The sequence below is a fragment of the Williamsia muralis NBRC 105860 genome (assembly GCF_001598915.1).
Taxonomy (GTDB): domain Bacteria; phylum Actinomycetota; class Actinomycetes; order Mycobacteriales; family Mycobacteriaceae; genus Williamsia; species Williamsia muralis.
Genome location: NZ_BDAP01000003.1, coordinates 115,343 through 576,715 on the forward strand (window position 1 = coordinate 115,343; position 461,373 = coordinate 576,715).

Here is a 461,373-nt window from a genome sequence, read left to right on the forward strand (position 1 = left end):
GTGTGATGGCGGCGCGGGCCGCTGCTCGCGAACGCTGGCTGGCCCACGGGTGGCAGACGAATGCCGAGGTGCCGGGTTCGGTACTGCGGCGGGGCGATTTTCGCTTGCCGGGTTCGGTGGTCAGGCCGATCGAACTGTTTCTGCGAGACGGGCGGGTGACGGCACGCGGAGCCGACCGGGCACTTCGCCTGGCGTGGACGCTCGCCGATCTCTCCGGAGCTGACCAGCCGACCGAAAACCATGTGGCGCAGGCATTGATGTTCCGCGACCGCGGATACAACTGAGGGGACAACATGCTCGACGACAACACACGACTCGACTGGGCATACCTCGCCGGGGTGGCCGAGCCACCGAACGCCGCTCTGCACAAGCTGATTGCGGAGGTGGGCGTGACCGAGGCGGCGCGCGCGGTGTCACGGCAGTCGGTGCCGCCCGGCCACGAAGAAGTGCTGCGGGCGACGGCGGCTCGCCACCAGGTCAACACCGCCGAGGAAGACCTGTCCGCGATCGCCCGACTCGGTGGCAGGCTCGTGACCCCAGCCGACGACGAGTGGCCCGGCTGGCAGCTTCTCGCGCTGGGCCGGGCGGACACCGCGGCCAAAGGCGGTGAGCCCTTGGCGCTGTGGGCCCGTGGCCCGGCAAGGCTCGACGCCGCCGTCGACCGCTCGGTGGCGTTGGTCGGTTCGCGGGCGGCGTCAGGCTATGGCGAGCACGTCACGTCGTCACTCACCGGCGGTCTCGTCGGCGAACGGTGGTCGGTGATCTCCGGAGGTGCCTACGGCATCGATGGCGTGGCGCACCGGTGTGCGTTGGCCGCGGACGGGACCACGGTGGCCGTGCTCGCATGCGGACTCGACCGTGACTACCCGGCCGGTCACGCCAGGTTGATCGCCGAGATCGCTCGCACCGGAGTGGTGGTCAGCGAATACCGCCCGGGCACATCGGCGGCCAAGCATCGCTTCTTGACCCGGAACCGTCTGGTGGCGGCACTGTCGCGGGCCGTCGTCGTGGTGGAGGCAGGCGGGCGCAGCGGCGCGGCCAACACAGCCGCGTGGACTCGGAAGCTGGGGCTGCCTCTCGGTGCGGTGCCAGGACCGGTCACATCGGCGACTTCCATCGGATGCCACCGGATGATTGCCGACGGTGTGGCGCAACTGGTGACCAGTTCAGGCGACATCATCAGGCTGGCCGAGCCCGACGGTGTGACGGGTTCGGAAGCCCGCGCGTCGTCAGTGCGACCGACCGACGGCCTCGACGAAACCCAGCAACGAACCTACGACGCGGTGCCGGCGCGTGGATCACTGACCATCGGCGAAATTGCTTTTACCAGTGGACTCGACGTCCGCCAAGTGCGCTCTGCGCTGGCCGTCCTGGAAACGCGAGGCCTGCTGAGCACCAACGGATCCGGGTGGAGACTGGCCGGATCGCGGTGAGTACCTCAGGGCCGCCGGGGAACGCCGATGACGGTTCGTAGGAGCAGATCGGCGACCGCGGTCGGTAGAGCCCCCACCATTGTCGCCTGAACCTTGTTCGCAGCGCCGACCACATAACGGGCCCGCGGCCGCCGCGCCGTCAAGGCGGATTCGATGGTGGCGGCAACAGCGTCTGCAGGAACCGCCACCTTCTGCGAGAGGGGAATCGACTTGCGGTATCCGGCAATGTGTTTGGCGTAGAGAGCACGGTGTTCGCGCGACATGTCACTCACCAGGTCTTCGAGAGTGGATTCGGCGTCGCGCCAGATGTCGGTGTCGGTCTGGCCTGGTTCGATCAGCACGACGGGGATCTTCCACGGCCGCACTTCCATTCGCAGCGCGTCGGCCATACCCTCGAGAGCGAACTTCGACGCGTTGTAGGCACCCGTCATCGGGGTGGCGATCCGGCCGCTGACCGACGACACGAACAGCACTCGTCCACGGGAGGCCCGGAGCCGGGGCAGCAACGCGCGGGTGACGGCATGCTGGCCGATGACGTTGACATCGAGTTGGTGTCGGAGCTGTTCGGGTGAGACGGCTTCCACCGGACCGCCGACGACGATGCCGGCATTGTTGACAACCGCGTCCAGCTCGGCAGGCAACACGCGGTCCAGGTCTGCCACGTGGTCGGCGTCGGTGATGTCGAGGACGACGGGTGTGATCAGTCCGGGTGCCAATGCGCGTAATTCGGCGCCGGCGGCGTCGTCACGCACTCCCGCGAATACGTTCCAGCCCGCATTCGCGAGGCGCTGCGTGGTCGCGCGTCCGATACCGCGGGAGGCGCCGGTGATCAATATGGTGGGCATGGCAGCGACGGTATATCGGATCGGCCAACTTAGGGTCACCTACCTTTCCGGTACCGTTGGTTCGAATGCGATGAGAGGACCAACGCGTGGCCAAGAAGCTCAACACCATGACGGTGCAACGGACCGAACAGCTCACCCCCCACATGGTGAGGGTGTATCTCGGCGGTCCCGGGTTCGACGAGTTCACACCTGTGGACGACACCGACATGTACGTCAAGATCCTGTTCCCGCCCGAGGGCGTCCGGTATCCCGAACCGTTCGACCTCGAGCGGATCCGGGAGGAGTTCGAGCCAGGTCAACAACCGGTCCTGCGGACGTACACGGTGCGAAGGGTCGACACGGTGGCCCGCGAAGTGGCGATCGATTTCGTGGTGCACGGCACCGAAGGGCTCGCGGGGGCATGGGCGGCATCCACACAGCCAGGCGATGTGGTGCGGTTCTTGGGCCCTGGCAGTGGATACCGCCCCAGAACCGACGTCGACTGGCATCTGCTCGCTTCTGATGAAGCAGGATTGCCGGCGCTTGCCGCAGCCCTGGAATCGATGCCCGATGGCGCGGTCGTGAAGGCCTTCATCGAGGTCGCCGGGCCGGACGATCACGTCGACATCGCAGCCCCCGACACCGCGGAGATCACCTGGTTGCACCGGGGTGGTTCGTCGGATGAGGTGGGGGACGACAAAGCCGGCGCCAACGCTCCCATCGTCGCGGCCGTCAAACAGGCAGAGTGGCTGCCGGGCACGGTTCAGGTCTTCATCCACGGCGAAGCAGAGGCGGTCATGCACAATCTGCGCGCCTATGTCAGGAAAGAGCGCGGCGTCCCGGCATCGCACGCTTCCATCTCGGGGTACTGGCGTCGTGGACGGACAGAAGAGGGTTTCCGGCAATGGAAAGCCGAACTCAAAAAGAAGGAAGAGGCCGCCGGCAGCGCAGTCTGACCCGTTGATGCCCGCGCACGGGTGCGATCGGGACACAAAAGCTGCACGGTCGGGTGTGGCGTCTTGCAGTAGAGGTCCGAGATCGCTTGGCTGAGTCGGTGAGTGCCGCGATCATCGACGAGTACGAGAGCTATCTGCGCCTCGAATGCGGGCACAGCGACCACACCGTGCGCGCCTACCTCGGTGACATCCGGTCGCTGATCAGTTTCGCGGGTGCCCGCGGCATCGCTCCGACGGCAATCGATCTGGGCCTGCTGCGTGCCTGGCTCGCGGCACACAGCAAGGCGGGGGCAGCCCGCACCACCATCGCGCGCCAGGCTTCGTCGGCAAAACGCTTCACGGCCTGGGCAACCCGCGAAGGCATCCTTGCCGCAGATCCGGGCACCCGACTCCAGGCCCCCCGGGCTCATCGCACCCTTCCGGGGGTGTTGAGCGCGGAGCAGGCGGAAGCGGCCATGCAACCGGCGCGCGCCGAAGATCCGCAGAACCCGTCCGACCCGGCTGACCCCATCGGCCAGCGGAACCGACTGATCGTCGAATTGTTGTACGCCACAGGCATTCGGGTGGGGGAGCTGTGCGGCCTGGATATCGGGGACGTCGACACGGGACGCAACGTCGTCAGGGTCATCGGTAAGGGCAACAAGGAACGGACGGTGCCGTTCGGCGCCCCCGCAGCCGCCGCGTTGGACACGTGGCTGAGATCAGGGCGGCCGGCGCTGGCGAAACCCAAGGCGGGCAACGCATTGCTCGTCGGGGCCAAGGGCGGACGACTTGATCAGCGGATGGCCCGCACGGTGGTCCACCAGATACTGCGGAGTCTGCCCGACACCCCTGACCTCGGCCCTCACGGATTGCGCCACAGTGCGGCAACCCATCTCCTCGAAGGAGGCGCCGACCTTCGCGTGGTGCAGGAACTGCTGGGCCACGCGAGTCTTGCGACAACGCAGCTGTACACGCACGTCAGTGTCGAACGTCTTCGTAAGGTCCACGATCAGGCGCACCCCAGGGCTTGAGGGCCGCCCGCCTCACGCGTCGCCTGTCTCGAGGGGCTTCAGGCGCACCCGCACAACGCCGAGCAAGGCCAGCGGATCGAGGTATGTTGCCGACGCTCCGGCTCTGCGACGGGCGCCCCAATGCAGGCACGGGCGAGCGCAGCCCTCATGGCCGGGCTCGAGCACACCGATCGGCGAGCCGCGGGCCACCGGCATACCGGCGCGCACCGAGGACTTCACCGGTTCGTACGTGGTCAACAAACCGTCCGGGTGCCGGATCGACACCACCGGCTTTCCCGCGACGGGACCCGCGAAATGCACCACCCCGTCGCCTGCCGAATAGACGGTGGCGCCTGCCGCCGCGGCAAGGTCGACACCGCGGTGACCGGGCAGCCAGCGCTGCGTGGGCGGCTCGAAGGTGCGTAGCACTTGTGGGGTCGGAATCAGCGGCCAGGTGAACCCGCGCGACGGAGCCGAGGCGGGTGCGGCGCGTGCTGTCGGCTGCGACTGCAGCGCGAGCAGTGGTACGGCGGCCATGATCACGCCCAACAGCGCTGCCGCGCGGCACAGTGCCCACCAGAAAGCCATGGATCCGAGCCTGCTGGATGTGTCAGCCGATCGCGCGATGACCTGCGAAGATGTGCATGAAGGATCTTTCTGTCCACAACGCTCGCCGAGGCCTTGACATCGGGCCCGCTTGGGTACGGGAAGCGATTTCGTGTCGGGCCCTCACGCGCGTAGACTCATGTGGCGCTCTCGCTGCGGCGGGAGTGACTTCGCGCGTCTGCAGTCGGCCAGCGTCATGCCGGCCGAGACAGCGTGTGGGCAGTCCTCGTCGGTGATCGTTCTTCACCGGGGGTTCCACACGTGCCAGGCGCCAGGGCCGACGACCAACCGGGCGCCGGCATGAACTGCAATGAAAGTGAATTATGGCTGTCGTAACCATGAAGCAGCTGCTGGACAGCGGCGCTCATTTCGGGCATCAGACCCGTCGTTGGAATCCGAAGATGAAGCGATTCATCTTCACCGATCGCAACGGCATCTACATCATCGACCTGCAGCAGACGCTGACGTACATCGACAAGGCGTACGAGTTCGTCAAGGAGACGGTTGCCCACGGTGGCACCATCCTCTTCGTCGGAACCAAGAAGCAGGCTCAGGAATCCATCGCCTCCGAATCGCTGCGCGTGGGCATGCCCTACGTGAACCAGCGCTGGCTCGGCGGCATGCTCACCAACTTCTCCACCGTGCACAAGCGCCTCCAGCGCCTCAAGGAACTCGAGGCCATGGAGCAGACCGGCGGTTTCGAAGGTCGCACCAAGAAGGAAATCCTCATGCTCACGCGTGAGATGACCAAGCTGGATCGCACCCTCGGTGGTATCCGGGACATGTCGAAGGTCCCTTCGGCCATCTGGGTTGTCGACACCAACAAGGAGCACCTCGCGGTCTCCGAGGCTCGCAAGCTGAACATCCCGGTGATCGCCATCCTCGACACGAACTGCGATCCGGACCTCGTCGACTACCCGATCCCGGGTAACGACGACGCCATCCGCAGCGCCGCACTCCTCACCCGCGTCGTCGCTTCGGCGGTCGCCGAGGGCTTGCAGGCTCGCGCCGGTCAGAGTGCCGATGCCGACGCCAAGCCCGAAGGTGGCGCCACCGAGCCGCTGGCCGAATGGGAGCAGGAACTGCTCACCCAGGCGACCACACCGGCCGCAGGCACCGAGGAAGCTGCCCCGGCGCAGGCCGAAACCCCCGCGCAGGCCTGATCCCTCCGGCTTTCGCATCACCCCCGACACAATCGACAGGAGGCTCGCCCACCCATGGCGAATTACACCGCCGCTGACGTCAAGCGGCTCCGTGACCTCACCGGCGCGGGCATGCTCGACTGCAAGAACGCGCTGGCCAACAACGACGGCGATTTCGACAAGGCCGTCGAAGAACTGCGGATCAAGGGCGCCAAGGACGTCGGCAAGCGTGCCGAGCGGTCCACCGCCGAAGGTCTGATCGCCGCCAAAGACGGTGCGATGATCGAGATCAACTCCGAGACGGACTTCGTGGCCAAGAACGACGAGTTCCAGGCGCTGGCCGCTCAGGTTCTCGACGCTGCTGTCGCCGCCAAGACGTCCGACGTGGAGGCCCTCAAGGCCACCAGCGTCGGCGACAAGACGGTCGACGAGCTGATCCAGGAGCTCTCCGCCAAGATCGGCGAGAAGCTGGTCTTGAACCGGGTCTCGTACCACGAGGGCAATGTGGCGTCCTACCTGCACAAGCGGGCTTCGGATCTCCCGCCTGCCGTCGGCGTCCTGGTGGAGTACACCGGCGACACCCCCGAGGCTGCGGAAGCTGCTCGTGGAGCAGCCATGCAGGTTGCTGCGTTGCGCGCCAAGTACGCCTCGCGCGACGAGGTGCCCGAGGACGTGGTCGCTTCCGAGCGTCGCATCGCCGAGCAGACCGCTCGCGAGGAGGGCAAGCCCGAACAGGCACTGCCCAAGATCGTCGAAGGCCGGCTCAACGGATTCTTCAAGGACGTCGTGCTGGTCGACCAGCCGTCGGTCCAGGAATCCAAGAAGACGGTCAAGGCCGTCCTCGACGAGGCAGGGGCGCAGGTTGTGTCCTTCACTCGTTTCGAGGTCGGACAGGCCTGAGTTTTCATGAGAGAACCCCGTGCGAATCAATCGATTCGCCGGGGTTCTTTTGTGCTCGTTTAGGATTGGGCCGGACCCGGGACGCATCCCGGACCCGCCGGCACCAGTAGCCCGCCGCGCCCACAATCGCTCCATGGAGGAACGCCACATGACCGACGACGCCACAGCTCAACGCGCCGGGTTCAAACGGGTTGTCCTGAAGCTGGGCGGCGAGATGTTCGGCGGCGGCAAGGTCGGTCTCGACCCCGACGTCGTCTCCACCGTCGCCGACCAGATCGCCGAGGTGGTTAACACCGGTGTACAGGTGGCCGTGGTGATCGGCGGCGGAAACTTCTTCCGTGGCGCCGAACTTCAGCAGCGGGGTCTCGAGCGCGCCCGGTCCGACTACATGGGCATGCTCGGCACCGTCATGAATTGCCTTGCGCTACAGGACTTCCTGGAGAAGCGCGGCGTCGTCACCCGAGTGCAGACAGCCATCACGATGGGGCAGGTCGCCGAACCGTACATTCCGCTGCGTGCCCAGCGGCACCTGGAGAAGGGCCGTGTCGTCATCTTCGGGGCAGGCATGGGAATGCCGTACTTCTCCACGGACACCACCGCTGCCCAACGCGCCCTCGAGATCAAGGCCGAGGTGGTTCTCATGGCCAAGGGCGTCGACGGCGTGTACTCTGCCGATCCCAGGATCGACCCGGACGCCACCCTGTACCGCGAGATCACCCACCGTGAGGTGCTCGAACAGGGCCTCAAGGTCGCCGACGCCACCGCATTCAGTCTCTGTATGGACAACCAGATGCCCATCCTGGTCTTCAACCTGCTCGAGCAGGGCAACATCGCCCGTGCGGTCGCAGGTGAGAAGATCGGAACACTGGTCAGCACCTGACCCGCGACTCGGCCCGCCCGTCGTTGCGGAGACGGGCCGGCCGCGGCACCACCACCACACGACAACGGAGGACACCATGATCGACGACGCGCTGCTCGACGCCGAGGAAAAAATGGAGAAGGCCGTCATTGTGGCCCGCGACGACATGGGTTCGGTCCGAACCGGCCGGGCGAACCCGGCGATGTTCAACCGCGTCACCATCGACTACTACGGTGCGCCCACCCCGATCACGCAGGTGTCGTCCATCAACACCCCGGAGCCGCGCATGGTGGTGATCAAGCCATACGAGCAGTCGTCTCTGGGTCTGATCGAAACAGCGATCCGCAACTCCGACCTCGGTGTCAACCCGACCAACGACGGCAACATCATTCGGGTCGCGATTCCCCAGCTGACCGAAGAACGACGTCGTGAACTCGTCAAACAGGTCAAATCCAAGGGTGAGGACGCCAAGGTGTCCATCCGTAACGTGCGTCGCAAAGCGGTCGATGAACTCAAACGCATCCAAAAAGACGGCGAAGCCGGTGAGGATGAGGTGACCCGGGCCGAAAAGGATCTGGACAAGACCACCTCGACGTACGTCGCGCAGGTCGACGAATTGGTCAAACACAAGGAAAGCGAACTGCTCGAGGTCTAGTCATCCGATGACGACTTCACGCAGTTCCAGGGGAGCAGGGCAGACGGTGACCGACACAGATCGGCCGCAGGACACACCAGGACCGCAGCCCAAGGGCTCCAGCTCGCGGGCCGGCCGGAACCTCCCGGCGGCCATCGGGGTCGGGGGCGCTCTCGGTGTGTCGCTGATCCTGATCCTCACCTTCGTCCCCGAGGTCTGGTTCCCGGTCGTGGCGGTGGCCATCGCGGTCGCCAGCTGGGAGGTCACCAAACGATTCCGAGATGCCGGTATCAAGGTCGCGCTGATCCCGATCCTCGTGGGCGGACAGGCGATCATCTGGGTGAGCTGGCCCTGGGGGATCACCGGATCAGTGGTGGCCTTCGCCGCGACGGTCCTGGTCTCGATGATCTGGAAACTGCTCTCGCAGGGATTGCAGGCGGCGCCTCAGAACTACCTCCAGGACCTCGCCGGCACCACGTTGGTGCTCGCCTGGCTGCCGTTGATGGGCGCCTTCGGCGCCTCGATGGTGCTCGAAGAGCACGGTGCGGCGAGAGTCTTCACGCTGATGATCGTCGTCGCCTGTTCCGATATCGGCGGGTACATCGCGGGAGTCACCTTCGGGCGGCACGCCATGGTTCCCGCGATCAGCCCGAAGAAGTCGTGGGAGGGCATGGCCGGATCCATGCTTTTCGGCATCGTCGGCGCCGTACTCACCGTCACCTACCTCGTCGACTCCCACTGGTGGATCGGACTGATCCTCGGGCCGGTGCTGGTCGTGTGCGCCACACTCGGCGATCTCGTGGAGTCACAGGTCAAGCGTGATCTCGGTATCAAGGACATGGGCACGCTGCTGCCAGGACACGGCGGGATCATGGACCGACTCGACTCGGTGCTGCCGTCGGCCTTCGTGGTGTGGGCCGTGCTGGGCGCGCTGCTCTGATCGCTCACCCGCCGCGGACTCAACCGTGGTCGGTGAAAACCGGGTTCAGGGCCGGGCCTTCTTCACCGCCCGGCGAACCTGCAACATCCGAAGACTCCCGATGATCGCGGTGATGACTGCGCCGAGGATCGCCGCGACGAGCAGGCTCACGCCGAGCGGCAGGTTCACACTCCAGAAGAAGAGATCGACCTGCTGCTTGTCGAGGTTCTGCAATATGAAGATCAGCAGCACGAGGGTCACCAGGACACCGATGATGAGCCCGACCCAGGCTGCGCGGGTACGGGTGTGCTTCACGTCGTCGAGCGCTTTGCGCCGCTCTTCCTCGCGGTGGTCGGCGGCGGGGACATCGCTGCCGGTGTAGTCCGGGGGAGGCGCGCTGCCGGTGGTGGCCGGGTCGTACGCGGGTTCCTGCGGGTAACCCTCGGGCTGTTGGTAAGTCATGTGTTCCATGGTGCGTCAGCGCGCACCGAACGACAATGACGGTGATCGAATTGGCATCATCACCGGGCCGAATTGGCTTCTGTGGCCCCAGTCCGTCACCCTTGTGTTATGACAAGTCCGCTGCCGCTGGTGTTCGACGCGCCCAAACGGGGCAAGCCGCCGCAGCATCTGGCCGACCTCGACGCGGCCGGCCGGGTCGCCGCAGTGACAAAACTGGGCTTACCCAAGTTCCGGGCCGACCAGTTGGCCCGCCAGTACTACGCCCGTCTCAACGCCGACCCGGCCGAGATGACGGACCTGCCTGCAGCGATGCGTGAATCCGTCGGTCAGGCTCTGTTCCCGCAGCTGATGACGGTGGTTCGCCACATTGCCTGTGACGACAACACCACGCGCAAGACCCTGTGGCGACTTCATGACGGCACGCTTCTCGAGTCGGTGTTGATGCGGTATTCCGATCGCACCACTCTGTGCATCTCGAGTCAGGCCGGCTGTGGCATGGCCTGCCCGTTCTGCGCGACGGGTCAGGGCGGCCTCGACCGCAATCTCTCCACCGCAGAGATCGTCGACCAGGTGCGCGCCGCCGCCCGGTCCATGCGTGACGGGGAGCTCGGCGACCCCGGGCGTCTCTCCAACGTCGTCTTCATGGGAATGGGCGAACCGCTCGCGAACTACAAGCGGGTCATCGACGCCGTCCGGCGCATCACGTCACCGGCTCCCGAAGGCCTCGGGATCTCGCAGCGATCGGTCACGGTGTCGACCGTGGGTCTGGCGCCCGCCATCCGGCGGATGGCCGACGAAGGACTGACCGTGACCCTCGCGGTGTCACTGCACACCCCCGACGACGAACTGCGCGACACCCTGGTTCCGGTGAACAACCGGTGGTCGGTGCGCGAGGTACTCGACGCGGCCCGCTACTACGCGGACTCCACCGGTCGTCGGGTCTCGATCGAATACGCCCTCATCCGCGACATCAACGACCAGCCGTGGCGTGCCGACCTGCTCGGGGAGAAGTTGCGCAAGGCACTCGGACCCCTGGTGCACGTGAATCTGATCCCCCTCAACCCGACGCCGGGCTCGAAGTGGGACGCGAGCCCCAAGCCCGTTGAGCGCGAGTTCGTGAGACGCGTGATCGCGCAGGGTGTTTCGTGTACGGTTCGCGACACCCGAGGCCAGGAGATCGCCGCGGCCTGCGGGCAACTCGCTGCCGAAGAGCGCTGAGGCACCTTCACCTGGCACGGCCCTCGACCGGCGCCACGCACCATGTGTGCGGCGTTCGCAGGACAAGTGGCCCGCCGTGGATCGATCAGATGCTGTACTCGTCACACACGCCCGAACAGATGAGACGAGACCATGACTTCCCAGGCGCCCATGACCACGGATCAATTCGCCGACCACGTGTTCGGTGCTCTACTCGGCGCCCAGCAGGTCCAGGCGCTGTATCTGGGTGACCGGCTCGGCTGGTACGAACTGCTCGCGAAGGAAGGCCCGCTGACTCCGGCCGAATTGGCACAGCGATCCGGGTCAGCGGAACGGTACGCCCGGGAGTGGCTCGAGCATCAGGCGGTCTCGGGCTACGTTGTCGCCGACATCGGGCCCGAGGTCACCCGATTCGCGCTGCCCGCAGAGTATTCCGAGGTTCTGGTGAACGGCGACAGCCTGTCGTACCTCGCCCCGCTGGCACGGTTGTCGGTCGCCACGGGGAGTCAGATGTCGGAACTGCTGCAGGCCTATCGCAGCGGCGGCGGTGTGTCGTGGCAGCAACTCGGCGCCGATGCCCGCGAGGCGCAGTCGTACGCCAACCGGCCGATGTACATGGGGCAGTTGACTTCTGAGTTCCTGCCGCAAATCCCTGATCTGCATGCGTTGTTGACCGCGGGCGCGCGTATCGCCGACCTGGGATGCGGTGAGGGATGGTCGTCGATCGCCCTCGCTGTGGGATATCCGAACGTCTCAGTCGACGGCTACGACATCGACACGGACTCCGTGGCCGCCGCGCAGCGGAACGCTGTCGAGTACGGCGTGTCGGACCGCGTCACGGTGACCGTGGCCGATGCACAGTCAGAACTGGATTTCGACAGCCACGATGCGGTCTTCGCCTTCGAGTGCGTGCACGACCTCTCGGATCCGGTGTCGTTCCTCGCGACGATGCGACGAATAGCGAAACCTGGCGCACCGATCATCGTGATGGATGAACGAACGGCCGATTCCTTCACCCCTGATGCCGGGCCGGTGGAACAACTGCTGTACGGATTCTCGATCGGTTGCTGCCTGCCCGACAGCATGTCCGGCGGGGACAGCGCGGCCACCGGAACTGTCATGCGGACGTCCACGCTTGACGCCTACGCCCGGTCGGCAGGACTGGACGGGGCCTCCGTGCTCGACATCGAGCATGACATCTTCCGGTTCTACCGGCTCCAATGACGACAATCGGGTGATGCCGCGGGGCCACGCCGGTCGCGCTCAACCACCCAGGAGCCGCACGATGTCGGTCTGACCGAGGTTGCGTGCATTGTTGAGGGCAGTTCGTCCCTGCGCGTCCCGGATATCGGGGTTCGCACCCGCCGCGAGCAGGCGCGCCACGATGTCCTGGTACGGCGCCGAATCATCCCCGTAGACAACGGCTTCGAGAAGTGCAGTCCAGCCGGAGTAATTGATGTGGTCCAGCGGAACCCCGGCATCGATCAGCAACTGCACGGTGGTCGGGTGCCCCTTCTCCGCTGCCGGAATCAGGGCGGTGCCCCCGAATCGGTTGAGCGACCGCACATCTGCGCCGTGGTCGAGGGTGAGGACGAGTATCTCGTCGAGGCCTTCGGCGCCCGCGTAGAGATACGCGGAGTCGTCGAGATCATCCTTGGCATTGACATCGGCGCCGGCGAGGATCAGCCGTCGTGCGGTCTCGACATCATTAGCCTTGGTGGCTGCGACCAAGGGCGTGCGTCCGTCGGCGTCCCTGACCTCGAGTGCGGGATCAGGGCTGGGTGTCGACGCCGGCGGTGCCGGCGGGGGCGTTGTGGAGATGGCCGATGGACGGGTGGTCGACGGCTCGGTGCTGTCGGCGCGAGGCGACTCGGACGTGGCGGTGCACGCAGCGCACAAAAGGATCAGGCATCCCGCTGTGGCGGACAGTGCCCGTCGCAGGCGGGAGGGCGAGGACGCGACTGCGCCTACTTCTTGATCGCCCATTTTCTGCGGCTGAGGATCTCGCCGCGGATCAGGATGAAGGCGAGGAGCAAGGCGAAGCCGAGCAGGAAGAGGTCTTCGACGTGACCTTCGTGATTTCCGATCATCATGACCAGCAGTGCCACGATCGACACCCATCCGGCGATCTTGAAAGTCTTGAGACCTTCGCCGTGCCAGCCGAATCGGGCCGACGGCGCATCCGCGGGCTCGCGCTTGTACTCGACCTCAGTGCTGGCCACGGCTACTCCTGATGGTTGGGACCGACGATTCTTCCGCGTCAGCATATCGTGGGCGGTCGGGCCTCGGCCGACGTGGGGTTGGTCGGGTCGTGCCCTTTCCGGCGCCGTCTCCGCTGCGCCTTCGGTGACCCGGTGCCAGAATGAACGCCGTGCCGCCGGAAAATCTTGTAAGCGCCGACTATCCGCGTGATCTGGTCGGATACGGCCGCACCCCACCGCATCCGCAATGGCCAGGTGAGGCCAACATCGCCGTGCAATTCGTCCTCAATTATGAGGAGGGTTCGGAGAACAACGTCCTCGAGGGCGACCGTGGGAGTGAGACGTTCCTGTCGGAAATGGCTGGCGCGGAATCATTTCCCAACCGGCACATGAGCATGGAGTCGTTGTACGAGTACGGTTCGCGGGCCGGCCTGTGGCGACTACTCCGCGTCTTCGACCGCCACGAACTGCCCCTGACCATCTTCGCCGTCGCACAAGCCATGGCGCGCAATCCCGAGGCCGTCGCTGCTTTTCTCGAACGGGGCGACGAGATCGCTTCGCACGGCTTGCGCTGGCTCAGCTATCAATTGGTCGACCCCGACATCGAGCGTGCCCACATGGCCGAAGCCGTCGAGATCCTCACGGAACTGACCGGGACCGCGCCGCTCGGCTGGTACACCGGCCGGGATTCGCCCAACACCCGTCGGCTGGTCGTCGAGCACGGCGGCTTCCTGTACGACTCCGACAGTTATGCCGATGACCTGCCGTACTGGGACAAGGTGACCGTCCCGGGTCGGGGCCCCGGTACCCCAGACCGCACCGTTGATCACCTTGTTGTCCCGTACACCCTCGACACCAATGACATGAAGTTCTCTTCACCCGCCGGCTTCCCCTCGGGCGACCAGTTCTTCGCCCACCTGCGCGATGCTTTCGACGTTCTCTACGCCGAAGGTGAGGCGGGGGCCCCGAAGATGTTGTCGATCGGGTTGCACTGCCGGTTGGCGGGCCGCCCCGCTCGTACGGCAGCCCTGGAGCGTTTTCTCGACCACGTGCAGTCGCACGACAAGGTGTGGATCGCTCGGCGGGTCGACATCGCTCGCCACTGGGCCGAGCGACATCCGGCGCCGGTGACCGGCGGGTGACAGGTCGCCGTGAGTCGACGTGGTCGCGCCGGTAGTACGGGATCGATCACACTGGGTGGGTGACCACACGCGTTCTCATCCTCGGTAGCACCGGATCGATCGGTACCCAGGCGCTGGAGGTGATCTCAGCCAACCGTGACCGATTCGCGGTGGCCGGCCTCGGCGCCGGTGGCGGCAACGTCGACCTGCTCGCGAAGCAGATCAGCCAGTGGCAGCTCCCCGGCTCGGCGGTCGCCGTCGCCGATCCCGATGCTGCCGCACGCGTCGAGTCCGTCACCGGGACGACCGGCGTCCAGTCAGGGCCGGATGCCATGAGCGACCTGGTCGAGGCGACCGGCGCAGACGTGGTGCTCAACGCCGTGGTCGGATCACTCGGACTCAGACCGACGCTGACGGCGCTGCGATCCGGTGCCCGGTTGGCGCTGGCCAACAAGGAGTCGCTCGTCGCCGGGGGAGCGTTGGTGCTGGCCGCGGCCGGGCCGGATCAGATCGTGCCCGTCGACAGCGAACACTCCGCCATCGCGCAATGCCTACGGGCCGGGACAGCGGCCGAGGTCGACCGGCTGGTGCTCACCGCGTCCGGCGGGCCGTTCTTCGGCTGGGACGCCGCAGCACTGGAGGACGTCACCCCAGAGCAGGCCGGTAAACATCCGACCTGGTCGATGGGGCCGATGATCACCCTCAACTCGGCGACCCTGGTGAACAAGGCGCTGGAGGTGATCGAGGCCCATCTGCTGTTCGGGGTTCCATACGAACGCATAGACGTGACAGTTCACCGCCAGTCGATCGTGCATTCCATGGTCACGTTCATCGACGGCGCCACGGTCGCCAAGGCGTCTCCTCCGTCGATGAAGCTGCCGATCGCCCTCGCCCTGGGCTGGCCGGACCGCATCGCGGGGGCGTCGACGCCGTGCGACTTCTCGTCCGCGGCGACGTGGACCTTCGAACCGGTCGACAACGCGGTGTTCCCGGCAATCGATCTCGCCCGTCACGCCGGAACGCGTGGGGGATCGCTGACGGCGGTGTTCAACGCCGCCAATGAAGCAGCTGCCGACGGGTTCTTCGCAGGTGCCATCACCTTCCCCCGGATAGTCGGGATCATCGAGGAAGTGCTTGCAGCTGCGGATCAGTGGACCGAGGACCCAGGTACGGTGGATGACGTCCTGGCGGCCGACGCCTGGGCGCGTGAACGCGCTCGTCTGCTCGTCGCCGGTGTGCACCGTTAGCAGGTTCTCAGAAGGGTAAGAAGCGGCCGATGATGTTTGCTCTGGGCGTGGTGCTCTTTGCACTCGGGTTGCTGGCGTCGATCGCCTGGCACGAGTGCGGTCACATGTGGGCTGCACAGCGCACCGGAATGTATGTGCGGCGCTATTTCGTCGGTTTCGGCCCGACCCTCTGGTCGACGCGACGGGGCGAGACCGAATACGGGATCAAGGCGATTCCCCTCGGCGGCTTCTGCGACATCGCGGGCATGACCACCCACGACGAACTCGCACCCAAGGACGAACCCCGTGCGATGTACCGCCAGAAGTCGTGGAAACGGGTTGTGGTGCTGCTCGCGGGTCCGGTGCAGAACCTGATCCTGGGGTTCGTGCTGATCGTGATCATGGGGCTCGCCTGGGGGTTGCCCAATCTCTCCGGATCGATTCCCGCGAAGGTGGGAGCAATCTCATGCGTCGGGCCCACCATCACTAACGGCGACATGGCGCCGTGTACCGGTGATGGTCCCGCCGCGGAGGCGGGCCTGCAGCCGGGTGACACAGTCATCTCAGCCAACGGCCAGCGAATCAGCGATACAGCGGAGCTGAGCAAGGTTTTGCGCGCGGGCACCGCTCCGGTAGCCCTGACCGTCGAGCGCGAGGGAGAGCAGCTCGACCTGACTGTGATACCGCAGCAGGTCACCTCCACCGCGGTTGACGATAATGGCGTCACGACTACCGAGACGGTCGGCATGGTCGGCATCGCCTACGATCTCGACGCCGGAACCGAACATCCCTCGGCGTTGGGCGCAATCCCGGCGGCAGCGGGGTTCACCGGCGACCTGATGGTGGAGACCTGGCATTCTTTGTTGTCTTTGCCCTCGAAAATTGGGGCGTTGTGGACGTCGGTGACCGGGGGTGAGCGCGCCGCCGATACACCGGTCAGCGTTTATGGCGCATCGGTGATCGGTGGCGGGGCCGCGGAAGCGGGCGTTTGGTCCTTCTTCATATTCCTGTTGGCCAGCATCAATTTCTTCCTGGCACTCTTCAATTTGGTTCCGCTACTACCCTTGGATGGTGGACACATCGCCATCGTCGTTTACGAGAAGGTGCGCGATTGGATGCGACGGCTACGTGGTCTCGGCGCCGGCGCGCCTGTCGACTACCTGAAATTGATGCCGGCGACGTACGTGGTCCTCGCGATCATGGGCGGATACATGGCACTGACGCTGACCGCTGACATCATCAATCCGATCAAGGTGTTCTAGACCATCCGAAAACAGTTACAGATCAGGAAGTGACCCCGATGAGTGCAGATGCAACCGCGATCGGTCTGGGAATGCCCGCCGCACCGCCGCCGGTTCTCGCACCGCGCCGCAAGACGCGGCAGCTACAGGTGGGCACGGTGCCCGTCGGCAGCGACCATCCCGTGTCGGTGCAGTCGATGACCACCACCAAGACCCACGACATCAACGCGACTCTGCAGCAGATCGCCGAACTGACCGCATCGGGGTGTGACATCGTCCGGGTGGCGTGCCCGCGTCCCGAAGATGCCGAGGCGCTGCCGGCCATTGCAAGGAAGTCGCAGATCCCGGTGATCGCCGACATCCACTTCCAGCCCAAGTACATCTTCGCCGCGATCGACGCCGGGTGTGCTGCCGTCCGGGTCAACCCAGGCAACATCAAGGAGTTCGACGGCCGGGTCAAGGAGGTCGCGAAGGCTGCCGGTGATGCCGGGATCCCGATCCGTATCGGCGTCAACGCCGGATCACTCGACCCGCGCCTGCTCCAGAAGTACGGCAAGGCGACGCCGGAGGCGCTGGTGGAATCAGCGCTGTGGGAGGCGAGTCTCTTCGAAGAGCACGGCTTCGGCGACATCAAGATATCGGTCAAGCACAACGACCCGGTGATCATGGTGGAGGCCTACCGCCAGCTGGCCGCTGCCTGCGACTACCCCCTCCATCTCGGTGTCACCGAGGCCGGACCGGCTTTCCAGGGCACGATCAAGTCGGCCGTGGCGTTCGGCGCCCTGCTCGCCGAAGGGATCGGCGACACGATCCGGGTGTCGCTGTCGGCGCCGCCGGTCGAGGAGATCAAGGTCGGCAACCAGATCCTGCAATCGCTCAACCTGCGTCCTCGTAAGCTCGAGATCGTCTCCTGCCCGTCCTGTGGACGTGCGCAGGTCGACGTGTACAAGCTCGCCGACGAGGTGAGTGCCGGACTCGAAGGTATGGAGATCCCACTGCGGGTGGCCGTCATGGGCTGCGTGGTGAACGGCCCGGGCGAAGCACGCGAGGCCGATCTCGGTGTCGCTTCCGGAAACGGTCGCGGCCAGATCTTCGTCAAGGGTGAGGTCATCAAGACCGTTCCCGAAGCCCAGATCGTGGAAACGCTCATCGAAGAAGCAATGCGAATCGCCGAAGCGGCAGGCGAATCCGGTGACGCGGCAGGGGCAGGCGCACCGATTGTCACGGTGAGCTGACTTCGCACCGAGCGGGCTGGCAGAATGGCGACGTACGCTCTCGTACGCCCGTTACTAACCTGGGAGCCGCGGTGCTGAAGCTGTTGGGTGACCGTCCGCTCGGCGAGCGGGACTTCGACGCGGTCAGCCAGGCTCTCGCGCTCGATCCGGTGTCGTCGTGCATGGTCGCGGCTCGGGTGGAAGATCACGGCATCAATCCGCGAGCGCTGGGCGGGGAGCTGTGGAGCAACGGGCAGCCGGTCGACTCGCTGTGTTTCTCCGGGGCCAATCTTGTTCCGCTGCTCGGTACGGCTGACGATGTGCGCACCTTCGCCGAGCGGGCCATCCGCAATCCGCGGGCCTGTTCGTCAATTGTCGGGCCGGCCGAGCTCGTGATGCCCTTCTGGGAACACACCCGTGAACACTGGGGTCCCGCCCGCGAAATCCGTTGCAGCCAGCCCTTGTTGGCTCTGGGTACCGAACCTGCCATCCGTGCGGACCCCTTCGTGCGACGGGTGCGACTGGACGAGATCGACGCATACCTACCTGCCGCGGTCGAGATGTTCGTGGGGGAGGTGGGCATCGACCCCTGCGCTGGAGACGGTGGACGGTCCTACCGCCGCCGTATCGCAGGCCTGATCAACGCAGGTCGTGCATACGCGAAGTTCGAACGCGGCGAAGTCGTCTTCAAGGCCGAGGTCGGTGCGATGTCGCGTCGGGTCGGACAGATCCAAGGTGTGTGGGTTGCCCCGCATCGTCGCGGCACTGGCCTGGGTTCTGCGGGTACCGCGGCCGTTGTCGAAGCCATCGTGGCCGCCGGCCGTACCGCCAGCTTGTACGTCAACTCATTCAACACGCCTGCGCGCGAGGCATATCGGAGAGTCGGCATGCACGAGGTGGGTACGTTCGCGACCGTGTTGGTGGACTGACCGACCGCAATCGGGTGGGATCGCTCCTGTCTCGCCTGCGTGGCAACCGGCTTGCAGTGCCGCGCGCAAATACGATGACCGGTGATGATCCGATCAATTCACCTGTGGCCCGTTCGACTCCTCGGGATCTCCCTCGTGGTGGTCATCGGGGTCGCGTCGGCAGGTTGTGCCGGTGATGACAACGGGCCGGGCGCTGCAGCGCAACGATTTCTGAATGCTTTCGCCGATCAAGACGGCAGCCGCGCCGGAGCCCTGACCGACGATCCCGTGTCGGCGACGTCTGCGATCGACGCGACCTGGAAGGGCTTGGCCGCCACCGAGATGTCGGCCGACACAGGGCAGGTGAAGGTCACCGGGGACACGGCCACGGTCGCAACCGACTACACGTGGGAACTGCCGGGCGGGCGCACCTGGGAGTACCGGGCGACCGTGCAGATGTCCCGCAGTGACGCTGGCTGGCAGGTTCGCTGGGTGCCGTCGAACGTTCATCCGAAACTCGGTGGGAACCAGACGATGCAGCTGCGGACGCTCGAGGCCCAGCGTGCAGCGGTCCGCGAGAGCGACGGCACCAATGTGCTGGTACCGGGCACTGTGTACGACGTCAGGTTCGATGCCGCGGTGGCCGCCGATTCCGGCGCGGTCGTGTCCACCGCGACGGCACTGGCGACTGTTTTAGGTCGGTTTGCTCCGATGTCCGCGCAGGCCATCGCCGAGCAGGCAACCGGGCTGGGCGGCGAGTACTCGGTGATCACGCTCGGTCAGCGTGACTTCGATCAGGTCCGTGACCAGCTCGCGGGTCTGCCCGGGGTGTCGACGGTCGACCAGGCAGATCTCGTCCCCTCTGATCCGAAGTTCGCCCCGGCGCTGCTCACCCAGGTGAAGAAAGAAGTGTCCAAGGATCTCGAGGGCAAGGCCGGCTGGCGCGTCGTGTCGGTCAACCCGAACGGACTCGATGCCGATGTGCTGGCCGAGACCGACCCTGCCCCGGCTCCGTCGGTCCAGATCAGTTTGTCCCGCGAAGTGCAGGAAGCGGCGCAGCGCGCGGTGGACCAACGCACAGATTTCCAGGTGGCCATGGTCGCCATCCAGCCGTCCACCGGTCGCATTCTTGCGATCGCGCAGAACGAGCTGGCCGACCGGGACGGCCAGATCGCGACCATCGGCCTCTATCCGCCCGGTTCGACCTTCAAGGTGGTCACCTCCGCAGCTGCGATCAGCACCGGGCTGGCCCAGCCATCGACCATGGTCGGGTGCCCCAGTGAGGTCACCATCGGCGAACGCAGCGTCCCGAACTACAACGGTTTCGGACTCGGCACTGTCCCGATGCAAACCGCTTTTGCCCGGTCGTGCAACACCACCTTCGCCAAACTGGCGAGCGAGATGGGTCCCTCTGATCTGACGCGGACCGCCGCATCTCTCGGTATCGGTCCCGAGTATCACGTGGTCGGCCTGCCGACGGAGAGCGGGTCGGTCCCGATCGCACCCGAACTGGTGCAGCGCACGGAAGACGGGTTCGGCCAGGGCAAGGTGCTGACCAGCCCGTTCGGCCTGGCGATGGTGGCGGCCACGGTGGCACGCGGTTCGACACCGATCCCGTCGCTGATCGTCGGCCGAGACACCACCATCTCAGGGCCTCACCCTGACATGGACCCGGCCGTGGTCACGAAGTTGCGCCCCATGATGCGCGAGGTGATCTCGTCCGGCACCGCGTTGCGCATGCAGGATCTCGGTGAGGTGTTCGGCAAGACCGGTGAAGCCGAGGTCGCTGCGGGTTCGCACGCCTGGTTCGCCGGCTACCGCGGTGACCTGGCCTGGGCGACGTTGGTGGTGCTCGGTGGGAGCTCGGACAACGCGGTGGCCGTCACGCACGAGTTCTTGGCGGCACTGCAGCCACGGTGACCGGCTCAAGCTGTTCGGGGCGGTAGTGAGCTTTGTAAAAGACATCCTGCCAATATTTTTTGTCGATTCCGGCACGGGGTGGAACCAAAACTGAGAAGCTCTCGTCAGATTCTTAATCGGATCGGCGGGGCACTGGAGGGGGGTACCCCGCCGATCCGTTTGTTCGACCCAAGGTGGCCCGATCCGGGGCAGTTCGATCCGGGACCACGAGGAATTGGCCGGTGTCCGGGTGGATCCATGTCAACACCGGATGTTCGTACACCTCACTGAGCAGCGCGGCCGTCATCACCTCGCGTGTCGGCCCGGCGGCCACCATCGTGCCGCCCTTCATCACCAGCACCCGGTCCGCATACGCCGCCGCAAGCGACAGGTCGTGCACCACGATCAGGACCGCGCCGCCGTCATGGCGCCGTTCGCTCAGTATCGTCAGCAAACGTTCCTGGTGATGGATGTCCAAGGCCGCGGTCGGTTCGTCGAGCATCAAGATGGGTGTCTGCTGAGCCAGTGCGCGAGCCAGCGCAACCCGGGCCTGCTGCCCACCGGACAGTTGGCTGAATGGCCGATCGCGCACCTGCAGCAGATCGCATTGCGTCAGTGCCGCTTCCACCACTGCTGCGGACTGCGCCGCCCGTTCGGTTCTGGACCAGGGAAAACGGCCCATCTCCACCACTTCGTGCACCAGGAATGGGTTGTCTTCACGGTGCGACTGCGTCACCAGGGCTCGCCGTCGCGCCAGCTCGACAGGGGACAGTGACCCGAGGTCAGCCCCCGCCACGGTGACCGACCCCGCGGCAAGGGGACGCAGACCCGCCAGGCCCGACAACAGTGTCGACTTTCCACAGCCGTTCGGGCCCACCAGCGCAACGATCTCGCCCGTACCGAGTTCGAGGTCCACGTCGGTCACGATGGGGCGGCCACCGATGGCGACGTGCACGTCGCGTGCGACGAGAGCCTGCCCGGGCGTCGACTCCGTCACCAGCCGACTCCGGTGTGACGGCTGCGACGCAGCAGCAGGAAGAACACCGGCCCACCGATCAGGGACGTGAGCATCCCCAGCGGAAGGTCGGCGCCGGTCATCAGCGTCCGAGCGCCCAGATCGGCGGCGCACACGACGATCGCCCCGCCGATGACGCTGGCGGGAAGCAGGATCACGTGCCGCGGCCCGACGATCAACCGCATGAGGTGGGGGACAACCAATCCGACGAACATCACGATCCCGGTGAAAGCGACGGCAGCAGCGGTGAGCACCGCGACCAGCAGAATGGCGATGCGCCGAACCGTTTCCACCCTGACGCCCAGGGCGGCGGCCTGAATTTCGCCCAGCGACAACAGATCCAGCCTGCGGACCAGCAGCAGGCTCACGGCGATGGCCGCAGTCGCCACCGGCAGCACCACCCACACCGGACGCCAGCCGACACCTTGGAGCGACCCCAGCTGCCAGAAGACGATCTGTTCGCGGTCGTTGGTGTCGGCGAGGAAGGTCAGGAAGGCAATGATGCCCGAGGCGAACGCGTTGACCGCAATGCCGATGAGTATCAACATGATCGGCGACGACGATCCATCTCGCATCGACAGGGTGTAGACCACGGCCACTGTGATCAGTGCGCTGATGAAGGCGGCGCCGGCCAGCCCCCACACACTCGCCCAGATCCCGCCCGACACGATGGCCAGGCAGGCGCCGACCGCGGCGCCGGCCGACACCCCGATGACACCGGGCTCGGCGAGTGGGTTGGCCAGGACGCCCTGGAGCAGACAGCCTGCGCAGGCGAGTGTCGCCCCGACGAGCAGACCCATCACGATGCGGGGAAACCGTACGGTCCACAAGGTTTCTTCCCCATTGGGGGAGCTCGGCATCGGCCCGATGTCGAGGCCCATGTGATGCATCACCGATCCGAACACCTCGGCAGGCGGGATGTACACCTGGCCACTGGCAGCCGACCACCCGACCAAGACGACAAGCAGCGCCAGCATGAGGGCGATCACGAGGGAATTGCGGGAGAAGGCAACCCGTTTGGCGCTGCCGACAGTCGGGATCTGCTCGCGAAGTGCCTTCACACGTAGATCGCTTCGGCCAGTGCCGCGAGCACCCGCCCGGTGTCGGGGCCGAAGGTGAGGATCTCGGCCTGGTCCATCTGCACCACACGCCGATTGCGCCCGGCGTCGGTCTGGGCCAGGCCCGGCAACTGCAGCACCTTGTCGATTCCGCCGACCGATTCCGCTCCTTGCGTCATCACCAGAATGACCGCGGGATCGGCGTTGATCATCGCCTCCGCGTCGACGGTGGCGAAAGAGGAGGTCAACCCGGCCGCGGTCCCGGCATCGACGCCACCGATGGCCTCGATCAGATCGTCGGCGCCCGAGCCAGGTCCGGCCAGGAGCTTGAACCTCTCACCGCGCAGGTACAGAAATGCCATCTTCGACCCATGCGCCCGTTCGGGCACCGACGCCCGTGCCGATTCGATCTCCGCGTCGGTGCGGGCGGCAAGGGCCCGGCCCTGATCGGGCACGCCCAGAGCTCCGGCGACCGCAGTGATGAGCGGGCCGGTCGAGGCAATGGTGCGGTCCTTGGCGAACACCACGACCGTGATCCCGGCGGCGCGCAGTTGATCGATGGTCCCCGGCGGATTCACCGACTCGTCGATGAGCACCACACTGGGATCGGCGGCCAAGACCGCTTCGATGTTGACCGAGTGTCCGCTGTCGGTGATCAGAGGAAGCTGCCCCGCCTCGGGGATGACGGTGGACCGGTCACGTGCGACTACTCGTTCACCCAGCCCGAGGGAGAACACGATGTTCGCCAGGGTGCCCGAGCGATCGATCGCGATGATGCGGCTCGCGTCGGCGACCGTGACCCGTCCGCCGCCCACCGAATCCACGGTCACCGGCAACATCGGGACGGGATTGTCGGCAATCGGCTCGACGTCCGGGCCTTCGAGCGCGGCGGTCTGCGGACCGGACCGCAAGTTGTTGTCCTGCGCCGTCGAACTGTTCGCCGAGTCGGTGATCGGCGCGGTGGAACAAGCTCCCATCAGCACGCCGATGATCATGATCAGCGCTGCGACGACCGGCGCAGTTCTTCCACCGGAAGACCGGTTCTTGACCATCGTCGCACTCCATCCCAGCACAGTGTGAGCCTTACCTTACTTAGGGCTATACGGCTGTGATCGTGCGGGGGACAGCCGCGGGTTAGGCTGGATACATGCCAGTTCGTGCCGCCCTGACCCCCGGCGAGATCTCGCCCACCCTGTCCGTGCCGTCGTTCATCCCGCGCCCCGAGTACGTGTGGAAGTCGACGGTGAACGAAGGTCACGAGCCGTGGGTTCAGACACCCGAGACCATCGAGAAGATGCGGGTCGCGAGCAAGATCGCGGCCAACGCCCTGGCCGAGGCGGGTAAAGCGGTGGCACCCGGGGTCACCACGGATGAGCTGGACCGGATCGCCCACGCGTACATGATCGACCACGGCGCGTACCCTTCGACGCTGGGCTACAAGGGCTTTCCCAAGTCCTGCTGCACCTCGCTCAACGAGGTGATCTGTCACGGGATCCCGGACTCGACCGTCATCGAGGACGGCGACATCGTCAACATCGATGTCACGGCATACATCGACGGGGTGCACGGCGACACCAATGCCACCTTCCTCGCCGGCGATGTCGCCCAGGAGGTGGTCGATCTCGTCGACCGCACCCGCGAGGCGACGAACAGGGCGATCAAGGCGGTGCGTCCGGGCCGGGAACTGAACGTGATCGGGCGGGTCATCGAATCGTACGCAAACCGCTTCGGCTACAACGTGGTCCGCGACTTCACCGGCCACGGGATCGGTGAGACGTTCCACAACGGTCTGGTGATCCTGCATTACGACCAGCCCAACGTCGAGACGCTGATCGAACCAGGGATGGTGTTCACCATCGAGCCGATGATCAATCTCGGCGCCCTCGAATACGAGATCTGGGACGACGGCTGGACCGTCGCCACGGCAGACCGCAAATGGACCGCGCAGTTCGAGCACACCCTGGTGGTCACCGACGCCGGGGCGGAGATCTTGACCCTGCCGGACGCCTGACCTGTGGCTCACCTAAACCTCCGTCGATGAAAGGCGCCTTGCTGGTCGCGGGCACCAGTTCCGACGCCGGTAAGAGTCTGATCGTCGCCGGGCTGTGTCGTGCGCTTCATCGTTCGGGTGTGTCGGTGGCGCCGTTCAAGGCGCAGAACATGTCGAACAACTCGGTCGTCACGCTCGACGGGGGTGAGATCGGGCGAGCACAGGCAATGCAGGCCGCGGCCTGCGGGCTGGCGCCGTCCGTGCGTTTCAACCCGGTCCTGCTCAAGCCCGGTAGCGACCGGCGCTCGCAGGTTGTGGTCCGTGGGCAGGCAGACGGGTTCGTCGGTGCGGTGGACTACCACAGTCGCAGAGCGGCTCTGGCCGGTGTCGTGGGGGACGAATTGCGTTCACTGCGCGACGATTTCGATGTCGTCATCTGTGAGGGTGCGGGGTCGCCCGCCGAAATCAACCTCCGTGCGTCCGACATCGCCAACATGGGTCTCGCCGAGATGGGCGATTTGCCGGTGATCGTGGTCGGCGACATCGATCGCGGTGGTGTGCTGGCTCATCTGCTCGGAACGCTGGCGTCGCTCGGGGCGGCCGACCAGGCGCGCATCGCAGGTTTTGTGGTCAACAAGTTCCGCGGCGACCGATCGATATTGGAGCCGGGTCTCGAGCAACTCCACGCCCTCACCGGCCGGCCGACCATCGGGGTGATCCCGTTCGCGGAGGGCCTGTGGCTCGACGCCGAGGACTCGCTTGCCAGCGTGGTCGGGCACCCCGTGGGGCGATCTGCTCCGGCTGTGGGCACGGACCGGTTGTCGGTGGCGGCGATACGCCTGCCCCGGATATCCAACTCCACCGACGTCGAGGCGCTGGCGTGCGAGCCGGGAGTCGACGTGCGCTGGGTGGACGACCCTGCGAGCGTTGCCGTGGCCGATCTGGTGGTGATCCCCGGCAGCAAGGCAACGGTGTCTGATCTGAAGTGGTTGCGTGCCAGGGGAATCGACTCGGCGTTGATCACCCGCTCCAGAACCGGACGGCCTGTCCTGGGGATCTGCGGCGGCTATCAGATGCTGGGCAGATCCATCACCGACGACGTGGAAGGTCACGTGGGAGAAGTCGCGGGCCTGGGGATCCTCGCCCTCGACGTCGTCTTCGGCGAGTACAAGGTGCTCCGGCAGGTGAACGGCACGGCATGGGGACATCCGGTGACCGGGTATGAGATTCACCACGGGCGGGTGGTCGCTTCCGGAGATGACGCACTGTTGATCGATGCGGAGGCGGGCGGCGAGGGCAGTGTGCGTGGAGCTGTTGTGGGCACCCACTGGCACGGGTTGCTGGCATCGGACGGATTCCGTCGTGACTATCTCCGCCGGGTGGCCGGCCACGTCGGACGTTCCGGGTTCGTACCCGGGGAGGTGTCGTTCGAACAGGCGAGGATGTCGCAGCTCGATCTGATCGCCGACCTGGTGGAGACCGAACTGGACATGGAGTTCATCGCCGACGTGGTCACCGCTGGGCCGAAGCCGGGGTTGCCGACGCTCACGGCCACGCTGACTTGACCCGATCGTCGTACCCGGACACGTAGGCTGACCGGGTGAGTATCGAACACCGCACCCTCACCGTGGGCGACCTGCAGTTCGACGTCAGGATAGGTGGGCCGGAGAAGGCGCCGTCAGTGCTGTTGCTGCACGGATTTCCCACCACCGGAGCCTGTTTCGACGGCGTCGTCGGACGGCTGCACGATTCGGGCCTGCGCACCATCGTTCCGGACCAGCGCGGCTACAGCCCCGGAGCCCGGCCCGACGATGTCGCAGCATACGAGCTGCGGCACCTGGCCTCCGACGCCATCGGCATCCTGGACGCCCTGGGCATCGGGTACACGATGGTGGTGGGACACGACTTCGGGTCGCTCGTGGCGTGGCATCTGGCCGGCCACCATCCGGATCGGGTGACCGGACTCGTCGCGGTCAGCGTGGGCCACCCGTCGGCGATCTCGACGTCCCTGGCCGCGAGCGATCAGCGTGAACGGTCGTCGTACATCCTCGACTTCGTCAAGCCCGACGCAGAAGACACCATGCTCGCCGACGACGCGAAGATGCTGCGAGAGCTGGTTCCCGACGACAGCGTGCTGCCCCTCACCGAGCGTCCCGCGCTGACCGCGGCGCTGAATTGGTACCGCGCGAACTTCACCGGCGACATCAAAGCGCACCTGTCGTGCCCGCCGATCGAAGCCCCCACGACGATGCTCTGGGGCGACCAGGATTTCGCGCTGGGGCGCGAGCAGGCAGAGGGGAGTGGACGATACGTCTACTCCGACTACCGGTTCGCTGCTCTCGAAGGCGTCGATCACTGGGTGCCGCAGAATGCGGCGGCCGCGCTCGCGAGCGAGGTCGCGTTGCGTTCAGCCGTGTGGTGATCCTCCCTGTCCGGTGACCCGGCCCAGGCCCGGTCCCCTCAGACCTCGAGGCCGAGGAGCGCGTTCTCGAGGACTTCCGGCATGGCGGGGTGGATCCAGTACTGACCGCGGGCCATGTTCTTGACGTCCAGTCCGAACGACATGGCCTGGATGACGGGCTGGATGACCGACGGCGCCTGCGGGCCGATGATGTGCGCGCCCAGGATGCGTCCGGTGCCCTTCTCGGCGATCACCTTGCACAGACCGGTGAGGTCCTCCATCGCCCAGCCGTACGCCACATCGCCGTAGTTCTGCACCTTGACGGTGATGTCGAGGCCGGACTGCACCGCCTCGTCCTCGGTCAATCCGACCGACGCGATCTGCGGGTGGGTGAACACCGCAGCCGGTACAAAGCGGTGGTCGAAGGATTCGAGTTCGGTGCCGTCCCAATCGCGCAGGAGGTTGGCCTGCACCACCCGACCTTCGTGATTGGCGACGTGCTTGAGCTGGTACTTCGAGGTGACGTCGCCGACAGCCCACACGTTCCGGGCCGCGGTGCGCCCGTAGGCGTCCCGGCAGACGCGGCCCTCGGAGTCGATGTCGACGCCGATCGTGTCCAGTGCCAGCCTGTCGCCGTTGGGGATCCGGCCGACAGCGACCAAGAGGGCATCTCCGGTGATGACGGTGTCGTCGGCGAGCTGCACCCGGACGTCGCCGGAATCCTCCTGCTCGACACTGTGGATCGCGGACTCGAAGTGCACATCCCATGCGGCCGAGGCGATTTCGGTGAACCTGCGGGAGATGTCGGCGTCCTGCGCGCGCAGGAGAGCGTTGCTGCGGGCGATGATCGACACCTTCGAACCCAATGCGCCGAACACGTGGGCGAACTCGGCCGCGATGTAGCCGCTGCCGATGATGATCAGGTGCCTGGGGAGCTCGGGTAGACGCATCACGTCTTCGTTGGTGTGGAAGTCGACCCCGCTCTCGGCGACCACGTCCTGGATGGCCGGCCTCGATCCGGCGGCCAGCACCACCTTGGTGGCCACGACCTCGTCTCCGGCAGCGGTGCGCAGCCGATACCGTCCGTCGTCGGTGACCCCGTCGAACTCCACATGACTGGTGTAGACGGTGATGTTGGTGCAGTCCTCCACTCGGTAGCGTTTACCGCCCGCCGAGATCGGATCGATCCGTCCGAAGACGCGATTCACGATGCCCGGCCAGTCGACCTTCTCCACCGAGCCCGTGACGCCGAGACGTTCGCCCTCCCGGATGGTCTGGGCGATCTCCGCGGCGTACACGAACATCTTGGTGGGGATGCAGCCGACGTTCAGGCAGGTTCCGCCGTAGATGCTCTCCTCGAAGATCGCGATCTCCTGATCGGCGAACCTCTCGTCGGGGATCGAGTTGCCGGTTCCCGAACCGATGATCGCCAGGTCCACCTCGTGCACGTGTGGATGGCCGTTGTTCGTTGTCGATTCAGCCATGGATGACACCTCGTATCCGGTCGTTGTTGCTCGAAAGCCAGTGGTCGAGTTCGGAGTAGGCGGTGTCGCGTACCCCCGTGCGCGACAGGAAGACGTCGTGGCGGGCGCCCTCGACGGGCACGACGCTCACCCGGCCACCGAGGCAACCCGACCACTTGGCGATCTGACGGACGTCGAGAACTCCGTCTGCCGAGTCGATGTCTGCGACACTGCCGTCGGCCTCGGGCCCGCTGAGGGTCGTCTCGGTCGAATGCAGCACCAGCGAGGGAACGCCGATGTCGAGTCCTCGGTGCAACCTGGCCTGTCCCTGACGTACCGCGCTGAGGAAACCGAACGTGACCGGATAACCCTGTAAGGGTTTGTAATTGAGGTCGTACTCCCACTCGCCGTGCACGCTGTGGTGCAGACTCTCGCCGTAGGCACCGGAGATGTTGCGGGGTATGGCAGCCAGTGGGCGTACCCGGGCGACGCCGTTGATCAGCGCGGTCCCGGCCGTGCGCAGGATCGGTGCGCCTTGCAGGTCGAACCACGGCGAGTTCAGCACCAGCCCGCGTGGGCGTGCCGAAACCAGGGGATCAAGCTCCCGCGGCCTGTCGAGTGCTCGCAGCCGATCGAGCCACAGAGCGGTGATCAGGCCGCCCGTGGAGTGCGCGGCCACCAGGAGCGGAACCCCGTCGGTGCCGGCGTTGATCTCCGCGACGGCGAGGTCGAGCTCGAAGTCGTAGGCGGCCAGGTCGGTGATGTGATGAGGTGTCTGCCCCGGTCGTTGCGAACGTCCGCACTTGCGCAGATCCAACGCGTAGAAGGCATACCCGCGCTGAGCGAAGAACTCGGCGAGCGGTCGTTGGAAGAAGTAGTCGGTGAAGCCGTGGACGTACAGCACCGCGCCGGTCACCGGACCGGTCGGTTCGTGGCGGACGAGGGTGGCGGTTATCTCACCTTCACCGTCGGGGTCGATGCCGAGGTCGAAGGTCGATGTCGAGAAGTCGGGGCCGAGTACATCGGGCTGCCAGCGGGAAGGGGCCACAATCGTTCACTGTAGATGTGCGCGCCGCCACGGGGAGTGTGCCCGAGGCAACTGCCGACCGCGTTGCAATGACCGCACCCGCATGAGAGACAATGGAACACATCCGAAAGTTCGCCGAATCAGGAAGTTGAGCCGGAGTGTCTGAGTCAGCAAACCCGCGCGACGGCGGAGTCATCACAACCGACATCGTGCTGGTGGGCGCAGGAATCATGAGCGCCACGCTGGGCGCGTTGATCCACCGGCTGCAGCCGGACTGGTCGATCAGTGTGTTCGAGCGCCTCGACGCGGCGGCCGCCGAGAGCAGCGATCCGTGGAACAACGCCGGTACCGGTCACTCCGCGCTCTGTGAATTGAATTACACGCCGCAGACAGCTGACGGCGACGTCGACATCACCAAGGCTCTGCACATCAACGAGCAGTTCCAGGTCTCGCGCCAGTTCTGGGCGAACTCGGTGGAATCAGGTGTGCTGCGGCGCCCCGAGGAGTTCATCAACCCGATCCCGCACGTGAGCTTCGTGCACGGTGAATCGAACATCGACTACTTGCGTAAGCGGTACGACAAGCTGGCGGGCGAGACCCTGTTCAAGGGGATGGAGTACATCACCGACCCCGTGGAGTTCACCAAACGTCTGCCGCTGATGTCGGCAGGCCGCGACTTCGCGGATCCGGTAGCACTCAACTGGTTCGACGGCGGAACCGACGTGGACTTCGGCGCTCTCACCCAGCAGTTGCTCGGCTACATCGGCCACGCCGGCACGGTGAACTTCGGGCACGCGGTCACGAACCTGAAAAAGCAATCCGACGGCACCTGGATCCTGAAGGTCAAGAACCTCCGGACCAAGGAAACCAGCACGGTCAAAGCAGGTTTCGTCTTCATCGGTGCGGGCGGCGGCGCCCTGCATCTGCTGCAGAAGTCGGGAATCAAGGAAGCCAAGGGATTCGGCGGCTTCCCCGTGAGCGGCGCGTTCTTCCGCTGCACCAACCCCGATCTGATCGACGACCACGGCGCGAAGGTGTATGGCAAGGCAGCTGTCGGTGCGCCACCGATGTCGGTGCCCCACCTCGACACCCGCGTGATCAACGGCAAGGCAGGACTGCTCTTCGGACCGTATGCCGGGTGGTCGCCCAAGTTCCTCAAGGAGGGCAAGATCACCGATCTGCCCGCCTCGATCAAACCGGGCAACCTCCTACCGATGATGTCGATCGCGCCGAAGGAGTTCGGCCTGCTGAAGTACCTGATCAGCGAGCTCGCCGCCGGACCGGCGGATCGGGTCGAGACGTTGGCGGAGTTCGTGCCGAGGGCGCAGGGCGAAGACTGGGAGCTCATCGTCGCCGGCCAGCGCGTGCAGGTCATCCGCAAGCAGGGGCGCGGCGGTGTGCTCGAGTTCGGGACCGCGGTCATCGCGGCCGAGGACGGCAGCATCGCAGGCTTGCTGGGCGCGTCGCCCGGTGCGTCCACCGCCGTCCCGGCGATGCTCGATGTCTTGCAGCGTTGCTTCCCGAAGCACTACGAGGCGTGGCAGCCGCAGCTGTCCGACATGATCCCTTCGCTGGGCCACAAACTGAATGACAATCCCCGTCTCTTCGAGCAGATCTGGGACCACACGTCCAAGGTTCTCGGACTGCAGAACACGGTCGAGACGACGCCGAATGAGCGTGGCGCTCATCTGGCGACACCGAGCACCGTGTGATAGGCACTTGCATATGACCGCCACCGCGAGCCTGCACCGCAGCTGGGCCCAAGACATCGAGATGTCGACCCTCTACAAGATCCTGCAGCTGCGAGTGGAGGTGTTCGTCGTCGAGCAGTCGTGCCCGTATCTCGACCTCGACGGGCGCGACCTCGATCCGGACACGAGGCATCTGTGGCTCGAAGAAGACGGCGAGATCATCAGCACCCTGCGACTGCTCGAAGAGCACGAAGGCGGCAAGTCCTACCGGATCGGCCGCCTGTGCACCGACCGCGCGCACCGAGGTCAGGGCCACACAACCCGGCTGCTGCAGACGGCTCTGGCAGACGTCGGTTCGGACCTCTGCCGCATTCATGCGCAGACCTACCTCATCGACATGTACGCCAAGCACGGTTTCGTCGTCGACGGCGAGGAGCATCTGCTCGACGGCGTCCCACATGTGCCGATGGTTCGTGGCGGCGGACATCGCTGACGGTGTGAAGGATCCGCTCTCCCGAGAAACAGCCTCAGGCGGGGGCCCTGGGCACGACAGCAATGCCGGGCTGGACCTCCCCTTTCCGTTCAGTGCTGTTGTCGGACAAGAACAGCTCAAGCTGGCGCTCATCCTCGCCGCCATCGCGCCGTCGATCGGTGGCGTGCTGATCCGGGGCGAAAAGGGCACGGCCAAGACCACCGTGGTCAGAGCGCTCGGTCCGCTGCTGCCTGCTCGCGACGACACCGGGGCATCGGTGGTGGAATTGCCGATCGGTGCCACCGAGGATCGGGTGGTCGGTTCACTCGACCTGCAGAAGATCCTGTCCGAGGGTGAAAAAGCCTTCACGCCAGGGCTGTTGGCAAACGCCGACGGGGGAGTGCTCTACATCGACGAGGTCAACCTGCTCGCCGACCACCTCGTCGACGTGCTGCTGGACGCAGCGGCGACGGGCCGGGTGGTCATCGAGCGTGACGGCGTCTCGCACACGCAAGCGGCCCGTTTTGTCCTCGTGGGGACGATGAACCCCGAAGAGGGTGAGCTCCGCCCGCAGCTGCTGGATCGATTCGGTCTGGCGGTGGATGTGGCCGCACCGCAGGAGATCGCGACGCGCGTCCAGGTGATGGAACGCCGACTTGCGTATGAAGACGACCCGGCAGGTTTCGCGGCACAGTTCACCGACCAGGACGCCGAGGTCGCCGCAGCCATCGCGCGGGCACGCTCGGTGCTCGGATCGGTACGGCTGCCGCCGGCCCAACTCCGACGCATCGCGGCGATCTGCATGGAGCTCCAGGTGGACGGTCTGCGCGGTGATCTCGTGGTCGCCCGTGCGGCCCGGGCCCACGCCGCATGGCGTGGATCCGACCTTGTCGAGGACATCGACGTCCGACGTGCGGTGGAACTCGCCTTGCCACACCGACGTCGACGCGACCCGTTTGATGAGCCCGGTCTCACCGAGGACCAACTCGACGACGCCCTGCAGAAGGCGGACGAACAGTCGCACGAGCCGGACAGTCAGAACTCGGAAGAACAAGCGCCCGGGCCAGAGCCCGAGCCGCCGCCCGGCGATCCGGCGGACACCGACCCCGATCCCGACCCTGACGACCCCGGTCCGGACGGCCCGAAGGGGGGAGCGACGCCGCCGAGCGGCGGATTCTCGCCGACCCGTGCGTCGGGCAAGGTCAAACCGATCAGTGCCGTGGGTGTCGGCGCCGGGGAGCCGGGTCGACGTTCGCAATCGCTGAGCGTACGGGGGCAGGCAGTTCGAGCGGTCACCGAAGGCGGAAGTGGCGTGCACCTGATCGGCACGGTTCTGGCCGCTGCGGAAGGCCACCTCGAGCGGGGCAACACGCGACTTCAGGTACTACCGCAAGACGTCCGGGGTGCGTTGCGCCGCGGCAAAGAAGGCAACTTGGTGGTCTTTGTCCTCGACCTGTCGGGATCGATGGCGGCCCGTAAGCGGCTGGACGCAGTGTCTGGTGCCGTGGTGTCCATGCTGCGCGATTCGTACCAGCGACGTGATCGTGTCGCCGTGGTGACGGTGCGCGGTGACGGCGCAGAGGTCGCGGTTCCGCCGACCCGGTCCGTGGACGCCGCGGTACGGAGGCTGACCGGTCTGCGCACCGGCGGACGCACGCCGCTGGCCGAAGGCCTGCTCACGGCCCGCGAGGTGATCCGCCGGAACGCATTCAAAGAGCCTCATCGACGCCCGCTGGTGGTGGTGCTCACCGATGGCCGGGCGACAGCCGGAGCGGGCGCCTTGCCCAGGGCCGCGGCGGCGGCCGACCGGCTCCGTCGCGACGGGACCACATCCATCGTGATCGACTGTGAGCACGGCATGATCCGTCTCGGGCTTGCGGCGACGCTCGCCCACGGCCTCGGTGGTCAGTGCGTGCAACTCGCCGACCTCACCGCCGGTGGTGTCGCGGGCGTCATCCGCGCGGCTGCTTGAGCACGGATGTGTAGTCGCCGAGACACTCACAGACCACCACACCGAGAGAGGTAGAGCTGTGCCACAGGGAGTTCCATCGGTCATCCCCGACGACGGTCTGACCACCCGAGCGCGCCGTAACCTGCCGGTGCTGGCTGTTCACACTGGTGACGGCAAGGGCAAGTCCACAGCAGCATTCGGGATGGCCATGCGTGCCTGGAATGCCGGCCTCGACATCGGCGTGTTCCAGTTCGTCAAGAGTGCGAAGTGGAAGGTCGGCGAAGAGTCCGCACTGACTGCGCTCGGTGAGCTGCACGCCCAGACAGGCCAGGGTGGTCCGGTGCAGTGGCACAAGATGGGCGAGGGCTGGTCGTGGATCCGCCACTCGGGCAAGGAGTCCGACCACGCCGAGCAGGCTGCCCAGGGGTGGCTCGAGATCCGGCGCCGCATCCTCGAGAGGACCCACGAGTTCTATGTCCTCGACGAGTTCACCTATCCACTCAACTGGGGGTGGGTGGACGTCGACGACGTCATCGAGGTGCTGAGGTCCCGGGAAGGCAAGCAGCACGTGGTGATCACCGGTCGTCGCGCTCCGGCCGCGCTGGTCGACGCCGCCGACCTCGTCACGGAGATGGTCAAGACCAGACACCCGATGGATGCCGGCCGTAAGGGTCAGAAGGGGATCGAATGGTGACGGCTCCACCGGCACTCGTCATCGCCGCTCCGGCATCCGGTAGCGGTAAGACCACTGTCACAACGGGTTTGATCGGCGCTCTGGCCCGGGCCGGACACCGTGTGGCGCCCTTCAAGGTCGGCCCCGACTACATCGACCCCGGTTACCACGGACTGGCGGCGGGCCGGCCGGGCCGCAATCTCGACCCCGTGCTCGTCGGCGAGGACCGCATCGGTCCGCTGTATCGGGCCGGATCCGCTGGCTGCGACATCGCCGTCGTCGAAGGCGTCATGGGGTTGTTCGATGGCCGCATCACCGAAGACCACATGCCGGCGATCGCGCCCGGATCCACCGCTCAGGTCGCATCTCTACTCGGTGCGCCGGTGGTATTGGTGATCGACGCATCCGGACACAGTCAGAGTCTCGCCGCGATCCTCCACGGGTTCGTCAGCTTCGATCCAGGCATCGACATCCGGGGTGTGATCCTCAACCGGGTGGGTTCCCCCCGTCACGAATTCGTGCTTCGCCAGGCCTGTGCCCGCGCCGGGCTCGAGGTGTTCGGCGCCGTTCCCCGCAATGCGAAAATGGCCGTGCCCTCGCGCCACCTGGGCTTGATACCCGCTGCCGAACGCGGGCCCGAAGCGGTCGCGGCGATCGATGCCATGACCGAATTGATCGGCGGCGCAGTCGATCTGGCCGCCCTCGTCGCCGCTGCCGACATCGGCGCGGGTGCCGTCGGCCCGATGTGGTCACCGGAATCGGAGGTCGGGGTCGACGAATCTGTGTCAGGCGACAGCAGGCCGGTCATCGCGCTCGCGTCCGGTGCGGCCTTCACATTCGGGTACGCCGAACACTCCGAGCTCCTGGCCGCCGCCGGCGCGTCGGTGGTGCCGTTCGACCCCCTCACCGACCTGTTACCCGATGGGTGCTCGGGTGTTGTCATCGGTGGTGGATTCCCCGAGGAACATGCCGCCGCGCTTGCCGCCAACCGGCGGCTGCTGACCCAGCTGCGCACAGTCGCACGTTCCGGGATCCCCATCCACGCCGAATGCGCGGGACTGCTGTACCTGGCCCAGAGCCTTGATGATCATGTGATGGCCGGGGTGCTCCCGTTGCGCGGAACCTTCGGCAAGACACTGACACTCGGCTACCGGGACGCCGTCGCCCTGACGGACTCGGTGCTGTTCGATGCCGGTTCCCGGATGCGGGGGCACGAGTTCCACCGCACCACCATCACGGCTCTCGACGGCTCGAAGCCGAGCGCCTGGGGGTGGCGGCGCGATGGGGTGGCCCACATCGAGGGTTGGGTACAGGGCAACGTGCACGCGTCGTATCTACACACTCATCCGGCAGGTAGGCCGGAGGTCGTCGCGCGCCTGGTGCGGGCGGCGAGAACCGCGTTCGACAGCGTTTCGCAGTACTGACGAGCGCGACGCCCTAGGTGCCGACCGTGCACACGAAGTGCGCTGGGTACGGTTTATCGCATGTCGGACAAGGAACTCGAAGGCCAGCAGGCCGATCACTACCTGGTGGGGCTCAGTTTGTCCGGACGTCGGGTGGTGATCATCGGTGCGGGTTCGGTGGTGCAGAGACGATTGGGCACCCTCGCCCACAGCGGCGCGGACATCCACGTCATCGCCCCAGAGGCGACCCCGACCGTCGAATCGTTCCCGGGCATCACGTTGTCGCTGAGGGAATACCGCGACGGCGATCTCGCAGATGCCTGGTATGCGCTCGCGTGCACCGACGATCCCGAGGTCAACGCCGCGGTGGTGGCTGAAGCCGAATCACGGCGCATCTTCTGTGTTCGCGCCGACGATGCGCGGCACGGTACCGCCGTGACCCCTGCGTCGTTGCGGCACGACCACCTGAGCATCGGAGTGCTGGCCGGTGGGGACCATCGACGGTCTGCCGCGGTCAGGACAGCGATCGGTCAGGCGCTGGGCGGCGGCGAGTTGGGCGCTGCCGGTCTGGAGGCGGCTGCGCACGGTTCACAGCCACCCGGTGTCGCGCTCGTCGGAGGTGGTCCTGGTGACCCGGATCTGATCACGGTGCGTGGTCGGCGGTTGCTCGCCGCTGCCGATGTGGTCGTCGCCGATCGCCTCGCGCCGCCGGCGCTGCTCGCCGAGCTGGGACCGCACGTGGAGATCATCGATGCCGCGAAGGTCCCCTACGGACGGGCTATGAAGCAGGAGTCGATCAACGAGGTACTCATCGACCGCGCCAAGGCAGGCAAGTTCGTGGTCCGCTTCAAGGGCGGGGATCCGTACGTGTACGGCCGGGGATTCGAAGAACTCGCGGCATGTGTGGCCGCGGGAGTGCCGGTGACGGTGGTCCCCGGGATCACCAGCGCCATCGCCGGTCCGTCGGCCGCCGGCATCCCGGTGACGCACCGGGGGATGACCCACGAGGTGGTGGTGGTCTCCGGGCACATCCCGCCCGATCATCCCGACTCCCTCGTCGAATGGCCTGCGCTGGCGAAGATGCGCGGCACCATCGTGCTGATGATGGCCGTCGAGCGACTCGACGTGTTCACCGCGGCGCTGCTGAAAGGCGGGCGGGACGAGGCGACCCCCGTCGCGATCATCGAGAACGCCACACTCAGCAGCCAGCGGGTCGTGCGCTCGACGCTTGCCGCGGCGGCCGCGGACGCACGCTCCCAGAACGTTCGCCCACCCGCGATCGTGGTGATCGGTCCGGTCGCCGGGTTCGACGCGGAAACCGGCAGCACCGGGACTCCCGCGACCGGACCGTGACAAGCTTGATTGTGAAATGGCGACCAGGCGGCGGTACCGTCGATGCCCATGACCTCATCGACACGCATGTCTGCTGACGTCGGACAGACCCGCGTGTGGGGCCCGCAGATCGTCGTGCTGGGCGGTATGCAGCTGCTCGTGGTGCTCGACGGCACGGTAGCCGCACTGGCTCTGCCCCGCATACAGACAGCGTTGGAGCTCTCCGACAGCGCCGGAGCATGGATCATCACCGCGTACGTGCTCGCGTTCGGTGGTCTGATGCTGCTCGGCGGAAGGCTCGGCGACACCTTCGGACGCAAGAGGATGTTCGTCGGGGGCGTGGCGGCCTTCACCGTCACCTCCCTGCTCTGCGGACTCGCCTGGGATCCGTTCAGCCTGATCATCGGGCGCGGGCTGCAAGGCGCTTCGGCAGCGGTGGCCGCGCCCACCGCAATGGCCCTGGTGGCAACCACATTCGCGCCGGGCAAACCCCGCAACCAGGCATTTGCGGTCTACGCCGCGATGACCGGGATCGGCTCGGTGGCAGGTCTGATCGCAGGAGGCGTGCTCACCGAACTGTCCTGGCGGCTGGTGTTCCTGATCAACGTCCCGATCGGTCTGCTGGTCGCGATAGGCGCCATTTTTGTCCTCCAGGAGTCACAGGGTGAGCGACTGCCGCTCGACGTCCGGGGTGCCGTACTCGGTACCGCCGGGTGTTCCCTGGTGGTGCTGGCGGTGAACGAAGGACCCGGAGGCTGGTTACGTCCGATCGTCGTGGTCCCGCTCATCTTGGGGATCTGTGCGCTGATCGCTTTTGTGATGGTCGAGCGTCATGCCGACAATCCCATCCTGCCGTTCAGTCTGTTCGCCAACCACAGCCGCGTCGCAGCGCTGGTCGCGATCCTGCTGGCGGGCGCCATCATCATGTGCATGGCGGTCTTCATCTCGCTGTACCTGCAGGGCATTCTCAAGTACTCACCGATCCAGAGCGGCATGGCCGTGGTGCCGTTCGCCTTCGGTCTCGGGATCGCGGCGGCCGTCGCATCCAAACTGGCGTTGCGTTTCCAGCCGCGATGGTTGGTGATCGCCGGCGGTTCGGTGGTGGTCGCGGGCTGCGCCTACGCTGCCGCGATCGCCCGCGATGCGCCCGCCTACATGCCGCACATCTTCATTCCGGTGATCGTGATCGGCGCCGGCGTGGGTATGGCGGTGATCCCGCTGACGCTGTCTGTGGTCGCCGGAGTGGGGCCCACCGAGATCGGACCGCTGACCGCGCTAGCGCAGGTGGCCCAGAACCTCGGTGGGGCGATTGCACTGGTTGCGGTCGGGGCGATGGTGACCTCGCGGACACTGTCCGAGGGCGGGGTGACCGGCCCGGTGGAAGAGATGGACGTCGGCGAGCTCGATGCGCTCGCAAGCGGTTATGGGCTAGCGTTCGTCTGTTGCGCCGCGATCGCCGTCCTTGCCGGTGTGGTGGTGATGTTCATGCGTTTCACCCCCGAGGACGTCGCAGAGGGGCAAGCGGCTCAGGAGGCCGCTCACACCGACATCGACCCCAACGAACTGACTGCCTGACCCTGCGCGCCTCGCTCAGTCGGTGAGGACGATCAGCTCCCGCTCAGAGGCCACCTCGGCTCGCTGACCCCCGTCGGCGACGATTGCCGCCAGCGAGTTGATGTCGCGTACCTGTTTGCGAGACCGGATCAGGGAGCGGGCCACCACACCCTTGTGGTGCTTGTTGAAGTGGCTGACAACGGTGCGTGTGCCGTCGGGTCCCTCGGTCAGCACGGTCACCGTGATGGCGTCGGGGACCGGACCCAGTTGCTGGTAACCACCCGACCGCAGGTCGATCACCACATCCTCGCCCAGAGCTGCCAGTGCCTCGGGGAGCGCGGGTTTCCATTCGGCTGCCAAAGTCCTGAACCCCGGAATTTTCGACCCTGCGGACAGTCGGTACGCCGGGATCAGGTCGCCCGCTCGCACGACGCCGAACAGTGCCGAGCCGACAGCGAGACGGTCGATTGCCTTGTTCTTGCCTGCCCGGCTCAGCGACGGGTAGTCGAGTGCGTCGAACAACACACCGGTGTATCGCTCGATCGCCGGTCGTGTCGGACTCGTCCACAGCTGGGCGTTCCGCTCGATCTCGGGCGTCGCCGACGCCCCCAGGCCCAGAGCCTTACGGCTTGCGTCGTGGTCGTCGGCGAGGGACACGATGGCCTCGGCCAGCTTGCGGCGGATGGGCGTCAGGGTGGGCAACGACAACGCGTCCAGGTCCAGTGGAGCGCCGCGGCCGCCTCCGGCCTTGGTCTCCGAGGGGGGTAACACGATCAGCACAGTGCAACACCGTATCGCCGACGGCTCAGCCGTGACCGGGCACCGCCGGGAAGGCGTCCAGACCCCGTTAAGGTGACACCGTGATCACACGCATGTCGACCCTGTTCCTGCGCACGCTGCGCGACGACCCAGCCGACGCCGAGGTACCCAGCCACCGGCTGCTGGTCCGCGGCGGTTACGTCCGTCGGGTCGCCCCAGGCGTGTACAGCTGGCTGCCCCTGGGCCTGAAGGTGTTGCGCAAGGTGGAGACCGTGGTGCGCGAAGAGATGGACAACATCGGAGGCCAGGAGATCTCTCTGCCTGCACTGCTCCCGCGCGACCCGTACGAGGTCACCGGCCGCTGGACCGAATACGGCGCCGCCCTCTTCCGGCTCAAGGACCGCAAGGGCGCCGACATGCTGCTCGGACCGACACACGAGGAGCTGTTCGCGCAGCTGGTGAAGGGGGAGTACTCGTCCTACAAAGACCTCCCGGTCACGCTGTACCAGATCCAGACCAAGTATCGCGACGAAGAACGCCCGCGTGCGGGCATCCTGCGCGGTCGCGAGTTCATCATGAAGGACTCGTATTCCTTCGACCTGGACACCGACGGATCGAAGGCGTCCTACGACGCCCACCGAGAGGCGTACCAGGCGATCTTCCGCAGGCTCCAGGTCAAGTACGTCATCGTCGCCGCCACGTCCGGCGCGATGGGGGGCAGCGCGTCCGAGGAGTTCCTCGCCGAGAGCGAGGTCGGCGAGGACACCTATGTCCGCAGCCCCGAATCCGGGTATGCGGCCAACGTCGAGGCGGTCATCACCCCGGCACCGCCGGCGCGCCCCATCGAGGGCCTGCCCGAGGCGACCGTGCACGACACCGGCAACACCCCCACCATCGACACGCTCGTGGCGTGGGCCCAGGCGACCTTCCCTGATCGCGGCTTCACCGCGGCGGACACGCTCAAGAACGTGGTCGTGAAGCTGCGCCATCCCGACGGCACGACCGAACTGCTCGCGGTGGGTGTGCCCGGGGATCGCGAAGTCGACATGAAGCGGCTCGAAGCAGCTGTGGAACCTGCTGCGCCCGAACTCATCACAGACGCCGATTTTGCTGCCAACGCCTTCCTGGTCCGCGGCTACATCGGCCCGAAGGCCCTGCAGGACAACGGTGTGCGCTACCTGGTCGACCCCAGGATCGTCGACGGCGCCGCGTGGATCACCGGCGCGAACGAGCCGGGCAAGCATGTGGTGGACCTGGTGGTCGGGCGGGACTTCGTGCCCGACGGCACGATCGAGGCCGCCGAGGTGCGCGACGGGGATCCATCGCCCGATGGCCTTGGCACCCTGGTGACCGCCAGGGGGATCGAGATCGGCCACATCTTCCAGCTGGGTACCAAGTACACCGACGCATTCGATGTGGACGTCCTCGGCGAGAACGGCAAGCCCGTACGGCTCATCCAGGGTTCCTACGGTGTCGGCGTGTCCCGGATGGTCGCCGTGATCGCCGAGCAACACCACGACGAGAAGGGTCTGCGGTGGCCGAAGTCGGTGGCGCCCTTCGACATCCACCTCGTGATCGCGAACAAGGACGAACAGGCGTGGGCCGGGGCGCAGAGTCTGGCCGCCGACCTCGATGCAGCCGGCATGTCCGTGTTGATCGACGACCGCAAGGCGTCACCCGGAGTGAAGTTCAAGGACGCCGAACTGCTGGGCATGCCCGTGGTGGTGGTCGTCGGTCGTGGCTGGGCGAACGGGACGGTGGAGATCCGGGATCGCTTCACCGGCGAGGCCACCGAGGTCGCTTCCGACGTGGCGGTCGAGACGTTGCTTGCGGGCCGCTGACTCAGATCGTGCTGCCGGGCAGCGCGACGGTCGACGGTGAGATCCGTAGCGCCAGACGCCATGTCGCAGCCCGACGGGCGCTGTCGGTCAATCCGCCCAGCGCCAGGCCGCGTACGGCGGCGTCCTCGGCGCGTTCCAGCAGGGCGCGGTAGGCGATCGTGCAGTCCTCTTCGGTGGACAGCGCGACGGTGAGGGCAGAAACCGGGTCGGTGATCGGCTGCGGCAGATCGTAGCCGGGTGCGGCCTCCGGCACCTCGGTCGCGGCGGTGGTGAGAGCCGCGGTCAATTCTTCTCGGCGTGATCGATGTTCGGCGGTGAACTCGGCGATGGTCTGCGCCCGGGCCGCGGCCGCGTACGCGGCCACCACCCCGTAGGTGAAGATCGTCGCGTTCTCTGCATCCAGTGTCGCCGCGAGGGCGTCGGTGGTCACGGTCACGAGAGTTGCACCGCCACAGCTGTTGTGGTGCCGGCGCTGATCGACCCGAGGAGGCCGGCGACATACCCCTGGGTCTGCACCGCCAGGTCACCGGTCGACCGGGCGGAGGCGATCAGCTGTGCGCGCAACTGATCGATCGTCAGTGGGGCCGGCGGGCTCGGACTCGGCGCCGCGGAACTCGATGCGCTTTCCGCGCGTCCGCTGTCGAGACGGGTGATCTCGTCGGTCAGCGCCCGTGCATGCGTGCTGCGCTCCTGTGCGATCACGGTCAGTGCGGCCGCCCGGTCGGGATTGGTCGCCACCGCGGCCGTCGCGGCAGTTGCATCGGCGTTCGCCGAGGCGACCTGGGGGAGCAGCTGGTCGGCGAGCTTTTGTTTCGCGGTGACCTCCGCGCTGTCACCGCATGCAGCCACCGTCGCCACCGCGGCCGCACCCGCCGACAACACAACCGTCGATCGCAGGAAAACCCGTCGCGTAGGACTCCAGCTGGTGGAGCCCGAGGGTTCCACGGACCTCACCAGGTCCATCGAGTTTCGTATGTCACTGACCGTCACAGGTTCACATAGTGCCAGTCGCGCTCGGCAAGGGAAGACTCTGCCGGTTCGCGGTGGGTCGCGTGCCCTGCCGACCGAGCAGGTGGGCGAAACGGTGTCCGCGGGGCGTTAAGCTGATGGCCACACGCCGCATCGCCGATGCGAAGGCATGCGGCCGACTATGGACCGCTCGACATGCTGGGAACCGACAACTGCACATGGAGGAGACGCCGATGCCCGGGGCAATCGACCAGGACCGGATCAGCGCACTGCTCGAGCCGATCGCCGCTCAGAACGGCTACGACGTCGAGGAACTGACGGTGTCCGCCTCCGGTGCGGAGAACGTGGTCAAGGTGGTCGTCGACCGCGACGGTGGCGCCACACTCGACGAACTGGCCGCCCTGAGCAGATCCATCTCCGAAGTGCTCGACGCTCCGGCCGAATCCGACGACTCCGTCGGCGACACGACGTCCGCCGACCCGGTCGCCGCATTCGACACCTATGTGTTGGAAGTGACATCGCCGGGCGTGGACCGCCCGCTCACGGCAGCGCGTCATTGGCGACGCGCCGCCGGCCGCAAGGTTGTCGTCGACCTCGTCGGCGAGCCGCCCGAGCGGGTCGCCGGGCGGGTGGGGCGACTGACCGACGACGAGAACAGCGTGTCGGTGGTCATCAAGTCCGGCCGGGGACTGACCACCCGGCAGATCGAGCTGGCGGCGGTACGCAAGGCGTTCGTACAGGTGGACTTCGGTGAACCGTCCCCTGCGGAACTAGAGAAGTGCGGCCTCGATCCCGAACAGATCGAGGCAAGACGGAAAGGGAACAAATGAATATCGATATCGCAGCATTGAGAATGATCGAGGCCGAGAAGGGCATCTCGATCGACACCGTCATCGAGACCATCCAGTCGGCTCTGCTGACCGCGTACCGCCACACCGACGGATTCGCCCCCCACGCGTACATCGACGTGGACCGCAAGTCGGGTCAGGTGCGGGTGATGGCGCAGGAACGTGATGAGGACGGCAACGTCATCTCCGAATGGGACGACACACCAGAGGGATTCGGGCGGATCGCGGCGACCACCGCACGCCAGGTCATCCTGCAGCGTCTCCGAGATGCCGAGCACGACAAGAACTTCGGCGAGTTCTCCACCCACGAGGGCGAGATCGTCGGCGGCGTGGTCCAGCAGGATGCCCGAGCGAATGCACGCGGCATGGTGGTCGTGCGGATCGGCAGCGAGGCAACGGGTCAAGAAGGTGTGCTGCCGCCGGCGGAACAGGTGCCGGGAGAGAAGTACGTGCACGGCGAGCGGATCAAGTGCTACGTGGTGGGCGTCACCCGCGGGGCGCGTGGACTCCAGATCACGCTGTCGCGAACCCATCCGAACCTGGTCCGCAAACTCTTCTCGCTTGAGGTCCCGGAAATCGAAGACGGGTCGGTGGAGATCGTCGCCGTGGCCCGCGAGGCCGGGCATCGATCGAAGATCGCGGTGCACACCGGGGTCGCCGGGCTCAACGCCAAGGGCGCCTGCATCGGGCCGATGGGGCAGCGGGTCCGCAACGTGATGAGTGAACTGGCCGGAGAGAAGATCGACATCATCGACTACGACAACGATCCCGCGGTGTTCGTCGGTAACGCCCTCTCGCCGTCGAAGGTCATCTCGGTCACGGTGGTCGATCTGGCTGCCAAGGCGGCGCGGGTCGTGGTTCCCGATTACCAGTTGTCGCTGGCCATCGGCAAGGAAGGGCAGAATGCGCGGCTCGCGGCGAGGCTCACCGGATGGCGTATCGACATCCGTAGCGACGCCCAGCCCGATCCCGACCACGTCGAGTCGGCGGCGGGTGCGAGCTGACCGAAAACTCGCCGGAAAGGGTGGCATTGGCATCTGCAGCGCCCAGGACGGTAGACTTTGCGGTGGTCCACAGTGATCCTTCGCCCCACCGCGAGAAAATTCCGATGCGTACCTGCGTCGGATGTCGACAGTGTCGCCCGGCCACCGAACTCGTTCGGCTGGTCGTCTGCACCGACGACGGTCTCCCGGCTGTTGTGATCGACCACCGAAAGACCATGCCAGGGCGAGGAGCCTGGCTGCATCCCGAACCGGCATGTCTGGTGACGGCGGTGCAGCGCAGAGCCTTCGCAAGGGCATTTCGGCTCGGCGGGTTGACCGTCGACGCCGATCTACTGACCCGAGAGATCGAGTCGGTAGCCACACAGAGAGGCCGGCAGCAGTCGGCCACTAAGGACAGGTAGCAGAAGACATGAGCACACCGTGAAGTTCTTGCGATGAGCACGTTTCGGACGTAGACCGAGGTCGTAGCGGGCAATGCCGCTCGACCTCCAAGTGAGGAGAGCAGTGGCAGGCAAGGCCCGCGTGCACGAATTGGCCAAAGAACTGGGCGTGACGAGTAAAGAAGTACTCGCCCGACTCAGCGAACAAGGCGAGTTCGTCAAATCAGCGTCGTCGACCGTAGAGGCCCCCGTGGCCCGGCGACTTCGCCAGTCCTTCCCCGGGAAGGACGCTCCCGCCGCCAACGGTGGAGCACCGTCATCAAACGCCGGAGGCAGCGCCCCGGCAGCAAAACCATCAGCAGCCAAGCCGGGTGCCGCGCGCACCCCGGCTCCTTCAGCGCCGGCACCGAGCGGTTCGGCTCCGGCCGCGCCGTCGACCGGCGCAAAGCCTGGCGCCCCGCGCCCGGCGGCTCCCGCAGCCAAGGCGACACCGGCAGCACCCCCGGCGCCCCCGGCAGCAACTCCGGCCCCGCAGAACCGGCCCGCTCCCCAGCGTCCGGCACCGGCGGCTCCTCAGGCTCCCGCAGCATCGGCAGCCTCCGCGACCCCGCCTGCGGCTCCTTCCCGTCCGGCTCCGGCCGCACGGCCGGCCGCTCCGGGCCCCAAGCCCGGTCCGCGTGCGCCGCGGGTCGGTAACAACCCTTATTCGACGGCCGCTCCGGTCGAGCGTCCGGCGCCACGTCCGGCACCCGGCGCGGGCGGTCCCCGTCCCGGCGGCGGCCAGCGCCCCGCACCCGGCGGCGCGACCGGCGGACGCCCGGCACCGGGTCAGGGCGGTCCCCGTCCCAGCCCCGGCAGCATGCCTCCTCGTCCCAATCCCGGTGCCATGCCGGCTCGTTCGGCCCGCCCAGGCGGTCCGGGCGGACCCGGCGGAGCACGCGGCGGTCCCGGTGGCGCACGTGGCGGACCCGGCGGTGCCGGTGGTGCCCGCGGCGGTCCCGGTGGCGGCGGCGGTGGATACCGCGGCGGTCCCGGCGGCGGTGGCGGCGGAGCCCCGACAGGTGCTCCCGGTGGTCCTCCCGGTGGGTTCCGCGGACGCCCGGGTGGTGGCGGTCGTGGACGCGGCGGCGGCGCAGCCGGTGCCTTCGGTCGCCCGGGCGGTGCAGTCCGTCGTGGTCGCAAGTCGAAGCGGGCGAAACGCGCCGAGTACGAGAGCATGCAGGCTCCCGCAGTCGGCGGCGTGCGGTTGCCACGTGGCAACGGCGAGACCATTCGCCTTGCTCGCGGTGCATCGCTGTCCGACTTCGCCGACAAGATCGACGCGAACCCGGCAGCACTGGTGCAGGCGCTCTTCAATCTCGGTGAGATGGTCACGGCCACCGAATCGGTGAACGACGAGACGCTCGAGCTGCTCGGCGGCGAGATGAACTACGTCGTGCAGGTCGTCAGTCCTGAAGACGAAGATCGCGAACTGCTCGACTCCTTCGACCTCACCTACGGCGAAGACGCCGGTGGCGAGGACGATCTCGAGCAACGTCCGCCGGTGGTGACCGTCATGGGTCACGTCGACCACGGTAAGACGCGACTGCTCGACACGATCCGTAACGAGAAGGTCCGCGAAGGCGAGGCCGGTGGCATCACCCAGCACATCGGTGCCTACCAGGTCCTCACCGAACTGGACGGCAACGAGCGGCTGGTCACCTTCATCGACACCCCGGGTCACGAGGCGTTCACCGCCATGCGTGCCCGTGGTGCCAAGGCCACCGACATCGCGATCCTCGTGGTCGCGGCCGACGACGGTGTCATGCCGCAGACGGTCGAGGCCATCAACCACGCACAGGCGGCCGACGTGCCGATCGTCGTGGCGGTCAACAAGATCGACAAGGAAGGTGCTGATCCGCAGAAGATCCGCGCTCAGCTCACCGAATACGGTCTGGTTGCCGAGGACTTCGGCGGCGACACCATGTTCGTCGACATCTCCGCCAAGCAGGGCACCAACATCGACGCGCTGCTCGAAGCAGTTCTGTTGACCGCGGATGCCTCACTCGACCTTCGGGCGAACCCGGACATGGACGCGCAGGGTGTGGCCATCGAGGCCCACCTCGACCGCGGCCGCGGCCCGGTGGCAACCGTGCTCGTGCAGCGCGGAACGCTCAAGGTCGGCGACTCGATCGTCGCCGGAGACGCCTACGGTCGTGTCCGACGGATGGTCGACGAGCACGGCGCCGATGTCACGGCGGCTCTGCCGTCGCGCCCGGTCCAGGTCATCGGTTTCACCTCGGTGCCCGGTGCAGGCGACAACCTGCTGGTCGTCGACGAAGACCGCATCGCCCGCCAGATCGCCGATCGCCGCAATGCGCGCAAGCGCAATGCGCTGGCCGCACGCAGCCGCAAGCGGATCAGCCTCGAAGATCTCGATTCGGCTCTGAAGGAGACTTCGCAGCTGAACCTGATCCTCAAGGGCGACAACTCGGGAACCGTGGAAGCGCTCGAAGAAGCGCTGCTCGGTATCGAGATCGACGACGAGGTGCAGTTGCGGGTCATCGACCGCGGTGTCGGTGGCGTCACTGAGACCAACGTGAACCTGGCCTCGGCATCGAACGCGATCATCATTGGGTTCAACGTCCGTGCCGAGGGCAAGGCAACCGAACTCGCGAACCGCGAGGGTGTCGACATCCGGTACTACTCGGTGATCTACCAGGCCATCGACGAGATCCAGAGCGCGCTCAAGGGCATGCTCAAGCCGATCTACGAAGAGGTCGAACTGGGTCGGGCCGACATCCGTGCGATCTTCCGTTCGTCGAAGGTCGGCAACATCGCGGGTTGTCTGGTCACATCGGGCATCATGCGCCGGAACGCCAAGGCACGTCTGCTGCGCGACAACGTCGTGGTCGCCGAGAACCTCACCATCTCCTCACTCAAGCGCGAGAAGGACGATGTCACCGAGGTCCGCGACGGCTACGAATGCGGTCTCACGATCACGTACAACGACATCAAGGTCGACGACGTCATCGAAACGTACGAGTTGCGGGAGAAGGCACGCGAATGACGTCGGCGACGGACATCAAGGTCGACGACGTCATCGAGACGTACGAGTTGAGGGAGAAGGCCCGGGAGTAATCCCGGACCAGGACGTCATGTTTGTCGGCTCCCTGGAGATCGACCTACTGCTCGGAGACGTCCGGTCCCTGAAGCAGAAGCGCTCAGTGGTGCGGCCAATCGTCGCATCACTGGCGCGTCTGCGGGTTTCGGTCGCCGAGGTCGACGACCGCGATCTGCACCGCAGGGCGCGGATCGGGGTCGCGGCAGTCGCCACCGATTCCCGGCACATCGGTGAAATACTCGATGCCAGTGAAGATCTGGTCATGCAGCGGCCTGAGGTCGAAGTGTTGTCCGTCCGGCGCAGAATCCGCAGCAGCGACGACGACTGAGCTCACTGCAGCACAATTACTCGAGAAGAATTCGGCTCACGGGCCGGTCTGAGAACAGAAGGAGTGAGGTCCCATGGCAGACCCCGCACGGGCACAGCGGTTGGCGAAGCGGATCTCATCGATTGTCGCCACGGCCATCGCCAAGGAGATCAAGGATCCCCGGCTGGCCTACATCACGGTCACGGACGCGAAGGTGACCGGCGATCTACACGATGCAACAATTTTCTACACGGTGATGGGTCCGTCGCTCGACGAAGAACCCGATTACGCGGCGGCGGCAGCCGGTCTGGCCAAGGCGACCGGCATCCTGCGGTCGAAGGTCGGAGCCGGAACAGGCGTCCGCTTCACCCCGACACTGAGCTTTGTGTTGGACAAGGTGCCCGACACCGCACGTGATCTCGAAGAGCTACTCGAGCGTGCCCGCCAGCAGGACGAGGAAGTCGCCCGGCTGGCCCGCGATGCCGCCCCGGCCGGCGACCCGGACCCCTACAAGGAACCGGCCCGGGCCGATGGTGATCCCGGCGACGAAGGTGCGGGTACTGCGGGTGCCGGCGAAAGGTGAACACCACCGAAACGGCGGCCACCTCCGCACTGCGGTCGATCGTCGACGTGCTGGCAGCTGCCGAGCACGTCACCGTCCTCTGTCATACGCGACCTGACGCCGACACCATCGGTAGCGGCCTTGCCATAGCCGGAGCACTGCGACGCCGAGGCACCGTGGTGGAGGTGAGCTTCCCCGATTCGACGACGCTACCTGCGGCGCTGGCCGAATTGCCCGGCGCGGACACGCTTGTCGAGCCGGGCGAGGTGGTCGGCCACCCCGTCGTGGTGACCGTGGACTGCGCAAGCATCCATCGTCTGGAATCGCTGGCCGCCGTTGTGGAGGCGGCGCAGTCATCGGTGGTGATCGACCACCACGCGTCCAACGACGGTTTCGGGACCATCAACTTCGTTGATCCCACTGCCGACTGCACGGCCGAACTCGTTCTCGAGATCATTGATGCCCTCGAGGTGCCGCTCGACGTCGAGGTCGCCACCTGCCTCTATGCCGGCGTGGTCACCGACACTGGGTCATTCAAGTGGGCGAGCCCCCGATCACACAGGATCGCCGCTCGGTTGCTCGAACTGGGCGTCGACGGCCGGAGATGGACTCGGCGACTTCTCGACACCCACCGGTTCGCGTGGCTGACGATGGTTGCCGCCGCCCTCGACTCGGCGGAGCTGGTTCCCCACGCGTTTGCCGGACGCGGTCTGGTCTACGCCGTGGTCGACCACGAGTCCACCGCAGCGCTCGGCTGGGAAGAGAGCGAGAGTGTGGTGGACATCGTGCGCACCACCTCCGAAGCCGAGGTCGCGGTTGTCTTCAAGGAGGCCTCGCCGGGTCAGTGGACGGTGTCGATGCGGGCCAAGTCGGAGGTCGACCTCGTCCCGCTGGCTCGGCTACACGGCGGCGGCGGTCATCGGCTCGCGGCGGGATACGGCGCCACCGGGACGGCCACGGAGGTCGTCGGGCAGTTGTTGCGCTCGGTGTGACCGAAGCACCCGTCGGGGAGTTCACTCCCACCAACAGCCGAATCCTGCGGTTGTCGGCCTCGGCCCTGGTTGTTCTCGTGGCCGAGCCGTTGTACCTGATGCTCGATCTGGCCGTTGTCGGCAGGCTCGGTGGTCTCGACCTCGCAGCGCTCGGTGTCGGGGTGCTGGTCTTGTCGGTCGTCAGTACCCAGCTCACATTCCTGTCGTACGGCACGACGGCCCGGGCTGCCCAGAAGTTCGGCGCCGGCGACCGGGCAGGCGCGGTGGGCGAGGGGTTGCAGGCCACGTGGATCGCGCTGGCAGTGGGTGCGATCATCGTGGCGGTCATGCAGGTGGCCGCGCCCTGGATCCTCGAGGTGCTCACCGGCGGTGGTGAGGTGGCCACCGAGGCGGTCGACTGGCTGCGCATCGCGGTCTGTGGGGTGCCGTTGATCCTGCTGTCGATGGCCGGTAACGGCTGGATGCGCGGCGTGCAGGACACCCGGCGTCCCATTCTGTACGTGGTTGCCGGACTGGGTCTTTCGGCAATTCTGTGCCCGATTCTGGTGCACGGACTGCTCGGTGCGCCGCACCTGGGGCTCGTGGGCAGCGCAATCGCCAACGTCATCGGCCAGAGTCTGGCCGGGCTCCTGTTCGCGATCCGCGTACTCCGCGAGTTCAGTGCGGTCACTCGCCTGACGCCGGTGGGCGCCGGACCCGGTGATCGATCGACGGTGTCCAGGCGTCCTCAGTGGACGGTCATCGCAGCGCAGCTGACCCTAGGCCGCGACCTCATCATGCGCAGTCTCGCCTTTCAGGTGTGTTTCCTGTCCGCAGCCGCCGTGGCGAGCCGGTTCGGCGTCGCAGCGGTCGCGTCCCACCAGCTCGTCCTGCAGCTCTGGAACTTCGTCGCCCTCGTCCTCGACTCGTTTGCCATCGCGGCCCAGGCCCTGGTCGGTGCCGCCCTGGGAGCCGGTGCGGTCCCGGCAGCCTGGAGAGTCGCCCGCCGCGTGATCGCTTGGTCGCTGGGTGTGTCGGTCCTCCTGGCAGCGATGTTCGCCGCGGGCAACGCCGTCTTCCCGCGAGTGTTCACCTCCGACGCCGCGGTACTCGACGAACTGTCCACGCCGTGGTGGTTCTTCGTCGCGATGCTCCCGATCGCGGGAATCGTTTTCGCCCTCGACGGCATCCTCCTCGGGAGCGCAGACGCGGCCTTCCTGCGCACCTCGACACTGCTGTCGGCAATCATCGGATTCTTGCCGCTCATCTGGTTGTCCCTGGCGTTCGACTGGGGTCTGGCCGGTATCTGGACCGGCCTTGTCGTGTTCATGGTGCTGCGGCTGGTCACCGGTGCGTGGCGAGTGCACGGTGGCCGTTGGACCGAGGTGGCATCCGGGCGACCCCAGCGCCCTGAACCGGGTCCACCCGAACCTTCGACTACCCTCGCGTGACGGGGCGGAAGACGAGACGGGCAGATCTGTGAACATCGGCGAGAGGACGCGACATGGCGACACTGTGGGCGATCAGTGACCTGCATGTCGCGCACCGCGGGAACGAATCGATCATCGACCGGATCCGGCCCGAGGGCGACGGCGACTGGCTGATCGTCGCCGGTGACGTCAGCGAACGTACCGACGACATCTCCGACACCCTGCGCCGCCTCAAAGCGCGGTTCGAGACCGTGATCTGGACCCCGGGCAACCACGAGCTCTACACCACCGCCAAGGATCCCATGCAGATCTTCGGCGTCGCACGCTACGACTACCTGGTGCAGATGTGTCGCGATCTGGGCGTCGTCACACCCGAGGACATCTACCCCCTGTTCGACCCCGGTGACGGGACCGCACCGGTTCGTGTGGTGCCGATGTTCCTGTTGTACGACTACACCTTTCGACCGAAAGGCACCGTCAACAAGTTGCAGGCCCTGGCTGTCGCCAGGGAGAACAACGTGGTGGCCACGGACGAGTTCCTGTTGTCGCCCGAGCCATTTCAGACGCGCGACGCCTGGAGTCGGGCCCGCATCGACCAGACTCGCCGCCGGCTCGACCGACTCGACCCCACCGAGCGCACAGTGCTGATCAACCACTGGCCGCTGCGACGAGAGCCCACTGACGCATTGATGTACCCCGAGTTCGCCCTGTGGTGCGGCAGTGAACTCACCGACGACTGGCATCTGCGGTACAACGCGATGTGCAGCGTGTACGGACACCTGCACATTCCCCGCACCACCTGGTACGACGGCGTGCGGTTCGAAGAGGTGTCGGTCGGCTACCCGCGCGAGTGGGGCCGCCGTGGCCTGCCGGATCCCTTGCTGCGCAAGATCGTTCCCGATGACGGTTTACTGCCCGAGTACCTGCCCGAACACGGCGCCCGGTTCGAGCTGCCCCCGGACTACAAGGAACGCGCCGAGGAGTTCGCCCAGAAGCTGGCCAAGAAACGTGAGGACGTGAAGGTGCGCCGCGCCGAGCGTGAACAGAAGCGAGACGAGACACCATGATCGAGAAGCTGTTTCCCTCAGGGGTCGCAGTGGCCGAGTCGTTCGGCGAGATGGCCGACGCCGAGCCGATGGCCGCCGAGGCCTCGTTGATCGCCCGTGCCGTGGACAAGCGTCGTCGCGAGTTCATCACCACCCGCAACTGCGCACGAGAGGCGCTGAGCCGACTGGGTGTCGAGCCGGTGCCCATCCTGCGTGGCGACAACGGTGAACCGCTGTGGCCCCGTCAGATCGTGGGCAGCCTGACCCACTGCGACGGGTATCGGGCGGCGGTCGCGGGCTACGCGATGCAGGTCCGTTCGCTGGGCATCGATGCCGAACCGCACGAGCCTCTGCCCGAGGGAGTTCTCGAGCACGTCAGCATCGAGCCCGAGCGAAAGGTGTTGGCGGCCCGGGACTCGGACGTGCACTGGGACCGACTGCTGTTCTGCGCAAAGGAAGCCACCTACAAGGCGTGGTTCCCGTTGGCCAAACGTTGGCTCGGTTTCGAGGATGCGCACATCACGTTCGAGCAGACCGCAGAACGCACGGGCACTTTCCGTACCGAACTCCTCGTGGACGGTGCCACCGTGGACGGGGGCCAGCCTTTGCTCGGGTTCGATGGGCGCTGGTTGGTCCAGGACGGTCTCATCGTCACCGCGATCGTGCATTGAGGAGTAGACCGTGAGTTCTCGACCACCACATTCAGGCCTTGACGGCGCGGGCCTGATGATCATCGACAAGGCCGCCGGCGTCACGAGCCACGACGTCGTCGCCTCGTGTCGCAAGCTGCTCAAGACACGGCGCGTGGGGCATGCCGGAACACTCGATCCCATGGCCACAGGCGTGTTGGTCATCGGGGTGGAGCGGGCGACCAAGATGCTCGGCCTCCTCTCGCTGACCACCAAGGCGTACGACGCGACGATCCGGCTCGGGGCCACCACCGACACCGACGACGCCGAAGGCAGCGTTCTCACCCGCACCGACACGAGCGACCTCGATCACGCGCGCATCCACACCGAGGTCAAACCGCTGACGGGGGAGATCAGCCAGATCCCGGCCCGCGTCAGCGCCATCAAGGTCGACGGTCAGCGCGCGCATGCGCTGGCCCGCGAAGGCGCCGACTTCGAACTCAAGGCCAGACAGGTGACGGTGTCTCGATTCGACGTCGTCGACATCGAGACCGTCCAGGACGGCGACGCGGTCTACACCGACGTGCGTGTCCAGGTCGAGTGCTCGGCGGGGACCTATATCCGGTCGCTGGCACGGGACCTCGGGGCCGAACTCGGCGTGGGTGGCCACCTCACGGCACTGCGGCGCACGAGGGTCGGTCCGTTCGGGCTCGACGTGGCGCGCACGATCGCCGAATTGGCCGACGACCCGACGGTGTCGCTCGACATCGATGCAGCAGCGCAGTTCGCCTTTGCCCATCGCAACATCACCGCGGAGGAAGCCGAGTCGATCAGTCAGGGGCGCTGGCTCGAGCCGATCGGGATGGCGGGGGTCTACGCAGCCATCGACCCTGAGGGCCACACCATCGCGCTGCTGCAGGAAAAGGGCCGCAGAGCCAGCTCGGTGATGGTGGTCCGGCCGGCGACGTTGCGCTGAGAACCGTCTCGGCCGAGTTCAGCTCGGCTCACTTCAGTCGGCGAGCCAAATAGCCCGTGCGGCAATGTCTCCGAGATCGATCGGGGTTCCGCCGTCGATACAGATCTCGATGGTGCCGGCAAACGGGCGACGTTCTCGGACGGCGATGGTGCGGTCGAGCGCGATGCCCACCGAGTCGAAGTAGCGCAGCATCTCAGGGTCGGTGTCGGCGATGCGAGCGATCCGTCCGGCGGTGCCCACGTCCACATCGGCGAGCACCCGGGCCGATGGCGACGGCACCGACCCGTCCACCTGCGGTATCGGGTCGCCGTGGGGATCTCGGGTGGGGAAGTCGAGTTTCGCGTCCAGCCTCGACAGGAAGCGGTCGGACACGGCGTGCTCGAGTACCTCGGCCTCGTCGTGCACCTCGTCCCATCCGTAGCCGAGTTCGCGGACGAGGAATGTCTCCAGCAGACGGTGCCGCCGGACCATCAGCACCGCGGCCGTTCTGCCGGCCTCGGTGAGCGTGATCGATCCGTAGCGCTCATGCACCACGAGGTCCTGATCGGCGAGCTTGCGGATCGCCTCGGACGCGGTGGACGGTGACACGCCGAGACGTTCGGCCAACATCTTGGTGGTGATCTTCTCCGGCCGCCATTCCTGGCCGGTCCAGATCACTTTCAGGTAGTCCTGCGTCACCGAGGACAGTTCGGACACGCCCCGCTGGTCGGCGGAGTCGGTGAGATCCTTCCCTGTTTCTTCGGGAGCATCAGATGGAGGCACCTGTCGAGCTTAGGACGCGACACCACCAGACGTCAGATCGCCATGGGGAGTTCGGTGTCGCGGTCCCGCGGGCGGGGTCGTAGGCTTGTGCCGTGTTGCGCTGGCGAGGGCTTGAGGATATCCCCGCGGACTGGGGCAGATGTGTGGTCACGATCGGCGTCTTCGACGGCGTGCACCGAGGTCACGCGCAGTTGATCACGACCGCGACCAAGGCCGCCGAGGAACGTGGTGTGCCCGCGGTACTGATGACATTCGATCCCCATCCCGCCGAGGTGGTGCGCCCGGGAAGTCACCCTCCCCAGTTGTCCACCCTCACCAGGAGGGCCGAGCTCGCCGAAGAGTTGGGCATAGACGTGTTCTGCGTCATGCCGTTCACTCCCGTGCTCGCCGCCCAGTCCCCGAAGGACTTCGCGCACGAGGTGCTGGTCGAACGCCTGCACGCGCAAGAGGTCGTGGTCGGCGACAACTTCACGTTCGGGAAGAAGGCCGCGGGCAACGTCGAGGTACTCAGGACATACGGCGAGAAGTTCGGATTCGGCGTGCAAGCGGTGTCACTGCTGGGTGAGCATGCGGTGACGTTCTCCTCGACATACATCCGTTCGTGTGTCGACGCCGGAGACGTCGCGGCGGCGGCCGAGGCCCTCGGCCGACCCCACCGGGTGGAAGGCGTCGTCGTCCGTGGTGACGGACGTGGCCGCGAGCTGGGTTTCCCCACCGCCAACGTGGCACCGCCGATGTACTCGGCCATACCTGCCGACGGCGTGTACGCGGCCTGGTTCACCGTTCTGGGAGCAGGTCCGGTTGTCGGGCAGGTGGAACCAGGGGAGAGTTACCAGGCGGCCGTGTCGGTCGGGACCAACCCGACGTTCTCCGGACGCACGCGCACCGTCGAGGCGTTTGTTCTCGACACCAAGGCCGACCTCTACGGCCAGCACGTCGCAGTCGACTTTGTCGGACGCATCCGAGGGCAGGTCAAGTACGAGTCGGTGCAGTCGCTGATCGACCAGATCGCAGCCGATGTCGAAGAGACCCGTGTGGTGCTGGCATCCGGGCCCGATCCAGAGGACTGACTCGCACGTCGGCCCGCTCGAGGGGTCCAGGCCTCGATTTGGCCTGGTGACCGCCGCGCCGGTACAGTGGCCAGTCGGTGTGTGCTGCGGTTCGCGGTGGCTGCACCAAGATCTTCAAGGGTGGTGGGTCAAAACCACCCGGAGTTCTCCCATCAACGCGCGGACGGCATTTTCAGGAGTTTCTTGTGGCATTGACCGTTGAACAGAAGAAGACCATTCTCGCCGAGTACGGCCTGCACGAGACCGACACCGGTTCTCCCGAGGCTCAGGTTGCGATGCTGACCAAGCGCATCACCGACCTCACCGAGCACCTCAAAGAGCACAAGCACGACCACCACAGCCGTCGCGGACTCCTGCTGCTCGTCGGCCGTCGCCGTCGTCTGCTCAAGTACGTCGCCAAGGTCGATGTGCAGCGCTACCGCTCGCTCATCGAGCGTCTGGGCCTGCGCCGCTAGTAAGGCCCCAACTGGCCTGCGCCGGAGGTGCCGAATGGCGCCCGGCAGGCCACTGCACCACCGAGAGTGCGAACGCCGAGGATATCGAGTGATATCCTCGGCGTTGGCTTTTGTACCAAGAAGATCACGGCCGTTTGCGCGGCAGTACCCGGTCGGCATCTGCGGCCCGGACACACTGCAGTAGGTGAGCGGTCCTCGGTAGTGGCTCCCGGAGACACGATTCTCCGGCGGCTTCGATCGATGGCCGTCACGCGACGTGCAATTGCCTCCTCTTGGTTCAGGGCCTACTCGCGTGTGTTCGCCCGCGAGTCGACCGACCGTAAGCAGGTCGTCATCTCTGACGCCTGACGAGAGGAACCATCAACACATGACTGACGTCACCACCACAGACACCGTCGATTACGACGACGAGATCACCGAAGCCACCGCTGTCATCGACAACGGCACCTTCGGCACCCGCACCATCCGTTTCGAGACCGGCCGGCTCGCGCAGCAGGCCGCAGGCGCGGTTGTCGCCTACCTCGACGACGAGACGATGCTGCTGTCGGCCACCAGCGCCGGCAAGCACCCCAAAGACCATTTCGACTTCTTCCCGCTGACGGTCGATGTCGAAGAGCGCATGTATGCGGCCGGCCGCATCCCCGGGTCGTTCTTCCGCCGCGAAGGCCGCCCGTCCACCGACGCGATCCTGACCTGCCGCCTGATCGACCGGCCGCTGCGCCCGTCGTTCGTCGACGGTCTCCGTAACGAGATCCAGGTCGTCGTCACCATCCTGAGCCTTGATCCCAAGGACCTGTACGACGTGGTGGCCATCAACGCCGCCTCGGCGTCCACCCAGATTGCGGGCCTCCCGTTCTCCGGGCCGGTCGGTGGCGTGCGGGTTGCGCTCATCCCGACCGACGAGAACAAGGCCGGCCAGTGGGTCGCCTTCCCGACCGTCGAGCAGCTCGAAGGCGCCGTCTTCGACATGGTCGTCGCCGGCCGGATCGTCTCCGGCGAGGGTGACTCCGCCGATGTCGCGATCATGATGGTCGAGGCCGAGGCCACCGACAACGTGATCGAACTGATCGAGGGTGGCGCGCAGGCGCCCACCGAAGCCATCGTGGCCGAGGGACTCGAGGCCGCCAAGCCGTTCATCGCCCGTCTGTGTGAGGCACAGCAGAAGCTCGCCGCCGAGGCAGCCAAGCCCACCGGCGACTTCCCGCTGTTCCCGCCGTACGGGGACGATGTCTTCGCTGCTGTCGAGGCTGCAGGTTCGGCGAAGCTCTCGGAGATCCTGACCATCGCGGCCAAGGCCGAGCGCGACGACAAGACCGATGAACTCAAGAGTGAGATCCTCGAGCAGCTCGCCGGACAGTTCGAAGGCCGCGAGAAGGAAATCGGCGGCGCATACCGGTCGCTGACAAAGAAGCTGGTACGCGGGCGCATCCTCACCGACCACTTCCGGATCGACGGTCGCGGTGTCACCGACATCCGCTCGCTGTCTGCCGAGGTCGCCATCATTCCTCGCGCACACGGTAGTGCCCTGTTCGAGCGTGGCGAAACCCAGATCATGGGCGTCACCACTCTCGACATGGTGAAGATGGCGCAGCAGGTCGACTCCCTCGGGCCCGAGACCAGCAAGCGGTACATGCACCACTACAACTTCCCGCCGTACTCGACCGGTGAGACCGGCCGGGTGGGTTCACCCAAGCGTCGCGAGATCGGCCACGGCGCACTCGCCGAGCGCGCCCTGATGCCGGTACTGCCGAGCGTCGCCGAGTTCCCGTACGCGATCCGTCAGGTGTCCGAGGCCTTGAGCTCCAACGGCTCTACGTCGATGGGCTCGGTGTGCGCCTCCACGATGTCGCTGCTCAACGCCGGCGTGCCCCTGCGTGCTCCGGTTGCCGGCATCGCGATGGGCCTGGTGTCCGACGAGATCGACGGCCAGACCCGCTACGTCGCCCTGACCGACATCCTCGGAGCCGAGGACGCCTTCGGCGACATGGATTTCAAGGTTGCAGGCACCAAGGACTTCGTGACCGCACTGCAGCTCGACACCAAGCTCGACGGCATCCCGTCGAAGGTTCTGGCATCGGCGCTCGCCCAGGCCAAGGACGCCCGCATCACCATCCTCGACGTGATGGCCGAGGCCATCGACGAGCCGGATGAGATGAGCCCGTACGCGCCCCGCGTGACCACGGTCAAGGTGCCCGTCGACAAGATCGGTGAGGTCATCGGGCCCAAGGGCAAGATGATCAACTCGATCACCGAGCAGACCGGTGCGAACATCTCCATCGAGGACGACGGCACCGTGTTCGTCGGCGCCACCGATGGTCCGTCTGCGCAGGCCGCGATCGACATGATCAACGCCATCGCCAACCCGCAGCTGCCCAAGGTGGGCGAGCGGTTCCTCGGAACCGTGGTCAAGACCACCACCTTCGGTGCCTTCGTGTCGCTGCTCCCGGGCCGCGACGGTCTGGTGCACATCTCGAAGCTGGGTAAGGGCAAGCGCATCGGCAAGGTCGAGGACGTGGTCAACGTGGGCGAGAAGCTCCGCGTGGAGATCGCCGACATCGACGACCGCGGCAAGATCAGCCTCGTCCCCGTCGACGACGACGCGGCTTCGGCCCCGGCCGAGGCGGAGCCCGTCTCGGAGGCGAACGCCTGAGCAACGCAACAGGTTTGACCTCGTCGCGGCCGAAGTCCGCGTCGACCGCGAGCCACCGGGCAGTACGGAGATCCGTGCTGCCCGGCGGGCTGCGGGTGGTCACCGAACACATCCCGGGGGTCAGGTCCGCATCGGTCGGCCTCTGGGTGGCGGTCGGTTCGCGTGACGAGAAGCCGTCGGTTGCCGGCGCTGCACACTTTCTCGAGCATCTGCTGTTCAAGTCGACGCCTACACGAACGGCAGCGAGTACGGCGCAGCAGATCGATGCCATCGGCGGTGAACTCAACGCCTTCACCGGCAAAGAGCACACCTGCTACTACGCGCACGTACTCGACGAGCACCTGGCCACGGCCATCGACATCGTCGGTGACGTCGTGCTGCGCGGTCGTTGCCGCGCCGAGGACGTCGAGGTGGAGAGGACCGTTGTGCTCGAGGAGATCTCGATGCGCGACGACGATCCCGAAGACCTGCTCGCCGATCTGTTCATGACGGCGATGTACGGGGACCATCCGATCGGACGGCCGGTGATCGGGTCGGCAGAATCGATCACCGACATGACCAGAACGCAGATCAAGTCGTTTCACGGTCGTCGGTACACACCCGACAAGATGGTGCTGTCGGTCGCCGGAAACGTCTCACACGCCGACGTTCTCGCCGCAGTTCGGTCCACCTTCGCCGGTCATCTCGGCGGCGACGCCGCACCCGCCCCGATTCGTGTGGGAAGCAAGACGATCGGTGGCCTGCCATCGCTCGAGTTGTCCTATCGCGACACCGAACAGGTACACATCCTCCTCGGTGTTCGCGCGCCGGGCAGGGGCAATCCGGATCGATGGGCACTGTCCGTGCTCAACACCGCGCTCGGGGGCGGGCTGAGTTCTCGGCTGTTCCAGGAGATCCGGGAGTCGCGAGGTCTGGCGTACTCGGTCTACTCGTCGGTTGATTCATTTGCCGACATCGGAGCATTCTCCGTCTATGCCGGTTGTTCGCCCGACCATCTGGCCGAGGTCGTCACCGTCACCGGAGAGATCCTGTCCCAGGTTGCCCGCGAGGGCATCACCGAGGAAGAACTGGTGCGCGCCAAGGGTTCGTTGATCGGCGGCATGGTGCTGGGGCTCGAGGACTCTCAGTCCCGGATGCATCGAAACGGACGCGGCGAGATCAACTACGGCAAACAGCTCTCCGTCGAACAAACGCTTCGCAAGATCGAACGGGTCACCGTGGCCGATACGAGCCGGGTGGCAAGCGAGTTGCTGAGCCGGCCCATGGGGGCCGCGGTGGTCGGCCCATACCGCTCCCGTCGGCAGTTGCCGAAATCACTGACCGGCCTGATCTGCTGATCGGGTCCCGGCCTGGCACGATGAGTCAATGGTCCAGATCGCGGAGTTCCTTGCCGCCTACCCGCCGTTCGACTCACTCGACGAGTCGGAGATCGCACGGATCGCTGCGTCGTCGCGGCTCGAGCACCACGAGTCCGGTAGCCAGATCATGGACGGATTCAGCCGGCCGGTCGAGGAACTCGCCGTTGTCGTAGCCGGCCAAGTGGAACTGTGGAACTCGCCCGATCACAAACCCGATGGCCCGGACGAGATCCTCGGGCCGGGCGGAGTGTTCGGCTACTCGGCGATGCTGACCGGATCGTCGATCGGGCCGCTGGCCGTCGCGGCCGGCCCGGTCCAGGTCTGTCGCGTCCCCAATCATGCTGTGCGTGCGGTCTTCTCGTCCCTGGCGGGCGCCGAGTTCCTTGCCCGCAAGCTCACCGTCGCGCAACGCACCGACTCGTTGTCGATCAACGACTACGGCACCGTGGACGAGCTGATCCGCACGGCCCCGGTGGTCGGCTCCGGATCGATGACGGTGCGAGAGGCCGCATCCGTCATCACCGAGCATCGCAGCGGGTACATTGTGATCCCCTGTGACGACGGGCGTTTCGGTGTGCTGACCGACCGGGACATCCGTGCCCGTGTGGTCGCCACCGGAGCAGATCTGCGGACCCCGGTGCACGAGGTCATGACCTTCCCCGCGATCACCGCGGTGACCAATGCGCCCGCTTCCGACGTACTCGTCAACATTCTGGAGCACGATCTGACCTGTGTCCCGGTGGTCGATCCGGGCGGTAAGCTCCGGGGAGTTGTTCTGCCCGGTGACTTCGTCAATGCCCCTGCGGGTATCAGTGTTGCTCTGCGAGAACAGATCACGCGTGCCGACTCGATCGACACCCTGCAGGACCGTGGCAAGCGGATGCGATACCTGGTGGCTGATCTGCTGCGACGTGGTCGGCCGTCCTTCGAGGTCACCGCCGTTCTGTCGGTGGTCACCGATGCCGTGGTGCGCCGTGCCCTCGAGATCGTCTTGGGTGGGCACCCAGAATTGGACCCCGCCGCCCTCACCTGGCTGTCGCTCGGCAGCAATGCGCGCCGGGAACCAGTTCTCAGTTCTGACGTGGACAGTGCGGTCTCGTTCGCCGAATCGGTGAACGACCCGGAGTCGATAGCGGCGTATCGCGCAGCGTTCGCCGAGGTCGGCGAGGTCTTGCGCGGCTGCGGGCTCAGCATCGACAGCAACGGCGCATCGGCAGAGATGCCACTGTTCTCCCGCACCCACAGTCAGTGGCAGGAAGCGGCCCAGCAGTGGCTGGTATCGCCCCTGGACAACAAAGGCATGATCCTGGCCTCCCTACTGCTCGACGGCCGGCCCATCTGGGGTGATCCGGGTGTCACCGCCGTGTCCGAGGTGTTCGGCAACGTGCGGTCGCATCCTGGCACCATGCGACTGCTGCTTGCCGAATCGCTGTCGTACCGAGCGAAACTCCGCTCGATGCGAGACGTGTTGTCGCGGCGCGGTGGGACATTCGACATCAAGTCCCACGCGTTGATCCCCGTGATCAACATCGCCCGGTGGGCTGCGTTGAGCGTGCAGAGTCCGGAGTTGGGTACGCGCGCACGGCTGGGCGCCGCAGCAGGTAGCCCGATGCTCACCGAGGACAACGCCAACACACTCATCGAGGTGTTCGAGGTCTTGCAGAAGATCCGGCTGACCTACCAGGTAGCCCAACTCGACAGAGGGGAGAGGGCCACGGACGTGCTCACCATGTCCAGACTGTCACCGCTGGACCGCAGTCTTGTCGGACAGGCCGTGCGAGAGGTGTCGGCGGTCCAGCGGCGGATGGAGAACATGTCGCACTACTTGTCTGTCCGGGAGTTCGTCGACCCGCCCGCGTGAGCGGAGTCGTCGAGGGGCGATGTGCCCAGCGGGATCTCGAGATCGGCCGCCACGTGCGGGCACAGCATCTCACCGCGGTGGGTGCTCAAGCCCTTGGCGAGTGCGGCGTCGCGACGCAGCGCCTCGGTCCATCCGAGGTCGGCCAGCTTCAGTACGTACGGCAAGGTGGCGCCTGTGAGCGCCATCGTCGAGGTCCGGGCCACTGAGCCCGGCATGTTGGCCACGCAGTAGAACACCGAGCCGTGCACCATGAACGTCGGGTCGTCGTGCGTGGTCGGTCGTGAGTCCTCGAAGCATCCACCCTGGTCGATGGCAATGTCGACAAGGACCGATCCTTCTCTCATCTCTGACACCAGCGTATTGGAGACCAGCACAGGGGCTTTCGCGCCGGGGACCAGAACCGCGCCGATCACGAGATCGGCGTTCTTGATCGCCTCGCCGAGCGCGAGCGCGGTGCTGTACCGGGTGTGTACCCGACCGGAGAAGCGGGCGTCGATCGCACGCAGCTTGGCGATGTCGAGGTCGAAAACGGTCACCGTTGCCCCCATACCCATCGCGATGGTTGCGGCGTTCACGCCACTGACCCCGCCCCCGATCACCACGACGTCGGCGGGGGCGGTACCCGGGACCCCGCCCATCAACACACCACGTCCGCCGGCCGACCGCATCAGGTGGTAGGCGCCGACCTGCGGGGCCAGCCGACCGGCGACCTCGCTCATCGGTGCCAGCAGCGGGAGCGAACCGTCTGCGGCCTGGACGGTCTCGTAGGCGATGGCAGTGGTACCGGATTGGAGCAGGGCGTCGGCGCACGCCCTGCTCGCCGCGAGGTGCAGGTAGGTGAAGAGCACCTGACCTTCTCGCATCAGCTCGTATTCAGGTGCGATGGGTTCTTTCACCTTGAGCAGGAGTTCGGCTTGGTCCCATACGGCTTTGGCGGTGCCCAATATCTGTGCGCCGGCCTCTTTGAAATCGGTGTCGGAGATGGCCGAGCCGGCGCCGGCGTTCTGCTCGATGATGACCTCGTGGCCTCGCCGAGTCAGTTCGGCCACTCCTGCCGGGGTCACCGCGACCCGGTATTCGTTGTTCTTGATCTCGCGTGGGATTCCGACACGCATGACTTCTCCTTGTGATTGAGGTAGGTCCAAGCGTGAAACTTGTTCGATCCCGGCGCAATATATGTGACGATAATTCTCTGGAGTCGGGCTTGTACCGACAATTCTTCGATCTTGGAGGTTCGCGTGACACCTGAGCCGAATATTGTTCGACCGCGGACGGCCGGGTTGGATGACGTCGATCGCAAGATCTTGGCGTTGCTGCAAACCGATGCGCGTATGTCCAACAGTGCGCTGGCTGCCGAGGTGGGCATCGCCGCTTCGACCTGCCACGGCCGGATTCGCCGGTTGGTCGACATAGGAGTGGTGCGCGGGTTCTTCGCCGACATCGATCCGGCTGCCGTGGGCCGACCGCTGCGAGCGATGGTAGCGGTGAGTCTGCAATCGGACGCGCGGGGCCAGATCCGTCGCTTCGTGGCGGAGATCGGTGGGCACGACGAGGTGATCGACGTCTTCTTCCTCGCAGGTACGGACGACTACTTGCTCCATGTGGCCACCGCCGACACCGAGACGCTTCGTCAGTTCGTGGAGATGCTCAACTCGCGTCCCGAGGTGGCCGGGACGACAACGTCATTGGTGTTCGAGCACCTGCGCGGTTCGGCGCCGATCTTCTGACCGGTCGATGTGTTTGCGTAGACGGGTAAAAGTGCGACCACCGCCCGCCGCGACCACTGCGACGGGCTCGTCGACGTCGCCGTACACCGCCACGAAGCGATCCGACTCCAGATTGCCTTCGACGATGCTGGGCGATTGCCCTGCAGGTATGGTCCCGCACACCTGAAGCCTCAGATCATACTGATCCGACCAGAAGTACGGCGCCGTGTACTTCGGCGGAGGCAAGCGCAGCAGCGATCGCGCCGCTCGTCGTGCGTGGTCGAGCGCCGCCGCCCAATGTTCCTGTCGCACATGGGTAGCCGTGATGGCGTTGTACACGCGGGCACAATCTCCGACCGCGTATACGCCGGCCACCGCGGTGGCGCACTGTTCGTCGGTGAGGAAGCCGCGGTCGATCGCCATCCCGGATGCGGCAGCCCACTCGGTGTTGGGGAGGGCTCCGATTCCGATCACCACGGTGTCTGCCGGTAGTTCGGTGCCGTCGGCGAGCGTCACCGACTCCACCCGGGCGGTTCCGTTGATCGTCTCGATCGCTGTCCCGGTACGCAAGGTCACCCCGTGCCTGGCGTGCACGCTGTGTAGCCAGTGCGCCAGTCGCGCACCGAGCAGGGCCGCACCGGGGGCCTCGGACGCCTCGACGATGGTCACCGACATGCCTGCTGCTGTTGCACTCGACGCCACTTCACATCCGACGAAACCGGCACCGATCACAACCATGTGACCGCCGCGCCGCATGGATTCGCGGAGCTCGAGAGCATCGTCAAGGGTTCTGAGGGTGTGTACGCCGGCCATGTCTGCGCCGATCAGGGTGCGCGGCCGAGCGCCGGTCGCCACCACCACGGTCGCTGCGGTGATCGAAGTGCCGTCGTCGAGCAGTACATCGTGCCCGGCTGCGTGATGGTCGATGCCGATCGCCGAGGATCCCAGGCGCCACCGGAACTCGGTCAGGTCTTCGTCGTCGGTCAGGCCGACGGGTGCGCTGGTTTCGCCCTGGCACAGAACAGCTTTCGACAGAGGCGGCCTGTCATAGGGCAGATGGTCCTCCGCCCCGATGAGGGTGATCTCGCCGGTGTGCCCGAGTGCGCGTAGTTCGCGGGCGGTCGACAGACCGGCAAGCGAGGCCCCGACGATCGCCACGGAGGCGGTGGACGGGTCTGCGAGCGATGGTTCGGCCGTGGTGTCCGATGGCGTCCCGCTCACGCGGCGTCGTGCCCGGAGAGCTGCAGGTAGATCCGGCCGTCCTCGACCAGGGTCTGATGAGTCCGGACCGCGATCTTCGCCGGGGGTCCCGACGGCAGTCCGGTCCGGAGGTCGAAGCAGGCTTCGTGCAGCGGGCACTCCACCGCGCAGCCTTCCACCCAGCCGTCGGCCAGCGACGTCTCCTGGTGGGTGCAGGTGTCGTCGATCGCGAACACCCCGTCTTCGGTGTGGAACACGGCGATGGGTGGTTGACCCGGGGGAGTGACACGTGCGACCTCCCCGGCCGGCAGGGCGTCGAGAGTGGACACCAAGTAGTGCTGAATGGCCTGGTCAGGAGTGATTGTCATGGCAGCCTCGATGAAGTCGGTGTACAACTCACGACGGTTGAGTTGCGTCAGTTGCAACTAAGTTCGGTATGCGCAACAGCGTCGCATCCGGCGGAGCGTCAGTCAAGCCGACCGGCCGGTTCCGGCGGTGTCCCGGGAGCGCCGCATTAGGCTGAGCGACGATGACTGAAGCCGAGAGTGAAACCCGTCCCGCATCGATCCAGTCGGTGGACCGTGCCCTCCAGGTGCTGGAGATCCTTGCCCGCCAGGGTCAGGGCGGGGTGTCGGATATCGCCGACACCCTCGGAGTCCACAAGTCGACGGTGTCCCGGATCGTCTCGGTCCTCGAGGCGCGGGGGTTCGTCGAGCAGTTGTCTGATCGTGGCAAGTACCGGCTCGGCTTCACGATCGTGCGGTTGGCCGGGGCGACGATGGCGACCCGCGATCTGGGCAAAGAGAGTCGCGAGATCTGTGAGGGACTTGCCGACGAGGCCGGGGAGACGGTGAATCTGGCGATCCTGGAAGGTGATCGGGCCATCAACATCACCGAGGCGAGCGGCCCGCTCGGGATCGCGCTGCGAACATGGGTCGGGCAGAGTTCGCCCGCGCACGCGACATCCAGCGGCAAAGTCCTCCTCGCCGCCGTGCCGGAAGGGCGGTTGAGGCAGACCCTCGGCGACGAACTCGAGCGGTTCACCCCCCGCACCATCACCGACCTGACCGAGTTGCGCGAGCAGCTGCAACTGATCTCCGCGCGCGGGTGGTCCTGCGCAGTCGAAGAGCTCGAGGACGGCCTCAATGCGATCGCTGCGCCGGTTCGTGACCACACCGGCGATGTGATTGCGGCGCTGAGTATCTCCGGACCCAGCTTTCGGCTCACACCCGAGGCGATGGATGCGTTCTCGCCGCGGTTGTGTGGAGCGGCGCTGGACGTGAGCCGGAGACTCGGCTTCCCGGGCTGAGCTGCCCGATTTGGCTGTCCGCTTGACACACGCGTGGCGCGGCTTCACCATTTGTTGCGTAGGGCACGAACGAGTTGCGTAATGCGCAACGCTCGGGCCGTCTCGCCGCAAACGTTTGGAGTCCCCGGGTGGTGCAACCGCGATTTCTGATCATCGGTGCGGGTGTGGTCGGATCGGCCTTGGCCGATGAGCTGACAGCGCTGGGATACACAGAGGTGACCGTCCTCGACCGCGGTCCACTCGCGCCTGGTCAGACGCCGATGACAGGTGGGTCCAGTTCGCACGCACCCGGATTGGTGTTCCAGACCAATCCGTCGCGGACCATGGCGGAGTTCGCGCGCTACACGGCCACCAAGCTCAGGTCGCTGAACACGGCGGACAGCCTCTGTTTCAACACTGTCGGCGGGCTCGAGGTTGCCACCACGCCCGAGCGACTGGCCGACCTGCACCGGAAGGCGGGCTGGGCGCAGGTCGAGGGAATAGAAGCCGCGGTCGTCGATGTCGACGAGTGCGTGCGGCTCCATCCGCTGATCGATCGAGACATCGTTCTGGGCGGCCTGTACACGCCCGCCGATGGCCTGGCCGGTGCGCCGGCCGCGATCGGGATGCAGATGCGGCGGGCAATCGACCGGGGCGCAACGTTCTTCGGTGGCCAGCAGGTGATCGAGATCAGCCAACGGGCTGGTGTGGTGACCGGCGTCCGCACCACCGAGCGCACGTTCGAGGCCGACGTCGTGGTCTCGTGTGCCGGGTTCTGGGGCGCCGAACTCGGGAACCTGGTCGGACTGCGGGTACCCCTGGTCCCGATGGGGCACCAGTACGCCAAAACCACTGCGCTGCCCGTTCTTCGGGACCATCGTGATCAAGCGCGAGGCCACGCCGATGCGAGACTGCCCATTCTTCGGCATCAGGACGCCGACCTCTACTATCGCCAGCACGGCGAGGCGATGGGCATCGGGTACTACGGGCATCGCCCGATGCCGGTGGACATGGCCTCTCTCGAGGAATTGACCGCGGCCCAGCCGATGCCCTCGATGCTGCCCTTCACCGATACCGACTTCGCTCCTGCCTGGACCGAGTCGATGCGTCTTCTGCCTGCGCTTGCCGAAGTCGGCGTGGTCGAGGGGTTCAACGGCATCTTCTCGTTCACCCCGGACGGGGCCCCAATGATGGGCGAACATCCCGCGCTGTCCGGATTCTGGGTGGCGGAGGCGGTGTGGGTCACGCATTCGGCCGGTGTGGCCAGGACCATGGCGCGGTGGATCACAGACGGAACCCCCGACCTCGATCTCCATGGTTGTGACCTCGCCCGGTTCACCTCCTCGCAGCTGACGGCCGATTACGTGGCCGACACGAGTGCACAGGCTTTTGTCGAGGTGTACGACATCATCCATCCCCGCGACCAACGCTCGGTGCAGCGCGGCCTCGCCAAGAGCCCGTTCCATGCGAGGCACGTGGACGCGGGCGCGGTTTTCCACACCGGCCGCGAGTGGGAACGGCCGGCCTGGTTCGAGAGCAACGCGGGAATGGTCGACAGTGACGTCCCATACCCCCACGACGGGTGGGCCCGCCGGAACTGGTCGCCGATCGTGCCGGCCGAAGCTCTCGCAACCCGCCGCCGGGTGGGCTTGTACGACATGACGTCGCTCATGCGGATCGAGGTCACGGGTGCCGACGCCACGAACTTCCTCGACAGGATGCTGACCCGCACGGTGCGGCGACCGATCGGGACGGTGATCTACGCGCTGCTCCTGGACGAGTCCGGCGGTGTCCGCAGTGATGTGACGGTTGCCAGGCTGGGCGAGAACACCTTTCAACTCGGTATCAACGGACCGATGGACATCGACTGGCTGCAACGGCATCGAGCCGATGCCGACGTCACCGTCACCGACATCACCGCCGCCACCTGTTGCGTGGGTGTATGGGGGCCGTTGGCCCGTGAACTGGTGGCGCCTCTGTGCTCGATCGATCTGTACGACACCACACTCGGCTACTACCAGGCTGCCCGCGCGATCATCGGCGGCATTCCGGTGACCATGATGCGTATCTCCTACGTCGGCGAGCTGGGGTGGGAGATATACGCCGACGCTGCCCACGGCGAATTGTTGTGGGACACATTGGCAGACGCGGGAGAACCACTAGGTGCGGTGTGGGCGGGGCGCGGGGCGCTGGACGTGTTGCGCCTTGAAAAGGGTTACCGCGCCTGGGGCACCGACGTGGATGCCGAGATGTCTCCCGAGGAAGCAGGGTTGTCCTTCGCGGTGGGAAAGAAGCACGACTTTCTCGGCAGGCACGCGCTCGAGGCGAGGGCGGTGCGCTCGAAGCTCCACACCCTCGTCGCTCGAGACCCACAGGCGATCGTCATGGGCGGCGAGCCGGTGACCGCGACCGGTCGCGTGGTCGGCTTTGTCACCTCGGCTGCATTCTCTGCCTTGGTGGGCCGGACGATCTGCTATGCCCGACTGGCGCCGCACCTGTCTGTCGGAGACACCGTCGCCGTGGAGTACTTCGGGGAGCTCCTCGACTTCGACATCACCGAACCGGTGCTGGTCGACCCAGAGGGAGCACGTGTCAAAGGTCTGATCGGAGTGAAAAATTGAGTGACCGCAGCGCGGGGAACTACGACGTCATCGTCCTGGGTCTGGGTGGGATGGGCTCATCGGCCGCCTATCACCTGGCGCGCCGAGGTATGCGGGTCCTCGGGCTCGAGCGGTTCGCGCCTGCGCACGACAAGGGGTCCAGCCATGGCGGATCGAGGATCATCCGGCAGTCGTATTTCGAAGACCCCGCTTATGTGCCGCTGTTGCTGCGCTCCTACGAACTGTGGGAGGAGCTCAAGCAGAACAGCGGTGTCGACGTCTACTCGATCACCGGTGGTCTGTTCATCGGCCCACCCGACTCGACGACCTTCTCCGGTTCACTGCGGGCATCGGAGCAGTGGGGTCTGGACCACGAGGTGCTGACCGATCGTGAGGTGCACCAGCGCTTTCCGGCCTTTGAGCCGCCCGCGGGACAGTTCGCACTCTATGAGCGTATGGCGGGTTTCGCACGACCGGAGTTCACCGTCCGGGCCCACATCGGGCTGGCAGAGCAGGCGGGTGCCGACCTCCACTTCGGAGAACCGGCGCTGTCGTGGACCGACGACGTCAACGGGGTGAGCGTGCACACCGAGGCCGGTACCTATCAGGCCTCGCAGCTCGTTGTGTGCCCGGGCGCGTGGGCGCCGAAAATACTGTCCGACATCGGGATTCGGATCAAGATCGAGCGACAGGTGATGTACTGGATCGATCACTCGCCGGGGTCGCCGTCGATGGAAGGCGGCCCGATCTACATCCAGGAGAACAACAACGTCGAGCAGATCTACGGGTTCCCGCCGATCGACGGTCCTGCAGGTGGAGCAAAGGTGGCGTTCTTCCGCAAGGGAACCGAATGCACACCGGACACGATCGACCGGGAAGTCCACCCGGATGAGCGCAGGGACATGCTGGACCGGGTCTCTCAGCTGCTTCCAGGGTTGAGCGGTCCGGTTCTGGACACGGCCACGTGCATGTACTCGACGACTCCGGACGAGAATTTTGTCATCGCCCGACACCCGCTGCACACCAACGTCTCGGTCGCCTGCGGATTCTCGGGCCACGGGTTCAAGTTCGTGCCAGTGGTCGGGGAGATACTCGCCGATCTGGTCGAGCATGGCACCACCGACCATCCCATCGCCCTGTTCGATCCGGCCAGACTGGCGAGCGCATGACCGTCACCGAACCGGCGGATTCGCCGGCATCGGGGCGACATGCCTCCAGACCCTCTTCTGCGCCTTCGGAACCGGCGTTGATTCCCACGCTGGCAGGCGAGGCGTACACCGATCCGAGTTTCTTCGCGGCCGAACAGGAACGGATCTTCGAGCGGATGTGGTTCTGTGCCGTGCTCGTCGCCGATGTGCCCACTGCCGGTTCGTTCCGCACAGTCGTCATCGGCCGAGAGAGCGTGCTGGTCGTCCGGGGTCGCGACGGGACATTACGTGCGTTCCTCAACAGTTGCCGCCACCGCGGTGCACTCATCTGTGACCAGCCCGAGGGGCAGGTGCGGCGCAACCTGCAATGCCCGTATCACGCCTGGACCTACGGGCTGGACGGAAAACTCGTCGCCGCACCCAACCTGGCCGATCTCGGTGACATCGACCGGGCCGCTTACGGTCTGATCCCCGTCGCCGCCACCGAGTGGCTCGGCTACCTGTGGGTCTGTCTGGCCGACACCCCGCCGTCGTTTGCCGACGAGGTTGTCGGCGCCGTGACGGACAGGCTCGGGAGCACGGAGTCGATCGAGCGATACGAGGTCGATCAGTTGGTACTGGGCCGACGTGAGCGGTACGAGGTCGCCGCGAACTGGAAGCTCATCATCGAGAACTTCATGGAGTGCTATCACTGCGCCACCATCCACCCGGAGTTGACCGAGGTGCTGCCGGAGTTCGCCGACGGTCTGGCGGCCCAGTACTACGTGGGCCACGGCGCACTGTTCGGCGAGGATGTCGAAGGATTCACCGTCGACGGTTCACCCGGCCACGGGACATTGCCGGCGTTGTCGGATGCGCAAGATCGCCGGTACTACGCGATCACGGTACGGCCGCAGGTGTTCATCAACCTGGTCCCCGACCATGTGATCGTGCACCGGATGTACCCGGTGGCGGTCGACGCCACGGTTGTCGAATGCGACTGGCTCTATCGGCGAGAAGTGGTGGATTCAGGTGCGGACCTGGACAAGTCGGTCGAGTTGTTCCATCGGGTCAACCTCCAGGACTTCGCCGCGTGTGAGCGCACTCAGCCGGGCATGTCCTCTCGTGCCTACCGCCGCGGCGGCGTACTGGTTCCCGCCGAGCACCACATCGGCGAGTTTCATGATTGGGTACGTACGGAGGTCGATCCGGCGTCATAGTTGTTCCACGACACACCCGGCCGCGCGAGATCGGCCCAGGGCGAGAGGAGTCCGACCGCGTGGCAGATCTGTTGATCGGAGGCAAGTGGGTCGCCTCGTCCTCGGGCGAGCGACGCGATTGCATCAATCCCGCAGACGGTTCGGTGGTGGCGACGGTCGACGAGGCGAGTGCCGATGATGCTCGTGCTGCCGTCGACGCGGCCCGCGCCGCCTTCCCGGTATGGTCCGCCACCGCTGTCGCCGAGCGTGCCGCTGCTCTCGACAGCATCGCGGACCTCCTCGGCCGCGACCGCGAGCAGCTGGCCCGTATCGAGACCCTCGACACGGGGAAGACCCTGGCAGAGAGCCACATCGACATCGACGATGTGATCTCGGTGTTCCGGTACTACGCGAATCTGGCACGCACCCAGGCCGACCGGGTCGTCGATGTCGGCAACCCGGAGGTGATCTCGCGGGTGGTGGCCGAACCCGCAGGGGTCTGCGTCATGATCGCCCCGTGGAACTACCCGCTGCTGCAGATCTCGTGGAAGGTGGCTCCGGCGCTGGCTGCAGGTTGCACCATGGTGCTCAAACCCAGTGAGGTGACCCCCCTTTCGACCATCGAGTTCGCAAAGCTGATGTCGGAGGCAGGTGTCCCGGACGGGGTGGTGAACCTGGTCCAGGGGAGCGGCGCTGCGGTCGGCGGGGCGCTCACCGACAACCCCGACGTCGATCTCATCTCGTTCACCGGTGGACTCGCCACCGGTCAGAAGATCTGCGAGGTGGCGGCCAAGCATGTCACCAGGGTTCTCGTCGAACTGGGCGGGAAGAACCCGCACATCGTTTTCGCCGATGCGCTTGCGGACGACCAGGCGTTCGCCAATTCGGTGGACCAGGTGCTCACAGGTGTATTCCTTCATTCCGGCCAGGTGTGCTCGGCCGGAACCCGATTGATCATCGAAGAGTCGGTGGCCGATGACTTCGTCGACGCGCTGGTCACCGCGGCCGAGCAGATCGTGATGGGTCCGGGCCTCGACCCGGCGAGCAGGACCGGCCCCCTGGTGTCCGAAGCGCAGCTGCGCAAGATGCAGGAGTTCGTCCGGGTGGGTGTCGAGGAGGGAGCCGCCCTCGTCGCCGGCGGACGACAGCCCGATGACGAGGAACTCGCGTCCGGGTTCTTCTTCCTGCCGACCATCTTCGACCACTGCGATCGGAGCATGCGGCTGATCCGCGAGGAGACGTTCGGTCCGATCCTCACCGTCGAGCGATTCAGCTCCGAGGCCGAGGCGCTCGAACTCGGCAACGACACGGAGTACGGCCTCGCTGCAGGTGTCCGCACCTTCGATGCCGCCAAGGCCGAGCGCATGGCCCGCGGGCTGCGTCACGGCACCGTGTGGGTCAACGATTTCGGCTACTACACCCCGGCCGCGGAATGGGGTGGTTTCGGGCGATCCGGCAACGGACGCGAACTCGGACCGACAGGGCTGTCGGAATACCAAGAGCTCAAACATATTTGGAACAACACCGCGGCGCCCGCCGCGGGATGGTTTTCCGGCTAGGCGAGGCGTCCTTCGAAAGGTTATGGCCCAATGACCACAACGCAACCCGGGGGCGCGCCCCCGCTCGGATCGACATCTTCGTCCGCCGACACCGGGATGGAGCATTTCGGTTACAAGCCCAGCCTCGATCGCAGTATCGGCAAGTTCGCCAGTTTCGCGGCCGGCGTGTCCTACATCTCGATCCTGACCGGCACCTTCCAGTTGTTCTACTTCGGTTTCGGTACCGCCGGTCCGGCGTACCTGTGGTCCTGGCCGCTGGTGTTCATCGGACAGATGGCTGTTGCTCTGTGTTTCATGGAACTGGCCGCGAAGTACCCTGTCGCGGGCTCGGTCTACAACTGGTCAAAACTGTTGGGCAGCAGGATCGTCGGATGGTCATCGGGCTGGCTGATGCTCACGGCGTCGATCGTCACGCTCGCGGCCGTGGTACTGGCACTGCAACTCAACCTGCCCCGTTTGTGGAGTGGCTTCCAGATCATCGGAGATGGCACCGGAGAGTACGACTACGCGGGCAACGCAGTCATCCTCGGCACGATACTGATCATCATCACCACGGTCATCAACGCGCTCGGCGTGAAGCTGATGGCCATGATCAACAGCGCGGGTGTGTTCATCGAACTCATCGCGGCTGTCCTGATCGCGATCATCCTGGCGGCCAACATCGAACGTGGCCCTGATGTGTTCTTCTCCACGAACGGCTACGGCACCGGAGAGAGCGGTGGCTACCTCGGTGCGTTCTTGATCGCCTCGCTTGCCTCGGGATATGTGATGTACGGATTCGACACGGCCAGCTCACTCGGCGAGGAGACGATGGAGCCGCGGCGCACGGCTCCCAAGGCCATCTTCCGAGCGATCCTGGCGTCCTTTGTCATCGGCGGCGCCATCCTCGTGTTCGCGGTCATGGCTGCGCCCGACCTCGACGATCCGGCGCTCGGCGAGCAATCAGGCAGTCTGCAGGGCATCGTCGAGGCCGTGATGTGGGGACCGCTCGGCGACATCTTCCTGGTGTGCATCGTGATCGCGGTCATCGTGTGTTCGCTTGCCGTGCACACTGCTGCGATCCGGCTCACGTTCGCGATGGCGCGCGACAATGCTCTGCCGTTCGGCAATGCCCTCGCCCGCGTCCACCCCAAGACCCAGACCCCGGTGGTGCCGGCCATCGTGATCGGCGTGTTGGCCGTGCTGATCCTGGTCATCAACATCAACCAGCCGAAGATCTTCACGGTCCTGACCTCGATCGCGATCATCATGATCTATCTCGCGTACCTCATGGTGACCGGTCCGTTGCTCAAGAAGCGTCTGCAGGGACAGTGGCCGCCGAAGGACCTCAAGGAGGACGGCTACTTCACCATGGGACGGTGGGGGATGTTCGTCAACATCGTCGCCGTCGTCTGGGGAGCCGCGATGGCGCTGAACCTCGCCTGGCCGCGGGAAGCGGTGTACGGCACCCCTTGGTACAACACCTGGGGTGCGTTTGTGTACATCGGCATCATCCTGGCCGCCGGGTTGCTGTGGTACGGCCTCAAAGGACGTCACCACATCGGGGTGCTCCGGTCTCACGCGTCGTCCACCAAGGAGTGAATCCCTGTGCCGCAGCAGCATTTCGACTATGTGATCGCCGGGGGAGGCACAGCGGGATGTGTGCTCGCTGCCCGGCTGAGTGAAGATCCTTCGGTGACGGTGTGCCTGGTGGAGGCGGGGCCCACCGATGTCGACAACAAGGACATCCTGGAACTCTCGGCGTGGATGCACCTGCTCGACTCGGGCTATGACTGGGACTACCCGGTCGAACCGCAAGAGATCGGCAACTCGTTCCTGCGGCATGCCCGCGCAAAGGTGTTGGGCGGATGCTCCTCTCACAATTCCTGTATCGCGTTCTGGCCGCCGGCCGAGGGGTTGGCGGAGTGGGAGGCGTCGGGACTGACGGGGTGGGGTCCGGATTCGATCTGGCCGCTGGTTCGCAAGCTCGAACGCAACGACGCCGAGGGCTCGCACGGACACGACGGCCCGGTCCGGTTGCGGGACGTGCCACCGGGTGACCCTTGCGGCGCAGCCGTTCTCGAGGCGGCCGCCCAGGTCGGGCTGCCCACCGTGGGCTTCAACCGCGGTGAGACCGTGCTGAACGGCGCCGGGTGGTTCCAGATCAACGCCGACGAAGACGGCACCAGGATGAGCACCTCACACGCTTATCTGCATCCCATTCTGGGGTCGCGGCCGAACCTCGAGGTACGCACCGGGTGCTTTGTCAGTGAGGTGGTCTTCGAAGGCACCGCCGCAGTCGGGGTGCGCTACCAGCGGCCGGACCTGACCGGATACGACGTCGTGTCCGCGACACGCGAGGTGATCGTGACCGCCGGGGCCATCGACACCCCGAAACTGCTCATGCTGTCGGGGATCGGTCCGGCAGAGCACCTACGGGAGATGGGCATCGAGGTCCGCGTCGACGCGCCCGGTGTGGGTGCAAATCTCGACGACCACGTCGAGGGACTGGTGTTCTGGGAATCCTCACGTCCGATGGTCACCACGTCGAGCCAGTGGTGGGAGATCGGATTGTTCGCCACCACCGAGCCGGATCTTGTGCTGCCGGACCTGATGATGCACTACGGAAGTGTGCCGTTCGACATGAACACCCTCCGGTGGGGTTACCCGACCACCGACAACGGTTTCTGTCTGACTCCCAATGTCACACAGGGTCTTTCGCGCGGAACCGTGCGGCTGCGCAGTCGCGACTTCCGTGACCGCGCGAAGGTGGATCCGCGGTACTTCACCGATCCGGACGGCCACGACGACCGCGTGATGCTGGCCGGGGTGAAGCTCGCACGCACCATCGCCGAGCAATCACCGCTCAAGCAGTGGATCGCGCGTGAGTTGGCCCCGGGGCCCGACGCCGTCACCGATGACGAACTCCTCGACTACATCCACAAGACGCACAACACGGTCTATCACCCGGCGGCCACCGCGCGGATGGGTCCCGACGGCGACCCGATGGCCGTGCTCGATCCGCAGTTGCGCGTACGCGGCACCCAGCGGCTGCGGGTCGTGGACGCGTCGGCAATGCCCAAGCTCCCCGCGGTGAACCCGAACATCACCGTGATGGCCATGGGAGAGAAGTGCGCCGAGCTGATCAAGGCAACGTGAACGGCCTGCGCCACCGTCGGGCCCACTGACCAGACGCCCACTGACTAGACTCGGCCGGGTGAATGACCAGATCAATGTCGGCGTACTCGGATCCGGCGGCAAAGTCGGGCAGGCCATCGTCGATGCGGTCGAGGCCGCCTCGGACCTGAGGTTGAGCGCCGGCGTCGACAAGGACGACCCGTTGACGCGTTTCGTCGAGACCGGTACGTCGGTGGTGGTCGACTTCACCCACCCCGACGTGGTGATGGACAACCTCGAGTTCCTGATCCACAGCGGCATCCATGCCGTGGTCGGGACAACGGGTTTCGACGACAATCGGCTCGACACCGTCCGCGGCTGGCTGGAGAAGAAGCCGGACGTCGGCGTGCTCATCGCACCCAACTTCGCGATCGGCGCCGTGCTGAGCATGCGGTTCGCCCAGCAGGCTGCCCGCTTCTTCGACTCCGTCGAAGTCGTCGAGCTACATCACCCACACAAGGCAGATGCCCCGTCCGGGACCGCGTACCGGACCGCACGACTGATCGCCGAAGCCCGCGCGGCGGCGGGCGTGCCGGTCAGCCCGGATGCCACCAGCACCGAACTCGAAGGCGCACGTGGGGCCGACGTCGAAGGTGTTCGTGTCCACTCGGTTCGACTGGCGGGCTTGGTCGCCCACCAGGAGGTGCTGCTCGGGACGCAGGGGGAGACGTTGACCATCAGGCATGACTCGATCGACCGGACATCGTTTGCGCCCGGAGTGCTGCTCGGCGTCCGCCAGATAGCGTCTCGGCCCGGCCTCACCGTGGGTCTCGACGAGTTGATGGACCTGTGAGCAACGCCGGTGAGTGACAAGCGTGCAGATGCCCGGCCGATCGTCCTCGCGATCGCGGCACTGGTTCTGGTGCTCTGCTTCTACTTCGTTCTGCTGGGCACTCGGGGTGTCGATCTGCTGACCAGTGGCGAGGCCGTCGGAGTCGGTCTCGGAATCGGAGTGCTCATCCTGCCGTTGCTGGGTGTCTGGATGGTGGTCGCAACACTGCGGGCCGGGCTCGCCCATCAGCGGCTCGCCAGACGAATGGCAGAAGAGGGCACCGAGCTGGACGTCTCCGCGTTGCCCAGGCGCCCGTCCGGCCGAATCGAACGCGAGGCCGCGGACGAGTTGTTCGCGCAGGTCAAGGCCGAATGGGAAGCAGACCCCAGCGATTGGCGCGCCACCTACCGCATCGCCCGGGCCTATGACTACGCCGGTGACCGTTCCCGTGCCCGCGAGATGATGAAACGCGCTGTCGCGCAAGAGAAGGAATCGAGTACTGCCGACGGCCGTGCTGATGGCTGACGCGCGGACATTGCTCGTGGTGCACCACACGCCTTCGCCGCCGACCCGTGAGCTGTTGGAGAAGGTGCTCGAAGGCACGGCCGACCCGGAGATCTCCGGTGTGCGGGTGCGACCCGTCGCGGCGCTTGCGGCCACCGTGCCCGACGTGCTGGCCGCCGACGGCTTCCTGTTCGGCACCCCGGCCAACTTCGGTTACATGTCGGGCGCGCTGAAGCATTTCTTCGACACCGTCTACTACCCGGTGCTCGGATCGGTGACCGGTAAGCCGTACGGGTTGTGGGTACACGGCAACAACGACACCGCGGGGGCGGTGGCTTCCGTTCAGCGCCTTGCTACGGGGTTGGAACTCGAGCCTGCGGCCGCGCCGCTCGAGATCACGGCAATCGACCCGTCCACGCGGGAGGCGTGTTACGAGCTGGGCGCAGTGCTGGCGGCCACAATCGCTTGAGCCACCGTCCTGCTCGAGGGTGTGCGAAGACTGGATGATTCGCCGCGGCGACACGCGGAAACGGTGCCGAGTCCGACGCACCCTAGACTTGACCCCGTGACGGACGCGGCCAAGATCCCAACCCCGTACGAGGACCTGCTTCGGCTTGTGCTCCACACGGGAACGCCCAAAGCCGACCGCACCGGTACCGGCACCCGGAGCCTGTTCGGTCATCAGCTCCGATACGACCTCGCCGAGGGTTTCCCGCTGATCACCACCAAGCGGGTGCACCTGAAGTCGATCGTCTACGAGCTCTTGTGGTTCCTCCGTGGCGATTCGAACGTGCGGTGGTTGCAGGACCGCGGCGTGACCATCTGGGACGAGTGGGCCGATGCCGATGGCGAGCTCGGACCGGTTTACGGCGTGCAATGGCGCAGCTGGCCGACCCCGTCCGGCGAACACATCGACCAGATCTCCGCCGCGCTCGAGCTGCTGCGCAGCGACCCCGACTCCCGGCGCAACATCGTCTCCGCGTGGAACGTGGGCGAGATACCGCAGATGGCTCTGCCTCCCTGCCACGCGTTCTTTCAGTTCTATGTCGCCGACGGCAAACTCTCGTGCCAGCTCTATCAGCGCAGCGCTGATCTGTTTCTCGGGGTGCCGTTCAACATCGCGTCGTATGCGCTGCTGACCCACATGATGGCCGAGCAGGCGGGCCTCGGTGTCGGCGAGTTCGTCTGGACCGGCGGCGACTGCCACATCTACGACAATCATGTCGAGCAGGTCACCACCCAGCTCCAGCGCGACCCGTATCCCTACCCACGCTTGTCGCTGGCGCGGCGGGACTCCATCTTCGACTACGAATACTCCGATATCGAGGTCCTGGACTACCGCTACCACCCGGGCATCAAGGCGCCGGTGGCGGTCTAGTTCTCCGATGACAATCGCACTCATCTGGGCTCAGGCTGCCGACGGGGCAATCGGTCGTGGTGGCGACATACCGTGGCATCTGCCCGAGGACCAACGGTACTTTCGGCAGATCACCGGTGGGCACCCGGTGGTGATGGGGCGGCGTACCTGGGATTCGCTCCCGGCTCGATTCCGCCCTCTGCCGGGTAGGGCCAATCTGGTTGTCACCCGCAATGCTCAATGGTCTGCAGACGGGGCGCAGACCCACGCGAACGTGCGCGACGCCCTCGACGCCGGACTCCACCTCGACGACACGGTCTTTGTCATGGGCGGTGGTGAGATCTACAGCGCGGCAATGGAATCTGCCCACGAGGCGTATGTCACCGAGATCGACCTCGAGGTGTCTGATGCCGACACCTGGGCGCCTGCACTCGATCCCCGCCGATGGTCGCTCGAATCGGACGGAGGCTGGCTCGAGTCGCCCACTGGGCTCCGCTATCGATTCCTTCGGTACTCGGCGACGCCGTGACAACCGTTCGACGAGCCCGGGCCGAATCGCTGTCGGCGACGCAGGCCCGCAGAATCGCCCTCGCCGCACAGGGTTTCACAGACCGCCGGCCCGCGGGTCCGGTGACCCGGCGTCACCTGCAGCGCGTCCTGGACCGAGTTCGCCTGTTCCAGATGGACTCGGTCAGCGTGGCCGTACGGGCCCATTACATGCCGTTGTACAGCCGGCTCGGTTTCTACGATCGCGGACTCCTCGAACAGGCCGCGTGGGAACCCACCGCCCGTCGTCCCGCGCTCTTGGCCGAGTACTGGGCACACGAAGCCGCACTGATTCCCATCGAGCATTGGCCGCTCTTCCGTTGGCGGATGGACGATTTCCAGCACGGGCGCTACAAGGAAGCAGTCGGTGACCCACAAGCCGCCGCGATGCGCACACAGATCCGCGAAGCGGTCGCCGAGTTGGGGCCCTGTACGAGCGGGATGCTCGAAGAGCATCTCGGCCACGAGAAGCGGACGCGCAAAGGCACGTGGTGGGACCGCAGCCACGTGAAGTACCTGTGCGAGGTGATGTTCGCTGCGGGTGAGCTGGCTGCGGTGCGACGCAGCGGTTTCGCCAGGTATTACGACCTCACCGAGAACATCGTCGGGGAGAACGCCGAGGTCACTGTGCCCCGGGACGAGGCGATCCGCGAATTGGTCGCCGGTTCGGTGACCGCGCTCGGTGTCGGCACCGAGGTCGACATCCGCGACTACTACCGTCTCAAGCCGCAGGCGGCCCGCGAGGCACTGGATGATCTCGTCGCCGCCGGGCGTGTTCAGCAGGTGGAGGTCGAGGGCTGGGCGAAGCCGGCATTCCTCGATCCCGCCGCGCGACTACCGCGAAGAGTTGAACGCACGGCCCTGCTCAGCCCGTTCGATTCGTTGGTGTTCTTCAGGCCCCGTACCGAGCGGCTGTTCGATTTCCATTACCGGATCGAGATCTACGTTCCCGAGGCCAAGCGCGTGCACGGCTATTACGTCTTCCCGTATCTGATGGGCGAGCGGCTCGTGGCCCGGGTGGACCTCAAGACCGACCGGGCAGGTGACCAGTTGCTGGTCCTCGGCGCGTTCTGTGAGAGCCGGTCCAATCCGTTGGAGGTGGCCACCGCGTTGGCCGCGGACCTGCTGGACATGGCACAGTGGCTCGGCGTCAGCAGGGTCGAGGTCGGTTCGCGGGGCGATCTGGCAGCCCCTCTCACCGCCGCCGTGCACGCTCAACTCTGAACCCGTCCTCGGCCCGACCATCGGGTCCGGGGCGGTGAAGGGGACAATCGGTGCTCCAACACGAAGAAAGAGGAATGCGGTGTCCGAACTGGTGCCATTGAAGGTGCAACTGGTGGCGAAGTCATCGTTCGACCCGCCGACCGATGTGCCGTGGACCACAGATGCGGACGGGGGTGAAGCCCTCGTCGAGTTCGCCGGGCGCGCCTGTTACCAGAGTTGGGACAAGCCCAATCCGCGGACCGCGACCAACGCCGGATATCTGCGTCACATCCTCGAAGTCGGGCATCTGTCACTGCTCGAACACGCCACGGTCACGTTCTACATCTCGGGGATCTCCCGGTCGTGCACCCACGAGCTGATCCGCCACCGACATTTCTCCTATTCGCAGCTGTCGCAACGCTTTGTGCCCGAACATGATTCGAATGTCGTCTGCCCTCCGGCGATCCGGGGCGACGCCGAACTCGAAGCCCTGTTCGTCTCGGCCACCGATGCCAGCCGCGCAGCCTACGCCGAACTGCTGACGGCACTCGAAGAGAAGTTCTCCGATGTGCCCAACAACATCCTGCGGCGTAAGCAGGCCCGTCAGGCCGCACGTGCGGTCCTGCCGAACGCCACGGAGACCAAGATCGTCGTCACCGGCAACTACCGCGCCTGGCGGCACTTCATCGGTATGCGGGCCACCGAGCACGCCGACGTGGAGATCCGCCAGCTGGCCATCGAGTGCCTGCGTCAGCTGCTCGACATCGCCCCAACTGTGTTCGGGGACTTCGAGATCGGGCGGCTCTCCGATGGGTCGGAAGTGGCCACGTCTCCGTTTGTCCTGGAGGGGTGAGAGTCGGGCCGGGACCGGCCGACCTCTGACGGCGCCGCGGATGCGGGATCGGCGCAGGGCCTCCGGTAACCTTAGCCACCATGACCACCGGTGAGACGCAACCGCAGAGCTTCCCTTTCGGGACTGTCAGTGTTGCCATGGTTACCCCGTTCACCGTCGATGGAAAGCTCGACCTGGACCGGGCCGGCGAACTCGCCGTGAAGCTCGTGGACGGCGGGTGTGATGGGCTGGTGGTCTCCGGGACCACCGGCGAATCGCCGACGACGACGCCCGCCGAGAAACTCGATCTGCTCAAGACTGTGCTCGCCGCGGTCGGTGACCGGGCCCGCATCGTACAGGGCGCCGGTAGTTACGACACGCGCGAGAGCGTCTGGTTCGCGAAAGAGGCGGCAGCACTCGGCGCGCACGGCCTCCTGGTGGTGACCCCGTACTACTCGAGGCCGCCGCAGACCGGTCTGCTCGCACACTTCACAGCGGTCGCCGACGCCACCGACCTGCCGGTGATGCTCTACGACATCCCGCCGCGCTCGGTGGTGCCGATCGAACACCGCACACTGCTCGAACTGTCACGGCACCCGAACATCGTCGCTGTCAAGGATGCCAAGGGCGATCTGAACTCGGCGGCGTCGCTGATGACCGACACCGGGCTGCAGTACCTGTCCGGTGAAGACGCGCTGAACCTGCCCTGGCTCTCGATCGGCGCGGCGGGGTACGTCAGCGTCATCGGGCACCTCGTACCCGATCGGCTGCGCGACATGCTCGACGCGGTGAACAAAGGCGACCTGGTTCGCGCCCGCGAACTGAATGCGTCGATGATCCCGCTCGTCAACGCGATGGGCCGACTCGGCGGCGTCACGATGGTCAAGGCCGCACTGCGCATCCTCGGTCTCGACGTCGGAGACCCGAGGCTGCCGCAGGTGCCGGCCACCGGCCCCCAGATCGAAGCCCTGATCGCCGATCTGCGCGTAGCGAAGGTGCTGTCATGACCTCACAGTCAGGCGCTGAATCCGCCGAGCCGGCCCGCCGCCGGGGACGAGTCATTCGAAAGGCCGGACCGCCGGCAGAGCCCCGTGTAGAGAAAATCGAGTCGAAACCCCCTGTGGCCAAAGCCCAAGAACCCGTGAACACCCCGCAATCCGCTCCTTCTGCCCCGAGGGAACAGTCGGCCCCCGCGACCAAGGCCCCGAAAGCCGCCGGTTCGAACACCTCCGGTAACAAGCGGCCCTCGCGAGACCGCAAAGGCGGCGGACGCAAGGCCGTCGCAGACAAGCGGTCCGAGCCGAAGATCGTCGATCCCACCGAGAAGCTCGGGGCTCCGCGGCGACTGCCGGCCGGCGGCCTGCGGGTCGTAGCCCTCGGCGGCATCGGTGAGATCGGCAGGAACATGACCGTTTTCGAGTACGACGGTCGTCTGCTCATCGTCGACTGCGGTGTGCTCTTCCCCGAGGACGCCCAGCCCGGTGTCGACCTGATCCTCCCGGACTTCCGGTACATCGAAGACCGCATCGACGACGTCGAGGCGATCATCCTCACGCACGGCCACGAGGACCACATCGGTGCGGTCCCGTTCCTGTTGCGACTGCGTCCGCAGATCCCGGTCATCGGGTCGAAGTTCACCCTCGCCCTGCTCGCCGCCAAGTGCCGCGAACATCGCCAGCGTCCGAAACTGGTCGAGGTCGTCGAGGGCGAGAAGACCACGCACGGACCTTTCGAATGCGAATATTTCGCGGTCAACCACTCGATCCCCGATGCTCTCGCGGTGGCGATCCGGACCGGTGCAGGCGTTGTCCTGCACACCGGCGACATCAAGCTCGACCAGCTGCCGCTGGACGGCAGGCTCACCGACCTCGCCGGGTTCAGCCGCCTCGGCGACGAGGGCGTCGACCTCTTCCTCGTCGACTCGACCAACGCCGAGGTACCCGGGTTCGTCACACCGGAACGCCAGATCGGTGGGGTGCTCGACCAGGTGATCGGCAAGGCCCGTCAGCGCGTGATCGTCGCCTCGTTCGCCAGCCATGTGCACCGCATCCAGCAGGTCGTCGACGTGGCCCACACACACGGGCGCCGGGTGACCTTCGTCGGACGCTCGATGGTTCGCAACATGCAGATCGCCCAGGAACTCGGCTACCTGCGGGTGCCCGACGGCGTCGTGGTCGATCTCGATACGGCCGCAACACTTCCCGACCACAAGCTGGTCCTGATCTCCACCGGATCGCAGGGCGAACCGCTGTCGGCACTGTCACGGATGGCTCGCGGTGAGCATCGGCAGATCAACATCCGCGCGGATGACCTGGTCGTCTTGGCGTCCTCGCTCATCCCGGGCAACGAGAACTCGGTGTTCGCGGTGGTCAACGGCCTGGCGCGACGCGGGGCGACCGTGGTCACCCAACAGAGCGCCAAGGTGCACGTGTCGGGTCACGCATCGGCCGGTGAGCTGCTCTACCTCTACAACGCCGTCCGGCCCTCCAATGTGATGCCCGTGCACGGTGAGTGGCGGCATCTTCGCGCCAATGCAGCGCTGGCGGTTGCCACCGGCGTCAAGCCGGAGGCCGTTGTCCTCGCCGAGGACGGTGTGGTGGTGGATCTGATCGACGGTCGCGCCCAGATTTCCGGCCGTGTCCCTGTGGGCTACGTCTACGTCGACGGACTCTCGGTGGGAGACGTGGGGGAGTCGACGCTCTCGGAGCGTTTGGTGCTCGGCGAGGGCGGCTTCATCGCGATCGCCGTGGTGATCGACGCAGACACCGGCCGGGCGATCAATCCGGCCGAGGTTTCCGGAAGAGGATTCTCGGATGATCCGACCGCGCTGAAAGAGGCGGGCGACCTGGTCGATCAGGCGCTGGCACAGATGGCGGTCGAACGCGTCACGGACACTCATCGGATCGCTCAGACTATCCGTCGTGTGGTGGGTCGCTGGGTTGCCGACAAGTACCGGCGGCGCCCCATGATCGTGCCGACCGTGATGACCGTCAGCGAGTCTTCGGCGGACTGACGACGCCGCACCTCATAGGGTGTGTGCATGACCATTGCCCGAGATGAACGCGCCGCGCTGGTGTCCACCCTGCGCAGCGTCGGCCCCGACGCCCCGACGCTGTGCGAAGGGTGGACCACCCGAGACCTGACCGCTCACATGATCGTCCGGGAGTACCGGCTCGATGCGATGCCGGGCATCCTTGTCCCGGCGTTCGCGGGCCGGACCCAAACGGCCCAGGACCAGGCTGCGCACGACGACTGGGACGCGATGCTCGCCAAGTTCGCCGCGGGTCCTCCGCTGTATTCGCCGCTCAAGCTGGTGGACCGCTTCGCCAACGTGACCGAGATGTTCGTTCACCACGAGGACGTCCGGCGTGCGGGCGGACCCTGGCAACCGAGAGACCTCGACCCGGCCACCGAGAAAGCGATTCGGGTACCGCTGAAGGCAATGGGGAAGCGCGCGATCGCGAAGTCGCCCGCCACCGTCGAGATGATCACCACCGACGGACAGAAAGTGGCCACCGGCGGCCGGGGACCGCAGGTCACGGTGACCGGTGATCCCCTCGAACTGCTCATGTTCGCGTTCGGGCGTCACGAGACATTGGTCGAATACGCCGGCGACGCCGATGCTGTTGCTGCGGTCAAATCAGCCAAGCGCGGACTCTAGCGTTTCGATTTCAACACATAGCCCGATACGCGTGTTGCAGATGAGGTAGCTGTGACAGTTGCCGACTAGGCTGTCAGCCATGGCAACCAAGTCCACCGCCCGTCGTTCCGGTGCGTCGGGTCGTAGTCCCGCGCGCTCCGGCGCCGCCCCGGCCAAGAAGGCCGGTGCCACCAAGGCTGCACCCCGAAAAGCCTCTCCCAAGAAGGGGTCGTCGGCGAGCGCCGGAAGCCGCAAGACGCCGGCGAAGAAGGCTGCGAGCCGGCCGTCCACCCGCACGTCGGCCGGTTCGAAGCGCGCCTCCACGACGCGTTCCGGCGCAACATCTCGCGCCTCGGCCCGCCCGCGCAAGTCCGTGGTGAAGTCCGTTGGCAGCGGTGTCGGCGCCGGGTGGGGTCTGCTCGCCAAGGGTGTCGGCGCGATGGCGCGCGCCGGTTCACGCAGTGGCGATCCCGACTACGACGAGCGCGTGTACGGAGCCGACGACGGATGGGACGAGGGCGGAGACGCGGACGGATCGTTCTCTCCGCGACCTGAGCACCCGCACACACAGGGACGCGACGGTGTTGCGCTCGTGATGATCGCGCTGTCGATCGTCGTGGTGGCGTCGGTGTGGTTCAGCGCGGGCGGCCCGGTGGGTGCTTTCGTGGACTCGGCGACTCGCGCGCTGATCGGGTCGGCTGCGGTACTTCTCCCGATCGTCCTCTTGGTGGGTGGTTTCATTCTGATGCGTCACGGACCCGATCCCTCGGGTCGCGCTCGGCGCATCGGGGCAGGCCTGCTCATCGCGTTGCCCGTCGTCGGGCTGTGGCACATCTTTGCCGGTGCACCCACAGATTTCTCCGAGCGACAGCACGCCGGCGGATTCTTCGGAATGGCCGCAGGTGGTCCGCTTACCGATGGCCTGACGGCCTGGTTGTCGGTGCCGATCCTCCTGCTGAGCCTGGCTTTCGGGCTCTTACTCCTGTCCGGTCTCACGGTGCGTGAACTGGTCGACGTCACCCGTGCCTACCTCGGGCTCGGTGTCGACGACCACTGGGACGACGACGAGGACGTGGACGACGACGAAGACGGTGGTTACGCAGACACAGCCTTCGGCGATCCGTACGACAACTACCCGCCCGACGACAACGCGACCCGGGCGACCGAAACTCTGCGACGGCCGGCGCGTCGACGCCAGTCCACTGCGGTGACGGCGGGGGAGGCATTGACCGAACCCATCATCGAAGACGAGCCGGTGCCTGCTGCCGTGACCGAGGCACTGAGCACACCGCCGGTCGGCGCCCAGCCGGTCCGCAAGCGCGCGGTGCCCAAACCTGCGCTGAAACCGGTGCGGCCCGAGCCCGAGCCCGAACCTGATCTCGACTCCGGCAGCGGCCACGATGCACTGGTCGTGGACAAGGCCGTGGAAGGCGACTACCGGCTTCCGCCGGCCAGCCTGCTGATCGAGGGTGACCCGCCCAAGCTCGGCAGCGCGGCCAACGACGAGATGATCGACCGCATCTCGGCGGTCCTGGAGCAGTTCAAGATCGACGCGGCCGTCACGGGATTCACCCGGGGCCCGACGGTCACGCGGTACGAGGTGGAACTCGGACCAGGTGTGAAGGTGGAGAAGATCACCGCCTTGCAGCGCAACATCTCGTACGCTGCGGCAACCGACAACGTGCGGCTGCTGGCACCCATCCCGGGTAAGTCCGCGGTGGGGATCGAGGTCCCCAACAGTGACCGCGAGATGGTGCGGCTCGCCGACGTCCTGACCGCCGGGTCGACGCGCAAGGACAAGCACCCGCTGGTCATCGGTCTGGGTAAGGACATCGAAGGTGATTTCGTCACCGCCAATCTCGCGAAGATGCCCCACTTGCTCGTCGCCGGTTCCACCGGTTCCGGTAAGTCGAGCTTCGTCAACTCGATGCTGGTCTCGCTGTTGACCCGGGCCACTCCCGACGAGGTACGGATGATCCTCATCGACCCCAAGATGGTCGAGCTCACCCCTTACGAGGGCATCCCGCACCTGATCACCCCGATCATCACGCAGCCGAAGAAAGCTGCCGCGGCACTCGCGTGGCTCGTGGAGGAGATGGAGCAGCGCTACCAGGACATGAAGTCCTCGCGCGTTCGTCACATCGACGACTTCAACAGCAAGGTGCGCTCGGGGGAGATCTCCACACCGCTGGGATCGGAGCGGGTCTACAAGCCGTATCCGTACATCCTCGCCATCGTGGACGAGCTCGCCGATTTGATGATGACCGCTCCACGTGATGTGGAGGACGCCATCGTCCGGATCACCCAGAAGGCGCGTGCCGCGGGTATCCACCTCGTGCTGGCCACGCAGCGGCCGTCCGTCGACGTGGTGACCGGTCTGATCAAGACCAACGTCCCGTCGCGGCTGGCGTTCGCCACGTCGTCGCTCACCGATTCCCGGGTCATCCTGGATCAGCCGGGCGCCGAGAAGCTGATCGGTATGGGTGACGGACTCTTCCTCCCGATGGGCGCGAGCAAACCCGTCCGTATGCAGGGTGCTTTCATCACCGACGAAGAGATCCAGGCCGTCGTCGACTTCGCCAAGGACCAGAGCGAACCGGATTACACCGAGGGTGTGACAGCGCAGAAGGTCTCGGACAAGAAGGACATCGACTCCGATATCGGCGGCGATCTCGACGACCTGCTGCAGGCGATCGAACTGGTCGTGTCCAGTCAGTTCGGCTCGACGTCCATGCTGCAACGCAAACTGCGCGTCGGATTCGCCAAGGCCGGACGGCTGATGGATCTGATGGAGACCAGGGGAGTGGTCGGACCCTCCGAGGGTTCGAAGGCACGAGATGTGCTCGTCAAGCCCGAGGACCTGGCCGGGGTGATCGCCTCGATCACCGGCGGCGGTGACACGTCGGACGACTCGGACGACTAGCCCTACCCGTTTCGTTGCGGTGGCCGTTTTGTGTGTTGTCAAAGTCTCACCAGCGAAAAAGTCTGACCGGGTGATGTCATGGGGGTCGCAGCGCATCTGCGCTGTGACCGTCGGAACATCCTCTGCTGCAGGAGAATCCCAGACGTAGCCGTTCACGCCTCGGGTCTGGTCCACACCTGCACCGCGATGGGCGGAGCGCGCGACGATATTCGCGTGTCCGTGGGCGGTTCGATCCTTCGGTAAAGTGGTCTTTACTTTTCCGAAACTGCTGCTGGAGGCTGCGTGGACGTATCACCACTCGTGTGGATTATCACCTGTCTGGTGATCCTGGGACTCTTCATATTCGACTTCTTCGCCCATGTGAGAACCCCACACGCTCCCTCGTTGAAAGAATCCGGCTTCTGGTCGGCCGTCTACATCACCATCGCCCTGATCTTCGGTGGCTTCGTGTGGTGGAAATGGGGTGGTACCTCGGGCACCGAGTACTACGCCGGTTTCATCACGGAGAAGGCGTTGTCGGTCGACAACCTCTTCGTCTTTGTCATCATCATGGCGAAGTTCGCCGTGCCGCGTGAGTACCAGCAGAAGGTTCTGCTCCTGGGCATCGTGATGGCCCTGGTGATGCGCGGTGCATTCATCGCCGTCGGTGCGGCCGCGATCAATGCTTACTCGTGGGTCTTCTACCTCTTCGGTGCATTCCTCATCTACACCGCGGTGAAGCTGCTGCGTGAATCCGGGCACGAGGAAGAGGTCGAAGAGGAGCGGGAAAGCCGTATCCAGCGCTTCGTGAAGAAGGCGCTGCGGACCACCGACAACTACGACCGCGACAAGCTGTTCACCAAGGAGAACGGCAAGCGCCTCGCGACCCCGATGCTCATGGTCCTGATCGTCATCGGGTTCACCGACGTCCTGTTCGCCCTGGATTCGATCCCGGCCATCTACGGCCTCACGGAGGAGCCGTACATCGTCTTCACCGCCAACGCCTTTGCGCTGATGGGTCTACGCCAGCTGTACTTCCTGCTCGGCGGATTACTCGACAAGCTGGTTTTCCTGTCGTTCGGCCTGTCGTTCATCCTCGGCTTCATCGGCATCAAGCTGGTGTTGCACGCTCTGCACGAGAACACGCTGTCGTTCATCAACGGTGGCGAACACATCAAGGTGCCGGAGATCTCGACCCCGCTGTCGCTCGGCGTGATCGTCGGAACCCTGGTGATCACCACCATCGCCAGCCTGGCGAAGACACGATTCGACGAGGGACGCGCCGACAAACAGGCGGTTAGTCAGAAAACGGACCAAAAACACTGACCCACTTGTTGATCCGGACCTCACCGACGTAGCCGGCAACCGCGAACGGGTCGGCGGCCAAGATGTCCTTGGCCGCCTGCTCGTCGGCGCAGTCGAGCAGGATCAGCGCGCCGCTTCCATCGGCGTACGGCCCGGCCATCCGCACAACACCTTCGCTGTTCAGCTTGGACAGCCAGGCGCGGTGGTCGGGCCGAGTGGTGTCGCGCCCGTCGGCGAACTCGACGGGGTAGGTGTATTCGACGCTGAACAGCGGCATTTGTTCGACCTTTCAGAGGTTGGCGAGCATTCGGGTGTTGCCGAGTGTGTTGGGTTTTACGTAACTGAGGTCCAGGAACTCCGCGACGCCGGCGTCGTAGGAACGGCACATCTCCTCGTACACCTCGGCGGTCACCGGTGTGCCCGCGATCTCGGAGAAGCCGTGTTTGGCGAAGAAGCTGGTCTCGAAGGTGAGGACGAACACCCGGGAAAGCTGCAACTCGCGGGCCATGCCCATCAGTCGGCTGACGATCTGATGGCCGATCCCGCGCCCCGCGTAGGACTTGTCGACCGCGACCGTGCGGACCTCACCGAGGTCTGCCCACAAGACGTGGAGTGCGCCGCAGCCGACAACCGTGCCATCGATCTCGGCGACCCAGAACTCCTGGACGGCCTCATAAAGGGTCACGAGATTCTTCTCGAGCAGAATCCGCCCGGCGTACTGATCGATGAGTTCCTTGATGCGGGGTACGTCAGACGTGCGGGCACGGCGCACGCTCACGTCGCCTCGCGAAACGGGGGAATCGTGGTGACCGGCAAGGTCGGCCGGTCCAGATGTCGCGGCATGCTCGTGTGCCGAGCTGTCGTGAGGTGCCATGGATGAACAGTAATACGCGGGCACACCGGGGCCGGTGGGCCGCCGTCCGGACCGGGCCGATACCCACGGCCCTGGGTGGCGGGGCCTCCGCCTATCCTGTGGTCGTGGGCATTGGGCAATTCTTATCACCGGAACCAGGTGCAGCCCGTGGCTGATCGTTTACGACGGCAGGTGAACGAGCCGGAGCCCGACCCGATCTCCGATCCGGTCAGCACTGATGTGCCCGTGTTGAACCTGGCCAATGTGCTGACGATGTTCCGCATCGTTCTCGTCCCCGTATTCGTCGTGGTCCTGTTCATCGACGACGGCGACAACCCGTGGTGGCGGACGATGGCGTGGGGCGTGTTCGCCCTCGCCGCAGTGACGGATCACTACGACGGTCGTATCGCCCGTCAACGGGGCCTGATCACGGACTTCGGCAAGCTGGCCGACCCGATCGCGGACAAGGCGCTGATCGGTTCGGCACTGATCGGGTTGTCTGTGCTGGGTGAGCTCCCGTGGTGGGTCACCATCGTCATCCTCGCCAGGGAACTGGGCATCACCGTGCTCCGTTTCTGGGTGCTGCAACATGGCGTGATCCCGGCGAGCCGGGGCGGAAAGCTCAAGACGCTGCTCCAGGCCATCGCGATCGGACTGTTCATCCTGCCGCTGCCCGGGCCGCTGCAGTGGCTGGCGATCGCCGTCATGGCTGCCGCGCTGGTGGCGACCGTCGTCACCGGGGTCGACTATGTCTGGCAGGCGCTGGCGAAGCGGGCACAGCGTCGCCGTGACGCAGCTGCCGCGCGCCGGACCGACCGAACCGGTAGGTGAACCGCGGGTTCGTCGTCGAGCCGGCGGATGGGTGCATCTCGCTGATCGCCCCGGGGCTTGGCCGATCGTCGATGTGGCCGGGTGGGAATGGCTTGTTCGGCATCGGGGTTCTACCGGTGTCGCTACGCGGCGATCGCCGGGATCTTCGTCTAGTCTCGACCACACGGTCGACGGACGAAGCGCTCGGGAGGATCTGCTGCACAGCGCTCCGCGGTTCGGGAACGGATTCGGCCCGTGCGGCGTTGGACTGACTGACGTGTTGAGGAGGACTCATATGGCACTGCTCCTGCGGGAAGCACTCGGTGGCAGCCTACGGCGGGTCCGGATGGATCAAGGCCGTACGTTGCGTGAGGTATCAACCAGTGCCCGGGTCAGCCTGGGTTATCTGTCGGAAGTCGAACGCGGCCAGAAGGAAGCGTCGAGCGAACTGCTCGCCGCCATCTGCGATGCGCTGGAAGTGGAGATCGCCGACGTGTTGCTCGATGTCCGCGATACCCTCCGCACCGGCCACGACCAGCCCACGACCCCGCCCACGCACACGACGATCGCCACCGAGACCAAGGTGGTCATCCCGCAGCCGGCATCGGCTCTGGCGGCTGCGTGATCGATGTCTTGTGCCACCGGGCCGGGCCAGACGATAGATTAGATCGAGACTGCTCGGATTCGGACTTCAAGACAAGGCGGGGCAATGGCTAACCCATTCGTGAAGGCGTGGAAGTACCTGATGGCGTTCGGCAACGCCAAGATCGACGAGAACGCCGACCCGAAGATTCAGATCCAGCAGGCGATCGAGGACGCGCAGCGTCAGCACCAGGCGTTGTCGCAGCAGGCTGCGGCGGTCATCGGCAACCAGCGCCAGTTGGAGATGAAGCTGAACCGCCAGCTCGAGGACATCGAACGCCTGCAGGCCAACACCCGTCAGGCGTTGACGCTGGCCGACAAGGCCGCCGCCTCCGGCGACGCCGCCAAGGCGACCGAATACACCAACGCCGCAGAGGCTTTCGCTGCCCAACTGGTCACCGCGGAACAGAGCGTCGAGGACCTCAAGGCGCTGCACGACCAGTCGCTGCAGGCGGCCGAACAGGCCAAGCGCGCGGTGGAACAGAACTCGATGACGCTGCAGCAGAAACTCTCCGAGCGCACCAAGCTGCTCAGTCAGCTCGAGCAGGCCAAGATGCAAGAGCAGGTCTCGGCATCGCTCAACCAGATGAGTGAACTCTCCGCCCCCGGCAACACGCCGAGCCTCGACCAGGTGCGGGACAAGATCGAGCGACGCTACGCGAATGCACTGGGGTCGGCCGAGTTGTCGCGCAATTCGGTCCAGGGCCGGATGCTCGAAGTGCAGCAGGCCAGCGTGCAGATGGCAGGACACTCACGACTCGAGCAGATTCGCGCGTCCATGGCGGGCGAATCACTGGCTGCCGGAGACTCGGCCGCGACGCCGGCCGTCGACCAGGCGAAGACGAACATCGAGAAGCCGCAAGCCAACTGACGTCTCCGGGGTCAGGGTAGTCCCTGAACTTCCCCCCATCTTGGTCGTTTTCGACTGACATCGGAACCGAGCACTGGCACCGTTGAGGTCACTCGGACGACAGGAGATGTCATGTGGTGGAAAGTTCTTCTAGCGATACTCGTGGTGTGGCTGGCCTTCGGGCTGATCATGGCCGTGGTGAAGGGTCTGCTCACGGTGCTCGTGATCGGGCTCGTCGTGATCGGGATCGTCGCGGTGATCAAGTGGGCAGCTTCTGACAAGAGTTCGACCAAGATCGGTTCGTGATCGGCGGTACGGGGGACACGCGTGCGGGCAGCTCTGGTGGCAGGCTCTGACGCCGGTCATGCCTTTCCGATGTTCGCGCTGGCGGAGTTGTTGCAGGACAACAACATCGAAGCGGTGGTGTACACGGGTTCGCAGTGGATCGAGAAGGCAACCGCTCGCGGCCTCGACGTCCGAGAGCTCCCGGGTCTGACGGCGTCGGCTGCTGACGACGACACCGATGCGGGTGACAAACTCAGTGCACGCGCGGCGCGGATGAGCCTGCAACTGGCGCCGGTGCTCGCCGAACTCGAACCCGATCTGGTGGTCGGCGATGTCATCACCGTGTGTGGCGGCTGGGCCGCCGAGACGATCGGTGCCCCATGGGTGGAACTGTCTCCCCATCCGCTGTACCAACCCTCGGTGGGGCTTCCCCCTGTCGGCAGTGGCCTGGAACCTGGCACTGGCCTGTTCGGCAGGGTGCGTGATGCGCTGATGCGCGCGGCCACCGGCCGATCCATTCGAGTGGGACAACAACAGCGTGCGGCCGCCCGGGTGGGCATCGGGCTCGATCCCGCGCAGCCGCATCCGGGAGCGCGGCTGATCGCCACCCTTCCGGCGCTGGAGGTGCCCCGCCCGGACTGGCCCGACGGAGCCGAGGTGGTCGGCCCCCTGCTGTGGGAACCCACCGACGCCGTCTTCGCACGTCCCCCCGGTGACGCCCCGTTGGTTGTCATCGCACCGTCCACCGCGGTGACCGGTTCGGCAGGTCTGGTGGAGGCGGCGCTGGCTGCGCTCGACCCGCGCGTACTGGGACGCCCGGTGCGGGTGGTGGTCTCGGGGCTCGATCCCGAGGTAGGTGATCTACCGTCGTGGGCTGTGGCCGGACACGGCAGGCAAGACGAGCTCCTCCACGACGCATCGCTCGTCATCTGCGGTGGAGGACACGGAATGCTGGCGAAGTCCATGCTGGCCGGCGTACCTCAGGTGCTCGTTCCCGGCGGCGGAGATCAGTGGGAACTGGCCCAGCGTGCCCGCCGATGGGGCAGTGCCGCGGTGGTCAGGCCCACCACCGTCGAGTCGTTGGCCGCGGCGTGCCGAAAGGTGCTGGACAACAAGTCATTCACCGACGCCGCCCGACGCGGCGCCCGGACCGGTGTCGACGTTGTCGACCCGGTCGCGGTATGTGTCGGTGCAGCGCGGTCCTGAAGGTTTCGCTACGCTCGGTCACGTGCGATTGACCGAATTCTCCGAACTCATCAGCACCGAGTTCGGGTCCACCACTGCGAATTCGATGCTTGTCGACCACGTCCTCACCGACCTCGGTGGCCGGACGGCTGCCGAAGCGCTTGATGCCGGCATCGATCCCAGAGATGTGTGGACAGCGCTGTGCCGGGACTTCGACGTCCCGCGGGAACGCTGGTAGCAGTACTTCATCTGCCCCGGCGTGTCGGATGTCCGGGTGGTTGACTCGAACAAGCGTTCGCCTAGAGTGGGTGGTGTTCGACGCGAGGACGGGAACGTCGAGATCCGGGATTGTCAGAGGGCTGATCTAGCGTGACGTCAGTGCGCAAAGAGATGCCGAATACGCGAAAGAAAGCCCGATCCCGCCAGACCGGCGGCACCACCACCGCCGACAACTCGGCGCAAACACTAGGGGAAACCATGGCAGCCCAACCAGACCGCGAAAAGGCCCTCGACCTGGCATTGGCCCAGATCGACAAGAACTACGGCAAGGGCTCGGTGATGCGTCTCGGCGAGAACGCCCGCCAGCCGATCGCCACCATCCCGACCGGCTCGATCGCGCTTGATGTCGCACTCGGCATCGGAGGTCTCCCGCGAGGCCGCGTCGTCGAGATCTACGGGCCGGAATCGTCGGGTAAGACCACCGTTGCGCTGCACGCGGTCGCCAATGCACAGGCCGCCGGTGGCATCGCGGCGTTCATCGACGCCGAGCACGCCCTCGACCCGGACTACGCACAGCGACTGGGAGTCGACACCGACGCGTTGCTGGTGTCACAGCCGGACACCGGTGAGCAGGCACTCGAGATCGCTGACATGTTGATCCGGTCGGGTGCTCTCGACATCCTTGTCATCGACTCGGTCGCGGCGCTCGTGCCGCGTGCGGAGATCGAGGGCGAGATGGGCGACAGTCACGTCGGTCTACAGGCGCGGTTGATGAGCCAGGCACTGCGGAAAATGACCGGTGCCATGAGCAATTCGGGCACCACCGCGATCTTCATCAACCAGCTGCGCGAGAAGATCGGCGTGATGTTCGGGTCTCCTGAGACCACCACCGGTGGTAAGGCGCTGAAGTTCTACGCATCGGTCCGTCTGGATGTGCGCCGGATCGAGACCCTCAAGGACGGTACCGAGGCGGTCGGTAACCGCACTCGCGTCAAGGTCGTCAAGAACAAGGTTGCCCCTCCGTTCAAGCAGGCCGAGTTCGACATCCTGTACGGCCATGGCATCAGCAAAGAGGGTTCGCTCATCGACATGGGCGTGTTGCACGGCTTTGTCCGCAAGTCCGGTTCCTGGTTCACCTATGAAGGTGAACAGCTGGGCCAGGGCAAGGAGAACGCTCGTAAGTTCTTGCTCGAGAACACCGAGGTGCGTGACGAGATCGAGAAGAAGATCAAGGAAAAGCTCGGGATCGGCGCTGTCCTGACCGAGGATGCCGTCGCGCCGGCACCGGTCGAGTTCTAGGACGCCGATTCAGGTGAACAGGCCTGCGGGAGAGGACGTCCACGAGAGCACCGCCGAGCTGCGGTCCGCGATCGCCGACATCCTCTCCCGCAGGTCTGTCCCGGTCGATCCGCCTGCGACGCAACCTGCTCCGGAGAGTTCCGGCGACCGCACCGCCACCACCGCATCGGCTTATGACGCCGCATTGCGGTTACTCGGCGTCCGCGCACGGAGTCAGGCAGAATTGCGCAAACGATTGCACGACAAAGATTTTGCGCCCACCGAGATCGAATCGGTGATGACTCGGCTCGCCGCGGCCGGTCTGCTCGACGATGTCGATTTCGCCGAGCAATGGGTGCATTCCCGACACCGCCACAGCGGCAAGGGACGCACTGCTCTACGGCACGAGCTCCGGCAGAAGGGCGTCGCCGACACCGTGATCGAACACGCCCTCGATCAGATCGACGACGACGCCGAACGCGAACGGGCAGCAGACCTGTTGCGCCGCAAAACGTCTCGCCTGACAGCCGAAGACATCGCTGACCGGGCCCAGCGGGACAAACACGTTCGGCGACTGGTAGCGATGCTGGCCAGACGTGGGTACGCACCGTCTCTCGCCATGAGTCTGGTGAACGAGGAACTGAACCAGCTCACTGCCGAGTGAAGATCAGACGGCAGCAGCTTGTTCGTCCACTTTCACATCTGCGACCGGTCCTCGATTCTTGCCTTCCCTCAATCTCCGCTCGATGACGGTGGCCAACGTGGAGAGCCCGAAGTTCAGCAGGATCATCACGGCGGCGACCACCACGAGGGCCGGCAGATAGTTGCCGTAGAACGATGCCGACTGGATCCCGGACCGGACCACCTCGACATATCCGATTGCGTATCCGAGTGCACTGTCCTTCAGAGCGATGACCATCTGCGATATCAGTGCAGGCAACATGGCAGTCACCGCCTGCGGAAGCAAGACCAGTCGCATGGTCTGTGATTTGCGCAGGCCGAGTGAGTTCGCCGCCTCGAGCTGGCCGCTCGGTAGCGATGTGATGCCTGCCCGCAGGATCTCTGCGATGACAGAGCCGTTGTACAGCGTCAGTCCGGTCACCACGGCAGCGAAGGCCAGGTCCTCGGCTGGGAAGACGGCGTATTCGGCAAACAGGTAGTAGGCGAAGATCATCAGGATGAGCACGGGTATGGCCCGGAAGAACTCGACCACCGCTCCGCTGAGTCCGCGAATCGCACGGTGATCGGACAATCGGCCGATACCGAGAACCGCGCCGAGCAGTAGAGCCAACACGATCGACAGAACCGCAGCGGAGAGTGTTCCCCACAAACCGGGCAGCAGGTAGGTGGTCCACGTGTCCGGTTCCAGGAACGGCTTCCACTTCTCGCTGGTCAGCTGCCCGTTGCCGGCCAGTGCCACGATCACGTAGATCGCGATGGCGAGTAGCACCACCGCGAATCCGACGGCGATGAGCTGATTGCGACGCCGTGCCCTGGGCCCCGGAGCGTCGTAGAGAACTGTTGCACTGCTCATCGCTTGACCGCCAGACGCTTTGCGAGGAAACCGAAGACATATCCCTCGGTGAGGGTGATCACCATGAACCCGATCGCGATGATGACGAAGATCCCCACCACCTGATCGGCGTGATTCTCGATCTGTTCTTTCATCAGCAACGAGGCCTCGGCCACACCGATCGCCGAAGCGATCGTGGTGTTCTTGGTCAGCGCGATCAGCACGCTGCCCATCGGACCGATCACCGATCTGACCGCCTGGGGAAGCACGATGATCCCGAACACCTTGCTGAACGGCAGGCCGAGCGAGCGAGCCGCTTCGGCCTGTCCGAGTGGCACGGTGTTGAACCCCGAACGCAGCGTCTCGCATACGAACGTGGACGTGTAGAGCACAAAGGCCAGGACGGCGAGCCAGAAATTGTTGTTGGTGATGAACTCGTCGTTCTCCTGGGCCAGCTTCAGCCCGAGATTTTGGTACAGGCCGACCGAGGCAAAGATGACGATGAGCGTCAGCGGAGTGTTCCGGACGATGTTGACGTACCAGGTTCCGAACACACGCATCACGGGGACAGGAGAGACCCGCATGCCGGCCAGAACGGTGCCCCAGATGAGGGATCCGATGGCGGAGTAGAAGGTGAGTTTGAGCGTGACCCAGTAGGCAGGCCACAGCTGCGGTCCGATGTCGGACCAGAGTTCACTCATGACAGCTCCGCCGGGCATGGGGTGGATGTCGACTCGAGGAAGCCGAGGTCTCCTGGCACCGGGGTGAACTGGTACTTGGAATCGGGACCCTGCGCACGCTCGATCATCGAATCGACTTCGCCGTCGCCGATCTCGTCACGCAACGCGATCTCCCAGGCCGACTCGCCGCCGTCGGCAGGCTTTGTCAGCATCGACTCGAGTGCCTCGTTCACCGCCGTCACGGATTCGGGATAGTCCTTGGGCATCCCGATGCCATATCGCTCGGTCGAGAACGGGGTACCGGCCTTCTTGAGCGATTTCTTCCCGCTCGAGGTCACACACGCGTCCTTGGGGTACGTCATGTCGACGATCTTGAACTCATCGGGGAAGAAGTCGGAGAACCCGGCGAGGATGGCCTCGTCGGTGGTGAGGGCGTCAACCTTGTTGCGGCGCAGAGCCTCCACACAGGACGAGTACGAGTCGTATTCCTGCAGCTGGATTTTCGGCAACTGGTTCTTCACGTTCTGGGCCGAGGTGGAGCCTGTCACCGAACACAGCTTCTTGCCTTTGTTCAGATCCGTGAGCGTGGTGATGCTGTCGTCGTCCTCGCGGACCAGCAGCCCCTGGTAGTTGATCAGATAAGGACCGGCGAAACTCACCTTCTTCGAGCGGGCCGCGTTGATCGAGTAGGTGGCGGCGATCATGTCGACCTCACCGTTGTCGATGAGCGTCTCGCGTTGAGCCGACGGGGTTTCCCGCCATGTGATCTTCGGCTTCTTCCACCCGTTGGTCTGCGCGATGGTGTTGACCACGTACTCGGACACCGCGACATCGAATCCGGTGAACGACTTGTCGGGGTGTCGCAGACCCAGGCCGGGCTGATCGAACTTGGTGCCGAGGATGACCGAGCCGCTCTCGATCGATTCCATGAGGTTTCGCGGGCTGGTGTTACCGCATGCGGTGAGTGCTGTGCAGAGCACCACGATGGCCAGGGCCGGTAGCAGGATCCAGTGTTTCGAGTTCTCACGCATGGTGCGCTTCCTCGTTGGCGCCGGCTTCAATGGCCGAGGATCTTGCCGAGGAAGTCACGGGCGCGCCCGGACTCGGGCCGGGTGAAGAACGACTCGGGATCGGTGTCCTCCACGATGGCGCCATCGGCCATGAAGACCACTCGGTCGGCCGCCTTGCGGGCAAACCCCATCTCGTGGGTGACGACCAGCATCGTCATGCCCTCTTTTGCGAGTGAGACCATCACGTCGAGGACTTCGTTGACCATTTCCGGGTCCAGAGCGGATGTCGGCTCGTCGAACAGCATGACCTTGGGATCCATCGCCAGTGATCGTGCGATGGCAACGCGCTGCTGCTGTCCGCCGGAGAGTTGCGCCGGGTACTTGTCCTTCTGGCTCGCGATGCCGACTCGCTCCAGCAATTCCATCCCGCGCTTGTTCGCCGCAGCCTTGTCCTTGCCACGCACCTTGATCGGTGCCAGCGTCACATTGTCGAGAATTGTCTTGTGCGCGAACAGGTTGAACGACTGGAAGACCATTCCGACGTCGGCGCGCAGGGCGGCGAGCGCCTTGCCTTCGGCGGGCAACAACTTGCCGTCGATACGAATCTCGCCGCTGTCGATCGGCTCGAGCCGGTTGATCGTGCGGCACAGGGTGGACTTGCCCGATCCCGACGGACCGAGGATGACCACAACCTGACCGGCGGGCACCTCGAGGTCGATGTCCTTGAGCACGTGGAGGTCGCCGAAGTGCTTCTGCACGTCGCGCAGAGCGATCATCGGTGGGGCGGTCTGTGTGGCGGCCGGCCCGTCGGGGTGAGGCGCGGACGAGCCCGCTCGAGGTGCTGTCATAACTGTCGACCTTAAGGTGCCGGTGTCGGCGAGCAGCGGGGGACCGGGAACATCGCCGGCGGAAGGGGTGGATCGCCGCAGCTCAGCCGCCAATTTCACCTGGTCTGATGGGCCAAGTACCCTGGTAGGAGTGACAATCTCGATGACGGATCCGCAAACCGGGCACCCCGACACCATGGGGCGCTCCTACCAGGTCCGCACCTACGGCTGTCAGATGAATGTCCACGACTCCGAGCGTATTTCCGGTCTCCTCGAAGAGGCCGGTTATGTCCGCGCATCCGACGATGGTGATGCCGACCTGGTGGTCTTCAACACCTGCGCCGTCCGGGAGAACGCCGACAACAAGCTGTACGGCAACCTCTCGCATCTGGCACCGGTCAAAGCGAGTCGTCCCGGAATGCAGATCGCTGTCGGCGGCTGTCTTGCCCAGAAGGATCGCGGCACCGTCCTGGAGAAGGCCCCGTGGGTCGACGTCGTGTTCGGAACACACAACCTCGGATCTCTGCCGGTGATGCTCGAACGCGCTCGCCACAATGCGCAGGCCCAGGTCGAGATCATCGATGCACTGGAGGCCTTTCCGTCCACCTTGCCCGCCAAACGCGAGTCCGCGTATTCGGGGTGGGTGTCGATCTCGGTCGGTTGCAACAACACCTGCACGTTCTGCATCGTTCCGGCTCTTCGCGGCAAGGAGGTCGACCGCCGGCCCGGAGACGTCCTCGCCGAGGTGCAGGCGCTGGTGAACGAAGGGGTCGTCGAGGTCACCTTGCTCGGCCAGAACGTGAACGCCTACGGAATGTCGTTCGCCGATCCGGATCTGGGACGCGATCGGGGAGCATTCGCCGCGCTGCTTCGTGCCTGCGGTGACATCGAGGGTCTCGAACGTGTGCGGTTCACGTCGCCGCACCCCGCAGAATTCACCGACGACGTGATCGAGGCGATGGCGCAGACCCCGAACGTCTGTCCCCAACTGCACATGCCGTTGCAGTCGGGTTCTGACCGGATCCTCAAGGCGATGCGCCGCAGCTACCGCAGCACAAAGTTCCTGGGGATCATCGAGCGGGTGCGGGCGGCGATGCCGCACGCATCCATCACCACCGACATCATCGTCGGATTCCCCGGTGAGACCGAAGAGGATTTCCAGGCGACCCTCGACGTGGTCGCCGCGGCCAGATTCACCAGCGCGTACACCTTCCAGTATTCGCCCAGGCCGGGGACACCGGCGGCCGACATGGCCGACCAGGTACCCAAACATGTGGTGAGTGAGCGCTATATGCGGCTGACGGACCTGCAGGACCGGATCTGCCTGCAAGAGAACCAGAAGCTCATCGGGGCGCCGGTGAAGGTCCTGGTGACCGCCGACGGCCGGAAAGATCAGGGCCGGATGACCGGCCGTGCGCGCGACGGCCGGCTTGTCCATTTCGTCACCGAGGGCGACACCGTCCGTCCTGGCGATCTGGTGGACACGGTCGTGACCGGTGCGGCACCGCACTATCTGCTGGCCGATGACGGTATCCGCGGCCATCGGCGTACCCGGGCCGGCGACGCGCACGCGGCCGGTACCACCCCCCAAACCCCGCCGATCGGAGTCGGACTCGGTCTGCCGCCGATCGGGAAGCCTGTCGAAGCGCCGGTTGAATCTGCCTGTGGCGCAGGATGCGAGCTCTGATGACCGAGAAGAAAAACGGACCGGACCCAGCGGGTTTCGATCAGTTCAAGGGCGATCTGCGCAAGGCCGAACGCAAGGTCGCCGGCGAGATCGACCCCGGGGCCCGCGCCGTGGTGGTGGCGGTTGCGGTGCTGGTGGCGATTCTGTCCTTCGTCCTGCCCCACACCGGGTCCGTGACCGGCATCGACGTGATCACGTTCAGCTCGGACGCGGCGGCCGAACGGGTGACCATCACCTCGCGCGTGTTCGTGATCCTGCAGCTGGTCTTCGGGATCGGTTTCTCGGCGCTCGCGCTGCTCACCCGCCGATGGGTCTTCGCCTGGATCGCCCTGTGTGGCAGTGCGGTGTCCTGTTTCGCGGGTCTGCTGGCATGGTGGTCGCGCAACACTCCGGGAGTGTCCGGAGAAGAGCCGCCCAGCGGCGTCGGCATCGGCTTGATCATCGGATGGGTGGCGATGTTCGTGATCACCTTCCACTGGTCGCGCGTGGTGTGGGCCCGTACCAACTACCAATTGGCTCTCGAGGCGCAGCGTCGTGACGAGGCCGCGGCCGAGGAAGAGCGGGCGCTCGCGCTACAGCGGCGAACATCCGAACGCCGGCGTGAAAGCCGTCGCTCAGAGGGCGACGACCTCTAGCAAGCCGCCGGCATCCGTCGGGCCCGCCGGCATCCGTGAGGATGCCAGGTCGACGTCAGTCCCCGATGGCGCCTTCGGCAGCACGCGCCCATTCGCGCCACTGTTCGGCCTGTTCGCGTAGCTTGCGTGCATCCTTGCTCTTGCCGTTGGCTTCCGCCTTGGCAGCCTGATCCTCGAGCTGGGCCACGCGGTCGGCGAATTGCTGTGCACGCGCCTTCACTGCGGGATCGGTGCGCTGCCACTGAGCGGACTCGGCGTCGCGAATCCGCTTCTCCACAGCCTTGATCCGTGCCTCGAGGGAGTGCATCTGTTCGCGCGGCACCTTGCCGATCTCGTCCCACTGGTCCCGGATGGTGCGGAACTCGCGACGAGCCGCCTCGAGATCTGCTTGCGGATCGATGGACTTCTCGGCCCGCGCAAGTAGTTCGAGCTTTGCCTTCGCGTTGGTCTCGAACTCGGCATCGCGATGTGACGACGCGGCGTTGCGGGCGCTGAAGAAGACATCCTGGGCGGCCTTGAACCGCGCCCACAATGCGTCGTCCTGGTCGCGTGGTGCGCGTCCGGCGGCCTTCCACTGGGTCAGCAGGTCGCGGAACTTCGCTGCGGTGTCGGCCCATTCGGTCGACGACGACAAGGCCTCGGCCTCGACGATCAGCTCTTCCTTGCGTGAACGGGCGCCGGCGCGTTCGCGGTCCATCTCGGCGAAATGTGCACCGCGACGGCGGTTGAAGGTGTCACGGGCCTTGGAGTAGCGCTTCCACAGCTGGTCGTCGGTCTTGCGGTCGACGCCTTTGATGGTCTTCCACTCTTCGAGGATGACCCGCATGCGGTCGCCGGCAACTTTCCATTGGGTCGACTCCGACCCGATCTGCTCTGCTTCGGCGGCGAGTTCTTCTTTGCGGGCGACGGCCTTTGCACGGGCTTCGTCCCGGTCGTGTTTGACCTTTTCGGCGGCGCCGTCCGCGCCGTCGATGATCAGCTTCAGTCGCGATGCGACGGCATCGACGTCTCCGATGACCGCTGCCGTGGGCAACGTGTCGAGTAGTGCGGCCGCTGCGGTCTTGGTCTTGCGGGGATCACCGGTACCGGCGTCGAGGCGCTCCTCGAGCAGCTCGACTTCGACCACGAGGTCGTCGAATCGCCGACCGAAGTGCGCCAGGCCTTCGGCGGCTGTGCCCGCCTGCCACGAGGCGATCTGGTGTTCGCCCTCGGAGGTCTTGAGCCACACGGCGCCGTCATCGTCGATACGCCCGAACTTCGAGGGATCCGACGCGGGACGTATCACCTCCGCAGGCGCGGGGTGGACCTTGGCCGGGGGGTGCTGACCGGGGCGCGGGCCCGGTCGCGGGCCGGGCCGGGGACCAGGCTTGGGTCCCGGGGCGGGCGCCGGTGTCTCTGGTGCGGCCGGTGCGGGCGTGTGCTGCTCGGTCATCTCAGTACCTAGTTCCTGCCGCGCGACACGGCTGCCAGTTGCGTTTGTCTGCCGGCGGTGAACGGTCTCCACACCCGGGTGGCGGCGCACCGCCTCTATCATTGAAGCAGGTCACCGGCTTGTGTGTGGACACTCGTGGACAATCGGCCGGTCGGGCGCATTCTGGGTTCACGCGCGTCGGCTAGCGTGGCGCAGGTGTTGGTTGCCGCTGCATTTGTCCCGGGCGCGCCGGTATTGGTGCCAGAACTGTCCGGGCCGGCGCTCTCGGAGGTCGCACCGGTGCGGGCCGCGGCATTCGACGTCTGTGGACAACTCGCCGAAATGTGTAGTCGCTGGGTACTTGTCGGTGCCGGAGACCCTCGACGTGAGATGTCTGCGCGGGGAACCCTGGCGGGTTTCGGTGTCGATGTGGCAGTGGAGTTGGTCCCGGGTTCTGATGAGCCGACTGATGCCGGCATGCCCACCACAGTGTTGATCGGGGGATGGCTCCGGACCCGGACGGCTCCACATGTTGCGCTCACGGTGGAGGTCGTCGACCCGGCTGCGCCCGCGCAGTCGTGTCTACGGCAAGGGTTCGACCTACGGCAGCGGCTCGCGTCGGCCCCGGAGCCTGTCGGTCTGCTCGTGGTGGCCGACGGTGCAACAACGATCACCGAGAAGTCGCCCGGTGGGCAGAAGCACGGTGCGGTCGAGTTCCAGGACATGATCGACGACGCGCTCGCAGCGGCCGACCACAACACGATCTCGGGGCTCGACGCATCGCGGTGTGCCGAGTTCGGCGTCGAGGGCAGGGCAGCGTGGCAGGTGGCATCTGGAGCCTTTGCCGGACCATCTCTGGCGTCCGAGGTCCGCTACGCGGGGGCGCCGTTCGGCGTGGGTTACACGGTGGCCTGGTGGAACACGTGACCGCCGGGACGAAGCCCATCGCGGTGATCGGGCCCACGGCCAGTGGCAAGTCCGACCTCGCGCTCGATCTGGCGGTCGAGCTGGGCGGGGACATCGTGAACGTCGACGCGATGCAGCAGTACCGGGGGATGGACATCGGTACGGCCAAGATTCCCGTGCACGAGCGTCGCGGGATCACTCATCATCAGATCGACGTCCTCGACGTCACCGAGACGGCGACCGTCGCCAGGTATCAGCAGGCCGCCCGCGAGGACATCGAGCGTCTCCTGGCGCAGGGGCGAACGCCGGTGGTGGTGGGTGGATCGATGATGTACATCCAGGCACTCCTCGACGACTGGAACTTCCCGGCCACTGATCCGGCCGTCCGACGGCGCCACGAAGACGAACTGGAGCGAATCGGGACACGAGCAATGCATGACCGGCTGGCGCAGGTGGATCCGGAAGCCGCCCGGCAGATCCTGGACACCGATGGTCGCCGGATCGTCCGGGCGTTGGAAGTGGTGGAGCTGACGGGTCGGCCCTTCGCCGCGTCGGCTCCGACGATCGGTGACCCCAGGTGGGACACGACGGTGATCGCACTCGATCGCGACACCGCAGAGCTCGACGAGCGGATCGAGCGACGCACTAGTGCGATGTTCGGTTCGGGCTTCGTCGACGAGGTGGAGACACTGCTGGCGGCCGGCCTCCGGGATGGTGTCACCGCTGCTCGCGCCATCGGATACGCACAGGTCATGGCAGCCATCGACGGGGAATACGACGTGGCCCGCGCGCAGGAGCTGACCTTCATCGGTACGCGGCGTTACGTACGCAGGCAACGGTCCTGGTTCCGCCGTGACCCTCGTATCCACTGGCTCGACGCCTCGTCGCCGGACCTCACGGGTCAGGCGCTGCGCGCGGCAGGCAGATGAGGAGGTCGGGCGCGTATCGTTGACAGAATGTTCGCACGCGTCGATTTCGTCAAAGGGCACGGCACACAGAACGATTTTGTGCTGTTGCCCGACCCCGGCGTGCAGTTGGACCTCACCCCGGAGTTCGTCTCGGCGCTGTGTGATCGTCACCGTGGCATCGGGGCGGACGGGGTCCTCCGGGTCGCCACAGCCGGGGCACTCCGCGACGCGGGTGTGCTCACAGCGCTCGGCGCCGGCATAGCCGACGACGATTGGTTCATGGACTACCGCAACGGCGACGGCTCGATCGCGGAGATGTGTGGCAACGGTGTCCGGGTGTTCGCGCATTTCCTTGCCGCGCACGAGCTCGTGTCCGAACGCTCCTTCACCGTCGGGTCGCGCGCAGGTGCGCGGCCGGTGACGGTGCACGCTGTGACGGGTTCGTCGGCCGACGTCACCGTGAACATGGGCCCAGCCCGTCTCGGCGTCGACAGCAAAGCCCAGATCGACGGCCGGCGGTACGCCGGGGTGTCGGTGGATGTCGGCAATCCCCATCTGGCGTGCGTGGTCGACGGGTTGACGCCGCAGGATCTGGCGGACATCGATCTGTGCGGGTCGATCACGTTCGACAACACAGTCTTTCCCGATGGTGTGAACATCGAGCTGATCACCGCACCGTCGGCAGGCGCTGCGGACGCCGTGGACGCCGAGATCACGATGCGGGTCCACGAACGCGGAGTCGGTGAAACCCGCAGCTGCGGTACCGGAGTCGTCGCCGCCGGCGCAGCTGCTCTGCGGTTCATGGGAAGGTCCGAGGGGACGGTACTCGTCAACGTTCCCGGGGGTCAGATCACGGTGACGGTCGATGACGAGAACACAACGCTGCGCGGCCCGTCGGTACTCGTCGGCGCCGGAGTGCTCAACGAGGGATGGCTCTAAAATCGGTATGCACCACACCTACCCGAGTGTCACCATGGTGATCTCATGACCGAAAACAACAAAGCCGGCAACGACCAGCGCGACGCGCCGACGATCGGCGAACTCCAACTCGACGAACGCAGTTCGCTGCAGCGCGTCGCCGGTTTGTCCACAGAGCTCACCGACGTCACCGAGGTCGAGTACCGCCAGCTGCGACTCGAACGGGTTGTCCTGGTCGGGGTCTGGACGCAGGGCAGCACCACTGCGCAGGCCAATTCGAGTCTCGCCGAACTCAAGGCCCTCGCCGAGACGGCAGGGTCGGAAGTTCTCGAAGGTCTCATCCAGCGTCGTGAAAAGCCCGACCCGGCAACCTATATCGGGTCCGGCAAAGCTCACGAGCTGCGTGAGATCGTCTTGGCCACCGGCGCCGACACCGTCATCTGCGATGGCGAGCTGACCCCTGCTCAGCTGACTGCTCTGGAAAAAGTGGTCAAGGTCAAGGTTGTCGATCGAACTGCGCTGATCCTCGACATCTTCGCCCAGCACGCGACGTCGCGAGAAGGCAAGGCGCAAGTCGCGCTGGCACAGATGGAGTACATGCTCCCGCGGCTTCGTGGCTGGGGTGAATCCATGTCCCGGCAGGCGGGTGGCCGTGCCGGCAGCAATGGCGGCGTGGGACTGCGCGGACCCGGTGAGACGAAAATCGAGACCGACCGCCGACGGATCCGCGAACGCACAGCGAAACTGCGGCGCGAGATCCGCGAGATGAAGACGTCACGAACCACCAAGCGCGCCAAGCGAAAGCAGGCTGCCGCGTCAGCGGTGACCATTGTCGGGTACACGAACGCCGGCAAGTCGAGTTTGATCAACGCGTTGACCGGATCGGGCGTGCTGGTCCAGAACGCATTGTTCGCAACCCTCGATCCGACAACCCGTCAGATGTCCCTCGAGGATGGCCGTGAACTGGTCATCACCGACACCGTCGGATTTGTCCGGCATCTGCCCACCCAGCTGGTCGAGGCCTTCCGTTCGACCCTCGAGGAAGTCGCCGACGCCGATCTGCTCCTGCACATCGTTGATGGTTCGGACCCGGTTCCGACCGACCAGATCATGGCGGTGCGGAAGGTGATCGAATCAGTGCTCGAGGAGGAGAAGGCAACAGCTCCGCCCGAACTGCTCGTGATCAACAAGATCGATGCGGCCGACCCGTTGGTACTGGCACAGCTCAAAGGGCTGTTCCCGACAGCCGTGTTCATCTCGGCGGCCACCGGCGAGGGCATCGACGTACTCCTCGATCGCATCCGGGAGTCGGTGGCCAGGAATGACGTGCACGTCAGTGTCCGGGTGCCGTATGAGCGTGGCGACCTCGTGTCCCGGATCCATGCCGAGGGTGACGTATTGACCGAACGTCACGAGGCGGATGGGACTGCGATCACCGCCACGGTGCCTGCCGCGCTGTCGCGCCAGCTGGCATCTCTGGCCATTCCCGAGTCAGCCGAATAGCCCTCCGAACTGCAGCTTTGGGCCAGATGTAGAATCCGGTTACAGTTGGATATCCAACCAATGCCACCTGTAATGGAGACCTGACGATGGAACGCACCCTTTTCGAGCCCGAGCACCTTCTCTTCCGCGATTCGTACCGGAGCTTCCTCGAACAGCACGTGGCGCCGAACCACGAACGCTGGGAAGAGCAGAACCTGGTGGACCGGGATGTCTGGGTCGAAGCAGGCAAGAACGGATTCCTCGCGGTGGAGGCGCCCGAGGAGTTCGGCGGCGGGGGAGTCGACGACTTCCGTTACAACACCATCATCGACGAAGAGACCGTCCGCGGCGGCTACAGCGGTATCGGCTTCGCGCTGCACAACGACGTGGTGGCGCCGTACCTGCTCGACCTCTGCAATGACGAGCAGAAGGCACGCTGGCTGCCCGGCTTCGTCTCCGGTGAGCTGATCACCGCGATCGCGATGACCGAGCCCGGCACCGGGTCCGATCTCCAGGGCATCAAGACCAACGCCAAGAAAGACGGCGACAACTGGGTGCTGAACGGTTCCAAGACGTTCATCACCAACGGCATCAACGCGGACCTCGTCATCGTGGTGGCCCGCACCGACCCCGAGGCCGGTGCGAAGGGGTTCAGCCTGCTGGTGGTCGAGCGCGGTATGGAGGGATTCGAACGCGGCCGCAATCTCGACAAGGTCGGGATGAAGGCGCAGGACACCGCCGAGCTGAGCTTCGACAACGTCAAGGTGCCCGCCGAGAACCTGCTGGGCGAGGAGGGCATGGGCTTCATCTACCTGATGCAGAACCTCCCGCGCGAGCGCCTGTCGATCGCTGTTGTGGCGGCCGGTGCCATGGAGTCGGTTCTCGAGACGACAATCCAGTACACGAAGGACCGCAAGGCATTTGGTCGCCCGATCGGTAGCTTCCAGAACTCGCGGTTCCTGCTCGCCGAACTGGCGACGTCCACCGCTACCACCCGTGTGTTCGTCGATCGGTGTATTGAACTGCTGAACGAGAAGAAGCTCACCGTTCCGGACGCGGCGATGGCGAAGTACTACGCCACCGAGAACCAGGTCCACCTCATCGATCGTTGCCTGCAACTGCACGGCGGCTACGGCTACATGCGTGAGTACTCGGTGGCCAAGGCCTTCCTCGATTCACGCGTTCAGACCATCTACGGCGGCACCACCGAGATCATGAAGGAAGTCATCGGCCGAAGCCTCGGGGTCTGAGTACGAGTTTCAGAACTACGCGAAGTGGGGTGCACCGGAAGGTGCACCCCACTCGTGTCTGCGTAGTCCCCGCGTTTGTTCGGTTGCCGAGAGTGTTGCCGGACGCCTCAGAGGCGCCGCATCACCGTGACGACTTTGCCCAACACAACGGCGTTGTCGCCGGGGATGGGGTCGAACACCGGGTTGTGCGGCATCAGCCACACCGCATCCTTGGTGCGTTTGAACGTCTTGACGGTCGCCTCCCCGTCGATCATGGCCGCAACGATGTCGCCGTTGTCTGCGACATTCTGCTGTCTGACGACCACCCAGTCGCCGTCGCAGATGGCGGCATCGATCATCGACTCGCCGACCACCCGCAGGAGGAACAGAGATCCTTCCCCGACAAGCTCTTTCGGTAGCGGGAACACGTCTTCGACGGCTTCCTCGGCCAGGATCGGCCCGCCGGCCGCGATGCGGCCGAGGACCGGAACGAACGTCGGTGTCGGCAGGGATTCGTCGGGTACCTGGACCTGGCCGGCCGCCGTGGCCGGATTGAGGTCGGTGTCTTGGATGTTGACCGCCCGGGGACGGTTGTTCTCGCGCTGGAGGAATCCTTTGCGCTCGAGGGTGCGGAGCTGATGAGCGACCGACGACGTGGAGGTGAGGCCGACGGCATCACCGATCTCGCGGATGGACGGGGGATAGCCGCGTTCGCGGACCGACGCCCGGATCACCTCCAGCACGGCTTTCTGGCGCGGGGTCAGAGACCCCTCGGCCAGCGGTTCGGAAGTGACCACCGTCGCGGCCGCCGCGTCCGGCGGCGTCCGGGTGTCTGTCGTATCGGCCATCAGGTCCTCCAGTTCGTACGGTGTCCGGCCAAGGTGTCGTAGCTGTCGAGAGAAGAAAACGCACACGTTGTTCGTTGGATTATGGGGATCACGCTAATGCAATCTGTCACAACTCTCAAACATTTGTTCGATTGGGCGTGGCGTGTGTCGGACCCCCGTGATACAACTCGAACATTCGTTCAATCGAACGAGTGATCGAACTGTTGACCCGAGGATCGAACAATGACTGCAGCCACCACCATCAGCCGCCCGGCCGCTGAGCGGCCCCGTCGCCGCCTCGCCCGAGTCGGTGGGCCCGCCGCCTCCGATCAGTACACCCGCACGGCGCGAGCGCGTGTCGACAGTACTCGCCGGCCGGCCGACCGCAGGCTCGCCGCAGACCGCCGTGTTGTCGTGGGCTGCTCCGAGCCGGGCAGTTCCGCACCGTCGGTTGCCGTCGAGCGGGATGTGTATTTCCGCCGACGTGCCTGGGCCGGAGCCGCCGTGGTCGGAATCGGCCTGATGATGCTCGTGCTGTTCCTCATGTTCTTCGGCCGGGTTGTCGAGAGCGGTGCCGCTCCGGCGAACACCGGCACGGCGGTCGTCCATGTGCAGTCGGGAGAATCGTTGGGCGACATCGCCTCTCGAATCGCTCCCGAGATGCCGACCGAAGCGGTGGTGGAGAAGATCATGGACCTCAACGCGATGAGCAATTCAGCGTTGTCGCCCGGGCAATCCCTGGTGACGCCGATCTACGCGCGGTAGCTGCAGTGCTGGGGCAAGCAATCGGCCGGGCGGTATCCTCTACAACAGAGTGTCCGGTCATTCCGACGGGGCCGCTGACGTCCGAGGAACCCTGCATGCACTGCCCGTTTTGCAAGAACGAGGACACGCGGGTCGTCGACTCACGGGTGGCCGACGAGGGCCAGGCGATTCGTCGTCGGCGGGCCTGCTCGCAATGCGGACGGCGGTTCACCACGGTGGAGAGCGCAGTCCTTGCGGTCGTCAAACGCAACGGCGTCACCGAACCCTTCAGTCGAGAGAAGGTGATGAGGGGCGTGAGGCGCGCCTGCCAGGGCCGCGCGGTCGACGATGACCGTCTGCACCTGCTCGCGCAGCAGGTCGAAGAGGCCGTCCGCGCCTCAGGATCGGCCGAAGTTCCCAGCAACGAAGTGGGCCTGGCAATCCTGGGCCCGTTACGGGATCTCGACGAGGTCGCTTACCTTCGCTTTGCGTCGGTGTATCGCTCGTTCGACTCAGTCGAAGACTTCCAGAAAGAGATCGACGATCTGCGAGCGGCCAAACCCTGACCGCTTCGTCCGGCAGTGGTGCCGCCGGATCAGCGCAGTTCCCGGATGGCCTTGATCGCCCGTTTCTCCGACACGGGATACGCAGTACGCAGGTGCTGTGCGAACAGTCCAACTCTCAGTTCTTCGACGATCCATCCAGCTTGCTCGTTGACTGCGTCCCGCCGACCGGGCGGCACGTGTCGCAGGTGATCAGTCCACGCCGACACCACCCGGTCGATGGCCGCCATCGCCTGGGCATCGCGAGCGGCGCCTGCCGGGAGCTGTTCGAGCCTCGACGTCGCAGCATCGAGGTAGCGGGGGATCTCCGCGAGGTGTTCGTCGCGTGTCGCAGAGACGAATCCGTCGAACAGCAGCTCGTCCAGCTGGTCCCGCACGTCGTCGGCGGCGATCGATCTGCCGGCCGCGGTGATCGCCGTTCGTAGGGGCGCCACGCGGGTCAGGATCGTCGCCACCCTGCGTAGTTTGTCCGTTGCCCTCCCGGTTGCCTGGCGGGCCACATTTTCCCGAAGTGCAGCGAATTCGCTTGGCGTCCAGACATTCGGCGGGTTGGGTACAAGGTCCACCACGGCAGCCCGAACGCAATCGGCCAGAAGAGCAGCGGTGTCCGGGTAGGGGCTCTGGCTGAGGGCGAGTCGCTCGGCGGTGCTCAGTGTCGAAGTCACCGACGGTCGTAGTGGCGGAACGCTGGAGACGATCATCTCGACAACAGCGTCGTACATGTTCGCAGCCTGCTCGGCCTGGGTGGGCACGGCGACCACCGTGAAACCACTGCCTCGGCGGGTCAGGGCGGGATAGCTTGTGATGTCTTGGCCGGCAACAGAACTGCGCAATGTGCGGCTGATGTCTCCAAAGGTGTCCGCGGTCCACGTGGTGGCCACAGGTCGGGATGCGGTGCCGGCCTCACTCTCCAGAGCCGCGCGAGATCTACCGGCCAGTCGATCCTGCAGTTCGCGCAGCGACTTGGAACGTCCGAGAACTTCGCCGTCGGTGGTGACGGCGGTGAAGGTCATCCGCAGGTGGTCGGGGAGTGCGGCCAGTCGTAGATCTGACGCTGCGACGTCGACACCTGTGCGCACACGGATCTCGGCGGCCACCGCCTCGGTGAGAGGCTTGCTCCTCGGTGTCACCGACTCCAGTATTTGCGCGGCCAGGTCGGGGGCCGGTCCCACTTGCCGCCGTAGGGATTTCGGCAGGGTGCGGATCAGCTCGGTGATCAGCTCCAAGCGCATGCCGGGGACCAGCCAGTCGAACCCAGAGGGCCGGGCACGCACGAGCAGCGACAACGGGATGAGCACACTCACGCCGTCATCGACGGTGCCGGGCTCGAACCGGTATCTCAAGGCATAACTCGTGTCTCCCTGACGCCAGTGGTCGGGAAACCCGGCCGGGTCGGTGGCGGCAGTGTCGGCCACGAGGTCGGCGGGATCCAGATCCAGCAAGGTGGGGTCAGCTTTGCGTGCGGTCTTCCACCACGTGTCGAAATGTCTGCCCGACACCACTTCTCCGCCGATGTGTCGGTCGTAGAAGGCGAAGAGCTGGTCGTCGTCGACGATGACGTCGGTGCGCCTCACCCGATGCACCGACTCCTCTGCGTCCTCGAGCAACGCGCGATTGCGGTGGAAGAACGGGTGTTGTGTACGCCAGTCACCCTCCACGAGCGCGTGGCGGATGAACAACTCCCGGGCAACCGCGGGATCGATCGAGCCGTAGTTCACCCGTCGTTTGGTGACCAGCGGGACGCCGTAGAGGGTGACCCGCTCGTAGGCCATGGCCGCTGAGTGTTTCCCGGACCAATGAGGCTCGCTGTATTGACGTTTGACGAGGTGCCCGGCCAGGCGTTCGGCCCATTCCGGTTCGATGCGGGCGGCGGTACGCGCCCAGAGCCGAGAGGTCTCCACGATCTCGGCCGCCATCACGAACCGTGGTGGTTTCGACGAGAGATGAGATCCGGGGAAGATCATGAACTTCGTGCCGCGAGCGCCCAGGAACTCCTTGGCGTCCCCCTCGCGGACGCCGATCTGGCTGAGCAGACCGGACAGGATGGATTGATGAATTGATGCCGCCGATGGCGATTCATGGTCGGGTGCGGTCACCGTCGCAGGAACCGACCACCCGAGGTCCTTGGCGATCCGGACCAGCTGCGCGTGCAGGTCTCGCCATTCGCGGATTCGCAAGCTGTGCAGATACTCTCGACCGCACCGCTTCCGGAACTGGTTCGACGACAACTCCGAGCGGAGTTCGTCCAGGTAGGTCCACAGATTCAGCAGGGTCAGGAACTCCGACCCCGGAGCGGCAAAGCGCGCATGCGAGGCATCGGCCGCCTGGCGATGCTCGGCCGGCCGCTCGCGTACGTCCGGAATCGACAGTGCGGCCGCCAACACGAGCATCGGGCCGACCACGCCCTGTTTGTCGGCCTCGACCAGCATGCGCGCCAGCCGCGGATCGACAGGTATGCGAGCGAGCGACCGTCCGATCGGGGTGAGTCGGCGCACGGGGTTGTCGGCCGAGGCAGGTTCGAGCGCCCCGAGTTCGTCCAGTAGTTGCTGGCCGTCCCGGATCGCCCGCTGATCCGGCGGCTGTACGAACGGGAACCGGCCGACGTCGCCGAGCCCCAGAGAGGTCATCGTGAGGATCACCGACGCGAGGTTGGTGCGCAGGATCTCAGGCTCGGTGTACTCGGGCCTGCTCTCGAAGTCCTCTTCGCTGTAAAGCCGGATGCACACACCTGCGGCCACACGGCCACAGCGCCCCGCCCGCTGCCGTGCGCTGGCCTGCGAAATCGGCTCGATCGGCAGCCGCTGCACCTTGGTGCGCGTGGAGTAACGCGACATCCGGGCGGTGCCGGCGTCGATGACGTAGTGGATTCCCGGCACGGTCAGCGATGTCTCGGCAACGTTGGTGGACAACACGATTCGCCGACCTCGGTGACTGGAGAACACTTTGTGCTGGTCTGCTGCCGACAGTCGGGCGAACAGCGGGACGATCTCGATGCCACGGGATTCAAGGTGCGCAAGCGATTTCGCGGTATCGGTGATCTCGCGTTCGGTGGGCAGGAAGACCAGGATGTCGCCTGGGCCGTGAGAACACAGCTCGTCGACGGCGACCCCGATGGCCTGTAGCTGATCGAGGTCGGCTTCGTCCTCATCGTCCACCACGAGTGGGCGATAGCGGATCTCCACCGGGTAGGTGCGGCCGGACACCTCGATGATCGGCACCGGCGCGTCATCGGTCGCGAAGTGGTCGGCGAACCGGCCGGGTTCGATGGTCGCCGAGGTGATGATGATCTTCAGGTCGGGGCGGCGTGGCAGCAGTTGCTTGAGGTAGCCGAGGATGAAGTCGATGTTGAGGCTTCGCTCGTGGGCCTCATCGATGATCAGGGTGTCGTACTCACGGAGCATCCGGTCCTGGGACAATTCACGCAGCAGTATGCCGTCGGTCATCACCTTGACCAGCGTGTCGTCGCCTGCCTTGTCAGTGAAGCGCACCGAATATCCGATGACGCCGCCGAGTTCGGTCCCGGTTTCCTCGGCGATCCGTTCGGCAACCGACCGCGCAGCGAGTCGGCGAGGCTGAGTGTGACCGATCTTGCCGGCCAGTCCGCGCCCCAGCTCGAGACAGATCTTGGGAAGCTGTGTGGTCTTACCGGAACCGGTTTCACCGGCGACGACAACAACTTGGTGCTCCGAGATCGCCTCGGCGATGGCATTGCGGGCCTCGGACACCGGCAGTTGCGGCGGGTAATTGATCGTGGGGACGAGCGCGCGTCGGCGCTCGATCACAGCCGGATCCGGCCGGTCGGTGCGAGTGGAGCGGCTGGTCGGACGTCGTCGCCGTTTACGCCGGGCGGACTGTTCCGGCTGGTTGGACGAAGTCGACATAACTGGTCAAGCCTACCTGAGCGGCGGATCCGGCAATGTCCGGCGGACCCGTGTCCCCGCTCCCGGCGCGCCCGAACACGGATTGACACGAGAGTGGCTGCGGCCCCGGAGGAAACCAGGGGGACACCAGGCATGATGTTCACATGACAGTCTCAACTTCTGCCGGTCTCTGGCACGGATTCGCCGACATGGGCGCAGTGAGCACCACGGGACCCTTTGTGGTCACCAAGGGTGAAGGCGTCCACATCTGGGACGACAAGGGGAACAAGTATCTCGACGCCACAGCAGGCCTGTGGTTCACCAACGTCGGGCACGGACGCACGCAGATCGCCGACGCGGTGGCGAACCAGTTGAGCACACTGGCGCACTACTCCGGATTCGGTGACATCACCTCCGACGTCACGGCGGCGTTGGCCGACCGTCTGTCCGGCCTCGCTCCGGTACCGGGGAGCAAGGTGTTCTTCACCTCGGGCGGCAGCGATTCGATCGACTCGGCCGTCAAACTGGCGCGCCGCTACTGGCATGAGATGGGCAGGCCCGACAAGAAGATCGTGGTCGGCCGCACGAAGGCGTATCACGGTATGCACGTCGGCGGCACCGCGCTGTCCGGGCTGCCCCCGAACCGCGAGAACTACGGCGATCTCATGGCCGATGCGGCCACTGTCGACTGGGATGACGCCAAAGGGCTGCTGGGGTTGATCGAGCGGGTCGGTGCCGAGAACATCGCCGCGTTCTTCTGTGAACCGATCATCGGAGCGGGCGGGATCTACCTCCCGCCGGAGGGTTACCTCGCCGAGGTGCGCCAGATCTGCCGCGACCACGATGTGTTGTTCGTCGCCGACGAGGTGGTCACCGGCTTCGGTCGGATCGGCGGATCATGGTTCGCCTCGAGTCGATTCGACCTGCAACCCGACATGATCGCCACCGCGAAGGGATTGACGTCGGGGTACGTGCCGATGGGCGCGGTGTTCATCGCCCCGAACGTCGCCGAACCGTTCTATTCCGGCGGTGTCTGGTGGCGCCACGGTTACACCTACGGAGGTCACGCCGGGGCCGCAGCAGCAGCCATGGCGAACCTCGACATCATCGAGACCGAAGGTCTGCTCGAAGATGCTGCCCGCTTGGAGTCGGATCTGCATGTGGCGCTTGCGCCGCTTGCTGATCTGGACGCGGTCAGCGAGGTCCGCAGCGGGCTAGGTGCGGTGAGCGCCGTCCAGCTCGAGGAGCCTTCGCGGGCACCTGCTGCCGTGGCAGCTCTGCGCGCTCACGGCGTCAGCGGACGGGCGGCAGGCCAAGGCGCACTGCAGATCTCGCCGGCGTTTGTGATGACAGGCGCGCAGGTGGCCGAGCTCGCCGAGCGGATCTCCGACGCCCTGAGCTAGTCACTCGACAACAGAACCCACCGGTTCCGGTGAGCCGGCCGACAACGGCGACCGGCTTCGATCGGAACGGGTGGGTCCTGTGTGTCGGGGTCTATCCGACGAGAACGTCGGCCGTGCTCAGTGCGGCTGCCACGCCGGCGACGATGGAAGCCACCTTGAGTGCCTCGAGAATGGCCTCGCGGTCGATGCCGGCTTCGCGCAGGGTGTTCTCGTGAGCGGCCACACAGTGACCGCACCCGTTGATGGACGACACCGCGAACGACCACAGCTCGAAATTGGCCTTGTCGACGCCGGGATTGCCGATGATGTTCATCCGCAGCCCGGGTCGCAGGTCGTCGTACTTGCCGTCGAGGAAGCCCCGTCCCCGGTAGAACACGTTGTTCATGCCCATGATCGACGCGGCGCCCAGTGCGGCGTTGTACGCCTCTGCCGAAAGCGTGTCGGCCGCTTCGTCGGCGATCTCCTTGAGCACCACCGCGTTCTTGGTCGCGGCTGCGGTCGACAAGAGGGTGCCCCACAATTGCTCGTCTTTGAGAACCGTTGTGCGAGCAATCGATCCGAGATTGAGCTTGAGGTCTTTCGCGTACTCGGGCAGCGCGTTCTTCAGGTTGTCGATACTCATGTCTCACCCAATCCTTGTTGCGAGCGTCAGACGCTTGCGGTCAGCAGCTCACCAGCGTTGATGGTCGGATCGCCCTTCTTCCAGTTGCAGGCGCACAACTCGTCGGACTGAAGTGCATCCAGCACCCGCAGAACCTCGTCGACGTTGCGGCCGACGGAACCGGCCGTCACCGAGACGAACTGGATTTCGTTGTTCGGGTCCACGATGAACGTCGCACGATCGGCAACACCGTCGGCGTTGAGCACGCCGGCTGCCGATGCGAGTTCACGCTTGAGGTCCGAAAGCATCGGGAAGGGAAGCGTTTTCAGATCTTCGTGCTGCGCACGCCACTGGAAGTGCACGAACTCGTTGTCGACGGACGCTCCGAGGACCTGGGCGTCGCGGTCTGCGAACTCATCGTTCAACTTGCCGAAGGCGGCGATCTCCGTGGGGCACACGAAGGTGAAGTCCTTGGGCCAGAAGAACACGATGCGCCACTTGCCCGGGTGGTCGTCGCTGCTGATGGTGGTGAAGTAGTCATCGGGCTGCTGGGCGTCGACCTTCGAGAGGTCGCCGCCGATCACGGCCGTCAGGTTGTAGGAAGGAAATTGGTCGCCGATGGTCAGCAAAGCCATGGTGCTCCTTGGTATTCGACTAGAGATGCGAGATTTTCAGATCTTCGATGTGTGCGGACGCGTCAGTGCGCACTGAACCATCGTGCCCAAGTACGGGCGAAAAGGAAACGTGATGAGTAGCACTAAGGTGATAGGTATGGCCGATCAAAGTTATCAACCGACCATCGCCGGGCTCAAGGCCTTTGCGGCCGTCGCCGAGAAACGCCATTTCGGCTCTGCGGCAACCAGTCTCGGCATCAGTCAGCCGTCGCTGTCCCAAGCCCTCGCGGCCCTGGAGGCCGGACTGGGGGTCAAACTTGTCGAGAGGTCGACCCGGCGTGTCTTCTTGACGAACGAGGGAAATACCTTGCTGCCCAGGGCCATGTCCGCCATCGATGCCGTTGACTCGTTCACCCACGCCGCTGCGGGAGTCACCCAGCCGATGACAGGTACTCTCCGACTGGGTCTGATCCCGACTGTCGCGCCGTATGTCTTGCCGACTGTGTTGCGCGGACTGGGTGAACATGTTCCTGCTCTGACGGTGAGGGTGGTCGAAGACCGGACGGGCCCGTTGCTCGAAGCCCTGCGCCACAATTCGATCGACGCGGCGATGATCGCGTTGCCGTCTGACGTGCCGGGGATGATGGAGATCCCGATGTACGACGAGGATTTTGTCCTCGCTCTGCCGGCGGGCCATCCACTCGCCGGTGCACGTGAGGTCAATCCGGCTGCGCTGGCTGATCTTCCGCTATTGCTGCTGGACGAAGGGCACTGCCTGCGCGAACAGGCCCTGGAGGTCTGCCGCCTTGCGGGGGTGCGTCCGGATATGGGCCCCACACGGGCGGCGTCGCTGGCCACGGCTGTGCAGTGCGTAGAAGGTGGCCTGGGGGTCACGTTGATACCCGCGACGGCCGAACGCACCGAAACCGCCCGGGGTTCACTGGCAACGGCACGGTTCGACTCGCCGCGCCCGGGGCGTCGCATCGGTCTGGTGTGGCGCGTGACAAGCGGACGAGAAGCCGAATATCGCACGCTTGCAACACTGATTGCCGACCTGGTCACGGAGTCCGGTGCTGCGCGGGCAGTGTAGTTGCTGCGTGCCGTTCGAGTCCGTCAAGTCGCCGACTCCAACGACTCCAGTGCGGCGGACAGGTCCCGCAGACCGGCAAGCGCGGCCTCCCACCGTTCGACACCCAGGTGGCCACACAACTGCGCGGCGAGGGCTGCATGCCCAGGGTTGATCCGATGCACGGCATCGCGCCCGGCATCGGTGGCCTCCACGAGCTTGGCCCGACGGTGGGCCGGGTTGTCGTGGTAGGCGACGAGGCCTTGTGCGGCAAGCACATCGGCGGTGCGTTGCACACTCTGTCTTGTGATACCCATCGTCCGTGCGATGTCGGAGACCGTCAACGGCTCACCGAGGATGGCGCCGAGCACTTGCCAACGGGTTGCGGTCAGCCCGGCAGGCTCGGCCAATTGTTCTGCCACGGCCATGAACTGACCGTTGAGCCGAAAGGTGGTGAGGGCCGAATCGCTCAGGAGGTCCTGAGGGTCTGTCATGCCTGAAGCGCCATCAGGTCGTGATAGCCGGCGGGGTCGCCGCTGTAGAGCCGGAACCAGGCCGCAAGGACCTCGGGGGTATATAGGTCGAGCTCGGCGAAGATCTCGCGGGCGAACGCCACCGGCTGCATGGCGGCGGCGGTGATGAGGTGGCCGGGCGTGCTGGTGTCGGTGACCGCTGGTTCGTCTACGTACTCCGCCGCACCCGAGTATCCGGTCCACGACAACGCCTCGGCGGCGTTGCTGGTGTGGCGCCGACCGTCGAGCAACCCGGCTCGGGCCAGCCCGACGGTCGCGCCGCAGATCGCGGCGACGGGAACGCCCGCGGCCAGGAACGCGGCCGCGGCGTTCGTGAAGTCGCCGAGGTCGCCGGTCATCCACGCGCCCGCTCCGGGGAGGATCAGCATTGCACTGTCATCGGGATCCAGGTCACCGATCGCGAGGTCGGGCACGATGCGCACGCCGCCCGCGGTGGTCACAGCGTCGGTGGTGGGGCCCACCGTACGAATCCGGTAGCGACCGGGTCTTTTCTGATGCTCCGGGTCGTTGATGTGCGCGACGGCGTGACCGGCTTCCCAGTCAGCGAGTGTGTTGTAGACGGCGAGGTGGACGACTGAAGTCGCGGGGTCTGAGGACATGACAACATACTGTCAATATGACAGCGTGCTGTCAATGGGTCATCCGGCCTGGATGTGCAGGTCGAGCAACTCGGGTTCGTCCTCGGCGGTGTCGGGCCTGCTGTACCTGGCAACGATCGACCATCCGTGGTCACCGTCGGGGTCGTCGAGGACCTGGCGGGCAACCCACTCGTCACCGTCGGCTTCCACCGAGAACAAGGCCGGGCTCCTGGCTGCCGGCCCTGCGCCCGGAGCGCCGTACTCGTCGAAAAATTCCGCGGTCTCGTCGAACCAGTCGAGATCGGGGTAGGCGGCATGCAGTGCGGTCCAATTCCGGTTGGCCAACAGGTTGACGAACCGGAACATGTTGTTGCGCAATTCGACTCGGGTAGCTCGAGTGTTCGGCGCCCGGCCCGGTGGCGTCACGGACGCCAGCGGGTCGGCGATCACCTGGTCGGGGTGTGTCAGCTGCTCCCATTCGTCCAGCAGGCTCGAGTCCACCCGGCGAACCAGCTCGCCCAGCCATTCGATCACGTCGTCGAGTTCGTCTGTCCGTGCCGAATTGGGAACACTCTGCCGCAGGGTGCGATAAGCATCCGTCAAATACCGCAGCACCACGCCCTCGCTGCGGGCCAGTGCATAGCGCGAGATGAGGTCGCCCCAGTCCATCCCTTGTTCGATCATGTCGCGGAGTATCGACTTGGGGCGTGGGGGAGTGTCGATCACCCACGGGTGACCCTGCTGGTAGGTGCCGAACGCCTCGAAGATGAAGTCGCGCAGCGGTCGTGGCCACGTCACCTCGGTGAGGAGCTCCATCCGCTCCTCGTACTCGACCCCGTCGGCCTTCATCTGCGCGATGGCCGCGTCCCTCGCGACCTTCTGTTGGCCCATCAGCACCGGACGCGGATCTTCCAGTGTCGCCTCGACAATCGAGATCAGATCGAGGGTGTAGGTGTCGGAGTCGGTGTCCAGCAGCTCGAATGCCGCCAGGGAGAAGGGCGACAACGGGTTGTTCAGGGCAAAGTTGTTCGGCAGGTCGACAGCCAGCACGGCGTAGCGGCCCAGGTCGTCGGGTTCGTCGAGTCGCAGGACCACGCCGCTGTTGACCAGGGATCGATACAGCGACAAGGCCCGAAGGATGTGCCAGCGTTGACGGGCCCGGGTCTCGTGGTTGTCTTCGAGCAGGTGACGCATGGCCGTGAAGCAGTTGCCCGGGCGGGCAATCACTTCCAGCAACATGGACGTGCTGACACCGAACCGGGACCGCAGGGGTTCGGGCGGAGCGTCGATGAGCTTGTCGAATGTTGCCTCACCCCAGGAGACGAACCCCTCCGGCGCCTTTTTGCGCTGGATCTTCTTCAGCTTCTTCGGATCGTCACCGGCCTTGGCGACCAGCCGGGCGTTCTCGACGTCGTGATCAGGCGCTTGGGCGACCACGAAACCGCGGACGTCGTACCCGGCCCGGCCCGCCCTCCCGGCGATCTGATGGAACTCGCGGGCACGCAGGTGGCGCTGACGCACGCCGTCGTACTTGGTCAGCCCGGTCAGCAGGACGGTGCGGATCGGCACGTTGATGCCGACACCCAGGGTGTCCGTCCCGCACACAACGCGCAGAAGCCCTTGCTGGGCAAGGCGTTCGACAAGGCGTCGATAGCGCGGCAACATGCCGGCATGATGCACGCCGATTCCTGCGCGGACCGTCTTCGACAGGGTCTTGCCGAAGCCCGTGCTGAAGCGGAAATCGCCGATCTCCGCTGCGATCGCATCGCGTTCGGACCGGCTGCAGATGTTGGCGCTGAGCAGCGACTGTGCGCGTTCCATCGCGGAGACCTGGGTGAAGTGCACCACGTAGACCGGCGCCCGGTCTTTGGCGATCAGCTCTTCGATGGTCTCGTGCACGGGCCGGGTGGAGTACGAATACTCCAGCGGGACCGGGCGAGTGGTGCCGGTGATGTCGGCGGTGTCACGTCCGGTACGACGCCGTAGATCTTCGATGAAGAAGTCGACATTGCCCAGCGTCGCCGACATCAGGACAAATTGGCTCTGCGTCAGCTCGATCAGGGGGACCTGCCACGCCCAGCCACGGTCGGGCTCGGAGTAGTAGTGGAACTCGTCCATCACCACGATGCCGATGGAGGCATCAGCGCCTTCTCGCAGGGCGATGTTCGCCAGGACCTCGGCCGTGGCGCAGATGATGGGGGCACCGGCGTTGACCGAGGCATCCCCGGTCAGCATGCCCACGTTCTCGGCGCCGAACTGGGCGCAGAGGTCGAAGAACTTCTCGCTGACCAGCGCTTTGATCGGCGCCGTGTAGAAGGCGCGACGGCCCTGTGCGGCAGCGAAATAGAGTCCGCCGCTGGCGATGAGCGATTTACCCGAGCCGGTGGGGGTGGAGACGATCACGTTCGACCCGGCGGCGAGTTCGAGGAGCGCCTCGTCCTGGTGGGGGTACACCTCGATCCCGCGCGCAGCCCACCAGTCGACGAACGCGGTGTACAGGCCGTCGGGGTCCGCGTCCCCGGGATTCGGGAAGGCGAGCGGCCGAGCCTCTGCGGACTGTGTCACCAATGCAGGTTAGGCCACCGTCGGCGATCAGCCGGCAGTGCCGCCGCCCGCCTGGCCCGGATCATCGTCTGAGTTGCGGTCGCTGCCGGCCTCCCCGGTCTGGGTGGCGAGGAACCGTTCCAGCTCGGCCCCGAGCTCGTCGCCGGTGGGCAGATCACCCTCGGCGGCCAACAGCGATGCCTTCTCCTGTTGTGCCTGGTTGAAGGTGTCGTACTGCGTTTCGAGCGCGGCGACCACAGACTCGACCTCCTGGTTGCCCGACACCTCGGCGTCGACCTGGCTGCGGACCTTCTCCGCCGCGTTGGCCAGTGCGGCCGTCGGCAGATCCAATCCGGTGATCTCGCCGAGCGACTCGAGCAACTTGTGCGACGCGGCAGGGTATTCCGCCTGCGAGAGATAGTGCGGTACATGGACGGAGAGTCCGGCAGTTGTCAAACCGTGCTGCCCCAGACGGAGTTCGAGCAGCATCGACGCGCTGGCGGGAACCTTCAGCTCCGAGCCCCATCGGGGCAGCGAAGCGATCAGGTCCTTGTCGTTCGCGTGCGCGGTGATGGTGGACGGCCGGGTGTGCGGTATCCCCATCGGGATGGCGTTGAGACCGATCACGGTGGACACCCCGAACCGATCCGACAATCCCTGGATGGCGGCGACGAACCGTTCCCAGCGCAGGTCCGGCTCGGCGCCGGAGAGCAGCAGGAACGGCGTGCCGTTGTTGTCGCGCACGGCATGCAACGTCAGCTCGGGCATCGCCACGTCGGTGAACTGGTCACCGGTGAACGTCATCAAAGGGCGTCGCGATCGGTAGTCCATCAGTTCGTCGGTGGAGAACGTCGCCACCAATTCCGATTCCAGACTCTGCCGCAAGTGGTCCGACGCGAGTTTGATCGCGTGGCCTGCGTCGGCGAAACCCTCCAGCGCGTGGACCAATACCGGTCCGTCACCCTCGTCGCCGGTCACCTGTGGCGCTGGAAACTCGAGCTCGTAGAGCGTGGACTTGTCGTCCATGGCGAACCTCCTCGCTGCCCAGTCCTGCTGTCGTGTGGATAAGTGTTCTCCATTGTCGCCCATGATCGGCCGTTCGAACCAATCCCTGGCCGAGAGTCAGCCCTGACCACGGGCTCAATGGCGACTAGTGTTCTCAACGGAGTTCGAACGGTGTCAATTCCCCAGCGAGTTCGCCGTGAGCGAAAACCAAGCAAACGTTAGGGTGAAGACCGCGGCGGTCAGACCGCCCCCAAACACGGTCAGTGCAGCGAAAGGCAATCATGGCAGAGCAGGTGCGTGGTGTGGTCTCGGCAGGAAAAGGGGCCCCGACCACGATCGAGACGATCACGATCCCCGATCCAGGCCCCCGCGACGTGGTGGTGCGCATCCTTGCCTGCGGCGTGTGCCACACCGACCTCGCCTACCGCGAGGGCGGCATCAACGACGACTACCCGTTCCTGCTGGGACACGAGGCCTCCGGCATCGTTGAGACCATCGGTGATCAGGTCACCCATGTCGAACCCGGCGATTTTGTCGTACTGAACTGGCGCGCCGTGTGCGGTGTGTGCCGAGCCTGCAAGCGTGGTCGCCCCTGGTACTGCTTCGACACGTTCAACGCGAGCAAACCGATGACCCTGCAAGACGGCACCGAGCTGACCCCCGCACTCGGTATCGGTGCGTTCGCGGACAAGACGCTCGTGCACGAAGGTCAGTGCACCAAGGTCGCCCCCGATGCCGATCCGGCAGTGGTCGGGTTGCTGGGGTGCGGTGTCATGGCCGGCATCGGAGCCGCGATGAACACCGGTGGCGTCGGCCGCGGCGACAGCGTCGCTGTGATCGGATGCGGTGGGGTGGGCGATGCCGCCATCGCGGGCGCCAGGCTTGCCGGCGCGACCAAGATCATCGCGGTCGACCGCGATGCCCGCAAACTCGAGTGGGCGACCTCTCTCGGCGCCACCCACACCATCGATGGTTCTGTGACCGACGATGTCGTCACTGCCATCCAGGACATCACCGACGGCAACGGTGCCGACGTGGTCATCGATGCGGTCGGTCGGCCCGAGACGTACAAAACCGCGTTCTATGCGCGCGATCTGGCCGGTGTCGTCGTGCTCGTCGGTGTGCCGACACCCGAGATGACCCTGGAGATGCCTCTGGTCGACTTCTTCTCTCGCGGCGGTGCCCTCAAGTCGTCCTGGTACGGCGATTGTCTGCCCGAGCGTGACTTCCCGATGCTTGTCGACCTGTACCAGCAGGGCAGGTTGCCACTCGAGCTGTTCGTCACCGAGCGTGTCGGATTGGACGACGTGGAAGCCGCGTTCAGCAAGATGGAGGCCGGCGAGGTCCTGCGTTCGGTGGTGATCCTGTGACCGTTCGCGTCGACCACGTCGTCACCTCGGGCACGTTCAGTCTCGACGGCGGTACCTGGGATGTCGACAACAACATCTGGCTCGTCGGTGACGATTCCGAGGTTGTCATCATCGACGCCGCACACTCGTCGGCGCCGATCATCGAGGCGGTCGCCGGACGTACGGTCAAGGCCGTGCTGCTCACCCATGGCCACAACGACCACATCACGGTGGCCCCCGAGTTGTCGCGCACCCTCGATGCCCCGATGAAGATGCACCCGGGTGACCGGATGCTGTGGGACCAGACGCACGCCGATGTCGCTCCGGAGGAACTGGCCGATGGTCAGAAGATCAGCGTCGCGGGCACCGACCTCGTCGTGATCAACACCCCGGGGCACTCGCCTGGTTCGTCGTGCATCTACGCACCAGAACTAGGGGTGCTGTTCAGCGGCGACACACTGTTCTCGGGCGGACCCGGCGCAACCGGTCGCTCGTTCTCGGACTTCCCGACGATCATCGAGTCGATTCGGACCAAGATCTTCACGTTGGATCCGGGGACGAAAGTGCACACCGGACACGGTGATTCCACTGCGGTGGGTACCGAGTCGCCACACCTCGAAGAGTGGATCAAACGCGGGAGCTGACCTCGCGGGAGGTCAAGCATCCAGTGCAGGCGGCGAGCTGATCCTGGTGATCAGCTCGTCGACCCGATCGTGCTGCACTGTTGCCCCGCCGGACAATGCGGCCGCCACGTTCTCCAACTCGGCGACCGCGGAGTCGGCGTGAGCAAGCGCGGTTTCCCGCAGTCGCGGGGGAGTCTTGGACACCGCTATCAGCCAATTGTCGAGATCTGTTGCGGCCAGCTCGATCCGGACCCTGGCGTCGATACGTTCGCCGTCGTACTCGAGCTTCGGGTCGGCGCGGAGGAGGGCCAGCGCGTCGCGAATGCGCCGGTGCAGCCGCGCTTCCGGGTCGTGCGAACCTGCCCATGCCGCGGGCGCATTGGTGGTCTGGCCGGGGATGATCTCGTTCGAGCGCACCGCGCTGTCTCGGATCCGGCGGGTCATGAGGAAGACACCCACCGCGGCGGCAACGCATGCGACGAGGACAACGACCACGATCGCGGTGGTCATGACGGCCTCTCGGTGGATGCGGTCATCGCAGCGCCGCCCACGTGGCGACCACTGCGATGATGACGATCAGGGCCGCGAGCACGGCGAACGCGATCTTCACCTTGCTCCACGGACGTTGGCCCTGCACCTCGCCGGTCACCCCGTTGATGAAGACCTGGAACGGATTGCCCGCGTAGACCACGGTGAGCAGCCAGATCGGCAGCAGGACGTGCTTGAACGTGAGTGCGTTGTACCTGGTGTCCTTGCTGTTGATCCGCTGGTGGTCACCGCCGATGTCGCGACGGATCGCGTGGTCGATCCCGGCGTCGATCCGTGCCTGGGCCACCGGAAAACACTGGTCCGCGTCGTGATCGTAGGTGCGGCACAGATGGCCTGCGACGAACTCGGGTGTGTACGGCGTTGCCTGAGCCGTCGGCCAGGGTTCGAGTTCATGCACCTTGTCGGTGTCGAATCCCGTGTTCGCCAGAACCGCCACGTCGTCGAAGTCGACCCCCACGACACCGGAACGGTGACTCCATCGCGTGCGGGTCTCGGTGCGGCGATTGTCGCCGCTGCCGACCGTCACCGTGTAGTTGTCGCCGCGCATTCCGGTGTACGACGTCGTGGTGTCGGCGTCGTAGGTGAAGTAGGCGGCGTACACGCTGCTGAACGCGCCCACCTCGCGGTACTTCTTGAACTCGGTTGGGGCGAACCAGCGACTGTTGATCCACTTCTCGATCACCTCGCGGCCCTGCTTGTCGTCGACCTGGAACGGCAGGATGCCGTCGACGGGGAGTCGCGTGGGGGCGTCGTGGATGTCGTCGCGCTGGATCGGGGTGGCACAGTACGGACACCGGGTGGCGGTCAGGGTGCCGCTGAAGGTTGTTCTGCCGCCACAACTCTGGCAGACGATCTCGCGCTCGCTCACTGTCTGACCCGACGAGTTCTCGGCGATCAGCCCGCGCAGCTGGGTCATCGTGGAGGCCAGGTCGTGTTCGACCACCCGCCGGTTCGGATCCAGCACGATCTGATGGGAACGACCGCAACTCGGGCAGAGCAACTGCTGTGACGCCGGGTCGAACACCAACTGTGCCCCGCAGGTGTCGCAGGGATAGGTGCGCGTCCCCTCGGTGACCTGGAACTGCGCTCGCTCGGGATCGGATGGCCCGGGTACCGGTTGCTGTGGCGCGGCCGGTCGTGGGTCATGCGTCGGCAATGGTGGCGGGTCGAAGGACGAGGGCGCGGCGTAGCCCGAAGGCGAGGCGTCCGGCTGAGCATGACCGGGCAGCGGCGGCGGTCCGACGTTGTCGTCGTTCATGGCTACGCCGATGGTGTGGTCGTCGGGATGGGTGGCGGGGTCGCGAACAGGCCCGCAAGAGCGGGAACGGTCGCGGCCTGCGCCCATCCGGGCATGCCCTGGGTCCACACCAGAGTCGCCCCGGTGAACTGCCCCGACGCGACCGCACCCTGCAGCTGGGCGACGGTATAGGGACCCGCCGGCTGACCGCCGTTGTCGATGTGGAACGTGACGGCCCCCGGCAACGGCGGAGGCCCTTGTGGCGCAGCCGCATTCGCCTGCTGCGCCTGCCCGCCGAACTGGCCGGCCATCTGGCTGCCCAGCGCCACGCCCATACCGGCCGACATCATGTCGCCCATTGCGCCCCCGCCGGGGTTCTGCGCTGCGGCGAGCATGGCGTCGGCGGCTCTGCCCTGCTGATAGCGGCCCAGGTCGCCGACGTTGTTCAGGAAGCCGCCCTCCTCGACGCCGCGGGCGACACCACGCGTCATCGCCGAGGTGATCTCGTCGGGCAGCGAGATGTTCATCGTGATGGAGTCGATCGACAGCCCGAACTCGTCGTCGACACGTTCGGCGACGAAGTCCCGGAGTTTCTGCGACAACTCGACCTGGCGCCCCTGGAGGTCGATCACACCGAGACGGGTTTCCATGATCATGTCCGAGAACGCCAGTGTGATGACACGCCTCAACAGCTCGGAGATCTCCTCCACGTCGACCTCGCTGTCGGTGCCGATCACCTCGCGAAGAAATATGTCGGGTTCAGCCACCCGAACGACACACAAACCGTTGGCCCTCACCTGGACCATGGTGAAATCCGGGTCGCGCACGGTGACCGGATTGGCGGTACCCCAGCGGAGGTCGGTGACCGGCCGGGTGTTGATGAAGTACACCTCGGACCGGAAGGGGCTGTTGAACCCGTGCTTCCAGCCCTGCAGGGTGCTCAGGAGGGGGAGGTTCTCGGTGGTGAGCTGATAGTGGCCCGGACCGAACCGATCGGCGAGCTGCCCGCGGTAGACGAAAACAGCCTGCTGACCTTCACGGACGATGAGCTCGGCGCCGTTCTTGATCTCGTTGTGGTAGCGAGGAAACCGCCAGGCCAACGTGGAGCGCGAATCATCGATCCATTCGATGATGTCGACGAGTTCACCCTTGATCTTGCCGATGATCCCCATAACCGTTGTTCTCCTCGCGGCGTCGCCTGATCGCTGTCTTCGGTGATGTTCGCGCAGCAGTCGCCCCGGCGGCTGTCACTAGTGGGCAGTCTAATCGTGTCGCGCGCCCCGATGGCCTGCTCGCGGTGGCACAGTGGGTCCGGTGAGTTGGGTGTCGGGGTGAGCCGAGTGGCAGGTTTTCGTGCGGGGCGACGGGGGTTGTCCTTGCTGGCGATGGTCGCTGTCATCGCGGTCGCCGGGTGCACGTCCGCGGTCGACGGTGAGCCGACGGCAGCACCGACTGGATCGGCGGAGCCGCAGAGTTCGAGTTCGAGCCTCGACCTCGCGTCTCGGTCCGTCACCGCTGCAGACTTTCCGGCCGGCTACTCGCCGACAGAGGTGACCGGAGACCAGTTGGGCGCCGTGCTCGCCGATACGGCGGGAGTTCCCACCGGCGGCGGTGTGAACCCACCGAACTGCGCCCCGAGACCGTTACCCAGTGGCGGCGGGCAAGCAGCGGCATGGGTGGCAACCGGCGCAGGGCCCAATGCGGGAACCCTCAGTGCCGTGTCGGTTCTGGTGAACTCGCCGCTGGCCGACCTGCAGACCCAGATCCAGAACTGCCCGTCGTACACAACCGACGCATTCGGTGCGACAGCCACCGTGACCACCACGATCCTGCCTCCTTCGCCCGCGGAATCCGACGAGTCGATGGCGTTCCGTCGGGTCACGGTCTCGGGGGCGATGACTCAGACGATGACCGCGCTGGTGGCCCAGAACGACGGGGTACGTGTATACGTCACCTCCCTGGTCGCAGGTCCGCGGCCCGGATCGGATGGGTTGGCACTCGACGAGTTGTACACCAAGGCGGTCTCTCGCTCGCGTGGCTGAGTCGGCCGCTGTGGACAACCCGGGATCGGTGGACAACCCGGCCGAATCGGTCCTCGTGCCATCACCTCTGTTGTCGGGTGCCCCGAACATCGGTGCATGACATCTGACAGCTACGCCACATCGGTTTCCGGCCCGGGGGCGTTGATCACCGCCATCCCGGCCCTCCTCGGCTTCATCCCGGAGCGTTCCTTGGTCCTCATCACCCTCGACGGGGAGGGTGACGAGATCGGCACCACCATGCGACACGATCTTGTGCTCGATGACAGGGGGCGTCCGACCTCGGAGATGCTCGCGCTCATCGAGCACCTCGCGCACGTGTGTGAGTCGTATGACGCACAGCTTGTGATGGGGGTCGTGATCGACGGCGCCCATCCGGCCGACAGCCCCCACTATCGGCGCCTGTTCGCGATCATCGATCGGCATCTGTCCGCGGTCGGCGGACTGTACGGCGGTTTCGTGACGCCTGCCATCACCGCAGGTTCTCACTGGACGACGATGTGGGACAACAGGTCCGACGCACAACAGGGGAGCGGTCCGGCCACGGGTGTGCTGGGTGACCCGACGATCAGCCCGGTGGCCATCGCACGTGCCGTCAAGAACGGCAGGCGCGTACTGATGACCCGCGACGAGATGGTGAACAGTTTGTCAGCCCTTCCGCACTGTGCAGATCCGGCCTGTGACGCCCACGCCGTGGCCGCCGACGATGACAGCGCGTACTGGCGGATCCACGACGAACGCGCGGCGAGTGCGCTGTTTCCCTCAGGGGAGGACGACGAGCTGGACCCACAGGATTGTGGTCGAGTGGACGACACCGCGCACTGGGTGAACCGGGTCCCGCAGTCGCTGGACCAGACGACAGTCGCTCCGTCGACACTGCGACAGTGGGCCGAGTCGGCGGCGCCGCAGCGAATTGCGTTGCCGACCTTGGTCGATGACCTTCGCCGCCTCCAGGAGAGGCTCGACCTCGAGAGCGCCCTGGATGTGCTCGAGGACGGTCGTGAGCTGACGTGTGCCGATCTCCGGTTCTTCGACAAGGCCCTTCGTGAGTTCTACGTGCGCGACTCACTGCTGGCGCTGGCGGTCACCGACCGATGGATGGACGCCGAACGGGCGTGGACGCAGGCTGCTCGTCGGCTCCGCGGTCGCGGACAGGCATCTGCGGCTACGTTGCTCGGATTCATCTACTACGTACACGGCAACGGGGCGATGGCAGGCACCGCGTTCGACGTCGCGTTGCGCGCCTGCCCGGACTACTCGATGGCGGTGTTGTACAGCGATGCCCTCGTGCGGGGGATCCCACCCCACAGGATCAGCGAATGCGCCGAATCAGGATTCATCGTCGCGCGGTCACTGGGCGTGACACTTCCGGAACCCGTGATGCGGCCGGCGGCCTGAGAACAGACGTCAACGAGCGGCGGCTGCCGCCGAGTGGGCCCGATCACCGAGGGTCCGTGTGAACTCCCAGGCGTCGCGGACGATGACCGGCAGGTCTGTCTTCTCCGGATACCACCCGAGGTCGGCGATGGCCTTGTCGCTCGAGGCGATCAGGACGGCGGGGTCGCCGGCGCGACGCGGCGCATCGACGACGGGGATGTCGAGACCCGTCACCTCGGCACACGCCGAGATGACCTGCCGCACAGAGAATCCCGTGCCACTGCCCAGGTTGTAGATCGCGTGACGACCGGCTATTGCCGATTCGAGCGCCAGCACATGTGCCTGCGCCAGGTCGTACACGTGGATGTAGTCGCGTATCGCCGTGCCGTCATCGGTGTGGTAGTCGGTACCGAAGACTTTGATGTGGTCCCGGTGTCCGAGGGCGACCTGAAGGATCAGCGGGATCAGATGCGTCTCGACCTGACGATTCTCGCCCGCGCCGGCATGTGCGCCCGCAACGTTGAAGTACCGCAAGCTCATCGCGGCCAGCCCGTGGGCTGCCGCGTAGGACGTGATGGCGTGGTCGATGGCCAGTTTTGTTGCGCCGTAAGGATTCGTCGGCCGAGTCGGTGAGGACTCGAGAATCGGCACCGACTCAGGTTCGCCGTAGGTGGCGGCGGTAGAGGAGAACACCAGTCGCGGGGTTCCCGAGATCCGAACCGCCTCGAGGAGGGCCAATGACTCGACCACGTTGCCGTACCAGTATTTTTCGGGTGACTCGACCGATTCGCCCACCAATGACTGCGCGGCGAAGTGGAGTACGCCGTCAAATGGGTCGGAGCCGAGTACTCGCGGCGCGACCTCACTCACGTTGCCCTGGATGAACGCGGCGTGGTCGGGCAGGGCATCGACGTTGCCGGTGGAGAGATTGTCGATGATGGTGACGTCGTGGCCGTGCTCGATCAGCACCCGAGCGCAGACGCTACCCACATAACCGGCTCCGCCGGTGACCAGAAGCTTCATTGCGGTGCGGTCAGACCTTCTCGACCTGCAGCGAGTGGGCCATCTCCTCTGACAGAGTCAGACCTTCGTGTCCCGGGGTGATGATGACGATCGCGCCGGGCTTCACCGACACGGTCACCCGCGCGTTGGGCACCACGCCGGCCTCACGGAGCTGACTGATCAATTCGATGTCCGACTGGGCGTGCTCGGACAACCGCCGGACGATCACGGCAACCGGTTCGCCCTGCGGGAGTTCGGAGATGCGTGTCATGGGTCCGGGAGGTGCGATGTTCTCATAGCCCAGCAAGTCCAGGCCCGGGATCGGGTTGCCGTACGGCGAGGTGGTCGGGTGGTCGAGGACCTCCAGCAAACGGCGCTCGACGTTCTCGCTCATCACGTGTTCCCAGCGGCATGCCTCGGCGTGCACGTCTTCCCACGGCATGCCGATCACGTCGACCAGCAGCCGCTCGGCGAGCCGGTGCTTGCGCATCACCGATACGGCGAGGCTGCGGCCCTTGTCGGTCAACTCGAGGTGGCGGTCGCCCGCAACCATGACCAGTCCGTCGCGTTCCATCCGTGCGACGGTTTGTGACACCGTCGGGCCGCTCTGTTCCAGTCGCTCGGCGATACGAGCCCGCAGCGGAACGATGCCTTCTTCCTCGAGGTCGTAAATCGTCCGGAGATACATCTCGGTGGTGTCGATCAGTTCGTTCACGATCCCCATCCCTTTCGTCCTCTAGTAAGGTTACCTGTACGAGTGGGTTGTAGCGGTAGCGCGGGGCGAGGGGGCGCGATACGCCTGTGCCCCGGTCCGGGTGAACCAGGCCGACAAGGCCCCACTGCGCGTCAGTCGAACTAGGCTCGCAGCATGAACAATGCAGTCGACCGACCCGGTGCCGAGCCGGCCGCAGTGATCTGGAGCGACGACTTCCTCGGATACCGATGGACGGCGGCGCATCCGATGAACCCGGTGCGGCTGGCCCTGACGATGTCTCTGTCGCGGTCGCTCGGGGTGCTCGACGGTGTCGAGACCACGCCGCCGATGAACGTCGACGACCGGCTGCTGCAGACCGTGCACACCTCCGCTTACCTCGATGCGGTGCGCAGCGCCTCCGCGGTCGACGACTATGTCGGCGGCGCAACACATTTGCTGGAGAGACTCTTCGGGCTGGGTAGCACGGACAACCCGATCTTCGAGGGAATGCACAGTGCCGCCAGCGTTCTCGTCGGCGGCACCATGGCGGCCGCCGCGGCAATCGCGTCCGGCTCGGTACGTCGAGCGGTGAACATCGGCGGGGGCATGCACCACGCGATGCCCGGTCACGCGGCGGGTTTCTGCATCTACAACGACTGCGCTGTCGCCATCAGGTGGCTGCTGGAGCAGGGGTATGACCGAATCGCCTACATCGACATCGACGCGCACCACGGTGACGGCGTGCAAAAGGTCTTCGCCGCGGACCCCCGCGTTCTGACGGTGTCGTTGCACCAGCATCCGGCGACGCTCTGGCCGGGCAGCGGGTGGCCGGAAGAGGTGGGGGAGCAGGACGGCAGGGGCACCGCGGTCAACATCGCGCTGATGCCCGAGACCACGGACAAGCTGTGGCTGCGCGCATTCCACGCCATCGTGCCCGGGATGCTCGAGAGCTTCCGTCCACAGATCATCGTCAGCCAGTGCGGAGTGGACAGCCACCGGCGCGATCCGCTGACCGACCTGTCGCTGACGATCGACGGTCAGCGCGCCGCGGTCCTCGCGATGCGTGACCTCGCCGACACCTACGCCGAAGGGCGTTGGCTGGCGGTCGGTGGTGGTGGGTACGGCATCGTGGACGTGGTTCCGCGCAGCTGGACCCACCTCATCGCGGCGGTCACCGGACACGACCTCGACCCGGTGACCACCATCGATGAAAGCTGGTGCCGCGCAGCGACAGAGGAGACACAAGCGCTCGACGAAACGCTGCGCGGCGATCCCGTGAACAGCATGACCGACGGGGGCGACATCGACTATCTCCCGTGGGACGGTGATGGTGGTGGACCGCTGATGGCGGGTGTCACCGATGCCGCCCAAACCCGAACTGACGCCACCATCATGGCCACCCGCCGAGCGGTGTACCCGCTGTGCGGACTCGATCCGGAGGACCCCCGTGACTGACACCGTGCCACCCGATCAGCGGGGCCCCCACGACTACCCGCGTCACTGGATCGCCGATGTTCTCGCCAGCGACGGCGGCGTGGTCCATCTGCGCCCGATCGTGCCCGAGGACGCCGACCGTCTCGTCCGCTTCCACTCACGGCTGTCCGAGCGCACGCGCTACCTGCGCTACTTCGGTCCGTTCCCGCAGATCCCGCCTCGTGAACTCGCGCGGATGACCACCGTGGACCACTACAGCCGCGTCGCGTTCGTCGGCATGCTCGGCGGCGAGATCATCGCCATCGGCATCTACGAGAGCCTGGCCGGCGACGGCAAACCCGGGACGGCAGAGGTCGCGTTCGTGGTGGCAGACGAGCACCAGGGAAGGGGACTGGGCCCGATCCTGCTCGAACACCTCGCCGGTGCCGCCGCGGAATGCGGATTCGAGAAGTTCGAAGCCGAGGTGCTGGCCGAGAACCCCAACATGGTGGCGGTGTTCCGGGACGCGGGATATCAGCTGCGCCGTAGCTTCGACGGCAGCACCATCCACGTCGAGTTCACCATCGACCCGACCGAAGCCCTGCTGTCGGTGCGCAACGCGCGCGAGCGCGGATCAGAGGCCCGCAGTGTGGCAAATCTGTTGCGGCCGACGTCGGTTGCGGTCATCGGCGCTTCCGTGGACAGACTGAAGGTCGGCAATGCGGTGCTGGCGAACGTGATCGCCGCGGGGTTCACCGGGCCCGTGTATCCGGTCAATTCCGAGCACAGGGCGGTGCGCGGCATCCGCGCCTATCCGACGGTACGCGACATCCCGGATCCTGTGGACCTGGCAATCGTCGCGGTTCCGGCCGACGCGGTCGAGGACGTCCTCGACGACTGTCTGTCCAAGGGTGTCAAGACGATGCTCGTGCTGTCCTCCGGATTCAGTGAGACCAGCGATTCCGGGCTCGAATCCGAGCGTCGTCTCGTCGAGTCCGTGCGTGAGCACGGTATGCGACTGGTTGGGCCCAACGCCCTCGGTGTGGCGAACACCGATCCGGCTGTCGGCCTCAATGCCACACTGGCGCCGTTGGTTCCAGGGCGAGGTGCGGTGGGCTTCTTCTGCCAGTCGGGCGCCCTCGGCATCGCGATCCTGGACGCCGCCGCCCGACGGCAACTGGGTCTGTCGACGTTTGTGTCGGCAGGCAACCGCGCGGACGTATCCGGTAATGACCTGCTGCAGTACTGGGACAGCGATCCGGACACCGAGGTGGTGCTGCTCTATCTGGAGAGCTTCGGTAACCCCAGGAAATTCACCCGCCTCGCCCGGCGGGTGGCAAGCGGCAAACCGGTTGTCGCGGTCAAGTCCGGCCGCGGTGCCGTGCCACCCGCGATGGCCGCCGCCGACCATTCGCTCGACGACGAGAGCACCCGGGCCATCCTCGCCCAGTCCGGCGTCATCCAGGTGGGCACCATATCGGCACTGTTCGACTGCGCGACGGTCTTTGCGTATCAACCCCTTCCGCGTGGTCCCCGGGTCAGCATCGTCGGCAACTCGACGGCGCTGGGAGTGCTGGCACAGGAAGCCGGTAGCCACTTCGGCCTCGAAGCGGTTCAGCGGGTCGATCTCGGACCAGGTGCCTCCCCGGAAGAGTTCGAGGCCGCCGTTCGGACGGCAGCCGCCGATGACGGGGTGGATGCGTTGATAGCCGTGTTCGTCCCACCGGTGGCGGTGAGTGTGGACCGGTACGCCCAAGCGTTGATGACCGGGATGGCCGACTCCGACAAACCAGTGGTGACCACGTTCCTCGCGGTGGAAGGCATCCCGCAGAACCTCACCGTCCTCGGACCACACGGAACACCCGCACGCGGATCGATCCCGTCCTATCCAGGGCCCGAGCGGGCCGCCGAAGCACTCGGATACTCGTGGCGATACTCGCAGTGGCGGTCGCGGCCACCGTCCCAGGTCCGCCGGCCCGCCGATGTGGACCCCGACACCGCTCGCCGTCTCGTCCGGGAGGCCGTCGACGCACAGGGCGGGGATGTCACCGAGCTCGACGACGCGGCAACCGCCGAGGTGCTCGCCTGCTACGGCATCCACATCGTCCCCTTCCGGGAGATCAACAGCGTCGATGAGAGCGTCGCGGCTGCGGACGAACTCGGATATCCCGTTGCTGTCAAAGCATTCTCGGAAGAATGGCGAGGCCGGGCCGACCGCGAGGGTGTGCGCCTGGACCTACCCGATCAGCATGCGGTGCGGCTCGCGGTGGTGGAACTGGGTGAGGTGACCGGCGAATCCCGTCTGCACGTCCAGCAGATGGCACCCAAGGGGATCAGCACGGTCATCAGGGTGCGCGACGACCCGTCGTTCGGGTCGCTCATGTCGTTCGGATTGGCCGGCGTGACAAGTGATCTGCTGGGGGACAGGGCGTATCGGGCCTTGCCCCTCACCGAGAGCGACGCCGCCGACCTGATCGAGGCGCCGCGGTCGGCGCCACTGTTGTCGGGCTATGGCGGTTCGGAGCCGGTGAACAAGGATGCACTCATCGACCTGGTCACCCGTATCTCGGCACTGGTCGACGACATCCCCGAGGCACGCGAGGTGGTGTGCGACCCGATCCATGCCACGCCGGCTGGGGTGGCCGTGCTCGCGGCACGCATGCACGTGGGGCCCGTTCCCACCAAACACGATTCAGGGCCCCGCCGTCTGGGGTGATACGGGATCCATGACGAGAAAAGCCGCCACCGACGAATCGGTGGCGGCTTTCCGCTCGAGTGAAGACGTACGGCGCGATCAGCTCGCGTAGGCGCGAAGCCGCTCGGCGCGTTCGCCCTGGCGCAGCTTCGACATCACTTCGCGCTCGATCTGGCGAACACGTTCACGCGACAGGCCGAACATCCGCCCGATCTGATCGAGGGTGCGGGGCTGGCCGTCGTCGAGTCCGAAGCGCAGGCGGATGACCTGCTGCTCACGCTCGTCGAGGGTGGAGAGCACGGTGCGCACGTCGGTGTGCAGGAGACCGGCGATCACGGCATTTTCGGCGGAGGTGGCCTCCGCATCCTCGATGAAGTCGCCCAGGGGAGCTTCTTCATCGCTGCCGACCGGCATGTCCAGGCTCACCGGGTCGCGGCTGTGGTCGAGCAGATCGGCGATCTTCTCGGCCGGGATGCCCGACTCCGACGACAGCTCCTCGTCGGTGGCCTCACGGCCGAGCTGCTGATGGAGTTCGCGTTTGATGCGGGCCAGCTTGTTGACCTGCTCCACCAGGTGGACAGGGAGCCGGATCGTGCGGCTCTGGTCGGCCATACCGCGGGTGATGGCCTGACGGATCCACCAGGTGGCGTAGGTCGAGAACTTGAAGCCCTTGGCGTAGTCGAACTTCTCCATCGCTCGGATCAGACCCAGGTTGCCCTCTTGGATCAGGTCGAGGAGCGGCATGCCGCGGCCGGTGTAACGCTTGGCCAGCGAGACCACCAGGCGGAGGTTGGCTTCGAGCAGATGCGAGCGGGCCGACTCACCTTCACGGACCAGTTGGGCCAGATCGCGCTTCTTGACTGCGGACAGACGCTTGCGGGTGGCCAGGACATGCTTGGCGTAGAGGCCGACCTCGATCTGCTTCGCCAGTTCGACTTCCTGCTCGGCGTTCAGGAGGGCGGTGCGGCCGATACCGTTCAAATAGACGCGGACCAGGTCCGCGGCCGGGCTCTGTGCATCCAGGTCCTGTTCGGTCATTGCCGGACGGATGGTGGTGGGGCTGGACATGTCGGCCTCCTCGAGTGCGATTGTCTTCACAGAGTTCAACGGCTGAGCCTCACCAGATAGTTCCGCGAGGTGTTCCCGCGCAGGATGCGCTGACCTGCGTCTTTGGGAAGACGGTCTGAGAAGTTACTGAGAGTGAACTGAGCTTTCCCGGCAGGGACCGCTACATCCCCGCGGGGACGACGATTCCGTGACGCACCAGGCCCTCGATCATCGCGTGCACATCACCCGGATCCAGGGGGTCGGACCCGGTGGCCATGGCGAGCAGCTCGGCCACCTCATCGAGGCACAACCCGTCGGGCCGCAGCCCAGCCAGCAGGGATCGACCGAGTGCATCGATCTCGTGGCTCCACCGGGGTCCGTCTCCGCGGTGGATGCGGGTGACGACGTCCTCCCAGCCGTCGTCGCCGGTCAGCGTCGCGACCCGTTCGAGCGCGGCGCCCCCACGCACGCTGAAGCGTTCCTCGCCCAGATCGTGGTCGCGTAACCACGCGACCCGACGCAGATACTCGGCCGCCTCGGGACCCAGTGGGTCGTCGAACGCCTGACTCATCTCTTCGGCCAGCAGGTCGGTGGGCTCATCGGTGCGGCGCAGGAAGACGAAGCCGAAACCGATGCCCCGCACACCGGCATCGTCCAGATGGCTCAGCCATCGGTCCGCCAACTCCGCGGCCGCAGGATCGCGCAGGTCATGCCCGGCGTCGCGCAGCCACGTGCCGACGTAGAGCGCCGGATCGGCGACGTCGCGCTGGACCACCCATGCGTCCACACCGTGGTCCGGGATCCACTGCGCGACCCTCTCGCGCCAGTCGTCACCGCGGATGGTCCACGATGCCAACATCGACGCAGTGCCGCCCTCGGCAAGGAAGTCCGGTGCTGTTCGGCACATCAATTCGCTGGCCCCGTCGAGGTCGAGGCCGGAGTCGCGGTACGTGTGCGTCACGGACGGGAGGCCCACCACAAACGGCGGGTTCGCCACGATGTGGTCGAAACGCGATCCCCCGACCGGTCCGAACCAGGCACCACGCGCCACTGTGACCCGTTCGGGCGCGATGTCGTTGATGGCCACGCCGGCGCGGGTCATCGCCAGTGATCGTCCGGTGATGTCGGTGGCGGTGATGTGGCGAGCGAAGTCGGCAGCGTGGATCGCCTGCACACCGCAGCCCGTCCCGATGTCGAGAAGTGTGCCGACCGGCTCGGTAGCCGTTGCCCGAAGCAGTGACAGCGATGCCTGCCCGACTCCGAGGACATGATCGTCGGTGATGGCGATCCGGCGCATACTGCCGTCGAGGTCGGAGAACAGCCAGCGCGACCCCGTCCCGAAATCCACGGGCCGGACATCGATCGCGGCTCGGACTCCGTGATCGTCGTGATCGAGCATCCCGACGCGCACCGCATCGTCGACCGGCACGGGCTTCAGGGCAGCGGCGACGTCGCCCTCCGGGCACGTGTCTCCCAACAACAGCAGCCGGATGAGGACGCCCAGCTCGCCCCCGTCGGTGCAAGCACGCCGTACCGGTACGGGTTCGCCGCGACCGAGCGCATCATGCGCGTCGGTTCCCAGTAGGTTCAGGATCCCGTCGGCGGTGTAGTCGGTGCGGAGGAACGCCGAGCGCAGACCGGCCGCAATGGACGCCAGGTCCTCGACGGATCGAGCGGTGCTCACTCGCGTCGTCGGTCGAGCCCGTTGAAGGTGGCCCCGTCGGTGAGCTGGCGGTGATTGTCCGGGCCGTACTTGTACTGGGGCACCTCACCCTTGGCCCGAGGCGGTCGATCATTGGCGATCAGGACCGCCACCCACGGGATGGGAATGGACAGGACGATGATGCCGAGTGCCAGCAGACCGTTCTGGGTGGCGCCATAGACGAGCCCCGCGATGACAAGCGCCGGAACGCGAAACGCCATCAGCGTCAGGTATTTGCGTACTCGAGTGCGGTGCTGCTCCTCCAGGGACGTCTGCGCCTGGGTGATCAGATATGTCTCGGTCGCGTGCTCTTTCGGACCCACGGCTCCACTATCCACCTTTCCTGGCCGGACAGCCACCATGCGCGGTGTGACCCCTACGGCACGCGCGTTGGCCGACACCGCCGCAGCGATGCAGAATTGGACCCATGGATACGCAGACCGTCGAACGCCCCGATGTCACCACCGATGAGACCACCGAAGACGACACCCCGAAGTTCTTCCACTATGTGAAAAAAGACAAGATCGTCGAGAGCGCTGTCATGGGCAACATCGTTGTCGCGCTGTGCGGCGAGACCTTTCCCGTCACCAAGTCGGCGAAGCCCGGGTCCCCCGTGTGCCCGAAGTGCAAAAAGATCTACGCCCGCATGAAAAAGGACTGATCACCGCTCGCTGTCGAGGGGACGGTCCGGGCTGCGTCGTGGGGGCGACTGCGGCGGTTCGGCCGCCTCGAGATCCGGTTTACGGATCGGGCCCGTCGGCAGTCTCTTCGGAACGGTTTTGAGTTGGTCGGTGATGTCGCTGGTCTGCGCCGAGACCCAGTCGCGGACCTGGTCGATCTTGCTCGGATTGGCGGGCCACGTCTCCTGCACGATGGAGTTGAACTCCGCGCCGATGACGATGGCGAATCCCAGGAAGAACGTGAACAGCAGGAACGCGATCGGCGTCGCCAGCGCCCCGTAGCTGTACCCGGTCTGGGTGATGATCGACAGGTACCAGCGCAGCACCGCGCTGGCTAGCCAGAACACCGCGCCGGCCAGCAGCGCACCGCACAGCAGCCGGTGCCACGGCAGTGGATTGGCCAGGGCCACCCGGTAGAGCGTGGTCAGTCCGATCAAGAGCAGGACGGCCACCGCCGGGAAGTAGCCGTAGTCGACCAGTTGTGAGCCGGTCTCGCGCCACGCATCGGGTACCACCTCACGTACGTACGTGGGGCCAAGGGCGACCAGTGGCAGCGTGAACACCGACAGGACGAGGAAGCAGACGTAGAGCCAGAGCGCGAACAGCCGCTGTGTCACCGCGTGCCGCACGTTGTGTTGACCGTGGGCGACCACGATGGAATCGACGAAGCTGGACATCGCCGAGGACCCGGCCCACAGCGACAGCAGGAAGCCGAGCGAGATGACCTCTGCGCGACCGCTGACGAGGACGTTGTCGACGGTGGGGGTGATGATCTCGTCGACCACGTTCTGGCTGAACGTACGCTCCGCGAAGCCGATGATCCGGTCGGAGATGATCTGCTCGGTGTTCGGGCCGAACCAGCCTGCGATGTAGCCCAGACTGCCGAGAATGCCCAGAAGCAATGGGGGCAAGGACAACGTCTGCCAGAACGCGGCCTGCGCGGACATCGCAAAAATCGAGTCGTCCCACGACTTCGTGATCGTGCGCCAGAGGAGCCGGGGAATCGTTCTGAGGACCGGCGGTCGCGACGTCGGGGCGTCGAGGGGATCTGCGTGAGCGCCGCGCGCCGGCTTCTTCGGGGCGGGTTCGGATTGGGGATCGGTTGGAGGAGCGATGGTGTCCAGCATTGCCGAAGTTCGGATGCGATGCGTGATGCCGCGCCGCCGCCGCGGTCGCTCGGACGTCTGCGGGCGCGGTAACATTTTGCCGGTGCCCGACGGACCCGTGCAGTGGCCGATCTGCCCCTCGGCAAGGCACCGACCGTCCGACCAGCTCGGACGGGTGGAATCCGATCTCATCGCAGCTAGGAGTTGTGCCCTGTCGTGACCCGACCTATTGCCGCCACCGGATCACAGGTCACGTCCGACCCAGCGCCCGCGCCCGCCGCGTCGTCGCTGCGTACCTGGCAGCGACGCGCGCTGACCAAATATCTGTCCGCGGCACCGAAGGACTTCCTGGCGGTCGCGACCCCAGGTGCAGGCAAGACGACGTTCGGTCTGCGGATCGCCACCGAATTGCTGACCGACCGCACCGTGGATCAGGTCACCGTCGTCGCGCCCACCGAGCACCTCAAGCACCAGTGGGCCGCAGCGGCCGCACGCGCCGGAATCGCCCTCGACTCACGTTTCAGCAACAGCACCGGCCAGACCAGTTCGGACTTCCAGGGTGTCGTCGTGACGTACGCGCAGGTCGCGGCGCACCCGGCTCGACACCGGGTGCGAACCGAGAACCGCCGCACCCTGGTGATCCTCGATGAGATCCACCACGGAGGCGACGCGAAGAGTTGGGGAGATGCGATCCGCGAGGCGTTCTCCGACGCGACCCGGCGTCTGGCGTTGACGGGAACCCCGTTCCGGTCCGACGACAGCCCCATTCCGTTCATCAACTACGAACCCGAGCCGGGCGGTGGAGCCCGTTCGGTCGCCGACTACGTGTACGGGTATTCCGATGCCCTTGCGGACGGCGTGGTCCGGCCGGTGGTCTTCCTCGCGTACTCGGGGGAGGCAAGCTGGCGAAACAACGCGGGGGAGGAGTTCACTGCCCGCCTGGGTGAGCCGCTGTCGGCCGAGCACACCGCCCGCGCCTGGCGGACCGCCCTTGACCCACACGGAGACTGGATCCCCGCTGTGCTGCAGGCCGCGCACACCCGGCTGCGGCAGCTCCGAAAATCCGGGATGCCCGATGCCGGTGGGCTGGTGATCGCCAGCGATCAGACCGTCGCACGCGACTACGCCGAACTCCTGCAGGCCATCACCGGTAAGGCCCCGGCGCTCGTCTTGTCCGACGACCCCAAGTCGTCGAGCAGGATCGCGGAATTCGGTGACTCCGACGACGAGTGGATGGTGGCGGTCCGCATGGTGTCGGAGGGCGTCGACGTGCCGCGCCTGGCAGTCGGCGTCTACGCCACCAGTGCATCGACCCCGTTGTATTTCGCTCAGGCGATCGGCCGGTTCGTGCGGTCGCGGCGGCCGGGAGAGAACGCGAGTGTGTTCCTTCCCTCGGTGCCCGTGCTGCTCCAACTGGCCAGCCAGCTCGAGGCCCAACGCGACCACGTACTCGGCAAACCCCACCGCGAGTCCGACGGACTTGACGACGCGCTGCTGAACGACGCCAACAAGACGAAGGACGAGAAGGACGACGAACGGGGATTCGAGTCCCTGCACGCCGACGCCGAGTTGGACCAGGTGATCTTCGACGGGTCCTCGTTCGGTACGGCGACGTTCTCGGGCAGTGACGAGGAGGCCGACTATCTCGGCCTTCCGGGGCTGCTCGATGCTGACCAGGTGCGGGACCTGTTGCAGAAGCGGCAGTCCGATCAGATCGAGGCCCGCAGTGCCGGTCCTGCAGCTGCGCCGGCCACACCGCGCGAACCCACCGTGGGCAATCAGCTCAGTGCGTTGCGCCGGGAGCTGAACAGCCTTGTCGCGATGCACCACCACCGGACCGGTAAACCGCACGGACTGGTCCACAACGAGCTGCGTGCGAAGCTCGGGGGACCGCCCACAGCGATGGCCACGGCAGAACAACTGCAGGCCCGGATCGAGGCGCTGCGCACCTGGCGTTAGGACTTGCGAGAAGGTCCTGCGCCCAGGTCGGCCACAGAAACGACACCGCCGCGGTTCACAGTGAGTGAACCGCGGCGGTGTTGTGTTGTCGGCGTGTCAGACGAGCTCTTCCTCGTTCGTGATCACGGTGGCGCCCATGTCCACCAGCCGGGCTTCGTGCTCGTTGAAGTGGTGGCGGCAGAACAGCAACTCGCCACCTGTGGAGAGAACAGCGCGTACACGGGCTGCTGCACCACATCGATCACAGCGGTCGGCAGTGGTCAACGGCATGGAGATCGGGGGCGTGGTGATGGTCTCTGACATTTTTTCCTCCGTCCCGGGCCTGCGCTGGCGCGGTCCCTTCGCGAGCTAACACACCGGGGTGGTGCATCCACTCTCACTCTTTCAGACGATCAGGGATTCGGCTTTGTTCCCGGGTGCCTCGGCGTGTGTCGTCACTCACCCGTAACAGCAGGCTTTCGATCGGCAACATCTGTGTATCGCGGGCCTATGAAATGCATCCCAGTACAGCCACCTCGCCGGGTCATCACCGCGGTCGTCATGCCTACAGTGAGCCCATGAGCAGCCGTGTCGATCCCTCTCGGTCGGAACGGATCTCCGCCAATCTACCTCTGCTCTTCATCATCGGGGCGGTGTGCCAGTACGTCGGCGCATCGGTTGCGGTGCCGCTGTTCTCCCAGCTCAACCCGGCAGCGGTGGCCTGGCTTCGGGCCACCGCCGCAGGGTTCGTGCTGTTGGCTCTGTGGTGGCCGATCGCAGGGCGGCGATGGCCGAGGGGGCAGGGCTCCTATCCACCTCGCCGACTCGCGATCGCAGCTGCTTTCGGGCTGATCACCATGGGTATGAACATGGCCTTCTACCTGGCGATCGACCATATCGACCTGGGGGTGGCCGTCGCGATCGAGTTCCTCGGGCCGATCGTCGTGGCAGCAGCGGGTTCGCGGAAGATGTCGGACGGCGTTGCGGTGGTGTTGGTGCTGGTGGGCGTCGTCCTGCTCAGCGGGGCGAGTTTCTCCGGTGCGCCGCTCGGGGTGCTGTTCGCCCTGGTGGCCGCCGGATTGTGGGCCGGCTACATCGTGGTCGGCAAGATGGTGTCGACGGGGAACGTACATGCCGAGTCTGCGCCGGCCGGCCCGGCGTGGCGCAACGGGATCGACGACCTGGCCATCGGTCTCAGCGTCGCCGGGGCCATCTGCGCCCCGGTGGTGATAGGCATCACGACGACCATCTCGCCCGGAGAACGCTGGAGCTGGCGGGTCCTGGCGCTCGGGGTCGCGGTCGGCGTGTTGTCGAGCGCCGTGCCGTATCTGCTCGACCAGGTGGTGCTAGCCCGGCTCGGCCGGTCCCAGTTCGCCTTGCTGCTCGCACTGCTGCCACTGACCGCGACGGTGGTGGGTGCCATCGCGTTGGCACAGGTGCCTTCGTGGACCGAGATGTGCGGAATGGTGCTGGTGGTCGCCGCGATCGTCTTCACGGCGCGATCGTCCGAAATTGACTCTGGCGCAGGTACCGGGTGATGCGGCAGGCTGGTAAGGGTGAGTGACGGCGTCCACCTGGTTCATCTGTGCTCGATATCCGACTGGCTCGAGGCGCGTACGAGTGGCGTCCTGGAACCGGAGTCGCTGACGCAGCAGGGGTTCGTGCACCTCTCTGAACGCACCCAAGTCCACATCCCGGCCAATCTGCTCTACCGAGATCATTCCGATCTCGTTCTGTTGAGCATCGATCCGCAACGCGTGGGCGGCGAGATCGTGTGGGAAGCCGGTGACCCGCCGAGTGATGACGGAATGCAGTTCCCGCATCTCTACGACACTCTGCCGACAAGCGCGGTCATCGGAGTGGAACGGTACGAGATGGATGACTCCGGTCGATATCCACAACTCAACTGACCGCCGGGTCTGAAGTGGTCAACGCGTGCCGTCGGGTCTGACGACACCGTGTTCGCGGGCGATGATCGCGGCCTGCACACGGGACTGGAGCCCGAGTTTGGTCAGTACCCGTGACACGTGAGTCTTGACCGTCGTCTCTCCGATGAACAACTCCGAGGCGATCTGCGCGTTCGACAGTCCGCGTCCCAGTGCCGCCAACACGTCGCGTTCGCGTTCGGTCAGCTCGGCCAGCCCGCGAGCCACGACACGATCGGGTTCGGCCGGCGGCCGCGGCGACGGGTGGTCGGTGAACCGTTCGATGACCCGGCGAGTCACTTCGGGGGCAAGGGCAGCGTCCCCGCGCGCCACCGCCGTGACGGCCGACACCAGTTCTGTTGCGGTGGCGGTCTTGAGCATGAACCCGGCCGCTCCGGCGCGCAGCGCCGCGAAGAGATAGTCGTCGATGTCGAAGGTGGTGAGGATCAGCACGTTGGCGTCGTGGGTGGCGCCGATGAGAGCGGTGGCCGCGATCCCGTCGGTGCCCGGCATGCGGATGTCCATCAGCACCACGTCTGGGTGGAGTTCTGCGACGAGCCGGACGGCGTCATCTCCGTCGACGGCCTCGCCGACGACCTCGATGTCGTTCACGCCGTCGAGCATGAGGCGGAGCCCCGCGCGGATGGCGGCATGGTCGTCCGCGATCACGACCCGGATCATCGGGACCCTGCCGACGTGGTCGATATGCCGGCGGTGGTGTGGAGGACAATGGCCGGCAACTGCGCGGACACTCGCCATCGTCCTTGTGAGACAGACACTTCGAGCACGCCGCCCACCGACGACGCGCGCAATCTCATGTTCGTGATGCCGTGGCCGGCGTCCGGCAGGGCTGCCGTGGTTCCGTCTGGTATCGGGTTCGTCACCGCGATCGTCAGAGACGAATCATCTTGCTGCACATCGATCTCGATGGCGCTGCCGGGACTGTGGACCGTTGCGTTGGTGATGGCCTGCTGGATGATGCGGAAGGCGGCGATGTCGGTGGCCGGGGCCAGGCGTGAGTGGACGATCGTCGTCCGCACGGGAGAGCCGGCGGCCCGTGCGGCGTCGATCAACCGGTCCACCCGGGCCATGGTCGCGGTGGCCGGGGGATCGACATCGTCGCTCCCGGAAAGCAATTCGATCATCGTGCGCATCTCGCCGAGTGCGTCGACGCTGCTTGCCCGCACAGTACGCAGCACCGTCTCGCGGGTTGCCGAGTCGGTGGTCTCGAGGGCTGCTGCTGTCTGTAGTGCGATGCCCGACAAGTGGCCCGCGATCACGTCGTGGAGATCGCGCGCCAGCTGTCGGCGTTCCTGGGCGATCGCGGCCTCCTGTTCCCGGACGGCCAGTTCCTCGGTCGCCTGAGCCCTGGCGCGTTCGCTGTCGGCTGCGATCTGATGTTGCCTGATCGCGTGGCCGTAGGAGGCTGGGGAGGCGATCAGTGCGGTCACCAGCAGCATGACCATCAAGGCGACCCGCCAGTCACCGGAACCCGCGATCGCCGTGGTCAGGGCGACCGCGGCGATCAGCCAGTTCGCCAGCAACATGGCCCGCCGGGTCTGGGCGGAACCGTACCTCGCGACGGAGTAGACGACATCGGAGTACACGATCCACACCGCGATCGTGGGGCCGGCGAACGCATCGACCACCATGACGGCCAGGCATCCGCCGAGAGCGATGTCCGGGCGGGTCGACCGCAGCGATTGGAAAGCGCACGCAAGGGCAAGTGCGACGTAGGGGACCCACTCCGGGACGACAGAGACAAGTGGCTCACCGCCGAAGAAGTAGCGCAGGTCGCCGACGTACAGCGCGATGCCCAGAACGAAAAATGCCACGGCCACTGCGACATCGCGCCGGCGGTCCGGGTCGATGGTGAGCTTTGTCATCGCGGCGCCTCCTTGCACCCCACCATGACAACACATCGGCTGACAGCGGTCGTCGTCCCAAGTGATGACTCTTTCTCGATCTCGTGGCCGATGTGTCGGGTGCGGCCACCGACCGAGACTCGTCGGTATGGAATCGCCTGTTCTCGGTGTGATCGTCGGTTGTGAAGTGGGTTTCTGGGTGGTCGTCTTCGGTGCACTGGCGGTTCGATATCTCCTGCACCGACAACGTGCCTCGATCATCGTGCTGGCTCTGCTGCCCCTGCTCGACGTGGTTCTGCTCGGTGCGGTCGCAGTGGACTTGCAGCGGGGGAGCGAGGTCGAGACGGTGCATCGCCTTGCCGGTATATACCTGGGGGTGACCGTAGCGTTCGCCCATCACCTGATCAGGTGGGCCGATGTCAGGTTCGCGCACTGGTTTGCCGACGGGCCGCCGCCTCTGGCCCGACAATCAAAGGGCAGGAACGCCTTTCGGCACGAGGTGGAGATGTTCGGACGGTGGATCTGTGCTGCCGCCGTGTCTATCGCCGCGGTTCTCCTGCTGGCCTGGACCGTAGCGGACGGTGATCAGGCACGTGGCTTGTACGGCGTCTTCCCCACGCTGGGGGTGATCACGGTTGTCTGGCTACTTGTCGGACCGCTCTGGTCGTTGGCCGATGTCCGGGCCGGTTGATCAGCAGTCGCAGCAATCACAGACGTTGCAGCAGTCGCACCCGTTGCATGCGGCTTGGTGCCGGCGTCCGTTACACGGATTGGTGTGGTCCGCGCAGCAGGCGTAGCCGGTGCAGTACACGCCCATCCACGGCAGGACCCGCTTGTAGAACGGCGGCAGTTGCGGCTGACGACGCTGTCCGGGGCTGGTGAACACGGCATCGGGACCAGGACCGAAGACGCGTACCAGCGCACGGTTCAATCCACCGATCAACAACATCCGCAGCAACCGGTCATCGCGCAACCGCACCCCGTCAAGCGCCACCCTGATCGCATCCACCAACCGCACGCACTCTGTCCGCGCGAACTCCACAGTGGTTCCCGTTGCGATCAACGGATTGAAGTCCCCACCTGCTCGATCACGCTCGAGATCCTCCACCGCATCCAGCAAATGAGCACACCGTCCGAAATCGCGACCGATGCCCGCCAACACCTCCCGGTTGCCCGGCACCCCCGCCAATTCCGCCGTCGCCGCGAAGACTGCGGCACCAGCGGACGCTGCATTCTCGGTGATCTCCACCAACGACACCGACCCCGACTCCACCTGCGCCTGAGCACCCAGCTGCGTCAACAACTCCCCACCACCCATCGCAGCCGACACCGGCGCATCCGCCAATGCCCGAGACCGCAGCCGCGGCTCCGCCCACCGTGCACCCTCGGCCCGCACCGCGGATGGCGACGCCACCCCCGCCGCCCGCTCCGCCACCACATCAGCAGCTTTCGCCGAGGCCAACGTCAGCGACGCCGTCGCCCCCAACCGCACGCTGACATCACTCGCCGAGACCACCTGCGCCCCACGCATACCCCGCAACGCACACCGACCTGCCGACACCAGCTCCGGCGCCGACTCACGCTGCGCATCAACGAGAACCGACACCACCACCGCATCGGTATTGGTCGTCAACCGTGACAACTGTCCGTGAGAAGACCTCAACGCCAGACACACACCACACAAGTGCGCACGCCACTGCGCGCCCAACTCTTCATCCAAATGCGCCACGCATGGGCTCAACACACCGAACATGCGGATATGGAAGCACAGCAGAGGGCGCCGGGCCTCGCAGAAACCCGGATTTACCCCCGATGATCATTCAGACTGCTGACGTGCGCTCTCGACGCGAGCGCAGAAAACCCGGCCGGAAGGATCCGAGATGCCGTCTGAATTCGTTGTCGATTCGGTCCACGGCGCAGTGTTGTCCGGCTTGCGGTGGGAGCCTGCCGGAAAGCCGGTGGCAACCGTGTTGCTGGTACACGGCATGGGTGAGCACGTTCGCCGGTACGAGGACACCGCCCACGCATTGACCGCTGACGGCTTCGCCGTGGTCGGCTACGACCATCGCGGGCACGGTTCGTCGGTACTTCCCGGCCGCCTCCCTGGCGATCTCGGGCCAGACGGCTGGAATGCCCTGGTGGCCGACGTGGGGCGACTGATCGATGTGGCGAAGAACGAGTTTCCGGAGTTGCCTCTGGTGGTGATCGCTCACAGCATGGGGTCATTCGCCACGCAGCAGCACCTACTCGAGCACAGCGACGACGTTGACGCCGTGGTGCTGAGCGGGACAGCGGCCCTGGACGCCCTCGAACCCGCACTCGACTTCGACAGCGAATTGGACCTGTCGATGTTCAACGCACCCTTCGCCCCGGCACGAACCGACTTCGACTGGCTGTCGAGGGACACCGACATCGTCGATGACTACGTCGCCGACCCGCTGTGCGGTTTCGGCATCGATGCAAAGGCAACCCGTGAGATGTTCACCGGGGCCCGCAGACTTGCCGATCCCGCGCTCGTCCGAATGATGCGCCGCGACCTACCGATCCTGATCGCGGTGGGTGATCAGGATCCGGTCGGTGGCGGGGGAGCACTGGTCGATCAGTTGGCAGCCCATTACCGGTCTGCCGGGCTCATCGACGTCACCGTCCGGGTGTTCCCCGGCGCCCGGCACGAGATCCTGAACGAGACGAACCGTACGCAAGTACGCAATGAACTCATCGCCTGGATGATGCGGGCGATCGGTCCCTAGTCGAGGTAGTCGCGCAGAACCTGCGACCGTGACGGGTGGCGCAGCTTCGACATGGTCTTCGACTCGATCTGGCGGATGCGCTCGCGCGTGACCCCGTAGACCTGGCCGATCTCGTCCAGGGTGCGTGGCTGCCCGTCGGTCAGGCCGAATCGCAGGCGGACAACACCGGCTTCGCGCTCGGACAGTGTCTCGAGCACCGATTGGAGCTGGTCCTGCAGCAAGGTGAACGACACCGCGTCCACGGCCACGACCGCTTCGGAATCCTCGATGAAGTCACCGAGCTGGCTGTCACCTTCGTCGCCGATGGTCTGATCGAGCGAGATGGGCTCGCGCGCGTACTGCTGGATCTCCAGCACCTTCTCGGGCGTGATGTCCATCTCCTTGGCGAGCTCTTCAGGAGTGGGTTCACGACCCAGGTCCTGCAGGAGTTCGCGCTGGATGCGCCCGAGCTTGTTGATGACCTCGACCATGTGGACCGGGATGCGGATGGTGCGCGCCTGGTCGGCCATGGCCCGGGTGATCGCCTGACGGATCCACCACGTGGCGTACGTCGAGAACTTGTAGCCCTTGGTGTAGTCGAACTTCTCCACCGCACGGATGAGACCGAGGTTGCCCTCCTGGATCAGGTCCAGGAATGCCATTCCGCGGCCTGTGTACCGCTTGGCCAGGGAGACCACGAGACGGAGGTTGGCCTCGAGCAGGTGGTTCTTGGCGCGGCCACCGTCGCGTGAGATCCACGACAGATCGCGACGCTGGGCGACGGTGAGTTTTTCTCCGGACTCGGTGATCCGCCGCATGCGTTCGGTGGCGAACAGGCCGGCCTCGATGCGCTTGGCGAGTTCGACCTCCTCTTCGGCGTTGAGGAGAGCAACCTTGCCGATCTGCTTGAGGTACGCGCGGACCGAGTCGGCGGACGCGGTGAGCTCGGCGTCCTTGCGGGCCTGCCGCAATGCCTCGGACTCGTCTTCGTCCCACACGAAGTCACCGGAGGCCTTGTCGGTCTCGGACGGTTCTTCGACATCCTCGTCGGCCTTCTTGGCCTTGCCCTTACCCGGTGCGACGACTCCGGCCTCGACAGTGTCGTCGTCGACCACGACCACGACATCGTCGTCGGTCAGTTCGCCCTCGGGTACGTCGATGTCATCGATCGAGGGATCCGGTTCGAGACCGTCGCCTTCGATGATGTCGCCATCAGGCGCGCCGTCGACCTTCTTGGTCGCGCGCTTTGCGCCTGCCTTCTTGGCCGGGGCTTTTTTCGCCGGGGCCTTCTTGGCGGCTGTCTTCTTGGCGGCTGCTTTCTTTGCGGGTGCCTTGCGCGCCCGCGACGCGGTCACCGACTCCGATTCCGACTGCTCGGTATCCGGTTCGGTTTGGCGGGTTTTCGTGGCTGCCACGTACGACCTTTCGGGCTATCTCCGTGACACCGAAACCGGTGGGTTTCGCCGCGGAGACGGTGTCCCGCCGAGATGTCACTCGGCGAAGCTGGGGGCTTGGGGGGAACCGGCGTACAGCCAGTCGAATGCCATTGTAACGGCACCTAGGGTCGCAACCCCGCCTCCACCGCCATAGCGGCGCCCACAATCCCGGCGGTGTTCTGCAAAGTGGCCGGTACAACGGGTGTCTGGTTGGTCAGATGAGGAATCCATTTGTGCGCCTTTCGGCTGATCCCGCCGCCCGCGATGAAGACCTCGGGCCAGAACAGTGCCTCGTACGCCGACAGCACGACGGACACCTCCTCGGCCCACTTGGAGTAGGACAGGTCGTTGTCTTCCTTCACCTTCGACGACGCCCGGTGTTCGGCCTCTTTGCCACCGACCTCCATGTGGCCGAGTTCGGTGTTCGGGATGAGCGTGCCGCCGAACATGATCGCCGAGCCGATGCCGGTACCGAACGTCAACAGCATCACCACGCCCTTGTAGTCCTTGCCCGCGCCGTACCGGTCTTCGGCCATGCCGGCCGCGTCGGCGTCGTTGAGCACCGACAGCTGTCGGTCACCCAGTTCGGCGCCGAGCAGCTTGTAGACGTCCGTGCCGATCCAGCCCTTGTCGACGTTGGCGGCCGTGCGTGCGACGCCTCCGGTGATCACGCAGGGCAGGGTGACGCCGACGGGGCCCTTCCAATCGAAGTGCCCGACGACTTCGCGGATGCCGCCGGCAACGGCCTCAGGGGTGGCCGGCTGCGGGGTCAAGACCTTGAATCGATCGCCGACCAGCTGTCCGGTGGTCAGATCGACGATCCCGCCCTTGATCCCCGATCCGCCGACATCGACGCCGAACCCCAGCTTGTTCGACTCTGGTAACGACTCGGTGGACACCCCGGGTTCACTGGACACGAGAACGGCTCCTTCGGCTCGACACGGCGGTGACACCAACCGGCCCGCCGTTGTTCAGGCTAGTCAGCACGCAAGGGTTCTGCGCGACGTCGGGCGGATCTGTTCGCGTTCGGTTCACCGGGTCGCCCCGTCGTTTCGGCCAGGGGTGTGCTCACATGTAGCAATGGCGGAACTCGAGCCGGCCGACCTGACCGCGGTGGCGATCCAGGTTGCCGAACAGGCAGCACAGCACGTGCGCACCCGAAGGCCCGAGGTCTTCGGGTCTGGTGTCACGAAAACCGATGCACCGCAATCGGTGTCGACAAAGAGTACTGACACCGATCCGGTCACGATCGTCGACACCGAGTCCGAGAGCCTGGTCCGCGGGCTGCTCGCGTCGCTGCGTCCGGGCGATGCCGTGCTCGGTGAAGAAGAGGGTGGCTCGGTCGAGGTTCCTTCCGGTGTCCGGTGGGTCATCGACCCCATCGACGGCACGGTCAACTTCCTCTACGGCATTCCCGCGTACTCGGTCTCGGTGGGCGCTCAGGTGAACGGGCGCACGGTCGCCGGAGCTGTTGTCGACGTCGTCCGCGGCACCACCTACTCCGCCACTCGTGGCGAGGGCGCGTATTCGGACGATGGCTCGGGTCCCGTCCGGCTCCGGACGAACCCCATCGACAAGGTCGGGCTCGCTCTGGTGGCCACCGGTTTCGGCTACGGATCGGCGCGTAGACGGGTCCAGGGCGAGTTGATCTCCGCATTGCTGCCACACATCCGCGACGTCCGCAGGATCGGTTCGGCCGCACTCGATCTCTGCATGGTGGCCAGCGGGGCGGTGGACGCACATTTCGAACACGGCCTGAGCCCGTGGGATTGGGCGGCCGGATCGCTGATCGCCGAAGAGGCGGGCGCCGTGGTGACGATCCCCGACGCCACCTCACGGAGCGCAGCGGGCAACGTCACCCTGGCCATGGCTCCGGGTATCGCCGACGAATTGGGCGGATTGCTGGCGCGGCTGGGTGCCCTGGAGCCGATCCCGGACTAGATCCGGTCTACGGCCAACAGCGGGCGGTCGGTGATCAGCAGGGGGAGTCGTGCACCGCTGCCACCACTGCAGGGTCGGCTCCGGTGTTCGGGTCCTGAGGATTGGCCACCCGCAGCGTGTCGAGGACGGCGAGCGCGTCCTGATTCTGTTCACTCTCGCCGTAGTGGTTGCCGAGTGCGAGGTCGACGTCGGTTCCTGGGCGCCCGTCGTTGATCAGCTGCGTGCACGGCGCTGCGATCCACAGTGCCGCAGCGGCGGCCTTGCCGCCTTCGCCGAACCGGATCTGCCCGAAACAATCGAGATTGCGATCCGGATAGAGGGGATCGTCTCCGTAGGCATTTTCCGGCGCGGCCTGGAATCCGAGTGCGGTGAGGTCGTCGAGGATGGTCTGCGCCATGCCCTGTTCGTCCGTCGCGTTGAGGACCCGGATCTGAAAACTGCTCAACGCGGCGGGCGGAACCTGCAGCATCTCGTCGGTGGCGGCCGGTGTACCCACCACGGGTGTGGGCCCTTCGGGAGCAGCCGATGGGGACTGAGGTTGCGGACAATCGGTCGGGGTCGCCTGCGTGTCGGACGAAGACAGCGCACCGGCCCACACCACCGCAGCGATGAGTGCAAGCACCACCGCGGCGATGATTGCCGGGAGGTAGCGGCGTCGCCGGAAGGGACGACCGCGATCGTCGGTGGGGTAGCCGTAGGTGATCTGGGAAACCACGGGTTCTCAGGTGCCTTCCGCGCGCAGTTGTGGGGCGAGTCAACTGTAGTCGGTACACACCGTGACGCCGCGCAGCTGGACACGCAGGCGATCTGGACCGCGTCGCGCATGAAGCGCGGCACGCGGCTTTCGACGGGAATGTTCTCGCGCGGCCGTTGTTGTTGACTCTGAGCAACGGCTGGGCTAGGCTTCGGCCGCCTCGGTTGGACAGCCCAAAAAGAGGCTATCCACCAACTGTGGCGAAAATCACAGAAATCATGCTCCTGTTCGGCAACGAATACTGATCGATGGCTCGTTGTCCAAGGGGCATCGTCGCGGAACTTTGCAGATGGGGAAGTACGCGGCTTGTTGGGACTTTTGGAACCTGCACACATCGGGAACCTGAAAGTCGCAGGCGCTTCTATTTTAAGGCGGAATGATGGCAACTGATTACGATGCGCCGAGGCGCACTGAATCCGACGAGGTATCCGAGGACTCCCTCGAAGAACTGAAAGCGCGGCGGAGTGAGGCGCAAGCCGCCTCCGTCGACATCGACGAAGGCGACACCGCCGAGTCGTTCGAACTCCCCGGGGCCGACCTGTCGGGTGAAGAACTCTCGGTGCGGGTCATCCCGAAGCAGGCGGACGAGTTCACCTGCACCAGCTGCTTCCTCGTGTACCACCGCAGCCGACTCGCGACCGAGAACGGTAACTCGCGTATCTGCGTCGACTGCGCTTGACACAACGCCGTCCGTTACCACGGTGTGGCGGACGGCGATGATCGCCGGCGGGTTCGACTACCCCGGGTCCGAGGCTTCGGTGGCCGCGTCTGGTAATCCCAGCGCGGCCACCAGCTTTTCGGGGTGTCGCGTACTGACGAGCCAGTAGGGCGTGGGGTCGTCGGGGTCGTCGAGAACCAACAAGACCATCGTCTTCACCCAGAACTTGTGAACCAGGAATGCGGCCGGATCGAGCTGCCGGCCCAGTGCGGCACTCTTCGCAGCGGCGGGGATCACGGCGGCCCGGTCGATCACCTCGATGGGCAGATGGGCATTGTGGGCCCACAATTCACCGTCGGCCACCCGTATGCGTGTGCGGCCCATCGACCACAGACCCCAGAAGACCAGCGGGGTGAGGACCGCGTATGCGATCCAGCTCAGCGAGCTCTGATGCAAGGCCAGTTGCACCTCGTACCCGAGCAATGCGATCAACGCGACGCCCAACAGCCACCACCAGGCAGGTACGCGCAGCCGCTCGTCATGGGTCCCCTCGGATGGGGTCGGGCGGGTGCCGGCAGCGTCACCGGCAGGGTCGGGTGATGGAAGAGGTGGCACGTCCCCAGCGTAGTCTTCCGGTGTGGCAACCAACGCTGGCAGCACCCCCGCCGACGCACCGTTCGTCGCCGTCAGGCGTCTCGATCCGGGCATCGATCTACCCACGCGGGCCCATCCGGGTGATGCGGGTGTGGACCTCTCGAGCACGATCGACGTGGTGCTCGAACCCGGTCATCGCGCCTTGGTGCCGACCGGCATCTCGATAGCGTTGCCGATGGGCACGGTGGGACTGATCCACCCGCGCTCGGGCCTGGCCGCCCGCGCGGGACTGTCGATCGTCAACACACCGGGAACTGTCGACTCGGGATATCGCGGTGAGATCAAGGTGTGCCTGATCAATCTGGATCCGCACGATGCGATCACGATCGCCAGGGGCGACCGGATCGCTCAGCTGCTGGTCCAGAAGGTCGAGCTGCTCGACTTCGTCGAGGTCGACGAACTGGACGAGACAAGCAGGGGCGCAGGCGGATACGGATCGAGTGGGGGCCACGCGATGTTGGGGGCCTCGCAGCCGAAGGGAGTCTGAACCATGGCACGGGACAAAGGAATCGGGCGTGGCCGCCGCGCCCGCGGTGCGGCATCTGAGCCCGATGTCGAACCGAAGGTCATCGGTAGCGGTGAAGGCCCTTACGACATAGGCGATCTGGCCGCAGATGCCGGCTTCGAGAACTCGCATCTCGATCTGGGCTCGGTACTCGTGCCCGTGGTCGAGGGCGGTCAGGTCACCGTGGAGATGACCGCCGACCATCAGCCCCAGGCCGTGTATCTGGTGACGCCCCACGGGCGGATCACCGTGGCAGCCTTCGCCGCGCCGAAATCGAGCGGGCAGTGGCGCGAGGTCGTCGGCGAGCTGACCGAGTCCCTGCGTGCCGAGGGAGCAGAGACCAGCATCGAGACCGGCTTCTGGGGGCGTGAGGTGGTCGCCACCGTGCCCGGCGGCATTCATCGTTTCATCGGCGTCGACGGTCCGCGCTGGATGATCCGCTGTGTTGCCAGTGCGCCGACCGCCAGTGCGGAAAGCCTGTCGAAGGTGGCCCGGGCTGTGGTCAGTGAAACGGTCGTCCGCCGCGGCGACGAACCGCATCCACCCCGAACCCCGCTGGCGATCGTGCTGCCGCCCGTGCTGGCCGAGCAGGTCGCGGCCGCACAGCAGCAGATGGCGGCCGGTCAGCAGAATGTTCCGGGTGCCGTACCCGACACGGGTGCCCAGGCCCAGTCTGCGCAGGCGAACGTGATGGTGCAGGGCGGCGCCGAAGCCGTCGCCGCCGAATCGGAGCCGCCCGCCCCGGCCGAACCGGAGGTCGAACCGGGTCCGGTGTCTCGCGGTTCGGCCATGCAGCAGCTCCGCAATCAGCCCAAGCGCTAGCCGGGCGCGGCCGTGAGGTCGCGCCAGCCGTGGATCGCGAGGCGGCCCAGGAGCGCCGGGTCCGCACCCCATCGGGCCATCGAGATCTCGGTCGACACCGAGCTGTCGGCGGCGTCGTGCCACGCCTTCGCAACGTCTGCCGGGTGCACCGGGTCGTCGGACACCGCAACGATCGACAGTGGAACCCGCAGTCCCGCAATCATTTCCGCGGTCGGGGCGACATAGTTGGCGGCCTCGTCCAGTTGTGACACCAGGTGCGGGCCGGCGGCCCGCCAGGATCTGTCCAACTCGGCGGAGAGCCAGGCCGGACTGCCTGCGGACATCTGTCGGATCGTCTCCTCCAACCCGTGGGTGCGGATCAACGCCGCGGTCCAGGCTGCGCTGTGCGCAGCAGGCGCCGTGCGCGGAGAACCGATCCACGGGGGCAGGGCCGCGAGCACCCCGGCGCACGCGGCCGGATGCGACAACGCCCACTGCACCGCTACGCACGCACCGATGGAGATGCCCGCCGCAATCACCTGGGTGTGGTCTGCGGCGGCACGATCCAGCGCGCGCTCGTAGCCCCGGACCAGGCCGGTCCCGTCCGGATCCACCGCGACGACCGGCAGTCCTGTGGACCCGAACGCGCGTCTGGCGTAGTCGGCATCCGACCCCGTCCCGGGCAGCGCCACGACCACCGGATCGGTACGTGTAGGGGCCGTTCGCGACCCCTCTGAACTGCGCATCTGTTGATCTTCCCGTGGAGGGTGGAAGTCGGGTGTGCGGGGGTCTACTCTGGCGGAGGCACAGCCCCGTGCCCACCAGCCCGATTGTCCCCGAAGGGTGCATAAGCGCAATGACCGCAGGCGGATATCTCAAACGCCTCACCCGCAGGCTCACCGAAGACATCGATCAACTCGATGCCGAGGACATCTCGCAGCAGTCGCAACAAGCAGGTGCACAGCGCGCCTGCGATTGTTCGGCAGGCGACGAGGTGACCATGCAAGGTGAGCTGCGCTCCGTCCAGACCTGTTCGAAGGCCATGAAGACCGGGATCGTTGCCGAGTTCTTCGACGGAACCGACGTGGTGACCCTGAAGTTCATCGGCCGCAATCGCATCCCCGGCATCGAACCCGGGCGGACGTTGACGGTGCGCGGCCGAATCGGTGAGCACGACGGCAACAAGGTGATGTTCAACCCGTACTACGAGTTGCTCGGTGAGAGCTGACGGCAGCGCTCATCGGCAGCAGCCAGATGGCGATGAGCGGGTGTCGCCCAACGACATCCCGGGTGACGCCGACATGGCCGACGCTCCCACGCTGACGCTGCTGGAGCAGATGGGCGGCGTCTCGGGGCTGATCTACTCGTCGGTGCCGATCCTCGTGTTCGTCCCGGCCAATTCGCTGTGGAATCTGACGGTGGCCATTTACGCCGCCCTGGCCACGGCGCTGGTCATCTTCCTGGTCCGGCTGGTGCGGCGTGAACCCATTCAGCCGGCTATCTCCGGTGTGATCGGCGTGGCGGTGTGCGCGTTCATCGCCCACCGCACGGGCAATGCGAAGGGGTTCTTCCTCTTCGGCATCTGGACGACACTGCTCTACGCCGGTGTCTTCGTGGTCTCCATCATCGTCCGGTGGCCCCTGGTTGGCGTGATCTGGAACACGTTGAACGGCAACGGAACCGACTGGCGTCGTCATCGGCGCACGTTGATCGCCTACGACATCGCGACCGCCATCTGGGCAGCCCTCTTCGGTGTGCGCTACCTGGTGCAATCATTCCTCTACGACCACGATGAAACCGGCGCTCTCGCGATCGCACGGATCGGGATGGGGTGGCCGCTGACTGCGGCTGCGGTTGTTGCCACGTTCTTCTTGGTCCGGTGGGCACACAAGGAAGAGTCTGTGGATCAGGACGCCGTCGCAGCCGGACCGGGCCCGGACGAAGTCACTTTCCGTGGCACCGGCACGCGCGTCGTCGACGGTGTGTCCGAGGACAACGCCCCGGAGCAGCCGGACGGGGCTAGCGGGCAGGCCCCGCCGGCTCGATGATCGCTGCGCGCAACTGACCTTCGGCCTCGGCGGGCACGATGAAGATCAGCTCGTCGCCGCCTTCCACGGCGTCGTCGGCGAGCGGCACGATCACGCGTCCGCCCCGCAGGATCGTGACCAGAGCGGCGTCGCGGGGGAGTCGCAGCTTTTTCACGGGCTTGCCCGCCAAGGGTGTGTTGTCGGGAAGCGTCATCTCGACGAGATTGGCCTGCCCTTGCCGGAAGGTCATGAGCCGGACCAGATCACCCACCGATACCGCTTCCTCGACCAGTGAGGCGAGCATCCGCGGCGTGGAGACGGCCACATCCACGCCCCAGTCCTCGTCGAACAACCACTCGTTGCGGGGATCGTTGACCCGGGCAACCACACGGTGGACCGCGAACTCGGTTTTCGCGAGCAGGCTGACCACCAGGTTGGCCTTGTCATCTCCGGTGGCCGCGATCACCACGTCGAACCGCTGCAGCTGAACCCGCTCGAGGTTGTCCAACTCACACGCATCGCCGCCGACCCACTGTGCCCCCGGTACCGATTCCTCGTCGATGTGCTCAGGATTGCGCTCGAGCAACGTGACGTCGTGGGCGTTGGCGATCAGCTCCCGTGCGATGGAACGGCCTACCGCGCCGGCTCCGGCGATCGCGACCTTCATGATTTCTCCTACGGGCTGTGGTCGAAAGACCTCGTTCGTGACTGGGTGGGTGATGCGGGCAGAACTCAGTCGAACTCCGGGGCCACGCCGGCGGCAACTGTGCGCACTGCCTCGAGGTTGTCGGTGAGGGCCGCGACGAACACCTGATCATCCTGCTGGAGAACCGATTTCGCGCTGGGTAACACGGGCCTGCCCAGTCGGTTGATGAAACTGACCCGGGACCCGGTGTTCTCCTGGAACAGGGTCACCGAGGTTCCCACCCACGATTCGTGCACGGTGAGCTGGACGATCGCGACCTCGCCCGACGGTTCGGTCCAGGCGACATCGTCAGCACTGCCACTGCCCAGCGCGGAGATGAACCGGTCAGTGGTCCACGGCACCGTCGCCACGGTGGGAATGCCCAGCCGTTCGTAGACCGCGGCGCGCTTGGCGTCGTAGATCCGGGCGACGACCTTGGGCACATTGAAGGTCTCGCGGGCGACGCGTGCGGCGATGATGTTGGAGTTGTCACCGGAGGAGACCGCCGCGAAGGCGTCGGCTTCGGCGATTCCTGCGCGGCGCAACACTTCCTGATCGAATCCGACGCCCTTGACCTTGGTTCCGCCGAAATCCTCGGGAAGTCGCCGAAACGCTGTGGCGTCGCGGTCGATGATCGAGACATCGTGCCCGGAACCTTGCAGTTCCTGGGCAATGGACGCGCCCACGCGACCGCATCCCATCACCACAACATGCATGAGAACTCCTCGCTCACATCACCTGAGTGAACTGTTGCTCCGAGCTCGGCTCGGCCGCGTCCACTCACTCTCCCGAACGCTACCGTGACCGCCGTAGCTATACGGCAGCACAGGCCCTATTGTTTGCTTGGTGTCCACGGTGTCGAAGACCTCCACCGCAGCCAAACGGCTGCTGCTGGGACGTCCTTTCAGGAGCGACAAACTCGGGCACACCTTGCTGCCCAAGCGGATCGCCCTCCCGGTCTTCGCCTCCGATGCCATGTCATCGGTGGCCTACGCCCCGCAGGAGATCTTCCTCGTCCTCTCGGTCGCGGGTCTGTCGGCTTATACGTACACACCCTGGATCGGTCTCGCCGTCGCCTTGGTGATGGTCGTGGTGGTCGCCAGCTACCGGCAGAACGTCCACGCCTATCCCTCCGGCGGCGGCGACTACGAGGTGGCGACGACCAACCTCGGCCCCACTGCCGGTCTGACGGTCGGTAGCGCACTGCTGGTCGACTATGTCTTGACGGTGGCCGTGTCCATCGCATCGGCGGCCGAGAACATCGGTTCGGCCATCCCACTGGTCCAGGACCACAAGGTGTGGTTCTGCGTGGTGGCGATCGTTCTGCTGACGTCGATCAACCTGCGCGGACTCCGAGAATCGGGCACTGCGTTCGCAATTCCCACCTACGCCTTCATCTTCGGGATGGTGGCGATGCTCGGCTGGGGTTTCCTGCGGGTCCTCGTGTTCGGTGATGATCTCACCGCCGAGACCGCAGGCTACGAGATCAAGGCCGAGCAGAGTCACCTCGTCGGTATCGCGTTCGTGTTCCTCATCGCCAGGGCGTTCTCGTCGGGCTGTGCGGCGCTGACCGGGGTGGAGGCGATCAGCAACGGGGTACCCGCTTTCAAGAAGCCCAAGTCCCGCAATGCGGCCACCACCCTGCTGCTGCTCGGCGGCATCTCCATCGTCCTGTTGATGGGCATGATCCTGCTGGCCAAGCAGATCGGTGTGAAGTACGTATCGGATCCGGCGAAAGACCTCATCGGCGCCCCCGACGGATACGAGCAGAAGTCCTTGATCGCGCAGATCGGACACGCCGTGTTCGGCGGATTCACACCCGGCTTCTACTTCGTGACCATCGTCACCGCACTGATCCTGGTACTCGCAGCGAACACGGCGTTCAACGGTTTCCCGGTGCTCGGTTCGGTTCTGGCGCAGGATCGCTACCTCCCGCGACAGCTCCACACCCGTGGTGACCGGCTTGCCTTCTCGAACGGAATCCTCTTTCTCGCTGCTGCGGCGATCGCGTTTGTTGTCGCCTTCGGCGCTGAGGTGACCGCATTGATCCAGCTCTACATCGTCGGGGTGTTCGTGTCGTTCACCCTCAGCCAGATCGGCATGGTCCGGCACTGGACGCGGCACCTCAAGACAGAGAAGGATCCCAGCGCGAGGTCGCGGATGCTGCGCTCGCGGGTGATCAACAGCATCGGTCTGGTGATGACCGGCTCGGTCCTGATGATCGTGCTGGTGACGAAATTCCTTGCCGGAGCATGGATCGCCATCGTGGCGATGGTCGCGATCTTCGGCCTGATGAAGCTGATCCACCGGCACTACGCCTCGGTGCAGGCCGAATTGGACAATTCCGACTACGAGGCGGTGTTGCCGAGCCGCACCCATTCGATCGTGCTCGTGTCCACGCTGCACCTGCCGACCCGCCGGGCGATAGCGTTTGCCAGGGCCACCCGTCCGGACACCCTCGAAGCCGTCACCGTGAACGTCGACGATCGCGACACCCGGAAACTGGTGGCGCAGTGGGAAGACAGCGACATCACCGTGCCGCTCAAGGTGATCGCCTCGCCGTATCGAGAGGTCACCCGGCCGGTCATCGAGTATGTGCGCCGACTGCGGCGTGAGTCACCGCGCGATGTGGTGACGGTGTTCATCCCGGAGTACGTGGTGGGACATTGGTGGGAGCAGATCTTGCACAACCAGTCGGCACTGCGCCTGAAGGGTCGTCTGCTGTTCGAGCCGGGTGTGATGGTGACGTCGGTTCCGTGGCAGCTCAGCTCGTCCGACCGCCGTAAACGCGACCGGGTCTACATTGCCCCGGGCGACACCCGGCGCGGCGTCGGCTCCACACCCGGAGAACGCACCGGACGGGGGCCCGAGTGAGCGGCCCCGAGAGTAGAGAAGGCCACGACATCGGTTGGCTGGGAACAGAATTCGATATAACCGTTGACCGGCTGGGTCACGGGGGCGTCTGTGTCGGCCGCCATGAGGGCAGGGTTGTCTTCGTCCGGCACGCGCTGCCGGGGGAACGGTTGCGGGTCCAGGTCACTGAGGATCGTGGCAAAGGGTACTGTCGCGCCGAGGTGGTGGACATCCTCACCCCGTCCGATCACCGCATCGACCCGGCCTGCCCGGCGGGAGCCCCCGGTGGCGGCGCCGGATGCTGTGATCTGTCCCATACCACCGGAAGCCATGCGCGCGAGCTGAAGTCGTCCGTGCTCACCGAATTGCTGTCCAGGATGGGCGGGGTCACCTGGGAAGGCGAGGTCACCTCGCTCGACCCGCATGCCGGATCCGAACCGGAGACAGGATGGCGAATCAGGCAACGGCTGTTCGTCGACGACGACGGCAGGCCCGGCCTGGCGGCCTTCGGATCGCATGCGGTGGTCCCACGACTCGACTGTGCGCAGCCGGTCACCGGCATGCTCGGTGGGCTCGACGAGTACACCGGCCTGACACCGGGGGCCGAGCTGGTCATCACGATCGGTGACGACGAACAGCGGCACATCTCGCAGATCGCGCCACCGGAGGCAGAACGCGGGCGGCCGGCGAAGCGGCGGACCCGGGCAAACGACCGACGCGGTCAGGCGCAGCGGTCACGCTCGAAACGTGCCGCGCCGCGGATCGAGGAAATCGTCTCGGGCACCGGATCGGTTCAGCGCACGGTCGGGAACCGGACGTGGCTCTTGCCGGTGTCTGGCTTCTGGCAGGCCCACCGGCTGGCGGCAGCCGGGTACGCGAACACGGTCCGAGAGCTGCTCCGGCAGGCCGACCTGGGTCCGTCCGTGGTCGCCTGGGATCTGTACGGGGGAGCCGGAACACTGGCCGGCGCGATCCTCGACGAGTGCGACAGCACCCGTGCGGTGGTGACCGTCCATGTCGTGGAGACGGACTCACAGGCGGTCGCTGCGGGATCCGAGACGTTCGCCGACGACCCGCGCGTGCACTTCCACCACTCCAGCGTGACCCGGACCGTGGCAGATCTGCCCGCCCCGACCGTTGTCGTCGCCGACCCGCCACGCGCGGGCGCGGGCAGGGAAGTGGTGGACAAGATCGTCGCCGCAGCGCCCTCGGCGATCATCGCTGTCGGCTGCGACCCGGCAACCTTCGCCCGTGACCTGGCGGACTATCGACGCGGCGGCTACGAGGTGCACTGGTTGCGCGGTTTCGACGCGTTCCCACTGACCCACCACATCGAAGCGATCGCGCTACTGCGGTCCTCGCCACAGTCGGCTGCGGTACGAGCCCGCAGCGGCATACGTCCGTAGACTGGGTGACCACGCGCCGCCACAGCCCGGCGGCGCAGCGACGGTCTCGAACATCTCGCCGTTGCCCATTGCCATGAAAGGACCTGGGATGAGCGTGCTGGATTCGGTCAATTCACCCGCCGACCTGCGCGAGCTCTCCTTGGAGCAGACCCAGGAACTGGCTCAGGACATCCGGCAGTTCCTCATCGCGAAGGTGTCGGCGACCGGCGGCCACCTCGGACCGAATCTCGGAGTCGTCGAGCTGACCTTGGCGCTGCACCGGGTGTTCGACTCGCCCCAGGACGCACTGCTCTTCGACACCGGTCATCAGTGTTACGTGCACAAGATCGTCACCGGTCGCAAAGGTGCCTTCGACACCCTGCGTCAGCGTGGCGGGCTCACCGGTTACCAGGAGCGAGCCGAGAGCGAGCACGACTGGATCGAGTCATCGCACGCGTCCGCGGCATTGTCGTACGCAGACGGGCTGTCCAAGGCGTTTGCACTGACCGGTCAGGACCGGCACGTCGTGCCGATCGTCGGAGATGGTGCGCTCACCGGGGGGATGTGCTGGGAAGCACTGAACAACATCGCCGCCGGCGATCGCAAGATGGTGATCATCGTCAACGACAACGGTCGTTCGTACGCGCCAACCATCGGCGGATTCGCCCAACATCTGTCCGGACTGCGGCTACAGCCCGCATACGAGCGGGTCCTCGACGAAGGCCGGCGCGCGGTGTTGCGTCTGCCGCTTTTCGGGCAACTCGCGTACTCCGCTCTGCACGGTCTCAAGACCGGTATCAAAGATGCGCTCACACCCCAGGCCATGTTCACCGATCTCGGCCTCAAATACGTCGGGCCGGTCGACGGCCATGACCAGGACGCGCTCGAAAACGCTCTGCGCCAGGCGAAGGCGTTCGGCGGACCGGTCATCGTCCACACCGTGACCCGCAAGGGCATGGGTTATCACCACGCCGAGAACGACATCGCGGACCAGATGCACTCCACCGGGATCATCGATCCGGCCACCGGCAAGGCGACCTCGGTGTCGGCCCCGGACTGGACGTCGGTCTTCTCGGCTGCCCTGGTCGAGGCCGGGGGTCAGCGTCGTGACATCGTCGCCATCACCGCAGCGATGGCCGGGCCCACCGGGCTGGCCGCTTTCGGAGAGCGTTTCCCGGACCGGATGTTCGACGTGGGCATCGCCGAACAGCATGCCCTCACCTCGGCGGCGGGACTTGCGCTCGGTGGGATGCACCCGGTTGTCGCCATCTACTCGACGTTTCTCAACCGCGCGTTCGACCAGTTGCTGATGGACGTTGCCCTGCTCGGACAGCCGGTGACACTCGTGCTCGACCGCGCCGGCGTCACCGGGCCCGATGGCCCCAGCCACAACGGGATGTGGGACCTGTCCCTGATGTCCATCGTGCCGGGCATGAGGGTCGCAGCGCCCCGCGATTCGGTGCGGCTGCGTGAGGAACTCGCCGAAGCGCTCGACATCAACGACGGCCCCACGGCGCTGCGTTTTCCGAAAGGTGCCGTGCCCGAGGACATCCGGGCGATCGACCGACTCGCCGACGGCACCGATGTGCTGCACCGGCCGGGGCGCGGTGAGTCCGAAGACGTCCTGATCGTCGCGGTGGGTCCGTTCGCCTCATTGGCCATGGACACTGCGGCCAGGCTGGCGCAGCAGGGGATCGGTACCACGGTGGTCGACCCTCGCTGGGTACTGCCGGTGCCGGAGTCCATTTCCGAACTCGCCGTCGAGCACCGTCTGGTGATCACCGTGGAAGACGGTGGAGTGCATGGTGGTGTCGGGTCATCGGTCTCGGAAAACCTTCGGGCCAAGGGGATCTCGACGCCGGTCCGTGATGTCGGTATCGCTCAGGAGTTCCTGACGCCTGCCTCGCGTGGGCAGCTGCTCGATGAGCTCGGACTCACGGCTCAGGACGTTGCCCGGGCGATCACCGCCATGGTCTCTCGGATGCAGCCACAGCTGTCCTCGTCGGACGAGAACGATCTCGACTCCGGCTTCGCGGGCACCGACGACGTACGTCCCGAGAACAGTTCACGCACACGCGAATCCGGCCGGTGACGGGCTAGCCGTCAATCGTTGTCGGTCGACGGCCCGTCGGCATCCTCGTCCTCGAGGGGCCGACCCAGTGCTTCGCTGATCACCGGTGCCGTCAACTCGATCTGCCATGGACGTGCGCCACCCGCGGCCAGCCGTTGCTCGACGGCCTGCACGGTGGGCGGATCGATTCCCTCCCAGGACACCTGGCGAACCAGCTCGGGGAGCAGCAGGTTCTCCACGGGTACCGAGAACTGTTCGGAGAGGTCGGTGAGGCCGGCTCGAATCCCTGCCAGCCGGGCAGCAGCCTCGGGATCCTTGCCCTCCCATCGATTGACAGGCGGTAGACCCACCGCTGCCGGCCGACGCGACGGCAGTTCCTTGTCGGTCAGTCGACGCGCGGCATCCAGCGCCGACAGCCAGCGGGCGGCCTGGCGACGTTGGCGAGGGCCGCCGAACACCGGCACTTTGTACAGTTCGTCGAGTGACTTCGGGTCTGCGGTGGCAGCGGCGATGATGGCCGAGTCGGGAAGGATGCGTCCGGGAGCCACATCGCGACGCCGGGCGATCTCTTCGCGGGCATTCCAGAGCTGCTGGACGGCTGCGAGGATGCGCGGCGACTTGATGGTGTGGATACGGGAAACGCGTCGCCACCTGTCGGTGCGGGGCGGTGGATCCGGTCGGGCCAGTACGGCGGCGAACTCTTGTTCGGCCCAGGTCTCCTTGCCTGCATCGACGAGAGCGGCTTGAACCGCGTCACGCAGTTCAATCAGGACCTCGACGTCGAGAGCGGCATAGTTGAGCCAGTCGGCCGGCAGAGGACGCCTTGACCAGTCGGCCGCTCCGTGTCCCTTCACCAGGCCCAGCCCCAAGAAGTGCTCGACCATTGCCGCGAGGTTGACCCGGGCGATCCCGAGCAACCGGCCGGCCAGTTCGGTGTCGAAGAGCCGGGCACATCGGAATCCGAGCTCGCGCAGGCACGGCAGGTCCTGATCGGCTGCGTGGAGGATCCACTCGGGGCCGTCGAGTGCGTCGATCACCGGGGTCAGCGCCTCAGGATGATCGATGGGATCGATGAGGAAGGATCCGCTACCGGTTCGTTTGATCTGGATGAGGTATGCCCGCCCCGAGTAGCGGAAGCCGGAGGCGCGTTCGGTGTCGAGTGCCACCGGACCAGTGCCCTCGGACAGCAGTCGGCCGGCTTCGGCGAACTCGGCTGGGGTGGACAGGACGGGCGGAACGCCATCCGCCGGTTCTGTCAGCGGAATCGGTTCGGGACGGTCGGGCTCGTCTGTGGTGCCGCCGTCCACCACATCCGGGTCGCCGGGTGACTGATCGCCCGGGCCGGTGTGGGCCGTCGGGTCAGTGCTCGTGGGATCGGTCATCGGCGTCGCGGCTCACGCTTTGGTGAAGCCGAGCTGCGTGACGCCTGTCGGCGGCAGCCCGGCCGCGAGCGACAACACCTCGCAGAAAGCTTCGACGTGCCCGTCGAGGTCACTGTTGGTCGCGGTCCAGGAGGCGCGGAGTTCCAGTTGATGAGCGCGCGGTGGTCCGGAGATGTCGCCGTACCGAACAGATGAGGTGGAGGTGACCGTGCCGCCGAGGGCCGTGATCTCGATGGTGGGTTGCGCCAGCGCCTCGGTGAGCCAGCTCCACGCGACTTCCGGGAGCAGCGGGTCGGCGGCGAGGACCGCTTCGACCTCTGCCTGGATGAAGGCCACCAACCGCATGGTGCCGTTCCAGGCCTCATGTCCGTCGGGATCGTAGAGCAGGATCAGCCGGCCGAAAGCGCTGCCGTCGGAGTCCGTGGCGATCTCGCCGTCGTCGGGCTGGGTCACCTCGGCGCCCACGGCATAACTGAAGGGTGCCAGCCGCTGAGGTGGGCGAATGCTGCCGAGCTCGATCTCCGACCGCACCTTGGCCGCATGCATCGATTCGATGGCGCTGCGGAAAACTGCAGGCTCGCTCGAGGCTTCGGATGTGGTCACCCGTCGACCGTAGGTCCAAGCCGGGCGGACCGACGGTAGGCGCGCCGATGGCTTGATCGGCCCCCTATTCGGTAGTCCTTGGAGTGCTGGGCGCAGTGCATGGCAGCATGTCAGGTGATGACTCAACAACATGCCCGCGCCCTTTCGCCGCTGGTCGCGGCCGCTCGTGGGCAACAGCCCGACCGCCGACCGGTGTGGTTCATGCGGCAGGCCGGCCGCTCACTGCCCGAGTACCGGGAGATCAGGGTCGGGCGCGGGATGCTCGAATCCTGCTTCGACCCCGAACTGGTTTGTGAGATCACCATGCAGCCGGTTCGCAGGCACGGTGTCGACGCGGCAATCCTGTTCAGCGACATCGTGGTTCCGCTCAAGGCGGCCGGGGTCGACCTCGACATCGTCTCCGGGGTGGGTCCGGTGATCGCGCATCCCATCCGCACGCACGCCGATGTCCGCGCTCTTCCCTTGCTGACGCCCGACGCGGTCGGTGCGGTCTCGGCCGCGGTGAAACTGTTGAAGGCCGAGCTCGGCGAAACCGCACTGATCGGTTTTGCGGGCGCCCCGTTCACTCTGGCGTCGTACTTGATCGAAGGCGGCCCCAGCCGCAACTACGAGAACACCAAGGCCCTGATGTACGGGCAGCCGGCCATCTGGCACGAGCTGGTCGGCAAGCTAGCCGACATCACGATCGCCTTCCTGAAGGTCCAGCTCGATGCCGGAGTGGACGCCTTCCAGTTGTTCGACTCGTGGGCAGGCGCGCTCTCGGTGGCCGACTACAACGCCTTTGCCCGGCCCCATTCGGCGCGTGTCTTCGCGGAACTGGCGTCGTACGGCGTTCCCCGCATCCATTTCGGGGTGGGCACCGGCGAGTTGCTCCACGACATGGGAACCGCCGGCGCCGACGTGGTCGGGGTCGACTGGCGGATCCCGCTCGACGATGCAGCGCGGCGGATCGGACCCGGCCGGGCTCTTCAGGGAAACCTCGATCCGGCCGTGCTGTTCGCGCCGTGGCCGGTGGTGGAACAAGAGGTCCGCCGCATCGCCGCCGAAGCTGATCGAGCGGTGGCAGCGGGGGCATTGGGCCACATCTTCAACCTCGGTCACGGGGTTCTGCCCGCCACCGACCCGACCGTGTTGACCCGGGTGGTGGAGTTGGTGCACTCGCTGTGACCCGTGTCGCGGTGCTCGGTGGCGGTATCTCGGGACTGACCGCGGCGTACCGATTGCGGACGCTACTCGGGCCAGACGCGGTGATCGATCTCTTCGAGGCATCTCCCGTCCTCGGTGGCACGCTGCGGACTGCCGAACTCGATGGACACCATGTGGATGTCGGTGCCGAGGCATTCCTGGTTCGCCGCCCGGAAGTCGCCGCTCTGGTGGACGAACTCGGCTTGACCCCGTCACTCGTCCATCCCGGTGTTCTCGGCCCCAATGTCCTCAGCGGTTCCACCCTCAAGGCAATGGCCCGTCCGACGGTGATGGGAATCCCCGGTGGTCCGGACGCCGTACGCCACCTTGCCGAGGCGGACGACCTTGCGCGCATGGCCGATGAGCCGCAGCGACCCCTTGACTGGCAAGCAGGACAAGACATGTCGATCGGGGCCCTGATAGGGGACCGATTCGGCCGGTCGATCGTGGATCGCAGTGTCGACCCGATGCTCGGCGGTGTGTATTCGGCGCGCGCTGACGACCTGGGTGTGCGGGCCGTGGTCCCCGCCCTGGCGGCGCGACTCGACGCCGGTGCTCCCAGCCTGACCGCGGCAGTGACCGACCTTCTGGCCGCATCAGGTGGTTCTGGTCCGGTGTTCGGCGCCTTGGCCGGGGGATACCGCCAGCTGGTCGACGAACTCGGCCATCGCTGTGCCGCAGGCATCCATACCGGCGTGGCAATCCGACAGCTGATCCGGGCGGGCTCCGGCTGGATGGTCGACGACACCCGCTACGACGGTGTGGTGGCTGCGTTGCCGGCCCCCGTCTTGGCCCGCGTGTGCGCAACCGTTCCCGAGGTCGCCGAGCCGCTGGCGCGGGTCGACCTGTCGGGGTCGGCGGTGGTGTCGCTGGCGCTCGAGGCGGGTGTCGACCTGCCACAGCTCTCGGGGGTGCTCGTGGCCAGTGACGAATCACTGGTGCACGCAAAGGCTTTCACCTTCAGTACGCGCAAGTGGAATCACCTCGCCGCGGACGCGGTGTTGGTGAGGGTGTCGTTCGGTCGTTACGGCACCGATCTCGAGAGGATCGAGGACGACCAGCTGATCGACTGGGCTGTGGCGGATCTTGCAACGGTCATCGCTCTGGCCGGCGGGGGAGAAGTGCGTGTCGGACCGCGGGACGCCGTGGTCCAGCGGTGGCCCGGCGGACTTCCTCGATACGCGCCCGGGCACGCGTCCCTGGTCTCAGAGGTCGACCGCAGTCGTCCACCGGGTCTGGTGCTCGCCGGGGCCACTTTCGACGGTGTGGGGGTACCCGCATGTGTCGGTCGTGCAGACAGGGCGGCCCGGCAACTCGTCGCCGATCTGGCTGTTGATGGGCCGCGGAGCACGCCACTGCGCTGACATCGCGTTGTCCTGGCAATGGCAGGATGGGAGCCATGACGCGCATGGACTATGCAGAACTCAACGCCACTGTTCGTTACCTCATGTTCTCGGTCTTCTCGGTTCGGCCGGGCGAGCTGGGCGACGATCGGGACGAGGCGATCAGCGACGCCCGCCAGTTCTTCGACTCGCTCGAGGCCAAAGGTGTTGTGGTTCGCGGCTTGTACGACGTCTCGGGTCTGCGGGCCGACGCGGACTTCATGATCTGGTGGCATTCGGAAGAGGTCGAGCAGATCCAGGCCGCCTACGCCGATTTCCGCCGGACCACCATCCTCGGCCGTGCGAGCAACGCAGTGTGGAGCAACGTGGCGCTGCACAGGCCCGCCGAGTTCAACAAGAGCCACATCCCGGCGTTCCTCGCGGGTGAGGAACCGGGCAAGTACATCTGCGTGTACCCGTTTGTCCGCTCGTACGAGTGGTACCTGCTGCCCGATGCCGAACGACGCACCATGCTCGCCGATCACGGCAAGCAGGCACGCGGATACAAGGACGTGCGGGCGAACACCGTGTCGTCGTTTGCCCTCGGCGACTACGAGTGGTTGCTGGCGTTCGAGGCGCCCGAGCTGCATCGGATCGTCGACCTGATGCGCGACCTACGCGCCACCGAGGCACGGATGCACGTGCGCGAGGAGACCCCGTTCTTCACCGGCCCGCGCGTCGACGTCGACAAGCTCATCACCGCGCTGCCCTGAGCAGCCACTGCCCTCGAGCAGTCGACCGGTCAAGCGCTGTCCGATGCGTCGATTTCCGGGTTCGGTTCATGCGCCGACGGTGGCCGCGGGCCGCGTTCTGGTTCCGGGGATCTCGTGATCCCCGGACTTGCGAAGGTCCAGATACCGGAACAGCAGCGCGCAGAACACCGCGATCATCAGCAGTGACCAGCCCCAGGTCACCTTGTTGTACTCGATCGCCCGCCCGAACGCCTCCCAGCGATCCGAGTAGAAGCCGTCGAATGTGAAGCACCCGTAGACACCGAGCCAGGCCGGCCAACTCCGGATGGCCGAGCCCCGCATGAACACCGTCATCAGCAGCGGGAACAGCAACATCGAGTAGTAACCCTGGCCCAGCGAGCCGACCAGCCACGACGTGCACAGCAGCACACCGGCCGAAGTGCTCATCCACAGCAGTTCGTCGGTGGTGCGGTAGTAGCGGTACAGGAACCACAGGCTGAAGGCGGCCATCAGGACAAAGGCGATCCGCAACAACACCACGAGCCAGGTCTGCACGCCGAAGTAGGCGGCATTGCCGACGATCGAACTGTTGTAGTAGTCGCGCGCCTCGAACAGATACGGCGCGGTGCGGCTCACGAAAGACCGGGGGTCGGCGGACAGCGGCCACGCGAGCGCGGTCAGCAGCAGCGGGACCCCGATCGCACCCACGAACACCTTCCACTGACGGTTGAGCAGCGGGAGCAACAGCAGCACGGCAAGAACCGGTTTGACCGCGAGGGTGAGACCGAGAGGGACACCCGCCCACAGGTCTTTCCGTTTGAGCGCCAACATCATGAACAACAGCTCACCGAGCAACACGAAGGCGTTGAAGTTCACGAAGATCAAAGTGTGCGACACCGTCTCGGACAGGAAGAAGACGAACAGCACAACGGGCATCACCCACGACCGGACCGAGTACCCGAACATGCGGGTGATCAGATACGCGCACAGCACGAGCACGGCGGCGGAGACGAAGATGAACAGCCATCGCGCTCGCTCGGGGTCGATGTAACCCAGCGGAGCCATCAGCAGCGTTCCCGACGGCGGGTACAGGTAGTGAGGGTCGACCGTGTTGTAGTTCTCGGTGTAGATCGGCTCGTTGCGCAGGAATGCCAACGCGGCGCGATACACCGGCGAGAAGTCGTCCGTGCGGTCGCCGTCCACGCCCAGGATCACCGTGCGCTGGAACACCATGAGGATTGCCACGGGCCAGAGCACCATCGAGATGATGCGGCCTACGTCGACACCCGGGAACAGGACGCGTTCAGCCGTTCCCGTGCGGTTGACCAGGCCGTAACCGGGTCGCTTCCCGTGCTCCCGCCCGACGTCAGCGGAAGGTTTCTGGTGGTCTCCGGTGGATGGGTCATTGATCGACACTGCCGCACCGTACTACGACAGCGGCCCTGCGCCGTGCCCGACACCACGAACCGATGCCGGTCCCGCTGATCCGGTCAGGCCGGACACGCACCGGGAGCGGGTGGTTCACCGGAGCGCGCGTAGGCGATGGCCGCTTCCCCGGCACAGTCCGAGTGCGCCAGCACCGAGTAGCCGAGGCCTTCCCACGAGAGAATCGACGACGTGGCACCGGCGCCGATCAGGGCGCCGTTGATGCCGTCGGACGCGGTGGGTCCGTTGATGGTGTCGCCCGAGCCGGTGAACATCAGCACCGGCACCGGGATCTCGCCGATGGTCGGCGGGGCGGCACCGGCGGGGAAGCCGTTGCAGCGCAGGAGGCCCAGTGCCGTGCCGGCACCGGTCAGTGGGTATTGGCGTCCCCATTCGGCGATCAACCCGTCGATCTGGTTGCGTCCGACGGGTTCGAAGGTGTCGTTGCACTGTGACAACAGCTGACCGTCTGTGCCACGCAGGGCCCGGGCCTGACCTATCGCCGTGCGCAGTGGGCCGAGAGCGCCGCCGTCGGCTGCACTGAGCATGTCGGCGGCTGTGGTGATGACGGTGGCCCGGTCGCCGGGCGCGAGCGCGATGGTGGTGGTCAGTGCCGCCAGGACGTCGGTATCGGCGATGCCGTCGAGGCCGCCGGTACGCGCCCGATCGAGCAGGCCGGCGATGACGACGCCGGGGTCGGCGCCGAGGGAGCAGCTGATGGCCCGGCACTGATCGGCGAACAAGCCGAGTGCCGCGCCGGTGCCCTCGGCGATCTGTTGCCCGGTGGTCTGGGCGTTGGTCGAATACGGCGCCGGCGTGTCGAGGATGAGCCGGGCCAGGTGGTCGGTGTAGAGCCCTGCGTAGGCGAGTGCCACAGCTGCGCCTTCCCCGACGCCTGCGATACCGATCCGGTCCACCTGCCACACCGTGCGCAGCTTCTCGAGATCGGCTGCCGCATTGTTGGCGGTGAACTGCACCTGGTGCGGGCTCAGGATTTCCGTACAACCGTCCGACGCCGACGTCCCCGCGGCGGCCAGTCGCTCCACGCGCGCCGGGTAGTCAGCGGATGAGGTGCTGAAGCCGTTGTTCAGGAGCGTGTTTCGTTCCAGGTTCGTCATACAGTCGAGCGGCGTCGACGCGCCGGTCCCGCGCCGGTCGACAGCGACCACGGGATGCGCCGACAACAGATTGCGACCGCCACCCTGGGCCAGGCTGAGCAGTGTGCGGGTGGACGGTATGTCGGTGCCGGAGGTCAGCACCAGCGGAGCAGCGTCGGCGGGCGTGTCGGCCGACCGTGCTCGGACAGCCGAGACCGTGACGGTGTCGATGCTCTGGGTGCCCGGTGTCACCGAGTTCTCGAAGTTGCCGCACTCGAACGTGACGCCCGGTGCAAGAGCCGTCCCGGGAAACCGCTCCTGGAGATCGTCGCCGCACTCTCGCCATGCCAGATCCTGTTTGGGGACTTCGAGGCTCGGCGGCGGCGTCGTGGTCGTCGGGGCCTGCCCTCCGCCGTTGTTCTCTTCGATGACCAGATCCGGCCCGGGATCGGGGCCGGCGGTACATCCGTTGAGGATGCCCACCGCCACCATCGCTGCCGCCAGCAGGCGCAGTGAGCGGCGACGGGCTGAACGATCCGGGCGGCTGAGCGACCACATCCGGCCGGTGCGGTCGTCTGTGGTCACAAGAGCGCGCTGCATATCGGCGAGGGTACTGGCGAACGACATCACCCCTGATCGCGCACCCAGCGCAGGTACAGGTAGTCCTCGTCGTCGGCGAGGACGTGGGCGCGTCGCATTCCACGTACCGCGTCCGAACCGGCCGTCATGTGTTTGCCACTACCCGCAGTGACCCTGGGGCTGACCGTCACGCAGAGCTCGTCGACCAGATCTCTGTCGAGCAGCGAACCGAGCAGGGCCGGCCCACCCTCGCACAAGATCTGCGTCAGGCCGCTGTCGGCAAGGTAGCCGATCGCCTGTGCCGGATCGACTTCCTCCTCGCCGCAGTCGACGACGGTCGCCCCGGCATCGCGGAGCCGAGCGCGAGCGCCTGCGGGGGCCGAACGGCAGGTGAGGACGATGGTGCTCGGTGCGAGAGTGAAATCACCCTCTCCGGGAACCGGGATGGTGAGTGTGTTGCTCACCAGGGCGAGCGCCGCGGCCGCCGGCCGGCCATCGGCCGTTCGCAGCTCGCCGAGCAGGGGATGTGGCCGAACCGGCCCGTATCCCTCGGTGACAGCGGTGCGGGCACCCACCACGATGACGTCGGCCAGTGCCCGCAGAACCGAGAACAACCGCTGGTCACCCGACGACCCCAGGGCTCCGGATCGCCCTGCGACCGTTGCCATCCCGTCGATCGACGCGATCATGTTGGCGCGTACCCGGGCGACGCCCGTCTGACCCACCGGATAGGCGTAGAGGGCGGCGAGCGCCTTGTCGTCGAGGTCACCGGTTGTGAGCTGGGTCGCTTTGCGCAGTGGGTACACACAGCCATTCTCGTCACGTCGCTAGGCTCGGCGCATGCCAGCACGTTTGAGTGACCGCACTCCGCAGGTCGCGCCCGAGGCCCTCGTCGATGAGATGGTGCCCCCCTCGATGTTCGACGAGGTCAGTTTCGACTCGTATATTCCCGACCCCAACGAGCCGAGCCAGGCCGAGGCGGTCAAGGCCGCGCGCAGCTTCGTCGAACGCGCGACCAAGGCAAAGGGGGGCAAGCGTGGCCTCTTCGGGCGCAAGTCCGCGCCGCAGCAAGGGCTGGGCCTCTACCTTGACGGCGGTTTCGGCGTCGGCAAGACCCACCTCCTCGCGTCGATCTATCACGCGATGCCGGGACCCAAGGCGTTCGCTACCTTCGTGGAGGTCACCCACGTCGTCGGAGCTCTCGGCTTCGCCAATGCCCTCGAGCGGCTCTCGGACCACTCCGTGCTGTGTATCGACGAGTTCGAGCTCGACGACCCGGGCGACACCATGCTGGTGTCGCGACTGCTGACCGAACTGTCGGCCAAGGGCGTCTCCATCGTCGCCACGTCCAACACCCTGCCGGGGCAACTCGGCGAGGGTCGTTTCGCCGCGCAGGACTTCTTGCGAGAGATCAAGAAGTTGGCGGCGGTGTTCGAGGCCATCCGCGTCGACGGCCCCGACTACCGGCACCGCGACCTACCGCCGGCCCCGCCACCCCACAGCGACGCAGAGCTCGAGAACCTGGCCGAGAGCACTCCCGGCGCCACCTTGGACAACTTCGACGAACTCTGCGCACACCTGGCCAAGCTGCATCCCTCCAAGTACAAGGCGCTCGTGGAGGGCGTCACCCTGGCGTGCGTGGAAGGTGTGCACCCCGCTGCGGATCAGACGGTCGCGTTGCGTCTCGTGGTGCTGGCCGACCGCCTCTACGACGCCGGAACCCCGCTCATGGTCTCGGGTTCGAAGCTGGACGAGATCTTCACCGAGGAGATGCTCGCCGGTGGCTACCGCAAGAAGTACCTCCGTGCGACATCGCGTCTGCTCGCACTGTCACGGTTCGCGGAATCGGCGTAGCCCTTCAGGGTCAATGCAGATCCGACGTCGGCGGGGGAGTGCGCGCGAGCACGTAGTCGCTGCAGCGCTTGCCGCCGACGACAAATGACTTGCGCCCCACGATGGTGAAACCCATCTTCTCGTAGAACCGTTGCGCTCGGCGGTTCTGCTCGTTCACGCCGAGCCAGATGCGGGCGCTGCCCTGCTCGGCGGCGTGCGCGAGCGCTGCCGACATCAACGCCGCGGACACCGCTCCGCCGTGAAAGCCGGGTAGCACGTACAACTTCGACACCATCGTCAGCGGGCGTTCCGGAATGGCCGCGAGGACCTCGGTGTCGTCGGGTTCGGAGTCGATGAGGAGTGCGTACCCCACGATGGCACCGGAGGCGCTGTCCGTTGCCTTCAGGACGTGATGATCGGGCTCGCTGAGATACCTGCGGAAGTGCTGACCCGACAATGTGGCCGCGATGAAGTGCGCGACGTCGTCGGCGCTCAGATCCGGAGGGCAGGCCAGGGGGAAGGTCGCGGCCGCGACCTCCGCCAATTGGTCGGCGTCGGTGGGATCGTCGGTGAAGTTCACCAGTATCTCGGGACCGCTCACGACGATCATCTCAACACGGGCGTACGCGGGCCGCTCAGCCGCGTGAGGTCTCTCAGCGTGAGCTGGTGGCCAGCTCGGCCTGGCCGGACACGAGTTGCTGCGCAGCGGCGTGCAGGGCCCGTTCCCGTTCCTCGATGTTGCTGTGCTCGCGGCTGATCGGCAGCAACTCGATCAGGATCTGGCTTCCGCTGACCGAGTACCCGTTGGTGCTCGCCCAGTTGAGGGTGTACTGCAAGACGTCGCGGTCGAGAGTGTCGTTCATGGAATTCCTGTGACTCGATGTGATGAACAATCCGTCCGTACCCGTCACATGAGAATGACCCGGGGTCGCCGGGTCATTCTGTGGTGCAGGTGGTGCGCGATACAGGGATTGAACCTGTGACCTCTTCCGTGTCAGGGAAGCGCTCTCCCGCTGAGCTAATCGCGCGAGATTGTGTTCAGTTGTCGAACTGATCTGGAGGCGGCGACGGGAATCGAACCCGTGTGCACGGCTTTGCAGGCCGTTGCCTCACCACTCGGCCACACCGCCACGGTGGAAATATCGTGCTCCGAGCGGATGACGGGATTCGAACCCGCGACCCTCACCTTGGCAAGGTGATGCGCTACCAGCTGCGCTACATCCGCATGCACCCTGAAAACTGCTGCTCTGGGTGCGAACGTGAACATTATCGGACGTACCCGCAAAGCAACAAATCCGCTGGTCAAACGGTCGGTTGCGGAACGATCCCCAGGTCACGGGCCGCGGCGACACCCGGGGTGAATCGAGTCGATGTGATTTGGGTTCCGGCGGGGTGTGCGTGTTAATGTCTTTCGGTCGCAGACCCCGGTTCAGCCGGGGTAGACGTCAGGTCCCGTGGCTCAGTGGAAGAGCGTCCCGTTCACACCGGGAAGGTCGCTGGTTCGATCCCAGCCGGGACCACTTCATCTCCCGTTCAATCGACTGACGTTCGTGCGCAGTCCTGTTGCATCTCCCGTGTTGCCGAGTTCCGTAGAGTTGCCGGAAAAGGTTTGCAAACGGTCAATTTCGGACAAAGGAACGTCATGCCTGATGACGCGAAAGTCGATGCCGACGAAGAACGGTCCCAGGGCGGGATTCTCTCCGCGATCGGCAACAAGCGTGACCAGATTCGGGAGCAACGCCGCCTGAATCTCATCTACCGCTGTTGTGTCGGTGTGGTCGGAACGGGCGTCCTTCTCGTGGGTATCGCGGCGATCCCTTACCCCGGTCCCGGATGGTTGATCGTGTTCGCCGGTCTGGGCATCCTCGCGTCCGAGTTCGACTGGGCGCGCCGCCTGCTCCATTTCGCGCGCAGCAAGTACGACGCATGGATGGACTGGATCAAGAAGCAACACTGGACGGTCCAGGCGGCATTCGCCATCCTGACCTGCGCCATCGTGCTCCTGACGCTCTGGCTGCTCGGCGCGCTCGAGATGGCGGCCGGCTGGATCGGTCTCGATTGGTCGTGGCTGAAGAGCCCGATTCTGTAATCGCGCCAGAACTTCTCGGCGACCGGTAGGGGGTAGTGGGTCCGCCGGGCACTACGATCATGGACTGATACGCCAGCTCGGCCGTGCCGGTCGAGTGGTCTGCCTCGACAAGGAGTTTCCTGGTGCCCGAGAACGCCGCCGCCCCGCCCCCAGCCACGATCACGGTGGCGGCCGGGACCACTGTGGGGGCGGCTCTGCGCGACAGCGGTCATCCCAACAAGGGGCCCGAGGCGATCGTCGTGGTCCGCGACGCGGAAGGGACGCTTCGCGACCTGTCGTGGTCGCCCACGAGCGATGCGGTGGTCGAGCCCGTTGCGGCCAACACCGACGACGGACGCAGCGTCATCAGGCACTCGGCTGCACATGTGCTGGCGCAGGCGGTTCAGGATCTGGACCCCAAGGCCAAACTGGGGATCGGACCGCCGATCGAGAACGGTTTCTACTACGACTTCGATGTCGAGGACCCGTTCACGCCTGACGATCTGACCGCGCTCGAGAAGAAGATGAAGCAGATCATCAAGTCCGGTCAGCGCTTCTCCAGGCGCGTGTACGAGTCGGTCGACGCGGCGAAGGCCGAACTGGCCGGGGAACCGTACAAGCTCGAATTGGTCGACGACAAGGGTTCGGCCGACGACCCCGAGGTGATGGAGGTCGGGGGTGGCGAACTCACCGCCTACGACAACCTCAATCCTCGCACCGGCGAACGGATCTGGGGCGATCTCTGCCGGGGTCCGCACGTGCCCACCACCAAGTACATCACCGCGTTCAAGCTGACCCGCAGTTCGGCGGCATACTGGCGCGGCGACCAGGACAACGCGGACCTGCAGCGCATCTACGGCACGGCCTGGGAATCGGCCGAGGCGATGGACGCCTACCTCGAGTTGCTGGCCGAGGCCGAACGCCGCGACCACCGAAAGCTCGGTGCCGAACTCGATCTGTTCAGCTTCCCCGACGCGCTGGGCTCGGGTCTGCCGGTGTTCCATCCCAAGGGCGGCATCATCCGCAAGGAACTCGAGGACTACTCGCGCCAGCGGCACATCGCCGAGGGCTACGAGTTCGTGAACACCCCGCACATCACCAAGAGCAACCTGTACGAGATCTCCGGTCACCTCGATTGGTACCGCGATGGCATGTTCCCGGCCATGCACCTCGACGCCGAACTCGACGACGACGGCGAGGTGCGCAAGCCCGGCCAGGACTACTACCTCAAGCCGATGAACTGCCCGATGCACAACCTGATCTTCAACGCACGGGGCCGCTCCTACCGGGAGTTGCCACTGCGGCTCTTCGAGTTCGGGTCGGTGTACCGGTACGAGAAGTCGGGAGTCATCCACGGCCTCACCAGGGTTCGCGGAATGACTCAGGACGACGCGCACATCTACTGCACTCGCGAACAGATGCGGGCCGAGCTCACCACCACCCTGAACTTCGTACTCGGACTGCTCAAGGACTACGGCCTCGACGATTTCTACCTCGAACTGTCGACCAGGGATCCGAAGAAGTCCGTGGGTTCGGACGAGGTCTGGGAAGAGGCGACGGCCACCCTTGCCGAGGTCGGCGAGGCATCCGGTCTGCGGTTGGTGCCCGATCCCGGTGGGGCCGCGTTCTATGGTCCGAAGATCTCGGTACAGGTCAAGGATGCGCTGGGCCGAAACTGGCAGATGTCGACCATTCAGCTCGACTTCAATCTGCCGGAGCGATTCGAGATGGAGTACACCGGTGCCGACGGGTCCAAGCACCGGCCGGTGATGATCCACCGAGCGTTGTTCGGATCCATCGAGCGGTTCTTCGGTGTGCTCACCGAGCACTACGCCGGCGCCTTCCCGGCGTGGCTGTCCCCGGTGCAGGTTGTCGGCATCCCGGTCGCGGACGCGTTCGTTCCCCATCTCGACGGTGTCGTGACACAGCTGAGGTCGCTCGGCGTCCGTGCCGAGGTCGACGGTTCGGACGACCGGATGCAGAAGAAGATCCGCAATCACACAACCGGCAAGGTCCCGTTCATGTTGCTGGCCGGCGAACGTGACGTGGAGGCCGGCGCCGTCAGTTTCCGTTTCCGTGACGGCACACAGGTCAACGGGGTTGCGGTCGCGGACGCGGTCACCCTGATCGCCGACTGGGTCGCCCAGCGTCGCAACGAATCCCCGACCGCCGAACTGATCGCGACGCCTGCCGACGCTGCCGGGGAGGCCCGGTGACCCACACCGACAACCCCGGTGTCATCCGCGACCAGGGGCCGGGCGACCCGGACCGGCTTCAGCGGCTGTGGAGCCCGCACCGGATGTCGTACATCACGGCTGCCCCGCGATCGGGTGTGGACCCGGACGGGGACGACACCACGTCCGCGAAGTCCGTCCACCCATTCCTCGACATCCCACGGATGTCGGACGAGGCCGGGCTGATGGTCGCCCGAGGTGAATCGGTGTACGCGGTGCTCAACCTCTATCCGTACAACCCCGGGCACACGATGATCGTGCCGTACCGGCAGGTCGCCGACCTCGAAGACCTCACAGAGGTCGAGAGCCGTGAACTGATGGTGTTCACGCAGAAGATGATTCGCGCGATCAAAGCGGTCTCCAATCCGGACGCGTTCAACGTCGGGCTCAATCTCGGTGCCGCAGCCGGTGGTTCGCTGGCCGAACACCTGCACCAGCATGTGGTTCCGCGGTGGGGTGGAGACGCCAACTTCATCACGGTGGTCGGGGAGACGAAGGTGATGCCGCAGCTGCTGCGCGACACCAGGACTCTGCTCGCCGACGCCTGGCGACAACTCGAGGACGGAACATGACCAAGCAGAGCGTGAACGATCCATGCTGAGCGTCCTGGGTCGCGCCTCGGTGTCCAAGGTCACCCTGCCCCTGGGGCGAGCCTTGATCAAGACGGGCCTGACGCCCGACGCGATGACCGTCATCGGAACGGTGGCGACCATCGCGGCAGCGGTGACGCTGTACCCGATGGGTTACCTGTTCGTCGGCACCCTGGTGATCTGGCTTTTCGTGATGTTCGACATGCTCGACGGCGCGATGGCGCGGGCACGCGGCGGCGGCACCAAGTTCGGTGCGGTGCTCGATTCGACGTGTGATCGGCTCGCCGACGGCGCGATCTTCGCCGGCCTCGGCTGGTGGTGCCTGGTGGAGAAGCCGCACCAGTGGCTGTTCGTCGCGACCATGATCTGCCTGGTCACCTCTCAGGTCATCTCGTACGCGAAGGCACGTGCCGAGGCCAGCGGACTGAACGGTGACGGCGGCCTCATCGAACGCCCGGACCGCCTAGTTATCGTCCTCGTCGGCGCCGGCCTCACCGGTATCGGACTGCCGTGGGCCATCCACATCGCGATGTGGCTTCTCGCCGTCGGCAGCATCATCACGGTGTTCCAGCGGATGTGGTCGGTCTACAAGTCGCCCGGAGCCACCGACCTGCAGCCGATCGTCGCTCCCTCCGCAGGTGGGGCGACCCAGGGCGAGGACGGACCGGAGTCGTGACGACGGCCGGCGAGCGTATTGCCGACCTGGGGTACGCGGCGGGGTGGTCGCTTGTGCGGCGCCTGCCCGAGGGTGTCGCGCGCACGGTGTTCGACAGTGCGGGAGGCTACGTCGGCGGCCGGGGCGGCGGACCGGCCCAGCTGCGCAAGAACCTCGCCAGGGTGGTCGGCTGTGCACCGGCGGAGGTACCCGACGACCTCATGCGAGATGCCATGCGGTCCTACGCCCGCTATTGGCGCGAGGCATTTCGGCTGCCCGCCATGGATTTTCAGGTGGCCGCGTCGCGGGTCGACCTCCCCCCACCGGATCGACAACTGCTGGACACAGCCCTCGCGAAGGGCAAGGGCGTGGTGTTCGCGTTGCCCCACAGCGGCAACTGGGACATGGCCGGGGTCTGGCTCGTCCAGAACATCGGGGACTTCTCCACCGTGGCGGAGCGACTGAAACCGGATTCGCTCTTCGAACGTTTTGTCCGATACCGCGAGACCCTCGGATTCGAGATCTTCCCGCTCAGCGGTGGCGAACAACCCCCCTACGGCCAACTGGCCAAGCGGCTGCGCAGCGGCGGGGTGGTGTGTCTCCTCGGCGAACGGGACCTGGCCAGACACGGTGTCCCCGTTCAGTTCTTCGGCGAGCCGACGCGGATGCCCGCGGGCCCGGCGAAACTCGCCATCGACACCGGCGCCGCCCTCGTCGGGGTTCACCACTGGTACACCGGCCCGGACACCTCGCAGATATCGCTCACCGGACCGATCGACACGTCCGGGGGAGTGGAGGCGGCAACCCAGGCGCTGGCAACGGTGTTCGAGACGAACATCGCCGCCCATCCGCAGGACTGGCACATGCTGCAACCGCTCTGGGAGGCCGACTGGTCCGACGAGCGCCGTGAGCGCATCAAGGGGGCCGACACCTCTCGGAGCGACGAGGATGTCGAGGGCGCCGCGGGATGAAGATCGGCATGATCTGCCCGTACTCGTTCGACATCCCGGGCGGTGTGCAGGCCCACGTCATGGAACTGGCGCAGGTCTTCATCGATCGGGGACACACGGTGAGCGTTCTCGCGCCCGCCGGACACGACAAGAAACTGCCCGGCTATGTGGTGTCGGTGGGCGAGGCCCTCGCCATCCCGTACAACGGATCGGTTGCCCGGATCGCCTTCGGGCCCAAGGCCTATCACAAACTGCGATCCTGGCTTCGGGAGGAGAAGTTCGACGTCCTCCATGTGCACGAGCCGAACTCGCCGAGTGTCTCCATGTTGTCGTTGATGGTCGCGCAGGGCCCGATCGTCACCACTTTTCATACATCCACGACGAAGTCGTTGATACTCAGCATCTTTCAGGGAATCCTCCGTCCCTACCACGAACGCATCGCCGGTAAGATCGCCGTCTCCGAACTCGCCCGACGTTGGCAGATGGAGTCTTTGGGTTCGGACGCGGTCGAGATCCCGAACGGGGTGCACACCGACATGTTCGCCGGAGCCCAACCGCTCGACGGGTATCCGCACCCCGGCAGAACCGTCCTGTTCCTCGGTCGCTTCGATGAACCACGCAAGGGTGTTGACGTGCTGATCAAGGCACTGCCCGCTGTGGTGGCGCGCTTCCCCGACGTGCGTGTCCTGATCGTCGGCGGGGGTCACCAGCGAACGTTGCGGGGCAAGGCCGGCGACCTGGCCGACCACCTCGTATTCCTCGGCCAGGTCGATGACGACGTCAAAGCCCGCGCCCTCCGTTCCGCGGACGTGTACTGCGCTCCCAACCTCGGCGGCGAGAGTTTCGGCATCGTGCTCGTGGAAGCCATGGCCGCCGGTACCGCCGTGGTCGCAAGCAAGCTGGACGCGTTCCGGCGGGTGCTCGACGACGGGCAGGCCGGTGTGCTGGTCGAGGTGGGGGACGCCGACCAACTCGCCCAGGGGATCATCTCCGTTCTCGGTGATGACGACGGCCGGGCAGCGATGGTTCGCCGTGCACGTGATCGCGCCGCCCGCTACGACTGGTCCGAGGTCGCCGACCAGATCCTGCGTGTGTACGACACCGTCGTCGTCGGGGCCGGCAAGGTCGTCGTCTCCGATTGACCCCTTCTGAGAGGACTTCATGACCATCTCCGCCCTGACCGTCCTGATCCTGGGCGTCATCACGGTGCTGGTGTTGCTCGGTCTGGGCTGGGCCTACAAAACCGCCAACCGGCTCGACCGACTCCACGTGCGGGTGGACCTGTGCTGGCAGGCGCTCGACGCCGCGCTTGCCCGCCGGGCGGTGGTGGCCCGATCCATCGGGGCCGGCCTCGGGCCGGAGGGCCGGGAACTGATCATCGCCGCCGATCGAGCGGAGGGTTCGGCGCGGCCGGATCGTGAATCTGCCGAGAACGTCGTATCGGCGGCGCTGGCCCAGATCGACCTCTCGTCGCTGCGATCGCAGCTGGTCACCGAGCTTGCCGACGCCGAGACCCGCGTGATGATCGCCCGCCGGTTCCACAACGATGCCGTTCGCGACACCCTGGCCCTCCGCAATCGGCGACCGGTGCGTTGGCTGCACCTGGGTGGCACCGCACCGACCCCGCTGTACTTTGAGATCGTCGAGCGAGCTCCCGTCTGACCTGCCCGCCCGACGTCGAAAAGGGGCGTGTGATGCCGCCGGACCACGCGGCGCCGAGAAAGCCTAGACTGGAAGCTCAGCAATCGACTAGACCACAGGAGCTATAGACGTGAGCAGTGCCCCAGATCCAGGTTCATCGGTGCCAGCGGAAAGTGCCGGCACCGGTACCGCGCGGGTCAAGCGTGGCATGGCCGAGATGCTCAAGGGCGGCGTGATCATGGACGTCGTGACAGCCGAGCAGGCCAAGATCGCCGAGGACGCGGGCGCTGTCGCAGTCATGGCCCTCGAGCGGGTACCGGCCGACATCCGTGCACAGGGCGGGGTCTCGCGGATGAGCGACCCCGACATGATCGACGGGATCATCTCGGCAGTGTCCATCCCGGTGATGGCCAAGGCTCGCATCGGACATTTTGTCGAAGCCCAGATCCTCCAGAGCCTCGGTGTCGACTACATCGACGAGTCAGAGGTGCTGACCCCGGCCGACTACGCCAACCACATCGACAAGTGGCAGTTCACCGTGCCGTTCGTGTGCGGCGCAACCAACCTGGGCGAGGCGCTCCGCAGGCTCACCGAGGGCGCCGGGATGATCCGGTCCAAGGGTGAGGCGGGCACGGGCGACGTCTCGAACGCCACCACACACATGCGCAAGATCCGCGACGAGATCCGGCGGCTGACCTCACTGCCCAAGGACGAACTGTTCGTCGCCGCCAAGGAGCTGCAGGCGCCGTACGACCTGGTCGTCGAAGTTGCCGAGCTGGGCAAATTGCCCGTCACGCTGTTCACCGCCGGCGGCATCGCCACCCCCGCGGACGCGGCGATGATGATGCAGTTGGGCGCCGAGGGCGTCTTCGTGGGATCGGGAATCTTCAAGTCCGGCAATCCCGCAGAGCGTGCTGCCGCCATCGTGCAGGCGACTACGTTCTACGACGATCCCGACGTGCTCGCGAAGGTGTCGCGTGGACTGGGTGAGGCGATGGTCGGTATCAATGTCGACGACATCCCACAACCCCATCGACTTGCCGAGCGCGGCTGGTGAACTGACGTGGACGCGGGGGCGGGGAATCGGAGATGACCAGCGCGTCCGCTGATTTCGAAGCGATTCCGCTCGGCTGCGGCCGCTGCGGAACCCAGATCCCGTCCGCGTCCGCCCGCTGTCCCGAATGTGGACAGCAGATGTTCGTCACCAGCGGTGGCGCAGTACCGAGGTCGCCGCGCGAGGCCATGGTGGCGGGCCGAATCCCCGCCTCCAACGGTTCGCGGGTGGCCGCTTATCTCGTTGATGTCGCCATCCTGCTGGCTGCGGTTGCAGCTCTACTCGCCGCCGGGCTGGTCTTCGGCCTCGACGCGGCCCTGGTTGTGTGCGCGGCGGTGCCCGCTGCGGGCTGGATCTCGTCGGCAATCGCGCGTGCCAACGGCATCCGTACCCCGGGCCAGGTGTTGGCGCGAACCACGATCACCACAGGCCGGTCGGGCCGTCCGATCGGTTTCTGGCGGCATCTGACCCGCACCGCCGTACTTCACGTGAGCAACGTTCTGTTGTTCGCCGGAGCGATATCGGTATTGATCGACAGGGGCCGTCCCCGTCGCGGCTGCCACGAGAAGCTCTCCGGCACAACGACTGCGAGCAGTGTGGGTTCGGCGGGGTACGAGGTGATCACGGCGCCCAGCGCGCACGTGGCCGAGTCCGGCAAGGAAGCGGCAGATTCGGTCACCGAGCGCATCGATCCCAGCACAGGCGCCCGCACCCTGCCGTTGCGCCGGGCCGGCTCCGGTTTGCGGCTCCGACTCGACGACGGCAGCTACACCGATCTGTCCGGTGCTGGATACCTCGGTGTGCCGGCCGTCGAGTGGTCGCACGGTCGCGCACAGATCGTGGTCACCCCCATCGAGGCGCCAACTTCGGACGACACGCAGGTCCAGTTCAGCGTGGCGGACGGGAAATTGTGGATGATCAGTACGGGCCCAGACGTCCGATCGGTTCTCGACACCGGCGAGTCGGTGACCGCGATGCGACCCGGACATCCGTACGAGGTGGGTCCGGGCACCGTGGTGCATCTCGGACAGTGCAGTTTCGAGGTTGCGAGATGAGCCAGGATGCGGAGCTCGACCGTGAATCGGAGACGGAGCCGAAGGCGGAGCTCGACCGTGAATCGGAGACGAAGCCGAAGGCGGAGCTCGACCGTGAATCGGAGACGGAGCCGAAGGCGGAGCTCGACCGTGAAACAGACGCGGTACTCGATCCTGGGCGTGAGCGCGGAGGGCACATGACGATGGAAGCGACCGGGACCGTCCGGGACGAGACACGCAGCGGGGTAGGCGAGTTCGGTCAGGTCGAGGTGAGCTGGGCTGTGGTCAGCGACGTCGGCCTGCTGCGTGAGACCAATGAGGACGCGGCTCTGGTCGGCCCTGGGATGATCTTGGTGGCCGACGGCATGGGCGGTCATGATTGCGGTGAGCTCGCCAGCGAGGCGGCGTTGTCGGCGTTGTCGGACACAACGGTGACAGGGGTGAACCGCACACGCGATTCGGTGGTGGACCTGTTGGGGGAGGCGCGCCGCCAGATCGAGAACATCGACTCCGACTCGGGTCGCCGTGCCGGCACCACCGTCACCGGGGCGATGCTCGTCGACAGCGACGGGCGACCCCATTGGCTGGTGCTGAACATCGGGGATTCGCGGACGTACCGTTTTGCCCACTCGAAGCTCGAGCAGGTGACCGTCGACCACTCTCAGGTGCAGGAGCTTGTGGATGCGGGATTCCTGACCGCAGCACAGGCCCGTGTCGACCCACGTCGCAACGTGATCACCCGGGCACTCGGTGCCGGGATGGAGCAGGAGGCCGATTTCTTCACGTTCCCGGTGGAGCAAGATGACCGGATCCTGGTGTGCTCCGATGGTCTCACCGGTGAGTTGGCTGACGACGCGATCGCCGCGATCCTGGCCGGCTTCGACGATCCGACAGCGGCTGCGCAGGCGCTGGTCTCGGCCGCTCTGGAGGCCGGTGGCCGTGACAATGTGACCGTGGCGATCGCCGACGTGAAGGCGGTTCCGGACGTCTCCGACCCCGCGTCGTGATCCGGCGATGACGATCACCGATCCGGCGGGCGAACCCGGTCAGCCCGAAGGCGTCAAACGCCCGATCGCCGAGACCTTCGTGGAGTTCTGCGGCGAGCGGGTGGCGGTCAGTCCGGACGAGCCGTTCCACATCGGCCGCGACGCCGATCTCGATATCGACGACAACCCTTATCTGCACCGCAGATTCCTCATGCTGCACCACGAAGACGGGTTGTGGTGGCTGTCCAATGTGGGGTCGCATCTGTCCGCAGGGGTCGTGGCGGGTGACGCCGGATTCCAGGCGACGCTGGCTCCCGGCGCCCGGGTGCCTCTGGTGTTCGGCGTGACCGCTGTGGTGTTCTCGGCAGGCCCCACGACGTACGAGCTCGAAATCCATTCGGGCGCAATGCCGTTGAATCTCGCCCCGGTGGAAGAGCCGGCGCGCAGCGGCGAAACCACCATCGGGGTGGTGTCCCTGACGGAGAGTCAGAAGCTACTGATAGTTGTCTTGGCCGAAGAGGTGTTGCGGCGCAACGGAACCGGTGCGAGTTCGATCCCGTCGTCGGCGCAGGCCGCGGCCAGGCTCGGCTGGTCGTTGACGAAGTTCAACCGCAAACTCGACAACGTGTGTGACAAGTTCGACCAGATCGGGGTGTCCGGTGTCCGCGGCGGCTTGGGGCGGCTCGCCAGCAATCGGCGGGTCAAGCTGGTCGAATATGCGGTGGCCGCCCGATTGGTGACACGCGAGGATCTGGTGCTCATCGATGCCGAGGCGCGCCGCAACGGCGTGATCGGCTGATCGAGAGCGTGGGCCGCTGCCGGGCGGCCGGTGGGCGGATCTGCGGCGGCCTCTGTGGTGAGTTGATCGTCAGTCTCCCGCAAAACCTCCTCTGAGCTGGGCTCATGTGGTGGGTAGTTCTACCCATCGACATGTCCGGTGTGCCGGTTTTAGTGTTTAGACACTTCGACAGAGGGCAGGAGAAAACCGGCCCCCCAGACCAGGAGAATCACCGATGACCGTACTGCACAACACCTTTGGCGCTCCCAGTCGCACGAGGGTCGGTTACCGGCCGACGACCCCGGTCCGGATGACCAGGGAGGAGGCGCTGGCTCGGCTCAAGCAGCGCACGATGCCTCTGCCCGGTCGCGCGGCGCCGCATTCGCAGCCCGGGGTCATCTGTGCGACTCCTGCGGTTCCCATGTCGGGTCACGGTCGCGGCGGACGGACAGAGGGAGCTGCCGACACCGGCGCAACCACCGCTTACCGCGCGCCGAAACTGTCGCAGCGCGAGATCGAGGTACTCCGTGCGTGGCTGAACCTCGATTCCAAATCAGCGGTGGCCCAATCGCTGTTCATCTCTCTGGGTACCGTCAACACCCATCTCGCCCGGATCCGGGTCAAGTACAACGAGGTCGGCCGGCCTGCCCCGACCAAAGCCGCACTCGTGGCCCGTGCGATCCAGGACGGGATCGTGTCGATCGACGACCTCTGACCGCCGGCGGGGGAGCCGTGATGGGCCTGCGCCCCCGGTGAGCCATAATCGTCGTCGGAAAGGTGGTGCCACCTCATGGCGACGATCGAAGAGATTCTGCAGCTCGAAACGATAGAAAAAGACATCTATCGTGGGCACGCCCACCCGAGCCACCTGCAGCGCACCTTCGGTGGGCAGGTCGCCGGGCAGGCCCTGGTGTCGGCGACGAAGACGGTCGACGCTCGTTTTGTGGTCCATTCGTTGCACGGTTACTTCCTGCGCGGCGGGAACCCTGAAGAGCCGACCGTGTACCTGGTCGACCGCATCCGCGACGGCCGTTCGTTCTGCACCCGGCGGGTGACAGCGGTGCAGGACGGCATGGCGATCTTCACGATGTCGGCGTCATTTCACGTTCAGGACCAGGGATTCGAGCATCAGGACAAGATGCCTTCGGTGCCCGATCCGGAGGATCTGGTCGACGTTCTCACCGCCCAGGACCGCAAGGCGATGTCACCTTTTCGCGAGTGGGAGAACTTCGACGTCCGGATCGTCCCGGACGACCAGCTCGTCCGCAGCCGCGATCTGGCCGCTCAGCAACGTGTCTGGTTCCGGTACCGCCACCAGCTCCCCGATGAGCCCGTGTTCCACATCTGCACACTCGCCTACATGAGCGACATGACGTTGCTGGGTTCGGCGAAGGTAGCCCACCCCGACGAGGACGCCCAGGCCGCCTCGCTCGATCACGCGATGTGGTTCCTCCGGCCGTTCCGCGCCGACGAGTGGCTCTTGTATGACCAGACGTCGCCGTCGGCAGGAGGCGGCCGGGCCCTCACCCAGGGCCGGATCTATGACCGCAACGGAGTCATGGTGGCGGCGGTGACCCAGGAAGGTCTCGCGCGGACCGGACGAAAGTTGCCCGCGGACCAGCACGCGAAGAGGGAGAGTTGAGCACGCCGGTGCGGATCGGCATCCTCGCGCTGCAAGGCGATGTCCGCGAACACCACGCCGCCCTCACCGAGATCGGCGCCGAGCCCGTGTCGATCCGCCGGGCCTCCGAACTCGACTCCATCGACGGGATCATCATCCCGGGTGGTGAATCCACGACGATGAGCCGGCTGCTCGTGGTGCTGGGCCTGCTCGAACCGCTCCGCGAGGCCCTCGCCGATGGGCTGCCCGCCTACGGATCGTGTGCGGGGATGATCATGCTCGCGCGCGACATCCTGGATACACGACCGGACGCACAGCATCTCGACGCCCTCGACATCACGGTGCGGCGCAACGCATTCGGTCGCCAGGTCGCGTCGTTCGAGACCGACCTCGACATCGAGGGGATCGATGGCGGACCGATGCGCGCTGTCTTCATCAGGGCTCCCTGGGTCGAGTCTTCCGGCGAATCGGTCCAGATTCTGGGCACGGTTCCCGATGGCCCGGCCGCGGGCCGTGTCGTCGCAGTCCGGCAGGGCGATGTGCTCGCGACGTCCTTTCATCCAGAGGTCACCGGGGACCGGCGGGTCCACGAGTACTTCGTCGAGATGGTCAGGGCGGCGCAAGGAAAGCAGTGAGGCTCGTCGCCGCACCGCCGGTGGCGAGTAGGATCGGTCCGCAGTTCTCGACGCCACACACCCGAGCAGTACGAAAGGGGCTTGCTGAATGAGCGGCCACTCAAAATGGGCCACCACCAAGCACAAGAAGGCGGTGGTCGATGCCAAGCGCGGCAAGATGTTTGCCAAGCTGGTCAAGAATATCGAGGTCGCCGCGCGCACGGGTGGCGGAGATCCGAGTGGTAACCCCACGTTGTACGACGCCATTCAGAAGGCCAAGAAGTCGTCGGTACCCAATGACAACATCGAGCGCGCCCGCAAACGTGGTGGCGGCGAAGAAGCCGGCGGCGCCGATTGGCAGAACATCACCTACGAGGGATACGGCCCCAACGGCGTCGCGATCCTGATCGAGTGCCTCACCGACAACCGGAACCGCGCCGCCACCGAGGTGCGCACCGCCATGACCCGCAACGGCGGCAACATGGCCGATCCCGGCTCGGTCTCGTACCTGTTCGCGCGCAAGGGTGTCGTCACCCTGGAGAAGAACGGCCAGAGCGAGGACGACATCCTGATGGCGGTCCTCGAAGCGGGCGCAGAAGAGGTGACCGACCTGGGCGACACCTTCGAGATCGTGAGTGAACCCACAGATCTGGTCGCGGTCCGGACGGCACTGCAGGATGCGGGCATCGACTACGAATCCGCCGAGGCCAGCTTCCGTGCGTCGGTGGAGGTACCGGTCGACGCCGATGGCGCCCGCAAGGTGTTCAAGCTGATCGACGCACTCGAGGATTCCGACGACGTGCAAGAGGTCTACTCCAACGTCGACATCAGCGACGAGGTGCTCGCCGAGCTCGAATCGGAGTGACATCACCGGTGCCGCGTGTTGATGCCTGAGGCCGTCGTGACCGCCGGTTACGATATCGAACAACTGTTCGTGCCGAGCAGATTCGAGTCGTAGCCGAAAGCGGGTTCGCATGCGGGTGATGGGTGTTGACCCCGGGCTGACCAGGTGCGGTATCGCGCTCATCCAGTCGGGCACGGGCCGCTCGGTGACCGCGCTCGATGTCGACGTCATCCGTACCCCACCCGACATGGCACTGGAGAACCGCTTGCTCGCCATTCACACCGCTGCCGAGCACTGGCTCGACACTCACCGGCCCGATGTCGTGGCGATCGAGCGTGTGTTCGCCCAGCACCAGGTCAGCACCGCGATGGGCACCGCCCAGGCCGGTGGCGTGATCGCCCTGGCCGCGGCTCAGCGCGGGGTACCCGTTCGATTTCACACACCGAGCGAGGTGAAGGCCGCGGTGACGGGAAGCGGACGGGCCGACAAGGCCCAGGTGACGGCGATGGTCACCCGCATCCTCGGCATGCAGCAGGCACCGCGGCCCGCCGATGCCGCAGACGCACTTGCCCTTGCGATCTGCCACTGCTGGCGTGGGCCGATCCAGGAACGGATGGAGCAGGCCCAGGCGGTCGCTCTGGCGCAGCAGAAGGCGTATCGCGATCGGGTCGCCCTGGCCAAGAAGGCGGCGGGACGGTGATCGCGTCGGTACGTGGACCCGTGGTCGACGTGGCGCTCGATCACGTCGTCATCGACTGCGCAGGCGTCGGATATCAGGTTCTTGTCACCCCCAGCACGGCCGGTTCGGTCCGGCGTGGCTCGGAGGCGACGCTGCTCACCACCATGATCGTGCGCGAGGACTCGATGACCCTGTACGGGTTCACCGAGCCCGACGCCCGTTCGCTGTTCACGCTTCTGCAGACCGTGACCGGCGTCGGACCACGTCTGGCGATGGCCACACTGGCCGTGCTCGAGCCCGACGCCCTGCGTGAGGCTCTGGCCGGCGGCGACACCAAGGCATTGATCACCGTCCCCGGCATCGGCAAGCGTGTCGCCGAGCGACTGGTGGTCGAACTGCGGGACAAAGTCGACCGACCCCACACAACCGGGGGTGACGCATCGAGCCTGCCGAGTTCGTCGGTGCGCGACCAGGTCGCCGAAGCGCTTGTGGGCCTTGGCTTTGCGGCTCCCGTCGCCGAGAAGACGGTGATCGCAGTGCTGGCGGATCAGCCGAACGCCGACTCCGCGACAGTCCTGCGTGCCTCGCTTGCGTCGTTGGGCAAGACCCGATGACCCCCGACGACATCGACGACTTCGACGGCATCGGTGAGTCGGGTTACCCGATCACCGACCCCGAACCGGTCAACCGAACCGTCAACGCCGGCCGGATCACGGCAGACGGCGACCTCGACAACAGCCTTCGTCCCAAGTCGCTAGGCGACTTCATCGGTCAGCCGAGGGTGTGCGAACAGCTGGAGCTGGTGCTGCAGGCGGCGCGCGGCCGTGGCGGCACCCCCGACCACATTCTGCTGTCGGGTCCACCGGGCCTGGGCAAGACCTCGTTGGCGATGATCATCGCGGGGGAGATGGGTGCCGCGCTGAGGGTCACGTCCGGTCCCGCGCTCGAGCGGGCCGGGGACCTCGCTGCGATGCTGTCGAACCTGGTCGAAGGAGATGTCCTCTTCATCGACGAGATCCACCGCATCGCCCGGCCCGCCGAGGAGATGCTGTACCTCGCGATGGAGGATTTCCGCGTCGACGTGGTGGTGGGCAAGGGGCCGGGTGCCACGTCCATCCCGCTCGACGTCGCACCGTTCACTTTGGTCGGCGCCACCACGCGTTCGGGCGCTCTGACGGGCCCACTGCGGGACAGATTCGGTTTCACCGCACACATGGAGTTCTACGAGGAAAGCGAACTCGAGCGTGTCCTGAGCCGGTCGGCAGGCATCCTAGGGATCACGATGGAGGCGGACGCCGGTGCCGAGATCGCGTCCCGCTCCCGCGGTACCCCCCGGATCGCCAACCGTCTCCTGCGGCGGGTGCGCGACTACGCGGAAGTAAGGGCGGACGGCGTCGTCGACCTCGCGGTGGCGCGGGCTGCCCTGACCGTCTACGACGTCGACGAACTCGGATTCGATCGGCTCGACCGGGCTGTTCTCGGTGCTTTGGTCCGTGGCTTCGGCGGCGGACCGGTAGGAGTGTCCACCTTGGCCGTCGCGGTCGGGGAGGAACCGGCCACGGTGGAAGAGGTGTGCGAACCATTTCTCGTGCGTGCCGGGATGATCGCCCGGACCCCGCGGGGGAGGGTCGCGACCGCCGCTGCGTGGCACCACCTCGGTCTCACGCCGCCTGCCGGCGCCCTGAACGGTTCGTTCGGGGTGCGCGTGCGCGAGGACGGGTCCGCCATGATGTCGCTGTTCGGCGACGACGACCCGGCCGCGATCTGACATTTCTCAGCCGGAGCTCAGCGGCGAATTCGGGTCCGGCACGCCCGGGATGGCACACTGGGTGTGATGGCGAGCGCTGCTCGTGTGCACGAATGACAAATCAAGGACTGAACACACCACCATGGAATTGATATTTCCTATCCTGCTGGTCTTCTTGGTCGGCTTCATGATCCTGTCCGTTCGTCGCCAGAAGAAGGCGATGTCCGCGGCTCAGGAGATGCAAGACTCGCTCCAGATCGGCGCACGTATCCAGACCACCTCGGGCGTCTACGGCACTGTTGCCGGGCTGGCCGACGGAACCGTTGACCTCGAGATCGCCGATGGCGTTGTCACTCGCTGGAACCGGTTGGCCATCCGTGAGGTCGTCCATGCCGACGACCTCGCCGACAGCTACCCCGGCGTCGGGCTGATCGACAACACCGATTCCGACGACGACGACTTCGGCTTCGCCGACCACGGCAACGCGGACGGTTATGCCGATCACGACGACTCGATCACTCTCGAGAAGTCTCGCGGAGACCAAGACAAGTCATAGAGCTCTCCCGGCCGAGGGGGCGTCACACGGGCGTGCGCGACATCGTCGATGTCGGAGCACGTACCGTGACGGGCGCCCCTGCGGTCTGTACGGGGTTCGTAGGACAACTGAGGAGACGTAGGCAGCGTGGCATCGTCGTCAAACCGTGAAGTACCTCCGTCACGGATGTTGATCGTCTTTTTCCTGTTGATGATCGTGGTGTACGGGCTGGTGTTCTTCACCGGCAGCAGAGAAGCGACCCCGAAACTCGGTATCGACCTCCAGGGCGGGACGCGGGTGACCCTCACCGCACGTACCCCTGACGGCAGCGCACCGAGCCGGGACCAGCTCGACAAGGCCAAACAGATCATCGAGCAGCGGGTCAACGGCCTCGGCGTCTCCGGGTCCGAGGTGATCATCGACGGTGACAACCTGGTGATCACGGTTCCCGGTGACGACGGCAAACAGGCCCGCACCCTCGGACAGACCGCATTGCTCTACGTGCGCCCGGTCGCCGATGTACAGGCGGCCACCCCCCAGCCCAACGCTCCGCCCGCTCCCGAGGGACAGACGTCCGAACAGGCGATCGCAGAGGCCAAGGCACTGCGGCAGGCACCCAAGGACGCGAACACGGATGCCCTCAGAGCGCAGATGGCAAAGATGAACTGCGATCCATCTGCGCCGGATCCATTGCAGGGCAACGACGATCCCGAGCAGTTCCTGGTGACCTGCTCCGAGGACGGCACCCAGGTGTATCTGCTCGAACCGCAGATCATCAAGGGCAGCGACATCGACAAGGCCGAGGCCGGGACCACCCAGGGTGCAGGCGCATGGATCGTGCGGTTGGACTACAAGGGTGGCGCCCGCGACTTCTGGTCGAGCTACACCGCTCAGAACATCGGCAAGGCAACAGCATTCACCCTGGACTCCAAGGTGGTCAGCGCCCCGCAGATCAACGGCGCCATCAACGGCACCACCGAGGTGAGTGGCGACTTCACCCAGACCGAGGCCAAGGATCTTGCCAACGTCCTCAAGTACGGGTCTCTGCCCCTGTCGTTCAAGGCATCTGACGCCCAGACGGTGTCCGCGACCCTCGGCTGGTCGTCGCTCAAGGCCGGTCTGATCGCAGGCCTGATCGGTCTGATCGCGGTCTTCATCTACGCCTTGGCGTACTACCGGATGCTCGGGATCCTGACGGTTCTGTCGCTGACTCTGTCGGGGATCATGGTCTACGGGATCATGGTCCTGCTCGGCAGGTACATCAACTTCACCCTCGATCTCGCCGGCATCGCCGGTCTGATCATCGGTATCGGCATGACCGCGGACTCCTTTGTCGTCTACTTCGAGCGCATCAAGGACGAGATGCGTGAAGGCCGGAGCTTCCGCTCGGCTGTTCCACGCGGCTGGGCGCGAGCCAAGCGCACCATTTGGTCGGGCAACGCGGTCAGCCTGATCTCGGCCGGTGTGCTGTACTTCCTCGCCGTCGGTGACGTGAAGGGATTCGCGTTCACCTTGGGATTGACGACCATTCTGGACGTCGCGGTGGTCTTCCTCGTGACCTATCCCTTGGTGGTCTACGCATCCCGGTCGAACTTCCTGTCCAAGCCGAGCGTGAACGGTCTCGGCGGGGTCACCCAGGTGGCGAAGGAGCGGCGCCAGGCGGCGGCCGAGCGTCCCACCACGACTTCGGGAGGAGTGCGCAATGGCTGACACCGACCGCCGGGCACCCACCAGCGACGCCGACTTCACCGCCGCGACCAACCGGTCGCTGCTGTCCCGCCTCTACACGGGTACCGGCGCCTTCGAGATCGTCGGCCGCCGGCGCATGTGGTTCATGATCACCACCGCGCTTGTGCTCATCTCGCTCGCGAGTATCGGGATCCGCGGATTCACCCTCGGGATCGAGTTCGAGGGCGGAACCCAGATCTCGTTCCCCAAGACCGGTGAGGTGTCGACGAGCGAGGTCGAGTCGACCTACGCCGATGCCATGGGCGAGGATCCGCAGTCGGTCCAGACCGCGGGGTCGGGGGCAAGCCAGACCGTGCAGATCCGGACGGAGACCCTCGACGCCCAGCAGCTGATCAAGGTCACCGATGCGTTGTCGGACGAGTTCGGGCTCGCGCCCAACGATGTGAGCTCGTCGGACGTCAGCTCCACCTGGGGCGGTGAGATCACCGAGAAGGCGCTGATCGCGCTGGCGGTGTTCTTGGTGCTGGTGACGATCTACATCGCCATCCGTTTCGACAAGGAGATGGCGGTGGCGGCGATCGCTGCGCTGTTCTTCGACATCGCCACCACGGCGGGCATCTACTCCCTTGTCGGCTTCGAGGTGACCCCGGCGACGGTGATCGGTTTCCTGGCGATCCTGGGCTTCTCTCTCTACGACACCGTCGTGGTCTTCGACAAGGTGGAAGAGAACGTGCGTGGTGTGCTGCACACCAGCCGGCGCACGTATGCCGAGCAGGCCAATCTCGCGGTGAACCAGACCCTGATGCGATCGATCAACACCACTGTCATCTCGGTACTCCCGGTGCTGTCCCTGATGGTCATCGCGGTGTGGGTGTTGGGAGTGGGCACCCTCAAGGACCTCGGTCTGGTCCAGATGGTCGGTGTCGTCACCGGCACGTTCTCGTCGATCTTCTTGGCGACCCCGCTGCTCGCCACCCTCAAGGAACGGCGTAAGGACATCGGCTCGCACACCCGGAAGGTGCTGGCCCGTCGGAGCGAGCGTGAGGGTCGATCGGTAGCGGCGACCGATGACGTCGCACCCGCAGTCGGTGGCACCACCACGTTGACCAAAACCGCCCCCGCGCCGGTTCGAGCGCAGCGGTCGGGAAGCGCCTCACATGCAGGGGCGCGTCCGTCGGGTAAGCGGCGCCGCAAACGCTAACCTGTGCGGTGATGAGATCCCGCGCACTGCTTGCCGCATCGCTGGCGATGGTGTGTGGGACGGCAGTGGTCGCGGGTTGCTCAGAAGACGCCGAATTCTCGGTGAACTACCTGATCGACGGTGCGGTGACCACATACAACACCGAGACGTTGAACGGTGGCATCGGCGGAGGGCAGATGGCTCTGGCGCGGGTGCTGCCCGGATTCAGCTACCTCGGGCCCGACGGGCGCGTCATCGCGGACACCGACATCGGAACCGCGACACCACAGCCGGTCGACCCTTCCCGTCTGACGGTGAACTACCAGATCAATCCCCGGGCCGTGTATTCCGACGGGGTACCGCTGACCTGCGATGCGATGACGTTGGCGTGGGCTGCCCACAGCGGGCGTTTCTCTGGATTCGAACCCGTCACCACCGCTGGCTATCGCGACATCGAACGCGTCGAGTGCACCCCCGGCGCCAAGACGGCGACCGTCACCTTCCGGCCCGGCCGCGCCTATCGCGACTGGAAGGGGCTGTTCGGGGCGGGGACGCTGATCCCTCCTCAGGTGGTTGCCCGTGCCTCGGGGGTGCCGGATGTCGTCGGACCCATCAGCCGAGGCGACCGCCGCGTCCTGGGACAGATGGCGCGGATCTGGAACACGGGTCTGTCGATGACACCCGGCGAATTCGAATCCGCAGACTTCCCTGCACTGGGCCCCTATCGGGTGCAGGACTACACCCGAGACGGCGGACTGGTGCTGTCCGCCAACGACCGATGGTGGGGCCAACCCGCCGGTGAACAACAGCTGACGCTGTGGCCGCGGTCCACTGCGATGAGCGACGATTTCGCGGACGGCAAAGGTGACTCGAAGGTCGACGTGCTCGACATCGGGGCCGGAACCTACAGTGCCGTCGACCCGGCGCCGCGCCGACAGTCCAGCACCACCGCGGCGCCACCTCCGGGGCCGATGCCACCGGCCTCGCTGGGGGTCGAGCGGATCGTCATGGCCGGTCGCGGTGTGTTCGCCACCTCGGCCGCGCGTCGCGCGTTCGCCGCGTGCGTACCCCGTGACGGTCTCGCCCGCGAGTTCGGCCGCGGGGCCCCCATCGCCAACAACCATCTGCTCGGGCCGGGTGATCTCCTCACGGGTGCACTTGATGCCGAGTTCGGTCGCGACTACCTGCGGGCCGACCCCGAGCGTGCCGCACGGGAAGCGCGCGAGTCGGGGGCAGGCGCTGCTATGACCGTCCGCATCGGTTATCTCGGACCGGACATGCGCAGAGGTCAGATGGTGGCCGCCATCACGGCCAGCTGCCAGCGTGCCGGCATCACCGTGGTCGACGCCGCCTCCGACACCATCGGTCCGGCGAGTCTCGGCGCCGAGGTGGATGCCTTGATCACCGCTTCCGGCAACGGATTCGCCGCCACGGGCGCCGCCGATCCCATCCGGGATTCCTACGCCTTCCATCGAAGCGATCCGAGCAACATCGGCAGGTACTCGAACGCGAGGGTCTCGGCCCTGATCGACCAGCTCGCGGTGACGGTTCGGCCCGCGGGTCAGCTCCCTCTACTCCGCGAGATCGAGTTGTTGCTGTGGCAGGACATGCCGGCTCTCCCGTTGTTCGTCGAGCCGCGAACGCGGCTTTCGGGAGACAATGTGGACAACGTGGTGCCCGGGAACGCTCGCGTCGGTACGGGATGGAACATTGATCGCTGGATGCTGTCGGACACCTGACCCGCGTTCTACAGACCACGCAGGCCCACCGAGGCGCACGACGTCGAACGGTGGTAATCGAACAGATGAGGACTTGAGAAGATGGACAGCCCCACCACCCAGACCGGCCGCGAGGCACACACCGCTCGCGAGGCCTCGTCGGCAATCGAGCGGCTCACTCGCAAGGTCGCCGATTTTCCGTCTCCGGGAGTCCAGTTCAAAGATCTGTCACCCGTGCTGGCCGATCCGGCCGGGCTTCGTGCGGTGATCTCCGGACTCGCCGACTGCGACGCCGGTCAGATCGACCTGGTGGCGGGAATCGACGCGCGGGGATTTCTGTTGGGTTCGGGTGTGGCACTCGAGCTCGGCACCGGAGTGCTGGCGGTCCGCAAGGCCGGAAAGCTGCCCCCGCCGGTGCTGATGCAGGAGTACACCCTCGAGTACGGATCCGCCTGCCTGGAGATCCCGGCCGACGGCCTCGACCTCACGGGGATGCGGGTACTGATCGTCGACGACGTGCTCGCGACCGGAGGAACGGTCATCGCCGCGATCAAGCTGCTGCGCCAAGCCGGGGCGATACCGGTCGCGGTGGCCGTGGTGATGGAACTCGGCGCACTCGGTGGCCGGGCGGCAATCAGCCAGGCCGTCGGTGACATCGGGCTGTCTGCCCTGACTCCGGGCTGAGGTCTAGGGTTGATGGACATGATCTGACTGGTAGTTTTCGATCCTTCACATCACAGGAGGTGACCGATGGCCGAAGAGACGCCTGGTGCTCTGACGCAGGCCCCGACCGGCGACAGCGTCGCCCCCGTGGCACCCCCGGCGGCGGACGTCGCCCCGGTCAAAGGGTCGAACGGTGCTGTCTCGACCTCGGCCTCCCGCCGTGTCAGGGCTCGCCTGGCCCGACGGATGACCGCGACCAAGAGTTCGATTCGGCCGGTGCTCGAGCCCCTCGTCGCCCTTCACCGCGACGGCTACCCCAAAGCCGACGTCACCGTTCTCCAACGCGCCTATGACACCGCGGAGGCCAAGCACAGCGGGCAGTTCCGCAAGTCCGGCGACCCGTACATCACGCACCCGCTCGCGGTGGCCACCATCCTCGCCGACCTCGGAATGGACACCACCACGCTGGTGGCGGCGCTGCTGCACGACACCGTCGAGGACACGGGCTACTCGCTGGAACAGCTGTCCGAGGACTTCGGGCAAGAAGTCGCCCACCTCGTCGATGGCGTGACCAAGCTCGACAAGGTCGCTCTGGGCAACGCGGCCGAGGCCGAGACCATCCGCAAGATGATCATCGCGATGGCCCGTGATCCGCGGGTCCTGGTGATCAAGGTCGCCGACCGCCTGCACAACATGCGCACCATGCGCTTCCTGCCACCGGAGAAGCAGGCGCGCAAAGCCCGCGAGACTTTGGAAGTCATTGCCCCACTTGCTCATCGACTGGGCATGGCAACCGTCAAGTGGGAACTAGAGGATCTCGCCTTCGCCATCCTGCATCCCAAGCGTTACGAGGAGATCGTCCGTCTCGTGGCCGACCGGGCGCCCTCCAGAGACACCTACCTGGCCAGGGTTCGCGCCGACATCATCAACGCGCTCACCGGATCTCGCATCACGGCGACCGTAGAGGGCCGGCCCAAGCACTACTGGTCGATCTATCAGAAGATGATCGTCAAGGGGCGCGAGTTCGACGACATCCACGACCTCGTGGGTATGCGCATCCTGTGCGACGACCTGCGGGACTGCTATGCCGCTGTGGGCGTGGTGCATTCACTCTGGCAACCGATGGCCGGCCGCTTCAAGGACTACATCGCCCAACCTCGTTTCGGGGTGTACCAGTCGCTGCACACCACCGTGATCGGTCCCGAGGGCAAACCCCTCGAGGTGCAGATCCGCACCCGCGACATGCACCGCACGGCGGAGTTCGGGATCGCGGCCCACTGGCGATACAAGGAGACGAAGGGCAAGCACAGTTCCGACTCTGCCGAGATCGACGACATGGCGTGGATGCGGCAGTTGCTCGATTGGCAGAGAGAGGCTGCCGATCCCGGCGAGTTCCTCGAGTCGCTGCGGTACGACCTCGCAGTCAAGGAGATCTTCGTCTTCACACCCAAGGGCGACGTGATCACCCTCCCCACCGGATCGACGCCGGTGGACTTCGCCTACGCGGTCCACACCGAGGTCGGCCACCGCTGTATCGGGGCGCGGGTCAACGGTCGACTCGTCGCGCTCGAACGCACACTCGAGAACGGGGAAGTCGTAGAGGTCTTCACCTCGAAAGCTGCCACCGCGGGGCCATCGCGGGACTGGCAGTCGTTTGTGGTCAGTCCACGCGCCAAGGCGAAGATCCGGCAGTGGTTCGCCAAGGAACGCCGGGAGGAAGCTCTCGAATCCGGCAAAGATGCTATCGCCAAAGAGGTTCGCCGAGGCGGACTTCCGATTCAGAGGCTGCTGAACAGCGATTCCATGGGCGCGATTGCCCATGAGCTGCGTTTCACGGATGTGTCGGCGCTCTACGCCGCTGTCGGTGAGGGACATGTCTCCGCGCGCCACGTGGTCAGTCGTCTGGTGGCCCAGCTCGGTGGACTCGAAGACGCCGAAGAAGAGCTCGCCGAACGGTCCACCCCGTCGACGATGCCGTCCCCGGCCCGCCAGACGGGCGATGCCGGTGTGGTGGTCCCCGGCGCGGACGGCGTCCTGGCCAAGCTGGCGAAGTGCTGCACTCCCGTTCCGGGCGACGAGATCATGGGATTCGTGACCCGCGGTGGGGGAGTGAGCGTGCATCGCACCGATTGCACCAACGCCGGAGCACTGCGCGAGCAGTCCGAACGGATCATCGAGGTCAAATGGGCGCCGTCACCGTCGTCGGTGTTCCTCGTCGCCATCCAGGTCGAGGCCCTCGACCGGTCGCGTCTGCTGTCGGACGTCACCCGCGTCCTCGCAGACGAGCGCGTGAACATCTTGTCGGCATCGGTGACCACATCACGTGATCGGGTGGCCATCAGCAAGTTCACCTTCGAGATGGGCGACCCGAAGCATCTCGGCCACGTCCTCAACGTGGTCCGCAATGTCGAAGGTGTCTACGACGTCTACCGGGTCACCTCGGCCGCGTAGTCGAACCCTGGTCGCTCACCGGGGTCGAGACGGCCGAGGTGGCTCTCAGCTTCCGATCGTGGCGGTGGTGATGTCCACCGGGAGAACGGGTTTGCCGTCTGACGGGTTCTCGTCGAGCGACCCGGTGGACTGGTTCGGACGCAAGCCGGGCACGATGCCGCCTGCGAGCACCTTGTCCAGCACCTGCAGGCCGGGCTCTTCGACCTTGCCGATCACCGTGTAATCGGCAGGCAGTACGCCGTCCTGGATCACCATGAAGAACTGACTTCCGCCGGTTCCCGCGCCGGTTTCCTGGTTGGTGCCGCTGTTGGCCACCGCGATGGTGCCGCGGGGATACGTCACCGGTTGCGCTCCGGTGGTCGGGTCGGCTTCGCCGGCCGACGCGAATCCCGTCGGCAATTCGTCAGGACTCTGCCAGCCGGGCCCGCCGCGACCGGTGGCGGTGGGGTCTCCGCACTGGAGCACCTTGAGTTGATCGCTGGTCAGCCGGTGGCAGGAGGTGTCGTTGAAGTAGTTCTCTTTGATGAGGCTCTCGAACGCGCCGACGTTGCAGGGGGCGTCCTTTCGGTTCAGCTGAACCGGGATTGCACCCTGGCTGGTGTCGAATACGACGTCGACCGAGCCTTCTTTGAGTTGCTTGTCGCCGGGCATGGGCGCTTTACGCTGTTTGGCGGCACCGGCTTTGAGCTCACCGAGGAACTGCTGGAACTTGGGCTGCTGGTCAGCCGGGACCTCTGCCGGCACGGTGTCCGGCAGGCCTTCGAACGGGTCGGCCGTGTCCTCGACGTAGCTGCACGCGGTCCAGCGGGCCTTCTCGTTGTCGTCGGCGACCTTTTTCACGATGAGCGTGGTGGCCACCGCGGCGACCGCAACGACCAGTACCACGGACGTCGAGACGATGATGATCTTGCGCTTGCGCGCGGCCTGCTGCTGCCGCTCCAACCGCCGCTCCAGCTTGCGTTTCGCCGCCTGCCGTCGTTGCTCGTTGCTCGACACCGCAGAGATCCTCCGTATAAATCGTCCGTCTCGCTGCACCCCGGGCGCGGGGCATCCGGTGCGAGTCTGCCAGCAAATGCTGAGAGCACGTTATATGGGTGCGGCGTTGGCGCGCCGACTTCGGCACGTGGCCGGGGCAATCACGTTTTGCCGTGCTGGGATGATGAAGGAACACCTTCCCCGACCCAGGAGTGCAGACCATGCTGATCACGGGCTTCCCCGCGGGCATGTTCGCCACCAACTGCTATGTGGTGGCGCCCGCCCCCGGTAGCGAGGCGATCATCATCGACCCAGGTCAGGACTCCGCTCCAGGAGTGCGCAAACTACTGGCCGAGCATTCACTGACCCCGGTGGCAGTGCTGCTGACCCACGGGCACCTCGATCACACCTGGAACGCCACCGAGTTGTGCGACGAATACGCCATCCCGGCATTCATCCATCCGGCTGACAGGCACATGCTCGCCGACCCGGCGGCCGGAATCGGACGGGCACTCGGAGCGATGATCGGCGACACCGTCTTTCGAGAGCCGGAGAAGGTGATCGATCTCGTCGATCGCGAAGATCTGGACGTCGCGGGGTTGTCCTTCTCGGTGGATCTGGCGCCGGGTCACACGCAGGGTTCGGTGCTGTTCGGTATCGACGTGGACACCCCGGAGGGGACTGTTCCGGTCTGCTTCGCGGGCGACGTGCTGTTTGCCGGTTCCATCGGCCGCACGGACCTGCCGGGCGGCGACCACCAACAACTGCTCGATTCCATCGCCGACCGGATGCTGGGGTTGCCGGACGAGACGTTGGTACTGCCAGGGCACGGCGAGCAGACGACCATCGGTCGCGAACGTGCCGGCAATCCATTTTTGGCCGATCTGTCCCACCCCGGGCAGGATGGACCGGCCACCAACCGATCGAAGGGACGTCACGGACTGTGAATGCCGGATTCCAGGCGCCGCGGGGCGTACCAGACTACGTTCCGCCGTCATCGGCCCAGTTCGTCGCCGTCCGCGACGCATTGACCAGGGCGGCGCGACTGGCCGGATACTCACACATAGAGCTGCCGATCTTCGAGGACACCGCGTTGTTCGCCCGGGGCGTCGGAGAATCCACCGACGTGGTCTCGAAGGAGATGTACACGTTCGCCGATCGTGGTGACCGGTCGGTGACGTTGCGTCCGGAAGGAACCGCGGGCGTGATGCGGGCCGTGATCCAGCACGGCCTCGATCGGGGTCAACTCCCTGTCAAGCTGTCCTACGCAGGGCCGTTCTTCCGTTACGAGAAGCCTCAGACGGGCCGGTACCGCCAGTTGCAGCAGGTGGGTGTCGAGGCGATCGGGATCGACGACCCGGCTCTCGACGCGGAGGTCATCGCGATCGCAGACGAGGGCTTCCGCGCCCTGGGGCTGAGCGGCTTTCGCCTCGAGATCACCTCGCTCGGCGATGACACCTGCCGGCCTCAGTATCGGGAAGCCTTGCAGCAGTTTCTCTTCGGACTCGATCTGGACGAAGAGACGCGGCGCCGAGCGGGGATCAACCCGTTGAGGGTGCTCGACGACAAGAGGCCGCACATCCGTGAGGCGACGGCCGGTGCACCTCTGATGATCGACTACCTGTCGGACTCGGCTCGGGAACACTTCGATGCGGTGATCGGACACCTGGACCGGCTCGGCGTGGCTTATGAGAAGAACCCGAGGTTGGTCCGCGGCCTGGACTACTACACGAAGACCACCTTCGAGTTCGTTCACGACGGGCTCGGTGCGCAGTCGGGCATCGGTGGCGGCGGTCGCTACGACGGCTTGATGAAGCAGTTGGGCGGCAAGCAGGAGCTGTCCGGTATCGGTTATGGGCTCGGCGTGGACCGCACCGTTCTGGCGTTGGAGGCCGAAGGGATCGCCGCGGCAACGGACGCACGGTGCGAGGTGTTCGGGGTGCCACTCGGTGACGCCGCCAAAGATGCCCTCGTCGAGGTTGCCGGTCGGCTCCGCGCGGCCGGGGTCAGGGTCGACATCGCCTACGGCGGTCGCGGACTCAAGGGAGCGATGAAGGCGGCTGACCGATCGGGCGCGCGATTCGCACTGGTTCTCGGCGAGAACGAACTGGCTTCCGGTGAGGTCGAGCTCAAGGACCTGAGCAACGGGAACCAGCAGCGCCTGGCGCTCGATGATGTTGTGCAGCAACTGACTTCGCAGCTGGCCGCAGGCCGATGAGCCGCCGGGTCCGGCTCTGGTGCGCGGCCGGGCTGACCGCACTGGTCATGACCGGGTCGGTTGCCTGCACCTTCACGGTGAGCGGTGACCCCGAACCGGCACCGTTCACCGGACGCACATGGGGGAGCCAGGCCCACACCCCGAGTCTGCCGGTCGCCGAGAACCCGCCCGAGTAACCCGCCGAGCGGGCATTCCGAGCGGCGGAAGGTCGCGGTCGGTGGCGCCCGGCGCCCGATCGGTGGTCAGGTCAGTTCGGACCGCAGGACATCAAGACTGACCCCGCCGAGCGCCAGCGCCTTGCGGTGGAAGTCCTTGAGTGAGCCGCCCGGGTTGAGGTGCAAGTAGTTGTCGCGGGCCTGCTGCCACACCCGTTGCCCGAGCGCGTACGACGGCGCCTGGCCGGGCCAGCCGAGGTAACGGTCCAATTCGAACCGGAGGACGGTGCGGTCCATCGCGACGGCCGAGGTGAGGAACGTCCACGCCTTGTCGGCATCCCATGTGCCTCCACCCACCGACTCCGGTGCGGTGAGACCGCAGTGCACCCCGATGTCCACGACAACCCGGGCGGCGCGCAGTCGCTGCGAGTCGAGCATCCCCATCCGGTCACCCGGATCCTCGAGCCAGCCGAGTTCCCCCATCAGTCGTTCTGCGTAGAGGGCCCAGCCCTCACCGTGACCGGAGGTGAACGACGCCAGTTTGCGCCACCGGTTGAGGTCGGGACTGACCATCGCCGAACCAAGCTGCAGGTGATGTCCTGGGACGCCCTCGTGGAAGACGGTGGTGGTCTCCTGCCAGGTGTGAAAGACCTTCTGCTGCGGCGGAACCGACCACCACATGCGCCCCGGCCTGCTGAGGTCTTCGCTCGGTGTCGTGTAGTAGATGATCCCGGTGGCCGCCGGTGCCAGACGACATTCCAGTGCGGTGAGATCGGCAGGGATGTCGAAGTGTTCGCGGCCCACCTCGGCGGTGGCCCGGTCCGACAACTCCTGCATCCAGGCGACGAACGCATCCCGATCGGTCATCTGGTACCGCGGATCGGCGTTGAGGGCCTCGAGCGCACCGTTCACACCAGCTCCCGGCGCGATCACCTCGGCCAGCGTCTGTTGTTCGGCAACAATGGAATCGAGCAGGTCCACGCCCCACGCGTACGCATCGTCGACGTCGATGTCGGCACCGACGAACTCCGCTGAGTGCAGGCGGTAGCGGTCGCGGCCCACGCCATCGGCATCGGTGGTGCGGGGCAGCACGTCGTCGCGGAGGACGGCCGCCAGCCGCGTCATCACTGCACCCACTCGTCCGCGCAGTTCGTCGAGCAGATCGACGCGGTCTGTGGACTCGATCGCCGTCGCATTGCTGAAGATCGACGAGGTGGCGGTATCGGCTTGAGCCGCAACCAATTCGACCTGCCGTCTGGTCAGGGCGGGTCCGGACGACAGGCGGGCCCGGATCCCTTCGATGATGGTCTCCACGCAGCTCGGGACCTGATCCAGCCGGGCCAAGAACACGTCCTGGTCGGCGGGGGAGTCGGTGGCCATCAAGTCGAAGACGTCGCGGACCGCCTGCAACGGCGATTCGATGACGTTCACCTCACCGGTCCGCAGTCCGGCATCGTCGACGGCCAGCGACCGGCTCAACTGGTCGGTCATGGTCGCCACGGTCACCCGGTCGACATCGTCGGCGAGTGCCTCGGCCGCGAGTGCCGCGATGGTGTCCCGCCTGGCGATGGCCCGCTCTTCCTCACCGGCAGGCGAGAAGTCGGTGAGCCGGTGATCGTGGCCGACGACACCGAGATGTGTGGCCTCGATGGGATTGAGTGCGCACGACCGTTCCAGGAATCCCTCCGCGATCCGGTCGATCCCGGTGGCCTCCCGGGTCACAGGCTGCCCACCGCGAAGGTGTCGCATGCCGCTGCATCGCCGCGGTCATATCCCACGTTGAACCATCGCACCCGCTGGTCCGATGAACCGTGTGTCCACCCCTCCGGATTGGAACTGTCGCCCGAGATGGCGTCGTCTCCGATGGCCTTCGCTGTCTGGATCACGTCGGAGATCTGCTGCTGGGTGAGCGGCGCCAGCATCGCGTTCGGACCCTTGTCTGCGTTGAACGCCCACACGCCGGCCAGGCAATCGGCCTGCAGCTCGATCCGCACCGATCCCGACGTCGGGCCGGCGGCCCCCATGCGCTGACCCTTCTCCAGAGCGCCGGTGAGGTACTCGATGTGGTGGCCGTACTCATGGGCGACCACGTATTCCTGTGCCAGCGGGCCGTCGCTGCCGCCGAGCTGATCGCTCAGCACGTCAAAGAAGGTCGGGTCGAAATAGGCGGTCTGATCACCCGGGCAGTAGAACGGTCCGACGTCGGAGGTGGCCGGCCCGCAAGCGGTGTCGACGCTGCCGGAGAAGATCTTCGTCTGCGGCGGCTCGTATCCCGGCATGATGTTGCTCCACACGCGGTCGAGACTGTTGGTGGTCGCAACGATTCGGCACACCGTGTCGACGTTGGCCTTCTCGATGGTGCAGCTCTGGATGTGCTCGTCGATCGCCGACTGCTGCGAGGAGGTACTCGAACCGGTCTCGTCACCACCGAGGCCGATCGCGTTCGGATCGATCCCGAGCAGAGCGGCCACGACGATGACGATCAGTCCTGCCCCGCCACCGAGGGCCAGCCGGCCACGACCTCCGCCGCCGCCGGAGACGTTGCCTGTGTCGAGTGGACCGCCACCTTGGAAAGTCATTCGCCAAGCATGGCACGAGCAGGTGCGTTCTCTCTCGAATGCGGCGCCCGTAGGATGTTGCACGATACAAAACCCTTCAGCCACCGAAGTGTTTGACCGCAATCGAGAGGAACACTGTGCTGCGCACCCATTTCGCCGGATCGTTACGGGCCGAGAATGCCGGACAGACCGTGACGTTGACCGGTTGGGTGGCGCGACGCCGCGACCACGGCGGGGTCATCTTCATCGATCTGCGCGACAGCTCCGGGCTCGCACAGGTGGTTTTCCGTGACGATGCGGTGGCCACGCCGGCGCACCGGCTCCGCGCAGAATATTGCGTGCAGGTCACCGGACTCGTCGAGCAGCGACCCGAGGGCAGTGAGAACCCGAACCTGGAGTCGGGCGCGATCGAGATCAATGCCACCGAACTCGTTGTGCTCAACGAATCCGCGCCCCTGCCGTTCCAACTCGACGAGAGCCCCGGCGAGGAAGCGCGTCTGAAGTACCGGTATCTCGACCTCCGCCGCGAAGGCCCGGGTGCGGCCCTGCGGCTCCGTTCGAAGGTGAACAACGCCGCGCGTACTGTCCTGCTCGATCAGGACTTCGTGGAGATCGAGACCCCGACGCTGACCCGATCCACACCCGAAGGCGCCCGCGACTTCCTGGTGCCGGCACGGTTGCAGCCCGGCACCTTCTATGCGCTGCCGCAGAGTCCCCAGCTCTTCAAGCAGCTGCTGATGGTCGCCGGGATGGAGCGGTACTTCCAGATCGCCCGCTGCTACCGCGACGAGGATTTCCGCGCCGACCGCCAGCCCGAGTTCACCCAGCTCGACGTCGAGATGAGCTTCGTCGAGCAGGACGACGTGATCGCCGTGGCAGAACAGATCCTCGTCGCGCTGTGGAAGCTGATCGGTTATGACCTCCCGACGCCGATCCCGCGGATCACCTACGCCGAGGCGATGCGCCGGTTCGGCAGCGACAAACCGGACCTGCGATTCGGACTCGAGCTGGTGGAGTGCACCGACTACTTCAAGGACACTCCGTTCCGGGTGTTCCAGGCTCCCTACGTGGGTGCCGTTGTCATGCCGGGCGGCGCAAGCCAGCCACGCCGACAGCTCGACGCCTGGCAGGAGTGGGCGAAGCAGCGCGGCGCCAAAGGGCTGGCGTATGTGCTTGTCCAAGAAGACGGTTCGCTCGGTGGGCCGGTGGCCAAGAACTTGTCCGAGGACGAGCGGGCCGGTCTGGTCGCCCACGTCGGCGCGACCCCCGGCGACTGTGTGTTCTTCGCCGCCGGGCCCGCCAAGGCGCAGCGCGCCCTACTCGGTGCAGCGCGCGGTGAGATCGCCCAACGTCTCGGCCTGATCAAAGACGGTGACTGGGCGTTCACGTGGGTGGTGGACGCGCCACTGTTCGAGCCGGCCGACGATGCCACCGCCAGCGGTGACGTGGCCGTCGGCTCGGGCGCATGGACCGCTGTGCACCACGCCTTCACCTCTCCGAAGCCCGAATCGCTCGGGGTACTCGAATCCGACCCCGGATCCGCGTTGGCGTACGCCTACGACATCGTCTGCAACGGCAACGAGATCGGCGGCGGATCGATACGTATCCACCGGCGCGAGGTCCAGGAACTCGTCTTCAAGATCATGGGCATCGGTGCCGAGGAAGCGCAGGAGAAGTTCGGATTCCTGCTGGACGCCTTCGCATACGGAGCCCCGCCCCACGGCGGCATCGCTTTCGGATGGGACCGGATCACGGCACTGCTCGCCGGGCAACCGTCGATCCGCGACGTCATCGCGTTCCCGAAGTCCGGGGGTGGGATCGATCCACTCACCGACGCGCCCGCCGCGATCACGCCTGCCCAACGCAAGGAGTCGGGAATCGATGCGAAACCTCCGGCGCCCAAGGACAAACAGGCCGTGAAGTCACCGACACCCGCCGAGTCCTGAACGCAGCCGGCCCGTGCTCCACATCCGGATCATCAGCCCGCACGAGCGATCTGATGATGTGGTGGAGACCTTGCGCGACTACGTCGGGGTCGCTCACGTGGTCCGGATTCCCGGAGTCGCAGTGGAGCCGGCCGGGGACCTGATCGAAGCCGACGTCACTCGTGAGGCCGCGAACGAACTGCTCAAAGAGCTCAGGGCACTGGAGCTTCGGACCGAAGGTGCAATCACCGTCGAATTGCTCGACATGGTGCTGTCCGAGGCCGCCGACCGGGCTGAGCACGACGCCCCGGGAGATCCCGGGGACGCGGTGGTGTGGGACGAACTACTCGAGCGCACCAACGAGGACTCGACGCTGAGCGGGACGTTCCTGGCTTTCCTGTGCCTGGCCTGTCTGCTCGCGGCTGTCGGGGTTGTGACCGATTCCCCTGTCACGGTTGTCGGTGGGATGGTCGTCGGGCCCGAGTTCGGTCCACTCGGCGGCATCGCCGTGGCGATCGTGCGCCGCCGATACGCCCTGGCCCGACGATCGGTGGTGGCCTTGGCGGTGGGTTTTCCGCTTGCCATGGTGGTGACCGGGCTCGGAGCGCTGGCCGCCCAGAGCCTCGGCTGGATGACGATGCGCGACGTGACCACAGCCGACCAGCTCGACTTCATCTATCAGGTCGGGCCGTTCTCGCTGGTGGTCGCACTGCTGGCCGGCGCCGCAGGCATGTTGTCACTGGTGTCCTCGAAGTCCGCGGCGCTGGTCGGCGTCTTCATCTCGGTCACGACGGTGCCCGCTGCCGGGTATGCGGTGGTCGCCGCCACCTTGGGGCAGTGGCGGGTCGCCGCCGAATCCACCGCGCAGCTGGTGATCAACCTGATCGGGATCGTGGTTGCCGGAGTCGCGGTGCTCCTCATCCATCGGGCCCACAGCCGACGGCGCGGAAAGTCGGCCCTCGTGCGCAAGTCCGCGCGCAGCGGTGAGACGCAGTAGCGGGGTCACACGTCGCCCACGCTCGCGGGCAACGGCGGCGACCGGCCCGGGCGTACCGATGATCCCCGACCTGGGGCGCACACGTACAGTTCTGCGGTGACATCGCCCAAGGTCGAACCCACCGGAGTCCTGGACCGATATCGGTCTGACCGGTTCGGATTGTTCGATCTCGCTCGGATCCCCGGGGCTTCGTCCCCAGGCCCGTACGACGAGTTGCTCGATGCCTCGGGGGCCGTTCGCAGGCAGTGGGAACCGCTCGTCGATGGCTATTCGCGCCTTGGCCGATCGGGACTGCACCGGGCCGAACAGCGCGTACGCACACTGGTCGACGACGACGGCATCACCTACAACGCCCCGGACGGTGATTCCACCCGGCGGCGGCGCTGGGAGCTGGATTGTGTGCCGCTGCTCATCGACGGCGCGCAGTGGGCCGAACTCGACCGGAAGATCGCCCAGCGTTCCAGGGTCCTCGACGCCCTGCTCGCCGACATCTATTCGGGCCAACGGGTGATCACGGACGGCATCGTGCCACCGGAGATGGTCTATGGACACCCGGGGTACATCCGCAAGGCTGCGGGATTCCCGCAGGCCGGGCCGCACTCATTGTTCCTGCACGCCTGCGACGTCGGACGGGGCCCGGGTGGGGCGCACACCGTGTATGCCGACCGCGCCGGCGCCCCCTCTGGCGTCGGATACGCGCTTGCCGATCGACGACTGATGTCGCGGGCATTCCCGCGGTTGTTCCAGCGATGTGTACCCCGGCCCCTGACAGCGTTCTCGGCGACCCTTCGCCTGTCGCTGCTCGAGTACGCGCCGCAGGGGACCGAGGACCCGACGGTGGCGGTGCTGACACCGGGCTCGTTGTCCGAGACCGCATTCGACCAGGCCTACCTGGCTTCGGCACTGGGCTTCCCGCTTGTCGAAGCAGCCGACCTCGTCGTTCGTGGCGGCAGTGTGTACATGCGTTCGCTGGGCAAGTTCAAACGGCTCGACGTGATCCTCCGGCGCGTCGACGCCGCCTATTGCGATCCGCTCGATCTGCGCACCGATTCGCGGCTCGGGGTTCCCGGGCTCGTGGAGGCCGTGTCGCGCGGGACGGTCTCGGTGGTGAACCACCTGGGCGCGGGGGTCCTCGAGAACCCGGCGTTGCACACCGTGTTGCACGCTGTCAGCCGACACCTGCTCGACGAGGACCTGCTTCTCGATTCTGTCGAGACATATTGGGCGGGAACAGATCTCGACCGGTCCAAGATGGTCGCCGACATAGCCAACCTGCAGTTCTCCAATTTCCGCACCGGAGAAGAGATCTCGGGGCCAGGTCTGACCGCCGCAGCGCGCGACGAACTGATCGCCCGGATCGAAGCCGAGCCCTGGCCGTGGGCGGGGCGTCGGCTCGAGGACTATTCGGTGGCCCCGTCGGCCACCCCGGCCGCTACGCAATCCGGCTCCGGCGGGGCGGGCCTGCGTCCGGCGCCGGTGGGCCTTCGTGTGTTCAGCGTTGCCCAGGGTGCGGGTTATGCCGTGATGCCGGGCGGTCTGGGCCACGTGCTCGCCGATGGAACTGCCGGAGCTTCCTGGGATTCGATTGCCGGAAAGGACGTTTGGGTCACCACCACCGAGCCCGCCGGACCCACCGCCCGTGTCCCCGAGTCGTCCGACCACCACGACCGAGTGGCAACCGTCATGACGGCGGACGACGAGCAGGTGGGCCGCCGATCCACTCGCGCCCATCGACCGGTGACCGACAGTGCCGTCGTGAGCTCTCCGAGGGTGCTGTCGGATCTGTTCTGGTTCGGCCGATATGGAGAACGAGCAGAACTGACCACCCGAATGGTCAAGGTGGCCAGGGAACGTTACGAGGACTATCGGTACCGGCCGTGGATGTCGGGGACGGCGTCCATTCCGTTGTTCCTGTCCGCGATCGCAGCGGCCACCGGCAGCGAAGCCGCCCTCGAGGACACCGACGGTATCGCCGACTTCGACAGCAGCCGGCCTCCCGAGCCCGATGAGGTGATGGCGGCCACGGCGCGTATGCACTCGATGACCAGCTCGCGCAGGGCATCGGGTTCGGTGGCCTTTGCCGTCGAACGCCTGCAGCAACTCGCGCGCGCGGTGCGGGATCAGATGTCCACCAGCACATGGATGGTGCTCGGCGCGATCGACAGAGCGATCGCCGAATTGGGCAGTCCGCCGGCCATCTTGTCCGGTTCGGGCGCCGAGACGAACGAGGAACTGGACGTCGACGGGTCCGAGCTCGGCCGTGCGCACGAGGAAATCCTGCACGGGCTCCTGGCGCTGGCCGGGCTGCAGGCCGAATCGATGGTCCACGACGCGGGCTGGCTGTTCATGGACATCGGGCGGCGCATCGAACGAGCTCAGATGCTGGCTGCGCTCACATCCGCTGTTCTGGTCCAGCAGCACGACGCCGACACCGAACAGGGTCTGCTCGAGGCCTACCTCGTTGCCAACGAGTCCGCGATCATCTACCGTCGCCGCAACCGCGGCATCGTCAGGCTGGGCCCGGTCGCGGGTCTTCTGCTCTTCGACGAGGGCAACCCCAGGGCGATGATCTACCAATTGGACACTCTGCGTGCCGATCTGACGGCGCTGCCCACCGACGTACGGTCCGCCGCTGCCGAGCGGCTGGTCGAAGACCTCGTCAACGAGTTGCGCAGAGTCGACCCCGCGGATCTCGCCGCGATCGGTGCCGGTGGCCGCCGAGTCGAACTCGCCGAACTGATGAGCACTCTCGGCGCCGGATTGCGTGAGATATCCGACGTCCTCGGCCGGACCCGCTTTGCCTACCCGGTCGAGATGCAGCCGCTCTGGGGCGCCGGATCGGAGGACCAACTGTGAACCGGCCGGGCGAGTTCGAGCCACCAGCGCCGGCGGGGGAGAGCTCCGCGAGCGGCTCGCCGAGTCGGCGGTACGCCGTGCTGCACCGCACCCGTTACGACTACGACGACGTGGTCACCAGTTCTTACGGACGAGGACACCTGCAACCCCGTGACATGCCCGGGCAGCGGGTGCTCTCGAGCGAGGTCGAGATCGACCCCGAACCCGCCGACCGGTCCACCGGTGTCGACACATACGGCAACCACGACTGCTATTTCCATGTCCGCACTCCACATCGGCGGCTCGAGGTCACCGGCCGTTCGATCGTCGAGGTGGATCCGATCGACGACGATGTGCTGCAATCACCTGCCGCGCAGGCCCCCTGGGAATCAGCCCGCCCGACCGGGATGGGCGGCGCCAGGGCTGCGGAGTTCCGACTCGATCTCGATCCTCCCGAGATCACGCCCGCGGTGACGGATTACGCGTCGGCGATCTTCACCCCGGGCAGACCACTCCTCGAAGCCGTGACCACCCTCACCACGCGCATTTTTCAGGACTTCACCTACCGTTCGGGGTCCACGGCCATCTCCACCCGTGTCAGCACTGTCATGGAGCGCCGCGAAGGCGTGTGCCAGGACTTCGCGCGGGTCGCGATCGCATGCCTGCGGTCCCAGGGTCTGGCTGCCCGGTATGTGTCGGGTTACCTCGCCACCGACCCGCCACCAGGAAAAGAACGGATCTTCGGTGCCGATGCCTCGCACGCATGGGCCGCGGTCTGGCTGCCTGGGGACTCGTGGATCGCATTCGACCCCACCAACGACAAACTGGTCGACGAACGTCACGTCACCGTGGCCTGGGGCAGAGACTACGACGACGTGCCGCCCCTGCGCGGGGTCATCTACACCGAATCGCGCAAGAGCAGGATCGAGGTCTCCGTCGATGTGTCGCCACAAATCTGACATGTCTCGTCGGGTGGGCCCGGGTAAGGCCACCATTGGGTAAGTTGGAGGCGATGACTGTTCTTGCCGATAGCCAGATCACCGGCGCGGTGCAGGCAGCCGAGCGTATTCTCGCAGCTCGGGCCGGCTCCGCGGTGTCCTTAGCCGATCCTGAGGACCTCGGTGGCAGCGGTCGTACCGAGGTGGTTCGGGTCCGGGTCGCCCAGAATCCGTTCTCCGGCGACCGCACCCTGGTGATCAAGGTCCTCGGCGACGGTGACGACGCCGAGTCCAGCGAAGCATTCATTCGCGAGGTTGCGTCGTACAAATACGCGACCGCGCTGCCCCTCGAGTCGCGTCCGGGTCCTCAACTGATCGCATTCGACCTCTCCGCTCGTGTCCTGGTGTTGAGCGACCTCGGGGATGGACGATCCATGACCGAGCTGCTGGGCAGCGACGACCGCGCCGCCACCAGCAACGCGGTGAGCGCGTGGGGTCAGGCGCTCGGCCGCATGCACGCTGCCACCGTGGGCGGCGAAGGCGACTTTGCCGCGCTGCTCCGCCAAGGCGCAGCGGGGATCGCCGTCGATGCCCTCCGAGCGCAGTTCGAGGCGGCGGTCAGCGCCGCACCGCGGGTGATCGCAGACACTTTCGGTCTGACGGTGGACCCTGAAGTGCTGGATGCCCTGGGCAAGGCCAGAGCGTTGTTCGGCGAAGGGGAGCATCGCGCATTCAGCCCCTCTGACGTCGGTCCGGAGAACATCCTCATCAACGATGAGGGCGTCCAGTTCATGGACTACGAATGGGGCGGTTTCCGCGACGCCTCGCTCGACATCGCCTATGCGCTGGTGACGTTCCGGCCGTGGCTTGCCGCCGACAATGCCGCTCGCATAGTCGAACTCGAGACCGCAATGCTGGACGCGTGGCGCTCGGAAGTACAGGGCATCTGGCCCAGCCTGGCGTCCGACCGTGAGCTGGCCCGCAAGGCCGTGCTCGCCCGGCTGGCGTGGGTATGGCTGTCCACCGTCTGGATGTTGCCTGCCGACGACACCGACGTCGGTGCTGCCGACGAGCCGCACGGGCTCGCGATCAGCACATCCGACCCGCGGGTGATCGTCGACCGCTGGGCCGGCCTCGCCGACGCCGCTCGCCGGGCGGATGCACCGAATCTTGCCCAGTTCGCCGACACGGTCGGTCAGGCGCTGGACTCGTCCTGGCTGCACTGACGGGGCCGCACGAGATGACCGACATCCGGCCTTGGCCATGACCGACGAACAGGGTGGGCTCTTTGCCGCACCCGAAGCACCGCCCGACACGATCACCAAGGGTCTGCCCGGCGCCTCCGCGGGATCACCCCTGGCCGTGCGGATGCGACCGCAGACACTGGAAGAGATTGTCGGACAGGAGCATCTGCTGGAGAGCGGATCTCCGTTGCGTCGGCTGATCGATGGTTCGGGGGCCGCGTCGGTACTGCTGTTCGGCCCACCCGGTACCGGCAAGACGACGATGGCCTCGCTCATCTCCACCGCAGCAGGCGGACGGTTCGAAGCACTGTCGGCCCTGTCGTCGGGGGTCAAGGAAGTCCGCGCGGTGATCGACGCGGCGCGCCGCCGCCTGATCGCGGGCACTCAAACCGTGCTCTTCATCGACGAGGTCCATCGCTTCTCCAAGACGCAGCAGGACGCCTTGCTCGATGCGGTGGAGAACCGAATCGTGCTGCTCGTTGCGGCCACCACCGAGAATCCGTCGTTCTCCGTGGTGGCGCCGTTGCTGTCGCGATCCCTGGTGCTGCAACTGCGGTCCCTGGAAGGGCCGGACATCCGGAAGCTGCTACAGCGGGCGGCATCGGACCCTCGCGGTTACGACGGGGCGGTCACGATCGACGACGACGCCCTCGACCACCTGGAGAAGATCTCGGCGGGCGACGCGCGTCGCGGCCTCACGGCGCTGGAAGCGGCAGCCGATGCGGCACTTGCTGATTCGATGGCCGACGGCGGTACCTCCCGCGCGACGACAAAGGTCACCCTCGCGCATGTCGAGTCAGCAGTCGATCGTGCTGCCGTTCGATACGACCGTGATGGCGACCAGCACTACGACGTGATCAGCGCGTTCATCAAATCGATCCGCGGCTCGGATGTGGATGCCGCACTGCACTACCTGGCCCGCATGATCACGGCAGGCGAGGACCCACGGTTCATCGCCCGCAGGTTGGTCGTGCACGCCAGTGAGGACATCGGGATGGCCGACCCGACGGCGCTGCAGACAGCGACCGCTGCGGCGCAGGCGGTTCAACTCATCGGTATGCCCGAGGCGCGGCTCGCGTTGGCGCAGGCGACGATTCACCTGGCGACGGCCCCGAAATCCGCAGGTGTGGTGGCGGCCATCGGCGCAGCGATCGCCGATGTCGAGGGCGGCCGGGCAGGCGCGGTGCCCGCGCACCTGCGTGACGGGCACTATGCCGGCGCGGCGAAACTCGGCAATGCCGTGGGTTACCGCTACCCCCACGACGCACCCGGCGGCGTCGTCGGGCAGCAATACCCGCCGGACGAACTGGTCGGCGTCGACTACTACGAGCCCACCGATCACGGATACGAGCGCGAGATCGGCCCCCGTCTCGGACGGCTCCGCAACATCATTCGTGGCCGCGGCCGCTCCAACACCTGATTCCGGGGCCGACACCGGTAGTGTGAACACGGCCGTTTACCGGCGACACGCCGAGCGGCACGCCCCGATGAGTAAGGACTGAACCAGTGCAGACGCATGAGATCAGGAAGCGCTTCCTGGATCACTTCATCAAGGCCGGGCACACCGAGGTACCCAGCGCGTCACTGATCCTCGACGACCCCAACCTGCTCTTCGTCAACGCCGGCATGGTGCCGTTCAAGCCTTACTTCCTCGGCGAGCAGAATCCGCCGTACACCCGGGCCACCAGCATCCAGAAGTGCGTCCGGACACTCGACATCGAAGAAGTGGGTATCACCACCCGCCACAACACCTTCTTCCAGATGGCGGGCAACTTCTCGTTCGGCGACTACTTCAAGCGCGAGGCCATCACGTTCGCGTGGACGTTGCTCACCAACCCGGTGGCCGACGGCGGATTCGGGATCGACCCGGTCCGGCTGTGGCCGACGGTGTACCTCGACGACGACGAGGCCGAAGCCATCTGGCGCGATGAGATCGGCGTACCCGCCGAACGCATCCAGCGCCGCGGGATGAAAGACAACTACTGGTCGATGGGTGTCCCGGGGCCCTGCGGACCCTGTTCGGAGATCTTCTATGACCGCGGGCCCGCCTACGGAGTCGAAGGTGGACCCGAAGCCGACGAGGACCGCTACATCGAGATCTGGAACCTGGTGTTCATGCAGAACCAGCGTGGACCTGGTGGCGGCAAGGACGGCTACGAGATCCTCGGGCCACTGCCGAAGCAGAACATCGACACCGGCATGGGCATCGAGCGTGTCGCGTGCCTGCTGCAAGGGGTGGAGAACGTCTACGAGACCGACCTGCTCGCCCCCGTCATCGGGATCGCACAGCAGTTGACCGGCCGCACCTACGGCGCAGGCAACCACGAGGACGATGTCAGATTCCGGGTGATCGCCGACCACGCGCGCACCGCGGTGATGCTCATCGCCGACGGCATCACACCCGGTAACGACGGCCGCGGGTACGTCCTGCGCCGCCTCCTGCGCCGCATCGTGCGATCGGCCCGTCTCCTCGGTGCCTCGGGCGCCACGGTCGGCAGGTTCACCGAGGCCGTCATCGACACGATGTCGACGTCGTATCCCGAACTGGCCGAACAGCGTTCGCGCATCGTGTCCCTGGCCGTCGGGGAAGAGGACGCGTTCCTCAAGACCCTGACCGCCGGCTCCAAGTTGTTCGACGACGCCGCGGCGACGACCAAGGCGTCGGGCGCCACCCGGATCAGCGGACGAGATGCATTCGCGCTACACGACACCTATGGCTTCCCGATCGACCTCACCTTGGAGATGGCCGCCGAAGCCGGACTGTCGGTGGACGAACAGGGCTTCACCGCACTGATGGCAGAACAGCGTCAGCGCGCCAAAGCCGATGCCACGGCTCGTAAGTCCGGCCACGCCGACCTGAGTGTCTATCGGGAGTTCCTCGACCGCGGACCCACCGTCTTCACCGGTTTTGATGAATTGGTCTCTGAGGCAACGGTGTTGGGACTCGTGGCCGACGGAGGCAAGGTTCGCAGTGCTTCGGCGGGCCAAGAGGTCGAGGTCATTCTCGACCGCAGCCCCCTCTATGCAGAATCCGGTGGCCAGATCGCCGACATCGGCAGCATCACGACGTCGTCCGGACTCCGGATCAAGGTCAAGGACGTCCAGAAGCTCGGTAAGACGGTGTGGCTGCACCGGGCGGTGGTCGAGGAAGGCGAGGTCGCCGAAGGCGATGTGGTGCTCGCCCAGGTGGACACCGCCTGGCGTCACGGCGCCACGCAGGGGCATTCCGGAACCCATCTCGTGCACGCAGCGCTCCGGCAGGTCCTGGGGCCCACCGCGACCCAGGCCGGCTCCCTGAACCGGCCGGGTTATCTCCGTTTCGACTTCAGTGCGCAGGGCCCGGTCACCGAGGCCCAGCGCGGGGAGATAGAGGAGATCACCAACGCCGCGGTCGAGGCCAATTACCCGGTGAACACCTTCGAGACCAACCTGCCCGAGGCCAAGGCGATGGGCGCCATGGCACTCTTCGGCGAGAACTACGGCGACGTGGTGCGAGTGGTGGAGATCGGCGGGCCGTTCTCGATGGAACTGTGCGGCGGCACCCACGTCGGTGCGTCAGCTCAGGTCGGCCCGGTCACGTTGCTGGGGGAGTCCTCGGTGGGGTCGGGGGTGCGGCGGATCGAGGCCTACGTCGGTCTGGATTCCTACCGCTACCTCGCCAAGGAGCGGGCGTTGCTGGCCGGTCTGGCCTCGAGCCTCAAGGTGCCGTCCGATCAGGTCCCAGCCAGGGTCGAGACGTTGGTCGGCAAACTGCGCGACGCGGAGAAGCAGATCGAGAAGATGCGCGCCGACGCCGCGAAGGCCTCGGTGGGCTCGCTCATCGACGACGCAGTCCGGGTCGGTGACGTGCTGGTGGTCTCCGGCACACTCGACGGGATGAACGCCGGTGACCTGCGGACGCTCGCAGGCGACCTGCGTGGCCGTGTCGGCTCGGACACTGCGGTCGTCGCCCTCTTCTCGGTGTCGGACGACAAGGTCCCTTTCGCGATCGCCACCACCGCTGCAGCCCGTGACGCGGGTATCAAGGCCGGCGACCTGGTGAAGGATCTGGCGCCGCTGGTCTCAGGTCGCGGCGGCGGAAAGCCAGATCTCGCCCAGGGGTCGGGTACCGACGCCGCCGGCATCGATGCCGCGTTGTCTCGGCTGCGCGACCTGGTCGGCGCGAATCGATGACGCTCACGCCGCGGGGGCGGCGCGTGGCCATCGACGTCGGGAGTGTCCGGATCGGGGTCGCGTCGTGCGATCCCGATGGCATCCTCGCGACTCCGGTGGAGACCGTGGCGCGAACTGCCGGCGGCGACGGGGACCTTCGTCGGCTGGAAGAGATCATCGCCGAGTACGAGGCGGTCGCGGTCATCGTCGGGCTACCGAAAACCCTGCGTGACGAGCACGGCCACGCGGCGAAACTGGCGACCGAGTTCGGAAACGCGCTGGCAGACCGGATCTCACCCATCCCAGTGCTCTACAGCGACGAACGCCTCTCGACGGTCACCGCGCAGCAGGCCCTTCGCAGCTCGGGTGTGCGGGCGAAGGCGCAGAAATCGGTTGTCGACCAGGCGGCCGCCACAGCGATCTTGCAGGGATGGTTGGATTTGCAGGCGAACCGTCAAGACATGCAGGCGGGCCGTCAGGAAGGACGCGGGTGAGCGACGATCGATCCGATGAACGGGCCACCGGCCGCGGTCACGGCGACCGCCGGGAACAGCATCAGCCTCCCGGTCATCGTCGCAGCCGTTCGGCACAGGACTACGACCCGGAGCGGCTGAAGTACTTCACCCGCGGCGCAGACGGTGGTGGCAATCGTTCTGGGCGTCACGGGCCGCGAACCATCCGACCGGGCGGTGCCGACGCGGCGCCCACCGGACAACAGTGGCCCGGCGGTGGACCATCGTCCGATCCGTCGTGGGCTCCGCCCGAGTCGACCCGTCCACCGGTCCCGCCCGCCGGGCCCCCTCCGGGCAGTGGGTCGCGGATGGACACGCCATTCGACGCTCCGCCACCGAACCCGGTTCCGCCCGATCCCCGTGGCTCTCGCCACCCACGTGCCTACGATCCCGTGGCGCCACACGATGCGACCGGTCCATATGTGGACCCCGGTCGCGAAGATTTCGACAGGCGTCAACGCGGCGAACGCGACGGCGTGGCCGTTCCGGGCCTGGATCCGGCCTCTGCGCCGTCGCGACGACGCCCTGATCCCAGATCGGCACTGCCCACCCGGGACCGCTCGCCCAAACGCAGTGCGGCAGCCGAGCGGCGCCGCAAACGCAAGAGGGTTGTCATCGCCGCGGCGGTGGCGTTCATGGTGCTTCTCGTCGGCGGAATCGGCTACGCCGGACTCCGGCTGGCCGGGCAGTTCGGCGGACCGGACAACTCGGACTTCTCCAACACCGCGGGCACGTCGGATGTGGTGGTGCAGATCCCGCCCGACTCGTCGCTCACCGCGTTCGGCGAGATCCTGAAGGAGAACAAGGTGGTGGCCAGTGTGGGCGCCTTCACCACCGCGGCCGACGGCAAGCCGATCTCGGCGGGCTTCTACAAGCTGCGCACCGAGATCCCCGCCAGCACAGCTGTTTCCATGCTCACCGACGACAACAGGGTGGGCCCGGTGGTCATTCCCGAGGGCCTGCAGCTCGACACCAAGGAAGGCATCGACGGCAAGACGACGCCGGGGGTCTTCGCTCGCGTCGCCGAAGCCACTTCGCTCACCCTGAACGGACAGGAGAGCGGGGTGACCGTCGAGGAATTGGCCCAGGCGGCAGCCACCGCGACACCTCAGGAACTGGGCGTCCCGTCGTGGGCGACCGACGCGGTCACCGCGCTGGCCGGCGACCACCGCAGGATCGAAGGGCTCATCGCGCCGACGCTGTGGGAAGCGATCGACCCGAATCTGAGCCCGGTGCAGATGCTGAACTACCTGATCTCGCGCAGCGCTTCCCTGTTTGCGCAGTGGGGCCTGCCGGAATCGGGCACCACGTCGAGCAACATGACCCCGTATCAGACGCTGGTCACCGCCTCGATCGTCGAACGCGAGGTCAACCGGGCCGACGACTACCCCAAGGTCGCTCGGGTCGTGGTGAACCGGCTCGACGACAATCAGGCACTGCAGATGGACTCCACGGTGAACTACACCTCGGCGATCCAGAACATCGACGTCGCCGGCGACGACTTCACCGCGGACACCAAGTGGAACACCTACCAGCAGAAGGGGCTGCCGCCCACACCGATCGGTGCGGTCGGTCAGCCGGCACTCGAGGCGTCGCTCAACCCGCCGGTGGGCAATTGGCTCTACTTCGTGTCCATCGATCAGCAGGGCACAACGCTGTTCACCGACGATTTCGAGCAGCACAAGCGCAATCGGCAGCAGGCCTGCGACAACGGCGTGCTGCAGACGAACTGTGGTTAGTCGGGCCGCCGCGATCCTCGGGTCGCCGGTAAGCCATTCACGTTCGCCCGACCTCCATCTCGCGGCGTACCGGGCCCTGGGCCTGGGCGACTGGACGTACGAACGTATCGAGTGCACGGCCGAGCAGCTACCAGCTCTGGTGAGCGGGCTCGACGATCGGTACATCGGTCTGTCGGTGACCATGCCCGGCAAACGGGCCGCGCTGGACGTGGCGCAGACCCGGACCGAGCGGGCCGCGAAGGTCGGTTCGGCGAACACACTGGTCAGAACCGATGGTGGCTGGCGGGCCGATTGCACCGACATCGATGGGGCGGCGGCAGCGTTGACCGAACTCGGTGTCGGTGACCTCGGCGGTGCGTCCGCCGTGGTTCTCGGCGCCGGCGGGACCGCTGCGCCCGTTCTCGCAGCACTCGCGGGAGTCCACGTGGGCCACGTGACGGTGGTTGCACGCAGCACCGCGCGGGCTGCGGAAGCCATTGCCGTCGCAGATGCGTTCGGCCTGCGGACCGAGGTGATCGCATTTGAACCCGGACCGGAACTGGCAAAACGTTCGCGCGAGTGCGCGGTGCTGGTCAACACGGTCCCTGCGGCCGCTACCGAGCCCCTCGTCGACGTCGCTGCCGCCGCGCCCCGCCTCTTCGACGTGATCTACAGCCCGTGGCCCACCCCTCTGGCAACCGCTGTCGCCGAACGGGGTGGCGCAGTTGTGGGTGGTCTGGTGATGCTGCTGAACCAGGCATACGGCCAGGTCGAACAATTCACGGGCAGACCGGCACCGCGAGAGGCGATGGCCGCCGTACTGGCTTGATCTGTCCACAGAAGCGCAGCCATCCACAGGCCGCGCTGATCGGAGCCCTCGCGGCCGGTGGCAACGTCCATTGTTGGCGTTGTGCAGATGCTCATGCCCGTGCTGGCGATCTGGTTCGTGGCCTTGTCCGTGTCCGATCTGCGAACGCGCCGGCTGCCGAACGCACTGACGGTGCCCGCTGCAGTTGCCTCCCTCGTCGCGGTCGCGATTCACCCCGCCGCCACACCGGGTCTGATCGTCGCCGTCGGCATCTACCTCGTGGCCTTCTCGCTGCACGCCTGCGGGGGCGGGGACGTGAAGCTCGCCATCACCGTGGGCGCCCTGGCGGGCTCCGCCGCAGCCGTACTGGCCGTGATCGTCCTGGCCCACATCCTCACCGTGGTGCCTGCGGTGGTCACCGGAGATCGACGGCCACAGCCCCATGGCCCGGCGCTGTGCGCGGCCACGGCGCTCGTCTGTGGGATCTGGTGAGGGCCTGGCGGGCGACGCGTGGAACAATTGACCACTGTGTTGCGCTGGAGTACTGCCGGAGAATCCCACGGGCCCGCATTGGTTGCCGTTCTGGAAGGAATGGTGGCCGGTGTCGAGGTGACGTCGTCCGAGATCGCCGACCAACTGGCTCGTCGCCGCCTCGGTTACGGACGTGGTGCGCGGATGAAGTTCGAGGCCGACAAGGTCACCATGATCGGCGGTGTGCGCCACGGTGTGACCATGGGTGGTCCCGTCGCCATCGAGGTCGCCAACTCCGAGTGGCCCAAGTGGGAGTCGGTCATGTCTGCCGACCCGGTGCCCGCCGAGGAACTCGAGGGGATCGCCCGCAACGAGCCGCTCACCCGCCCGCGTCCGGGCCATGCCGACTACGCGGGCATGCTCAAGTACGGATTCGCCGACGCGCGGCCGGTGCTGGAACGGGCCAGTGCACGTGAGACCGCGGCCCGGGTCGCGATCGGCACGGTTGCCCGCAACTTCCTGCGTCAGGTACTCGGCATCGAGGTGCTCTCGCACGTCATCTCCATCGGCGCCTCCGATCCGTACATCGGGGCAGCCCCCACCCACGCCGATCTCGCGCAGATCGACGCCAGCCCCGTGCGGGCATACTCCACCGATGCCGAGGCAGCGATGATCGCCGAGATCGAGGCCGCCAAGCGGGACGGCGACACCTTGGGCGGCGTCGTCGAGGTGGTCGCCACCGGAGTCCCGATCGGCCTTGGCTCACATGTCAGCGGAGACCGCAGACTCGATTCCCGTCTGGCCGGCGCACTCATGGGCATCCAGGCAATCAAGGGTGTCGAGGTGGGTGACGGGTTCGAAACCGCCCGTCGCCGGGGGAGTGCGGCACACGACGAAATGGTGCCCGGACCCCATGGTGCCGTCCGGTCGACCAACCGGGCCGGCGGCCTCGAGGGCGGCATGAGCAACGGCGAGTTCATCCGGGTGCGGGCGGCGATGAAGCCGATCTCGACTGTGCCTCGGGCGCTGTCCACCATGGACATGACCACCGGCGAGCAGGCCACCGCGATCCACCAGCGGTCGGATGTGTGTGCGGTTCCCGCAGCAGGAGTGGTTGCCGAGTCGATGGTCGCACTGGTCCTCGCTCAGGCGGCGCTGGAGAAGTTCGGTGGCGACTCGGCTCACGAGACCGCTGACAACCTGGCGGGCTACCTCAAACGCGTCGCCGCGCATCTACCGCAGCCGTGACTTCCGGGCCACGGGCCGTGCTGATCGGCTTCATGGGATCCGGCAAGACAACGGTCGGTCAGCAGCTGGCCCGCTTGCTCGGGGTCGACTGGATCGACAGTGACGGCGAGATCGAACGGCGAAGTGGCAGAACGATTCCCGAGATCTTTTCGGGAGACGGCGAGCCCGCGTTCCGGGCTCTGGAAGAAGATGTGGTGGCGGACCTGCTCGCCGGTGAGCGGGGCGTCGTGTCGCTGGGCGGGGGCGCGGTGCTCTCCGAATCGACTCGGCAACGGCTCGCCGGTCACAACGTCATCTACCTTCACGTGACCGCGGCGCAGGGCTTCGCCCGTGTCTCGGGATCCAAGCGTCCACTGCTACAGGCTCCCGACCCGGCCCAGGTCTATGCCGATCTGCTCGCCGAACGAGACCCCGTCTATCGAGACATCGCAACGATCGTCGTGGACGCACAGCCCCATCAACGGCTCGTGGCCGACGAGATCATCAGTCAACTCACCACGCAGGAAGCGAGACAATGACCGCGGACTCAACACCGATCCGGGTGCCGGTGAACAGCGAGAGCCCTTACGAGGTGATCATCGGAAAGGGCCTGCTCGGCGAACTCGTCGAGTCGGTCGCCGGTGCCGACTCGGTGGCCATCCTGTACCAGCCGACGCTCGCCGAGACCGCTGAAGTGATCCGAAAGACGTTGGCAGAAAACGACTTCGACGCGCACCGGGTCGAGATTCCCGATGCAGAGGACGGCAAGGACCTTTCCGTCGCCGCGTTCTGCTGGGAAGTGTTCGGCCGCATCGGCATGAAACGCAACGACGTCGTGGTCAGCCTCGGGGGTGGAGCGGCCACCGACCTCGCCGGCTTTGTCGCCGCCACCTGGATGCGGGGCATCCCGATCGTGCATGTGCCCACCACGTTGCTGGCCATGGTCGACGCCGCGGTCGGCGGCAAGACCGGGATCAACACCGACGCCGGTAAGAACCTGGTCGGCTCTTTCCACGAACCGCGGGCGGTCCTGATCGACACGGCGACCCTGGAAACCGTGCCGCACAACGAGATCGTGGCCGGCATGGCAGAGGTGATCAAAACCGGATTCATCGCCGACCCGGTGATCCTCGATCTGATCGAGGCAGATCCCCAGGCGGCGCTCGACCCTACGGGGCCGATCCTGACCGAGCTGATCGAGCGATCGGTGCGGGTCAAGGCAGAGGTCGTCGCGGCCGATCTGCGAGAGTCTGCGCTCCGGGAGATCCTCAACTACGGTCACACGCTGGGACACGCCATCGAACGCCGGGAGCGGTACCGCTGGCGCCACGGTGCCGCGGTGTCGGTGGGACTCGTCTTCGCTGCGGAACTCGGCCGACTGGCCGGACGGCTCGACGACGCGACCGCAGACCGGCACAAGGCGGTTCTGGAAAGTGTGGGACTGCCGGTCGCCTACGACCCGGACGCGCTTCCCGATCTGCTCGAAGGCATGGCGGGGGACAAGAAGAACCGGTCCGGAATGCTGCGTTTCGTGGTGCTCGACGGTCTGGCGAAACCGGGCCGTCTGGAAGCGCCCGACCCCGCACTGCTCGCGGCCGCGTACTCGACCGTCGCCAAGGATGAACCGTCCGGCGGGGCGATCTTCATCTAGGCGACCGATCGACCGGCCGGCCCTGACGGCGGGCCGGTCGGCCCACGCCGGGTACCTGCTAGACCGGTTACTTGTTCAGGCCGACTGGCTGGGTGCGCTGGTATGCGGCATCGTCGTCATCTGCATACCGCTGGTCGCGGCGGTTGTCGTCCTGACGCTCGCGGTTCGCCTCGTTCTTGCGATGCTGGCGACGCGTGAGGTACCGGCCCAGTGCGGCGCCGACAAGCGCGGGCACGAAGATCAGGAGCGTGGTGAACGCGCCGCCTGCGAAGATCTCGATCGCCAGCGAGTTCTGGCCCATTCCGGCCAACACCCAATTGCCGAGTACCCAGCCGACGATGGCGGAGATCAGCCCGGCGAGCAGGCCGGCTTTGAGCCAGCGCATGGTCAGGTCGTCGTAGTCGTCCGGGTCAGCGTGCGCGCGGCCGTCGAGCAGGCCGTCGATTCCGCCCCAGATGAGTGCCACGAGGACCACGGACGCGATGGCGATGGTCTTCCAATAGGTGGCTTCCAGTGGCCACTGCACGATCGCCAAAGCAAGCAGAACCCGGGCACCGATGTGCACCGCCGACATCACCAAGCCACGAAGCAACCACGCAATCATGTGAGCAGCGTACCGATGCGCCACGTCTTTTTGTGGCAGGGCCCACAAAACCGACGTTTTCGGATGTCGGCGTCCCCGGTCGCAGGGGTGCGTTGACCATCCCCGGAGAGCGAAGTCGCACTAGCCTGGACGCCATGAGCGCTACATCCGACACCTCGGCGCAGACCGCCGCCCCCATCAGTCGAGTGGCCGCAGATCCCGCGAACGCGGCCCACGCAGGGCGGCGGGACCGCCTTCGAGCGGGACTCAGTGCGGCCGGCGTCGATGCGATTCTCGTCACGGACCTGGTCAATGTTCGCTATCTGTCCGGATTCACCGGGTCCAATGCCGCTCTTGTGGTGACTGCATCCGGTGATGACCGGATCAGCACCGACGGGCGGTATCTCACCCAAGTCGCCGAACAGGCCCCCGACCTCACCGCGATCATCGCCCGCGATTGCCCTTCCGCGCTCACCGAGTACCTGGTGGGGTCCGGCGCACGGATCGGGTTCGAGAAACACGTGGTGACCGTCGAAACACATCAGCGGCTGCTGCCAATCCTCACCGGCGCCGAGACCCTGAAGCCGGTGGGGGCGCTGGTCGAGGACCTCAGGATGGTCAAGGACGACGACGAGATCGAACAGATCCGGACCGCCTGTCAGACGGCCGACCTGGCGCTCGCCGACATCCTCGGTGACGGCCTCGTGGTTCCGGGCAAAACAGAACGTCAGGTCGCGAGGGCACTCGAATGGGCGATGTTCGAGCGCGGTGCCGAGGCCGTGTCGTTCGAGACGATCGTGGCGACCGGGGCGAACTCCGCCGTTCCTCACCACCGGCCGACCGATGCCGTGCTCGGGGCGGGCGACCTGCTCAAGATCGACTTCGGTGCGGTGGTCGGTGGCTACCACTCCGACATGACCCGCACGTACGTATTGGAGAGAGCCGAGTCCTGGCAACGGGAGATCTACGACCTGGTGGCACAGGCGCAGCAGGCCGGTCGGGAGGCGCTGGCACCCGGCGTCGACGCCGGCGAGGTGGATGCGGCAGCCCGATCGATCATCGACGCGGCGGGGTTCGGTGAGCAGTATGTGCACGGTCTCGGACACGGCGTCGGCCTGCAGATACACGAAGCGCCGTCCATCGGGAAGCTGAGCACGGGTACACTACCTTGCGGTGCAGCGGTGACCGTAGAACCCGGTGTCTATCTGCCGGGCCGAGGTGGCGTTCGGATCGAGGACACCCTCGTGATCCGCGACGGCGAACCCGATCTGCTCACCACCACCGACAAGACATTCACCGTCATCTGACCGTGCGCCCCGGCGCGAGCAGGACGTCGCGCAACAAGATGCCCGGGGCGGGTGAGAGGAAGAACAGACGTGGCCAACACTTCGGATTTCAAAAACGGCTTGGTGCTCAACATGGAGGGTCAGCTCTGGCAGATCCTCGAGTTCCAGCATGTCAAGCCCGGTAAGGGTCCTGCCTTCGTGCGGACCAAGATCAAGAACGTGCTCTCGGGGAAGACCGTCGACAAGACGTTCAACGCCGGGGTCAAGGTGGAGACGGCGACGGTCGACCGCCGCGACATGACGTACCTGTACAACGACGGCAGCGACTACGTGTTCATGGACGGGCAGACCTTCGAGCAGTTGAACGTCAACCCGGAGACCGTGGGCGACGGAGCCAAGTTCATGCTCGAGAACATGACCGTGCAGGTGGCCACGCACGAAGGCGTGCCGCTGTACATCGAACTCCCGGTCACCGTCGAACTACTGGTGTCCCAGACCGATCCCGGCGTCCAGGGCGACCGTTCCACCGGTGGCACCAAGCCCGCGACTTTGGAGACCGGTGCCGAGATCCAGGTGCCGTTGTTCATCAACACTGGCGACAAGCTGAAGGTCGATTCGCGCGACGGCAGCTACCTCGGCCGCGTCAACTCGTGACATTGGTCAAGAAATCCGGCACCCGCCACAAGGCCCGCAAACGCGCGGTCGACCTGCTCTTCGAGGCCGAGGTCAAGAACGAGTCACCGATCGAGCTGATCGCCCAGCGGCGTGAGATCGCGCTCGGCGACGACAGTATGGGCAAGATCCACGACTACACCGCTCAGATCATCGAGGGTGTCGCGGGCGATGCCCGCCAGATCGATTCGGTGATCGAGTCGCATCTGCGTGAGTGGACGCTGCCGCGGCTCCCCGCCGTGGATCGCGCGATCCTGCGGCTCGCCACCTGGGAGTTGTTCAACACCACGGACGTTCCGACCGCTGTTGTCGTCGACGAGGCCGTCGAATTGGCCAAGGAACTCTCGACCGACGATTCCCCTGGATTCGTCAACGGTGTGCTCGGTCGCATCGTGCTCCTCGCGCCGCAGGTACGTGCGTCGCTGGGGCAGCAGTCACCGTCCGAGGACGCGTGAGACCGGCCGGTGCCGTCGCGGTGCGGCGGCCCCGGCCTGATAACCTGATGCACGAACTGTTCCGGACGAAGGCATTTTGATGTCGGTGTCCACGGCAGTGACCGACATCCTTTAACGATCCGTCCAGAGAGGCGGAGAAGGAGGTCCCGATTACTGTGCCGACTCCCGAGGGCGACGGTACCGACACGGGTCGCGAGCTACTCGACGACGCCGATGTCGGACGGACCATAGCGCGCATAGCGCATCAGATCATCGAGAAGACCGCATTGGACGACGCCGATGCGCCTCGAGTGGTCATCATCGGAATCCCCACCCGCGGTATCTTTCTCGCTCGCCGGCTCGCCGAGAACATCGCCGAGTTCGCCGGCGTCCACGTGCCGGTCGGGTACCTCGACATCACGCTCTACCGCGACGATCTACGTGCCAAACCGCACCGCGCCCTGGAACCGACCGCGGTTCCGGCCGGCGGCGTCGACGGTGCACTGGTTGTCCTGGTGGACGACGTCCTCTACTCGGGTCGTACGGTGCGCGCCGCGCTCGATGCCCTGCGCGATCTCGGCCGACCTGCCGCGGTGCAACTGGCGGTGCTCGTCGACCGCGGGCATCGGGAGCTGCCCCTGCGTGCGGACTACGTGGGCAAGAACATCCCGACCGCCCGTACCGAAGACGTGCAGGTCCATCTGCGCGAGCACGACGGTGTGGACCGCGTGATCCTGCGAACCGGGAACATCTGATGCGGCATCTGCTGTCGGTGTCCGACCTGACCCGCGAGTCGGCCACCGAACTCCTCGACGAGGCCGAACGGTTCGAGCAGGCCCTGGTGGGCCGCGAGATCAAGAAGCTGCCGACGTTGCGTGGCCGGACCATCATGACCGTGTTCTACGAGAACTCCACCCGCACCCGCGTGTCCTTCGAGGTCGCGGGCAAGTGGATGAGCGCCGACGTGATCAACGTCAGCGCGTCGAGTTCCTCGGCGAACAAGGGGGAGTCGTTGCGCGACACGGCCAAGACCCTCCGTGCCGCCGGAGCGGACGCGTTGATCGTCCGACATCCCGCATCGGGTGCGGCCCATCAGATCGCGCAGTGGACATGGGAAGAGGGAACCGGACCATCGGTGATCAACGCCGGTGACGGAACCCACGAACACCCGACCCAGGCACTACTCGACGCTTTGACGCTGCGGCAGCGTCTCGGCTCGCTCGAAGGCCGCAGGATCGCGATCGTCGGCGACGTGCTGCACTCGCGGGTGGCCCGCTCCAACGCGCACCTCCTGGCCATGCTCGGGGCGCAGGTGGTTCTCGTCGCTCCGCCCACGCTGCTGCCCGTGGGTGTCGAGGCGTGGCCCGTCGAGGTGTCGCACAGTCTCGATGCCGAACTCGCCGCCGTCGACGCGGTCATGCTGCTGCGCGTTCAGGCGGAGCGGATGAACGGTGGTTTCTTCCCGTCTGCGCGCGAGTACTCCATCCGGTACGGGCTCAGCGACCGTCGGTCGGCGTTGCTCGCCGACCACGCCGTGGTGCTGCACCCGGGACCGATGCTGCGTGGCATGGAGATCGGTTTCTCGGTGGCGGATTCACCCAAAGCAACTGTGCTGCAACAGGTCTCGAATGGAGTGCATATGCGGATGGCCGTGCTGTTCACGTTGCTGGTCGGAACCGAGAGCGAGGGCGTGGCATGAGTGCGCAGCTCCTGATCCGCAATGTACGGCCTTACGGCGACGACGCCGTGGACATCCTGATCGAGGGCGGCGAGATCGTCGAGATCGGCGCCTCGATCGACCCTGATGCGGCGGACGATGTGCTCGACGGAGCGGGTGCTGTGCTGCTGCCCGGTTTCGTCGACATGCACACCCACCTTCGTGAACCCGGCCGGGAAGACACCGAGACCATCGAGACAGGTTCGGCGGCAGCGGCTTTGGGTGGCTACACCGCGGTGTTCGCGATGGCCAACACCGATCCGGTCGCCGACAGTGCCGTCATCACCGATTTCGTCTGGCGTCGCGGCCAAGAGGTCGGCCTGGTGGATGTGCATCCGGTGGGCGCCGTCACGGTCGGGCTCCGGGGCACCCAGCTCGCCGAGATGGGCGCGATGGCCGCCGGCGTCGGCGGGGTGCGGATGTTCAGCGACGACGGCAAGTGTGTCTTCGATCCGCTGATCATGCGTCGTGCGCTCGAGTACGCGAAGGGTCTCGGCGTACTCATCGCCCAGCACGCCGAGGAACCGCGGCTCACCGAGGGGGCCATCGCCCACGAAGGTGCCGTCGCGGCCAGGCTCGGACTCACCGGCTGGCCACGGGCGGCCGAGGAGTCGATCGTCGCGCGCGACGCGCTGCTCGCCCGCGACGCAGGCGCACGGGTGCACATCTGCCACGCATCGACCGAGGGTACGGTCGAACTGCTCAAATGGGCTCGTGGACAGGGCATTTCGATCACCGCCGAGGTCACGCCACATCACTTGCTCCTCGACGACAGCCGCCTGGAGACATACGACCCCGTCAACAAGGTCAATCCACCCCTTCGCGAGGGTCGCGACAAGGCAGCCCTCCGGCAGGCTCTCGCCGACGGGATCATCGACTGTGTGGCCACGGACCACGCGCCCCACGCCGCGCAGGAGAAGTGCTGCGAGTTCGCCAACGCGAGGCCGGGCATGCTCGGACTGCAGACCGCCTTCTCGATCGTCGTGCAGACGATGGTCGAATCCGGTCTGCTCGACTGGCGCGGGGTCGCCAAGGTGATGAGCGAACGGCCCGCAGAGATCACCGGGTTGTCCGACCACGGCCGCCCGATCGCGGTCGGTGAACCGGCGAACCTGGCCCTGGTCGATCCGGACACGGAATGGACAGTGGAATCCGGTGCGCTGGCCAGCCTCTCGGAAAACTCACCGTTCGACGGTCTCACCCTGCCCGGCGTTGTGGTCGCGACGGTGTTGCGCGGTGAGGTGACCAACCACGGCGGCAAGGTCCGGGCGCCCCGATGACCGGTGTTGTGGTGATCCTGATCGTCATTCTCGCCTGGGGCGGCATCGTCGGCCTGATGCTGCTCGGCTGGCGAGGCCGTGGCCGCCGACAAGAGTTGCTCCTCGGTGCGTTCCCCGAAGTGCCTGCCACTCTCGGACCGCGTCGGCTGGGCCCGCACACGGGGTTGTACGTCGGATCGACCATCGCGCCCAGCTGGCAGGACCGGGTGGCCGTCGGTGACTACGGGGACCGTGCCGTCGCGGAGATCAGCCGCTTCGACACCGGGATCCTCATCGACCGCACCGGTGCCAACCCGATCTGGATACCGGACGACCAGATCACCGCGATCCGCACCGAAAGGGGCCTGGCAGGCAAGGTGATGACCGCCGACGGCGTCCTCGTCATCCGCTGGCTCCTCCCGTCGGGAACCGAGATCGATTCGGGCATTCGCGCCGACGACAAGACCATCTACCCAGAATGGGTCAAACCTCTCGAGCAGGACGGAAAGAAGAAGCAGTGACACAGCAACAACCGGCCACCACCGCGGTGCTGGTACTCGAGAACGGTGAACGTTACGTCGGGACGAGCTTCGGAGCGCTCGGCCAGACTCTCGGAGAAGCCGTCTTCTGCACGGCGATGACCGGATATCAGGAGACACTCACCGACCCCAGCTACCACCGGCAGATCGTGGTGGCCACCGCGCCGCAGATCGGCAACACCGGATGGAACACCGAGGACGGCGAAAGCCGTTACGGCGCGGACGATCCCAGCGCCACACACGACGACACCGGCAAGATCTGGGTGAGTGGGTACGCCGTGCGCAACCCGAGCCGACGAGTGTCGAGTTGGCGCGCCACGGGCAGCCTGGAAGACGAGTTGATCAACCAGGGCATCGTCGGCATCGCCGGCATCGACACCCGCACTGTTGTGCGCACCCTGCGCGACCACGGGTCGATGCGGGCCGGGATCTTCTCCGGAGATGCGCTCGCCGGGTCGGACGAACTGCTCCGGCGGGTGGTCGAGGCGCCTGAGATGTCCGGTGCCGATCTGGCTGGTGAGGTGTCGACCACCGACGGGTACGTCGTCGAACCCGAGGGCGAAGCCCGGTTCACGGTGGCGGCGCTCGACCTGGGGATCAAGACCAACACCCCGCGCATGTTCGCCCAGCACGGAGTGCGGGTGCACGTACTGCCGGCGGGCACCTCGTACGACGCCATCGCCGACATCAAACCGGACGGCGTGTTCCTGTCCAACGGACCCGGCGACCCCGCGACCGCCGACCACCCGGTGGACTTCACCCGCAGCGTGCTCGGTGACGGGATCCCGCTGTTCGGCATCTGCTTCGGGAACCAGATCCTGGGCCGCGCGCTCGGCCGGGGTACCTACAAGATGAAGTTCGGCCACCGCGGAATCAACATCCCGGTGGTCGACCATACGACCGGAGCCGTGTCGATCACCGCCCAGAATCACGGGTTCGCCCTGGAGGGTGAGGCCGGCGAAGAGTTCGACAGCGACTTCGGGCGTGCCCGGATCAGCCACACCTGCGCCAACGACGGCACGGTGGAAGGCATCGAACTCATCGACGGCCGAGCGTTTTCCGTCCAATATCACCCCGAGGCCGCGGCAGGACCCCACGACGCCGCGTACCTCTTCGAGAAGTTCGTCTCTCTGCTGCAAGGAGCGCGTGCCTGATGCCCCGCCGTACCGACCTCAAGCACGTCCTGGTCATCGGATCCGGACCGATCGTCATCGGTCAGGCCTCCGAGTTCGACTATTCGGGCACACAAGCCTGCCGGGTCCTCAAGGCCGAAGGCCTGCGGGTGAGCCTGGTCAATTCCAATCCCGCGACGATCATGACCGATCCGGAGTTCGCCGACGCGACCTACGTCGAGCCCATCACCGCCGCCTACGTGGAGAAGGTGATCGAGGCCGAGCGTGATGCCGGATATCCCATCGACGCCGTGCTGGCGACCCTCGGCGGGCAGACCGCGCTCAACACCGCAGTGGATCTGCATGACCAGGGCATTCTCGCCAAGTACGACATCGAGCTCATCGGCGCCGACTTCGAGGCCATTCAGCGCGGCGAGGACAGGCAGAAGTTCAAGGACATCGTTGCCAAGGTCGGCGGCGAAAGCGCCCGTTCCCGAGTGTGTTTCACCATGGAAGAGGTCCACGATACGGTGGCCGACCTCGGTTACCCGGTGGTGGTTCGCCCCTCGTTCACCATGGGTGGGCTCGGTTCGGGGATGGCCTATGACGCCGACGACCTCAACCGGATCGCCGGTGGCGGGCTGGCGGCGTCGCCGAGCGCCAACGTCCTGATCGAGGAGTCGATCTTGGGCTGGAAGGAATACGAGCTCGAGCTGATGCGTGACAACCGCGACAACGTCGTGGTGGTCTGTTCCATCGAGAACGTCGATCCCGTCGGTGTCCACACCGGTGACTCGGTCACGGTGGCGCCTGCGATGACGTTGACCGACCGCGAGTACCAGAAGATGCGCGACCTCTCCATCGAGATCATCCGTGAGGTCGGTGTCGCCACGGGCGGCTGCAACATCCAGTTCGCGATGGATCCCGCCGATGGCCGGATGGTGGTCATCGAGATGAATCCCCGGGTGTCCCGGTCGTCGGCGCTCGCGTCGAAGGCAACGGGGTTCCCGATCGCCAAGATCGCGGCCAAGCTGGCGGTCGGCTACAGCCTCGACGAGATCCTCAACGACATCACCAAGAAGACCCCGGCGTGCTTCGAACCCACCCTCGACTACGTCGTGGTGAAGGCGCCGCGGTTTGCGTTCGAGAAGTTCCCCGGCGCCGACGACACCCTCACCACCACGATGAAGTCGGTGGGTGAGGCCATGTCGCTGGGCCGGTCGTTCGCCGAGGCACTCGGAAAGGTGATGCGTTCACTGGAGACCAAGGCCGCAGGGTTCTGGACCGAACCCGAGACCGACGAACCGGCTCCGTTGCTCCCCGAACTGCTCGAACGGCTCCGCACGCCCAAGGACGGTCGGTTGTACGGCCTGATGCAGGCATTCGGCATGGGCGCGACCGTGGAGCAGCTGTTCGAGTCGACCGCCATCGATCCCTGGTTCCTCGCCGAGATCGAAGCCGTCCACCAGCTCGGTCAGCGGGTCCGCGAGGCGGACACCCTGGACGAGAACCTGCTCCGCGAGGCCAAGAGCAACGGTCTGTCCGACCGGCAGATCGCCGCGCTGCGCGACGACGTGGACGACGAGACCGCGATCCGCGACCTACGGCACTCCCTGGGCGTGCGTCCGGTCTACAAGACGGTCGACACCTGTGCCGCCGAGTTCGAGGCGGTCACGCCGTACCACTATTCGACCTATGAGCTCGATCCCGCCGCACAGAGTGAGGTCGCGCCACAACGCGAGCGGCCGAAGGTGCTGATCCTCGGGTCCGGCCCCAACCGGATCGGTCAGGGCATCGAGTTCGACTACTCGTGTGTGCACGCCGCCATGACGCTGTCGGAGGCGGGTTACGAGACGGTCATGGTCAACTGCAACCCGGAGACCGTGTCCACCGACTACGACACCGCCGACCGGCTGTACTTCGAGCCGCTGACCTTCGAAGACGTGCTGGAGGTGTTCCACTCCGAGTCGGAATCGGGCACCGTCAAGGGCGTCATCGTGCAGCTCGGCGGGCAGACCCCGCTGGGTCTGGCCCATCGGCTCGAAGCTGCGGGTGTGCCGATCGTGGGCACCAGCCCGGCGGCGATCGATCTCGCCGAGGATCGCGGTGAGTTCGGCAACGTGCTCAGCGAGGCGGGTCTGCCCGCTGCGAAGTACGGCATGGCGACCACGTTCGATCAGGCCGAGGCCATCGCCGGTGACATCGGGTACCCGGTGCTGGTGAGGCCCTCGTACGTGCTCGGCGGGCGGGGTATGGAGATCGTGTACGACGAGGATTCCCTCGCCAGTTACATCTCCCGGGCCACCGAGATCACGCCCGAGCACCCCGTTCTCGTCGACCGGTTCCTGGAGGACGCGATCGAGATCGACGTCGACGCGCTCTACGACGGCACCGACTGCTACATCGGCGGGGTCATGGAACACATCGAAGAGGCAGGTATCCACTCGGGTGACTCCGCATGTGCGTTGCCGCCCATCACACTCGGCCGCTCGGACCTGGAGAACGTCCGCAAGTCCACCGAGGCGCTGGCCAAGGGCATCGGTGTCCGTGGTCTGCTCAACGTCCAGTACGCGCTCAAGGACGACATCCTGTACGTCCTCGAGGCCAATCCGCGGGCCAGCCGCACGGTTCCGTTCGTGTCCAAGGCCACCGCGGTCCAGTTGGCCAAGGCCTGTGCGCGGGTGATGCTGGGCGCCACCATCGCCGAGCTCCGTGCCAGCGGCATGTTGCCTGCCGAAGGGGACGGTTCCGAACTGCCCGACACCTCGCCGGTGTCGGTGAAGGAGGCCGTACTGCCCTTCAACCGGTTCCGCCGAGCCGACGGCACCGGTGTCGACTCTCTGCTCAGCCCGGAGATGAAGTCGACCGGTGAGGTGATGGGTATCGACGCGGACTTCGGCCGTGCCTTCGCGAAATCGCAGACGGCCGCCTACGGTTCACTGCCCGTGTCCGGCAAGGTGTTCGTGTCCGTCGCCAACAAGGACAAGCGCGCTCTGGTGTTCCCGGTCAAGCGGCTCGCTGATCTGGGGTTCGACATCCTGGCCACCGAGGGCACCGCGCATGTGTTGCGGCGCAACGGAATCAAGTGCACCCAGGTGTACAAGCACTCTGACAGCGATCTGCCCGCGGGTGAGGTCAGTGTGGTCGAGCGGATCCGGGCCGGGGAGATCGGCATGGTGATCAACACTCCCTACGGCAACTCCGGTCCGCGTATCGACGGTTATGAGATCCGTAGTGCCGCTGTGTCGGTGAACATCCCGTGTATCACCACGGTGCAGGGCGCCAGCGCGGCGATCCAGGGCATCGAAGCCGCGTTGGGCGGGGCCATGGGTGTGCAGTCGCTGCAGAAGCGGCACCGGACGATGCTGGGCGCGTAGGTGGACGCGAGATCGGGTGCTGTCGGCGACACATCGTTTGCCGACCGCTACCGGGCGGCGGTCACCGACCGTGGCCGGTTGTGCGCGGGTATCGACCCTCACCCGGAACTGCTCGAGGCGTGGGGTCTGTCGGTCGACGCTGCGGGCGTCTGTGCGTTCGGTGACATCTGTGTCGAGGCCTTTGCCGGATCCGTCGCGGTGATCAAGCCCCAGGTGGCGTTTTTCGAGACATTCGGTTCGGCAGGCTTCGCGGCTCTGGAGTCGGTGATCAGCGGTTGTCAGGCCGGTGGGGCGCTGGTCATCGCCGACGGGAAACGCGGCGACATCGGTTCGACGATGGCCGCGTACGCGCGGGCTTGGCTCGAGCCGGCATCACCGCTGTGCGCCGATGCCCTGACCGTCTCGCCCTACCTCGGCTTCGGGTCACTGAGCCCCGCCATCGAACTCGCGCGCTCGAAGGGACGGGCCGTGTTCGCGCTGGCCCGCACCTCCAACCCTGAGGGGGAGTCGCTCCAGCTGGCCCGGGGCGACGGTGGCGTGACGGTGGCCCAGAGCATCGTCGATGCGGCTGCAGCGGAGAACTCCGATGGTCGCGCGACTGTCGGGTTGGTGGTCGGTGCGACCCGGCACCACGGCCTGCAACTGGGGGAGCTCGGCGCTCCGATCCTGGCCCCGGGCCTTGGCGCCCAAGGAGCTGCGGCGAGCGATCTACCCGCTGTGTTCGCCGACGCCGATCAGCGGTGGGTGCTGCCGGCCAGCTCTCGGTCGGTGCTGCGTCACGGTCCCGATGTGGCAGCACTGCGCGATGCCGCGCGCCGCACCCGGGACGAGATCGAGGCGGCGTTCTGGGAACAGGCCTAGCTCGAGGCCTCTTGTTCGACTACCTCGGCCCGGTCGACGCCGTGCGGTGTGGACTCGTCTGCCGGTGCGGAGTCCACCGGCAATGACTCCAGAAATTCATCGATGCGCGGCCACGTGCCGGAGATGGCGTCGGGTCCGGCGATCAGTCCCAGATGGCTTGTCTCGACGGTGTCGAAATGTACCTGTGGTGATCCCTCGAGCAGGTCGACACCGTGCCGGGCAGCTGCCCACGGCACAATGGCGTCGCGATGGCTCCCGAACAGCTGGACCGGGACCCCGATGCTTGTCAGATCGATGCGGCGCCCTCCGAGGTCGAGCACACCGGTCGCCAGTTCACCCCGATAGATGAAGCACTCCCACATCTGTTCGGCCAGGCGGCCCGGGTAGCCGGGGAACTCGCGCTGGAAACGATTGACGATCTCCATCCGTGCGAGCTTTTCGGTGTCACCGAGATTGGACAAGATGAAGGCCGGCTTCTTCAGCTCGCGTTGCCATGCCGTGCCGCGGTAACCGATCTGCACCAGGGGCGCGGGAATGCCACCGAGCAGCCGGAGAATGCCGGTGACCGCCAGACCCTTGGTCGGCCGGGTTAACTGCCGTACGAGGGGATAGGGGGGCACCAGCGCGTAGTCCAGGGGAGTGCCCACGGCTGTGACCGATCGGACGGGCAGGGCGGGATCGGCGGCAACGGTGAGCAGGCTGATCGTTCCGCCGAGACTCCACGCGACCAGGTCCACCAGACCGGGGCCGTCGGTGCGCCTGGAGACGTCCTGATCCGGGGCATAGAAATCGCTCTGCGCGCGGGTGACCGCCTGCGGGACGATGTCGTCGAAGAAGTCCTCGAAACCGAGGTGTCGGTCGCTTCTCCGGATCTCGCCGATGTCGAGCACGTACGGGATGCGTCCGGTCTGGAGCAGATGCTTGACCAACGAGTGATCTGGGTCGAGGTCGTAGCAGCTGGCGGGCGCGGCAATAGGCGGAACGAGTACCACCGGCGGGCGCCCGGCGCGGCGAGCGGCACGGAGTTGTTCGGTGTTGCCAAACCGGCGCAGACGGCGGTGTGGTTCGTCGTGCAGCAGGACGTTCTCGGTCGACACCTCATCTCGGATCCCGTCACCGAGGGTCAGTGCGTAGAGGTTCCGTAGTCGATCGGGCAGCAGACTCTCTCGCGGAGTCTGTTGGTTGGTCACGATGATGAAACCCCGTCCCGGCTCAGATTGTCAGTGTGTGCGATCCACATCTAACACGAGGCGCTGAACGAGGTTCACGAGGCCATCGATGCGGTTGGGTGGGCATTCGCACAGGTCACACGGCCCTCCGACACGCGCGCACCGACAAAAAACTTCGGAAAATCCCTGTGCGGAACACCCGTCACAGCTGCACCACGGATGTGACCTACGTCATGCAGTGCCGCATTTTCGTTGGTGGTCTCGAATACCGTTGTCGGGCAACAGCATTCGCCGTATCAATCAGATACTAGGCAGATTTAACTGCCACTGATGTGCGAGCGCGGGGAAGCTCGTTCGAAAGGCTTACAACACCCGTTTTAGTGGGGGAATGCCGGGGTGGGGGTCGCAAAAGGCGACGTGCGTGGGTACGGTCGCTTTCGCTGCCTCCCCACAGAGGCGGCCGCCCTCACGCCACCGGCGCGGGGCAGAGAATCACACAGACGAAATCGGAGGAACCGTGGCCCTTCCCCAGTTGACCGATGAGCAGCGCGCCGCTGCATTGGAGAAGGCAGCTGCCGCTCGCCGGGCCCGTGCCGAGCTCAAGGAGCGCCTGAAGCGAGGCGGCACCGATCTCCAGCAGGTTCTCAAGGATGCCGAGAACGACGAGATCCTGGGCAAGATGAAGGTGTCGGCACTGCTCGAGGCGTTGCCCAAGGTGGGCAAGGTCAAGGCGCAGGAAATCATGACCGAGCTCGAGATCGCTCCTACCCGCCGTCTGCGCGGGCTGGGTGATCGCCAGAAGAAGGCGCTGTTGGCCAAGTTCGACTTTGCCTGATTGCTGCTCAGTGAGCCCAGAACAACGACAGAGGGGCCGGCTTCTCGTTTTGGCCGGCCCTTCTGCTGTCGGAAAGTCCAGCGTGGTCCGGCGGCTGCGCGAACTGTTGCCCGACCTGATGTTCAGCGTCTCTGCGACCACCCGCGCCCCGCGCGCCGGTGAGGTCGACGGACGCGACTACTTTTTTGTCACCCCGGGTGAGTTCGACCGGTTGATCGCCGACGGCGAACTGCTGGAGTGGGCCGAGATCCACGGGGGACTGCAACGTTCGGGCACACCCTCGCGGCCGGTGTTCGAAGCGATGGAGCAGGGTAGGCCCACGCTCGTCGAGGTCGATCTGGCCGGAGCCCGCAACATCAGGGCAGCGGTACCCGAGGCCGTGACAGTGTTCCTCGCCCCGCCGAGCTGGGACGAACTGGTGTCCCGGCTACGCGGCCGAGGGACCGAATCCGACGAGGTGATCGAGCGGCGACTGCAGACCGCGAGGGCCGAATTGGACAGTGCAGACGAGTTCGACCACGTCGTGGTGAACGACGAAGTCGACTCGGTGGCCAAGCACTTGGTATCCTTGCTGGTTGAATCCCATTTGAATAATTCGTAGGAGCAATGTGAGCAGCTTGACCACCCCAGACGAGTTCATCGGCGAGGTCGACGCAACCGCGTACGACACACCCCTGGGCATCACGAACCCGCCGATCGACGAGCTGCTGGAACGCGCTTCTTCGAAGTATGCGCTGGTCATCTACGCCGCCAAGCGTGCGCGTCAGATCAACGACTACTACAACCAGCTCGGTGACGGCATCCTCGAGTACGTCGGCCCCCTCGTCGAGCCGGGCCTCCAGGAGAAGCCTCTCTCCATCGCCATGCGCGAGATCCACGCGGACCTTCTCGAGCACACCGAAGGCGAGTAGCTTCCCCAACCCGGTCCGGAGGCGAGAGTTCGTGGGCGAGAACGTCGGTACGACGCGTAAGAACATCGTCATCGGGGTCGGTGGCGGCATAGCCGCGTACAAGGTCGGCTCGGTGGTGCGTCACTTCACCGAGGCCGGCCATCACGTGCGTGTCATCCCCACCGAATCGGCGTTGAAGTTCGTCGGTGCGGCAACATTCGAGGCGCTCAGCGGTAACCCCGTCAGCACCGAGGTGTTCGCCGATGTGCCGCGCGTGCCTCACGTCCGTCTCGGTCAGGAAGCGGACCTGGTGTTGATCGCGCCGGCGACCGCCGATCTGATGGCTCGCGCTGCGAGTGGGCGAGCCGACGATCTGTTGACGTCGACGTTGTTGACCGCGCGATGCCCGGTCCTGTTCGTCCCGGCGATGCATACCGAGATGTGGGAGCACCCGGCCACGCAAGCCAATGTGAGCACCCTCCGGGAGCACGGCGCCACCGTGATGACTCCCGCATCGGGCCGTTTGACCGGTGTCGACACCGGGGCCGGACGTCTGCCCGATCCGCAGGAGATATCGCTGCTGGGTGAGCTGCTGCTCGATCGTCCCGACGCCCTCCCGTACGACCTCGCCGGGGTCAAGTTCCTGATCAGTGCCGGCGGCACGCGCGAACCCCTCGATCCCGTCCGCTACCTCGGTAATCGCAGCTCCGGGAAGCAGGGGTACGCCCTCGCCCGTGCCGCTGCCCAGCGAGGGGCTCAGGTGACCATGGTCGCCGGTGCCACCTCCAACCTGCCCGATCCCGCGGGAGTGGAGATCATCCGCATCGCCACCGCAGCGCAGCTGGCCGATGAGATCGGAAAGCGTGCTCCCGAGACCGACGTGGTGATCATGGCCGCGGCCGTCGCCGATTTCCGGCCCGTCCAGGTCTCCGACGCCAAGATCAAGAAGTCGGACAGCGGACCGGCCCCCATCGAATTGACCACCAATCCGGACATTCTCGCCGGTCTGGTCGCCGCTCGCCGCAGTGGCTCGGTCCCACGGTCGACGGCCATCGTCGGCTTCGCGGCCGAAACCGGCGACCTCCAGCACGGGGTTCTCGACCACGGCCGGGCAAAACTGGCCCGCAAAGGATGCGACCTCTTGGTCGTCAACGCGGTGGGCGAGGGCAAGGCATTCGGCATGGACCACAACACCGGTTGGATCCTGGCCGCAGGGGGCGAAGAAACTGCCCTGCCACTCGGGTCGAAAACACTCATGGCGACCCGAATACTTGACGCGATCAACGCTGTACGCACAGATGGTGTTGGCGCAGAAGGTCGATGTCCGTAGCTCGACCCACGTGTGTAATTTGAGGTCCGCGGGTAGTCGCGCACCGTACCGAACTCTTCAGGACCACCGCCTCCGAGAGGAAAACATGACCGATACCCGTTTGTTCACCAGCGAGTCCGTCACCGAGGGTCATCCCGACAAGATCTGTGACGCGATCAGCGACTCGATCCTCGACGCGCTGCTGACCGAGGATCCGCGTGCCCGGGTTGCGGTGGAGACCCTGGTCACCACCGGTCAGGTCCATGTGGCAGGTGAGGTGAACACGACGGCGTACGCCGACATCCCCAAGATCGTGCGCGAGAAGGTCTTGGAGATCGGCTACGACTCGTCGGCCAAGGGATTCGACGGCAACTCCTGCGGTGTCAACGTCGCCATCGGCGCGCAGTCCCCGGAGATCGCCCAGGGTGTCGACAACGCGTATGAGTCGCGCGTGGAAGGCATCACCGAGGACGAGATCGCTCGCCAGGGTGCCGGCGACCAGGGACTGATGTTCGGATACGCGACCAACGAGACCCCTGAGTTCATGCCGGTTCCGATCGCGCTTGCTCACCGTCTCGCCCGTCGCCTCACCGAGGTACGTAAAGAAGGTGTGCTGCCGTACCTGCGTCCGGACGGAAAGACCCAGGTCACCATCGAATACAACGGTGACAAGCCGGTCCGCCTCGACACCGTGGTGGTCTCCACCCAGCACGCCGCCGACATCGACCTCGAGAACCTCCTCACCCCCGACATCCGCAGCAAGGTGTTGGATTCGGTGTTCGCCGATCTCGATCTGCCGTTCCTCAACACCGATGATGTCCGTCTGCTGGTCAACCCGACCGGCAAGTTCGTCCTCGGTGGGCCCATGGGCGACGCCGGACTCACCGGGCGCAAGATCATCGTCGACACCTACGGCGGCATGGCCCGTCACGGTGGCGGCGCCTTCTCGGGCAAGGACCCGTCGAAGGTCGACCGCAGTGCTGCATACGCCATGCGCTGGGTCGCCAAGAACGCAATCGCGGCAGGTCTGGCCGGTCGTATCGAGGTGCAGGTCGCCTACGCCATCGGCAAGGCTGCCCCCGTGGGCCTGTTCGTCGAGACCTTCGGCACAGAGACCGTCGACCCTGCCAAGATCCAGTCGGCCATCTCCGAGGTGTTCGACCTGCGTCCGGGCGCGATCATCCGCGACCTCGACCTGCTTCGGCCGATCTACGCCCCGACCGCCGCCTACGGACATTTCGGTCGCACCGACATCGATCTGCCGTGGGAGCACACCGACCGGGCCGACAAGCTGAAGGCTGCTGCCGGCGCGTGAAACCAGAGCGGCAGCTCGCACCTGAACTGCCGGTCGCGCGTGTTCTGCCGATGCTCGGGCTGGCCCATCTGGACCGGCCGTTCGATTACCAGGTACAAGATGCCCAGCACCTGGACGCCCAGCCGGGTGTCCGGGTGCGGGTGCGTTTTTCCGGCCGTCTCGTCGACGGGTACATACTCGACCGCATCGAGGCCAGCGACCATCCCGGCAAGCTCGGGTGGCTCGAGAGGGTGGTGTCGCCCGAACCGGTTCTGACCCCGGAGTTGGCCACGCTGGCGCGGGCGGTCGCCGATCGGTACGCGGGCACCATGACAGATGTTCTGCGGCTGGCCATCCCGCCTCGCCATGCGCGCACCGAGCAGACCGTGGGTGCCCCGCCAGGCACCCCCAGGCCCCCGACCGTCGATGTAGACGGATGGAAACCATACGAGCATGCAGAGTCGTACCTTGCTGCTGTCGCTGATGGCAAAGCCGCGCGGGCGGCATGGCAGGCGGTGCCCGGGGAGGACTGGCCCCGGCGACTGGCCGAACTCGCATGCCACACGGTGATCGCCGGCCGCAGCGCCATCATCGTGGTGCCCGACCAGCGCGATCTGGTACGGCTCGAAGCAGCGTGCGAGCCGATCTTGGGCGACCGGGTGGTGTCGTTGTCCGCGGGATTGGGCCCTTCGGCACGGTATCGGCGGTGGTTGCGAGCACTGCGCGGGCAGGCCTCGGTGGTGATCGGCACCCGGAGCGCAGTGTTCACGCCGATTCCCGACCTCGGACTGATCTGTGTGTGGGACGACGGGGACGACAGCCTGTGCGATCCCCGTGCGCCGTATCCACATACCCGCGAAGTGGCGGTCCTGCGGTCGCACAGCGACAAATGCGCACTGGTCCTCGGTGGTGTCGCTCGTACGGCCGAGACCCAAGCCCTCGTCGATGCCGGCTGGGCTCACGACCTCACCGCGTCACGTTCGGTCGTCCGTGAACGATCCCCCCGCATCTCGGCCCTCTCCGATGAGGACAACCGGGTGGCCCGTGATCCGCTTGCTCGCTCGGCCCGGATCCCGGCCGTCGCGTTCGATGCGGCCCGCGCCGCCGTGGCCGCCGACGCCCCGGTGCTCTTCAGCGTGCCCAGGCGCGGTTATCTACCGTCGCTGGCCTGTGAACGGTGCCGTTCGCATGTACGTTGCCGTCGATGCCACGGACCGATGCAGGCAGACGGCCCGATGCCGACCGATGGTGCCGGGCCCGACAGCAACTCGGTGGGTTTGTTGAGCTGCCGGTGGTGTGGTCATCCCGATGCCGACTTCCGCTGCATCGAATGCGGTTTCACGAAGGTGAGGGCGCTGACGACGGGGGCTCGCCGGACGGCCGAAGAACTGGGCCGCGCATTTCCGGGGGTTCCCGTCCTGACCTCGGGCGGAGACAAGATCGTCGACAGCATCGGCAGCGGTCCCCGTGTTGTGGTCAGTACCCCAGGCGCCGAGCCCGTTGCCGAAGACGGTTACGGCGCCGCCATCTTGCTGGACACGTGGGCGCAGCTCGATCGCACCGAACTGCGAGCCGGCGAGGAGGCGGTTCGGCGCTGGCTGTCCGCCGCCATGCTCGTACGTCCCCACGGACGTGGGGGAGCAGTGGTGATCGTCGCCGACGCGGGTCTCGGCCCGGTCCAGTCGGTGATCCGTTGGGACCCCGTCGGCTTCGCGGAGAACGAGGTGGCGCAGCGGACCGAACTCGGGTTCCCGCCTGCGGTCACGATGGCCTCGATCGACGGCGCCGGTCCGGCCATCGTCGCCTTTGCCGAAACCGTCCACCTCCCGCCGGGTGGTGAGGTGCTGGGTCCGGTGGAACTACCCGCCGGCGTGCGGTTGCCCTCTGGCCTCAATCGCGACGAGATCTCCGACCCGCAACGAATACTGCTGCGGTGTAAAAGATCTCAAGGTCGAGAACTGGCTGCGGCGCTCCATGCAGCGCAGGTCGGCCGGAATGCACAACACGATTCACAGCCGATCAGGGTGCAGATGGATCCGCCCACCATCAGCTGAGGCTTCTGGGTGGCTAGGCTGTTGGTCGGCCGCGAACACGCGGACAGAACTCGGAGATTGGGGTACTACATGCGGGTGGTGTTCGCAGGCACGCCCGAACCCGCGGTTGCGTCTCTCGAGGCGTTGATCGAGTCGCCCCGCCATGAGGTCGTGGGCGTGATCAGCCGGCCCGACGCAGCAGCGGGCCGGGGACGGAAGATCACCCGGTCACCGGTGGCTGCCCTCGCCGACGAGCACGCCATCCCCGTGATCACCCCGCGAAGGCTCAAAGATCCCGAGGCTGTCGAGCAATTACGCGAGTGGGCGCCCGAGTGCGCCCCGGTGGTGGCCTACGGCGGATTGGTGCCGCCGGAGCTGCTGGATCTTCCCACCCACGGCTGGGTCAATCTGCATTTCTCGTTGTTGCCGTCATGGCGCGGCGCTGCACCGGTGCAGGCGGCGATCGCTGCGGGCGACGAGATGACCGGCGCCAGTACCTTCCGGCTCGAAGCAGGCCTCGACACCGGCCCGGTCTTCGGCGTGGTGACCGAACGGATCCGCGACACCGACACCGCCGGCGACCTGCTGGGTCGGCTGTCCGAGACAGGGGCGCACCTGCTGGTGACCACCCTCGACGGCATCGAGGACGGCTACCTGGAAGCCAAACCGCAACCGGCCGACGGCATCAGCACGGCTCCGAAGATCACCATCGACGACGCACGCATTCGCTGGGACCTACCGGCGCACCTGATCGATCGGCACATCCGGGCGATGACACCCCACCCGGGTGCCTGGACCACGCTGGATGATCTGCGGGTCAAGGTGTTACGCGCGTCGATGGTCACCGACCCGGTCGATGTGACGCCGGCACCGGGCGAGCTGGCCGTGACGAAGAAGGCCCTGTACGTGGGTACCAAGACGGTGCCGATTCGACTCGATTCAGTTCAGCCGCAAGGCAAAAAAGCAATGGCCGGTCCCGACTGGGCGCGCGGGGCCAGGCTCACCGATGGACAGGCACTCACATGAACCGCCCCGTTGACGATCAGGAACACACCCCGATAGATCCGGCCCGGCAGGCTGCCGTGGAGGTGCTGGCCGCTGTGCGTGAGCGCGACGCCTACGCCAACCTGGTACTGCCGAAGATGTTGCGGGACCGCAAGATCACCGGCCGCGACGCTGCCCTGGCCACCGAACTGACCTACGGCACCAGCCGTGCGGTGGGGTTGCTCGACCAGATCATCTCCGACGTCGCGAAAAGGCCCGTCGAGGAGATCGACGGGGCGGTCCTCGATGTGCTGCGGTTGGGTGCATACCAACTGTTGCGGACGCGGATCGGCGCGCATGCCGCCGTCTCGACGTCGGTGGATCTGGTCCGGTCCCGCGCCGGTCACGGACCTGTGGGTTTCGCAAACGCAGTGTTGCGCAAGATCTCTCAGCGCACCGAAGAGCTGTGGGTGGACGCGCTCGCACCGTCGATCAGTGAAGACCTCGTCGGTCATCTGGCATTTCAGTACGCTCATCCGCGCTGGATCGCCGAGGTGTTCGACGACGCGCTCGGTGGTTCGGCGGGTGCTCTGCAGGCCGCTCTGGCTGCGGACGACGAACGCCCGTCGACCCATCTGGTCGCCCGGCCGGGCATGATCACCGCCGACGAACTCGCCGCCGTCACGGGAGGTGACGTGGGCCGCTACTCGCCCTACTGCGTGTACCTCGACAGCGGCGATCCAGGCGACATCGAACCGATCCGTGAAGGTCTGGCCGGCGTCCAGGACGAAGGCAGTCAGTTGGTGGCCCGCGCGTTGGCGATCGCTCCTCTCGACGGCGACGACGCCGGTCGATGGCTTGATCTGTGCGCCGGTCCTGGTGGCAAGGCGGCCTTGCTCGGCGCTCTTGCCGACATAGACGGTGCACGGGTGACCGCGGTCGAGAAAGCCCCGCACCGTGCCGAATTGATCCGTAAGGCGACCCGGGAGCTACCCGTCGACGTGATCGTCGGCGACGGGCGTGACCCAGGCCTGGCGCCCGGGTTCGACCGTGTGCTGGTGGACGCCCCGTGCACCGGTCTCGGTGCCCTCCGGCGCCGGCCAGAGGCCCGGTGGCGACGCAACCCAGGTGACGTTCCCGATCTCGTCGCGCTGCAGAAGGAGTTGCTCGCGTCGGCCGTGGACCAGCTGCGGCCGGGTGGCGTGGTGGTCTACTCCACGTGCTCACCACACCCGGCCGAAACCCGCGAGGTGGCGGATTGGGCGATCGCCGAGTTGCCGGTGACCGCACTGGACACCCGTGACCTGGTACCCGTGGACGATCTGACCGGAGGGCCGTATGTGCAGCTCTGGCCTCACCTGCACGGCACCGACGCCATGTTCTTCGCGGCGCTCCGCAAGAACTGATCGGCGGGATACGACACGCCAAAACGCGTGCGCAGCAGTCCGGACCGGTCCGTTGGGTTGGGTCTCGGCCCGACATTAGGATGACTGCATGTCGAATCAGCCGATGATCGCGCCGTCCATCCTGTCCGCCGACTTCGCCAGGCTCGGAGCCGAAGCAGATGCGGTGACCGGCGCCGATTGGCTACACGTCGATGTGATGGATGGTCACTTCGTCCCGAACCTCACTCTCGGCCTACCGGTGGTGCAAAGCCTGCTCAAGAGCACGGACATCCCGATCGACTGCCACCTGATGATCGAGGACCCGAAGCGGTGGGCCCCAGGTTATGCCGAGGCGGGGGCACACAACGTCACCTTTCACGCGGAGGCCACCGACGATCCCGTGGCCGTGGGGCGCGACATCCGGGCCGCCGGCGCGAAGGCGGGTCTGAGTATCAAACCCGGCACGTCCCTCGACCCGTACCTCGAGATCCTCAGAGAGTTCGACACGTTGCTGGTGATGAGCGTGGAACCCGGTTTCGGCGGGCAGTCGTTCATCCCTGACGTGCTCGACAAGGTCCGGCGCATCCGCAAGCTCGTCGATTCCGGTGAATTGCGGGTGCTCGTCGAGATCGACGGGGGCATCAACGCAGACACCATCGAACAAGCGGCCGCAGCCGGTGTCGACTGTTTTGTTGCGGGGTCGGCGGTCTACGGGGCCGATGATCCCGCGCAAGCCGTCGAATCGCTTCGCGCACAGGCGCTCAGCGCTCGACAGTGACGAGCGCCGAGACTCCCGTGACCGGACCTGTCTCAGCGGCGATGCACCGCGCGATGAGTGAATCGCTCGGCGCGCGCGGACTGAGCACGCCGAACCCGCCGGTCGGCGCGGTGATCCTGGACGCCGACGGAAACGTCGCCGGGGTCGGACACACCAGGGAGGCCGGGGGCCCGCACGCCGAGGTGGTCGCTCTCGGGCAGGCAGGAGACAGAGCTGCGGGTGGGACCGCCGTGGTGACCCTCGAGCCGTGCAACCACACCGGGCGAACCGGGCCGTGTTCTGAGGCACTGATCGCCGCAGGCATCAGAGTTGTCCATTACGCGGTCGCCGACCCCAACCCCGTTGCCACGGGAGGACACCAACGACTCGAGGCTGCGGGTCTCGAAGTGCACGGCGGCGTGTGCGCCGACACGGTTGCCGCCGGCCCCCTGCGCGAATGGTTGTTCCGTCAGGAGCACGGCCGTCCGATGGTGACCGCCAAGTTCGCCGCATCCGTCGACGGACGGGTCGCTGCGCCCGACGGCTCGAGCCAGTGGATCACGGGTCCGGCTGCGCGCGAGCGTGTGCACGACGAGCGTGCGCAGATCGACGCGATCGTGGTCGGCACGGGCACCGTACTGGCCGACGACCCGAGTCTCACCGCGAGGTACCCCGACGGCTCACTCCGCGAACACCAGCCACTGCGAGTGGTTGTCGGATCGTCGGCCATCCCGCCACAGGCCAAGGTGTTCGACGGTCGAGCGCGCACCATCCGCATTCGTGAGCACGAACCGGCAGCCGTGGTGGAGGCCCTGGCCGAGCTGAGCAATGTGCAGATCGAGGGCGGATCACGGTTGCTCGGTGCGTTCTTCGCGGCGGGTCTGGTCGACCGGGTGCAGGCCTATGTCGCCCCGCTGGTGATCGGCGGGGGACTCGCGGCGATCACGGACGACACGGTCACCACCCTGCAGCAGGCGAGGCGATTTTCGACCGATCGTGTGGAGACACTCGGAGACGACGTTCTGCTCACCCTGACCGCAACCCGCTGACCGGCCATTTCATGGTCTTCTCGCTGGTCAGCGGGATCGATGGATGTGCTAACTTCGTAAGTGGAAGTTCTCGGGGCGGGGTGCGATTCCCCACCGGCGGTAATCGTGGGCGACAGTTCGCCTGCGGAGCCCGCGAGCGCCCGCATCACCCGATGCGGGGTCAGCAGATTCCGGTGAGATTCCGGAGCCGACGGTGATAGTCCGGATGAAAGAGAACACCACGGCCGGTCCGATGGATCGGCACGTGCGACGCCGCCCTGAGATCGCAGCAGCGATGTGAGGAGTTGGCGATGTTCACCGGAATCGTCGAAGAACGCGGCAGTATCGTCGCGCGTGAAGACCTGTCCGACGCGGCGCGGTTCACCGTCCGCGGGCCGCTGGTCACCAGCGATGCCGGTCACGGTGACTCGATCGCCGTCAACGGCGTCTGCCTGACCGTGGTGGAACTGCGGCCCGGCGGTGAGTTCACCGTCGACGTGATGGCCGAGACCCTGGGCCGCAGCTCACTGGCCACCGTCAGTCCCGGCAGCCCCGTCAACCTCGAGCGTGCGATGCCCGCCAGTGGCCGTTTCGGCGGTCACATCGTGCAGGGGCACGTCGACGGTGTCGGCACCGTCCAGACCGTGAACCAGGCGGAGAACTGGACCGTCGTGCGGATCGGTACCACGACAGCGGTTGCCCGGTACATCGTCGAGAAGGGCTCGATCACCGTCGACGGCGTGTCACTGACCGTTTCGGCCATCGGACCCGACTGGTTCGAGATCTCGCTCATCCCAACCACTCTCGATCTGACGACGCTGGGTGCGGCCGTCCCGGGGGTGGTCGTTAACCTGGAGGTCGACGTGATCGCCAAATACGTCGAACGGCTAGCCGCGATCGGAGTACAGCGATGAACAGTCCAACGGACGAGGTCGACGGCCTGCGCCAGACCACCAGGTTCGACACGGTGGAGCGCGCCATCGCCGACATCGCTGCCGGAAAAGCCGTTGTCGTCGTGGACGACGAGGACCGGGAGAACGAGGGCGACCTGATCTTCGCGGCCGAGAAGGCCACCCCTGAACTCGTGGCCTTCATGGTCCGCTACACCTCGGGATACCTGTGTGTGCCACTCGACGGTGCCGACTGTGACCGCCTCGGGCTTCCGCCGATGTACTCGATGAACCAGGACAAACACGGCACCGCCTACACCGTGACGGTTGATGCCCGCGAGGGAATCGGAACAGGCATCAGCGCCTCGGACCGCGCCGCCACCATGCGCCTGCTGGCCGACCCGGCGAGCACGGCGGGGGACTTCACCAGGCCCGGCCACGTGGTTCCCCTGCGCGCCAAGGAGGGCGGCGTACTTCGCCGCCCCGGCCACACCGAGGCCGCGGTCGATCTGGCTCGGATGGCCGATCTGTCGCCTGCCGGGGTGATCTGCGAGATCGTCAGCCAGAAGGACGAGGGCGCGATGGCCCAGACCCCGGAACTGCGGGTGTTCGCCGACGAACACGACCTCGCGCTGATCTCCATCGCCGACCTGATCGCATGGCGACGTCGCCATGAGAAGCATGTGGTGCGGGTCGCCGATGCCAGGATCCCGACGGCGCACGGCACGTTCCGGGCTGTCGGATACACCAGCATCTACGACGATGTCGAACACGTTGCGCTGGTACTGGGCGACATCGCCGGCGCAGACGGTGAGGGCAACGACGTGCTGGTTCGCGTCCACTCCGAATGTCTGACCGGCGACGTCTTCGGGTCGCTGCGTTGTGATTGCGGTCCCCAACTCGACGCCGCCCTGGAAATGGTGGCCGATGAAGGCCGCGGGATCGTCCTCTACATGCGGGGCCACGAGGGTCGCGGCATCGGCCTGCTGCACAAGCTGCAGGCGTATCAACTGCAGGATGCCGGGTCGGACACGGTCGACGCCAACCTCGAGCTGGGTCTGCCTGCCGATTCCCGCGACTACGGTCTGGGGGCACAGATCCTCGTCGATCTGGGTGTGTCGTCGATGCGGTTGCTGACGAACAACCCGGCCAAGCGGGTGGGCCTCGACGGTTACGGCCTGCACGTCACCGAACGAGTGCCGATGCCCGTGCGTCCCAACGCCGAGAACCTGCGTTATCTGCGGACCAAGCGTGACCGGATGGGTCACGACCTGGTCGGACTCGAAGACGACCCGGGCCACCCCTTCAACGTGAGCGGAGGCAACCCCGCATGAGCGGCGCCGGAGAACCCGAACTCGAGCTCGGTGACGCGAGCAGTCTGCGGCTGGCGATCGTTGCCTCGCAATGGCATTCGACCATCTGCGAATCGCTGCTGAGCGGCGCCACCACCGCCGCGGCCAAGGCCGGGATCGATGCGCCGACGGTGATCCGCGTGGCCGGTGCCATCGAACTGCCCGTCATCGTGCAGGCGCTGGCCCGGACCCATGACGCCGTCGTGGCCCTCGGGGTGGTGATCAAGGGCGAGACGCCTCACTTCGAATACGTCTGCGATGCGGTCACCGCAGGTCTGACCCGGGTGTCGCTCGACGAGTCGACTCCCGTCGGCAACGGGGTGCTGACCACGCTGGACGAACAGCAGGCGCTCGACCGTGCCGGACTTCCCGAGTCGAAAGAAGACAAGGGCGCCCAGGCTGCCACCGCGGCGATCGCGTCGGCGCTGACCTTGCGGACACTCGCCCGAGACGACAACCCGGCCGAGGTTCGATGAGACTGCGTTCGACCGTGACCACGAACACCTCCGGCGGCCGGGACGAGGACCGTTGGCAGCTGGTGTACAGACCAAGGAAGTCGCCGCGCTATGCGATCGTCGCGGCGGCCGCCATCATCATCGTCTTCATCGTGATCGCAGCGCTGCTGCGGGTCTCCGACACGGGGGCGTACTTCCGCACCTCCGACCAGGTCGCCATGGCGTTGATCGGTTGTGTGATCGGTGGGTCACTCCTCACCCTGACCCGCGCCCGCATCAGGGTTGGGGCGGAGGGCGTCGCGGTCCGGAACCTGTTGCAGGAGCGCATCTTCGACTGGAGCATCGTGCGCGGTGTCTGGTATCCGGACAGTGCGAACTGGGCGCGCCTGGAGCTCCCGGACGACGAACACGTCCCGGTACTGGCCATCCAGGCCAACGACGGCGAGAAGGCGATCGCGGCCATGAACGAGTTCCGTGCGTTGCGCGACCGATACACCCGCGACCCTGAACACTGACCTGGGTACCGCGGGTCCTCACCGGCGGCGGCGGCCGCGTGTGCGGACTTGTCGGCGCGGGGTACTAGCCTGGAATCGTGCCTGACCCGTCGACGTACCGCCCGGCTCCGGGGAGCATTCCCACCGAGCCCGGTGTGTACAAATTCCGGGACATCCACCATCGGGTGATCTACGTGGGCAAGGCGAAAAGTCTTCGTTCGCGGCTGACCTCTTACTTCGCGGACCTGTCCTCGCTGCACCCCCGTACGCGCCAGATGGTGACCACGGCGGCGTCGGTCGAGTGGACCGTGGTGTCCACCGAAGTCGAGGCCCTGCAGCTCGAATACAACTGGATCAAAGAGTTCGATCCGCGTTTCAACGTCCGCTACCGCGACGACAAGAGCTACCCGATGCTCGCCGTCACGATGGCCGAGGAATACCCGCGGCTGTTCGTCTACCGCGGACCACGTCGCAAGGGGGTCCGCTACTTCGGGCCCTATTCGCATGCCTGGGCGATTCGCGAGACGCTCGATCTGCTCACGCGGGTATTTCCTGCGCGCACGTGTTCCTCCGGAGTGTTCAAGCGGCACAAGCAGATCGACCGACCGTGTCTGCTGGGTTACATCGACAAGTGCGCGGCCCCGTGTATCGGGCGCGTCAGCGCAGAAGAACACCGGACCATCGTCGAGGACTTCTGCGACTTCCTCGCCGGGCGCACCGATCGCATGATCAACAACCTCCAGGGCCAGATGGAACGCGCATCGGCAGAGCTGGACTTCGAGCGCGCGGCCCGGCTGCGCGACGACATCGGGGCCCTGCGGCGGGCACTCGAACGGCAGGCCGTGGTGCTCGGAGACGGCACCGACGCCGATCTCGTGGCCATGGACGGCGACCAGCTCGAGGTGTCGGTGCAGGTCTTCCATGTCCGCGGCGGCCGCGTCCGTGGTCAACGTGGGTGGATCGTGGAGAAGTCCGGCGACGACCAGATGGCCGAGCAGGTCGGACAGTTCCTCACGCAGTTCTACGGCGAGCAGGTCGATCAAGCCGACTCGATCGACGTGGAGGATGGCCACGCGAAGGCCGACCCGGTACCCCGGGAGGTGCTGGTCCAGACGCTGCCCCCGAACGTCGACGAGGTCCGCGAATGGCTCTCGAGCCTGCGGGGAAGCAATGTGGACCTGCGCATTCCTCAACGCGGTGACAAACGGGCGCTGATGGAGACCCTGGCGCGCAACGCCGCCGACGCCCTCAACCAGCACAAGCTCAAGCGTGCGGGCGACCTGACGACCCGGTCGGCCGCCCTCACCGAGATCCAGGACACCCTCGGCCTCGACACCGCGCCGCTGCGGATCGAATGTATCGACATCTCGCACGTGCAGGGCACGGACGTGGTTGCATCGTTGGTGGTGTTCGAAGACGGCCTGCCACGCAAGTCCGACTATCGGCACTACGCGATCCGTGAGGCCGCCGGGGACGGCCGGTCCGACGATGTCGCCTCGATCGCCGAGGTCACGCGCCGCCGGTTTTTGCGCCACCGTGCCGATGTCGCGGCAGCGGCTCCGGTGACAACCGCGGCGATCGGTGGGGGCATCGCGGCTGACGGCGTCGTCGAGGTAGATCCGAACGGGGGAGACATGGCGCCGGAAGCGGCGATCGACCCGAAGACGGGGCGTCCGCGCAAGTTCGCCTACCCACCGAATCTCTTTGTCGTGGACGGCGGCGCGCCACAGGTGCATGCGGCGGCGGCGGTGCTGGACGAATTGAACATCACCGATGTCGCGGTGATCGGTCTGGCCAAACGACTCGAAGAGGTATGGGTGCCCGGCGACGATGATCCGGTCATCTTCCCCCGGACCAGCGAAGCGCTCTTCCTCCTGCAGCGGGTACGCGATGAGGCGCACCGGTTCGCGATCAGCTTCCATCGCAGCAAGCGCAGCAAACGGATGACCGCCTCGGCACTCGACGGCGTGCCCGGGTTGGGAGCAACCCGGCGTGCGGCTCTCGTCGCGCACTTCGGGTCGGTGGCCAATCTGCGGCAGGCCACCATCGAACAGATCTCCGAGGTACCCGGGATCGGCCAGACCACCGCTCGGGCGGTGCAAGCGGCACTTGTCGAACATAATCAGGGCAGTGAACAGACAGGATCCGCCAGGTGAGTGAATCGCAGGCCGGCACCACAACCGGCGCCCCAGGGCTGACCGAGGTGTTGCTGGTCACCGGACTGTCCGGTGCCGGCAGCAGCACCGTTGCGAACCTGCTCGAAGACGCCGGCTGGTACGTGGTCGACAACGTGCCGCACACCTTGATCAGGTCGATGGTGGACGTGGCCCGCCGCGACGACTCCGCCATCTCCCGGATGGCCATCGTGATGCGTATCCAGATCGACTCCTACGCCTCGGCCCTCGATGCCCTGCGCTCCGAACTGGCCCTGACCGGTGTCGATCCCAAGGTGGTGTTCATCGAGGCGTCGGACCAGGTGCTGGTGCAGCGGTTCGAGCAGGTACGTCGCCGACATCCGTTGCAGGGCAACGGCACTCTGATCTCGGCCATCGCGACCGAGCGGGCGATGCTGGCTGCGGTGAAGGAGCGGGCGGATCTTGTCATCGACACCTCGAACCTGTCGGTGGCCAGGTTGAGGGTGATCATCGAGGGCGCATATGCGAACGCGTCGGTCGCTGACGTGAGCGTGGTGGTCGAGTCGTTCGGGTTCAAGTACGGGCTGCCGATCGACGCGGACATGGTTGCCGACGTTCGTTTCCTGCCCAATCCACACTGGGTGCCGGAGCTCCGCGACCACAACGGTCTCGAGGAGCCGGTGCGTGACTACGTCCTGGGTCAGGAGGGCGCCGATGAGTTCCTGGAGAAATACGAGCAGATCTTGAGACTGGTCGGTGCGGGATACCGGCGCGAGGGCAAGAGGTACATGACGGTTGCCATCGGGTGCACCGGTGGAAAACACCGAAGCGTCGCGATGAGCGAGGCCATCGCCGCCCGATTGTCGTGCCCGGCCGATGGCGCGGCCGCTTTTGCGGTACGGGTGGCCCATCGGGATCTGGGCCGCGAATGACCGGCCGCGACCCCTCGATCGTCGCGCTGGGTGGGGGGCATGGTCTGTACGCCACCCTCACCGCCATGCGCCGGTTGAGCAACAACGTGACCGCCGTGGTGACGGTCGCCGACGACGGCGGATCGTCCGGACGTCTGCGGTCCGAACTCGGCGTCCTGCCGCCCGGTGACCTCCGGATGGCCATTGCCGCCTTGCTCGCTGCCACCGAACCAGAGAGCCGGGATGTCGCCGGGGTCGCCGGTGCACAGCCACCCGAGGAGTGGGCCGCGCTGTTGCAGCACCGCTTCGGCGGGCGCGGAGCCCTGGCAGGCCATCCGGTCGGAAATTTGTTGCTCGCCGGGCTCACCGAGGTCACCGGCGACGCGGTCAAAGCGCTGGAGATGATCACCACATTGTTCGGTGTGCAGGGCAGGGTGTTGCCGATGTCGGCCACCGCCCTCGACATCGAAGCCGATGTGTCCGGGCTCGAAGCCGACCCGCGGATCAGCCATTCGATCCGCGGTCAGGTCGCGGTCGCGACCACGCCGGGCAAGGTGCGCCGGGTCCGCTTGCTGCCGCACCAGCCGCCGGCGTGCCCGGAGGCCGTCGACGCCATCGACGGCGCCGACCTGGTGGTCCTCGGCCCGGGGTCCTGGTTCTCGAGCGTGATCCCGCATGTGTTGGTACCCGAGCAGCTCGCAGCCCTCAAACGGACGGCGGCCCGCAAGATCCTCATCGTCAACCTCGCCCCCGAACCCGGTGAGACAGCCGGTTTTTCGGTTGAACGCCACCTGCACGTCCTGCTCGCCCATGCCGACGATTTCCGGGTCGACCACGTGGTCGTCGACTCGGCGTCGGTGCCCTTCGGACGCGAACGCGAGCATGTGGAACGCGCTGCCGCGAAGTTCGGTGCCACCCTGCACGACGGCGAACTGGCAGTCCCTGGCACCCACACTCACGACCCCGCTCGCGTGGCGGCTCTCATCGCCGGCCTGTGCGATAGTGAAGCCGCCAGTTACAGATCGATAGTTCCAACAACCACAGAGGGAGACGGCGTCCGGTGGCGATGACATCCGCGGTCAAAGACGAATTGAGTCGTCTGGCGGTCACGCAGGTGAGCAGCCGGAAGGCCGAGGTCTCGGCTCTACTGCGCTTCGCGGGCGGACTCCACATCGTCGCGGGACGTGTGGTGGTGGAGGCCGAGGTGGACCTCGGCAACGTCGCGCGGCGGCTGCGCCAGGCGATCTTCGACCTCTACGGGTACAACTCCGAGTTCCACGTCCTCAGTGCCGGCGGTATCCGCAAGAGTGCCCGGTACATCGTCCGCGTCACCAAGGATGGCGAGGCCCTGGCCCGTCAGACCGGCCTGCTGGACATGCGTGGCAGGCCCGTGCGCGGCCTGCCGGCCCAGGTGGTCGGCGGCACCATCGGTGATGCCGAAGCTGCTTGGCGTGGAGCATTTCTCGCGCACGGATCGTTGACCGAGCCCGGCCGTTCCTCGGCCCTGGAGGTCAGCTGCCCCGGGCCGGAGGCCGCGCTGGCCCTGGTGGGTGCGGCTCGGCGGCTCGGCGTCACCGCCAAGGCTCGCGAGGTCCGCGGCGCCGACCGCGTGGTGATCCGCGACGGCGAGGCCATCGGCGCATTGCTGACCCGCATGGGAGCGCAGGACACCCGGCTCACCTGGGAAGAGCGCCGGATGCGCCGCGAGGTGCGTGCCACCGCCAACCGCCTGGCCAACTTCGACGACGCAAACCTGCGTCGGTCGGCGCGCGCCGCTGTTGCGGCTGCCGCCCGGGTGGAGCGCGCGCTCGAGATCCTCGGCGACCAGGTGCCGGATCACCTGATCTCGGCGGGACAGCTCCGGATCACCCACCGGCAGGCATCGCTGGAGGAGTTGGGCCAGCTCGCTGATCCGCCGATGACGAAAGACGCTGTGGCGGGCCGTATCCGGCGTCTGCTGTCGATGGCCGACAAAAAGGCGCGGACCGAAGGCATCCCCGACACCGAGTCGGCGGTCACCGCCGACCTGCTCGACGACGACTGACGAGCGCGGCCGGGCGCTTCGGCGTCCCACCACGCCCGGTGCCAGGACCGGGCGTGCCTGGCTGTTCGGGGCCGACTAGGCTGATCACTGCCGCAGAGGCGGGAGCCACACAATGGCCCAGCACACCGCATAGCTAAGGAGCTCACAGTGACCGTTCGGGTAGGCGTCAACGGATTCGGCCGGATCGGCCGCAACTTCTTCCGTGCCGTGGAAGCACAAAAGGCGTTGGGCACCACCGACGTCGAGATCGTCGCCGTCAACGACCTCACCGACAACGCGAGCCTGGCTCATCTGCTCAAGTACGACTCCATCCTGGGCCGCCTGCCGCAGGACGTCTCGCTCGAAGGTGACGACACCATCGTCGTCGGCGATCAGAAGATCAAGGCGCTGTCGCTGCGCGAAGGCCCGTCGGCGCTGCCGTGGGGCGACCTCGGTGTCGACGTCGTCGTCGAGTCCACCGGAATCTTCACCGATGCTGCCAAGGCGAAGGGCCACCTGGACGCCGGCGCCAAGAAGGTCATCATCTCCGCGCCCGCAAAGGGCGAGGACATCACCATCGTGATGGGCGTCAACGACGACAAGTACGACGGCAGCCAGAACATCATCTCCAACGCTTCGTGCACCACCAACTGCCTCGGCCCCATCGCCAAGGTCCTCGACGACGAGTTCGGCATCGTCAAGGGTCTGATGACCACGATCCACGCCTACACGCAGGACCAGAACCTCCAGGACGGACCGCACAGTGACCTCCGTCGTGCGCGCGCTGCCGCTCTGAACGTGGTCCCGACCGGCACCGGTGCCGCCAAGGCGATCGGGCTCGTGCTCCCGCAGCTGCTCGGCAAGCTCGATGGTTACGCACTCCGCGTGCCGATCCCGACCGGCTCGGTCACAGACCTCACCGCGAACCTCAAGAAGTCGGCAAGCGTCGACGAGATCAACGCCGCGATGAAGGCTGCCGCCGAGGGCCCCCTCAAGGGCATCCTGAAGTACAGCACCGACCCGATCGTGTCCTCCGACATCGTCACCGACCCGCACTCGAGCATCTTCGATGCGCCGCTGACCAAGGTGATCGAGGACCAGGTCAAGATCGTGTCGTGGTACGACAACGAGTGGGGCTACTCCAACCGCCTCGTCGACCTCATCGGCCTGGTCGGCAAGTCACTGTAATCAGGTCCTTCCAGCGCCAGGAGACGACGTACCCGTGACCACCTCGGTTCCCACCCTCGCCGATTTGCTCGAGACCGGAGTGGAAGGAAGGACCGTGTTGGTCCGTTCCGACCTCAACGTGCCTCTCGACGGCGGCAAGATCACCGACGCCGGACGCATCGTTGCGTCGGCGCCGACCATCAAGGCTCTGTCCGACGCAGGTGCCAAGGTCATCGTGACCGCACACCTGGGCCGTCCGAAGGGGGCGCCCGACCCGGCGTTCTCCCTCGCGCCGGTCGCCGAGCGGCTTGGCACCGAGCTGGGCCGTAACGTCCAGCTCGCCGGTGACGTGGTCGGCGGGGACGCGTTGGCCCGCTCGGAAGGTCTGACCGACGGCGACGTGCTGTTGGTCGAAAACGTGCGGTTCGATCCGCGCGAGACCTCCAAGGACGCAGCCGAGCGCGAGAAGCTCGCCAAGGCGCTGGTGGAGTTGACCGGTGATGAGGGCGCGTTCGTCTCCGACGGATTCGGTGTGGTGCACCGTGAGCAGGCATCGGTGTACGACGTGGCAAAGCTGTTGCCGCACTATGCAGGTGGCCTCGTCGCAGCCGAGGTCGAGGTTCTGGCCAAGCTGACAACCGACACCGCCCGGCCTTACGCGGTGGTGCTCGGCGGCTCCAAGGTGTCGGACAAGATCGGCGTCATCGAGGCCCTGGCGCCCAAGGTCGACACCCTGGTGATCGGCGGCGGTATGGCGTTCACCTTCCTCGCCGCACGTGGGCTGTCGGTCGGTTCGTCGTTGCTGCAGGAAGACCAGATCGAGGTCTGCAAGTCCTTGCTCGAGCGGTTCGGGGACGTCATCCACCTTCCGGTGGACGTGGTCGTGGCCGACAAGTTCGCGGCCGACGCCGAGGCCAAAACCGTGTCGGCAGAAGAGATCCCGGACGGCTGGATGGGGTTGGACATCGGTCCCGAGTCGGTCAAGCGCTTCGCGGCCGTGTTGCACGAGGCCAAGACCGTCTTCTGGAACGGCCCGGCGGGTGTCTTCGAGTTCGAGAAGTTCGCCGCCGGCACCAAGGGTCTGGCCCAGGCGATCATCGAAGCAACCAGCGGGGGAGCGTTCTCCGTGGTCGGCGGCGGCGACAGCGCGGCGGCGGTCCGAACCCTCGGTCTCCCCGAGGACGGGTTCTCGCACATCTCGACCGGCGGCGGTGCGTCTCTGGAGTATCTCGAAGGCAAAGAGTTGCCCGGACTGAAGGTGTTGGAGAACTGAGATGGCCAATCGTAAGCCGCTGATCGCCGGCAACTGGAAGATGAACCTCAACCACCTCGAGGCCATCGGTCTGGTGCAGAAGATCGCATTCGCGTTGCCCGCCAAGTACTTCGACAAGGTCGACGTGACGGTGATCCCCCCGTTCACCGACATCCGAAGCGTGCAGACCGTCGTCGACGGCGACAAGTTGCTGTTGACCTATGGCGCGCAGGACCTCTCGGCGCACGATTCGGGTGCGTACACCGGTGAGATCAGCGGCGCGTTCCTGGCCAAGCTCGGGTGCACATTCGTGGTGGTCGGGCATTCCGAGCGGCGCACCATGCACGCGGAGACCGACGACGTGGTGCTGGCGAAGACCAAGGCAGCGCTCAAGTACGAGCTGACCCCCATCGTCTGTGTCGGCGAAGGCCTCGAGGTGCGCGAGGCGGGCGACCACGTCGACTACAACATCGCGCAGCTCAAGGGATCGCTTGCAGGTCTGTCCGCCGACGAGATCAGCAAGGTTGTCATCGCCTACGAACCCGTGTGGGCCATCGGCACCGGCCGCGTTGCCAGTGCCGCCGACGCCCAGGAGGTGTGCGCGGCGCTGCGTGCCACGCTCGCCGAACTGGCCGACGCCAAGGTCGCCGACTCGGTGCGCATCCTCTACGGCGGATCTGTGAATGCCAAGAACGTCGGCGAGATCGTGGGACAGACCGACGTCGACGGTGCCCTGGTGGGTGGCGCGTCGCTCAAGTCCGACGAGTTCGCCACCCTCTCGGCGATCGCCGCCGGGGGACCGCTGCCCTGACCAACCGATTTTGTGCCCTTTTGGCGGTACTGACCTGCGGGTTTGTTCGCCAAAAGGGCACAATTCTGGGATGGGGGACGCGGCCGGTACAGTTGAAGATCGGCCGTCAGTACAACTCTTTGATAGGAAACGACACGTGAAGCTTGCCCTGGACATCGGACTGGTGGTCACCAGCGTCATGTTGATCGTGTTGGTTCTGCTGCACCGCGGCAAGGGCGGCGGACTCTCGTCGCTGTTCGGCGGCGGCGTGCAGTCGAGTTTGTCCGGCTCCAGTGTTGTCGAGCGAAATCTCGACCGCCTCACCGTGTTCGTCGGCGTCATCTGGCTGATCTTCATCCTCGGCATCGGTCTGGACATCAAACTCTCGTAACTTCGGCCGACACGGGCCATGTCCGAGATGCGCGAGCACGGACCGGCCAGAGATACTTGACCGGTGACTGACAAGCGCCACATCGTGCCCCGTCCGGAAGCCGGCAGTACCGACCGCGAGCTCACCGAACCACTCCGCGAGGACATCCGGTTGCTCGGCGGGATCCTCGGGCAGATCGTGCGCAAACATGCAGGCGAAGAGACCTTCGAACTGGTCGAGAAAGCGCGCGTCGAGTCGTTCCGGATCCGCCGCGACGAAATCGACCGCACCGAACTCGAAGAGCTCTTCCGCGACATCGACGTCCAGGACGCGATCTCGGTCATCCGGGCGTTCAGCCATTTCGCCTTGCTCGCCAACCTCGCCGAAGACATTCATCGCGAGCGTCGCCGCGCCATCCATGTGCGCGCCGGCGATCCTCCGCAGGACTCGAGTCTCGCCGCGACATATTCGAAGCTGTCTGCCGCGGGTCTGACCGACGAGCAGGTGGGATCTGCGTTGGCAGATGCGACCGTGGTGCCCGTGATCACCGCCCACCCCACCGAGACCCGACGTCGCACGGTCTTCGAGGTGCAGCGTCGCATCACTGATCTGATGCGCTTCGCCGGACGTACGGAATTGACACCCGCCGAGCGCGACGAGGTGCACACCGCGCTGAACCGGCAGATCCTCACGCTGTGGGAAACCGCGTTGATCCGACTCGAGCGTCTCCAGATCCAGGATGAGATCGAGGTGGGTCTGCGGTATTACGATGCCGGATTCTTCGAGGTCATTCCCCGGGTCAATGCCGAGCTACGGGCATGGCTGCAAGAGCACTATCCAACTGCGGGCATCGCCGACGATCCGATTCTCCGGATGGGCTCATGGATCGGTGGAGACCGCGACGGGAATCCATTTGTCACCGGTGAGATCGTGGGCATGGCCACCCGGCGTGCCGCGGAAACCGCTGTGGCGCATCATCTATCCGAATTGACCACCCTGGCACAGGAATTGAGCCTGACGTCGCGGCTGACGGAGGTCGACGACGAGGTGTTCGCGCTCGGCGGCGTGGAGCGTGGCACCCCCGACGCCGACGAACCCTATCGCCAGGCATTGCGGGCCATTCGGCGTCGATTGGCTGCAACCGCCGGTTCGTTGTTCGACGATCGTTTTGTGGCCGTCAACGACGGGGGCTTCCCCAAAGACGGTGCCGAGACGTACGCCGATGCCGAGCAGTTACTGGCGGACCTCGACGTCATCGATGCGTCACTGCGCGCGAACGGCGACGACGAACTCGCCGATGACCGATTGCTGACTCTGCGCGAAGCCGTGCGCGCGTTCGGATTCCACCTGTCCGGCCTGGACATGCGGCAGAACTCGGACATGCACGAGGAGGTGGTGGCCGAACTGCTCGCCTGGGCCGGGGTCCATCACGACTACACGTCGTTGTCCGAGCACGAGCGGGTCGAGTTGCTGACGGCGGAACTGAGCAACCGTCGACCACTGGTCGGGCCCGGCGCCACACTGTCCGAGCTCGCCGACAAGGAATTGGCGATCGTTCGGGCTGCGGCCTCCGCGGTCGCGGCTTTCGGTCCCCAGGCCGTTCCGAACTACGTCATCAGCATGTGCACATCGGTCAGCGATCTATTCGAGGCGATCGTGCTGCTCAAGGAAGCAGGCCTGTTCGACCCCGGTGACGCGAAGACTCCTCCGACGTCGACCGTCCGGGTCGTCCCTCTCTTCGAGACCATCGAGGATCTGCAGCAAGGTGCGGCCACTCTTCTTGCAGCACTGGATGTTCCGCTGTACCGCGCGTTGGTTGAACAGCAGGAGGGCATGCAGGAGATCATGCTCGGCTACTCGGACTCCAACAAGGACGGAGGGTATCTCGCCGCGAACTGGGCGCTCTACCGCGCCGAACTCGACCTTGTTGAAGCCGCCGAGAAGGCCGGAATCCGGTTGCGGCTCTTCCACGGCCGGGGCGGTACCGTCGGCCGAGGGGGTGGGCCGAGCTACGACGCGATCCTCGCCCAGCCGCCGGGCGCCGTCCAGGGATCGCTCCGCATCACCGAGCAGGGTGAGGTGATCGCGGCCAAATACGCCGAACCCGTTGTCGCCCGGCGCAATCTCGAGACGTTGCTGGCCGCGACGATCGAGTCGTCGCTCCTGGACACCGAGGGCCTCGGAGAAGAAGCGGAAGCGGCGTACGCGGTGCTTGATGAACTCGCTGCGCTGGCTCGCCAGGCCTACAGCGAACTGGTCCACGAGACACCGGGATTCGTCGAGTATTTCGTGAACTCGACGCCTCTGTCGGAGATCGGGTCGCTGAACATCGGCAGCCGTCCGGCCTCTCGCAAACAGACCGAGAAGATCTCTGACCTCCGTGCGATCCCGTGGGTGCTGTCGTGGTCTCAGGCTCGCGTGATGCTGCCCGGGTGGTACGGCACGGGCTCGGCGTTCGAGCAGTGGGTGGGGGACGACAGCAGCCGGCTGGAGACGTTGTCGGACTACTACGAGCGCTGGCCGTTCTTCCGAACGGTGATGTCGAACATGGCGCAGGTGATGGCCAAGTCGGATCTCGGTCTGGCCGAACGTTATTCGCGACTCGTTCCCGATGAGGACCTGCGTGTCAAAGTCTTCGGGATGATATCCGCCGAGCATGAACGCACAACGGCCATGTACTTCAAGATCACCAAGACCGACGACCTCCTGGCCGACAACCCAGCGCTCAAACGGTCGGTCTTCAACCGTTTTCCGTACCTCGAGCCGCTGAATCACCTCCAGGTGGAGCTTCTGCGGCGTTACCGCGGCGGGGACGACTCCGAGCTGGTCCGCCGCGGCATCCAGCTCACGATGAACGGTCTCGCAACCGCGCTGCGCAACAGCGGCTGACGGCTCGCCGGGCCGGGTGTCCCTCAGTTGCGCCGGGCGGCGTTCAATCGTGCCGCCTGGCGCGTGAGGTGGTCACGTTCGGGCACGCTGGGCGCCAGTCGGGCGGCGTCGGCGTACAGTCGCGCCGCGGTCTTGATGTCGCCGTCGCGTTCGTGCAGGTAGGCGCAAACGGCCGTATACCGGGGCAGTGCGGTGTCGAGCCCGGCGAGGGCGGCCAGCCCGGCTCGCGGTCCGTCCGCCTCACCGACTGCCACCGCGCGATTGAGCCGAACGATCGGACTGTCGGTGAGTCGCACCAGTTCGTCGTACCACTCCACGATCTGCACCCAGTCGGTTTCCGAGGCCGATCGGGCGTCGGCGTGCAGGGCAGCAATGGCGGCCTGCGCCTGGAACTCGCCGAGGTTGTCGCGGGCGAGCGCGTTCTGGAGTACGTCGACTCCCTCGGCGATCATGCCGGTGTCCCAGAGGCGCCGGTCCTGATCGGCGAGTGGCACCAGGCCGCCGTCGGGGCCTATCCGTGCCGGCCGCCGGGCGTGGTGGAGCAGCATGAGGGCGAGCAGGCCGGAGACCTCCTCCTGCCGCACCATCGCGTCGAGCTGACGGGTCAGTCGAATGGCCTCACCGGCCAGGTCGATGTCGCCGGAATATCCTTCGTTGAACACCAGATAGAGCACCCGGAGCACCGTCGCGAGGTCACCGGGCTGGTCGAAGCGGACGTCTGACACGGTTCGTTTGGCTCTGCTGATCCGCTGGGCCATCGTTGCCTCGGGGACGAGATAGGCCTGCGCGATCTGCCGGGTACTCAGGCCGCCGATCGCGCGCAGGGTGAGCGCGACGGCTGACGCCGGCGTGAGAGACGGGTGGGCGCAGAGGAAGTACAGGTGGAGCGTGTCGTCGGCGATCTGTCCAGGGCCGGGTGGCGGCTCGTTCTCCGCACGGACCTCACGGTCACGCCGAGCGTTTTCCGACCGCACCGAGTCGAGGAACTTGCGCCAGGCGACAGTGACCAGCCAGCCTTTCGGATCCCGTGGAGGATCAGTCGGCCACAGCTTCATCGCCTCCACCAGTGCGTCCTGCACGGCGTCCTCGGCCGTCGCGAAGTCGACTCCGCGACGTACGAGGACGCCGATCACAGCAGGCGTGAGGTTCCGTAACAGAGCCTCATCCACCGCGTGTCACTCCGTGATCGCGGTGGGTGCGGTGAGGAAGGGGCGCACCTCCAGCCACTCGCGAAGAGGTTCACCGCCCGCACCGGGCGCCGCAGACAGTTCGGCAGCGAGTTCGAGAGCACGGTCGTAACTGTCGACATCGATCGCCATCCAGCCGGCGATCAGGTCTTTGGTCTCCGCGAACGGGCCGTCGGTGACCGGCGGGCGACCCTCACCGTCGTATCGCACGAACGTTCCCTCCATCGACAGCGCCTGGCCGTCCACGAATTCGCCGTTGCGTTGCAGGCGGGTCGCGAAGTCTTCCATGAACTGCATATGGGCGGACACCTCCTCGGGCTTCCACTGGTCCATCGGTGTGTCGAACAGCGGTGCCGGGCCACCCCGGTAGTGCTTGAGCAACAGGTACTTGGCCATCGTCTTCTCCTTGGTGGGTACGGCCCATTGTGGCCGTTTCACTACGGGGACGGAGTCGCTCGGTGGTTCTCGACATCGGCTTGTCCATGAATTCAGAAAATGTGGCGAACGATGTGAGACGATTACGCAAAACAGTCTCAACTCTTGCTCTACCCCCGAGGAGAACCTGTGTCCGCGACACTGCCAGACCAGCGTGTACCCGTCCCCGGTTTCCCGACGGCCGTCAAGTACGGCGCGGCTCAGAACAACCGGTGGCTCAGGACCGTCCGTCGAGCAGCTGTCAAGACAACTGGTCGCGACCTCTTTCCCACGGACGATCAAATCCGGACATTCGCCGAAGACATGTTCCGCAGTGACCCCGTGGCCGAACGATTTGTCGACGAGGTGTACGGCGAGCTGGGAGCGCCCGCTGCCCGCGCCCTTCTCGACAAGGCCTTGACGGAGGGGCTCGATTCCATCGAGGACCCTCCCGCAGCGATGAAGGCGCTGTTCGAGGAGTTCGAAACCGTCCCCGACTGGGTGGATCCGGCGATGATCGCCGAAGGAGAGGCCATCTGGCGTCGATGGGGCACCTCGCTGTTCAGCGTGGCGGGCGGCATCACCCTGGAGATGTATACCGAGGCGGCTGTGGCCACACCGCTGTCGCTGGCGGGCGGTTACGCGGGGGACAACGCCCTGCGTAGGTTCCTCGAGACGGCCCGTTTCTGGATCGACGTGTCCGAGCCGGACGCGTTGTTGACACCTGGATCGGCCGGCCGTGCCACAGCCATGCGGGTTCGCGTGATGCACGTGTGGGTGCGCCGAAAGGTCGCCGAGCATCCCGAATGGGACACCGAGCGGTGGGGTGTGCCCATCAGCCAGTCGTACCAGTTGTTGACGCTGCTCGGTGGCAGCGTCGTCCCGGCGATGGCTCTCTGGCTGGTGGGGGTGCAGACCTCGCTCCGGGAGATCCGGGTGCTGTTGCATTACCAGCGCTATCTCGGTCATCTCTTGGGCGTCCGCATGCAGTGGTATCCCGAATCGATCGCCGACTCGCTTCGGCTCCTGGCGTTGGTCAATTCCGCCCGCAGTTACGACGCGGGCGGTCACGGCGCCGAACTCATCGAATCGTTCCCAGCCGCATTTGCGCCTCGCGATGGTCACACCGGTGTTCGACGCTTGCGTGAAAAGTACAACGCCACAATGTATTCCGCCTATTCGGCGGTTTTCATGATGCCGTGGACGCGCCGCCGGTACAACATGCCGAGTGCGGCGCCCGGGATTGCCTGGATCATCGCGCGACTGCCTGCGGTGGTGCTGATCGAGACCGTCCGCCGGATCTGCCCTCCGTTCGCCCGTCTCCACGAGTCCATCATGCGCAAACACCGGGAGAACTGGCACGACGCGCAGATGGAAGGCCGGTCGGCCGAATTCGACGCCAGCGGGGGTTTGCGGCGGTGAGTGTGGTCGAGGCGTGGAACGGTCCGGGCCGTCGCGACGGTGAACTCACCGTGGTACGCCCGTCCGACAACGGAGTCCATCTCCCTTCGCACGGAAAGCCATTCGAGCACTGGTACTTTGACGCCACGTTCGACAACGGGTATTCGATCGTCGTGTTCTTCAACAAGCGCCGCCCGGAAGACATGCCATGGGCGCGTCCCTGGGTTGAGGTCACGCTGTATTCGCCGGATGGATCTCGGCAGCAGTTCTCCAAGAGATATTCACGATCGAAGGCAACGTTCACCGCCGACCGGGCCGATGTGACCATCGGTGAGAACCGTGCCCACATCGAATCGGTCTCGGCGCCTCTGCCGAGCTATCTGGTCCATGCGGCGATCGGCGGGATTGAACTCGATCTCCGTTTCGACAGCGTGATGAGGCCCTGGATGCCGGGCAGTGGCGAGACGCATTTCACCGACGCCGAGTCGTTCGGCTGGGTGGTCGGTGCTCCGAGAGCGACAGTGACGGGATGGGTGAGCCTCGGGGACAACAAGTTCGACGTCATGGGCCAGGGGTACGCCGACCACAATTGGGGCACCGGCGACATGAAAAGGGTCATCGACCGCTGGCACTGGGGCCGGCTGTACCTAGCGGACTATTCGCTGCTCTACGCCACCGTCATGACGCAGCGGCGGTTCGATTCCCACGTGATCAGCCCGCTCATGCTGGCACGCGACAACGAGGTGGTCCTGAGTACGGGGGAGACGATCCTGACCGAGGGACCACCGGCGTTCGATGAGGACGCGGGCCGCACCTACCCGACTTCGGTGACCCTGCACGTTCCCGGTGAAATGGAGCTGATCTTGCAGGTGCGCAACGTGATTCATGCCGAGGATATTGTGCGAGGGGTTCCGATCGTGGGCAGCGCCCCGCTGCGACCGCTGGCATATCGCCTCATCGGTCACCCGGGATATTTCCGGTTCTACTCCGACTTCGAGCTCACCGTGCACACGTCCGGTGGCGCGTTGACGAGAACGGGGACCACTCTTCACGAACTGGTCGCCCTGAGCTAGAGCGGCAACCCAGTCGGCCACCAGGGGGATCTCACCCGTGCGCAGTTTGCGGTCTAGACGAACCCAGCTCAGGTCAGCTGCGACGCCGCGTCCGGGTCGACGAACCACACGGTTGCGTCCGTGCCGTGCGCCCCGGCACACGGCCAGTCCAGAGGATCGGCCCCACCGACTCCGGCGGCCACCGCCTCGGCCTTCTCGGCGCCGGACACCAGGAACCAGACCTCGCGGGCCCGGGCGACAGCCGGGAACGTCAGCGTGATCCGCTGGGGCGGTGGCTTGGGTGAGTCGGTGACGGCGACCACGGTGGCGTCGGCTTCGGCAGTTGCCGCACTGTGGGGGAACAGCGAGTTGATGTGCCCCTCACCGCCCATCCCGACCAGATGGACGTCGAACTCCGGTACCAGATGGCCGTCGCCGGCTTTCGACGACAACGTCGCAGCGTAAGCGGCCGCCGCCGCTTCGATGTCGTCGCCGAACTCGCCATCGGACGCAGCCATGACGAACACCCGATCCGGTTGCACCGGAACGTGGTTGAGTAGCGCATCGTAAGCCTGCCCGGCGTTCCGTTCGGGGTCGTCGGCGGTGACGAACCGTTCGTCACCCCAGTAGATGTCCACCGCGGACCAGTCGATGTCGCCGGAGTCCTTGGCCAGAGCTTCCAGTAGCGCGATTCCGTTGCTACCTCCGGTCAGTACCACCGAGGCGCTGCCGCGCGCGGCCTGCGCCGAGGTGACCGTGGCGATGAACCGCGCCGCCACCGACTCGACGAGCGCGGACTTGTCCGCGCAGTGGATCACCTGCGCATCGGCGTTCATGCGTGCACCTTGTCTTTCGCTCGGGTCAGCCCATCGACGCCCTGCAGGGCGAGGTGGTAGATCTCGTCCGGATCGAGTCGCCGCAGCTCTTCGGCGAGGCAGTCGCGGATGTCACGACCGGGTAGGGCCACCTTGCCGTCGGGCTTGCCCGGAATGGAGATGATGGCCTGGTTGCTCATACCGACGCACAGCACCAGCGGTCCGGCCTCGCGTTCGAGGGTCACCTTGAAGCTGCCGACCGATCGGGTCACCGGCACCTTAAGAACGGCATGCAACCAACCGGCGAGCAGATCGACCGCGGGAGATCCCGCAGGGCCCTCGACCTCAGCGGACACCGCTGCACTGTGCGGCGGTTGATCGAGCGCCGAGGTGAGCAAGGCGCGCCACGGGGTGATCTGGGACCACGCGATGTCCGAGTCGCCGGGGGAGTACGTCCTCAGTCGCTCGGCGAGGGCTGCGGGCACATCGGATGCCTTGTTGGTGTCGGTGATACGGCGCCTTCCGAGCTGCCCCATCGGATCGGCGGCAGGATTCTCGGGTGGCCGGCCCGGCCACCACGTCACCACCGGCGTGTCCGGCAGCATGAACGGGATGACCACGCTCTCACCGTGATTCGCCAATTCGCCGTAGAGATGCAGAACCACCACCTCCGACGCGCCTGCGTCGCCGCCCACCCGGATTTGTGCGTCCAGTCGCGACTTCATCCGACGGTCGCCGCACGACACCACGATCACCCGGCAAGGGTGCTCGCGACTGGCCTCGTTGGCCGCGTCGATCGCGCCTTCGGTGGGTTCGCCCTCGTCCGAGCAGACGAGCAGGGTCAGCACCCGGCCCGACGTGAAAGCACCGCCGGCATCACGGATCTTGATGAGTTCCTTGCTGATCGCGGTGGTGCTGGTATCGGGCAGTTCGACAATCACGACTGGAACTCCTTCGTCGGCATGACTACAACTCCTTGGTCGCCCTCGCAGCGCTGCTGCTCCATCTGCCCGACACCGATCACGGACGTCGCCAGGTCCGTCCGTGCCGGGCCAGCATCTCCTCGGCCGATCTCGGACCCCAGGTGCCCGATTCATAGCCGTCGGGCTTTCCGTTCGCTGCCCAGTGTTCGAGCACCGGGTCGAGGATCTTCCAGGACAGTTCGACCTCGGCATTGACCGGGAACAGCGATGGCTCGCCGAGCAGCACATCGAGGATCAGACGCTCGTACGCCTCGGGGGACGACTCGGTGAAGGCCTGCCCGTAACTGAAGTCCATGTTGACGTCCCGGACCTCCATGGACGACCCCGGCACCTTCGACCCGAAACGCAACGTGATGCCCTCGTCCGGCTGTACCCGGATCACCAGTGCGTTCTGGCTGAGCTCTTCGGTCATCGTCTGATCGAACGGCAGGTGCGGCGCGCGCTTGAACACCAGTGCGATCTCGGTGACCCTGCGGCCCAGGCGCTTTCCCGTCCGTAGGTAGAAGGGGACGCCCGCCCACCGCCTGCTGTCGACCTCGAGTGCGATGGCGGCGAAGGTCTCGGTGGTCGAGTCCGCGGCAAAGCCCTTCTCGTCCTTGAGCCCCGGCACCTCTTCGCTGCCCTGCCAGCCGGCTTCGTACTGTCCGCGTGCGGTGTTCTCGTCGAGCGGCAGGATGTTGCGTGTTGCGGAGAGGACCTTGATCTTCTCGGTCTGCAGTTCGTGTGGTTCGAACGAGATGGGTTCTTCCATCGCGATCAGGGCCATCAGCTGGATCAGGTGGTTCTGGATCACATCGCGGGCGGCGCCGATGCCGTCGTAGTAACCGGCCCGGCCTCCGAGTCCGATGTCCTCAGCCATCGTGATCTGCACGTGGTCCACGTAGTGCGAGCTCCACACCGGATCGAACAGCTGGTTGGCAAAGCGCAGCGCCAGGATGTTCTGCACGGTCTCTTTGCCGAGGTAGTGGTCGATGCGGAACACGGAGTGCTCCGGGAAGACGGTGTTCACCACCGAGTTCAGCTCTTTCGCGCTCTCCAGGTCGTGCCCGAACGGCTTCTCGATGACCACGCGCCGCCAATGGTCGTCGGACTGCTCGGCCAGCCCCGACTTCGACAGCTGCTCACACACCACCGGGAAGGCCGCCGGCGGGATCGACAGGTAGAAGGCGTGATTACCCTCAGTTCCGCGCTTCTCGTCGAGTTCACCGAGGGTGTCCCGGAGCTTCTCGAAGGCCGTGTCATCGTCGAACGTGCCCTGGACGAACCGGAAGCCCTCGCTGAGCCGCTCCCAGACGTCCTCGCGGAACGGCGTACGGGAATGAGCGCGCACGGCGTCGTGCACCACCTCGGAGAAGTCCTCGTGGTCCCAGTCCCGGCGGGCGAATCCGACCAGCGCGAAACCGGGGGGTAGGAGCCCCCGGTTCGCGAGGTCGTACACCGCGGGCATCAACTTGCGCTTCGCGAGGTCGCCGGTCACGCCGAAGATGACAAGACTGCTGGGCCCGGCGATGCGGGGCAGACGCTTGTCACGGTCGTCGCGCAGCGGATTCGTCCACTGCCCGGCTGCGTCCTTGGCCAAGGGATCAGGCCTTCGAGCCGGCTGCCAACTGTTCCGCGGTGGCGTCGAGCAGTTCCTGCCACGCCACCTCGAACTTCTCCACGCCCTCGTTCTCCAGCGTCAGGAAGACGTCGGTGAGGTCGACCCCGATCCCGGAGAGCGCATCGAACACCTCCTGCGACGCGGGACCCTGGCCGATGATCGAGTTGGGGTTGACCTTCCCATGATCAGCGAAGGCATCCATCGTCTTCTCGGGCATCGTGTTCACCGTTCCGGGGGCCACCAGCTCGCCGACGTACAGGGTGTCCGGCAGACTCGGGTCCTTGACGCCGGTGGAGGCCCACAGTGGGCGTTGGGCATTGGCCCCAGCGGCGGCCAGTGCGCGGAAGCGCGGCTGCTCCTCGAACACCTTCTGGTAGGCGACGTAGGCGAGTCGGGCGTTGGCCAGGCCGGCCTTTCCCTTGAGTGCCTTCGCCTCGTCGCTGCCGATGGCATCGAGTCGCTTGTCGATCTCGGTGTCCACGCGAGAGACGAAGAACGATGCGACCGAATGGATCTTGGACAGATCGTGCCCCGCTGCCGATGCCTTCTCCAGGCCCTCGATGTAGGCGCCCATGACCAGCTCATAACGTTCGACCGAGAAGATCAACGTCACGTTCACGCTGATGCCCTCGGCGATGACCTTGGTGATGGCCGGGATGCCCGCTTCTGTTGCCGGGATCTTGATCAGCAGGTTGGGACGATCGACGATCTTCCACAGCTCCACCGCCTGCGCCACGGTCTGGTCGGAGTCGTGGGCGAGACGCGGGTCGACCTCGATCGAGACCCGCCCGTCGACACCCTTGGATGCCTCGTACTGCGGGGCGAGCACGTCGCACGCGTTGCGCACGTCGTCCGTGGTGACCGTGCGGATGGTGGCATCCACATCGGCGCCGCGGGCGGCCAGCTCGTTGACCTGATCGTCGTAGGCGTTGCCCTTGGACAATGCCGCCTGGAAAATCGACGGGTTGGTGGTGACACCCACCACCGACTTGGTGGCGATCAGTTCGGCGAGATTGCCGGACTGGATGCGGGTGCGAGAGAGATCGTCGAGCCAGACCGAGACGCCGGCCTGGGACAGTGCGGCAAGATTGGCGTTCTGTTCGCTCATTTTGCGCTCCAATTCAAGTGTTGTGCAGATCTCAGTTGGTTTTTGCGACCGAACGCTCGGCGGCGGCGATGACGGCCTCTGCGGTGATACCGAACTTCTCGTAGAGCACCTTGTAGTCGGCAGAGGCGCCATAGTGCTCGATGGACACGATCTCACCGGCGTCGCCGACGAGGCGGTACCACGGCATCGCGATACCGGCTTCCACGACCACTCGGGCCTTCACCGTGGGCGGCAGCACCGAATCGCGGTAGCTGCTGTCCTGCTCGTCGAACCACTCCACGCATGGCATCGACACGACGCGGGCATTGATTCCCTTGTCCTTCAAGGCCTTTTGCGCCTCGACGGCGAGGTACACCTCGGACCCGGTGCCGATCAGGATGACCTGAGGATCTCCCTCGGGCTCTGACAGGACGTATCCGCCCTTCGCCACACCCTCGGCCGACGTTCCCTCCAGGATCGGGATGTTCTGCCGGGTGAGCGCCAGCCCGACCGGATTGTGCCGCCGGGTCATGATGGCCTGCCATGCGTAGGCCGTCTCGTTGGCGTCGCCGGGGCGCACCACGTCGAGATCGGGGATCGCGCGCAGCGCCGCCAGGTGCTCGATCGGTTGGTGGGTGGGTCCGTCCTCGCCCAGCCCGATCGAGTCGTGGGTCCACACATAGATGGGATCGGTCTTCATCAGCGCGGCCAGTCGCACGGCCGGCCGCATGTAGTCGGCGAACTGAAGGAACGTTCCGCCGTATGCGCGGGTCGGTCCGTGCCGGACGATGCCCGACAAGATCGCACCCATCGCGTGTTCACGGATGCCGAAGTGCAGCGTGCGCCCGTACGGGTTCGCGCTCCAGTTCTTGGTGCTGATCCCGGTGGGGCCGAAGGACGCGGCTCCGTCCATGGTGGTGTTGTTGCTGCCTGCGAGGTCAGCGGAACCACCCCATAGTTCGGGCAGAACGGGTCCGAGAGCTGAGAGCACCTTGCCCGACGCCGATCGGGTGGCCACATCCTTGTCGCCGACCTCCCACTTGGGGAGCGCATCGGTCCAGCCGTCGGGCAGGCCGTTCACCACGAGGCGGTCGAGCAGAGCCTTGCGGTCCGGATTCGCCTCGGCCCACTCGTCGAACGACTTCTCCCAGGCCTTGCGCCGTTCGGCGCCCCGGTCCACGAGCTGCCGGGTGTGCGCGATGACCTCGTCCGCGACCTCGAACGTCTGGTCGGGGTCGAATCCCAGCAGCTTCTTGGTCTCGGCGACCTCATCATCACCGAGCGCGCTGCCGTGGGCGCTGCCGGTGTTCATCTTGTTGGGCGCGGGGTAGCCGATGATGGTGCGCAAGACGATGATCGACGGCTTGTCGATCACGGCCTTGGCCTTCTCGACGGCCTCTTCGATCGCGGTGACGTTCTCGCCGCCCTCGACGTGCTGGACGTGCCAGCCGTATGCCTCATAGCGAGCGGCGACGTCCTCGGACAGCGCGATGTCGGTGTCGTCTTCGATCGAGATGTGGTTCTTGTCGTAGAACACGATGAGGTTGCCCAGCTGCTGGGTGCCTGCCAGTGAGCTGGCCTCCGAGGTGACGCCCTCTTCGATGTCGCCGTCGGAAGCGATCACGTAGATGTAGTGGTCGAACGCACTCTGGCCGACCGGTGCGTCCGGATCGAACAGTCCACGCTCGTAGCGGGCCGCCATCGCCATCCCGACCGACGAGGCAAGTCCCTGACCGAGCGGCCCGGTGGTCATCTCCACGCCGCGCGTGTGGCGGTACTCGGGATGGCCGGGCGTCTTGGACTCGTAGGTGCGCAGCGCCTTCAGATCGTCGAGTTCGAGGCCGAATCCGCCGAGGTAGAGCTGGATGTACAGCGTCAGGCTCGAGTGTCCGCAGGACAGGATGAAGCGGTCGCGGCCCATCCAGTCCGTATCCGTGGGGTCATGCCGCATCACTCGCTGGAACAGCGTGTAGGCCAGCGGCGCCAGGCTCATGGCTGTGCCGGGGTGTCCACTGCCGCATTTCTGAACCGCGTCTGCGGCCAGAACCCGCACTGTGTCAACGGCTTTGGTGTCCACCTCGCTCCAGTCAGCAGGGTGTGAGGGCTGTGTTAGCGCGCGAATCTCATCTGTTGCTGACACGATCGTGTGAACTCCTCCAAGCTCGACTTTCCGTACATGGCAGGCTGCGAACAGCCCACGTCAAGCCTAGACGTCTCCCGGTCCCATGGCGCGATACGGGACTGAATAACTCTCCGGTTCACCTTCGGGGACCTGACCGACGAGGTCAGGCGCCGGATCGGACCTCGATTGCCGTTCTGGGGTACCGGCCGTCTACCATTCCCTGTAGTAGATGAGCGAGTCAGGAGATCTAGTGCGGATTGGGGAACGTGTGAGCCGACACGGTTTCGCCTCCTCCCCAGCGTCAGGTGGTGAGGCTCCGCCCATGCAGCGCCCCACCAGCATGCGCGGGAGGATCTCGGGAACGGCATTGGCCTATCTCGCTCTCACCAAGCCACGGGTCATCGAGTTGCTCCTCGTGGCGACCATCCCCGTGATGCTGCTGGCCGACCGTGGTCGGGTGGACCTGGCCCTGATGGCCTGGACACTGCTGGGCGGCTGGCTCGGCGCGGCGAGCGCCAACACGCTCAACATGGTGGTCGACGCCGACATCGACCAGAAGATGAAGCGCACCGAACGCCGGCCTCTGGCCCGCCACGCGGTGTCCACCAGAAGCGCACTCATCTTCGGGATCGTGCTGGGCGCGGCATCGTTCGCGGTGTTGTCGACGATGGCAAACCTGCTCAGCGCCCTGTTGGTGATGGCGACAATCGCGTTCTACGTCTTCGTCTACACGATGGTGCTCAAGCGCCGTACGTGGCAGAACGTGGTGTGGGGCGGAGCGGCCGGATGTATGCCGACCCTCGTCGGCTGGGCTGCCGTCACCGGCAGCCTGAGCTGGCAGCCTGTGGTGCTGTTCATGGTGATCTTCTTCTGGACGCCACCGCACACCTGGGCGCTGGCGATGCGTTACAAAGAGGACTACCGCGCAGCGGGTGTGCCCATGCTCCCCGTCATCGCCACCGAGATCCAGGTCACCCGGCAGATGCTGTTCTATACGTGGGCGACGGTTCTCAGCACGCTGGTGTTGTGTCTGGCCACTGGCTGGATCTACACGGCCGTGGCCCTCGCCGCGGGCGGCTGGTTCATCTACGTGGTCCACAAGCTCTACCGCGCCACCCTGCGCGGTGAGGAAGTCACCCCGCTCAAGGTCTTCTTGCAGTCCAACGAATATCTCGCGATAGTCTTCTGCGGACTGGCGATCGATTCGGTGATCGGATTGCCGACGCTGACAAGCTTGTTCTGACGGGCACCACCGGCCGCTGGCCGGTGCGAGGTGATTTGGGGGAAACATGTCGTACCCACCTGGGCAGGGTCAGGGGCCCGGAAACAACGACTGGCGGCCGTATTCGGAGCCGACTCAGGTCGGCCAACCCCAGTTCGGTCCATCGCAGTACGGTCAGCAGCAGCCGCCGCCCGACAACGGTCAGGGCGGACAGTTCTATGGCCAGCCCGATCCCGCTTACAACCCGTATCAGCCCTACCCGGCTGCCGGCGGACAGTGGGGCCCGCCCCAGCCCCGAAAATCGCGCACGCCGCTGATCATCGGCCTCGTCGCGGTCGCAGTGCTCGTTGTCGTGGCTGTTGTGGTTGCACTCGTCGTCGCGCTCGGCGGGGGAGGGGCGAGCAGCGATCCGGAGTCAGCAGTGGAGGGGTATCTCACGGCGCTGTCCGACGGCGATGCCGCCAAGGCGCTGGACCTGTCAAAGTCGCCCGCGTCCGAACTCCTGCTCACCGACGACATCCTGAAACAACAGCAGGAAATCGCCAAGATCTCGGACATCTCGATCGTGGATGTCCAGAAGATGGGCGAAATGGCCACGGTCCAGGCCACCTACCAATTCGGAGACCGCAAGGCCGACGAGAGTTTTGTCCTGCACAAGACCGGGGATTCCTGGCGGCTGGACGAGGGCGTCGTCGCAGTGGACGTCAGCAGCCTCGGAGGCATTCCAGGGCTCACCGCCTTCGGCGTCCCTGTCGAGGGCGAGGCCAAGGTGTATGTGTTCCCCGGGCCCGTGAAGTGGGGCAGTGCCGACGAGAACTTCGCGGTCGTGAACGGCAAGGAAAAGGACTTCCCGGTCGCAGGGACAAGTTACGGGTCGTTCCCGGACCTGACTGCTGAACTCAGCGGCAAAGGACAGAACGCGGTGAATACAGCGGTCCAGGCCCACCTGGACGAGTGTGCGTTGTCGGTCCAGGTCGACGCGGCAACGGACAAGCCGGACTGTGGCCAGCGGACGTACGCCTACAACGCCGAACCGGGCTCGGCGAAATGGACTGCGCCGGCGCAATTGCCTGCCCTCGACTACCGCCTGGGATACGACAACCCCGAGGAAGTGTCGGTCGACGGCGAGATGGAGTGGTCGGTGACCTTCCGCACGACCGCGTCGGGTTCACGACCGGCCGAGACCAAGACGGAGACCGTCACGGACTACCTGTACGGCACCGTCGACCTGGCCCAGAATCCGCCGGTGTTCACACCCGAAGGATGACCGGCCTGCGCCTCAGGTCTACTGCGGCGTGAGGACAACCGACCCCGTGGTCGCCCGGGCGGCTAGATCGATGTGCGCCTGCCTCGCCTCGGCCAGTGGATACGAGTGGGCGACCCGCACGGTGACGCTGCCGTCGGCGATCCCGCTCATCACCTCACCGGCGCGCCACGCCAACTCTTCGGGGTCGGAGATGAAGTGTTTGAGGGTTGGCCGGGTGACCGACAGTGAGCCCGCGGCGTTGAGTCGTTGTAGGTCAAAGGGTGGGACCGGTCCGCTGGCCGCGCCGAAGAGAACAACGATTCCCCGGATCGCAGTCGCGGCGAGACTCTGTTCGAACGTGTCTGCACCCACGCCGTCATAGGCGACGGACACGCCCGCGCCACCGGTGAGGGAGCGCACCTGTTCGGCCACCTGGTCTCCGTATCGCAGCACTTCGTCGGCCCCCGCCCGCCGGGACAGGTCTTCCTTCGCGTCGTTCGACACGGTGGTGATGACCCGCAGTCCTCTGGCCTTGGCCATCTGGGTGAGCACCAGGCCGACGCCGCCTGCGCCGGCATGGACGAGGACGGTGTCGCCCGGGCGCGGGTGGGCGGCACCATCGAGCAGGTAGTGCGCAGTGATCCCCTGCAGCAGAGCGGACGCCGCGACGTCGTCGGCGATGGTCTCGGGTACGGCCACGGCGCGCGCTGCCGGCACCACGACGAGTTCGGCGTAGCTCGAGGGTGCATCGCACCACGCGACCCGCTGGCCGACCGACATCGAGTCGACATCGGGGCCGACCGCCACGACCTCACCGGCGCCTTCACTGCCCGGGATGAACGGCAGCGTCATCGGATACATGCCGGACCGCTGGTACGTGTCGATGAAGTTCACACCGATCGCCGCGGCGCGCACCAGGACCTCACCAAGACCGGGTTCGGGATCTGCGGTCTCGACCACATCCATCACTTCGGGCCCACCGTGCTGACTGACCTGGATCGCATGCATGACTCAGTTGTACCGAGCCCGTCAGAGTGTCCGGTGATCGGCCCCGCCGCGGTGCGCAATATGCTGTGACACATGAGCGACCACAAGGGTGTCATCTCGGCCATTTCGAAGTTCGTGGCCCGCGAGGGTGGTTCGGCCACCGCTGTCCTGCAGGGGATCGGCGCCTCAGGCGTCCGCATCACGCTGGTGGGCGGGGCGGGCGGAATCCTGGGCGATCAGGTGGTCCGGGACATGGAGACCGCAAAGCAGATCGTGGAACAGGTCGACGGGGTCGAGATCGGCGAGTGGGATCGCGACCTCACGTCGACGGTTGATGTCCGTCCCGGGCACTACCGCAAGATGGCCGGCTGGGTGGCCAACACCTAGACGGAAGCCGCCCCTTCCAGGGGGGCGTCAGACCGCTGCGGCCGTTCGTGGCTCGGCCGGCGACGCCGTCAGTGGATTCCCGGTTGATCGGGGACGCATTCCCACCCAGAGAGCTGCTGTTGCGGCAACGCAGGCTCCTGCTCCGGCGACGTGCATGACCACCAGCGCCGCGGGGATGTCGGTGAGGTACTGGGTGATCCCGATGACCGCCTGCGCTACGACCACAGCCACCACCACGTACAGCCGGCGTTTGAGCCTGCTCGGAGCGCCGACCGCGAACAGCGCGAAACCGATCGCCAGGAGCAGCGACAGGTAGGCGATCAGCAGATCGGCGTGTAGGTGCACGAGTGTGGTCACCTCGATCTTCAAGCGGGGAACCGGCTTGTCGATGCTCTTGTCACCGGCGTGCGGGCCGGCTCCGGTCACCATCGTTCCGGCGATCAGAACTCCGGTCATCACCACAGCCGACAGGACGGTGAGCCACCGGAGGGCAGCCGGGACCACGGGGACGGCTTGCACGTCATCTGGCTCGCGGACTTTCTCGAGCAGGAGTACGGACAACCACACCATGGCCATCGACAGCAGAAGGTGGATGGCGACCGTCCACCACAGCAGTCCGGTGAGCACGGTGATGCCGCCGACAACGGCCTGGACCACGGTGGACGCCGGCATCAGCCAGGCGTACACACGAACCTCGTACCTGCGTCGTGCCCTGGTGACAGCGATGACGATCAACGCGGCGGTGAGCACCACTGCGAACGTCAGGAGCCGGTTGCCGAACTCGACGGCCTGATGGATCGCGGCGACTTCGGGGTGCGCGGTGGGTGTGAAGCTGCCCGGGAAGCATTGGGGCCACGTCGGGCATCCCAGACCCGAGGACGTCACGCGGACCACCGATCCGGTGACCGCGATTCCCGCCTGGGTGAGCACCACCGCCAACGCCAGCAGGGTCTGGACGCGGAGCGAGGGGAGGGGGAGCCGGTCGACTAGCCGGACAAACAGGCGGTACACGCCTTCGATGGTAGGGGCAGGGCGAATGTGACCTGGGTCCAGGTGAGGCAATCAGGTGAAGCGGAAATACCGGACGGCGGCGATGCCCGCCGCGGCGCCCCAGATCGCCAGGACGGCGAGTCCGAACACATCGACAGAGCCCGCGGTCGCCTGGTGCAGTGCCTCGCTGAGGGCTCCGGACGGAGTGCATCGCGCAAACCATTCGACGAGGTCGGGAACGCGGTCCCCGATCACCACGATGGATCCGATGCCGATGAATGCGAACCACAGCAGATTGGCCAGGGCCAGCACAACTTCGGCTTTGAGTGTGCCTCCGAGGAGCAGTCCCATCGCCGAGAACGCCAGCGTGCCGATCGCGATCGCGATGATGCCGAGCAACAGCCCGCCGATCGACGGTCGCCAGCCCAGTGCTGCACCGATCAGACCGAGCACGACGGCCTGTCCGCTGACCACGATGGCCACCGCGACGGATTTGCCGACAATGACACCCCAACGTGGGAGGGGCGTGGCGCCCAATCGTTTCAGTGCGCCGTACCGACGGTCGAATCCGACGGCGATCGCCTGGCCGGTGAATGCGGTGGACATCACGGCCACGGTCATGATGGCGGGAACGAAGGTGTCCGTGCGAGATTCGTCGAAGTCACCGATCGGCAGGAGGCACAGCCCGATCAGCAATGTGATCGGGATGAACATCGTCAGGAGTTGCTGCTCGCCGTTGCGCAGCAGCAACATCAGCTCGATCCGGGACTGCGCCACGATCATCTGACGGATGGGGGCGGGTCTCGGACGTGGACTGAAAGTGCCGGCGGCGAAACGGTTCGGCGTGCTCATCCGCGCATGCCCCGGCCGGTCAGCTCGAGGAAGACATCTTCCAGGCTCCTGGTCTCGACCCGCAGGTCGGTGGCGAGGACATTGATCTTGGCGCACCACGACGTCACGGTGACCAGCACTTGCGGCGTCACCTGGCCGGTCACCAGGTAACCGCCGGGGGTCACCTCGGTGCACGAATACTCTTCGGGCAGAACAGTTCTGAGCAAAGTAAGGTCCAGTCCCCGTGGTGCTTGGAATCGCAGCTCGTTCTCGGCGCCGCGGCTGGTCAGTTCGGCGGGTGTGCCTTTGGCCACCTCGACACCGTGGTCGATGATGAGGACCTGGTCGGCCAGTTCCTCGGCTTCGTCCATCAGGTGTGTGGTGATCAGCACCGAGACCCCGTCGGCCCGCAGACGGTCGATCAGCTCCCACACCATGATCCGGGCGTGGGCGTCCATGCCGGCCGTCGGTTCATCGAGGAACACCACTTCGGGTCGACCCACCAGCGCGCAGGCCAGGGCGAGTCGTTGTTGCTGCCCACCGGACAGCCGCCGGTAGGAGGTTCGCTGGGCGTCGACGAGTCCGAGGTTCTCCAGGAGCCAGTCCGTGTCGATGGGGTCGGCGGAGTACGACGCGCACAGGCGCAGCATCTCGCCGGCCCGGGCGCCCGGATAGGCTCCGCCACCCTGGAGCATCACACCGATCCGGCTTCGCACTTGGTCGTTGTCGGCGAGTGGGTCCAAACCGAGGAGACTCACCTCGCCCTCGTCAGGGGCCTGAAATCCCTCGCAGATCTCGACGGTGGTGGTCTTACCCGCTCCGTTCGGACCGAGAATTGCCAGGATCTCGCCGCGCTGCAGTTCGAGGTCGAGGCCGCCCACGGCAGTGGTGTCACCAAAGCGTTTGACGAGTCCCTTGACCGACAGCGCGGGTCCATCGACGCCGACGCCGGCGATACCGGGGGCGGACGACGGGCTGCTCACAACCACCAAGAGTAAGCGCCCGTTTGCCCGGCTCGGTACACGGGTGAGGCGAAACCGGCGGCGTCGGCGGTCAGTTGTCGACCGCGGCCGGTGCCGCCTGGGCGACTTTGGCGCGCCGCCGGCGCTGCCAGGGCATCTCCTCGAAGAACAGGGCTGTGAGAATGGCCACCAACAGGACCGCGGCAACGATTGCCTCGGCCAGCTGGAAGCCGCGGGTGCCCGCCCCGGTGGGCAACACCACGACGGAGATGATCGCCGAGATCGACACCGAGATGATCCGGAACCACCGCCCTGTCGCCCATGCGGCGAGGGGGATGATGGCCCACAGCAGGTACCACGGCTGCACGAAGGGGAAGAAGAGCACGACGGTTCCCATCGCCAATCCCAGTGCGCCGACCGGGTGCAATCGGCCGGCCAGGGCCGCCAGGAGCCAGCGCACGACGAGGACTGCAGCAACCGCCTGCGCGGCCGGGCGCGCGACATCGAGCATTGCCTGGGTGTGGTCGCCCAGGCCGAGCAAGACCCCGATCCGTCCGGTCGTCACCGACAAGAACGTGGGCATGGACATCCACGAGCGCACCACGTCGCCGGTGGACAGCGTTTTGGTCCATCCGAAGCCGAGACCGGTGCCCACACAGATCGCCACCATCACCGCGACCAGGATGACGCCGAGGAACGCGGCCGACGCCGACAACGCTCCGAGACTGCGTCTGGACCGCTGCCAGTACTCGCGGGGAGGCGCGTGCCGCAGTGCCGGAAGGGTCGCTCCCCACCGACGGGCCAGCGCGATGCCGACAAATCCGAAGGCCAGGATGGACGCGATCTTGATCATGCAGGAGGCGGCGATCACGACGGCGCCCGCGATCAGCAGCAGCCCGGCCCGGCTGGGCCACACCGAACCGGGTCTTCGGAGCCGCTCGGGTGAGTCGAGTCCCCGGAAGCACAGTTCCATACCCGCGAGCATCAGCCCGAGCATCAGGGCTTCGTTGTGGATGCCGCCCACCAGATGCAGGATGAGCAGGGGATTCATCGCCCCCAGCCACAGCGCGGCCACCGGCGACACCCCGCACCGCTTCGCCAGTCGCGGCAGGGCCCACACGATCAGGCCCACGCCGAACAGGGCAAGCGCCCGATGCGCCACCAGCGCCGCGGGGATGTATTCGCCGGTGACGTGGGTGATGTTGTCGCCGAGCCACAGGAACAGCGGCCCGTAGGGCGCAGGCGTCTCGCGCCACAGGTTGGGGACCGATCTGGTGAAGACGTGGTCGATGCCCAGTCCGGCGGCGGGACTGACGACGTAGGGATCGAGGCCGCGGGCGGCGATCTCGCTCTGCGCGAGGTAGGAGTAGACGTCCTTGCTGAGCATCGGCGGGGCCACGACGAAGGGCATCAGCCAGACCAGCAACGTGCGGTCGGCTTGCCTGCGGGTCATCCGTCTCGGCGGGGCATGCCCTTTCATGACGTCGCCGCCCACTCGGCCGACCGCGAATCGGCCGAGGAGAAGCCACGCGAGGACGAGGATCACGGTGCCCGCGAGAGAGAAGGTCAGCGCTGTGGGCCACATTCGCGACGGCAGCGACAGCACGCGAGCACCGGCAAGTGGGTTCTGCAGCACCGGCAGTGCACCGGTCCCCAGTGAGCCGACCAGAACCAGCACCGCGCCGGTTGCGCCGAACAGACGAATCCGCAGCAGTCGCTTGGACTCGTCGCGGTTGAGTGGGCCCACCTCGCCCTCGTCGCCGTGCAGTCGCGCAACGGTGAGCCCGTAGTCGCCGGTGGCGTCGCGGTCAGGCGGGCCGTCCCCGTTCCGAAGCCCCAGGTAATCGAGGGATCGGCGGAAACCGGTACGCACAGGGGTCGATCGGGCCGGCGCCGATGCCTTCGGCTCGGGTTCGGTGACTGTGGTTTCCGGCACAGCAGAGACTGTAGTGGTCGCTCATGGGCAGCGGCCCGGGCCTGCATGTTCGTTGATCGTCGCCGCCTGAATGGTTAGAGAAAGTGGCCCTGAAAGGGTCGGCCCGACCAGGCAAGGGCACCCTTGGTGGAAATCGTCTCGTAATTCGGTAACACTTGTGTTGTGAAAACGGCTCACGAAATCTCGCATGCCTCGGACGTGGCATCGATCGACGCTGCGCCGGCAATCGACATTGCGGACGACGTGCACAGCCCGGTCCCGGTCACCCACGACGGACAGACCCGGTCCGCGGTGGTCACCCTCATCCTCGAGCAGGGCCCGGTGACCGCAGGTCACATCTCAGAAGCTCTCGGGATCACTCCCACCGCGGTCCGCCGCCATCTCGACGCCATGATCGCCTCGGGCGACGTCGTCGCGACCGCAGCCCCCCGCTACGCCCAACGGGGCCGGGGTCGTCCCGCCAAGCACTTTCAGCTCACCGCCGCAGGTCGCGGTCGTCTCAAGCACGCCTACGACGACCTCGCAGGCGCGGTGATGCGGCGTCTGCGGCGGATCGGTGGCGACGCAGCGGTCGAGGACTTCGCCCTCGAGCGTGCCGAGCAGATCGTGGCCGATGTGCCGGTGGCAGGGGATTCTGCCGCCGATCGGGAGGGCACCGCGCGAGAAATCGCCGAAGCTCTGACCGAAGCGGGATTTTCTGCGACCACCCGGCGCGTTGGTAATGGTGTGCAGATCTGCCAGCACCACTGCCCGGTCGCACATGTGGCAGCGGAGTTCCCTGAGTTCTGCGAGGCCGAAACGGCGGTCTTCACCAAAGTCCTCGGTACACACGTGCAGCGTCTGGCGACCATCGCCAACGGCGACTGCGCATGCACCACTCATGTGCCGCTTGCGAATCCGCAGGTGGCAAATCAGGTCGACGCCCAGCCCGCGTCGGCACCGGCAGCCTCCGGAAGGAGTCACTCATGACGGTCACAGACCCGACACCCACACAGGCAACTGCCGCTGCGGCAGTGCTGACGCAGGAAGAGACGATCGATTCGTTCGGCGCGTACGGGTACGGCTGGGCGGATTCCGACGTCGCGGGCGCCAGCGCCAAGCGCGGCATCTCCGAAGCCGTGGTCGCCGACATCTCGGCGAAGAAGAGCGAGCCCGAATGGATGCTCGCCGCACGTCTGAAGGCGTTGTCCATCTTCGAGCGCAAGCCCATGCCGAACTGGGGCTCGAACCTCGACGGCATCGACTTCGAGAACATCAAGTACTTCGTCCGCTCCAGCGAGAAGCAGGCAGCCACCTGGGACGACCTGCCCGCGGACATCAAGAACACCTACGACAAGCTCGGCATCCCCGAGGCCGAGAAGCAGCGTCTGGTGTCGGGTGTGGCAGCTCAGTACGAGTCCGAGGTCGTCTATCACTCGATCCGTGAGGATCTCGAGGCCCAGGGTGTGCTGTTCCTCGACACCGACACGGCCCTGCGTGAGCAGCCCGAACTGTTCCAGGAGTACTTCGGAACGGTCATCCCGGCCGGCGACAACAAGTTCTCCGCGTTGAACACCGCCGTCTGGTCCGGTGGATCCTTCATCTACGTCCCCCCGGGTGTGCACGTCGACATCCCGCTGCAGGCCTACTTCCGGATCAACACCGAGAACATGGGCCAGTTCGAGCGCACCCTGATCATCGTCGACGAAGGTGCATACGTGCACTACGTCGAGGGTTGCACCGCGCCGATCTACAAGACCGACTCGCTGCACTCGGCCGTGGTCGAGATCATCGTGAAGAAGGGTGGTCGCTGCCGGTACACCACCATTCAGAACTGGTCGAACAACGTTTACAACCTGGTCACCAAGCGGGCCAAGGCCGAGGCGGGCGCCACCATGGAGTGGGTCGACGGGAACATCGGCTCGAAGGTCACCATGAAGTACCCGGCCGTGTGGATGACCGGCGAGCACGCCAAGGGCGAGGTTCTGTCCGTGGCATTCGCCGGACCGGGCCAGCACCAGGACACCGGTTCCAAGATGGTGCACCTCGCGCCGAACACTTCGTCGAACATCGTCAGCAAGTCGGTTGCCCGTGGCGGTGGCCGGGCCTCCTACCGTGGGCTGGTCCAGATCAACAAGGGCGCGCACGGCAGCCGGTCGACCGTGAAATGCGATGCGTTGCTGGTCGACCAGATCTCGCGCAGTGACACCTACCCGTACGTCGACATCCGCGAGGACGACGTCACGATGGGTCACGAGGCGACCGTCTCGAAGGTCAGCGACGACCAGCTGTTCTACCTGATGAGCCGCGGCCTCACCGAGGACGAGGCCATGGCCATGGTCGTCCGTGGGTTCGTCGAGCCCATCGCCAAGGAATTGCCCATGGAGTACGCCCTCGAGCTGAACCGTCTGATCGAGCTGCAGATGGAGGGTTCGGTCGGATGAGTTCTCCCACTGGTGTGGTCGGCGCTGTCTCCGGCGAGAATCAGGGACCGGCGGTCAACAAGGGTGAGCAGTTCACCTCGTTCGACGTCAACGCATTCGAGATCCCGCGGTCGAAAGACGAGGCCTGGCGCTTCACGCCGTTCCGGCGCCTTCGCGGACTGCACGACGGCTCGGCGCAACCGACCGGACAGGCCACGGTCACCGTGGACGGTCTGGTGGAGGGAGCTCGCGTCGAGACTGTAGGGCGCGACGACGCCCGGCTGGGGCAGGGTGGCGTTCCCTTCGATCGCATTGCTGCACAGGCGTATTCGTCGTTCACCGAAGCCACGGTCGTGACCGTGGACAAGGAGACCGAGATCGCCTCACCGATCACGGTCACCATCGATGGCCCGGGCGAGGGCGAGACCGCGTTCGGTCATGTCCAGGTCCGGCTCGGTGCCTTCGCCAAGGCCGTGGTGGTCATCGACCAGCGGGGCAGCGGCACGTACGCCGAGAACATCGAGTTCGTGATCGGCGACAGCGCGCACCTGACAGTGGTGAACATCCACGACTGGGCCGACGACATGGTCCACGTCGCAGCCCACCATTCGCGGCTCGGACGTGACGCGGTGCTCCGGCACTTCGCGATCAGCCTCGGCGGAGACTTCATCCGGTTGAGCCCGGTGGTGCACTACGACGGTCCCGGCGGCGACGCGGAACTGTGGGGCCTGTACTTCGCCGATGCCGGACAGCATCTCGAACAGCACCTGCTGGTGGACCACTCGCAGCCGCATTGCCGGTCGAACGTCGTCTACAAGGGCGCGTTGCAGGGCGTCGCGGGTGACCGCAGCCGCGAGGCCCATACCGTGTGGGTCGGCGACGTGCTGATCCGAGCCGAGGCCGAGGGCACCGACACCTTCGAACTCAATCGCAATCTGATCCTCACCGACGGCGCCCGCGCCGACTCCGTCCCCAACCTGGAGATCGAGACCGGCGAGATCGTCGGAGCCGGACACGCAAGTGCCACCGGCCGATTCGACGACGAGCAGCTGTTCTACCTCCAGGCTCGTGGCATTCCCGAGGACCAGGCCCGCCGACTGGTGGTCCGTGGGTTCTTCGGTGAGGTCATCGCCAAGATCGGTGTGCCGGAACTGCGCGAGCGTCTCGAGGCGGCTGTGGAAGCCGAACTCGAGGTTGCAGGCGCCTGAGCCGCACCCAGCCCCAACACTTCAGCCCATACCAGCAAGGAATTCGATAACCGTGGCCATTTTGGAAATCCGCGATCTGCACGTCAACGTGAAGCAGACCGACACCGACGCCGAACCGATCACCATTCTCAAAGGTGTGAACCTGACCGTGGAGTCGGGCAAGACCCACGCCATCATGGGCCCCAACGGGTCGGGCAAGTCGACGCTCTCCTACGCGATCGCCGGTCACCCGAAGTACGAGGTCACCCAGGGTTCGATCACCCTCGACGGTGAGGACGTGCTCGAGATGACCGTCGACGAGCGCGCCCGGGCCGGTCTTTTCCTCGCGATGCAGTACCCGGTCGAGGTTCCCGGTGTGTCGATGTCGAACTTCCTCCGGACCGCTGCCACCGCCGTGCGCGGTGAGGCACCGAAGTTGCGTCACTGGGTCAAAGAGACCAAAGAAGCCATGACCGAACTCGAGATCGATCCGTCGTTCGGCGAGCGCAGCGTGAACGAAGGCTTCTCCGGTGGCGAGAAGAAGCGCCACGAGATCCTGCAGCTCGGGCTGCTCAAGCCGAAGATCGCCATCCTCGACGAGACCGACTCAGGCCTCGACGTCGATGCATTGCGCGTGGTCTCCGAAGGCGTGAACCGCTTCAAGGCGAACGAGAACGGTGGCGTGCTCCTGATCACCCACTACACCCGGATCCTGCGCTACATCCAGCCCGACCACGTGCATGTGTTCGTCGGTGGCCGGATCGTCGAATCCGGTGGCCCCGAGCTCGCCGACGAGCTCGAAGAAAACGGATACATCCGATTCACCCAGGCTGCGAACGCCTGAGGTTCGAACTTCCAGGAGGCCAGACGTGACGAGCATCGATCAGGCTGTAGCCCCGACATCGCATGAGGTCACCGCGCTGGACGTGACCGCGGTCCGTGCCGACTTCCCGATCTTGGGACGGACCGTGCGGGACGACAAGCCGCTCGTCTACCTCGACTCGGGGGCCACCAGCCAGCGGCCGGTACAGGTCCTCGACGCCGAGCGCGAGTTCCTGGTGACCCGTAACGCTGCGGTTCACCGCGGCGCGCATCAGCTGGCCGAAGAGGCCACCGACGCGTACGAGAACGCACGCGCGATCATCGCCGAGTTCGTCGGTGCCCAGTTCGACGAGTTGGTCTTCACCAAGAACGCCACCGAGTCGCTGAATCTGGTGACGTACACCTTGGGTGACGAGCAGAGCGCGGGCGTCCTGGGCGGCAAACCACTCGGACCCGGCGACACCGTGGTGATCACCGAACTCGAACACCACGCGAACCTCGTTCCGTGGCAGGAACTCTGCCGCCGGACCGGGGCGACGCTGCGCTGGTACGGCGTCACCGACGACGGCCGGATCGACCTCGACTCACTGGTGCTCGACGATTCGGTCAAGGTCGTCTCGTTCACCCATCAGTCGAACGTCACCGGCGCCATCGCCGATGTCCCGGAACTGGTTCGTCGCGCTCGCGCTGTAGGTGCCCTCGTTGTTCTTGATGCCTGCCAGTCGGTTCCTCACATGGTGGTGGACTTCACCGAGCTCGATGTGGACTTCGCCGCCTTCTCCGGCCACAAGATGTTCGGTCCCTCCGGTGTCGGTGTGCTGTTCGGCAAGCGTGCGTTGCTCGCCGAGCTACCGCCCTTCATCACGGGCGGCTCCATGATCGAGACCGTCACCATGGAGGTCTCCACCTACGCGCCGGCGCCCCAACGGTTCGAGGCCGGCGTTCCGATGACCTCTCAGGTCATCGGTTTGGGCGCCGCTGTGCGCTACCTGCAGGGACTGGGTATGGCGGCCGTTGCGGCACACGAACATTCGCTGACCGAAGCAGCCTTGAAGGCGCTGGCGGAGATCGACGGAGTACGCATCATCGGGCCGGCCACCGCAGATCGGCGCGGAGGTGCGGTGTCCTTTGTGGTCGACGGCATCCACGCGCACGATCTGGGGCAGATCCTCGATGACGAGGGTGTCGCGATCCGAGTTGGTCACCATTGCGCGTGGCCGCTGCACAAGCGTTTCGGGGTCGCCGCGACGGCGCGCGCTTCGTTCGCCGCGTACAACACCCTCGACGAGGTCGAGGCGCTCGCCAAGGCGATCGTCCGTGCCAAGGAGTTCTTCGGGGTCGGTGCCTGATGCGGATGGAGCAGATGTATCAGGAAGTGATCCTCGATCACTACAAGCACCCGCAGGGGCGAGGTCTGCGTGACCCGTTCGGTGCCGAGGTCCACCACGTCAACCCGACGTGCGGGGACGAGGTCACCTTGCGAGTACAGCTCTCCGACGACGGAGACAAGATCACCGATGTCTCGTACGACGGCCAGGGATGTTCGATCTCCCAGGCGTCCACGTCGGTGCTCTTCGAGCAGCTGGTGGGCCAGAACGTCCAGGAAGCCTTGGCGACCGTCGATGCGTTCAACCAGATGATGACGTCGCGGGGCACTGTCGACGGTGACGAAGAGGTCATCGGCGACGGAATCGCCTTCGCCGGAGTGAGCAAGTACCCGGCGCGCGTCAAGTGCGCGCTCCTGGGATGGATGGCATTCAAAGACGCGTTGGCACAGACGGTGGTCAACAGAGAAGCACCGGCCGACAACAACAAATCCGCTAGGGAGTCAGCATGAGCGATCAAGCCCCGCCGACAGAGATCAAGGCGCCTGAGGAAGTTCAGACCTCTCTGCCGAAGATCGAGGACATCGAGGAGGCCATGCGCGATGTGGTCGACCCCGAACTCGGTATCAATGTCGTCGACCTCGGCCTGGTCTACGGACTCGACGTCACCAATGATGCGGTCGCCAAGATCGACATGACACTGACCTCGGCGGCCTGCCCGTTGACCGACGTGATCGAGGATCAGACCCGGTCGGTCCTGGTGACATCCGGGCTGTGCACCGACATCGAACTGAACTGGGTGTGGCTGCCGCCGTGGGGCCCGGACAAGATCACCGACGACGGCCGCGAACAGCTGCGCGCGCTCGGCTTCACCGTCTGACCCTTCTGGGGCAGTGGCAGAAACGTTCGAGACCCGGATCGATCGGCTGATCCGGGAAGCACAAGAACGCGGCGAGTTCGACAACCTGCGCGGCGCCGGCCGCCCTCTTGATCTCAGCGATGCCGACGACCCCGAATGGTGGGCGAAGCGCAAGATCAAGGAAGAGAACCTTGACAGCTCGGCGCTGTTGCCTCCGACGCTTCAGTTACGCCGGGAGGCCCAAGGGTTTCCGGAATCGCTTGCCTCCCTCCGTGAGGAGTCGGCGGTGCGTCATGTCCTCGAAGTCTTCAATCGCCGGGTCCGGCGTGATCGGCTCGCGCCGAGTCTCGGGACGGCGTCCTATGTGATCGCCCGCACCGTGGATGTCGAGGCGATGGTGGAGCGATGGCGCGAACTCCGCCGAAGCAGATGACGTCGATCGCCGAGTTCGGATCGTCGTAAATCGGTTGTGGTCACCGATACTGTTCTCAGAGTGTTGCTGACCATCGAAACGACCGGATCATCGTCTGATCACCGCATTCCTGCGACCGATCTCGGGTTCCTGCTGCACAAGCACCCCGACCGGGTCCAGCAATTCGCCACCTCCAGTGGAACCGCAACCGTTTTCTACCCGGTCGCGGACACCTCGCGATGCCGCGCGGTTCTTCACGTCGGGGGTGAAGACCCGTCACGGTCCACGCTGGGGGCTGCTGACCGCTACGTGAACACGCTGCCGTACGCGGGATCGTCTCGACTGATGGTCGCGATGGCCAAGGTGATGTCGGATGCGCTCGGCGGCCGCTGCGCACACCGCCCTGACCTGGTCGACACGGTGTGGCAGCTGCAGGTGACGGTGAGCTCGGTGCCCACCACCGGCGGCGCCGATCTCACCCACGACTTCTTCGAACCGCTTGGCTGGGCGGTGCTTTCCACTGCCACCGTGCTGCAGCCGACTGAGTGGGGCCCGTCCCGGTTTGTGCAGTTGCAGATGAGTGGCGAGTTCACGCTGCGCGATGCGCTGTCACACATATACGTGCTGATCCCGGCGCTCGCATCGGACAAGCACTACTTCATCGGTGACGACGAGGTCGACAAACTGTTGCGCCTGAGTTCGCGCTGGCTGTCGAACCATCCTGCGCGCGAACAGATCACAAGGCGGTACCTGAAGGGATTGCATTCGCTCACCAACGACGCGCTGGCACGGCTTATACCCGACACCGCGTCACACGAACCACTGCCGAAACGCCGCACATCGATGCAGGAGCTGCGCCGTACCGCAGTGGTCGACGCGCTTCGTATGGTCGGCGCGCGGTCGGTCCTCGACGCGGGATGCGGTGAAGGCAGCCTCTTGCGGGAGCTCGTCACCGAGCCGGGTATCGGCCGACTGGCAGGAGTGGATGTGTCGGTTGCCGCCCTCGGCCGGGCCAGTGACTCGTTGTCCAGGTTCGCAGCGGTAGAACTGTGGCAGTCATCGCTGATGTACTCGGACAACCGGTGCCGAGGATTTGATGCCGTGGTGCTGATGGAGGTGATCGAGCACGTCGAGCCTGATCGCCTCGACACAGTCGAGTCGTCCGTGTTCGAGACCATGGCTCCGGCATCGGTGATCGTCACGACTCCCAACCGCGACTACAACGCTCTCTATGGGCTGGGCGGCAACGAGTTCCGCCATCCTGATCACCGGTTCGAGTTCAGCCGCGCCGAGTTCGAGCACTGGTGTGAACGCGTAGCCGACGATTACCGGTATTCGGTGACGGTGAGCGCGATCGGAGAGATGGACATGGATGTGGGCTCATCGAGTCAGCTGGCAGTCTTCCGACGGATCGACGCAGAGGCCCCGGAGGTCCAGCGATGACGGTACTCGAGATCCCCGAACTGTCTCTCGTGGTGCTCATCGGTGTCACCGGCGCAGGTAAGTCGACGTTCGCAGCCAACAACTTTCGTGAGACAGAGGTGTTGTCGTCCGATCGGTTCCGAGGCCTGGTCGCCGATGACCCCACGTCACAGGAGGCGACCGGCGACGCGTTCGAGGTGCTCGAGTTAGTTGCGGGCAAACGATTGGCGGCCGGGCGCCTCACCGTGATCGATGCGACCAGCGTCCGCGTCGAGGACCGCAAGCGGCTTGTCGCGCTGGCGAGGGCCCATGACGTCTTACCTGTCGCCATCGTCCTGGACGTCCCTCCGGACGAGCTGCGGGGGCGTGCCCGCGATCGAACAGACATCACGGTCGGTGTCGTCGAACGCCAGTACGCGCACCTGCAGCGCAATCGGAAGGGTCTGCGCAAAGAAGGGTTTCGACACGTCCATCAGCTCGATGGTGTAGCGGACATCGATGCCGCGACCATCGTGCGTACCCCCTTGTTCAGCAACCTCAACGATCGGCACGGCCCGTTCGACATCATCGGTGACGTCCACGGCTGCTTCACCGAGTTGACCACGCTGCTCGGCAAGATCGGGTGGCGTCTGCAGACCGACACGGACGGCACCGTTGTCGGCGCCGTACCGCCCGAGCCCGGACGGACAGCGATCTTCGTCGGGGATCTGGTGGACCGTGGCCCGGACACTCCGGCTGTCCTGCGACTGGTCATGTCGATGGTTCGCCAGGGCAGTGCGTTCTGCGTGCGCGGAAATCACGAGGACAAGTTGCTCCGCGTCCTTCGTCAGCGCAGCGGTCGCGCCCGAGACGCGCAGCCGATTGCGCTGACCCACGGTCTTGCGGAGTCCATGACGCAACTCGACGCGCAGCCACCCGAGTTCACCCGGGAGGTCGTCGACTTCCTCGATTCCCTTGTGTCGCACTACGTGTTCGACGACGGTCGGCTCGTCGTCGCCCACGCCGGGCTGGCAGAGAAGTACCACGGGCGAGCATCGGGCCGCGTCCGCGACAAGGCGATGTACGGCGAGACGACCGGGGAGACCGATCGTTGGGGTTTCCCGGTGCGGCTCGATTGGGCAGCGGACTATCGAGGACCGGCACGGGTGGTCTACGGCCACACCCCGGTCCCGGACGCGGCATGGATCAACAACACGATGTGTCTGGACACCGGGTGCGTGTTCGGGGGTCGATTGACGGCGCTGCACTACCCGGAGATGGTCTTGACGGCCGTCCCTGCCGAGCAGACCTACTACGACCCCGGCCGACCGATGGGTTTCGGGACCACACGCGCGGACGTCCGCGTGCGAACCACACTGAACCTGTCGGACGTGGTGGGTAAGCGGATCATCGACACCGCATTCGGGCCGCCGATCACCGTCCGGGAGGACAACGCCGCCACCGCATTGGAGGTGATGTCGCGGTACGCGGTTGATCCACGCTGGATCCGGTACCTGCCGCCGACGATGGCCCCGGTTTCTCCCGGGCGGGCCGATCTGCTGGAGGACCCCCGTGCAGCGTTCGAGTCGTACGGACAACGCGGTGTCTCACAGGTTGTCTGCGAGGAAAAGCACATGGGATCCCGGGCGATCATCGTGGTCGCGAAGGACGAGTCAGCAGCGGCGCGGGCGTTCGGCGTCACACAGGGCAGTGGCGCGATCTACACCCGGACCGGCCGCAGCTTCTTCGATCCATCGGTCACGGAGCAACTGATTGTCCGAATCCGGCGAGCGTGCGCTGAGTTGTTCGATGAGCTCGACTCCGACTGGCTGATCCTCGATGCCGAGTTGCTGCCATGGAACGTCAAGGGGGAAGGCCTGATCCGCGACCAGTTCGCCTCTGTCTCGGCAGCGGCGGGCCCCGAGCTGCATGCACTCGGCGCAGAACTGGCGAGGGCCGCAGACCGGGGTCTGGATGTCCAGACCATGATCGACGCGAACGCGAAACGCCGTGCGGATGTGGAGGCGTACACCGATGCGTATCTCCGCTACGTCGATGTCGACGCGCGGCCGGACACCGTGTCGCTCGCGCCGTTCGAGGTACTGGCAAGTGCCGCAAGCGAATACGGCGGGTCGTCGCACGGTTGGCACCTCGAGGTGGCCGCGCGGCTCGCTGCGGCCGACCCTGTTCTCTTCCGGCCGACGCGGCACATCGTGGTCGACACCGGCTCGGATACCTCGTGTCTGGAAGGAGCTCGATGGTGGGAGGAGCTGACCGCGGCCGGATCCGAAGGGATGGTCGTCAAACCGGCCGGGAACCTCACCCGTGTCGGCGGCAAGCTGATCGATCCTGGTGTGAAGGTTCGCGGTCGCGAGTACCTGCGGATGGTCTACGGTCCCAGCTACCTCGATGATCTGCCGACCCTCCGGTCACGCGACCTGCGGCACAAGCGGTCCATGTCGATGCGCGAGTACCAACTGGGACGGGAGGCCCTCGCCCGCCAGGCACGCTCTGAGCCACTCTGGCGCATCCACGAGTGTGTCTTCGCGATCCTGGCGCTGGAGAGTGAGCCGGTGGATCCCCGACTCTGACGTCACCCGGGGATGGAGTGCGGCTGATCTGCCGGGCTCGCAGAGTCAACCGGTTGGACGTCCACCCACGTGACGTCGACACAGTCGGCCACCGTGATCCGTAGTGACCCGAGCCGGCCGCGGACGGCCTCACGGACCTGCTCGCTCATCGCGCCGATCTGATCGCCGTACCGGGCGACCATCTCCACGCGAATCCTGCGGACGGATCCGTGGTCGGTGGTGATGTGGATCGCGGCGACGTCGCGTCGACATGATCGGTCGATCGCGCGGGCAAGCAGCTGGCGGATCGCGCGCTCGTTGATCTCGATGCCGGGATCGTCGGTGGCGATCGGGACACCCAACCGCGTGGCCGACCGAAGCCTGGGTCCGAGCCGTTCCAGGACCACTCCCTCGTCGCCGTGCGCGAGGTGGGCGGCGGCATCGCTGATCCAGGTATCGGCTTCACCGGGGCGCTGGACTGTCATCTCGCCTTCCTTCCGTCGTCGGTCGCGGGATCTGATGCCGGATGCGTCCGGGTGATCGGGCCTCGTGAACATCGGAGCCGTCCGGTCCCCACGCGGCGAGTCGTACAGCCAACTGTGATCGTGCACGCTGCAGATGTCCACGCACCGAGCCGCGCGAGATGGCGAGCGCCGTGGCGATCTCATCGTGCGACAGGCCTTCGACCTCCCGTAGCCACCAGCATGCGCGCGCCTGGTAACCGAGCCTGCCGAGCTCGGTCTGGAGTGCGACGAGAAACGAGTGTTCAACCGTGCGAGCAGCTGGGCCGGGGGTCCGTACTTCCATCGCCTCGAAGGTGTTGTCGGAAATCACGATCGCGCTCTGCCGTCGCTGGAGATCGACCGTCTTGCGCGAGGCGATGGTGAACAGCCATGTGCGAAAGCTCGACCGGAAACCGAACCGGTCCAATCCGCGCCACGCGGCGAGGAACGTCTCCTGAGTGATGTCCTCCGCTGTTGTCGGAGATCCGGTCAGTCGGGTCGTGTATCGAAGGACGGGCGTCAGGTGACAACGCATCAGCTGGTCGAACGCCTGGCGATCGCCCAGGGCAGCCGCGCGAATCAATGATTCTTCGGCGCGCGCATCCATTTGTTCAGCGTGCCAGAAAGTCGTGCGTGCAACATGCGGTTCTCAACCCGTCAAAGGGGTGGGAGAGCAGATCACCCGGTCTGCCATCCGGACACCGAACCGACGAGGGAGCACCTTATGACCAGCGCGACGTCCAGGCAGGATGACGAGCCGACCACCGCCAGGGATGAACTCAGTCACACCGACGGCCGTGGTCCCGATCAGAGCGATGCGGGAGGCAAGACGTCGATCGCCGATGTCGTGGTGGCCAAGATCGCCGGGATCGCGACGCGTGAGATAGACGGCGTCTACGACCTCGGCGGTGGCGCAGCGCGTGCGGTCGGCAAACTACGCGAAAGTCTGCCGGGGACCGCTGCCGACGTCACCCAGGGCGTGTCGGTGGAAGTCGGCGAGAAGCAGGCCGCGGTCGATGTCGGATTGGTTGCCTACTACGGCGTGGCGATCCACCAGCTTGCCGAATCCATCCGGACCAACGTGATCGAAGCGATCGAGAAGATGACGGGTCTGGAGGTCACCGAGGTGAACGTGACCGTGCACGACGTTCACCTCGACACCGACGATCCGACCACCGCGCTCGACGGCCAGACACCGCGGGTCCAGTGACAGTCACAGCGGCCTCCGCAGTGCTCATCCGTGAACGGGTGTTGTCTGTCGACGGCGTGGCAGACCTGCACGCGGGCACCTTCGGGGAGATCGCCACACATCTGCCCGGCCGGCGGGTGAACGGTGTGCGAGTCGGCCGTTCCGGCGTCGAAATCCATGTGGTCACCTACCTCGATGTCGACGTCGCGGGGGTGGCCCGCAACGTCCGTGCGGCCGCGGTGTCGGCCGCGCCGGGAGCGATCGGCTACACCGTCGTCGTCGAAGATGTTGTTGCGCGCCAGGACTTTCGAGTCGCAGTTGCAGATAGCGGCCGGGGTACATCCACAGAAACGAGTCAATCATGAACAATTCCGTGATCGGGCTGTTCGTCGGCCTGCTGTTCGCCCTGGCGGTCACCACCGGAGGTTTCTCCGGCCTGATGGTCGCGGTGGTGTTCGCGGCCATCGGCGTGGCCGTCGGCGCCCATCGTGACGGCCGCATCGACCTCGGTGCACTGTTACGGAGCAAAGGCCGTGGCTGAGGCGGCAACTGCCGAGCGCGTCGGCGGTTCCCACCTACCGACCCCCGAACACCGAGGCTCCCTGCAGATCGAATCGCGCGTGATCTCTCAGATCGCCCGCCAGGCGGCGCTCGAGGTCGATGGCGTGGTGCCGTACGCGGTGACGTTGGGGTCACTCACAGGTCGCAATCTCCCTCGCGCCCTTGCTGATTCCGATCCGCGCCATCCGGCGATCACCGTGGAGATCGCGGTGAGCTGGCCGATGCCGGCAGTTGATGTCGCCGAGCGGGTTCAGCAACACGTCATCGAGGTTGTCACCCGGTTGACCGGACGCCGGCCGGCGCGAGTGGATGTCGAGGTCACCGAGGTCGTCCAATCGAGGATGTTGCTGGGGGAGGAGCTGGCCCAAGTGTCCGCTGCCGAACCCGGCCCGGACACGGGTACAGAGGCGGCGGCGCCGCACGGTCGCACCAGGGCCGAGGGCGGGCCGCCGCGGAGCTTTCCGACTGCGGGATGGCTCGCGCCTGTGCTGGGGCTTGGTCTGCTTGCACTCGCCGTTGTTGCAGGCCGGGAGTATGCCGTTGTCCAGGGCCACTATCGGTCCGAGGCCTGGATCGAACCCTCTGCGCGCTGGATTTCCGGGACCGAGTGGAGACCGTGGATGGTCGTGGTTGCCGTCGTGTGCGTGCTGGTGGGGCTTTACTTCGTGTACGCCGCCGTACGGCCTCGACGTCGCACCCACCGACCACTACGGGCCACGGGCGTGTGGACGCGCGACACCGACGTCGCCCGCCGGCTCAGCGCCATCGCACTCGACGACGACAACACCGTGTCCGCCACCACCAAGGTGACGTCAGGCCGCGCCCATGTACGTGTGTTCGTCACCTCACCGACGGAGAGCGACCTCTCGGACCGCCTCGAGGCATCGACGGCAACGTTGGCCCGACCGCCCCGCGTGAGCGTGGATCTTCGTGGCGTCACCCACCCGAACATGACCGTGATCGACGAGAGGGAGCCTGATGCGGCGCACCCTGAACGCCCTTGACCGCCTCGCGGTGGGCCTGGTCGGCGTGCTTCTCGCCGCGGCCGGCCTGATCGCCCTGCTCCGTTGGGCGGGCGTGGGACCGGTGACCGATGCGGTCGGCAACGTCGACACCGATCAGATCTACTCAGCGCCGGGACAATCGTGGTGGGACTGGGCACTGCTTTCCGCAACCGTTCTGCTGGGGATCTGTGGTGCGTGGCTGTTGTTGGCGAACATCTCGCCGAATCGCCTGCGGTCGGTGACAGTGCGACCGCAGGGTGAACCGTTTGTCGGCGAGATCGACATCGCCGTGGCCGACGTGGCCCGGGCGGCGGCCAGGTCTCTCGAACGGCATCGTCATGTTCGCTCCTCGGCAGTCCGGTCTTATGTCGACGGCGCAACCCCTGTCGTCGAGATCACGGTGACGGCTTCTCCGACCGCCGACGACCACGATCTCGGCGCCGCCGTGAGCGGGGTGAGGGAGCTGCTCAAGTCGTCGCTCCGGGGCAGCGACGTCCAGATACGCATGCTGCTGCACCGCGAACCCAACCACTGAGAGCCGCTCCCGCCCGTGAAAGCCGTCAGGTCCGCGACATCACAGCACCTCGCATGATGCGCAGGGCGAGGGTGCGGTCGGTGAGCCCGATCATGCGACTCATCGACAAGGCCACCCCGGCGAGGTCGTCGCGCGAACTGAGATATGTCCGCTGGCGTTCGAGCGACATCTCGAAGAATCCGTCGAAGAACCTGACCACTTCGGTGGGAGCCAATCCGAGGAGTGAGGACAGGCCGCGACGTCGCAACCGATGGACGGCGCGGGCCTGAGCGGTCCACAGTGCGGCCTTCGGATCACGTTCGTTCGCCATGGCGTCGACCACTGCGTCGGCCGCCGACAACGATGCCGCCACGCTGTATCCGGTCGCCGGATGGATCATTCCGCCCGCTGCGCCGAACAGGAGCGGATCGGACCGCCATGGCGGCATTGAGTCGTGACCGCACAACGCGAAATACACCCGCTCGGTCGGCGCGGTGTCGACGGCCGGCCCGGTGATCCCCATGCGTTCGAGGCGGTCCCGTAGCCGATCCTGGAGTTCTGCCAGTGGCACCGGCGGGGCGCCGGCGAGACAGGTCTCCTCCAGCAGCACCCGGCCATCGGCCACGGGGATTGCGTAGAGGAACGAGGGGGCTCGACCGGGCTCGACCCCTCGCCAGTCCATCAGCACAGCGTTGTCCGAGCCGAGATAGGACGCCGCGATCTCGCTGTCGACAAAGATCCCGAACGCCGACTGCGCCGGCGCGTGTGGAGCCCGCAAACCGCGCGCATCGATGACTGTGCGTGCCGTCACTTTTCGGCCATCTTGCAGGCTGACGTTGTCGGAGCTCACGGATGTGGCTGTGTCTGCGAAGGTCGTCACAGCCGAGATGTTGAGGCTCTGCTGCAGCGCACGGGTGTCCAGAGTGACGTACGCGCGCTCGATCAAGTGGCGGCCCGGGGTGAACACGGCGACCGTGTCCGACTGTGCAGCAATGGCTTTCGTGCCGACCCAGCTGGGGAGTTCGTCGGACCACGCCCCGTAGGTGACGTGCCAGGCCCGGTCCGGTGCCGGATCGACCAATGCGGTGTCGAGGCCCGCGGCCGCCGATCGTGCGGCGACCGCCCGACCGGCCGGACCCGCACCGACGACTGCCACGTCATATGTACGACCTTCGTGGTGGTCGTCGCCCGCCTCGCTCATAAGGGCACGGTATCGTTTTGGCGTACACTGGCGCGTCGTGATCACGGCAACCGACCTCGAGGTACGCGCGGGCGTACGCACCCTACTGAGCGCCCCTGGTCCGGCGCTACGGGTGCAACCCGGTGACCGCATCGGATTGGTCGGTCGAAACGGCGCCGGCAAGACCACGACGATGCGAATACTGGCCGGCGAAGGCGAACCCTACGCCGGTTCGGTGACCAACAGCGGCGAGATCGGATATCTCCCTCAGGATCCCCGCGAAGGTGACCTGGAGGTCATCGCCAAGGACCGTGTGCTCTCCGCGCGAGGTCTGGACACGCTGTTGCGCGACCTGGAGAAACAGCAGGCACTGATGGCCGAGGCCGTCGACGACAAGGTGCTCGACAAAGCTGTCAATCGGTACGGACAGCTGGAAGACCGTTTCTCGGCGCTCGGCGGGTACGTCGCAGAATCCGAGGCGGCCCGCATCTGCAACAGCCTCGGCCTTCCTGACCGGGTGCTGGCGCAGCCCCTGAAAACGTTGTCCGGTGGTCAACGGCGAAGGATCGAGTTGGCTCGCATCCTGTTCGCCGCCTCGGACGGCAGCGGCGGCAAATCGGGCACCACTCTGTTGCTCGACGAACCTACCAACCACCTCGACGCCGACTCGATCGGCTGGCTGCGCGGTTTCCTGCAGAACCACGACGGTGGACTCATCGTGATCAGTCACGATGTGGAGTTGCTTGCCGACGTGGTGAACCGGGTGTGGTTCCTCGACGCGGTACGTGGCGAGCCCGACATCTACAACATGGGATGGAAGAAGTACCTCGACGCGCGGGCGACGGACGAACAGCGCCGCAAGCGTGAACGTGCAAACGCCGAGAAGAAGGCGGGCGCGCTGCGGGTGCAGGCGGCCAAGATGGGCGCCAAGGCAACCAAAGCCGTTGCGGCCCAGAACATGCTCAAGCGCGCCGAACGCATGCTCGACAACCTCGATGAAGAGCGGGTTGCCGACCGGACCGCGAAGATCCGGTTCCCCGAGCCGGCGCCCTGCGGCAAGACGCCGCTGATGGCGTCGGGCCTGACGAAGATGTACGGATCGCTGGAGATCTTCGCCGGTGTGGACCTCGCGATCGACCGCGGAAGCCGGGTGGTGGTGCTCGGGCTCAACGGCGCAGGCAAGACCACGTTGCTGCGTTTGCTGGCGGGCACCGAGAAGGCCGAGCACGGCACACTCGAACCCGGCCACGGACTCAAGATCGGCTATTTCGCGCAGGAGCACGACACCCTCGACGACAACGCGAGCGTGTGGGACAACATCCGTCATGCGGCGCCCGACGCGGGCGAGCAAGATCTGCGAGGCCTGCTCGGCGCGTTCATGTTCACCGGGCCCCAGCTCGATCAGCCCGCGGGGACACTCTCCGGCGGTGAGAAGACCAGGTTGGCACTCGCCGGGCTCGTCTCGTCGGCGGCGAATGTCCTGCTGCTCGACGAACCGACGAACAACCTCGACCCGATCTCGCGGGAACAGGTGCTCGACGCGTTGCGGAGCTACAAGGGCGCGGTGGTGCTGGTCACCCACGACCCGGGTGCAGCGGCAGCGCTCGACCCGCAACGGGTGATCCTGCTGCCCGACGGTACCGAGGACCATTGGTCCGCCGAGTACCAGGAGCTCATCGAACTCGCCTGACCCAAACCCCGAAAGTGGTGGGTTCGGGCGCGCATGTGCGCAGGTCGCGCCGGCACAAACCCACCACTTCCGGGTCCTTGGTCAGACGTAGTTCTTCTGCAGTTCTCGCTTCACCAGTTTTCCGGTGGGCGTGCGGGGGAGTTCGTCGACGAAGTCGACCGACTTGGGTGCCTTGTAGTGCGCAAGGCGCTCCCGCACGAAGTCGATCATCTCCTGAGCCAGCTCAGGGGACGGGTTCACGCCCGGCTCGAGCTGGACGCATGCCTTGGCGACCTCACCCAGATCTGGGTCGGGCACCCCGATCACGCCGACGTCGAAGACGTCAGGGTGTCCGATGAGGACGTTCTCGGCTTCCTGCGGGTAGATGTTCACTCCGCCGGAGATGATCATGAACGATTTACGGTCGGTGAGGTACAGGAAACCCTCCGCGTCGACGTAACCGACATCGCCGCTTGTCGTCCAGGCCGGGTGGTCGGGGTGCTGCGCAGACTTCGTCTTCTCCGGATCGTTGTGATACTCGAACGGCAGTTCGTCGCGTTCCCAGAAGACCGTGCCGATCTCGCCGGTGGGCAGTTCGTTGCCATCGTCGTCGCAGATGCGCACCACACCCAGCAGGGGTTTGCCCACCGAACCGGGGTGGGTGAGGGCTTCCTCGCTGTTGATGAACGTGGCGCCGGCGCCCTCGGTGGAGGCGTAGTACTCGTGGATCACCGGGCCCCACCACTTGATCATGGCCTGCTTGACCTCGGGAGGACACGGCGCGGCCGCGTGGATTGCGATCTTCATGCTGCTGACGTCGTATTTGGCGCGGACATCCTCGGGCAGTTTGAGCATGCGGATGAACATCGTGGGCACCCACTGGCTGTGGGTGACCCGGTACTCGTCGATCAGGCCCAGCGCACCTTCGGCGTCGAACTTGTCCATCAGCACGATCGTGCCCCCGACGGAGTTGACCATGCCGCAATAACGCAGCGGCGCAGCGTGATACAGCGGAGCGGGGCACAGGTACACACATTCCTGGTCGAACCCGTACAGCAGGGAGAACACCGCCGTGTACGGGTCGGGGATCTCGTTCACCTGCCCGTCCTGCAGCGGTACCTTGATGCCCTTGGGCCTGCCGGTGGTACCGGACGAATACAGCATGTCCTGGCCGCGGGGCTGGTCGGTCAGGGGCTCGTCGGAGGCGTTGGCGAGGATCTCATCGAACGACTCGAAGCCCGGTACGTCGCCACCCCAGGCGATTCGGTGCGTCACCCCGGGCACCTGATCCGCGGCGCTGACCGCATCGGCCACCTCGGCGGAGGCGAACAGGGCGACCGCGCTGCAGTCGCCGAGGATGTAGTTGACCTCGTCGGGTGTGAGGTGATTGTTGATCGCGGTGACGTACATCCCCGAACGCACTGCCGCCCAATAGATCACGAGCACTCGGATGTCGTTGTTGGAGACGATGGAAACGTTGTCGCCGCGGCCGAGGCCGAGGTCGTCACGCAGGTAGTGGGCGACTTGGGTCGATAGCCTGTCGAGCTCGGCGTAGGTGATCGACTCACCGGTCGCCGGTCGCACGACGGCGACCTTGTCAGGGGTGGTGGCGACAAAATTGCCCGGGAACATCAACGACCTCCGGCTCAGCGAATCCACGAGGCGGCCCGAACGGCCGCGATATGTTAACCAGAACTATCACATTCCTCGCGGTTGCCGAGGAGTTATCCGAAGGAGTCATGAGGCCGGCGTAACAGATGTCGTGGACGCGGCACGCGAAAGCCCCCGTCCACCGCGCCAGGGGCACGATGAACGGGGGCCAGGGTCGGCGCCGTCAGCGGGTACGGCGGACCGATTCCTCCACGAGGTCCAGAACCGCGTGCAGATCGTCGGTCGCGGCGCCCGATGCCAGCCGGGTGGTGAGCCCGTCGAGGATGAGATCGAGGTAGGCCACCAGAACGCGTGTGGGCAGATCGTCGCGCAACCGTCCGGCCGTCCGCTGCCGCTCGAGGCGAGCCAGTGTCGCCGACTCAAGCTCGGCGGAACGTTCCTTCCAACCAGAACGAAACGCCGCGTCGGTGCGCAACTTACGGGCGATCTCCAGACGTGTTCCCAGCCAATCGAACTCCTCGGGATGGTTGAGCATGTCGCGCATCACCTGGACAAGACCTTCGTTCGCGGCCACGTCGGCCATTCGCTCGGCGTCCTCGTGCGCCAGCGCGAGGAAGAGCGCCTCCTTGTCCCGGAAGTGATGGAAAATTGCTCCCCGGGACAAGGAGGTTGCCTCCTCGAGCCGACGCACGGTGGCGCCGTCGTAACCGAACTCGGCAAAACAACGGCGCGCACCGTCGAGGATCTGACGTCGCCGGGCTTCCAGGTGGTCTTGGCTTACCTTGGGCACCCGCGGAGTCCTCTGATCAGCTCTTGAGCATGCTGCGCAGGACGTACTGCAGGATGCCGCCGTTACGGTAGTACTCCGCCTCACCCGGCGTGTCGATGCGAACCTTGGCATCGAACTCGATGGTGCTGCCGTCGTCCTTGGTGGCCGTCACCTTCACCGTCTGCGGAACGCTGCCGTTGTTGAGCTCTTCGATGCCGCTGATGTCGTACACCTCGGTGCCGTCCAGGCCGAGCGAGCCGTGTGACTCGCCCTCGGGGAACTGCAGCGGGATGACGCCCATACCAATGAGATTCGACCGGTGGATACGTTCGAAGCTCTCGGTGATGACCGCGCGCACACCGAGCAGCGAGGTGCCCTTTGCCGCCCAGTCACGAGACGACCCGGTGCCGTATTCCTTGCCGCCGAGCACCACCAGAGGGGTTTTCTGTGCCGCGTAGTTCTGCGCAGCGTCGTAGATGAACGACTGCGGCGCACCGTCCTGGGTGAAGTCCCGGGTGTAGCCGCCGGAGACACCGTCGAGCAGCTGATTCTGCAACCGGATGTTGCCGAACGTCGACCGGATCATCACCTCGTGGTTTCCACGTCGAGCACCAAGCGAGTTGTAGTCCTTGCGCTCAACACCTTTGGAGTCCAGGTACTGGGCGGCAGGAGTGCCCGGCTTGATGGTGGATGCAGGCGAGATGTGGTCGGTGGTGACCGAATCGCCCAGCTTCGCCAACGCACGTGCACCCTTGATGTCGGTGACGGGCTCGGGATCTCGCTGCATACCCTCGAAGTACGGAGGCTTACGCACGTAGGTGGAGTCCTCGTCCCACTCGAACGTCTTGCCGTCCGGGGTGGGCAGGTTCTGCCAGCGCTCGTCGCCCTTGAAGACGTCTGCGTAATCGGATGCGTACTGCTCGGGTGAGATCGAGTCCGTGATGGTCTGCTCGATCTCCTCACCCGACGGCCAGATGTCCCTGAGGTAGACGGGGTTTCCGTCGGTGTCGTTGCCGAGGGGATCGGACTCGAAGTCGAAGTCCATCGTGCCCGCAAGTGCGTAGGCGATGACCAACGGCGGCGAGGCAAGGTAGTTCATCTTCACATCGGGGTTGATGCGACCCTCGAAGTTGCGGTTACCCGACAACACCGCGGTGGCGGTCAGGTCGTTCTCGTTGATGGCCTTGGAGATCGCCTCGGGCAGCGGGCCGGAGTTACCGATACACGTGGTGCAGCCGTAGCCGACCAGGAAGAAGCCGAGCTTCTCCAGGTATGGCCACAGGCCGGCCTTCTCGTAGTACCCGGTGACGACCTGCGAACCCGGGGCCATCGACGTCTTCACCCACGGCTTGGACGTCAGACCCTTTTCCACGGCGTTGCGGGCCAGGAGGCCGGCACCGAGCATCACCGAGGGGTTCGAGGTGTTGGTGCAGCTGGTGATCGAGGCGATCGACACGATGCCGTGGTCGAGGACCATCTTGCCGTTCTCGGTTTCCACCTCGACAGGCTTGGTCGGGCGTCCCTCTGCCCCCTTGGCCGCAGAGAGGATCTCCTGTTGGCTGCGCGGCAGATCGGCGCCATCGTCGGCGAACTGCAGAGTGGCCGGGTCAGAAGCCGGGAAGCTCTCTTCCACCGTCTCGTCGAGCTGGGTGTGATGCGCCGAATCACCGTTCTCGACGTAGTTGTAGATGTCCTTGCGGAATGCGGTCTTGGCATCCCACAGACCGATCCGGTCCTGCGGACGCTTCGGTCCCGCAATCGAGGGGACCACCTCGTTGAGGTCGAGTTCGAGGTACTCGGAGAAGACCGGTTCGGTATCCGCGTCGAGCCACATGCCCTGTTCTTTGGCGTAGGCCTCGACGAGCGCGAGCTGCTCCTCGCTGCGGCCGGTGAGCCGCAGGTACTTCATGGTCTCTTCATCGATCGGGAACATCGCGCACGTGGAGCCGAACTCTGGGCTCATGTTGCCGATGGTGGCGCGGTTGGCCAGCGGGACCGCCGAGACACCCTTGCCGTAGAACTCGACGAACTTGCCGACCACGCCGTGCTTGCGCAGCATCTCGGTGATGGTGAGCACCACGTCGGTGGCGGTCACGCCCGGCTTCGTCTCGCCGGTCAGCTTGAAGCCGACCACGCGGGGGATGAGCATCGAGATGGGCTGGCCGAGCATGGCTGCCTCTGCCTCGATGCCACCGACGCCCCAGCCGAGAACGCCGAGGCCGTTCTCCATGGTGGTGTGCGAGTCGGTGCCGACACAGGTGTCGGGGTAGGCCTGCTGGACGCCCTCGGCGTTCGGCCGGACCATGATCGAGCGTGCGAGGTGCTCGATGTTGACCTGGTGCACGATGCCGGTGCCGGGCGGGACGACCTTGAAGTCGTCGAAGGCGCCCTGGCCCCAGCGCAGGAACTGGTAGCGCTCGCCGTTGCGCTGGTATTCGATGTCCACGTTGCGCTCGAAGGCCTGGGCGTTGCCGAAGGCCTCGATGATCACCGAGTGGTCGATCACCATCTCCGCAGGAGCGAGCGGGTTCACCTTGTTCGGGTCGCCGCCGAGCTCCTTGACCGCCTCACGCATGGTGGCGAGGTCGACGATGCACGGCACGCCGGTGAAGTCCTGCATGATCACGCGCGCAGGCGTGAACTGGATCTCGATGCTGGGGTCGGCGGTGGCGTCCCAGTTCGCGATTGCGGTGATGTGGTCTTTGGTGATGTTCGCGCCGTCTTCGGTGCGAAGCAGGTTCTCGGCGAGAACTTTGAGGGAGTAGGGGAGTTTGTCGGTTCCCTCGACAGCGTTCAGACGGAAGATCTCGTACGAGTTCTCACCGACCGTCAGCGTGCCGCGGGCGCCAAAGGAATCGATACTCATCGCTTTACGTCAGCTCCACTCTTCGTGTTGTCGGCCGGCGGGGGCTGTGCCGGTCCGGGTAGTTGTCGGCAACTTCACCGATCTGGACGCAAGCAGTGGGCTGCACCGCATGCGCTCTACCGTCGATTCTAGCAGTACGAGCGTACTGGTAAAACCGCCGGGTCGGTTCCGGGCATGTCCGGTGTGTCGGACAGGCGCGGTGATGCTGGGACTCCCCAATTGTGTCGTAATGTGCAGCCGTAGGTTGGCTTCTGCCAGCAATGCCCCCGATCCACAGATTCGGAGAACACGTGGCACCCACGCCGAGCTTGACCATCATCCCGCCGGACGTGAACCTGCCCGAGCTGCAGGCCGGACTGGCCGATGACGGAGTCGTGGCGCCACCGGAGATGACCCCGCGAATCCTGCAGGTTGTCGCCGAGGCGAAGGACAAGGGCTACGACGTGCATTTCGTGGTGACGGACAAGGTGTATCCCCGGATCACCTACTACCGCGACATCGCCACCGAATTGCAGCAGGACACAGGCGGCACCGTCATCGTTCTCGGCGGCAATTACGTCGGTTCGGCAAGTGACGAGTTCAGCCGAGTGCAATTGGAACAGGCCACAGACAATCTGACGATTTCGAATCCGCCCGTCGCAGCCGAGCAGATGTTGGACCGGATGACCGAGCAGCCCCAGGTTCCGTGGACCGTTGTCACGCTCGTGCTGATCGCCGTGGTCGCCGTGGGTGCGGTGGTGGCCCGCAAGCTGCAGTTGCGCAAGGGAACTCCCACCGAGACCGATCCGGCGTCGGTGCACACCGCCCCTGAGTCGCAGGCCACGCCGCGCGCCGGCGGCGGCTCTTCTGCCACCGCCGTCTGAATTGACGCCAGAACTACACAATTGTAGTTCTGCGATATCCAATTCGTGACCTTCGGCATTGTCCGAGTTCACGGCGTTTCCGCAGGTAATGACGCTAATGTAATTTGTGACTACTGTTTCCTTCGGGGTTCTTGTGGCGTACGGTTCCGTATGTCATCGGTGGTGCTAATGGGGAAGTTGATCACCATCGTGGCGATGGCCAGGTATGCCGCTGATTCGGCGGCGACCGGCGCAATGTCAGATCTGCGAGGGAGTTCTTTGTGAGGCGACGCACTGCATTCGGCATACGCCGTCGACCTTTTTCCGTGTCCACCCGACGGCGTGGTGGTGCCCGAACATCGGTGGCAGTCGCGTTTGTCGCGGCGGTCGCGGTGGGTTTCGGGCAGTTGTCCGCGGGGACAGCGGTCGCCGAACCACCCAGCAGTGCTGACAAGATCGCCACACTGATCAATCAGATCGCCGATACAAATCAGAACCTGGTCAACCTGGACGGCGACGTCGCGGTCAAACGCGAAGCGGTCAACCGCGCTCTCGTCGACCTCCAGAACGCCAGGGAAGCGCAGCGACTGGCGGCCATCGCCGTGCGTGGCGCCCAGGAGGCGCTACAGGGCGCTGCCGGCGCAATTGCGCTCGCGGAGACCGACTTCGACGGGTTCATCCGGAGTCTGTACACCCAGGGCAACAGCCAGGGATCGATGGCGGCCTATCTCTCGGGTGATCCCGGTGCGGTCCTCGATCGGGCCTCGGTCATCGATCAGCTGAGCAAAGATCAGCAGGAGACGATCACCCGGCTGCAGCAGGCCCGCAACGAAGAGGCCAACCGCGCGGCCACTGCGCAGGCCACCGAACAGCAGGCCTCGTTCGCCGCCACCACCGCCGAGAACCGCCAGGCCGACGCGCAGAGCGCGATCACCGAGGCGATCGAGGCAGTCAAAGCCGAGAACGCCCGGCGCCAGAAGCTGCAAGCCGATCGTGACGAGGCGCAGCGGCAGCTCGAGGCGCTCCGAGGACAGCCGACGCCTGTCACCTCACCGGGTGCGCCGGGATCGATCCTGCCCGATCAACAGGCCGCGATCGAGGACCAGGCGCACCAGGCCGCGTTGCGTGCTGCGGCCGATGCGGCAGGCAAGCTGGCGCTGAACACCAGCCAGCAGATGCTCGCTGCGCTGGTCGGATCGCTGACCCCTCCGCACACCGATATCGATGAGCCGACGACCCCGACCACTCCGGTCGACCCGACCGATCCGACCACTCCGGTCGACCCGACCGATCCGACCACCCCCGTCGACCCGACCACCCCGACCGAGCCCACCACGCCGACGACCCCGTCGCCGGGGACGGTCGACCCGGGCGCCGAAGGCCCCGCTGCGGTGGAGATCGTAGTCAACCGCGCGATGTCGCAGCTGGGTGTGAGTTATTCGTGGGGCGGCGGTGACGCGAACGGTCCCACCCTCGGTATCCGCGACGGTGGCGTGGCCGACTCGTACGGCGACTACAACAAGGTGGGCTTCGACTGCTCCGGGCTGATGATCTACGCGTTCGCCGGCATCGGGATCTCGCTACCGCACTACACGGGTTACCAGTACACGTCGGGTCCGCAGTTCCCGCTCTCGGAGATGCAGCGCGGCGACATGATCTTCTACGGGCCCAACGCGAGCCAGCACGTCGCCCTCTACCTCGGGGACAACACGATGATCGAGGCGCCGCAGTCGGGTGACGTCGTGAAGATCTCGCCGTTGCGGACCAGCGGAGCGATGCCCTACGTTGTGCGGCTCGCCTGATCTGATCGATCCAGCCCGGGGCCCTATGTCGACCCGCCGCAGATGCCGGACGTGGCTGGCTCCACCGGCGGCCCAGTACCCTCGGTGCAGTCAGTACAACGATCGAACAGACCCCGGAGGGTATCGGTGACCTCAGCGCAGGACGACAGCAAGACCTCGGCAGAGGAATTCAAGCTCACGCAGTCCGACGTCGCCTTGCTCGAGAAGGCGATGTTCGAGGTCAAGAGGGTCATCGTCGGGCAGGACCGACTGGTCGAACGCATCCTGGTCGGTCTCCTGGCCCGCGGTCACATCTTGCTCGAAGGTGTGCCGGGCGTGGCGAAGACCCTTGCGGTCGAGACGTACGCGACCGTCATCGGTGGCAGCTTCTCGCGAGTGCAGTTCACCCCCGACCTGGTGCCCACCGACCTCATCGGTACGCGTATCTATCGGCAGGGTCGTGAGGAGTTCGACACCGAACTCGGACCCGTGGTGGCCAACTTCCTTCTCGCCGACGAGATCAACCGTGCACCCGCGAAGGTGCAGTCGGCGCTCTTGGAGGTGATGGCCGAGCGCCATGTCTCGATCGGCGGCACCACTTATCCGATGCCCGACCCGTTCTTGGTCATGGCGACGCAGAACCCCATCGAGAACGAGGGCGTGTACCCGCTGCCCGAGGCACAGCGTGACCGGTTCCTGTTCAAGATCCTGGTCGACTACCCGGCGGTGGAGGAAGAACGCGAAATCGTCTACCGGATGGGTAACGTCCCGCCCAAGGCATCCCGCGTTCTCGACGCGGAGACGATGGTCCGCCTGCAGAACACCGCAGCGAATGTCTTCGTGCATCACGCCCTCGTCGACTATGTGGTCCGGGTGATCAACGCGACCCGGCGACCGGCCGAGCTCGGCATGCACGATGTCGCGGGATGGCTGGCATACGGCGCCTCCCCACGCGCCACGCTGGGCATCGTCGCGGCTTCGCGCGCGCTCGCGCTGGTTCGTGGCCGCGACTACGTGATTCCCCAGGACGTCGTCGAGCTCATTCCCGACGTGCTCCGCCACCGTTTGGTACTCAGTTACGACGCGCTGGCCGACGAGGTGGATGCCGATGCCGTCATCACCCGGGTGTTGCAGACGGTCGGTCTGCCCCAGGTCAGCGCACAGCCGCTGGCCACCCCGCCCACCGTGGGTGGACAGGCCCCGCCGCAGCAGTCGCCACAGCAAGGCCAGCCGGCGTATTCGCAGGGGCCCGGTCCTCTGACCAAACCTGCTGCCGCGCAAGCCAACCCGGCGCAGGGCAACCAGTCGCACTATGGCGGATAACAGCACGCTCCCGTCGTTCGGCGCCGGTACCCTCGAAGACCCCAAGCTGACCGCAGCACTCAAGACCCTGGAGATCGTGGTTCGCCGCAAGCTCGACGGGGTGCTGCAGGGTGAACACCTCGGGCTCATCCCGGGACCGGGGACCGAGCCGGGGGAGGCCCGCGAGTACCAGCCCGGCGATGACGTCCGCCGGATGGATTGGTCGGTGACGGCCCGCACGACCCACGCTCACGTCCGGCAGATGGTGGCCGATCGCGAACTCGAGACCTGGCTCGTCGTCGACATGTCGGCGAGTCTGGACTTCGGCACGGTCAACACCACCAAACGGGATCTGGCGGTGGCGGCGTGCGCGGCCATCGCCCACCTCACTCTGGGCGGAGGTAACCGGTTGGGTGCGGTGGTGTGCACCGGCGATCAGGTGGTGCGAATCCCTGCCCGCGGTGGCCGGGCACACGCTTTGAGCACCCTCAAGACCATTGCCACCACCACCCGTGCGAACGACGGTGTGCGCGGCGACCTGTTCGCCGGCATCGACGCCCTGCGCAGGCCCGAGCGACGCCGGGGTCTGGCCGTGGTGGTCAGCGACTTTCTCGGGCCGATCAACTGGGATCGCCCTTTGCGGGCCGTGTCCGGTCACCACGATGTCCTCGGTGTCGAGATCCTCGATCCGCGCGACATGGAATTGCCTGCGGTGGGTGAGGTGGTGCTGCGCGATGCCGAATCGGGGCAGATCCGCGAACTGACGATCACCGACAAGGTGCGGGCCGATTTCGCCAGAGCCGCCGAAGACCACCGGATGGCGGTGCAGCGCGCGTTGAGGCAGTGTGGTGCACCGACATTGGCGCTTCGCACCGACCGCGACTGGATCGCCGACGTGGTGCGATTCATCGCGCAGCGGAGGCGGGGAATGAACGCGGGGGCCACCCGATGAGCTGGTTCGACTTCGCGTCCCCCTGGTGGTTGCTGATCATCCTCGTCGTGGCCGCCTTGGTGGCCGGGTACATCTACATGCAGCGGCGACGGCAGAACCGTGCGCTGAAGTTCGCCAATCTGGACCTGCTGAACACCGTTGCCCCACAGACCCGCAGCCGGACGCAGCACATTCCGATCGTGCTGATGGTGATCGCCCTGCTGGTGCTGACGGTGGCGATGGCCGGTCCTCAGGCCGACCGAAAAGTGCCGCGCAACAAGGCCACCGTGATGCTTGTCATCGACGTGTCCCGATCGATGGACGCGACCGACGTGGCCCCGTCACGGCTCAAGGCTGCTCAAGAGGCCGGTAAGAAGTTCGCGGACGAACTCACCGAGGGCATCAACCTGGGGTTGATCTCGTACGCCGGAACGGCGACCACTCTGGTGTCGCCGACACCCGACCGTGCCGCCACCAAGGACGCGATCGACAAATTGCGCCTCGACGACAAGACCGCGACCGGTGAGGGCATCCTCGCCGCGGTCACGCAGATCAAGACCCTCAATGCCGTGCTCGGTGGCGACAAGGGTGCTCCGCCCGCCCAGGTGGTGTTGCTCTCGGACGGCAAAGAAACGGTGCCCGACGACCCCGACGACCCCCGCGGAGCTTTTACCGCGGCCCGTAAGGCGAAAGAGGACCGGATTCCGGTCAACACCATTTCGTTCGGAACCCGCGGTGGCACAGTCGAACTGGAAGGTGACCGGATCCCGGTGCCTGTCGACGACGATTCGCTCCGCAAGATCGCGCAGTTGTCGGAGGGTAAGTTCTTCACCGCCTCGAGCCTCGATGAACTCAACCAGGTCTACGGCAATCTCCAGGATCAGATCGGTTACGAGACCCGGCGCGGCGACGCGTCCCGCCCGTGGTTGATCGCCGGCACGCTGCTCGTACTCCTCGCGGTCGGCAGCGCCGTGGCGATCAACCGGCGCCTGCCCTGATGGGACCACGTACACCTCCACCGACAACAAGGCGATAGGTTGACCGTCATGGCTGACAGCAACGAACAGGTGTCCCGGTCGGTTCTGGTGACCGGGGGCAACCGTGGAATCGGATTGGCGATCGCGCAACGGCTGGCCGCGGACGGGCACAAAGTGGCCGTCACACATCGTGGTTCGGGCGCGCCCGAGGGTTTGTTCGGCGTCGAATGCGACGTCACCGACACCGAATCGATCACCCGGGCCTTCGCGGCGATCGAAGAACACCAGGGCCCGGTGGAGGTGCTGGTCTCCAATGCCGGCGTCACCGACGACACCCTGCTGATGCGGATGACCGAGGAGCAGTTCGAGAGGGTCGTGGACGCCAACCTCACCGGTTCGTTCCGCGTCGCCAAGGCCGCCTGCCGGTCCATGCTGCGCAAGCGATTCGGCCGCTTCATCTTCCTGGGATCCGCGGTGGCGATGATGGGGACCCCCGGCCAGATCAACTACGCGTCGTCCAAGGCGGGACTGATCGGAATGGCTCGATCGCTCACCCGCGAACTCGGATCTCGATCGATCACCGCCAATGTCGTGGCGCCCGGACTGATCGACACCGACATGACCGCCGAACTGCCGGACGAATACAAGGAACAGGCCGTGAAGCTGATCCCCGCGGCGCGCGTCGGCAGGCCTGAAGAAGTGGCCGCCGTGGTGAGCTGGCTGGCGTCCGACGATTCGGCATACGTGTCCGGCGCCGTGATCCCTGTCGACGGCGGTCTGGGCATGGGCCACTGACCGTCTGACCTGTAACAGCCCACATCCAAAGCAAGGGAGCACCAGTGAGCGGACTTCTCGACGGCAAGACCATCCTGATCACCGGGATCATCACCGATTCCTCGATCGCGTTCCACGCGGCCGCAATGGCGCAGGAGCAGGGCGCGCGGGTCATCATCACCGGATTCGACCGCCTGCGACTGATCGACCGGATCGCTCAGCGACTCCCCAAGGAGGTCCCTCCCGCCGTCGAGCTCGACATCACCGACGAGGAGCACCTGGGTACGCTGGCCGACCGGCTCAAAGAGCTTGCGCCCGAGGGTATCGACGGTGTGCTGCACTCGATCGCCTTCGCGCCCAGGACCCTGATGGGCCCCGAGGCCAAGCCGTTCCTGGAAGGTCCCGGACCCGATGCGGCGCAGTCCTTCCAGGTGTCGGCCTGGAGTTATGCCGCACTTGCGCGAGCAGTGTTGCCTGCGATGAACGAGGGTGGCTCGATCGTGGGGATGGACTTCGATCCGCGCACGGCGATGCCTTACTACAACTGGATGGGCGTGGCCAAGGCCGCCCTCGAATCGGTCAATCGGTATGTGGCGCGTGAGGTGGGCGAGGCCAAGCGGATCCGCTCCAACCTGGTGGCCGCAGGCCCCATCAAAACCCTTGCCGCCAAGGCGATCGCGGGTACGGCCACCGGCGACGCCAAGAAGCTCAATCAGCTCAACGAGTACTGGGATGGTGCGTCCCCGATCGGCTGGGACGTCGATGACGCAACCGTTGTGGCGAAGTCGATCTGCGCGCTGCTGTCGGACTGGCTGCCGGGCACGACCGGGTCGATCGTCTACGTCGACGGCGGGGCCAGCCACAACACCTGGTTCCCGGAAGACATGTAGGTCCGCCGGATGAGCGCAGACTTCGATGCTGTTCTGGTGTTGTCCTTCGGCGGGCCCGACAAGCCCGCCGACGTACGGCCGTTCCTCGAGAACGTCACGCGCGGTAGGGGTGTGCCACCGGAACGGCTCGACGAGGTCGCCGAGCACTACTACCACTTCGGTGGTGTCTCGCCGATCAATGCGCTCAACCGCGACCTGATCGCCTCGTTGGAGGCCGAACTCGCACGGTCGGGTATCGATCTACCCGTCTATTTCGGCAACCGCAACTGGCACCCGATGATCGAGGACACGCTTGCGCGCATCCATTCGGACGGGCACCGTCGAGTGCTGGTGTTCCCGACGTCGGCGTGGGGTGGATATTCGGGCTGCCGACAGTACGACGAGGACATCGCCCGTGCCCTGGACTCGTTGGGGCCGGATGCGGATTCGATGGTGTTGCGCAAATTGCCACATTTCTGGAATCACCCGGCGATGACAGCTGCTTGCGCCGACGCGATCCGCGCTGCTCTCGGACGTCTGCCGGAAGACGAACGTGATGACGTACGGCTTATCTTCACCGCCCACTCGATCCCCGACTCGGCCGACAAGGCGGCCGGGCCGCCCGAGGACGGGGGAAGGCTCTACAGCAAGCAGGTCGCCCAGGCGTCCCGATTGGCCGCGGCCGCTGCGGGTTTCGACGTTTTCGACCAGGTCTGGCAGTCGCGCTCGGGACCACCGCAGATCCCGTGGCTGGATCCCGATATCTGCGACCATCTCGAAGACGTTGCCGCCCAGGGTGTTCCATCGGTGATCGTATGCCCGATCGGGTTTGTGTCAGATCATCTCGAAGTGCTCTGGGATCTGGACAACGAGGGCAAGGACAAAGCCGACGAACTCGGGCTGACGTACGAGCGAGCCGCCACCGTCGGCACCGATCCGCGGTTCATCTCCATGATCGTCTCGCTGATCAGCGAGCAGCTTGCCGGTGAAGTGCCGTTTCGACCGGGGATGACCGAGAACGGGTCTCCCTGTGCGCAAGGATGTTGCGCGCCGGTGCGACGGCCGGCCTGACCTCAGACCCGGTTGTTCGACAACAACTCTGAGATCACCGCATTGGTCGCACTCATCCGGGCCACCCGGACGGTGCGGGCGAGATCACGGAGGGCTGAATCGCCGGTGTGCTGTTCGCCGACGCTGTAGCCGAAATCCGGGGCCGCCTGCTGCGCCACGGAGAGAATGGCCGCCACGTGTGCCGCCTGTTCGAGGATGCGTTCGGCGCGCGCGTTGACCCCTGGAGGCAACTGCTGAGCTGCCAACCGGGTCAGTTCTGCGACCTTCTTGCGGGGGTCGGTCAATGAGTCCGTTGCCGTGGATCGCGGCATCCGCAAGCCGTCCAGAAGGTCGGCTGCAGAGCGGATACCCTCCCGTAGGTCGTATTCGACGGCGCCGAGGGAATGGATGACGGGGATCATCGCCGTCTCGACGGTGTGCACACCCCAGCCGATCGTGTACCGGTCGAGTCGGCGCGGGACGAGGGCGTACCTTCCGGGGACGACAAGGAGTTCACCCGACTCGAGTGCTGCGTTGGTGATCGGTCCGCGAGGCGGCAAGCCGAGCATGTCGCCTGGAGCCACGAGCAGAACCGCCAGTCCCTGCGCCGAGCTACCACCTCGAACGAGTCTCAGCAGGGCGTCGCTCTCCTCACCTCGGGGACTGAGCGAAAGCGATTGCGCCGCAATGGCATCAGCAGCCAGTGCACGATGTCGCGCGCTCCACCAACCAAGGACATCGAGCACGTCGTCGGGGGAGCATCGGCCGGCCTGCCAGGCTGCACCCCACGCACCCAGAGCGCTGCTCACGCCCTGCGTGTCGGTCGGGTAGTCGAAATCCGCGTCAGTCATCGTGCTTCCTGGTTGCTGTTCTGCGAGCCACGCTCAGCCCGTTCACCCGGCCACTTTAGCGCCGAAAACGGGTATGCGGCGTGCCTGGCGGAATGCACCCGGAACGGGCCCTAACGTGGTGGCGGTGAACAGCACTGGACCACATCGCCGAGTCCCGGATCGTTACGGTCGCGATGTACTCTCCGAGCCCCGGCGGTCCACTCGACCGGCGGTTCCCGAGGTGACGGCCGAACGGGACCTGGTCGTCGAGGACGCTGCCAGCGGATTCTGCGGCGCGGTGGTCGGTTTCGAACGTAGTTACGACGGGGAGTTCGTGCGGTTGGAAGACCGGCGAGGATCCACCCGGATCTTTGCATTGCGCCCCGCGGCATTCCTCATCGATGGGTCACCGGTGACCCTGGTCAAACCCGTCCGAAAAGCGCCTGGGGCGCCGGCCCGCACGGCCTCGGGCTCCGTTGCCCCGGTCAGCAGGAGAGCCCGGGTGGCCCGCGCCAGCAGGTTGTTCGTCGAAGGTGTGCACGACGCTGCGTTGATGGAACGCATCTGGGGCGACGACCTGCGGGTGGAAGGTGTGGTGGTCGCCAGCCTCGACGGCCTCGACAATCTGGATGAAGCGCTCGCCGAGTTCGAGCCCGGGCCGACTCGGCGGGCGGGCGTCCTGGTCGACCACCTCGTCGCCGGGTCGAAGGAATCGCGGCTCACCGAACGTGTCGGTCCGCATGTGCTGGTCTGCGGGCATCCCTACATCGATGTGTGGGAGGCAGTGAAACCGGCAGCGGTCGGCATCAGTGCGTGGCCGAAGATCCCGCGCGGGATCGACTGGAAGACAGGGGTGTGCAACGAACTGGGCTGGGGTTCGCCACGTGACGGCTGGCGGAAGGTGAACAGCTCGGTGTCGAGTTTTCGGGACGTCGAGGTGCCGCTCATCCGCGCGGTGGAAGAGCTGATCGACTTCGTCACCGCCATCGAATCCTAGAGCCGCACCGACCGGTCGTGAGCATGGCAGACTGGGGAAATGGGCGCACTCCTGTGGTTGGTCGCCGGATTGATCCTGATCGGCGCCGAGACCCTCAGCGGTGATCTGATCCTGCTCATGCTCGCCGGTGGTGCGCTCTCGGCGGCGGGTGTCAGCGCGGTGCTCGACCCCCCGCTGTGGGTGGACGGGGTTGTGTTCGCAGTGGTGTCCTTGCTCCTGCTCTTCGCCGTACGCCCGGTCGCACGCAGGCACATGTTCACCCGCCCCCGCCTTGCCACCAACACCGAAGCACTCGTGGGCCGACAAGCCCTGGTGATCACGCCGGTGGACGAACGTGGTGGACAGGTCAAGTTCGGCGGCGAGGTCTGGTCGGCCCGCGCAGCCACTCCAGGTGACCACTTCGCCGAGGGCGAATCGGTGACGGTACTCGAGATCGACGGTCCGACCGCCGTCGTGTGGAAAGGATGAACGCCGTGATCGTCGGACTCATCATCATCGCCGTCCTCGTGCTGGTGGTCGGGGTGATCCTCGTCAAGTCCATCGCACTCATCCCTCAGGCCGAGGCGGCGGTGATCGAACGCCTCGGCCGCTACACCAAGACGGTGTCCGGTCAGCTGACATTGCTGGTGCCGTTCGTCGACCGCATCCGTGCCCGGATCGATCTGCGAGAACGCGTGGTGTCGTTTGCCCCGCAACCCGTCATCACCGAGGACAACCTGACCGTTCTGATCGACACCGTCGTGTATTTCCAGGTCACCGTGCCGCAGGCGGCGGTGTACGAGATCAACGACTACATCGTCGGCGTCGAACAGTTGGCCACCACGACGCTGCGCAACGTCGTCGGTGGGATGACGCTCGAAGAGACCCTGACCTCACGGGACTCCATCAACGCCCAGCTGCGTGGGGTGCTCGACGAGGCCACGAGTCGATGGGGCCTACGCGTCGCCCGGGTCGAACTCAAGAGCATCCTCCCGCCGCCGTCCATCCAGGAGTCGATGGAAAAACAGATGAAGGCAGATCGTGAGAAGCGGGCAACGATCCTGACCGCGGAAGGTCAGCGGGAATCGGCGATCAAGACCGCCGAGGGCAACAAGCAGAGTCAGATCCTCTACGCCGAAGGCGCCAAGGCGGCGGCGATCCTGACCGCGGAGGGCGAACGGCAGTCACGGATCCTGCAGGCGCAAGGCGATCGCGCCGCCACGTACCTCCGTGCCGAAGGTGAAGCCAAGTCGATCCAGAAGGTCTTTGCCGCGATCAAAGCCGCAAAACCGACACCGGAACTGCTGGCCTACCAGTATCTCCAGCAACTACCGGAGATGGCCAAGGGCGAAGCCAGCAAGGTGTGGGTGGTCCCGAGTGACTTCGGCTCGGCGCTACAGGGATTCGCGAGATCATTCGGTGTCCAGTCCGATGACGGGGTGTTCCGGTACGAGCCGGCCGCCGACGACGGCAGCGCCCAGCCGGACGACACAGACATGTCCAGCTGGTTCGAAACCGCAGCCGATCCCAAGGTGGCCCAGGCCGTGGCCGAGGCTGAGGCAGTGGCCCGCAAGCCGGTCGATGACGATCCGCTGCTGGCCCGTCCGCGCACGGATCCGGGCATCGATCAGGCCGGGGCCTCGGACCAACCCGGCTGGCAGACGCCGGCGATCGACCCCGGCAGGGTTGAGCAATAGTTCAAGATCTCAGTGCAGCAGTAGATATCCGGTGCCGGCCACCGCAGCAGCCCACAGCACCGATGCCAACGTCCCGATGATGAACTGTTCGGCGGCGCCCGGTTCGCGGAGTTCCGGGTAGCGACCGAGTCCCTTGACCGCCAGCACTATTGCTATCGCCTCGGGCCATCGCAGACCCAGTGCTGCCACCACCGCGATTCGCTCCAGGTATCCGATGACGCGGCCTCCTCGCAGTGGCGTCGGCGCTGGTGGTTCCGGTGCATCTCCGGAGCCGGCCGTCTCCGGTTCCGGGGGCCGGGTGTCCAGTTGCCACGGTTCTATGCCCCCGAGCAGCAAGGCGCCGCGAACCAGCAAGGTGCCGCCGGTGACCGCGGCCAGAACGGTGAGGCAGTGGGTGATCACCGCGGCCGCGCCCGAGGCCCGGTCCGCGAGCAGGGCGAGCACCGCCACCCCACCGAGAGCCAGGGGCGTGGCCACCGCGGCGATGAGGTTCGGACCGGTCCGATGTCCGATCGGCGCTGCAGCAAGGATCAGTGGCAGCACAGCGGTGACCCCGAGTAGGACAAGCGCAGCGACGATCATGAATGTGCCGACTGCAGTAGATGTATGGCCAGCAAACGCGTCTCCTCCTCGATGTACCAGTCCGCGGCACGCAATCGCTGCGACAGCGCCTGCGGGGTGATCCCGAGTGTGGCAGCAGCCACCGACTGAGTCTGTCCCGAGCGCATCTGGCGAGCCGCGGCGTGTCCGGCATCCGACCGTCCGGCGACCGTGCGGACCAGCAACCGAAGCCCGGTCTGGGCGTATGTGCAGGGCGTCGGGTCCGGCCCCACGAGGGCGACGCTGTAAGGATTGGTCTTCGCGGCGTTGACCGCGTCGCGTGCGCGTTCGAACGCGGGCCCCCGCCCGGCGCGAGTGATGGATGGCAACGGGAGTTCCACGGTGCCGATCCCGACCCCGATACTCCACCCACCTTCTTCGGCGAGGGTGAGCACGGTGTCGATGACTGCGGCGGGGTCGTCGAGTACCGCTTGGAACTCATCTCCCGCGGTTCGATCGAATGGGCGGATGACCGGGATGTGGGTCAGCGATTGCAGCGCGTGGGGTACCCGGTCGGCTTCTCGTCGGCTGTGCCGTTGGTCGATGGTGACGACGTACATCGGGCATCCCGTCCGTTATCAAGTACATAACCTTGATCGGAGGGTATCAAGCCAGCAGCCTTTACTTCAAGGAATTCCGCTCTCAGACTTGTCGGTCGGCGACCCTCGGTGGACTCGACCCCGACGCAGGGGCACCCTTCGCTCAAACAGCACGGTTCGAGAGTTCATCTGCAGGCTTGTCGGTGTTCTCCACATCGCCATCGGTGGGTTCCCTCACCGACAGCCTCGTGTCGAGGATCAGGCCGAAGACGCCGAGGCTGAACAGGCCCGCCGACAACGCCAGCATGACCGGATCGCCGTCTCCTGCGAGAGCATTGCCGAGGATCACCACGGCTGCTGTTCCCGGTGCGACACCGATCACCGTGGCGAGCGCATAAGGCACGAACTTGATGGCAGACAGAGCTGCGACGTAGTTGGTGACAGAGAACGGAAACGCGGCGATCAGCCGGAGTGACCCGACCGCAAGCCATCCCCGGCGTTCCATGCGCAGCTCCACCGACCGCGCAACCGGGTGGCGTAGATAAGGCCGGATACGTTCTCGTCCCAGGCGCCTGACCAGCACAAAAGCCATCAAAGCCGCGAATATGGTGGCCAGCATCGCACCGACGAAACCCACCAGCGGACCGAACAGCAAACCGGATGCTGCCGTGAACGCCGAGCGCGGTACGGGGCCGATCGCGATGACGGCATAGCCGATGAAGAAAATCCAGACGAAGTTCGGCCCGAACGAGTCGGCCCAGTCCCGCAGCTTGCCCACCGACGGCAAGGGGATCAGGTAGGCGCCGAGCAGGACGGCTATCACCACCACCAGTCCGCCGAGCGCCCGGATCACCGCGGTTCGCCCGGTGAGCCGGCCACTGAATTTCACGGTCTCAAGGATACGGGCGAAAAAAGTCGCAAAGATGTGCGCGACGCCACTGTTCGGGCATCGACTCCCCGTACCGGGCCGAGCGTTCGATCGGATAGTGTCGATTCACCTCAAGATGCGATAGAGATCACGACGTCACAAGCAGATCGAAGGGCTCACGCCGAATGCCGGATACCCGACCAGACCTCCACGACCTGGAGTCCAGTTACCAGCAATGGTCCGACTCCGCCGCACAGGTGCTCGCGAAGTCCAAGCGCGTCGACGTCGCCGATCTGCGCGACACCCCAGAGACGCTCTTGTCGACCACCACCCCGGATGCGTTGACCATCAAGCCGCTCTACACGCGGCGCGACGAACTCGACGAGCCCGGGTTGCCCGGGTCCTACCCGTTCGTCCGAGGCAGCGACCGCGTGCGGGACGTCAACATGGGGTGGCGTGTCACCGAGCGCTTCGGCGACCCGGTCGGCGAGCCTCAGGATCCGGCGGCCCTGAACCAGGCAATTCTGGAGGCGCTGAACAACGGGGCCAGCGGGCTGTGGCTGACGGTCGGTGACTCTGCCATCGCCCCGAAGGATCTCGCCGCCGTTCTCGACGGCGTCTACCTCGATCTGGTTCCGGTCACACTCGACGCCGGTGCCGCGGGCATCGAGGCCGCGCAGGTCCTCCAGCCACTCCTCCCGGACTCCGCGACGGTCGGCACGGTCAGCTCCTATGGCCTCGCGCCTCTGACCGCCGCGTTCTCCGGGCGTCCGGCGGTTGCACTCGCCGATGCGATCGGGGTGGCGGCATCGGCCGGCGCGGCCGTGCGGTCCATCCGTGTGGACGGCACCGACTTCGCCCTCGGTGGCGCCACCGACGTGCAGGAACTCGCCTTGGTCACCGCTGCCGGCGTCGAGTACCTGCGGGCCCTCACCGCGGCCGGACTGGCTGTCGACAAGGCCCTGAACCAGCTGACGTTCGCACTGTCGGCCACCGACGACCAGTTCGGAACGGTGGCCAAGTTCCGCGCGATCCGCCGCCTCTGGGGACGGGTGGCCGAGGTCAGTGGAGCACCTGAGGCCGGGGGCGCGGTGACCCACGGGGTGACCGCGCTGAGCATGATGAGTCAGCGTGATCCCTGGGTCAACATGCTCCGGGTGACCACGGCCACCTTCGGCGCCGGAGTCGGCGGTGCCGATCAGATCACGGTGCTGCCCTTCGACGTGGCGCTGCCACCGGCAGACCGGACCACCAGCCCGAGCTTCTCCCGCCGGATGGCACGCAACACCCAGCTGCTCCTCATCGAGGAGTCGAACGTGGCCAAGGTGCTCGACCCCGCGGGTGGTGCATGGTTCGTCGAGTCACTCACCGACGACCTCGCTGCATCGGCATGGGCACTGTTCCAGGAGATCGAGGCCAAGGGCGGGTACCAGAAGGCCCTCGACGACGGATGGATCGGCGAGCAGGTCTCCATCTCCCTGGCCGCCCGAGACGAGGCCGTCGCCCACCGGACCACCTCGCTCACCGGCATCAACGAGTTCCCCAACCTGGCCGAGAAGCCGCTCACCACACCAGGTTCGGCCGACTTCGTCGACCTGCCGACCGCAGCGCCGAATCTGGCCCGCACCGCCCGGCCGTTCGAGCGTCTGCGGGATCGTTCCGATGCGTTTCTCGCATCCCACGGAAAACGGCCGATCGCCATGCTTCTCCCACTCGGGTCGGTCGCCGAACACAACGCCCGTACGACGTTCATCGCGAACCTGCTGGCGGCCGGCGGCATCGAGTCGGTCAATCCGGGACCGCTGACCGCCGACGCCATCGCTGCCGCGAGGGCGACGTCCGGAGATCCGGTTGTCGCGGTCCTGTGCGCGGCCAACCCGCGCTACGAGAGCGACGGCGCAGGCGCCCTCGCAGCCGCTCGCGAGGCCGGATTCCACACCGTCCTGCTCGCCGGGCCGGCCAAGGCGTGGACTGATGAGCAGAACGCGCCGGACGGGTACCTGCAGATCGGGATCGACGCGATCTCGACGCTGACAGAACTGCTGGACACGATCGAGGCGGAGAGCTGACATGACCAGTACTCAGAACAAGGCGACCACCACTCCGGCCGGGCAGTCGGTGCCGAACAGTTTCGCCGACGTCCCGTTGACGGGAGAGGCCGCGGTCGCCGCACCGGGAGACAGCGATCAACTCGTGGCCGATCTCGCTCAGGCACACGGCTATTCGACCGAGCAGGTCACGTGGACCACCCCCGAGCAGATCGACGTCCGCCCGTTGTACACCCGCTCGGACCGTGATGCCATCACCACGGACGGCGAGCATCCCTATCCGCTGGACACCGTGCCCGGCGCCGTTCCGTATCTTCGCGGGCCGTACCCGACGATGTATGTGAACCAGCCGTGGACCATCCGGCAGTACGCGGGATTCTCGACCGCCGCAGAGTCCAATGCCTTCTACCGCCGCAACCTCGCTGCCGGCCAGAAGGGCCTGTCGGTCGCCTTCGACCTGGCCACCCACCGCGGTTACGACTCCGACCACCCACGTGTCGCCGGTGATGTCGGGATGGCGGGCGTCGCGATCGACTCCATCCTCGACATGCGTCAGCTGTTCGACGGTATCGATCTGGGGTCGGTGTCGGTGTCGATGACCATGAACGGCGCCGTACTCCCGATCCTGGCGCTGTACGTGGTGGCCGCGGAGGAACAGGGTGTGCCCCCGGAGAAGCTGGCCGGGACCATCCAGAACGACATCCTCAAAGAGTTCATGGTGCGCAACACCTACATCTATCCGCCGAAACCGTCGATGCGCATCATCTCGAACATCTTCGAGTACACCAGCACCAAGATGCCGCGCTTCAACTCGATCTCCATTTCCGGCTACCACATCCAGGAGGCCGGGGCCACAGCCGATCTCGAGCTGGCATACACCCTCGCCGACGGTGTCGAGTACATCCGGGCTGGCATGGAAGCCGGCCTCGACGTGGACAAGTTCGCACCCCGCCTGTCCTTCTTCTGGGGCATCGGCATGAACTTCTTCATGGAGGTCGCCAAACTCCGGGCCGCCCGCCTGATCTGGAGTGAGCTGGTCGCGAAGTTCGATCCGAAGAACGCCAAATCGCTGTCGCTGCGCACACATTCGCAGACATCGGGCTGGTCGCTGACGGCACAGGACGCCTTCAACAACGTGGCCAGGACGTGCATCGAGGCAATGGCCGCCACGCAGGGCCACACCCAGTCGCTGCACACCAACGCCCTCGACGAGGCCCTCGCGCTGCCCACGGACTTCTCGGCCCGCATCGCACGTAACACTCAGCTGCTGCTGCAGCAGGAGTCGGGTACCACCCGACCGATCGACCCATGGGCGGGCTCGAATTACGTGGAATGGCTCACGCATGAGCTGGCCAACAAGGCCCGCGCGCACATCGCCGAGGTCGAAGAGGCAGGCGGGATGGCCCAGGCCATCAACGAGGGCATCCCGAAGCTCCGGATCGAGGAGGCGGCCGCCCGCACCCAGGCGCGAATCGATTCGGGTCAGCAACCCGTCATCGGCATCAACAAATACCAGGTCGACGAGGACCAAGAGGTCGAGGTCCTCAAGGTCGAGAACTCCAAGGTGCGCGGAGAACAGCTCGAGAAGCTGAAGACGCTTCGCGCGAACCGGGATTCCGACGCGGTCGAGGCCGCGCTGGCAAACCTCACCCGCGCCGCCGCCGACGACAAGGGCGGCATGGACAACAACTTGATGGCGCTGGCGATCGAGGCGGCGCGGCATCAGGCGACCGTGGGTGAGATCTCCGAAGCGCTCGAGAAGGTCTACGGCCGCCACCAAGCAGAGATCCGCACGATCAGTGGGGTGTACCGACATGAGGCCGGACAGGTGAGCAACATCGACGCGGCGATCGACATCGTCGAGAAGTTCGCCGAGGCCGAGGGACGCCGTCCCCGCGTGCTGGTGGCGAAAATGGGGCAGGACGGCCACGACCGAGGCCAGAAGGTCATCGCCACCGCATTTGCCGACCTCGGATTCGACGTCGACGTGGGCCCTCTGTTCCAGACCCCCGACGAGGTCGCCCAGCAGGCGGCCGACAACGACGTTCACGTCGTGGGGGTCTCGTCGCTGGCCGCGGGTCACCTGACCCTGGTGCCGGCGCTGCGCGACGCGCTGGCCAAGGTCGGGCGCGGCGACATCATGATCGTGGTCGGTGGAGTGATCCCGCCGGGAGATTTCCAGGAGCTCTATGACGCAGGCGCCGCTGCCATCTTCCCGCCGGGAACGGTCATCGCCGACTCGGCGGTCGAGCTGATCACGAAGCTGGCCGCCGAACTGGGGCACGAGCTGGCGTCTTGAGGCACTCATAGGTATGGCCAGACCACCACTGGATCTGGCGCAGTTGGCTGACGCCATCCGCGCAGACAAACGGCCCGGTCTTGCTCGAGCCATCACTCTGGTCGAGTCGACGAGGGCCGATCACCGGGCGCAGGCACAAGAGTTGCTCCTGGCGCTGGGCCCCGACTCCGGCGATTCGTATCGTGTCGGCATCACCGGCGTGCCGGGAGTCGGCAAGTCCACCACGATCGAAGCGCTCGGCATGCACCTCATCGAGCAGGGCCACAAGGTTGCGGTCCTGGCGGTCGACCCGTCGTCGACACGCACGGGCGGGTCGATTCTCGGCGACAAGACCAGGATGGGTCGGCTGTCGGTGAACCCGAACGCCTACATCCGGCCGTCACCCACATCGGGAACGCTCGGCGGTGTCGCCAAGGCCACTCGCGAGACCATCGTGCTGCTCGAGGCCGCGGGCTTCGACGTGGTCCTGGTGGAGACCGTTGGTGTCGGCCAGTCGGAGGTGACCGTCGCGAACATGGTCGACGTCTTCTGCTTCCTCACCCTCGCCCGCACGGGAGATTCGTTGCAGGGCATCAAGAAAGGCGTGCTCGAACTCGCCGACATCGTGGTGGTGAACAAGGCCGACGGCAAGCACCAACGCGAGGCGCGCAGTGCCGCAAAAGAACTCCAGGGTGCGCTCCGACTGCTGTCACCACATGACGCCCTCTGGCGGCCTCCGGTGCTCACCATGAGTGCGATGGAGAATGTCGGGGTCCAGGAGTTCTGGGAGACGGTCCTCAAGCACAAGGACGTGCTCGAGCAAGCGGGGGAGTTCCAGGCTCGGCGCAACAAACAGCAGGTCAACTGGATGTGGTCGATGGTCACCGACCAGTTGCTCCGCCGACTGGACTCGAGCGAGGCGGTTCGGGGGATCCGCGGCCGTATCGAGGAAGAGGTACGGGCAGGCACCCTGACGCCGGCGCTGGCCGCGACCAGGATCGTCGAGGCGTTCGACGGCTAGTCGTGTAGCTGCTGCACCGTCACCGCAAACGCCGCCACGCGTTCGATGAGCGCATCGAAGAACAGTTCGGGATCGGTTGCGTCGGCGATGTCCGCGTTGTTCTCCCGACCCCAGAACTGCCGTTCGTCCGCAATGGTCGTCCCACGTGTGAGAGCACCCTCGGTCTCCACGTCCACGCACGCAGGCCGAGTACGCGCGACAGCTGGATCGAGCGCAACAGCGGCCGCGAACGGGTCGTGCATGTGGCAGATGTATCCCTCGGCGTGGGCCTCGTGGAACTCGAAGTAGAACCGGACAGCGTCGACCAGATGCCGGATGACGACATTGCTCGCAACCGACCGGACCCCCTGTTCGTCATCGGGTCCTGGCTGTTCGACGGGACTGGACTCGGCAAGCGCGGCCAGGCGGCCCAGGTGGTCCGGTGTCATCCGGATCGTCTCGGTGAGATCGAGTGGGCAGATGATCGGCCGTGGGGCACCATCAACACCGAACGCCGCGAACACCTCCTTGGCTGCCTCCGGGTCCACGGCGATGTTCCATTCGGACGTGGGCGTTGTGTTGCCGGGGTGATGGAACGTCCCACCCATGATGACCAGCCGCCGCAGTCGGGTCGGCAGGGCCGGGTCGCGTCGGATGGCCAGCGCGAGGTTGGTCAGGGGCCCGGTGACGAGTCCCACGAGGTCACCCGAATGTTCTTCGCTGAGTTCGATCCAGGCGTCGGCCGCATCGCGGTGGGAGGGGGACGACGTGGGCGCCGGCAACTGCGCGTAACCGACCCCGAGCGGCCCGTGGGTGTCCTCGGTGGTCATCAGTGAACCGGTGAGTGGGCCTGACGCTCCGAGACACACCTCGATGTCGTCCCGGCCGCACAGTTCGAGCCACGCCAGGTTGTTCCCACACACCACATCCGTCGGTACATTGCCCCCGGTCGAGAGGACAGCCCGCAGATCTGCGGCCGGATGGGCGAGCAGGTAGAGCAAGGCCAGCGAGTCGTCGATACCCGTGTCGCAATCGAAGATCAGGGGGACTGTAACCACCTGATGACCCTAGTGGATGGCCGGAATGGTCCCGAGAAAGTGCTCCGGAACTGTCACGTGTTCTCGTTTTGGTGCTAATCTGATCACGAGCGTTTCCCGATGGAAGGTTTCCGATGACGATTGCCGAGTCCGTTTCGACCAACACTGCCGCGCCGGCCCGTCCCCGGATCGCTGCGCCCGGTGAGGGCGAAGATTCTCTGATCAACAACATCGACGGCGACATCGAGCTGATCCCGCCGGACTCGATCACTGCAGAGTTGACCGGACATTTCACGTTCCTGCCGGTCAACGGTGCGGCTTTCGTGATGCAGGTGATGCTTCCGGTGATCGGCGATGTGGTGGACAAGTATTCGGTGTTTCGCACCGACCCGGCCGGGCGTGCCATCCGGTCGGTGGATTCCGTTCTCCGCTGGATCTACGGAGGACAGGAGGCGATCGAAGAAGGCAAGAGACTGCGCCGGATGCATCAGCCGCTGCAGATGAAGAACTCGCAGGGCAAACACATCAGCGCGCTCAATCCCGAGGCGTATCAATGGGTCATCGCCACCGCGTATCCCACGACGATCAAGGCCGGACCACTTCTGATCGGCCGGGAGTTCAACGCCGAGGAGAAGCAGGAGATCTTCCGCGACAATCGTCGCATCGCCAAGATCGTGCAGGTGCCGATGAAGGGTTACCCGACCACGATCGAGGAGTTCGGCGACTACTACGAAGACTTCGTCAACAACAAGCTGGTCGCGCACAAGGTCGCGCTGGAGCTGATCGGTCAGATGCGCGAAGCGCCCCCGATTCCCGACTCCGTTCCGGCCGCACTGCGACCGGCGGTGAAGAAGGCCGCCAAGTTCGCCATGTCACCGGTTCAGAACCTGAACTACCTGACCACGGTCGGGGTGATGGATCCCCGCGTTCGCGAGATTCTCGGCCTCACGTGGAGTGACCGCGAGCAGCGGGACCTCGAGCGGATGCACACCGTGATCCGTGGTTCGTACAAGGTTCTGCCCGAGCGACTGACCTACTTCCCGCTGGCGTACCACGCCCGCCGCCACCATGCCGCCATCCAGGCGATGAAGAAGCGCGAAACCGGCGGTGCCGCATACAAAGTGGGAAAGAGTCACGCCTGACGAAGGACGTCGCGTGTGAGTTCGAGCTGGCCGAGGTGCTGGGCCAGCTCGCGCACCACGTGTGTCAACACCCACTCCGGGGTGGCGGTTGCGACCTCCGGACGAGTGGAACCGGTGACGGTCCGATCGCGAATCCCTTCGCGTAGTGCGACATCCACCCACTCGGGCAGACGCGCACGAACATCATCGACCCGTGTGATCAGGTCATCGACCCGCCCGGTGGCAGTGAACTCGGCGGCGCGGTCCCGCGGGATCTTCAGGCCGGCGATCACCGAGCCCGCCCAGTGCTCGATCACGCCGACACAGTGGAACACGATGGCGTAGGGACTGTTGGCGCCCGGCAGATCCGGCCTGGTGTTGGCCAGCTCGTCTCCCAGGCCCTTCAGAATCTCCGTCATCGACGACAGGCTCTCGCCGGTGATCACCAAAGTGGCTTCAGCCACACGGGCTTCGGCGTCGTCTTGCCGCGGTGTCACCACGGGTACGGCTCGAAGTCCTTGAGAAAACAGCCGTACAGGTCGATACCGGCTTCGCCCTGCACCACCGGGTCGTACACCCGGGCCGCTCCGTCGACGAGGTCGAGGGGAGCACGGAAGCCCTCCTCTGCCAGTCGGATCTTGCTGGTGTGCGGCCGTTCGTCGGTGATCCACCCGGTGTCGACGGCGGTCACCAGGATCCCGTCCTCGTAGAGGTCGCCGGCACTCGTGCGTGTCAACATGTTCAGCGCCGCCTTCGCCATGTTGGTGTGAGGATGACCGGGCCCCTTGTATCCACGCGAGAAGATGCCCTCCATCGCCGACACGTTCACCACATACTTGCGTCGCGCCGTCGATGCCCGGAGGGCCGGGGTGAGCCGTGACAGCAGGATGAATGGAGCCACGCTGTTGCACAGCTGGACTTCCAGCAACTCCAGCGGGTCCACCTGGTCGACGGTCTCCACCCAGCTGTTGCTGTCCACCAGGTCAGGCAGCAATCCACCTGCGTCGATGGCAGTTCCATCGGCGATGCGTGCGGGAGCCGCAGATCCCGCAGTCATGGCCAGGGAGGCGAGCGCCTTGGCCGCCGAGTCAGAATCGCCGCCCGAGGCGAGCGACTGCGGATGCAGCTCACTGCTGTCTCCCATGGTCAGCACCGGTACCGCTGCCGCGGGGCCGGTGAGCGGTGCTCGTTCGGCGTCGGCGAGCGAACTGTAGGCGCCGGCGGTGCGCCGGACCGTCTGTGCGGCGTTGTTGATGAGGATGTCGAGAGGTCCTTGTGCTGCAACCGAATCCGCCAGCGCTGTCACCTGTGCAGGATCGCGGAGGTCGATACCGACGATGCTGAGGCGATGCAGCCATTGGTCGGCGTCCGGCTGCCGGGCGAATCGCCGGGCCGCATCCTTGGGGAACCGGGTGGTGATGGTGAGGTCGGCACCGTCGCGGAGCAGCATCAGCGCGATGTACATGCCGATCTTTGCCCTGCCGCCGGTGAGAAGCGCGCGGCGGCCGCTCAGGTCGGTGTGCTGGTTGCGTTTGTCGCGGTTGGCGGCCGCGCATCGTGGACAGAGTTGATGGTGGAACGCGTCGACGCGGGTGTAGTCCTGCTTGCAGATGTAGCACGGCTGGGGGCGGATGAGCGTTCCGGCGGTGCTGCCGGGCGCGCCCGTCAGCGGTAGGCCGGCGGTCTCGTCGTCGATGCGGTCCGGCGAACCGGTCGCGGTGGCCGCCAGCACCTTCCGGTCGGCGTCGAGACGGGTCTGATGAGCCTGCTTCTTGCGGCGTCGTTTGGCCCGCTTGAACATCAAGGCCACGGCCCGCTGCACCGTGACCGAATCAGGATGATCTGCGTCGAGTTCGGTCACCTGGTCCAGGACACGGTGGAAGACCGCCAAGTCGGCGGGATCGATGAGGTGGGCGTGCACCCGAGTATTGTAGTGCGCCCGGTCGACCACCCTGACCGCGCGATGCGGTCCTCTGCTTGCGGCCGAGCGCTGCAGTCAGCGCCCGGTTGCGGCGGCTCCGGGGACAGTGGTGCCGGTGGGGCCCGCCTCTCCGGCACCGTCGTCGGCCGCCGGCGCCCGTGAAGGCGTCATCGAGACGAACCAGGCTTCCTGGACACCCAGGACCACGATGATCGACAGCAGCAGTCCTTCGGCCTCGATGGGGGACAGGCTCAGGTTCATCGCACCGACCACGTCGGGGAACAGGGCGACGACAAACACCAAGACGTACAGCGGCACACCCGCACACCCGAGCACCAAAGGCATCACCTTTGCTTCGGTGTGCGTGCGGAACTGCACCGCGAGCATCGCGATGCCGATTGCACCGATGAGTCCGGCGATCGAGAACCCGGTGCGCCACACAGCAGTGATCTCGGGGGCCACCTGCGCGAACAACGAGACCGCGGCGGCGACAACAAATTGCAGTGAGACGAGATAGGCCAGGTTGCTGCCGCGGCCGTCTCGTCCGGTGAGGTCGTCGCGGTCTTTGACCGCGACCCACCAGAGGCCCAGCAGGGTGAAATTGGTGGCTGCCACGACGCCGTAAAACGCGGATTGATCCATGCCCAGCACAGTAGGCCGTGCGCGAGTGCGCCGACAGGTGCTTTTCGATCGACAACCAGGTGCAGCATCACGCTGTACTGGCAAAGTGTGTCCGAGGGGGGACTTGAACCCCCACGCCCGTTAATAGGGCACTAGCACCTCAAGCTAGCGCGTCTGCCATTCCGCCACTCGGACCAGTCACGCCGGCAGTCAACCTGCCAGCGCCGGATAACATTAGCCGACTGCCGGCCTGCAACCCAAATCCCCAGGACACGACCATCTCGAGACGATTCTCGTCTACCGATGCGGGCAAGGTGCTAACAATCTGTCTCATGGACCTGGACACGGTGATCTGCCGTACCTGCGCCGTGGAGCACGGCAGCGGGCGAACACAGACATGCCGGATCTGTGCCGACGAGCGCCAATACGTACCGCCAGGTGGGCAACAGTGGGCGTCTCTCGCCGAGTTGACGGCGGACGGTCATCACGTCGAGATCGAGGAACTCGAACCCGGGCTCCACGAGCTGCGCGCCGTACCGGGAGTCGGGATCGGTCAGCGGAGCAAGTTGCTGTGCACTCAGGCCGGAAACCTGTTGTGGGACCCCCTCGGTTTCATCGATGAGCGGTCGGTTGCCGCGGTACGTGATCGGGGAGATGTGGTGGCCATCGTGGCCAGTCATCCGCACATGTTCGGGGTCCAGGTGGAGTGGAGCCATGCACTGGGGCGGGTACCGGTCCTGGTGGCCGACGCCGATCTCGAGTGGTTGGCCCGGACGGATCCGGTCATCGAATCGTGGAGCGGTGACCTCGAAGTCCTGCCGGGGGTCACACTCGCGCAACCGGGCGGGCACTTTCCGGGCAGCGCCGTGGCGCATTGGGGCGCCGGAGCGCAGGGGCGCGGTGTGCTCCTTTCCGGAGACACCGTCCTGCCCAATCCCGACCGGGCCACGGTGTCTTTCATGCGGAGCTATCCGAACCGCATCCCATTGTCGGCGGCGGTGGTGGACCGGTTGGCCCGAGACATCGGGAGGTTCCGATTCGATCGCCTGTACGGGAACTTCGCCGAGTTCATCGCCGCCGACGCCGCAGCTGCGGTCCAGCACTCGGCTCAACGCCACATCGGTTGGGTGCGGGGTGATTTCGACCATCTGACCTGACGCTGGAATCGTCGACTCCGCTGAGCGCCCGGTCCGAACGTCGTCAGGATGATAGGAATGAGCAGGTGAGCCCCGACACCGACACTCCCACCGCAACCGATGAAGTTGTCGGCCTGGTCAGCAGGCTGATCCGCTTCGACACCAGCAACACCGGTGAGCTCGAGACCACCAAGGGCGAGGAAGAATGTGCCCGCTGGGTGCAGCAGCAACTCGAGGACGTGGGCTACCGGACCGAGTATGTCGAATCCGGCCAGCCCGGCCGGGGCAACGTCTTCGCAACCCTGCCAGGTAGCGACTCCACCCGGGGCAAGTTGTTGCTGCACACCCATCTTGATGTCGTACCGGCCGAGCCTGCCGATTGGAGCGTCCATCCGTTCTCCGGGTCTGTCGAGGACGGCTACATCTGGGGCAGGGGCGCGGTCGACATGAAGGACATGGTGGGAATGGCTTTGGCCCTTGCCCGGCAGTTCAAACGCGAAGGCACCGTTCCTCCTCGCGACATCGTGTTCGCCTTTCTCGCCGACGAAGAGGCCGGCGGCAAGTGGGGTTCGCACTGGCTGGTGGAACACCGGCCCGATCTCTTCGAAGGGGTCACCGAAGCTGTCGGTGAGGTCGGCGGTTTCTCTCTCACCGTCGACCGGCCCGACGGCGGACAAAAGCGCCTGTATCTCGTCGAGACTGCGGAAAAGGGAATTGCCTGGATGCGGCTGACGGCAACCGCAACAGCCGGTCACGGATCGTTTCTGCACGACGACAACGCCGTCACGATCTTGTCCGAGGCAGTCGCGAGGTTGGGCAGGCACACGTTCCCGTTGGTGATGACCGAATCGGTGTCGCAGTTCTTGGCCGCGGTGTCGGAGGAGTCCGGGCTCGAACTGCACCCGGACACACCGGATTTGGAAACAGCCCTGTTCAAGATCGGCTCGATCGCCCGGATCATCGGAGCCACCCTGCGGGACACGGCCAACCCCACGATGCTCAATGCCGGGTACAAGGCAAACGTCATTCCGCAGAAAGCCACCGCCGTGGTGGACTGCCGGGTATTGCCCGGGCGTCAGGCTGCCTTCGAAGCCGAGGTCGACGCCCTCATCGGGCCACAGGTCACCAGGGAATGGGTCACGAAACTCGACTCGTACGAGACCACGTTCGACGGCGACCTCGTCGATGCGATGAATGACGCGATCTTGGCCCACGATCCCGAAGGCCGCACCGTGCCGTACATGCTGTCCGGCGGCACCGACGCCAAAGCCTTTGCACGCCTGGGCATTCGGTGCTTCGGCTTCGCTCCGCTGAAACTGCCGACAGACCTCGATTTCGCCGCGCTGTTTCATGGAATCGACGAGCGGGTACCGGTGGAGTCGGTTCTGTTCGGTACCGATGTCCTCGAGCACTTCTTGCTCCACAGCTGATGGCCGCACGCTTCAAGGATTGACCCCTACGGAAAGGACGCGAACGACATGTCGAGTTACAACCCGTACGACGCACTACCTCACCTGCCCGGTTTCACCCTGACATCCGAGAGCATCACCGACGGCGCACCGCTCGGCAAGGCGCAGGTCTCCGGGATCATGGGAGCCGGCGGCGAGGACGTCTCGCCTCAGCTCAGCTGGTCCGGCTTCCCAGAGGACACCAAGAGCTTCGCGGTCACCGTCTACGACCCGGATGCTCCCACCGCCTCGGGATTCTGGCATTGGGCAGTCGCGGACATCCCGGCGTCGGTCACGTCGCTCGACGCCGGCGTCGGTGATGGCGCCGACGGGTCACTTCCGTCCGGAGCCGTGACCCTCAACAACGACGCCTCGGCGCCGCGGTTCATCGGCGCCGCCCCACCACCCGGGCACGGCCCGCACCGGTACTTCGTCGTGGTGCACGCGGTGGATGTCGAGAGTCTTGGGCTGCCCGATGGTGCGACGCCGGCCTACCTCGGATTCAATCTGTTCAGCCATGCGATCGGACGTGCCGTGATCCACGGCACGTACGAGCAGTCGGCCGGGGACTAGTCGGACAAGGGTGCCGCGCTGCCGACCGCCTCGGTGATCGAGGTGTACCCGGCAGCGCGCACCCTGTCGGCCAGTCCTTGATGAATGTGCTTGGCCCACAACGGACCGCCGTAGATGAAACCGGTGTAACCCTGAATCAGCGAGGCGCCGGCCCTGATGCGCTCCCAGGCCTGATCGGCGGTCTCGATGCCGCCCACGCTGACCAGCGTCAACCTGCCGCCCACCCGAGCGTGAAGTCGGCGTAGGACCTCCAGCGAGCGGTCTGCGAGCGGGGCGCCCGACAACCCGCCTGCGCCCATCACCTCGACCTCATGCGCAGGGGTGGCCAACCCGTCCCGGCTGATGGTGGTGTTGGTGCAGACGATGCCCGCCAGCCCCAATTCGACTGCCAGATCGGCGATTTCGTCGATGTCGTCGTCGGCGAGGTCGGGAGCGATCTTCACCAGTACCGGAATGTCCACCGACTCCTGTACCGCGGCAAGCAAGGGACGCAGGGAGGCCACGGCCTGAAGATCCCTCAGGCCCGGCGTGTTCGGCGAACTGACGTTCACGACGAGGAAGTCCGCCAGCGGTCCGAGTAGTCGAGCGCTGATCAGGTAGTCCTCGACCGCATCGTCGGCCGCGACAACCTTGGTCTTGCCGATGTTGGCACCGATGGGCACCATCGTCGTTGTCGTCTTACGCTGTCTGAGCAGGTTGGCTGCCGCGCCCGCCCCATGATTGTTGAAGCCCATCCTGTTGATGAGCGCACGGTCGGCAGGCAGACGGAACAGCCGCGGTCCGGGGTTTCCGGGCTGAGCGGCACCGGTGACCGTACCGATCTCGGCGAATCCGAAACCGAGTGCACCCCAGGCGTCGATCGCCTCCGCGTTCTTGTCGAATCCCGCGGCCAGCCCGAGCGGCGCGGGGAAGTCGATCCCGAAGACGCGCGACCGCAGTACCGGATCGTGGGTCACCAAGACGCGACCGGCAAGGAGGCGGAGCGGCTTGACCCGGCCCACCAAGTTGATGATCGCCGCTGCGACGCGGTGGATCCGCTCTGCCGGTACACGGAACATCAGTGCGAGGAGCAGCGGGTACAGCCGCCGATAGAGCGACTCGATCACGCGCTCAACCCGGTGTCGGGAAGGTCGGTCGGCGCCAGCCGTGGCCTGCGTCTACGGAGCAGGACCTTGCGGCTGCCGTCGGAATACAACCGCACCCGCGACAGCTCCCACCCCCCGAACTCCGCCTGGATCGACAGCCGCATCGATGCCGTCACCCGCGTCACGTCGGGCGGGAGGCGCAGGGGGACGTATTCGTAGTCGTCTGCCGACATATCCCATTCCCGCGGAAATCCGCGGTTGCGCTTACCTGCCAATCGAAAGTCACCTCACTGCTGGTCGGGGTTGATGATCTGCAGACCCTCACCACGGGCCGAGAGCAGATACACCGTTCCCGTCTTCGGGTCCACCACCATCGAGTTCGCCTGCCCGACTGTCTGGAACTGGCGTTGCTGAACCGGTGTCCCGGTGGACAACTCGTAGGCGGTGACCTTGTTGTTTCCGGTGGTGCTCACCCACGCCAGGTTGTGGGTGTCGTCGTAGTCTACGGCGTACGGTCCGAAGGCCACCGGATAGCGGAACTTGTTGACCAACGGGTCGCCGTTGAACGCCAGCAACTCGCCTCCACGGGTGTCGGTGGTCAGGAAACGCCCGAAGTGATCCACCGTGAGATTTGTCGCACCGTCGCCCGCACGGATAGCGACCCCGAGGTCGTCATCCGCCAAGTCGAGTTCGGTCACCGACGACTGCGCACGGTCGAGAACAACCACCTGGCCGTCGTGTTCGGCGAGCGCATCCGCCCGGACGAGTCCGTCGATCGTCCCCGTGACCGCGCCTTGGGCGTCCACCCGCAGAATCTCACCACCCTCGGTACCGATGAAGGTCTCACCGGTCGAGCTCAGCAACGACGACACCGGGGTTCCCGGCACGTCGGTGGTCGTGATCGCGCCGTCTGCCGAATCGACGGTCAACATCGCGTCGGAGACAAGCACCTGCAGCTTCCCACCACTGAACGTCCCGAACCCGGATGCCCTGTCGGGCAACGTGACTGCGCGAGCAGGCACACTCCCGGCTGCCAGTCCGGCGGTGGGGTAGAAGAGAACCGTCCGCCCGTCGTCGGACAGCAGCGCGAGCTGGGAAGTGCTCGGGCAGAACGCCAGTGCAGTCCCGGCTCCGGGTACCGGTACGACAACACCGGCGGGCCGTTCGGACCCATCTGCCGCGGGTGCGGCGATCGGGGTCTGTGGGGTGATCGTCGGGACGTCCGGGGTCTCTTCCGAATCCGAGCAACCCGTCACCACGAGTGCCGCGACCATCATTGCCACGATCAGGCCTCTGCCGCGCACATTCATGGGAACCATCTTGCTCGTTGACGACCGGGACATGGACGGCCGGGGGGAGTGCGCGTCGCTCGACAGGGGCGGGGCCGCACGTCCCGTAGCATCGGCTGCCGTGACCGACTCGATGAGCTGGGCCCAGTCGATCGTCCTGGGTGCCGTGCAAGGCCTGACCGAATTTCTGCCCGTATCGTCCTCCGGCCACCTGCGCATCGTCTCGGAGGTGTGGTTCGGCGACGATGCCGGCGCGTCGTTCACCGCGGTGACCCAGCTCGGCACCGAGGCCGCGGTGCTGGTCTATTTCGCCCGGGACATCGTCCGCATCATCGCGGCGTGGTTCCGCGGCCTGCGCCGCCCCGAAGCCCGGGATCTCGACTATCGGATCGGCTGGTATGTGATCATCGCCACCATTCCGATCGGCGTCCTCGGCTTCTTGTTCAAAGATCAGATCCGCACCGGCGCACGCAACCTGTGGCTGATCGCCACCATGCTCATCGTCTTCTCCCTGGTGATCTTTCTGGCCGAACGGTACGGCGCCAAGAAACGACCGATCGAACAACTCACCCGGCGCGACGGCCTTGTCATGGGATTCGCGCAGTGCCTGGCGCTGATTCCCGGTGTCTCGCGGTCCGGTGCCACCTCGAGCGCCGGACTGTTCCTGGGCCTCGAGCGGGAAGCCGCGGTGCGCTTCTCCTTCCTGCTGGCCATCCCGGCCGTGACCGCGTCGGGGCTGTTCAGCCTGCCGGATGCATTCAGCCCGAGCGGCGACGGCATGCAGGCGAGTGGACCACAGCTACTGGTCGCCACCCTGGTTGCCTTCGTCATCGGCTTCGCCTCGATCGCCTGGCTGCTGAAGTTCGTCGCCAACCACTCCCTGAACTGGTTTGTCGCCTATCGGATCATCCTCGGATTGGTCGTCATGGGCCTGCTCGCCGGTGGGGCGATCAGTGCCACCTGAGTCACCTGAACAGAATCCGTTCCTGTTCGGCGCTGCGTCCACAACCGGGCGCAGTGCCCACGTCCGCCTAAGCTGATTCGTGTGACGGTCATTCTGCTTCGCCATGGTCGATCGACGGCCAACACATCCGGGGTCCTGGCCGGTCGTACCGAAGGTGTGAACCTCGACGACCACGGCCGCACCCAGGCCGCCGCACTGATCGAACGATTGGGCGGGCTCAGCGGACTCGCCGCCGTCGTCCGATCACCCCTGCAGCGGTGTGAACAGACGGTGGCGCCACTCGTCGAGCACTTCGGCTGTCCCGAGATCGTCGAGGACAGGCTCGTGGAGGTCGACTACGGCCAGTGGTCGGGGCGGCCGATCAAGGAACTCTTGTCCGAGCCGCTGTGGCGCGTGGTCCAGCAACAACCGTCCGCGGCCATCTTCCCGGGCGGGGAGGGGCTCGCGCAGGTGCAGTCACGCGCGGTGGCGGCAGTTCGTGAACTGGATGCCAGGTTCGCTGGAGAGGACGGCGCCGGTGTGTGGATCGCATGCACGCACGGCGACGTCATCAAGGCGGTGCTGGCCGACGCGATGGGCATGCATCTCGACGCATTCCAGCGGATCGTGGTCGAACCCGCGTCGGTGAGTGTGATCCGGTACAGCCTCGCCAGGCCGTACGTACACGCGGTGAACTGCACTTCTACGCTGCCGTCGATCCCGAGTGCGCCGAAACCGAGCGAAGCCGCGGAACAGAAACCCTCCGACTCCGGCGAACCACAGTCCGACGAGGCGGTGGTGGGTGGCTCGACGGGCACCTGACCGCCACGGCGCGTGGGCCGCGTCCAGCGGCGACCTCGTGTCGTGGGCGAACCGCCATCAAATGGGGATAATCGAACTCGGAAAAGGGAGGTGCCATGGCCAGAGCGATACACGTCTTCCGTAGTCCCGACCGTTTCATCGCCGGAACGGTGGGCCAACCGGGCGACCGGACCTTCTATCTACAGGCTGTCCACGAGACACGCGTCATCAGCGTGATGCTCGAGAAGCAGCAGGTCCAGATACTCGCCGACCGGATCGGCGCATTGCTCGAAGAAGTGCACCGCCGCTTCGGCACGCCACTGCCCGCGGAGTTGTCCCGGGTCGAAGACCTCAGCCCTCTCGTCATGCCGGTCGATGCCGAATTCCGGGTCGGCACGATGGGACTCGGCTGGGACTCGGAATCCGAGGCCGTGGTGGTAGAGCTCCTGGCCATCACCGAGGGTGAGTTCGACGAGAGTGTGGTGCTCGACGACACCGAGGACGGGCCCGATGCCGTCCGCGTGTTCCTCAGCACGGGCGCCGCGCGTGAGTTCGCGACCCGCTCGAGCCGCGTCATCTCTGCCGGCCGCGAACCCTGCCCGCTCTGTGGCGAACCGCTCGACAACGCCGGACACATCTGCGTCCGCACCAACGGGTACCGCCGGGACACCGAGTTCGGCCCCTCGCTCGAGTTCATCGATCCAGACCTCCTCGAGGGCATCGAGGACGACGAACCCGGCGACGAACCCGGGCCCGCCTCCGGCGACGAGCCGAGTCGGTAGTCCACGGTGGCAGCACCCAGTGAGAAACCCGTCGATGTAGCAGAGGTGCTCGCCGAGGGCGACCTCGAACTGATCGGGCAGATCCGGTCCGCCAGCAACGCCACCCTCGTGTGCGACGCAGTGGCCGGGGAGACCTCGGTCCGCTGCGTCTACAAGCCGGTGCGGGGCGAACAACCGCTGTGGGACTTCCCCGACGGCACGCTCGCCGGCCGCGAGGTCGCGTCGTATCTGGTGTCCGAGGCGTTGGGATGGTCGGTGATCCCGGTGACGCTGCTGCGCGACGGACCCTTCGGCCCCGGGATGGTGCAGCGCTGGATCGACACCCCCGAGCCCAGCGACGGACTGCCCACGCGGCTCGACGTGGTCGACCTCTGCTCGCCGGACCTGGTGCCAGAGGGCTGGAAAGTGATCCTGTCGGCCATCGATGCCCGGGGTGAGGACGTGGTGCTCGTGCATGCCGACGACCCGCGACTGCAACGGATGGCCGTACTCGACGTGCTGATCAACAACGCCGACCGCAAGGGCGGGCACGTCCTCGAAGGCCTCGACGGTCAGGTGTACGGCGTCGATCACGGCATCTGCCTGCACAGCGACGACAAACTCCGCACGGTCCTGTGGGGCTGGGCAGGCGAGAACGTCCCGGCGCACCTCCTCGAGGACGTCAGCGGCCTGCTCGACGCGCTGCGAGAGGAAACCTCACCGCTTCGGGAGAAGCTCAGCGGGCTCATCACCGCCGCCGAGATCGAGGCCCTCGCCACGCGTACGGCCATCATGCTCGGTGACCCGGTGATGCCTGACGCGAACAGATCCAGGCCGATTCCCTGGCCGGCGTTCTGAGCGCCGTCGCCGCGCCGAGACCGCTCCGCCCGAGCGGAAGTTCGGCCCTGAAATCGGTTTCCCCCATCCCCGCCCTAAGGTGTTGTCATGCAGTCGTGGTCTGACACCGCCGTTCCGCCAGTACCCGGTAGAGGGCCGGCTCTACGGCTCTATGACACCTCGGACCGTCAGGTGCGGCCGGTGACCCCCGGCCCCACGGCGACCATGTATGTGTGCGGCATCACACCTTATGACGCAACACATCTGGGTCACGCAGCCACCTACCTGACCTTCGATCTCGTCAACCGCGTGTGGCGCGACCTCGGTCATGATGTCCACTACGTCCAGAACATCACCGACGTGGACGACCCCCTGTTCGAACGAGCGAACCGCGACGGGATCGACTGGGTGGATCTCGGTCAACGCGAGATCAACCTGTTCCGAGAAGACATGGCCGCGTTGCGTGTGCTTCCTCCTCGCGACTACATCGGTGCGGTGGAGTCCGTCGGCGAGGTGGTCGAGGTGGTCGACAAGCTGTTGGCCTCAGGCGCCGCCTACATCGTCGACGACCCGCAATACCCGGACATCTACTTCCGGACCGACGCCACAGAGCAATTCGGATACGAATCGGGCTACGACCACGAGACGATGCAACGGTTCTTCGCCGAACGCGGCGGTGACCCCGATCGTCCGGGCAAGCGCGACCCCCTTGACGCCCTGGTGTGGCGTGCCGCCCGCGAATCCGAGCCGTCGTGGGACTCACCGCATGGCCGAGGCCGTCCGGGTTGGCACATCGAATGTGCTGCAATAGCTTTGAACCGGATCGGTGCCGAGTTCGATGTGCAGGGCGGGGGCAACGACCTGATCTTCCCGCACCACGAGTTCTCCGCGGCGCATGCAGAGGCGCTGACCGGTGTGCGCCGATTCGCCAAACACTATGTGCACACGGGAATGATCGGACTCGACGGCGAGAAGATGTCGAAGTCGCGAGGCAACCTCGTCTTCGTGTCCAAACTGCGGGCGGCACAAGTCGATCCGGCAGCGATCAGGCTTGGCCTGCTCACCGGGCACTACCGCACAGACCGGGCCTGGACCGACGACGTGCTCGCGGAGGCGACGTCGCGCCTGGATCGGTGGCGTCGTGCCGTGCAGCGTGGCGCCGGACCGGACGCAGCCCCGACGATCGAGCGACTGCGTCAGCACCTCGCAGACGACCTCGACACCCCCAAGGCTCTCGCGGCAATCGATGCCTGGGCGGCCGACAGTCTCGACGGTCTGGGCAGTGTCGCCTCCGCGCCTGCCGATCTCGGTGCCGCCGTCGACGCCCTCCTCGGGGTCCCACTCACCGACACCGGGGCCGAAGGGTCGCCAATTGTTCTCACCGACAGCGAATCCCGCTGACGGCTTCGGTAAGGTTCCTCTCGTGGCCAACGTTCGAGAGATCGATCCCAGCACCGACGATGGCGTCTGGACCGTGGTGACCCGCACGTCGACCTATCTGCTGGACTTCGGTGAGATGACCCTGCTACGAGCTCCCGGCGTCGGTGGCACCGACGACGAGGACTGGGCCGTCAGTCGATTGCGCCGCGACTCCGAGGACATCCCTCTCCTGGGTGTGAAGTCGTGCCGGGTGGGGGAGTCGGCGCAATTCTGGGTGCGCGCCGCGGACGACCCCGATGTGCGCACCTGGCGTATCACCACACCGGTTGTCTCGATCGAGCGGATCTCCTGACCCGCCCCGACCGTGCCCGGAATCCCTCGACGGTGCCGTCAGCGCTGACGACCGTGTCTTCGTCCGCACGAGGGGCCCGATCGACGACCATCAGACCCAGACGTGGATCATCCCGTCCCTGACCTCGGTTCGGTAGTGCGGTAGCGCTTCGATGCCGTCGCTGTTGGTGCATCTGCCGTCCTCGAACGAAAAGGTGTACTGGTGCAACGGGCACATCACCTTCGTCGAGTCGGTCTGGCCGTCGGCGATCGGCCCGCCGCGGTGCGGACAGACCGCGCCCAACGCCCGCACAGTGCCGTCCGACATCCGGAAGACCGCCACCTGGCTGCCGTCCACGACGTAGGCGCGGCCTTCTCCGACCGTGAGGTCGCTCAAGGGACCCACCGCCGTGGATGCGGGCGCGCTCATCGGACCGGCACCAGAGGCAGCTTGATGAGCGGCAGGGCCGGAGTGAACTGTGCCGGCGACTTCGGTGCCAACCGCTCCTTCCACGGATCGCTGTAGGCCGCGATGGACATGCCGATACGTTCGAGCAACCCGTCGACGATGCCGTCACGATCGTCGATCAGGATCGCCCGCAGCTCCTCGATGCCGATTCGGGGCACCCAGGAGTAGGTCCGTTCGAGCCATTTGGCCGTTTCGCGGTAGTACTGGATGAAAACGCCGCAGATGCGGATGACCTCCTCGGCGCCGTTCGCGGTCGCGAGCAGATCACCTTTACGGATGTGGGCACCGGCGGCCCCGCCGACATAGATCTCCCATCGACCATCACCGACAGCCACCACACCGAAGTCCTTACACAGAGCTTCGGCGCAGTTGCGTGGGCACCCCGTGACCGCCAGTTTCAGCTTGGCGGGCGACTCGAGCCCCTGGTAGCGCTCCTCGATCGCAATCCCGAGGCCGGTGGAATCGTCGAGACCGAACCGGCAAAAATCGGTTCCCACACAGGTTTTCACCGTCCGGAAGCTCTTCCCGTAGGCGTATCCCGAGGGCATGTCGAGGTCTTCCCAGACCTTGGGCAGGTCTTCTTTGCGAATACCGAGCAGGTCGATCCGCTGACCACCGGTCACCTTGATCATCGGGATGTCGTACTTGTCGGCCACATCGGCGATCTTGCGAAGCTGCGTGGGATTGGTGACGCCGCCCTTCATCTGGGGTACAACCGAGAAGGTGCCGTCGCGCTGGATGTTGGCATGCACGCGGTCATTGATGAACAGCGCGCCGCGTTCGTCCTCCCACTCGTTGCCCCAGATGATCCGCAGCAGAGATGCCAGTGGCATCTTTGCAGTGACGTCTTCGCCGTCGGGTGCGAGTTCGGCGAGAATCGCCGACACCGATCGCAGATTGCGTTCCCGGATCTGTTCGATCAGCTCGGGCTTGCTCAGCGGAATGGCGGGTACGTACCAGTCCGCAGACGGGTCTTCGGCCAGCGCTCCGCCCGCGGCACAGGCGACGACATCGGCGACCAGGCCTTTGCACGAGCCGCAACCCTTTCCGGCGCGTGTCTTCGCAACGACTTCGCCGACCGATTTCGCCCCGGCGTGCACGCACGCCACGATGTCGCCTTTGGTGACGCCGTTGCAGTTGCACACCTGTACTTCGTCGGCCAGTTCGGCTGCACCTGTCGCTGCGCTGGGTGTGCCCATGTCGAAGAGCATGCTGATGCGCTCGTCGGGTAGCGGCACCTTCTCGTCGAAGGCCTGGGTGAGGAAGCTGACCTTGCTGATGTCGCCGAGCAACATCGCGCCGATCAGCTTGTTGTCTCGCACCACCACGGATTTGTATGTGCCGCTGCGAGGTTCGTAGAACTGGACGAACTCGTCCGTGTCGCGTTCGGGACCCTTCACGCCCATGGCCGCGACATCGACTCCGGCCACCTTCAGCTTGGTCGTCAAACGCGAACCGTGGTAAGCCGCTTTGGGATCGGCTCCGGTCAGTACGTCTGCGAGCACACCCGCCTGCTCCCACAGTGGTGCGACGAGACCGTAGACCTCGCCGCGGTGCTGACAGCATTCGCCGACCGCGTAGATGGAACCTTCGTCCTCACAACGCATCTGGTCGTCGACGACGATTCCGCGCTCGACCACCAGCCCGCCGAGGCGAGCGAACTCGACGTTGGGTCTGATGCCGGCAGTCACCACGATCATGTCGGCCGGCAGCGAGGTGTCGTCGTTGAAGCCGACTCCGGTCACCCTGCCCTCGTCGTCGCGCAGTACAGCGGTGGTGCGCTTGGACGTGTAGACGCCGACTCCGAGCTCTTCGATCTTGTTGCGCAGTACCCGGCCGCCGCGTTCGTCCAATTGCTGGTTCATTAGGTGACCGGGGGAATGCACCACGTCGACGTCGATGCCTTGTGTCCGCAGTCCGTAGGCCGCCTCGAGGCCGAGGAGTCCGCCACCGATCACCACTGCCCGCATGTCGTCCCTGGACAACGCCATCTGCAACATGCCGTTGGTGTCCTCGATGGTGCGGAACCCGAACACGCCGCGGGCCAGGTGCCCGTCGGGTGCCCGGAGGCCGTCCATGTTCGGGAAGAAGGTGTTGCTGCCGGTCGCGATCACCAGGGTGTCGTAGTCGATTTCGCGGCCGCTCTCGCAGGTGACGGTCTTGGCGAAGCGATCGAGCGCCACCGCGCGGTCACCGGCGTAGAGCTTGACGTCGTTCTCGCGGTACCAAGCCATCGGGTTGAGCATCAGATCGTCGTCGTCGATGGAACTCTCACCGGCGAGTACGTGCGAGAGCATGATCCGGTTGTAGTTGCCGTATGGTTCGTCGCCGATCATCGTGATCTCGAATCGCGTCCCGCCACCGCGCTCGAGTATCTCTTCCACGGTTCGCGCGCCGGCCATCCCGTTGCCGACCACCACCAGGCGTTCCATCAGAACTCCACGAATCCGAAGTCGACGACGATTTCGCCGCTGCACCCCTCGGGCGCGGCGAAGACGAGCTCGAGCAAGCTGTCCGGATCCACGTCCTCCACCACGCGCAACGGAACGTTCACCGATGCCCTCGCTCCCATCGGGAACCATCTCATCGGCTGCTGGTCACGGTGCAATGCCACGTAGACGAGTTCCGAACTGCCGTTCCCTCCCCGGAAATACAGCGGTTGAACGGTCATCCCGGCAGGCACCTGATACGTCAAGGAAGGATCCAACGGCGCTGCCTTGGTCAATCCGGTACCGGTGAACGAGAAGACACCTTGCAAGAACTTCGGAGTACTGGACATGCCGTCACTAAACGTGAACTCGATGAACCATTACTTGCAGCCGCGTTACATCTCGATTGTCGAGAACTCACCGCATCGCCCGGCGGGCGGTGATCAAGGTCGGTTCTGCGCCCTCAGGCGCCGAAACTGCCGCCCGGACCGCGCCTGCGGAGATAACGCTCGAACTCGGCGGCCAGCGCATCGCCGTCGATCTTCGACAGTGTCTCGTCCACGCTGACCTCGGCGTCGCCGCGCTCTTCGAGGCCGCGGACGTAATCGGCGATCTCCTCGTCGTCCTCGGTCATCTCGGTGACCGCGCGCTCCCATTCCTCTGCCTGTTCCGGCAGTTCGCCGAGTGGGACCTCGACGTCGAGCACTTCCTCGAGCTGACTGAGCAGTGCTGCCGATGCCTTGGGGTTGGGTGGGGTGGACACATAGTGCGGAACGGCGGCCCAGAAGGAGATGGCCGGGATCCCCGCCTTCACACATTCGTCCTGCAGCACACCGGTGATGCCGGTAGGCCCTTCGTACCGACTTTCCTCGAGCTTGAACTGCTTGGCCGATTCACTGCTGTAGGCCGCGCCGGTGACCGGGACCGGACGGGTGTGCGGGGTATCGGCGAGCAGTGCCGCCAGGATGACCACGGTGTCCACCTCGAGGTTGCGGGCGATGTCGAGGATCTCGGCGCAGAACCCTCGCCAGCGCATGTTCGGCTCGATACCGCGCAGCAGAACGATGTCCCGGTCCGATCCCGGCGGCGTACAGTACGAGATCGATGTTGTCGGCCAATCGATTCGCCGGGTCACCCCGTCGATCTGTTTGATGGTCGGCCTGTTGACCTGGAAGTCGTAGTAGTCGTCGGAATCGATGTCGGCGAGCGGAACAGCATCCCAGACGAGTTCGAGATGTTCGACCGCTCCGCTGGCCGCATCACCGGCGTCATTCCACCCTTCGAAGGCAGCAACCAGCGTGGGGCGGCGCAATCGTGGAAGGTTTGCGCTCTGCTCAGCGTTCACTGATCCAGCCTACGACCGAACACCGATGGAGAGCGAACTACCCTGTTAACCATGTCTGCCGCAACTTCAGCATCATTCGATACCGAATTGCTCGCCGCGATGAACAAACGCGTCCTGATCGGTGACGGTGCCATGGGAACAATGTTGCAGGCAGCGGACCTGACATTGGACGATTTCCTGGGACTCGAGGGCTGCAACGAGATCCTCAACGACACCCGCCCGGACGTCCTGCGGGAGATCCACCGAGCCTATTTCGAGGCAGGCGCGGATGCGGTCGAGACCAACACGTTCGGTTGCAACCTCTCGAACCTCGGCGACTACGACATCGCGGACCGCATCCGGGAGTTGGCCTTCAAGGGCACCAAGCTCGCCCGGGAGGTCGCCGACGAGGTCGGACCGAGCGCCGACGGCATCCCTCGCTTTGTTCTCGGATCGATCGGGCCGGGTACCAAACTCCCCACTCTGGGCCACACCACCTTCGCGGCGATCCGCGATGCGTACCAGGAATGCGCGCTGGGAATGGTCGAGGGCGGTGCCGACGCCATCCTGATCGAGACCTCGCAGGACCTCCTGCAGGTGAAGGCCGCCGTTCTCGGTTCCCAGCAGGCGATGGAAGAACTCGGCCGCCGGATCCCGATCATCACCCACGTCACTGTGGAGACCACCGGCACCATGCTGCTGGGCTCGGAGATCGGGGCCGCACTCACCTCGCTGGAGCCCCTGGGCATCGACATGATCGGTCTGAACTGCGCCACCGGTCCCGCCGAGATGAGCGAACACCTCCGGTATCTCACCCGGCATGCCCGGGTGCCCGTGTCCGTGATGCCCAACGCCGGACTGCCGACCCTGGGCAAAGACGGTGCCGAGTACCCGCTCACGCCGGAAGAACTAGCCGAGGCACTCAAAGGTTTCGTCGAGGAGTACGGACTGTCGTTCGTCGGTGGGTGCTGTGGCACCACACCCGAGCACATCCGTCAGGTCGCCGAAGCGGTACGCGGCGCCGACAAGGCCGAACGGCAGCCGGAACATGCCGCCGAGATCTCGTCGTTGTACAGCTCGGTGCCGTTCCACCAGGACGCCAGCATCCTGATGATCGGTGAGCGCACCAACTCCAACGGGTCGAAGGCGTTCCGCGACGCGATGCTCGCCGGTGACTACCAGAAGTGCCTGGACATCGCCAAGGATCAGACGCGCGACGGTGCACACATGCTCGACCTCAACGTCGACTACGTCGGCCGCGACGGCGCCGCCGACATGTCCGCGCTCGCCAGCCGACTGGCCACCTCTTCGACGTTGCCGATCATGCTCGACTCCACCGAGCCCGAAGTGCTCGAGGCCGGGCTGGAGCACCTGGGTGGGCGCTGCGCGGTGAACTCGGTGAACTACGAGGACGGTGACGGCCCCGAATCTCGGTTCACCCGCACGATGAAGCTGGTCAAGAAGCACGGCGCCGCGGTGGTCGCGCTGACCATCGACGAAGAGGGCCAGGCCCGAACCGCCGATTGGAAGGTGAAGGTCGCCGAGCGCCTCATCACCGACATCACCGAGAACTGGGGTCTGAAGGAAGAGGACATCATCATCGATGCCCTCACGTTCCCCATCTCGACAGGTCAAGAAGAGGTCCGACGCGACGGCATCGAAACGATCGAGGCGATCCGCCGGCTGAAGGCGAGCCATCCCGACGTCCACTTCACCCTCGGCATCTCGAATGTGTCCTTCGGACTCAACGCCGCCGCCCGTCAGGTGCTCAACTCGGTGTTCCTGCATGAGTGTGTGGAGGCAGGTCTCGACACGGCCATCGTCCACGCCTCCAAGATCCTGCCGATGGCCCGGATCCCCGACGACCACCGGGAGATCGCCCTCGACCTGGTCTACGACCGGCGCCGGGAAGGCTACGACCCGCTGCAGAAGCTCATGCAGCTGTTCGAGGGCGTCTCGGCGGCGTCGGCGCGGGAGAGCCGCGCGCAGGAACTGGCGAAGCTTCCGCTCTTCGAGCGTCTCGAACGCCGGATCGTCGACGGCGAACGAGCCGGCCTCACCGACGATCTCGACGAAGCCATGACGCAGGTGCCACCGCTCGAGATCATCAACGAGACGTTGCTCTCCGGCATGAAGACGGTCGGTGAGCTCTTCGGGTCCGGCCAGATGCAGTTGCCGTTCGTCCTTCAGAGCGCCGAGGTCATGAAAATGGCTGTGGCGCATCTGGAGCCACACATGGAGGCCACGGGAGAAGACGGCAAGGGCCGCATCGTGCTGGCCACGGTCAAGGGCGATGTGCACGACATCGGGAAGAATCTCGTTGACATCATCTTGTCGAACAACGGCTACGAAGTGGTGAACATCGGCATCAAACAGCCGATCGCGAACATCATCGAGGCCGCCGAGGACAAGAACGCCGACGTCATCGGGATGTCCGGCCTTCTGGTGAAGTCCACGGTGGTGATGAAGGACAACCTCAAGGAACTCAACAGCCGGGGTCTCGCCGAGAAGTTCCCCGTACTGCTCGGCGGTGCGGCACTGACCCGCTCCTATGTGGAGAACGATCTCAGCGAGACCTACGAGGGCGACGTGCATTACGCGCGAGACGCTTTCGAGGGCCTGCGGCTGATGGACGACATCATGCTGACCAAGCGTGGCGGTGCTCCGGCACCCGACAGTCCCGAGGCTCTGGCAGCGGCGGAGAAGACCGCCGAACGCAAGAAGCGCCACGACCGGTCCAAGCGCATCGCCGAAAAGCGTAAGGCCGAGGCAGAACCGGTGGTGGTGCCCGAGCGTTCGGACGTCGCCGCGGGGCTTCCGGTACCCACGCCTCCGTTCTGGGGGTCACGCATCGTCAAGGGTGTGCCGGTGGCTCAGTACCTGTCGTTGCTCGACGAGCGTGCCCTGTTCCTGGGGCAGTGGGGTCTGCGCGGCGCCCGGGCCGGTGAGGGGCCGAGTTACGAAGATCTGGTGGAGACCGACGGGCGTCCTCGTCTGCGGTACTGGATCGACCGGCTGGCGACGGAGAACATCCTGCAGCACGCTGCCGTGGTCTACGGTTTCTACCCGGCCGTCAGCGAAGGCGACGTGGTGCACGTGCTCACCGAGCCGCGCCCGGACGCGCCGATCCGGCACAGCTTCGAGTTCCCGCGGCAGCAGCGAGGGCGTTTCCTCTGCATCGCAGATTTCATCCGATCGCGCGCCGACGCGATCGAGACCGGCGAGGTGGACGTTCTGCCGTTCCAGCTGGTCACCATGGGGCAGCCGATTGCCGACTTCGCCAACAAGCTGTTCGCCGAGGATGCTTACCGCGACTACCTCGAGGTGCACGGCATCGGTGTGCAGCTGACCGAGGCGCTTGCCGAGTTCTGGCATCAGCGGGTGCGCGAGGAACTGCGTTTCGGGGACACCGCCATGGCCGCGGAGGATCCGGACAACCCGCAGGACTTCTTCGACCTCAAGTACCGGGGCGCGCGCTTCTCGTTCGGTTACGGCGCCTGCCCGAATCTGGAGGATCGGGCCAAGATGATGGACCTGCTCGACCCGGGCCGCATCGGCGTCGAATTGTCGGACGAGTTGCAGCTCCATCCGGAGCAGTCCACGGATGCCTTTGTGCTGCATCACCCCGAAGCGAAGTACTTCAACACGTAGGCGGCAACTCGTCAGGTGGGCACCAGTTCGATTCAGCGTGAGTCGAACTGGTGCTTCCGGCGCGGTCGTGGCCAACACTTCATGCCATGACATCAACTGTTGCTGCTGCCGGAGCCTTCACCGACACCGAACTCGACGATCGTTTTCGTCCGGCCTTCGAGAGCATCGCCGCCGGTGCGACCGAGCGCGAGGTGGATCGAAGGTTGGCGTACGACGAGGTCGGCCGGTTACGTGAACTGGGTTTCGGAGCGCTGCGGGTGCCCGTTGAGTTCGGCGGGCTCGGGGCCACTGTGCGTCAACAGTTCCGACTTCTCATCGACCTCGCCGCGGCGGAATCGAACCTTCCACAGGCGTTGCGTGTCCACTTCAGTTTCGTCGAGGATCAGCGGCTCGCCGAGGTGAGCGATGCGCGTGACACCTGGCTTCGTGCGACTGCCGGTGGTGTTCTCGTCGGCAACGCGATCACCGAACCGGGTGTCGGTGCCGTGGACCGGTATCAGACCCGGCTGACCCGCGACGGCGACCAGTGGGTGCTCAACGGCACGAAGTACTACAGCACCGGGTCGCTGTATTCAGACCACATCCTGGTCGCCGCAGACCAGGACGGCGAACGTGTGTCGGTGCTCGTCGACGCACACGCCGACGGCGTCACCCAGCATGACGACTGGGACGGCTTCGGACAAAGGCTGACGGCCAGCGGCACAACGGAATTCAACAATGTCGTGGTGAGCCCAGACCGAATCCTGGGACCGGGGTACGGCGACGCGGGAAAGACCTACGCCACGTCGTATCTACAGCTGGTGCAGTTGGCCGTACTGGCGGGCATCGCCCAGCGCGCCACCGACGACGCCGCAGCGTGGGTTCGCGATCGGACTCGCTCGTACACCCATGCCGCCGCGGATCTGCCCAGGGAAGATCCGCTGGTGCAGCAGGTCCTCGGAAAGCTGTCGAGTGCCGCGTTCACTGCGCGGGCGGCCGTGCTGGCAGTGGCCGACGTCCTCGACGAGGTACTTGTCGACAGTTCGACCGCTCAGGATCCGGAGTTGCTCGATCGCGCCGAACTCGCAGCGGCACAAGCGCAATTGACCGTCATCGATCTGGTCCTGGCCGCGACGACACAGCTCTTCGAGGTCGGCGGGGCCTCCATCACCTCCGAGAGCCTGCGACTGGATCGACACTGGCGCAACGCGCGGACGATCTCCACGCACAATCCATCGATCTTCAAGTCGCAGGCGGTCGGGGCGTACGTCCTCAACGGCACCGAGCTGCCCTATGCGTGGAGTGCCGGCAAGCGTTAGCGGTAGGTCGCCGCGAGACCTGACGCTGTATCCCTGGCGCCGTGAATCGCGGTCTCGGGTATCGCATCTCCCAGTGCTCGGAGTTCGTCGGAGGTGAGTTCCACCTGGAGTGAGCCGAGATTCTCCTCGAGGTAGGAGCGGTGCCGGGTCCCGGGGATCGGCACCGCTCCTTGCTGTTGGATCCACGCGAGCGCAACCTGCCCCGGCGTGGCGCCCTTCTCGGCGGCGATCGTTCGCACCTGTTCGACCAGAACAAGGTTCGCTGCGATCGCGTCCGGCGAGAAGCGCGGTAGATTCCGGCGAGCGTCGGACGGGTCCAGGTCGTCAACGCTTGTGATGGTGCCAGACAGAAATCCTCGTCCGAGCGGAGAGAACGCCACCAGGCCGATGCCCAGTTCGTCCAGAGTGGACTTGACGTCATTGGCCAGCACGTCACGGGCGAACAGTGAGAACTCCGATTGGACGGCGGCGAGCGGATGTACAGCGTGGGCCCGTCGGATCGTCGCCGGCGCCGCCTCCGACAGACCTATGTGTCGGATCTTTCCCGCTGCGACCAGATCGGCCATCGCCCCGACCGTGTCCTCGATGGGCACATCAGGGTCCACACAGTGCAGGTAATAGAGGTCGATGACATCGGTGTGCAGATGGCGGAGCGACCTGTCGGCGGCCCGCCGTACGTACTCCGGCCGCCCGTTCAGTCCGTGGGGGGTGCCGTCGTCGTCGAACTCGGTACCGAACTTGGTGGCAAGGACGACCGAGTCGCGCCGTGAACGCAGCACCCTTCTGATGAGCTTCTCGTTTTCGAACGGACCATAGGCTTCGGCGGTGTCGATCAACGTCACGCCGCTGTCGACTGCGCGTTCGAGAGTCGCGATGGACTCGTGCTCATCGCTGTCTCCGTAAAAGGCGCTGATGCCCATGGCACCGAACCCCTGCGCCGAAACGATCAGTCCATCGCCCAACGTGGTCTTTCTCATCTGTTCTCCTCATCGGTGGCGGCCTCATAGGCCGCGATCTTCTCTTCAATGGCTGCGAGATGGCGTGCGGTCCGAGCCATGTCATCGAGCACCCGTGCACGATGACGTCTGAAAAGGACCAGTCGCTCGCGTTCGGTGTCAGCGGTTCGGCTCAGCTCCGCCACCTTCCGGATGTCGGCAATCGACATACCTGTGTCGCGCAGCATCACCAGCCCGGCGATACATGCCAGGTCTCGCTCTCCGTAGCTGCGCCGCCCCGACGGCACAACCTGGAGCGCACTCCAGGTCAAGCCCGGACGATTTTCTTCCTGGGCCGGCGTCGGGAAGGATGACGTGGTGAGCGATCTACCCGACGCCGTCTTCTGGGACATGGACGGCACACTGCTCGACTCGGAAAAGCTGTGGGACGTCGCGATGGCCGACCTCGCTGCCGACCTGGGCATCGAGATGGACCATGCACTCCGGCAATCGACGCTCGGCAATTCGATGACCGACGCGTTGACCAAGGTGTTCGTGGCCGCGGGTGTGCCCGACGGCGAACGCGACTATCCCGGCCGGGCCGCGTGGCTCCGCGCGCGGGTGTCGGCGCTGTTCAAGCTCGGGATTCCCTGGATGCCCGGAGCTCGCGAGGCCCTCGACCTCATCGGTGAGCAGGGCATCGCGATGGCGTTGGTGACCAACACCGAGCGCGAGTTGACCGACGAGGCGCTCGAGACGATCGGGAGGCACCGGTTCGAGGCGACAGTGTGCGGCGACGAGGTACCGCTCGGCAAGCCCCAACCTGACCCCTACCTGAAGGCGGCACGGCTGCTCGGCGTCGACCCGTCGCACTGTCTGGCCGTGGAGGATTCGCCGACCGGGTCACAGGCGGCCACCGCTGCCGGCTGCGCGGTGATCGTCATCCCGTCGGAGGCGCCGGTTCCCGGTGGTCCGCGTCGCACATTGCGTGAGAGCCTCGTCGGACTGACCCTCGACGACCTCGCCGCGGCGTCCAATGGAACACTTGAGCACCGTGAAGACCTTCGATGAGCTGTTCGCCGAGTTGACCGATCGGGCCGCCACCCGTCCCGAGGGAAGCGGAACGGTTGCCGCTCTGGACAAGGGAGTGCACGCCCTCGGCAAGAAGATCATCGAGGAAGCCGGCGAGGTGTGGCTCGCTGCCGAGCATGAGAGTGCGGAGGCGACCGCCGAAGAGATATCTCAGTTGCTCTATTGGCTTCAGGTGATGATGATCAAACGCGGCCTGACTCTCGACGACGTCTACAAACACCTGTGAGACGGCCCTGCGGCCGTCTTCCCGAATCGCCCGTTCCCCGATAGGACCACCCATGCTGCGCGTTGCCGTTCCCAACAAGGGGGCGCTTTCCGAGTCCGCCGCCGAGATCCTCAGTGAGGCCGGCTACCGGCGCCGCTCGGATGCCAAAGACCTCACCGTTCTCGATCCGGCGAACGAGGTGGAGTTCTTCTTCTTGCGGCCCAAGGACATCGCGATCTACGTCGGGTCGGGGGAGCTGGACCTCGGTCTCACCGGACGGGATCTGGCACTTGACTCCGGTGCGGACGTCGAGGAACGCCTTGCTCTCGGCATCGGTTCGTCGACGTTCCGCTACGCGGCGCCGACCGAGCAGCAGTGGTCGGTGGCCGACCTTGCGGGCAAGCGCATTGCCACCTCGTATCCCAACCTCGTTCGCGGTGACCTCGCGTCGAAGGGCATCGAGGCCACCATCATCCGGCTCGACGGCGCTGTCGAGATCTCTATCCAGCTGGGCGTTGCCGACGCCATCGCGGACGTGGTGGGGTCCGGTCGCACACTCCGCCAGCACGATCTGACCGCGTTCGGTGACTCACTCTGCGACTCCGAGGGAGTGCTGGTGCAACGGGCGGGCGCCGACCGCTCCAAGGCCGCCGACCGCTTCATCGCCCGCGTGCAGGGCGTCGTGTTCGGCCAGCGATACGTCATGCTCGACTACGACTGCCCGAAAAGCTTGCTCGACTCGGCGATCAAGATCACGCCTGGACTCGAATCGCCCACGGTTGCACCCATGGCCGACGACAAGTGGGTGGCCGTCCGGTCGCTGGTACCACGCAAACAGCACCAGAACCTGATGGACGAGCTGTCCGAACTGGGTGCCAAGGCGATCCTCGCCTCCGACATCCGGTCCTGCCGCTTCTGATCGACGCCCTACACCGGGCGGATGAGTACGGTCTGCGCAGATCGCCCGACCGGCCCAGCGGTGTCGTAGAGATCGGCGAACGTCGCGCCATAGCCGTTCGGGCCCACAGCCATCTCGGCGGAGATACCCGTCCAGTCTCCGACCGGCGCGCGGTGGAGGTGGACTGTGGTGTCGGTGTTCATGAACGTCCAATCGCCGATCGCCAGTCGCGATCCGACGCCGTTCGCAACGTCGAGCACGGTGAAGAACTTCTCGAGGTCGGTTGTCTCCTCGCCGGCGACAAGCGGAAGGGTCGGACGGACCCAGGCGCGACTCGGGCCGTGTGCTGCTCGGTCGATCAGACGGTGTTCCAGCGTGCCCACGAACCCGACAGAACCCCAGTCCGCGGCATCGAGTGGCCCTACGCCTGCCAGGCCGATCGTCCCTTCGAGCTCGTCCGGAAGCGGCGTCAGTGCCGGCGTGACGGCATGCTCCACCGTGGCGGTGTCGGCCGTGGCAAGGCGCCATCCGGTGGCTCGCGCGGCAATCCGAAAGCTGCCGTCGGGTTGTTTCACCGACAGTTCTGACGCGAGCAGACTGATCTGTCTACCCGGCCGCAGCACGGTCGTCGACACCCGGTTCTCGGTCATCCCGACCGGACCGAGGATGTCGATTGCTATGCGTGTGAACGAATGTGACGCGTCCGGCTCGTGACGCAGAAGTGCTCGAGTCAGCAATCCGGTCGGTGGGCCGCCGTGTTGCAGATCGGCACCCCACACGCTGACCGTGTGTTCGGTGGGTTCGAAATGATCGAATTCGCCGTCATGGCCCAGAGGAATGAAGTAGGCGGGTTGCGCAGACACAAGGGGTGATTCAACCACCTACTCCGACACGGCCTCCGCATGGCTCGTCTCACCCGGCGACGACGGCCATCCGGGGTAGGGAAGCAGCGTCCCGCCGAACTCCGGGCAGTGGGCCTTGTGGTCGCACCACTGACACATCCGACTGCGCTTCGGTGGGAAGTCCCCTGTTGCACCGGCTTTCAGGATGGCCTTCCAGATCGCCGTGAGTGTCTTGGCGAATCGATCGAGCTCGGCCTTCTCGGGTGTGTAGATCAGGCTCTGGCCATCGGCGAGGTAAAGCAGTTGGAGGCGGGCCGGAACGATCCCGCGGAGCCGGTAGATCGCCAGCGCGTAGAACTTCATCTGGAACAGCGCACGTGATTCGAAACTCTCGCCGGGGGAGCGCCCGGTCTTGTAGTCGACCACTCGTACGCGGCCGTCGGGTGCGACGTCGATCCGGTCGACGAAGCCGCGCAACAACACCCGATCGGGGTCGTCGTCGTCCTCGGTCAGGTCGACCTCCACCCGCAATTCACACGATTCCGGTGTGAAGGCGGTTGGATTCTCCAGCGTGTAGTAAGTCGAGATGAGCTTGTGCGCGTCGGCAAGGAACCGGTCGACCTGGTCATCAGGAACCAGGTCGCGTAGTTCGGGCGTCTCCTCGCACAGCGCACCCCACGCGCCGTCCACGAGAAGCTCGGCTGACTCGGGCACCCGCAGTCCAGCCGGCATGTCGAACAGGTTTTCCAGAGCCGCATGCACCACGGTGCCCTTGACCTGGGCCTGGGTCGGGCTCTCCGGAAGTCGGTCGATCGCCCGGTACCGATAGAGCAACGGACACTGCTTGTAGTCACCTGCACGGCTGGGCGAGAGCGCCGGGGCCCGGACCGCCTTGGCAGTGGTGCCGGTCTGCGTGGGCACTCCTCGAGGCGGCCGGCCGGCTGCACTCGTGTCGGGGCACAATTCGGTACTGAGACTCACACCTGGCAGGGTATGCCTGACCAACGACAACAACGATCATTTCGAGTCCGTGGGTATCCGATGCCGCTCAGGTTCAGATCCGCGCATCGAGGGAAGGCTCACCGCCCCATGTCAACAACAGGTCCGTTTGCCGTCGGCGACCGCGTGCAGCTCTCCGACGCCAAGGGCCGGAAGTTCACCGTCCGGCTCGAAGCCGGCAAGAGCTTCCACACGCACAAGGGCGCCATCGCGCATGACGACCTCATCGGGTCGGACGAGGGAATCGTCGTCAAGTCCACGTCGCAGACGCCGTACCTTGCGCTGCGCCCGTTGCTCATCGATTACGTGTTGTCGATGCCTCGTGGTGCCCAGGTCATCTACCCCAAGGACGCGGCACAGATCGTGATGGAGGGCGACGTCCATCCCGGGTGCACCGTTCTCGAGGCGGGTGCGGGGTCGGGCGCCCTGACCTGCTCGCTGCTACGCGCTGTCGGCGAGCACGGCCGGGTCCTGTCCTACGAGGTGCGCGAGGACCACGCCGAGCATGCGGTCCGCAATGTCAACGAGTTCTTCGGCGGACCACCGCCGAACTGGGATCTGACCCTGGCCGACCTGTCCGACCACCCCGGGACTGCCGACGTCGACCGCGTGGTCCTGGACATGCTGGCGCCGTGGGAAACGCTCGACACGGTGCGTCGAGCCCTGAAGCCGGGCGGGGTGCTGACCGTTTATGTGGCGACGGTGACCCAATTGTCCCGAGTGGTCGAGGCGATCCGTGAGCAACAGTGCTGGACCGAACCGCGCGCCTGGGAATCACTGGTACGCGACTGGAACGTGGTCGGTCTGGCCGTCCGCCCCGGACACAAAATGCAAGGTCACACCGCATTTCTGGTGACCACCCGACGACTGGCGGAGGGTACCGCACCGCCCAGGCCTCATCGGCGTCCCAGCAAGGGCTGACCTGCTTGGTGTAGCGTCGGAAAACCTTGCGGCGACACACTATTAACACATCTACAACACCACGTGCCGCGGGGCGTGAGGCAAGCCGGTCGATTCGCCGGTAACCTCGGGTAACGAGTCGATCGCTAAAACACCACGTGGTGGTGGCGCAGAGTCGACTCGGGGAGAGGAGTCAGAAATGACGGATTCCAGCAACGACGAGCCTCGGCAGAGTCGCGGTCCACAAGGTTCGGCCGCGACCGATGCCGAGTGGGGATCGTCTTCGCGCCCTGCCACCGGGGCCGGCCCCACACCAGGAGGCGGCTCGTACGGCAAAGTCGGAGACGACGACATGCAGGCACGTGTCGACACGCTCACGACGCGCAACGCCAAGCTGCTCGAGACCCTCAAAGAGGCCCGGGCACAGCTCATCGCCTTGCGCGAAGAGGTGGACCGGCTCGGCCAACCGCCCAGTGGCTACGGCGTCCTCCTCGAGATCTTCGAGGACTCGACGGTGGACGTCTTCACCTCGGGCCGCAAGATGCGACTGACGTGCTCTCCCAACATCGATCTCGACACGCTTCGTCGCGGTCAGACCGTGCGTCTGAACGAGGCCCTCACGATCGTCGAGGCCGGGTCGTACGACTCGGTAGGTGAGATCAGCACCCTGCGCGAGGTCCTCGAGGACGGCCAGCGGGCGCTTGTCGTCGGTCACGCCGATGAGGAACGGGTGGTGTGGCTGGCCGAACCGCTGAGCGAGAGTGTGCTCTCGGAGGTCGAGGGCAATCGCAAACTGCGCCCCGGCGACTCCCTGCTCATCGACACCAAAGCCGGCTTCGCTTTCGAGCGGGTTCCCAAGGCCGAGGTCGAGGACCTGGTTCTGGAAGAGGTGCCCGATGTCGGATACGAGGACATCGGTGGGCTCGGCCGCCAGATCGAGCAGATCCGCGACGCCGTCGAACTGCCGTTCCTGCACAAAGACCTGTTCCGCGAGTACTCGCTGCGGCCGCCGAAGGGCGTGCTGCTCTACGGCCCTCCCGGTTGCGGCAAGACCCTCATCGCCAAGGCTGTTGCCAACTCGCTGGCCAAGAAGATCGCGCTGGCGCGTGGTGATGATGCCAAAGAGGCGAAGTCGTACTTCCTGAACATCAAGGGTCCCGAGCTTCTCAACAAGTTCGTCGGCGAGACCGAACGCCACATCCGCCTGATCTTCCAGCGGGCTCGCGAGAAGGCGTCCGAGGGCACCCCGGTCATCGTCTTCTTCGACGAGATGGACTCGATCTTCCGTACCCGCGGTTCCGGCGTCTCCTCTGACGTCGAGACCACAGTCGTGCCTCAGCTGCTCAGTGAGATCGACGGTGTGGAGGGGCTCGAGAACGTCATCGTCATCGGTGCCTCCAACCGCGAGGACATGATCGATCCGGCCATCCTGCGTCCGGGTCGCCTCGATGTGAAGATCAAGATCGAGCGTCCCGATGCCGAATCGGCGATAGACATCTTCTCCAAGTACCTGGTCCCGACACTGCCCGTGCACCCCGACGACATCAATGAGTTCGGCGGGGACCGTGCGGCGTGCGTCAAGGCGATGATCGAGCGTGTCGTCGAGAGAATGTACGCAGAGAGTGACGACAACCGCTTCCTGGAGGTCACTTACGCCAACGGCGACAAAGAGATCATGTACTTCAAGGACTTCAACTCCGGAGCCATGATCCAGAACGTGGTGGACCGCGCCAAGAAGTACGCCATCAAGTCGCAGTTGGAGACGGGCCAGGGAGGCCTTCGGATCCAGCACTTGTTCGACTCCATCCTCGACGAGTTCGCTGAGAACGAAGACCTGCCGAACACCACCAACCCCGACGACTGGGCGAGGATCTCGGGCAAGAAGGGTGAGCGGATCGTCTACATCCGCACACTGGTCACGGGCAAGAGCTCGGGTGCGAGCCGGGCGATCGACACCGAGACCAACACCGGTCAGTACCTGTAACACCTCACGCAGAGTCAGGAGCGGTGGGGACGAAGTCGAGACTTCGTCCCCACCGCTCTTCTGTCTCCGGACGGCGGATGCTCGTTTGCCTGCACGAACCGCGTCGCCGCGGTCGGGGCCGTCTACAGTGATGCGTTAATGAACGCATCGCCTACGCCGCTCCGCATTTGGGTAGACGGCACCGAGCAGCGCCTGAGACAGGCCGGACGCTTCACCATCGGGCGCACCCCGGACAATGACATACCGATCGTCCACCCCATGGTCTCGCGCCACCATCTGGCCATCGAGTGGTCGGGCGACGCCTGGCGAATGGTCGATGTGGGCAGCACCAACGGTTTCTACGCGGACGGCGTGCGGCTGACCGGCATGATGCTGTCGGGCAACCATCGAATTCGTGTGGGCGACAACGTGGCCGGGCCGCTGGTCGACATCGCGGTGATGCAGCCGGCTTCCGGCGGACATGCTGGGCCGGCCCAGTACCGGTCGGCCCCGATTCCACACCGCGGTGCCCAGCCACCCCCTCGAGCGAATCCGTCGCCCATGCGATCGGCACCCCCAGGATTCAGTGGGGCCTCAGCGGCGCCACACCTGCAGGCACTGCATCAGAACGTCTCGGCGGTCTACCAGATCAGTCCGGACGGCCACATCAGCCCCCAGGCCGGCTCCGGGCGGCGAGAGGCCATCGACATCGGGGCTTCGGCACGAATGAGTATCGGCCGCACCCCGGACAACGACATCGTCGTCAGTGACGTTCTCGCTTCGCGTCGCCATGCCCAACTGACCGCGACGCCGCAGGGGCTGGTCATCGAGGACCTCCGATCGGTGAACGGCACCTACGTCGACGGCCGGCGGATCAGCAGGCAGCTGCTCACCGAGGGCAGCGTGGTCACCATCGGGAACAGCGACTTCGTGGTCCAGGGCGGCACGATTGTCCGGGGACAGTCACAAGCCGCGGTCGCAGACGGTCTCCACGTGCAGGCGATCGGGCTGAACATCGACGGCAAACAATTGCTCCACGAAGTCGAGTTCGCGGCCGGGCCCGGGAGCCTCACCGCCGTCATCGGACCTTCTGGGGCGGGTAAGTCGACGGTGTCGAAGATCGTCGCCGGCGGGGCGAACCCGTCCACCGGAACCGTCACCTTCGAAGGCCGCAGTGTGCACGCCGAATACGAGGCGCTGCGCACGCGCATCGGAATGGTGCCACAGGACGATGTGCTGCATCGACGGCTCACCTTGCGACAGGCGCTTCGCTACGCAGCTGAACTCAGATTGCCACCGGACATGAGCACGGCCGACCGCGACAACGTCATTCACGGCGTATTGGCCGAACTGCAGCTCATCGAGCACCTCGACACCAGGGTGGACAAGCTGTCCGGCGGGCAACGGAAACGGGCGTCGGTGGCGATGGAGTTGCTCACCGGCCCTTCTCTGCTCATCCTCGACGAGCCGACCTCTGGGCTCGACCCCGCGCTGGACCGTCAGGTCATGTCGACTCTTCGCCGACTGGCCGACGCCGGACGTGTCGTGATCGTGGTGACCCACTCCTTGACGTACCTGTCGATGTGTGACCAGGTGCTGTTGCTCGCTCCGGGCGGGAAGACCGCCTATTGCGGCAGTCCTGGGGCAGTCGGCCCGGCGATGGGCACCGAGGACTGGGCTGAGATCTTCGCGTACGTCGCAGAGCAACCGGACGCCGCTCACGAGCGCTATCGGGCCCGGAATCGACGCCCGCCGGCCAGACCACCGAGTCGGCGGGCCGGGTCGCCGATACGCCCGCCCCAGACCAGTGTCACGCGCCAGACGTCGACGGTATCGCGACGACAAGTTCGGCTGATCCTGGCAGACACCGGTTACCTGGTGTTCTTGGCGCTGCTGCCGATCGTGCTCGGGCTCCTGTCGCTGGTGATCCCCGGCACCGCGGGCTTCGATGTGAACAGCAGTACGAGTCTTGGTGAGACAGTCCAGATCCTGGTCGTGCTGGTGGTCGGGGCGAGCTTCATGGGCGCGGCTCTGACCGTGCGTGACCTGGTCGGGGAGCGGGCCATCTTTGTCCGGGAACGGGCAGTGGGCCTTCGCCCCGGCGCCTACCTGTTGGCCAAAGTCGTGGTCTTCTTTGTCGTCTCCGTGCTGCAGTGTGCGGTGATGGTCGCAATCACGTACGCGGGCAAGGGAACTCCGGGGTCTGGCCTGTTCACCGCCGGTGCCCTCGAATTGTTCGTCGCCATCGCCTTCTTGGGATGCGTCAGCACGCTGATCGGGCTCGCCATCTCGGCGGCGGTCCGGTCGAGTGAACAGACGATGCCACCACTCGTGGTGGTCGTGATGGTGCAACTCGTCTTCTGCGGCGGGTTGTTCCCCCTCGCCGGGCGGGTCGGCCTCGAGCAGTTGTCGTGGATCTTCCCGGCCCGGTGGGGGTACGCCGCTGCCGCGAATGCCGTTGACCTGCGCGCTGTCTCACCGTCCTCGCCGTCCACACAAAAAGAGACCATCTGGGACCAGACGGTTGCCAACGCCGCCCTCGCCTACGGGGCGATGACGGTGATCGCGTTGATCCTCGCCTGGTTCACCTACCGCCGCCTGGTCTTGAAGAAGAAGTCTCTGTCTTGAAGAAGGAGCCTCTCCGGCCGATGGCGGCCTTGCGGCCTAATTGGCGAAGGCCACCTTAGCGAGTTCGGCAGTGTTGGTCAGCAAGGGATGGGTGGGCATCACTCGCACGGTGTATCCCACCGGTCCGGTCATCGGAAGTGGCACGGCGACCTCGAAGATCGTCGAATCGTCGGACAGATTGCCACCAGAGCTCACCGACATCGTCGTGGTGACGACCTGTGACAAGTTCTCCTCCTCATCGACCCGACCCACCACGGCCTGGACCAGCACCTGTTCCGGACTCAGACCGGCGAGGTCGACATGAGCGCTGATCGTCATGGTCGAGCCGAGCAGGGGAGTGTCGGGCAAACCGGCTGTGTCGACGTGGCGCACCCTCACCGAAGGCCAGGCCTCGTCCACCTGCGCCCGGAATCCGGACAGTTCGCGGGCCCCGGCGAAGTCGTTGTCCGACACCGCGTGGCCAGAGATGGCCGCCGGCGCGTAGAACTGCTCGGCGTAGTCGCGGACCATTCGCGAGGCCAGGACCTGTGGCCCGAGGGTATGCAACGTGTGGCGAACCATCTCCACCCATCGGGTCGGGACCCCGTCTGACCCCACGTCATAGAACTTGGGCACCACCACGTTCTCGAGCAACTCGTACAGTGCGGCTGCCTCGAGATCGTCGCGCCGGACTTCGTCGGTGACGCCGTCCGCTGTCGGGATGGCCCATCCGTTCTCGTTGTCGGACATCTCATCCCACCATCCGTCGAGGATGGACAGGTTCAACCCACCGTTGAGTGCCGACTTCATGCCAGAGGTACCGCACGCCTCCATCGGCCGTAGCGGATTGTTCAGCCACACATCGCATCCGCCGTACAGGTATCGAGCCATCGACATGTCGTAGTCAGGCAGGAACACGATCCGGTGCCGCACATCGTTGGCGTCGGCGAAGCGAACGATCTTCTGGATGAGGGCCTTGCCGCCCTCGTCGGCCGGATGGGCCTTGCCCGCCACCACGAGTTGCACCGGACGCTCTTTGTCGAGCAACAGCGCTTTGAGGCGATCGGTGTCGCGCAGCATCAGGGTGAGCCGCTTGTATGTCGCCGCCCGTCGGGCGAAACCGATGGTCAGCACTCGCGCGGAGAACACGCCGGCAGTCCAGCCCAGCTCGGCGGCCGAGTAGCCGCGCTCGAGGCCCGACTTGCGCAGGCGCCTGCGGACCTCGGCGATCAACTCGGTGCGCAGTTCATTTCTGGTCTTCCAGATCTGCTCTGCCGGAACATCTTTCATCGCGGCAAGCGCGTCGGTCTCGGTGAGACCGCCTGACTCGCCGTCAGTGGCCAATTCCGCCCAACGCCGCGACGACCACGTGGGTGCGTGCACCCCGTTGGTCACCGATCCGATGGGTACCTGGGCCGCGTCGAAGCCTGGCCACAGTGGACCGAACATCTCGCGACTGACCGCCCCGTGGAGTTTGGACACACCGTTGGTGCGCTGGCCCAGCCGTAAACCCATGTGCGCCATGTTGAATACGGTCGGGTCTTTCTCCCGGCCGAGTTCGAGGATCCTCGCCAGCTCGATCCCGGGCAGCAACGTCGACTGCCCGCCGTCGTCGCCGAAGTAGCGGCGCACCATGTCGATCGGGAACCGGTCGATTCCGGCCGGAACCGGTGTGTGCGTGGTGAACACGGTCGATGCCCGCACCGCGGTGAGGGCCGTGTCGAAGTCGAGCCCGGCGCCGGCCGGACTCACCAGCTCGCGAATCCGCTCGGCGCCCAGGAAACCCGCGTGTCCCTCGTTCATGTGGAAGACGTCGGGGTCGGGCAGGGTGTTGATCCGGGTGTACTCCCGCACCGCGCGCACTCCACCGACACCGGCGAGGATTTCCTGATTGATCCGGTGTTCCTGATCGCCTCCGTAGAGCCGGTCGGTGATCATCCGGAGATCCGTGTCGTTGTCGGGGATGTCGGAATCCAGGAGCAGTAGGGGGATTCGACCCACGTCGGCAATCCAGACCTTGGCGTGCAACACGCGGTTGTCGGGCATCAGAACCCGCACTGTTACCGGATTGCCCTCGGCGTCGAGCACCGCTCGCACAGGTAGGCCCTGGGGATCGAGGTTCGGGTAGCGCTCGGTCTGCCATCCGTCCGACGTCAGCGACTGACGGAAATATCCGTAGCGGTAGAGCAGTCCTACCCCGATCAGCGGCAAGCCCAGGTCAGAGGCGGCTTTGAGGTGGTCGCCCGCGAGGATGCCGAGACCACCGGAGTAGATCGGCAGCACTTCCGACACACCGAACTCCATCGAGAAGTAGGCGATCGAGCGGGGGAAGCGATTGCCCGAGGCCACCTGCTCCTGGAACCAGCGCGGTCGGTTCAGATAGTTCTGCAGATCGGACGCCAACTCGTCGAGGCGACGAAGAAAGCCGTCGTCGGCGGCAAGTGCGGACAGCCGCTGCGGTCCGACATCGGCGAGCAGCCGCACGGGATCCTTGCCGGTCGCCCACAGATCCGCATCGATCGATGCGAACAGATCTTGGGTGGCCGGGTGCCACGACCATCGAAGATTGGTCGACAATTCGGCGAGGGCTGAAAGGGGCTCTGGGAGGTGGGCGCGGACGGTGAAGTGGCGCAGTGCTTTCACCGAGCAAACCCTACCCACGCGACAGCGGGTTCGCGACCCCCGAGAACTTGTGTACATCAGCTCGTCATCAGACGGCCGGACAATTCGACGGGAGCGCTCGGTATGGGCCCGGCGACCCCCGGCTACGCTCGGGGAATGCAGCGAATTATCGGAACCGAAGTCGAGTACGGAATCTCGGCTCCGAACGATCCCGGTGCCAACCCGATCATGACGTCGACGCAGGCGGTCCTCGCCTATGCAGCGGCCGCCGGGGTGCCCCGCGCCAAGCGCACTCGCTGGGACTACGAGGTGGAGTCGCCGCTGCGCGATGCACGCGGCTTCGACCTCGGTCGCAGTTCGGGCCCGGCACCCATCATCGACGCCGACGAGGTCGGCGCGGCGAACATGATCTTGACCAACGGCGCCCGGCTCTACGTCGACCACGCCCATCCGGAGTACTCGGCGCCCGAGGTGACCGACCCACTCGACGCCGTCATCTGGGACAAGGCGGGGGAGCGCGTGATGGAAGCAGCCGCGCGGCATGTCGCCAGCGTTCCAGGGGCGCCGAAACTACAGCTCTACAAGAACAACATCGACGGAAAGGGTGCCTCCTACGGCACCCATGAGAACTACCTGATGGCCCGGTCCACGCCGTTCACCTCGGTGATCACCGGACTCACCCCGTTCTTCGCCTCCCGGCAGGTGATCACCGGATCCGGCCGCGTCGGTATCGGCCAGTCCGGTGACGATGCCGGGTTCCAGCTGAGCCAGCGCGCCGACTACATCGAGGTCGAGGTGGGTCTGGAGACGACCCTCAAGCGCGGCATCATCAACACCCGCGACGAACCACACGCCGACCCCGAGCGTTATCGCCGGCTGCACGTCATCATCGGCGACGCGAACCTGGCCGAGACCGCGACGTACCTCAAGGTGGGCACTGCCTCACTCGTACTGGATCTGATCGAGGCCGGTGTCGAACTGGGCGACCTCGAACTGGCCCGCCCCGTCCACGCCGTACACGTCATCAGCCACGACCCGACGCTGCAGACCACGGTCGCGCTGGCCGATGGGCGAGAGATGACCGCGCTCGCGATCCAGCGGATCTATCACGAGCGCTGTGTCGCCTTCCACGACAAGAACAACAGCGATGACCTCAGGGCCAAAGATGTACTCGACACGTGGGCCGACGTCCTGGACAAGCTCGAACGCGATCCGATGGAGTGCGCAAACCTGCTCGACTGGCCGGCGAAACTGCGCCTGCTGGAGGGTTTCCGCAACCGTGAGGGCCTGGCCTGGTCGGCACCCCGGTTGCAGCTCGTCGATCTGCAGTACTCCGACGTCCGTCTCGACAAAGGCCTCTACAACCGACTGGTGGCGCGCGGTTCGATGAAGCGGCTGACCACCGAGCAACAGGTGATGGACGCCGTCGGCAATCCACCAGAGAACACCCGTGCGTACTTCCGCGGTGAATGTCTCAGGCGATTCGGCGCCGACATAGCCGCCGCCAGCTGGGATTCGGTCATCTTCGATCTGGGCGGCGAGTCCCTGGTCCGCATCCCGACCCTGGAGCCGCTACGAGGCAGCCGCGCGCACGTCGGGGAACTGCTCGATTCGGTGAACTCGGCCGCCGAACTCGTGGAGCAGCTCACGAATTGAGGATCTGGCACGACTCGTATATCCCGAGCGGTGTCGGCTTTGAACGGTAGTGTGAATATACGGACGGCCCCGGCGGGGCCGTGTTCTGAAGGAGGCAGCGATGGCGCAGGAGCAAACCAAGCGTTCAGGCGGTAACGACGACGACAACGATGCCGGTTCGGATTCGGGCGCGGGTCAAGAGCGTCGCGAGAAGCTGGCCGACGACACCGACGACCTGCTCGACGAGATCGATGACGTGCTCGAGGAGAACGCCGAAGACTTTGTGCGCGCCTATGTGCAGAAGGGCGGCCAGTGACCGATCGAATCCAGTCACTTGGTCAGGACATCTCGTCGTTCTCCGACTACCTGCGTAACCACGCGCCAGACCTGTTGCCGGTCAACCGGTTTCCCGAGGGGGTAACTGCGAACATCCCGCACGGAACCACCATCGTCGCCATCGCGTATCCGGGTGGCGTGGTGTTGGCCGGCGACCGCCGAGCCACCGCGGGCAACATGATCGCCAGTCGCGACATGCGCAAGGTGTTCATCACCGACGACTACTCGGCGGCAGGCATCGCCGGGACAGCGGGTGTCGCCGTGGAGATGATCCGGCTCTTCGCCGTCGAACTCGAGCACTACGAGAAGATCGAGGGCGTCTCGCTCACCCTCGACGGCAAGGTCAATCGACTTGCCTCGATGGTCCGCTCCAACCTCCAGGCGGCCATGGCCGGACTCGCAGCCATCCCTCTGCTCGTCGGTTACGACTCCGATGCGATCGACCCACAGCGGCCGGGTCGCATTTTCTCGTTCGACGTCGCGGGGGACCGCCACGAGGAACACGGCGGGTTCCAGGCGATCGGGTCGGGCTCGGTATTCGCGAAGTCGGCCATCAAGAAGCTGTATCGGCATGACCTGACCGCCTCCCAAGCTCTCGAGATCGCTGTCGAATCGCTGTACGACGCGGCCGACGACGACTCCGCCACCGGTGGTCCCGACATGGTCCGGGGGCTGTACCCGACTGCCGCGGTGGTGACCGCCGAAGGTGCAGCTGAGGTGTCCGCCGCCCAGATCGAAGAGGCGGCCCGATCGGTGATCACCCGTCGCTCCGCCGTCGAAGGGACGCAGTCATGACGTTCCCGTATTACGCCAGCGCCGAACAGATCATGCGTGACCGGTCAGAGCTGGCACGCAAGGGTATTGCCCGCGGCCGCAGCGTCATCGCTTTGACCTACGCCGACGGAGTGCTCTTCGTCGCCGAGAACCCCTCCAACACGCTGCGCAAGGTCAGCGAGATCTATGACCGGATCGGGTTTGCCGCGGTCGGCAAGTACAACGAGTTCGAGAGCCTGCGCAAGGCCGGTATCCAGCACGCCGATATGCGCGGCTACAACTACGACCGTGCCGACGTGAGTGGGTTGTCGCTCGCCAACGCCTACGCCAACACACTCGGTTCGGTGTTCACCGAGCAGCCGAAACCGTTTGAGGTCGAGCTGTGTGTGGCCGAGGTGAGCCGGCCCGGAAAGCCGGGCCCGTCCCAGCTGTACCGGATCACCTATGACGGCTCCATCGTCGACGAGACGCGGTTCCTGGTCATGGGTGGCGCCACCGAGGCGATCTCGGCGTCCATGAAGGACGCCTACGACGGGAACGCCGATCTACGAGGCGCGTTGGCCTCGGCGATCAAGGCGCTCGAAACCCCGCCTGCGCCCAACGGTTCGAGCACCGGATCGGGCTCGAGCACCACAGTCGCCGCCGAACCGCGCAAGCTCGAACCGGGCGACCTCGAGGTGGCAATTCTGGATCACGGACGCCCTCGACGAGCGTTCCGACGGCTGACGGGAACCGCCTTGGTGGACCTGTTGCCAGAACGTCCTTCCACCGACTCCGATGGCGCCGACGGCGCGACCGGTGCCGGTGGCTCCAATGGAACCGAAAGCTGAATCCGTACCCACTCGGACACTCGGCGGTAGGGTTGAAATCGTGCAGCGACGAATTATGGGTATCGAAACCGAATTCGGTGTCACATGTACTTTTCATGGGCACCGCCGGCTCAGTCCCGATGAAGTCGCTCGGTATCTGTTCCGCCGGGTGGTGTCGTGGGGCCGTTCATCGAACGTGTTCCTGCAGAACGGGGCACGGCTCTACCTCGATGTCGGTTCGCACCCCGAATACGCGACTGCCGAGTGCGACAACCTGCAGCAACTGATCGAGCACGACCGTGCGGGCGAACTCGTACTCGAAGATCTGCTCATCGACGCCGAACGTCGATTGGCCGACGAGGGTATCGGTGGGGACATCTACCTGTTCAAGAACAACACCGACTCCGCAGGCAACTCGTACGGTTGCCACGAGAACTATCTGGTGGTGCGTGCCGGCGAGTTCTCGAAGATCTCGGACGTCCTGCTCCCGTTCCTGGTCACCCGGCAATTGATCTGCGGCGCAGGCAAAGTCTTGCAAACGCCCAAGGCGGCCACATTCTGTCTGTCGCAGCGCGCCGAGCACATCTGGGAGGGCGTGTCATCGGCCACCACCCGCAGCCGGCCGATCATCAACACCCGCGACGAACCGCACGCCGACGCCGAGAAGTATCGCCGACTGCACGTGATCGTCGGCGATTCGAACATGGCCGAGACCACCACGATGCTCAAAGTGGGGTCGGCGGCTCTGGTCCTCGAGATGATCGAGGCCGGCGTCGCCTTCCGTGACTTCGCCTTGGACAACCCGATTCGGGCGATTCGCGAGGTATCCCACGACCTCACGGGACGTCGCCCGGTTCGCCTGGCCGGCGGCCGCCAGGCCAGTGCCCTCGACATCCAGCGGGAGTACCACGCGAGAGCCGTCGAGCACCTGCGCACCCGTAAGCCAGATCAGCAGATGACCCAGGTCGTCGATCTGTGGGGCCGGATGCTCGACGCGGTGGAGCAGCAGGACTACGCCAAGGTGGACACCGAGGTCGACTGGGTCATCAAGCGCAAGCTGTTCCAGCGCTACCAGGACCGCTACTCGATGGATCTGTCCGATCCCAAGATCTCGCAGCTGGACCTGGCGTACCACGACATCAAACGAGGTCGCGGCGTCTTCGATCTGCTTCAGCGCAAGGGCCTGGCCGCGCGCGTGACCACCGACGAGGCCATCGCCGCGGCGGTGGACACCCCGCCCCAGACCACGCGTGCCAAGCTTCGTGGCGACTTCATCGCGGCCGCGCAGAAGGCCGGCCGCGACTTCACCGTCGACTGGGTGCATCTGAAACTGAACGACCAAGCGCAGCGGACGGTGCTCTGCAAGGACCCGTTCCGCAATGTCGATGAGCGCGTCGATCGCCTGATTGCCTCCATGTAGCGAGGCCGACACTAAGCTGTCCGGGTGGCGATCAATAAGGTTGAACGATTGATGAACCTGGTCATCTGTCTGCTGGCCACCCGGCAATACCTCTCGGCCGACCAGATCCGCAGTAGTGTCGCCGGATACCAGGACTCCAAATCCGACGAGGCATTCAATCGGATGTTCGAGCGGGACAAGACCGAGTTGCGTGATCTCGGCATCCCGCTGGAGACGGGGCGTAGTTCTGGATTCTCGCCGGTCGACGGTTACCGAATCAACCGCGAATCCTACGAGCTACCCGACATCGACCTCGACACCGATGAGGCCGCCGCTGTCGCGCTGGCCGCCGCGCTGTGGGACACCCCGGAATTGGCGGCCACCAGCAACAGCGCGCTGATGAAGTTGCGGGCCGCAGGTGTGCAGATGGACTCCGAATCCGCGTTCGACGCCGGTGCCACCGCAATTCACTCGAGTGCCCCTCGTGGGATCGGGTCGCCAGAAGTCCTCGGAACGTTGCTGGCCGCTCTCGAGGAGAGCCGGCCGGTGCGGTTCGAGCATCGCTCATCGCGTACCGCGCCCTACGTCACCCGCACGGTCGAACCGTGGGGAGTGGTCACCCATCAGGGTCGGTGGTATCTCGTGGGCCATGACCGCGACCGCGGACAGACCCGCACGTTCCGGTTGACCCGTATCGCAACGGTCTCCCCGTTCGGTAAACCCGGCGACGTCGCACGGCCCGGAGATGTGGATCTGCGAGCCATCGTGGGCGCGGCCGTCGATCGTTCGGGTCCTGCGGTCACGGCCCATGTGTGGGTCGCCGCGGAGCGAGCCGCCGGGCTGCGGCGGATGGCCAAAGGCGAGGAGCCCGGCGATCACAACGGCCGACAGGGGTCCGTCCTCCAGATCGAGATGAGGTCGGTGGACGGATTGACCCGCCAGGTTCTCGCAGCGGGAACCGACGCGGTGGTGATCGATCCCCCCGAACTGCGCAACACCGTGGTCGACGGTCTGAAAAGCCTTGCAGGAGTGAGCTCATGAGCTCGGGGACCAGTCGGCTCACCCGCCTGCTCGTAATGGTGCCGTACTTCTTGGCAAACCCTGGGGTCAGCGCTGCAGAAGCGGCTCGCGATCTCGGTACGACGCCGAAGCAGGTGATGGACGACCTCAATCAACTGTGGATGTGCGGACTGCCGGGGTACTCGCCCGGCGACCTCATCGATCTGTCGTTCACCGAGGACAGCGTCGAGGTGACCTTCTCCGCGGGCATCGACCGACCGCTCAAGCTCACCGCGGCCGAAGCCGCACCTCTGCTGGTGGCCCTGCGCTCGCTGATCGACGCATCGGGCGTGGTGGATGCTGCTGCTGCGCGGCGGGCGATCGCGAAGATCGAGAATGCGATGGGTACACCGATAGGGGAAGCCGTCACCGAGACACCGACCTCTGACTCCGATCCGGCGGAGTCACCTGCGGTGATCGCCGTGCGGGATGCAGTTCGTCGGCGTCATGCCGTGCGGCTGCGGTACTACTCCGCATCCCGCGACGAGGTCACCGAGCGGGTCGTCGACCCCATCCGCATCCAGGCGGTGGACGGTCGCGGATACCTCGAGGGTTGGTGCCGTTCCAGCGGGGGTATCCGGTTGTTCCGGTTCGACCGGATCGACGAGGCATCGGTACTCGACGAGGTGGCTCGGCCACCGGCGACCGCGGAGTCCGACCAGACGCTTGCGCTCTTCGAATCCGACCCCACGTTGCCGCAGGCGGTGATCGAGATCGATCCGGAGGTGGTCTGGGTTCTCGACTATTACCTCATCGAGCCGGTCGATCCTGACGGGATCGCCGGTTCGGATCAGCCGGTGCTGGCAACGATGACGTACGGGTCAGCCGAATGGCTCACCCGGTTCGTTCTCGGTTTCGGTGGCAAGATCAAGGTGCTCAATGCCGACGAGATGGCCGCGGACATCCAGGCCAGGGCAGCTGCAACGCTGGCGATGTACAGCTGAGCAACCGCCGAGCGTCGGCACTCACACGTCGACTGCCCGGTTTCCGGGTAGCATCGCAGACATACTCGATTGGGAGAGGTAACCGCACCATGAACGCATTACAGCCTTGGCACATCATCCTGGTGGTGGTCGTTTTTCTGATCCTTTTCGGATCAAAGAAGCTTCCTGACGCCGCGCGCGGACTGGGCAGGTCGATGCGCATCTTCAAGAGCGAGGTCAAGGAGATGCAGAACGACGGCAAGTCGGAGACGGAGACACCCCCGACGACCGCCGCGACGCCGGACCCACGACAGATCACCACGGGAACGGACGCTGCTTCGGCCACCAGCACCGAATCCGAACGCAGATCTGCCTGAGCGTTTCCACCGCCGTACGGCCGGCACAGGACGACGACCTCTTCATGGACCACACTGCGGACCGGAGAGGTCGCTTTCTGTTCGGCGCACCTCTCACTGACCTGAATAGTTCACACCGTGCGCATTCCTCTTGACCCTCGGCGCCGCAAGCGCAAGGTGAACCCCGACGGAACGATGTCGTTGGTGGACCACCTGCGTGAATTGCGGACCCGGCTGCTGATCTCGGTGGCCGCGATAGCACTCACCACGATCCTCGGTTTCGTGTGGTACTCCCATGGCTTCCTGGGCATCGACTCGCTCGGCGATCTCCTGCGTGAGCCCTATTGCAATTTGCCGGAATCCTCCCGCGCCAACCTCACCGGCGACGATGCCTGCCGTCTTCTCGCGACCGGTCCGTTCGACCAGTTCATGCTGCGATTGAAGGTGGCGTTGACCGCCGGGTTCGTGATGGCGTGCCCGATCTGGTTCTACCAGCTGTGGGAGTTCATCACCCCGGGCATGCATGACAAGGAACGCAAGTACGCGGTCTCGTTCGTCAGCTGCGCGGCCCTGCTGTTCGTCGCCGGAACCGTGCTTGCCTACCTGGTGATGACCAAGGCTTTCGAGGTCCTGCTGACCATCGGTGACAACGTGCAGATCACGGCGCTCGCCGGCGACCAGTACTTCAACTTCCTGCTGCATCTGCTGATCATCTTCGGGGTGAGTTTTGAACTGCCGTTGTTGATCGTGGCCCTGAACATGATCGGCGTGCTCAGCTACGAGCGGCTCAAGGCCTGGCGTCGCGGACTGATCTTCGGCATGTTCGTGTTCGCCGCGTTCTTCACACCGGGCTCCGATCCGTTCACGATGCTCGCCCTGGCGGGGGCGCTGACGATCCTGCTCGAGATGGCCATCCAGATCGCGCATCTCCACGACTACCGCAAGGCCAAACGTCAGGAAGCCGAATGGGGAGACGTCAGTGATGACGAGGCCTCGCCGATCGGCGGCCCGACGGGCTCAGTACCCGCATCCGGCCCGGTCGAGCGCCCCGCGCCGGTGTCGACGGCCCCTTCGATGAGCGGAGCCGATCACTTCGATGACACTCTCTGAGGCGCAACTCGAGCTGGACACGTTTGCGGGGCGTCAGCCATTTGCCCTCGATCCGTTCCAGCGTGACGCCTGCTCGGCGCTCGCCGACGGACACGGCGTCCTGGTGTGCGCGCCCACCGGCGCAGGCAAGACGATCGTCGGCGAGTTCGCCGTGCATCTCGCCCTTGCCGCCGGCACCAAGTGCTTCTACACCACCCCCATCAAGGCGCTGAGCAACCAGAAGTATGCGGACCTGGTCCGGGCACACGGTGCGGAGTCCATCGGTCTGCTCACCGGCGATTCGTCGATCAATTCCTCGGCACCCGTGGTGGTCATGACCACCGAGGTGTTGCGGAACATGATCTACGCCAATTCACCCGCGCTCGACCGTCTTTCGCATGTGGTGATGGACGAGGTCCACTTCTTGGCCGACCGCTTTCGCGGCGCGGTGTGGGAAGAGGTCATCCTGCATCTCGCTCCCTCGGTCCGCGTGGTGAGCCTCTCGGCGACGGTCAGCAACGCCGAAGAGTTCGGTGCGTGGATCCAGACCGTCCGTGGGGACACCACGGTGATCGTCGACGAACATCGGCCCGTACCGCTCAGTCAGCACATGCTGGTCGGTAACCGACTCTTCGACCTGTTCGATCACCGTGATGCCGCTGCACCGAACAAGAAGCCGGCGGTCAATCCAGAGCTCACCCGCTACATCCGGCACCGCGAACTCGCGGCGCGCCGCGACGACGACTTTCCCCCACGCGGACGCGGACGGCGCGGACCTCAACGTGGTGAGGGGCGCCGCGGGGGCGTTCCGAGACCGGTTTCCCGGCCCGACCTCATCGCGCGTCTCGATCGTGAAGGTCTGCTGCCCGCAATCAGTTTCATCTTCTCGCGAGCAGGATGCGAGGGTGCACTGAGCCAGTGCTTGCGTTCGGGCCTCCGGTTGCTCGAGCCCGACCAGGCCAAGCAGGTCGACATCATCGTCGACAAATACGTCGCCGAACTCTCGGCAGCGGACCAGGACATCCTCGGCGTTCACGCGTGGCGCGAAGGTCTCACGCGAGGGTTCGCCGCCCACCACGCCGGACTGCTGCCCGCGTTTCGTCACGCCGTCGAAGAATTGTTTGTCAAAGGTCTCGTCAAAGCCGTGTTCGCCACCGAGACACTGGCTTTGGGGATCAACATGCCGGCACGATCGGTCGTCTTGGAACGGTTGATCAAGTTCAACGGCGAGGCGCACGTCGACCTGACGCCGGGGGAGTACACCCAGCTGACCGGTCGAGCCGGGCGTCGAGGGATCGACATCGAGGGCCACGCGGTGGTCGTGTGGACCGACGATCTCGAACCGACGCGCGTCGCCGGCCTGGCTGGTGCCCGCACGTTCCCGTTGCGCAGTTCTTTTGCGCCTGAATACAACATGGCCGTGAACCTGATCGGGCGGCTGGGCTTGGCGGGTGCACGAAATCTGCTGGATCGATCGTTCGCCCAGTTCCAAGCGGACAAGTCGGTGGTCGGTCAGGCCAGGCAGATCGACACCGCGCGCCGTCAACTGCGCAAGATCGAGGTCGAACTGGAAGGCCGCGCCGAGGGCCGCGGCCTCGACGAAGGCATCGACGGGTTCCTGGGTTACACCAGGTTGCGCGAGCAGATCCGGTCGCGAGAGCGCTCGCTCAAGTTCGAGTCACGGATGGCCTCGCAACAGAGCACGGTCGAAGATCTGTCCGCACTCAAGCGTGGTCAGGTCATCGGCCTGCACGGTGGCCGGCACCGAGGGCTCGCGGTGGTTCTCGAACCGGCGACAGACATTCGCGATCCCAAGCCGCTTGTGATCTGCGAGGACGCCTGGTGTGGCAGGGTCGGTCCCCGCGACTTCCTGAACCCGCCCCAGGTGCTCGGCAACATGCGGCTCGCCAAGCAGATCGACAGGCGTACGGGGCGCGGTCGACGAGACCTCGCGTCCGCGTTGCGGTCGTCGGGCATCGACATGCCCCGCGGTAAACAGGCGAAGCGCGCCCGCGCGGCAGATGATCGTGAATTGAGTCGTTTACGTAGCGAACTGCGCAATCACCCGGCACATCAGATACCTCAAGACGACGAACTCTTTCGGTTGGCCGAACGACGAAACCGGGTTGCGCGTGAGATCTCGGCGCTCGAAGAGTCGGTTGCCCAGCGGACCTCGACGTTGTCGATCAACTTCAACCGCATCGTGGCGGTGCTCGTCGAACTGGGGTACCTCGAGAAGGCGGAGTCGGAGGGCGAGCTGAACATCACGTCGGCAGGCGACACCCTGAGCCGCGTGTACAGCGAAAGCGACCTGCTGATCTGTCAGAGCATCAGAGACGGGTTGTGGGATGACCTGGGTCCGTCCGAACTCGCGGCTGTCGCATCGTCGGTGGTCTACGAATCCCGGCGCGACTCGTACGGTGGCGCGGAACTCGTGACCGGAGTGGTCAGTGTGCGCGACGCACTGCACCGGACCCACTCGGCCTGGCACGACCTGACCCGACTGGAGATGAAGCATCTCGTGGAACCCACCCGCGAGCCGGACGCCGGGTTCGCCACGGCGATTCATCTGTGGGCATCGGGGCGAGGCCTGACCGAGGTGCTCGCGGCGGCCGGGGAGCGCGGCACGTCACTTCCGGCCGGTGATTTCGTCCGATGGAGCCGCCAGGTCATCGACCTGCTCGAACAGATCAGAACCGCCGCAAGCCTGCAGACATCCGGGCAGTCGCGTCTGACCCGTTCCGCTTCTGCGGCCATTGCCAGCATCCGAAAAGGCGTGGTGGCCGTCGAACTCGGCTGAACCGTACGCTCCGGCCGGTCTACCTCTGCGTTTGCCGGTCGCGTCTGCTGAACCGTTCGATGGGTGTGCGGTATGTTCGGGGTCGGTAATTCTGGCACCGCGAGTTTCCACGGTGCGGACAAGCGGAGGGAACACATGAGCGGGCCCAACGACCCCAACAACCCCGGATCGCCTGAACAGTGGCAGCAGGGTCAGCAACCGGGCCCGTGGGGTCAACCGACACAGGGCCCGCCACCGGGGCAGGGGTGGGGTCAGCAACCGCCGCAGCAGTACCCGCCTCAGCAGAACCCGGGTCAGCAGGGGCCCGGCCAGTATCAGCCGCCCAACTACCCGCAGCAGGGCGGCCAGTACGGCCAGCCGCAGGGACAGCCGGGCAATTACGGCCAGCCTCAAGGTCAGCAACCCGGTTACGGCCAGCCTCAGGGCCAGTACGGACAATCCGGTCCGTACGGACAGCCCGGGCAGTACGGACAGCCGGGACCCGGCGGCTCGGACCAGTTCTCGGCGATGGCTCAGCCGAAGTCGGGAAAGAAGCTGCCCCTCATCATCGGGGCGTCCGTGGTGGCGTTGCTCGCAGTGATCTTGGCCGTCACAGCGTTCCTCGCACCCGGATTCGCCGTCACGAAGGTACTCAGCCAGGAGGCGGCCCAGGAGGGTGTCAAAACCGTTCTGGAGAACGACTATCAGGCAGAGGGCGTCGAAAACGTCAAGTGTCCCATGGACAAAGAGATCAAGAAGGGCGACAGCTTCACCTGCACGGTGACGGTGAGCGGCGCCAATCAGCAGGTCAAGATCACGTTCCTCGACGATGACGGCAAGTACGAGGTGGGTCAGCCGACCGCCGGCTGATGCCGGCGGTCGCTCGCCTGTTGTTACTGATCAGGGGAACTGCCAACCCAGCGCTTTCCCGAGTCGGGAGACCGCGGAGCCGATGCCGAGTTCTTCGATCAGATCGGCCAGCGCGGCCGGATCTGCCGGCTCGCTGGGCAACCGGTCGTCCCCGCTGCTGATCATCTCTGCGTCGGTTCGGACGAACACCACCGTGCGAGCGGCGCTCAGATAGTCGGCGGCAGCTTTGAGGGATGTGCGTTGGCGGGTGGAGATCCGCCTGTCGGCGGTCGTGGCAGCGACACGCTCCAGTTCGTCCAGAGTCCCGAACGCCTGCAACAGTTTTGACGCCGTTTTCTCCCCGATTCCGGCCACCCCGGGCAGTCCGTCGGATGGGTCGCCCCGGAGGATCGCCATCTCGGCATACGCCGAACCCGGATCGGAAGTCGGCACGTCATATCGTTCGGCGACTTCGGCAGGCCCGTACATCTCGGCCTTCGCGAGCCCGCGTCCCACATACAGAACCCGGACCGGAACCGGGTCGTCTGCCACCACTTGTAGGAGGTCTCGGTCTCCACTGACCACCACCACCGGATCTACGGCTTCGGTGTGGGCAAGGGTCCCGATCACGTCATCGGCCTCGCAGCCTTCTGCGCCGGCGGTCGAGATCCCGGCTGCCGCGAGAACGTTCATGATCATGTCGACTTGGGGTGTCAGTGTGTCGGGCACCTCTTCCGATCCGTCTCCCGCGGCGTCGGCGACACGGTGCGCCTTGTACGACGGGATGAGGTCCGTGCGAAATGTGGGTCGCCACGAGAGGTCCAGACACACAACCAATCGATGGGGATGCTCGCGGGTGACCAGGGCGGCGATCATGTCGAGGAATCCGCGGACGGCGTTGACCGGACGTCCGTCAGGAGCGGCCATCTTCTCCGGCAGAGCGTGAAAAGCCCGGAACCACAGACTCGCACCGTCTAGCAGCATCACTGGTTGGTTCATGGCGTAAACCATGCCAGATCCACCGACGGGTGAATGCTTGTCCCGGTGATCCGAGTCGATCCGAACGATGTCCGCGGACGACGGCCGCGGCAGTTCTAGGTCGCGCTCCGTTCGTCGCTGTCTATCGCCTCGAGGACTGCGACTCGCGTATGCGGATCACCCGTCAGGGGCCTGGGCGGGGGACCTTGTCGCAGCGCCACTTTCACGTCGTTGCGGGTAATCGACGCAGGCTTTGTGGCAGAGGCGAACCGGAGGAAGAGATCGACGAATCGGTCGGGCTCGTCGCGGAACGGAAAATGGCCTGACTTCTCAAAAATCTCGAGCTGCGAGTCTGGCATCGCACTGTGCAGCATATGAGCGTGGCTCACCGGGATCACCTGGTCGTCGGACCCCCACACGATCAAAGTCGGGATGGCAGCGCTGAGGTAACAGCGGTCGAGCATGGTGACCACTTGGCCGCGCCAGTCGACAGCCGATCGTAGAGTCCGCGCGAACACCTCGGCCGAACCCTTCTCCGGCATGCGCTCGAGAACACGGACCACCTCGGTGTTGTCGCGGAACATCGCCATGGGCAACAGGTTCTGCATCATCCGGGCGACCGTCGAGAAGGTCGGGAACACTCCGGGTACAGAGATCACGCCCAAGGCGAGTTCTGCAAGGGGCAGCGACAGCGCTCGGAGAGCTGGGTTGACACCCTTGGTGACGCCACCGGTGCCCACGAGAACCAGCCGTTCCACCATCTCGGGGTATTGATAGGCGAATTGGCCGGCCACGCCCCCGCCCAGCGAGTGTCCGACCACGGTGACGCGTTCGATATCGAGGTACGTGAGCAGATCACGCATCCCGTTTGCGAATGCCGAGACCGAGTAGTCGGCTCGGGGCCGGTCAGACAGTCCATGACCCAGAAGATCGGGAGCTATCACCGTGTACTTCTCGCTCAGTTGCTCGAACACCGGCTCCCAGGCGAGCGAGTTGTCACCGATTCCGTGCAGCAACAAGACGGCCGGACCGCTCCCTGCCATACGAAATGCGCGCTTGTAACCGTGCAGAGTCGCGAACTGCGGGTCGATTTGCGCGCTCGGAACAGCACGGAGTCTGCGCGGCTCGCGTCCACGGTTCACGGTGCCGTCTTTCGATCCCATCTGTACATCTTCCGTCGAACCGGCCGTTTTCGCCCGTTCAACGACCGCTCACCGGGAGGACAGGCTCGTCGAGGGCCCGTTAGCCTGGGGGACATGGCTCACGAGCGTTTCTCAGCAGAGGTGTATCGGTCCCGACTGCAACGTGCGCAGCAGTTGACGGGCTCAGCCGGATTGTCTGCTCTGTTCATCACGCCCGGACCCGATCTGCGCTACCTGACCGGTTCCCGCGCCAGTACGTTCGAGCGTCTCACTGCGCTGGTGATCAGTCCCGATAGGGATCCGCAGGTCGTGGTTCCGAGGCTGGAACTCGCGGCCCTGCGGGAGTCTGCGGTCGGCGAGTTGGGCCTGGTTGTCCACGACTGGGTCGACGGTCAGGACCCGTATGCCATCGCAGTTGAAGCAGCAGGCGTGAGCGCAGGCCGTTACGCCGTCTCTGATGCGGCACCGGCACTTCACACCGTTCCGTTGGCAGCCAGGTTCGGTTCGAGCCCCGAATTGGCCACCGCCGTTCTGCGTCAGTTACGGATGATCAAAGACGACGCCGAGATCGACGCCTTGCGCCGAGCGGGTGCGGCGATCGATCGGGTTCATGCTCGCGTCGGCGAATGGCTCTCGGCGGGAAGGACAGAACGCGAGGTCGCTACCGACATCGAGGCCGCGATCGTCGCCGAGGGTCATACTGGCGCCGAGTTCATCATCGTCGGCTCCGGCCCCAATGGCGCCGACCCACACCACGAGGTGTCTGATCGGGTGATCGAAGACGGCGATGTGGTGGTCGTCGACATCGGCGGCCCTGTCGAGCCCGGGTACAACTCGGATTGCACCCGAACCTATTGTGTCGGAAAACCTTCCGGGGAGATAGCCGGTCAGTACCGGGTACTGGAAGAAGCCCAGCGTGCAGCGGTGGCGGCAGTACGCCCGGGCGTCAGTGCCCAACAGATCGACGCAGCGGCCCGCGACGTGCTGGCCCAGGCCGGACTGGCCGACAAGTTCGTCCATCGAACCGGTCACGGAATCGGCCTGTCAGTCCACGAAGAGCCCTACATCGTTGAGGGCAACGACATCGAGCTGCAGGTCGGGATGGCCTTCAGCGTCGAACCCGGGATCTACTTCCCAGGTGGATGGGGTGCACGAATCGAAGACATCGTCGTGGTCACGGCTGACGGATGCGAATCACTCAATCAGCGGCCTCACGAGCTGAAGTCGGTCTGACGGCGCACTTTCGACCCACTGTGCAGCTACAGGCTGCAGAAGCGACAACGCCGGTCAGCAGGGCCGCGGCCCCCATCGCTGGGGAGAAGCCGTCCCGAACCGACTCGGGTATCCGTCCGACCTGATCCATCGACGATCACCCGAACGAGGGAACCTCTGCGGCGAGGCGGTCCGCATCAGGGCCGCCTACCTCTTTGGTCGTTTGTGCATGAATCACATTTTGTCGCAATTTGATTCGCACATTGCCGTCCCCACCATCGGCCACCGACGCCTCGTTCGATCGGTGTTGTCGCCTCTCCTCCTGCTATCGAACAGGTGTTCGACATTGTCGGATTCTGTTGGTAGACTTGATGAAAGGGTTTCGAGGGCTGGGGGGCTTGTCGATGAGTGATTCGGTGACGGTGGATCCACCGCCGGTTGCGTTGTTGGTGGGGTTGTATCGAGATCTTGATGCGGTGCTGCAGCGGATTGCTGCCACGTCAGCAACTGATGTTGATGATGTGCAGGTTGTTGAGTTGGTGCGGGTGAACGAGAGAGTTGTTCGGGCACTGACGTTTCAGGGCCTCAGGCGGTTGCAGGAGGTGAATGATCGGGGCTTGTTCCGTAAGGCTGGTCATTCGACGTTGCACCGGTTTGTGATGAGTGAATTGCGGGTCTCTCGTGGTGATGCCTCCTCGCGGTTGAAAGGACTCGATGCTGCTGGTGTGTTGTTGTCGATGCAGGGCGAGGCGTTGCCCCCGAAATGCCCGGCCGCCGCCGAAGCCCTCGCCGACGGGGCAATTGGGTTGGCGCACATGGATGTGATGCTCAAAGTCCGCGACAAAATCCCGCACAAATCAGCGCCGGAAGTGTATGACGTCGTCGATGCGTGGATGACCGACAACGCCCGCACACTGGGACCCACCGAACTTGAGGTGTGTGGGCGGGAAGTCCTTGCCCGAGTCGATCCGGATGGATCGCTGACCGATGACGCCGACCGCAAACGCAACCGGGGTTTGTCCGACGGTCCCCAAGGGTTGGACGTGATGGCCAAAATCAGTGGCAACCTCGACCCGGCAACGTTGGCACTGTTTCGAACCGTGATGGACGTGTGGGCAGCACCCGGGATGAACAATCCCGACGACCCCAACTCACCCACCGGTGCCGCAGACGACCCGACCACGGACCCAGCAATCATCGAGGCCGCGGCCGGCCGTGACACCCGCTCCCGCGCCCAGCGACAGCATGATGCGTTCAAAGCAATCCTGAAGACCATTCTCGAGTACAAGTTGTTGGGGACTTCGCATCGTGGCCTGCCGGTGCAGGTCATCATCACGATGACCAAACAGCAGCTTGATGAGGCCGCGGGCATCGCCCACACCGCCTCCGGTGTTGGTATGCCGGTCAAGGACGCTCTCGAACTCGCCGCCCGGGCGGATTGGTCGTTGGCGGTGTTCGCCAACCACTCCGCCGACGTCCTCTACTTCGCACGCGCCAAACGCACCGCCCAACAAGGCCAACGGATGGCGTTATTCGCCAAAGACCGAGGCTGCACCAGCCCAGGCTGCCGTAACCCCATCTCGTGGACTGAAATTCATCACACCACTGCCTGGGCCGATGGCGGTTTGACTGACATCGACGTGCTCGCGCCGGCGTGCATTCCACATCACGCGATGATCGGACCGGGCGAAGACCAGTGGCAGACAGTGATGGTCACCGACGGACCCGACGCCGGCCGCGTCGCGTGGATCCCACCCACCTACATCGACCCCGACCAACAACCGCGAATCAACCGGGCCCACCACACCGACCACACCATCGAAACGGCCTGGCAGAACATCATCGCCGAACGCCAAGCGTCACTCGACGAACGCGAACAACGCATGCAGCTACAGCAACAAAGTACTGACGAGTCAATGGCCACCGGGGACGACGACGTCAGGAAAACCGGGCCGTCAGACTGATACTTGTTGGCAGCCAATGCGTTCTGGCTGTGCGTTACGAACTAGTCAGTTATTCCGAGGAGGGTTCGGGACCCGAGTACGCGCTTGACTTCGATTTGAACAACGACGCGTCGCGGGTTGACCTTTGGTTGCTTGTAGCGGTTCGCGTAGCGACGTTCACCTTCGGCGACAGCGTCGGGGTCGCGGTGCACCGACGCCGGGCCCTCGAGGGTCAGCCAGCGCGGGCCATCCACCTGGAAGACCGCCGCATACCCCGCACGCTCTACGTTGAGTACCTTCTGGCTTCCTTCGAAGGTGATCACGCGGACGAGCTCGGCTTCTTCGTCGTAGGTGAAGCCGACCGCAACAACGTGGGGCGTCCCGGCCTGCCGCACGGTGGTCAGGCTGCCCAGATGGCGGGCGCTCAAGAACTCGAGCGCATCAGGGGTGAGGTCGGCTGCTGTTTTGGACATCTACAGAGAATAGTCAACTTGACGTCATTCCCGAGCACGAGCCGCTCAGAGGCCTGACCCACAAGAGCCCGCGTCCGGTTTGGGATACTCATCCGGTGAGCAATCGTCGAGTGGTGGTTCTGTTCGGAGGACGTAGCGAGATCGGTGTCGAAGTCGCTGCCCGTCTCGCCGGGGGAGCGACAGTGATCCTGGCCGCGCGTCGGTCTGACGACCTGGCTGATCAGCGCGAACGGATGCTCGGTGAGAACGCCGCTGAGGTACACACCATCGAGTTCGATGCGAATGACACGGCGCAGCACGACGAGCTGATCAGGAAAATAGTCGCCGAGTTCGGCAGGATCGATCTGGCGATCATTGCCTTCGGCATCCTCGGCGACCAGGCCCGCGCCGAGGTGGACACCCAGCACGCCCTGCAGATCGCCCACACCGACTACTTGGCGCACATCAGCGTGATGACCCCCTTGGCCGCAGCGATGAAGACGCAGGGAAGCGGCGACCTCATCGTCTTCTCCTCGGTCGCCGGTGTCCGGGTCCGTCGCGCGAACTACGTCTACGGATCGACCAAGGCAGGACTGGACGGGTTCGCTTCGGGTCTCTCGGACGCGTTGCACGGCACCGGTGTTCGTCTACTGCTGGCACGCCCCGGATTCGTCATCGGGAACATGACCAAAGAACTGATGGCGTCGGGCGTCAAACCCGCGCCGATGTCTAGGACAGCTCCTCAGGTGGCTGATGCAGTGGTCAAGGCTCTGCATGCCGGCAAAACGGAGGTATGGATACCGGCTGCCCTACGCCCCATGTTCTTCGTCATGCGATTGCTGCCTCGGGCCATCTGGCGTCGGATGCCACGATGACCGACCCGCGGTTTGTCGTGGTGGGGATCGGAGCCGATGGTTGGGACGGTCTCACCGTGGCAGCCCAGCGGGAACTGCAGTCCGCCCACGTCATCTATGGATCAGCTCGCCAGATCGACCTTCTCGGACCCGTCCAGGCTGAATTGCGTCGGTGGACCAGCCCCATGTCCAGGCATCTTCGCGATGTCCTGGCCGGGGCAGAGCCGAAACCGGTCCACATCCTCGCTTCAGGCGACCCAATGTTTCACGGCGTCGGCGCATCCATCGTCAAACAAGTTGGCGCGCAACATGTCCGAATCATTCCGGCGGTGTCCAGCGCCAGTCTCGCCGCCGCAAGACTGGGCTGGGACCTGTCCACCACGTCGATACGCAGCATCGTCGACCGCCCGTTGGACTCGATCCTCTCGGCGGTCACCGACAACGTACGATTGCTCATCCTCAGTCGCGACGAGACATCGCCGGCACACATCGCAGAACTGCTGACCACGCACGGATTCGGCTGGTCGCAGGTCACGGTGCTCGAGCAACTTGGATCAGACCGCGAACGGCATGTCACCGGAATTGCCCGAACGTGGGGAGCACCGGTCGTCGACCGACTCAACCTGGTGGCAGTGCACTGTGTGGGACCTGCGGTGAGCAGTCAGGCAGGACTTCCCGACACCGATTTCTCCAACGATGGACAGCTCACCAAACAGGCCGTTCGTGCCCTGACGGTCACCGCATTACGCCCGGCCCCACGTCAGTTGATGTGGGATGTGGGCGCAGGTGCGGGCAGCATCGCCATCGAGTGGTTGCGCACCGATCCCAGTTGCACAGCGATAGCGTTCGAATCCGACCCGGTGCGGCGCGAGCGAATCGCCCGGAATGCGGCAGACATGGGGGTCAGCGGCAATCTCACCGTACTCGGCAGTGCGCCCGACGATTTCGAACACGCGCCCGACCCGGACACGATCTTCATCGGCGGGGGAGTCACGGCACCAGGCATCATCGATGGCTGCTGGGAAGCCCTTCTCGACGGCGGCCGCATGGTCGCCAACGCCGTGACCATCGAATCAGAGGCAGTGCTCGTGAAACAGCGATTTCTGGTGGGCGGAACGCTACGACGTTTCCACATCGACCATGCTGAAGCACTCGGCACGATGACAACATGGCGTCCCACTTTGCCTGTGACGCAGTGGATCGCAGACAAACCCAGGAGCATCGAGTGACCGTCTACTTCATCGGCGCGGGACCAGGAGCCGCCGATCTCATCACCCTGCGTGGTGCGACACTCCTATCGCAATGCAGCACATGCCTTTACGCGGGCTCACTCGTCCCGGCTGAGATGCTGGAGCACTGCCCACCCGACGCCACCCTGATCAACACCGCGAAGATGCCGTTGTCCCAGATCATCGAGCACATCGTGTCGGCGGACAGGTCCGGTCACGATGTAGCGCGCTTGCACAGCGGCGACCCGAGCTTGTATTCAGCTGTCGCAGAACAGGTGCGGCTCCTCGAGCAACACGGTGTGGCCTACCAGATCGTTCCCGGCGTACCGGCGTTCTCCGCGGCGGCCGCCGCACTGGGTCAGGAACTGACGGTTCCAGGCGTCGGACAATCTCTGTTGATCACGCGCGTGTCGACACTCTCGACGGACATGCCGAAGGGCGAACAACTGGCGGAACTGGCGCGAACAGGTGTCACGATGGCCCTTCACCTGGCAGCGCATCAAGCCGACCAGATCACGGATGCGCTTGGGCCGCACTACGGGTTCGACTGCCCCGTCGCAGTGGTTGCTTATGCCAGCCGCGACAATCAACAGATCATCCGATGCGCTCTACGCGAACTTCCTGGTCGCCTCGCACAGGCGGACATCCGGCGTACCGCAGTGATCTTTGTGGGCAGAGTACTTGCTGCTGAACACTTTCCGGATAGCTACCTGTACTCGTCGGCTCGTATGACCAAGCTCCGTGACGACGACGTGTCGTCGTGAGCGGCCCCGTTCTCATCCTCGGGGGCACCGCGGAAGCACGTGCTCTGGCAGAGATACTCGATCGGGACGGCATCCCGATCATCACCTCGCTGGCAGGCCGCGTCCAGAACCCGGCCCTGCCCAGGGGTGAGGTTCGTATCGGCGGCTTCGGGGGAGTGAACGGGCTACTGACCTGGTTGCGCGAGCAACAGTGCATAGGTGTGGTCGACGCCACCCATCCTTTCGCCCGAAAGATCTCCGCCAGCGCAGCGGCAGCGACGATGTCGGCGGGACTGCCGTTGCTGTCGCTTCGTCGGCCCCCATGGCAACCGCAGGCCGGGGACCATTGGCTGGACGTTCCGGATATCGCCGGTGCGGCCGCGAAAGTCGCCGAGCACGCCGACCGGCAGCCGGATCTCCGGGTCTTCCTCACCACAGGTCGGCAGGACGTTGATGTGTTCGCTGGCGTCGAGAACGCCTGGTTCTTGATCCGTCTCGTCGACCCACCCGAGCGCGAGACTCCGCCGCAGCACTTGATCCTGCGCAACCGCGGGCCGTACACCCTCGAAGGTGAGCGCAAGCTTCTGCGCGAGCACCGAATCGATGTGGTCGTCACCAAGAACAGCGGCGGAGATCTGGTTCGAGCGAAACTGGATGCGGCTCGAGAGCTCGAATTGCCGGTCATCATGGTGCAGCGACCGGTCACCCTGACCGGTACGGCTGTAGAAAGGCCTGAGGACGCGGCCCGCTGGGTCCGTCAGCGGGTGCTGTCGTAACGGCGGTTGGTGAACACCGCCGGACCACCGGCCCGCTGGATCACCGTGGTGGTGGACGACCCGACGATGAGCAGCGTTCGCATGTCGACAGCTGCCGGATCGAAATCGGCGACCGTGCTGATGGCAACAGATTGCTCGGGTCCGCCCACGTCTCGCCCCAGAATGACGGGCGTCGAGGGCGCTTTGTGTTCCAGCAGAATGCCTTTGAGCTCGGCTACTTGCCAGTTCCGGCTGGCCGAACCGGGGTTGTAGATGGCGATCACCAGATCAGCACGTAGCGCTGCCCGCACTCGCTCGACGATGACGTCCCACCCTTTGAGCCTGTCCGACAGTGAGATCACCGCGTAGTCATGGCCCAGCGGTGCGCCGGCGAGACTCGCCACGGCATTGGCTGCGGTGACCCCTGGAACCACCCGGACCGGCACATCGCGCCACTGGTCGTCGGCGGACTCCTCGACAACCGCAGCTGCCATGGCGAACACACCGGGATCGCCCGACGAGACCACGACAACGCGCGCGCCGTTCTTGGCGAGATCCAGTGCCAGGCAGGCCCGCTCGGATTCGACGCGGTTGTCACTGGCATGCATTCGCTGGCCAGGCCGTGGGTTGATGCGGTTCAGGTACGTCTTGTAACCCACCAGATCCGTGGCCTTTGCGAGCTCCGCCCGAACCTCTGGCGTGGTCCAGCGCGCCGCGCCGGGCCCCAGACCGACAACCACCACCTCGCCCTGGATAGCCGGTTCCGATAGAGGCGGGCTGTTGAGCCGGCCCGGTATCACCACCATGGAGAAGTAGGGGACCGAGGTGATGTCCACATCAGATATGGGCAGGACTTTCTGTGCACCCGTCGAAGCACGTTCCACGTACCAGGCGTGATCGATACGGCCGGACTCCTCGAGAGCCGCAACGACATCTGGGAAGGTGCGGCCGAGTTTCATTATCGCGACGGCGTCGCTGTCCTCGAGGCGCCGCACCAATTCGTCCTTCGGCAACGTCCCCGGCAACACCGTCAACGTCTCGTCGGCCTCCACGAGCGGTAATCCGGTGGCCGCCGCCGATGCGCTGACCGACGTGACACCGGGGATGATCTCGGTCTCGAACCGGCTCGCCAACCGTTTGTGCATGTGCATGTAAGAGCTGTAGAAGAGCGGGTCTCCTTCGGCCAGCAGTGCCACCGAGCGACCGGCCGAAAGGTGCTGCGCGAGAACATCGGCCGCTTCGGTGTAGAAGTCGTCGAGCGCCCCTCGGTACCCACCGGGGTGATCGGTCGTCTCCGTGGTCACCGGATACATCAGCTTTTCTTCGAGCTGGGCCGCGCGCAGATACGGTTCGGCCACCGATCGTGCGATCGACCTGCCGTGTCGAGCGCAGTGGTAGGCGACAACGTCTGCTTCACCGATGATGCGGGCTGCTTTCACCGTGACGAGTTCGCTGTCACCCGGGCCGATCCCGACGCCCCAGAGTTTTCCCTGTACTGCCATGTCACTCCACCGTCGATGCCAACGCGTTGATTGCCGCAGCTGTGATGGCGGAGCCGCCGCGGCGGCCGAGCACGGTCAAGAATTCGATGTCGTCGCGCTCGGCCAGTGCTGCACACGACTCGGCGGCGCCGATGAAGCCCACCGGGGCCCCGATCACGGCGGCAGGTCGGGGCCCGCCGGCATCGATCAATTCGAGCAGGGCGAACAAGGCCGTGGGCGCGTTCCCGATGGCCACAACCGCCCCTTCCAGTCGAGGCCGCCACAACTCCACCGCCGCAGCGGTTCTGGTGGTCTGCAGGTCTGCCGCCAACTGCGGCGTGGCCGGATCGGTCAACAGGCAGAGCACATCGTTGTCGGCAGGCAGACGTTTGCGGGTGACCCCGGACGCAACCATGTTCGCGTCGCACAGCACGGAAGCGCCTCGGTTCAGCGCGCCGCGCGCCGCCGTGACGAGCCCGGGGGATGCGCGCACATCGTCGGTGAGGTCCACCTGACCGCAGGCATGAATCATCCGCACGACGACCTGGGACAGATCGTCATCGAACTCGGCCAGATCGGCCTCGGCGCGAATGGTCGCAAACGACTGACGGTATATCTCCGCGCCGTCACGGATGTAGGTGTACATGGTGAAAGCCACCATAGTTGGTCGATCAGAACGCTCGGCGTTCGTACCCCACCGGGGTCGCCTGCACCCGGATATGAGCAGAGTGCGGCGATCCACAGCCGCGTTCGCAGCCCACCCAGTGCTCGCGGCTGTCAACGGACTGGTCGCCGACCGCCAGATATTGCTCGAGATCCCCACGCACATCGGCATGCGATTTGTCGCATCCCGGCAATCCAGAGCAGGCGCTCACCCGCGTCCACGGCGACGTTGCATCGAAGATCAGACCCATGGGGGCCAGCACCCGCACCACCGTGTCCGCCATTCCGTCCGTCAGATCACAGACGAGGATTTCCTTGCGTGGCGTGAGGTAGATGTCGCGCTCGATGGCAGCAAGGAACTCGGCGATGCGCGCAGACAAGCGACCGTGAGGCACCACCGAACCCAACGAGATGAGGTCGTCGTCCTGCGCGAGCCACCCCACCAGCGGCTCCGACGGCGGGGCAGGCGGGGTATGCGGTCGAGTTCGGGGAAGACCTTCGAGCAATCCTGTGATCGTCGGCGAAGCATCAAGGTCCTGTACTCGCCACTCGTCCGCACGGTCGGTGAGGAACGCGTGAGCCACGTCGAGCATGGTCACGGCCGCGCGATCTGCTGTGACCTGCCGGCCGGTGGGGTTCCCGGCGACCACGAGGTCGAAATGCCCACTGTCGACCGCCACGACGCCGACGTCCGGTGCCTCGGCCAGCACGTCGCCGCGCCCGTCGTCGACGCCGAAGAGGAAACGAGCCGGCAGTGCAGCCAACAGGTTGTCTCCGCGAAGGGCGACGTCGAGTCGGTCGAGGACCGGTCGGCCGTCGAGCAGCCCGCCGCGGCGACCACTCAACGCTGACAGTTGCAGATTGCGCACCCGTTCGTGACTCGGCGTCGGGATGAGATCCGCATCGACGATTAGGTCGCCCGCGCCCGCCACGTCCGCTATTCCGCGTAGCTGCAGGTTCCCGCGCGAGGTGAGTTCCATGTGCCCGTCCCCGAACTCGTCCGCCACCACGACCAGAGCCTGCAATTGGGCGGGGGTTATCAGGCCTCCGGGAAGACGGATACGCGCCAGATGACCGTCGGCTGCGGGATGCGCCGAGAACACTCCCGGACAACGATCGGCGGGACGGGACATGGGGACCACGGTACTGGCCGTGTGTGGGGTGATGCCGGATCGGCAGGTCACCGGCGGCCGGCCCATCGACGACCAGACGTGGTCACTTGACTACGGGCTTCTATAGGCTGAGCCCGACCCGCAACGGGGAAGCCGGTGGAAATCCGGCGCGGTCGCGCCACTGTGTCGGGGAGACCCGGAGTCAGACCCTCGTTGCCGTACCGCCACACCAACCCGCTGGGCGCGAGATCCCGGCAAGGAGGAACCCCGTGATCCTGCTGCTGTCCACCTCGGACACCGATCTGCTGACGGCCAAGGCCAGTGGCGCGGACTTCCGATTGGCCAACCCATCGCGACTACTGGTCAGCGAGGATCTGCCGGTCCTGCTCGACGGCGCCGATCTCGTCGTGGTCCGGATCCTCGGTGGCCGACGGATGTGGGAGGAAGGCCTCGACGCCGTTCTCGCCGCGGGGCTGCCCACCGTGGTGCTATCGGGCGAACAGCTACCTGATCCTGACCTGATGTCGTTGTCCACGGTCGCCCCCGGTGTTGCCGCCGACGCGCACAACTACCTCGCCCAAGGCGGGCCGGACAACCTCGCCAACCTCCACGCGTTCCTATCCGACACCGTCCTGTTGACCGGCCACGGGTTCCAGGGGCCCGTCGCGACCGCGCAATGGGGACTGCTCGAGCGTTCGGTGCCATCCGACACCGACGGACGGCCGACCATCGCGGTGCTGTACTACCGGGCTCAGCACCTTGCGGGGAACACGGCGTACATCCATGCCCTGTGTGATGCCATCGAGGACAAGGGCGGCCGTGCCCTGCCGATCTTCTGCGCGTCGCTACGCACTGCTCCCGACGATCTGCTGGCACAACTGGCGGTTGCCGATGCGCTGGTGGTCACCGTCCTTGCGGCCGGAGGAGCCACACCGGCAACGGCGTCCGCCGGTGGCGACGACGACAATTGGAACATCGAGCAGCTCGCACGTCTCGACGTGCCGATCCTGCAGGGCCTGTGCCTGACCTCGTCTCGTGAGAGCTGGGCCGCCAACGACGACGGGATGTCACCGCTCGACGTGGCGACGCAGGTGGCGGTCCCGGAATTCGACGGTCGGATCATCACGGTCCCGTTCTCCTTCAAGGAGATCGGCGACGACGGACTGCCCTGGTACAGACCCGACGCCGAGCGTTGTGCGCGAGTCGCAGGAATCGCAGTGCGGCACGGACGATTACGGCATATTCCTACCGCGCAACGACGTATCGCGGTGATGCTCTCGGCCTATCCCACCAAGCATGCCCGCATCGGCAATGCGGTCGGCCTGGACACGCCCCAGAGTCTGCTGCGGCTTCTCGAGGCCATGCGTGCCGCCGGGTACGACATCGGTCCTGAAGTCGGCGACAGCGCCGTACCCGGTCTGGCAGAGAACGATTCGGACAAGCTGATCCACACGCTGATCGCGGCGGGGGGACAAGATCCCGATTGGCTCACCGAGGAAGCATTGGCGGCCAATCCCATTCGTCTGTCGGCGAGGGACTACCGCGAGTGGTTCGCGACGTTGCCCGCCGACCTGCAAGAATCGATGATCGAACACTGGGGGCCTGCCCCGGGCGAGTTGTTCGTCGACCGATCGGCCAATCCCGAAGGCGATATCGTCATCGCGGCAATGCAATTCGGAAACATCGTCCTGATGGTCCAACCGCCCCGCGGATTCGGCGAGAACCCAGTTGCCATCTACCACGACCCCGATCTGCCGCCGAGCCACCACTACCTGGCCTGCTATCGGTGGGTTGCCGCAGAGAACGGGTTCGGCGCCGACGCAGTGGTGCACGTCGGCAAACACGGCAACCTCGAGTGGCTGCCCGGCAAGACGCTCGGGATGTCAGCGTCATGTGGAACCGACGCGGCACTGGGCGACCTCCCGATGATCTACCCGTTCCTCGTGAACGACCCCGGCGAGGGCACCCAGGCCAAGCGTCGTGCCCATGCGACGCTGGTCGACCACCTGATCCCGCCGATGGCCCGAGCCGAGAGCTACGGAGACATCGCACGTCTGGAGCAGTTGCTGGACGAGCACGCCAACATCTCCGCGCTCGACCCGGGTAAGTTGCCTGCGATTCGACAGCAGATCTGGACGCTGCTGCAGGCGGCGAAGATGGATCACGACCTGGGGCTGTCCGAACGACCAGAGGAAGACGTCTTCGACGACATGCTGCTGCATGTCGATGGCTGGTTGTGCGAGATCAAGGACGTACAGATCCGCGACGGCCTGCACATACTCGGCCAGCCGCCGGCCGATGACGTCGAAGTGGATCTGGTGCTGGCGATGCTGCGCGCACGTCAGCTCTGGGGCGGGAAACAGAGCCTGCCCGGGCTACGGGAGGCACTCGGTCTGGTCGAGGACGGCACCGCAGGCCGCGGTGCCACCGACGACATCGAAGCCCAGGCACGCGAACTCGTGGCCGCATGCGCGAAGAGCAACTGGGACATGACAACCGTCGCGGAGGTGGCCGCCGGGCACCCCAGCGAGGTGGCCCAGATCCTCGAGTTCGCCGGAACGGAGATCGTTCCACGGCTGCGCCAGACCGACCAGGAGATACCGCGGATACTGCACGCTCTCGACGGCGGTTTCATCCCCGCCGGGCCCAGTGGATCGCCGTTGCGCGGCTTGATCAACGTACTTCCCACCGGCCGCAACTTCTATTCCGTCGACCCCAAGGCTGTCCCGTCCAAGCTCGCGTGGGAGACGGGCCGCGCCATGGCCGACTCACTGCTCGAGCGCTACCTGAAAGACCATGGCGAGTACCCGAAGTCGGTCGGGTTGTCGGTGTGGGGGACCAGTGCCATGCGCACATCGGGCGACGACATCGCCGAGGTACTCGCCCTTCTCGGGGTGATGCCGATCTGGGACGAGGCCTCGAGACGGGTCACCGCCCTCGACCTGATCGAGCCCGCCGAACTCGGCCGACCGCGTATCGACGTCACCGTGCGCATCTCCGGATTCTTCCGCGACGCCTTCCCCCATGTGGTGACCATCCTCGACGACGCGGTCCGGATGGTGGCCGCTCTTGATGAACCCGACGATGTGAACTTCGTTGCCGCACACGCCCGGGCCGACATCGCAGAACACGGTGACGTCGACCGGGCGACCACCCGGATCTTCGGCTCCAAGCCCGGTACCTATGGCGCGGGATTGCTGCAGTTGATCGATTCCAAGGATTGGCGCACCGACCAGGATCTGGCGCAGGTGTACACGGCGTGGGGAGGCTACGCGTACGGGCGTGGTCGTGACGGTGTCGCCGCCGTCGAGGACATGCGGTCGGCGTATCGACGAATTGCGGTGGCCGCCAAGAACACCGACACCCGCGAGCACGACATCGCCGATTCGGACGACTACTTCCAGTATCACGGCGGCATGGTCGCAACCGTTCGCGCTCTGACCGGACGGGACCCGGAGGCGTACATCGGGGACAGCACCACGCCCGACAATGTGCGCACGCGCACTCTGTCCGAGGAGACGACACGAGTTTTTCGTGCGAGAGTCGTCAACCCACGGTGGATCGGTGCGATGCAGCGGCACGGGTACAAGGGCGCTTTCGAGATGGCCGCCACCGTGGACTATCTCTTCGGTTACGACGCCACCACCAACGTGATGGCCGACTGGATGTACGAGCAGCTCACGGAGTCCTATGTCCTCGACGAGGCCAACAATGACTTCATGACCAAGTCCAACCCCTGGGCGCTGCACGGCATCGCCGAGCGACTGCTGGAAGCGGCCCAACGGCAGATGTGGTCTGCACCGCCACCGGAGATGCTCGACGAGCTGCGCCGGGTGTACCTCGAAACCGAGGGTGACATCGAGGGCGCCTGAGCTCAACGGCGTCGATTCGCGCTGGTGAAGACCGTTGAGATCGTCGATCCCACGGGTCGGGAGAAAATCGGGCATCTCGTTCGTTGTCCCCGTGTACGCACATGCCGATAGTCGGGACGGTTGACATCATGAAGTTCGCACTCTTCTTGCTCTATGTGGCGATCGAGATCGCCGCATTCGTCGGACTCTGTTACGCCATCGGCTTCGGTTGGACACTGCTGTTGGTGGTCGCAACGGTCATCGGCGGGTTCTGGTTGCTGCGTCGTCAGGGCGCCAAGACCCTCGCCAATCTGCGCGACGCCGGACGCAGAGCAGCAGGTGGCAGCCCCGTCGATCCGGCCGACTCAGCAGCACCCGTTGCCGACACCGCACTGCTGGCCGCGGCGACAATCCTCATGATCATCCCCGGCCTGGTGTCGAGTGCGGTCGGTATCCTCTTGCTCCTCAAGCCCATTCGCGTTCTGTTGCGGCCCATGGTCATCGCCGTCGGCACACGCAAGGTGGTCAGCGCCGTGGAGAAGAACTACGCACGGTATGGACGCGGCATGGCAGGGGTCACCGTCGTGGACGGCCAGGTCATCGATACCTCCGGTGCGGGAACCACGGGAACCACCGGCTTCGACGCGGCACATCCCCAACTCCGCAAGCCTTACACCGAGCTCTGATCGGCTTGCCCATCGGAACGGATCCGGCCGCGGCGGCAGCTTGTTCACGGACCTGCAGCGACTGACGATCGGTTCGACAGGCAGACTGGACGCTCGTGGAGAGTCAATTGCTGATCGGTGGCCATATCTACACCCCGAGTGCCCCCGACGCGACGGCCATGGCAGTTGCGAACGGCACCATCGTCTGGGTGGGTTCGGATCACGTCGGCCGTACCCTGCATCCCGACGCGCAGGTGATCGATCTCGACGGCGCACTGGTGGCGCCCGCCTTCGTCGACTCGCACGTGCACCTGACGTCGGCCGGTCTGGCTCTACGTGGCCTGGACCTCAGTGCCGCCGTGAGCCGGGACGACTGTCTCGAACAGATCCGCCGATACGCCGCCGAACACACCGACACCGACCTGATCTGGGGCCTCGGTTGGGATGAATCGACGTGGCCGGATCTGACCTGCCCTTCAACTGCCGAAGTGGATGCCGTGGTCGGCAATCGACCGGTGTATCTGGCACGCATCGACGAACACTCGGCCGTGGTGTCCACTGCGCTGCGGGCTCGGGCCGACGGTCTGGTGGGAAGTCATGGCTACGACGAGCAGGGACCGCTGACCGCCGACGCCCACCACCGGGTCCGTGCCGCGGCCCGGATGTTGTTGAGCGCCAATGGGCGACATCGCGCCCAGCGTGCTGCGCTCGACGATGCAGCCGCACACGGCATCGTGGCGGTCCACGAGAACGGCGGCCCGGACATCAGCGGCCGGGACGACTTCCTGTCACTGGCCCACCTCGACCACCCCGTCGAGATCCGCCGATACTGGGGCGAAGCCGTCACCGACTCCGAGCACGCCCGCGCTCTGCAGGCCGAGACGGCCGCACACGGCCTCGGTGGCGACCTCTTCATCGACGGGGCCATCGGGTCGCACACCGCGCTGCTCCGAGAGCCCTACAGCGACGCCGACACCCACGGCGTCTGCTACCTCGACGAAGACACCGTCACCACTCATCTACGCGCTTGCACCGCTGCCGGTATCCAGTCGGGCTTCCACGTGATCGGCGATGGCGCGATGGACGTCGTGGTGAATGCGTTCCGCGAAGTGGCGGGGGAGTTCGGCGGTCCTGCGATGGCCCGATTGGGACACCGCATCGAGCACGCGGAGATGATCACCGGTGACCAGGCCACCACTCTTGCTGCCTGCGGCGTCATCGCCAGTATGCAGCCGTTGTTCGACGCCCTCTGGGGTGGCCCTGGCCAGTTGTACGAGCAGCGGCTCGGTCCTGACCGTGGCCGCTCACTCAACAACTTCGCCCAGTTGGCCAAGGCCGGCGTCGGCCTGGCCTTCAGCTCGGATGCACCGGTGACCTCGATGCGTCCGTGGGAGGCAATCGCTGCGGCCGCGCATCACAACAACCCGGCCAGCGCCATCTCCGTTCGAGCAGCTTTCGCAGCGGTCACGCGGGGGGCGTGGCGGGCCGGTGGTCACCGCGACGGTGTGGCCGGAACCCTCGTTCCCGGCGCGCCCGCCGACTACGCCGTCTGGGATGTGGACAACCTGGTTGTTGCCGGATCCGCTGATCCGGCAGTGGCCCGCTGGTCCACCGACCCCCGGTCGCGCGTACCTGCACTACCCGACCTCAGTGCAGGCAGCCGGCTCCCGGAGTGCATTCGTACTGTGAGGGCAGGCGTGACGATCTACGACCGGGCGGGGCTGTGACGACGGCAATCGCGCCAGGGGAGTCCGAGGGCGGAACGATCGCCCGGCTCCGAGACGCGACGCAGCGGCCATGGGTGATTCGCACCGCGGTCAGTGCGCTCGGAGGCGTGCTCATGTGGGCCGCATTCCCGCCGCGCGATCTCTGGTTCCTGGGCATCCTGTCGCTGGCGTTGCTGGCAGCTGCGCTCAGAGGCGTTGTTCGATTCCGCGAGGGATTCTGGTACGGATTCGTCTTCGGCCTCGGGTTCTTTCTCCCGCTGCTGCCGTGGATCGGGGTGTATGTGGGGCCGCTCCCGTGGGTGGCGCTGGCAGTGGTGATGTCGCTGTACACCGGGTTGTTCGGCGTGATCGCCTGCCGTACCACCACCTGGCCTGCGGCACCGTTGTGGTTCGCGATCATGTGGGTCACCGTCGAGTGGGCACGTTCATCATTCCCATTCGGCGGGTTTCCCTGGGGTCGTACAGCTTTCGGCCAAGTCGGTGGGCCGACGCTGTCGCTCGCCTCGATCGGGGGCGCACCTCTGGTGTCGTTCTCGGTGGCCTTGACGGGGGCAGCGCTGACCGCAGTGATCGGGGCGGTGATCCGACGGCCGGTCAGATGGCAGACCGTGGTGCCGGCCCTGGTGCTCGCGCTCATCACACCGATTGTCGCGGCCGCCCTGTGGCCCTCTGTGGACGGCAGAAACAGTTCCGACGACGAGATCACCGTTGCCGCGATCCAGGGCAACGTCCCCCGGTTGGGCCTCGACTTCAACGATCAGCGTCGGGCGGTCCTGGACAACCACGTACGCGAGACCTTCCGTCTGGCTGCCGCGGTCGACGCCGGTGACGCCGCCCGTCCCGACATCGTGGTGTGGCCCGAGAACGCCTCGGACATCGACCCCACCGCGAATGAGGATGCAGCCGAAGAGATCACGGCCGCCTCAGCAGCTGTCGGCGCCCCGATCCTGGTGGGCACGCTCGTCCGGAACGCTGACGGACGCCCGACGAACACCGTGCTGGTGTGGGACGGACGGCGCGATTCCGGAGACCAGATACGTGGCCGGTATGACAAGCAGATCATCCAGCCATTCGGCGAATACCTGCCGTGGCGAAGCTTCTTCACCCTCTTCTCCTCGTATGCCGAGCAGGCAGGCAATTTCCGCGCGGGCACCGGCCCAGGCGTCGTCGCCGTCGAGACCACCGGTGGGCAGAGCGTGACCGTGGGGGTGTCGACGTGTTGGGAGATCGCGTTCGATCGTTCGGCACGAAAGGCCGTGCAATCGGGGGCCCAGTTCCTCTCGGTACCCACGAACAACGCCACCTTCGGACGCACGCAGATGACTTACCAGCAGTTGGCGATGTCACAGCTTCGGGCGGTCGAGCACGGGCGCGCCGTGGTGGTGGCAGCAACGAGCGGTGTGAGCGCGATCATCGCGCCCGACGGCCATACCAGCTCACGCAGCGGGTTCTTCGAACCCGCGACCCTGCAGGGCACGATTCCCTTGCACACAGGTGAGACCATCGCCACGAAAATCGGGCCGTGGCCCGAGCGATTGGCCGTACTCTTGGGCGTCTGCGCCTTTTTGTTCCTGCTGGCGCCAGGCATTAGGTTCAGGGGATGGTCAAAGGAGGAGCATGGTGACGGAGCCTGAGCACAACTCGCAGGCTGCGCGGCCGGTCGGGGCCGACGGGGCGGGCACCCTGGTGATCATCCCGACGTTCAACGAGATCGAGAATCTGCCGTTGATCGTCAAGCGTGTGCACGCAGCGCAGCCCGCGGTGCACATCCTGATCGTCGACGACAGCAGTCCCGACGGCACCGGCGAACTCGCCGACAAGCTGGCGGCAACCGACGGCGCTGACCGCATCCACGTGATGCACCGCACCGTGAAAGACGGTCTCGGCGCCGCATACATCGCCGGCTTCAAGTGGGGCCTGGCTCGCGACTACACCGTCTTGGTGGAGATGGATGCCGATGGCAGTCATGCTCCGGAGCAGTTGCATCGACTGCTCGACCGCCTCAACGACGGTGCCGACCTGGTGATCGGGTCTCGGTACGTTCCGGGAGGAACGGTGGTCAATTGGCCGCGGCGTCGCGAGATCCTCTCGCGGGGTGGCAATGTCTACTCGAGGCTGGCGCTCGGGGTCAAGATCAAAGACATCACCGGAGGGTTCCGCGCGTATCGCCGCCATGTGCTGGAAACGCTCGACCTGTCGTCGATCGAATCGCACGGCTACTGCTTCCAGGTGGACCTCGGATGGCGGACGGTCCAGGCCGGGTTCGATGTGGCCGAAGTACCCATCACGTTCACCGAGCGCGAGCTGGGGGAGTCGAAGATGAGCGGAAGCATCGTCCGCGAGGCGGCCTTCAAGGTCCCTCGCTGGGGACTGGCCCACCGGATGGCCAAGCTCCGCCGGAAATGACAAAACGCCGCGGCACCGTGAGGTGCCGCGGCGATGTCGTGAACTGACCGGATCTAGCTGGCGCCCCGGCGACGAGCTTTGAGCAGATCCAGGCGCTCGGCGAGCAACACCTCGAGCTCCTCTTCGCTTCGACGTTCGAGCAGCATGTCCCAGTGGGTACGCGGCGGCTTGACCTTCTTCTCTTCCGGCTCGGCACCTTCCAGAATGGTGCCTTCCATACCGTTCTTGCACGGCCACGTCGACGGGATCTCGGCGTCATCCGCGAACGGGACGTCGAAGATCTCACCATTGTCGGTGCGGTACTGGACGATGCGCCGGGGAGCAAGGTCATGATCGCGATCGGTCTCGTAGCTCACCGCTCCGAGACGGCTGCCGCGTAGGACTCGATCTGCCATAACTACTGTCCTCTCGTTGGATTACCTATCCATCTTACGCGCGTTGCGGGACCACGTGCGAAATACGTCCTCGAGTCGCCGCGGTCGCTCCGCGAGTTCGGGTCTGCCGCCCGGTACCGTCATCGTCTATGGATCATTCGTCCACCACGGCGAGACGAAGCCGGACCCGCAATTCCTGCTCATGGTGCGGCCGCGAGGTCATCGAGTCGGAGATGGGCCGTCGTCGTAAGTACTGCAAGCAGTCGTGCCGCCAACGCGCATACGAGCAACGCAGTCTGGTCGCCGGTTCTTCCATCCCGGCCGATGCAGTGGTTCTGAGCGCGGGCGAAGCCGATGAACTGATCGAACGGTTGTTCCGGTTGAGGTGCGCCGCCGAGGACATTGCTACGGCGGTGGCCGAGGAGGCCGACAGATCCGAACTCGCCGAGCTGGGCGCCGAGTTGGTGGCTCTGGCCAAGGAGGCCGAGCGGTGGCGCTGACGAGCCCGACGGCTGGGTTTCGCTACAGCTGTCGCCGTGCCCCGGGCTGCGGCGCCGGGTCGGCGAGGCGGGCGACGATCTGACGCGCTTGCGGCGATTGTGGCTCGATCTGTTCGGGCTTCACCGACCACTGCAGACCCACCCAGGGGTCGTGCGCCGTGGCGTCCGCCGACATCGGGAACATCAGCGTGCGGTCGGCGATCATGCTGACCAGCGGGTCGGCGTCATGCTCATCGACCGCGCCTGACAATACAAACGACCAGCCCAGCCGGCCACCTCTGTCGATGATGCGCAACAATCGGGCCATCGTTGCCGCATCCCATCCGAACGGCAGGTCCGCGACGACAACAACCCTGTTGTAGACGTCGGCGACGTCCCCGGCTTCCAACGCCATCTGCGCCAGTTCCAGAGACGATTCCAGCGCGCCCAGACGATCGACCATCACGTCCGCGGATGTCACTGCCGCGGAGCCGAGCAGCGGGGTGAGTAGATCCGACAGCGGGGCGAGCGAACCGGTGAGGTCGAACACATCCACCGCCACGGACCTGGCCGCGGTGGTCGAGGAGCTCGGAACGGCCCGCGCAGCGACGACCAGTCGCAACACCAAGGACGTGACTGCGGACAGAGCCGGCAGGTCGCCGTCCAGCACCCAGATCGGGCGCGCGATGGGTGTCGGCACGCAGAAGGGCAGTCGTAGCTCGCCACGTTCGGGAGCTGCGAACTCGCCGATGCGCACACCGCTCGCAGGTGGCCCGTTCAATCGTGTCCAGGCCGGCGATGTCCACGACGCCATTGCAGGCGGCAATTGGGGATCGAGGGCTGCCAATTCTGCGATCAGGATCTGTGAATCGGCATCAAATCGCTGTCGTGCAGCGGCGATCAGCTCGTCGCAGCGACGTTGCGCCCGTTCGCGCTGGTGCGAGGCTGCGGGCGAATTACGTTGTGCCGGATCGGAGATCGCGTCGCTCAGCTCCTGGTCGAGACGGTCCATCGCAAATGCCTCGGCCTGTACGTATCCCGCTGCCGACCGGGCCGCATCCTCGAAGACCACCTGCGCGCGGGCAATGGCTGCGGTGTAGTCCGATCCCAAGACCACGGACGCCGGATCCAGTTCGCCACGTGAATCGGATTGTGCTGCAGCAGCACCGGGAATCTGTACTGGCGCAATCGATTCCGCTTCCGGCGGGTCGTCGACGTCCACGCCATGACTCGTGAGCAACTGGGCGAGCCCACCACCGTAACCCTGACCCAGAGCACGAACCCGCCAGCGCCCGGCGCGTTGGTAGAGCTCGAAACAGAGCAACGCCGTCTCGCCGTGCGCCGGCCGGACATCGAAGCCGAACAGGACCTCGCCGTGCGCTAGCCCGGTCAGTTCCGCATGCACCCCCGAGCCCGTGTCCGGCTCCGCGCTGACGGCGCACAGTACGGTTGCGCCGCTCCGGATGCCGTCCAGGTCGACTGTGAGCTGCGGGCCGTCCAGCCGGACCCCGCCTGTCGCCGGCTGGTTGTAGAACACCACATCACCGGAATCGAGGACTCGGAGGTCGGAATCCACGACAAGGCCCACCAGGTCGACGTCCGCACCGGTGGCCGCCACCCGAAAGTTGATGTGCGACAACTCGATGGGCGCATTTTGGCCGGCGACCAGCTTCTTCATCTCGCCTCGATCCTCGCGGGCTATTTCATGTAGTCGTTGGAGAGGAATCGCTGCAGCTGCGGAAGCGCTTCACCGGCATGACGGGCGGTGATGCCCTCGCCGATCGCCTGCAGCTTCCACGTGCCACCCTCGCGGAACACCTTGGCCATCACCACACCGGTATAAGGCATCCCACCGGCCAGCGTGTACCTGGCCAATTCGGCCTTGTTGGTCTGGTCGACCAGACGACAGAAAGCGTTCTGCACCTGCTCGAAGGTCTGCCCCTGGTACGAGGTGACGATGAAGATCAGGGCGTTCACGTGGATCGGAACCCGCGTGAGATCCACCGTGATCACCTCGTCGTCGCCTTCGCCCTCGCCTGTGAGGTTGTCACCGAGATGGCGGATCGAGCCGTCCTTGGATGTGAGCTGACCGTAGTAGGCGACGTCGGCCACCTGTGTATCGGCGAACATGACCACCGACGCGTCCAGATCGATGTCGGCGCTGCGATTGCCGAACATCTTCTTGACGGTGACCGGGTCCCAACCCAGCCCCATCTGGATGTTCGTCAGTGCCACGCCGCCATCTTTGTTCAGCGACACCCGCTGGCCCTTGGCGAGACTGACCGGGCGGTCTTTGCTCAGACTCACCTCTGGCCTGCCGGCGGGCGCTGCCGGCGCTGCGGGTGCGGCATACCCAGGTTGCTGGTTGTATGCAGGCTGCTGCTGGGGAGCGGCCTGCTGGGGCGGTGGGAAGTTCTGTTGCGGCGGGCTCTGCGGGGCCGGGGTCGAGGTCGGCTGGCGGGTATAGCTCGGGGGTGCGGTGTTCTGAACCGGCTGAGAAGGCGGGGGAGGAGGCGGCGCTGCGGCGGGCGACGGGGCATCGTCGACCGACACACCGTGATCGGTCACGAGTGCGGCGAATCCTCCCGCGTATCCCTGTCCGACCGCGCGAACCTTCCAGTCGCCGCCGCGGCGGTAGACCTCGAGCGCGATGACGATGGACTCGCTCGACAAGCCGTCGATGCGGTATTCGTACAGCGACTGTCCACCCGCGGAAACCCGCGCAACCGGCGGCGCAACCGCGCCGAATGTGCCGTTCTCCAGCGTGATCACCGCTCGGACCTGGCTGATGTCGGCGGGCACCGCAGCCAGTGAGATCGACAACGTGCCGACCCCAGCCCCCGGCTGCAAGGTGACACCCGGTCCTGCCGGCTGGTTGAAGAAGACGAAGTCGGCGTCTGTCCGGACTTTGCCGCTGTCGGTGACGAGCAGAGCGGACAGGTCGCCGGCGGTGGCAAGGTCGACCGTGATCTCCACCGTCGGTGCGGACAGCGGACCGTTTTGTCCTTTGACCAGAGTTGTTGTCATCGCCTGAGCCCTTCGTTGGGTGTGGATTGTTTCGCGATACCGGGGGCCGGGAGCGCGCTCGCGCGGATGTCCGATTCGCCAATGCCCCCCATTGTGCCTGTCTGCTCCAGCATCCAGACCAACATCTCTTCCGACGCGGCCAGACCGCGCCCTGCGGTGACGGCGACATTGGGATGAACCCAGCCGAGTTCTTCCAGTTCACCGTGACGTGGACGGATCGCCGCATCCGCTGCGACGAGCATCGGTTGATCGAGCACCCCGTCGCCCGCGGCGAACGTCACGTCAGGGGGCGAGTCGAGTCTCGTCCGAACCTCGTCGATGGCCAGTTGCTTGGTCACGGGGTCGGGCATCACGTACACCTTGCGGCCCTGGCGGGACACGTTCCAACCCAGTTCTGCAGCCCAGCTCGCCCATGCCGGAACAACATGCGGCGGAAGGAGATCGAGCTCCACCACCACATAACAGAACAGACCGTCGGCGATCCGCATGGTCCGCAGCCAGGGGGCGTCGGCCGCATCCTGCGCGAGGCGGGCGTACACCTCGTCCACACCCACTGCGAGCCGGTCCAGCAGTGAGGCAACCCGCCTGCTCCATTCCGGGTCGGGGTGGCCTTCGACGAGGATGTTGCCGCCGTTACTGGTGATGGCGAAGCGGGGAACGCCGATCGGCAATCGGATGCGCCGATATTGCTCGATCGTGCGGGTGGTGGTCGGCACCACGTCCGAGGCGGCATGCAGGTCGCCGAGGAGGGTCATCGACATCGTCGACATGAATGACTGCGGACGGCCCTGGTACATCTCCACACACTGCGCTGCAGACAGCACCGCATCGGCATCTTCCCCCGGTCCGGCACCCTCGGCGATCGCATGGGCCGAGTAGATCAGGGTGCGGTCGAGATCCAGCGTCACCAGAGCACGTCGAGACGCGGTGGTCGATGGCGTGGTGCTTGTGGATGTCACCGGAGTTCTTTCACCAATCCCATGCAGCTGTACGCGAGGTCAGGCACCACTTCGACGGGTACGTCGCGTGCGTCGGCGAGAACTCGGATGTGTTCGTGTTCGGGGTCGTCCGGGGTCCGGACGAGAACACGCCACGGTACCCGGCGGAGAAGGACCCTCGTTGTCTCACCCACCCCTGGTTTGACGAAATTGACCGACGATATCCCGTAGTGCGCGCGTACGGCCTCCACCGATTGCCAGCCCGACCAGGTCGGGGTTCGATCAGATGCCTCGATCGCCGCCCGGCGGATCGCCGCTTCGTCAGCGGCGGCATCGAACTCGCGGGCAACCGCGTCCAGCAGCACCTCTGAAACATCCTGATCGGCAAGTTCGGCATAGAACTTCGCCCCGTGGAAGTCGGCGGGACCGATGAGCTGTTCGTTCAGAACGGTGCGCGAAACCAACCCGGAGACCGTGGAATTGAGGCACGCCGAGGCGATGAGGAAGTCGTCTCGCGTTCCGAAGGTGCGCACGCAGGAGCCGGGGTCGGCGAGTACGGCGAGCTCGGGGTCGAACACAGGGCCACCATCGGTGGCCAACTGCGCCAGCGCTTCATCGAGTTCGCGTGCGATCGCCCCTTTCCCTGTCCATCCGTCGACGAACACCACGGACGCAGGGTCATGGTGGGTTGCCAGATATCTCATGGCGTTCGCGTCGATCCCCCGGTCGCGCACGATGGAGACCGCATAGTGGGGGAGCTGCAGACCATGGCGTTGCGCCCAGCGCCGCATGAGTATTCCCACCGGGGTTCCGGCTCTGGCCAACGACACCAGCACGATGTCAGAGCCTCGTTCGGCCAGCACGAGATCGGTCACCGCACCGACCGCTACCGCCAATCGTCGCGCACTGTCGGCCAGGACTCGATGGAACAACTCCTGGTATGCCGCGTCCGGCTGGAACTCCACCGGCAGAGACTCCGCGTAGTGAGCCACGCCCGCTTGAATCCTCTTCTCGCGGAGAGCGACGTCGCCCTCGAGCGGAACGTGCGAGAGGTCTTTGAGCAGCCACCGAACCTCGTCGGCGGCGTAACTGCCGAAATCGGGCCCGACGAGGGGCTCTTGGTACGTCACCGCGCTCTGATCTGTCATCCGTTTGTCCTCGCCGCACGCAGCAACCGGTAGTCGGTCGCGGGGACGACGACGAGGAGCAGGTCGTCGCCGCGTGCGCTCACCACATCCACCAGACCACCGGGCCCGCTCAATGCCGTTGTGTCCGCTGGAGAATCGACGATCATCACGACTCGGGCGCCGTCGTGGTCGTGAGTTGCGTTGTACAGGTACCTGTCTCGAGCGTCATCGGGCTCCGGAGCTTGGAAGTGGTACCCCCGACGCAGGGGGTAGGTGGGGTCGTCGATGACATGGGCCGGTGAACGGGTTGTGGTCTGACTCAAGACCGGGGCTTCGCTCCATACGGACAACTCGGCCGCGATCCGCTGGGGGAGGTACATCAGCTCCTCATGCCCGATGACCACTGTCGGCCGGGTGGCGTCGAGGCGGCCGACAACTCGCTCCGTCACCTCCGTGACCGCGTGATCGAAGTGCGGCCAGTCGGACCTCGAGAACCCGTACCGTCCGCCGTCGGGAACGTGAGTTGGCCATGCCACGTCCAGTCGCTCGACGTGGCCCCTCTCGCGCGCAGCGGCTGGTGAAGGTGCCGGGAGTTGCAACACCCGATCGGTCAGGTCGGGCGGGATCTGCGTCGCCCCTTGCGCAAGGCTGACGAAGTGGACGGATGTCCCAAGCGCGTCGGCGCGCTGCTCACATCGCACGATGTCGTCATTCGTTCGCATGTCGACCAGCGATGCGACGACATACAGCGATCGCGGATGAATTTCTTGCATCGAACGGATCGCATCCAAAGCAGTTGCACCGGTGGAGATCTCGTCGTCGACGAGCACAACAGGCAGATCGGTGCAGAGAACCGCAGGATCGGTGGGGACGATGAGATGGTCGGTCGCGTGGGAGTGTCCTTCCTCGAAACGCGCGGCCACCGGCACATCGGCAGCGTCACGTCGCGTCGATTGCAGGTACATCGTCGCGTCGATCCGCCGAGCGACTGCGTGACCGAGCCCGGTGGCCGTCTCCGCGAATCCGAAGACGAGCCCGTCGCGCTGCCCTCGATCCGCGAGTGCCCGTACGGCCAGATCGCCGAGATCGTCTGCCGCGGCGAAGATGGTCGACGGGGCGACCGGTATGTGCTTGCCGAGGACAGTGGACACCCAGAGGTGTGCCCGCCGGGGATTGCGCCGGAGGCCAGGCCGGATCAGATCCTCGACCCGCCACGATCGGTACCCGGACCCGTGGGTGGCGGCCAGGCCGAATCTGGTTCTGGCGTAGGGGGTTGCAACCGTTGTCGAGTTGTGGCCGATTGTCGGGACGTTCATCGGTCGACCACCGAGGTGAGCAGATCCACGACACCGACCTCCGGTTGCAGTACCCCGAAGATCTGGGCTCTGATCAGGGTCTTGACCGCCCAGTTCCGATGGGGCCGCCGCTCGTTCATCTTGTTCCGATACGCCGACGGCTCGACCCCGCCCGCGTCATCGACGCCGAGTACCGCCACCGCATCGACGTACTCTTCGTGCGGCACCGCACTCATCGAGTGGACGACGTTCACATGCGATGGATGGATCACCGTCTTTCCCTGCAATCCGTTGGCCCGATCCAACACCAGCTCACGCAGCAGCCCGTCGAGGTCTCGGCTGACGAGGTGCGTGCGGAATCGGACTGCGTCGATCTGCTCGAAAGGCGTGTGGCGCAACAGTGGCCGGAACATCCTGTCGTGAGTGTTGTAGTACTCCCAGACCGGTCCGGTGATGGTGAACCCGGTGCCATCGGCTCGCCCGAGCACGTTCACGATCGAGCCGATGACCTCGGCGACCGGATGAACGTCATAGATGGTCAGGTCCGGGTCACGCCGGATCCCGAGCGCACCACACATGTCGGTGCCACCGATCCTCACCGCGAGTACCTTGTCACGGTGCTGGGCCAGTACCTGACGGATCGTCTCCAGTGCGTATGCACGCGACTCGAGATGCAGGACCGAGGTCGACTCGATGATCGGCATCGCGTACAGCACACGTCCGATCCGTGTGCTCGCGGCGCCGATCCGGTCCAGGTGGTCACCACCATCGGTTGCGGTGAACTTGGGCAGCACAAAACCGGAGAGCACACCGACGCCTGCAGAGAGTCTGCCGACGAGTTCATCGATCTGCTCGGCGCGGCGCACCCGGACGAACAGCATCGGTACCCGTTCGTCGCGAAGGGCCAGGTCGTCCAACACCGTTGCGAGATTGCTCATCGCGAGTTCCACGTCGTGGTCGGCGATCGCGTCCTCGAGATCGATCACCATGGACGTGGATCCACTTCGTGCCTGGCGGAGGATCAGCTCGGCCAGACGCTCCCGATTCGCCGGGATGTACAGGGTTGCACCGAGGGCCACGCTGAGGAGTTCGGGGGTCGCATCCACATCGATTCGCTCGGGTAACCGATGAAACAGGCGTTCTCGCTCATTCGGGTCGAGATCGGCGAAATGCTCGATCTGTTTGATCGGCCCATCGTGGGCCTGCGCCCCGTCACCACGGCTGCCGTCTGTCCCGTCGGTGAGTGTTCTCTCGGTCATGAACGCCGCGCCTCGTCCTTCATCTTGTTCACGACTCCGGTCACGAAGTCGGAGATGGCCCGCAGGTCCACCAGATAGCCCCAGTAGTCGGGGTGCCGCCCGGTCAGTGTGGCAACGGCCCGGTCCACGCGCAAGACCTGGGCGTCGAGGACCGAGCCCCACTGTTCGACCAGTCCGAGATTCACCGCCAGGAGTTGGGCGTCTCGGATCTGGAAGCGAACCCTACCGGCCGCAGCCGGCGGATCCTTCTGGACCACACGAAGTTCATTCAATCGATCGGTGACGCCGTCCACCAGTTGCTCGGCGTTTGCCAGAGCCGAACGGGCGCGGGTGATCGCCGCCAACGCAGCTTCCGGATCGGACTTCATTTCCTCTGCGGCGGTGTCGATTTCAGCTGCTGCCGCGTCGATGTCCCGAGCGCTACGCTGGTCGTGGCCGATCAGGTCCTTCGAACACGCCGCACTGAACTCCCGCAGCAGTGCCGAGTACGCCTCGGGCATGCGTGCGTTGCGGTTTCGTACCGCAGACAACCTCGTCCGGACCGAGGCGAGCGCAGCGGTGGCCTCGCCGACCCTCGTCGGAGCACGGTCGACCGCTTGACCCAACTTCTCGGTGGCGGCGACCAGAGCCGCAGCCCTGTTCCTCAAGCCGGCCCGGTCGCCGCCGCCTCCCGACACCTCGAGTTGAGCCGCCTCCAGCTGCAATCGGGCCTGATCGTGTTGTTCGCGAGCTGTTTTGACCGACGAATACGCGAGTTGGTCGGCGGGGAGCGTGCTCAGCCGGGCGAGCAATTGATCCGACTGTGTTCGGGCCCTGGCAGCTTCATCGGGGACCGCTGCATAGGAGATCCGGGCGTGTTCGATCTGGGTGGAGTTACGTTCGTAGAACCGGTCGAGAAGCTGGATCGCTTCGACGATCCGGGTCATCGTGCGCTGCACATCGCCGAGTGTGGTGGTGGCCGTATCCTGGCCGCTGACTGTCAGATAGTCGTTGATGGTCTCGTAACAGGCCTCGCGAACCGGGGCGAACGCCCGGACCAGTTCGGCCGACATGCCGAGTGCCGCCGCGGCTTCGACCCCGTCGGTGATGATGGACAAGCGCTGATCGAGCTGGAGAAACGCACTGACCATGTCGCTGCGCGCACGGTCGATGGCGTCAGTGGGCCTGCCACCGACGCTTCGGTCCTCTCGTCGAAACCAGCCCCGGGCCACAGCCGCATCCTACTGGGACCGGGGCCCGGTACCCGATGAGCCGAACGCGATCCCAGGACAGTTGTGCTCACCGGCGTGTCATTCGAACGGCTCCCGTGAATGGTCCTCACACTCCCGCCGATGTCCACTTTCACGTACGGTTACTCACAAGGAGCGGCTCCGGAGGGACCCGCTCATCGTGGTCTGCTTCTACGAAGTTTTGGAACAACCTCACGAAAGGGTTACTGACATGGGCGTCAGCTTGAGCAAGGGTGGAAACGTCTCGTTGACCAAGGAGGCTCCGAACCTGACCGCAGTCGCGGTCGGACTCGGCTGGGACATCCGTTCCACCACCGGCACGGACTTCGACCTCGATGCCAGCGCCATCGGCGCCGGTGGCGACAAGAAGGTCGTCTCGGACCAGCACTTCGTGTTCTTCAACAACCTGCGCTCGCCCGACGGTGCGATCGAGCACACCGGAGACAACACCACCGGTGAGGGTGAGGGTGACGACGAGGTCATCAACGTCGATCTGGCTGCGATGCCCCCGAACATCGAGTCCGTGATCTTCCCCGTCTCCATCTACGATGCCGACGCCCGCTCGCAGTCCTTCGGTCAGGTTCGCAACGCCTACATCCGCGTTGTCGACCGTGCCAACGGAAACGAACTCGCCCGCTACGACCTCTCCGAGGACGCGTCCACCGAGACGGCCATGGTCTTCGGCGAGCTGTACCGCAACGGGGCCGAGTGGAAGTTCCGGGCAATCGGCCAGGGGTACGCCTCCGGTCTGGCCGGAATCGCACGCGACTACGGTGTCAACATCTAGTTTGACTGGCCAGAACGACGCCAGAATCTGCACGCCAGCGCTATCGCGGAACCCCACGGGTCCGCGATAGCGCTGTTCATACGTAACAAAAGAAGGAGTCCGCGTGGTCATCCGCGTATTCGGGATCTCGATCGTGGTCACGCTCGTCTCGCTTGTCGTGGCGTTCCTGTACGGCGGCTGGACGGCGCTCGCACTGTGCGCGATCCTCGGCATCCTCGAGGTCTCGTTGTCCTTCGACAACGCGGTCATCAATGCCACAGTGCTGGAACGGATGAGCGAGTTCTGGCAGAAGATCTTCCTGACCATCGGCATCCTCATCGCCGTCTTCGGCATGCGCCTGGCATTCCCGCTCGTGATCGTCTGGGTCACCGCCGGGCTCAACCCCATCGATGCATTCGATCTGGCGATGAACGTTCCCGAGGAGGGTTCGGGACAGCAGTCCTACGAAGAGATACTCACCGCCGCGCATCCTCAGATCGCAGCATTCGGCGGCATGTTCCTTTTCATGCTCTTCCTCAACTTCATCCTCGCTGACCGCGAGATCACGTGGCTGTCCTGGCTCGAGAAGCCGCTGGCCACACTCGGCAAGCTCGACCAACTGGCAGTTGTCATCGCCGGAGGCACCCTGGTCCTCGTTGCCGAGTTCCTTGCCGACGACGAGCACCGGTCCACGATCATGGTTGCCGGCGTGCTCGGCATGATCACCTACATCGCGGTCGACGGACTGGGATCGCTGTTCCACACCGAACAGTTCGATGAGGAACATCAAGCGGCAGCAGACGGTGGCCCGTCGCAGCTGGTGAAGGCGACCGGCAAGGCCGGCTTCTTCCTGTTCCTGTACCTCGAGGTCCTCGACGCCTCGTTCTCGTTCGACGGTGTGATCGGTGCGTTCGCCATCACGGCGGATCCGATCATCATTGCCCTGGGCCTCGGTTTCATCGGCGCGATGTTCGTCCGTTCCATCACGGTCTACCTGGTGCGAGCGGGAACACTCTCCGAATACCGTTACCTCGAACACGGCGCTCACTGGGCAATCGGCGCACTGGCGGTCATCCTGTTCGTCAGCATCGAGTACCACATCAATGAGGTCATCACCGGTCTCGTCGGTGTCGCATTCATCGGTGCCGCCGCCATCTCCAGCATTCTCGCGAACAGGCGTGAAGGCGGCGACGGAGGAGCGTCCACAGACGCAGCCGAAAAGAACGCAGTCACCACCACATAGTCCCTTCCACGTAGTCCCGTACACGGCCGTTTCGGATATCTACCCGGTATCCGAAACGGCCGTTTGCACGGTGTACATGTGTACACTCGAATCCCATGGCACCGTCGCGGCCAATCTCGCTCTCAGCCTCCGCCGCGACACCGTGCCTGCGAACGGAGTGCATGTGGATCTGCTGAAGTGGAGTAAGCGACCGGCGGCCGAGGTCGATGCAACCAAGCCCCAGGTGAACGTTTTGCGGGGGTTGGTGGCGCGCGCCACCACACCGCTGTTGCCCGACGACTACCTGCATCTGCTCAATCCGTTGTGGTCGGCTCGGGAACTGCGTGGTCGAATCGTGGCCGTTCGCAAGGAAACCGACGACACAGCCACCGTCGACATAGAGACCGGCTGGGGTTTCAGTCACCGATACAGCCCCGGGCAGTACGTCGGTATCGGATTGCAGGTCGAGGGCCGTTGGCATTGGCGTTCCTACTCTCTGACCTCGATCGCCGGTGACGCCAAGGTGATCTCGGTGACCATCAAGGCCAATCCTGATGGCTTCCTTTCCAGCCATCTGGTCGATGGAGTCTCGCCTGGCACCGTGATTCGCCTGGCAGCACCCAAAGGTGACTTCTCGCTACCCAATCCGCCGCCGCAGAAGATCCTGTTCGTCACCGCCGGCTCCGGCGTCACACCCGTGATGGCGATGTTGCGGGCGCTACAGCACAGAGGGGACATGCCGGACGTCGTCCACGTTCACTCGGCACCGGACCGCGAGAGTGTCATCTTCCACGACGAACTCGTTGCGCTGCAGGAGAATTCGCCGACCTACAAACTGACGATGCAGTTCACCAGGGAGAACGGCAAGGTTGACCTCGCCGACCTCACTCCGCTGGTTCCCGACTGGCGTGACCGCGAGGTCTGGGCCTGCGGTCCCGTTGCAATGCTCGACGTTGCCGAACAGGTCTGGGAGGAAGCCGGCCGCTCAGACCATCTCCACATCGAGCGTTTTGCGATCGCCCGCACCGACAAGGGCGGCGAGGGCGGTACGGTCACCTTCGCCAAATCCGGAAAGACCGCCGAAATCGACGGCGCGACAACTCTTCTCGAAGCCGGAGAAGGCCTGGACATCCAGATGCCGTTTGGCTGCCGAATGGGCATCTGCCAGTCGTGCGTGGTCCCGCTCAGCGGCGGCTACGTTCGGGATCTGCGCTCGGGAGATGAGCGTCGAGAAGGAGACCGGATCCAGACGTGCATCAGCACGGTCTCCGGTGAATGCACGCTCGACCTCTGACCTGCACATCCAGACCAACAGGAGGTATCCCACCAGTGGCGATCACCGATATCGACCGATATGCACACCTGACAGAAGCCGACGTCGACGCGCTGGGCGCGGAGTTGGACGCCATCCGGCGAGACATCGAGGAGTCTCGCGGAGAGGCCGACGCTCGGTACATCCGTCGCGCGATCGCCATCCAGCGAGGACTGGCCGTCGGTGGGCGGGCAATGCTCTTCGCGAGCAACAAGAAGCCGGCGTGGGCCGCGGGCACCGTGATGCTCGGTTTGGCGAAGATCATCGAGAACATGGAACTCGGGCACAACGTGATGCACGGGCAGTGGGACTGGATGAACGACCCGGAAATCCACTCGTCATCGTGGGAATGGGACACCACCTGCCCGAGCAGTCAGTGGAAGCACTCACACAACTTCATCCATCACAAGTACACGAACATCGTGGGGATGGATGACGACGTGGGCTACGGGATCCTGCGGGTCACCCGTGACCAACCGTGGGAGTGGTGGAACATCGGAAACCCGGTGTACAACCTCGTTCTCGGCACATTTTTCGAATACGGTGTCGCGCTACACCATGTCGAGACCGAGAAGGTTCGCAAACGCGAGAAGAGCCTGCGCGAGGTGGGTCGTGACCTCCGGGTGATCGGACGCAAGGTCGGGAAACAAGCGGCCAAGGACTATCTGATCTTCCCGGCGTTGAGCGGACCGAACTGGAAACACACGATCGCGGCCAACGTCACCGCCAACTTCATCCGCAACTACTGGACCTACGCGGTCATCTTCTGTGGTCACTTCCCTGACGGGGCCGAGAAGTTCACCGTGCAGGAGTACGAAAACGAGGACCAGGCGCGGTGGTACCTGCGCCAGATGCTCGGGTCCGCCAACTTCAGGGCGGGAACCTTGATGCGATTCATGAGTGGCAATCTCAGTCACCAGATCGAGCACCACCTGTTCCCCGACCTCCCCAGCAATCGGTACGAAGAGATCGGCGTCCGGGTCCGCGAGCTCTGCGACAAATACGACCTGCCGTACACCACCGGGACCTTGTGGCACCAGTACATGCTGACCTTCCGGACCATCGCGAAACTTGCGCTGCCCAATGCTCTGCTGTCTGCCAGCGCGGACGACGCACCGGAAACGGCCTCGGAACTTCGCTTCAACATCCGCGAAGGCATGCAATCCGGATTCGCCTCCGATGCCCAGACAGGCTCTCGGCGCGGTCTGAGAACCGCTCTGCGTGAACTGCGCGAGTCAAAGGTGAAGGTGGCCTAGGACACCGGTGCACCTAGACTTCGAGCTGTGAGTAAGGCCAACCGCGGCAGCGACCGCCCTGAAGGGCAGCGACCCTCCTTGGGGCGGGTTGCTGACTTCTTGTCTCGCGCCGACAGCAACGACAACGTCCTCCGCGTCGCCCGTGCCGCACGCCGGGCGGTACCCGGCGCCAGCCCCGACGTGGACCCTGCTCGACTCAGGCACTCGGAACGAGTTGCCAGTCTGATCGCGCAGGCGCGCGGGGAGCGGGCCAGCGCAACCCGCGAGTTGGCACTGGCCGCCGTCGAGTCGTGGCAGGCGATCGTGACCCGCCGCCGCAGCGGGAAACCACGATCCGATGGCCCGGTCACCATCCTGTTCACCGATCTTGTCGGATTCTCGACGTGGGCGCTGGGCGCGGGTGACGATGCGGTGCTCGAACTCCTGCGTCAGGTCAACGACGCCAGCGCGACAGTCATCAAGCGGCGGGGCGGCATCGTCACAAAGCACCTCGGTGACGGTCTGATGGCGGTGTTCGCCGACGGTGCCGAGGCGATCGAAGCCGCACATGAGGCGGGCCTTGCCGTCAGCGCCATCACGTTGGACGGATATCGCCCGGCGTTGCGCGCCGGTCTGCACACCGGCGAGCCACGCCACGTCGGTGACGACTACTTGGGCGTCGACGTGAACATCGCCGCCCGCGTCGCCGACGCGGCGTCCGGCGGCGAGGTGCTCGCCACCGAGGCAACACTCGCAGCAACCGACCAGTCCAAGTACATCAAGCGGCGCAGACGGTTTCGGGCAAAGGGAACACCAAAAGATTTGGTGGTGTACGAAGTCCTGCCCAGGTACGACGACTCGGCCGACCTCTCGCGTTGACCGCCTGAGTACGCAACCGGCGAAAACATTGCGATTGCCCCACAGCGCCATAGACTCCGAGGGTGCTCTCACCCAAAGACGCAAGGCGTACGGTGATCGCCCCCAGTTGGTCTGACACCGCTCTGCGACAGCTCACTGTGGCGGCCAACCACGGCAAGTTGTGGATGACCATCGCGGTGGTGATGTCGCTGATCGGAAAACGACAGAGGCGGGCAGGTCTGCGCGGCCTCGGCTCACTTGCCGGCGCCAGCCTGGTGTCCAACACTGTTCTCAAGCCGCTGATCGGGCGGCGTAGGCCGACGTTGGACCCCGCCCATCCGCATCCGCTGGTTCGGATGCCGTGGACGTCGTCGTTTCCCAGCGGACACAGCGCTTCGGCCGCAGCGTTCGCCGTCGGCGCAGCACTCGAGCGCCCCCGGACCGCTGCCGTGCTGTTCCCGCTGGCAGCCGCGGTCGGGTACTCGCGTGTGCATGTCGGCGTCCACTACCCGAGTGACGTGATCGCCGGGGCGGCCATCGGTGGCGGTATCGCCCTGGCCGGTCAGCGTTTGTGGCCGGCGGTCCCCACCACAGCTGCGCAGACGGGTCCCGGGTCAGCTCCTGCGCTCCCGCGAGGTGCGGGACTGACCGTTGTCCTCAATTCGGAATCCGGGTCATCAGCCGGTGCCGACACTCGCATCCTCGCTCTCTTACCTGATGCGAAAATCGTCCACTGGGATCCCGATTACCCACTTGACGAACAGATTTCAGGCGACTCCCGGGCGCTGGGAGTGGCCGGGGGAGACGGAACGGCCGCCACCGTGGCGCAGATCGCCATCGACAGAGATCTCCCTCTCGCGGTGTTTCCGGCCGGCACCCTGAACCATTTTGCTCGCGCGCTGAGCCTCGAGACGTACGCCGATACCGCAAGGGCAGTGGTCGCCGGCTCGGCAGGCACTGTCGATGTCGGACGAATCAATGGCTGCCTTTTCCTGAACACCGCGGGCCTGGGTGGATATCCGGAGATGGTGCGGCTTCGTGAGCGGTTGGAGCGCCGGATCGGCAAATGGCCCGCCGCCGCCGTGGCCTTGTTTCGGGCATTACGCGGCCACAAACCGCTTGATCTCGTCATCAACGGCAAGCGCCGTTCGGTCTGGGCGATCTTCATCGGCAACGGGGAATACCGACCCCGCGGACTCACCCCGTCGAATCGATCGAGCCTTGCCGACGGCGTCCTCGACGTCCAATACCTGCGAGCCGACCGCCGTCTCGGGCGGACGACTGCCATCGCCGCATCGCTGTTCGGCACGGTCGAGCGGGCTCGGGTGCTCGGCGCGATCCAAGCCGATCATCTGGTGATCGAGTCCCACACGGGACCGATCCTCACCGCCCACGACGGCGAGGTCACCGGACCGGTCGACCACATCGATCTGGACCTGGATCCGCTGGCGCTCACCGTCTACCGCTGACCGGGCTCGACGTACGGACCCGACGGTCCGATCAGCCGTTCAGATGATCGTCGGACCCGGGGAAGGATCGGGATTCGGCGGCTGCGGCGAGGGAGACGGCACCGGGTCCGGCGTCGGAAGCGGGGGTTCTGGCGAAGGCACCGGGGGTGTGGGCGGCTCGGTCCCCGGTTCGGGAATCGGTCGGTCCGGGGCGGGAATCGGTTGTCCCATGGTCGGACTCCTCAGGGTTGTTCGATCAGGTCGGACGAACACAACGTTGCTTCGCCCGTTTGTCTCACCCTTCCATCAATACCAGCCCCGTCCATCGCCATCGGGGTATGCACCATTCGGGGAACCGGTACGGTCCGATAGACATATCCCATGGAGGTACTCAGCGGTCGAGTCATCGTGCAGCCGTCCGACCCCGAAGCGGCTGTCCGCTTCTACCGGGATCAGCTGGGTCTGGCAATCGCACGGGAGTACCCCGGCGGCGTCGTCTTTCACGCGGGTAGCGCCCTCATCGAAGTCGCGGCACACATGAGTGGAGGCGACAAACCGCCACCGGGCTGCGTCCTGTGGTTGCAGGTCCGCGACATCGCCGGCACGAGGTCGGAGTTGGAAGGTCGGGGCGTTGCGATCCTCCGCGAAGCGCGCACCGAGCCGTGGGGGCTGGTGGAGATGCACATCGCCGACCCGGACGGACTGAAGATCATCATCGTCGAGGTACCCGCAGACCACCCGTTGAGACGGGATACGCGCGCCGACAAATGAGGTAGCCAGCACCATTAGAGAACTGTTTATGCCCAGTTGCGCGTGGGTAGACCACCCCAATGGACGACCAGCCCTCATCGTGCCATCATTCCTCCGACACCTCGCTCGAAACGATCACCCTGAACGTCAACGGCCGCGATCTCGACGTGCAATGCGATTCGCGCTCAACACTTTTGGATGCACTACGCGACAACCTCTCCCTGACGGGCTCGAAGAAGGGTTGCGATCGTGGTCAATGCGGAGCCTGTACGGTTCTGATCGATGAGCGCCGGGTGGTGAGCTGCCTGATCTTTGCCGTGGCGGCACAGAACCGTCGCATCACCACCATTGAAGGCATCGCCGACCTCGAGTCCGGAAACGATCTACAGCAGGCGTTTGTCGACCACGACGGCTTCCAGTGCGGCTACTGCACTCCCGGGCAGATCTGCTCGGCCGTCGGCATGCTCGACGAAGCCAAACGCGGGTGGCCCAGCGCGGTGACACCGACGTCCGGCGTGGGCGATGGCGTGCTCGACGACGACGAGATCCGCGAGCGGTTGAGCGGCAACATCTGCCGGTGTGGCGCCTACGTCAACATCCTGGCCGCTGTGCGCTCCGTCGCCGGAGACGTTGTCGCCGAACAGGACGCATCATGAGAACCTTCGAGTACACAGCGCCTCAGAACACAGATGAGGCGATGCTGCGTCTCGGGTCCGATCCCGGGGCACGAATACTCGCCGGTGGCACCAACCTCGTCGACCTCATGAAACTGGGTGTTGTCGCGCCGACCACCTTGGTCGACATCGGGGGACTCGCACTCGACGACGTGACCATCACCGAGACCGGAGCACTCCGTATCGGCGCCAACGTTCCCAACAGTGATCTCGCTGCCCACCCGCTCGTACGGTCGCGGTATCCGGTGCTGTCGCAGGCGCTGCTGGCCGGCGCGTCGGGACAACTCCGCAACATGGCGACCACCGGGGGCAACCTGTTCCAGCGCACCCGGTGCCCCTATTTCATGGACCCGGGAAAGGCGTGTAACAAACGAGAACCGGGTACGGGCTGTTCGGCCGTCAACGGCCTCAACCGCGACATGGCGATCCTGGGTGCGTCCGACAAGTGCGTTGCGACGCATCCCTCGGACATGGCCGTGGCAATGGCGGTCCTGGAGCCGCATCTCGATGTACTCGGTCCGGCCGGGCCGCGCTCGGTTCCCTTCGACGACCTCTACCGGCTGCCGGGCGAGCAGCCACAGCTGGACACGACCTTGGATCGAGACGACCTGGTCACCTCGCTGACCATCCCGGACAACCCGGCCGCGCAATTCTCGACCTATCGCAAAGTCCGCGATCGCGCCTCGTTCGCGTTCGCGCTCGTGTCGGTTGCCGCAATTCTCGACGTCGAGGATGGGGTTGTCACCGACGTGCGGATCGCGCTGGGCGGAGTGGCGCACAAGCCCTGGCGCGCTCGGCGAGCGGAGGAGGAGCTGCGGGGGACGGCCGTCGGCCGCGCCGAGTTCGCCCGCGCTGTGGATTCCGAGCTCTCCGACGCGAAACCATTGTCTTCCAACGGCTTCAAGATCCCGCTGGTGCGCGCTGTGGTGACCCAGGCCTTGATGGGTCTGGTCGATGAGCAGGAGGCATCGCGATGACCTCACTCGGAACCGCGCACGCTCGGATAGAAGCCCAGGACAAGGTGGGGGGCACGGCGCACTACACCGCCGACCGCGTGCCACCTGGTCAGCAGGTCGTCCACTGCGTGCACGTCGGCGCGCAGATCAACCTCGGCCGGGTGACAGGCGTGGACGATGGCGCCGCCATGCAGATGCCGGGGGTGTTGGGCGTGATGTGGCATGGGAACGCTCCGCGGCTGGGTGAATCGGAGGACGCCGAGCTCCATGTACTGCAGGGACCGGACGTGCACTACCGAGGGCAGATCGTGGCGGCAGTCATCGCGATTTCCGTCGAGCAGGCGCGCGCTGCCGCCGAGTCGCTCGACATCGACTACGAGCAGGCCGAGGGTTTCGACAACGTCCTGCACGCCACCCACCCGGCGCGGTACACACCCGAAGAGGTCAATGCGGGATTCCCTGCCGAGGCACGCCGCGGGGATCCCGAGGGAGCCATCGCAAAAGCCGACCATGTGGTCGACAACTGGTACTCCACCCCCGCGATGCACAACGCACCGATGGAGCCGCACGCCACCATTGCGAGCTGGGAACAGACCGACGACGGAGAGACCCTGACCGTCTGGGACTCGACGCAGGCGCCTTCGGGTGTGCAGGGCGACCTGGCGACCCTGTTCGATGTCGAGTCCGACAACGTCCGCGTCGTCGCCGAGCATGTCGGGGGAGGGTTCGGCGGCAAGGGGAGCACCAGGCCCAACGCCGTTCTCGCTGCCATGGCCGCCAGGTTCGTCGGCCGGCCGGTCCGGGTTGTGCTTCCCCGATCGGCGACGTTTGCCTTCGTCGGCTACCGGACGCCCACGTTCTCCCGGGTCGCACTCGGCGCCGATGGGGAAGGCAACCTCGAGGTCGTCGTTCATGACAGCGTGCAGCAGACATCGAAGATCGTCGAGTTCGTCGAACAGACCGCCGAGGCTACGCGCCACATCTACGACACCGAGCACATCAAGACCACCCACGAAGTGGCAGCACTGGACGTGTCGACCCCGCGGTGGATGCGCGCACCCGGCGAATCCCCCGGTATCTACGCGCTCGAGTCGGCGGTGGACGAACTCGCTCATGAACTGGGGCTCGACCCGATCGACCTGCGCACCCGCAACGAACCCGACGTCGATCCGGCGACGGGGACCGCTTTCAGTTCCCGGAACGTGGTGTCGGTGTTACGACAAGGCGCGGACCAATTCGGCTGGGAGCTGCGTGATCCCACACCCGGCAGCATTCGGCGGGGACGCACACTGGTGGGGATGGGTGTGGCACTGGCGTCATATCCGACGATGACCTCGCCGAGTACGGCACTGGCGGTCGCTCAACCTGATGGCAGTTTCGACGTGTCAGTGGCCGCGTCGGACATCGGGACCGGCGCTCGCACCGTGCTGACCCAGATCGCTGCAGACGCACTCCAAGTGCAGGCGGACAGGGTGCGACTTCACCTGGGGGACAGTGCACTCCCGAAGGCGCCGGGCGCCGGCGGGTCGGCGGGCACGTCGTCATGGGGATTCGCTGTCCACAAGGCGTGTGAAGGCCTGCGCGACAACATCGGGAGCGGGCCGGTCGACCGCCCCGTCGAGCACTTCGCCGACACCACCGCCGACGTCGAAGCCGCCTCGGATCTCCATCGTGAAGCGTTCGGTGCGCACTTCGCGGAGGTCGCGGTCGACGTGGACACCGGCGAGGTGACGGTTGATCGCATGCTCGGCGTGTTCGCGGTCGGCAAGGTCCTGAACCCACGTCTGGCCCGCTCCCAACTCATCGGCGGAATGACCTTCGGCCTGGGGATGGCTCTGATGGAAGAAGGACATCCGGACGCGCAATACGGCGGATTCGGGAACGAGAACCTCGCGGACTACCACGTGCCGTCGCACGCAGATGTGCGAGACATCGAGGCCGTCTGGATCGAGGAGGTGGACGACAACATCAATCCCATGGGCAGCAAGGGCATCGGCGAGATCGGCAACGTCGGTTCGGCGGCCGCCATCGCCAACGCCGTCTTCAATGCAACAGGGGTACGCGTGCGGGACCTGCCCGTGCGCCCGGACAAGATTGTGGAGCAACTTGACCCGCGATACCGCGACTGAAGCGAACACCGTCGGCAGCGACCAGGACACGACTGCTGAGGGCACCCCGGTGGGCGAGCGGGGACCTGTGAAACCTGGCAGCATCGGCGCGGTGGGTTACGCCGAGCAGTTGAGAACTCTGGCCGATCGCTGTGGCGTTGCCACGTCGTATGAGGGCTGGGACAAAGAACGCCGCGACGTCAGCGACGACACACTGCGGCATATCCTGACCGCCCTGGGTGTGGCGTCGGGCACGGAGAGCGAGATCCGTCGATCCCTTAAGGATCTCGATGAAGCACCGTGGCGTCAGATCCTGCCGCCTGTGGTCGTCATGGTCGAAGACGAGGTTGTCCCTGTTCCCGTCCACGTGCCCCACGGAGACCCGGTCTCGGTGTGGGTGGTCACCGAGGATGGCGAGCGACTCGACGCTCCACAGCTGGACATCTGGGTGGATCCGAGGGAAATCGACGGCGAAATGATCGGCCGCGCAACGTTTGCCGTGCCGAATGGGTTGCCGACCGGGTGGCACACCCTGCACGCAGAGGTGGGCACCGGCACGCTGGCGCAGACCACGCTCGCGGTGACGCCCAAGCGTCTGACAACGGCCGAGAAGCTGGGACCCCAGCAACGGTGGGGCCTGACGACGCAGCTGTACTCGGTGCGGTCCGAACGGTCGTGGGGAATCGGGGATCTGTCCGATTTGGCCGACATCGCTTACATCGCAGGTTCTGTGCACGGCGCGGACTTCGTCTTGGCCAATCCACTGCACGCTGCACAACCGCAGCCCCCGCTCGAGACGTCCCCGTATCTGCCGACAACCCGGCGGTTCGTCAATCCCATCTACATCAGGGTGGAGGACATCCAGGAAGCAGCGCGCCTCCCCGATGCCGAGTATCAAGCCATGCGGCAGTTCGCCGACAAGTACTCACGGTGGAACCGAGACGCCGGCAAGATCCGCCGCAATTCTGTGTACCGATCCAAACTCGAAGTGCTGGAGACCATTCACGCAGTGCCGCTGAGCCCGCGCAGACGTGGCGAGTTCGACCGCTACCTCGAGGAGGAAGGCGAAGGCCTCCTCGGTTTCGCCACATGGTGCGCGCTCATCGAGAAATACGGTGCCGACAGTCCGAAATGGCGTAAGTCGCTGAGGGATCCGGCACGGGTTGCCGAGCTCCGCGAAAAACTGACCGACCGGATATCCTTCTACAGTTGGCTGCAATGGATCTGTGACGAGCAACTCGCCACCGCACAGACAACGGCGGTAGCGGCCGGTATGGACATCGGCATCATCCACGACCTCGCGGTGGGAGTTCAGCACGGCGGCGCCGACGTCTGGGCACTCGGAGACGCTCTGACGCCTCGTGTGTCGGTTGGCGCCCCGCCTGACGCGTTCAATCAGCAGGGCCAGCTGTGGAACCAACCGCCTTGGCACCCATGGAAGTTGGCGGAACAAGGCTACCTCCCGTTCCGCGACATGCTCCGAACAGTCCTGCGACGTGCCGGGGGTTTGCGCATCGACCACATCCTGGGTTTGTTCCGGCTGTGGTGGATTCCCGAAGGCGAGTCGCCGGCAGCAGGTGCGTACGTGCACTACGACTACGAGGCCCTCATCGGAGTTCTCGTTCTCGAAGCCGAACGGGCCGGAGCGGTGGTGATCGGCGAAGATCTCGGTGTGTTCGAACCGATTGTGCAGGACTACCTGAGTGAGCGTGGCGTCCTCGGCACATCCATTCTCTGGTTCGAACACGGTCCGGATGCACCCGTTCCCCCTGAGGAGTACCGGCGTCTGTGCCTGACCTCGGTCACCACGCACGACCTGCCGCCGACCGCTGGATATCTCGCAGCAGAACACATCAGGCTGCGGTCCGAACTCGGCCTGCTGGAACAGGACGAGGCGACCGAGCGAGCAAACGATGCCCGCGACCGTGAGGCCATCCTCGACGTCGCCAGAGAGCGGGGGTTGCTGCCAACCGATGCAGATGAGGAGCAGACGGTGGCTGCCCTGCACTCGCTCATCACACGCAGCCCGTCTCTGCTGCTCGGTGTCGCACTCACCGATGCGGTCGGTGAGCGACGCATCCAGAACCAGCCGGGCACCGACTCGAGCCAGTACGCGAACTGGTCGGTTCCGCTGGCCGACGGGGACGGCAAGGCGGTGCTGGTGGATGACTTGGCAGAGCACCCGCGTTTCACCCGTCTCGTGCGGTCCCTGCGCCACACTGCCGCCGACTGAACAGGCGCCGGCCACCGACTCGTCGGTCGGTGGCCGGAGCCGTTGGCGCGTTACTTGATGACGGCGTCGATCGTCTTCTTGAGAGCCGAAGGCTGCGCCGGACTACGCGGTGCCTTCTTCTTGAGCTCGAGCAGATGCTCGCCCAGCTCCTGGAGTTCCTTGCGCCCCAATGCCTCTCGGACCTTGGGAAACCACTCTGATTCCTCTTCGTCGATGTGGTGCTCGACGTTCTCGATCAGTACGGTTGTCTTGGCATCGAACCGCTCGCTGTCGGGGCTCAGGGCGGCGAGTTCCATCACCAACACGTCCGCGACGTGGTGCTCCTCGTAGGACTCGAGGATGTCGTCTTCGACATCAGGCACGCGCTTGCGCACATCGGAGTACATGCCCTCGTTCTCGATGTACGTGTGAACGGTGAGGGCCTCGATGATCTTGTTGACGATGTCGCCCTTCTTCTTTGTCGCGCCCTCACCGGCAGCGCGGAATTCTCGGAAGAGCTTCTTGATGTCTTTGTGGTCCTGCTTGAGAATGACGATCGCATCTGTGGACATGATCACTCCAGTTGTTGGTCGACGTGGCACGCCGTCCACGGGGCTGCGTGAACGACGTATCGATGAGCGCCCGAAAGCGCTTACTGCACTGGGTCTGCCACGGCACAGCCGAGTCTTCTTCCCGGTGTCCGCCGCCTGAGCTTAGCCGTCGCCGGGCACCGTTTGAGTGGTCTTCGCGATCACCCACCCGGCCAATCCACGCGGACGGAACAGGGCACTGCCCAAGCGCGGCAACAGCAATCGTGGCGGTTGTAGCGGATGTCAGCCACTCGGCTTCCTGGACCCGCCGCGCGTATGAGGGTCAGTCGTCGTTGTCTTCGCCGTCGCGATGGACCAGTTCGGGAGTCACCTCGCGCGTTGCCATGCCGCCCGAGCCACCCTCGTCGACAGGCCCGGGTCGTCCACCCTTGGGCTCCTCGACTTTGCTTTCTTCCGGCTTCTTCTTGTTGTCGGTCATTGTTCGATCCTATGTGTGGGCGTCGGCTTCACTGCTTCGGCGGATGGTCTTTGTGGACCAGATCAGCTGCCAATCGGGCAAGGGGAGTGTTGGTGTCCTGCGACAATTTGCGGAGCAATTCGAAAGCTCGCACGGCATCGATGTCGAAACGCTCCATGATCATGCCCTTTGCCTGGCCGATGATGTCGCGACTGGCCAGAGCGCTCATGAACTGCGAACCTCGTTCGGTCGCTGCCCACGCCACCGCGGCATGTGCTGCATAGACCTGGCCGATTTCCTCGGATTCTTCGGTGAACGCGAGCGGGGCGCGCGAGTAGAGCGTCAACGAACCCAGCGTCTCGCTGTGTGTGTACAGCCGGAAAGACATGAGCGACCGAAAGGGAGTGAGCGCGACCGCGTCTGCCGCGTAGGCCGGCCAGCGAGTCTCAGAAGTGAGGTCGTTGACCCGGACGACGGGCTGGTCCCAGGCGGCGACCAGGCACGGCCCCTGTCCGTGCTTGATCTGAATATCGTTGTGCAACTCGGCAATCGGGTCCGTAGCTACCTGAGTGGTCAAGGTATCCCGGTTGGTTGTGACAGTGATGCCGGCATACTCCGCACCGGGCACGTTCGACACCGCACCCTCGGCGACGTTTGCCAGCACGGCCTGCAGATCACGTTGTTCGCTGGCGTGAAGTTGCCGGGCCAACTCCGCAATGGCCGCATGGACACTCCGTGCGCCGTCAGTTTGGTTGGTCATGGTCGCCTCCTTGGGCCATCTGGCCGTCGAGCAGGTGTTTGTTGTACGTCTTCGATCTCTGTCGCCCCGCCGCAGACGGCCCGGTCTGCCGATTCGGCATCGAGCCGTCACCGCCAAACCCCGGAGATTGCAGATGGTTAGTCGGACTTGATGTTTCGCTCGAAGCAGGCATCCGCACCGTCTCCCGGGCACCACGCGCGGGCAAGCAACGCCAGGTTTAGACCATGCTCACGATCACTTCACCGTACCGCCGCCGACTCGAAGTAGTCGCATTCTCGGTGTCGGAGATCGGCTGGTTTGACTGCATCTGAAGCCGGGTATCGAGATTGCAGCGGTTGTTCATGTTCGGTTGCGAAGCAGACGGCCGCCAGGTGGTGTTCGACGCAACCCGGAGTCGAGAAACGAGCATGGCCGGGCATCGCCGCAAGGTCGGGTTCACCAGACGCCTCATGCGTTGTGTCGGGGTCGGTACTTCGGTATCGACCCGTGAGACCTGTGCCTTGCAATCAGGAACCCCAGATTCCGATTGAAAGAGGACTCATGTTCAAACACACCGATTACCTGCAATTCGACGTCAAACCAGAGAAGCCGGACCCGGTCTATGCCCACAAACTGCAGGAACTCATCGGCGGCGCGTTCGGTGAGATGACAGTGACCATGCAGTATCTCTTCCAGGGCTGGAACTGTCGCATGGAAGGCAAGTACAAAGACCTCATCATGGACATCGCCACCGAGGAGATCGGCCACGTCGAGATGTTGGCGGTCATGGTCGCGCGCCTTCTCGAAGGCGCGCCGGCCACGGAGTCCAGCAAGGCCGCCGGCGGTGATCCCGTTGTCGCTGCTGTGATGGGCGGAATGGACCCGCAGCAGGCCATAGTCGCCGGCGGCGGAGCACTTCCCGCCGACAGCAACGGTTACCCCTGGAACGGCCGCTACGTGATCGCGAGCGGCAACCTGCTCGCCGACTTCCGTGCCAATGTCACTGCGGAGTCGCAGGGTCGACTGCAGACAGCACGCCTGTACAACATGACTGACGACCCAGGTGTGAAGGCCATGCTCAAGTTCAATCTGGCCCGCGACACACACCATCAGAACCTCTGGCTGGCGGCGATCGAGGAACTGCAGGCTGATGGCCTGGCCAGCGTGGTTGCTCCTGACGCGCTCCTCGATGAAGAGTATGCAGAGCACGCCACCGACATCTGGCATCTGTCCGATGGAGAGTTCTCGTCGACCGGGGGATGGGCGAATCGCACTGCCCCCGACGGTATTCATCAGATGGGCTTCCTCGCAGATCCCCAGCCACTCGGAAACAAGGCCTCCGCTCCGCCGCCGGATCCGAAACTGTATGCGACCTACGACGGTTCGAAGGGCACGCCGCAGAATGCTCAGCTCGGTACCGAGAAGGGCGTCATGGGCAAGCTGAAGGACGCAATCCCGGACTGATCAAGGGGTCGTCTGTCTCGGCAGCTGCCGGCCGGTTCATCCGGCCGGCAGCTGTGTGCTCGATCGGTGCCGACGCAGAATTGCCTCGCGCACCACCGCTCGGTCATCGAAGGGTTGACTTCTCTCACCAGCGACGAGGATGGGGGAGTGACCACGCCCGGCCACCACAACGACGTCGCCTTTCTCCGCGAGACCAATGGCAAGCTCGATTGCTGCGGCGCGACCGGGTTGTTCGACGACATGGGCGTCCCTGGCTGCCCGGGCACCGGCGACCACGGGCGAGCGCAGCTCAGCAGGGTCTTCCGAATGGGGACTCTCGTCGGTGACCACCACGATGTCTGCCATGCTGCCGGCGGTGAAGCCGAGCGGGAACCGTTTGCCGGGATCTCGGTCACCGGTCGCCCCGATCACTGCGATGACCCGCCGCGACGTCAAGGACCGAAGGAATGGAAAAACGGTCCGCTGGCCTGCGGCGTTGTGCATGTAGTCGACGAACGCCAGGAACGGCTGTCCCGCATCGACGGGTTCGAGCCGACCCGGTATGCCGCTGAGTGCCTCGACTCCGCGAATCGCGGAGACGATGTCGTTCCCGGTGGCCGCGACCGCCGCGATCGCCGCCAACGCATTGTCCGCCTGTGCAGATCCCAGCAGCTGCAGATTCACCGCGAAGCGGCCGTAGGGGCTGTGCAGGGTGAAGGAGGTTCCGCGCGCGTGGGCTCGCACCTCCGCCGCGAAGAAATCGGCTGATGGATCGGCAGTGGACACACTGACCATCTCGATAGCGATCTGGGCGGCGAGTCGACTGCCGTACGCGTCGTCGATGTTGATCACACCCAACCGGCACCGCTCGGCGCGAAAGAGTGAAGCCTTGACCCTGAAGTACTCGTCCATGTTCGGATGGAAGTCGAGATGGTCCGGGGAGAGGTTGGTGAAGACGCCGGCACGCAGGTATGTGCCATCAACCCTGCCATACGCCAACCCGTGACTCGAGGCCTCGAACGCCACCGCGTCTACGCCTTGGTCACGAAACGATGCGAGCGTCTCCTGCAATGACGGCGCTTCGGGGGTGGTTCGGAGCCCGGGACAGTTGGTCTGCGGACCTCGGACGACAACTCCCGTGATGAGCCCGGTGGTGCGATGGCCCCCGGTGAGTGCGGCATCGAGCAGGTAGGCAACCGACGTCTTACCGTTCGTGCCGGTTACGCCGTAGACGTCCATGTCCCGCGACGGGTTCCCGTAGACAGCCGAGGCGAGTGGACCGAGCACCGCCCGCGGTCTGTCCACCACCAGCGCGGGCAGTATCGATGTGGGCACATCGCTGACCACCGCGACGGCCCCTCGTCTGACGGCTTCGCCGACGAAGTCCATTCCGTGGAATCGGTCACCGGGCAACGCCACATAGATGTCGCCCGGCCGTACCTGCCTCGAATCGACACAGACGCCAGAGGCGAGAAGCTCTGGCGTCAGTGGGTCGTCGTCGATATTCACGGGCACATGAAGGAATTCCGCCACGTCCCCGATCGTCATGTAATTGTGAGTGTGCCGGCCATTGCGGCCGGGTTCGGGCTCACGCGCCTCGATCATCTACTCGGTGACCTGCACCGTGAGCCCGGACCGCACTCAGTTCTTGTTGTTGGCGCGCTCGGCCTGCCGCTTCGACTTCTCGGCGTCGGCCAATTCCTCGACTCGATCAGCCTGCGCACGCTTGCTCTCGGCGTCATCACGCTTGGCGGCGGCGTCCTGCGCCTTCGCCTTCGCAGCTGAGGTCGCCTTGTCTTCGGCGGCCTTGATCTTGGCTTGCTCATCGCGTTTTGCGGACTCGGCTGCCTGCTTGCGCTTGGCGGCCAGCTCGTCGGCCTGTTGTTTCGCCTTGGCAGTTCTTTCCTCGGCGGCCGCTTCTGCGGCCTGCTTGCGCTCGGCGGCTGTTTGCTCGGCCTCTTCAATCTCGCGCTGCTTGTTCTCGCGGGCCTGCTTCTGCTCGTCGATCGCGTTGTCGCGCTTGGCCTTCAGCTCGGCGTCGGCCTGCTGACGCTTGCGCGTCGCCTCTTCTTCGAGCTGCGCCGCCCGACCCAGCTTTTCGCTGCGCTCAGTCAGGGCCGAACCGCGCTTCTCGATGGCCGGATCACCGAGCAGACCGCCGACCGTGGAATCGAGCACTCCGAGCGAACGCTCGTAGAGCAGGCGTGCGGGTGCTTCGGAGTCGAGCCGTGAGAAGACTCGGTCCTCGATCAACTGCAACGGGAATCGGGCGATCTTGTACTGCACGCGTAGTACTGCGAACGGAACTTGGATGACGTTCATGGTTGTACTCCTGGGTCTGATGAGCGCGTTGCTCTAAGAAAGGTCTGCCTGATCGGTGAGGCTGTCGGCCTGACGGCGGATTCGATCGGCCTCTGCCTGTGCGTCAGATGCCTCCTTGACCGACTCCTGATGCTCATCGGCCGCCTCGACCACATCATCGGCAGCATCGGCGAGCTCGGCGCGCTCCTCGGCCCTTGCCTGCTGCTCCTTGGCACGGGCGTCGAGCTCGGCCTGGGTCTGCTCGACCGCCACCTTCTTTTGCTCCTGCTGTTCTGCAGCACGCTTCTGAGACTGCTGTGCCTCTTGAGCAGCGCGCTCCGCTGCCGCCGTCTCCGCGCTCACCTCGATGCGCTCTTCGGCGCTCTCGGCCCGGGCTTTCTGGGCCTGAGCCCGCGCCTGCTCGGCCTCGGCATCCGCAACGGCCTCGACGCTGTTGGCTTCTTTGCGTTCCTGGGCCTGGGTCTGCTCGAGTTGGCCTTCGGCAGTCAGCGAGTCGTTGCCGGTCACGGCACCGGCAACCTCTTTGGCCTTGCCCTTGACCGAGTCGAAGAGGCCCTTGCGGGCCTGGTCGGCCTTGCTGTCCTCATTCATCTGAAAAGACTCCTTCTGGTGACATCTAGTCGAGTACTCGGTGTGAGTCTCGGTGGGTGTCTGCGGACAAGTGGTTCCCCGCGCCGGGCTGTTTGAACCGGATATGGCCCGCCATTGTGACCGGGACCACAGAATGGTTGCGCTGGTCAGGGCTTCTCTTCGTGGTGGCGCCGGCCGTGGGTGCGCCGACGCTGCTTCATCTCCGCCTCGAACACATGTCGGACACCGCCTTGCAGTTCATCCCTGATCTGTTGGTCGTGCTGTCGGAACGGCGACCAGTAGTTGTCGTCGAAGTCTTCGACGATCTGGAAGGTCCACCTGTCTTCGATCACATTCCGGCCGACCATGTCTTCCTGCAGTCGGTCGGCCTGCTCATGGTGGCCGGCGTCGCGTAGTGCTTCGACCGCCTCACCGAGCAGGAGGTCGGCGTGACCCATGAGCTGATGGAAGGAGTAAAGGTGCCCACGCGCACGATCGGCGCATTCGAGAGCTTCGGACACTTTGCCGACGGCCGACACGGTTGCATCGGTGACCCCTTCGGGCCGGCGCTGATCAAGGGGTGCGGATTCACTATTTTTCGACACGTGCGATCTGTACCCAGGTGCGAACGAAATATCCCACGCAGCTGCCGCCGCAGGTGACCGGGCACACACTGATCTCAGGTCCCGCGTCGGCTTGGTTCCTTCGACACCGAGGGGGCACCTGACGTTTCACCGTGGGTCACCCGGCCTCGCTAGTCTTCCGAGCGAGTCCAGGTAAGGGGGCGCAATGGATTTTCGACATCTCAAGTCATTCATCACCCTCGCTGAAGAATTGCATTTCGGCCGGGCCGCCGCACGTCTGCATCTGTCACAGCCGTCGCTCAGTGCACAACTGCAGAAGCTGGAGAAGTCACTGGGTGTCACGCTGGTGGTCCGCACCTCACACGAGGTCCAGTTGACGTCGTCGGGTGTCGAGTTCGCCAAGCAAGCCAGAGTGGTGGTCGCACAGATGGAAAAGGCTGTCGATGTCGCGAAGTCGACAGCCGCCGGCCAGGTCGGATCCCTGAATATCGGTTACAACTTCCCGGCGAGCAGACACGTCCTGCCCGCGGCGTTGACCAGGCTCAACGAGCGGCACCCGAGGATGGCGGTGTCTTTGTGGGAAAAGCGCACGGGACCACAACTCGGCGGGCTCCAGGACGGTTCGCTCGACGTCGCCCTGGTCTATGGTCGGCCGCAGCTGCCGGGATTGCGGGCCAGGTTGCTGTTGTCCAAGGTTCCCATCGTGGCCGTGGTCGGTCGCTCGCATCCGTGGGCCGGCCGGTCCAGCGTGCAATGCGCGGAGCTGGCCGCCGAACGATGCGTGCTGTTCGCCCGCGAACAGTGCCCCGCGATGTATGACGTGATAGTCGCGGCAGCGACCGAGGCAGGGGTCTCACTGACGATCGCGCAGACCTCGGACGACCCGAGCGGGACAGCGCACATGGTTGCGGTGAAACCGTATGTCGCATTCGCATCGCTGTCGCGGGCGGCGGCAGTGGGTATGGGCACCGCGGGTGCGTCCTCCGTGGCGGTCAAACTCATCGACCCGATTCCCACCATCGACCTGTACATGGTGTGGTCGGCTTCCACGGTGAACAGCGCGGTGGATGCCTTCGTCGAATGCGTCGACGAGATATGTGACGAAGACGAAACAGCCAGGCGCGCCGGTACGTTGGCAGCTCAGTCACAGAACAATCATCCAGATGTGAAGTCGCAGAACGTGTTGTCCAGGACCTCGTCGTCGCGGGTTCCGGCACAATCTCCGGCCGGCCCGGGCCACCGGATTGCTGTCGTTCACTGACTGCCATAGGCAAAACCTCTGGCACGGTCGGAAAGTGACGCTCGTACTGCCCTGCCGGAAGGCCACGAACAACCATTGTTCTCATGAAGCAGATATCGCACGGCGGTACCGGCCTTGACCTCCTGGCCGACGAGAGCCTGTACGACCGGGTTCGAAAAGTGTTCGGAAGCAATTCTTTACGGCAGATACTTGTCGCGGGTGCGGACGGAACCGCACTGTCCGGCGCCCAGGCCGACGACGAGGTGCGCCAGCGTGCTGGGATCCTTTCCGAGCGTGGTGTGCGCCGGGGTGATCGGGTCGCGATCCTGTCGACAACCAGCCTCGACTGGGTGCTGACCGACCTTGCTGTTCTCGCGCTCGGAGCCGTGGTGGTTCCGGTGTACCCGACCTCGTCCGCCCAGCAGATCGCGCACATTCTGGCCGATTCAGGGGCGGTACTGGGCATTGCCGACACCGACACGGAAAGTGATCGACTCGTCGAAGGGGGAGTACCGGCGATCACATTCGACGATCTGATCGACGCGTCGGCGGCCGCACTCGACATCGAGGACACCTTGGCAGCGTGTGTGGCCGACGACGTGGCGATGATCGTATACACGAGCGGCACAACGGGTCCCGCAAAGGGCTGTGTCATCTCCCACCGCAACATGTTCGCAGCGGCGTCGAACACCGTGCTGCGAACCGGTGACATGTTCGTCGATCCAACCGCGGTGACAGCTCTGGCTTTGCCACTGTCGCACGTGTTCGGTCAGACGATCTTGTTCGCCGGTTTGCTGGGCGGCACCAAGACCCACTTCATCAGCAGCATCCCGGAGCTGATCCCGCAACTTCCGTCGATCTCACCGAGCTTTCTCGCCCTGGTGCCTTACGCACTGGAGAAGATCCGCAAGATCGCCCGGCAGGGCCTCACCCCGGCAGACGAGGCCGAAGCGATCGCGCGTGGTCACACGGCGTTGACGTCGACCGAACTCGAAGCCACCGAACCCGTTGCCGGATTGCTCGGCGGTCGCCTGACCAACGTGATCTCGGGTGGTGCATCGCTCGATGCGACGACAGTTGCGTTCTATGCGGGGTTCGGTGTGCGACTCCTCAACTGCTACGGCATGACAGAGACCGCCACCGCAGTGACGGTCAACGAGCCCATGACCAACCGGGTCGGCACTGTGGGACGCCCTATTCCGGGGACGACGGTCGCGATCGCCAACGACGGCGAAGTGCTTGTAGGAGGAGCCAACGTCAGTCGCGGGTACTGGGGCGCGGCCGCGGACAAGACCGCCGTGGACGCGGAGGGATGGCTCCACACCGGCGACATCGGAGAGCTGGACGCCGACGGGTACCTCGTCATCACGGGCCGCAAGAAGGAGATCCTGGTGACCAGCGGGGGAAAGAACGTCGCCCCCACACCACTCGAGGACAGGATCCGCCTGCACCCGCTGGTGAGCAATTGCATCGTCATCGGCGACGGCCGACCATTTGTCACCGCACTGGTGACGCTGGATCAGGCCCAGTACGCCCGCTGGCGGAAAGAAACGACGGACGCCACCGACGACCTCACGGATACACGGTTGACCCGCGCTGTGCAGCAGGCGATCGACGATGCCAACAGCCTGGTGTCGCGTGCCGAGTCCATTCGCGAGTTCCGAATCGTCGAAGGTGACTTCACGGTGCAGGAAGGCCTTTTGACCTCATCGTTGAAACTCAAGCGCAGCAACATCATCGACACACACCGGCATCTTGTCGATGAGCTGTACGCAATCCGGGTGTAACCAGTCCGTAGCAGCATGAACGCGCGATGAATTCTGAAAGCTGTTAGCTGGCAATAGCTTACGTCGATAGACCGATGAGACTACGCATGACGGCCTGGAGCCCTCATCCGTTCCGCAGAAGACTGAAGTCATCACACATCAGATCGCACTGATCGCAGGGAGAATCGCATGTACGACGTAATCGTGGTCGGCACCCGGGTTTCGGGATCGTCGGTGGCAATGCTGTTGGCACGCAGTGGGCTCAAGGTACTCGCGGTCGACGGGGCAACATTCCCGAGCGACACGGTCTCCACCCATTACATCCACCAGGCCGGGCTGTCCCGACTGCAGGATTGGGGATTGCTCGACCGGGTGATCGCCAGCGGCTGCCCGCCCATTCGGCACCTGAACTTCTCTTACACCGACATCGCACTGAGCGGAATGGCAGACCCGATCGACGGAATCGATGCCGTGTACTGCCCTCGCCGGACTGTGCTCGACTCCATTCTCGTCGACGCCGCACGCGAAGCCGGCGCCGAGATGATCGAGGGATTCACTGTGCGCGACCTGATCTTCGAAGGTGATCAGGTGGTGGGTATCCGCGGCAGCCGCGCCGGTGGATCCACCGAAGAGTTCAGAGCCGCCTTCGTGGTCGGAGCCGACGGCGCGAACTCCACTGTGGCCAAGCGTGTCGACGCCCAGAAGTACGACCAATCGGCCGGCGCATGCTTCGTCTACTACTCGTACTACTCCGGCCTCGACTGGGGCATGCAACATCGCACCGGCTTCGGGGAACAGCAGTTCGCCGCATGGCCGACGAACGACGATCTCTACCTTGTTGCCGTGATGCGCAAGCGCGACCGTCTCAAGGAGTTCCGTAAGGACCCCGATACGAACATCCAGGAGATCGTGGACGCCATCGACCCGAAGTACGGAGAGAGCCTCCGTGACAACGGCACCCGGGTGGAGCGGTTGCGGCCGATGACCTACCCGGACAACTACCGCCGTACCTCTTTCGGCCCGGGGTGGGCCTTGGTGGGCGACGCCGGCTATCACAAGGACCCGTTCACGGGCTGGGGCATCACCGACGCCTTCAAGTACGGCGAGATGCTCGCGCATCGCCTGGTGGAAGGCCTGGGCGGCCAGCGCCCGTTGTACGACGCCCTCGCCTCCTACCAAGCCGACCGGGACGCCCAGAGTGCCGGGACGTACGAACTCACCAAGAGCATCTCGGAGCTCTCCTTGACCCCGTACTACGACTCGGTCTTCCGGGCTGCGAGCAAGAGCCCTGAGTACACGACGAAGTTCTTCGGTCTCATCGCCGGTGGATACCCGGGTGAAGAGTTCTTCGCTCCTGACAATCTCGCAGAGTTGTACGCGACCGTCGATCTGCCGGTCGGCGATCGGCACCTGGTCCAGGCATGAGCGGCTACGGGCTATGTGCCATCGGCGACAGTTTCGTCGAAGGCCGGGGTGATGAGAATGCCGGTGGCGGCTTCCGCGGATGGGTTCCGCGACTTGCCGGCCAACTCGGCCTCCGCTCGGCCAAGGTCTGCAACCTCGGCGCGCACGGCGCCACCAGCTCCGTTGTGGTCAGCGACCAACTAGAGCGGGCAGTCAGTGCGCGGGCACCGTTGACCGGAGTCATCGTGGGTGTCAACGATCTTGTCAGCGACTTCGATCGAAATCGTTTCAGCGACAATGTGAGCACCATCTTCGAGACATTGAGCGCTGTATCACCGACCGTGTTCACGGCCACCTACCCCGATATCCCGGCTCGTCTGCCGGTTCCCGCATCGTTCGCCGATCTGCTCCGCGAACGCTTCCAGTACGCGAACACCGTACTGGCCGACGTGTGCGACCGGACCGGAACAGTACTGCTCGACATCGCTGCCGACCGGCAGTGGGCGCGCAGTGACCTCTGGTCGGCAGACGGATTGCACCCCAATGCGCTGGGACACAGTACTTTTGCGCAATCCATCGCGGCAACCATCGCACGGCGTGCGGACACGGACCTCGCGGCCTGACCCGATCGATCCTCGCACCACCAACTCCAGTGGAGACAGACGTGACACTCGCATCACCCCACGACACGGCGGGCCACGGCCCCGAATCGAGCAATCCCAGAAACGATTCGACGCCGTCCGATGTACCCGACACCGAATATGTGAACCGGCGGTTGGCCGACACCCCGATCGCGATCGTCGGCATGTCAGCACTGCTACCCGGCGCCAAGAACATCCGAGACTACTGGCAGAACATCGTCGACGGGACGGATTGCACCACCGAGGTGCCGCAGTCTCGATGGGACCTGGAGGACTACTACGACGCCGACAGGACTGCGCCCGACAAGACCTATTCCAATCGGGGTGCGTTCATCCCGGACGTCGAGTTCGATCCTGTCGAGTTCGGTATGCCACCGAATCAGCTCGAGGTCACCAGCACCATGCAGACTCTGAGTCTCGGTGTTGTCCGTGACCTCCTCGGCGACGCCGGCGCCAAGGATTCCTCCTGGTACGACCCTTCCCGCACCGGCGTCGTCATCGGCACCACCGGTCCGGTGCCGCTGATGCACCCTCTTGCCGCCCGGCTGTCGACACCGGTCCTCAAGGCGGCCGCTCGTAGCTGTGGTCTCAGCGAGGCCGACACCGAGGCCGTTGCCGAAAAGTACGTGGCCGCCTTCGCACCGTGGGAGGAGAACTCGTTTCCCGGCCTCCTCGCCAACGTCGTCGCAGGGAGGATTGCGAACAGGTTCGGACTCGGCGGTATGAACTGCACCGTCGATGCCGCCTGCGCCGCCTCGCTCGCAGCCATTCGTACCGCGATCGCGGAGCTGGTCGACGGCAGAGCAGACACGATGATCACCGGTGGTGTCGACACCGAGAACTCGATCTTCATCTACCTCTGTTTCTCCAAGGTGGGCGCGCTGTCGCCTACCGGGCAGATCAGCCCCTTCTCCGACAACGCCGACGGCACGCTGCTCGGTGAAGGCATCTGCATGCTTGCCCTGCGTCGACTGTCGGACGCACGTCGGGACGGCAACAAGGTCTATGCGGTCATCAAGGGAATCGGGTCATCGAGTGACGGACGATCCAACAGCATCTACGCTCCCCACGCCGATGGCCAGCGAGTGGCGCTCCAACGCGCTTACGACGATGCCCGCTGCGAGCCTTCGTCGGTCGAACTGTTCGAGGCACACGCCACCGGTACAGCAGTCGGTGACAAGACCGAACTCACAGCACTCGGAAAGATGCTGCGTGCCAACACCGATGAGGAGGCGTTTGCTGCGCTCGGTAGTGTCAAATCGCAGATCGGGCACACCAAGGGCGCAGCCGGTACAGCCAGCCTGATCAAACTGGCGCTGGGTCTGCATCACAAGATCCTGCCGGGCACCATCAACGTGAGTCGTCCCAACCCGGTCATCACAGATGGCGCGCCTTACTACGTCAACAGTCTCACCCGCCCATGGGTGCTCGATCCACATCGCCCGGTGCGCAGGGCGGCGGTCTCGGCAATGGGATTCGGCGGCACGAACTTTCACATGGTCCTCGAGGAAGCCGATACGGACCGAAGTGGGGTGCGGACCTGGCACCAGACGCCGACGGCTTCGCTCTGGCACGCGCAGGACGTGCCGGCGCTCATCGAGGAACTCCAGAGCGGTTCGCCGGTCGATGGGGGCGACATCCCGGCAACCGACGCCAGAATCGGCTTCGTGTGGGTCGACGAGGAGCAGCGCAGCCGGCTCATCGAGGTCGCGTTGGAGACATTGGCGCGCGACGCTGACTCACCGGCCTGGAATCACCCAGAGGGCATATACTTTCGCCGACAGGCGCAGGCCGACCTCAAGGTGGGCGCACTGTTCTCCGGGCAGGGCAGCCAGTACGTCAACATGGCGGCCTCCTCGGCCATGAACCTACCGCCGGTGGCAGGGGCCTTTGATGACGCCAACGCCGCTTTCGAAGGTGTGGAGCGCCGACTCGGCTCCATCGTGTTCCCGCCTCCGGCCTTCGACGACGATGAACGGGCCGAGCAGGAGGAGCTCCTCAAACTCACCGAGCATGCGCAACCGGCGATCGGTGCGGTATCGGTCGGTCAGTACAGATTTCTGTCAGAACTGGGCTTCACCGCGGAAACGTTCGGCGGACACAGTTTCGGGGAGCTCGGCGCGCTCTGGGCGTCCGGCGCACTGGAGACCGGGGACTACTTCCGGCTGGCGCGCGCACGCGGCGCCGCGATGGCCAAAGAATCGGGCTCAGACCGGGGAGCGATGCTGGCCGTTCGCGCTTCGCGCTCCGACGTCGACGAGCTGGTCGACCGCACCGACGACGTTTACGTGTGCAATCACAACGCCCCTGACCAAGTGGTGGTCGGTGGTGGCAGCGACGCCGTGGCGGATTTCGCCGAACAATGCGCTGAGCTCGGCTGGAACACAAGGACATTGCCGGTGTCGGCAGCGTTCCATACGCCGTACGTCGCACACGCCACCGGCACGTTCCGCGAGGCGGTGGACTCGGTCACCATCGGTGCCCCCCAGGGCGCAGTGTACGGAAACGATCCCGAACGTGTCTACGGACCCGATGCTGCAGGCAACGCCGACATCCTCGTCGACCAGTTGATGCACCCCGTCGAGTTCGTGGCGGTGCTCCGAGGTATGCGCGACGCGGGCTGCACGACCTTCGTCGAGTTCGGACCCAAACAGGTGCTCACGTCTCTGGTTCGACGCACGCTGGGTGATGAGGTCATCGCGATTCCCACCGACATCGGACCGATGGGAGACGGAGACCTCGGGCTCAAACGGGCCGCGGTCGCTCTGGCGGTTTTGGGGATGCCGTTGTCCGGCATCAATCGGTATCAGGCCGAGCCGCCGGCCCCACCGCGCACGTCGGCGATGGCGGTCACCATCTCAGCACCGGAATTCGTTCCGGAAACCCGTCGTAAGGCGTACGCCGACGTACTGGCCAACGGCTATCGGATCAAGACGGTCGGCGCCGACGACATCGATGATCCCGTTCGACCCGATCCGGTCCAGCCCAATCCGCTCGGTGTCGACGAACACCCGACGACCACACCACACACACCCGCAGAACGTCCTGAGGAGTTCACAGTGACACAACACCTTTCCCGCGCCGGGGACCCGAATGACGGTCACCTGAACTCGGCATTGAACCAGCACCTCGACACCCACCGCGAGTTCCTGGGGGCCCAACTCGGAATCGCTCGCGACCTCGCCGACGCGCTGCGTCGCGGCAACCTCGACGACGGATCGATCCGGGCGATCGAAGCGGTCAGCAATCAGTCGGTGGCGTTGAGCGACAGCCATTCCCAAGCAGCACACGTGTTGGTCGGGCTCGCCGAACTCGAAGCAGGGCTGTCGCCCGAGACAACTGCGGTCCCGGCCCGCGCTCGGCGGTCTGTCACCGTTCAGTCGTCGCCGGCGCCCGCCATCTCCGCACCAGTTGACACGGAGCCGGCACGGTCCGATCAGACGTCGAACGCCCCGGCCGCGCACACTGCTCGTCAGGACAATGTCGCACCGGTCAGCACCACCTCGACGCCTCCGGCCGAGCCCTCGATACCCGGTTCAGATCTGTCGGAGGCAGCCGCCGAGCCCTCCGCGGCCCCAAGCGTGCCGGCAGTGGACGGACACGAGGCTGCTGCCGACGATCTCCACACCGCCCTGCGGGAGGTCATCGCCGAAAAGACCGGGTATCCGGTCGAGATGATCGGCAGCACGATGGATCTGGAGTCCGACCTGGGCGTCGACTCGATCAAACGGGTTCAGGTGCTCGGAGCGGTACAGGAGCGGTTCCCGCACCTCCCGAGTCTGGGCCCCGAGCAACTCGGTGAGCTTCGAACGATCGACCAAATCGTCGAGGTCATCTCCGAGGGGAGTGATGCTTACCCAAAAGCGCCGGCCGCGGTGGCGCCGCGGCTCACTGATCACGCCCTGACCTCAGAGCAGACTGATCCGATCGACGTACTTCCATCGGCCGAACGAACACCGGTCGAACTCGTCGCCCTACCTCGGATCGACCGCGCTGTCGACGTATTCACCACTGATCCGACCGCATCCCTGTTCATCGTCGGGAACGTCAACTCCCGGCGCGTCGACGCGCTGTCCGAAGCACTGCGGGCACAGCGCTGGCGGGTGACAGGCTCACAAGCGCACTCCGGCACCACCGGTTCGTCCGAGACTGCAACGGATCAGCCGACGGACTCGCAGGCTGACCTCTGCGTGGTGATCCTGGGTGAGCCGACAACGATCTCAGAGGCTCAACAAGTTCTCTCCGACTCGATCCTCGCCATCAAGGCAGCCTCCAAAGCACTGATCCCGAAGGGCCGGCGCGCCGCGTTGCTGGCAGTCACCACCGTCGACGGTGCCCTCGGCTTCGGCGACCTCGATGTCGACCCGGTGGCGGCCATGGCCGCCGGCATCGGCGGTGCAGTGAAGACACTGGCTGCGGAACGCCCCGAACTGTTCTGCCGCGCAGTGGATGTCAATCCTCTGGTCGATCCGGACCAGTTCGCCCGGACGATCATCGACGAGTCACACGATTCGGCGGTCGACACCCTCGAGGTGGGTGTCGGTGAGCTGGGGGAGCGGCACACCCTGGTTCCCAGCGGGCACGGGGCCCCGGCCACAGAGTTGTCTGCGGTCGGTGAGGACTCGCTCCACGACATGTCGGTAGGCGCAAACGATCTCCTGGTGGTGTCCGGCGGAGCCCGTGGCGTGACCGCCCTCTGTGTTCGTGAACTGGCCGCCCGCACCGAAGCCCGCTTCATCCTTCTGGGGCGCACCGATCCTTCACCGGAGCCGGATTGGGCACAAGGAGTCGACGACGCCTCGCTACAGGGTGCGGCGATCAGGGCGTTGGCCGGAAGTGGACTGACGCCCCGCGACATCAACTCTCGCTGCGCCGGCGTACGGGCGGGACGCGAGATCCGGGAAACTCTGGACGCGCTGGGAGAACGTGGGCAATACCTGAGCGTCGATGTGACCGACGCCGACGCACTGCGCACTGCGCTTGCGCCCTACAGGCAATCGGTCACGGGCATCATTCACGGCGCGGGCGTCCTTGCCGACTCACTGATCGCGTCGAAAGAAGATTCAGAGATCGCGCGGGTCCTCACCCCGAAACTGCGTGGAATCGACGCACTGATGGACTCCTTGGACTCAGCCGCCGACGACTCGCCCGTCGAACACCTGGTGTTGTTCACGTCCGTGGCCGGGCTCTTCGGCAATCGGGGCCAGAGTGATTACGCCACCGCCAACGAAGCCCTCGGGCGATTCGCGGTTGCCACCAAGCGTCGGCACCCGGAACGTCACGTCACCGCGATCGATTGGGGAGCGTGGGACGCCGGTATGGTCGATGACGTGTTACGGGCGCACTTCCGCGACAACGGGGTCGAATTACTCCACCCACGGGCCGGCGCAGTGGCTTTCGCAGAGCAGTTCTCGGTAGAACGCAGGGACGATGTAGTGGTCTTGATCGGTCCGACGCGTCCGTTGGCTTCCGGATCCGCCCCGGATCCGGTTGCCTTCACCGCACGCCGCGTCATCGAGGATCTGGCGCGCCACCCGATCATCGAGGCGCACCGGATCGGCGAGAAGGTGGTACTCCCTGCCACTTTCGCACTCGGCGCGATGATCAACGTGGCGGAGAGAGCGTTGCCAGGTCGATGCGTCCGAGGGGTCAGAGACTTCCGTGTACTCAATGGCGTCTCCTTTCCGTCTGGTTCGACGGTCCCGCAGCTGCTGGTACATGCAGAGCCGACACGCGACGCGACCACGTTGTCGGTCCGGGTCACGAGTGTTGACGGCGAACGCCTCATCCCTCATTACGTCGCTCAACTCCTGTTGGCCGACAACGAGCCGCCGATGATCACAATTGATCCCGATTGGGGCCACGTCGGCAAGAACGCTCAGTTCATCTACGACGAGGGGCGGCAGTTCCACGGACCAGCCCTTCGTGGGCTCGCGGAGGTCTTGGAGTTGTCCGAATCGCGATTGGTGGTCACCGCCTCGCTACCCGAAGCGGTTGTAGCGCTTGGTGCGTACCAGGGAATGTTGCACAATCCGGTGCAAGCCGACCTGATCCTGCAGGTGCCACCGGTACTCGCACACAGCGCGCTGGGAGCGGCGTGCCTGCCGATGGGCGTGGGTTCCATTGACTTCTACCACCAACTGCCGACCGGCGAGGCATTCACCGTCGTCGCCGACAATCTCAGGCGCGATGCGTTGTCGGCCACTGTTGATGCGGTGGCGATCGCGCAAGACAACACAGTCTTGCAACGCTGGAACGACGTTTCGGTGGTCACCGCGCCTGACCTTTCAGCAATGTTCCTTGAGTCGGCCCGACAGTGGAACTGACCACCCGGAACCACGCATCGAAGACAGGAAGATCCATGGCACACATCCGCTTTGACGGCATTGTGTTCAATCCCGTACCTGCCAGACCCGCGGACGTGGTGGAGGCCGCGCCGAGATCCGCCGGCAACCGTACCCGCGAATCGCTCGCACCGCGAGAAACCGTGCCGGTGGGGGCGATGGCACCGCTGGCCGCAGTCCGAGACAGTGTTGTCCGTGCTCACCAAGCCACCATTGCTGCCGCGTCGGCTGTCGCACGGGCGACACTGCGCGATGGCCTCAACCCGGCACCGAGACAACTGGGTGAAAAACCGTGGCTCGAGACCGTAGACACGTTCTCCACCACTCGCGCTGCCGAACTCGCTGCTGTGCGTTGTTTTCGACCTCTGGCCCGATCCGCCAAACGGGAGCTGTCCTCTGAAGACATCGATGTACTCACCCGCGGCGGGATCGAGCAGGTGTTCGGTCCGGCACACCGTCAAACCGCCACCGATCATGCGACCGGCCGAACCATCGCCGCGAACAGCATGTTGACGGTCGCGTCCCACGGACAGGTAGAGAGCATCGAAGGTCTCGAGTCGTCGCCACGCGGGGCCGACTTCGGCGGCCTCACAGTGAGGTACAACGGTGACCCCGTTGCGGCCGCACGGTCCGCGGCCGAGGTTTTCGGTGTGTTCGTTGGTCTGCATCTGTGTATGTCCGATTGCGTGGCCGAATCGCAGGCACACGGCACCGCACCGAATCCACCTTCGTCACAACGATTGTCATTGCGCGTGGTGGAGATCGATCTCGTCCCGATTCCGCATCTACGGGCGCGCGTGAGTATTGATGGGTCAGAGCCGTCCCGGGACAACGGTTTCGATGTCACCGTTGACTTCATACCTCGCAATGGTGTCGCATTGGGCCCCGGTACCAACGGTCACCTGCAGGACTGGACCGGACGCGTGGCGACAACTGGCCGGCAGGCACTGTTGAGCGAGTTCCACATGGCGCATCTGGCCCGCGGTGACCAGGGGATCGCGTTCGGACCCGAGTTCTCGCGCTACACCGGCAACCGGGCCACCCGGCTGCCCACGGGAGGGCTGTTGCTGGTCGACCGGGTCACAGAGTTCTCCGGCACACGAGGCAATTGGGACGCCGGTGCGGACTATCGCACCGAATACGACGTGCCTGCCGACGCGTGGTACCTGGAGGACACTGCAAACGGATCTGTGCCGCACTTCGTCTACATGGAGACCTCGTTGCAGGCCGCTCTGCTGATGGGCTACTACCTCGGCCCCACGCTCGGGTCCACAGAGACCTTGCGACTCCGAAACCTCGGCGGAACCGCCACCGTCAGTCGCAGACTCGACCTCCGGGGAAAGACGGTCGATCAGAGTTCGACGCTCGTGTCGACGACGCTGATGCCTGGGTCATCGCTGCAGAGTTTCGACTACTCCCTTCGGGTGGATGGAGATGAGTTCTACAGTGGCACGACCATGTTCGGGTATTTCAGCGATTCGGCCCTGGACAATCAAACCGGGCTCGACGCAGGACGCCATCGACCGAACTGGCTCGAGACACTGGAGTCGGCACCGCAGATACGCACCATCGATGTGGCGGCACGTAGGGACCGGCGCGAACCGCTGTGCTCCACGGGGGCGTTGGCTCTGGTCGACCACGTCGATGTGGTCGACGGAGGTGGCCAGTACGGCAAGGGGTATCTGCACATGACCCGCGACATCGAGGCAGACGAGTGGTTCTTCGACTGCCACTTCTACCTTGATCCGGTGATACCGGGTTCGCTCGGCGTCGAGTCGGTGATCCAGTGCATCCAAGAGTGGATGGTGGATGCCGGGATGCACCGGCAATGGCGTGACCCGCAGTTCCACATTCCCGAGAACGTGCCCTTCAACTGGAAGTACCGCGGTCAGTTCGTCCCGGACGACGGTCATTGTGAACTGGAAGTCCACGTGAAAGACATTCGTACCCAGGCGGACTCGGTTGTTGTCCTCGCAGACGCGTCGTTGTGGAAACCGGGGTTGCGCATATACGAACTCATCGACATCTCGGTTGAACTCAGGGAAGGGATCTGACATGGTTGCGCCGTCCACAACATCCGGGACCGATGAGATCGCACAGACGACAGCAGCATTGTCAGACCTCTCGCGACCATGCTGGGTGATCCGGGACAAAGAAGACATCCGGGTGACGTCCGACGAGGCAGTCGCTGCTCGGTCAGAAGTGCTCGCTGCCGTCGGGCCGTTGACCCCTGACCGTCTCGGCGATCGATCCTTCCAGCATTTTCACGGTGTGCGATACGGATACATGGGCGGCGCGATGGCCAATGGAATCGCGTCGCCCGATCTGGTCAGCGCGCTTGCCAAGGCCGGATACCTTGCCTCCTACGGCGCTGCAGGCGTCGTACCGGCGAAGGTCGATGCGGCGCTGGCCGAGCTGACGGCAACACTGCGCGATACCCCGTTCGCCTGCAACGTCATCCACAGTCCGAGCGAACCCGCTCTCGAGCGTGCCATCGTGGATGCGTGCCTGCGCCATCGGGTGACCTGCGTCGAGGCGTCCGCCTTCATGTCCATGACGGCGGAACTGGTCCGCTATCGAGTTCTCGGGCTCAGATCCGCTCCCGACGGGGAAATCGTCCGGGGACACAGGGTGGTGGCTAAGGTGTCCCGGCTCGAGGTGGCAGAGGCCTTCTTACGGCCGGCACCCGCTGCGTTGCTGCGCCAGCTCATGGAATCGGGTGACATCACCGCGGAGTCGGCCCACCTGGCCGCATCGGTACCGATGGCCGATGACGTCACCGTCGAGGCGGACTCGGGAGGTCACACCGATCGCCGGCCATTGCTGGTGGCATTACCTGAGATCATCGCGCTGCGCGACCGCATCGCCGGGGAATCACCTCTCGCCGCGAATGTTCGAATCGGGGCGGCGGGCGGCATCGGGACGCCTGCGGCAGCCGCGGCGGCTTTCGGACTGGGAGCGGCGTACGTCGTCACCGGGTCGATCAATCAGGCAAGCGTGGAGGCGGGTACCTCCGCGGCCACGAAAGAGCTATTGGCCACCGCTGGTTCAGCCGATTGCGTGATGGCACCGTCCTCGGACATGTTCGAGATGGGGGTGCAGGTGCAGGTACTGCGGCGAGGAACCATGTTCGCCGGCCGCGCCGCTCAGCTGTACGACGCTTACCGCGCTTACGACTCGATCGACGCGATCCCGCAGAAGGTGCGCGACGGGCTCGAACGCGACATCTTCCGCCGGCCGCTGGAATCGGTCTGGGACGAGTGCGTGCGTTACTTCACCGAACGTGACCCAAACCAGATCGCGGCTGCCCAGAACAACCCGCGTCGCCGGATGGCGCTGGTGTTCCGGTGGTACCTCGGCCTCTCGTCGGGATGGAGCATCGGTGGGGACGAGACCCGAACAGCGGACTACCAAGTGTGGTGCGGCCCGGCCATGGGAGCGTTCAATTCCTGGGCGGCCGGAACGCATCTGGCGTCCGCCCGCAACCGTCGCGCCGCGGACATCGCGCATCACGTCATGACCGGTGCCGCATTCCACACCCGGGTGGGCATCCTGCGCGGTGCGGGTGTGCACTTCCCGCCGCAGTGTGCGACCTACTGGCCGTCCCTGTAGTGCGTTCGACGAGGGAGTAGGCATGCCCGAGGTGGTGGTGGGCGGTACAACCGTCGGATACCACGACACGGGTGTGCCGGCGGGCGTGCCCGGCGCGCAGACAGTGGTGTTTGCGCACGGATTGTTGTTCGACAGCAGGATGTTCGAGGCTCAGGTCGAGGTGCTGCGGGGACGCTACAGGTGTGTTGCCTTCGATTGGCGAGGGCAGGGAACTTCACCCCCGACAGTCGACGGGTACGACATCGAAACCCTCACCAGGGATGCGCTGGGCCTGCTCCGGGCTCTCGACATCGGACCCGTGCACTGGGTGGGGCTCTCGATGGGGGGATTTGTCGGTTTGCGTCTCGGCGCCCGCCACGGCGAGTTGCTTCTATCCCTCGCTCTGCTGGACACCAGCGCCCGCGCCGAAACGCCCGGCACTGTCCGGGAGTACAAGCGACTGGCGTGGACGCAGCAATTGATCGGATTCGGACCGATCACATCGATGGTCGCGCCTCACATGTTCGGCCCGTCGTATCGGCTAGATCCGTGGAACAAAGCATCGCTCGATCGCTGGCGACAAGCGGTGGGACAACGGAAACGCAGTAGCGTGCGCAAGGCGGTGTACGGGGTTGCCGAACGCGCCTCGGTAGATCACGAGATCGGCGCGATCGCCGTACCGACGCTTGTGCTCGTCGGTGCGGATGACGCCGCCACGCCACCGTCGGAGTCCGAACACATCGCATCGTCGATACCGACGGCCCGACTGCAGGTGATCGACAACTGCGGTCACAGCAGCACCGTGGAACAGCCGGCGGCGATTTCAGCTCATCTTGCGGACTTCCTCGCCGAGGTGTCCCGAACTCAGTGACCGACCCGTCGACAGCTGAATCGCTCGCGTCAGTTTCATCAGTCGGATGTTGCGCATGGTCACCAGCCCGGTGGCACATAACGTGTCACCGACCGCGGATGAAGTGAACACGTCTGCGGCAGCCACCGTGATGGTGCTGCCTGCCTTGAGTACTCGACCATGAACCACCAGCTTGTCGCCCTTTGCCGGTGCCAAGATCTTGATCGTGTAATCGACCGTCATGTTGATCCAGCCCGGTGGAAGCAAGGTTCCGGCGGCCGAACCGCCGGCGAAGTCTGCCAGTGAGCCGATGACGCCACCCTGAAAGAATCCGTTGTGTTGGGTCAGCTCCTGGCGGTAGGGCGCCACGAGTTCGACATCCCCGGGTTCGATGCGGGTGAAATCGAAACCCAGATGTTTGGCCGCGGGCATGCTGAGGACAACGTCCCTCACCGCTTGTTCGAAATCAGGGTTTGGAGCTTCCATGTCTACCGTCCTTTTCTGGGACTACTGGGTCCGAGTCGATGCGATACGGATCCGGCGTTGAGGTCTGTGTCTGCACACAATCGAAATCCCCTGCGACGTAACGACGTCGAGCTGAGGCTCGCATGATCTTCCCGCTGGTGGTCTTGTGGAGTTGTCCCGGCGTCACCAAGAGCACATCGCTGACGGTCACCTGGTGTTCGCGCGTGACCGCGCCTCGAATTGCGAACGAGATGTCGTGACACCGCGACTCGGGCAGTCGGTCTTCGCCTCTGATCTCCGCTACCACCACCAGGGCCTCCACACGGTCTCGTAGCGTGGAGAACGCAGCGCAACCACCAGGCCGGACCGACGGATGTGCCGACTGTACTGTGTGCTCGATGTCGTGAGGGTAGTAGTTCGTCCCGCGGATGATCACCATGTCTTTGAGGCGTCCCACAACGAAGAGTTCATCATCGATGAATGCGCCGAGATCGCCGGTGCGTAAGTACCTCGATCCGGGCGAGCCGTCGATGCGGGCACCGAAGGTTTCCGCCGACTCGTCCGGTCGACGCCAGTAACCCTGTGCCACATGGTCTCCGGCCACCCAGATCTCACCGATCTGATCGGCGCGGCATGGCCGTCGGGTATCTGGATCGATGATGCGAACATCCTCTCGCAGCAGGACCGTTCCCGATCCGACGATGGTGGGCGACGATGGCTCGGGACTGTGGTTCGTCTCCGGCACAAGGCGTTTACGACCGCGCTCCGCGGGATCGACCACGATGTGGCGAGAGCCCCTGCCTTTTCTCGCGGCCGTCACCAGGAGCGTCGCCTCGGCCAGGCCGTAGCAAGGCATGAACGCGGCCTCGGTGAACCCTGCGGGTTCGAATCGTTCGGCGAACCGTCGTACGGTGTCGTCGTGGATCGGCTCGGCTCCGTTGAACGCAACTTTCCAGTGGCTCAGGTCGAGTCCGGCGACCGTGGCGTCCGTAGCCCGCGCAACACACAGGTCGAAGGCGAAGTTCGGGCCTCCACTCGTGTGCGCGCGGTAACGCGAGATCGCCGACAGCCACATCAGGGGCCGCCGGATGAACGCGGACGGTGACATCAGGACGCTGGTGGCACCGACGTAGAGCGGCTGCAGGACATTGCCGATCAGCCCCTGGTCGTGAAAGAAGGGCGCCCACCCCACCACGGTCGATTGACTGTCATGGCCGAAAGCCGCCTGGATCATCCGTTGATTGGCGACAAGATTGCCGTGCGTGACCATCACCCCTTTGGGGTCCGAGGTCGAGCCAGAAGTGTACTGCAGAAAGGCGATGTCGCCGGTCGCGGGGCGCTGCGCCTCCAGTTCCGCATCCATCTGGTCGGTGAAGTCGGTGCCTGTAGGTGGCATCTGGTCGACGACGATCCAGCTGATCGTCGGCACGGTCAGCGCCGGCAGCGCCTGTGCCGGCTCCAGCATCGAGCTCACGGTGAGGACAGTCGTGGGTTCACAGTCCCGCACGATGTTCGCTGTGGTGGTCCGCTGCCCATGTGCTCCCGGCGGTACAACCGGCACAGCGACAACTCCTGCGTACAGGCACCCGAAGTAGGCGACGATGAAGTCCGGACCCTGAGGGAACACCAGAACCGCGCGATCGCCGGGTCGGCAGCACGACAGCAGTCGCCACGCCACCTCCGTGGCCTGCCGGTACAGTGCCCCGTAGGTCAGCGTCACCGTCTCGACACCCGAATCATCCAGGAAGACATACGCTTTCCTGTCCGGATCAGAGTCTGCACGTTCACGCAGCAGCTGCGGCAACGTCGGCGATTCGGTAAGGGACCGTTGCGCTACATTCACTTCGCGGGCACCACGTTGTCGAGCGCGCGGACCATGTGGGCAGCGATGGCGTCGCGGTGCTGCTGGTGGAAAAAGTGGTCCCCTGTGAACTCATGCGATCGAAATGCATTGTGTGAGTGTGCTGCCCAAGCTCGAACTTCCTCGGGGTCAACCACCGGATCTCCTGTCCCGTAGAAGGCCGTGATCGGACACGGCAGTGTTGTTGTGCGCCCGAACGTGTACTTCTCGGACAGTTCCAGGTCGGCTCTGATCAGAGCCAGCACGTACTGGCGGAACTCGGGGCTCGTTGCCTCGATATCACCCATGCCCCCCATCGTGCGCAGCGCTGTGATCAAGTCCGGTTCTGAGGCGTCGTGGATCGGGGTCCTACTCGGCGAACGATGGGGTGCACGCCGTCCCGACACAAACAGGTGGACAGGTGCGGCACCGGCAGCACACAGCTCGTGCGCCAATTCGAACGCCACCAGTGCCCCCATGCTGTGGCCGTACAGCGCAACCCGTGAGTCGAGAAGACAGATGTCGGAGACCAATGCACTGACCGCCTCGCCGACCCGGCGAAAGTGCGGCTCGGACGCTCGATCCTCTCGGCCAGGGAGTTGGGTTCGCACCACTGCGATGGTGGTGGGGAACAGGCCGAGCCATCGATTGAAGGACGCCGCGCCACCGCCGGCGTGCGGGACGCATATCAAATGGACAGGGGAGTCGTCGGCGCCCCTCAACAGCACGGACGTGGTCATGCCGCCTCATCGATCAGTCGAACCGGGAGCTGGGAGAGCCCGCGGACGATCAAACTGTCTGTCTGCCAGTCGAAGTGCTCGGTCACCAGTTCCAGGCGCCGTCCGGAATCGCCGAAGAGAACGCCGATCGCAACCTCCGCCTGTAGCCGCGCGAGGAGGCCGCCGAGACAGCCGTGCATGCCGTGACCGAACGCGAGGTGCCGCTGACCGGTGCGGGTCAAGTCGAACTCATCTGGTTTCTCGAACACAGCGGGGTCTCTGTTCGCAGCCCCGATACAGAGCAGTATCTGGTCGCCGGCTTCCACCGCGCTCCCGCCGATCTCGACTCCGCGGGTGGCGACTCGTTTGGTCATCTGTAGCGGGCTCTGGAAGCGCAGGGTCTCTGCCACCGCAGCGCTTGCCAGGGACCGGTCCGACGTCAGCAGGTTTTGTTGCTCGGGGTGCTGCAACAGGGCCAGCACAGCGTTCCCGATCAGTGACTTGGTGGTCTCGTTGCCGGCGACAAAACACATGATGCACAGAAAGACGATCTCCTCGGATGCGAAGGCGTCGCCCCCTGAGGTCTTCGCGGCCAGTAGATTGCTGATCAGGTCCGTGCCGGGATGCGCTTTGCGGTGAGCCACCAGGTCGTCGAACGCAGTGGTGAACTCCTCCACCACGTCGCACACGCGACTGAAGACCGCGGCACTCATCAGGCCTGGTTCCAGCAGGAACCGGATATCCCGAGTCCACGGCCCGACCTGTGCACGAATGCTCTCCGGAACGTCCATCCAGTCACACATCACGGTCACGGGCAAAGGTGCGGCATAGTCACCGATGATGTCCATGCCGTCGTGCCGCGTCTGCTCGAACAACTTCTGCGCGACACCGACAATTCGCGGCCGTAGCGAGGCGACAGCTTTACTGCTGAACGCCTGATTGATCAGGCCGCGTAACCGCGCGTGGTCCGGATTGTCGGTGAACACCAGCGACTTCTCGCCCAGCCGCTCGATCCGCGCAACGTTGCTCTGCGACAGACGATCTGCTTGCCGATTCACCAATTGTGGTATCACCGCTGAGCTGAACGTCCGGTCCATCAACACCGATTCGACATCTGCATGTCGGGTTAGCACCCACATACCCAGGGTCCTGTGCGGTGCCGCTTGCTGTTGAAGGGTGCGGTACTGACGATACGGATCGTCGCGAAACGCGGCGCTGAACGGATTGAACCGTGGTACGGCCCGAACGGCGCCGGGGGGAGTGACGGAGGTCGGACCTCCGCCAGCTACCGATGATGTGGTGCCGGTCATCTCGACACCCCGCCGAAGTGGCCGTCGGCATACGGCCGTAGAACCAGGCGCAGGAGACAGATCTTGTTCATCCGGAAGCCGATTGCGGACATCTTCAGGTACCGCTCGTACCGAGCAACCACGTCCTCACCGACGAGGGCGTTGGCTTCCTCGCGACGGGCGCGAAGCCGCTGAGCCCACTGTTCGCAGGTCCAGGCGTAGTCGCGTCGGCCGTTGGCAACCGACTGCACCTCGAACAATCCGTCGGCGGCGCTGACTATCTCAGTCAACGTCGGAAGGTCGGCGTCGGGAAAGATCTCCTGTTGCATGAACGAATTGGCATCGCTCCGGGACATGTTCGCGTATGCGATGGTCTGCAGCGACAGCGTCCCGTCATTGTCGAGCCAGGTGCGGCACCGGGAGAAGAACTCGCGGTATATCCCGATCTTCTCCGTCGGGGTGTCGTCTGGCCGGGCGAAATGCTCGAACGCACCGATGGAGATGATTCCGTCGAAACGATCATCGGGCGCGAAGTCCATCCAGTTCGTGGTGCGCACATCCACGCCGCGTAGGGCGAGCTCCCGAATGTGTTGAGTTTGAGCCTCACTCAACGTCAGGCCCACCGCACGCGTCACGCCGTACTCCACCGACGCCTGCTCGAGTATCGCGCCCCATCCGCATCCCACATCGAGGATCGAATGCGCAGTGTCCGCCCGCACCGCATCGAGGTGGAATTGGAGTTTGCGTTGCTGCGCGACATCGAGTGTGTCCGTTGCGGCAGTGGGCATGGCGCACGAGTACGACAGCGACGAATCCAGCCAGAGCCCGTAGAAATCGTTGCCGACGTCGTAGTGATGACGAATGGCGCGCGTGGCGGCGGACTTCCGCTCCTCTCCGGCGATCTCGTCGACCCGGGCGATCACAGTCGCACGGACCTCTCGTGGACGTATCCGGCCACTGCCCGGAGTGTCGGATTGTCGAACAGGGCCTCTGGCGTTACCTCGACCCCGAAATGTCCTTCGACGTCGATGAGTAGAGACACCGCCAGGGCCGAGTCGATGCCAAGCCGGTCGAAGGTCGCGTCGGGATTCACTCTGTCACCCGGCACTCCCAAGATGTTGCCGACGTAGTCCTGGCACCAACTGACAATCTCGTCGTTGCGAGGGTTCGAACTCTTGTCACTCATGCCGGCACTCCACTCGTCGAGGTGTCACAGGTGTTGTCGGGGATGCGTTTTGCTGCCTTACGTTCGTCGGACGGTAGGCCGACATCCCAGACGAGTCCGCACGCTGCCAGCAACCTGATGAGCCAGTAACCCGGGTCCAACCGGTACCAGTCCAATCCGAACGAAGCCGACTCGGGGAAAGCGTGGTGGTTGTTGTGCCAGGATTCGCCCAGAGTCACAAGGGCGAACACCCCGCCGTTGCGGCTGTTCTCCCTCGACGCGTAAGGCCGCGTACCGAACATGTGCAGGAAGGAGTTGATGGCCCAGACGATGTGCTCGAGGACGAACATCCGGACCAACCCACCCCACAGGAGCCCACTGATCACCCCGGTCCAGCTCTGGTACACCAAACCGCCGATCACGGCGGGCAGGACGAGACCCAAGGCAACCCAGTAGTAGTACTGGCGCGCGACGCGGACAAGGGCACGATTCTTGATGAGGTCCGGTGCGTAGTGGACGACATTCGGATATTCGTGTCGACGCATCCACAGGAAGTGTGAGTGCATCAGACCTCGGAGACGTCCCTTGACGTCGGAACCATAAAGGTTGGGGGAGTGGGGGTCTCCGTCCCGGTCACTGCATTCATGGTGTCGGCGATGCAGGGCGACCCACGAGACCACTCCTCCTTGACCCGCCATGGATCCGAGGATCACCAGCGCGGTGATCACCGACTGCTTCGCCTTGAAGGTGCGATGAGTGAAGAGCCGGTGGTAACCAACGGTGATTCCCAGGCCCGTCAGCAACCAGAGCGAGAAGAACAAGACGAGCTCGGTGAGTCCGAGGGGGTGTACGAAGAGGAACGCCAGCGCCGCTAGGGTTCCGACGATCGGGAGGATGTCGAACAGCAGAAAGTGCCGACGTTGCAGCCGGTGCAGATACGCATTGCTCACCGTCTTGGTTCGCGGGGCCTGCGGTGCGCGGGGACTGTCGGTCATCTGGTTCCCTGCCTACGCGGACCGAAAGATGGGATACAGGCTGGGACCGCCGGGAAGTGCGATCTCGCCGCCGATTCGCTTCGATCCGAGACGTTCCCATAGCCGGAGGCTGCGCAGCGACGAAGCCTCGGCGTACACCCCGAAACCGTGCGTGACACGGAGTTCACGGAAGGCTCCGATCAACATCTCGCGCGCTCCGGTGCCGCGGGTTTCCGGTCGGATCGCCGCGTACAACGCGTGAACGTGCAGCGGCAGATCAGAGGGGTGGTGCGCATCGAGAGTCTGCATGAGCGTGCTGACCTTGGGACCGCACGGTCCGCATGCCTGTTCCAACTCGGCCAGGACCGCGATGTCGTCCTCTTCGCTCGATGCCTCTGTCCCCGACCAGACGAGCACGCCGTCATAGGACGCCGTCGCCGCGACGGCACCCCCGTTGTCGAGCAGCTGCCGTGTGGTGATGTCGAAGAACGCATCCAGGTAACGCGCCCGCTCCGGGACATCCTCCGGGATGGCCCATTTGATGACCGGGTCGTCGGCGAAGGCGCACGACAGCGTGGCGACGACTGCCTCGAGGTCGGGGTCCGAGGTGACTATGGGATCAGTTGATGAAGGTTGAGCAATGGTCATGGAACCAGAGGCCTTTCGGTGGTGTCGGTGTATGCCGTGATGATTGCCGCTGCGCAGGCGTCTATGTCCTCGGCAGTGGTCTGCCAGTTGCACACCGACAGCCGCAACGTGGGGGTGCCACGCCAGACGGTGGGACTTGCCCAGCCCGTGCCACCGCGTTGCAGGGCTTCGACGATGTGGTCGAGACGAATCGAAGGATCATGAGGGTCGTCGGTGTCGAATACGACCAGCACCTGATTCAGTACCACGTCGTTGACTATCGAGATCCCATCGACGAGTACCAACTGATCGGCCAATCGCGTTGCCAGCGAACAGCATCGATCGATCAACTCGGCAACACCACGTGTTCCGAGGTGCCGCAACGTGGACCACAACACCAATCCACGGGCACGGCGAGACAGATCAGGTGTGTAGTCGGCGGGATCGCGGGCACCATCGGGTGCGACGGTGAGATAGTCGGCAGTCGTGCGCAGCGCGGCGCGATGGGCCTCGGGATCGGCGCAGAAGACCAAACCGCAGTCGTAGGGCACGTTGAGCCACTTGTGAGCGTCTGTGGCCCACGAATCGGCCGACGCCAAACCCTCGACATGTTGTCGCGCAGTAGCACTCGCGGCCGCCCACATTCCGAAGGCGGCATCGAGATGCACCCATCCGTCCCGTGCATGCGCGAGTTCGGTGATGATGTTTAACCGGTCGACCGATCCGGAGTCGACGTTCCCCACCTGACCGCAGACGATCAAGGGCCCGGTTGTGTTCGCGAGAGTCGCTTCCAGTGCCGGAATCGACATCCGGCCCTGATCGTCCACATCCACGGGGTGAATCTGCCCGGCCATGCCGAGAAGCCGAAGCGCCCGATAGACGGTCGTGTGGCAGCCGCGGCTGACCAGCACCCGGGGCACCGGAGCGCCGAACAGACCGTGGCGCTCCACATCCCACCCGGCCCTGGCCAGCACGGCGTGGCGGGCGGCGGCCAAGCCGCTGAGGTTGGCCATGGCGCAACCGGAGGTGATACCGGTCGATGTGCCCTCCGGTAGGCCGAACATGTCGACCAGCCACCGCGCCACCGTCTCCTCGACAACTGACGCTGTCGGACTGGTTGCGTAGAGCGCGCCGCACTGATCCCACACAGAGGTGACCCATTCGGTGGCTATGGCCACCGGGTATGCGCCTCCCATGACAAAGCCGAGAAATGTCGGAGCACCTGAATGCAGCAGTCCGGGTTCACCCTTGGTGAACAGCTCGCCGAGCACGGACCACGGGTCCAGACCCTGGTCCGGTAGTGGCCCGGCGAAGGAGGCCTCCAGCTCGGCGCGGGCCGTCACACGCTCGGAGTTGTCGTCGGCCAGATAGTTGATGCTGTAGTCGCACACTGCGCGCAGCAAGTTGTCGATGTCGGTGGCAGAAGCGCTCTGTAGTGTCCTCATCTCGCGTTCCAGTCTTCTGCGGGCCCGCCGCCGGCAGGGGGTGACGGGGCTCTTTGTCATGGACCGATCGGGCAGTGCTATCGCCGGAGCTGATTCACTTGAGACCGCTTCGCACGAAGGCGTTGACGATGTGGCGCTGCAGGATGACATAGAGAACGAAGATCGGCAGGCAGGCCAGACCGGCCAGAGCCATCATCGGCCCCCACTGATCGCCTTCGGTGCCCATGAAACTCCGCAGGCCGAGTTGTAAGACGTCGTTGCTGGATTGGAGTACCACTGCGGGCCAGAAGTACTCGTTCCAGGAGTTGATGAACAACAAGATGGCCAGCGCCGCCAACGCCGGGCGCAGGTTCGGAACCACGACTGTCCACAGGATCGACCACGAGGACCGTCCGTCCATCCGTGCCGCTTCGATCAGTTCCTTCGGGAACCCGGACATGTGCGTGCGCATCATCAGGACGGCGAGCGCTGAACTGAGAGTTGGGACAACCACCCCGGACAGTGTGTTGAGCAGCCCCAACTGGTTCAGCAGAACGTAATTCGGCAGCATGGTGACCTGGTAAGGCACCAACCACGTGCCGACGAACGCCAGGTACAGCAGGCCCTGAAACTTGAACCGGTAGACCGCAAACGCGTACGACGCGAGGATCGCGATGAGAAGCTGGCCGCAGGTAGATGCAAGCGCAACACCAAAAGTGTTGAGCATCAACCTCGTCACATCGACTTTGTCGGCAGCGTCGAAATAGTTCTCGACCGACAGCGGCCACGGCAATGGCGTCAAAGAGCTGACGTCGCCGGGTCGTCGGAGCGACGTCGCGACCAGCCAGTAGATCGGGAACATACACGCGAGTGCGATGACCGCCAGTGTGAGGTGTCCCCAGATGCGCGCGAGCACAACACGTCCTGCGCCCGCGGTCGAGGCGGGCAATGTCGGCAGGGGAGGACGGACAGGCTCCGCCGTGTCCTCTGCCTTCAACATGCTGTCAGTTGTCATGGAAGGTGATCCGTTCCGACAGCCAGACCAAGAAGCCGGCGACAACGCCGAATCCGAGGAACAGGACGATGCCTGCCGCCGCGCTCAGGCCGGCATTGAATGAGTGGAATCCGTAGTCCCAGAGGAGGTAATAGATGTTTGTGGTCGCACCGGCCGGCCCACCCTGGGTCAGGGTGTCGATCAGCGGGAAACTCCACTGGGCGCTGAGCAGGATGGTCATGAGAGTGAGGAACACGAGAGTCGGCGACAGCAGTGGCAGGGTGATCCGCCGGCCGATCTGGAGCCGGGTTGCTCCGTCGAGCTGTGCGGCCTCGTCGTAGTCCGAGCTGATGCCGGCGAGACCGGCGGCCACTGCCAGCACCGCGAATCCGATAAGGTGCCATCCGGTGATGACGATGATCGCCAGTTGCGCCGTGTTCTTGTCGTAGATCCAGTTGTGATCGGTTCCCAAGACCCTGTTGACGATTCCGCCACTGGGATCGAGCAACCAACGCCACACCGCTGCCCCTGCTACCGGCGCCACCAGGAAGGGCGCGAAGATGAACCCCTGGTAGATCCGCGAGCTTCGTACCGAGACACCCCGCATCGCGAACCCGATCACCACCGGAACCACCACGGTGAACGGCAGCAGACCGATGATGAGTACAACCGTCAGCCACACGGCATCACCGAGTGCCGGCAGTTCGAACAACTGCTCGTAGTTGTCGGTGCCCACCGACTTCATGGGACTTGCCGGAAGAAGGTTCCATGACACGGTGGACAACTGCACCGCTTGGACGAGCGGCCGGTAGGTCCACACCACCAAGAGGATCAACGCCGGGGTGAGGTACAGATAGGGCACGACGCCCCGCGTGAGCCGCGACCACCGCCGGGACCGCACAGGCGGTACCGGGGTGGTCGTCGAACTGTGTACGGGCGTCGGTGTCTCGACCGGAACGAACATCGTGGATCAGTTCGCGTTCGGGGTGAGCGACCACAGTCGTTCGAGTGCCACCGACTGCGGTTCGCTGTACACATCCTCCACGCCGACGACGTCGACGGAAGTGGCAACCGCAGATTCACCGAACAGGTCGATTCGGCTGAACCCGAAACCGACACCCGCCCGGTGCCTTCCCTGTGGCGGTACCGGATCGGTGCGGTACGACAGCGGCGGGCCGATCCAGACTGGGATGCCCGATATCGCCGAGGCGCCCGTGTAGTGCGCGTGGCCGCAGAGGATCATCCGCACATCCGAGCCGGCGATGACCGACTCGAGCGCGCTCGGATCCGTCAGCCGGAGAAAGTCGACCGTGGCGACCGGCGACCGAACGGGCGGATGGTGCATCACCAGCAGTGTTCCGCGCGGGGCCCTGTCCTCCAATACCTTTGCCAGCCAGTCCAGCTGGACATCCTCGAGACTGCCGTCATGACGCCCCGGCGTGGTGCTGTCGAGTACCACAATGCGCAGTCCACCGATGTGATGGACCGCATCGTACGGCGCGCCGAGGTCGGTCGACCCATTGCGACTCAAGTCCAGGCCGATGCGGAACCCGGCGCGGTCATCGTGATTTCCCATCGCGTAACACAGTGTTGCGCCGAGTCTCGCCGCGGTGGGCTCCAACATCGTTCGCAGCGTTCGGTAAGCCTCGGGGGACCCTGCGTCAGCGAGATCGCCGGACACGATGATCGCGTCCACCGACCCTTCCCACGCGTCCAGGTGGTCGAGAACCTTACGCAGATTCCGAGTTGTGTCCATCATCCCGTGCATCAGATCGCCGCCGCCGCTCAAATGCGTGTCGGTGAGCTGGATGACGGTGTGGTCGGGCCCGGTCATGACACCGGCAGAAGCGTGTTCGCCTGCTCCTGCGCGGCCGTCAAGGCAGTCGCCGGATCGGCACCCTGGAATACCGCGGACTCCACGGCAGACATCATGCCGTCGCGAATCTGCAGATATTCATTGCCGGGCATCGAGATCCACGGTTCCATCGACTTCAGCTGCTCCAGGTTCGGCTCGAGGAGCGGGTTCTGGGCCGCCCACTCCTGCAGTCCGGCCGGGTCGTCCATCAAACCGGTGCGCAGCGGGAGATAGCCGATGCCACTGGAGATCTTGACGTAGGCCTGTTCGCTGGTGAGGAACTTGATCAGCTCCCACGAAGCACGCTGTTTGGCGGGGTCCTGCGAGAAGATGAACAGCGAGGCACCGGAGTTGGTCGGCACGACGGGCTTGTCGCCGAAGCTCGGCATCGTCGTGGATCGCAGGTCCCATTTGTCTTTGGCGCCCTTGACGAACTGGTCCTGAATGGCGCTCGTCTCCAAGAGCATTCCCATCTCGCCGCGAGCGAATGCTTCATAGCCCTGCTTTTGTGTCAGCTTCGGAGTGGCTCCCGAGTTGACCATCTGCTGTGCCATGCTGACCACCTCGACCGCCGCCGGATCGGCGAACGTCAGCGTGTCCCGGTTCTCGGAGATCACCCGGCCACCATTCGAGCGCACCAGGCTCTGGAAGCACCAGTCCTTGGCGGTCTTGGTCAGGCAGTCGATGTAGGCGCCGCCCTTGCCCGTCTTGTCGGCAATGGTCTTGGCAGCGACCGCAACTTCGTCCCAGGTACGCGGCGGGTTGTTCGGGTCCAGGCCGGCTTGCTGGAAAAGTGTTGCGTTGTAGTAGAACACCGGCGTCGAGAAGACGAACGGAACGCCGTATGTCTGGCCGTCCCAGTCGCTCAAGGTCCGGGCAGTCGGAGCGAACGGATGCGTGGTGCCCTCGAAGTTCTTGTCCACTGCCTCTTCGCCGACCAATTGATCCAGCGACTTTGCCTGGAGTTGATTCACCGTGAAGTCGAGATCGGAGAATCCCAGCTGTGCAACGTCAGGGGGATTGCCGGCGGTCATCTGATTGCGGATGCTGGAAATGGTGTCGGTGGCCGGGTTGGGACTGTTTCCAGCCGGCTTCTGCGGGGTGACGGTGATGTTCGGATGCTCTTTGGAGAAGTCTGCGAGCAAGCTGTTGAACGTGTCCGTCCACGCACCCGCCAGTCCGTAGTTGTAGCTCTCGAAGACGATCGAGACCTTCTGGTCGTCCGCCAATTCGGGAATGGCTGAGGTTTCTGTTTCGTCCGAGGTACTCGACAAACAACCGGTGAGCGTCAACAGTGACGCGATCAACGGCACGGCGATCTTGAGTCTGGCCTTCACGGCAGTGCTCCTACGTAAAAGAGAGTTGAGGATGGACGGGTCGTGCCGCCGGGTGCTGCCACTGCAGCCGCCGGCCGTTTTCGGGATCGAAGAGATGAAGATCGGAGCTGTCCGCGACGAGAGTGATCTCCGATCCGATGGTGATGTCGCGGACGCCGCCGACCCGGGACACCCGGGCGCACAACGCGACCGAGTTGACCGAGCAGTGCAGCAGGACATCGCCACCGAGGTTTTCGGTGAGCGTCACCACGGCAGGAAGTCGCACCACGTTGCTGGTGGGGTCCTGGACGCGTTCCTCGAAGCGGTCGTCCAGTCGGAGACGCTCGGGCCGGACACCGAGGGTCAAACGCGCGGTGTCCACCTCTGCCTGCGTGGCCTCGATGCCGAGGGGTACAACCGACTTTCCGACGTGTGCGACCAGTCGCCCGGCTTGGACCACGATGTCGACGTCTATGAGGTTCATCGGCGGGGCGCCGAGAAAGGCCGCGACGAACACCGACTGGGGGGTGTCGTACAGCTCCTCCGGAGTACCGACCTGCTCGACGCGCCCCTTGTTCAGCAGCGCAATTCGGTCAGCCATCGTCATTGCCTCGACCTGGTCATGGGTGACGTACAGGAAGGTCTTGTTGACGCGCTTGTGCAGTTCGATCAGTTCGGTGCGGGTGACCGCACGCAGTCGTGCGTCCAGATTCGACAGTGGTTCATCCATCAGGAACGCGCCGGGATCGCGAACCATGGCCCGTGCCAGTGCGACACGCTGTCGCTGACCGCCCGACAACTGTCCCGGTCGCCGGTCGAGTAGTTCCGTCAGGCCCAGCGATGCGGCCACACGTTCGACCGTCTGTTTTGCCTCTTGCTTGGCCACTTTTGCGGTACGCAAGGGGAAAGCAATGTTCTTTGCCACCGTCAGATGTGGGTACAGCGCGTAACTCTGGAACACCATCGCCAGATTGCGCTCTCGGGGTGGTACTTCCGTGACATCGGTGCCATCGATCACCACGCTTCCCTCGGTCGGTGTCTCCAGACCGGCGATGATGCGCAGCAGAGTCGATTTGCCGCATCCACTCGGTCCCAGGAGCACCATGAACTCGCCGCTCGGTACGGTCAGATCAATCGACTCGAGTACCGTCGTCCCGTCGAATCGCTTGGTCACCCCATCGAGGAACAGTTCGCTCATTCGACGGGCCCGGGTGTGGCGAGCTCGCCGGTCTCGATCCACTGTCGCACCACGGGCGCCAGCAGTCGCGAATCGGCCAGCCAATCGACGTGACCGCGATGGGTGATCGAAGAGTCGCCTTCGATGTGCCAGCGAGTTACTTTGGCAGAAGACAGCTTCCGCACCAGGAAGTCGACATTCGATTTCGGCCCGAGGGTGTCGTCGTCCAGCGAGATGGCCAGCACCGGGAGGTCGAGCTTGCTGATGAGCTCGTCATAGTTCAGCTTGGTGCCCTTCGGCCTGTAACGGGCGGTCAACGAATGCCGCGACCAGTCGATCATCACTCCGCCGGCCATCGGACCAGGTATCAGGATCCCGCCCGGCCAGGATCCCTTGACTCGAGCCACCAGCCCGATCCACTGGATGGTCGACAGCGCCTCGATCCAGCGTCGAGGCCCGAATGCGCGCCAGAAGACGGTGCCGGTCCCGATGATCGTGACAGAGGCGACCGGGCCCTGAATGCCTTGTGCAGCGGTTCGCAGCAGAGCCAGCTGGCCACCGAGGCTGTGTCCGAAGAGGTGTATCCGGGTCGCCTCAAATCGTTGACAGATAGCGTCGATGATCGCGGGGAGATCTTCTTCGAGCATCTCTCGGTAACCGAAGTCGGGACAGTCCGCGAGTGCCGGCCGCGCTTCACCTTGCGCACGGAGATCACAGGTGGCCACCTGCACGCCAGATTTGTTGAGTGCTTTGATCAAGGGCGCATAGTGCTTGGCCTTCATCGCCATCGCGGGGAGGATCAGGACAACGGGTGCCTGGGCGTCGGTCGTGGGCCAGACACGCACGGTGATCGTGATGCCCGGTGCCGACTCGACGACGATCGACTCTTGCTGTTTGAACGCGTCCGGACGCCCGGTTGTCTGCGTCATCAGACGACCTCTCCGTGCACCACATCGCACACGTATTCGAACGTGAACTTCGCAACGGTGACGTCGTCGGCGTTCAAGACCACCGCTTTGGCCGAGATCTCGTGACGGCCGGTGCTGACCGACGACGTGATGACCCTGAGTTCGCGCTCGTCGACCGTCGCGACGGTTCGCAGGACACCCATCGCAGGCTTGCGGTACGACGCCGTGGCGGACTTGAGCACGAGACGTTCGATTGTGTTCAGCTTGGTCGCCGCGGCGCCGACAAATGCGGCCGCGCCTGCGATATCCGCCGCCGTGTAGATCGCGCCCGCATGCACGGTACCCATGTGGTTCAAACCCGATGCCTCGCCACCTATTTCGACGATGGCGTGTTCTGGGGTCAGTACGGTGATCGTGGTGCCCACATGCTTGCCGAAGGGCACGATCTCGTCAGAGCGTGATCGGAGCGCTTCGAAGTCGGGATCGGCGTAGTCGATGTTGCCGAAAGCCGCGCCGAAGCTGCCGACAGGAACTGTGGTGCTGGTTGACATGATTCTCCTGGAGTTGATGTTGGTCAGTTGGGTAGCCGGCGTAGTGCACGCCGGGCAATCGACCAGCGCAGCACCTCCGTCGGTCCCTCGTAGATCCGAAATGCCCTGGCCTCCACCAGAAACCTGGCCACAAGATGGTCCTCGCAGACGCCGAGCCCGCCGTGCAGCTGGACAGCACGATCGAGGATCCGCCACACAGCCTCTGCCACAAACGCTTTGGCCAGCGACGCGGCATGGCGTGCGTCAGAGGCAGCGGGCCCCTGAGCATCGATCACTTCCGCCGCCCGCCGGATCAGCCCCTGGCTCGCCGCAATGTCGATTTCGGTGTCCGCGATCATTGCCTGTGCAAAGCCGCTCTCCGCAATCGGTGATCCGAATGAGGTCCTTGTGGTCACATGCCGGCAGGCCAGGTGATGGGCCCGGATCGCGACGCCCAGCCAATTGACGCAGAAGATGACACGGGAGGGAGCAAGTCGGGCCTGCGCGTAGACCATCGCGCTGCCGACCTCACCGAGGCGCGCATCATCACCGACCTCGCAGTCGGCGAACCGAACAATGCAGTGTCCGCCGGGTACACATCGGTCGAGCGTGGTCATCCGTTCCACGACCTCGACACCGGGGTTGTCGGCATCGACGATGAACATCGTGGCGCCGTGCGCAGTGTCGGCAATACAGATGAAAAACGCCGCACCATCGGCTCCGGTGGTGAAGTGCTTGTCTCCGTTGATGATCCATCCGGTCGGCGTCTGTAGCGCAGAAGTCATGAGCATCGACGGATCAGAGCCCGCGCCGGGCGCAGGTTCTGTCATCGCAATCGAAGATCGAACCGTGCCGGACGCCAGGGGAGCGAGGTACCGCTCCTTCTGCTCCGGTGTTCCGGCGTGCTCCAAGAGATGAATGTTGCCGTCGTCCGGTGCCGAGCAGTTCACCGAGATCGGACCGAGGAGGCTGGTGCCCGCCACCTCCATCACGTCGATCAGTTCAGTCAAACTCAGATCCAACCCACCATGTTCACGCGAGGACAGCGGGCCGAAAACTCCTGCAGCTCGCGCTTTTTCCTGGAGGTCGAGACGCATGTCGTCGGTTACCCGCAGGTTGTTGCGGATGACGTCGATCTCGACCGGGATCACTTCGTCCGTGATGAACGTCTGCATCCGCGCCTTCAGTGACGCTGGTGCCTGTGGTGGCGTCGTGGTGGCGGTCATCGAAGCACTCCGTCCTTCGGAACGGGCCAGAACTGTCAGGACCCGCTCGTGGCTGCCTCGTACCGAGGCGGTCTGGAGTCAGTTTCTCCGAGCAGACGAGCCGGAGCGATGGCGATAGGGAGCGTCGATTGCGCGAGTGAGACGTACCGGCCGCGAGTACACCGGCCCGGGACGTGCCGCGCTTTTAGAAGCGGTGAGGGCGCGCCTCACGTTCAGCTCGAAGAACGGCAGTGTCTACCACCGTGCCGCCGCATAGTCGGCGGTCAGCCGGCTCGCCGCCGGCATCGGTGGACGTTCCGCGGGCTCGTCTGCCCGCCTGCGAAAACTCTGGCTATCTGCTGTCTCGAGGAGCAGTGACTGGGAGTCTGGAGGTCTAAGTCACGCAGGCTGGAACAGCTCGACCAGATTGCCTGAGGGGTCAGAGACAAGAATTTGCTGGCCTCCTGGGCCGCTCACGATGTCACTGCGAAATGGGACGTCGGCAGCTCGAAGTCTGTCGATTTCCGCGGCCAGATCTTCGACGATCAGATGGATCCGGTTCCAGCCGCCCGCGGTAGGCACTGCACCGTCCGGCTGGGTGCGTGCGCCAGAGCTCGTCGGTCCGGAGAGCAACAGACGCAGTGGACCTCGAACCACATCGGCGAAAGCAGGAGCTGCGCTGTAACGCAGAGTGAAGCCGAAGTGTTCTGTATAGAAGGCGATCGCAGCATCCACGTCAGTGACGATGTATCGCACATTTGCGAGACTCGGATCGATAGATGTCATCACAACGCCTCTCCGGTAGAACGGGTCTTCCGCCATCGGGATTTTAGCGGACGTGCACCGTCGATTTGCCGGCCCATCGGTCATGTCGCCTTAGGACCACCGGCCGATGACCTGAAAACCTGACGTTGACCCCACTGCCATCCCCGGTGCCGCGGTTATGCGTGGGGTTTGCGCAGACCGACCGCACAGTCAGCACTGACCGTTACTGTGGCCGAATGCACTGTGTGGTGGTGGGCGGGGGACTGGCGGGGCTGGCTTCGACGGTGTGGCTCGTCGAGGCGGGTCACCAAGTCACGTTGCTGGAGCGGCGCGGATCTCTTGGTGGACGGACTATCGCGATTCCGGTCGCCGCCGTCGACGATGTGCCCGACAACGGGCAACACGTGTTCGCCAGTGGCTACCAGCATCTGATGCGTTACCTCGACAGTGTGGGGACGCGAGACCACGTCGAGTTCCCGGGCCACATGACGATACGGATGCCAGGCGGCGGGAGCCGCGTGTCTGCGTTCGGCGGGTTGCCCGGACTTCGCGCTGCGCTGGGCGACCTGCCGGGCGTCACCGGGTTGGATCGGCTTCGCACCGCACGGGCTCAGGTGACACTGATTCGCCAAGCCCTGCGGCAGCCGACCTGGCTGGACGACATCACAGCAGACGAGTGGTTTCGTCGGATCGGTATGCCACAGAAGGCCCGTGACGCCCTCTGGGATGGCATCGTGATCGGTCTGACCGGCGACAAGCCCGAGATCTCGTCGGCGAAGGTGCCCGCTGATCTACTCGTGACCGGCTTCAGGCGTGCGCGTGAATCGAAGACACCGATCTCCATCGGCTATCCCACAGTCGATCTCGACACATTGTTCGTTTACGGAGCGGAGAAGATCTTCGCCGACAAAGGGGTGCAGGTCCGGCATCGAGCCGTGGTGGCTGCCGTTGATGTGTCCGACGGTGTTGTCGCCGGTGTGACGCTCGCCGATGGCGAGCGAATCGCTGCGGACGCAGTCATCTGCGCGGTACCTGTGTGGAGTGTGAAGGGGTTGCTCGATCAGGTTCCCGGTCACGAGAAGATCTACGAAGCAATCGAACAGTTGACGCCCGTACCGATCGTCAGCGTCAATCTCTACTTGGACCGATCCATCGGCATGACCGACTGGGGCGAGATCCTTTACGGCGGAACAGGTGTGCTCGAGCAAGTCTGGGATCGACAGCGGATGCATGAGCGCGACCCATCACGTCATCACCTGTACTCGACAACCGTCTCGGCGTCTTACGAGCTCATCAAGAAATCGAACGCCGAGATCACCCGGATACAGATGGACATGCTCCGTAGGTTTTACCCCGAGGCCAGGGAGGCTCAGGTGGTCCACAGTCACGTGGTGCGCATGCCGCGGTCGACGTTCGCCCAGCGGCCAGGCACGGCCGGCATCCGGCCCGACCAGCGAACCAGTGTTCGTGGGTTGGCACTCGCGGGGGACTGGACTCGGACGGACTGGACAACCACCATGGAGGGCGCCTGCCAGAGCGCAGCCCGTGCAGTTCGCGTCATCTTGGACGACGCGGGGCAAGGGTTCGCTACCGAGCTGCCGGCCCGTTGAGGAACACCGCACTCGTGACGTTTTCCGGAGCGGGACCCCGCTCGATCACCATGGTCGCGTTATTCGCACACATGTGCGAATATGGTCACGATGAACGCACGCGGAAAGACCGGACTGAGTACCGATGACCTGGCATCGCTGACCACGGCGCTGGATGCCGGCAAGCGGGCCACCGTTTATCTCCGTGATCCGATGCCGTCGCTCGATCTGCCCGCGGGAGCATCAGCGCGTGTGATATCCGTCGATGGGTCAACGGTGACAGTGCGGCCGAAAGGTGTCGACGACCAATTGCCATTCGAGGCCGACGAACTGCTGAAGACCCGGACGGCAGCAACACCAACACCAGCGCGCCAGCGGCCGGTCAAGGCGACGCCCGCACCATCAGCACCACCAGGCGCTTCGTCCGCACCGAAACCCATTGCGCCGGAGACAAAGCCGACATCTGAATCTGCGAAACCAACATCGGTGCAACCGAACCCCGCGCCGCCAAAACCGGTGCGACGCCCCAAACCTGCCACCGCAGTAAGCGTCACCATCACGTCGGTTGGCGACACCGCGTGGACGGTGTCGTTGTCACACGGAACCAAGAAGCAGGGCAAGGCCGCCGAGGTCACCTCAGACCGGGTGGCGCGAGCGATGCAGATGCTCGGTGACGACGCCGCAATCCAAGCCGTCAATGCAGTGATCGAGTCGGCACGGGCGGCGGCCCAGAAAAGGATCGATGAGTTGAGCCAGGAGCTCGAAGCCGCGAAGGCCATGCTCGCACATCTTGAGGTACAGGCCGAGGGCTCTGACGACGAGTAGCACGCCCGTCGCCCCCTAGTGTTTCGTCACATGTGACGAAATGAGTAAGGGCGGTGTCAGCCCGCCATGCCGCCGGACTGTGCCTTCGAGGCGAGCACGCGCGCGTTGTCGGGACACGCAGCCTTGGGCCTGCGTCGGCTCAGAATATTGGGCAGTTCGCGCGGCCAACAAGATCCCAGGAACTCGGACAAACGAATTCAGCACGCCGCGGCGGTTCGTATCGAGCCTGGGCTGTAAACCGTGAGCGCGAGTTCGAAGGCGAAGTCAGGTCGTAGGCGCGCCGTGGCGCACAGGTTCGTGCGTGCAGCAAACCGACGTCACGATCGGTCTGAAGTGGTCTTACGCCAACGCCGATAAGAAACATTATGTCAAGTAAACTCGACACGGCGCAGTTAGAGCCGACAGGCCGGCCACTCTACCCGCGGCCAGTTATGTAGCATTCGGTGAGTGGAAGCGAACGTGTGGGCGTTCCTCGCGCTGGACGTGGCACTCATCGTCATGCCTGGACCTGATTTCGCGCTTGTGAGCCGAAACACTCTGCGTGGGGGTCGCCGCGCCGGGATGGGGACCGCTGTCGGCGCCAATGCCGGGCTGGTGATATGGGGCCTGGCGGCTGTCACAGGCCTGGCAGCGTTACTCTCAGCCTCGGCAACGGTCTACTCCGTCGTCAAATATGCGGGTGCCGCATACCTTGTAGCCCTCGGTCTTCACACGCTGTGGCACTCGATGACGGGCACACCTTTGAGCCCGTCATCGGGCAGCGCCCCGGGCGGCGCGCTGTCAATGGCGAGTGCTCTGCGACAGGGGCTTCTGGGTAGCCTTCTCAATCCCAAATCCGCTGTCTTGTACACAGCGCTCCTGCCCCAGTTTATCCCTGACGGTGCGCCTTTGCTGCCGAATCTGCTGGTTCTCGCCGCGATCAACACAGCCTTGGCCTTGACCTGGTTTTGCCTCTGCGTTTTCGCACTGGACTGGCTGCAACGCCGCCTCGGTGCGGCGATGCAATGGATCGAGCGAGCATCAGGCGTCTTACTCGTCGCACTCGGTATGCGAGTGGCCGCCACGAAATAACACCGGAACTAAGACAGCCAGCCTCTAGCCTGAGGTCCAACAGTTTTCCGTCATTGGATACGAAAAGTATTGCACCGCAACAGGCTAAGCCGACAAGATACCTTAT

General features: G+C 65.5%; 422 protein-coding genes, 5 tRNA genes, 1 pseudogene and 2 riboswitches (1 of these 430 running past the window's edge). Of the genes and pseudogenes, 283 read left to right on the forward strand and 145 right to left on the reverse strand.

Annotated features, from left to right (window positions below; all coding sequences use genetic code 11):
• Together WIMU1_RS12580 and dprA are read left to right on the forward strand one after the other, a co-directional pair.
• Positions 1–284 carry the 3' portion of a YifB family Mg chelatase-like AAA ATPase gene (locus WIMU1_RS12580; protein WP_062798515.1) on the forward strand. 1,264 nt of this gene lie to the left of the window's left edge, so 284 of the gene's 1,548 nt are visible here — the last part of the coding sequence; its start codon lies off the left edge, out of view; its stop codon occupies positions 282–284.
• A 9-nt stretch (positions 285–293) separates the two neighbouring features.
• The gene (gene dprA / locus WIMU1_RS12585) at positions 294–1,433 is read left to right on the forward strand and encodes a DNA-processing protein DprA (protein ID WP_062797769.1); all 1,140 of its coding nucleotides are present in this window, start codon (positions 294–296) and stop codon (positions 1,431–1,433) included.
• A 5-nt stretch (positions 1,434–1,438) separates the two neighbouring features.
• On the opposite strand, the gene WIMU1_RS12590 is transcribed toward dprA, so the two are convergent.
• Positions 1,439–2,278, reverse strand: coding sequence for an SDR family NAD(P)-dependent oxidoreductase (locus WIMU1_RS12590; RefSeq protein WP_062797770.1), 840 nt, complete (start codon positions 2,276–2,278; stop codon positions 1,439–1,441).
• An 86-nt stretch (positions 2,279–2,364) separates the two neighbouring features.
• Between WIMU1_RS12590 and WIMU1_RS12595 the strand changes: the two genes are divergently transcribed.
• The gene (locus WIMU1_RS12595; RefSeq protein WP_062797771.1) at positions 2,365–3,213 is read left to right on the forward strand and encodes a siderophore-interacting protein; all 849 of its coding nucleotides are present in this window, start codon (positions 2,365–2,367) and stop codon (positions 3,211–3,213) included.
• An 86-nt stretch (positions 3,214–3,299) separates the two neighbouring features.
• Positions 3,300–4,226 carry a tyrosine recombinase XerC gene (locus WIMU1_RS12600; RefSeq protein WP_243404330.1) on the forward strand — a complete coding sequence of 309 codons (927 nt, stop codon included), beginning with the start codon at positions 3,300–3,302 and terminating at the stop codon, positions 4,224–4,226.
• A gap of 12 nt (positions 4,227–4,238) precedes the next feature.
• Here WIMU1_RS12600 and WIMU1_RS12605 read toward each other — a convergent pair whose 3' ends face one another.
• Positions 4,239–4,793, reverse strand: coding sequence for a M23 family metallopeptidase (locus WIMU1_RS12605; protein ID WP_062797775.1), 555 nt, complete (start codon positions 4,791–4,793; stop codon positions 4,239–4,241).
• Positions 4,794–5,134: 341 nt separating this feature from the next.
• On the opposite strand from WIMU1_RS12605, the gene rpsB reads away from it, so the two are divergent.
• From rpsB to WIMU1_RS12630, 5 genes are all read left to right on the forward strand, one after another.
• Positions 5,135–5,974: a 30S ribosomal protein S2 gene (rpsB, locus tag WIMU1_RS12610; RefSeq protein ID WP_030163598.1), complete on the forward strand. Its 840-nt coding sequence runs from the start codon at positions 5,135–5,137 to the stop codon at positions 5,972–5,974.
• Positions 5,975–6,028: 54 nt separating this feature from the next.
• Entirely contained in the window at positions 6,029–6,853 is an 825-nt protein-coding gene (tsf, locus tag WIMU1_RS12615; protein WP_023963953.1) for a translation elongation factor Ts, read from the forward strand.
• A gap of 133 nt (positions 6,854–6,986) precedes the next feature.
• Positions 6,987–7,733, forward strand: a complete 747-nt coding sequence (gene pyrH / locus WIMU1_RS12620; RefSeq protein WP_371850296.1) for a UMP kinase — start codon at positions 6,987–6,989, stop codon at positions 7,731–7,733.
• Positions 7,734–7,809: 76 nt separating this feature from the next.
• Positions 7,810–8,367, forward strand: a complete 558-nt coding sequence (gene frr, locus WIMU1_RS12625; RefSeq protein ID WP_023963949.1) for a ribosome recycling factor — start codon at positions 7,810–7,812, stop codon at positions 8,365–8,367.
• 7 nt (positions 8,368–8,374) lie between these two features.
• Positions 8,375–9,286 (forward strand): phosphatidate cytidylyltransferase, encoded by a 912-nt coding sequence (locus tag WIMU1_RS12630; RefSeq protein ID WP_062797779.1) that lies wholly within the window; start codon positions 8,375–8,377, stop codon positions 9,284–9,286.
• 45 nt (positions 9,287–9,331) lie between these two features.
• On the opposite strand, the gene WIMU1_RS12635 is transcribed toward WIMU1_RS12630, so the two are convergent.
• Positions 9,332–9,727: a LapA family protein gene (locus WIMU1_RS12635; protein ID WP_223249449.1), complete on the reverse strand. Its 396-nt coding sequence runs from the start codon at positions 9,725–9,727 to the stop codon at positions 9,332–9,334.
• 108 nt (positions 9,728–9,835) lie between these two features.
• Here WIMU1_RS12635 and rlmN point away from each other — a divergent pair, with 108 nt between their 5' ends.
• Together rlmN and WIMU1_RS12645 are read left to right on the forward strand one after the other, a co-directional pair.
• A complete protein-coding gene (gene rlmN / locus WIMU1_RS12640) occupies positions 9,836–10,945 on the forward strand; it encodes a dual-specificity RNA methyltransferase RlmN (RefSeq protein ID WP_062797782.1) in 1,110 nt (369 codons plus the stop codon).
• A 150-nt stretch (positions 10,946–11,095) separates the two neighbouring features.
• Positions 11,096–12,148: a class I SAM-dependent methyltransferase gene (locus WIMU1_RS12645; RefSeq protein WP_245969043.1), complete on the forward strand. Its 1,053-nt coding sequence runs from the start codon at positions 11,096–11,098 to the stop codon at positions 12,146–12,148.
• A gap of 39 nt (positions 12,149–12,187) precedes the next feature.
• On the opposite strand, the gene WIMU1_RS26685 is transcribed toward WIMU1_RS12645, so the two are convergent.
• Positions 12,188–12,655, reverse strand: coding sequence for an ankyrin repeat domain-containing protein (locus WIMU1_RS26685; protein WP_245969041.1), 468 nt, complete (start codon positions 12,653–12,655; stop codon positions 12,188–12,190).
• Between WIMU1_RS26685 and WIMU1_RS26690 the strand changes: the two genes are divergently transcribed.
• Complete coding sequence (locus tag WIMU1_RS26690; protein ID WP_245969039.1) at positions 12,642–12,902, forward strand: hypothetical protein; 261 nt, start codon at positions 12,642–12,644, stop codon at positions 12,900–12,902. The genes WIMU1_RS26685 and WIMU1_RS26690 overlap by 14 nt on opposite strands.
• Here the strand turns inward: WIMU1_RS26690 and WIMU1_RS12655 are convergent.
• Positions 12,892–13,146: a DUF2631 domain-containing protein gene (locus WIMU1_RS12655; protein WP_023963937.1), complete on the reverse strand. Its 255-nt coding sequence runs from the start codon at positions 13,144–13,146 to the stop codon at positions 12,892–12,894. The genes WIMU1_RS26690 and WIMU1_RS12655 overlap by 11 nt on opposite strands.
• 140 nt (positions 13,147–13,286) lie before the next feature.
• Here WIMU1_RS12655 and puuE point away from each other — a divergent pair, with 140 nt between their 5' ends.
• From puuE to WIMU1_RS12685, 6 genes are all read left to right on the forward strand, one after another.
• Complete coding sequence (puuE, locus tag WIMU1_RS12660) at positions 13,287–14,267, forward strand: allantoinase PuuE (RefSeq protein ID WP_062797786.1); 981 nt, start codon at positions 13,287–13,289, stop codon at positions 14,265–14,267.
• Positions 14,268–14,326: 59 nt separating this feature from the next.
• Positions 14,327–15,493 carry a 1-deoxy-D-xylulose-5-phosphate reductoisomerase gene (gene dxr, locus WIMU1_RS12665; RefSeq protein ID WP_062797787.1) on the forward strand — a complete coding sequence of 389 codons (1,167 nt, stop codon included), beginning with the start codon at positions 14,327–14,329 and terminating at the stop codon, positions 15,491–15,493.
• Positions 15,494–15,522: 29 nt separating this feature from the next.
• Positions 15,523–16,734, forward strand: coding sequence for a M50 family metallopeptidase (locus tag WIMU1_RS12670; protein WP_062797789.1), 1,212 nt, complete (start codon positions 15,523–15,525; stop codon positions 16,732–16,734).
• Between the two features lie 38 nt (positions 16,735–16,772).
• Positions 16,773–17,948: a flavodoxin-dependent (E)-4-hydroxy-3-methylbut-2-enyl-diphosphate synthase gene (gene ispG / locus WIMU1_RS12675; RefSeq protein ID WP_023963929.1), complete on the forward strand. Its 1,176-nt coding sequence runs from the start codon at positions 16,773–16,775 to the stop codon at positions 17,946–17,948.
• 71 nt (positions 17,949–18,019) lie between these two features.
• Entirely contained in the window at positions 18,020–18,856 is an 837-nt protein-coding gene (locus tag WIMU1_RS12680) for a GNAT family N-acetyltransferase (protein ID WP_023963927.1), read from the forward strand.
• Positions 18,857–18,940: 84 nt separating this feature from the next.
• Positions 18,941–20,755 (forward strand): penicillin-binding transpeptidase domain-containing protein, encoded by a 1,815-nt coding sequence (locus tag WIMU1_RS12685; protein ID WP_062797791.1) that lies wholly within the window; start codon positions 18,941–18,943, stop codon positions 20,753–20,755.
• A gap of 112 nt (positions 20,756–20,867) precedes the next feature.
• On the opposite strand, the gene WIMU1_RS12690 is transcribed toward WIMU1_RS12685, so the two are convergent.
• From WIMU1_RS12690 to WIMU1_RS12700, 3 genes are all read right to left on the reverse strand, one after another.
• Complete coding sequence (locus WIMU1_RS12690; RefSeq protein ID WP_084248227.1) at positions 20,868–21,731, reverse strand: heme ABC transporter ATP-binding protein; 864 nt, start codon at positions 21,729–21,731, stop codon at positions 20,868–20,870.
• Positions 21,728–22,726: a FecCD family ABC transporter permease gene (locus WIMU1_RS12695; protein ID WP_084248280.1), complete on the reverse strand. Its 999-nt coding sequence runs from the start codon at positions 22,724–22,726 to the stop codon at positions 21,728–21,730. Before WIMU1_RS12695 ends, WIMU1_RS12690 begins: the two co-directional genes overlap by 4 nt.
• A gap of 80 nt (positions 22,727–22,806) precedes the next feature.
• Positions 22,807–23,859, reverse strand: coding sequence for a heme/hemin ABC transporter substrate-binding protein (locus tag WIMU1_RS12700; protein ID WP_062797793.1), 1,053 nt, complete (start codon positions 23,857–23,859; stop codon positions 22,807–22,809).
• Positions 23,860–23,954: 95 nt separating this feature from the next.
• Between WIMU1_RS12700 and map the strand changes: the two genes are divergently transcribed.
• Genes map through WIMU1_RS12715 form a run of 3 tightly spaced genes read left to right on the forward strand, consistent with a single transcriptional unit; the run spans position 23,955 to position 27,219 of the window.
• Entirely contained in the window at positions 23,955–24,818 is an 864-nt protein-coding gene (map, locus tag WIMU1_RS12705; RefSeq protein WP_062797795.1) for a type I methionyl aminopeptidase, read from the forward strand.
• A 26-nt stretch (positions 24,819–24,844) separates the two neighbouring features.
• Positions 24,845–26,362, forward strand: coding sequence for a cobyric acid synthase (locus tag WIMU1_RS12710; RefSeq protein WP_062797797.1), 1,518 nt, complete (start codon positions 24,845–24,847; stop codon positions 26,360–26,362).
• Between the two features lie 35 nt (positions 26,363–26,397).
• The gene (locus WIMU1_RS12715) at positions 26,398–27,219 is read left to right on the forward strand and encodes an alpha/beta fold hydrolase (RefSeq protein ID WP_062797799.1); all 822 of its coding nucleotides are present in this window, start codon (positions 26,398–26,400) and stop codon (positions 27,217–27,219) included.
• 38 nt (positions 27,220–27,257) lie between these two features.
• Here WIMU1_RS12715 and mtr read toward each other — a convergent pair whose 3' ends face one another.
• Both mtr and WIMU1_RS12725 read right to left on the reverse strand, forming a co-directional pair.
• Positions 27,258–28,682 (reverse strand): mycothione reductase, encoded by a 1,425-nt coding sequence (gene mtr / locus WIMU1_RS12720; protein WP_062797801.1) that lies wholly within the window; start codon positions 28,680–28,682, stop codon positions 27,258–27,260.
• Positions 28,675–29,709: an alpha/beta hydrolase gene (locus WIMU1_RS12725; RefSeq protein ID WP_062797803.1), complete on the reverse strand. Its 1,035-nt coding sequence runs from the start codon at positions 29,707–29,709 to the stop codon at positions 28,675–28,677. The genes mtr and WIMU1_RS12725 overlap by 8 nt, the downstream gene beginning before the upstream one ends.
• Before the next feature lie 137 nt (positions 29,710–29,846).
• Here WIMU1_RS12725 and mqo point away from each other — a divergent pair, with 137 nt between their 5' ends.
• The 7 genes from mqo (at position 29,847) to WIMU1_RS12760 (ending at position 38,785) form a co-directional block, all read left to right on the forward strand.
• Positions 29,847–31,400 (forward strand): malate dehydrogenase (quinone), encoded by a 1,554-nt coding sequence (mqo, locus tag WIMU1_RS12730; RefSeq protein WP_255283876.1) that lies wholly within the window; start codon positions 29,847–29,849, stop codon positions 31,398–31,400.
• Positions 31,401–31,413: 13 nt separating this feature from the next.
• Positions 31,414–31,872: a GNAT family N-acetyltransferase gene (locus WIMU1_RS12735; protein ID WP_023963909.1), complete on the forward strand. Its 459-nt coding sequence runs from the start codon at positions 31,414–31,416 to the stop codon at positions 31,870–31,872.
• A gap of 70 nt (positions 31,873–31,942) precedes the next feature.
• On the forward strand, positions 31,943–33,823 hold the full coding sequence (locus tag WIMU1_RS12740) for a VWA domain-containing protein (protein ID WP_062798521.1): 1,881 nt from the start codon (positions 31,943–31,945) through the stop codon (positions 33,821–33,823).
• A gap of 58 nt (positions 33,824–33,881) precedes the next feature.
• On the forward strand, positions 33,882–34,496 hold the full coding sequence (gene cobO / locus WIMU1_RS12745) for a cob(I)yrinic acid a,c-diamide adenosyltransferase (RefSeq protein WP_031333727.1): 615 nt from the start codon (positions 33,882–33,884) through the stop codon (positions 34,494–34,496).
• On the forward strand, positions 34,490–35,899 hold the full coding sequence (locus WIMU1_RS12750; protein WP_062797805.1) for a cobyrinic acid a,c-diamide synthase CobB: 1,410 nt from the start codon (positions 34,490–34,492) through the stop codon (positions 35,897–35,899). The genes cobO and WIMU1_RS12750 overlap by 7 nt, the downstream gene beginning before the upstream one ends.
• 60 nt (positions 35,900–35,959) lie before the next feature.
• Entirely contained in the window at positions 35,960–37,231 is a 1,272-nt protein-coding gene (gene cobA, locus WIMU1_RS12755) for a uroporphyrinogen-III C-methyltransferase (protein ID WP_023963905.1), read from the forward strand.
• Between the two features lie 48 nt (positions 37,232–37,279).
• The gene (locus WIMU1_RS12760; protein ID WP_371850297.1) at positions 37,280–38,785 is read left to right on the forward strand and encodes an MFS transporter; all 1,506 of its coding nucleotides are present in this window, start codon (positions 37,280–37,282) and stop codon (positions 38,783–38,785) included.
• A 15-nt stretch (positions 38,786–38,800) separates the two neighbouring features.
• Here WIMU1_RS12760 and yaaA read toward each other — a convergent pair whose 3' ends face one another.
• Positions 38,801–39,544, reverse strand: a complete 744-nt coding sequence (yaaA, locus tag WIMU1_RS12765) for a peroxide stress protein YaaA (protein ID WP_062797808.1) — start codon at positions 39,542–39,544, stop codon at positions 38,801–38,803.
• 80 nt (positions 39,545–39,624) lie between these two features.
• Between yaaA and WIMU1_RS12770 the strand changes: the two genes are divergently transcribed.
• Positions 39,625–41,364 (forward strand): proline--tRNA ligase, encoded by a 1,740-nt coding sequence (locus WIMU1_RS12770; RefSeq protein WP_174548732.1) that lies wholly within the window; start codon positions 39,625–39,627, stop codon positions 41,362–41,364.
• 1 nt (position 41,365) lies between these two features.
• Here WIMU1_RS12770 and WIMU1_RS12775 read toward each other — a convergent pair whose 3' ends face one another.
• Together WIMU1_RS12775 and WIMU1_RS12780 are read right to left on the reverse strand one after the other, a co-directional pair.
• Positions 41,366–41,794, reverse strand: coding sequence for a ferritin-like domain-containing protein (locus tag WIMU1_RS12775; RefSeq protein ID WP_307714810.1), 429 nt, complete (start codon positions 41,792–41,794; stop codon positions 41,366–41,368).
• Positions 41,795–41,796: 2 nt separating this feature from the next.
• Entirely contained in the window at positions 41,797–42,354 is a 558-nt protein-coding gene (locus WIMU1_RS12780; RefSeq protein ID WP_157366794.1) for a hypothetical protein, read from the reverse strand.
• Between the two features lie 212 nt (positions 42,355–42,566).
• Between WIMU1_RS12780 and rimP the strand changes: the two genes are divergently transcribed.
• The 11 genes from rimP (at position 42,567) to truB (ending at position 53,589) form a co-directional block, all read left to right on the forward strand.
• Positions 42,567–43,163: a ribosome maturation factor RimP gene (rimP, locus tag WIMU1_RS12785; protein WP_084248282.1), complete on the forward strand. Its 597-nt coding sequence runs from the start codon at positions 42,567–42,569 to the stop codon at positions 43,161–43,163.
• Positions 43,160–44,185 carry a transcription termination factor NusA gene (gene nusA / locus WIMU1_RS12790; RefSeq protein ID WP_062797817.1) on the forward strand — a complete coding sequence of 342 codons (1,026 nt, stop codon included), beginning with the start codon at positions 43,160–43,162 and terminating at the stop codon, positions 44,183–44,185. Before rimP ends, nusA begins: the two co-directional genes overlap by 4 nt.
• 104 nt (positions 44,186–44,289) lie before the next feature.
• A complete protein-coding gene (locus WIMU1_RS12795) occupies positions 44,290–44,586 on the forward strand; it encodes a YlxR family protein (RefSeq protein ID WP_038254870.1) in 297 nt (98 codons plus the stop codon).
• 103 nt (positions 44,587–44,689) lie between these two features.
• The gene (gene infB / locus WIMU1_RS12800) at positions 44,690–47,614 is read left to right on the forward strand and encodes a translation initiation factor IF-2 (protein WP_062797819.1); all 2,925 of its coding nucleotides are present in this window, start codon (positions 44,690–44,692) and stop codon (positions 47,612–47,614) included.
• A gap of 88 nt (positions 47,615–47,702) precedes the next feature.
• Entirely contained in the window at positions 47,703–47,996 is a 294-nt protein-coding gene (locus WIMU1_RS12805) for a DUF503 domain-containing protein (protein WP_062797821.1), read from the forward strand.
• A 73-nt stretch (positions 47,997–48,069) separates the two neighbouring features.
• Positions 48,070–48,558 (forward strand): 30S ribosome-binding factor RbfA, encoded by a 489-nt coding sequence (gene rbfA / locus WIMU1_RS12810; RefSeq protein ID WP_023959754.1) that lies wholly within the window; start codon positions 48,070–48,072, stop codon positions 48,556–48,558.
• Positions 48,555–49,529, forward strand: coding sequence for a DHH family phosphoesterase (locus WIMU1_RS26695; RefSeq protein ID WP_062797823.1), 975 nt, complete (start codon positions 48,555–48,557; stop codon positions 49,527–49,529). The genes rbfA and WIMU1_RS26695 overlap by 4 nt, the downstream gene beginning before the upstream one ends.
• Positions 49,526–50,959, forward strand: a complete 1,434-nt coding sequence (locus WIMU1_RS12820; protein WP_243404325.1) for an MATE family efflux transporter — start codon at positions 49,526–49,528, stop codon at positions 50,957–50,959. Before WIMU1_RS26695 ends, WIMU1_RS12820 begins: the two co-directional genes overlap by 4 nt.
• A gap of 53 nt (positions 50,960–51,012) precedes the next feature.
• On the forward strand, positions 51,013–52,005 hold the full coding sequence (locus tag WIMU1_RS12825; protein ID WP_062797825.1) for a metallophosphoesterase family protein: 993 nt from the start codon (positions 51,013–51,015) through the stop codon (positions 52,003–52,005).
• Entirely contained in the window at positions 52,002–52,655 is a 654-nt protein-coding gene (locus tag WIMU1_RS12830) for a 4'-phosphopantetheinyl transferase family protein (RefSeq protein ID WP_062797827.1), read from the forward strand. The genes WIMU1_RS12825 and WIMU1_RS12830 overlap by 4 nt, the downstream gene beginning before the upstream one ends.
• A gap of 10 nt (positions 52,656–52,665) precedes the next feature.
• Positions 52,666–53,589: a tRNA pseudouridine(55) synthase TruB gene (truB, locus tag WIMU1_RS12835; protein ID WP_062797829.1), complete on the forward strand. Its 924-nt coding sequence runs from the start codon at positions 52,666–52,668 to the stop codon at positions 53,587–53,589.
• A gap of 33 nt (positions 53,590–53,622) precedes the next feature.
• On the opposite strand, the gene WIMU1_RS12840 is transcribed toward truB, so the two are convergent.
• Positions 53,623–54,285 carry a metal-dependent transcriptional regulator gene (locus WIMU1_RS12840; RefSeq protein ID WP_030163512.1) on the reverse strand — a complete coding sequence of 221 codons (663 nt, stop codon included), beginning with the start codon at positions 54,283–54,285 and terminating at the stop codon, positions 53,623–53,625.
• Between the two features lie 158 nt (positions 54,286–54,443).
• On the opposite strand from WIMU1_RS12840, the gene WIMU1_RS12845 reads away from it, so the two are divergent.
• The 5 genes from WIMU1_RS12845 to WIMU1_RS12865 all read left to right on the forward strand — a co-directional run bounded on the left by WIMU1_RS12845 (position 54,444) and on the right by WIMU1_RS12865 (position 61,745).
• Positions 54,444–55,421 carry a bifunctional riboflavin kinase/FAD synthetase gene (locus tag WIMU1_RS12845; RefSeq protein WP_084248229.1) on the forward strand — a complete coding sequence of 326 codons (978 nt, stop codon included), beginning with the start codon at positions 54,444–54,446 and terminating at the stop codon, positions 55,419–55,421.
• Between the two features lie 185 nt (positions 55,422–55,606).
• A complete protein-coding gene (gene rpsO, locus WIMU1_RS12850; RefSeq protein ID WP_023959738.1) occupies positions 55,607–55,876 on the forward strand; it encodes a 30S ribosomal protein S15 in 270 nt (89 codons plus the stop codon).
• Between the two features lie 367 nt (positions 55,877–56,243).
• Positions 56,244–58,526, forward strand: a complete 2,283-nt coding sequence (locus WIMU1_RS12855) for a polyribonucleotide nucleotidyltransferase (RefSeq protein ID WP_062797833.1) — start codon at positions 56,244–56,246, stop codon at positions 58,524–58,526.
• A gap of 14 nt (positions 58,527–58,540) precedes the next feature.
• Complete coding sequence (locus tag WIMU1_RS12860) at positions 58,541–59,863, forward strand: M16 family metallopeptidase (protein WP_062797835.1); 1,323 nt, start codon at positions 58,541–58,543, stop codon at positions 59,861–59,863.
• Between the two features lie 28 nt (positions 59,864–59,891).
• Positions 59,892–61,745: a putative nucleotidyltransferase substrate binding domain-containing protein gene (locus tag WIMU1_RS12865; RefSeq protein ID WP_120802744.1), complete on the forward strand. Its 1,854-nt coding sequence runs from the start codon at positions 59,892–59,894 to the stop codon at positions 61,743–61,745.
• Here WIMU1_RS12865 and ald read toward each other — a convergent pair.
• Positions 61,706–62,860 carry an alanine dehydrogenase gene (gene ald / locus WIMU1_RS12870; RefSeq protein WP_062797838.1) on the reverse strand — a complete coding sequence of 385 codons (1,155 nt, stop codon included), beginning with the start codon at positions 62,858–62,860 and terminating at the stop codon, positions 61,706–61,708. The genes WIMU1_RS12865 and ald overlap by 40 nt on opposite strands.
• 165 nt (positions 62,861–63,025) lie before the next feature.
• On the opposite strand from ald, the gene WIMU1_RS12875 reads away from it, so the two are divergent.
• Positions 63,026–63,472 (forward strand): Lrp/AsnC family transcriptional regulator, encoded by a 447-nt coding sequence (locus tag WIMU1_RS12875; RefSeq protein ID WP_255283877.1) that lies wholly within the window; start codon positions 63,026–63,028, stop codon positions 63,470–63,472.
• Here the strand turns inward: WIMU1_RS12875 and WIMU1_RS12880 are convergent.
• On the reverse strand, positions 63,428–64,672 hold the full coding sequence (locus tag WIMU1_RS12880; RefSeq protein ID WP_062797842.1) for an NAD(P)/FAD-dependent oxidoreductase: 1,245 nt from the start codon (positions 64,670–64,672) through the stop codon (positions 63,428–63,430). The two genes, WIMU1_RS12875 and WIMU1_RS12880, sit on opposite strands and share 45 nt — an antisense overlap.
• On the reverse strand, positions 64,669–65,019 hold the full coding sequence (locus WIMU1_RS12885; RefSeq protein WP_062798527.1) for a bifunctional 3-phenylpropionate/cinnamic acid dioxygenase ferredoxin subunit: 351 nt from the start codon (positions 65,017–65,019) through the stop codon (positions 64,669–64,671). Before WIMU1_RS12885 ends, WIMU1_RS12880 begins: the two co-directional genes overlap by 4 nt.
• Before the next feature lie 161 nt (positions 65,020–65,180).
• On the opposite strand from WIMU1_RS12885, the gene WIMU1_RS12890 reads away from it, so the two are divergent.
• The 19 genes from WIMU1_RS12890 to WIMU1_RS12980 all read left to right on the forward strand — a co-directional run bounded on the left by WIMU1_RS12890 (position 65,181) and on the right by WIMU1_RS12980 (position 88,662).
• Positions 65,181–65,960: an IclR family transcriptional regulator gene (locus WIMU1_RS12890; RefSeq protein ID WP_062797844.1), complete on the forward strand. Its 780-nt coding sequence runs from the start codon at positions 65,181–65,183 to the stop codon at positions 65,958–65,960.
• Between the two features lie 131 nt (positions 65,961–66,091).
• Entirely contained in the window at positions 66,092–68,560 is a 2,469-nt protein-coding gene (locus WIMU1_RS12895; RefSeq protein WP_062798528.1) for a GcvT family protein, read from the forward strand.
• 50 nt (positions 68,561–68,610) lie between these two features.
• Positions 68,611–69,708: an N-methyl-L-tryptophan oxidase gene (gene solA / locus WIMU1_RS12900; RefSeq protein ID WP_062798530.1), complete on the forward strand. Its 1,098-nt coding sequence runs from the start codon at positions 68,611–68,613 to the stop codon at positions 69,706–69,708.
• Positions 69,705–70,886, forward strand: coding sequence for an aromatic ring-hydroxylating oxygenase subunit alpha (locus WIMU1_RS12905; RefSeq protein ID WP_062797846.1), 1,182 nt, complete (start codon positions 69,705–69,707; stop codon positions 70,884–70,886). Before solA ends, WIMU1_RS12905 begins: the two co-directional genes overlap by 4 nt.
• Positions 70,887–70,945: 59 nt before the next feature.
• Positions 70,946–72,424 (forward strand): aldehyde dehydrogenase family protein, encoded by a 1,479-nt coding sequence (locus tag WIMU1_RS12910; protein WP_245969035.1) that lies wholly within the window; start codon positions 70,946–70,948, stop codon positions 72,422–72,424.
• A gap of 96 nt (positions 72,425–72,520) precedes the next feature.
• Positions 72,521–74,005 carry an APC family permease gene (locus tag WIMU1_RS12915; protein ID WP_245969261.1) on the forward strand — a complete coding sequence of 495 codons (1,485 nt, stop codon included), beginning with the start codon at positions 72,521–72,523 and terminating at the stop codon, positions 74,003–74,005.
• Between the two features lie 6 nt (positions 74,006–74,011).
• Positions 74,012–75,562 carry a GMC family oxidoreductase gene (locus WIMU1_RS12920; RefSeq protein WP_062797849.1) on the forward strand — a complete coding sequence of 517 codons (1,551 nt, stop codon included), beginning with the start codon at positions 74,012–74,014 and terminating at the stop codon, positions 75,560–75,562.
• 58 nt (positions 75,563–75,620) lie between these two features.
• On the forward strand, positions 75,621–76,373 hold the full coding sequence (gene dapB / locus WIMU1_RS12925; protein ID WP_062797851.1) for a 4-hydroxy-tetrahydrodipicolinate reductase: 753 nt from the start codon (positions 75,621–75,623) through the stop codon (positions 76,371–76,373).
• Positions 76,374–76,382: 9 nt separating this feature from the next.
• Positions 76,383–76,877: a hypothetical protein gene (locus tag WIMU1_RS12930; RefSeq protein WP_023959716.1), complete on the forward strand. Its 495-nt coding sequence runs from the start codon at positions 76,383–76,385 to the stop codon at positions 76,875–76,877.
• Positions 76,870–77,325: a flavodoxin family protein gene (locus WIMU1_RS12935; RefSeq protein WP_031332615.1), complete on the forward strand. Its 456-nt coding sequence runs from the start codon at positions 76,870–76,872 to the stop codon at positions 77,323–77,325. The genes WIMU1_RS12930 and WIMU1_RS12935 overlap by 8 nt, the downstream gene beginning before the upstream one ends.
• A 96-nt stretch (positions 77,326–77,421) precedes the next feature.
• Positions 77,422–78,234 carry a thymidylate synthase gene (locus WIMU1_RS12940; protein WP_062797853.1) on the forward strand — a complete coding sequence of 271 codons (813 nt, stop codon included), beginning with the start codon at positions 77,422–77,424 and terminating at the stop codon, positions 78,232–78,234.
• A gap of 7 nt (positions 78,235–78,241) precedes the next feature.
• Positions 78,242–78,742: a dihydrofolate reductase gene (locus tag WIMU1_RS12945; RefSeq protein WP_062797855.1), complete on the forward strand. Its 501-nt coding sequence runs from the start codon at positions 78,242–78,244 to the stop codon at positions 78,740–78,742.
• Positions 78,739–79,983: a winged helix-turn-helix domain-containing protein gene (locus WIMU1_RS12950; protein WP_062797857.1), complete on the forward strand. Its 1,245-nt coding sequence runs from the start codon at positions 78,739–78,741 to the stop codon at positions 79,981–79,983. Before WIMU1_RS12945 ends, WIMU1_RS12950 begins: the two co-directional genes overlap by 4 nt.
• 79 nt (positions 79,984–80,062) lie before the next feature.
• A complete protein-coding gene (gene thyX, locus WIMU1_RS12955) occupies positions 80,063–80,815 on the forward strand; it encodes an FAD-dependent thymidylate synthase (RefSeq protein ID WP_062797859.1) in 753 nt (250 codons plus the stop codon).
• Positions 80,816–80,895: 80 nt separating this feature from the next.
• Positions 80,896–81,801, forward strand: coding sequence for a 4-hydroxy-tetrahydrodipicolinate synthase (dapA, locus tag WIMU1_RS12960; protein WP_023959704.1), 906 nt, complete (start codon positions 80,896–80,898; stop codon positions 81,799–81,801).
• Positions 81,798–83,807 carry a ribonuclease J gene (locus tag WIMU1_RS12965; protein WP_062797861.1) on the forward strand — a complete coding sequence of 670 codons (2,010 nt, stop codon included), beginning with the start codon at positions 81,798–81,800 and terminating at the stop codon, positions 83,805–83,807. Before dapA ends, WIMU1_RS12965 begins: the two co-directional genes overlap by 4 nt.
• A gap of 27 nt (positions 83,808–83,834) precedes the next feature.
• Complete coding sequence (locus WIMU1_RS12970) at positions 83,835–84,455, forward strand: TIGR03085 family metal-binding protein (protein ID WP_062797863.1); 621 nt, start codon at positions 83,835–83,837, stop codon at positions 84,453–84,455.
• A 79-nt stretch (positions 84,456–84,534) separates the two neighbouring features.
• Positions 84,535–87,357 carry an FtsK/SpoIIIE family DNA translocase gene (locus tag WIMU1_RS12975; protein ID WP_084248232.1) on the forward strand — a complete coding sequence of 941 codons (2,823 nt, stop codon included), beginning with the start codon at positions 84,535–84,537 and terminating at the stop codon, positions 87,355–87,357.
• Positions 87,358–87,639: 282 nt separating this feature from the next.
• Positions 87,640–88,662, forward strand: coding sequence for a TerC family protein (locus WIMU1_RS12980; protein ID WP_062797865.1), 1,023 nt, complete (start codon positions 87,640–87,642; stop codon positions 88,660–88,662).
• Here the strand turns inward: WIMU1_RS12980 and WIMU1_RS12985 are convergent.
• The gene (locus WIMU1_RS12985; RefSeq protein WP_023959696.1) at positions 88,634–88,918 is read right to left on the reverse strand and encodes a YciI family protein; all 285 of its coding nucleotides are present in this window, start codon (positions 88,916–88,918) and stop codon (positions 88,634–88,636) included. The genes WIMU1_RS12980 and WIMU1_RS12985 overlap by 29 nt on opposite strands.
• A 12-nt stretch (positions 88,919–88,930) precedes the next feature.
• Entirely contained in the window at positions 88,931–89,515 is a 585-nt protein-coding gene (locus WIMU1_RS12990) for an amino-acid N-acetyltransferase (RefSeq protein ID WP_084248233.1), read from the reverse strand.
• Positions 89,516–89,662: 147 nt separating this feature from the next.
• Here WIMU1_RS12990 and pgsA (WIMU1_RS12995) point away from each other — a divergent pair, with 147 nt between their 5' ends.
• The 8 genes from pgsA (WIMU1_RS12995) to WIMU1_RS13030 all read left to right on the forward strand — a co-directional run bounded on the left by pgsA (WIMU1_RS12995) (position 89,663) and on the right by WIMU1_RS13030 (position 95,427).
• Positions 89,663–90,325: a CDP-diacylglycerol--glycerol-3-phosphate 3-phosphatidyltransferase gene (gene pgsA / locus WIMU1_RS12995; RefSeq protein WP_062798535.1), complete on the forward strand. Its 663-nt coding sequence runs from the start codon at positions 89,663–89,665 to the stop codon at positions 90,323–90,325.
• Between the two features lie 274 nt (positions 90,326–90,599).
• Entirely contained in the window at positions 90,600–90,929 is a 330-nt protein-coding gene (locus WIMU1_RS13005; RefSeq protein WP_023959688.1) for a helix-turn-helix domain-containing protein, read from the forward strand.
• A gap of 84 nt (positions 90,930–91,013) precedes the next feature.
• Complete coding sequence (gene pspA, locus WIMU1_RS13010; RefSeq protein ID WP_023959686.1) at positions 91,014–91,817, forward strand: phage shock protein PspA; 804 nt, start codon at positions 91,014–91,016, stop codon at positions 91,815–91,817.
• Between the two features lie 111 nt (positions 91,818–91,928).
• A complete protein-coding gene (locus WIMU1_RS26395) occupies positions 91,929–92,102 on the forward strand; it encodes a hypothetical protein (RefSeq protein ID WP_169805145.1) in 174 nt (57 codons plus the stop codon).
• 21 nt (positions 92,103–92,123) lie between these two features.
• Positions 92,124–93,287 carry a glycosyltransferase gene (locus WIMU1_RS13015; protein ID WP_062797869.1) on the forward strand — a complete coding sequence of 388 codons (1,164 nt, stop codon included), beginning with the start codon at positions 92,124–92,126 and terminating at the stop codon, positions 93,285–93,287.
• Positions 93,288–93,309: 22 nt separating this feature from the next.
• Positions 93,310–93,504, forward strand: coding sequence for a DUF3046 domain-containing protein (locus tag WIMU1_RS13020; protein WP_023959680.1), 195 nt, complete (start codon positions 93,310–93,312; stop codon positions 93,502–93,504).
• A 239-nt stretch (positions 93,505–93,743) separates the two neighbouring features.
• Positions 93,744–94,784, forward strand: coding sequence for a recombinase RecA (recA, locus tag WIMU1_RS13025; protein WP_030163447.1), 1,041 nt, complete (start codon positions 93,744–93,746; stop codon positions 94,782–94,784).
• A gap of 13 nt (positions 94,785–94,797) precedes the next feature.
• Positions 94,798–95,427 (forward strand): regulatory protein RecX, encoded by a 630-nt coding sequence (locus WIMU1_RS13030; protein WP_245969034.1) that lies wholly within the window; start codon positions 94,798–94,800, stop codon positions 95,425–95,427.
• Between the two features lie 3 nt (positions 95,428–95,430).
• Here WIMU1_RS13030 and WIMU1_RS13035 read toward each other — a convergent pair whose 3' ends face one another.
• Genes WIMU1_RS13035 through WIMU1_RS13050 form a run of 4 tightly spaced genes read right to left on the reverse strand, consistent with a single transcriptional unit; the run spans position 95,431 to position 98,742 of the window.
• On the reverse strand, positions 95,431–96,297 hold the full coding sequence (locus WIMU1_RS13035) for an amino acid ABC transporter permease (protein ID WP_062797871.1): 867 nt from the start codon (positions 96,295–96,297) through the stop codon (positions 95,431–95,433).
• The gene (locus tag WIMU1_RS13040) at positions 96,294–96,977 is read right to left on the reverse strand and encodes an amino acid ABC transporter permease (RefSeq protein ID WP_030163440.1); all 684 of its coding nucleotides are present in this window, start codon (positions 96,975–96,977) and stop codon (positions 96,294–96,296) included. Before WIMU1_RS13040 ends, WIMU1_RS13035 begins: the two co-directional genes overlap by 4 nt.
• Positions 96,974–97,987, reverse strand: coding sequence for a glutamate ABC transporter substrate-binding protein (locus WIMU1_RS13045; RefSeq protein ID WP_062797873.1), 1,014 nt, complete (start codon positions 97,985–97,987; stop codon positions 96,974–96,976). The genes WIMU1_RS13040 and WIMU1_RS13045 overlap by 4 nt, the downstream gene beginning before the upstream one ends.
• 26 nt (positions 97,988–98,013) lie before the next feature.
• Positions 98,014–98,742, reverse strand: a complete 729-nt coding sequence (locus WIMU1_RS13050; protein ID WP_062797874.1) for an amino acid ABC transporter ATP-binding protein — start codon at positions 98,740–98,742, stop codon at positions 98,014–98,016.
• A gap of 214 nt (positions 98,743–98,956) precedes the next feature.
• Here WIMU1_RS13050 and miaB point away from each other — a divergent pair, with 214 nt between their 5' ends.
• The gene (gene miaB, locus WIMU1_RS13055; protein WP_120802740.1) at positions 98,957–100,480 is read left to right on the forward strand and encodes a tRNA (N6-isopentenyl adenosine(37)-C2)-methylthiotransferase MiaB; all 1,524 of its coding nucleotides are present in this window, start codon (positions 98,957–98,959) and stop codon (positions 100,478–100,480) included.
• Positions 100,480–101,115 carry an Rv2732c family membrane protein gene (locus tag WIMU1_RS13060; protein WP_062798537.1) on the forward strand — a complete coding sequence of 212 codons (636 nt, stop codon included), beginning with the start codon at positions 100,480–100,482 and terminating at the stop codon, positions 101,113–101,115. Before miaB ends, WIMU1_RS13060 begins: the two co-directional genes overlap by 1 nt.
• A gap of 55 nt (positions 101,116–101,170) precedes the next feature.
• Here WIMU1_RS13060 and WIMU1_RS13065 read toward each other — a convergent pair whose 3' ends face one another.
• On the reverse strand, positions 101,171–102,547 hold the full coding sequence (locus tag WIMU1_RS13065) for a DUF349 domain-containing protein (RefSeq protein ID WP_062797878.1): 1,377 nt from the start codon (positions 102,545–102,547) through the stop codon (positions 101,171–101,173).
• Between the two features lie 195 nt (positions 102,548–102,742).
• On the opposite strand from WIMU1_RS13065, the gene WIMU1_RS13070 reads away from it, so the two are divergent.
• The 5 genes from WIMU1_RS13070 to WIMU1_RS13090 all read left to right on the forward strand — a co-directional run bounded on the left by WIMU1_RS13070 (position 102,743) and on the right by WIMU1_RS13090 (position 107,990).
• Positions 102,743–103,453, forward strand: a complete 711-nt coding sequence (locus WIMU1_RS13070) for a class III extradiol ring-cleavage dioxygenase family protein (RefSeq protein WP_147431387.1) — start codon at positions 102,743–102,745, stop codon at positions 103,451–103,453.
• Positions 103,441–104,361 carry a tRNA (adenosine(37)-N6)-dimethylallyltransferase MiaA gene (gene miaA / locus WIMU1_RS13075; RefSeq protein WP_245969033.1) on the forward strand — a complete coding sequence of 307 codons (921 nt, stop codon included), beginning with the start codon at positions 103,441–103,443 and terminating at the stop codon, positions 104,359–104,361. The genes WIMU1_RS13070 and miaA overlap by 13 nt, the downstream gene beginning before the upstream one ends.
• Positions 104,362–104,388: 27 nt before the next feature.
• Positions 104,389–105,279, forward strand: coding sequence for a diaminopimelate epimerase (gene dapF / locus WIMU1_RS13080; RefSeq protein WP_062797881.1), 891 nt, complete (start codon positions 104,389–104,391; stop codon positions 105,277–105,279).
• 45 nt (positions 105,280–105,324) lie between these two features.
• Positions 105,325–106,761 carry a GTPase HflX gene (gene hflX, locus WIMU1_RS13085; RefSeq protein WP_030163423.1) on the forward strand — a complete coding sequence of 479 codons (1,437 nt, stop codon included), beginning with the start codon at positions 105,325–105,327 and terminating at the stop codon, positions 106,759–106,761.
• A gap of 86 nt (positions 106,762–106,847) precedes the next feature.
• Positions 106,848–107,990, forward strand: a complete 1,143-nt coding sequence (locus tag WIMU1_RS13090; protein ID WP_023959665.1) for an acyl-CoA dehydrogenase family protein — start codon at positions 106,848–106,850, stop codon at positions 107,988–107,990.
• Positions 107,991–108,097: 107 nt separating this feature from the next.
• Here the strand turns inward: WIMU1_RS13090 and lexA are convergent, their stop codons facing one another.
• A complete protein-coding gene (lexA, locus tag WIMU1_RS13095; RefSeq protein ID WP_023959664.1) occupies positions 108,098–108,817 on the reverse strand; it encodes a transcriptional repressor LexA in 720 nt (239 codons plus the stop codon).
• 222 nt (positions 108,818–109,039) lie between these two features.
• Here lexA and WIMU1_RS13100 point away from each other — a divergent pair, with 222 nt between their 5' ends.
• Both WIMU1_RS13100 and nrdR read left to right on the forward strand, forming a co-directional pair.
• Complete coding sequence (locus tag WIMU1_RS13100; RefSeq protein ID WP_062797883.1) at positions 109,040–109,561, forward strand: LysM peptidoglycan-binding domain-containing protein; 522 nt, start codon at positions 109,040–109,042, stop codon at positions 109,559–109,561.
• 95 nt (positions 109,562–109,656) lie between these two features.
• Entirely contained in the window at positions 109,657–110,106 is a 450-nt protein-coding gene (gene nrdR / locus WIMU1_RS13105) for a transcriptional regulator NrdR (protein WP_023959662.1), read from the forward strand.
• Between the two features lie 29 nt (positions 110,107–110,135).
• Here nrdR and hrpA read toward each other — a convergent pair whose 3' ends face one another.
• Positions 110,136–113,984 carry an ATP-dependent RNA helicase HrpA gene (gene hrpA / locus WIMU1_RS13110; RefSeq protein ID WP_062797885.1) on the reverse strand — a complete coding sequence of 1,283 codons (3,849 nt, stop codon included), beginning with the start codon at positions 113,982–113,984 and terminating at the stop codon, positions 110,136–110,138.
• A gap of 143 nt (positions 113,985–114,127) precedes the next feature.
• On the opposite strand from hrpA, the gene WIMU1_RS13115 reads away from it, so the two are divergent.
• Complete coding sequence (locus WIMU1_RS13115) at positions 114,128–115,366, forward strand: aminotransferase family protein (RefSeq protein WP_062797887.1); 1,239 nt, start codon at positions 114,128–114,130, stop codon at positions 115,364–115,366.
• Positions 115,367–115,457: 91 nt separating this feature from the next.
• On the opposite strand, the gene WIMU1_RS13120 is transcribed toward WIMU1_RS13115, so the two are convergent.
• Both WIMU1_RS13120 and WIMU1_RS13125 read right to left on the reverse strand, forming a co-directional pair.
• Positions 115,458–115,988: an alkyl hydroperoxide reductase gene (locus WIMU1_RS13120; protein ID WP_030163411.1), complete on the reverse strand. Its 531-nt coding sequence runs from the start codon at positions 115,986–115,988 to the stop codon at positions 115,458–115,460.
• A gap of 26 nt (positions 115,989–116,014) precedes the next feature.
• Complete coding sequence (locus tag WIMU1_RS13125; protein ID WP_030163409.1) at positions 116,015–116,602, reverse strand: peroxiredoxin; 588 nt, start codon at positions 116,600–116,602, stop codon at positions 116,015–116,017.
• Between the two features lie 112 nt (positions 116,603–116,714).
• Here WIMU1_RS13125 and WIMU1_RS13130 point away from each other — a divergent pair, with 112 nt between their 5' ends.
• Positions 116,715–117,671 (forward strand): hydrogen peroxide-inducible genes activator, encoded by a 957-nt coding sequence (locus tag WIMU1_RS13130; RefSeq protein ID WP_245969032.1) that lies wholly within the window; start codon positions 116,715–116,717, stop codon positions 117,669–117,671.
• A 23-nt stretch (positions 117,672–117,694) separates the two neighbouring features.
• Here the strand turns inward: WIMU1_RS13130 and WIMU1_RS13135 are convergent, their stop codons facing one another.
• From WIMU1_RS13135 to WIMU1_RS13150, 4 genes are read right to left on the reverse strand one after another with little or no spacing between them, the layout of a single operon-like run.
• Complete coding sequence (locus tag WIMU1_RS13135; RefSeq protein ID WP_062797891.1) at positions 117,695–118,141, reverse strand: MarR family winged helix-turn-helix transcriptional regulator; 447 nt, start codon at positions 118,139–118,141, stop codon at positions 117,695–117,697.
• Positions 118,138–118,779, reverse strand: a complete 642-nt coding sequence (locus tag WIMU1_RS13140; protein WP_062797892.1) for a DJ-1/PfpI family protein — start codon at positions 118,777–118,779, stop codon at positions 118,138–118,140. The genes WIMU1_RS13135 and WIMU1_RS13140 overlap by 4 nt, the downstream gene beginning before the upstream one ends.
• 39 nt (positions 118,780–118,818) lie before the next feature.
• Positions 118,819–121,323, reverse strand: coding sequence for a DEAD/DEAH box helicase (locus tag WIMU1_RS13145; RefSeq protein WP_062797894.1), 2,505 nt, complete (start codon positions 121,321–121,323; stop codon positions 118,819–118,821).
• Positions 121,324–121,350: 27 nt separating this feature from the next.
• Positions 121,351–122,328 (reverse strand): proteasome assembly chaperone family protein, encoded by a 978-nt coding sequence (locus tag WIMU1_RS13150; RefSeq protein WP_062797896.1) that lies wholly within the window; start codon positions 122,326–122,328, stop codon positions 121,351–121,353.
• Positions 122,329–122,588: 260 nt separating this feature from the next.
• On the opposite strand from WIMU1_RS13150, the gene WIMU1_RS13155 reads away from it, so the two are divergent.
• Positions 122,589–123,677, forward strand: coding sequence for an S-(hydroxymethyl)mycothiol dehydrogenase (locus tag WIMU1_RS13155; RefSeq protein ID WP_062798541.1), 1,089 nt, complete (start codon positions 122,589–122,591; stop codon positions 123,675–123,677).
• Positions 123,674–124,300: an MBL fold metallo-hydrolase gene (locus WIMU1_RS13160; protein WP_023959653.1), complete on the forward strand. Its 627-nt coding sequence runs from the start codon at positions 123,674–123,676 to the stop codon at positions 124,298–124,300. The genes WIMU1_RS13155 and WIMU1_RS13160 overlap by 4 nt, the downstream gene beginning before the upstream one ends.
• Before the next feature lie 12 nt (positions 124,301–124,312).
• Here WIMU1_RS13160 and WIMU1_RS13165 read toward each other — a convergent pair whose 3' ends face one another.
• Genes WIMU1_RS13165 through WIMU1_RS13175 form a run of 3 tightly spaced genes read right to left on the reverse strand, consistent with a single transcriptional unit; the run spans position 124,313 to position 127,237 of the window.
• Positions 124,313–124,789: a hypothetical protein gene (locus WIMU1_RS13165; protein ID WP_062797898.1), complete on the reverse strand. Its 477-nt coding sequence runs from the start codon at positions 124,787–124,789 to the stop codon at positions 124,313–124,315.
• A gap of 22 nt (positions 124,790–124,811) precedes the next feature.
• The gene (locus tag WIMU1_RS13170; RefSeq protein ID WP_245969031.1) at positions 124,812–126,086 is read right to left on the reverse strand and encodes an alanine and proline-rich secreted protein Apa; all 1,275 of its coding nucleotides are present in this window, start codon (positions 126,084–126,086) and stop codon (positions 124,812–124,814) included.
• A 2-nt stretch (positions 126,087–126,088) separates the two neighbouring features.
• A complete protein-coding gene (locus tag WIMU1_RS13175; RefSeq protein ID WP_062797900.1) occupies positions 126,089–127,237 on the reverse strand; it encodes an SPFH domain-containing protein in 1,149 nt (382 codons plus the stop codon).
• Positions 127,238–127,396: 159 nt separating this feature from the next.
• On the opposite strand from WIMU1_RS13175, the gene WIMU1_RS13180 reads away from it, so the two are divergent.
• Both WIMU1_RS13180 and WIMU1_RS13185 read left to right on the forward strand, forming a co-directional pair.
• Positions 127,397–128,107 (forward strand): DUF5642 family protein, encoded by a 711-nt coding sequence (locus tag WIMU1_RS13180; protein WP_147431386.1) that lies wholly within the window; start codon positions 127,397–127,399, stop codon positions 128,105–128,107.
• A 96-nt stretch (positions 128,108–128,203) separates the two neighbouring features.
• The gene (locus WIMU1_RS13185) at positions 128,204–129,502 is read left to right on the forward strand and encodes a DUF4192 domain-containing protein (RefSeq protein ID WP_062797904.1); all 1,299 of its coding nucleotides are present in this window, start codon (positions 128,204–128,206) and stop codon (positions 129,500–129,502) included.
• 9 nt (positions 129,503–129,511) lie between these two features.
• On the opposite strand, the gene galE is transcribed toward WIMU1_RS13185, so the two are convergent.
• Together galE and WIMU1_RS13195 are read right to left on the reverse strand one after the other, a co-directional pair.
• Entirely contained in the window at positions 129,512–130,504 is a 993-nt protein-coding gene (gene galE / locus WIMU1_RS13190; RefSeq protein WP_062797905.1) for a UDP-glucose 4-epimerase GalE, read from the reverse strand.
• A 10-nt stretch (positions 130,505–130,514) separates the two neighbouring features.
• Positions 130,515–131,198: an iron-dependent transcriptional repressor DtxR gene (locus WIMU1_RS13195; protein ID WP_062798545.1), complete on the reverse strand. Its 684-nt coding sequence runs from the start codon at positions 131,196–131,198 to the stop codon at positions 130,515–130,517.
• A 153-nt stretch (positions 131,199–131,351) separates the two neighbouring features.
• On the opposite strand from WIMU1_RS13195, the gene WIMU1_RS13200 reads away from it, so the two are divergent.
• Positions 131,352–132,632 (forward strand): acetoin utilization protein AcuC, encoded by a 1,281-nt coding sequence (locus WIMU1_RS13200; protein ID WP_062797907.1) that lies wholly within the window; start codon positions 131,352–131,354, stop codon positions 132,630–132,632.
• Positions 132,538–135,306 carry a bifunctional acetate--CoA ligase family protein/GNAT family N-acetyltransferase gene (locus tag WIMU1_RS13205; RefSeq protein ID WP_370623667.1) on the forward strand — a complete coding sequence of 923 codons (2,769 nt, stop codon included), beginning with the start codon at positions 132,538–132,540 and terminating at the stop codon, positions 135,304–135,306. Before WIMU1_RS13200 ends, WIMU1_RS13205 begins: the two co-directional genes overlap by 95 nt.
• 78 nt (positions 135,307–135,384) lie before the next feature.
• Here WIMU1_RS13205 and WIMU1_RS13210 read toward each other — a convergent pair whose 3' ends face one another.
• From WIMU1_RS13210 to WIMU1_RS13220, 3 genes are all read right to left on the reverse strand, one after another.
• Positions 135,385–136,353, reverse strand: coding sequence for a sigma-70 family RNA polymerase sigma factor (locus WIMU1_RS13210; protein WP_051406577.1), 969 nt, complete (start codon positions 136,351–136,353; stop codon positions 135,385–135,387).
• A gap of 160 nt (positions 136,354–136,513) precedes the next feature.
• Positions 136,514–138,016, reverse strand: coding sequence for a DUF7782 domain-containing protein (locus WIMU1_RS13215; protein ID WP_062797909.1), 1,503 nt, complete (start codon positions 138,014–138,016; stop codon positions 136,514–136,516).
• The gene (locus tag WIMU1_RS13220) at positions 138,013–138,396 is read right to left on the reverse strand and encodes a DUF3099 domain-containing protein (protein WP_081729804.1); all 384 of its coding nucleotides are present in this window, start codon (positions 138,394–138,396) and stop codon (positions 138,013–138,015) included. The genes WIMU1_RS13215 and WIMU1_RS13220 overlap by 4 nt, the downstream gene beginning before the upstream one ends.
• 65 nt (positions 138,397–138,461) lie before the next feature.
• Here WIMU1_RS13220 and WIMU1_RS13225 point away from each other — a divergent pair, with 65 nt between their 5' ends.
• Positions 138,462–138,695: a DUF3039 domain-containing protein gene (locus WIMU1_RS13225; protein ID WP_062797911.1), complete on the forward strand. Its 234-nt coding sequence runs from the start codon at positions 138,462–138,464 to the stop codon at positions 138,693–138,695.
• Here WIMU1_RS13225 and WIMU1_RS13230 read toward each other — a convergent pair whose 3' ends face one another.
• A complete protein-coding gene (locus tag WIMU1_RS13230; protein WP_084248236.1) occupies positions 138,696–139,841 on the reverse strand; it encodes a YihY/virulence factor BrkB family protein in 1,146 nt (381 codons plus the stop codon).
• Positions 139,842–140,048: 207 nt separating this feature from the next.
• Here WIMU1_RS13230 and WIMU1_RS13235 point away from each other — a divergent pair, with 207 nt between their 5' ends.
• A complete protein-coding gene (locus WIMU1_RS13235) occupies positions 140,049–141,779 on the forward strand; it encodes a DEAD/DEAH box helicase (RefSeq protein ID WP_062798550.1) in 1,731 nt (576 codons plus the stop codon).
• 96 nt (positions 141,780–141,875) lie between these two features.
• Here the strand turns inward: WIMU1_RS13235 and WIMU1_RS13240 are convergent, their stop codons facing one another.
• The gene (locus WIMU1_RS13240; protein WP_030163359.1) at positions 141,876–142,082 is read right to left on the reverse strand and encodes a DUF7455 domain-containing protein; all 207 of its coding nucleotides are present in this window, start codon (positions 142,080–142,082) and stop codon (positions 141,876–141,878) included.
• Between the two features lie 254 nt (positions 142,083–142,336).
• On the opposite strand from WIMU1_RS13240, the gene WIMU1_RS13245 reads away from it, so the two are divergent.
• Together WIMU1_RS13245 and WIMU1_RS13250 are read left to right on the forward strand one after the other, a co-directional pair.
• On the forward strand, positions 142,337–143,296 hold the full coding sequence (locus tag WIMU1_RS13245; protein ID WP_084248238.1) for an EamA family transporter: 960 nt from the start codon (positions 142,337–142,339) through the stop codon (positions 143,294–143,296).
• Positions 143,297–143,314: 18 nt separating this feature from the next.
• Positions 143,315–143,668 carry a DUF952 domain-containing protein gene (locus tag WIMU1_RS13250; RefSeq protein WP_062797913.1) on the forward strand — a complete coding sequence of 118 codons (354 nt, stop codon included), beginning with the start codon at positions 143,315–143,317 and terminating at the stop codon, positions 143,666–143,668.
• 18 nt (positions 143,669–143,686) lie between these two features.
• On the opposite strand, the gene WIMU1_RS13255 is transcribed toward WIMU1_RS13250, so the two are convergent.
• Together WIMU1_RS13255 and WIMU1_RS13260 are read right to left on the reverse strand one after the other, a co-directional pair.
• Positions 143,687–144,364, reverse strand: coding sequence for a response regulator (locus tag WIMU1_RS13255; protein ID WP_062797915.1), 678 nt, complete (start codon positions 144,362–144,364; stop codon positions 143,687–143,689).
• Positions 144,361–145,569 (reverse strand): sensor histidine kinase, encoded by a 1,209-nt coding sequence (locus WIMU1_RS13260; RefSeq protein ID WP_062797917.1) that lies wholly within the window; start codon positions 145,567–145,569, stop codon positions 144,361–144,363. Before WIMU1_RS13260 ends, WIMU1_RS13255 begins: the two co-directional genes overlap by 4 nt.
• Before the next feature lie 127 nt (positions 145,570–145,696).
• On the opposite strand from WIMU1_RS13260, the gene WIMU1_RS13265 reads away from it, so the two are divergent.
• Entirely contained in the window at positions 145,697–146,239 is a 543-nt protein-coding gene (locus tag WIMU1_RS13265) for a hypothetical protein (protein WP_062797918.1), read from the forward strand.
• On the opposite strand, the gene WIMU1_RS13270 is transcribed toward WIMU1_RS13265, so the two are convergent.
• Complete coding sequence (locus tag WIMU1_RS13270) at positions 146,240–147,301, reverse strand: DUF5685 family protein (protein WP_062797920.1); 1,062 nt, start codon at positions 147,299–147,301, stop codon at positions 146,240–146,242.
• 127 nt (positions 147,302–147,428) lie between these two features.
• Between WIMU1_RS13270 and WIMU1_RS13275 the strand changes: the two genes are divergently transcribed.
• On the forward strand, positions 147,429–148,298 hold the full coding sequence (locus WIMU1_RS13275; protein WP_062797922.1) for an alpha/beta hydrolase: 870 nt from the start codon (positions 147,429–147,431) through the stop codon (positions 148,296–148,298).
• On the opposite strand, the gene WIMU1_RS13280 is transcribed toward WIMU1_RS13275, so the two are convergent.
• Together WIMU1_RS13280 and ppgK are read right to left on the reverse strand one after the other, a co-directional pair.
• On the reverse strand, positions 148,295–149,692 hold the full coding sequence (locus WIMU1_RS13280) for an RNA polymerase sigma factor (RefSeq protein ID WP_023959608.1): 1,398 nt from the start codon (positions 149,690–149,692) through the stop codon (positions 148,295–148,297). The genes WIMU1_RS13275 and WIMU1_RS13280 overlap by 4 nt on opposite strands.
• 143 nt (positions 149,693–149,835) lie before the next feature.
• Positions 149,836–150,630 carry a polyphosphate--glucose phosphotransferase gene (gene ppgK / locus WIMU1_RS13285; protein WP_030163340.1) on the reverse strand — a complete coding sequence of 265 codons (795 nt, stop codon included), beginning with the start codon at positions 150,628–150,630 and terminating at the stop codon, positions 149,836–149,838.
• Between the two features lie 163 nt (positions 150,631–150,793).
• On the opposite strand from ppgK, the gene WIMU1_RS13290 reads away from it, so the two are divergent.
• On the forward strand, positions 150,794–151,654 hold the full coding sequence (locus WIMU1_RS13290; RefSeq protein WP_062797924.1) for an inositol monophosphatase family protein: 861 nt from the start codon (positions 150,794–150,796) through the stop codon (positions 151,652–151,654).
• Positions 151,655–151,688: 34 nt separating this feature from the next.
• Here WIMU1_RS13290 and cei read toward each other — a convergent pair whose 3' ends face one another.
• On the reverse strand, positions 151,689–152,369 hold the full coding sequence (gene cei / locus WIMU1_RS13295) for an envelope integrity protein Cei (RefSeq protein WP_062797926.1): 681 nt from the start codon (positions 152,367–152,369) through the stop codon (positions 151,689–151,691).
• Between the two features lie 418 nt (positions 152,370–152,787).
• Here cei and WIMU1_RS13300 point away from each other — a divergent pair, with 418 nt between their 5' ends.
• Positions 152,788–153,087 carry a DUF4193 domain-containing protein gene (locus WIMU1_RS13300; protein WP_030163338.1) on the forward strand — a complete coding sequence of 100 codons (300 nt, stop codon included), beginning with the start codon at positions 152,788–152,790 and terminating at the stop codon, positions 153,085–153,087.
• 57 nt (positions 153,088–153,144) lie between these two features.
• On the opposite strand, the gene WIMU1_RS13305 is transcribed toward WIMU1_RS13300, so the two are convergent.
• The gene (locus WIMU1_RS13305; RefSeq protein WP_243404316.1) at positions 153,145–153,681 is read right to left on the reverse strand and encodes a DUF3093 domain-containing protein; all 537 of its coding nucleotides are present in this window, start codon (positions 153,679–153,681) and stop codon (positions 153,145–153,147) included.
• A gap of 22 nt (positions 153,682–153,703) precedes the next feature.
• On the opposite strand from WIMU1_RS13305, the gene dut reads away from it, so the two are divergent.
• Both dut and WIMU1_RS13315 read left to right on the forward strand, forming a co-directional pair.
• Complete coding sequence (gene dut / locus WIMU1_RS13310; RefSeq protein WP_062797927.1) at positions 153,704–154,207, forward strand: dUTP diphosphatase; 504 nt, start codon at positions 153,704–153,706, stop codon at positions 154,205–154,207.
• A gap of 3 nt (positions 154,208–154,210) precedes the next feature.
• Positions 154,211–155,047 (forward strand): DUF3710 domain-containing protein, encoded by an 837-nt coding sequence (locus WIMU1_RS13315; RefSeq protein ID WP_023959596.1) that lies wholly within the window; start codon positions 154,211–154,213, stop codon positions 155,045–155,047.
• On the opposite strand, the gene WIMU1_RS13320 is transcribed toward WIMU1_RS13315, so the two are convergent.
• The gene (locus WIMU1_RS13320; RefSeq protein ID WP_062797929.1) at positions 155,044–155,772 is read right to left on the reverse strand and encodes an alpha/beta fold hydrolase; all 729 of its coding nucleotides are present in this window, start codon (positions 155,770–155,772) and stop codon (positions 155,044–155,046) included. The genes WIMU1_RS13315 and WIMU1_RS13320 overlap by 4 nt on opposite strands.
• Positions 155,773–155,882: 110 nt before the next feature.
• Here WIMU1_RS13320 and WIMU1_RS13325 point away from each other — a divergent pair, with 110 nt between their 5' ends.
• On the forward strand, positions 155,883–156,254 hold the full coding sequence (locus WIMU1_RS13325) for an OB-fold nucleic acid binding domain-containing protein (RefSeq protein WP_023959592.1): 372 nt from the start codon (positions 155,883–155,885) through the stop codon (positions 156,252–156,254).
• A gap of 73 nt (positions 156,255–156,327) precedes the next feature.
• A complete protein-coding gene (locus WIMU1_RS13330; protein WP_084248287.1) occupies positions 156,328–157,074 on the forward strand; it encodes a DUF3159 domain-containing protein in 747 nt (248 codons plus the stop codon).
• Here WIMU1_RS13330 and WIMU1_RS13335 read toward each other — a convergent pair.
• Complete coding sequence (locus WIMU1_RS13335) at positions 157,046–157,720, reverse strand: potassium channel family protein (protein WP_030163327.1); 675 nt, start codon at positions 157,718–157,720, stop codon at positions 157,046–157,048. The genes WIMU1_RS13330 and WIMU1_RS13335 overlap by 29 nt on opposite strands.
• 65 nt (positions 157,721–157,785) lie before the next feature.
• Entirely contained in the window at positions 157,786–158,454 is a 669-nt protein-coding gene (locus WIMU1_RS13340) for a potassium channel family protein (protein ID WP_023959586.1), read from the reverse strand.
• A 130-nt stretch (positions 158,455–158,584) separates the two neighbouring features.
• Here WIMU1_RS13340 and WIMU1_RS13345 point away from each other — a divergent pair, with 130 nt between their 5' ends.
• From WIMU1_RS13345 to dxs, 3 genes are all read left to right on the forward strand, one after another.
• Positions 158,585–160,612, forward strand: coding sequence for an APC family permease (locus WIMU1_RS13345; RefSeq protein ID WP_174548733.1), 2,028 nt, complete (start codon positions 158,585–158,587; stop codon positions 160,610–160,612).
• Complete coding sequence (locus WIMU1_RS13350; protein ID WP_062797933.1) at positions 160,609–161,997, forward strand: class I SAM-dependent RNA methyltransferase; 1,389 nt, start codon at positions 160,609–160,611, stop codon at positions 161,995–161,997. The genes WIMU1_RS13345 and WIMU1_RS13350 overlap by 4 nt, the downstream gene beginning before the upstream one ends.
• 88 nt (positions 161,998–162,085) lie before the next feature.
• Positions 162,086–164,068, forward strand: coding sequence for a 1-deoxy-D-xylulose-5-phosphate synthase (dxs, locus tag WIMU1_RS13355; RefSeq protein ID WP_062797935.1), 1,983 nt, complete (start codon positions 162,086–162,088; stop codon positions 164,066–164,068).
• Positions 164,069–164,079: 11 nt separating this feature from the next.
• Here the strand turns inward: dxs and WIMU1_RS13360 are convergent, their stop codons facing one another.
• Together WIMU1_RS13360 and WIMU1_RS13365 are read right to left on the reverse strand one after the other, a co-directional pair.
• Positions 164,080–165,429: an HRDC domain-containing protein gene (locus WIMU1_RS13360; RefSeq protein ID WP_084248241.1), complete on the reverse strand. Its 1,350-nt coding sequence runs from the start codon at positions 165,427–165,429 to the stop codon at positions 164,080–164,082.
• A gap of 12 nt (positions 165,430–165,441) precedes the next feature.
• Positions 165,442–166,032 carry a DUF3000 domain-containing protein gene (locus WIMU1_RS13365; RefSeq protein ID WP_030163311.1) on the reverse strand — a complete coding sequence of 197 codons (591 nt, stop codon included), beginning with the start codon at positions 166,030–166,032 and terminating at the stop codon, positions 165,442–165,444.
• A 117-nt stretch (positions 166,033–166,149) separates the two neighbouring features.
• Between WIMU1_RS13365 and hemE the strand changes: the two genes are divergently transcribed.
• The 3 genes from hemE to hemQ are packed head-to-tail and all read left to right on the forward strand — an operon-like array spanning position 166,150 to position 169,312.
• A complete protein-coding gene (hemE, locus tag WIMU1_RS13370; protein ID WP_062797937.1) occupies positions 166,150–167,199 on the forward strand; it encodes a uroporphyrinogen decarboxylase in 1,050 nt (349 codons plus the stop codon).
• A complete protein-coding gene (gene hemG, locus WIMU1_RS13375; protein ID WP_062797938.1) occupies positions 167,196–168,581 on the forward strand; it encodes a protoporphyrinogen oxidase in 1,386 nt (461 codons plus the stop codon). The genes hemE and hemG overlap by 4 nt, the downstream gene beginning before the upstream one ends.
• 35 nt (positions 168,582–168,616) lie before the next feature.
• A complete protein-coding gene (gene hemQ, locus WIMU1_RS13380) occupies positions 168,617–169,312 on the forward strand; it encodes a hydrogen peroxide-dependent heme synthase (RefSeq protein ID WP_062797940.1) in 696 nt (231 codons plus the stop codon).
• Between the two features lie 66 nt (positions 169,313–169,378).
• On the opposite strand, the gene WIMU1_RS13385 is transcribed toward hemQ, so the two are convergent.
• From WIMU1_RS13385 to WIMU1_RS13395, 3 genes are all read right to left on the reverse strand, one after another.
• On the reverse strand, positions 169,379–170,551 hold the full coding sequence (locus WIMU1_RS13385) for a glycosyltransferase family 87 protein (RefSeq protein WP_062798562.1): 1,173 nt from the start codon (positions 170,549–170,551) through the stop codon (positions 169,379–169,381).
• Between the two features lie 230 nt (positions 170,552–170,781).
• A complete protein-coding gene (locus WIMU1_RS13390) occupies positions 170,782–172,413 on the reverse strand; it encodes an alpha/beta hydrolase (protein ID WP_158599272.1) in 1,632 nt (543 codons plus the stop codon).
• A gap of 26 nt (positions 172,414–172,439) precedes the next feature.
• Entirely contained in the window at positions 172,440–173,198 is a 759-nt protein-coding gene (locus WIMU1_RS13395) for a pyrimidine reductase family protein (RefSeq protein WP_062797942.1), read from the reverse strand.
• A 34-nt stretch (positions 173,199–173,232) separates the two neighbouring features.
• On the opposite strand from WIMU1_RS13395, the gene zapE reads away from it, so the two are divergent.
• The gene (gene zapE, locus WIMU1_RS13400; RefSeq protein WP_030163293.1) at positions 173,233–174,246 is read left to right on the forward strand and encodes a cell division protein ZapE; all 1,014 of its coding nucleotides are present in this window, start codon (positions 173,233–173,235) and stop codon (positions 174,244–174,246) included.
• A gap of 10 nt (positions 174,247–174,256) precedes the next feature.
• Here the strand turns inward: zapE and WIMU1_RS13405 are convergent, their stop codons facing one another.
• The 5 genes from WIMU1_RS13405 to WIMU1_RS13425 all read right to left on the reverse strand — a co-directional run bounded on the left by WIMU1_RS13405 (position 174,257) and on the right by WIMU1_RS13425 (position 175,450).
• Entirely contained in the window at positions 174,257–174,835 is a 579-nt protein-coding gene (locus tag WIMU1_RS13405; RefSeq protein ID WP_062797944.1) for a GNAT family N-acetyltransferase, read from the reverse strand.
• A gap of 43 nt (positions 174,836–174,878) precedes the next feature.
• Positions 174,879–175,088 (reverse strand): hypothetical protein, encoded by a 210-nt coding sequence (locus WIMU1_RS13410; RefSeq protein WP_062797946.1) that lies wholly within the window; start codon positions 175,086–175,088, stop codon positions 174,879–174,881.
• 90 nt (positions 175,089–175,178) lie between these two features.
• Positions 175,179–175,253, reverse strand: a tRNA-Val gene (locus WIMU1_RS13415).
• Between the two features lie 28 nt (positions 175,254–175,281).
• Positions 175,282–175,355, reverse strand: a tRNA-Cys gene (locus tag WIMU1_RS13420).
• Positions 175,356–175,377: 22 nt separating this feature from the next.
• A tRNA-Gly gene (locus WIMU1_RS13425) sits at positions 175,378–175,450 on the reverse strand.
• A 223-nt stretch (positions 175,451–175,673) separates the two neighbouring features.
• On the opposite strand from WIMU1_RS13425, the gene WIMU1_RS13430 reads away from it, so the two are divergent.
• From WIMU1_RS13430 to WIMU1_RS13550, 25 genes and pseudogenes are all read left to right on the forward strand, one after another.
• Positions 175,674–175,745: transfer RNA gene (locus WIMU1_RS13430), tRNA-Val, on the forward strand.
• Positions 175,746–175,867: 122 nt separating this feature from the next.
• Entirely contained in the window at positions 175,868–176,314 is a 447-nt protein-coding gene (locus WIMU1_RS13435; protein ID WP_023959559.1) for a TIGR02611 family protein, read from the forward strand.
• 122 nt (positions 176,315–176,436) lie between these two features.
• Entirely contained in the window at positions 176,437–178,509 is a 2,073-nt protein-coding gene (gene thrS, locus WIMU1_RS13440) for a threonine--tRNA ligase (protein WP_062798564.1), read from the forward strand.
• The gene (locus WIMU1_RS13445; RefSeq protein ID WP_023959555.1) at positions 178,506–179,099 is read left to right on the forward strand and encodes an ATP adenylyltransferase; all 594 of its coding nucleotides are present in this window, start codon (positions 178,506–178,508) and stop codon (positions 179,097–179,099) included. The genes thrS and WIMU1_RS13445 overlap by 4 nt, the downstream gene beginning before the upstream one ends.
• Before the next feature lie 22 nt (positions 179,100–179,121).
• Positions 179,122–179,793 (forward strand): phosphatidylinositol phosphate synthase, encoded by a 672-nt coding sequence (gene pgsA / locus WIMU1_RS13450; RefSeq protein WP_062797948.1) that lies wholly within the window; start codon positions 179,122–179,124, stop codon positions 179,791–179,793.
• Positions 179,790–180,743, forward strand: coding sequence for a phosphatidylinositol mannoside acyltransferase (locus tag WIMU1_RS13455; RefSeq protein ID WP_062797950.1), 954 nt, complete (start codon positions 179,790–179,792; stop codon positions 180,741–180,743). The genes pgsA (WIMU1_RS13450) and WIMU1_RS13455 overlap by 4 nt, the downstream gene beginning before the upstream one ends.
• Positions 180,740–181,864 (forward strand): glycosyltransferase family 4 protein, encoded by a 1,125-nt coding sequence (locus WIMU1_RS13460; protein WP_062797952.1) that lies wholly within the window; start codon positions 180,740–180,742, stop codon positions 181,862–181,864. Before WIMU1_RS13455 ends, WIMU1_RS13460 begins: the two co-directional genes overlap by 4 nt.
• A gap of 19 nt (positions 181,865–181,883) precedes the next feature.
• Positions 181,884–182,372: pseudogene (locus tag WIMU1_RS13465) on the forward strand (LemA family protein); the annotation flags it as partial.
• Between the two features lie 121 nt (positions 182,373–182,493).
• Positions 182,494–183,420 carry a pyridoxal 5'-phosphate synthase lyase subunit PdxS gene (gene pdxS / locus WIMU1_RS13470; RefSeq protein WP_030163259.1) on the forward strand — a complete coding sequence of 309 codons (927 nt, stop codon included), beginning with the start codon at positions 182,494–182,496 and terminating at the stop codon, positions 183,418–183,420.
• A gap of 32 nt (positions 183,421–183,452) precedes the next feature.
• Positions 183,453–184,472 (forward strand): RDD family protein, encoded by a 1,020-nt coding sequence (locus WIMU1_RS13475; RefSeq protein WP_062797954.1) that lies wholly within the window; start codon positions 183,453–183,455, stop codon positions 184,470–184,472.
• On the forward strand, positions 184,469–185,458 hold the full coding sequence (locus WIMU1_RS13480) for a PP2C family protein-serine/threonine phosphatase (protein WP_307714851.1): 990 nt from the start codon (positions 184,469–184,471) through the stop codon (positions 185,456–185,458). The genes WIMU1_RS13475 and WIMU1_RS13480 overlap by 4 nt, the downstream gene beginning before the upstream one ends.
• A gap of 7 nt (positions 185,459–185,465) precedes the next feature.
• Positions 185,466–186,236, forward strand: coding sequence for an FHA domain-containing protein (locus WIMU1_RS13485; RefSeq protein ID WP_245969029.1), 771 nt, complete (start codon positions 185,466–185,468; stop codon positions 186,234–186,236).
• A 214-nt stretch (positions 186,237–186,450) separates the two neighbouring features.
• A complete protein-coding gene (locus WIMU1_RS13490) occupies positions 186,451–186,930 on the forward strand; it encodes a response regulator transcription factor (protein WP_062797959.1) in 480 nt (159 codons plus the stop codon).
• 75 nt (positions 186,931–187,005) lie between these two features.
• Positions 187,006–187,857, forward strand: coding sequence for an acyl-CoA thioesterase II (gene tesB / locus WIMU1_RS13495; RefSeq protein ID WP_062797961.1), 852 nt, complete (start codon positions 187,006–187,008; stop codon positions 187,855–187,857).
• Positions 187,854–188,471 carry a pyridoxal 5'-phosphate synthase glutaminase subunit PdxT gene (gene pdxT, locus WIMU1_RS13500; RefSeq protein WP_062797962.1) on the forward strand — a complete coding sequence of 206 codons (618 nt, stop codon included), beginning with the start codon at positions 187,854–187,856 and terminating at the stop codon, positions 188,469–188,471. Before tesB ends, pdxT begins: the two co-directional genes overlap by 4 nt.
• A gap of 88 nt (positions 188,472–188,559) precedes the next feature.
• A complete protein-coding gene (locus WIMU1_RS13505) occupies positions 188,560–189,315 on the forward strand; it encodes a YebC/PmpR family DNA-binding transcriptional regulator (RefSeq protein ID WP_023959531.1) in 756 nt (251 codons plus the stop codon).
• Between the two features lie 109 nt (positions 189,316–189,424).
• Positions 189,425–189,994 carry a crossover junction endodeoxyribonuclease RuvC gene (gene ruvC, locus WIMU1_RS13510; RefSeq protein ID WP_030163235.1) on the forward strand — a complete coding sequence of 190 codons (570 nt, stop codon included), beginning with the start codon at positions 189,425–189,427 and terminating at the stop codon, positions 189,992–189,994.
• Positions 189,991–190,587 (forward strand): Holliday junction branch migration protein RuvA, encoded by a 597-nt coding sequence (gene ruvA, locus WIMU1_RS13515; protein ID WP_030163232.1) that lies wholly within the window; start codon positions 189,991–189,993, stop codon positions 190,585–190,587. The genes ruvC and ruvA overlap by 4 nt, the downstream gene beginning before the upstream one ends.
• Positions 190,584–191,741, forward strand: a complete 1,158-nt coding sequence (gene ruvB / locus WIMU1_RS13520; protein WP_084248242.1) for a Holliday junction branch migration DNA helicase RuvB — start codon at positions 190,584–190,586, stop codon at positions 191,739–191,741. Before ruvA ends, ruvB begins: the two co-directional genes overlap by 4 nt.
• A gap of 121 nt (positions 191,742–191,862) precedes the next feature.
• Complete coding sequence (yajC, locus tag WIMU1_RS13525) at positions 191,863–192,276, forward strand: preprotein translocase subunit YajC (RefSeq protein ID WP_062797964.1); 414 nt, start codon at positions 191,863–191,865, stop codon at positions 192,274–192,276.
• A 165-nt stretch (positions 192,277–192,441) separates the two neighbouring features.
• The gene (gene secD / locus WIMU1_RS13530) at positions 192,442–193,965 is read left to right on the forward strand and encodes a protein translocase subunit SecD (RefSeq protein ID WP_211339056.1); all 1,524 of its coding nucleotides are present in this window, start codon (positions 192,442–192,444) and stop codon (positions 193,963–193,965) included.
• Positions 193,958–195,145: a protein translocase subunit SecF gene (gene secF / locus WIMU1_RS13535; protein WP_062797966.1), complete on the forward strand. Its 1,188-nt coding sequence runs from the start codon at positions 193,958–193,960 to the stop codon at positions 195,143–195,145. The genes secD and secF overlap by 8 nt, the downstream gene beginning before the upstream one ends.
• Positions 195,146–195,156: 11 nt before the next feature.
• Positions 195,157–196,863: an ABC transporter substrate-binding protein gene (locus WIMU1_RS13540; RefSeq protein ID WP_245969027.1), complete on the forward strand. Its 1,707-nt coding sequence runs from the start codon at positions 195,157–195,159 to the stop codon at positions 196,861–196,863.
• Positions 196,864–196,944: 81 nt separating this feature from the next.
• Entirely contained in the window at positions 196,945–197,526 is a 582-nt protein-coding gene (locus WIMU1_RS13545) for an adenine phosphoribosyltransferase (RefSeq protein ID WP_062797970.1), read from the forward strand.
• Positions 197,527–197,592: 66 nt separating this feature from the next.
• Positions 197,593–199,956, forward strand: coding sequence for a RelA/SpoT family protein (locus WIMU1_RS13550; protein ID WP_062797972.1), 2,364 nt, complete (start codon positions 197,593–197,595; stop codon positions 199,954–199,956).
• A 45-nt stretch (positions 199,957–200,001) separates the two neighbouring features.
• On the opposite strand, the gene WIMU1_RS13555 is transcribed toward WIMU1_RS13550, so the two are convergent.
• Positions 200,002–200,952 carry a peptidylprolyl isomerase gene (locus tag WIMU1_RS13555; RefSeq protein ID WP_062797974.1) on the reverse strand — a complete coding sequence of 317 codons (951 nt, stop codon included), beginning with the start codon at positions 200,950–200,952 and terminating at the stop codon, positions 200,002–200,004.
• 200 nt (positions 200,953–201,152) lie between these two features.
• On the opposite strand from WIMU1_RS13555, the gene WIMU1_RS13560 reads away from it, so the two are divergent.
• The 3 genes from WIMU1_RS13560 to WIMU1_RS13570 are packed head-to-tail and all read left to right on the forward strand — an operon-like array spanning position 201,153 to position 203,325.
• Positions 201,153–201,878 carry an MBL fold metallo-hydrolase gene (locus tag WIMU1_RS13560; protein ID WP_062798574.1) on the forward strand — a complete coding sequence of 242 codons (726 nt, stop codon included), beginning with the start codon at positions 201,153–201,155 and terminating at the stop codon, positions 201,876–201,878.
• Entirely contained in the window at positions 201,875–203,149 is a 1,275-nt protein-coding gene (gene hisS / locus WIMU1_RS13565; protein WP_062797975.1) for a histidine--tRNA ligase, read from the forward strand. The genes WIMU1_RS13560 and hisS overlap by 4 nt, the downstream gene beginning before the upstream one ends.
• A complete protein-coding gene (locus tag WIMU1_RS13570; protein ID WP_023959508.1) occupies positions 203,146–203,325 on the forward strand; it encodes a hypothetical protein in 180 nt (59 codons plus the stop codon). Before hisS ends, WIMU1_RS13570 begins: the two co-directional genes overlap by 4 nt.
• Positions 203,326–203,391: 66 nt before the next feature.
• Here WIMU1_RS13570 and WIMU1_RS13575 read toward each other — a convergent pair whose 3' ends face one another.
• Together WIMU1_RS13575 and ypfJ are read right to left on the reverse strand one after the other, a co-directional pair.
• Positions 203,392–205,053: a DUF885 domain-containing protein gene (locus tag WIMU1_RS13575; protein ID WP_062797977.1), complete on the reverse strand. Its 1,662-nt coding sequence runs from the start codon at positions 205,051–205,053 to the stop codon at positions 203,392–203,394.
• Positions 205,023–205,883 carry a KPN_02809 family neutral zinc metallopeptidase gene (gene ypfJ / locus WIMU1_RS13580; protein WP_062797978.1) on the reverse strand — a complete coding sequence of 287 codons (861 nt, stop codon included), beginning with the start codon at positions 205,881–205,883 and terminating at the stop codon, positions 205,023–205,025. The genes WIMU1_RS13575 and ypfJ overlap by 31 nt, the downstream gene beginning before the upstream one ends.
• A 116-nt stretch (positions 205,884–205,999) precedes the next feature.
• Here ypfJ and aspS point away from each other — a divergent pair, with 116 nt between their 5' ends.
• The 14 genes from aspS (at position 206,000) to aroB (ending at position 224,340) form a co-directional block, all read left to right on the forward strand.
• A complete protein-coding gene (gene aspS / locus WIMU1_RS13585) occupies positions 206,000–207,808 on the forward strand; it encodes an aspartate--tRNA ligase (RefSeq protein ID WP_062797980.1) in 1,809 nt (602 codons plus the stop codon).
• A gap of 13 nt (positions 207,809–207,821) precedes the next feature.
• Positions 207,822–208,784: a DUF389 domain-containing protein gene (locus tag WIMU1_RS13590; RefSeq protein WP_062797981.1), complete on the forward strand. Its 963-nt coding sequence runs from the start codon at positions 207,822–207,824 to the stop codon at positions 208,782–208,784.
• 96 nt (positions 208,785–208,880) lie between these two features.
• Positions 208,881–211,640 carry a circularly permuted type 2 ATP-grasp protein gene (locus WIMU1_RS13595; RefSeq protein WP_062797983.1) on the forward strand — a complete coding sequence of 920 codons (2,760 nt, stop codon included), beginning with the start codon at positions 208,881–208,883 and terminating at the stop codon, positions 211,638–211,640.
• A 77-nt stretch (positions 211,641–211,717) separates the two neighbouring features.
• Entirely contained in the window at positions 211,718–212,578 is an 861-nt protein-coding gene (locus tag WIMU1_RS13600; protein WP_062798576.1) for a transglutaminase family protein, read from the forward strand.
• A gap of 53 nt (positions 212,579–212,631) precedes the next feature.
• Positions 212,632–213,783, forward strand: a complete 1,152-nt coding sequence (locus tag WIMU1_RS13605) for a hypothetical protein (protein WP_062797985.1) — start codon at positions 212,632–212,634, stop codon at positions 213,781–213,783.
• A gap of 37 nt (positions 213,784–213,820) precedes the next feature.
• Positions 213,821–215,221, forward strand: coding sequence for a replication-associated recombination protein A (locus WIMU1_RS13610; RefSeq protein ID WP_062797987.1), 1,401 nt, complete (start codon positions 213,821–213,823; stop codon positions 215,219–215,221).
• 86 nt (positions 215,222–215,307) lie between these two features.
• Positions 215,308–217,974 carry an alanine--tRNA ligase gene (gene alaS / locus WIMU1_RS13615; protein ID WP_062797988.1) on the forward strand — a complete coding sequence of 889 codons (2,667 nt, stop codon included), beginning with the start codon at positions 215,308–215,310 and terminating at the stop codon, positions 217,972–217,974.
• On the forward strand, positions 217,971–218,447 hold the full coding sequence (ruvX, locus tag WIMU1_RS13620; protein WP_023959491.1) for a Holliday junction resolvase RuvX: 477 nt from the start codon (positions 217,971–217,973) through the stop codon (positions 218,445–218,447). Before alaS ends, ruvX begins: the two co-directional genes overlap by 4 nt.
• Entirely contained in the window at positions 218,444–220,204 is a 1,761-nt protein-coding gene (gene mltG / locus WIMU1_RS13625; RefSeq protein ID WP_062797990.1) for an endolytic transglycosylase MltG, read from the forward strand. Before ruvX ends, mltG begins: the two co-directional genes overlap by 4 nt.
• Positions 220,197–221,012, forward strand: a complete 816-nt coding sequence (locus tag WIMU1_RS13630; protein ID WP_062797991.1) for a shikimate dehydrogenase — start codon at positions 220,197–220,199, stop codon at positions 221,010–221,012. The genes mltG and WIMU1_RS13630 overlap by 8 nt, the downstream gene beginning before the upstream one ends.
• 57 nt (positions 221,013–221,069) lie before the next feature.
• Entirely contained in the window at positions 221,070–221,483 is a 414-nt protein-coding gene (locus WIMU1_RS13635; protein WP_062797993.1) for a prepilin peptidase, read from the forward strand.
• Between the two features lie 18 nt (positions 221,484–221,501).
• On the forward strand, positions 221,502–222,710 hold the full coding sequence (gene aroC, locus WIMU1_RS13640) for a chorismate synthase (protein ID WP_062797994.1): 1,209 nt from the start codon (positions 221,502–221,504) through the stop codon (positions 222,708–222,710).
• A gap of 32 nt (positions 222,711–222,742) precedes the next feature.
• Positions 222,743–223,228: a shikimate kinase gene (locus WIMU1_RS13645; RefSeq protein ID WP_084248290.1), complete on the forward strand. Its 486-nt coding sequence runs from the start codon at positions 222,743–222,745 to the stop codon at positions 223,226–223,228.
• Positions 223,225–224,340: a 3-dehydroquinate synthase gene (gene aroB / locus WIMU1_RS13650; protein WP_062797998.1), complete on the forward strand. Its 1,116-nt coding sequence runs from the start codon at positions 223,225–223,227 to the stop codon at positions 224,338–224,340. The genes WIMU1_RS13645 and aroB overlap by 4 nt, the downstream gene beginning before the upstream one ends.
• A gap of 67 nt (positions 224,341–224,407) precedes the next feature.
• Here aroB and WIMU1_RS13655 read toward each other — a convergent pair whose 3' ends face one another.
• On the reverse strand, positions 224,408–224,944 hold the full coding sequence (locus WIMU1_RS13655) for a B-4DMT family transporter (protein WP_062798578.1): 537 nt from the start codon (positions 224,942–224,944) through the stop codon (positions 224,408–224,410).
• Positions 224,945–225,078: 134 nt separating this feature from the next.
• Here WIMU1_RS13655 and WIMU1_RS13660 point away from each other — a divergent pair, with 134 nt between their 5' ends.
• The 10 genes from WIMU1_RS13660 to pyrF all read left to right on the forward strand — a co-directional run bounded on the left by WIMU1_RS13660 (position 225,079) and on the right by pyrF (position 236,180).
• Positions 225,079–226,230: a M24 family metallopeptidase gene (locus WIMU1_RS13660; RefSeq protein ID WP_084248246.1), complete on the forward strand. Its 1,152-nt coding sequence runs from the start codon at positions 225,079–225,081 to the stop codon at positions 226,228–226,230.
• Positions 226,231–226,299: 69 nt separating this feature from the next.
• On the forward strand, positions 226,300–226,863 hold the full coding sequence (efp, locus tag WIMU1_RS13665; RefSeq protein ID WP_023959473.1) for an elongation factor P: 564 nt from the start codon (positions 226,300–226,302) through the stop codon (positions 226,861–226,863).
• On the forward strand, positions 226,860–227,336 hold the full coding sequence (gene nusB / locus WIMU1_RS13670) for a transcription antitermination factor NusB (protein WP_243404307.1): 477 nt from the start codon (positions 226,860–226,862) through the stop codon (positions 227,334–227,336). The genes efp and nusB overlap by 4 nt, the downstream gene beginning before the upstream one ends.
• A 155-nt stretch (positions 227,337–227,491) precedes the next feature.
• On the forward strand, positions 227,492–228,070 hold the full coding sequence (pyrR, locus tag WIMU1_RS13675) for a bifunctional pyr operon transcriptional regulator/uracil phosphoribosyltransferase PyrR (protein WP_062798000.1): 579 nt from the start codon (positions 227,492–227,494) through the stop codon (positions 228,068–228,070).
• Entirely contained in the window at positions 228,070–229,014 is a 945-nt protein-coding gene (locus WIMU1_RS13680; protein WP_023959467.1) for an aspartate carbamoyltransferase catalytic subunit, read from the forward strand. The genes pyrR and WIMU1_RS13680 overlap by 1 nt, the downstream gene beginning before the upstream one ends.
• Positions 229,011–230,312, forward strand: coding sequence for a dihydroorotase (locus WIMU1_RS13685; RefSeq protein WP_062798002.1), 1,302 nt, complete (start codon positions 229,011–229,013; stop codon positions 230,310–230,312). Before WIMU1_RS13680 ends, WIMU1_RS13685 begins: the two co-directional genes overlap by 4 nt.
• Entirely contained in the window at positions 230,309–230,812 is a 504-nt protein-coding gene (locus WIMU1_RS13690; protein ID WP_023959463.1) for a PH-like domain-containing protein, read from the forward strand. The genes WIMU1_RS13685 and WIMU1_RS13690 overlap by 4 nt, the downstream gene beginning before the upstream one ends.
• Entirely contained in the window at positions 230,809–231,984 is a 1,176-nt protein-coding gene (gene carA, locus WIMU1_RS13695) for a glutamine-hydrolyzing carbamoyl-phosphate synthase small subunit (RefSeq protein ID WP_033334891.1), read from the forward strand. Before WIMU1_RS13690 ends, carA begins: the two co-directional genes overlap by 4 nt.
• Positions 231,984–235,319, forward strand: a complete 3,336-nt coding sequence (carB, locus tag WIMU1_RS13700) for a carbamoyl-phosphate synthase large subunit (protein ID WP_062798003.1) — start codon at positions 231,984–231,986, stop codon at positions 235,317–235,319. Before carA ends, carB begins: the two co-directional genes overlap by 1 nt.
• Positions 235,320–236,180, forward strand: coding sequence for an orotidine-5'-phosphate decarboxylase (pyrF, locus tag WIMU1_RS13705; protein ID WP_062798005.1), 861 nt, complete (start codon positions 235,320–235,322; stop codon positions 236,178–236,180). It abuts the gene before it with no gap.
• Here pyrF and WIMU1_RS13710 read toward each other — a convergent pair.
• A complete protein-coding gene (locus WIMU1_RS13710; protein WP_371850300.1) occupies positions 236,177–237,337 on the reverse strand; it encodes a polyhydroxyalkanoate synthase family protein in 1,161 nt (386 codons plus the stop codon). The two genes, pyrF and WIMU1_RS13710, sit on opposite strands and share 4 nt — an antisense overlap.
• 529 nt (positions 237,338–237,866) lie before the next feature.
• Between WIMU1_RS13710 and mihF the strand changes: the two genes are divergently transcribed.
• The 23 genes from mihF to ppc all read left to right on the forward strand — a co-directional run bounded on the left by mihF (position 237,867) and on the right by ppc (position 262,592).
• A complete protein-coding gene (gene mihF, locus WIMU1_RS13715) occupies positions 237,867–238,184 on the forward strand; it encodes an integration host factor, actinobacterial type (protein WP_023959453.1) in 318 nt (105 codons plus the stop codon).
• A gap of 10 nt (positions 238,185–238,194) precedes the next feature.
• Positions 238,195–238,785: a guanylate kinase gene (gene gmk / locus WIMU1_RS13720; protein WP_031332553.1), complete on the forward strand. Its 591-nt coding sequence runs from the start codon at positions 238,195–238,197 to the stop codon at positions 238,783–238,785.
• Positions 238,778–239,095 carry a DNA-directed RNA polymerase subunit omega gene (gene rpoZ, locus WIMU1_RS13725; protein ID WP_369792635.1) on the forward strand — a complete coding sequence of 106 codons (318 nt, stop codon included), beginning with the start codon at positions 238,778–238,780 and terminating at the stop codon, positions 239,093–239,095. Before gmk ends, rpoZ begins: the two co-directional genes overlap by 8 nt.
• A gap of 31 nt (positions 239,096–239,126) precedes the next feature.
• A complete protein-coding gene (gene coaBC, locus WIMU1_RS13730; RefSeq protein ID WP_023959447.1) occupies positions 239,127–240,404 on the forward strand; it encodes a bifunctional phosphopantothenoylcysteine decarboxylase/phosphopantothenate--cysteine ligase CoaBC in 1,278 nt (425 codons plus the stop codon).
• Positions 240,405–240,489: 85 nt separating this feature from the next.
• A complete protein-coding gene (gene metK / locus WIMU1_RS13735) occupies positions 240,490–241,698 on the forward strand; it encodes a methionine adenosyltransferase (RefSeq protein ID WP_023959445.1) in 1,209 nt (402 codons plus the stop codon).
• 50 nt (positions 241,699–241,748) lie between these two features.
• Positions 241,749–243,731 (forward strand): primosomal protein N', encoded by a 1,983-nt coding sequence (locus WIMU1_RS13740; RefSeq protein WP_062798584.1) that lies wholly within the window; start codon positions 241,749–241,751, stop codon positions 243,729–243,731.
• A 69-nt stretch (positions 243,732–243,800) separates the two neighbouring features.
• Positions 243,801–244,736: a methionyl-tRNA formyltransferase gene (fmt, locus tag WIMU1_RS13745; protein ID WP_062798007.1), complete on the forward strand. Its 936-nt coding sequence runs from the start codon at positions 243,801–243,803 to the stop codon at positions 244,734–244,736.
• Complete coding sequence (locus WIMU1_RS13750; RefSeq protein WP_062798008.1) at positions 244,733–246,100, forward strand: RsmB/NOP family class I SAM-dependent RNA methyltransferase; 1,368 nt, start codon at positions 244,733–244,735, stop codon at positions 246,098–246,100. The genes fmt and WIMU1_RS13750 overlap by 4 nt, the downstream gene beginning before the upstream one ends.
• Positions 246,101–246,188: 88 nt before the next feature.
• Positions 246,189–246,857 carry a ribulose-phosphate 3-epimerase gene (gene rpe / locus WIMU1_RS13755; RefSeq protein ID WP_023959437.1) on the forward strand — a complete coding sequence of 223 codons (669 nt, stop codon included), beginning with the start codon at positions 246,189–246,191 and terminating at the stop codon, positions 246,855–246,857.
• Between the two features lie 41 nt (positions 246,858–246,898).
• Positions 246,899–247,885 carry a bifunctional diaminohydroxyphosphoribosylaminopyrimidine deaminase/5-amino-6-(5-phosphoribosylamino)uracil reductase RibD gene (gene ribD / locus WIMU1_RS13760; RefSeq protein ID WP_174548742.1) on the forward strand — a complete coding sequence of 329 codons (987 nt, stop codon included), beginning with the start codon at positions 246,899–246,901 and terminating at the stop codon, positions 247,883–247,885.
• A gap of 62 nt (positions 247,886–247,947) precedes the next feature.
• Positions 247,948–248,106, forward strand: a riboswitch (FMN riboswitch).
• A gap of 69 nt (positions 248,107–248,175) precedes the next feature.
• Positions 248,176–248,778: a riboflavin synthase gene (locus WIMU1_RS13765; RefSeq protein WP_062798010.1), complete on the forward strand. Its 603-nt coding sequence runs from the start codon at positions 248,176–248,178 to the stop codon at positions 248,776–248,778.
• Entirely contained in the window at positions 248,775–250,088 is a 1,314-nt protein-coding gene (locus tag WIMU1_RS13770) for a bifunctional 3,4-dihydroxy-2-butanone-4-phosphate synthase/GTP cyclohydrolase II (RefSeq protein ID WP_023959431.1), read from the forward strand. The genes WIMU1_RS13765 and WIMU1_RS13770 overlap by 4 nt, the downstream gene beginning before the upstream one ends.
• Entirely contained in the window at positions 250,085–250,582 is a 498-nt protein-coding gene (ribH, locus tag WIMU1_RS13775) for a 6,7-dimethyl-8-ribityllumazine synthase (RefSeq protein ID WP_062798011.1), read from the forward strand. The genes WIMU1_RS13770 and ribH overlap by 4 nt, the downstream gene beginning before the upstream one ends.
• Positions 250,583–250,596: 14 nt before the next feature.
• A complete protein-coding gene (locus WIMU1_RS13780; protein ID WP_245969023.1) occupies positions 250,597–251,076 on the forward strand; it encodes a PH domain-containing protein in 480 nt (159 codons plus the stop codon).
• Positions 251,077–251,153: 77 nt separating this feature from the next.
• Positions 251,154–253,211: an excinuclease ABC subunit UvrC gene (uvrC, locus tag WIMU1_RS13785; protein WP_062798015.1), complete on the forward strand. Its 2,058-nt coding sequence runs from the start codon at positions 251,154–251,156 to the stop codon at positions 253,209–253,211.
• Positions 253,199–254,122, forward strand: coding sequence for an RNase adapter RapZ (gene rapZ, locus WIMU1_RS13790; protein WP_051406560.1), 924 nt, complete (start codon positions 253,199–253,201; stop codon positions 254,120–254,122). Before uvrC ends, rapZ begins: the two co-directional genes overlap by 13 nt.
• The gene (locus WIMU1_RS13795) at positions 254,119–255,171 is read left to right on the forward strand and encodes a gluconeogenesis factor YvcK family protein (RefSeq protein ID WP_062798016.1); all 1,053 of its coding nucleotides are present in this window, start codon (positions 254,119–254,121) and stop codon (positions 255,169–255,171) included. The genes rapZ and WIMU1_RS13795 overlap by 4 nt, the downstream gene beginning before the upstream one ends.
• Positions 255,162–256,145 (forward strand): DNA-binding protein WhiA, encoded by a 984-nt coding sequence (gene whiA / locus WIMU1_RS13800; RefSeq protein WP_023959419.1) that lies wholly within the window; start codon positions 255,162–255,164, stop codon positions 256,143–256,145. The genes WIMU1_RS13795 and whiA overlap by 10 nt, the downstream gene beginning before the upstream one ends.
• Positions 256,146–256,292: 147 nt before the next feature.
• Positions 256,293–257,312 carry a type I glyceraldehyde-3-phosphate dehydrogenase gene (gene gap, locus WIMU1_RS13805; RefSeq protein WP_023959417.1) on the forward strand — a complete coding sequence of 340 codons (1,020 nt, stop codon included), beginning with the start codon at positions 256,293–256,295 and terminating at the stop codon, positions 257,310–257,312.
• A 34-nt stretch (positions 257,313–257,346) separates the two neighbouring features.
• The gene (locus WIMU1_RS13810; RefSeq protein ID WP_030163118.1) at positions 257,347–258,564 is read left to right on the forward strand and encodes a phosphoglycerate kinase; all 1,218 of its coding nucleotides are present in this window, start codon (positions 257,347–257,349) and stop codon (positions 258,562–258,564) included.
• Position 258,565: 1 nt separating this feature from the next.
• Positions 258,566–259,354, forward strand: a complete 789-nt coding sequence (gene tpiA / locus WIMU1_RS13815) for a triose-phosphate isomerase (RefSeq protein ID WP_062798018.1) — start codon at positions 258,566–258,568, stop codon at positions 259,352–259,354.
• Between the two features lie 136 nt (positions 259,355–259,490).
• Positions 259,491–259,724 carry a preprotein translocase subunit SecG gene (secG, locus tag WIMU1_RS13820; RefSeq protein ID WP_062798020.1) on the forward strand — a complete coding sequence of 78 codons (234 nt, stop codon included), beginning with the start codon at positions 259,491–259,493 and terminating at the stop codon, positions 259,722–259,724.
• Positions 259,725–259,787: 63 nt separating this feature from the next.
• The gene (gene ppc, locus WIMU1_RS13825; protein ID WP_062798021.1) at positions 259,788–262,592 is read left to right on the forward strand and encodes a phosphoenolpyruvate carboxylase; all 2,805 of its coding nucleotides are present in this window, start codon (positions 259,788–259,790) and stop codon (positions 262,590–262,592) included.
• Between the two features lie 23 nt (positions 262,593–262,615).
• Here the strand turns inward: ppc and WIMU1_RS13830 are convergent, their stop codons facing one another.
• Together WIMU1_RS13830 and WIMU1_RS13835 are read right to left on the reverse strand one after the other, a co-directional pair.
• Positions 262,616–263,761: an RNA polymerase sigma factor gene (locus WIMU1_RS13830; RefSeq protein ID WP_062798023.1), complete on the reverse strand. Its 1,146-nt coding sequence runs from the start codon at positions 263,759–263,761 to the stop codon at positions 262,616–262,618.
• A 6-nt stretch (positions 263,762–263,767) separates the two neighbouring features.
• The gene (locus WIMU1_RS13835) at positions 263,768–264,175 is read right to left on the reverse strand and encodes a YciI family protein (RefSeq protein ID WP_030163110.1); all 408 of its coding nucleotides are present in this window, start codon (positions 264,173–264,175) and stop codon (positions 263,768–263,770) included.
• A 168-nt stretch (positions 264,176–264,343) separates the two neighbouring features.
• Between WIMU1_RS13835 and WIMU1_RS13840 the strand changes: the two genes are divergently transcribed.
• Positions 264,344–265,615, forward strand: coding sequence for an oxygenase MpaB family protein (locus tag WIMU1_RS13840; RefSeq protein ID WP_062798024.1), 1,272 nt, complete (start codon positions 264,344–264,346; stop codon positions 265,613–265,615).
• Complete coding sequence (locus WIMU1_RS13845; RefSeq protein ID WP_174548735.1) at positions 265,612–266,667, forward strand: lipocalin-like domain-containing protein; 1,056 nt, start codon at positions 265,612–265,614, stop codon at positions 266,665–266,667. Before WIMU1_RS13840 ends, WIMU1_RS13845 begins: the two co-directional genes overlap by 4 nt.
• 68 nt (positions 266,668–266,735) lie before the next feature.
• Here WIMU1_RS13845 and pgl read toward each other — a convergent pair whose 3' ends face one another.
• The 5 genes from pgl to tkt all read right to left on the reverse strand — a co-directional run bounded on the left by pgl (position 266,736) and on the right by tkt (position 273,271).
• Positions 266,736–267,482 (reverse strand): 6-phosphogluconolactonase, encoded by a 747-nt coding sequence (gene pgl, locus WIMU1_RS13850; RefSeq protein ID WP_062798026.1) that lies wholly within the window; start codon positions 267,480–267,482, stop codon positions 266,736–266,738.
• Positions 267,479–268,402 (reverse strand): glucose-6-phosphate dehydrogenase assembly protein OpcA, encoded by a 924-nt coding sequence (locus WIMU1_RS13855; RefSeq protein WP_062798028.1) that lies wholly within the window; start codon positions 268,400–268,402, stop codon positions 267,479–267,481. The genes pgl and WIMU1_RS13855 overlap by 4 nt, the downstream gene beginning before the upstream one ends.
• A 79-nt stretch (positions 268,403–268,481) precedes the next feature.
• Positions 268,482–270,023 carry a glucose-6-phosphate dehydrogenase gene (zwf, locus tag WIMU1_RS13860; RefSeq protein WP_062798031.1) on the reverse strand — a complete coding sequence of 514 codons (1,542 nt, stop codon included), beginning with the start codon at positions 270,021–270,023 and terminating at the stop codon, positions 268,482–268,484.
• 4 nt (positions 270,024–270,027) lie between these two features.
• A complete protein-coding gene (gene tal / locus WIMU1_RS13865; protein WP_062798033.1) occupies positions 270,028–271,152 on the reverse strand; it encodes a transaldolase in 1,125 nt (374 codons plus the stop codon).
• A 31-nt stretch (positions 271,153–271,183) separates the two neighbouring features.
• Positions 271,184–273,271 carry a transketolase gene (gene tkt / locus WIMU1_RS13870; RefSeq protein WP_062798035.1) on the reverse strand — a complete coding sequence of 696 codons (2,088 nt, stop codon included), beginning with the start codon at positions 273,269–273,271 and terminating at the stop codon, positions 271,184–271,186.
• A gap of 304 nt (positions 273,272–273,575) precedes the next feature.
• Here tkt and WIMU1_RS13875 point away from each other — a divergent pair, with 304 nt between their 5' ends.
• Positions 273,576–274,496, forward strand: a complete 921-nt coding sequence (locus tag WIMU1_RS13875; protein WP_062798037.1) for a heme o synthase — start codon at positions 273,576–273,578, stop codon at positions 274,494–274,496.
• Between the two features lie 46 nt (positions 274,497–274,542).
• A complete protein-coding gene (locus WIMU1_RS13880; protein ID WP_062798039.1) occupies positions 274,543–275,742 on the forward strand; it encodes an Rv0361 family membrane protein in 1,200 nt (399 codons plus the stop codon).
• Positions 275,743–275,760: 18 nt separating this feature from the next.
• On the opposite strand, the gene WIMU1_RS13885 is transcribed toward WIMU1_RS13880, so the two are convergent.
• A complete protein-coding gene (locus WIMU1_RS13885; RefSeq protein WP_062798042.1) occupies positions 275,761–276,729 on the reverse strand; it encodes a quinone oxidoreductase family protein in 969 nt (322 codons plus the stop codon).
• Between the two features lie 72 nt (positions 276,730–276,801).
• Here WIMU1_RS13885 and WIMU1_RS13890 point away from each other — a divergent pair, with 72 nt between their 5' ends.
• Entirely contained in the window at positions 276,802–277,095 is a 294-nt protein-coding gene (locus tag WIMU1_RS13890; RefSeq protein ID WP_062798044.1) for a hypothetical protein, read from the forward strand.
• Between the two features lie 27 nt (positions 277,096–277,122).
• Here the strand turns inward: WIMU1_RS13890 and WIMU1_RS13895 are convergent, their stop codons facing one another.
• The 4 genes from WIMU1_RS13895 to mptB all read right to left on the reverse strand — a co-directional run bounded on the left by WIMU1_RS13895 (position 277,123) and on the right by mptB (position 281,751).
• The gene (locus WIMU1_RS13895) at positions 277,123–278,106 is read right to left on the reverse strand and encodes a COX15/CtaA family protein (RefSeq protein ID WP_062798046.1); all 984 of its coding nucleotides are present in this window, start codon (positions 278,104–278,106) and stop codon (positions 277,123–277,125) included.
• Between the two features lie 51 nt (positions 278,107–278,157).
• On the reverse strand, positions 278,158–278,937 hold the full coding sequence (locus WIMU1_RS13900) for an ABC transporter permease (protein ID WP_023959384.1): 780 nt from the start codon (positions 278,935–278,937) through the stop codon (positions 278,158–278,160).
• The gene (locus tag WIMU1_RS13905; RefSeq protein WP_062798047.1) at positions 278,934–279,899 is read right to left on the reverse strand and encodes an ABC transporter ATP-binding protein; all 966 of its coding nucleotides are present in this window, start codon (positions 279,897–279,899) and stop codon (positions 278,934–278,936) included. The genes WIMU1_RS13900 and WIMU1_RS13905 overlap by 4 nt, the downstream gene beginning before the upstream one ends.
• A 70-nt stretch (positions 279,900–279,969) precedes the next feature.
• Positions 279,970–281,751, reverse strand: coding sequence for a polyprenol phosphomannose-dependent alpha 1,6 mannosyltransferase MptB (gene mptB / locus WIMU1_RS13910; protein ID WP_062798590.1), 1,782 nt, complete (start codon positions 281,749–281,751; stop codon positions 279,970–279,972).
• Positions 281,752–281,976: 225 nt separating this feature from the next.
• Between mptB and WIMU1_RS13915 the strand changes: the two genes are divergently transcribed.
• The 10 genes from WIMU1_RS13915 to WIMU1_RS13960 are packed head-to-tail and all read left to right on the forward strand — an operon-like array spanning position 281,977 to position 292,813.
• Positions 281,977–282,783 (forward strand): helix-turn-helix transcriptional regulator, encoded by an 807-nt coding sequence (locus WIMU1_RS13915; RefSeq protein ID WP_084248248.1) that lies wholly within the window; start codon positions 281,977–281,979, stop codon positions 282,781–282,783.
• A complete protein-coding gene (gene sufB / locus WIMU1_RS13920; protein ID WP_023959376.1) occupies positions 282,780–284,237 on the forward strand; it encodes a Fe-S cluster assembly protein SufB in 1,458 nt (485 codons plus the stop codon). Before WIMU1_RS13915 ends, sufB begins: the two co-directional genes overlap by 4 nt.
• Positions 284,234–285,424, forward strand: coding sequence for a Fe-S cluster assembly protein SufD (sufD, locus tag WIMU1_RS13925; protein WP_062798049.1), 1,191 nt, complete (start codon positions 284,234–284,236; stop codon positions 285,422–285,424). The genes sufB and sufD overlap by 4 nt, the downstream gene beginning before the upstream one ends.
• 52 nt (positions 285,425–285,476) lie before the next feature.
• Positions 285,477–286,247, forward strand: coding sequence for a Fe-S cluster assembly ATPase SufC (gene sufC, locus WIMU1_RS13930; RefSeq protein ID WP_062798052.1), 771 nt, complete (start codon positions 285,477–285,479; stop codon positions 286,245–286,247).
• 25 nt (positions 286,248–286,272) lie between these two features.
• Positions 286,273–287,574 carry a SufS family cysteine desulfurase gene (locus tag WIMU1_RS13935; protein WP_371850298.1) on the forward strand — a complete coding sequence of 434 codons (1,302 nt, stop codon included), beginning with the start codon at positions 286,273–286,275 and terminating at the stop codon, positions 287,572–287,574.
• The gene (sufU, locus tag WIMU1_RS13940; RefSeq protein WP_062798054.1) at positions 287,574–288,062 is read left to right on the forward strand and encodes a Fe-S cluster assembly sulfur transfer protein SufU; all 489 of its coding nucleotides are present in this window, start codon (positions 287,574–287,576) and stop codon (positions 288,060–288,062) included. Before WIMU1_RS13935 ends, sufU begins: the two co-directional genes overlap by 1 nt.
• Positions 288,059–288,430, forward strand: a complete 372-nt coding sequence (locus WIMU1_RS13945; protein WP_023959366.1) for a metal-sulfur cluster assembly factor — start codon at positions 288,059–288,061, stop codon at positions 288,428–288,430. The genes sufU and WIMU1_RS13945 overlap by 4 nt, the downstream gene beginning before the upstream one ends.
• A gap of 13 nt (positions 288,431–288,443) precedes the next feature.
• Positions 288,444–288,842 carry a DnaJ family domain-containing protein gene (locus WIMU1_RS13950; RefSeq protein WP_062798055.1) on the forward strand — a complete coding sequence of 133 codons (399 nt, stop codon included), beginning with the start codon at positions 288,444–288,446 and terminating at the stop codon, positions 288,840–288,842.
• Between the two features lie 60 nt (positions 288,843–288,902).
• Positions 288,903–290,264, forward strand: coding sequence for a 3' terminal RNA ribose 2'-O-methyltransferase Hen1 (locus WIMU1_RS13955; RefSeq protein ID WP_062798595.1), 1,362 nt, complete (start codon positions 288,903–288,905; stop codon positions 290,262–290,264).
• Positions 290,261–292,813, forward strand: a complete 2,553-nt coding sequence (locus tag WIMU1_RS13960) for a polynucleotide kinase-phosphatase (protein WP_062798057.1) — start codon at positions 290,261–290,263, stop codon at positions 292,811–292,813. The genes WIMU1_RS13955 and WIMU1_RS13960 overlap by 4 nt, the downstream gene beginning before the upstream one ends.
• A 2-nt stretch (positions 292,814–292,815) precedes the next feature.
• Here the strand turns inward: WIMU1_RS13960 and WIMU1_RS13965 are convergent, their stop codons facing one another.
• Positions 292,816–293,277 (reverse strand): hypothetical protein, encoded by a 462-nt coding sequence (locus WIMU1_RS13965; RefSeq protein WP_062798059.1) that lies wholly within the window; start codon positions 293,275–293,277, stop codon positions 292,816–292,818.
• Positions 293,255–293,902 carry an RNA polymerase sigma factor gene (locus WIMU1_RS13970; RefSeq protein WP_062798066.1) on the reverse strand — a complete coding sequence of 216 codons (648 nt, stop codon included), beginning with the start codon at positions 293,900–293,902 and terminating at the stop codon, positions 293,255–293,257. Before WIMU1_RS13970 ends, WIMU1_RS13965 begins: the two co-directional genes overlap by 23 nt.
• 117 nt (positions 293,903–294,019) lie before the next feature.
• On the opposite strand from WIMU1_RS13970, the gene WIMU1_RS13975 reads away from it, so the two are divergent.
• Genes WIMU1_RS13975 through WIMU1_RS13995 form a run of 5 tightly spaced genes read left to right on the forward strand, consistent with a single transcriptional unit; the run spans position 294,020 to position 296,584 of the window.
• Positions 294,020–294,505 carry an Asp23/Gls24 family envelope stress response protein gene (locus WIMU1_RS13975; protein ID WP_062798068.1) on the forward strand — a complete coding sequence of 162 codons (486 nt, stop codon included), beginning with the start codon at positions 294,020–294,022 and terminating at the stop codon, positions 294,503–294,505.
• The gene (locus tag WIMU1_RS13980) at positions 294,502–294,849 is read left to right on the forward strand and encodes a hypothetical protein (RefSeq protein ID WP_116915382.1); all 348 of its coding nucleotides are present in this window, start codon (positions 294,502–294,504) and stop codon (positions 294,847–294,849) included. Before WIMU1_RS13975 ends, WIMU1_RS13980 begins: the two co-directional genes overlap by 4 nt.
• Positions 294,846–295,025 carry a DUF2273 domain-containing protein gene (locus tag WIMU1_RS13985; RefSeq protein WP_030163059.1) on the forward strand — a complete coding sequence of 60 codons (180 nt, stop codon included), beginning with the start codon at positions 294,846–294,848 and terminating at the stop codon, positions 295,023–295,025. The genes WIMU1_RS13980 and WIMU1_RS13985 overlap by 4 nt, the downstream gene beginning before the upstream one ends.
• Entirely contained in the window at positions 295,018–296,049 is a 1,032-nt protein-coding gene (locus WIMU1_RS13990) for a DUF6286 domain-containing Asp23/Gls24 family envelope stress response protein (protein WP_062798069.1), read from the forward strand. The genes WIMU1_RS13985 and WIMU1_RS13990 overlap by 8 nt, the downstream gene beginning before the upstream one ends.
• Positions 296,024–296,584 carry a hypothetical protein gene (locus WIMU1_RS13995; protein ID WP_062798071.1) on the forward strand — a complete coding sequence of 187 codons (561 nt, stop codon included), beginning with the start codon at positions 296,024–296,026 and terminating at the stop codon, positions 296,582–296,584. The genes WIMU1_RS13990 and WIMU1_RS13995 overlap by 26 nt, the downstream gene beginning before the upstream one ends.
• A gap of 25 nt (positions 296,585–296,609) precedes the next feature.
• Here WIMU1_RS13995 and WIMU1_RS14000 read toward each other — a convergent pair whose 3' ends face one another.
• Positions 296,610–297,764 carry a lycopene cyclase family protein gene (locus WIMU1_RS14000; protein WP_062798073.1) on the reverse strand — a complete coding sequence of 385 codons (1,155 nt, stop codon included), beginning with the start codon at positions 297,762–297,764 and terminating at the stop codon, positions 296,610–296,612.
• Positions 297,765–297,801: 37 nt separating this feature from the next.
• Between WIMU1_RS14000 and WIMU1_RS14005 the strand changes: the two genes are divergently transcribed.
• A complete protein-coding gene (locus tag WIMU1_RS14005) occupies positions 297,802–299,433 on the forward strand; it encodes an ABC-F family ATP-binding cassette domain-containing protein (RefSeq protein WP_030163052.1) in 1,632 nt (543 codons plus the stop codon).
• 81 nt (positions 299,434–299,514) lie between these two features.
• Here WIMU1_RS14005 and WIMU1_RS14010 read toward each other — a convergent pair whose 3' ends face one another.
• The 3 genes from WIMU1_RS14010 to acnA form a co-directional block, all read right to left on the reverse strand.
• Positions 299,515–301,044, reverse strand: coding sequence for an AMP-binding protein (locus WIMU1_RS14010; RefSeq protein ID WP_062798075.1), 1,530 nt, complete (start codon positions 301,042–301,044; stop codon positions 299,515–299,517).
• A 202-nt stretch (positions 301,045–301,246) separates the two neighbouring features.
• Positions 301,247–301,813, reverse strand: coding sequence for a TetR/AcrR family transcriptional regulator (locus WIMU1_RS14015; RefSeq protein WP_023959339.1), 567 nt, complete (start codon positions 301,811–301,813; stop codon positions 301,247–301,249).
• Between the two features lie 16 nt (positions 301,814–301,829).
• The gene (gene acnA / locus WIMU1_RS14020; protein WP_062798077.1) at positions 301,830–304,658 is read right to left on the reverse strand and encodes an aconitate hydratase AcnA; all 2,829 of its coding nucleotides are present in this window, start codon (positions 304,656–304,658) and stop codon (positions 301,830–301,832) included.
• A gap of 290 nt (positions 304,659–304,948) precedes the next feature.
• Here acnA and WIMU1_RS14025 point away from each other — a divergent pair, with 290 nt between their 5' ends.
• The 8 genes from WIMU1_RS14025 (at position 304,949) to WIMU1_RS14060 (ending at position 313,205) form a co-directional block, all read left to right on the forward strand.
• Positions 304,949–305,521, forward strand: a complete 573-nt coding sequence (locus WIMU1_RS14025; RefSeq protein ID WP_062798078.1) for an Rv1476 family membrane protein — start codon at positions 304,949–304,951, stop codon at positions 305,519–305,521.
• A 341-nt stretch (positions 305,522–305,862) separates the two neighbouring features.
• Complete coding sequence (locus WIMU1_RS14030; protein WP_245969022.1) at positions 305,863–307,302, forward strand: NlpC/P60 family protein; 1,440 nt, start codon at positions 305,863–305,865, stop codon at positions 307,300–307,302.
• A gap of 42 nt (positions 307,303–307,344) precedes the next feature.
• Positions 307,345–308,604, forward strand: coding sequence for an AAA family ATPase (locus WIMU1_RS14035; RefSeq protein WP_369792629.1), 1,260 nt, complete (start codon positions 307,345–307,347; stop codon positions 308,602–308,604).
• Positions 308,594–309,535, forward strand: coding sequence for a DUF58 domain-containing protein (locus WIMU1_RS14040; RefSeq protein ID WP_023959329.1), 942 nt, complete (start codon positions 308,594–308,596; stop codon positions 309,533–309,535). Before WIMU1_RS14035 ends, WIMU1_RS14040 begins: the two co-directional genes overlap by 11 nt.
• Positions 309,532–310,512, forward strand: coding sequence for a VWA domain-containing protein (locus WIMU1_RS14045; protein WP_023959327.1), 981 nt, complete (start codon positions 309,532–309,534; stop codon positions 310,510–310,512). Before WIMU1_RS14040 ends, WIMU1_RS14045 begins: the two co-directional genes overlap by 4 nt.
• A gap of 48 nt (positions 310,513–310,560) precedes the next feature.
• Complete coding sequence (gene fabG1 / locus WIMU1_RS14050; protein ID WP_023959325.1) at positions 310,561–311,286, forward strand: 3-oxoacyl-ACP reductase FabG1; 726 nt, start codon at positions 310,561–310,563, stop codon at positions 311,284–311,286.
• Between the two features lie 44 nt (positions 311,287–311,330).
• Positions 311,331–312,155: an NADH-dependent enoyl-ACP reductase InhA gene (gene inhA, locus WIMU1_RS14055; RefSeq protein ID WP_030163033.1), complete on the forward strand. Its 825-nt coding sequence runs from the start codon at positions 311,331–311,333 to the stop codon at positions 312,153–312,155.
• Between the two features lie 9 nt (positions 312,156–312,164).
• Positions 312,165–313,205 carry a ferrochelatase gene (locus WIMU1_RS14060; RefSeq protein WP_062798082.1) on the forward strand — a complete coding sequence of 347 codons (1,041 nt, stop codon included), beginning with the start codon at positions 312,165–312,167 and terminating at the stop codon, positions 313,203–313,205.
• 2 nt (positions 313,206–313,207) lie between these two features.
• Here WIMU1_RS14060 and WIMU1_RS14065 read toward each other — a convergent pair whose 3' ends face one another.
• Positions 313,208–314,035: an Rv1486c family protein gene (locus WIMU1_RS14065; RefSeq protein ID WP_062798084.1), complete on the reverse strand. Its 828-nt coding sequence runs from the start codon at positions 314,033–314,035 to the stop codon at positions 313,208–313,210.
• A gap of 118 nt (positions 314,036–314,153) precedes the next feature.
• On the opposite strand from WIMU1_RS14065, the gene WIMU1_RS14070 reads away from it, so the two are divergent.
• The 3 genes from WIMU1_RS14070 to WIMU1_RS14080 are packed head-to-tail and all read left to right on the forward strand — an operon-like array spanning position 314,154 to position 316,687.
• Complete coding sequence (locus WIMU1_RS14070) at positions 314,154–315,011, forward strand: DUF3097 domain-containing protein (protein ID WP_370623678.1); 858 nt, start codon at positions 314,154–314,156, stop codon at positions 315,009–315,011.
• A 39-nt stretch (positions 315,012–315,050) separates the two neighbouring features.
• Positions 315,051–315,479 (forward strand): NfeD family protein, encoded by a 429-nt coding sequence (locus tag WIMU1_RS14075; protein ID WP_062798088.1) that lies wholly within the window; start codon positions 315,051–315,053, stop codon positions 315,477–315,479.
• A complete protein-coding gene (locus tag WIMU1_RS14080) occupies positions 315,476–316,687 on the forward strand; it encodes an SPFH domain-containing protein (RefSeq protein ID WP_062798090.1) in 1,212 nt (403 codons plus the stop codon). Before WIMU1_RS14075 ends, WIMU1_RS14080 begins: the two co-directional genes overlap by 4 nt.
• A 9-nt stretch (positions 316,688–316,696) precedes the next feature.
• Here WIMU1_RS14080 and WIMU1_RS14085 read toward each other — a convergent pair whose 3' ends face one another.
• From WIMU1_RS14085 to WIMU1_RS14095, 3 genes are all read right to left on the reverse strand, one after another.
• Entirely contained in the window at positions 316,697–317,269 is a 573-nt protein-coding gene (locus WIMU1_RS14085; protein WP_062798092.1) for a hypothetical protein, read from the reverse strand.
• A complete protein-coding gene (locus tag WIMU1_RS14090) occupies positions 317,266–317,847 on the reverse strand; it encodes a hypothetical protein (RefSeq protein WP_062798094.1) in 582 nt (193 codons plus the stop codon). The genes WIMU1_RS14085 and WIMU1_RS14090 overlap by 4 nt, the downstream gene beginning before the upstream one ends.
• Positions 317,848–317,989: 142 nt before the next feature.
• On the reverse strand, positions 317,990–318,715 hold the full coding sequence (locus tag WIMU1_RS14095) for a TVP38/TMEM64 family protein (protein ID WP_245969021.1): 726 nt from the start codon (positions 318,713–318,715) through the stop codon (positions 317,990–317,992).
• 164 nt (positions 318,716–318,879) lie between these two features.
• Between WIMU1_RS14095 and WIMU1_RS14100 the strand changes: the two genes are divergently transcribed.
• The 3 genes from WIMU1_RS14100 to meaB are packed head-to-tail and all read left to right on the forward strand — an operon-like array spanning position 318,880 to position 324,041.
• On the forward strand, positions 318,880–320,763 hold the full coding sequence (locus WIMU1_RS14100; RefSeq protein ID WP_062798097.1) for a methylmalonyl-CoA mutase subunit beta: 1,884 nt from the start codon (positions 318,880–318,882) through the stop codon (positions 320,761–320,763).
• Position 320,764: 1 nt separating this feature from the next.
• Positions 320,765–323,041, forward strand: coding sequence for a methylmalonyl-CoA mutase (gene scpA / locus WIMU1_RS14105; protein ID WP_062798099.1), 2,277 nt, complete (start codon positions 320,765–320,767; stop codon positions 323,039–323,041).
• Between the two features lie 13 nt (positions 323,042–323,054).
• Complete coding sequence (meaB, locus tag WIMU1_RS14110) at positions 323,055–324,041, forward strand: methylmalonyl Co-A mutase-associated GTPase MeaB (protein ID WP_062798101.1); 987 nt, start codon at positions 323,055–323,057, stop codon at positions 324,039–324,041.
• Here the strand turns inward: meaB and WIMU1_RS14115 are convergent.
• Positions 324,038–325,078, reverse strand: coding sequence for a nucleoside hydrolase (locus WIMU1_RS14115; RefSeq protein ID WP_062798103.1), 1,041 nt, complete (start codon positions 325,076–325,078; stop codon positions 324,038–324,040). The genes meaB and WIMU1_RS14115 overlap by 4 nt on opposite strands.
• Positions 325,079–325,191: 113 nt before the next feature.
• Here WIMU1_RS14115 and WIMU1_RS14120 point away from each other — a divergent pair, with 113 nt between their 5' ends.
• Positions 325,192–326,199, forward strand: coding sequence for an oxygenase MpaB family protein (locus WIMU1_RS14120; protein WP_062798105.1), 1,008 nt, complete (start codon positions 325,192–325,194; stop codon positions 326,197–326,199).
• Here WIMU1_RS14120 and WIMU1_RS14125 read toward each other — a convergent pair.
• From WIMU1_RS14125 to WIMU1_RS14140, 4 genes are all read right to left on the reverse strand, one after another.
• Positions 326,190–326,678, reverse strand: coding sequence for a DinB family protein (locus tag WIMU1_RS14125; RefSeq protein WP_245969020.1), 489 nt, complete (start codon positions 326,676–326,678; stop codon positions 326,190–326,192). The two genes, WIMU1_RS14120 and WIMU1_RS14125, sit on opposite strands and share 10 nt — an antisense overlap.
• A complete protein-coding gene (locus WIMU1_RS14130) occupies positions 326,672–328,099 on the reverse strand; it encodes an SDR family oxidoreductase (protein ID WP_023959297.1) in 1,428 nt (475 codons plus the stop codon). Before WIMU1_RS14130 ends, WIMU1_RS14125 begins: the two co-directional genes overlap by 7 nt.
• A gap of 75 nt (positions 328,100–328,174) precedes the next feature.
• Positions 328,175–328,741 (reverse strand): hypothetical protein, encoded by a 567-nt coding sequence (locus WIMU1_RS14135; RefSeq protein ID WP_174548736.1) that lies wholly within the window; start codon positions 328,739–328,741, stop codon positions 328,175–328,177.
• Positions 328,742–328,829: 88 nt separating this feature from the next.
• Positions 328,830–328,915 (reverse strand) — tRNA-Leu (locus WIMU1_RS14140).
• A gap of 137 nt (positions 328,916–329,052) precedes the next feature.
• Between WIMU1_RS14140 and WIMU1_RS14145 the strand changes: the two genes are divergently transcribed.
• The 3 genes from WIMU1_RS14145 to WIMU1_RS14155 all read left to right on the forward strand — a co-directional run bounded on the left by WIMU1_RS14145 (position 329,053) and on the right by WIMU1_RS14155 (position 331,877).
• Entirely contained in the window at positions 329,053–329,877 is an 825-nt protein-coding gene (locus tag WIMU1_RS14145; protein ID WP_062798109.1) for an MBL fold metallo-hydrolase, read from the forward strand.
• 65 nt (positions 329,878–329,942) lie between these two features.
• Positions 329,943–331,286, forward strand: coding sequence for a M20/M25/M40 family metallo-hydrolase (locus WIMU1_RS14150; RefSeq protein WP_062798110.1), 1,344 nt, complete (start codon positions 329,943–329,945; stop codon positions 331,284–331,286).
• 48 nt (positions 331,287–331,334) lie between these two features.
• The gene (locus WIMU1_RS14155) at positions 331,335–331,877 is read left to right on the forward strand and encodes a YbhB/YbcL family Raf kinase inhibitor-like protein (RefSeq protein ID WP_062798112.1); all 543 of its coding nucleotides are present in this window, start codon (positions 331,335–331,337) and stop codon (positions 331,875–331,877) included.
• Here WIMU1_RS14155 and WIMU1_RS14160 read toward each other — a convergent pair.
• The 3 genes from WIMU1_RS14160 to WIMU1_RS14170 are packed head-to-tail and all read right to left on the reverse strand — an operon-like array spanning position 331,874 to position 334,281.
• Positions 331,874–332,959 (reverse strand): quinone-dependent dihydroorotate dehydrogenase, encoded by a 1,086-nt coding sequence (locus WIMU1_RS14160; RefSeq protein WP_062798598.1) that lies wholly within the window; start codon positions 332,957–332,959, stop codon positions 331,874–331,876. The two genes, WIMU1_RS14155 and WIMU1_RS14160, sit on opposite strands and share 4 nt — an antisense overlap.
• A 20-nt stretch (positions 332,960–332,979) precedes the next feature.
• The gene (locus tag WIMU1_RS14165; RefSeq protein WP_051406572.1) at positions 332,980–333,195 is read right to left on the reverse strand and encodes a DUF5703 family protein; all 216 of its coding nucleotides are present in this window, start codon (positions 333,193–333,195) and stop codon (positions 332,980–332,982) included.
• A gap of 54 nt (positions 333,196–333,249) precedes the next feature.
• On the reverse strand, positions 333,250–334,281 hold the full coding sequence (locus WIMU1_RS14170) for a YncE family protein (RefSeq protein ID WP_147431385.1): 1,032 nt from the start codon (positions 334,279–334,281) through the stop codon (positions 333,250–333,252).
• A 91-nt stretch (positions 334,282–334,372) separates the two neighbouring features.
• Between WIMU1_RS14170 and WIMU1_RS14175 the strand changes: the two genes are divergently transcribed.
• The 6 genes from WIMU1_RS14175 to WIMU1_RS14200 all read left to right on the forward strand — a co-directional run bounded on the left by WIMU1_RS14175 (position 334,373) and on the right by WIMU1_RS14200 (position 339,325).
• On the forward strand, positions 334,373–335,215 hold the full coding sequence (locus tag WIMU1_RS14175; RefSeq protein WP_062798600.1) for an undecaprenyl-diphosphate phosphatase: 843 nt from the start codon (positions 334,373–334,375) through the stop codon (positions 335,213–335,215).
• 81 nt (positions 335,216–335,296) lie between these two features.
• Positions 335,297–336,016 (forward strand): histidine phosphatase family protein, encoded by a 720-nt coding sequence (locus tag WIMU1_RS14180; RefSeq protein ID WP_062798117.1) that lies wholly within the window; start codon positions 335,297–335,299, stop codon positions 336,014–336,016.
• 95 nt (positions 336,017–336,111) lie between these two features.
• Positions 336,112–336,777, forward strand: a complete 666-nt coding sequence (locus WIMU1_RS14185; protein ID WP_023959276.1) for a DUF3090 domain-containing protein — start codon at positions 336,112–336,114, stop codon at positions 336,775–336,777.
• Between the two features lie 6 nt (positions 336,778–336,783).
• Positions 336,784–337,614 carry an SCO1664 family protein gene (locus WIMU1_RS14190; protein ID WP_062798119.1) on the forward strand — a complete coding sequence of 277 codons (831 nt, stop codon included), beginning with the start codon at positions 336,784–336,786 and terminating at the stop codon, positions 337,612–337,614.
• Positions 337,615–337,701: 87 nt separating this feature from the next.
• On the forward strand, positions 337,702–338,994 hold the full coding sequence (mshC, locus tag WIMU1_RS14195; protein WP_062798121.1) for a cysteine--1-D-myo-inosityl 2-amino-2-deoxy-alpha-D-glucopyranoside ligase: 1,293 nt from the start codon (positions 337,702–337,704) through the stop codon (positions 338,992–338,994).
• A 22-nt stretch (positions 338,995–339,016) separates the two neighbouring features.
• On the forward strand, positions 339,017–339,325 hold the full coding sequence (locus WIMU1_RS14200; RefSeq protein WP_030162983.1) for a hypothetical protein: 309 nt from the start codon (positions 339,017–339,019) through the stop codon (positions 339,323–339,325).
• A gap of 90 nt (positions 339,326–339,415) precedes the next feature.
• On the opposite strand, the gene WIMU1_RS14205 is transcribed toward WIMU1_RS14200, so the two are convergent.
• The 4 genes from WIMU1_RS14205 to WIMU1_RS14220 form a co-directional block, all read right to left on the reverse strand.
• On the reverse strand, positions 339,416–339,733 hold the full coding sequence (locus tag WIMU1_RS14205; protein WP_062798123.1) for a Rieske (2Fe-2S) protein: 318 nt from the start codon (positions 339,731–339,733) through the stop codon (positions 339,416–339,418).
• Positions 339,730–342,204: a nitrite reductase large subunit NirB gene (nirB, locus tag WIMU1_RS14210; RefSeq protein ID WP_062798125.1), complete on the reverse strand. Its 2,475-nt coding sequence runs from the start codon at positions 342,202–342,204 to the stop codon at positions 339,730–339,732. The genes WIMU1_RS14205 and nirB overlap by 4 nt, the downstream gene beginning before the upstream one ends.
• Positions 342,204–342,551 carry a hypothetical protein gene (locus WIMU1_RS14215; protein WP_062798127.1) on the reverse strand — a complete coding sequence of 116 codons (348 nt, stop codon included), beginning with the start codon at positions 342,549–342,551 and terminating at the stop codon, positions 342,204–342,206. Before WIMU1_RS14215 ends, nirB begins: the two co-directional genes overlap by 1 nt.
• Positions 342,552–342,664: 113 nt before the next feature.
• Complete coding sequence (locus WIMU1_RS14220) at positions 342,665–343,546, reverse strand: PAC2 family protein (RefSeq protein ID WP_023959262.1); 882 nt, start codon at positions 343,544–343,546, stop codon at positions 342,665–342,667.
• 51 nt (positions 343,547–343,597) lie between these two features.
• Here WIMU1_RS14220 and metH point away from each other — a divergent pair, with 51 nt between their 5' ends.
• Together metH and WIMU1_RS14230 are read left to right on the forward strand one after the other, a co-directional pair.
• Positions 343,598–347,176: a methionine synthase gene (gene metH, locus WIMU1_RS14225; protein ID WP_062798129.1), complete on the forward strand. Its 3,579-nt coding sequence runs from the start codon at positions 343,598–343,600 to the stop codon at positions 347,174–347,176.
• 86 nt (positions 347,177–347,262) lie between these two features.
• On the forward strand, positions 347,263–348,474 hold the full coding sequence (locus tag WIMU1_RS14230) for an acyl-CoA dehydrogenase family protein (RefSeq protein WP_062798131.1): 1,212 nt from the start codon (positions 347,263–347,265) through the stop codon (positions 348,472–348,474).
• Here WIMU1_RS14230 and WIMU1_RS14235 read toward each other — a convergent pair.
• On the reverse strand, positions 348,471–349,451 hold the full coding sequence (locus tag WIMU1_RS14235; RefSeq protein WP_062798132.1) for an aldo/keto reductase: 981 nt from the start codon (positions 349,449–349,451) through the stop codon (positions 348,471–348,473). The two genes, WIMU1_RS14230 and WIMU1_RS14235, sit on opposite strands and share 4 nt — an antisense overlap.
• Positions 349,448–349,741: a MerR family transcriptional regulator gene (locus tag WIMU1_RS14240; RefSeq protein ID WP_158599271.1), complete on the reverse strand. Its 294-nt coding sequence runs from the start codon at positions 349,739–349,741 to the stop codon at positions 349,448–349,450. The genes WIMU1_RS14235 and WIMU1_RS14240 overlap by 4 nt, the downstream gene beginning before the upstream one ends.
• A gap of 46 nt (positions 349,742–349,787) precedes the next feature.
• Between WIMU1_RS14240 and WIMU1_RS14245 the strand changes: the two genes are divergently transcribed.
• The 3 genes from WIMU1_RS14245 to hisG are packed head-to-tail and all read left to right on the forward strand — an operon-like array spanning position 349,788 to position 351,625.
• Positions 349,788–350,480, forward strand: a complete 693-nt coding sequence (locus WIMU1_RS14245) for an HAD family hydrolase (protein WP_255283878.1) — start codon at positions 349,788–349,790, stop codon at positions 350,478–350,480.
• The gene (locus WIMU1_RS14250; RefSeq protein WP_030162968.1) at positions 350,464–350,727 is read left to right on the forward strand and encodes a phosphoribosyl-ATP diphosphatase; all 264 of its coding nucleotides are present in this window, start codon (positions 350,464–350,466) and stop codon (positions 350,725–350,727) included. The genes WIMU1_RS14245 and WIMU1_RS14250 overlap by 17 nt, the downstream gene beginning before the upstream one ends.
• Positions 350,728–350,779: 52 nt before the next feature.
• The gene (gene hisG / locus WIMU1_RS14255; RefSeq protein ID WP_062798138.1) at positions 350,780–351,625 is read left to right on the forward strand and encodes an ATP phosphoribosyltransferase; all 846 of its coding nucleotides are present in this window, start codon (positions 350,780–350,782) and stop codon (positions 351,623–351,625) included.
• Between the two features lie 8 nt (positions 351,626–351,633).
• On the opposite strand, the gene WIMU1_RS14260 is transcribed toward hisG, so the two are convergent.
• Together WIMU1_RS14260 and WIMU1_RS14265 are read right to left on the reverse strand one after the other, a co-directional pair.
• Positions 351,634–352,467 (reverse strand): thioesterase family protein, encoded by an 834-nt coding sequence (locus WIMU1_RS14260; RefSeq protein WP_245969019.1) that lies wholly within the window; start codon positions 352,465–352,467, stop codon positions 351,634–351,636.
• An 18-nt stretch (positions 352,468–352,485) separates the two neighbouring features.
• A complete protein-coding gene (locus tag WIMU1_RS14265; RefSeq protein ID WP_232232751.1) occupies positions 352,486–353,427 on the reverse strand; it encodes a RecB family exonuclease in 942 nt (313 codons plus the stop codon).
• A gap of 108 nt (positions 353,428–353,535) precedes the next feature.
• Here WIMU1_RS14265 and WIMU1_RS14270 point away from each other — a divergent pair, with 108 nt between their 5' ends.
• The 3 genes from WIMU1_RS14270 (at position 353,536) to WIMU1_RS14280 (ending at position 358,936) form a co-directional block, all read left to right on the forward strand.
• Entirely contained in the window at positions 353,536–354,366 is an 831-nt protein-coding gene (locus tag WIMU1_RS14270; protein WP_030162962.1) for a tRNA (adenine-N1)-methyltransferase, read from the forward strand.
• Between the two features lie 178 nt (positions 354,367–354,544).
• The gene (arc, locus tag WIMU1_RS14275; protein ID WP_023959242.1) at positions 354,545–356,329 is read left to right on the forward strand and encodes a proteasome ATPase; all 1,785 of its coding nucleotides are present in this window, start codon (positions 354,545–354,547) and stop codon (positions 356,327–356,329) included.
• A gap of 138 nt (positions 356,330–356,467) precedes the next feature.
• Positions 356,468–358,936, forward strand: a complete 2,469-nt coding sequence (locus tag WIMU1_RS14280) for an FHA domain-containing protein (RefSeq protein ID WP_062798142.1) — start codon at positions 356,468–356,470, stop codon at positions 358,934–358,936.
• Between the two features lie 36 nt (positions 358,937–358,972).
• Here WIMU1_RS14280 and glgP read toward each other — a convergent pair whose 3' ends face one another.
• A complete protein-coding gene (glgP, locus tag WIMU1_RS14285) occupies positions 358,973–361,558 on the reverse strand; it encodes an alpha-glucan family phosphorylase (RefSeq protein ID WP_062798143.1) in 2,586 nt (861 codons plus the stop codon).
• Positions 361,559–361,693: 135 nt separating this feature from the next.
• Between glgP and dop the strand changes: the two genes are divergently transcribed.
• From dop to WIMU1_RS26400, 11 genes are all read left to right on the forward strand, one after another.
• Positions 361,694–363,193 carry a depupylase/deamidase Dop gene (gene dop, locus WIMU1_RS14290; protein WP_030162955.1) on the forward strand — a complete coding sequence of 500 codons (1,500 nt, stop codon included), beginning with the start codon at positions 361,694–361,696 and terminating at the stop codon, positions 363,191–363,193.
• A 100-nt stretch (positions 363,194–363,293) separates the two neighbouring features.
• Positions 363,294–363,488, forward strand: coding sequence for a ubiquitin-like protein Pup (locus WIMU1_RS14295; RefSeq protein WP_023959236.1), 195 nt, complete (start codon positions 363,294–363,296; stop codon positions 363,486–363,488).
• Positions 363,485–364,303 carry a proteasome subunit beta gene (gene prcB / locus WIMU1_RS14300; RefSeq protein WP_023959234.1) on the forward strand — a complete coding sequence of 273 codons (819 nt, stop codon included), beginning with the start codon at positions 363,485–363,487 and terminating at the stop codon, positions 364,301–364,303. The genes WIMU1_RS14295 and prcB overlap by 4 nt, the downstream gene beginning before the upstream one ends.
• Positions 364,300–365,112: a proteasome subunit alpha gene (gene prcA, locus WIMU1_RS14305; protein WP_062798144.1), complete on the forward strand. Its 813-nt coding sequence runs from the start codon at positions 364,300–364,302 to the stop codon at positions 365,110–365,112. The genes prcB and prcA overlap by 4 nt, the downstream gene beginning before the upstream one ends.
• Positions 365,113–365,152: 40 nt before the next feature.
• Positions 365,153–366,511, forward strand: coding sequence for a Pup--protein ligase (pafA, locus tag WIMU1_RS14310; protein WP_081729813.1), 1,359 nt, complete (start codon positions 365,153–365,155; stop codon positions 366,509–366,511).
• Positions 366,512–366,535: 24 nt separating this feature from the next.
• Positions 366,536–367,531, forward strand: coding sequence for a helix-turn-helix transcriptional regulator (locus WIMU1_RS14315; protein ID WP_062798145.1), 996 nt, complete (start codon positions 366,536–366,538; stop codon positions 367,529–367,531).
• Positions 367,528–368,493 (forward strand): helix-turn-helix transcriptional regulator, encoded by a 966-nt coding sequence (locus WIMU1_RS14320; RefSeq protein WP_062798147.1) that lies wholly within the window; start codon positions 367,528–367,530, stop codon positions 368,491–368,493. The genes WIMU1_RS14315 and WIMU1_RS14320 overlap by 4 nt, the downstream gene beginning before the upstream one ends.
• A gap of 89 nt (positions 368,494–368,582) precedes the next feature.
• A complete protein-coding gene (gene tatA, locus WIMU1_RS14325) occupies positions 368,583–368,849 on the forward strand; it encodes a Sec-independent protein translocase subunit TatA (protein ID WP_062798149.1) in 267 nt (88 codons plus the stop codon).
• 117 nt (positions 368,850–368,966) lie between these two features.
• On the forward strand, positions 368,967–369,938 hold the full coding sequence (gene tatC, locus WIMU1_RS14330) for a twin-arginine translocase subunit TatC (RefSeq protein ID WP_062798151.1): 972 nt from the start codon (positions 368,967–368,969) through the stop codon (positions 369,936–369,938).
• Positions 369,925–372,717, forward strand: a complete 2,793-nt coding sequence (locus WIMU1_RS14335; RefSeq protein WP_062798153.1) for a DEAD/DEAH box helicase — start codon at positions 369,925–369,927, stop codon at positions 372,715–372,717. Before tatC ends, WIMU1_RS14335 begins: the two co-directional genes overlap by 14 nt.
• Before the next feature lie 135 nt (positions 372,718–372,852).
• Positions 372,853–373,566, forward strand: a complete 714-nt coding sequence (locus WIMU1_RS26400) for a DUF4333 domain-containing protein (protein WP_169805147.1) — start codon at positions 372,853–372,855, stop codon at positions 373,564–373,566.
• A 30-nt stretch (positions 373,567–373,596) separates the two neighbouring features.
• Here the strand turns inward: WIMU1_RS26400 and WIMU1_RS14345 are convergent, their stop codons facing one another.
• Both WIMU1_RS14345 and WIMU1_RS14350 read right to left on the reverse strand, forming a co-directional pair.
• Complete coding sequence (locus tag WIMU1_RS14345) at positions 373,597–374,529, reverse strand: 5'-3' exonuclease (protein WP_062798604.1); 933 nt, start codon at positions 374,527–374,529, stop codon at positions 373,597–373,599.
• A 110-nt stretch (positions 374,530–374,639) separates the two neighbouring features.
• Complete coding sequence (locus WIMU1_RS14350) at positions 374,640–375,686, reverse strand: alpha/beta fold hydrolase (protein WP_084248253.1); 1,047 nt, start codon at positions 375,684–375,686, stop codon at positions 374,640–374,642.
• 93 nt (positions 375,687–375,779) lie between these two features.
• Here WIMU1_RS14350 and WIMU1_RS14355 point away from each other — a divergent pair, with 93 nt between their 5' ends.
• On the forward strand, positions 375,780–376,898 hold the full coding sequence (locus WIMU1_RS14355) for a M24 family metallopeptidase (RefSeq protein WP_062798155.1): 1,119 nt from the start codon (positions 375,780–375,782) through the stop codon (positions 376,896–376,898).
• 383 nt (positions 376,899–377,281) lie between these two features.
• A complete protein-coding gene (locus WIMU1_RS14360) occupies positions 377,282–378,841 on the forward strand; it encodes an HNH endonuclease signature motif containing protein (protein ID WP_062798157.1) in 1,560 nt (519 codons plus the stop codon).
• A 41-nt stretch (positions 378,842–378,882) separates the two neighbouring features.
• Here WIMU1_RS14360 and WIMU1_RS14365 read toward each other — a convergent pair whose 3' ends face one another.
• A complete protein-coding gene (locus WIMU1_RS14365; RefSeq protein ID WP_062798163.1) occupies positions 378,883–379,293 on the reverse strand; it encodes a PPOX class F420-dependent oxidoreductase in 411 nt (136 codons plus the stop codon).
• A 95-nt stretch (positions 379,294–379,388) separates the two neighbouring features.
• Between WIMU1_RS14365 and dprE2 the strand changes: the two genes are divergently transcribed.
• From dprE2 to WIMU1_RS14385, 4 genes are read left to right on the forward strand one after another with little or no spacing between them, the layout of a single operon-like run.
• Positions 379,389–380,147 (forward strand): decaprenylphospho-beta-D-erythro-pentofuranosid-2-ulose 2-reductase, encoded by a 759-nt coding sequence (gene dprE2 / locus WIMU1_RS14370; protein WP_084248255.1) that lies wholly within the window; start codon positions 379,389–379,391, stop codon positions 380,145–380,147.
• Positions 380,144–381,355, forward strand: a complete 1,212-nt coding sequence (locus WIMU1_RS14375) for a bifunctional cobalt-precorrin-7 (C(5))-methyltransferase/cobalt-precorrin-6B (C(15))-methyltransferase (RefSeq protein WP_062798166.1) — start codon at positions 380,144–380,146, stop codon at positions 381,353–381,355. The genes dprE2 and WIMU1_RS14375 overlap by 4 nt, the downstream gene beginning before the upstream one ends.
• Entirely contained in the window at positions 381,352–382,119 is a 768-nt protein-coding gene (gene cobM, locus WIMU1_RS14380) for a precorrin-4 C(11)-methyltransferase (protein WP_062798168.1), read from the forward strand. Before WIMU1_RS14375 ends, cobM begins: the two co-directional genes overlap by 4 nt.
• Complete coding sequence (locus WIMU1_RS14385; protein WP_062798170.1) at positions 382,116–382,874, forward strand: cobalt-precorrin-6A reductase; 759 nt, start codon at positions 382,116–382,118, stop codon at positions 382,872–382,874. The genes cobM and WIMU1_RS14385 overlap by 4 nt, the downstream gene beginning before the upstream one ends.
• Here the strand turns inward: WIMU1_RS14385 and WIMU1_RS14390 are convergent.
• From WIMU1_RS14390 to cobG, 3 genes are read right to left on the reverse strand one after another with little or no spacing between them, the layout of a single operon-like run.
• Entirely contained in the window at positions 382,856–384,355 is a 1,500-nt protein-coding gene (locus WIMU1_RS14390) for a precorrin-2 C(20)-methyltransferase (protein WP_062798172.1), read from the reverse strand. The two genes, WIMU1_RS14385 and WIMU1_RS14390, sit on opposite strands and share 19 nt — an antisense overlap.
• A gap of 1 nt (position 384,356) precedes the next feature.
• Positions 384,357–384,980 (reverse strand): precorrin-8X methylmutase, encoded by a 624-nt coding sequence (locus WIMU1_RS14395; protein WP_062798607.1) that lies wholly within the window; start codon positions 384,978–384,980, stop codon positions 384,357–384,359.
• Positions 384,981–385,005: 25 nt separating this feature from the next.
• Positions 385,006–386,130: a precorrin-3B synthase gene (gene cobG, locus WIMU1_RS14400; RefSeq protein ID WP_062798609.1), complete on the reverse strand. Its 1,125-nt coding sequence runs from the start codon at positions 386,128–386,130 to the stop codon at positions 385,006–385,008.
• A gap of 73 nt (positions 386,131–386,203) precedes the next feature.
• A riboswitch (cobalamin riboswitch) is annotated at positions 386,204–386,327 on the forward strand.
• 51 nt (positions 386,328–386,378) lie between these two features.
• Here cobG and cobN point away from each other — a divergent pair.
• The 5 genes from cobN (at position 386,379) to WIMU1_RS14425 (ending at position 394,758) form a co-directional block, all read left to right on the forward strand.
• A complete protein-coding gene (gene cobN, locus WIMU1_RS14405) occupies positions 386,379–389,981 on the forward strand; it encodes a cobaltochelatase subunit CobN (RefSeq protein WP_062798174.1) in 3,603 nt (1,200 codons plus the stop codon).
• Between the two features lie 128 nt (positions 389,982–390,109).
• On the forward strand, positions 390,110–390,646 hold the full coding sequence (locus WIMU1_RS14410) for an FxsA family protein (protein ID WP_158599270.1): 537 nt from the start codon (positions 390,110–390,112) through the stop codon (positions 390,644–390,646).
• A 95-nt stretch (positions 390,647–390,741) separates the two neighbouring features.
• Entirely contained in the window at positions 390,742–392,352 is a 1,611-nt protein-coding gene (locus WIMU1_RS14415; protein ID WP_062798178.1) for an amidohydrolase, read from the forward strand.
• A complete protein-coding gene (lnt, locus tag WIMU1_RS14420) occupies positions 392,349–393,986 on the forward strand; it encodes an apolipoprotein N-acyltransferase (protein WP_371850299.1) in 1,638 nt (545 codons plus the stop codon). Before WIMU1_RS14415 ends, lnt begins: the two co-directional genes overlap by 4 nt.
• Positions 393,970–394,758 (forward strand): polyprenol monophosphomannose synthase, encoded by a 789-nt coding sequence (locus WIMU1_RS14425; RefSeq protein ID WP_062798180.1) that lies wholly within the window; start codon positions 393,970–393,972, stop codon positions 394,756–394,758. The genes lnt and WIMU1_RS14425 overlap by 17 nt, the downstream gene beginning before the upstream one ends.
• Before the next feature lie 53 nt (positions 394,759–394,811).
• Here WIMU1_RS14425 and WIMU1_RS14430 read toward each other — a convergent pair whose 3' ends face one another.
• On the reverse strand, positions 394,812–395,153 hold the full coding sequence (locus WIMU1_RS14430) for an RNA polymerase-binding protein RbpA (protein ID WP_023959187.1): 342 nt from the start codon (positions 395,151–395,153) through the stop codon (positions 394,812–394,814).
• Positions 395,154–395,281: 128 nt separating this feature from the next.
• Between WIMU1_RS14430 and WIMU1_RS14435 the strand changes: the two genes are divergently transcribed.
• Positions 395,282–395,632 carry a hypothetical protein gene (locus tag WIMU1_RS14435; RefSeq protein WP_023959185.1) on the forward strand — a complete coding sequence of 117 codons (351 nt, stop codon included), beginning with the start codon at positions 395,282–395,284 and terminating at the stop codon, positions 395,630–395,632.
• A gap of 22 nt (positions 395,633–395,654) precedes the next feature.
• Here WIMU1_RS14435 and WIMU1_RS14440 read toward each other — a convergent pair whose 3' ends face one another.
• From WIMU1_RS14440 to WIMU1_RS14470, 7 genes are read right to left on the reverse strand one after another with little or no spacing between them, the layout of a single operon-like run.
• A complete protein-coding gene (locus tag WIMU1_RS14440; protein ID WP_062798182.1) occupies positions 395,655–397,289 on the reverse strand; it encodes a TerD family protein in 1,635 nt (544 codons plus the stop codon).
• A gap of 20 nt (positions 397,290–397,309) precedes the next feature.
• Positions 397,310–398,638, reverse strand: a complete 1,329-nt coding sequence (locus tag WIMU1_RS14445; RefSeq protein WP_062798184.1) for a TerD family protein — start codon at positions 398,636–398,638, stop codon at positions 397,310–397,312.
• Positions 398,635–399,597: an HAD family hydrolase gene (locus tag WIMU1_RS14450; RefSeq protein ID WP_245969017.1), complete on the reverse strand. Its 963-nt coding sequence runs from the start codon at positions 399,595–399,597 to the stop codon at positions 398,635–398,637. The genes WIMU1_RS14445 and WIMU1_RS14450 overlap by 4 nt, the downstream gene beginning before the upstream one ends.
• Positions 399,594–400,724, reverse strand: coding sequence for a cysteine protease StiP family protein (locus tag WIMU1_RS14455; protein ID WP_062798186.1), 1,131 nt, complete (start codon positions 400,722–400,724; stop codon positions 399,594–399,596). Before WIMU1_RS14455 ends, WIMU1_RS14450 begins: the two co-directional genes overlap by 4 nt.
• Positions 400,721–402,019 (reverse strand): phosphoribosyltransferase family protein, encoded by a 1,299-nt coding sequence (locus tag WIMU1_RS14460; RefSeq protein ID WP_062798188.1) that lies wholly within the window; start codon positions 402,017–402,019, stop codon positions 400,721–400,723. Before WIMU1_RS14460 ends, WIMU1_RS14455 begins: the two co-directional genes overlap by 4 nt.
• Entirely contained in the window at positions 402,016–403,257 is a 1,242-nt protein-coding gene (locus WIMU1_RS14465) for an HpcH/HpaI aldolase/citrate lyase family protein (protein WP_084248256.1), read from the reverse strand. Before WIMU1_RS14465 ends, WIMU1_RS14460 begins: the two co-directional genes overlap by 4 nt.
• Positions 403,254–404,468 (reverse strand): hypothetical protein, encoded by a 1,215-nt coding sequence (locus WIMU1_RS14470; RefSeq protein ID WP_062798190.1) that lies wholly within the window; start codon positions 404,466–404,468, stop codon positions 403,254–403,256. The genes WIMU1_RS14465 and WIMU1_RS14470 overlap by 4 nt, the downstream gene beginning before the upstream one ends.
• A gap of 229 nt (positions 404,469–404,697) precedes the next feature.
• Here WIMU1_RS14470 and WIMU1_RS14475 point away from each other — a divergent pair, with 229 nt between their 5' ends.
• The 11 genes from WIMU1_RS14475 to malQ all read left to right on the forward strand — a co-directional run bounded on the left by WIMU1_RS14475 (position 404,698) and on the right by malQ (position 418,048).
• Positions 404,698–405,273, forward strand: coding sequence for a TerD family protein (locus WIMU1_RS14475; RefSeq protein ID WP_062798192.1), 576 nt, complete (start codon positions 404,698–404,700; stop codon positions 405,271–405,273).
• A gap of 103 nt (positions 405,274–405,376) precedes the next feature.
• Positions 405,377–406,495, forward strand: a complete 1,119-nt coding sequence (locus tag WIMU1_RS14480) for a DUF475 domain-containing protein (RefSeq protein WP_062798194.1) — start codon at positions 405,377–405,379, stop codon at positions 406,493–406,495.
• A gap of 163 nt (positions 406,496–406,658) precedes the next feature.
• Positions 406,659–407,768 (forward strand): ferredoxin reductase, encoded by a 1,110-nt coding sequence (locus tag WIMU1_RS14485; RefSeq protein ID WP_031332510.1) that lies wholly within the window; start codon positions 406,659–406,661, stop codon positions 407,766–407,768.
• A 35-nt stretch (positions 407,769–407,803) separates the two neighbouring features.
• Positions 407,804–409,042 (forward strand): fatty acid desaturase family protein, encoded by a 1,239-nt coding sequence (locus WIMU1_RS14490; protein ID WP_062798195.1) that lies wholly within the window; start codon positions 407,804–407,806, stop codon positions 409,040–409,042.
• A 27-nt stretch (positions 409,043–409,069) separates the two neighbouring features.
• Complete coding sequence (locus WIMU1_RS14495; RefSeq protein ID WP_051406555.1) at positions 409,070–409,900, forward strand: adenylate/guanylate cyclase domain-containing protein; 831 nt, start codon at positions 409,070–409,072, stop codon at positions 409,898–409,900.
• Positions 409,901–409,962: 62 nt separating this feature from the next.
• Positions 409,963–411,348, forward strand: coding sequence for a bifunctional phosphatase PAP2/diacylglycerol kinase family protein (locus WIMU1_RS14500; protein WP_245969016.1), 1,386 nt, complete (start codon positions 409,963–409,965; stop codon positions 411,346–411,348).
• Between the two features lie 360 nt (positions 411,349–411,708).
• Entirely contained in the window at positions 411,709–412,098 is a 390-nt protein-coding gene (locus tag WIMU1_RS14505) for a VOC family protein (protein ID WP_062798199.1), read from the forward strand.
• Positions 412,099–412,157: 59 nt separating this feature from the next.
• Positions 412,158–412,733: a (2Fe-2S)-binding protein gene (locus tag WIMU1_RS14510; RefSeq protein ID WP_062798200.1), complete on the forward strand. Its 576-nt coding sequence runs from the start codon at positions 412,158–412,160 to the stop codon at positions 412,731–412,733.
• Positions 412,730–413,728 carry an FAD binding domain-containing protein gene (locus tag WIMU1_RS14515; protein ID WP_062798202.1) on the forward strand — a complete coding sequence of 333 codons (999 nt, stop codon included), beginning with the start codon at positions 412,730–412,732 and terminating at the stop codon, positions 413,726–413,728. The genes WIMU1_RS14510 and WIMU1_RS14515 overlap by 4 nt, the downstream gene beginning before the upstream one ends.
• A complete protein-coding gene (locus WIMU1_RS14520) occupies positions 413,725–415,836 on the forward strand; it encodes a xanthine dehydrogenase family protein molybdopterin-binding subunit (protein ID WP_174548738.1) in 2,112 nt (703 codons plus the stop codon). Before WIMU1_RS14515 ends, WIMU1_RS14520 begins: the two co-directional genes overlap by 4 nt.
• Before the next feature lie 91 nt (positions 415,837–415,927).
• Positions 415,928–418,048, forward strand: a complete 2,121-nt coding sequence (gene malQ, locus WIMU1_RS14525) for a 4-alpha-glucanotransferase (protein ID WP_062798615.1) — start codon at positions 415,928–415,930, stop codon at positions 418,046–418,048.
• Between the two features lie 50 nt (positions 418,049–418,098).
• On the opposite strand, the gene WIMU1_RS14530 is transcribed toward malQ, so the two are convergent.
• The 3 genes from WIMU1_RS14530 to WIMU1_RS14535 all read right to left on the reverse strand — a co-directional run bounded on the left by WIMU1_RS14530 (position 418,099) and on the right by WIMU1_RS14535 (position 419,795).
• Positions 418,099–418,599, reverse strand: a complete 501-nt coding sequence (locus WIMU1_RS14530; protein WP_062798617.1) for a hemerythrin domain-containing protein — start codon at positions 418,597–418,599, stop codon at positions 418,099–418,101.
• A gap of 301 nt (positions 418,600–418,900) precedes the next feature.
• The gene (locus WIMU1_RS26405) at positions 418,901–419,056 is read right to left on the reverse strand and encodes a hypothetical protein (protein WP_023959149.1); all 156 of its coding nucleotides are present in this window, start codon (positions 419,054–419,056) and stop codon (positions 418,901–418,903) included.
• A 28-nt stretch (positions 419,057–419,084) separates the two neighbouring features.
• Entirely contained in the window at positions 419,085–419,795 is a 711-nt protein-coding gene (locus tag WIMU1_RS14535) for a GAF and ANTAR domain-containing protein (protein WP_023959147.1), read from the reverse strand.
• Between the two features lie 540 nt (positions 419,796–420,335).
• On the opposite strand from WIMU1_RS14535, the gene WIMU1_RS14540 reads away from it, so the two are divergent.
• Positions 420,336–421,238, forward strand: a complete 903-nt coding sequence (locus tag WIMU1_RS14540; protein WP_062798205.1) for a manganese catalase — start codon at positions 420,336–420,338, stop codon at positions 421,236–421,238.
• Positions 421,239–421,274: 36 nt separating this feature from the next.
• Here the strand turns inward: WIMU1_RS14540 and WIMU1_RS14545 are convergent, their stop codons facing one another.
• From WIMU1_RS14545 to WIMU1_RS14560, 4 genes are all read right to left on the reverse strand, one after another.
• Complete coding sequence (locus WIMU1_RS14545; RefSeq protein ID WP_084248294.1) at positions 421,275–422,765, reverse strand: UDP-N-acetylmuramoyl-L-alanyl-D-glutamate--2,6-diaminopimelate ligase; 1,491 nt, start codon at positions 422,763–422,765, stop codon at positions 421,275–421,277.
• Between the two features lie 93 nt (positions 422,766–422,858).
• Positions 422,859–423,539 carry a hypothetical protein gene (locus tag WIMU1_RS14550; RefSeq protein WP_062798207.1) on the reverse strand — a complete coding sequence of 227 codons (681 nt, stop codon included), beginning with the start codon at positions 423,537–423,539 and terminating at the stop codon, positions 422,859–422,861.
• A gap of 33 nt (positions 423,540–423,572) precedes the next feature.
• Positions 423,573–424,130: a CsbD family protein gene (locus tag WIMU1_RS14555; protein WP_023959137.1), complete on the reverse strand. Its 558-nt coding sequence runs from the start codon at positions 424,128–424,130 to the stop codon at positions 423,573–423,575.
• Between the two features lie 146 nt (positions 424,131–424,276).
• Positions 424,277–424,714 (reverse strand): hypothetical protein, encoded by a 438-nt coding sequence (locus tag WIMU1_RS14560; protein ID WP_062798209.1) that lies wholly within the window; start codon positions 424,712–424,714, stop codon positions 424,277–424,279.
• Positions 424,715–424,898: 184 nt separating this feature from the next.
• Here WIMU1_RS14560 and WIMU1_RS14565 point away from each other — a divergent pair, with 184 nt between their 5' ends.
• The 8 genes from WIMU1_RS14565 (at position 424,899) to WIMU1_RS14600 (ending at position 440,550) form a co-directional block, all read left to right on the forward strand.
• Complete coding sequence (locus WIMU1_RS14565; protein ID WP_084248257.1) at positions 424,899–425,954, forward strand: LysR family transcriptional regulator; 1,056 nt, start codon at positions 424,899–424,901, stop codon at positions 425,952–425,954.
• An 83-nt stretch (positions 425,955–426,037) separates the two neighbouring features.
• Positions 426,038–427,720 (forward strand): AMP-dependent synthetase/ligase, encoded by a 1,683-nt coding sequence (locus tag WIMU1_RS14570; protein WP_062798211.1) that lies wholly within the window; start codon positions 426,038–426,040, stop codon positions 427,718–427,720.
• 168 nt (positions 427,721–427,888) lie between these two features.
• Positions 427,889–429,124: an NAD(P)/FAD-dependent oxidoreductase gene (locus tag WIMU1_RS14575; protein WP_062798213.1), complete on the forward strand. Its 1,236-nt coding sequence runs from the start codon at positions 427,889–427,891 to the stop codon at positions 429,122–429,124.
• Positions 429,121–429,726 carry an SGNH/GDSL hydrolase family protein gene (locus WIMU1_RS14580; protein WP_062798215.1) on the forward strand — a complete coding sequence of 202 codons (606 nt, stop codon included), beginning with the start codon at positions 429,121–429,123 and terminating at the stop codon, positions 429,724–429,726. Before WIMU1_RS14575 ends, WIMU1_RS14580 begins: the two co-directional genes overlap by 4 nt.
• 41 nt (positions 429,727–429,767) lie before the next feature.
• Entirely contained in the window at positions 429,768–436,070 is a 6,303-nt protein-coding gene (locus WIMU1_RS14585; protein ID WP_245969013.1) for a type I polyketide synthase, read from the forward strand.
• Between the two features lie 35 nt (positions 436,071–436,105).
• Positions 436,106–438,142, forward strand: a complete 2,037-nt coding sequence (locus WIMU1_RS14590) for a hotdog family protein (RefSeq protein WP_062798217.1) — start codon at positions 436,106–436,108, stop codon at positions 438,140–438,142.
• Position 438,143: 1 nt separating this feature from the next.
• Entirely contained in the window at positions 438,144–439,700 is a 1,557-nt protein-coding gene (locus WIMU1_RS14595) for a PfaD family polyunsaturated fatty acid/polyketide biosynthesis protein (RefSeq protein ID WP_062798219.1), read from the forward strand.
• Positions 439,701–439,722: 22 nt separating this feature from the next.
• Positions 439,723–440,550: an alpha/beta fold hydrolase gene (locus WIMU1_RS14600; RefSeq protein WP_062798223.1), complete on the forward strand. Its 828-nt coding sequence runs from the start codon at positions 439,723–439,725 to the stop codon at positions 440,548–440,550.
• On the opposite strand, the gene WIMU1_RS14605 is transcribed toward WIMU1_RS14600, so the two are convergent.
• The 18 genes from WIMU1_RS14605 to WIMU1_RS14690 all read right to left on the reverse strand — a co-directional run bounded on the left by WIMU1_RS14605 (position 440,503) and on the right by WIMU1_RS14690 (position 457,803).
• Complete coding sequence (locus WIMU1_RS14605; RefSeq protein ID WP_084248258.1) at positions 440,503–441,015, reverse strand: PaaI family thioesterase; 513 nt, start codon at positions 441,013–441,015, stop codon at positions 440,503–440,505. The genes WIMU1_RS14600 and WIMU1_RS14605 overlap by 48 nt on opposite strands.
• Entirely contained in the window at positions 440,996–442,837 is a 1,842-nt protein-coding gene (locus WIMU1_RS14610; RefSeq protein ID WP_211339023.1) for a fatty acyl-AMP ligase, read from the reverse strand. The genes WIMU1_RS14605 and WIMU1_RS14610 overlap by 20 nt, the downstream gene beginning before the upstream one ends.
• Positions 442,834–443,574, reverse strand: coding sequence for a thioesterase II family protein (locus WIMU1_RS14615; protein WP_062798224.1), 741 nt, complete (start codon positions 443,572–443,574; stop codon positions 442,834–442,836). The genes WIMU1_RS14610 and WIMU1_RS14615 overlap by 4 nt, the downstream gene beginning before the upstream one ends.
• Positions 443,571–444,692: a cytochrome P450 gene (locus tag WIMU1_RS14620; protein ID WP_245969012.1), complete on the reverse strand. Its 1,122-nt coding sequence runs from the start codon at positions 444,690–444,692 to the stop codon at positions 443,571–443,573. The genes WIMU1_RS14615 and WIMU1_RS14620 overlap by 4 nt, the downstream gene beginning before the upstream one ends.
• A 167-nt stretch (positions 444,693–444,859) precedes the next feature.
• Positions 444,860–445,765, reverse strand: a complete 906-nt coding sequence (locus WIMU1_RS14625) for an SAM-dependent methyltransferase (protein WP_245969011.1) — start codon at positions 445,763–445,765, stop codon at positions 444,860–444,862.
• Positions 445,762–446,028, reverse strand: a complete 267-nt coding sequence (locus tag WIMU1_RS14630; protein ID WP_062798226.1) for an acyl carrier protein — start codon at positions 446,026–446,028, stop codon at positions 445,762–445,764. Before WIMU1_RS14630 ends, WIMU1_RS14625 begins: the two co-directional genes overlap by 4 nt.
• Positions 446,025–447,002, reverse strand: a complete 978-nt coding sequence (locus WIMU1_RS14635) for an acyl-CoA desaturase (protein WP_062798227.1) — start codon at positions 447,000–447,002, stop codon at positions 446,025–446,027. Before WIMU1_RS14635 ends, WIMU1_RS14630 begins: the two co-directional genes overlap by 4 nt.
• 12 nt (positions 447,003–447,014) lie before the next feature.
• Positions 447,015–447,629 (reverse strand): hypothetical protein, encoded by a 615-nt coding sequence (locus WIMU1_RS14640; RefSeq protein ID WP_062798228.1) that lies wholly within the window; start codon positions 447,627–447,629, stop codon positions 447,015–447,017.
• On the reverse strand, positions 447,626–449,053 hold the full coding sequence (locus tag WIMU1_RS14645; RefSeq protein WP_062798229.1) for a pyridoxal phosphate-dependent decarboxylase family protein: 1,428 nt from the start codon (positions 449,051–449,053) through the stop codon (positions 447,626–447,628). Before WIMU1_RS14645 ends, WIMU1_RS14640 begins: the two co-directional genes overlap by 4 nt.
• A 94-nt stretch (positions 449,054–449,147) precedes the next feature.
• Positions 449,148–449,894 carry a carbohydrate ABC transporter permease gene (locus tag WIMU1_RS14650; protein ID WP_038253562.1) on the reverse strand — a complete coding sequence of 249 codons (747 nt, stop codon included), beginning with the start codon at positions 449,892–449,894 and terminating at the stop codon, positions 449,148–449,150.
• A 142-nt stretch (positions 449,895–450,036) separates the two neighbouring features.
• Positions 450,037–450,990: a carbohydrate ABC transporter permease gene (locus WIMU1_RS14655; protein WP_084248259.1), complete on the reverse strand. Its 954-nt coding sequence runs from the start codon at positions 450,988–450,990 to the stop codon at positions 450,037–450,039.
• A 6-nt stretch (positions 450,991–450,996) separates the two neighbouring features.
• The gene (locus tag WIMU1_RS14660; RefSeq protein WP_062798230.1) at positions 450,997–451,860 is read right to left on the reverse strand and encodes a metallophosphoesterase; all 864 of its coding nucleotides are present in this window, start codon (positions 451,858–451,860) and stop codon (positions 450,997–450,999) included.
• Positions 451,857–453,218 (reverse strand): ABC transporter substrate-binding protein, encoded by a 1,362-nt coding sequence (locus WIMU1_RS14665; protein ID WP_062798232.1) that lies wholly within the window; start codon positions 453,216–453,218, stop codon positions 451,857–451,859. Before WIMU1_RS14665 ends, WIMU1_RS14660 begins: the two co-directional genes overlap by 4 nt.
• Before the next feature lie 10 nt (positions 453,219–453,228).
• Complete coding sequence (locus WIMU1_RS14670) at positions 453,229–454,395, reverse strand: ABC transporter ATP-binding protein (RefSeq protein ID WP_062798234.1); 1,167 nt, start codon at positions 454,393–454,395, stop codon at positions 453,229–453,231.
• A complete protein-coding gene (locus WIMU1_RS14675) occupies positions 454,392–455,303 on the reverse strand; it encodes an alpha/beta hydrolase family protein (RefSeq protein ID WP_062798236.1) in 912 nt (303 codons plus the stop codon). The genes WIMU1_RS14670 and WIMU1_RS14675 overlap by 4 nt, the downstream gene beginning before the upstream one ends.
• Positions 455,303–455,833, reverse strand: a complete 531-nt coding sequence (locus WIMU1_RS14680) for a YiiD C-terminal domain-containing protein (protein WP_062798237.1) — start codon at positions 455,831–455,833, stop codon at positions 455,303–455,305. Before WIMU1_RS14680 ends, WIMU1_RS14675 begins: the two co-directional genes overlap by 1 nt.
• A gap of 23 nt (positions 455,834–455,856) precedes the next feature.
• Complete coding sequence (locus tag WIMU1_RS14685; protein WP_084248260.1) at positions 455,857–457,038, reverse strand: acyl-CoA dehydrogenase family protein; 1,182 nt, start codon at positions 457,036–457,038, stop codon at positions 455,857–455,859.
• A 378-nt stretch (positions 457,039–457,416) separates the two neighbouring features.
• Positions 457,417–457,803 (reverse strand): VOC family protein, encoded by a 387-nt coding sequence (locus WIMU1_RS14690; protein WP_023959116.1) that lies wholly within the window; start codon positions 457,801–457,803, stop codon positions 457,417–457,419.
• A gap of 215 nt (positions 457,804–458,018) precedes the next feature.
• On the opposite strand from WIMU1_RS14690, the gene WIMU1_RS14695 reads away from it, so the two are divergent.
• The 3 genes from WIMU1_RS14695 to WIMU1_RS14705 all read left to right on the forward strand — a co-directional run bounded on the left by WIMU1_RS14695 (position 458,019) and on the right by WIMU1_RS14705 (position 461,267).
• The gene (locus WIMU1_RS14695) at positions 458,019–459,392 is read left to right on the forward strand and encodes a hydroxysqualene dehydroxylase (RefSeq protein WP_062798239.1); all 1,374 of its coding nucleotides are present in this window, start codon (positions 458,019–458,021) and stop codon (positions 459,390–459,392) included.
• A gap of 81 nt (positions 459,393–459,473) precedes the next feature.
• Positions 459,474–460,196, forward strand: a complete 723-nt coding sequence (locus WIMU1_RS14700; protein WP_062798241.1) for a DUF6319 family protein — start codon at positions 459,474–459,476, stop codon at positions 460,194–460,196.
• A 447-nt stretch (positions 460,197–460,643) separates the two neighbouring features.
• The gene (locus tag WIMU1_RS14705; protein ID WP_062798243.1) at positions 460,644–461,267 is read left to right on the forward strand and encodes a LysE family translocator; all 624 of its coding nucleotides are present in this window, start codon (positions 460,644–460,646) and stop codon (positions 461,265–461,267) included.
• Positions 461,268–461,373: the final 106 nt, after the last annotated feature.

Coding starts and splice junctions, on each gene's coding strand:
- WIMU1_RS14590 (WP_062798217.1), top strand. CDS start 436,106: ATGGCACACATCCGCTTTGACGGCATTGTGTTCAATCCCGTACCTGCC.
- WIMU1_RS14510 (WP_062798200.1), top strand. CDS start 412,158: ATGGACGACCAGCCCTCATCGTGCCATCATTCCTCCGACACCTCGCTC.
- WIMU1_RS13255 (WP_062797915.1), bottom strand. CDS start 144,364: ATGATCCGGGTCGTGATCGCGGACGACCATGCCGCCATCCGCGCGGGG.
- WIMU1_RS12760 (WP_371850297.1), top strand. CDS start 37,280: ATGACCTCATCGACACGCATGTCTGCTGACGTCGGACAGACCCGCGTG.
- WIMU1_RS13655 (WP_062798578.1), bottom strand. CDS start 224,944: ATGATTGCGTGGTTGCTTCGTGGCTTGGTGATGTCGGCGGTGCACATC.
- WIMU1_RS13410 (WP_062797946.1), bottom strand. CDS start 175,088: ATGAACGACACTCTCGACCGCGACGTCTTGCAGTACACCCTCAACTGG.
- WIMU1_RS14655 (WP_084248259.1), bottom strand. CDS start 450,990: ATGTTCGTTCCGGTCGAGACACCGACGCCCGTACACAGTTCGACGACC.
- WIMU1_RS14295 (WP_023959236.1), top strand. CDS start 363,294: ATGGCGCAGGAGCAAACCAAGCGTTCAGGCGGTAACGACGACGACAAC.
- galE (WP_062797905.1), bottom strand. CDS start 130,504: ATGAAGCTTCTGGTCACCGGCGGAGCCGGTTATGTGGGTAGCGTCTGC.
- WIMU1_RS14365 (WP_062798163.1), bottom strand. CDS start 379,293: ATGTCCAAAACAGCAGCCGACCTCACCCCTGATGCGCTCGAGTTCTTG.
- WIMU1_RS13185 (WP_062797904.1), top strand. CDS start 128,204: ATGACATCTGACAGCTACGCCACATCGGTTTCCGGCCCGGGGGCGTTG.
- cobG (WP_062798609.1), bottom strand. CDS start 386,130: ATGTCCCGTCCCGCCGATCGTTGTCCGGGAGTGTTCTCGGCGCATCCC.
- WIMU1_RS13685 (WP_062798002.1), top strand. CDS start 229,011: ATGAGTGCGCAGCTCCTGATCCGCAATGTACGGCCTTACGGCGACGAC.
- WIMU1_RS14205 (WP_062798123.1), bottom strand. CDS start 339,733: ATGAGCGCGCCCGCATCCACGGCGGTGGGTCCCTTGAGCGACCTCACG.
- WIMU1_RS13200 (WP_062797907.1), top strand. CDS start 131,352: ATGAACAATGCAGTCGACCGACCCGGTGCCGAGCCGGCCGCAGTGATC.
- WIMU1_RS13240 (WP_030163359.1), bottom strand. CDS start 142,082: ATGTCAGAGACCATCACCACGCCCCCGATCTCCATGCCGTTGACCACT.
- WIMU1_RS13140 (WP_062797892.1), bottom strand. CDS start 118,779: ATGTCCTCAGACCCCGCGACTTCAGTCGTCCACCTCGCCGTCTACAAC.
- WIMU1_RS13260 (WP_062797917.1), bottom strand. CDS start 145,569: ATGACAAAGCTCACCATCGACCCGGACCGCCGGCGCGATGTCGCAGTG.
- WIMU1_RS12965 (WP_062797861.1), top strand. CDS start 81,798: ATGACCTCACAGTCAGGCGCTGAATCCGCCGAGCCGGCCCGCCGCCGG.
- WIMU1_RS13205 (WP_370623667.1), top strand. CDS start 132,538: ATGCCGCCCAAACCCGAACTGACGCCACCATCATGGCCACCCGCCGAG.
- WIMU1_RS14475 (WP_062798192.1), top strand. CDS start 404,698: ATGGGCGTCAGCTTGAGCAAGGGTGGAAACGTCTCGTTGACCAAGGAG.
- WIMU1_RS14000 (WP_062798073.1), bottom strand. CDS start 297,764: ATGAGCGAGGCGGGCGACGACCACCACGAAGGTCGTACATATGACGTG.
- WIMU1_RS13890 (WP_062798044.1), top strand. CDS start 276,802: ATGAGCGACCACAAGGGTGTCATCTCGGCCATTTCGAAGTTCGTGGCC.
- hflX (WP_030163423.1), top strand. CDS start 105,325: ATGACCGAAAACAACAAAGCCGGCAACGACCAGCGCGACGCGCCGACG.
- WIMU1_RS13265 (WP_062797918.1), top strand. CDS start 145,697: ATGGAATCGCCTGTTCTCGGTGTGATCGTCGGTTGTGAAGTGGGTTTC.
- rbfA (WP_023959754.1), top strand. CDS start 48,070: ATGGCAGACCCCGCACGGGCACAGCGGTTGGCGAAGCGGATCTCATCG.
- WIMU1_RS13480 (WP_307714851.1), top strand. CDS start 184,469: ATGAGCCAGGATGCGGAGCTCGACCGTGAATCGGAGACGGAGCCGAAG.
- WIMU1_RS26405 (WP_023959149.1), bottom strand. CDS start 419,056: ATGACCGACAACAAGAAGAAGCCGGAAGAAAGCAAAGTCGAGGAGCCC.
- WIMU1_RS14395 (WP_062798607.1), bottom strand. CDS start 384,980: ATGTACACCTACATCCGTGACGGCGCGGAGATATACCGTCAGTCGTTT.
- WIMU1_RS13740 (WP_062798584.1), top strand. CDS start 241,749: ATGCTCGGGCTGGCCCATCTGGACCGGCCGTTCGATTACCAGGTACAA.
- ruvB (WP_084248242.1), top strand. CDS start 190,584: ATGACCCCCGACGACATCGACGACTTCGACGGCATCGGTGAGTCGGGT.
- frr (WP_023963949.1), top strand. CDS start 7,810: ATGATCGACGACGCGCTGCTCGACGCCGAGGAAAAAATGGAGAAGGCC.
- WIMU1_RS14085 (WP_062798092.1), bottom strand. CDS start 317,269: ATGATCGTCGCTGCGCTTGTCCTACTCGGGGTCACCGCTGTGCTGCCA.
- WIMU1_RS14530 (WP_062798617.1), bottom strand. CDS start 418,599: ATGTCCACAGATGCGATCGTCATTCTCAAGCAGGACCACAAAGACATC.
- WIMU1_RS12935 (WP_031332615.1), top strand. CDS start 76,870: ATGGCTGACGCGCGGACATTGCTCGTGGTGCACCACACGCCTTCGCCG.
- WIMU1_RS14565 (WP_084248257.1), top strand. CDS start 424,899: ATGGATTTTCGACATCTCAAGTCATTCATCACCCTCGCTGAAGAATTG.
- WIMU1_RS12975 (WP_084248232.1), top strand. CDS start 84,535: ATGGCAACCAAGTCCACCGCCCGTCGTTCCGGTGCGTCGGGTCGTAGT.
- WIMU1_RS14520 (WP_174548738.1), top strand. CDS start 413,725: ATGACCTCACTCGGAACCGCGCACGCTCGGATAGAAGCCCAGGACAAG.
- WIMU1_RS13475 (WP_062797954.1), top strand. CDS start 183,453: ATGACCAGCGCGTCCGCTGATTTCGAAGCGATTCCGCTCGGCTGCGGC.
- map (WP_062797795.1), top strand. CDS start 23,955: ATGCCAGTTCGTGCCGCCCTGACCCCCGGCGAGATCTCGCCCACCCTG.
- WIMU1_RS14430 (WP_023959187.1), bottom strand. CDS start 395,153: ATGGCAGATCGAGTCCTACGCGGCAGCCGTCTCGGAGCGGTGAGCTAC.
- WIMU1_RS13880 (WP_062798039.1), top strand. CDS start 274,543: ATGTCGTACCCACCTGGGCAGGGTCAGGGGCCCGGAAACAACGACTGG.
- WIMU1_RS13385 (WP_062798562.1), bottom strand. CDS start 170,551: ATGGTGCTCTGGCCCGTGGCAATCCTCATGGTGTTCCAGCGCACGGTG.
- rpe (WP_023959437.1), top strand. CDS start 246,189: ATGTCGAATCAGCCGATGATCGCGCCGTCCATCCTGTCCGCCGACTTC.
- WIMU1_RS12890 (WP_062797844.1), top strand. CDS start 65,181: ATGACTGAAGCCGAGAGTGAAACCCGTCCCGCATCGATCCAGTCGGTG.
- mtr (WP_062797801.1), bottom strand. CDS start 28,682: ATGGCTGAATCGACAACGAACAACGGCCATCCACACGTGCACGAGGTG.
- WIMU1_RS13390 (WP_158599272.1), bottom strand. CDS start 172,413: ATGCAGCGCGCTCTTGTGACCACAGACGACCGCACCGGCCGGATGTGG.
- WIMU1_RS13325 (WP_023959592.1), top strand. CDS start 155,883: ATGACCGCAGGCGGATATCTCAAACGCCTCACCCGCAGGCTCACCGAA.
- tpiA (WP_062798018.1), top strand. CDS start 258,566: ATGGCCAATCGTAAGCCGCTGATCGCCGGCAACTGGAAGATGAACCTC.
- WIMU1_RS14135 (WP_174548736.1), bottom strand. CDS start 328,741: ATGGATCAATCCGCGTTTTACGGCGTCGTGGCAGCCACCAATTTCACC.
- WIMU1_RS14695 (WP_062798239.1), top strand. CDS start 458,019: ATGCACTGTGTGGTGGTGGGCGGGGGACTGGCGGGGCTGGCTTCGACG.
- WIMU1_RS12990 (WP_084248233.1), bottom strand. CDS start 89,515: ATGGCACCTCACGACAGCTCGGCACACGAGCATGCCGCGACATCTGGA.
- ald (WP_062797838.1), bottom strand. CDS start 62,860: ATGCGTGTCGGAATCCCACGCGAGATCAAGAACAACGAATACCGGGTC.
- WIMU1_RS12635 (WP_223249449.1), bottom strand. CDS start 9,727: ATGACTTACCAACAGCCCGAGGGTTACCCGCAGGAACCCGCGTACGAC.
- WIMU1_RS26395 (WP_169805145.1), top strand. CDS start 91,929: ATGTGGTGGAAAGTTCTTCTAGCGATACTCGTGGTGTGGCTGGCCTTC.
- secD (WP_211339056.1), top strand. CDS start 192,442: ATGTTGATCGTCTTTTTCCTGTTGATGATCGTGGTGTACGGGCTGGTG.
- rlmN (WP_062797782.1), top strand. CDS start 9,836: ATGACAAGTCCGCTGCCGCTGGTGTTCGACGCGCCCAAACGGGGCAAG.
- WIMU1_RS14595 (WP_062798219.1), top strand. CDS start 438,144: ATGGTTGCGCCGTCCACAACATCCGGGACCGATGAGATCGCACAGACG.
- WIMU1_RS13300 (WP_030163338.1), top strand. CDS start 152,788: ATGGCAACTGATTACGATGCGCCGAGGCGCACTGAATCCGACGAGGTA.
- WIMU1_RS13750 (WP_062798008.1), top strand. CDS start 244,733: ATGAACCGCCCCGTTGACGATCAGGAACACACCCCGATAGATCCGGCC.
- WIMU1_RS14075 (WP_062798088.1), top strand. CDS start 315,051: ATGGGCGCACTCCTGTGGTTGGTCGCCGGATTGATCCTGATCGGCGCC.
- sufU (WP_062798054.1), top strand. CDS start 287,574: ATGCGGATGGAGCAGATGTATCAGGAAGTGATCCTCGATCACTACAAG.
- WIMU1_RS13120 (WP_030163411.1), bottom strand. CDS start 115,988: ATGAGTATCGACAACCTGAAGAACGCGCTGCCCGAGTACGCGAAAGAC.
- WIMU1_RS14035 (WP_369792629.1), top strand. CDS start 307,345: ATGCCGGACGTGGCTGGCTCCACCGGCGGCCCAGTACCCTCGGTGCAG.
- WIMU1_RS13050 (WP_062797874.1), bottom strand. CDS start 98,742: ATGATCGCTCTGCGCGACGTGCAGAAGCACTTCGGCGACCTCCACGTG.
- hemQ (WP_062797940.1), top strand. CDS start 168,617: ATGACGCGCATGGACTATGCAGAACTCAACGCCACTGTTCGTTACCTC.
- WIMU1_RS13575 (WP_062797977.1), bottom strand. CDS start 205,053: ATGCGACACCTTCGCGGTGGGCAGCCTGTGACCCGGGAGGCCACCGGG.
- WIMU1_RS12645 (WP_245969043.1), top strand. CDS start 11,096: ATGACCACGGATCAATTCGCCGACCACGTGTTCGGTGCTCTACTCGGC.
- WIMU1_RS14675 (WP_062798236.1), bottom strand. CDS start 455,303: ATGACGCAGACAACCGGGCGTCCGGACGCGTTCAAACAGCAAGAGTCG.
- WIMU1_RS14445 (WP_062798184.1), bottom strand. CDS start 398,638: ATGACAACAACTCTGGTCAAAGGACAAAACGGTCCGCTGTCCGCACCG.
- WIMU1_RS13995 (WP_062798071.1), top strand. CDS start 296,024: ATGCGGCGCACCCTGAACGCCCTTGACCGCCTCGCGGTGGGCCTGGTC.
- WIMU1_RS13290 (WP_062797924.1), top strand. CDS start 150,794: ATGGCGGAACTCGAGCCGGCCGACCTGACCGCGGTGGCGATCCAGGTT.
- WIMU1_RS13435 (WP_023959559.1), top strand. CDS start 175,868: ATGCCTGATGACGCGAAAGTCGATGCCGACGAAGAACGGTCCCAGGGC.
- hrpA (WP_062797885.1), bottom strand. CDS start 113,984: ATGTCGACTTCGTCCAACCAGCCGGAACAGTCCGCCCGGCGTAAACGG.
- yajC (WP_062797964.1), top strand. CDS start 191,863: ATGGAATTGATATTTCCTATCCTGCTGGTCTTCTTGGTCGGCTTCATG.
- WIMU1_RS14700 (WP_062798241.1), top strand. CDS start 459,474: ATGGTCACGATGAACGCACGCGGAAAGACCGGACTGAGTACCGATGAC.
- WIMU1_RS13005 (WP_023959688.1), top strand. CDS start 90,600: ATGGCACTGCTCCTGCGGGAAGCACTCGGTGGCAGCCTACGGCGGGTC.
- tesB (WP_062797961.1), top strand. CDS start 187,006: ATGGCGACGATCGAAGAGATTCTGCAGCTCGAAACGATAGAAAAAGAC.
- WIMU1_RS12830 (WP_062797827.1), top strand. CDS start 52,002: ATGATCGAGAAGCTGTTTCCCTCAGGGGTCGCAGTGGCCGAGTCGTTC.
- mshC (WP_062798121.1), top strand. CDS start 337,702: ATGCAGTCGTGGTCTGACACCGCCGTTCCGCCAGTACCCGGTAGAGGG.
- WIMU1_RS13165 (WP_062797898.1), bottom strand. CDS start 124,789: ATGACCACCGCGATCGTGGTCGTTGTCCTCGTCGCATGCGTTGCCGCC.
- WIMU1_RS14040 (WP_023959329.1), top strand. CDS start 308,594: ATGGCGGATAACAGCACGCTCCCGTCGTTCGGCGCCGGTACCCTCGAA.
- WIMU1_RS14690 (WP_023959116.1), bottom strand. CDS start 457,803: ATGACATCTATCGATCCGAGTCTCGCAAATGTGCGATACATCGTCACT.
- WIMU1_RS14465 (WP_084248256.1), bottom strand. CDS start 403,257: ATGACCGAGAGAACACTCACCGACGGGACAGACGGCAGCCGTGGTGAC.
- WIMU1_RS12825 (WP_062797825.1), top strand. CDS start 51,013: ATGGCGACACTGTGGGCGATCAGTGACCTGCATGTCGCGCACCGCGGG.
- WIMU1_RS13155 (WP_062798541.1), top strand. CDS start 122,589: ATGGCAGAGCAGGTGCGTGGTGTGGTCTCGGCAGGAAAAGGGGCCCCG.
- sufB (WP_023959376.1), top strand. CDS start 282,780: ATGACGGTCACAGACCCGACACCCACACAGGCAACTGCCGCTGCGGCA.
- WIMU1_RS12865 (WP_120802744.1), top strand. CDS start 59,892: ATGGTCCAGATCGCGGAGTTCCTTGCCGCCTACCCGCCGTTCGACTCA.
- ypfJ (WP_062797978.1), bottom strand. CDS start 205,883: ATGACTTTCCAAGGTGGCGGTCCACTCGACACAGGCAACGTCTCCGGC.
- WIMU1_RS14435 (WP_023959185.1), top strand. CDS start 395,282: ATGGATCATTCGTCCACCACGGCGAGACGAAGCCGGACCCGCAATTCC.
- WIMU1_RS13645 (WP_084248290.1), top strand. CDS start 222,743: ATGGGATCCGGCAAGACAACGGTCGGTCAGCAGCTGGCCCGCTTGCTC.
- WIMU1_RS13795 (WP_062798016.1), top strand. CDS start 254,119: ATGACCGGCCGCGACCCCTCGATCGTCGCGCTGGGTGGGGGGCATGGT.
- WIMU1_RS13125 (WP_030163409.1), bottom strand. CDS start 116,602: ATGGCTTTGCTGACCATCGGCGACCAATTTCCTTCCTACAACCTGACG.
- aroB (WP_062797998.1), top strand. CDS start 223,225: ATGACCGCGGACTCAACACCGATCCGGGTGCCGGTGAACAGCGAGAGC.
- WIMU1_RS14650 (WP_038253562.1), bottom strand. CDS start 449,894: ATGTTCCCGATCTACTGGCTGGTCGCGACGTCGCTCCGACGACCCGGC.
- WIMU1_RS14080 (WP_062798090.1), top strand. CDS start 315,476: ATGAACGCCGTGATCGTCGGACTCATCATCATCGCCGTCCTCGTGCTG.
- WIMU1_RS14280 (WP_062798142.1), top strand. CDS start 356,468: ATGAACGCATCGCCTACGCCGCTCCGCATTTGGGTAGACGGCACCGAG.
- nusA (WP_062797817.1), top strand. CDS start 43,160: ATGAATATCGATATCGCAGCATTGAGAATGATCGAGGCCGAGAAGGGC.
- WIMU1_RS14455 (WP_062798186.1), bottom strand. CDS start 400,724: ATGACAGATCAGAGCGCGGTGACGTACCAAGAGCCCCTCGTCGGGCCC.
- WIMU1_RS14440 (WP_062798182.1), bottom strand. CDS start 397,289: ATGAAGAAGCTGGTCGCCGGCCAAAATGCGCCCATCGAGTTGTCGCAC.
- WIMU1_RS13130 (WP_245969032.1), top strand. CDS start 116,715: ATGAGTAGCACTAAGGTGATAGGTATGGCCGATCAAAGTTATCAACCG.
- WIMU1_RS12855 (WP_062797833.1), top strand. CDS start 56,244: ATGACTGACGTCACCACCACAGACACCGTCGATTACGACGACGAGATC.
- rpsB (WP_030163598.1), top strand. CDS start 5,135: ATGGCTGTCGTAACCATGAAGCAGCTGCTGGACAGCGGCGCTCATTTC.
- WIMU1_RS13540 (WP_245969027.1), top strand. CDS start 195,157: ATGAGATCCCGCGCACTGCTTGCCGCATCGCTGGCGATGGTGTGTGGG.
- WIMU1_RS14355 (WP_062798155.1), top strand. CDS start 375,780: ATGGCTCACGAGCGTTTCTCAGCAGAGGTGTATCGGTCCCGACTGCAA.
- WIMU1_RS14010 (WP_062798075.1), bottom strand. CDS start 301,044: ATGTTCCCGGGCAATTTTGTCGCCACCACCCCTGACAAGGTCGCCGTC.
- WIMU1_RS12985 (WP_023959696.1), bottom strand. CDS start 88,918: ATGCCGCTGTTCAGCGTCGAATACACCTACCCCGTCGAGTTCGCCGAC.
- WIMU1_RS13090 (WP_023959665.1), top strand. CDS start 106,848: ATGGAACGCACCCTTTTCGAGCCCGAGCACCTTCTCTTCCGCGATTCG.
- WIMU1_RS14670 (WP_062798234.1), bottom strand. CDS start 454,395: ATGAGCGAACTGTTCCTCGATGGGGTGACCAAGCGATTCGACGGGACG.
- WIMU1_RS12605 (WP_062797775.1), bottom strand. CDS start 4,793: ATGGCTTTCTGGTGGGCACTGTGCCGCGCGGCAGCGCTGTTGGGCGTG.
- dapA (WP_023959704.1), top strand. CDS start 80,896: ATGACCACCGGTGAGACGCAACCGCAGAGCTTCCCTTTCGGGACTGTC.
- WIMU1_RS13485 (WP_245969029.1), top strand. CDS start 185,466: ATGACGATCACCGATCCGGCGGGCGAACCCGGTCAGCCCGAAGGCGTC.
- dop (WP_030162955.1), top strand. CDS start 361,694: ATGCAGCGAATTATCGGAACCGAAGTCGAGTACGGAATCTCGGCTCCG.
- sufD (WP_062798049.1), top strand. CDS start 284,234: ATGAGTTCTCCCACTGGTGTGGTCGGCGCTGTCTCCGGCGAGAATCAG.
- carB (WP_062798003.1), top strand. CDS start 231,984: ATGCCCCGCCGTACCGACCTCAAGCACGTCCTGGTCATCGGATCCGGA.
- WIMU1_RS13885 (WP_062798042.1), bottom strand. CDS start 276,729: ATGCATGCGATCCAGGTCAGTCAGCACGGTGGGCCCGAAGTGATGGAT.
- WIMU1_RS14120 (WP_062798105.1), top strand. CDS start 325,192: ATGACGATTGCCGAGTCCGTTTCGACCAACACTGCCGCGCCGGCCCGT.
- WIMU1_RS13220 (WP_081729804.1), bottom strand. CDS start 138,396: ATGGTGGCTGTCCGGCCAGGAAAGGTGGATAGTGGAGCCGTGGGTCCG.
- WIMU1_RS13550 (WP_062797972.1), top strand. CDS start 197,593: ATGGCCGAAGAGACGCCTGGTGCTCTGACGCAGGCCCCGACCGGCGAC.
- WIMU1_RS14345 (WP_062798604.1), bottom strand. CDS start 374,529: ATGCTGCTAGACGGTGCGAGTCTGTGGTTCCGGGCTTTTCACGCTCTG.
- WIMU1_RS14145 (WP_062798109.1), top strand. CDS start 329,053: ATGGACCTGGACACGGTGATCTGCCGTACCTGCGCCGTGGAGCACGGC.
- ruvX (WP_023959491.1), top strand. CDS start 217,971: ATGACGCTCACGCCGCGGGGGCGGCGCGTGGCCATCGACGTCGGGAGT.
- WIMU1_RS12630 (WP_062797779.1), top strand. CDS start 8,375: ATGACGACTTCACGCAGTTCCAGGGGAGCAGGGCAGACGGTGACCGAC.
- WIMU1_RS12685 (WP_062797791.1), top strand. CDS start 18,941: ATGATCCGATCAATTCACCTGTGGCCCGTTCGACTCCTCGGGATCTCC.
- WIMU1_RS14410 (WP_158599270.1), top strand. CDS start 390,110: ATGAAGTTCGCACTCTTCTTGCTCTATGTGGCGATCGAGATCGCCGCA.
- secF (WP_062797966.1), top strand. CDS start 193,958: ATGGCTGACACCGACCGCCGGGCACCCACCAGCGACGCCGACTTCACC.
- WIMU1_RS13560 (WP_062798574.1), top strand. CDS start 201,153: ATGCTGATCACGGGCTTCCCCGCGGGCATGTTCGCCACCAACTGCTAT.
- WIMU1_RS13945 (WP_023959366.1), top strand. CDS start 288,059: ATGAGCGATCAAGCCCCGCCGACAGAGATCAAGGCGCCTGAGGAAGTT.
- WIMU1_RS12735 (WP_023963909.1), top strand. CDS start 31,414: ATGACCGCCACCGCGAGCCTGCACCGCAGCTGGGCCCAAGACATCGAG.
- WIMU1_RS12805 (WP_062797821.1), top strand. CDS start 47,703: ATGTTTGTCGGCTCCCTGGAGATCGACCTACTGCTCGGAGACGTCCGG.
- WIMU1_RS13330 (WP_084248287.1), top strand. CDS start 156,328: ATGGCCGACGCTCCCACGCTGACGCTGCTGGAGCAGATGGGCGGCGTC.
- WIMU1_RS13065 (WP_062797878.1), bottom strand. CDS start 102,547: ATGACCGAGCAGCACACGCCCGCACCGGCCGCACCAGAGACACCGGCG.
- cobA (WP_023963905.1), top strand. CDS start 35,960: ATGTCGGACAAGGAACTCGAAGGCCAGCAGGCCGATCACTACCTGGTG.
- WIMU1_RS13875 (WP_062798037.1), top strand. CDS start 273,576: ATGCAGCGCCCCACCAGCATGCGCGGGAGGATCTCGGGAACGGCATTG.
- WIMU1_RS12945 (WP_062797855.1), top strand. CDS start 78,242: ATGACAATCGCACTCATCTGGGCTCAGGCTGCCGACGGGGCAATCGGT.
- acnA (WP_062798077.1), bottom strand. CDS start 304,658: ATGAGTATCGATTCCTTTGGCGCCCGCGGCACGCTGACGGTCGGTGAG.
- WIMU1_RS12905 (WP_062797846.1), top strand. CDS start 69,705: ATGACCGTCACCGAACCGGCGGATTCGCCGGCATCGGGGCGACATGCC.
- WIMU1_RS13570 (WP_023959508.1), top strand. CDS start 203,146: ATGAGCCGCCGGGTCCGGCTCTGGTGCGCGGCCGGGCTGACCGCACTG.
- pgsA (WP_062797948.1), top strand. CDS start 179,122: ATGCTGAGCGTCCTGGGTCGCGCCTCGGTGTCCAAGGTCACCCTGCCC.
- WIMU1_RS13610 (WP_062797987.1), top strand. CDS start 213,821: ATGACCGACGAACAGGGTGGGCTCTTTGCCGCACCCGAAGCACCGCCC.
- WIMU1_RS14570 (WP_062798211.1), top strand. CDS start 426,038: ATGAAGCAGATATCGCACGGCGGTACCGGCCTTGACCTCCTGGCCGAC.
- WIMU1_RS13460 (WP_062797952.1), top strand. CDS start 180,740: ATGAAGATCGGCATGATCTGCCCGTACTCGTTCGACATCCCGGGCGGT.
- pgl (WP_062798026.1), bottom strand. CDS start 267,482: ATGAACGCCGATGCGCAGGTGATCCACTGCGCGGACAAGTCCGCGCTC.
- WIMU1_RS14600 (WP_062798223.1), top strand. CDS start 439,723: ATGCCCGAGGTGGTGGTGGGCGGTACAACCGTCGGATACCACGACACG.
- dapF (WP_062797881.1), top strand. CDS start 104,389: ATGTTCGCACGCGTCGATTTCGTCAAAGGGCACGGCACACAGAACGAT.
- WIMU1_RS12710 (WP_062797797.1), top strand. CDS start 24,845: ATGAAAGGCGCCTTGCTGGTCGCGGGCACCAGTTCCGACGCCGGTAAG.
- WIMU1_RS13405 (WP_062797944.1), bottom strand. CDS start 174,835: ATGATCGTCGTGAGCGGTCCCGAGATACTGGTGAACTTCACCGACGAT.
- recA (WP_030163447.1), top strand. CDS start 93,744: ATGGCAGCCCAACCAGACCGCGAAAAGGCCCTCGACCTGGCATTGGCC.
- WIMU1_RS13170 (WP_245969031.1), bottom strand. CDS start 126,086: ATGAACGACGACAACGTCGGACCGCCGCCGCTGCCCGGTCATGCTCAG.
- WIMU1_RS14660 (WP_062798230.1), bottom strand. CDS start 451,860: ATGACCGGGCCCGACCACACCGTCATCCAGCTCACCGACACGCATTTG.
- ruvC (WP_030163235.1), top strand. CDS start 189,425: ATGCGGGTGATGGGTGTTGACCCCGGGCTGACCAGGTGCGGTATCGCG.
- WIMU1_RS13035 (WP_062797871.1), bottom strand. CDS start 96,297: ATGAGCAGTGCAACAGTTCTCTACGACGCTCCGGGGCCCAGGGCACGG.
- fmt (WP_062798007.1), top strand. CDS start 243,801: ATGCGGGTGGTGTTCGCAGGCACGCCCGAACCCGCGGTTGCGTCTCTC.
- WIMU1_RS14645 (WP_062798229.1), bottom strand. CDS start 449,053: ATGAGGACACTACAGAGCGCTTCTGCCACCGACATCGACAACTTGCTG.
- WIMU1_RS13210 (WP_051406577.1), bottom strand. CDS start 136,353: ATGTCCAGCCCCACCACCATCCGTCCGGCAATGACCGAACAGGACCTG.
- WIMU1_RS14635 (WP_062798227.1), bottom strand. CDS start 447,002: ATGACCGACAGTCCCCGCGCACCGCAGGCCCCGCGAACCAAGACGGTG.
- WIMU1_RS12795 (WP_038254870.1), top strand. CDS start 44,290: ATGCGTACCTGCGTCGGATGTCGACAGTGTCGCCCGGCCACCGAACTC.
- WIMU1_RS13340 (WP_023959586.1), bottom strand. CDS start 158,454: ATGCATGTTGTGGTGATGGGATGCGGTCGCGTGGGCGCGTCCATTGCC.
- WIMU1_RS14680 (WP_062798237.1), bottom strand. CDS start 455,833: ATGTCAACCAGCACCACAGTTCCTGTCGGCAGCTTCGGCGCGGCTTTC.
- WIMU1_RS13605 (WP_062797985.1), top strand. CDS start 212,632: ATGACTGTTCTTGCCGATAGCCAGATCACCGGCGCGGTGCAGGCAGCC.
- fabG1 (WP_023959325.1), top strand. CDS start 310,561: ATGGCTGACAGCAACGAACAGGTGTCCCGGTCGGTTCTGGTGACCGGG.
- WIMU1_RS14090 (WP_062798094.1), bottom strand. CDS start 317,847: ATGTACGTCGTCACCATCGACCAACGGCACAGCCGACGAGAAGCCGAC.
- WIMU1_RS13975 (WP_062798068.1), top strand. CDS start 294,020: ATGACCAGCGCGACGTCCAGGCAGGATGACGAGCCGACCACCGCCAGG.
- WIMU1_RS13360 (WP_084248241.1), bottom strand. CDS start 165,429: ATGACCGATCCCACGAGCACTGACCCGACGGCCCACACCGGCCCGGGC.
- WIMU1_RS13060 (WP_062798537.1), top strand. CDS start 100,480: ATGACCGAGAAGAAAAACGGACCGGACCCAGCGGGTTTCGATCAGTTC.
- WIMU1_RS14460 (WP_062798188.1), bottom strand. CDS start 402,019: ATGAACGTCCCGACAATCGGCCACAACTCGACAACGGTTGCAACCCCC.
- puuE (WP_062797786.1), top strand. CDS start 13,287: ATGAACGCCGTGCCGCCGGAAAATCTTGTAAGCGCCGACTATCCGCGT.
- WIMU1_RS13660 (WP_084248246.1), top strand. CDS start 225,079: ATGAGCGCTACATCCGACACCTCGGCGCAGACCGCCGCCCCCATCAGT.
- WIMU1_RS12915 (WP_245969261.1), top strand. CDS start 72,521: ATGGAGCATTTCGGTTACAAGCCCAGCCTCGATCGCAGTATCGGCAAG.
- WIMU1_RS12695 (WP_084248280.1), bottom strand. CDS start 22,726: ATGCTGGCGCTGCTTGTCGTCTTGGTCGGGTGGTCGGCTGCCAGTGGC.
- WIMU1_RS14230 (WP_062798131.1), top strand. CDS start 347,263: ATGACATCAACTGTTGCTGCTGCCGGAGCCTTCACCGACACCGAACTC.
- WIMU1_RS14235 (WP_062798132.1), bottom strand. CDS start 349,451: ATGAGAAAGACCACGTTGGGCGATGGACTGATCGTTTCGGCGCAGGGG.
- nrdR (WP_023959662.1), top strand. CDS start 109,657: ATGCACTGCCCGTTTTGCAAGAACGAGGACACGCGGGTCGTCGACTCA.
- WIMU1_RS13135 (WP_062797891.1), bottom strand. CDS start 118,141: ATGACAGACCCTCAGGACCTCCTGAGCGATTCGGCCCTCACCACCTTT.
- WIMU1_RS14045 (WP_023959327.1), top strand. CDS start 309,532: ATGAGCTGGTTCGACTTCGCGTCCCCCTGGTGGTTGCTGATCATCCTC.
- WIMU1_RS13970 (WP_062798066.1), bottom strand. CDS start 293,902: ATGGATGCGCGCGCCGAAGAATCATTGATTCGCGCGGCTGCCCTGGGC.
- WIMU1_RS14580 (WP_062798215.1), top strand. CDS start 429,121: ATGAGCGGCTACGGGCTATGTGCCATCGGCGACAGTTTCGTCGAAGGC.
- WIMU1_RS13490 (WP_062797959.1), top strand. CDS start 186,451: ATGACCGTACTGCACAACACCTTTGGCGCTCCCAGTCGCACGAGGGTC.
- ispG (WP_023963929.1), top strand. CDS start 16,773: ATGAGTGCAGATGCAACCGCGATCGGTCTGGGAATGCCCGCCGCACCG.
- WIMU1_RS13690 (WP_023959463.1), top strand. CDS start 230,309: ATGACCGGTGTTGTGGTGATCCTGATCGTCATTCTCGCCTGGGGCGGC.
- WIMU1_RS13045 (WP_062797873.1), bottom strand. CDS start 97,987: ATGCGTGAGAACTCGAAACACTGGATCCTGCTACCGGCCCTGGCCATC.
- WIMU1_RS14320 (WP_062798147.1), top strand. CDS start 367,528: ATGAGCTCGGGGACCAGTCGGCTCACCCGCCTGCTCGTAATGGTGCCG.
- WIMU1_RS14630 (WP_062798226.1), bottom strand. CDS start 446,028: ATGAGTGACAAGAGTTCGAACCCTCGCAACGACGAGATTGTCAGTTGG.
- WIMU1_RS14545 (WP_084248294.1), bottom strand. CDS start 422,765: ATGACGATCGGGGACGTGGCGGAATTCCTTCATGTGCCCGTGAATATC.
- WIMU1_RS14615 (WP_062798224.1), bottom strand. CDS start 443,574: ATGACCACGTCCGTGCTGTTGAGGGGCGCCGACGACTCCCCTGTCCAT.
- WIMU1_RS14270 (WP_030162962.1), top strand. CDS start 353,536: ATGTCAACAACAGGTCCGTTTGCCGTCGGCGACCGCGTGCAGCTCTCC.
- WIMU1_RS14155 (WP_062798112.1), top strand. CDS start 331,335: ATGTCGAGTTACAACCCGTACGACGCACTACCTCACCTGCCCGGTTTC.
- WIMU1_RS14375 (WP_062798166.1), top strand. CDS start 380,144: ATGACCGACCCGCGGTTTGTCGTGGTGGGGATCGGAGCCGATGGTTGG.
- WIMU1_RS13765 (WP_062798010.1), top strand. CDS start 248,176: ATGTTCACCGGAATCGTCGAAGAACGCGGCAGTATCGTCGCGCGTGAA.
- WIMU1_RS14060 (WP_062798082.1), top strand. CDS start 312,165: ATGAGCGCAGACTTCGATGCTGTTCTGGTGTTGTCCTTCGGCGGGCCC.
- WIMU1_RS13900 (WP_023959384.1), bottom strand. CDS start 278,937: ATGAGCACGCCGAACCGTTTCGCCGCCGGCACTTTCAGTCCACGTCCG.
- dxs (WP_062797935.1), top strand. CDS start 162,086: ATGAGCGTGCTGGATTCGGTCAATTCACCCGCCGACCTGCGCGAGCTC.
- zapE (WP_030163293.1), top strand. CDS start 173,233: ATGCCAGCACGTTTGAGTGACCGCACTCCGCAGGTCGCGCCCGAGGCC.
- WIMU1_RS14605 (WP_084248258.1), bottom strand. CDS start 441,015: ATGGAAGCTCCAAACCCTGATTTCGAACAAGCGGTGAGGGACGTTGTC.
- WIMU1_RS14550 (WP_062798207.1), bottom strand. CDS start 423,539: ATGAACGTCATCCAAGTTCCGTTCGCAGTACTACGCGTGCAGTACAAG.
- WIMU1_RS14640 (WP_062798228.1), bottom strand. CDS start 447,629: ATGACCATTGCTCAACCTTCATCAACTGATCCCATAGTCACCTCGGAC.
- WIMU1_RS13965 (WP_062798059.1), bottom strand. CDS start 293,277: ATGACAGTCCAGCGCCCCGGTGAAGCCGATACCTGGATCAGCGATGCC.
- WIMU1_RS14505 (WP_062798199.1), top strand. CDS start 411,709: ATGGAGGTACTCAGCGGTCGAGTCATCGTGCAGCCGTCCGACCCCGAA.
- hemE (WP_062797937.1), top strand. CDS start 166,150: ATGACTCAACAACATGCCCGCGCCCTTTCGCCGCTGGTCGCGGCCGCT.
- WIMU1_RS13315 (WP_023959596.1), top strand. CDS start 154,211: ATGGCACGGGACAAAGGAATCGGGCGTGGCCGCCGCGCCCGCGGTGCG.
- WIMU1_RS14185 (WP_023959276.1), top strand. CDS start 336,112: ATGGCCAGAGCGATACACGTCTTCCGTAGTCCCGACCGTTTCATCGCC.
- WIMU1_RS13040 (WP_030163440.1), bottom strand. CDS start 96,977: ATGAGTGAACTCTGGTCCGACATCGGACCGCAGCTGTGGCCTGCCTAC.
- WIMU1_RS14575 (WP_062798213.1), top strand. CDS start 427,889: ATGTACGACGTAATCGTGGTCGGCACCCGGGTTTCGGGATCGTCGGTG.
- WIMU1_RS14425 (WP_062798180.1), top strand. CDS start 393,970: ATGGTGACGGAGCCTGAGCACAACTCGCAGGCTGCGCGGCCGGTCGGG.
- WIMU1_RS14685 (WP_084248260.1), bottom strand. CDS start 457,038: ATGACCGCCACCACGACGCCACCACAGGCACCAGCGTCACTGAAGGCG.
- WIMU1_RS12670 (WP_062797789.1), top strand. CDS start 15,523: ATGATGTTTGCTCTGGGCGTGGTGCTCTTTGCACTCGGGTTGCTGGCG.
- WIMU1_RS13100 (WP_062797883.1), top strand. CDS start 109,040: ATGACTGCAGCCACCACCATCAGCCGCCCGGCCGCTGAGCGGCCCCGT.
- WIMU1_RS14350 (WP_084248253.1), bottom strand. CDS start 375,686: ATGGGATCGAAAGACGGCACCGTGAACCGTGGACGCGAGCCGCGCAGA.
- WIMU1_RS13320 (WP_062797929.1), bottom strand. CDS start 155,772: ATGCGCAGTTCAGAGGGGTCGCGAACGGCCCCTACACGTACCGATCCG.
- WIMU1_RS14165 (WP_051406572.1), bottom strand. CDS start 333,195: ATGTCGGCAGACGACTACGAATACGTCCCCCTGCGCCTCCCGCCCGAC.
- WIMU1_RS14170 (WP_147431385.1), bottom strand. CDS start 334,281: ATGGTTCCCATGAATGTGCGCGGCAGAGGCCTGATCGTGGCAATGATG.
- miaB (WP_120802740.1), top strand. CDS start 98,957: ATGACGGATCCGCAAACCGGGCACCCCGACACCATGGGGCGCTCCTAC.
- WIMU1_RS13115 (WP_062797887.1), top strand. CDS start 114,128: ATGACAGTCTCAACTTCTGCCGGTCTCTGGCACGGATTCGCCGACATG.
- WIMU1_RS12970 (WP_062797863.1), top strand. CDS start 83,835: ATGACCATTGCCCGAGATGAACGCGCCGCGCTGGTGTCCACCCTGCGC.
- tsf (WP_023963953.1), top strand. CDS start 6,029: ATGGCGAATTACACCGCCGCTGACGTCAAGCGGCTCCGTGACCTCACC.
- WIMU1_RS13545 (WP_062797970.1), top strand. CDS start 196,945: ATGGACAGCCCCACCACCCAGACCGGCCGCGAGGCACACACCGCTCGC.
- WIMU1_RS13245 (WP_084248238.1), top strand. CDS start 142,337: ATGAGCAGCCGTGTCGATCCCTCTCGGTCGGAACGGATCTCCGCCAAT.
- WIMU1_RS12700 (WP_062797793.1), bottom strand. CDS start 23,859: ATGGTCAAGAACCGGTCTTCCGGTGGAAGAACTGCGCCGGTCGTCGCA.
- ribH (WP_062798011.1), top strand. CDS start 250,085: ATGAGCGGCGCCGGAGAACCCGAACTCGAGCTCGGTGACGCGAGCAGT.
- meaB (WP_062798101.1), top strand. CDS start 323,055: ATGGCCAGACCACCACTGGATCTGGCGCAGTTGGCTGACGCCATCCGC.
- WIMU1_RS13770 (WP_023959431.1), top strand. CDS start 248,775: ATGAACAGTCCAACGGACGAGGTCGACGGCCTGCGCCAGACCACCAGG.
- WIMU1_RS14515 (WP_062798202.1), top strand. CDS start 412,730: ATGAGAACCTTCGAGTACACAGCGCCTCAGAACACAGATGAGGCGATG.
- lexA (WP_023959664.1), bottom strand. CDS start 108,817: ATGGCCGATACGACAGACACCCGGACGCCGCCGGACGCGGCGGCCGCG.
- WIMU1_RS13835 (WP_030163110.1), bottom strand. CDS start 264,175: ATGGCCAAGTACCTGTTGCTCAAGCACTACCGGGGTGGCCCGGCACCG.
- WIMU1_RS13985 (WP_030163059.1), top strand. CDS start 294,846: ATGAACAATTCCGTGATCGGGCTGTTCGTCGGCCTGCTGTTCGCCCTG.
- solA (WP_062798530.1), top strand. CDS start 68,611: ATGGGCTCATCGGCCGCCTATCACCTGGCGCGCCGAGGTATGCGGGTC.
- WIMU1_RS12885 (WP_062798527.1), bottom strand. CDS start 65,019: ATGACAATCACTCCTGACCAGGCCATTCAGCACTACTTGGTGTCCACT.
- metK (WP_023959445.1), top strand. CDS start 240,490: ATGACCGATACCCGTTTGTTCACCAGCGAGTCCGTCACCGAGGGTCAT.
- pyrH (WP_371850296.1), top strand. CDS start 6,987: ATGGAGGAACGCCACATGACCGACGACGCCACAGCTCAACGCGCCGGG.
- WIMU1_RS13275 (WP_062797922.1), top strand. CDS start 147,429: ATGCCGTCTGAATTCGTTGTCGATTCGGTCCACGGCGCAGTGTTGTCC.
- WIMU1_RS14540 (WP_062798205.1), top strand. CDS start 420,336: ATGTTCAAACACACCGATTACCTGCAATTCGACGTCAAACCAGAGAAG.
- WIMU1_RS12750 (WP_062797805.1), top strand. CDS start 34,490: ATGGTGACGGCTCCACCGGCACTCGTCATCGCCGCTCCGGCATCCGGT.
- metH (WP_062798129.1), top strand. CDS start 343,598: ATGTCTGCCGCAACTTCAGCATCATTCGATACCGAATTGCTCGCCGCG.
- WIMU1_RS13150 (WP_062797896.1), bottom strand. CDS start 122,328: ATGGACGACAAGTCCACGCTCTACGAGCTCGAGTTTCCAGCGCCACAG.
- WIMU1_RS12590 (WP_062797770.1), bottom strand. CDS start 2,278: ATGCCCACCATATTGATCACCGGCGCCTCCCGCGGTATCGGACGCGCG.
- WIMU1_RS13270 (WP_062797920.1), bottom strand. CDS start 147,301: ATGTTCGGTGTGTTGAGCCCATGCGTGGCGCATTTGGATGAAGAGTTG.
- WIMU1_RS13960 (WP_062798057.1), top strand. CDS start 290,261: ATGACGGTACTCGAGATCCCCGAACTGTCTCTCGTGGTGCTCATCGGT.
- WIMU1_RS14335 (WP_062798153.1), top strand. CDS start 369,925: ATGACACTCTCTGAGGCGCAACTCGAGCTGGACACGTTTGCGGGGCGT.
- WIMU1_RS14620 (WP_245969012.1), bottom strand. CDS start 444,692: ATGTGGGTGCTAACCCGACATGCAGATGTCGAATCGGTGTTGATGGAC.
- dprA (WP_062797769.1), top strand. CDS start 294: ATGCTCGACGACAACACACGACTCGACTGGGCATACCTCGCCGGGGTG.
- WIMU1_RS14065 (WP_062798084.1), bottom strand. CDS start 314,035: ATGACTGACGCGGATTTCGACTACCCGACCGACACGCAGGGCGTGAGC.
- tal (WP_062798033.1), bottom strand. CDS start 271,152: ATGAGCGAACAGAACGCCAATCTTGCCGCACTGTCCCAGGCCGGCGTC.
- WIMU1_RS14360 (WP_062798157.1), top strand. CDS start 377,282: ATGAGTGATTCGGTGACGGTGGATCCACCGCCGGTTGCGTTGTTGGTG.
- prcA (WP_062798144.1), top strand. CDS start 364,300: ATGACGTTCCCGTATTACGCCAGCGCCGAACAGATCATGCGTGACCGG.
- WIMU1_RS14535 (WP_023959147.1), bottom strand. CDS start 419,795: ATGACCAACCAAACTGACGGCGCACGGAGTGTCCATGCGGCCATTGCG.
- arc (WP_023959242.1), top strand. CDS start 354,545: ATGACGGATTCCAGCAACGACGAGCCTCGGCAGAGTCGCGGTCCACAA.
- WIMU1_RS14215 (WP_062798127.1), bottom strand. CDS start 342,551: ATGTCCAGTACTCCGAAGTTCTTGCAAGGTGTCTTCTCGTTCACCGGT.
- pspA (WP_023959686.1), top strand. CDS start 91,014: ATGGCTAACCCATTCGTGAAGGCGTGGAAGTACCTGATGGCGTTCGGC.
- rimP (WP_084248282.1), top strand. CDS start 42,567: ATGCCCGGGGCAATCGACCAGGACCGGATCAGCGCACTGCTCGAGCCG.
- WIMU1_RS13225 (WP_062797911.1), top strand. CDS start 138,462: ATGGATACGCAGACCGTCGAACGCCCCGATGTCACCACCGATGAGACC.
- WIMU1_RS13335 (WP_030163327.1), bottom strand. CDS start 157,720: ATGAAGGTCGCGATCGCCGGAGCCGGCGCGGTAGGCCGTTCCATCGCA.
- WIMU1_RS26400 (WP_169805147.1), top strand. CDS start 372,853: ATGAGCGGGCCCAACGACCCCAACAACCCCGGATCGCCTGAACAGTGG.
- WIMU1_RS13230 (WP_084248236.1), bottom strand. CDS start 139,841: ATGCTGGACACCATCGCTCCTCCAACCGATCCCCAATCCGAACCCGCC.
- tatA (WP_062798149.1), top strand. CDS start 368,583: ATGAACGCATTACAGCCTTGGCACATCATCCTGGTGGTGGTCGTTTTT.
- scpA (WP_062798099.1), top strand. CDS start 320,765: ATGACCAGTACTCAGAACAAGGCGACCACCACTCCGGCCGGGCAGTCG.
- WIMU1_RS14100 (WP_062798097.1), top strand. CDS start 318,880: ATGCCGGATACCCGACCAGACCTCCACGACCTGGAGTCCAGTTACCAG.
- WIMU1_RS13680 (WP_023959467.1), top strand. CDS start 228,070: ATGCGGCATCTGCTGTCGGTGTCCGACCTGACCCGCGAGTCGGCCACC.
- WIMU1_RS13505 (WP_023959531.1), top strand. CDS start 188,560: ATGAGCGGCCACTCAAAATGGGCCACCACCAAGCACAAGAAGGCGGTG.
- hisG (WP_062798138.1), top strand. CDS start 350,780: ATGCTGCGCGTTGCCGTTCCCAACAAGGGGGCGCTTTCCGAGTCCGCC.
- ribD (WP_174548742.1), top strand. CDS start 246,899: ATGCACCGCGCGATGAGTGAATCGCTCGGCGCGCGCGGACTGAGCACG.
- WIMU1_RS14555 (WP_023959137.1), bottom strand. CDS start 424,130: ATGAATGAGGACAGCAAGGCCGACCAGGCCCGCAAGGGCCTCTTCGAC.
- WIMU1_RS13175 (WP_062797900.1), bottom strand. CDS start 127,237: ATGGGGATCATCGGCAAGATCAAGGGTGAACTCGTCGACATCATCGAA.
- nirB (WP_062798125.1), bottom strand. CDS start 342,204: ATGGAACGCCTGGTGGTGGTCGGCAACGGGATGGCCGGCGCGCGAACC.
- WIMU1_RS14390 (WP_062798172.1), bottom strand. CDS start 384,355: ATGGCAGTACAGGGAAAACTCTGGGGCGTCGGGATCGGCCCGGGTGAC.